This is a genomic window from Cellulosimicrobium sp. TH-20, from assembly GCF_002105775.1.
Taxonomy (GTDB): Bacteria; Actinomycetota; Actinomycetes; order Actinomycetales; family Cellulomonadaceae; genus Cellulosimicrobium; species Cellulosimicrobium funkei.
Genome location: NZ_CP020857.1, coordinates 2515550 through 2976922, shown reverse-complemented (window position 1 = coordinate 2976922; position 461373 = coordinate 2515550). Strand labels below are relative to the sequence as shown.

The window sequence follows — 461373 nt, the reverse complement described above, 5'->3', positions numbered from 1 at the left end:
CGGGTGGCGATGGTGCGGGACTTCCTGGCGGGGGTAACTCCGGAGTCGTTGCGGGTGGTGCGTCGCAACCCGTGGTCGCCGGAGTATCCGGAGACGACGTTGTCGTGCGTGCACGTGATCCTGGAGGAGGAGTGGGAGCACCACCGGTTCGCGGTGCGGGACCTGGCTGTGGTCGAGGCGTCGTTGGCGGGGTGAGCGCGGGCGTTCCTGCTGTGGCGCGTGGGGTCAGGCGGTGTCGGACACCTGGGCGGCGAGGTTGGGGGTGAGCCGGGTGAGGTCGGGGTCGGCGGGGAGCCCGTCGGGGACGAGGGTGGCGGTGACGAGGGTCTGGGCGTCTCCGTACTCCACGCGGAGGTGGCCGTCGTCGAGGTCGGTGACGAGGCCGCAGGTGGAGGCTCCGGCGTCGTCGCCCGGGGTGTCGCCTTCGACAACGATGACGAGGCAGACGACGTCCTGCCCGTCGCGGGTGCCCGACCCGGCGTAGAAGGTGGCGCCGTCGAGCTCGCCGAGGCGTCGTGCCGTGCCGGGGTCCATCTCGTCGGGCGTCATCGTGTCGGCGAGGTCGTCGTCAGGGGTGGCTGGGTCGGCGAGGCGGGTGACGAGGTCCTGGGGTGTCACGGGCCCGGAGCAGGCGGCGAGGGCCAGGAGCGCGGCGCCGACGAGGAGGACGGGTCGGGTCCGGCGGCGGGACAGGTCCATCGAGGATGGATATCACGTCGCGGGGGCTGGTCGGGGTGGGCGCCGGTACACGGACACGTGGGAGGGCGACTCTGCAGTGAACGGCTCCCCCGCCCATCCGGCGTGGCGGGTCTCGAGCTCGAGGCCGGCGAGGCGGGCCATGAGGTCGAGCTCGGGGGGCCAGACGTACCGGTGGGGTGTGCGGCCCACGGTGGCGTGGCCGTCGTCGTCGAACCGGACGTGGTGGGACACGACGCGCTGGTGCAGGACGTCGTAGGTGTCGACGCCGAGGTGGCCGGGCTCGGCGAGCCAGACGGTCGCGGTGCGCCCCGGCGGCAGGGCGCGCAGCTCGGGGACCCAGAGCTCGACGACGAACCGACCTCCTGGGACGAGATGACGTGCAGCGTTGCGGAAGCACTCGACCTGGGCGTCCGGGGTGAGCAGGTTGGAGATCGTGTTGTCCACGAGGTAGACGAGCGTGTGCTCCCCCGGCACCCTCGCGGTGGCCATGTCGCCGACGACGACGGGGAGGGTCCTCTCGTCGGCCTTCTCGCGCAGCCGGGCGACCATGTGCCGGGAGATCTCGATGCCGGTCACGGGCACGCCGCGCGCGGCGAGCGGGATCGCGACCCGGCCCGTGCCGACCGCGAGCTCGACCGCGCTCCCCGGGCCCGCGAGCGCCGCGAGCCGGTCGACGGCGGGGTCGAGGGTGTCGGGGGCGAACATGCCCTCGTCGGGGGTGTCGTACCGCGCGGCGGCGTCGGCGTCCCAGAGGCGTTCCTGGTCGGTGCCGGCGTGGTCGGTGCGGGAGTCCGTCATCGTGCGACGGTGTCAGGCGCTTGCCGGGCGGTCCAGCGATTTCGTGTCGTGGGGTCTTCGGTGTCCTCGGTGTCTCCGCTCGGGCGACACCGGGCGCTACGGTGGCGGCATGGATCGTGCGGCGTTCGTCGGCTTCGTCCGTTCTCAGGGGTGGGGGGTCGTGGCGTCCCTCGGTCATGGCGGTGGCCCGCAGGCGGCGTTCCTCGCGGTGGCGGCGACGGAGGCGGGTGAGCTGGTGTTCGACGCGCGCGCGTCGTCGCGCAAGGTGGCGAACGTGGCCCGGGACCCGCGCGTCGCCGTGACGGTCGGCGGGACGGACGGGACGACCGTGCAGTGCGAGGGCGTCGCGGACGTCCCGGCGGGTGCGGACCGGCGGCGCTGCGCCGCGGCGTACGCGGCGGCGTTCCCGCAGTTCGCGGGGTCGTTGCGGGACGACGGCATCGTGCTGCTGCGGGTGACCCTGGCGTGGGCGCGGTACGGGGACTTCCGTGACGGCCGGTCGGTGATGACGGAGGTCGACGTGACCGGGTGGGGCCCGGCCGGGGACTGACGCACTCCGTCGGGTCGGTCCCCTCAGTCGAGCAGGGCCTGCTTGGCGCGGGCGTACTCGGTGTCGGTGAGGTCTCCGGCGCGGTGGAGGGCGGCGAGGCGTTCGAGCCGGGTGACGAGGTCAGCTCCCCTGCCGGTGGGTGCCGGGTCGGTGGTGGCGCGCCCGACGACGCGCCACAGGGCGCGGGTGAACACGCCGGGTCGGCGGGTGGTCCCGGCGTGGTCGGGGCGCAGGTGCGGGACGCGGGCGGAGGGCACGGTGCGGTCGTCGAGCTCGATGGCGCCGGGGCGGGTGGCGGCGAGGGAGCGGGCGAAGCGCGCGAACCGTGCGGAGGAGCCTTCGAGCAGGACGGCGCGCGTGGCGCGGGCGGTGGGGTGCTGGTCGTCGCGCCAGGTGACGGCGACGGTGGGGCCGTCGCCGGTGACGGTGACGACGGGTCGCCCGGCGGGTTGCAGGACGGTGTCGTCGCCGCGCACGAGGCGCAGGCGGGTGCCGTCCCACACGAGGCGGCCTCCGGCGACGTGGAACATGGCGGGGTACCGGGGTGCGGCGGTGAAGCGGGCGGCGTCGGGGGCGGGCTGCGGTGCCCGGACGATGCCGACGGGTCGGCGCCGGGGCGGGGCCGCGACGTCCTGGTCGGGGCGGGGCGCGTGGTCGGCGAGGGCTTCGACGACGGGGACGGCGAGGGTCTGCGGGGCGGCGGGCCGCGCGGCCGGTTCCGGGTCGCCGGGTCGTGCGGCCTGGTCCTCGGTGGTGCTGCGGCTCATGGTGCTCCCCCGTCGTTGTCGGTCCCCCGATCCTGCCGCGACGGGCCTGCCGGGGGCAAGGCGGGTCGCGGTGCGGGCGGGGTGTCGTCGCAGGTCGGGCAGGGGTGCGCGCCCCGGCCGGAGCACCGGTGGCCGGGGCGCGCGGTCAGGGGGTCACAGGCCGCCGAGCAGGGCGGTGAAGTCGGGCGTGCCGGCGAACGGGTCGGCCGGGCCGGTGTTCTTGCGCAGCGCGACCTTCTCCGCGAGCTCGCGGCCCGCGCGGGCGATGCGGGCGGGCAGGCCGCCCCCGGAGTCGCCCTCGGCGGCCGCCCAGTCGTCGGTGGCGGCGAACACGGAGGTCGTGGCGACGTCGGCCCGCAGGTAGGTGAACAGGGGGCGCAGCGAGTACTCGAGCGCGAGCGAGTGGCGGGCGGTGCCGCCGGTCGCGCCGAGCAGGACGGGCGTGCCGGTGAGCGAGTCCTTGTCGAGGACGTCGACGAACGACTTGAGCAGCCCGGAGTACGTGGTGGTGAACAGCGGGGTGGTCACGACGATCCCGTCGGCGGCGGTGAGGCGCTCGAGCACGCCCGCGAGGTCGCCGGTCGGGAAGCCGGTGAGCATGGCGTCGACGACGGCGTGCGCGTGGTCGCGCAGCTCGACGGTCTCGATCTCGGCGCTCACGCCGAGGCCCTGCAGCTCGCGCAGCGTGGCCTCGCCGAGCCGGTCGGCGAGCAGGCGCGTGGAGGACGGCTTGGACAGCCCGGCGGACACCACGACGAGGCGGCGGTCCGGGGCGGGGGTGCTGGCGGTCATGCGGTGCTCCTGAGGTGCTGACGTGCGGTGCGGGGTGCGGCCCGTCGCGGGCCGGGTGCTGCCGTGCCCGACGGCGGCCGGTCGCGGGTGCGGGGCACTCCTCGACCGTACGCCGTCGGGCGGGTGGTCACGGCGCGGGTGTCGCCGGTGTCACAGGCCGAACGCGGCACCGGCGGTGGCGGTGCGGGTGTCGTCCTCGGCGGTGCGCCCGGTCCAGAGGTCCTCGGTGCCGCCGACGTGCGCGGCGCCCTCGGTCCCGGCCGCGCGGGCGGCCGCGACGCGCTCGGCGTGGCTCGGCGGGTTCGCCGACACGTGCGCGGGGCGGACGGCCTCCATCTCCTTGCGCAGCACGGGCACGACCTCGCCCGCGAGGAGGTCGATCTGCTCGAGCACGGTCTTGAGCGGCAGGCCCGCGTGGTCGACGAGGAACAGCTGGCGCTGGTAGTCGCCCACGTGGTCGCGCATCGCGGCGTACCGGTCGATGACCTGCTGCGGCGAGCCGACGGTGAGCGGCGTCTCGCGCGTGAAGTCCTCCATCGAGGGCCCGTGCCCGTAGACGGGCGCGTTGTCGAAGTAGGGGCGGAACTCGTCCCACGCCTTCTGGGAGTCCTTGCGCATGAACACCTGGCCGCCGAGCCCGACGATCGCGGTGTCCGCGGGGCCGTGGCCGTGGTGCTCCCAGCGCTGACGGTAGAACTGCACCATCTGCTTGGTGTGGCTCATGGGCCAGAAGATGTTGTTGTGGAAGAACCCGTCGCCGTAGTAGGCGGCCTGCTCGGCGATCTCGGGGCTGCGGATCGACCCGTGCCACACGAACGGCGGGACACCGTCCAGCGGCCTCGGCGTCGAGGTGAAGCCCTGGAGCGGGGTGCGGAACTTGCCCTCCCAGTCCACGACGTCCTCGGTCCACAGCCGGCGCAGCAGCGCGTAGTTCTCGATCGCGAGCGGGATGCCCTGCCGGATGTCCTGCCCGAACCACGGGTACACCGGGCCGGTGTTGCCGCGGCCCATCATGAGGTCCATGCGGCCGTCGGAGATGACCTGGAGCATCGCGTACTCCTCCGCGAGGCGCACCGGGTCGTTCGTCGTGATGAGCGTGGTCGAGGTCGACAGGACGATGTTCTTCGTCACGCCCGTCAGGTAGCCGAGCATGGTCGTCGGCGAGGACGGGACGAACGGCGGGTTGTGGTGCTCCCCCGTGGCGAAGACGTCCAGCCCCGCCTCGTCCGCGTGCTTCGCGATCGTCAGCATGGACCGCACGCGCTCGGTGTCGTCGGGGGTCCGGCCCGTCGTGGGGTCCGTCGTGACGTCGCCGACGGTGAAGATGCCGAACTGCATGGTGTGCTCCCGTGAGTCCTAGGTCGATGCGTTTGCATGTACATGCCGCTCAACCGGGCTCCCCCCGGGTTTGTTCCCGCACCCCGGGCCGCGAGGTGTGAGCGTGCACACGTCCGGGGCCGGGCGGGGGCCGCGGAGTTGCGCGGGGCATCGAAACCCGGGAGCCTGGGAAGGCGCGCCGAGGCGGGCCGGCACGACGCACCGCGGGGGCCACCAGGTCGTGAGGCCCCGCGACGTTCACCGGACCTTCACGGCGTGTCGGAACACCGACCGCACGTGAGGCGTTGCCTCTCGTAGATCGGGCCGCTGCCCGCACCCCCACCGGGCGCGCCCACCCACCCCCGAAGACCCCTCAGGAGGACACCATGGCCGACCGTTCGCTGCGCGGGATGAGCATCGGTGCGAAGAGCATGGAGTCGGACGAGGGCGTCGACTTCGCCCCCCGCTTCCAGGCGCACTACGACTGCCCCAACGGGCACACCATCATCCTGCCGTTCTCGACCGACGCCGAGGTCCCCCCGGTGTGGGAGTGCCGCTGCGGCGCCGAGGCGCTGCTGCGCGACGCGGAGCGCCCCGAGCCCAAGGCCGGCAAGCCCGCCCGCACCCACTGGGACATGCTGCTCGAGCGCCGCACCATCTCCGAGCTCGAGGAGCTCCTCGACGAGCGCCTCGGCCTGCTGCGCGCCGGCAAGCTGCGCCGCAGCGCCTGACGCCTCGCCGCGCCCGTCACGAGAGGCCCGGACCCCCGCGAGGGGGTCCGGGCCTCTCTGCGTCGCGGCCATCACCGCGGGGACGTCTCAGCGCGTGCCGCGCCGCCCCGCGACCGACCGCGCGAGGCTCGCGAGCTGGGCCGCGCGCCGTCGGGCACCCCAGACCGTGACCTTCCACAGCGCCTCGGTGACGATCGCGCGGCTCATCTTCGACCGCCCCGCCGTGCGCTCGACGAACGTGATCGGCACCTCCGTCGCGCGGCCCCCCGTCCGCACGACCCGCCACGCCATGTCGACCTGGAAGCAGTACCCGTGCGACTCCACGCTCGCGAGGTCGACGGCGCGCAGCGCGGAAGCGCGGTAGGCGCGGTAGCCCGCCGTCGCGTCGCCCAGGTGCAGCCCCAGCGCGAGGCGCACGTACGCGTTGCCCGCGCGCGAGAGCACCTCGCGGTGCCGCGGCCAGTTCTCCACGCGCCCGCCCGGGACCCAGCGCGACCCGATGACGAGGTCCGCGCCGTCGTGCGCGCCGTCCGCCGTGGCGGGGCCGAGGGCGGCGAGCAGGGCTGGCAGCTGCTCCGGCTGGTGGGAGCCGTCGGCGTCCATCTCCACGAGCACGTCGTACCCGGCGTCCAGGCCCCACCCGAACCCCGCGACGTACGCGGCGCCCAGGCCCTCCTTCCCGGCCCGGTGCAGCACGTGCACGCCCGGGTCGACGGCGGCCGCGGCGTCGGCGAGGTCGCCCGTCCCGTCCGGGCTCGCGTCGTCCACGACGAGCACGTCCGCGTCCGGGACCGCGGCGCGCAGGCGCGCGAGCGTGCCCGGCAGGGTCAGCGCCTCGTCGTACGTGGGCACGACGACGAGCACGCGCCCGCCCGGGACGCCGCCCTCCCCCGCGCGCGGGCTCACGGTGCCTCGTCCCCGGCCGGCGCCGGGGCGGTCCGGGTGCGGCGCTCGCGGACGACGGTGACGACGCCCGCGGCGAGGAGACCCAGGGCGAGGAGCTCGACGACGCGGCCCGGCCAGTCCCCGGCCCGCACGGCAGGCGTGAGGCTCGTGCGCAGCGGCAGGTCGGCGACCATCTGGTCGGCGGTGAACAGGCCCGTGCTCTGCAGGAGCGTGCCGTCGGGGGCGATGACGCCGCTGACGCCGACGGTCGAGACCTGCACGGTCGCGCGGCCCGTCGACACGGCGCGCAGCCGCGACATCGCGAGCTGCTGCGTCGACTCGGCGGTGTACCCGAACGAGGCGTTGTTGGTCGGCACGACGAGCAGCTCGGCGCCCGCGTCGACCGCGTCGTTCACGAGGCCGTCGTAGGCGACCTCGAAGCAGATGACGACGCCGAGCGGCACCGTGCGCCCCAGGCGGGGCGCGTCGAGGTCGACGACGCCGGTCTCGGTGCCCGCGATCATGTCGATGCTCACGCGGTCGACCTGGTCGGAGAACACGCGCAGCAGGGAGCGCAGCGGGATGTACTCGCCGAACGGCGCCGGGTGCTGCTTGGCGTAGCGGTCGACGACACCGGTGCCCGGCTCCCACAGGAGCGACACGTTGTACCGCCCGCCGGTCTCGGGGTACTCCTGCGCGCCGACGAGGATCGGCGCGCCGACCTCCTGCGCGACGTCGTCGATGGCGCGCGCCACCTCGGGCGTGGTCTGCGGGTCGAGGTCGGACCCGTTCTCGGGCCACAGCACGACGTCGAGGTCGCCCGGCTCGACGTCGTCGAGGAGCGCGAGCGTGCCCTGCAGGTGGTTGTTCAGCACCTCGGCCCGGTTCGCGAACGACCCGAGCCCGGGCTCGCCCACGTTGCCCTGCACGGCCCCGACGGCGAGCGTGCCCGCCTCGGCGCGTGTGTCGAGCGGCACGAGCAGCGGTGCGACGACGAGCGCGGCCGCGACGACCACGGGGACGACGGTGCCGGTCACGACGTCGCTGGTCGCGATGTCACGACGGCGCACCACGGCGAGCACGGCGACCGCGAGCAGCGACCCGGCGAGCGCGACGAGCAGCGACACGAGGACCTCTCCCCCGAGCCACGCCGCGCGACCCAGCGGGGAGTCCGCCTGGGAGAACGCGAGCCGGCCCCAGGGGAACCCGCCGAACGGCACCTCGGTGCGTGCCTGCTCGGCCCCGACGAACAGCACCGCGAACGCGACGGCCTGTCGCCCGGGGTGCCCCGTGAGCCACGACCAGCGGCGCGCCCAGACCCACGCGGCACCGAGCAGCCCGACGAAGCACGCCTCCATGACGGACAGCGCGAGCCACGGCACGGTCTCGGTCGCGTAGTTCGCCCACCACAGGTGCGGCAGGAAGAACGCCAGGCCCCACACCAGGCCCACGAGGAAGCCCCAGCGCGCGCCGTCGCGGCGCAGCGCCCAGAACAGGGCGGCCACGCCGACGAACGCGAGCGGCCACCACCCGCGGTCGGGGAACGCGGTGTCGGTGAGCAGGCCGCCCGCGAGGGCGAGCAGGAGCGTCAGGGGCCGCGACGGGACGGCGGGCGACGAACCCGCGGGGACCTCGCGCTCGGATCGGCCGTCGGGCCGTGCGTTCGGTCCGGCGTCCGGCCCAGCGTCGGGCTGCCGGTCGTGAGGCGTGCCGGTCTCGGGCGCACGGGCGGCCGTGCCTGCGGGGCGGGATCGCCCGGCGGGAGCGGCCGGGGGCTCGGGGGCGTGCACGGGTGCACCCTACGCCACGGACCTGCACGAAGACCTGGCGGGCCGCCGCCGTCCGCGGAGGGCTGACGGGCACCGGGAGGGAGTGTGTGCGGGCTCGCGCGCCCTTCGGCCCGTACGACGCCGCCACCGGCGGAGCACGTTTTCTACTGAGCGCGCGAGCCCGGCCAGGTACCCGGCGCGGCACGCCGAGGGGTCGTCGTCGGTGGCTGATCCCCCTGCGGCCACGGGGGCCGGAACACCCTGTCGAAACTACTCCGGCTCACCGCCCTGTCAAGCGGGAGCGATCAGACGAAGGTGTCGAACAGGGGCACTCCGGCCCGCACGGTCTGCAGGCACCGCGGTCGCGGCATGTCCGGCCCGAGCTCGGGCAGCAGCGGCTGCCCCGCGCGCGCGTCCGTGCTCCACGACGACGTCGTGCGGCCCAGCGCGCCCTGCACCACGAGGTGCTCCCCGCGCCACACCGCGAGGTGCGCGGGCGCCCCCACGCGCAGCTGCCCGGCGCCGGTGTGGTCGAGCCCGGCGATGCGCCACCCGCCGCGCGTGTGCGCACGGAACGCGGCACGGGCCGAGATCTGCTGGTCCGGGTCGACGTGCGACATCGCGGCGAGCACGCCCGCCCACGGGTCGATCCGCGTCACCGGCGCGTCCGACCCGAACGCGAGCGGCACGCCCGCACCCGCGAGGTCGGCGAAGGGGCTCAGGCCCTGCGCCCGCATCGCCCCCACGCGCGCCGCGTACATACCGTCCGGGCCGCCCCACGCGGCGTCGAACGCGGGCTGGATGCTCAGGCTCACCCCGTACAGCAGGAGCGTGGCGAGCGCGGTCGCGTCGACGAACAGCGCGTGCTCGACCCGGTGCCGCGCCGCGCGCACCGCGCCCTGCCCGTGCGCCTCGGCCGCGAGGCCGAGCCCGCGCACGAGCTCGTCCATCGCACGGTCCCCGATGACGTGGAACCCGCCCTGCGTGCCGACCGCCGCGACCGCGGACAGGTGGTCCGCGATCTGCTCCGCCGTGAGGTACAGGTTCCCGCGGTCGCCGCGGTCCGGCCCGTCCTGGTACGGCAGCCGCATCGCCGCCGTGCGGGACCCGATCGACCCGTCGACGTTGAGGTCGCCCGCGATGCCCGCGAGGCCGGGCACGTCCGCGAGGAGCGCGCGGGCGTCGTCGGCCGTGGCGCACAGCTCGCCCCGGTACCCCACGACGTGCGGCAGGCCCGACGACGCGTCCGCCGTGAGGGCGAGGATCTCCCGCAGCCCGGCGCGCGTGTCGATGTGCGGGGCGCTCATCTCGTGCACCGACACCACGCCCTGCTCGGCCGCGGCCCGCAGCGCCGTGCGGTACAGGTCCGTGCGCCGCGCCGGGGACACCGCCCGGGCGACGTCGCGCGCGACGTGGTGCGCCTCCCCCGCGACCCAGCCCGACTCGTCCCACCCGGGCCGTGTCTCGAGCGCGCAGCGGCGCGCGAGCGTCGTGGACACCACTGCGGAGTGCACGTCGACCCGCGCCGCGTACACCGCCCGGCCGCCCGCCGCGGCGTCGAGCTCCTCGCGCGTCGGGGGCCGCCCCTCGGGCCAGGACCGCTCGTCCCACCCGAACGCGAGCACGACGTCGTCCTCGTGCGCGACGGCCGCCGCCTTCGCGACGGCGTCGAGCGCGGCCGCGAGCGACGTCACGCCGGCGCTCGCGGACAGGTCGACGCCGGCCAGGGCGAGCCCGACCTCGAACAGGTGGACGTGGGCGTCGACGAACCCGGGGGCGACGAGCGCCCCGTCGAGGTCGATGACGCGGTCGGCGCGGGCGGCGAGCCCGTCGGCCGTGTCGTCGGCGCCGATCCAGGCGATGACGCCGTCGTCGACGAGGAGCGCTTCCGCGAACGGGTCGGCCGGGGAGTGGATCACGCCGCCGCGGTACAGGGTTGAGGCCACAGTCCTTCACGATACCGCCACAACCCGCCGTGCTTCACCGCCCGGTGGCGGCGTCGGCGCAGGTCCGGGGGCGTGTCGTGCACGTCACGCCGCACGGCCGCAGCGCCGACTCTCCGAGCCGTCCGCCGAGGCGGCCTCGCGCCCCGGCGGACGGGGGTGCAGCCGGGGCGGGGCGCGCTCAGACGCTGGAGTAGGCGACGACGCCGCGGCGCAGGCGGTCGATCGCCTGGCGTGCGGTGCGGCGGACCTCGGGGGTGGGGGCGGCGCCCGCGACCTGGTCGAGGACGTCGATGACCTGCTTGCACCAGCGCACGAAGTCGCCGGCCGCGATCTCGGAGCCGCGCAGCACGGCGTCGAGGCTGCGCCCGACGGCCCAGCGGTGCACGGCGGTGACGAGGCCCTCGTCGAGCGGCCCGGTCGCGTCGATGTCGTGCTCGTCCTCGAGGTCGTCGACCTCGGACCACACGCGTGTGGTGGCCTCGAGCGCGTGCGCCAGCCTGCCGTGGGGGCCGCCGGGGACGTCGGGCTCGCCGTGGTCCTCGCGGCGCCCGGCGTACACGCACGTGGACACGACGGCGGCCAGGGCGGGGGCGTCGAGGTCCTCCCACACGCCGCGGCGCAGGCACTCGGCCAGGAGCAGGTCGTTCTCGGCGTAGAGGCGGCGCAGCCACTGCCCGTCGGGCGTGACCTGCAGCCCGGTGCGCGCGGCCTCGCGGGCGGCGCGACCGGTGGGCGGGCCGCCAGGGGTCTCGGCCTCTTCCTCGTCGAGGGCGTCCTCGAGCGGTGCGGCCGGGTCCTGCGCGGGCTCGGCGGGCGCGAGGTAGCCGAGCGTGACCAGGACGTCGCAGATGCGGTCGAAGACGCGCGCGATGGAGCCGGTGCGGCCCTCGACGCGCCGCACGAGCTGGTCGTGCTCCTTCTTCAGCCGCGCCCACCGCTCGGCCCAGCGGGCGTGGTCCTCCCGGTCGGGGCAGTCGTGGCACGGGTGGGCGCGCAGCTGGGCGCGCAGGCGCGCGAGCTGGGCGTCGTCGGTCGCGCCGGACCGGGTGCGGGTGGTGCGGCCGGGGCGCGTGCCCGGCTCGTCGAGCGCGCCGAGCGCGTTGCGCAGGGTGGAGGCGAGGTCGCGCCGCTGGGCGGGCACGCGCGCGTTGAACGTCTTGGGGATGCGCACGCGCGCGACGGTGCGGATCCCGCCGGGCGCGTCGGCGACGGTGAGCTTCTTCACCTGACGGTCCTGCGTCAGCACGGTGGGGCGCGGCCCGTCGAACCCGGCACCCTCCCCCGGGTCGAGCACGACGACGTAGCCCGCGCGCCGCCCGGACGGCACCTCGACGACGTCCCCGGGCCGCAGCCGCTCGAACGCGGCGACGACCTCGGCGCGGCGCGACCGGCTCGCGGCGCGCGACAGGTCGCCCTCGCGCGCGGTGATGCGCCGCCGCAGCGCCGCGTACTCGGCGAAGTCGCCGCGGTCGCACGTCATCGCCTGCGCGTACCCGTCGAGGGCCTCGGCGTGCGCCTGCGCCTGCTTGGCCAGGCCGACGACGCCGCGGTCGGCCTGGAACTGCGCGAACGACGTCTCCAGGACCTCGCGCGCCCGGTCGCGCCCGACCTGCGCGACGAGGTTGACCGCCATGTTGTACGTGGGCCGGAAGCTCGAGCGCAGCGGGTACAGGCGCTTGGACGCCAGGCCCGCGAGGTGCACCGGGTCCAGGCCGGCGTGGTCGACGACGACGGCGTGCCCCTCGACGTCGATGCCGCGCCGCCCGGCGCGCCCGGTGAGCTGGGTGTACTCCCCCGGGGTGACGTCGACGTGCGCGGTGCCGTCCCACTTGACGAGCTTCTCCAGCGCGACGGACCGGGCGGGCATGTTGATGCCGAGCGCGAGCGTCTCGGTGGCGAACACGACCTTGATGAGGCCGCGGCTGAACAGCTCCTCGACCGTCTCCTTGAACACGGGCAGCAGGCCCGCGTGGTGGGCCGCGATGCCGCGCGCGAGGGACTCCGTCCACGTCCAGTACCCGAGGACCTCCAGGTCCTCGGTGGGGATGGTCGCGGTGCGCTCCTCCGCGACGCGCCGGATCTCGGCCTCCTCCGCGGGCGACGTCAGGCGCAGCCCTGCGGTGAGGCACTGCTGCACGGCGCCCTCGCACCCGGCGCGGGAGAAGATGAAGTAGATCGCGGGCAGCAGCCCGTCCGCGTCGAGCGCGTCCACGACGGCGAACCGGGCGGGGGTGCGTCGCCCGACGACGGACCGGTCCGGTCCCGGGCGGCGCCCGCCGCGGCCGCGGTACCCGCGGTCGCCGGACCCTCGCCGTCCGCCCGGCCCGGGGCCGCCGGTGCGGGGCGCGGTGCGGAACGCGGCGAGCAGGTCGGGGTTGATGGGCGGGTTCACGCCCGGGTCGGTGGGGTCCACCGTCCCGGCGTACAGGTCGAGCAGGTCCGCGCCGGGCGCGCGCCCGCCGCCCGCGTGCGCGACCCCGGCCGCGGGGTTCGCGGACGCGACGAGGACGTGCTGCCACAGCGGCACGGGCCGGCGCTCGCTGACGACGACGGTCGTGTCGCCGCGCACCATCTCCAGCCAGTCGCCGAACTCCTCCGCGTTGGACACGGTCGCGGACAGGGACACGAGCTGCACGTCGTCGGGCAGGTGGATGATCACCTCTTCCCACACGGGCCCGCGGAACCGGTCGGCGAGGTAGTGCACCTCGTCCATGACGACGTACGCGAGCCCGTCCAGGGTGCGCGACCCCGCGTAGAGCATGTTGCGCAGCACCTCGGTCGTCATGACGACGACGGGCGCCTCCCCGTTGATCGTCGTGTCACCGGTGAGCAGGCCCACGGAGTCGGCTCCGTGGCGGCGCACGAGGTCGGCGTACTTCTGGTTGGACAGCGCCTTGATGGGGGTGGTGTAGAACGCCTTGCGCCCGCTCGCGAGGGCGAGGTGGACAGCGAACTCGCCCACGACCGTCTTCCCGGCGCCCGTGGGCGCGGCGACGAGCACGCCGCGGCCCTCCTCGAGCGCCTCGCACGCGCGCACCTGGAAGTCGTCGAGGGGGAAGTCGAGCACCTGCCGGAAGTCCGCGAGCCGCGTGCGGGACGCCGCCTGGCGGGCCCGGGACGCGGCGTAGCGGGCGGCGGGCGATTCGTCGGCCGTCATGCCGTCAGCCTACGGTCCACCGCCCACCTCGCCGGTCGAGAGCCCCCTTGCTCAGCGGGTAGGGGTGGCGGCGTCGAGCACGCGCAGCGCCCCGGGGACGACGTCGACGCGCAGCGGCAGCGGCCCGAGGTGCTCCCCGTCGGCGAACGCGTGCGGCGGCGCGGCGCCCGCGGCGGTCGGCTCGACCGTGACCGACGTCGCGCGCACGGTCCCGACCGCGCGGTGGGCGAGGTGGCGCCCCGCGTACATGCCGGGGAAGACGCGCGCGGCGCCCCACCGCCCGAGCGGGCCCGCGACGACGACGTCCAGCAGGCCGTCGTCGGGCGCGGCGTCGGGCGCGACGCGGACCCCGCCGCCGAAGCGGGGGCTGTTCGCGACGGCGACGAGCGCGCCCGGCGACTCCCACACGAACGCCCGCCCGTCCGGGCCGCCGGCGCCGTCCGGGTGCTGCGCGGCGTCGGGCGCGGGCAGCAGGGGCGCGCCGGCGAGGACGTCCGGCACGTCGTCGCCGGCGGGCACGCCGCGCACCGTGACGCGGTACCCGTAGGGCCGGTAGCGGGTGATCTCCGTCAGGGCGGAGCGCGCGTACCGGGACCGTCCGCGCGGCCAGGTCGCGGCGTTGGCGTGCGCGTTCACCGCGGCGTCGATCCCCGCGGACAGCACGCCCGCGTACCAGCGCGCCACGGGCACGTGCTCGCCCGTGACCCGGGCGGCGTCGACCACGCGCACGCGCGCCCCGGCGCTCGCGGCGGGCCCGAGCGCGCCCAGGAGGGCGTCGACGCAGCGGTCGGGGCGGCCGGTGGGCAGGTCGAGGGCGTGCGCGAAGTCGTTGCCGGTCCCCACGGCGACGATGCCGAGCGGCACGCCGGTGCCCGCGGTGGCGTTGACGCCGAGGTGCACCATGCCGTCGCCTCCGACGACGACGAGCGCGTCCACGCCCTGTGCCGCGCCGGTGCCGCGGACGGCGGCGTCGGCGGACTCCTGCGCGAGGGGCAGGCTGGGGGCGCTGAGGTCGAGGACGTCGTGCCCGGCCGCGGTCAGCGCCTCGGCCGTACGTGCGCCCGCGGTGCGGCCACGCCCGCGCCCGGCCGTCGGGTTGACGACGAGCGCGACCGTGCTCACGCGCGGCCCCCGCGCCCGGTGGGGCGCGGTCGGGGCGGGGTGCTCACAGGGCGAGCCGGGCGGCGTCGCGCTGGTCGACGCGCCGGTCGTGCAGGACGGAGATCCCGTAGGCGAGGAAGTACAGGGCGCAGATGGGCAGCGCGACGCAGAACATGGTGAGCACGTCGGGCGTGGGCGTCATGATCGCGGCGAACAGGAACGAGATGAGCACGGCCCAGCGCCACCCGGCGAGCCACGTCGCGGCGCGCACCACGCCCATCGTGTTGAGCGCGACCATGATCACGGGCACGAGGAACGCGATGCCGAACGCGAGCATGAGGCGCATGACGAACCCGAGGTACATCTGGGCGTTGATGAGGTTCGCGCTGCCGTCGGGCACGAACTCGTTGAGGAGCGCGACCGCGCGCGGCAGCATGACCCACGCGAGCGCGACGCCGGCGAGGAACAGCGGGACGGCGGCGCCGATGAACCCGAACGCGTACCGCTTCTCCTTGGACGTCAGGCCGGGCGTGATGAACGCGAAGAGCTGGTACAGCCACCACGGGCTCGACAGCAGGACGCCGAGGAACAGGGAGACCTTGACCTTCATGTCGATGGCCGTGGCGACGCCCTCGAAGTTCAGGCCCGTCAGGACGTTACGGCGCTCGGCGGCGTCGACGAGCGGCTGCTGCAGGGCCTGCAGCACCGGCTCGTACACGATCCACCCGACGACGGCGCCCAGGACGATGCCGATCGCGGCGAGGAAGAGGCGCTTGCGGATCTCGACGAGATGCTCGCGCAGGGGCATGCGCCCCTCGGGGTCGCGGGGAGTGCGGGACACCGACTACGCCTTGGGGGTGTCGTCCTGCGTGGACGACGCCGTGCCCCCCGTCACGCTCGTCGCACCCGTGCCCGTCGCGCCGGTGGTGGTGCCGGTGCTCGTCGTCGCGGTGGTGCCCGACGGCGTCGTGGTCGTCGTCGTGTCGTCGTCCTCGCGCAGGTCCTTGACCTCCTTCTTGAAGATCTTCAGCGACTGGCCGACGGAGCGCGCCATGTCGGGGAGCCGCTTCGACCCGAAGAGCAGCAGGACCAGGAGGATGAGGACGACGATCGTCGCGGGGTGACGAAGGATGTTCACGGCGGGAACCTACTACCTACTCGTGGGCGGCCAGGGGCGACGTTGCTCTTCGCGCCATCATAGGTCACGGTCCTTGCGCCCCGAGGCGTCGCCCGAGCGCCGTGCACGGTCGGGACGGGTGCCCGTCAGGCGTTGAACCGCCGCCAGCGGGACCACACCTGCTCGTCGCGGCGGCGCCGCTGCACGCGCCGCTCCTCGCGGTCCGCGCGCAGCACGTCCACCCGGGCGCGCAGCTCGACCGGGTCGTCGAACAGCGTGGGCGCGGTCGAGGGCTGCGCCTCCTGCTGGGCGCGCGCCAGCTCGTCCGCCCGCGCACCGAGGTCCGCCGCGACCTGCGACGCGCGCGACAGCTCGCGTCCCAGGCCCTTGACGGAGCGCCACAGGCGCCGCGCGAGGAAGAACGCGCCCACCAGGGTGCCCACCACGAGCACCGTCCACACCCAGAACCACATGCCGCCCACCCTAGTCAGCGGGCCGCTCGCCCGAGCGCCCGCTCCCCTCGTGCGGTGCCTCACCCGGCGCGTCGGCGGGCAGGTGGGCGTACGCGGCCAGGGCGGCGCTCGCGGCCTCGCGCACGTCCTGCGCGACGGCGGCCGGCTCGACGGCCAGGACGTGGCGGGCGCGCTCGGTGAGGAGCTGGCGCAGCCACACCGGGTTGGTGACGCGCAGCCGCACCTCGAACGCGCCGCCCGGCAGGTTGCGCACCGACTCCACGGGGACCTGCTCGGCCACGGCGCGCGCGGGGCTGGCGAACGTGATGGTCGCGAGGGGCGCGTCCCCGGTGGGCGTGAAGTCCACGTCGGGGTCGACGTCGTGCCCCTCGACGGCCTGGTCGAGCTCGGTCGCGGCCAGGATGCGGTCGACGCGGAACGTGCGCCGCCCGCGGGCCCGGTGGCACCACGCGAGCAGGTAGGCGTGCTCGTCCTGGGTGTGCAGGGACACGGGGTCGACCTCGCGCTCGGACTCCTCGTCCGCGGCGGTGACGTACCGGATGCGCAGCCGGTGGCCCGCGACGAGCGCGCTCGTGATGGCCGCGACCACGCGCGGGTCGCCCTCGGGTGCGAGCTGCACGTCGAGCGCCGCCGCGGCCTCCCCGGTCGCGTCGGTCAGCTTGCGCAGCACCGACTCCACGACGCCCGCACGCTCCGGGTCGGCCTGCACCGCCGCCGTCTCCCGCATCGCGCGCAGCGCCGCGATGAGCGCGACCGCCTCGCGCGTGCCGAGCCGCAGCGGACGGGTCATGCCACGGGCCTCGGTGAGGCGCACGACGCCGCGCTCGATCGAGTCCGCGTCGAAGTCGATGAGGTCGTCGGGCCAGTACCCGGGCGTGCCCGACACCCACAGGGCGTCGACGTCGTCCAGGACCTGGCGCTCGCTGACGCCGAAGTGCCGCGCGAGCTCGCCCACCGGCACCGGGCCCGCCCCGTCGAGGTACGCCACGATGCCCAGCAGGCGCACCAGCCGGTCGTCCGCGCGCTCAGCCACGCTCCACCTCCGCCTGCCCGGCGCCGTCGGCCGGGCCCGTCGCCAGTCCCGCCGCGTCGCGCAGCCGCCGCACGACCGCCTCGCGCAGGTCCGGCGGGCCCAGCACCAGCACCGCGTCCCCGTACCCCACGACCTCGTCCGCCATCGCGTACCGCACGTCGTACGCCACCTCGATCACGTCGCGGCCCGCGCCGTCGCCCGCGCGCGCGTCCGGCACCGAGCCCACGACCGTACCGCGCGCCCGCAGCGCCCCCGCGCGCTCGGGCACCACCGCGAGGCGCGCCAGCCCGCCCGCGTCGCGCGTGCCCAGCGCCGCGTCCACGTCCACGTGCGCCGGCACCTCGAACGCGTCCCGCGGCCCCGACGCCCGCACACGGCCCTCCACCCGGCTCAGCCGGTAGGACCGCGGCGCGCCCCGGTCCAGGTCAAGGCCCACCAGGTACCAGCCGCCGCGCCGCGCCGCGATGCGCCACGGCTGCACGCGGCGCGGCCGCACCTCGCCCGTGCTCGCCGCCCGGTACGTGAACGACACCACGCGCCGCGCCGAGATCGCGTCCATGAGCGTCGCGTACGCGTCCCCCACCGCCCGCACCCGCGGCGCCAGACCCGCCACGACGTCCATCGCGGTCTCGCCCGCGCCGGCCGCCCGCAGCTTCGTCAACGCCCGGGAGATGTCCGTCCGCAGCGTCTTGTCCTGCCAGAACTGCGCCGCCAGCGCCAGCACCCCCAGCTCCGCCGGCGTCAGGTCCACCGCCGGCAGCGCGTACGCGTCCTGGTCGATCCGGTACCCCACCTCGTCCGCGTGCCCGCCCGCGTCCACCGTGACGATCGGGATGCCCAGGTCGCGCAACGTGTCCTTGTCCCGCTCGAACATCCGTTCGAACGCGTCGGGCGAGGGGGCGTCCCCGTACCCCGCCACGCTCGACCGGATCTGCTGCTTCGTCATCGACGCGTTCGTGTTCACCAACGCGATCACCAGGTTCAGCAGACGCGCCGCAGGGTTCGTCGACGAACCCCCCGACGACGACGCGACGGAGGACGCGGAGGCAGCAGTGGGCTCGGACATCGGCACCACGCTAGTCGGTCGATAGGGTGTGCCGCGTGATCACGTGGCGGACCGCGACCGTGGTGTCGCACGCGAAGGCCTGGACCGGAGCCCAAGAGCTCAACGTCAAGCTCCACACACCCCTGCCCGGACGCCCCGACGACCCCCACGCCACCGTGCGCGCCCTCGCCTACACCCAGCTCGTCGGCACCCCCCACCCCGGCGACCACGTCCTCCTCAACGTCTCCGCCCTCGCCCGCGGCCTCGGCACCGGCGGCTACGCCCTCGTCGTCGGCCCCGCCCAGCCCGCCACCCCCCTCCCGCCCGACCCCACACCCGGCCCCGGCCACCTCGTCAAGGCCCGCTACACCCCCCTGCAAGCCCTCGTCCTCGGCGTCGACGAGCAGGAGTCCCCCCACCACGACACCCTGCGCGACGCCGACGACCTCGCCCACACCCCCGTCGTCGTCGCCGACCTCCACTCCGCCCTGCCCGCCGTCGTCGCCGGCGCCCGCCACGCCGCGGCGCTCGCAGGCCGCCCCACCCCCCGCATCGCCTACGTCATGACCGACGGCGGCGCCCTGCCCGCCGCGTTCTCCCGCACCATCGCCACCCTGCGCGACACCGGCTGGATCGACACCTGCATCACCGTCGGCCAAGCCTTCGGCGGCGACCTCGAAGCCGTCACCGTCCACACCGGCCTCCTCGCCGCCCACCACGTCACCGGCGCCGACCTCGTCGTCGTCGCCCAAGGACCCGGCAACCTCGGCACCGGCACCCGCTGGGGCTTCTCCGGCGTCGCCGCCGGAGAAGCCCTCAACGCCGTCGCCACCCTCCGCGGCCGACCCGTCGCCTCCCTGCGCGTCTCCGGCGCCGACCCCCGCGACCGCCACCTCGGCATCTCCCACCACTCCCTCACCGCCTACGGCCGCGTCGCCCTCGCCCCCAGCGACCTCCCCCTGCCCGTCCCCGCCCCCGACATCGAGAACCTCCCCGGCTGGGGCCCCGACCTCACCGCCCGTATCACCCACCAGGCCCACACCCTCGCCGCCCCCACCGGCCGCCACCACCCCGTCCACGTCCCCGCCGGACCCGACCTCCTCCACGCCCTGCACGACACCCCCGTCCGCCTGTCCACCATGGGCCGCGGACTCGACACCGACCCCGCCGCCTTCCTCACCGCCGCCGTCGCCGGCGCCCACGCCGAGTCCCTCAGACCCGCATGACCACCACGCAGGGGGACCACGACCACCGCCGGCCCGGCCCGGCCCGCTTCACCGCCGTCACCGCCCTGGCGCTCGCGGCCGTCCTCGCCGCCGCGACCAGCGCCCCCTGGAGCTGGGACGCACCCGCCTGGCTCAGCAGCCTCGCCCGCGACCCCACCGGCCCACCGCCCGAGAACGTGCCCCAGGAAGCCGCCACCGCACCGCAACGGATCGAGATCCCCGTCGACGCGACCGGCATGTCCTTCGACACCTACCTCCTGTGGTTCCTCGGCGCCGTCCTCCTCGTGGTCCTCGTCGTCCTCGCACGCCGCCACCTCCCACGGCTCCTCGTCCGACGACGCCACCGCGACCTCCTCCTCGCCCCACCCGGCGACACCGCACACCTCCCACAGGACCAGGTCGTCCCCGAGCTCCGCGACGCCGTCCACCGCGTCCGCACCCACCTGAGCACCCCCGACGCCGACCCCCACGACGCCGTCGTCGCCGCCTGGGTCGCCCTCGAGCACGCCGCCGCCCGCGCCGGCACCCGACGCGACCCCGCCCAGACCCCCACCGAGTTCACCACCGCCGTCCTCACCAGCACACCCGCCGACCCCCACGCCGTCGCCACCCTGCGCCGCCTCTACCACCGCGCACGCTTCGGCGAGAACCCCCTCGGCACCACCGACCTCGACGCCGCCCGCCACGCCCTCACCCGCATCGCGACCGACCTCGGCGCCCCACCCGACACCGCCGCCCCCACCGACCACCGAGCACGACCGTGAACCCCCGCGCACACCGGACCCGCCTCCGCCCCACCCACCGGACCACCCTGCGCACCACTGCCACCGTCGTCGGGCTCGGCATCCTCCTCACCACCCTCGGCGCCTCCCCCGCCCACACCCTCACCCTCACCGCCCTCGGCATCGCCGCCACCCTGCTCCGACACCGCACCGGCTACGCCGGCGACACCGTCTGGCCCCACCTCCCCACCCACCGACGCGACGGCAACCGACGCGACGTCTCCGACCTCGGCTGGTCCGTCCTCGGACGCGACGGACGCGTCACCCCCTCCGCAGCACGCCGCATGCGCCACCTCACCGACCAGACCCTCCACCGCCACGGCACCGGACCCCTCCACGACCCCACGGCAGCACCCGACATCGCCCGCCTCCTCGGCCCCCGCGTCGCCCGCACCACCCACGACCTCACCACCACCGGACGCCTCCCCACCCCCGCCGAGCTGCGCGCCTGGCTCACCGCCCTCGACCGCCTCCCCACCACCCCGGACCGCCCCGACGAAGGGACACCCCGATGACCACCCACCCCGGTACCACGCCGCCCGCGACCCTCGACGTCCCCACCGTCGCCGCGCACGGCCACGCCGTCCTCGACGAGGTCGCCACCGCCGTCGTCGGAGCCCGCGAACCCCTCACCCTGGCGCTCGCGGCCGTCCTCGCCGGGGGCCACGTCCTGTTCGAGGACGTGCCGGGGCTCGGCAAGACCCTCGCCGCGCGCAGCCTCGCGCGCGCCCTCGGTCTCGACTTCACGCGCCTGCAGTGCACGCCCGACCTGCTGCCCTCGGACGTCACCGGCTCCTCCGTGTACGACCCCGCGACCCGGACCTTCGAGTTCCGGCCCGGGCCCGTGTTCACCGGGCTCCTGCTCGCCGACGAGATCAACCGCACCGCCCCCAAGACCCAGTCCGCGCTGCTCGAGTCCATGGCCGAGCGCCAGGTCACCGTCGAGGGCACCACGTACCCGCTGCCCCGGCCCTTCCACGTCGTCGCGACGTCGAACCCCGTCGAGCACGAGGGCACCTACCCGCTCCCGGAGGCCCAGCTCGACCGCTTCATGGTCCGGCTGTCCGTCGGGTACCCGGGCCGCGACGAGGAGCGCGAGGTCCTCGCCCGCCGCATCGCGCGCCGGCACGACGACCCCGTCGTGCGCCAGGTGGTCGACCGCGACACCGTCCTCGCCATGCAGGCCGCCGTCGAGCAGGTCGACGTCCACCCCGACGTCCTCGCCTACTGCGTCGACCTCGCCGCCGCGACCCGCACCCACCGCGACCTCGAGGTCGGCGCGTCGCCCCGCGGTTCCCAGAACCTCGCGCTCCTCGCGCGCGGCGTCGCCGTGCTCGACGGGCGCGACGTCGTGCTCCCCGAGGACGTCAAGCGCGTCGCCGTCCCCGTCCTCGCGCACCGCCTCACCCTCACGCCCGGCGCCTGGGCCGCCGACCTGCGCCCCGAGGCGCTCGTCGACGACCTCCTGCGCACCGTCCCCGGACCCGCCACCGTCGGCCGGGCCGCATGACCGGCCCCGGGACGCCGGACCCCGACGCGCCTCCGCCGTGGCGCACCACCGTCCACCTCGGTGCCGGCCTCCTCCTCGGCACCACGCTCCTCGCGCTCGGCGTCCTCACGCGCCGACCCGACGTGGCGCTCCTCGGCGTCGCGCCCCTCCTCGCCGCGGTCTGGGGCTGGACCCACCGGCCGCGAGGGCCCGTCACGCTCCGCGTCGCCCTCGACCCCGCCGCGGCTCCCGGGACCGTCACCGCGCGCACGCACGCCCACGTCCCTCCGGGCGTCGAGCTGCTGCGCCTGCGCGGCGTCGCCCCCGGCTGCCTCGTCACCGAACGCCTCGTCGACGTCACGCGCGGCTCGCGCGACCTCGCCTGGCACGCCCCGTCGGTCCGCACCGGCCCGACCGACACCCTGCGCGTCGACCTCGCCGCCTACGGGCCCGACGGCGTCGAGGAGCAGCCTCCGCACGTCGCCGCCGGACCGCGGCGCCTCGTCCTGCCCCGCGCCACGCCGCTCGGCCGCACGCCCCTGTCCTCCCGCCTGCGCGGGCTCTCCGGTCCCCGCACCTCCCGCCGGCCCGGAGGCGGCACCGAGCTCCGCGACGTCGACGCGTACCGCCCCGGCGACCGCCTGCGCCGCATCGACTGGCGCGCCACGGCCCGTCGCGCACCCGACCTCGACACCCTGTACGTCCGCCGCACCTACGGCACCGCCGAGGCCACCGTCGTCCTCGTCGTCGACTCCCGGGACGACGTCGCCCCCGACCTCGCCACCTGGAACGGCGTCGGCGAGCAGCGCCCCGACGAGCCCACGTCCCTCGACCTCGCACGGCACGCCGCCGCGTCCGTCGCGCACGCCGTCCTCGCCGACGGCGACCGCGTCGCCCTGGACGACCTCGGTCGCCTCGCCCGACCCGTCCGCGCCGGCGGCGGACGACGCCACCTGCGCCGCATCCTCCACGGGCTCGCCCTCGCCCGGCCCGTCGGCGACCCCACCGCGCGCCACCGGCCGCCCCAGGTCGCGGCCGGCGCCGCCGTCTACCTCTTCTCCACCCTCCTCGACGACGAGGCGCCCCGCCTCGCCCACCAGTGGCACGACACGGGCCACGTGGTCGTCGTCGTCGACGTCCTCCCGCCCGTCAGCGTCGCCGACGTCGACGAGCACGTCGCCGTCGCCTGGCGCATCACCCGCCACGAGCGCGAGGCCCGCATCCACGACCTGCGCCGCCGGGGCGTCACCGTCGTCCGCTGGTACGACGGCACCCCCGACGCCGACGGCGCCCGCGGCGCGCTCGAGCTCGCCGCACGACGCCTCGACCGGCACCCCGCGGGCGCGACCCCGGGCGGTCGGCCATGAGGATGCCCACACGCCGCGAGACCGTCACCGCCGGGCCGCCGCCCCGGCTCGTCGTCGAGACGGGCCCCACGTTCCCCGCGTGGACGGCGCGCGCCGCCCTGCTCCTCCTCGCGACCGGGTTCGGGGCCGCCGCCCTCCAGACGACCGGGCTCGCCCCGTCCTTCGTGTGGGGCGTCGCCGTCGGCCTCGGCATCGTCACCGCGTACCTCCCTGCCCCGCCCGTGCCCCACCTCCTCGTCCTCGTCGGCGGCGTCGTGCTCCTCGTGGACGGCACCGCGCCCTTCGACCCCGCCGTCCTCGCCCTCCTCCCGCTCGGGCACCTCGTGCTCCGCGCCGCATGGTGGAGCGATCACGTGCCGCCCGGAGCGCGCGCCGAGCTGCGCGCCCTCGCACCCGACCTGCGCCGCGTCGTCGTGCTCCAGGCCGCGCTGCTCGTCGTCGCGCTCGCCGTGCGGTCGGTCGCGCTGGCCGACGTCTCGTCCGCGGTCGCGGCGGCGCTCGGTGGCCTCGCCGTGCTCGGCGTCGTCCTGCTCGTGCGGCCGCGGGACTGAGCACTCGTCCTGCGAGGACCGCGCCCCGGCACCACGATGGACGCAGACGGCACCCGCGCCGTCGTCCCGCCGCCGTCCCGGCGCGCGTCACCGACCCCGAGGAGGCAACCCATGGCTGCTCGTTCCGACCTGCCGAAGTACACGGTCCCGTCGCTCACCCCTGAGGAAGGGGCCCAGGTCGCCGGGATCCTCCAGGAGCGGCTGCACGCGCTCAACGACCTGCAGCTCACGCTCAAGCACATCCACTGGAACGTCGTCGGCCCGCACTTCATCGCGGTCCACGAGATGATCGACCCCCAGGTCGACGCCGTCCGCGCGATGGTCGACGCGACCGCCGAGCGCATCGCGACCCTCGGCGTCTCCCCGCAGGGCACGCCCGGCGCGCTCGTCGCCGCCCGCACCTGGGAGGACTACTCCCTGGGTCGCGCCTCGACGATCGCGCACCTCGGCGCCCTCGACGAGGTGTACGTCGGCGTCATCACGGACCACCGCGAGGCAGCGGCCGCGACCGAGGAGCTCGACGACGTCACCAACGACCTGCTCATCGGGCACCTGCACGACCTCGAGCTCTTCCACTGGTTCGTCCGCGCGCACCTCGAGTCGACGGGCGGCGACCTCTCCACCGAGGGTGCGCGCACCGAGGCCGGCGCCGCGCGCAAGGCCGAGGAGGCGGCGGCCGGTCAGCCCTGACCCCGCTCCCTCTCCACCGCCGTCGTCCCGACGGCGACCGGGCCCCGCCACGCGAGTCGTGGCGGGGTCCTCGCTTTTCGGGGCTGGTTGGTGAGCTGTTCGCTCGGGGTGCTGGTGGTGTTAATGCGCTTGGCACACTATTTATTTTGAGAGGAGCGTAAGGTCGCGGCATGACCGATCCGCACGCCGCACCGCCGCCCGTCCGCCAGCTCCGGCTCGTCGTCGAGGCGGAGGACTACGACGCCGCCCTCGCGTTCTACCGCGACGTCCTGGGCCTCCCCCAGCAGATCGCCTACGCGGACGGCGAGGACGACCGGGTGGCGATCCTCGACGTCGGGCGCGCGACGCTCGAGATCGCCTCCCCCGGGCACGTGCGGGCGATCGACGACCTGGAGGTCGGGCGTCGCGTCGCGGGGCACCTCCGGGTCGCGCTCGAGGTGGACGACGCCGGGGGCGCGACCGACCGGGCCGTCGCCGCCGGGGCGTCGCTCGTCGCCCCGCCGACGCGCACGCCCTGGGGGTCGCTCAACTCACGCCTCGACGCCCCCGCCGGCCTCCACCTCACGCTGTTCCAGGAGCTCGGCGGCGAGGAGGGCGTCCCGCCCGGCGTCGTCGCCGAGACCGGGCCCGGCGACGATCCCGCTCCCCGCCGGGGCTGACGCCTCGACCCAGGCCCGCCGGACCTGCTCGAATCGCGTCGGGAGCGGCGCCCGCACGGCCCCGTAGCGCGCGTTCGTGCGGTGCACGAACCGCCGCCACGACAGCACGAGGCCCTGCTTCGTGATGGGCAGGCCGCTGGACACCGTGACGCCGTTGTCGTGCGTGTGGTGGACCGTGAGCAGCAGCGCGCGCGGCACCGACCCCTCGAGGTCCGCCGCGAGCACCTTCCGCACCGCCATCCAGCGACGCAGCACGACGACGACGCTCGCGCTCAGCACGTGCTCGCGCACCGTGCGGTGCTTGCCGTGCGTGAGCACGACCCTCCCCTCCCCCGCGCGCTCCGTCGCCGGGCCGAGGTCGATCGCGTCGACCGTGCAGCGCAGCAGGTCGCCGTAGCGCGCGCCCGTGGCGCGCGTGAGGCCGGCGATCACCGCGAGGCGCACGGTCTCCGGCTTCGCGGCCTCGACCATCGCCTCCGTCGCCAGCAGGCGCCACACCCACTCGGCCTCGTCGAGCGTGACGGTGGGGCGCGGGTAGCGGGACGCGGTGCCGGTGCCGGTGCTGGTGTCGGAGGTCGGTCGGCCCGTCGTGTCCGGGCTGGTGGGTGGCGTCGCGTCGTCGGGCATGGGTGGACCCTACCGCTTGGCACACTTTTTGTGTCGAGAGCGACTGGCGGGCGTGTCGCCGCCAGGCCCGCCGCGGCTCCCTGAACACCGAATTGAATACGTATGCAGAATGCTGCATACTCGTGTCCATGTCCAAGGTTCTCACCTCCCTGCCCGTGGGAGAGCGCGTCGGGATCGCGTTCTCCGGGGGCCTCGACACGTCCGTCGCCGTCGCGTGGATGCGCGACAAGGGCGCGGTGCCGTGCACCTACACCGCCGACATCGGCCAGTACGACGAGCCCGACATCGGCTCCGTGCCCGGTCGTGCGACCGCCTACGGCGCCGAGATCGCGCGCCTCGTGGACTGCCGCGCCGCGCTCGTCGAGGAGGGTCTGGCCGCGCTCGCGTGCGGCGCGTTCCACATCCGCTCCGGCGGACGCGCGTACTTCAACACCACTCCCCTGGGCCGCGCGGTCACGGGCACGCTCCTCGTCCGCGCGATGCAGGAGGACGACGTCCAGATCTGGGGCGACGGGTCGACCTTCAAGGGCAACGACATCGAGCGGTTCTACCGCTACGGGCTGCTCGCCAACCCGCACCTGCGCATCTACAAGCCGTGGCTCGACGCGGACTTCGTCGCGGAGCTCGGCGGGCGCAAGGAGATGTCGGAGTGGCTGCTGGCCCACGACCTGCCGTACCGGGACAGCACCGAGAAGGCGTACTCCACGGACGCGAACATCTGGGGCGCGACGCACGAGGCGAAGACGCTCGAGCACCTCGACACGGGCATCGAGACCGTCGACCCGATCATGGGCGTACGGTTCTGGGACCCGGCGGTCGAGATCGCGACCGAGGACGTGACGATCGGCTTCGTCCAGGGCCGTCCGGTGACGATCAACGGGGAGGAGTTCGAGTCGGCCGTCGCGCTGGTCCAGGAGGCCAACGCGATCGGCGGCCGTCACGGGCTCGGCATGTCCGACCAGATCGAGAACCGCATCATCGAGGCCAAGAGCCGCGGCATCTACGAGGCCCCCGGCATGGCGCTCCTGCACGCCGCGTACGAGCGCCTGGTCAACGCGATCCACAACGAGGACACCCTCGCGCAGTACCACACCGAGGGCCGCCGCCTCGGCCGCCTCATGTACGAGGGCCGGTGGCTCGACCCGCAGGCGCTCATGATCCGCGAGTCGCTCCAGCGCTGGGTCAGCACGGCCGTCACCGGCGAGGTCACGCTGCGCCTGCGCCGCGGCGAGGACTACTCGATCCTCGACACCACCGGGCCGGCGTTCAGCTACCACCCGGACAAGCTGTCGATGGAGCGCACCGAGGACTCCGCGTTCGGCCCGATGGACCGGATCGGCCAGCTCACCATGCGCAACCTCGACATCGCCGACTCGCGGGCCAAGCTCGAGCAGTACGCCGGCATCGGGATCGTCGGCACCACGCACGCGGCGCTCATCGGCGCCGTGCAGGCGTCCACCGAGCTCATCGGCGCGATGCCCGAGGGCGGCGCCGAGGTCATCGCGTCGCGCGGCATGGCCGAGGGCGACGACGCGCTCCTCGACCGCGCCGCGATGGAGTCCGGCACGGACTGACCGCCACGACGCCCACCGACGGCGCCCGGGTCGACGACCGACCCGGGCGCCGTCGCGGCTAGGCTCGCAGGGTGAGCGCGGGCACCGGGGAGCTGTGGGGGACGATCGCCGGACCCGTCGACCACGAGCTGGTCGTCAAGAAGTCCCGCTTCCTCGCGCACCTCTCCCCCGTCCCGTCCGTCGCCGCGGCCGACGCCGTCGTCGCGCGCGTGCGCAAGGAGCACTGGGACGCGCGCCACCACTGCGTCGCGCTCGTCGTCGGCCCGCACGCCGACCAGCAGCGCTCCACCGACGACGGCGAGCCCTCCGGCACCGCCGGCATCCCCATGCTCGAGGTGCTGCGGCACCGCCACGTGACCGACGTCGTCGCCGTCGTCACGCGATACTTCGGCGGCGTCCTGCTCGGAGCCGGCGGCCTCGTGCGCGCCTACTCGAGCGCGGTGAGCGAGGCGCTCGACCTCGCGCGACCCGTGCGCCGCGCCGTGCTCACCGCGGTGCACGTCGACGCCCCGCACGCCGACGCCGGGCGCCTCCACGGCGTCCTGCGCGACTGGTGCGACCACCACCACGGCACGCTCGAGGGCGTCGACTACGGCACGACGGCCGCGTTCACCGTCCTCGTCCCCCCGGCCGAGCTCGACCGGTTCGACGCCGACCTCGCCGCCGCGTCGTCCGGCGCCCTCGTCGCGCGCCGGGGCGACAGCCGCGTCGTCGACGTCCCCGCCTGAGCGCGCCCGCGCAGGAACCCCGCACACCGCGAGGTAGAGCCGTGGTCGGCCGAGGTAGAGCCGTAGTCCAGGGAGATAGAGCCGTAGTCGCGCGAGGTAGAGGCCCGGTCACGCGAAGAAGAGCCGTCGTCGCGCGAAACCGATCTGCCCGCAGACCGACGATTGCTCGCTCGACCCGTCGGCGCAGGCGACCACGACAAGCCGGGCCGCCACCGCCGTCGGGCCGAGAGCCGAGGCGAGCCGAGGCGAGCCGAGGGCAGCGCACCCGCCCGGCGCGTGCAGCGCCCGACCGACCACGCCTCTACCCCGGCCGACCGGGCCTCTACCTCGGCCGACCACGCCTCTACCCCGGCCGACCGGGCCTCTACCTCGGCCGACCACGCCTCTACCCCGGCCGACCTAGCCTCTATCCCGGCCGACCACGCCTCTACCTCGGCCGACCCAGGCTCTCCCCCGGCGTCAGGCGCTGACGCCGTCCGGGCCGACGACGGCGCCGTCGGGGACGCGGGCGGAGCCGCCCGGGTCGGCGAGCTCGGCCTCGCCGGTGACCGTCACGCCGGAGCCGAAGGTCCAGTCCCCGCGCACCGTGAGCGAGCGGGCCGCGCGCAGGGACGGGGTGCCGTCGTCGAACCGGGCGTCGAACGCGGCGATGGTCTTGTAGTGGGCCGGGTCGAGGTCCACGAACGGCGCGTCGGTGCGCGCGACGAACCGGTACGCGTCGTCGAGGTCGTAGACGTCCGAGCGGAGCACGAGGAGGTCGTTCGTCGTCTTCACCGGCAGGAACCGGTCGCGGCCGACCTCGATCGCGACGGCGCCGTCGAACACCTCGACCGCGGCCCCCATGGCGGACTCGATCTGCACGACCTCGGCCGACGACGGGTCGGTCGGGTCGACGGTCTTGGTGTTCTTGATGAGCGGGAGCTCGAGCACCCCGCCGGTGCGGTCGAGCTCGGCCGACAGCGCCTCGAGGTCGAACCACAGGTTGTTGGTGTTGAAGTACCGGTGCCGGCTGATGTCGGCGGCGGCGTCCTGGTCCTCGGCCGGGGTCTGCGCCGTCTCGCGCAGGACGAGGCGCCCGTCGCTGCGGCGCACGACGAGGTGGCCGCCCTTGCGGTCCGCGGGCGTGCGGCGCGCGACCTCGGCGGCGAACGGCGCCCCGCTCGCGGCGAACCAGCCGGCCATCGCGGCGTCGGGCGCGGCGCCGAGGTTGTCGGAGTTCGAGACGCTCGCGTAGCGGTACCCGGCGTCGAGCAGCGCGCGCAGCGCGCCGGACGCGTAGAGGGCGGTGTACAGGTCGCCGTGGCCGGGCGGGCACCACTCCAGCTCCGGGTCGGCGGGCCAGTCGACGGGCGTGAGGTCGCTCGCGAGGATCTTGGGCTCGCGGTTCTGCAGGAAGTCGAGCGGGAGGTCGCCGACGGCGAGGTCGTCGTGCGGGGCGAGCGCGGCGAGCGTGTCGGCCTGCGTGCGGAACGAGTTCATGAGCAGCAGCGGCAGCGGCGCCCCGGTCGCGCGCCGCGCGGCGCGCACCTGCGCGACGATGACGTCGAGGAAGGTCAGCGGCCCGCCGTCGGGGTGCTGGGGGTCGGCGTCGCGCACCGTGAGGAGCGACTTGGCGCGGTCCATGCCCATCGACGTGCCGAGCCCGCCGTTGAGCTTGATGACCGCCGTGCGGCGCAGCGCCTCGCGGGCGGCGTCCTCGGGCACCTCGAGCTCGTCGCGGTGCGTGACGTCGGTGAGCGGCTCGACGTCGGCCTCCGGGATCATGCCGGTCGCGCCGGACTCGAGGAGCCGGTAGAAGCGGGCGAAGACGTCGATGGCGGCGGGCGCGACGCCCGCGTCGCGCATGCGGTCGGTGGACTGGCTCAGGCCCTGGCTGCTCATGCCCCGATGGTAGGGGCGCGACGCGGTCGTGGCCCGGCGCGGGGACGGCCGGACCGCGGGTGAGACAGGGCTCACAGCCCTACCGTGGGCAGATGGCGGACGTCCTGCCCGACGACGTGGCGACCTGGCTCGGGTCGTGGTTCTGGGCGCCCGGCTACGACGTCGCGCGCGAGGTGCTGCAGCGCGGCACGGCGGCGATCCTCGTCGTCGCGTTCCTCGTCGTCGTGCGGCAGTGGCGCCCGCTGCTGGGCGAGCGTGGGCTGCTGCCCGCCGCGACGTTCGTGGCGCGCACGACGTGGCGCGACGCCCCGAGCGTGCTCCGGTGGCGGTGCTCGGACCGGTTCGTCATCGCGCTCGCGTGGGGCGCGGCAGGACTGGCGGCGCTCCTCGTCGTGGGGGTCCCGCAGCGCGGGCCGTGGTGGCTGACGACGCTCGCCTTCCTCGTGCTGTGGGCCGTCTACCTGTCGGTGGTGAACGTCGGGCAGCGGTTCTACGGGTTCGGCTGGGAGTCGCTGCTGTGCGAGGTGACGTTCCTCGTGGGGTGGCTGGGCTCGTCCGGCGAGGGCGCCCCTCCCCCGCTGCTCGTGCTGCTCCTCGCCCGCTGGTGCCTGTTCCGGGTCGAGCTCGGCGCGGGACTCATCAAGCTCCGCGGGGACCGCGCGTGGCGGGACCTCACGGCCCTGGAATACCACCACGAGACGCAGCCCCTCCCCGGCCCGTTCTCGTGGCACGCGCACCACCTGCCGCGGTGGTGGCACCGCGTCGAGGTGGCGGGCAACCACGTGACGCAGCTCGTCGTGCCCTTCGCGCTCTTCGCGCCGCAGCCGGTCGCGAGCGTCGCGGGCGGGGTCGTGGTGCTCACGCAGGCGTGGCTGCTCGTGACGGGCAACTTCGCGTGGCTGAACTGGCTGACGATCGTGCTCGGGCTCGGCGTCGTGAGCGACGGCGCGTGGGCCGCGGTCGGATCGTGGCTCGTACCCGCGCTCGGGCGCGGCGAAGATCCGGCGCCCGACGGCGGCGCCGCCCTGGGCGGCCCGGTCGCCCTGGTCGTGGCGGTGCTCGCGGTGTCGGTGCTCCTGCTCGTCCTCGGCGTGCGCCCGGCGCGCAACCTCGTCGCGCGTCGGCAGCTCATGAACGCGAGCTTCGAGCCGTTCCGGCTCGTCAACGCGTACGGCGCGTTCGGCTCGGTCTCGCGGCGTCGCGACGAGGTGGTCGTGGAGGGGACGACGGCCCGCTCCCCCGGTCCCGACGACTGGGTCGAGTACGCGTTCCGCGGCAAGCCGGGCAACGTGGGGCGCCGCCCGCCGCAGGTCGCGCCCTACCACCTGCGGCTGGACTGGCAGATGTGGTTCCTCGCGCTCGGGTCGCCCGGCACGCGGTGGTTCGAGGTGCTGCTGCTCCGGCTCCTGGAGGCCGACCGCCCGACCCTGCGCCTGCTCGCGGCGGACCCGTTCGCCGACGACCCCGACGGCCCCGCCCCGCGGTGGGTGCGGGCCCGCGTCTTCCGTTACCGGTACACGACGCGCGCCGAGCGGCGACGCACCGGCGACTGGTGGGTGCGCGAGGAGCGCGGGGCGCTCGTCGACCCGGTGGACCGCGAGCGGCTGCGGCTGCTCCTGGGCCCGCGGGCCTGAGCGGCCGGCGGGCGCGGCCGATCCCGTCCGGGGTGGCCGCGACGACGGCCCGGCAGTGTCCTACTCGAAGCGGGACGGGTCGCCCGCGCCGACGCGCACGACCTCGGGGGCGCCGTCGGAGAAGTCGACGACCGTCGTCGGCGCGCTGCCCCGCTCGCCGCCGTCCACGACCGCGTCGACGACGTGGTCGAGCTCCTCCTTGATCGCCCAGCCGTCGGTGAGCGCCTCGGTCGAGCCGGGGAGGATGAGCGAGCTCGACAGGATCGGCTCCCCGAGCGCGGCGACGATGGCCTGGGCGACGGTGTCCCCGGGGATGCGGACGCCCACGGTCTTCTTCTTGGGGTGCGCGAGGCGGCGCGGGACCTCGGACGTCGCGCGCAGGATGAAGGTGTACGGGCCCGGGGTGGCCGCCTTGATCGACCGGAACGCCGCGTTGTCGACCATGACGAAGTGGCCGAGCTGGGCGAAGTCGGCGCACACGAGCGTGAAGTGGTGCCGGTCGTCGAGGTGGCGGATGCGGCGGATGCGGTCGGCACCCTCGCGGTCGTCCATGCGGCAGCCGAGCGCGTAGCCGGAGTCGGTCGGGTAGGCCACGAGGCCGCCGTCCTCGAGGAGGGCGACGACCTGCGCGATCGCGCGCGGCTGCGGGTTGTCGGGGTGCACGTCGAGGTAGCGGGCCATGGGGCGAGCCTAGGCCCGGGTCCGCGGTCCGGCCGCCGGGACCGCCGTCGTCGCGCGCCCCGCCCCGAGGCGGCTAACGGGGCAGGTGCGCGGAGACGCGGCGCAGCTCCGCCGGGCTCGCGTTCCCCCCAGAGCAGACGACGCCGACGCGGCGCCCGGCGAACCGGTCGGGGTCGGCGAGGACGGCGGCGAGGGCGGCCGCGCCTGCGCCCTCGGCGACGGTCCGCGCCGCGGTGAGGTAGAGCGCGGCGGCGCGGTCGATCGTGTCGTCGTCGACGAGGACGAAGTCGTCGAGGTGCTCGCGCAGGACGGCCTGGGTGAGCGCGAAGCCGGTGCCGGTGGCGAGGCCCTCGGCGCGCGAGGTGTTGGGCCGGGCGACGAGGTCGCGCGCGCGCCACGAGTCGTGCGCGGCGGGCGACGCGGCGGACTGCACGGCGACCACCTCGAGCCCGGGGGCGAGCGCCTGGGCGACGAGGCAGGCCGCGGCCGCGCCGCTCCCCCCGCCCACGGGGACGACGAGCACGTCGAGGTCCGGCGCGTCGGCGAGGAGCTCGAGGTACGCCGTCGCGACCCCGGCGACGAGGAGGGGCTCGTTCGCCGCGCTGACGAGCCGGGACCCGTCCTCGGCCGCGAGCGCCGTGGCGTGCTCGCGGGCGTCGTCGAAGGTGGTGCCGGTGAGGACGAGGCGGGCGCCGAGGTCGCGGACGGCGTCTGCCTTGGTGGGGTTGGGGTGGGTGGGCATGACGATGGTGCAGGGGGTGGCGGTGGTGCGGGCTGCGTGGGCGACGGCCTGGGCGTGGTTGCCGGTGGAGAAGGCGGTGACGCCGTGGGTGCGCTCGTCGGGGGTGAGGCGCAGGAGGAGGTTGAGGGCGCCGCGGACCTTGAAGGCTCCGGTGGGCTGGTGGTTCTCGTGCTTGACGACGACGTGGGTGCCGGTGGCACGGTCGAGCGCGGGGTAGCTGCGGGTGGGGGTGGGCTGGAGGTGGGTGGCGAGGAGGCGGCGGGCGTCGAGGACGTCGCGCATCGTGGGCGGGGCGAGGTCTGCGGGGGGCATGGGTCCACGGTGCCGCGAGGCGTCTCATCGGTCCAATGCCTGTTCTGTGGCGACCGATCGACGGGATCTATGCTTCGCGCAGGAGGGTGTGGACGTGGACCTGACGCGGTTGCGGGTGCTGGCGGCGGTGGCGCGCGAGGGCTCGGTGACGGGGGCGGCGCGTGCGCTGCACTACGCGCAGCCGTCGGTGAGCCATCATCTGGCGCGCCTGGAGGCGGAGGTGGGGGTGCCGCTGACGGAGCGGCACGGCCGGGGCGTGCGGCTGACGGCGGCGGGTCGGCTGCTCGCGGCGCGGGCGGACGAGATCCTGGGGCGCGTGGGCGCGGCGCGCGAGGAGCTGGACGCCCTGGTGTCGTTGTCGGCGGGTCGGGTGCGTCTGGCCGCGTTCCCGTCGGCGCTGGCGACGCTGGTGCCCGACGTCGTGGGTCGCCTGGCGCGCGACCACCCGGGTCTGGGCGTGGGGCTGGTGGAGGCGGAGCCGCCGGAGGCGCTGGACGCGCTGCGGCGCGGTGCGGTGGACGTGGCGCTGGTGTTCGAGCACGACCGGTCGCCGCTGGACGTGGACGGGCTGCGCGCGGTGCCGGTGCTCGCGGAGGAGCTGTTCCTCGTGCAGGCGGGGGCCGGCCCGCACCCAGGCCCGCACCCGGGGACGCACCCCGGCACGCGCTCCGCCACGGACGGGGCCGCGGCGTCGTCCGTGGAGGGGGCGGTGGACCTCGCGCCGCTCGCGGACGCGGCGTGGATCGCGGGCTGCGAGCGGTGCCGGGCGGACCTGGTGGGCCGGTGCGAGCGGGCGGGGTTCACGCCGCGCGTCGCGTTCGAGACGGACGACTACGTCGCGGTGCAGGCGCTCGTGGCGTCGGGCGTGGGGGTGTCCCTGCTGCCTGCGCTGGCGCTGCGGGCGCACCGGGACCCGCGGGTGACGGTGCGGGCGCTGCCGGGGGCGGCGCGGCGCGTGCTCGCGGTCACGTACGGGGAGCGTCCGTCCCCGGGTGCGGCGGCCGTGGTCGAGGGTCTGGTGCGCGCGGCCGGCTGACCGTCATGCCGGCTGACCGTCAGCCGGGCACGACGACGGCGGGCGCCGCGAGGACGAGCAGCACGACGCACACGCCCGCGACGGCCATGGAGAGCGCGAACGGGGCGCGGCTGCGCGGGCGCACGACCCCGACGGCGCCGGCGGCGAGGGCGAGCACGACGGCGACGGCGCCCAGGGCCCACATCACGGGGCCGGGGGGCGTGGGCGGTGCGAGCACGACGAGCGCGGACGCCGCGGCGAGCAGCACGGGCGCGAGCACGGAGCTCGCGCGGCGCCCGAGCCGGTGCGGCAGGCCGCGCACGCCCGTGGCGGCGTCGTCCTCGAGGTCGGGCAGCGTGTTCGCGACGTGCGCGCCGACGCCGAGCAGCGCGGCGGCCGCGACGGCCCACGGGGCGGGGCGGCCCGCTCCGGGGGCGGCCAGCACGACGAACACGGCGAGCAGCCCGAAGGAGACGGCGTACGGGGCCCAGGACCACCACGTGGCCTTGAGCAGCGCGTTGTACGACCACGCGACCCCGACGGCGACGACGTGCACCACCCCGGGCAGCAGCCCGGTCGCGAGGGACAGCACGACGCACGCGCCGAGCGCCACGAGCGCCGCGGCGCGCAGGGTGGCCGCCGTGACGAGGCCCGTGACCACGGGCTTGTCGGCGCGGCCGACGGCGACGTCGCGGCGTGCGTCGAGCCAGTCGTTGGACCAGCCGACGGAGAGCTGGCCGGTGAGGACGGCGAGCGCGACGAGCGTCGTGGTGCGGGCGCCGGCGCCGATGCCCGCGGAGAGCGCGAGGGCGAACGCGGTGACCATCACGGTGGGCGGGAAGTGGCTCGCGACCACGAGGCCGCGCACGAGTCCTCGCGAGCGACCGGTCACCATGGCGGCAACCTAGCCCGCCGCCGGGTCGCGCGCCCGGCGCCCGGGCCGGTCGTCGCGGCTACCCCCTCCCCCCGCGCGGGCGGACCGGGCCGGTGGGACGATGCGGGCATGTCGCGCGTCGTCGCCGTCGGGACCTCGCTTCCCGCGCATGCGTACCGCCAGGACGAGATCTCCCGGGTCACGAGCGAGCTGCTCACCGACGACCCGGTGCGCCGTGCGCTCACGCGCCGGCTGCACGCCCACGCGGGCGTCGAGACCCGTCATCTCGCGCTGCCCCTGGAGGACTACGGCGGGCTGTCGTTCGGCTCCGCCAACGACGCCTTCCTCGCGCTCGGGACCGACCTCGCGGAGCAGGCGTGCCGCGCGGCGCTCGACGACGCGGGCCTGCGCCCGGACGAGGTCGACCACGTGGTCCTCACCACCGTCACCGGCGTGGGCGCGCCGACGCTCGACGTGCTCGTCGCGGCCCGGCTCGGCCTGCGACCGGACGTGCGCCGCACGCCGTCGTTCGGGTGGGGCTGCGCCGGGGGCGCCGCAGGCCTGGCGCGGGCGGACGACCTGCTGCGCGGGCGCCCGCGCGACGTCGCGCTCCTCGTCGCCGTCGAGCTGTGCTCCTTGACGCTGCAGCGCACCGACCCGTCGACGGCGAACATCGTGGCGTCGGGCCTGTTCGGCGACGGCGCGGGGGCGGCCGTCCTCGTCGGGGACGAGCACCGCCTCGCCCGCCGCCCGGGCCCGTACGGACGGGCAGGCGCGGGCGCGCGCGCCCGGGGCGTGCGCGTCGTCGACTCGCGCTCGCACCTGCACGCCGGCACGACGGGCGACCTGGGGTGGCGCGTCGGCGACACGGGTTTCGAGATCGTGCTGTCGGCGCGTCTGCCCGAGCTCATCGGGGCGCACCTGCTGGGCGACGTCAAGGCCCTGCTCGCCGAGCACGACCTCGAGCCGGGCGACGTCGGGGCGTGGGTCGTGCACGCGGGCGGCCCGCGCGTCCTGGACGCGGTGCGCGACACCCTGGGACTCGCCGAGGAGGAGCTCGCGCTCAGCCGGGCGTCCCTGCGCGACGTCGGGAACCTGTCGTCGGCGTCGGTGCTGCACGTGCTCGGCGCGACCCTGGCCCGCACGGACGTGCCGCCCGGCGCGCCGGCCGTCCTCATGGCGTTCGGGCCCGGGGTGAGCACCGAGCTCGTCCTGCTGCGGCTCGACGGCCGCGGCCCCCGCCGGGCGCACGGGCCCGGTCACGCGGCCGGGCACGCGGTCGCGCGAGCCGAGGAGGGCCAGGGATGAGCCTCGCCTGGTACGTGGTGCTCGTCGGTGCCACCGCCGTCGAGCGGCTCGCCGAGCTCGTCGTCTCGGCGCGCAACGCCCGCTGGTCGTTCGCCCGGGGCGGCGTCGAGTCCGGCCGCGGCCACTTCCCCGCGATGGTCGCCCTGCACACGGGGCTGCTGCTCGCGTGCGTGGCCGAGGCGTGGCTCGCCGACCGGCCGTTCCTGCCGTGGCTCGGCTGGCCCATGCTCGTCCTCGTGCTCGCGAGCCAGGGCCTGCGCTGGTGGTGCATCGCGACCCTCGGGCCGCGGTGGAACACGCGCGTCATCGTCGTGCCGGGCCTGCCGCTCGTCGCGCGCGGCCCCTACCGGTGGCTGCGCCACCCCAACTACGTCGCCGTCGTGGTCGAGGGCGTCGCGCTGCCGCTCGTGCACTCGTGCTGGATCACGGCCGTCGCGTTCACGCTGCTCAACGCCGTGCTGCTCGCCCGCTTCCGCATCCCCGCCGAGGAGAGCGCCCTCGCCCGCGCGACCGCGGGCGGCGCCGCCGCGCACCCGGCCGTGCCGTGACCCCTCCCCGGTCGACCGCACGCCGCGCGACCGACCGCGACGTCGACGTGCTGGTCGTCGGCGGCGGGCCCGTCGGGCTCGCCGCCGCCCTGCACGCCCGCCGCGCCGGGCACGACGTCCTCGTGGTCGACCGCCGCGCGGGCGTCATCGACAAGGCGTGCGGCGAGGGCCTGCTCCCCGGCGCGCTCGCCGCGGTCCTCGCCCTCGGCGTCGACCCGCCGGGCCACCCGCTCGCCGGCATCAGCTACCGCGACGCCACCCGCCACGCCGACCACCCGTTCGCCGCCGGCCCGGGCCGCGGCGTGCGGCGCACCGCGCTGCACGCCGCCCTGCGCGAGCGCGCGCTCGCCGAGGGCGTCACGATCGAGCACGCCACGCTCCGCGCGCTGCGCCAGGACACCCGCGGGGTCGACGTCGTGCTCGGCGCGGCGCGAGCACCCGCCGGGGAGAACCCGGGGCCGGACGGCGGCGCGGACGAGGTCGTGCGGGCCGCCCGCGTGCTCGGCTGCGACGGGCTGCACTCCACCGTGCGCCGCCTGACCGGGCTCGACGCCCCGCCGCACGGGCGCGCCCGGTTCGGCCTGCGCACCCACTACCGGCTCGCCCCGTGGAGCGACCTCGTCGAGGTGCACTGGGCACCGCACGCCGAGGCGTACGTCACCCCGGTCGCGCCCGACGTCGTCGGCGTCGCCGTCCTCACCCACCGCGACGGCGCCCGCGGCGCGCCCCCGGACGCGCACCACGGGCTCGACGCGTTCGGCGAGCTCGCGGACCGCGTGCGCGACGCCCCCGTGCTCGGGCGCGTCCGCGGCGCGGGGCCGCTGCGCCAGCGTGCCCGACGCCGCACCGCCGGGCACGTGCGCCTCGTGGGCGACGCGTCCGGGTACGTCGACGCGCTCACCGGCGAGGGCGTGCGCGTCGGGCTCGCCCAGGCCGAGGCCGCCGTGCGCCACCTCGACGACCCGGCCGCGTACGAGCGCGCCTGGTCCCGCGCCACGCGCGACTACCGCGTCCTCACCTCCGGCCTGCTCGCCTGGGCGGGCAGCCCCGCCCGCCGCGCGATCGTGCCCGCCGCGAGCGCCGCGCCGTGGCTGTACGGGGCGGTCGTGGAGCGCCTGGCCCGCTGACGCGCGGCTCCGTGCCGGTCGCGGTACCCGCCCGCCGCCCTCGTCCGGCGAGCGGCCCGTCGTCTCGCCACGCCCCGGTGTGGGCGCCCGCCGCTACCGTGCGGCCATGACCTCGCTCGACCTGCACGTCGTCCCCGACCGCTTCCTGCTCGGCCACGTCCCGGGCGCCACGTTCCCCGAGGACGACGAGTGGGTCGCGCTCGTGCGCGCCCCCGAAGGGCTCACGGTCGTGCGGCACGCCTCGCCGTTCGACGACGCCGAGCGGTGGGCGGGCTTCTACGGCTCGGCCCACGGGCTGGAGACGTCGGGCGTGCTCGCGTCCGTCGTCGGGCCGCTGGGCGAGGCGGGCGTGCCGGTGTTCGTCGCGTCCACGTTCCACGCGGACCTCGTGCTGATCCCGGAGGTGCGGCTCGAGCAGGCCACCCGGGTGCTGCGCGACGCCGGGCACGCGGTCGCCGCTCCTCGGTGACCCCGGGGCGCCGCCCGTCGTCGTGCCTGGCCCCTGCACCGTTAGCATGCGCGGATGCGAGCGCGAGGGTGGGTGGCGGCAGCGGCCGTGGTGCTGAGCACGGCGGTCCTGGTCGGGTGCGGGTCCGGCGGTGCCGGCCCGACGGACGGGACCGAGGAACCGGAGGCGGCGAGCAGCGCTGCGCCGTCGCCCGCCACGGACGCCCCGGCGCAGGACGGCGCCCCGGACGACGCCGCGACCTGCGTCGCCTACAGCGACGTCATGACGATCGTGGAGAACGCCGACCTCGGCCTCGCCGACGGCCGCATGGCGGAGCAGGAGCGGGACGGCTGGTACGAGCTCGCCACCCGCGTGCTCGGCCGCCTGCCGTCCGGCGGGGACAGCGCCGTGCAGACGGCGGTCGGCGACCTCCAGGCGGCCGCGCCGGCCGTCGCGGTCGGGACGTTCGCCGAGTCGACCGGGGTGGGGTCCCCGGAGTGGTCGCAGGCCCAGGCTGACCTCGGCGACGCGTGCGAGGCGCTCGGGACTCCGCTGACGATCGCCCCCTTCACCGGCGGCTGACCCGACGCCCGGCCGCCGCGCCACCGCGCGCGGGGACCGCGGCACCGCGCTCGGCGGCGCAGCCGGTCACTCCAGCGCCGCTGCCCTCTCCGCCTGGTCGAGCAGGTCGCGCGCGCGGTCGCGCGACAGGAACGCGAGGAGGGCGTCCTTCTCCCCCACGCGCACCCGCTCGGCGACCTCGAAGCCGAGGGCCCGCATCCGGGCGTGCGCCCGCTCGTTCGCCGCGTCCGGCTCGACGACGATCCGGTCCACCCGCGGGTCGGCGAGGCAGAACGCGACGACCAGCGGACCGACGGCGGCCCACAGGTCCGCCCCGCGCGGGCCGCGCCCGCCGAGCAGGAAGTGCAGCCCGACGTCGCCCGGCGCCACCGCGTACGCCTCCCCGACGGGGTCGTGCTCCGGCTCGTAGGTCTGCAGGAGCGCGACCGGAGCGTCGTCCCACCGCACGAGGAACGCGTGGTGCGTCGGCAGCGAGCCGACGTAGGCGTACAGGTCCCGCAGCTCCGTCCGGGACAGGTCCCCGAGGCCCCAGAAACGGGCCCACGGCCGGGTCACCCAGGCGTGCAGCACGTCGAGGTCCGCGTCCGGGTCGAGGACGCGCAGCGTCAGGCGGCCGCCGCCCGGCGCGTGGTGCGTGAGGAGCAGCTCCCCGGGCGCGCCGGTGGGCAGGCGGCCGGGGGCGGGCAGGTCGGTCGCGGTCATCGGGTCTCCTCGTGGCGCAGCAGGGCCCAGTCGGTCACGACGGGCACGGTCTCGGCGTCGGCCCAGGCGGCGAGCCGGTCGGTGAAGTGGGGCGAGCGCGGGTCGCCGCTCGCGCCGAACGGCACGCCCCAGCGGCTCGCGTCCCGGTCGGCGAGGTCCCACACCCAGCGCGCGACCGACCCGCGCACGCACACGTCGCTGACCCCCGGCACGCTCGCGGTGCAGCGCACGGTGTCCGTGTCGCCCCCGAGCGGCACGTCCGGCACGCGCGGGACCGGCGCGCCCGGCACGTCGAGGAGCACGTGCAGCCCGAGCACGCGGTGGGTGTCGCCCCACACCGGGACCGGGCCCGACGCGTCGTCCCGCGCCCGCACGACGTCGGCGAGCGCGGCCCACGCGAGCGCGGCGCCGTCGATCCCGAGCCACGCGGCGCCGAGGAGCGCGGGCAGCGCGTCGGCGACGCGCGCGGTGACCGACAGCCACGGCGCGAAGACCGGGTCGAGGCCGTGGGGCGCGTGCAGCGGCGCGAGCGCGGGGTGCGCCGCGACCCGGCCGACCAGCGCGCCGCGCCAGGCCGCGAAGAGCGCAGCGTCGGCGCTGTCCGCGTCCATGCGGCGGTCCCACGCGCGCAGCCGCGCCGCCGCGTGGACCGTCGCGGGGTCGGGACGCGCGGTCGTGCTGTCGTCGGCCCCGGCCTCGTCGCCCGAGGCGTAGGCGTCGCGGTCGAGCCACCCGAGCAGGTCGTCCGCGCCGCCGAGCAGCGTGTCCGCGTGGACGCGCGACTGGTCCGCCGCGGTCGCGTCGTCACCCGCGGCCGCGAGGAGCGCCCGGATCCGGCGGGCGCGGTGCGGCGGGGCGTACGTGCGGCCCAGGTCGAGGTCGGGCCGCGCGGGCCGCTCGTTCGCGTCGACCGCGACGTCGGCGACGACCACGGGCGGGGGCGGCACGACCCACGGGCGGGCGCGCCCGGCGTCGGCCCACCCCGGCAAAGGCAGCGTGCGCTCGGTCGGGTCGCGGCGGGGCACGCGCCCCGCCGTCACCGACAGCACCGTCGCGCGGTCCGCCGCCAGCACGCGGTCCACCGGGTCGACCCACGTCGCGAACGCGTCCGTGACGTCGCGCGCGGACCCGGCCCGCAGGAGCCGTCGCCACGCGGCGACCCCGAGGTCGGCGTCCACGCGTGCGGGCAGGCGCACCGCGAACGTCCGGCCCGGGTCGTCGGGCCCGCCCGTGACGACGACGCCGCGCGCCGTCTCGATCGTCTCCACGCGGTGCTCGACCGGTCCGCCCGGCGCGCGCACGCGGATCGCGGCGACGACGACGTCCGCCGGCTCCGGACCGTCCGGCCCCTCCGCGACGACACCGCCGTCCGTGGTGCGGTGCAGCCGCTCCGCGACGACGTCCACCTGGTGCGCCATCGCGTTCGTCACGCCCCACGCCGCCGCGCCCGCGTGCCCGAAGTGCGGGACCCCCGGGACGCCCGGGAATGCGAGCCCGACGACGTCGTACGCGTCGCACGCCAGGCGCACCTGCTGGTAGACGCCCGGCAGCTCCAGGAGGCGGTGCGGGTCGCCCGCGAGCAGCGGCGCCCCGCCGCGCGTGCGCGCGCCCGCGAACGCCCACGCGTTCGACCCCGAGCCGGGGCCGCCGTCGACGGCGAGCAGGTCGAGCACCGTGGTGAGGGGAACGTCGGGCCGGGAGCGCGCGACCTCGGCCCCGAGCGTGCGCGCGACGTGGTCGCGCCACAGCACGTGCGGGAAGCCGGAGAACAGGACGTGCGCGACGAGGAAGACGCCGAGCGGCGCCCACGCGGGCCACGGCTCGTGCGGCGGCAGGTCGCCCCCTCCGGGCCAGGCCGCGTCGGCGAGGGCGTGCATCTCGGGCACGTCGCGCCCGCGCTCGAGACCGTCGTTCACGCCCGCGGTGTACGCGTCGACCCAGACGCGGTCGTCGTCCGCGAGCGCCGCGTAGGCGCGGCGCGCGGTGTCGGCGAGGCGGACGCGGTGGGCGAACCGGTCCCACGCGAGGCCCGGCTCGCCCAGGCGCTCGGCGAGCCGCCCCTCGGCGCGCCACCGGTCGACCTCGATCTGCCAGCCGCGGTCGACCGCGGTGACGTACCCCTGGCCGCGCGCGAGCGCGAGCTCGTCGGCGGCCCGCACGTGCGGGACGCCCCACGCGTCGCGGTGCACGGAGAACCCGCCGGGGTTCGCCGTCACGTCAGCCCTCCCGCGCGGCAGGGTTGGCGAGCGTACCCGCGTACAGCAGGGACGCGGACTGGTCGGCGAGGTCGACCATCTGGAGCGTGTTGCGCAGCTGGAGGCGGTTGAGGCACGAGTGCGCGAACCGCGGGGCGCGCAGGTCGACGCCGCCGCGCAGGTCCGGGTGGTCGGCGCGGTGGGCGTCGAGGCACTCGGCGACGAGGCGCCAGAACCGGTCCTCGGGCAGCACGCCGTCGCCGTGGAGGATCGCGGCGAGGTGGCGCAGGACGCCGTCGAACACGTCGGTGAAGATCGCGAGCGCCTTCTCCTCGTCGTCGACGTCGGCGCGCACACGCTCGACGCCGGGCGGGAGCGGCGCGTCGCCGAGGACGGCGATCTCCTCGCCGACGTCCTTCATGACCGCGCGCACCACGACGTGGTCACGGAGCACGAGGATGAGGTTCTCGCCGTGCGGCATGAACGCGAGGTCGTGCGCGAGGAGCGCGTGGGCGAGCGGGCGCAGGTAGGCGTCGAGGTAGGCGCGCACCCAGTCGGCGGGGTCGAGCCCGGAGGCGCGCACGAGGGCGGTCGCGTGCGCGGCGCCGTCGAGGTCGCGGTGCAGGAGCGCGGCCATGGTGGCGAGGCGCTCCCCGGGCGCGGTGCGCGGCACGGGGCTCTCGCGCCACAGGGCGGCGAGCATCTTGCGGTGCGGGGACGGCGTGGCGGTGCGGTGGTAGACGTCGCCGGTGTACCCGATCGAGGCGAGCTCGCGCAGCACGGTGAACCCGCGGCCGCCGAGCTCCGGGTCGGCGGCGACGAGGTCGGCGACCCAGTCGTTGATGGCGGGGGTGTCGCGCATGTACGCGGGCGACAGCCCGCGCAGGAACCCCATGTTCTGGATCGCGAGCGCGACCTTGACGTAGTGGCGGCCGGGCCGGGTGAGGTTGAACAGGGTGCGGATCGACTGCTGCGGCTGGTACTCGTCGGCGCCCGGCCCGAGCGGGACGAGGTCGCCGCGCGCGACGTCGGCCGCGAACGTGATGGGCACGCGGTGCTCCCACTGCCACGGGTGCACGGGCAGGTAGAGGTAGTCGGCCGGGTCGAGGCCGCGCGCGGCGAGCCGCTCGGCGAACGCGGCGCGCTCGTCGGGCGTGAGCTCGGCCCCGTAGTGCGTCTCCTCGTCGAGCCCCGCACCGAGCGCGAGGTGGGTGTGCTCGCGCCGCGCGGCGAGCCACAGCAGCCGCACGCGGCCCCCGTTCTCGGGCGCGTACGCGCGGTACTCCGCGAGGCCGAACCCGATGCGCCCGTTGTTCGCGACGAACCCCGGGTGCCCCTCCGTCATCGCCGCCTCGACCTGCTGGAACGACGCGCCGAGGAGGTCGGTGGCGCTCGGCCCGCCGGTGCGCTCGTACCGCTCGAGCTTCGCCGTCGCGCTCGCGAGCGTGGACGACACCTCCTCGAGGTAGGTGGCGAGCAGGTCGTCGGGGATGCGCAGGTCGGGCTGGAGCTCGACGACGAGGTCGAGCGCGTCGACCGGCAGCTCGCGCCGCGCGCCCGTGCCGCCCGGACCCACGGGGTCGCCCGCGTCGCCCGGCCGGCCCGCCGTGGCGTGCCCGGCCGTCGTGGTGCGCCGGATCGACGCCTCGTCGAGCACCCAGTGCTCGAGCGCGTACCGCCGCGCGACGAACCGGTACTCCACCGAGCCGTCCGCGACGGGCAGCACGTACTGCCCCGGCCCGTCGGCCTCGACCGGCCAGACCTCCGCGCGCGGCGCGAGCAGCCGCTCGTGGGTGAGCTCGGCGATCGTCTTGGCGACGAGGTGGCGGTGCGCGCGCTCGGCGAGGCCGGGGCGCAGGTGCGGCGCGTGGTCGACGCCGTCGCCCAGCGGGCTCGCGTCGAGGTCGGCGCGCGTCGCGACGGCGAGGTGCGCCGTCTTGCCGGGCAGCTCCACCTCGCGCAGCACGCGGAACCCGGCCGCGGCGTTCTTCGCCGCGATCGCGGCGTTGCGCACGTCCGGCTCGACGACGACGCGGCGGGCGCCACACCCCGCGGGGTCGAGGCAGAACCGCACGACGGCGCCCATCACCGCCGAGGTGAACCCGCCGCGCGCGGGACCGGCCGGGGGCGCGACGAGCAGGTGCATCCCGACGTCTCCCGGCTCCAGCAGGGCGACGGCCGCGGGGACGTCGGCGAGCGTGACGCGCGCCGGGTCGTACGTCTCCACGAGGAACGACGGCACGCCGTCGACCCGGCCGAGCCACGCGTCCTGGTGCGGGTCGGCGCGGACCCCGGCGAGGTAGTCCCGCACGCCGTCGACGTCGAGGTGGCCCAGCTGCCAGAACGCCGAGCGGGGGTGCGCGAGCCAGCCCTGCACGAGCGCGGCGTCGCGCACCGGGTCGACCGCCTCGAACGAGACGTCCGCACGGCCGCTGCCGAGCCGGACCCGCACCGCGAAGGCGGCGCCCGGGCCCGCGCTCGTCGCCGGGGCGGGCGACGGCGCGGCCGCCGTCGTCACGGTGGGGGCGCTCATCGGGCCTCCCCTGCCGTGCGCCCGGCCGCCGCGGCGGACGCCGCGGCGTCCGCGGTGCGCGACGCGGTCGAGGGCGGGGCGGCCGCGGGACCGACGTCGTCGGGCAGGCCGAACGTCTGGAACGCGATGCGCTCCTCCACCGGGTACACCTCGCGGCCCGTGACGGTGCGCAGCACGACGGCGTTGCGCCACGCGGCGAACCCGAGGTCCGGGGCGGTGATGCCGTGCGTGTGCTCCTCGCCGTTGAGCACGTGGACGCGGCGCGCGTCGTCGACCGTGTAGTCGCGCGCGACGTCGAACCGCCCGAGCTCGTCGAACCGGAGCAGGTGGCGCACCGGGTCGAGGAACGCCGGGACGGAGGCGGCGTAGCCGGTCGCGACGACGAGCGCGCGCGTGCGACGCTCGACCTCCCGCCCGAGCTGCGCGTGCCGCAGCCGCAGCACGTACTCCCCGGCCGGGCCTGCCGCGTCGGGCTGCCCGGCGGCGCCCGTGTCGTCGCGCCCGCGGACGGCCGGCTCGTACCGCGCGGCGACGACCTCGGTGTCGGTGAGCAGCGTCGTCGGCACCGGGCGGTCCAGGCTCAGGCGGTACAGCGCGTCGTAGATCTCGTCCACGAGGTCGCCGCTGATCCCCTTGTACAGGCCCCGCTGCTCGCGGCCGAGGAGCTGGCGCAGCTCGAGCGGCAGCGCGTGGAAGTGGTCGGTGTACTCCGGCGACGTCATCTCGAGCGTGAGCTTCGTGTACTCCATGGGGAAGAAGCGCGGCGAGCGCGTCACCCAGTCGAGCCGGTAGCCGGGGCGCCGCGCGTCGCCGTGCACGCCGTCGAGCAGGTCGCGGTAGACCTCGGCGGCCGACTGGCCGCTGCCCACGACCGTGACCGAGCCCGCGGCCGCGAGCGCGTCGCGGTGCGGCAGGTACTGCGCGCTGTGCACGAGCGGCCCGGCACCCGGGTGCTCGCCGCGCGCGATTTCGTCCGCGAGCGCCCGCAGCGCGGGCGGCAGCACCGGTGACGTGCCGACGCCGAGCACGAGGTGGCGACCCCGGTGCTCCTCGGTACCGGTCACGCTCCCGTCGGGGGCGAGCGTCTCGGCGCGCACGACGAACGCGTCGGCGGCCGGGTCGTGCTCGACGGCGACGACGCGCCGCGACCAGCGCAGCGAGCCCAGGCGGGCCGCGACCCAGCGGCAGTACGCGTCGTACTCGGCGCGCAGCGGGTAGAACGACTCCCGGATGTAGAACGGGTAGAGCCGGCCCGTGGCCTTGAGGAACGCGAGGAACGAGTACGGCGAGGTCGGGTCCGCCATGGTGACGAGGTCGGCGAGGAACGGGACCTGGATCGTCGCGCCCTCGATCATCATGCCGGGGTGCCAGCGGAACTCGGGCGCGGCGTCGAGGAACACGGCGTCGACGTCGTCGAGGGGCGCGGACAGCGCGGCGAGGCCGAGGTTGAACGGCCCGATCCCCACGCCGACGACGTCGCGCACGCGCGCCGGGTCGTGGGGCGCCGGGTCGTGGGGCGCTCGGGCGGGGCCGCTCGTCGTGCGAGCAGTCGTGGTCATCGGGTCACCGCCCCGGCGGTCGCGAGGGACGCCACGAGGTCCGCGGCGTGCGTCGCGACGTCGTCGTCGTGCAGCAGCTCGTCGCGCTCGACGAGCGCCTGGGCGGTCGTGCGCACGAGGTCGAGCACGTGGCGCACGTCCGCGAGCGTCACGGTCGGGTTGAGCAGCGTGAGCTTGAGGCACGGGACGCCGTCGAGCACGGTCTTGGCGACCACCGCGCGACCGGACTCGAACAGCACGCGCCGCACGAGCGGCACGAGGCGGTCCGCGTGCGCCGCGGACAGCTCCGGCGGCTCGTAGCGGAACAGGACCGTGGACAGGTCCGTGCGGCCGAGCACGCGCAGCTCGGGGTCGTCCGCGAGGTCGGCGTGCACCTGCGCGCCGAGCTCGCACACGGCGTCGACCATCGCGCCGACCCCGCCGGGGCCGAGCGCGCGCAGCGTGGTCCAGAGCTTGAGCGCGTCGAAGCGGCGCGTCGTCTGGAGCGACACGTCGACCTGGTTCGGTTCGGCGTTCTCGCGCGGGTTGAGGTAGTCCGCGTGGTGCGCGACGCGCTCCAGGTCGGCGCGCTCGCGCACGAGCAGCGCGCTCGCGGACACGGGCTGGAAGAACGCCTTGTGGTAGTCGACGGTCACCGACCGCGAACGCTCGATGCCGTCGAGCAGGTGCCGGCGCGTCGGGGACACGAGGAGGCCGCACCCGTAGGCGGCGTCGACGTGCAGCCACACGTCGGCCGCGTCGCACACGTCTGCGACCGCGGCGAGCGGGTCGACACAGCCGCGGTCGGTCGTGCCGGCGGTCGCGACGACCGCCATGACCACGTCGCCCGCGGCGCGCACCGCGGCGACGGCGGCCGCGAGCGCCGCGGGCACGACACGCCCGTCGGCGTCGGCCTCGACCCGCACGACCGCGTCGTCGGCGAGGCCGAGCAGCAGGGCCGAGCGCGCGACGCTGAAGTGGCTGGATCCCGCGGCCAGGACGCGCAGGCGCGGCAGGACGGCCGAGCGTCCGAGCCCGTCGCGGGCCGCGCGCTCGACGGCGCGCTCGCGGGCGAGGAAGAGCGCGTGGAGGTTGGACTGGGTGCCGCCCGACGTGAGGACGCCGTCGCCGGCGGCGTAGCCGACGCGGCCCGCGGTCCAGGCGACGAGGCGGCGCTCCATGAGGGTCGCGACGGTCGACTGGTCGTAGGTGTCGACGGACGTGTTGATCGCGGCGAGCAGAGCCTCGGCGCCGACGGCGGGCAGCGCGACCGGGCAGTTGAGGTGCGCGGCGTAGGCGGGGTGGTGGAACCACACGGCGTGGGTCGCGTAGAGGTCGGCGGCCTCGCGCAGCGCCGCGTCGGTCCCGACGCCGGGGCCGTCGAGGTCGGCGGCGTCGACGAGCGCGGCCAGGTGCGTGCGGCTCGCGCCGGACCAGGGCTGGTCGACGGCGGCCACGCGCGCGGCGACGTCGTCCACCACGGCGTGCAGGGTGCTCGCGTAGGCGCCCGCGGTCGCGCCGGTGAGCAGCGCGGGGGCGGTCGGGGTACCGTGCGCGGGCGCGCCGGATCGTGCTGAGAGCATGCGAGGCTCCAGGACGGGGAGAGGACCGCCACGGACCGCGGCGGGGCAACCTGAGGTTTGCCTTGCCTAACCTAGCGCAGCGCGGTCTCGCGTCAAGAGTGACCTGCACCACGTCCGCCGTGGACGCGCGGCCACGGCGGGGAGAGGATGGCAGTCGCCCGTCCTGGTGCCCGAGGAGGCCGTGTGGAACCCACCGTCGCGACGACCCGCCCCGCCCTCGTCACCGTGGACGACGACCCCGGGGTCTCGCGCGCGGTCGCGCGCGACCTGCGCCGCCGCTACGGCGACCGGTACCGGATCGTGCGTGCCGAGTCCGGTGCGGAGACGCTCGCGGCGCTGCGCGAGCTCGCGCTGCGCGGCGAGGACGTGGCCGTCGTCCTCGCCGACCACCGCATGCCCGGCATGACGGGCGTCGAGCTGCTCGAGCAGGCGATGGACCTCTTCCCCGCGGCGCGGCGCGTCCTGCTCACCGCCTACGCGGACACCGAGGCCGCGATCGAGGCGATCAACGTCGTCGACCTCGACTACTACCTGCTCAAGCCGTGGGACCCGCCCGAGGAGAAGCTCTACCCCGTCGTGGACGCCCAGCTCGAGGCGTGGTCCGCGACCGACCGGCGCCGGCCCGCCGAGACCGTCGTCGTCGGGCACCGGTGGTCGGCGCGCTCGTCGCAGGTGCGCGAGTTCCTCGCGCGCAACCGCGTCCCCTACCGGTGGTACCCGTCCGAGTCCGCCGAGGGGTCGCGCCTGCTCACGGCCGCGCAGGCCGACGGCGAGACCCTCCCCCTCGTCGTCACGCCCGAGGGCGAGCCCCTCGTCGCGCCCGACGACGCGACGCTCGCCGAGCGCGTCGGGCTCGCCACGCGCCCCGCGGCCGACTTCTACGACCTCGTCGTCGTGGGCGGCGGGCCCGCGGGGCTCAGCGCGGCGCTGTACGGGGCGTCGGAAGGGCTGCGCACGGTGCTCGTCGAGCGCACCGCGACCGGCGGCCAGGCCGGCCAGAGCTCGCGCATCGACAACTACCTCGGCTTCCCCGACGGGATCTCGGGCGCCCAGCTCGCCGAGCGCGCGCGCCGCCAGGCCGTGCGGTTCGGCGCCGAGATCGTCACGACGCGCGACGCCGTCGAGCTCGACGTCGACGGCCCGGCGCGCTCGGTGCGGTTCCCCGACGGCACGTCGATCGACGCGCACACCGTCATCCTCGCGTCCGGCGTCTCCTACCGGCTGCTCGACGGCCCGGGCCTCGCCGACCTCGTGGGCCGCGGCGTCTTCTACGGCTCGGCGCTCACCGAGGCGTCCGCGTGCCAGGACCAGGAGGTGTACGTCGTCGGGGGCGCGAACTCCGCCGGGCAGGCGGCGCTCTACCTCGCGCGCGAGGCCAAGCAGGTCACGCTCGTCGTGCGCGGCGACTCGCTCGCCCGGTCCATGTCGTCCTACCTCGTCGAGCAGGTCGAGGCCCACCCGCGCGTGCGGGTCCTCACCCGCACGGAGGTCGTCGCGGCGTCGGGCGACGACCACCTGGAGCACCTCGAGCTGCGCGACCTCGACGCCGGCACGACGTCGCGCGTCGAGTGCGGGTGGGCGTTCGTGTTCATCGGCGCCGCGCCCCGCACCGACTGGCTCGACGGCGTCGTCGCGCGCGACCCCCGCGGGTTCGTGCTCGCGGGACCCGACCTCCTGCACGACGGCGCCCCGCCCGCCGGGTGGACGCTCGACCGCCCGCCCTACCACCTGGAGACGTCCGTGCCCGGCGTGTTCGCCGCCGGGGACGTGCGCGCGGAGTCGGCCAAGCGCGTCGCGTCCGCCGTCGGCGAGGGCGCGATGGCCGTCATGCTCGTCCACCGCTACCTCGAACAGCTCTGACCCCGACCCGCCACGCTCCCGCCGACACAGCACCGACGACACAGCCCCGACGACACAGCCCCGACCGACCCGGAGGCGACACCGTGACCAGCACCGAGGACCCCACCACGACCCCGCCCGCGGGCGGCGCGAGCACCGCGCCCGGCACCACCGCGCCCACCACCCCACCCACCACCAGGCCCGGCACCGCCGCGGCCGCCGCCGCGCGCGGCTGGCTGCCGTGCGACGTCGACGAGCTGCGCGCCACGTTCCTGTTCGAGCACCTCACGGACGACCAGCTCGCCTGGCTGTGCGCGACCGGGCACGTCGAGCGGCACGACGCAGGCTGGCTCTTCCACGAGGGCGCGCCCGCCGAGGCGTTCTACGTGCTGCTCGACGGCGGCGTCGCGCTCTACCGGCGCGTCGGCGAGGACGAGGTCGAGGTCTCGCGCACCCGTCAGGTCGGGGTCTACCTCGGCGCCTGGAACGCCTACCTCGGCGACCGGCTGCCCCAGACCTACCTCCACTCGGCGCGCGCGCTCGAGCCCTCGCGCTTCTTCGTGCTCGCGGCGCCCGACTTCGCCAAGCTCATGACCGAGTGGTTCCCCATGGCGGTGCACCTGCTCGAGGGCGTGTTCTGGGGCACGCGCGACGCGCAGCAGCTCGTCGGGCAGCGCGAGCGGCTGCTCGCGCTCGGGTCCCTGTCCGCGGGCCTCACCCACGAGCTCAACAACCCGGCCGCCGCCGCCGTGCGCGCCACCGGGACCCTGCGCGAGCGCGTCGCGGCCATGCGGCACAAGCTCGCGCTCATCGCCGACGGCCCCTACGACCGCGCCACGCTCGCCGAGCTGATCCGGCTCCAGGAGGAGGCGCTCGAGCGGTACGCGGACACGCGCACCGCGGACGCCGTCGGCGCCCTGGAGACCTCCGACCTCGAGGACCGCCTCACCGACTGGCTCGACGAACACGGCCTGCCCGAGGGGTGGCGGGTCTCCCCCGCGCTCGTCCAGGCCGGCATCGACGAGCCGTGGCTCGACCGCGTCGCCGGACGGGTCGACGCCGGCGCGCTCACCGGCGCGGTGAGCTGGCTCGCGTACACCATCGAGACCGAGCAGCTCATGGCCGAGATCGAGGACGCCACCGTGCGCATCTCCTCCCTCGTCGGGGCCGCCCGCCAGTACTCCCAGCTCGACCGGGCGCCCTTCCGGCCCGTGGACCTGCGCGAGCTGCTCGACTCCACCCTGACGATGCTCGACCACACCCTCGACGGCATCGACGTCGTGCGTCGCTACGACCCCGACCTGCCCCCCGTGCCCGTGTACGCCGCCGAGCTCAACCAGGTGTGGACCAACCTCGTCGAGAACGCCGCGCAGGCGATGGCCGGCACCGGCACCCTCACCGTGACCACCCGGCGCGTCGACGACCACGCCGAGGTCGAGGTCACCGACACCGGCCCCGGGATCCCCGACGCCGTGCGCCCGCGCATCTTCGAGCCGTTCTTCACGACGAAGCCCGTCGGGCAGGGCACCGGGCTCGGTCTCGACATCTCGTGGCGCATCGTCGTCAACAAGCACCACGGCGACCTCGCCGTGACGTCCGTGCCGGGCGACACGCGGTTCGTCGTGCGGCTCCCGCTCGAACCCGCGCCCGTCCCCACCTCGCCCACCTCGCCCGACGCGCCCGACGGCCGCCCGTGACGGCCGCCCCCGCGGCGGGGACCTCGCCCGTCGGCGAGGAGCGCCACGCCTCCTGGCTCGAGCTGTTCTTCGACCTCGTCGTCGTCGCGGGCATCGGCATGCTCGCCCACCTCCTCCAGGAGGACCACGACGGCGGCGGGCTCGCGCTGTACGTCGTGGCGTACACGGCCTTCTGGCTCGTGTGGGCGTGCTTCACGACGTACGGCAACGTCGCGGGAGAGGGCGCGCGGTCCCTGCCGATCCTCGCCGGGATGGCCGCGCTCGCCGTGATGATCGCCGCCGTCCCCGGCATCCACGACGAGCACGCCCGGGCGTTCGCCGTCGCCTACGTCGTGGGCCGCCTCGTGGCCGCACGCCCGTGGCGGCGCACGACCGTCGTCGTGGACCTGCCCGTCGTGCAGGCGCTCGCCGGCGTCGTGCCGTGGGTCGTGTCGTGGTGGGCCGACGGCCAGACCCGGTACGTGCTGTGGGGCGTCGGCCTCGCGATCGACCTGCTGCTGCTCCTCACGCTCTCCGGCGAGCGGCTCGTGCGGCGCGCGCAGGAACGCCTCGACGAGGTCCGCGAGCGCCGGGGCCGGGGTCGTGCGCTCGGCGGCCGTCGTGCACGACCGGGCGCGCCGGACCGCGGGCGGCGGCGCGACCTGGAGGTCCCGACGACGGTCGACGCCGCCGCGAGCGACGTGCCCCACCTCGGCGAGCGGCTCGGGCTGTTCGTCATCATCGTGCTCGGCGAGGGCCTCATCCAGGCGATCGACGCCGCGAGCGAGGCCGAGTGGGACCGCACCCTGCTCGTAGCGGGCGCGGGGGCGTTCACCTTGCTGGTCGGGCTGTGGGCGCTCACGGTGCGCTCCGGGTACGCGGGCGTGGCGCTCCTGCGCCCGGCCGGCGTGCCGCCCCGGGTCGCGTGGTTCCTGCACCTCGTGACGACGGGGGCCCTCGCCACGCTCGCGGGCGCGCTCGGGGGCGTGCTGGACCGCCCGGCGCGCGCCCTCGAGCCGGCCGAGCTCGCGCTGCTCGTCGGGGCGTTCGCCGTCCACGGGCTGGTGTCCGCGGGCGTCCACGCGGTGCTGCGCGACGTCCGCACCGCGCTGGTCCTCGCCGTGCCCGTCGTGGCCGCGGGAGCGGTCGCCGCGCTCGCGGGCGGGTCGGTCTCGGCCGCCGGGCTCGTGTGGGTCCTGTCGGGCGCGCTGCTCGTCCAGCTCTCCGGTGCCGGGCGCGCGCACCGGCCGACGTCGGGCGACGCGGCGGGCACGCACCTCGGCACGGGGCCGGGCGCCGAGCCGGGCGCGGCGGCGTCGGAGACGGGCGCGCGGGACGACGCCTGACGCCGCGCGGGCGCAAAACCGTGGACGTCAGGGGCTCGCGGGCATAGCCTCGGGGCGTCCGGTCGACACCCGCCCGGACGCTCGACCATGACGACCGGTGAAGGGCAGGTGGACCCGCGTGACGCACGAGTGGTCCGTCGACCCGTCCCGAAGGGCGCTCCTCAGGTAGACGACGTGCGTCGTCCACCTGCAGAGCCGTCCTGGGGCACCGTCCTGGGGCGGCTCTCGTCGTCCCGGGGCACGGCACGCGAACGCACGACAGGAGGAGCGACGATGAGCGAGGTGGTCATCTACAACCTCGGCGGCAGCCAGGTGCTCGGCCGCGTGTCGTTGCGCCACGCGATCCGCATGCTGCACCGGCAGGTCGCCGAGGTGCTGGAGGCCGTCGAGGGCGAGACGTTCGGGCCCTACCAGCGGCCCCGGTCGGTCGCGCTCGTGCGGTACGTGCACGCGCGCTGGGTGTACGAGCGGCAGGGCCGCGTGCCGTACTCGCGCGCCGCGCTCCTGCGCCGCGACCGCTACCGGTGCGCGTACTACGGCGGCACCGCGACGACGATGGACCACGTCGTCCCGCGGTGCCAGGGCGGCACGACGACGTGGCTCAACGCCGTCGCCGCGTGCGAGCCGTGCAACGCGGCCAAGGGCGGGCGCACGCCCGAGCAGGCAGGCCTGTCGCTCCTGTCCAGACCGTTCGAGCCCGCGTTCCGCGACATCTACCCGTCGGCGCCCGCCCCGCGCAGACGCTGACGGGTCACCGGCCGGCGCGCCCGGCCGGCCACGGGCGGCCCGGCCGGTGGCGGTGACACCGGCCGGGCCGGCCGCCTGGTGCGGTCCTGCGACCGCGACCGCGACCGCGCCCGCGGCGGCGTCCGGGACACCGGCCGCGGCCCTCCCTCCTGGTGGAGCCGGTCCGCGCCGCGCACCCACCTCGGGTCCCGGGCCGCGCGAGGGAGCCCACGATGGCGACGGTCCGGATCGGGACGTTCAACGTCGAGAACCTGTTCGAGCGGCCGCGCGCGATGGCGGGCCCGCTGACCGCGGGGAACGCGGTCCTGGCGGCGCACGCCCGGGTCAACGCCCTGATCGCCGAGGAGCGGTACGGCCCCGACGCCCGCGCCGAGATCCTGGAGACGCTCGGCCTGCTGCGCGCCGACGCCGCCGCGCTCGCGGTGCTGCGCCAGGTGCGCGGGCGGCTCGTGCGCCGCACCGGGTCGCAGGCCGCCGGGACGGCCCGCACCGAGGTGGTCGCGACCGGGCGGGGCGACTGGGTCGGCTGGGTCGACCTCGTCAAGGACCGGGTCGACGAGCTCGCGATGGCCCACACGGCGCGCGTCGTGGCCGACGTCGGTGCCGACGTCCTCGCCGTCGTCGAGGCGGAGAGCCGCGTCGCGCTCAAGCGGTTCACCGACGCGGGCGTCACCCGCTCCGGGCGCGCGCTCTACCCGCACGTCATGGTCATCGACGGCAACGACGACCGCGGGATCGACGTCGGGCTGCTCACGCGGCGGCCCTACGAGATCGGGACGGTGCGCTCCCACGTCGACGACCGGGACTCGCGCGGACGCCTCGTCTTCGGTCGTGACTGCCCCGAGTACGTCGTCGTGCTGCCGGGCGGCGGCACGCTCACCGTGCTCGTCAACCACTTCAAGTCCAAGGGGTACGGGACGCAGGCCGAGTCGGACGCGACCCGGCGCCGCCAGGCGACCCGCACCACGGCGATCTACGCGGGCCTGCGCGCCCGCGGCGAGGAGCACGTCGTGGTCGTCGGCGACCTCAACGACACCGGGGTCGGTGCCGCTGCGCCCGCTCCTCGAGGGGACCGACCTGCGCGACGTGAGCGTGCACCCGGAGTTCCGGGGCGACGGGCGTCCCGGGACGTACGGCAACGGGACCGCGAGCCAGAAGATCGACTACGTCCTGCTCTCCCCCGCGCTGTTCGAGCGCACCGTCGGCGGGTCGGTCTTCCGCCGGGGCGTGTGGGGCGGGAAGGACGGGACCCTGTTCCCGCACTACGACACGATGACGTCGCCCGTGCACGCGGCGTCCGACCACGCCGCCCTGTGGGCCGACGTCAACCTCGCGTGACGGGCCCGGCCGGGCGCCCGGGGCGGTGGGCGCCCGGCCGGGGCGTCAGTCCGCGCGGGCGAGGGCGATCGTCGTGGAGCCGCGCTGGCCGGCCTCGTAGAACATGTGCAGGCGGCCGTCGACCTCCACGAACGACGGCGCCGCGGCGCGCCCGTGGTCCGGTGCGGCGGACCCCGAGTCGTACAGGACCCCGAGGTGGTCCTCGCGGTCGAAGCCCGTCCCCACGCGCGCGACGTGGATGTTGCCCGAGCCCGCGTGGTAGACGACGTGGCCCCCGCCGTTGCGCGACCAGTAGTGCGCCCCGGAGACCTGCCCGCCCTCCCCGGCCGCAGGCGTGATGAGCGGCTCCGGCTTGACCTGCCAGCCGGACGTCAGCGACTGCGACCAGCCGACGTAGATCTTCCGCGTCCCGCCGTGGTTGCCCATCAGCAGCATGACGTAGACCCCCGACTGCGTCGGGTGCGGGAAGACGCGCGCGTACGACGTCTCGCTCACGCCCGGGAGCATGTACGTGCCCACGACCCGGTTGTGGTACGTGAAGCTGCGGCCGTCGGCGGAGCTCGCGACCCGGGTCGTGTGGTTCTCGCCGTGGAAGAACAGGTAGATCCGGCGGTCCGCCGGGTTCCAGAACGCGTCGGGGCTCGACACGTGGCTCACGTCGAAGCCCGCCCACGTGCGCGGGATGATCGGGTTGGCGGGGTGCTCGCGCCACGGGCCGGTGACGGAGTCCGCGTAGGCCAGGCAGATGCCGCCCGGGGCGTCGTGCGGGGCGTAGTACATGTACCAGCGGCCGAGCGGGTTCTCGACGCGCCCGGCGACGTACCGGACCGAGGGGAAGATCAGCTCGTTCGTCGGGTTGTACCGCAACGTGCTCCGGTCGAGCGGCTGCCCGAGGTAGCGGAAGGTCGGGAAACCGGGCACCGCCGCGTGCGCGGGTGCAGGGGCGGCGATACCGCCCACGGTGCCGGCGAGCGTGCCGGTCGCGGTCGCCGCACCGAGCACGACGGCACCGCGCAGGAGCGCGCGACGGGTCAGGGGACGAGGGGCGGGTGGGCGAGGGTCGTCCGGCATGCTGCCTCCACAGTGAGAGAGCGGGTGGGACGGCAGCCACTCTCACGACGGCCCGTGACCAGGGTCAACACGATAATGAGAACTGCCGAACGGCCCGACGGCGGGCGCCGTCCGGGAGCGGGCCGACCCGGAGGCCGCCCGCCGACCGATGAGTCCGCGCACCGCCCCGGGTCTCCCCCTCGACCGCGCAACAGGGACGAGGAGGATCCATGGCCAAGGTGATCGCCGGGGCGACGGTGTCGCTCGACGGGTTCGTGCAGGACGCCGCCGGGAGCAGCGCCGCGCTCTACGCGGACTTCGACACGCTCGTGGGCAGCGACTACATGCGCCGGCTCCAGGACGAGACCGGCGCCGTGCTCATGGGGCGACGCACGTTCGACGGCGCCGAGGACCCCGACAGCTACGCGGAGGACTACGAGTTCCAGGCGCCGATCTTCGTCGTGACGCACCACCCGCTGCCCGTCGCGCCGCGCCGCAACGAGCGGCTGTGGATCGAGTTCGTCACCGACGGCGTCGAGGAGGCGGTGCGCCGCGCCGTCGAGGCCGCCGGCGACCGCGACGTGACGTTCGTGGGCGGCGCGGACCTCTTCCGCCAGCTCCTCGCGGCGGACCTCGTCGACGAGCTCGCCGTCGACGTCATGCCGGTGCTGCTCGGCGGCGGCGTCCGGCTGTTCGACGGCGGCGTCCCCGCCACCCTGGAGAAGGTGAGCGTCGACGAGGTGGGCGTGCGCACCGCGCTGCGCTACCGGGTCGTGCGCGACCGCTGATCCGGCTCAGGCGCTCAGGCGCTCGTCGACGCGAGCCGCCCGGGTACCAGGACCCGTGTCCCGCGGCGCGCGGGCGAGGACCGCCAGGGGGTCCCGCGCGAGGTCGGCGACCGGCTGCCCGGTCTCCCGGCTGAGGGCGCGCAGCAGGCCGGCCCGCGTGGCGTAGCCGGCGGCGCGGGCCGCCGCGTCCAGCTGCGAGCCGCCGCGCAGCCGCGCGATCGCGACGTTGAGGTGGGCGCGCGTGCGCCAGCGCCCGAACGGGAGCCCCGTCTCCTCGACGAAGAGCCGCTGGACGTGGCGCGCGCTCGCGTGCCGTCGGTCGGCGAGCTCGTCGAGCGTCGCACCCCCGCGCCGGGCGTCCTCGGCCACGGCGCGCGCGACCGGGTGCGACGGGAGCGTCAGCACGAAGTGGTCGCCCGTGACCCCGCGGAGCACCTCCTCGAGGGCTGCGCGGAACGGCGCGACCTGCTCCGGGGTCGCCGGGCCCGCGCAGAGCACGGCGGTCAGGACGTCCGTGACGGCCGGCACGACGCCGAGCCGGTGCACCCGGACGGGGGGCTCGACGCCCGGCGAGAGCACCGGCCCGAGGGCCATCGCCCCGCCCGGCAGGCGCACGGAGTGCGGCACGCCGGGGGCGAGCCACACGCTCTCGTGCGTGCGCAGGGTCAGGGGCGCGCCGTCGGCCACGAGCTCCGCGGTGCCCGCGACGACGTGGACCAGGTGCGGCTCGTCGTGCGCGTGGGTGTCGTGGCCGAGGAAGCGGACGGCGTTCTCCGGGACGACGGCGCCCAGCGCGGTCGGGGTCATGCGGCGCTCCTCTCCTCGGCCGGACCCTCCGGTCCGGCCGTCCTGCGGGACGACCTCGGACGTATCCCGCGGCGCACCGTGCGGACGTCGCGCGCCCGGTCGTGTCGCGTCCGGGAGCGTCCGTGTCATGTCCGGACACGGCACGGCGCGCAGGTGTGGTTAGCCTAACCTCGCGAGGTGCGCCCCGGTCACGCCGTGCGGCCCCCGCGTCCCTGCTCCCGAGTGCGAGGTCCCATGCTGCCGTCCCGCCGTCCCACCCGCCGCCCCCTCACCGCGCTGGCCGCGCTCGTCGCCGCCGCGACGCTCGCACTCTCCGCGTGCTCGGGCGGCACCACCACGTCCGACGCCGGGGCCGAGGGTTCAGATACGCCCACCGGCTCGTCCGCGGCCGAGCGCGTCGTCACCACGGACCAGGGCGACGTCACCGTCCCGACGGACCCGCAGCGCGTCGTCGTGCTCAACCACGCGCTCGCCGGGTACCTCTACGCGCTCGACGTCCCGGTCCTCGCCACCGTGCCCGAGGTGACCGACGACCCCGAGCCGGCCTTCTCCCCCCTCTGGGCGCAGGAGGCCGAGGCCGACGGCACGGAGCTCCTGGAGTGGAGCGCCGACGGCTTCAACCTCGAGGCGATCCTCGCGCTCGAGCCCGACCTCATCGTCGGTGGCGGGTGGGGCTTCCCGCTCAAGCAGGCGACGGACGTCTACGACGGCCTGAGCCAGATCGCCCCGACCGTCCTCGTGAGCGGCACGTACACGACGTGGCAGGAGCAGCTCGCATTCCTCGCCGAGGACGTGTTCAACGACGCGGAGACCTCCGAGGAGCTCGCCGCCGGGTACGAGGACCGGCTCACGGAGGTGCGCGACGCGATCACCGTGCCCGCGGGCGAGACGGCGTTCCTCGCCCGCACGGCGGAGGGCACCACGTACGCCCTCCAGGAGGGCGAGGGGCTGCCCGCGATCTTCGAGCGGCTCGGGTTCGCGGTCCAGCCGATCCAGGAGCAGACCGGCGCCGAGCCGTACACGCCGGGCGGTGACATGTTCGAGGTGTCGGCCGAGCAGGTGACGTCGGTGGTCACGGCGCCGAACGTGTTCGTCATCGGCTTCAACGGCGCGGAGGTCGACCTCGACGCGCTCGCCGCCGACCCGGTGTTCGCCGCGCTGCCGTCGTTCGCCGCCGGGACCGCGCACGAGCTGCCCACGTGGACGATCCGCAGCGACTACCACGAGGCGATGGCCCTGCTCGACGTCGTCGAGGAGCAGTTCTCCTGATGGCCCAGCACCGCCTGCGCACCCACCCCCTCGTCCTGCGGCGCGTCGAGGTCGCGCGCGTCGTCGACGTCACGCCCCGCATGCGCCGCGTGACGCTCGTCGGGCCGGAGCTCGGCGCGTTCGAGCGCGACGGCCTGCCGATGCCGGCGTTCGACGCCCCGGGGTTCGACGACCACGTGAAGCTCGTCCTCGCGTCCGACGGCGACGTAGCGTCCGCGCTGCCCGTGCAGCGCGCGCACGGCATCGACTGGCCGCCCGCGCCGAACCGGCAGGGTCGGGACTACACGCCGCGCCGCTGGGACCCGGTGGCGGGCGAGCTCGACCTCGACCTCGTGCTGCACGGCGACGGGCCCGCCGCCGCGTGGGCCGGGGCGGCGCGCCCCGGCGACGCTCTGTGGTTCGTCGGCCCCAAGGCCTCCACCGTGTGGCCCGACGACGTCGACTGGGCCCTGCTCGCGGGCGACGAGACGGCGCTGCCCGCGATCGGCCGCTTCCTCGACGAGCGTCCTGTCGACGCGCCCGTGCAGGTCGTCGTGACGGTCGGCGACGCGTCGGCGCGCCAGGACCTCGCGCTGCGCGACGGCGACACCGTCCGCTGGGTCGTCGCGCCCGAGGGCGACCGCGGCGCGCTCGGCGAGGCGGTGCGCGCGATCACGTGGTGGCCCGGGCGCGTCTACGCGTGGGCTGCGAGCGAGAGCCGGGCCCTGCTGCCGGTGCGCCGCCACCTCACGCGCGAGCGCGGCGTGCCCCGCACGCACGTCGACGTCACCGGGTACTGGCACGCGCGGCCGGCGCCCTCGGGCGCGGGGCCGGGCGGCTCCGCGAGCAGCACCGTCGGCGACACCTCGGGCGGCGTCCCGGGCAGCACCGCGAGCGACGTGCCCGGCAGCACCGCGACCGGCACCGTCCCCGCGGCGCAGCCCGCGGGCGTGCCGTCCCCCGTGCCGTGGTTCGCGACGCGCGCCGCACTCCAGCTCGGGCTGCTCGACGCGCTCGGCGACGGCCCGCGCGACGTCGCGGCGCTCGCCGAGGCGGCCCGCGTCGCGCCCGCGGCGGTCCGGGTCCTCGTGGACGTCCTCACGGCGTCGGGGGTCGTGACCTCGGACGGTGACAGGGTGGCCCTGGCCGACGCCGGCGAGGACCTCCTCGACGACGAGCACGCGCGCGAGGAGTACGAGGGCCTGGAGGCCGACGCGGTCCTCGCGCTCGCCGCGCTCGCCCCGGCGCTGCGCGAGGACGCCCCGGCGTGGGCGCGCTCGCGCGGCCGGACCCTGCGCGCAGAGGTCGAGGCCGACGTCGACCTCGCCGCGGAGGTCGTCGAGGGCGCCGACGTCCTGCCCTACGTGCTCACCGGCCTCCCGACGTGGCCCGTGTGGTCGGGCGCGCGGTCGGTGGCCGTCGGAGGGCCGGGGGCGCTCGTCGTGGCCGACCTGCTCGCGGACGTGCCCGGTGACCGCACGACGACGCTCGTCGAGGACCCCGTGCCGCTCGCCGTCCTGCGGGAGCAGGCCGGCACGGGCTCGCCCCACGCCACGTCCGGCTCCTGGCCCGGCGCCGACCTCGCCGTGTGCGCGCTCGGGACCGGGCACCGCACCGACGACGAGGTGGTCGCGCTCCTCGCCGCGATGGGGGCGGCCGCGCGTCGGGCCGTGCTCGTCGAGGACCTCACGCCCGACGGCCTGAGCCCGCACGCGCACGAGCACGCGCTGCTGTCCCTCGCGACGACGGGGTCCGGACCCCGCACGCCCGACGACGTGGCCCGGCTCGCCGCGCGCGCCGGGTGGCGCGTCGTCGGGCACGACGCCCTCGGCTGGGGCGTCGCGCGGGTCGAGCTCGCCCGCTGACCCACGGCACGGCGGGGCGGACCGCGGTCCGCCCCGCCCGCTCAGGACCGGCGTGCCAAGCCCGGCGCGGCCGCCGCGACGAGCAGCGCGGTGGCCGCCGCGAAGACGACGACCATGAGGCGCAGCGGCTCGACCGTGAGCGAGAGCCCCAGGAGCAGCACGGGGACGGCGAGCCCCAGGTACGCGACGAGGAAGACCCCCGCCAGGACCTCGCCCCGGCGGCCGGGCTCCGCCAGGGCCCCCGCCGTGGCGAGCGCGCCCCGGAAGAGGATGCCCACGCCCGCGCCCGCGACGACGGCGCTCGCCACGAACCCGGGCAGGCTCGCGGTGCCGACGGAGACGGCGAGCACGGCGAGCCCGGTGAGCGTCAGCGCGACGGCGAGCGCGACCTGGCGCCGGCGGGCGAGCCGGCCCGTGGCGAGCTGCGCGACGGCGGCCGCGGCGAAGACCGTGGCCGAGACGAGCCCGGCGACGAGGCGCGACTCCTCGTGCATCACGGTCGCGAGCACGCTCGGGGTGAGGGACGTGAAGAGGCCGAAGACGGCGAAGCCCGCGAACGCGGCGGCACCCGCGGCGACGAAGGTGCCGCGCCCGCCTCGCGGCACGGCGACGCGCTGCGGGCGGTAGCGGTACGGGGCGGCGGCGGGCGGCACGGTCTCGGGCACGAGCGCGGCGGCGAGGACCGCCGCGGCGAGCAGGACGGCGAAGGCGACGTACGGCGTCGTGAGCGGCGCGGGCGCGGCCTGGGCGAGCAGCCCGCCGACGAGCGGTCCGAGCGCGAGGCCGCCGATGTTCGCCAGACCCGCGACGGCGCTCGTGTCCGTCGGGCCGCCGGGCCGGGCTGCCGCGCGGAGCTCGGCGAGGTGCGCGGTCGCCGTCGCGGTGACGGCCCCGATCCCCACGCCCGAGACGAGCCGCGCGACGACGAGGCCGCCCAGCCCGTCCAGCAGCAGGAACAGCACGGCCGCGACGAGCTCGGCCACGAGGCCGAGGACCAGGACGCGGCGGCGCCCGAACCGGTCGCTGAGGTGCCCGACGAGGTAGAGGCTCGCGGCGACCCCGACGGCGTACGCGGCGAAGACGACGGTCACGGCGACGGTCGGCAGGCCGTCGCGCGCCTGGTACAGCGGGTAGAGCGGCGTCGGGACCGTCGAGAACGCCATGGCCGTGGCGAACGCGAGCGCCACCACGAGGAACCCGGACCCGTGCGAGACGAGCGGCCGCGCGCGCCGCGCACGCGGCGGCCGGGAGGGCCGCTGCGCGTCGTCCGGTCGCGCGGGTGCGGGGCGGGTCGGAGGTGCCGAGGTCGTCGTCATGCGTCCACCGTGCGCCTGCGCGCTTGATCGTGTCCAACGACTTGTACCGATCCGTCTGATCGATGTCAGCGATGAGACGTCGTAGGGTGAGCGGCATGGAGACGCGCCAGCTCGAGTACTTCGTCGCCGTGGCCGAGGAGCTGAGCTTCACGCGCGCCGCCGCGCGCGTCTTCGCCGTCCAGTCGAGCGTCTCGGCGGGCGTGCGCGCGCTGGAGGCGGAGCTCGGCGCTCGTCTGTTCGAGCGCACGCGGCGCTCGGTCGCGCTCACGTCGCAGGGCGAGGCGCTGCTCCCCCGGGCCCGGGCGGTGCTCGACGCCGTCGACCAGGCCCGTGCCGCCGTCGCCCCCGGGCCGCACCACGTGCGCGGCACCGTGCGGCTCGGGGTGTTCACGAACCTCGGGTACCTCGGGCTGCCGCGCACCCTCGCCGCGTTCCGGGACCGCCACCCCGGCGTGGTGCTGCGCCTCACCCCGTCGCCCGCCGGGTCCACGGGGCTGGGAGAGGACGTGCGGCGCGGCGTCGTGGACGTCGCGTTCACCGGGCTCGGGCCCGAGGACCACCCCGGCCTGCGCTACACGCGGCTCACGTCGTCGACGTTCGTCGCGGTGCTGCCCGCGGGCCACGCGCTCGCCGGGGCGCGGTCGGTGGCGCCCGGCGACCTGGCCGACGAGCACGTCGTGACGACGCCGCGCGGGTTCGGCAACCGGGTGGTCGCCGAGCGCGCGTTCGCGCACGCGGGCGTCGCGCCGCGCGCGGACACGGAGGTGGCCGACGTCGGCGACCTGCCCGCGTTCGTCGCCGCCGGGTTCGGCGTCGCGGTGGTTCCCGCGGACATGTACGAGCCCGCGCCGGGCGCGGTCGCGGTGCCGCTCGACGCGCCGGAGGCGTGGTCGCTCGGGCTCGTGACGCGGCCGCACCCGGGCGCTGCCGTCGCGGCGCTCGTCGCCTCGCTCGTCGCCTCGCTCGTCACGGGCCGGGAGCAGGCTCCGGCGGGGTGACCGGACCCGCGCCCGCGAACCCCACGCCCGCGGACCCGGCCGGGCCGCGCTGCTAGCATCGGCACGTGCTCATCGAGGTCGACAGACTCTAGCCGCCGAGCCGTCGGCGGCCCGCCCCAGCGCACCCCTCGCCCCCGCTCCGACCCGTCGGAGCCCTCGTCGGCGACCCCTGCCCGGCTCGTGCCGCGGCCTCGGCGTGCCTGGACGACGCCCCACCGCTCCCGCCACCGGCGGCCCGTCCGCGCGCCCGCGCGACGACGGCCCGCCCGACCTTCCCGGCACGACCACGCCCGCGGCACCGCGGGCCGAGGAGCACACCCATGTCCACCCTGCACCGGTCCGCGGTGACGCTGACCGACCTCACGTTCGAGTGGCCCGACGGCACCGTCGCGCTCTCCCACCTCTCCGGCACGTTCGGCGCCGGCCGCACGGGCCTCGTCGGCGACAACGGCGCCGGCAAGTCGACGCTGCTGCGCCTCGTCGCCGGCCTGCTCACGCCCACGTCCGGGCGCGTGACGACCACGGGCGACGTCGCCTACCTCCCCCAGACGCTCACGCTCGGCCGCGACGCGAGCGTCGCGCGCCTGCTCGGCATCGACACCACGCTCGACGCCCTGCGCGCGATCGAGTCCGGCGACGTCGACGAGCGGCACTTCGACGCGGTCGGCGACGACTGGGACGTCGAGGCGCGCGCCGCCCAGGCGCTCGCCGAGATCGGGCTCGACGGCGTCGGCCTCGACCGACGCGTCGGCGAGCTGTCCGGCGGCGAGGCGATGCTCGTCGCGATCAGCGGCCTGCGCGTGCGGCGCAGCGCGATCACGCTGCTCGACGAGCCGACGAACAACCTCGACCGCGCCACCCGGGCCCGGCTCGCCGCGCTCGTCGACGACTGGCCCGGGACGCTCGTCGTCGTGAGCCACGACCTGGAGCTGCTCGAGCACGTCGACGAGACCGCCGAGCTGCACGCGGGCACGCTGACCACGTTCGGCGGCCCGTACAGCGCGTGGCGCGCGCAGCTGGAGGTCGACCAGGCCGCGGCGGCGCAGGCCGCGCGGAGCGCCGAGCAGACCCTGCGCGCCGAGAAGCGCCAGCGCGTCGAGGCCGAGACGAAGCTCGCGCGCCGCGAGCGGACGGCGCGGACCGCCCAGGCGAACCGCACCGGGTCGCGCATCTCCATGGGGCTGCGCGCGTCCGCGGCCCAGGTCTCGGCGGGCTCGATGCGCCAGGGCCTGGACGCCAAGGTCCAGGCCGCGCAGCAGGCGCTCGACGCGGCGGCGGCCCGGGTGCGCGACGACGAGCACGTGCACCTCGTGCTGCCGGACCCGGACGTCCCGCACGGGCGTCGGCTCGCCGAGCTGCACGGGACGAACCGCACGGTCGTCGTCCAGGGGCCCGAGCGGGTCGCGCTCGTGGGGGCCAACGGCACCGGCAAGACGACGCTCCTGGAGAACCTGCTCGGCGGGCGCGCGCCCGAGCCGGGACGCGCCGGCGGGATGCTCCTCACCGACCGGGTCGGCTACCTCCCGCAGCGGCGCGACGGGCTCGACGACGCGCGCAGCGCGCTCGACACCGTCCGCGACGGCGCCCCGGGCGTCGCACCGGGCACGGTCCGCAACCACCTCGCGCGCCTGCTCCTGCGCGGGTCGGCCGTCGACCGTCCGGTGGGCACCCTGTCGGGCGGCGAGCGGTTCCGCGTCGCGCTCGCGCGGCTCCTGCTCGCCGACCCGCCCGCCCAGCTCCTCGTGCTCGACGAGCCGACGAACGACCTCGACGTGCGCAGCGTCGAACGGCTCGTCGAGGCGCTGTCGGGCTACGCGGGCGCGCTGCTCGTGGTGAGCCACGACGACGGGTTCCTCGCCCGCCTCGGGGTCGACGTGCGGCTCGAGCTCGACCGGGACGGCGGGCTCCACGAGGTGGCGCCGGGCGCGGAGCACCCGGCCCGCTGAGCGGCGGCCCGGGGCGGCCGGGCCGTCAGGGCAGGTCGGGTGCGGCCCGCACGACGGCGGCCATCGCGGCGGTCGCCGCGGCGTCGGCGTCGGCGTGCCGCCAGCCCGGGCTCACGACCCGCGCGTGGTCGTTGAGCGCGGCGAGCACGTCGAGCACCGCGACGCCCAGGGCCCGCGCATGAGGGGTGAGGCCGCCGCGGATCTTCAGCTGGCCGAGCACGATCGCGATCTGCGCGCGGGCCTCGGCCGCGAGCGCCGCCTCGTCGACGTCGCCGCCGCGGAGCCGGTCCGCGGCGCCCTGCCGCCCGGACGCCCAGACGTCCTCGGGGACCCCGAGGTCCCACGCCGCCAGGAGGCCGTCGACGAAGGCGGGCAGCGCGTCGTCGCGCCCGTCGGCGGCGTACCACTCCTCGAGGTCGCGCAGCGCGTCGTGCCCGGCGTCGTTGCCGAACGGCGCGAGGTCCTCGCCCTCGTCGTAGAACGGCTCCGGCGCGAGGGACACGAAGGCGGGGTGGCTCGTCGCGGGCGACAGACCCTCGTCGGGGTCGTCGAGGAACAGCGTCATGGGGGCGACCCTAGACCGGCGCGGGCCGTGCCGTCGCACGCGCCCGTCGTCGGGGCCGCCGCCCGGGCCGACGCTCCCGCGCCGCGGGAATCCCCTCGATGCGCAGGCCACGCACGTGCCAGGGTGGGCGCATGACCGACGCCACCGACGTGCGCCCCGACGCCCTCGAGCGGGTCACGTGGCCCGTGCGGACCGCTCGCCTGACGCTGCGCCGCGCCCGGCCGGACGACGCGGACGCGTTGTTCGCCTACCGCGGCCTGCCCGAGGTGGACCGGTGGCTCACGCAGCGGTTCACCGCGGTCGAGGAGTGGCGCGAGCACCACGCCGAGCCGGGCCGGCTCGCGACGACGCTCGTCGTGGAGCGCGGGGGTGCCGTGGTCGGGGACCTCTACCTCGCGGTGCGCGACGGGTGGGCGCAGCGCGACGTCGTCGACCGCCCGCACGACGACGAGGCGGAGATCGGCTGGGTGCTCGACCCGGCGCACCAGGGGCAGGGCTACGCGACGGAGGCCGTGCGCGCGCTGCTGCGGGTGTGCTTCGAGGACCTCGGGCTGCGGCGCGTCGTGGCGAGCGCGTTCCTCGCGAACGAGCCGTCGTGGCGGCTCATGGAGCGCGTGGGGATGCGGCGCGAGGGCGTGGGGGTGCGCGACTCCCTCCACCGGGACCTCGGCTGGGTCGACGGCGTCGTGTACGCGCTCCTGGCCGACGAGGCGCGCGCGGGCACTTGACCCTGACGCGACGTCAGGGCGCAGGCTGCCCGCATGACCGACACGTTCCCCGCCTTCGACCTCTCCCCCGTCCCCGCCCCGGGGCCCGACGCCGTCGCTCCGGAGCCGTTCCGCGGCATCTACGGGATGCCGCAGTTCGTGACCGTCCCGACGGACGACCTCGCGGCGTCCGTCGAGCTCTGGACGCGCGGGCTCGGGTTCTTCGACCTGTTCTCCGTGCCGGGCGGCATGGTGCACCTGCGCCGCTGGGCGTTCCAGGACGTGCTCCTCGTCCCGGGCACCCCCGCGCCCGACCTGCCGGCCCTGACGGTGAGCTTCTCGTGCGTGCTGTCGCAGGTCGACGCGATCGTCGCCGCGTGCGAGGCCGTGACGCCCGGCTGCACGACGGGCCCGCGCGAGATGCCGTGGGGGTCCGTCGAGGTGGAGGTCCGCACGCCGGAGAACGCGCGCGTCGTCATGACGGCGGCGCGCCCGTTCGTCGCCGGGAGCGACTCCGCCCGGTTCCTGGAGGGCATCGGGATCGAGGCGCCCGCCCCGTGAGCAACGCGGCTCCGCGGTGGACACTGGGTCACGTGACCACCGACCCGACGCCCGGCCGCGTCGCCCACCCGCTGACGGTCGGCGACGCGGCCGCGGCCGCGGGCGTCACCGTCCGCACGCTGCACCACTGGGACGCGGTCGGGCTCGTGCGCCCCTCGGCGCGTACCCCGGCGGGCTACCGGCTCTACGCGGCGGCCGACGTCGCGCGGCTGCGGCGGGTGGTGGCGTACCGGGAGCTGGGCGTGGCGCTCGAGGACGTCCCGCCGCTCCTCGACGCGACCGGCGCCGAGGCGGTGGACGCGCTGCGCCGGCACCGGGCGCTGCTCGGGGAGCGGATCGCCCGGATGGAGCGCACCGCCCGCGCGCTGGACCGCCTCGTCGCGGCGCGCGAGCGCGGGCTCCTGCTCACGCCCACCGAGCAGGTCGCGCTGTTCGGGGAGGGCTGGGACCCCGCGTGGCCCGGGCAGGCGCGCGAGCTCTGGGGCGACACCGCGCAGTGGGCGCAGTACGCCGAGCGGTCGGCGGAGCGCACGCCCGAGGACTGGCAGCGCCTGGCCGACGACGTCGCGGCCCTGGAGGCCGACCTCGCGACGGCGTGCCGCGCGAGTGTCGACCCGGCCACGCCGCGGGCGGCCGCCCTCGCCGAGCGGCACCGCGCCTCGATGGGCGCGCACTTCGACTGCTCGCCCGCGCGGCACGTGTGCCTCGCGCGGCGGTTCGTCGACGACGCCGGGTTCCGTGCCCACTACGACGGCCTCGCCCCGGGCCTGGCCGCGTGGCTGCGCGCCGCGGTCGAGGCGAACGCGCGCTCCCGCGGCGTGGACCCCGCGACCGCCACCTGGGACTGACCCCCTGCGCCGTGCCGCAGGGGCACGGCGGACGGGCTCGCGGGACGAACACGTCGGGAGGCGCGACGACGAGCGCGACGAGCGCGGCGGGAGGCGCCACCACGTGCGCTCCCGGTGGACGGGCGTGCGAGCGCGACGCCGGGGTGTGAGGCTGTGATCCCCGCCGCCGCACCACCCTCCCAGGAGCACCGCATGCCCGCCTCCCCCGCCCCCACGGCGGGCACCTCCCTCGCCGCCCCGGCACGCGGCGCGATCCTCGCGGGCGACGCGGTCCGGGCCGGTGCCGCGCTCAGCGTCGTCGTGGCCGGCGCGACGCTCGACGGCGTCGGCGTCGCGCTGTTCCTGCTCGTGCTCGGCGGGACGATGGTGCCGCGCGCCCTCGGGGTGACCGGCATGCTCGACGTCGGCTACGGGGCCGCGCTGCTCGCCTCCGCCTGGGCCGCCCAGCTCGAGTGGTACCGCGCGGTGCCGTGGCTCGACCTGCCCGTGCACGCCGTCTGCACCGGGCTCGTCGCGGCGCTCGCGACGGTGACGCTCGTCCGGGTCGGGGCGCTGCCCGCTCCGCACGACGACGACCGGCCGTGGCGCACGGGCGTCGCCGTGGTGACCACGGGCCTCGGGGCGGTCCTCGCGATCCTGTGGGAGCTCGGCGAGTGGGCCGGGCACACGTTCCTCGACGACCGGATCGGCGTCGGCTACGGCGACACCGTCACCGACCTCGCGACGGGGCTGCTCGGCTCGGTCGTCGCCGGGGTCCTCCTCGCGCGCGGCACCGCGGCCCGGGAGCACCGGCCGTGACGCCCCGCACCGCCCCGACCGTGTCCGTCGTCGTCCCGGTCCGCGACGACGCCGCCGCGCTCGACCGCTGCCTGGCGCGCATCGCGCGGCAGACCGTCGCGCCGCTCGAGGTCGTGGTCGTCGACAACGCGTCGCGCGACGACTCCGCGCTCGTCGCGCGCCGCTGGGGCGCCGTCGTCGTGCGCGAGGAGCGCGTCGGCATCCCGGCCGCCGCCGCGACCGGGTACGACGCCGCGCGCGGCGACGTCATCGCGCGGCTCGACGCCGACTCGCTCCCCGACCCGGGGTGGGTGCAGCGCGTCGTCGACCGCATGGCCGCCGACCCGACGCTCGACGCGATGACCGGCACGGGCACGTTCGACGACCTGCCGCGCGGGGCGCGCGCCGCCGTGGCGATCGTCTACCTCGGCGCGTACTACGTGCTGTGCCACCTCGCGCTCGGCCACACCGCGCTCTGGGGCTCGTGCATGGCCCTGCGCCGCTCGGCGTGGACCGCCGTGCGCGACGCCGTCGTGCGCGACGACCCCGAGGTGCACGACGACCTCGACCTGTCGTTCCGCCTCGGCCCGGGCCGGCGCACGGTGCTCGACCGGTCGTGGCGCGTCGGGGTGTCGGCGCGCTCGCTGCGCGGGCGGCGCCAGCGCCGTCGGCGCATGGACCGCGCGTGGCGCACGCTGCGCGTCAACTGGGCGGTCGCGCCACCGTGGGAGCGGTGGCGCGACCGCTGGCGCTGACGCGCACGACCCCGCCCGGCCCGCGACGGGCCGGTGACCGGCCGACGACGGGCCGTCGACAGGCCGAGCGCTCAGTCCGCGCTGCCGCGCCAGGTGCGCCGCCGCGTCGCGCCCGGTGCCTCCTCGCGGTCGAGACGGGCCAGCAGCGCCGCGAGCGCCGCGGCGATCGGCTGCCCGGTCGCGTACTCGACGAACAGCCACTGCCCGGCCGGGTTGATCTCGAGGAACACGTAGTCGCCCTCGGGCGTGCGGCGCAGGTCGACCGCGCCGTACCAAAGACCCAGCACCTCCATGAGCCGCAGGAGCGCGGTGGCGACGTGCTCGGGGAGGTCGTGCACGGACGTCGGGCAGTGGTGGGTGTCGACGCGGAAGTCGTACGCGTACGCCGACTCCTCGGTGCGCAGCTCGGCCGCGAACAGCTGCGTGCCGACGATCGTCACGCGCACGTCCGACCCCGCGACGGCCTCCTGGAAGATGACCGGCGCGTACCGCACGCTCTCGATGAGCGCGAGGTCCGAGTCCCGCACGGGGCGGGTCTCGCGCCACGTCGCCGGCGTGCCGCTGAACGGCTTGAAGATCACGCGACCCGGTTCCCGGTGCAGGAACTCCCGGGCGCGTGCCGGGTCGTTGGTCATGCACGTGCGCGGCACGCGCAGCCCGAGGCGCGCGGCGACCTGGAGCTGCCACATCTTGCGGGAGCCGGCCTCGTCGCGGTCCGGGTCGTTGACCCAGGTGGCGGGCAGGCACGACCACAGCCCGGACACCGCCGCGGCGACCTCCCCGTGGGCGAACCCGCGGTCCTGGGCGGAGCGCAGGTCGTCGTGCAGCGCGAACGGCTGCGGTCGGCGCCACCACACGGCGCGCAGCGTGGTGGTGTCCACCGCGCTCACGCCCTCGGCGCTCGTGTCGACCCAGTCGGCGCGCCACCCGGCGGCGTCCTGGGTCGAGGTCAGCGCCACGTCGCGGGGCGCGTGCCCCGTGTCGAGGAGCGCGTGGGGCGCGCCGAGCGCGTCCAGGTGGCGGACGACCTCCGTGGTGTGGAGGTCGTCCGCGTGCGACACGATGCCGATCATCGCGGGCTCCCGGTCCGGTCCGTGGGCGAGGTCGCCCGGGTCACTGCCCGGCCTGGAGCGCGGCGAGGGTCGCCTCGACGGCCTCGAGGGTCGCGCGCGCCTCGGCGACGGCCTCGACGAGGGCGCCGACGACGTCGACCGCCTCGCCCGGACCGTCCTCGTCCACGAGCGACTCCGCGCCCTGGACGAACGGCCGCGCCCCGGCGAGCGCGCCCGCCTGCACGAGCCGCCCGATCACGGGGTTGACCACGGGGTCGAAGAGGTCGCCGGGGTCGACGATCCCCTCCTGGAGCGTGTCGCCGGGTCCGGAGCCGACGTCACCCGCGAGCCCGGTGCCGACGGGGTTGTCCGCGGCGAAGCGGGTGTCGCCCTGGAAGACCGAGTCGAGGGCGCGCGGCGTGCCGCCCTGGTCCCGGAGGAACGACGTCCCGATCTGGTCGGCGACCGTGTGCGAGTCGGCCTGCCGGATCGTCAGCACGTCGACGGCGCGGGCCGTGTCGGCGCCCAGGAGCGTGCCGACCTGGTCGGCGGCCTTGACGGTCGCGATGACGTCCTGCGCGAGGGAGGTGAAGCCGTCGTCGGCGGTCGCGGTGCGCGCCCCGTGGGGCAGGGCCTGGAGCGTCGGCGACACCGCGCGGATGCCCGCGATCGCCGTGCCGAAGTTCGACCCGGTCCCGGCCGCGTTGCAGCCACCGTTCGTGTGGACGCCGACGAGCTCGCCCGCGGGCCCGAGGATCCCGGACCCGGAGTTGCCACCGAGCGTGTCGATGTCGTCGTAGCGGACCTGGTTCGTCGTGACGACCGTCGCCGGGCCGGCCTCGACGCGCTTGGGCATCCCGGCGGGGTGGCCGATGATCGCGAGCATGTCGCCCACGGCCGGGTTGGCGGTGGCCACGGCCGTGAACCCGTAGGTGCTGCCCGGGTTGCCGCCCACGCGCACGACGGCCATGTCGAGGCCGCCGAGCCGGTACTCGACGAGCGCGACGATCGGGAAGCTGTGCTCGGTGCGCAGGACACCGGACGGGTCCACCTGGAAGAGCACGTTGATGTGCATGCTCGTCGCGATCTGCTGCGGCGTGAGGACCTGCATCGACCCGTTCTGCCGGGGCAGGACCCAGCCGTCGGCGCTCTGGTCGAACAGGTGACCGCACGTGAGGACGAGGTCGGGCGCGATCAGGGTGCCGCTCCCCCAGCGCACGCCGTCGACGTTGCCGGGGTTGGTGAAGACGCCGCCGAGCCCTGCGTTCCACTGGACCTGCACGGCCTGCTTCTGGTGGGCGTCCACGTACGCGCGCGTGACGCCGAGCGTGCCGTCGTACTGCTCGACGGGCTGGGAGTCGTCGGTCGCGCCGCAGATGGACTCGAGCATCTCCGCGTACGTGGGCTCGTCGCCCGCGATGGACTCGAGCGTCAACGGGATGCGTTCGGGCAGCGGCGGGTACAGCGCGTCGACGGTGTCGGGCGTCTGCGGCACCTCGCGCCGGCTCGGCTTCCGCGGTGCCGACTTCTTGCTTCCGGGCATGGGTTCCCCCTCGGTTCGGTCCCCCTGCACCTGGAGGGAGGCCCCTGTGCCTCGGCACGTACACCGCGCCCCTCTCGCGCCCGAGCACGGGACCGGCGACCGGATCCGGGGAGATCCGGTCGCCCGTCCCGTGCTCGCCGGTGGACGTTGCCGGCCGGTGGCCGGTGGCCCAGGGTCAGCGGGGCGCTGCGACGTCCAGGACCCAGGTCACGCCGAAGCGGTCGGTGAGCATGCCGTACGCGGGCGCCCAGTCCGACGACGCGAGCGGCGCGACGACGGTCGAGCCGTCGACGAGCGCGTCCCAGTAGCCGCGGACCTCCTCGACGTCGTCGCCGCGCACGGACACGAAGAACGGCGCCTCGCCCGGGCTCCACGGCCGGTCGGAGGGGACGTCGTAGGCCATGACGCGGAACCCGCTCGGGGCGCTGACCTGGCCCCAGACGACGAGGTCGGCGGCCGCCGGGTCGGCGGCCTGGCCGAGGTCGCCGTACGTGGTGACGACGAGTTCGCCCCCGAACACGGACCGGTAGAGCTCGAGCGCGGCACGGGCGTCGCCGCGGAAGTTGAGGTGCGGGGTGGTCTGGACGGACATGGGCTCTCCTCGGGAGGCTCGTGGCCCGCGACGGTCGCCGGGGGCCGTGCGCCGGGCCGACGACCCGTGCGCACCCCACGACTCTCGCGCTCCATCAGGACGGATGGTGTCCGCATTCTGCGCGAGCATGGAGCCATGACCGAGACGTCGCGCCGCACCCTCCTGCTCCTCGCGCTGCTCCAGGCGCGCCCGGACCGCACGGGGCCCGAGCTCGCCGCCCGCCTCGGCGTCGACGCCCGCACGGTGCGGCGCGACGTCGACCGGCTGCGCGAGCTCGGCTACCACGTCGTCGCGACGCGGGGACGCGTGGGCGGCTACCGTCTCGACGCGGGCGCCGAGCTCCCGCCGTTGCTGCTCGACGACGAGCAGGTCGTGGCCCTCACGGTCGCGCTGCGCACGATCACCGCGAGCGGCGTCGGCGACGACCTCGCGGAGGCCGCCGTCCGCGCGCTCACGACCGTGCGGCAGGTGCTCCCCGCACGGCTCCGGCACCGCGTCGACGCGGTGGACGTCACGACCGTCGCCGCGGCACCCGGGCACCCCGCCGCGCAGGTCGACCTCGACGTCCTGCTCGCCGTAAGCGCGGCGGCCCGCCGCCGGGAGGTGCTGCGCTTCGACTACGCGCCCGCGGCGCCGGGAACGCCGCCCGACGCCCCACCCGGCACCGCGCTCCCCGACGACCCGCGCACCGCCCTGCCGCCGCGCCGCGCGGAGGTGCACCACGTCGTCGTGCGGGGCGGCCGCTGGTACGCGGTCGCGTGGGACCTCGACCGCGACGACTGGCGGACCTTCCGGCTCGACCGGATGACGTCGCGCACCCCGACGGGACCGCGGTTCGCGGCACGCGAGGTGCCGGGCGGGGACGTCGCCGCGTTCGTCGCCGCGCGCTTCGTCGGCGCTCTCCCGAGCACCGACCCGGGCGCGGGTCCGCAGACCCTCCGGGACGCCGGCAGCACGGCGCCCCGCGGCTCGGGCGCGACGCGGGCCCCGGGGACCCCGGCTCCCGGGTGGCCGTGCGAGGGCTGGGTCGAGCTCGCCGCCCCGGCGCGCGCGGTCGCGCCGTTCGTCGAGGACGGCGCGGTCGAGGCGGCGGGCCCGGAGCGCTGCCGGGTCCGGCTCGGGTCGTGGTCGTGGGTGGCGCTCGCGGCGCGCGTCGCGGCCTTCGACGCCGACGTGCTCGCCGCGGGCCCGGCCGAGCTCGTCGCCGCGTGCGACGCCGTCGCCCGACGCCTCGGCGCGGTCGCCGCGTCGTGACGGTCAGTCGGGCACCGCGCCACCGGTGAGGTTGACGATCGTCCCCGTCATCGCCGCGGCGCGGTCGGACGCGAGGAAGGCGGCGGCGTCGGCCACCTCCTGGACGGTCGGGAGCCGTCCCCGCAGCGTCCCCGCGGCGAGGGAGCCGTCGTCGAGCAGCTCCTGGACGGTCTGCCCGGCCGCGGCCGCGGCGGGCGCGAACAGCTCGCGCGTGTACGAGCCGTGGGCCGGCCCGTCGACGACCGCGTGGGGCCGCAGCCCGACGACGCGCACGCCGGCCGGGGCGAGCTCCGCCGCGAGGAGCCGGGTGAGCGTCTCCTTGCCCGCGGCGCTCACGCCGTGCCCGAGGATGCCCGGTACGACGAGCCGCGCGCCCGGCTCGGACAGGGTGAGGAGCACGCCGGGCCGGTCGCGCGCGAGGTAGGGAGCCACGGCCCGGCTCGTGAGGAACAGGCCGCGCAGGAAACCCTCGACCGGGCGCCAGAACTCCTCGAACGAGAGGTGCCCGAGCAGGGTGCCCTGGTCGTGGGGGACGCTCACCGCGTCGAGCACGACGTCGATCCCGCCCGCGGCCGCGGCGACGGCCGCGGCGTGGGCCTCGACCGCCCGCTCGTCGAGCACGTCGAGCCGCGCCGTCTCAGCACGACCGCCCGCCGCGGCGATGTCGCGCGCGACGGCATCGAGGTGGTCCTGCGTGCGGCCCGCGAGGAAGACGCGCGCGCCCTCCCGCGCGAAGGTCCGGGCCACGGCCCCGCCGATCGCGCCTCCGCCGCCGTAGACCACGGCGACCCTGTCCTCCAGCAGTCTGGTCATGTCGCCCTCCCGGTGCGTCCCGTCGAACGGGTCTCGGTCCCGCCGGCGCGACCCGCGACCGGCGCTCGTGCTGCAACCTCAGGGTTGCACATCGCCGCGGTTCAGCGCAACCCCCTGGTTGCATCCGTCTGACAGGGCGTGCGGGCGGCCCCCGCCGTAGCGTGGAGCGACCCGCCCCCGGCAGATCGGACCCGCCATGACCGCACCGGCACGCCACGACGTGCTCGTCCTCGGCGGCGGCAACGCCGGGCTCTCGCTCGCCGGGCGCCTGCGCCGCGACGGTTGCCCCGACGTCGCCGTCGTCGACCCGCGGACCACGCACCAGTACCGGCCGCTGCTCTCCTACGTCGCGTCGGGCATGGCGACCCTCGACGACCTCACCCGGCCGCAGGAGGACGTCGTGCCCGACGGCGTGCGCGTCTACCCCGACCGCGTCGTCGGCGTCGACCCCGAGCGCTCGCTCGTGCACCTCGCGGGCGGGCGCACGCTCGGCTACGGGGACCTCGCGGTCTGCCCCGGGTCGGAGGTCGACTGGGACGCCGTGCCCGGCGCCGAGCAGGCGATGGGCACGCCGTTCGCCGCGACGAGCTACCTGCCCGACCTCGCGCCGAAGACGTGGGAGCTGCTGTCGTCGCTCACCTCCGGCACGGTGGTGTTCGCGATCTCGGCGCGGCACGTGCCGTGCTTCCCCGTGGGCCTCAAGCCGCTGTTCGTCGCCGCCGACCACTGGCGCCATGCCGGCGTCCTGGACGCGATCCGGGTCGAGCTCGCGGTCGAGTCGCCGCGCCTCGTCGACGACCCGCGCGCGGAGCCCGCGCTGCGTGCCGCCGCCCGGCGCTTCGGCGTGCGGGTGCGCACCGCGACGTCGCTCGTGTCCGTCGACGCGACCCACCGTACGGTCCGGCTCCGCGGGCCGCACGGGACCGACGAGCTCTCCTACGACGCGCTCTACGTCGCGCCGCCGCACCGCGCCCCGGCGTGGGTCGCCGCGAGCGGGCTCGCGACCCCCGAGAGCGACGGGTTCGTCGCGGTCGACCCCGAGACCCTCCAGCACGTCGCGCACCCGCGCGTCTGGGGGCTCGGCGACGCCGCGGCGCTCGACGCGATGCCGTCGGGCGGCGCCCTGCGCCGGCAGGTGCCCGTCGTGGCGCGCAACATCCAGGCCCGACGGCGCGGCACCCCGATGCAGCGCTACGACGGCTACTCGGTCGCGCCCGTCACGACGTCGCGCGACCGCCTCCTCCTCGCGGAGTTCGACCGGGACCGTCGGCCCGACCCGGGGTTCGGCGTCGTCGACCTCGCGCGCCCGCGCCGCAGCCTGCTGCTGTTCGACCGCTACCTGCAGCCCACGATCTACTGGCGGCGGCTGCTCCAGGGCAAGGTGTCCTGACCCGCGGCACGCCGCAGCACGAAGAAGAACGGGCGGCCCATGCCGCGCGCCTCCATGCACCCCACGAGCGTGTCGTCGTCGACGGCGCGCAGCGCGTCCTCGACCGGGAGCGCGTCGTAGGTCATCGCCGCGGTCACCACGCCCCGGTGCACGACGGCGCGCACCCGCGCCCGGGGCGCACGCGTCCGGGTGAGCGGCAGGAGCGCCCGCGCGATCCGGGCGACCGGTGGTCGGCGCAGCGTCGGCGCCGCCCGCAGCACGAGCGGGAGCGGGACGAACGCGGGGTTGACGTCCACGAGGCCGCCGCCCGCGCCGTCGAACAGGAGGGGGTGCGCGTCGCCGCCGCGCTCGAACCGCTTGCCCGCCCAGCCCAGCGCCTCGAGCGCGCCGTCGAGCACGTGCCCCGTCGGCAGCCCGGACCCCCACCAGAACCCCGGGAGCGCCTCGCCGTCGACGGGCGCGAGGCCGTCGAAGAACGCGAGCGCCCCGGCCGTCGTCGTGCCGCGCGCGAGGTCGTCGAGCATGCCGGCTCCCCGCGGGGCGTCGGGGTGGGTCATGTCTCCTCCTCCTGCGGGCGGACGGCGACGCGCACGTCTCGCTCCGATCCTGGCGCGGCGGCGCGGGACCCGCCCGCCGATTGCCGGTGCGGCGGCCCCGCCGCACGCTGGGACGATGACCGAGACCCGACCGACCACGATGCGCCGCGGCACCCTGACGTTCGACGTGCACGACGACGGTCCGGCCGACGGAGCGCCCGTCGTGCTCCTGCACGGGTTCCCCGAGGACTCGTCGACGTGGTCCCGCGTGGCGCCGCTCCTGCACGAGCGAGGGCTGCGCACGGTCGCGCTGGACCAGCGCGGCTACTCCCCCGGCGCGCGCCCGCTGGCCCGAGCGGCGTACCGGCTGCCCTTCCTCGTCGCGGACGTCCTCGCCCTCCTGGAGCGCACCGGGCCGGCGCACGTCGTCGGGCACGACTGGGGCGCCGGCGTCGCGTGGGCGCTCGGGGCGTGGGCGCCCGAGCGCGTGCGCAGCCTGACCGTGCTCTCGACGCCGCACCCGCGCGCGATGGCACGCGGGCTCGTGCGGTCGGACCAGGCGCTGCGGTTGCTCTACGTCGCCCTGTTCCAGCTCCCCGCGCTGCCTGAGGCGTTCCTGCGGCCGCGGTTGCCCGCGCTGCTGCGTCGCTCCGGCCTGCCCGCCGAGCAGGCGGAGCGGTGCGGGGCGCTCATGCGCGAGCCCGGCGCCCTGACCGCAGCCCTGGACTGGTACCGCGCGCTGCCCCTGGGCGCGCGTCCCGTCGGAGCCGTCCGGGTCCCCACGACGTACCTGTGGGGCGCGTCGGACCCGGCGCTCGGGCGGTGGGCCGCCGAGGACACCGAGCGGCACGTCGAGGCGCCGTACCGCTTCGTCGAGCTCGACACCGGGCACTGGCTGCCGGCGCACGCCGCGGTCGAGGTGGCGTCGGCGGTCGCCGACCGGGTCGCGGCCTCCACCGCGGACGTCGCGACCTGAGCCCGCCCCGCGCCCGCCGTCAGGACGACGACGCCGGCGCGCCGTCGACGGTCTCGTGCCGCTTCTGGCGCGCGAACCGCGCGGGGAGGTCGGGGCCGTCCCAGACCTGGATCGCGCGCCAGATCGACGCCGCGATGGGCACGGCGAGCACGGCGCCCGTGAGGCCCGCGAGCACGGTGCCCGCGGTGAGGGCGACGAGGATCACGAGCGGGTGCAGGCGCAGCGTGCGGCCCATGACGACGGGCTGGAGCAGGTCGCCCTCGAGCTGGTTCACCGCGATGACGATCGCGACCACGATGAGCGCCTCGACCGGCCCGACGGCGACGAGCGCGACGAGCGCGCACAGGACACCCGCGAGCGTGGCCCCCACGAGCGGGATGAACGCGAGCAGGAACACGAGCACGGACAGCGGGAGGACGAGCGGCACCCCGACGATCGCGAGGCCGATGCCGATCGCGACGGCGTCCACCGCGGCGACGATCGCCGTCCCGCGCACGTAGCCGCCGAGCGTGCGGACCGTCGTCTCGCCGATGCGCTGCCCGCGCGCGTACCGGGCGCCCTCGAACGGACGCAGCAGGAACTCCCAGATGGCCGGGCCGTCCTTGAGGAAGAAGAACAGCACGACGATCATCACGAAGAACCCGGCGACGAAGTCGACCGTCTGGGAGGCGCCCGCGAGCGCCCCGGCGCCGACCGCGTCGGACTGGAGCAGGCCGACGAGCGAGTCGCGCACCGACGCGATCTGCTCCTCGGTGATGTCGAACGGCAGGTTCTGCACGTAGGTCTGGAGCTCGTCGAAGCCGTCGACGGCCTGGTCGCGCAGCTCCGGCCACTGCTTGACGACCGCCGCCGCGACGAGCCACACCACCACGCCGAGCACGACGACGAGCGCGAGCAGCGCGACGACCGTCGCGAGGAACGACGGCACGCCCTTGCGCCGGAGCAGCCCGACGAGCGGCGAGATCGCCGCGGCGAGCACGAGCGCGATGAGGACCGGGATGACGATGAGCGTCAGCCGCGTCACCGCGAACACCGCGACGGCGACGAGCGCGACCAGGGCGAGCACCTGCACCGAGCGCGTGCCCGCGCGACCGAGGCCGTCCGACCAGAGCGCGGACGCTCCCGCCGGGCGCGCGGGCTCGACGGCGTCGGCCCGGTCCGCAGCGGTGTCGGTCTCCCCGGTAGGGGCACGCTCCGCGACGGCGACGCGCTCCGCGGCGGGAGCCTCCTCGGCGCGCTCGTCCGCCCGCTTGCCCGACCGCCGTCTGCCCAGACCCATCCCGCTCCCTCTCTCGCCGCACGTGTGACGGCCAGGGTGCCACGATCGGGCGTCACCCGCCGGGTGCCGGGACGGGGCGCCCCGTAGGCTGCGAGGCATGGCGTCCCGCATCAGCGAGCTGGTCCTCGACTGCGCCGACCCGGAGCTGCTCGCCCGGTTCTGGTGCGACGTGCTCGGCTACGTCGAGCTCGACCGCGAGGAGGACGGCTCGATCGAGATCGGCCCTCCCGACGTCGGGTTCGGCGGCCCGCAGCCGACCCTGATCCTCAGCCCGAGCACCGACCCGCGCGCGGGCAAGCTCCCGCTGCACCTCGACGTGAACCCGACCGACCGCGACCAGGACGCCGAGCTCGAACGACTCCTCGGCCTCGGCGCGCGGCCCGCGGACGTCGGCCAGACGGGCGACGAGCCGTGGCACGTCCTCGCCGACCCCGAGGGGAACGTGTTCTGCCTGCTCCGCCAGCGCCTCGACCCCTGAGCCGTCAGGAGGGCTGCGGGGGTGACGGCACGGCGAGGTCCTGCGTGCCCACGACCCCGAGCAGGCGGATCCTGTCCGCGGCCTCCGTGCCCGGCGCCGCCGTGAGCACGAGGAGCACCTGGAGCTGGTCCTCCGTGGTGAGCGCCTGGCAGTCCACCTCGATCTCCCCCACCACCGGGTGCACGAGCGTCTTGTGGTCCACGAACCGGCGCGCGACCTCCTGCCGGTCCCACAGCGCGACGAACTCCGGGCTCGTGCGCGACAGCACCCGCACGAGCTCGCCCGCGCGCGACGACGCGCCCAGCACCGCCACGGCCGAGCGCAGGCTCGCGACCAGCGCGCGGCCCTGCCGGTCCCGGTCGTCGGCCGGGTAGATCGCCCGCGCCGTCGTCGGGTGGGCGAACCACCGGTAGATCTCGCTGCGGTCCCACCCCGCGTACGCCGACGCGTCCCCGTAGAGCGCGCGCGCCAGGTCGTTCTGCGCGAGCGTCTGCGCGAGCGGGTCGAGGATCAGCGCCGGGGTGTCGTCCAGGCGGTCGAGCACCCGCTGCAGCGCGGGAGCCACGCGCCCGGGATCGGTCGCCCGGTCGGGCACCCCGTGCCCGGCGACCCGGTAGAGGTAGTCGCGCTCGTCGTCGGACAGGCGCAGGGCCCGCGTGATCGACGCGAGCATCTGCGTGCTCGGCTGCGGCCCGCGCTGCTGCTCGAGGCGCGTGTAGTAGTCCGTCGACATGAGCGCGAGCTGCGCCACCTCCTCGCGGCGCAGGCCCGGTGCCCGACGGCGCGGCCCGGCCGGGAGCCCCACGTCGCCCGGCTGCAGCGCCTCCCGGCGACGGCGGAGGAAGTCGGCGAGCGCGGCGCGGTCCATGCGCCCATCGTCCGCGGTGCGCGGCGCCCGTGCCAGGGATCGCCGGTCCCCCGCCCACCGGACTCTGCCGCGCCGCGCGCACGGCGTTCAGGATCGAGGCATGGACATCACGAGCAGCACCGTCTTCATCCCCGGCGCGACGAGCGGCATCGGGCTGGCGCTCGCCGTCGCGCTGCACGAGCAGGGCAGCACCGTCGTCGTCGGCGGGCGCCGCACCGACCTCCTGGAGCGGATCGCCGCCGAGCACCCCGGCCTCGACACCGTGCGCATCGACACCACCGACCCCGAGAGCATCGCCGCAGCCGCGAAGGAGGTCCTCGACCGCCACCCCGACCTCGACACGCTCGTCACCATGGCCGGGATCATGCGCACCGAGGACTGGCACCACCCCGAGGGCTTCCTCGACACCGCGGAGCAGATCGTCACGACCAACGTGCTCGGCCCGATCCGGCTCGTCGGCGCGTTCGTCGAGCACCTGCAGACCCGGCCGCGCGCGACGATCGTCACCGTGTCGTCCGGGCTGGCGTTCGCGCCGCTCGCGGCCACGCCGACGTACGACGCCTCGAAGGCCGCGATCCACATGCTCAGCGAGGCGCTGCGGCTCCAGCTCGCCGACACGAGCGTCGACGTCGTCGAGCTCGTCCCGCCGTCGGTGGCGACCGACCTCATGCCGGGTCAGCGCGAGAGCGCGATCGCCATGCCGCTGGACGAGTTCGTCACCGAGGTCGTCGAGCTGCTGCGCACGCAGCCCGACGCGCACGAGATCCTCGTCGAGCGCGTGAAGTTCCTGCGGTTCGGCGAGGCGCGCGGCGACTACGACGACGTCGTGCGCACCCTGAACGCGTCCGACCCCCACGGGCGCTGAGCGGGCTGGTCCGTGACGGCGCAGGACGGGCGACGCGGGAGCCTGGTCAGGAGCGCGTGCCAGCAGGCCGGGACGCGAAGAGGTCGAGCCCGAGAGCGCGCGACAGGAGGGCGCCCGCGCGGCGGCCGCGCACGGAGTTCCCCGCGTCGTCGAGCCGCGGGGAGAACGCCGCCACCGCGCCCTTCCCCGGCGACATCATGACGATGCCCCCGGAGATGCCGCTCTTGGCCGGCACCCCGACCTCGAAGAGCCACTCGCCCGACCTCTCGTACATGCCCGTCGAGGCCACCACGCTGAGCGCGTCGCGGGCCATGCCCGCCTCGACCACGCGCTCGCCGGTCGACGGGTTGACGCCGCCGTTGGCGAGCGTGGCGCCCATGACGGCGAGGTCGTGGGCGTCGACGCGCAGCGCGCACTGCCGGGTGTAGAGATCGACGACGGCCCCGGGGTCACCGTGCAGACGCCCGTGGCTCGCGAGCAGCGAGGCGAGCCCCTCGTTGTGCCGGCTCGTCCGGGACTCGGACCGGTAGACCTCCTCGTCGACGTCGAGGGCGCGCCCGGCGAACCGCGACAGACCGTGCACGAGGAAGTCCCACCGGGCGTCGTCCGTGTCGCCGGGGACCAGACCCGTCGTCGCGAGCGCGCCCGCGTTGACCATCGGGTTCATCGGGTGCCCCTCGCCGTGCTCGATGGCCAGGACCGAGTCGAACGGCACGCCCGTGTTGTCGACGCCGACCCGCTCCAGCACGGCGTCGTGCCCGATCTCCTGGCAGACGAGCGCGTACACGAACGCCTTCGATATCGACTGGATCGAGAACCGGTGGCGCACGTCGCCGCGCGCGTGCTCCGCACCCGCCGTGTCGGTGAAGACCACACCGAACAGGTCCGGCTCCGCACCCGCGAGCGCCGGGACGTCCTCGATGACCGTGCCCTCGTCGAGGTCGCGGAAGCGCTCGTACGCGTCGTCGAGAGCGGCCTCGACGACGTCGCGCCCGGGCAGGGTACCGGTGGAGACCCACGGGTCGGGGAGATGGCTCATCCGTCGTGACGCTACCCGGGGCGCGTGCCGCTCGCCCGGGAGGTCAGAACAGCGGCCACGGGACGGCGGGCATGTCGCCCTCCGGTGCGGGGAACCGTGCCGTGCGCAGCAGCCGGTCGCAGCGCTCCGCGAGGGCGGCCACCTCGTCGGGTGCGAGGAGACCGCGCAGGCGGTGGGCGAGGTCGCCGTCGAGGCCCGCGCGCACGCGCTCGACGCCCGTGAGCTCGTCGTCGGCGAGGGGCTCACCGAGCCAGCCCCAGAGCACGGTGCGCAGCTTGGGCTCGACGTGGAAGGTGACGCCGTGGTCGACGCCGAGGCGCCGCCCGTCCGCCAGCGGCAGCACGTGCCCGCCCTTGCGGTCGGCGTTGTTCACGACGGCGTCGAGCACCGCCATGCGCCGCAGCGCCGGCGAGTCCTCGTGCACGACGCTCACCGGGCGGTCGTCCTCGTCGACGCCCTCCAGCACCGTCCGCACGCCGTCGGGCGGCACCTCGTCGGTGGGCACGACGTCGACGGGCGACTGTGCCGCGTCGACGTCCTGCCAGAGCTGCACCATGCCCGGACCGAGCGGCCCGTCGCGCAGCCACGTGCGCGGCACGACTCCCCCGCCGAACACCTCCGAGACGAGGTACGCGGCGACCTCGCGGCCCGCGAGCGTGCCGTCCGGGAAGTCCCACAGCGGCTTCTCGCCCGCGACCGGCTTGTACACGACCGAGACGTCGCCCAGCCGGGCGAGGAACGTCGCGTTGGACGCGACGCGGATCCGCCCGACGACGTCGAGCGGCACCTCGGTCAGGACGTCGTCGAGCGGAGTGTCGGCAGGGTCGAGACCGAACGGCGCGATGGCCGGGTCGAGGCCGGACGGTGGGACGGCGGGCTCGACGTCGGACGGCGCGGCGGCGTCGTCGTGCGGGGTCGTCACGCCTCGCCGGGCAGCGCGCACTCGTGACCGTCGGGGTCGACCGGCCGGCCGCACAGCGGGCACAGGGGGCGGCCCGCGCTCACGACGGCGCGCGTGCGCTGCGCGAACGCGCGCGCCGTCCCCACGGGCATCTTGACGAGGAGCGACTCGGCGGGCTCCGGCTCGTCCGCCTCGGGGTCGAGGTCGTCGTCCACGAGCGGGAACGCCTCGACGATGACCTGCGCCGTGCGCGGGTCCCAGGTCAGGCGCATCGCGCCCGTGCGGAACTCCTCCTCGACCGGGAGGTCCAGCGGGTCGTCGTCGACGAGCTCGGCCGGGACGTCGGCGGGGACGCTGTACCGGTTGTCGGGCTCCTCCATGAGCTCGTCCAGCAGGCGCTGGATCGTGTCCGCCAGGACGGCGGACTGCTCCTTCTCGAGCGCGACGCTCGTCGTCCGCGTGCCTTCGCGCGCCTGCAGGTAGAACGTGCGGGAGCCGGGCGACCCGACGGTCCCCACGACGACGCGGTCCGGCCAGTCGTACTCGTGGACGAGAGTGGGCATGACCTCACTCTACGAGCGCACGGCCCGTCCGCACGGGACGGCCACGGGTCGGACGTCGGCTCGGCTACCGCGCGGCGTCGGCCTGGCCCGGCCCGGCGCCGCCGCCCACCGGCGCGTCGCCCGCGGGCGCCGCGCTGCGCAGCCAGGAGAGGTCGCCCGCGTCGGTGTTCACCGCCACGACCTCCGGGCGGTGCGGCCCGTACCGGACGACGGAGATCGATGCCGGGCCGACGACGATGCGCTGGAAGAGGTCCAGGTGCACCCCCAGCGCGTCGGCGAGCACGGACTTGATGACGTCGCCGTGCGAGACCGCCGCCCACACCGCGTCCGCGCCGTGGCGGGCGGCGACCTCCGCGTCGTGCCGCCGGACCGCCTCGACGCCCCGGGCCTGCATCGCGGCCAGCGACTCGCCGCCCGGGAAGACGGCCGCCGACGGCTGCGCCTGCACGACCGACCACAGCGGCTCCCGGGCGAGGTCCTTCAGCGCACGCCCCTGCCACTGCCCGTAGTCGCACTCGGTGATCCCGTGCTCGGTCAACGACTCCAGGTCGTCCGCCTGGTGGTCGAGCACGGCTTGCGCGGTCTGCCGGCACCGCTCCAACGGGCTGGTGACGACCCGCGCGAGCGGCACGCCCGCGACGCGCTCGGCCGCCCGGGCCGCCTGGTCACGCCCGACGGCGTCCAGCGCGACGCCGTCGGCCCGCCCGGCGAGGATGCCGCTCGCGTTCGCGGTGGTGCGGCCATGACGGACGAGCAGGACGGTCGGCATGCCCCGAGCGTAGGTGACCGACGCTCAGCCCGCGGCGGCGGCGTCCGGGGGCGGTGGTACCTCGGCCTGGGTCGAGATCACCCGCGGGGCCAGCTGGTCGGGCAGGGGCGCCAGGCCCGGCCCGCCCGCGCGGATCCAGGAGTGCAGGGCGGCGGTGAGCTCGTCGCCCGCCAGCTGCTCGAACCAGGCGGGGCCGGCGGCGCGCGCGGAGGGCACCGGCCGCACCACGACGACGTCCCCGCGCTCGCACGCGTCGAGGCAGTCGACGACCGTCAGGCGCGCGTCCCCGCTCTCGGCGATCCGGCGCAGACGCTCGAGCTGTCCGCCCGGGCGGGTGTCGGTCGCGCCCAGCGTCTCCCCCGCGCACAGCCCGCACGCCGTGATGCCGGGCACCGTGCGCGCCGGGCGGGGACGACGCCCCCGCTCGTCGGTCGGGATCGACGCCGTCACGCGCCAAAACCTCGGTCACGAACCGCCGTCGCGCCGTGCCCGCTGCGATGTGCTCGGGACATCCTGGCTGTCCTACTTCCTGTCGTGCTGGCGGAACCCGCGGCCCACCGCCGCATATACCCGGTAAGGGTATATGCCTGAGGGGAGGGCCCGCTCGCTCGACCGGCCTGACGCCGTCCTGGATCGGCTTGCCCTGGGTTCGAACCCCCGAAATTGGCTCCGATGAGCAGTGAAGGGTCGCCGCGCACGACCTGAACGCCGTGCACGTTCGGCGCGCTGCTCGACCCTCCGGCATGGGCCGCGGGGCGCGCGCACGTCGGTGCGCACGCCCCGCGGGGCGGGATCAGCTCGAGGCGAGCAGGTCTTCCATGGTGGAGATCTCGGCCTGCTGGGTCTCGACGATCTGCTGCGCCATCGCGACCGCGTCCGCGTTCTCGCCGTCGTCGACCTGGATCTGCGCCATCTCGACGGCACCCTCGTGGTGGACGATCATCTGCTCGAGGAACAGCTGCCCCGCCTCCGCGCCCTGCGCGGCGTCCAGGGCCTGCATGTCCTCCTCGCTCATCATCCCGTCCATGGACCCGTGGCCCATCGCCTCGTGGTCCATGCCGCCGGACTCCTCCATCGGGGAGCCCCACTCCTCGAGCCACGTGGTCAGCTGCTCGATCTCGGGCCCCTGGGCGTCCTTGATCTGGTTCGCCAGGTCCGTGACCTCAGGGTCGACGCCGTCCTTGGCCAGGATGACGTCGGACATCTCGATCGCCTGCTCGTGGTGCGGGATCATCATCTGGGCGAACATCACGTCCTGGTCGTTGAACGTGCCGTCCTCCGCCGTGCCGTCCTGCTCCTCGGCCCCGGTCGTGGCGGACGACGGCGCCGTCCCGCTCCCGGGCTCGTCGTCGGTCGAGCACGCCGCCAGGCTCGCGACGGTCACCAGCGCGATCGCCGGCACCAGCACACTCTTGAACTTCATGGGACAGACCTCTCGTCTCGGTATTCAGGAACCACACGCGCCCCGGTGCGGGGCGTGTCGGTCGACGCAGGGTGCGTCGACGGCGTGCGGCTCCTACGTCCGAGAGATGCCGAGAAGGTGCAGCGACGGCGCGAGGCCGACGAAGGGCTGAGCGCGCCCCGGTTCGACGAGGCGGGACCAGACGGGGGTGAGGCGTGCCAGGAGGCCGCGCCCGGGGCGCACGAGAGCGAGCAGCACGACCAGCACCATGAGGCACATGGCCGACGCCATCTCGTGCCCGCCGCAGTCGAGGCAGCCACCCTGCTCGTGGTGCCCGGGGTCGTCGTCGGCCACCGGTGCGCCCGCGGGGTGGCTCGTCTCGGCGATGACCGCCGCAGGCCCGACGTGGGCCGTCGACGACCCGCTCATCGCGTGCATCGTCACGACGCCGAGAAGCAGCGCAGCGATCAGCAGGGCACCCGAAAGCCCTCGCCGGCGCCCGGCGAGCAGCGAACGGAGTGCGGCCATGAGCTGCATGTCGCCGCCACCCTAGCAAGCGGCCACCCGGTCCGGTCACGGCACGACGAGAAGAGGGACCGGCGGGTGCCGGCCCCTCTTCGTGTGTCGGGCTGACAGGATTTGAACCTGCGACCCCTTGACCCCCAGGCGTCCAGATGGCTCCCGCGAGACCGATTTCCGCGTAACTCCGGGCGTCAGATCATGCAGAGCACGTCACGACATGCATGGTCTCCATGACTCTGGTCCCCTTCTGGTCCCCCTCGCAGAGGACTCAGGGGGCTCTCTCGAGGTGCCTCGTCCGCCGACTTCTACGTACGACCCCGTCGCGCGGCGAGCGGCTACTTGACCCAGTCAAGGGGTAAGCACTCTCCCGTGCTTCTGCGGGCCAGCCGACGCCTGCGGTGTCGGTGACCCTCGCTATCGTCGTTCTATGGGTCGAGCGCAACCCGCGCTCGATCGACCGGAGTAGACCTTCGCGAGGGAAGCACCATGGGTTCGTCTGGCAAGGGTCGAAAGAGGCCACGTAGACGAGGCCCGACCGCGCCACGAGATGCCACCGCTCCGACGCCGCCACACTCTGCGGACAGCGACGCCCGCGAAGAGCTGTGGGGGAAGCTGAGGCACGGCTCGCGCAACGTCGCAGGCGTCACTTGGCAACTTGCCGTCTCGGTGCACGTGCTTGTGATGTCTCGTGCAGGCGTCCTGCCCTTCACCACGCTCGTTCCCGAAGGCTTCGAGGACCTCGACTGTCGCACAGCTGCAGGCGACGAGACTTTGGTGCAGGTGAAGGAGGTCAGCGCTGGAGCGGGACAGCTAGAGACTTCCAGAATCCGCGACGCGATCTTGCATGCTATGAGTGCGACGACCGGCCCGATCGTTATCGTCACCGATGGCAGCGTCGGTTCGGGCCTGAAGTTCACCGGATGGGACGAACCACTTGCCGCACAGCCTGAGCGGTGCATCGCCCTAGTTGACGCTCTCGTCGCCCAGGGCCTGACCCGAACAGACGCAACCACTGCACTGGGACGTGTCCACCTCGTGTCGTTGCCGTGGAACCTACGCGAGCAGACCGAAGCGCTCCTCAGCGACAAACAGGGTGTTCATCCATCCGTTGCGTCATTCACTGTCGGCGCGCTCTACGAAGCCTTCGGGATGGCGAGTGCAGACCAACGTCATCTAGGCCTCGGTCAGGCTCGAACGCTAACGCTCGGCGACGTTGACACCGCGCTGCATGTGGTCCAGTCAGCAGTCAACGTAACCGGCTTGGACGCTGCGGTGTCCGCAGGCGTGTGCCGTCCCGCGGATTACTCGACCGCAAGGGTGGCGTCCGCCAGCCGGTTCTATCTGGGCGTGGACGGGGCGCCTATCCACATCGCACAGGGTCTGGATGTGATCAGGGCCGACGAGATGGATCAGATCACACAGGCGGCTCAAGAAGGCGAGTACACCGTCATCGTCGGCCCGTCCGGTTCGGGCAAATCGGTGCTCCTCTGGCGCGCAAGCCGCGACGTGATCCTGGGGGCTCGCGTCGTTCGTGTCGCCCGCGTGACTACTGATGATGACGCCCAACTGCTGCTCCGACATGTCGAGCTGCTTCGCGCTACTGCCACCTCACCGGTTGTCGTCGCAGCGGATAGCCTCGGCCGACCTTCTACCAGCGCGTGGCCGAATGCTGTTGCCTCCCTGCGCGAGATTCCCCATGTCTTCGTCATCGGCGCGGCACGTGAAGAAGACTTCAGCCCCCGTCTACTGAACGGCAGCACACGTGTCATCAGGCCCGAGCTCGACCGCCTCACCGCTGAGCTGATTGCCGAGCGCATCGAGCGCGCGGGCCTCACGACGAAGATGGCCGCCGCAGAAGCCCTTGCGCGCAGTAACGGCCTGCTCATGGAGTTTCTCTCCTTGCTGCGCGAAGGCAAGCACCTGGAACAGGTCCTCGCCTCACAGGCCGCCGAACTGGCGGCTCCTGGACGAGAGATTCAGCGAGAGGCTGCTCGCCTTGTTCTCGCAGCTCACGCAGTTGGCCTGTCGTTGACTGCCCGAATGCTCGGAGATGCACTCGCGACCGTTGCTGGGAGCAATCGCGCGGTCGGTGACGCCTTGTCGACACTGAAGAACGAGCATGTCATTCTCGACCACGGCGACGTCTGGACAGGCCTCCACGAGCTTCGTTCACAGACACTGACCACTCTGCTTCACGACGCCCCACCCCCCACGCTCGGTGACACCCTTAGCGTCATAGCTCGGTTGCTACCTGCCAACGAAGCTGGCTGGTTGCTACGTCGATCAGCCGAACGCTTTCCAGAGACCGTCGTCGCTGTTGCCGACGCGGTTGCGGGTCATCTCAACGCGCCGGATACCACCACCTCGGGGGTGGCCGAACTCCTCGAAGGAGCCGAGCGCGCGGACAACGTCGCCTACGCCAAGACCTGTCTCCCGATCATTCGACGCCTCGCGCCTTCTGGGGTCTCGCCGAATCTGATAGCTCCATTCGTCTATGGAATTCGCAACCAGGACACGACCCTCGATCCGATCGGCTCGCCGGCGTTCGATCGTGCGGCTACGCAGATGACCCGGATCGCGCGGGCGCCGCCGCCGCGTACTTCGCCAATACTGGAAGCCATCACCACGCATCTCGATTCGGCCCTCGTCATGCGCCTGCTCAATGCGGGAACTCTTGTCGAGGCCGTGCGTCTCTTGGAAGCTCTGGCGGGAACGGTGCCGCTCAATGCATCGGAGGCTACGACGGTATTCCGGGAGTTCGACGAGCCGACCGACGCAACGCAAGCCGACGCGTGGGCGCGTCTGATCGATGCTCTGACTCCCTTCGTCTCCGCCGAGGACCGAGAAGCTGCGTTCGGACCGGTGGGGCACCGTGCCCTGGTGGTCGCGCGATCCGAACCTTCGGCCGTGGCGCTGACGACGCAGGCGGAGGCTGATCCGTCCGTGACGGTCATGCATGGTCTTGATATTCAGGAGCAGTCGCCCGGCATGACCTGGGACGCACCGTGGGCAGGCAGCAGCGATGCCCTCAACGATTTCGTCGTCACGTTGGCGCGGCAGTTGGCGTTCGCGTGCCCTGAAGCAAGTCATGTCGAGGTCATCACCATCACGCCATCAGGACGGCGCTATAAGGCTGGCGGGTTTGAGCCGGGCTACAAGCACATAGCACGTGAGGTCTTCAAGGAGCGTGCTGGAGTCCGACATAATGTCGGCTTCCAGGGAGCCATCCGGATGTTGTCAGCGGCACCGACATGGACAGCCCTGCTCCTCGAACAGGCGCAGATTGCCCAGGCACTGGTCGATCTTGCAAGGGAGGGCGCCTTCCGCCTACGGGCCAACGACCCGTCTCACCAGGCACAAGCTTGGGCCGAGCGTGTGCAAGCTGCAAGCGAGCGAGCCGGCGAACTAGCCTCCAAACCGAAGGACGGTTTGAAGGAAAGAGCCAACTCCCACGCCAGCGAGGATGATGCTCAACGACAAAACGACCCGGTCTCGCAAGCACTCGGGGCCGCCGCGCAGGCACTGAGTAATCTCAGGACGAACGACAATCGAGTCGCGGTAGCGATGTCGCTTCGAGATGCAGCCGCCAAGGTCGAACACGCGCGATCGCTGACACCGACATACTTCGGCCTCGATCAACCGGTCCCCGACGCACTCGGCAGTGAACTCGAACGGCTGGCGCGGGCCGCGATCAGCGCCGCAAAGGACCCCGACGCCTGGCGCTCAGTTCGATTCGGCGACCACACCACAGTTGATGCCATCACGGCATCCTCGGCAATCGCAGCCCAGCAGCAACAACGCACGGTGTTGTCCGTGATCGAAGCCGCCGTTCCCGGCGCCGTTCTGCGCACGGTGTCGGATCCCGCGCCCTTCCCCAGCAACATCGATCAGACAGGATGGTTGGTGACAGCGGGGCTACAGGATTGGGATCAAGCAGTTGGTGCTTTGGCCAACATCGACGCTGAAGCGCGTCGCGCTCTCGACTGCAACGTATGGGTGCTCGCAGTCGATGGCGTCCGACCGCTTCCGCTAGCCGTGATCATGGCGCACTACGGTGAGCAACCTGTTCTCCCACTGGCGGGCGAATCTCTCGAACAGCACCTCACGGCAGCCGGACTCCCGTTGGCACCGACGGTAAATGCCGCGACCGCGAAGGTCCACGAGCTGGCCACTTGCGTAGCCCGCGCCTCATGGGCGTTAGCCCTGCATCGAAGGCGGCCGACCGAATGGCCGTCCACGGTACCGGCGCCAGAGATCGACGAGCTGGACAGAATAGGGATCACTGCCCACAGCGCAGTCGCACAACTTCCAGGTTCCGTGGGGCCGGTCCTGGGGGCCGCCCTAAACACGTTGGTCACACAAGTCGAATTGGAGCTGCAAGAGGCTACCGGCCTGACACTCGCCGGGGAGCTACTCGAGGTAGTCGATCGGGGACCCACCCCCGCAGCCATCGATGCGGGTCTCTGGCAAGCCCTGACCGACCTTTCCCTCACTCCCGCCGTTGATCTCCAGGCCAGCGAGGGGTCCGTATGAACATTCCGGATATCGACTTCGCGCGCGTGCGCTCGCTGGGCGCGGGAGGCCAGCGCGACGGATACGAGCAACTCATCTGCGAGCTGGTCGCGCAAGAGCCCCCGCACGCCGCCGCGAAGTTCGTGTCCCTTCACGGAGCCGGAGGCGATGGAGGCGTCGAGTGCTACTGGACCCTTCCCGGCGGCGCCGAGCACGGCTGGCAAGCGAAGTATTGGGCCAGCCACGCCGACGTCGATAAGTCGCAGCTCGACGCATCCGTCAAAGCAGCCCTCACCAACCACCCGGATCTCACCAAGTACACCATCGCCATCCCCGCCGACCCGACCGGCCCACGGGCGGCAAGGGAAAGTCGCTACTGGAGAAGATAAATGACCCTGGTGGTTGGCTCGAGGGTTGGCAGACGATGGCGGCCGACCGCGGCATGACCGTCACCTTCGAGTTCGAATGGGCGACGAACACTGCTGCACGCCTAACCCGCTTGGACACCTCCGGTGCCCAGCGGCGGTACTGGTTCGACGCCGACGTGCTCTCCCAACAGTGGTGGATCGACCGACTGCAGGACGCGACCGACGCTGCTAGACCTCGATACACGCCAGAGTTGAACGTGAACGTTCCCGCCGCTCGAAGCATCGCTGCGCTCTGCTCTGACGATGAGTGGTGGCAGGCCGTCCTCGGCCAAGTCGATGAGCTCACGGAAGCGACACGACGCCTGCAGCACGCCGGAAACGATGCAACGGCCGCTGACCTGGGCGCCGCGCGCAGCGCCGCTACGACCGTCATCGACGCCCTCAAGGCCTGGGAGCGCACCCGGTCCGACGCTGAGTTCCGAGGTCTCGACGAGACGCTAACCGACGCCATCGCTGTGGTCAGGGAGCAGGAGGCCGTCGAGGTCGAACGGATGAACGCCACGCACGAGAACTGGGACACCGCCGGTTGGAGGCAGTACCAGAGCGAATACATGGTCCATTTCCCGGCGGAAGCCGTCGATGCTCTCCGTGACTTGGACGGCAAACTCGAAATTGCAGCCGAGCTCCTCATCAGCCCCCTCGGGACGCTCGCCGGCTCTCAAGTTGCGCTGATGACCGGACCCGCCGGCATCGGCAAGACCTACCTCGCCCTCGATGCCGCCGCCCGCCGTCTTCAGAGAGGCCTGCCCAGCATCGTGATGCACGGTCGCTGGTTCAATGACCACGACCTACTCATCCACCTCCGCGACGTTCTCCAGATGCCGGCCGACCTGACCACCGAGGAGACGATCGCTCTCCTGGACCAAAGTGCGCGCGCCGCAGGAGCACCCACCCTCCTCGTCATCGACGCGCTCAACGACACGCGCCCCCGGTCGATGTGGCGGGACAACTTCGATCGCCTCATCTCCATCGTCACCAGGCACCCGCACATTCGGCTGCTGCTGACCGCACGCACCCACTACGTCAATCAGGTCCTTCCGCCGGGCGTGTGTATTCCTCGGTTCGAGCACACGGGGTTTGAGGGTGTCGAGTTCGAGGCGGTCAGCGAGTACGCCGCGTTCTACGGTCTCGAACCTCCGACGTCACCACCGATCCACGGCGAGTTCGATAACCCGCTCTACCTCCGGTTGGTCTGCGAAGCACTGCAATCCGATGGCCGACTCTCGCTCGACCAGGCCAATATGGGGCTGGGCGAGCTCACCAAAATGGTCCTCGACCACGCGAACGAGGCCGTCAGTAATCGCGTCGACGCATCGGTGTCCGACCAGATCGTTCACCGCGCGATGCACGCTTTGGCCGGCGCTATCGCAGACCAGGGCGGAGCCCCGCTCACCCGCCTCGCCGCGCAGGCCGCGCTGAACCCGATCTGGTCTGACAACAGTGCGGAGAAGTCGCTGCTCGATGGACTCATCGCACAGGGTCTTGTCGAAGAAGACGTTATACCGGACAGCAGCCCTTACGGCACCGACATCATCACCATCACCTTCGAGCGCATCAGCCACCACCTGATCGTCTCCGATGCGCTCGCTCATATGAATGACGCAGATGGCGTCCGCGCCCAGTTGTCCGGTCGCCTCGGGGAGCTCATCGGACTCGACGCGACCATCGACGTCGGACTCCTCGAAGCGACCTCGGTCGTCGTCGCCGAACGCTTCGGGCTCGAACTGACCGCCTTCACCGCCGTGATCACCGACACCGTCGCGCGCGACGCTGCCGTCATCGCCGGCACAGCGTGGCGATCTGTGTCCTCCATCACTCCCGACACGGGCAGCATCATCACCAACGCTTTGCATCGCCGTGACACCTTCGACGCAGGCCTCACGATGCTGTTCAGGCTCGCAGCTCGCCCCGGCCACCCGCTCAACGCCCACTTTCTCCATGAGTTCTTCAGTGAACTCACCATGTCGACCCGAGATCAGTTCCTCGCCGGGTGGCTGCACACGAGTCACGGCACCAGCGGAGCGGTCGACCGCCTGATCCGCTGGGGAGGCGAGAAACCGCTCGACCAGGTCGGCACGGAGACCACCCGACTGTGGATCACCGCACTGCTATGGACGACTAGCGCCTCTGATCGCCGCGTTCGCGAGCCAGCCACGATCGCCGCAGCCCGCCTGCTTGCGCATCACCCTCACCAGGCTGCCGCCCTGCTCGAACGATTCTGCACCGTCGACGACGAGTGGATCGTCGAGCGCGCGCTTCAAGTCTCCTACTCGGCGCTGCTGGCTAGCGGTAGCGACGCGGACTGGGGCGCTGCCGCCGAGATCGTCTCGGCCGCCTTCTTCGCACGCTCCGCAGACCTCACCCCCAACGCCGCCGTTCGCGACGCCGCCCGCTGCATTCTCGAAGCGGCACTCGATCGCGAAGCGCTCCCCGTAGAGGTGACGCCCGAACATTTCCGCCCCCCTTACACCAGCACCTGGCCACTGAACTGGCCCACGGAAGAGGACATCGCCACCTACGACAATCGCGACTACCCGAAGCTCGTGCACTCCACCACGACAGACGACTTCTTCACCTACCAGCTCACGCCCGAGTTGCGTGACCGGCCAGGTGTCGACGTCGCGGCCAGCGCGCGATGGGTGGTGGCAGAGGTCATTCGGCTCGGATACCGACCCCGGCTGCATTCAAACTTCGACGACTACGTCCTGGGAAAATACGGGCCTGGACGTGGGAAACCAAAGTGGATCGAACGGATTGGCAAGAAGTACCAATGGATCGCACTCAACCGGCTCATCGGGCATCTGTCCGACCACGCACCCAAGACCAGGAGCTCCTGGGAAGCCCCGCCGCCGGCTGTTCCCGGACCCGAATCCTCCATCGTCCGGCAGGTCGACCCCACAGTAACCGAGTTCGAACCCGCGAGCGATGCGCCCCGTCTCTGGGTTCCGGCCTACAACTGGGATGCGAAGATCGGAAGACCTGACGCCCAATGGGTGGCCGATGACTCCGACCTGCCCACTATCGACGTGACCTCCGCCGAACGAGACGGACGCCCCTTTATCGTCGTGTCGGGCTCATACAGTTGGGACCTCACCGGCGACAGCATGAAGCGCACCCACCACGTCTGGACCAACCTCTACACCCACCTGGTGAGCACCGACGATCTTCCCGTTGCCCTTGGCGAACTCGAAGGACGTGACTTGATCAACAGCCTCGGGATGTCCCGGCTACCCATGAGCTACAACGGGTACGTCGGCGAGTACCCGTTTGGGCACCACCACCGTGCAACGCTGAGTGTGGTGGAGCACGAGTGGACGGACCCTCTCAGCGTTCCGACACGCCCAGCGGTGTGGGAGCTGCTCGGCGAAAACGAGTACGCGCCAGGCAACCTCGAAACGATCTCGTTCGACGCCCCCGCTCCCGAGTTCTTCGGCCCCGCACCGGGCACTCTCCACTGGAACGGCCGCAACGGATGGACCGACACGAGCGGCCGGCTCATCGCCGTTCTACGGCATTCCGTCAACGTCGGCCAGAACGAGCTCCTGATCGATGCCGATTTCCTGCAGGTCTGGCTCACCACCGAGCGGAAATCGCTGATCTGGGTCGAGAACACAGGAAAGGACGTCTACCGAGAGATGGGTTGGGGCACCTCCCATCCGGGAGCGCTCGTTCGTTCCCAGGTCCGAGCGTGGACCCCCGGGCAGGACCTACGGACCGTGACACCCGGCTGGCAGCGCATACCCGCCCGCGATGATTGATATCGCGATCGACTCGGCTGACAAGCACGATTTGCCGGTGCGATTGCCCTGGCACGAAGTTGAGGACGGTGAATGAGCCCTCAGAGCGGCAGATCGATGGCGGCTCCAGCCGGTGCAGTCGCATCGCCCGGCGCATTTCGAGCAATGACAGAGAAGAGTGCGACCTGCACCTTGCGCCGGTCCGCGCTCCCGGCGACAAACATGTCCTGCTCCGACGCCACTTCCATCTTGACATCGAAAGCAGTCGTGGTCACGCTCGCCGCATCCTTGACGCAGGTGTCTCGCCAAGTCTTGTCGGTCGCGGTGACACCCGATTCGCGCGTCCGCCAGAGCATGACAAAGTTCGAGACATCGTGCGGTTCCGGCGCCGACAGATCTATCGCTAGCTTCTTCGCATCGCTCCTCAGTTTACTGAGGGTGTATAGCCCGAACTCGACTCGTGCTTCCTCTTTTCGTTTGCCGTTGAAAAGACAGACATCAACCGATAGAGGTCGCCCCTTCTTCCCTGTTGGAAAGGTACGCTCCCAAACTGCTTCCGAACCATGTGCCGCAAAGCTGATGGCGCCGAGGCGCATGAAACCGTCAACCACAGAGACCTCGTACGAGTCGCGCTTGCCGGTATTCTTGATTGCGTCCGTCAGAATTGATGAGCCGGTCTTCGCGCGAGCCGCGGCAGACACAGATTCCTGCACCCAGCGCTCGACGTTAGCGAGTGCGACGGCCGCCTCCATCAGCATCACCAGCTCGTTCAAGTTCCCGCGCGCGGTCTGTGTCGGACGACCTGACCCCTGACGGTACGAGACAATGCGCACCAGTCGCCTCCGTTGATCCTTGCGGTCATCCGAAGCCTCGGAGCCCGCTCTGCTGAGCCCACGCTATCTGCCCGTCGCCCTGCGCGACGCTCAGCGTGATCCGCACCGCGCGTTGAGATCCGTGACGGTAGCGAGTGGAGCGTCTCGGAGCCCGGTTCACCTCGACGGAAGCCGGCCATCCCTCGTAAGAGCGCGCAGCCGATCGAGGCGGTCCGGCCGTCCACAGGCGGTCGTCTCGAACCGCGCCGGGGGGACCAGAGGGGGACCACAAGAAACGACCCTCGGACATGACGAAGCCCCGGCGAGAAACCTACTCTCACCAGGGCTTTTACGTCGGGCTGACAGGATTTGAACCTGCGACCCCCTGACCCCCAGTCAGGTGCGCTACCAAGCTGCGCCACAGCCCGTGGCTGGATCACCGAGCCAGATCCGACCGGATCGGACCCCGTGAAGCCTCGGATACTCTACCCCATCCGTGACGCCTCCAGAGCACCGTTTGCCCCGGTCGGGGCTGTGCGGTCGGTCTCGCCGGAGGTCGCCGCGGCGTCCCGCTCCCCCGTCGGCAGGTGCGCGCGCCACGCGCTCGCCACGATCACCAGGCAGACCGCGGCGATGACCAGGCCGCCAAGGAACATCTGCGCGTACGTCCACCGCACGGACAGCGCGGCGAGCGCCACGGGTACGCAGAAACCGATGTACGTGAGCGAGTAGTAGACGGCCGTCAGGCCGGCGAGGTCGTCGGGCGTCGCGATGCGCTGGACCTCGCTGAGCCCGGCGACGAGTGCGAGCCCGTAGCCGGCCCCGAGGACCATGGCGGCGACGAGCGCCGTCGGGAGGTCGAGCCGCGCCGAGGCGTAGGCGCCGAAGCCCATGCCGACGACGACGATGGACATCGCGACGACGGACGCCCGCGCGCTGTGCCGGGTGTCGATGAGGCGGCCGAGCACCTGGATGCCGACCCCGCAGCCGAGGCCGAGCACGGTCATGAGCCCGGAGAACGCGATGGGGGCGCTGCCCGCGCTGGCGGACACGAGGCCCGGCAGGACGGCGTAGGCGCTGCCGGCGCACCCGAACACCCAGGGGGCCACGGGCACGACGACGCGCAGGAACCGCCGGTGGGCGGCCGCCGGCACGCGCAGGTCGTCGCGCAGCCGGCCCCGGGCCCCGCCGTCGGGCACGACGCGCGTCTCCGGCACGCCGAGCAGCCAGACGCCGGTCGCGACGGCGAGCGCCGCGTGCAGCAGGTAGGCGGTGTGCGTGGGCCAGGGTGCCCACTGGGCGAGCACCGCCGCGACGCCGGCCCCGACGAGGAAGCCCAGCGTGAGGGCGAGGCCCGCGCGGCGGGCGCCGGAGCCGCCGTCGGGCACGCCGGACGCGCGGGCGGCCGCGTCGCTGAGCTCCTTGACCCAGGTGGTGCCGACGGCCATGACGAGGCCCAGCGCGACGCCGCACAGGACGCGCCCTGTCGCGAGCAGCGCGGCGGACGACTCCCCCGCCGCGAGCACGAGCGACCCGGCCAGCGCGATCGGCGCGGCGGGCAGGAGCAGCGGGCGGCGCCCGTACCGGTCGGAGAGCGGCCCGCCGAGCAGGAGCGCGGGGACGATCCCGAGCACGTACGCGGCGAGCAGCGCGTCGACGGTCACCGCGGAGAAGTGCCCGACCTCGCGGTACATGACGAGCAGGGGCGTGAACTCGTTGCCTCCCCACGCGACCGCGAACATCACCGCCGCGACGGCGAACCACGCCCGCGGCCCGACGGCGGCACTCGCCCCTGGCGCGGAGGCCTCGCTCGTGGGGCCCGAGGCAGTCGCGCTCACAGGCCGGCCCTCGCGTCCTCAAGGTGGCGCTGGACGCGGCGCTTGTAGGTGCGAGTGTCGCGCACCTCGAGCGCGTCGACGAGCGCGCGGTGCCCGGCGACGAACGTCGTCGCGCGGCCCGGGTCCCACCGGACGCTGTGCGCGACCATGCGCTGCTGGCGCTCGCGCAGGCTCACGAAGAACGTGGTGAGCAGCGCGTTCCCGCCGGCCGCGACGATCTCCTGGTGGAACCGCGCGTCGAGGGTCGCGTACTCCGCGACGTCCCCGTCGGCGACGGCGGCCTCCTGGGCCGTGACGAGGTCACGCAGGAGCGCGACGAGGGTGGCGAGCTCGGCGTCGGACAGACGGACGACGGACTGGGCGGCGTGGGTCTCGACGAGCAGGCGCGCGTCGAGGACGTCGTCGGCCTCGCCGGGCGCGACCGGCACGACGAGCGCGCCGCGCTTCGGGTAGAGCCGGAGCAGGCCCTCGGCCTCCAGGCGCAGGAACGCCTCCCGGACCGGCGTGCGGCTCACGCCGAGCTGTTCGGCGATCTCGCCCTCGCTCGTCATGGACCCGCCGGGCAGGCTTCCGTCGAGGACGAGGGACTTCACGTGCCGGTACGCCTGTTCCGTGGCAGAAGCGCTGGTGGTGCGTGGCATAGATACATGATGCATCTATCGTGTGCACGCCATCGACCGCAACCGCTCTCCGGGGCCGTGCGGTTCGACACACCGAGCGGGGAACCCTCAAGTGATAGTTGACGCCGTCCGTTACTTACAGTTTCGCCGAAACTGTAAGTAAGGTGACGTCATGGAAGCAGTTCAGGCGCTCGCCGTCCCAGCGGTGGCTCACGTGAGCCACTACTGGACAGCAGAGAACGACGGCCTCTCGACGCGCGCGCAGGTGGCGGCTGGCTCGGGGCCCTACGAGTCCACCATCCCGACCGCCATCGCGGACTACTCCCCCGTCCTGACGCCGCAGCAGTCCGCCGATGCCGAGGAAGCAGCCGCCGCTCTCGCACGCTTCGACTCGTACGCCAGCGCAACGCTCGGGCCGGACAACCCCGCCCTGGGTCCGATGTCCTCGATCCTGCTGCGCACGGAGTCCGCTTCCTCGTCGCAGATCGAGAACCTGACGGTCGGCGCCAAGCAGCTCGCGCTCGCCGAGATCGACCTGACGGCGAGCACCAACGCACGCACCGTCGTCGCGAACGTCCGGGCCATGCAAGCCGCGATCGACCTCGCCGACCGGCTCGACGAGGCCTCGATCCTCACGATGCACCGCGAGCTCCTCGCCGGGCAGCCCGGTTGGGAGGACCACGCGGGGCGCTACCGAGGCACTCTGGTCTGGGTCGGCTCGTCGAGCATCAGCCCGAGAGGCGCGACCCACGTCGGGCCCCAGCCAGAGCTCGTCCCTGGAGCGATGGCGGACCTCATGGCCTTCGTCCGCCGGGAGGACCTTCCCGTCCTCGTCCAGACCGCCGTCGCGCACGCGCAGCTCGAGACGATCCACCCGTTCACGGACGGCAACGGCCGCACCGGCCGGGCCCTCGTGCACGCCATGCTGCGCTCGAAGGGCCTCACGCGGAATACCATCGCCCCGGTCTCCGCGGGCCTCCTCATCGACACCGAGGCCTACTTCGACGCGCTCACCGCGTTCCGCGCCGGTGACGCCTGGCCGATCGTCGAGCAGCTCTCCCGCGCGAGCCGGTTCGCCGCGACGGCCGGAGCGCGGCTCGTCGACGACCTCGCGGGACAGGTCGCCACAGCGCGGGAACAGCTTTCCGGGCTGCGGCCCCAGGCCTCCGCCTGGAGCGTCGTGCCGCACCTCGTGGCCCATCCGGTGATCAACGCGGCGTTCCTCCGCGACCACCTCGGCTTCAGTGACGTCACCGCCCAGCGAGCGCTGAGCCAGCTCTCCGACGCGGGGGTCCTTCGCGAGCGCAGCGGCCTCCGGCGCAACCGGGTCTGGCAGCACGAGGGGATCCTCGCCGTCCTGGACCTGTTCGCCCAGCGGATCCGGCGCAGCTGACGATGCCTGGAGGTCCCGGCGGGTGCCGACTACGTCCGCTCGTCCGTCCCGAGGCCCTCCGACGGCCCCGTGCCGTCCCGCAGCTCCGCGTCGAGCCGTCGGACCAGCTCGCCGACGCGACCGCCGCCGCCCGGCGCGGGCGGGTAGCGACGCAGCACCGCGACGACCTCGGGCGTCGCGAGCGCCCGCGCGGTGTCGAGCCACCTGCTCGCGACGCTCTCGCCGGACCCTGCCGCGCCCGCGGCGAGCGCGGCGGCGTGCGCCGCGTGGGCGGCGGAGCCGAGGACGTGCTTGACCTGGTGGGCGTCGGCGATCGGGTGCAGGTACGCGGCGCCGGCTGCCGCCATCGCGGCCCGGGCGGCCTCGGCGGCAGCGGGGTCGCCCGCCTCCTTCGCCGCGCGCAGGGCCGCCCAGGCGGTGTCGCGCAGCGCCTTGCCGCGCGCGCCGCCGTCGGCGAACGCGCGGGCCGCGTCGACCGCCTCGCGGGGGCGTGCGTCGTCGGGCCGGACCGCCTCGACGAGCTCCAGCGCCGGCTCCGCGCACCGGACCGCGTACCCCGTGACCGCCCGCAGGTCCTCGATGCTCAGCTCGACCGCAGCCGCCGTCGTCGTCACCGCTCGCTCCTCGCTCTCGCGCTCTCCGTCCGCGCCGGGACACGGAACGCCCCACCGAGCACCGTACCGAGCCGGGCACCCTCCCGTCCCGACCCACGACCCGGCCCGCGGTTCACACGACGGCTCACACGACCGGCCCGGCCCCCCGCGCGACCTGGAGCACCCGCGCGACGCCGGGCTCGTCGGGGTCGTCGGTGATGTCGCGCCCGTCGAGCCAGCACCCGACGACGTGCGCGAGCTCGCCGGGGTGGCTGAAGTTCATGGCGTGCGGAGCGCCCTCGATCGCCGCGACGGTCACGTGCGGGGGCGCGAGCGCCCCGACCTCCCGCACGCGCCACGGCGGCGGCATGAGCGGGTCGCGCGTGCCGAGAACGGCGAGCGTCGGTACGGGGACGCGCAGCACGCGTTCGAGCGAGGGGAACCGGGCGAGCTCGGCGAAGAGCTGGAGCGCGTTCACCGGCCCGAACCGCACGTAGTCGGGCACCGCGACGCGCGCCATGCGCGGGCTCTCGCGCACGGCGTCGCGCGCGAGCTGGGTGAGGGCGCGCCCGAACGGCTGGTTGTGCACGCCCCCGGCGGGCGAGGCGAGCACCACACCGGCGACCCGGTCGGGGGCGGCGTGCGCGACCTCGAGGCTGACGGGCCCGCCCATGGAGTTGCCCAGGAGGACGACCCGGTCGAGCCCGAGGGCGTCGAGCGTCGACAGGAGCGCCCACGCGAGGGCCGGGATGCCGAGCGGGTGGCCCCACTCCTCGCTGCGCCCGTACCCGGGCAGGTCCGGCACGACGGCGGTCGCGCGGTGGGCGAGACGCTCGGCCGTCGGGAGGAGATACGTGCCGGAGATGGCGAAGCCGTGCACGTGCACGATCGGCACGGCGCCCGCGACCTCGGGTCCGGAGCGCACGAAGACCTCGCGGCCCTCGACGGTGACGTGGCGCGACGTCCACCCCTCTGCGGCCATACCGCGATCCTCCCAGTCCCCCGCGCCGACCTCGGCGGCGCGGGCGGCGGAGCACCCGCGACGGGTGAGGCGCCGGGACGACCCGGGCGGCGAGCATGGACGCCGGACGGGGGTCGACGTGGAGCACAGCACGGGTCGCACCGCGGGTCGGCCGACGGCGGCCGACCGGCGCCTCGCGCTGCTCCTGGCCGCCGCGATGTTCGTGCTGGTGGTCGACACGTCGTTCATGAACGTGTCGATCTCGGCCGTCGTGCGCGACCTGGGCACGACCGTGAGCGGCGTCCAGACGGCGATCGCGCTCGAGGCGCTCGTGTCGGCGTCGTTCATCCTCGTGGGCAGCAAGGTCGGCGACCTCGTGGGCCGGCGGCGCGCGTACGTCGTCGGGCTGCTCGCGTACGGGGCGGGCGCGGTGGCGATGACGCTCGCGCAGAGCCTCGTGGCGGTCGTGATCTTCTGGTCGGTCATCGGCGGGCTCGGAGCCGCGCTGCTGCTGCCGGCGATGCAGTCGCTCGTGCACGGCAACTTCGAGGGCACCGCGCGCAAGGCGGCGTACGCGCTCGTGGGCGCGGCGGCGTCGATCGCGGCGGCGGTCGGGCCGCTGCTCGGCGGCGTCATCACGACGACGCTGTCGTGGCGCGTGGCGTTCGGGCTCGAGGCCGTGGTGATCGTCGTCGTCCTCGTGGGCGTGCGGCTCGTGCGCGACGTCCCGTACACGGGCGACCGCGCGGTGGACGTGGTCGGGACGGTCCTGTCCGTCGTCGGGATGGGCGGCGTCGTGCTGGGCGTGCTGGTGTGGCAGGAGGGCGGCGAGGCGGTCGGGGCGCTCGTCCTCGTCGGTGCGCTGGGCTTGGTGGGCCTCGCGTGGTGGCTCGTGCGCCGCGCGCGGGCGGGGCGGACGACGCTCGTCGACCCGGGGCTGTTCCGCTCGCCCGCGTTCCGGATCGGGGTGTCGCAGCAGCTCCTGCAGCAGGTCGCGCTGGGCGGGGCGATGATCGCGCTGCCGATCTTCCTGCAGATGGCGCTCGGGTACGACGCGCTGCTCGCGGGCCTCTCGCTCGCCCCGCTGTCGCTGACGATGTTCGCCGCCGCCCTCGTCGCGGGCAAGCGCCCCGGCCGACGGCGGCCGGCCTCCCGCGTGCTCGCGGGCTTCCTCCTGCTCGTCGTGGGCGTGGTGGCGCTCGTCGCGGTGGTGCCGCGGGCGTCGTCGGGCTGGTGGCTCGCGCTGCCGCTCGTCGTGGCGGGCGCCGGGCTGGGGCTCCTGATCTCCCAGCTCAACGCGTACACGCTCTCCCCCGTGCCGGAGGAGCGCGCGAGCGAGGCCGCAGGCGTGAGCTCGGCCGCCGGGTCGTTCGGCCTCTCGCTCGGACTCGCCGTCGCGGGCGCGGTCATGCTGGCGTCGCTCGCGGCGGGGTTCACGGCGCGGGCGGAGGCGAGCGACGTGCTGCCCCCGGACGACAAGGAGCAGGTCGCCCGGGTGCTCGAGGACGACGCCGAGATCATGAGCGACGCCCAGCTCGTCGAGCTCCTCGCCGACGAGCCGCCCGCGGTGCGGGCCGAGGTCGTGGCCATCAACGACGACGTGCGGGCGCGGGCGCTGCAGGTCGCGCTCCTCGTGCCGCTCGTCGCGGGGCTCCTCGGCGTCGTCGCGGCGCTGCGCATGCGCCGCCTGCCGGATCCCGAGGTGCGCGAGGGCGAGCCGCCGGTCCTCGGCTGACCCGCGTCGTCGGGATCGTGACCGGACCGAGACCCGGTTCGTTGCTCGTGCTAACCGTCGCGAAACGCCGGGGAAACAGCGACTTGTGAGCATCGCTGACGGCAGGGGGCCCCACCACACGACCGCCGGTCGCGCCGTACCTCCGCGCGCCCGGAGGAAGGACCGCTCGCCCATGACCCGTCCCGTCCCCCGCAGACGGCTCCGCGCCCGCGCCGCCCTCGTCGGCGGTCTCGCGGTCGCCGCGGCGGCCCTCGCCGCCCCCGCGCACGCCGCACCGTCCGTCGCCCAGGTCTCCCTCACGGCGCCCGCGTCGGTCGAGGTCGGCGCGGAGATCACCGTCACGGTCGCCGCGACCGGTGTCGTCGACCTCTACGCCTACGACCTCGCCGTCGCCTACGACCCCGACCTCGTCGCGCTCGTGGACGACTCCGTCGTGACCCCGGACGGCGGCTTCGCCGACGCGACCGACGACGCGGCCGGGACGGTCGCCGTCACGCACACGCGGCTCGGCACGTCGCCCGGCCTGGAGGGCGACGTCACCCTCGCGACCCTGACGTTCACCGCCGTGTCCGACGGCGCGGCGGCCTTCGCCGTCCCGACCGCCACGCTCGTGGGCGTCGACGCCGGGACGGCGACGCTCACCGACGCCGCGAGCGCCACGACGACCGTCACCGCGGCCGACGTCCCACCCACGGCGGAGCCGACGGACGGGACCACCACGCCGCCCGTCGACGACGGCGGCACCACACCCCCCGGGGACGACGGCGCGTCCGACTCGTCGTCGTCCCCGTCCGGGTCGGCCTCGGGCGGCGCGCTCGCGTCGACCGGGGCGAGCGTCGCGTGGTTCGTCGGGGCCGCGCTCCTCGCGGTCGCCGTCGGCACGGGCATCCTGCTCGCGCGGCGTCGGGCGGCCACGCGATGACCGGCCCGCTGCCCCGCCCCGACCAGCCGCTCGCGCACCTCGCGCCCGTCCCCTCGAAGGAGCCGTCCGTGACCACCACCCACCGGCGCGCCGCCACCGGCGGGCTCGCCGCCCTGACGATCGGCGGCCTCGTCCTCGGCGTCACGACGGCGCCCGCCGCGACCGGTGCCCCCGGCGCCGAGCCCGCGCCGCTCCTCGCCCCCTACTGGACCGCGCTCGACCTCACGGGCGACCAGCAGGTCACGACGGACGACCTCGCGGTCGTCGCCGCGGCCCTCGGCGCGACGTCGGCGGACGCGGTGTGGGACGACGTCGCGCCCGCCGACACGGACGGGGACGGCACGATCACCGTGACCGACCTCGCCGCCGTCTCGCAGCGCATCGTGTACGACGACGGCCCGTTCGAGCTCGTCGAGGCGTCCGTGCTCGACATGCAGGCCGCGATGAACGCGGGCACGACGACGTCGGTCGCGATCACCCAGGAGTACCTCGACCGGATCGAGGCGTACGACACGACGCTCGTCGACACGGGCGCGGGCGGGCGACCGCTGCACTCGATCATCAGCACGAGCGACGTCGCGCTGGAGGCCGCCGCGCGCGCCGACGCGGTCCGCGCAGCGGACGGCATGACGAGCCTGCTGCTCGGCGTGCCCGTCGCGGTGAAGGACAACTACGACACGAAGGACATGCCCACCACGGGCGGCTGCGGCTGCTGGGACGACAACCGGACGACGACCGACGCGACGATGGTCGAGGGCCTGCGCGCCGACGGCGCGGTGATCCTCGCGAAGGCCAGCCTGGACGAGTTCGCGTTCGGGTTCGCGTCGGAGTTCTCCTCGTTCCAGGACGCGGGCACGAGCACGCTCGTCGCGAGCCCGTACGTCACGAGCCGCACGGCCGGCGGGTCCAGCGGCGGTACGGGGGCGGCCGTCGCGGCGAACCTCGCCGGGCTCGGCCTCGGCACGGACACGGGCGGGTCGATCCGCGTCCCGTCGTCGTACAACCAGCTCGTCGGCGTGCGCCCGACGGTCGGCCTCGCGAGCCGCGACGGCATCATCCCGCTCGCGCTGAGCCAGGACACGGGCGGGCCGATGGCGCGCACCGTCCTCGACGCGGCCGTCGCGCTCGACGCCGTCGCGGGGGTCGACGCCGCCGACCCGGTGACGTCGCGCCAGGAGGGCGAGGTCCCGGCGTCGTACACGCAGTACCTGGACGAGGGGGCGCTCGACGGCGCCCGCATCGGCTACGTGCCGTCCATGCTCGGCAGCAACGCGGCGACGCTCCGCCTGTGGGCGCAGACCCGCGCGACGCTCGAGTCGCTCGGCGCGACCGTCGTCGAGGTCACGCCGCCGACCACGTGGTCGCCGGTCCTGCCGAACGGCTTCGCGAGCGTCCTCTCCGAGGGGTCGGGCTCGACGAACGAGTTCAAGCACGACCTCGACGCGTACGTCGCGACCCACCTCGCCCCGCAGGTCGAGGCCCGCACGCTCCAGGGGATCGTCGACTCGGGCCGCTACGTGCCGTCCCGCCGCAGCACGTACGTCTCGCGCGACGCGGTCACCGAGGAGACGTACCAGGCGTGGGCGGGCCCCGAGGGGTCGCACACGAAGGTCCTCGCCGAGGGCAAGGTGCTCGTCACCGCGATGCTCGACGACGCCGACCTCGACGCGCTCGTCTACCCGAGCGCCAACCCGTACGGGACGATCGGCACCAACCTGCGGCTCAGCCCGAACACCGGGCTGCCCGCGGTGACCGTCCCGGTCGGCCAGGCGGTCGCGACCGACGGCACCGTCACCGGCGGCGGCGTCAACCTCGAGCTGCTCGGCCGCGACTTCGACGAGGGCCCGCTGCTCGGCCTCGCGTACGCGCTCGAGCAGGCCACGCAGGCCCGCACCTCCCCCGCGCTCTACGGCCCGCTCGGCTGAGCGGCCCACCACCAGCGCCGACGGCGGCCGTCCCCTCCCGGGGGCGGCCGCCGTCGTCGGTCAGGAGAGGTCGCCCATCACGGCGACGACGCGTCAGCGGCGCGGTGTCCGACGGCGCTCGTCGTCGCCACCGAGCGCGGCACCGAGCGCCGCGAGCACGAGCAGGTCCACCACGAGACCCGCGACGCCGACCCACTGCAGCGCGCGGAACACGAGGAGCTGGGTGAGCAGGAGCGAGACGAGCACGCCGCGCCGGACCCACACGGCGCCGGCCCGACGGTCCTCGGGCCGCCCGCGGCGGGACACCACGACGCACGCGACGACGCACGCGACCGTCGCGGCGACGCCCGCGGCGATGCCGGCCCCGACCCAGGTGGGCACGTCGACGTCGCCGACCAGCACGCGCAACCCCGCGAGCAGCGAGCCCAGCGCCGTCCCGAGCACGAGCACGACCACGACGACTGCGGCCCAGCGGCGCTGGAGCGTCTGCGCGAACCAGGCCGACGAGCGCCGCACGAGGGCGCGCACCGGGTCGGGCACGTCGACGTCGTCGCGCGGAACGGCCTCGACGAGCGCCGCGACCTCGTCGGCCGTCGGCTCGCCGCGGCCCAGCGCGACGAGCGCGCGGGCCTCCTCGCGCGCGTCGTCGGTGAACCCGCCGGCGACGCCCGCGACGGCGCGGTCGGTGGCGACGGCCAGGTACTCGGCCGGGTGGTGGCGCCGCCACCCGTGCAGCGCCTCGACGACGAGGACGAGCACGACGACCGTCGCGTAGATGAGCGCCGCCGTCGGCTCGTAGAAGTAGTCGTTGTCCGCGGTGACGAACTTGCCGATCTCGTCGACGAACAGCCCGAACCCGATCCCGCCCACGAACGCGCCGAGCGAGCGCAGGGCCGGGCCGACGAAGGAGAGCAGCAGCACGAGGGCGAGCGCCATGCCGAGCCCGCCCCACAGCACGTGCGCGACGTGCAGGTCTCCCCCGCCGACCTGCGGGTACCCCGACGCCGCGAGGAAGAACCGCGTCACGAGCACCGTCGCGACGGCGACCACGAGGAACGTCACGACGTGCCGCACGGCCGCGGTGTCCCGGGCCGCGCCCAGGCGCAGGGCGCGGCTCCGCCGGGAGGCCCCGGCGGAGGCGCGCCCCGTGCCCGTGCTCACCGCTTGCGCTTCTCCCGCACGCGGACGCTGATCTCGATGGGCGAGCCCTCGAACCCGAACGTCTCGCGCAGGCGGCGCTCGATGAAGCGGCGGTAGCCCGCCTCGAGGAACCCGGTCGCGAACACGACGAACCGCGGCGGGCGCGTCGAGGCCTGCGTCGCGAAGAGGATGCGGGGCTGCTTGCCGCCGCGCAGCGGGTGCGGGTGGGCGGCGACGAGCTCGCCGAGGAACGCGTTGAGGCGGCCCGTCGGGATGCGCGTGTCCCAGGAGTCGAGCGCGCGCTCCATCGCCGGGGCGAGGCGGTCGGTGTGCCAGCCGGTGCGGGCCGACACGTTGACGCGCGGCGCCCACTGCACCTGCACGAGGTCCTTCTCGATCTCGCGCTCGAGGTACGGGCGACGGTCGTCGTCCATGAGGTCCCACTTGTTGTACGCGATGACGAGCGCGCGGCCCGCGTCCACGACCTGGGAGATGACGCGCGTGTCCTGCTCGGTGAGCGGCACGGATGCGTCCACGAGCACGACGGCGAGCTCCGCCTTCTCGATCGCGGCCTGCGTGCGCAGCGACGCGTAGAAGTCGGCACCCTTCGTCTGGTGCACGCGGCGCCGGATGCCGGCGGTGTCGACGAGGACGTACGGGACGTCCTTGATCGTCACGAGCTCGTCGACCGGGTCGCGCGTCGTGCCCGCGACCTCGTCGACGACGACGCGGTCGGCGCCCGCGAGCTTGTTCAGCAGCGAGGACTTGCCGACGTTCGGGCGCCCGACGAGCGCGACGCGACGCGGCCCGGTCGGCCGCACCTGGCCGTGCTCGGACTCCGTGGGCAGCGCCGCCATCGCGGCGTCGAGCAGGTCGCCCGTCCCGCGGCCGTGCAGCGCGGACACGGGGTGCGGCTCGCCGAGGCCCAGGCTCCACAGGTACGCGGCGTCCGCCTCGCCCGACTGCCCGTCGACCTTGTTGGCGCACAGCACGACGGGCTTGCCCGACTCGCGCAGAAGACGCACGACGCGCTCGTCCGTCGCGGTCGCGCCGACGGTCGCGTCGACGACGAAGAGCACCGCGTCGGCGAGGGAGATCGCGACCTCGGCCTGCTCGGCGACCTTGGACTCGATGCCCGCGACGTCGACCTCCCAGCCGCCGGTGTCGACGAGCGTGAAGCGGCGTCCGGCCCAGTCGGCCGGGTAGCTCACGCGGTCGCGCGTGACGCCCGGCTTGTCCTCGACGACGGCCTCGCGGCGGCCGAGGATGCGGTTGACGAGCGTCGACTTGCCGACGTTCGGGCGCCCGACCACGGCGAGCACGGGCAGGGGCGCCTCGGGCGCCGCGCCGTCGAGCGCGTCCTCGTCGGCGTCGAGCAGCGCGAGGTCGGCGTCCTCGAGCTCGTAGTCGTCGAGTCCGGCGCGCAGCGCGCGCTCGCGCGCCTCGTCGTCCGCGGCGTCCGCGGGCGCCAGGGGCTCCTCGGCCTGACCGACGGCGTCGGTCTGTCCGGGCGTGCCGGGCTGGGCGGGGTCGGGTGTGGTCATGGGGTCTATTCTCCCAGGCCGCGGGCCAGGCTCCGAACCGGGCCGCGGGCGCGTCGTGCGGGCACCCGTCCGGCACGCCCGGCGTCAGCCCGCGGCACCGTCCCGGCGGGCGGCGAGCCGCGCGACGACGGCCCGCACGACGTCGTCGGGCACGGGCTCCGCGAGCGGGAACCGCAGCGTGCCCTTGCCGTCCTGGTAGCGCGCGATGCGGCGCGCGAGCGCGTCGTCGACCTCGGGCACGGGGTAGAGCGAGACGTGGTGGGCCCAGCCCGCGAGGTAGACGACGTACCGGCCGTCGCGCGTGAACGTCGGGATGCCGTAGCTGATCCGCTCGCCCAGGCCGGGCACCGTGTCGTGCACCACGGCGCGCAGGTGCGCGACGACCTCGCGCGCGTCCGGGGCGAGCGTCGCGAGGTACTCGTCGACGGTCGTGGGCTTGCCGGGCGGCTCGGCCATGCGTGCTCCCTCCCCCGCGGGCGGCGCCTGCCCGGCCCTGCGACGGGGCGTCGGCGCCTGAGCGCGAACCTACCGCGCGACGGGCGTGCCCGCGAGACGCACGAGCACGACCCCGGCGACGACGAGCACGCCGCCCGCGGCCTGCACGAGGCTCGGCACCTCGCCGAGCAGGAGCCACGCGATGGCGACGGCGAACAGCACCTCGGACAGCCCGACGAACGACGCGAGGCGCTCGCCCATGCGCACGGTCGCGGCGACGCCGGACACGTAGGCGAACGCCGTCGCGACGAGCACGACGACCGCGAGCGGGACGTACCAGGGCGCCGACGAGCCGAGGAGCGTGACGTCGACGAGCGGGGCGGCGAAGGGCAGCACGCCCGCGAGCGCCGCCGCGCCGAGCGCGAGCGCCCCGACGCCGAGCCCGCTCGCGGCGAGCGCGACGGGCGGCAGGCGCGTCGGGCGCGCGGACAGCACGAAGTAGGCGCCCAGCCCTACCGCCGCGCCGAGCGCGAGGAGGACGCCGAGGAGGTCGGGGCGGGCGCCGCCCGGGTCGACGACGAGCACGAGCCCGAGGACCGCGACGGCGCAGCCGGCGAGCGTGAGCCGGGGCGGCACGTGGCGCGTGCGGGCCCAGGCGAGGCCGACGAGGAGCACGGGCGCGAGGTACTCGACGAGCAGCGCGATGCCGACGGGCATGCGCGCGACGGCCGCGAAGTAGCACAGCTGGGTCCCCGCGACGGCGACGAGGCCGAACCCGAGGACGAGCCGCCACTCCTCGCGCAGGAGGCGGTGGCTGCCGCGCAGGGCGACGGCCGCGACCGGGGCGAGGACGAGCGCCGAGCACAGGGCGCGCGCGAGGACGGCGGCGCCCGGCGTCCAGCCCGCCTCGAGGAGCGGCTTGACGAACGGGCCGCTCGCGCCGAACGCGAGGGCGGACGCGAGCCCGACGAGCAGACCGGTGCCCGGGCGGTCGCCCACCACGTGCGCCACCGGGCGGTCCGGCCTCACGGCGTCGGCCGGTCCCCGCGCGGGTCGTCCAGCGGCAGCGCCACGCCGGTCAGCGCGACGGTGTCGGCGACCAGCTCGGCGAGCGCGGTGCGGATGCGCTCGTTCGCGTCCTCGAGCGCCTGCTTGCCGCTCACCCCGGGCGCGCGCTCGACGGTGAGCGGCTCGCCGAAGCGGACGACGAGCCGACGGCGCAGCCCGGGGATCCGGTTGACGCCCTCGCCCGCGCGGCGCGTGCCGAGCACGGCGACGGGCACCACGCGGGCGTGACCGTTGAGCGCGAGCCACGCGGCCCCGGCACGCGCAGAGGTGGCGTCGCCGCGCCCGCGGGCGCCCTCGGGGAAGACGCCGACCGCGCCGCCGCGCCGCAGCACGCCGAGCCCGGCCGCGAGCGCGGGGCGCCCGCCGGTGCGGTCCACGGGGATCTGCCCGGCGGCGCGCAGCACCCAGCCGACCGGCCCGGTGAACATCTCCTCCTTGACGAGGACGTGCAGCGGGCGCGGCGCGACCCCGAGGACGAGCGGCCCGTCGACGACGCCGGTGTGGTTCGCGGCGAGCACGACCGGACCCTCGGCCGGGACGTGCTCCGCGCCGACGACCTCCGTCGCCCACACGACGCGCGCGAGGAAGCGGCCCACCCAGCGCGACCACGCCGGCCCGGCGGGCGACGGGACGCCGTCTCCCGTGCCGCGGCTCACGAGCCCTGGCGCGGGCCGACCACCCGCCCGGTGACCTGCTCGACCACGGAGAGCACCGCGTCGATCGTCTGCTCCAGGTCGAGGTCCGACGAGTCGACGGTCACGACGCCGTCGGCCGCGACCTGGAACTGCGAGACCGTCGCGTCGTCGCGGTCGCGCCGCAGCACCTGGTCCTTCGTCGCCTCGACGGCGGCCGCGTCGGCCGTCCCGTGCACGTCGAGCGAGCGGCGCGCGAGGCGGGCCTCCTCGCTCGCGGTGAGGAGCACGCGCACGTCGGCGTCGGGGGCGACGACCGTCGTGATGTCCCGGCCCTCCGCCACGACGCCGCGGCCGCCCGCGAAGCCCGCGGGCGTGCGCTCGGCCTCGATGGCCGCGCGCTGGAGGCGCCGCAGCTCCGCGCGCACCGCGAGGTTGGTCGCGACGGCGCTCACGGCCGTCGAGATCTCGGTCGAGCGGATCGCCTCGCCGACGTCCGTCCCGTCCACGTGGACGGTCGGACCGGACGGGTCGAGGCCCATGACGAGCGGCATGACGCGCACGGCGTGCGCGACGGCGTCCTGGTCGGCGAGGTCCTCGCCGCGGTGCAGGCACCACCAGGTGGCGGCGCGGTACATCGCGCCCGTGTCGAGGTAGGCGAGGCCGAGGCGGCGCGCGACGCCCTTGGACACGCTCGACTTGCCGGACCCCGACGGCCCGTCGATCACGACCGTCAGCGCGCCGTCGGCGCGACCCTCCCCCGCGCCCGGCGTCCCCGCGCTCACTGGGCGAGGTCCTTGCGCAGCGCCGTCGCCCCGTGCAGGTAGACGTGCTGGACCGCCGCGCGGTCGACGTCGAGCTCCGCGTGCGCCATGAGGCGCACCACGCGGGGCAGCGCGCCGGGCACCGCGATCTCCGTCGCGCACATGAGCGGCACGTCGCCGAGACCCATCTCGCGCGCCGCGGCGGCCGGGAAGTCGGCCACCAGGTCGGGGGTGCACGTGAAGAGGATCGAGATGAGCGCGCCGGTGTCGACGGCGTTCGCGTCGAGCACCTCCTGGACGAGCTCGCGCGTGCGCGCGAACAGGTGCTCGCGCTCGTCGGCGTCGAGCTGGGTCGCGCCCCGGATCGCCCGGACCGGCATGGATGGTGCTCCTTCGTGCGGGACGGCCCGCCTCGCGGCGGTCCGTCGGGGTGGTGGTGCGGGACGCGCGGACCTAGAGCCCGACGCCCGCCATGAGCGTGCCGAGCTCGGTGCGACCGAGCACGCGCGTCGTGCCTGGGCGCAGGTTGCCGAGCGCGATCGGGCCGATGCGCGTGCGCACGAGGCGCGTCACGGGGTAGCCGACCTCCTCGAACATGCGCCGCACGACCCGGTTGCGGCCGGAGTGCAGCACGACCTCGATCATCGTCTGGTCCGCGACCTGGTCGACGACGCGGTACGCGTCCGCCTGCACGACCCCGTCCTCGAGCTCGATCCCGTGCAGGAACTTGTTCGCGACGTTGCCCGCGACCTTGCCGCGCACCGTGACGAGGTACGTCTTGGCCACCTCGTGCGACGGGTGCGCGAGGTGGTTCGCGAGCTCGCCGTCGTTCGTGAGGAGCAGCAGGCCCTCGCTGTCCGCGTCGAGGCGGCCCACGTGGAACAGGCGCTCGGGCCGGTCGGCGACGAGCTCCGCGATGGACGGGCGGCCGTCCGGGTCGTGCATGGTCGACACGACGCCGCGCGGCTTGTTGAGGGCGAGCGTCACGCGCGAGGAGTCGAGCTGCAGGCGCATCCCGTCGACGTGCACGACGGCGCGCGCCGGGTCGACCCGCACGCCCAGCTCGGTGACCCGCACGCCGTCCACCTCGACGCGGCCCTGCGCGATGAGGTCCTCGCACGCGCGGCGCGACCCGAGCCCGGCCGACGCGAGCACCTTCTGCAGGCGCACGCCGTCCTCGACGTGGACGTCGCGCTGGGGCTCGCTGGGCTGCCCGCGCACGGGACGGCGCGGCCGGCCCGCCGCCTGGCCGGCGCGGGGCGCCGACGTGCCGCGACCCGCGGCAGGGCGACCCCGACCGACAGCCGCGCCGCGGCCCGCGCCGGTCGCCCGACCGGCACCCTGGCCACGACCGGCGCCCTGCTCCCGGCCCTCGCCCGCGCCGCCGCCCGCGGACGAGCCCTGCGCGGACGAGCCGCCGCGCCGGGGCGCGCCGCCCGCGCGTACGCCGTCGCCGCCCCGCGGGCCGCCACGACGCGCGTCGCCGTTCCCGCCGCGGCGTGCGTCGCCCGCCCCGTCGCGGGGCGTGCGCCCGCGCCCTCCGTCGCCGGAGCGGCGTCCGTCCTTCGAGCTCATGCGTGTCCTTCGTCCGTCGGTCCGTGCGTGACGTCGTGCGTCACGCCGGGTGTCGTGGCGGTCGGCGCCGGTGCGCCGTCCGCGTCGTCAGCCGCGACGCCGGGAGCGTCCGTCGGCGCCGCGACGCCCGTCGGCCGCGCGGGAGCGCGCAGGTCGGCGAGCCCGTCGAGGCCCTCGAGGTCGTCCATGTCCGGCAGGTGCGGCGCGAGCGGGGGGAGCTCGTCGAGCGACGTGAAACCCATGCGCTCGAGGAAGTACCCCGTGGTGCCGAAGAGGCCGGCGCCGGTGTGCGGGTCCTGGCCGACCTCGGCCACGAGCCCGCGCGCCACGAGCGTGCGCACCACGCCGTCCACGTTGACCCCTCGCACCGCCGACACCTGGCCGCGGCTGACCGGTTGACGGTACGCGATCACGGCCAGAGTCTCCAACGCCGCCTGCGTGAGCCGGGCCGTCTGGCCGCCCTGCACGAACCGACCCACGACCTCGGCGTGCGCGGGCGCGGAGTACACGCGCCACCCGCCGCCCGCCGCGCGCAGCTCGAACCCGCGAGGCCGACCGCCGTCGTCGCCGCGGTACTCGGCCGCGAGCTCGTGCAGCGCGTCCAGCACCTCGTCGACCGGGACCGCGAGCGCCGCCGCGAGCTCGACCGGTGGGATCGGCTCGTCCGCGACCATGAGCACGGCCTCGAGCGCGGACGGCAGACCGCCCGGGAGGTCGTGCACGGCGGGCGGGCGGGCGTCGTCCGGGGCCGGGCCGTCGTCGGGCTGCGTCACGCGGGGACCTCCTGGTCGGTGGTGGCGAGGGCGTCCGCCGGGTCGGGCTCGTCGCCCTCGTCGAACTCGCTGCCGACGTCGGCGAGCGGCGGCTCGGCCGCGTCGTCGTCGCCCGACCACCGCACGGTGAGCTCGCCGAGCGGCGTCACCTGGTCGAACGCGACGAGCGCCTGGCGGAACAGCTCGAGCAGCGCGAGGAACCGCGCGACGACCACGGCGGTCTCCCCCGCGTCCGCGACGAGGGCGCGGAACGTCGTCGTGCCGTGGCTGCGCACGCGGTCGACGACGATCCCCGCCTGCTCGCGCACGCTGACGGCGGGGGCGTGCAGGTGGTCGAGCGAGACGCCGGGCGGCGGCGCCTTGGGGGCGAGCGCGCGGGCCGCGAGCACGGCGAGCTGGTCCGGACCCATGGTCCACACGAGCTCGGGCAGCAGGGCGGCCAGGTGCGGCTCGAGCTGCACGACGCGCGGGAACCGGCGCCCGGCGCTCTCGAGCCGCTCGGCGAGCAGGCCCGACACGTCCTTGTACGCGCGGTACTGCAGCAGCCGCGCGAAGAGCAGGTCGCGGGCCTCCAGGAGCGCCAGGTCCTCGTCGTCCTCGACGCTGCCCGTCGGCAGCAGCCGGGCCGCCTTGAGGTCGAGCAGCGTCGCGGCGACGACGAGGAACTCGCTCGCGGTGCCGAGGTCCCAGCCGGGGTGGTCCTCCCCCCCGGCCCGCGCGACGGCGGCGGCGCGCTCGGCCGCGCGGATGTACGCGATGAAGTCGTCCGTCACGCGCGCGAGCGCGACCTCGGTGATGTCGAGCTTGTGCTTCGTGATGAGCGACAGCAGCAGGTCGAAGGGCCCGCTGAAGTTGTCGAGCCGGACCTCGAACCCGGCCCGCGCGGGCGGCTCCGTCGGTGGTGGCGGCTCAGGCGGCGTCGCCACGGGCGACCAGCTCCCGGGCGAGCTGCCGGTACGCGACGGCGCCCGGGTGGTTCGGCGCGTACACGGTGATGGGCTCGGCCGCGACGGACGCGTCCGGGAACTTCACGGTGCGCCCGATCACGGTGTGGAGCAGCTTGTCGCCGAACGCCTCGTGCACGCGCGCGACGACCTCGCGCGAGTGCAGCGTCCGCGAGTCGAACATCGTGGCGAGGATGCCGTCGACGTCGAGGCGCGGGTTGAGCCGGTCACGCACCTTCTCGATCGTCTCGACGAGCAGAGCGACGCCGCGCAGCGCGAAGAACTCGCACTCGAGCGGGATGAGCACGCCGTGCGCGGCGGTGAGCGCGTTCACGGTGAGCAGGCCGAGCGAGGGCTGGCAGTCGACGAGGATCACGTCGTAGTCGTCCACGACCGGGCGCAGGACGCGCGACAGGACGGACTCGCGCGCGACCTCGCCCACGAGCTGCACCTCGGCGGCCGAGAGGTCGATGTTCGCGGGCAGCAGGTCGAGGTTCTCGACGTCGGTGCTCACGAGCACGTCGTGGATGTCCGCGCCGCGCTCCATGAGCAGGTTGTAGACCGTGCGGTCGAGCTCGTGCGGGTTCACGCCGAGGCCGACGGACGCGGCGCCCTGCGGGTCGAAGTCGACGAGCAGGACCTTGCGCCCGTACTCGGCGAGCGCGGCGCCCAGGTTGATGGTCGTCGTCGTCTTGCCGACGCCGCCCTTCTGGTTGCACATGGCGATGATGCGGCCCGGGCCGTGCGCGGCGAGCGAGGCCGGGACGGGGAACTCCGGCAGGGTGCGGCCGACGACGTCGACGCGCGGTTCGGCGGCGGCCGAACGGTCCGCGGGCTGCTCGACGGGGCGGTCGGCGGGAGGCGCCGCGTTCCCCTCGGCGGAGGTCTGCGGGACGACCGGACGGACGGCGTCGCCGTGCGAGCCGTGCGCGCCGCGCGTCTCGGGCTGGGTCTCGGCCTGGCTGCTCACGTCCGCCACGGTATCGCAGGACCTCGCCCGGTCCCGTGCGTACGCGCCCGCGCGCCGCGTTCCGGGACGACGCGGCGCGGCGGTACTGGCGGCGGTGCTGCGGCGGTGCCGGGGGGCGCTATGGCCCCGTCGCGGCGCGGGATCAGCCCAGCGCGCGGGGGTGCGCGGCCGCGTAGACCTCGCGCAGCGTGTCGGGCGTCACGAGCGTGTAGATCTGGGTCGTGGTGACCGACGCGTGGCCCAGCAGCTCCTGCACGACGCGCACGTCCGCGCCGCCGGCGAGCAGGTGGGTCGCGAACGAGTGCCGCAGCGTGTGCGGCGAGATGCGTTCGGGGTGCTCGATCCCGGCGCGCTCGGCCGCGGTGCGCAGCACGGCCCACGCGCTCTGCCGGGACAGGCGCGCGCCGCGCGTGTTGAGGAACACCGCGGGCGTCCCCCGCCCGTTCGCGGCGAGCGCGGCGCGCCCGCGCACGAGGTAGGCGTCGAGGGCGCGGCGCGCGAACGACCCGACGGGCACCACGCGCTCCTTGCCGCCCTTGCCCAGGAGGCGCACGGCGCCGCTGTCGAGGTCCAGGTCGTCGACGTCGAGGCTCACCGCCTCGGTGATGCGCGCGCCGGTCGAGTACACGAGCTCCAGGAGCGCGCGGTCGCGCAGGGGGCCGGGCCCGTCCCCGACGCCGGACGCCTCGAGGATGCGTGCGACCTCGTCGGTAGAGATGGCCTTCGGCAGCCGCCTGCCCTGGGCGGGCGGACGGACGTCGGCCGACGCGTCGGCGTCGGCCAGGCCCTCGGCCGCGCAGAAGCGGTGCCAGCCGCGCACGGCCGCCACCGACCGGGCGGTCGACGACGGCGACAGGGGCGCGCCGCCGTCGGCCCCGGTGCGCAGCGCGGTGACGTAGTCGGCGACGTCGTCCGCCTCGACGTCGCGCACGGCGTGGTTCCCGCGCGACGCGAGGAACGCGACGTAGCGCGCGAGGTCGCGGCGGTAGGCCGCGACCGTGTTGGCGGACAGCCCGCGCTCGACGGCGAGGTGCGCCAGGTACTCGCGCGCGGCGCGGTCCAGCGCCTCGGGCACGTGGGCCTCGCCGGGGCTCATGGCGTCACTGCCCGCCCGGGACGACCGGGCTCACAGTGGCAGGAAGACGTCGACCGCCACCGCGACGAAGAGCAGGGTCAGGTACGTGATGGACGCGTGGAAGACCTTCATCTCCCCCACCTTGCCGCCCTTGCCGTCGGCCTTGTCGCGCGCCCGGCGCAGCATCGTCACGCACGACGACAGGAACCAGGCGCCCAGGGCCGTGGCGACGACGCCGTAGACCCAGGTCATCCCGGCGAGCGGCCACAGCGCGAGCGACGAGGCGACCATCGCGACGCCGTAGAGGATCATCTCCCGCGCGACCCGGCTGTCGTCCGCGACGACGGGGAGCATCGGGACGCCCGCGTTCGCGTAGTCGCGCTTGAACTTCATCGACAGCGGCCAGTAGTGCGGCGGGGTCCAGAAGAAGATGACGAGGAACAGCGCGAGCGCCGCCCAGCTCAGCGAGCCCGTGACCGCCGACCAGCCGATGAGCACCGGCATGCAGCCCGCGATGCCGCCCCACACGATGTTCTGCGGGGTGCGGCGCTTGAGGATCATCGTGTAGCCGACGACGTAGATCGCGATCGCCCCGAACGTCAGCCACGCGGAGACGACGTTGACCAGCAGCGCGAACCAGACCAGCGACACCACGCCGAGGACGGTCGCGAACACGAGCGCCGCGCGCGGGGTGATCTCGCCCGTGACGAGCGGGCGCCGCTTGGTGCGGTTCATGACCTCGTCGATGTCGCGGTCGAGGTAGCAGTTGTAGACGTTCGCGGAGGCCGCGGCGAGCGTGCCGCCGACGAGCGTCGCGAGGATGAGGCCCAGCCCGGGCAGCCCGCCCTGTGCCAGGAACATCGTCGGGACCGTCGTGACGAGGAGGAGCTCGATGATGCGCGGCTTGGTGAGGGCGACGTAGGCGCCGACCCGCTCGCGCAGCGCGCGGGTCGCGCCGGCGACCTCGGCCGTCGGGGCGACGGAGGTCGCGGGGGCCGTCGGAGAGGACGGCTGCTGGGTCGACGCGGCGCTCGACGGGCTTCCGGTCCCGTCGATCGGTGCCTGGCTCGTGGTGTGCACGCGCTTCGGTGTTCCGTTCTGAGGTGGGGGGCGAGCTGGGACGGACCGCCGGCCGTCCTCGCTCATCGTACGTCCCCGCCTGCGCGGGGGCCGACCGGACGGGCCGGGCGATTGTGTGACATCCGACCGAAATCCAGCACGTGGGCACCGCCCGGCCGGGAACGGCCCACGCGTATAGGCTGGTGCCCGCGACCGTCCCGCGTCGGACCGCCCGCCACGGACGTGGCCTCCGGGCCGCGCGACGGGCACCGGGCCGCCCCGCCCCCTGAGGCGTGAGGCCGGGAAATGTTCAACGGTTGCTTCGAGTTGTCGCGAGGATCCGGGGCGCGCGCTCCGGACGGGAATGAGGTTCGGTGAACGCGTTGTCCCCTGCTCACACGCCCCTGGACTGGACGGACCTGGACGACCGGGCCGTCAAGACGATCAAGGCGCTCGCCGCCGACGCCGTGGAGAAGGTGGGCAACGGCCACCCGGGCACCGCGATCTCGCTGGCCCCCGCCGCGTACCTGCTGTTCCAGAAGGTCATGCGCCACGACCCGTCCGACGACCACTGGGTCGGTCGTGACCGGTTCGTGCTCTCCGCGGGCCACTCGTCGCTGACGATCTACCTCCAGCTCCTCCTCGCCGGGTACGGCCTCGAGATGGAGGACATCGAGGCGCTGCGCACGTGGGGCTCCAAGACCCCCGGCCACCCCGAGTACAAGCACACCCGCGGCGTCGAGATCACGACCGGCCCGCTCGGCCAGGGCCTCGCGTCGTCGGTCGGCATGGCGTTCGCGGCGCGCCGCGAGCGCGGCCTGCTCGACCCGTCGACCACGCCGGGCGAGTCGCCGTTCGACCACCACGTCTACGTCATCGCCTCCGACGGCGACCTGCAGGAGGGCGTGACGAGCGAGGCCTCCTCGCTCGCGGGCCACCAGCAGCTCGGCAACCTCGTCGTGATCTGGGACGACAACAAGATCTCGATCGAGGACGACACGGACATCGCGTTCACCGAGGACGTCCTCGCGCGCTACGCGGCGTACGGCTGGCACACCCAGCGCGTCGACTGGACCAACGGCGGCACGGGCTACGCGGAGGACGTCGACGCGCTGCACGCCGCGATCGAGGCCGCCAAGGCCGAGACGGGCAAGCCGTCGATCATCGCGCTGCGCACGATCATCGGGTACCCGTCGCCCACGAAGCAGAACACCGGCGGCATCCACGGCTCCGCCATGGGCGCCGACGAGATCAAGGGCCTCAAGGTCGAGCTCGGCCTCGACCCCGAGGCGAGCTTCGCGATCGACGACGAGGTGCTCGCGTACACGCGCGCCGTCGGCGAGCGCCAGGCCGACGCCCGCGCCGCCTGGGACCGGGCGTTCGAGGCGTGGAAGACCGCCAACCCGTCCGGCGCGGAGCTGCTCGACCGCCTCTCGCGCCGCGAGCTCCCGGCCGGCTGGGAGGACGCGCTGCCCACGTTCGAGGCGGGCAAGGCCGTCGCGACGCGCTCCGCGTCCGGCAAGGTCCTCACCGCGCTCAAGGACGTGCTGCCCGAGCTCTGGGGCGGCTCCGCCGACCTCGCGGGCTCGAACAACACGACGATGGACGGCGAGCCGTCGTTCGTGCCGGCCGAGCACGCGACGAAGAAGTTCCCGGGCCACGAGTACGGCCGCACGCTGCACTTCGGCATCCGCGAGCACGCCATGGGCGCGATCCTCAACGGCATCGTCCTGCACGGCGGCACGCGCGCCTACGGCGGCACGTTCCTCCAGTTCAGCGACTACATGCGTCCCGCCGTCCGGCTCGCCGCCCTCATGGAGATCCCGACGACGTTCGTGTGGACGCACGACTCGATCGGCCTCGGCGAGGACGGCCCGACGCACCAGCCCGTCGAGCACCTCGCGGCGCTGCGCGCGATCCCGGGCCTCGACGTCGTGCGCCCGGCCGACGCGAACGAGACCGCGTGGGCCTGGCGCACCGTGCTCGAGAACACCGAGCGCCCGGCGGGCCTCATCCTCACGCGCCAGAACGTGCCGACGTTCCCGCGCGGGACCGACGGCTACGCCGACGCGTCCGGCACGGCGCGCGGCGGCTACGTGCTGCTCGACACCGAGGGCACGCCGGACGTCATCCTCATCGGCACCGGCTCCGAGGTGCAGCTCGCCGTCGAGGCGCGCGAGATCCTCGCGGCCGAGGGCGTGCAGGCGCGCGTCGTGTCGCTGCCGAGCCGCGAGTGGTTCGACGGCCAGGACGACGCCTACCGCGAGTCGGTCCTGCCGTCCGCCGTCCGCGCGCGCGTCTCGGTCGAGGCGGGCGTCGCGCAGGGCTGGCGCGAGCTCGTCGGTGACGCCGGCCGCTCCGTGAGCCTCGAGCACTACGGCGCGTCCGCGGACTACCAGGTGCTGTACCGCGAGTTCGGCATCACGTCCGAGGCCGTCGCGACGGCGGCGCGCGAGTCGATCGCCGCGGCGCGCGGCGACGACGCCCCGGGCGCCGAGCCCACCCCCTCGGAGGGCGGCACTGGCGACCTGCGCTGACCCTTCGTAGATTCCGAGGTGGGGCCGTGCACGCGGCCCCACCTCGGGACACCCCGGACGACCGTCACGAGCGGCGACCCGGGCGCACGCCCGCAGCGAGAGCACCACGAGAGGAAGTCCGATGACGCAGCCCACCACCGTCCCCGGCCCCATCGAGCAGCTCACGGGAGCGGGCGTGTCGATCTGGCTCGACGACCTCTCCCGAGAACGGCTGCGCACCGGCAACCTCGCCGAGCTCGTGGCGACGCGCGGCGTCGTCGGCGTGACCACGAACCCCACGATCTTCGCGTCGGCGCTCGCGAAGGGCGACGCCTACGACGCCCAGCTCGCCGACCTCGCGGCCGCGGGCACCGACGACGCGGCCGTGGAGGCCGCCGTCGAGCGCATCACCACGGACGACGTGCGCACCGCCGCCGACCTCCTGCGCCCCGTCTACGACGCCACCGACGGCGTCGACGGGCGCGTCTCGATCGAGGTCGACCCGCGACTCGCCCACGACGCCGACGCGACGGTCGTCACGGCGGAGCGCCTGTGGCGCACGATCGACCGCCCGAACGTCTACATCAAGATCCCGGCGACGGTCGCGGGCCTCGACGCGATCACGCGCACGCTCGCGCAGGGCATCAGCGTCAACGTGACCCTCATCTTCTCCCTCGCGCGCTACCGCGCGGTCATGGAGGCGTTCGCGATCGGGCTGGAGCAGGCGCGCGCCGACGGCGTCGACCTTGCGCCCGTGGGCTCCGTCGCCTCGTTCTTCGTCTCGCGCGTCGACACCGCGGTGGACGCCGCGCTCGAGAAGGTCGGGACGCCCGAGGCGCTCGACCTGCGCGGGCAGACCGCCGTCGCGAACGCGCGCCTCGCGTTCGAGGCCTACGAGGAGTTCCGCCAGACGGACCGCTGGCGCTCGCTCGTCGCGTCCGGCGCGCAGCCCCAGCGTCCCCTGTGGGCCTCGACGGGCGTGAAGAACCCCGAGTACCGCGACACGATGTACGTCGACGAGCTCGTCACGGACGGCGTCGTGAACACCATGCCCGAGGCGACGCTCCAGGCGTTCGCGGACCACGGCGTCGTGACGGGCGACACGGTCACCGGCACGGCGACCGCGTCGCGGCGCACGATCGAGACCGTCGAGTCGTTCGGCGTCTCCCTCGTCGAGGTCACCGACCGCCTCGAGGCCGAGGGCGTGCGCAAGTTCGAGGACAGCTGGACCGAGCTCCTCGCCACGACGCGCGACAACCTCCGCCGCCTCGCCTCCTCCTGACCTCCGGCGCGCGGCCGGCGTCCCGGCCGCGCGTCCGACCTGCGGGAACGGCGGCGCACCCCGTCGCGACGCCCCTATGATCCGCAGACGCCCAAGCCCTTCTGCAGTCCTCCGACCCCTCCCCGAACGGAACGGTGCCACCAGGTGAGACCGGCCAAGATCACGCCAGAGCACAACCCTCTGCGCGACCCCCTCGACCTGCGCCTGCCCCGGATCGCGGGCCCGTGCGGGCTCGTCATCTTCGGCGTCACGGGCGACCTCGCCCGCAAGAAGCTCATGCCCGCCGTCTACGACCTCGCCAACCGCGGCCTGCTCCCCCCGGGCTTCGCGCTCACGGGCTTCGCGCGCCGCGACTGGGAGGACCAGGACTTCGCGCAGGTCGTGCACGACGCCGTCAAGGAGCACGCGCGCACGCCGTTCCGCGAGGCGACGTGGCGCCAGCTCTCCGAGGGCATCCGGTTCGTCCAGGGCTCGTTCGACGACGACGAGGCGTTCGAGCGCCTGCGCGAGACGGTCGAGACGCTCGACGCCGAGCGCGGCACGGGCGGCAACCACGCGTTCTACCTGTCGGTCCCGCCGAGCGCGTTCCCCGTCGTGTGCCGCCAGCTCGCCGAGTCGGGGCTGTCCCGCTCGGCGGAGGACGCGTGGCGGCGCGTGGTCATCGAGAAGCCGTTCGGCCACGACCTCGCGAGCGCGCGCGAGCTCGACGCCGTCGTGTCGGAGGTCTTCCCGCCCGACTCGGTCTTCCGCATCGACCACTACCTCGGCAAGGAGACGGTCCAGAACCTCCTCGCCCTGCGCTTCGCCAACCAGATGTTCGAGCCCATCTGGAACGCGAACTACGTCGACCACGTGCAGATCACGATGGCCGAGGACATCGGCATCGGGGGCCGCGCCGGCTACTACGACGGCATCGGCGCCGCGCGCGACGTCATCCAGAACCACCTGCTCCAGCTGCTCGCGCTCGTCGCGATGGAGGAGCCGGTGTCGTTCGACGCGCCCTCGCTGCGGGCCGAGAAGATCAAGGCGCTCTCCGCCGTGCGGCTGCCGCGCGAGCTGTCCCGGCACACGGCCCGCGGGCAGTACGCCGCCGGCTGGCAGGGCGGCGAGGAGGTCATCGGCTTCCTCGAGGAGGACGGCATCCCCGACACCTCCACCACGGAGACGTACGCGGCGGTCCGCGTCGACATCGACAACCGCCGCTGGGCGGGCGTCCCCTTCTACCTGCGCACGGGCAAGCGCCTCGGGCGCCGCGTGACCGAGGTCGCCGTCGTGTTCAAGAAGGCCCCGCACCTGCCGTTCGAGAGCTCGCAGGCGTCGGACCTCGGGAACAACGCGCTCGTGATCCGCGTCCAGCCGGACGAGGGCGTGACGATGCGCTTCGGCGCCAAGGTCCCGGGCACCGCGATGGAGGTCCGCGACGTGACGATGGACTTCGGCTACGGGCACGCGTTCACGGAGTCGTCGCCGGAGGCGTACGAGCGCCTCATCCTCGACGTCCTGCTCGGCGACCCGCCGCTGTTCCCCACGCGCGAGGAGGTCGAGCTCTCCTGGAAGATCCTCGACCCGATCACCGCGCACTGGGCCGCGAAGGGCAAGCCCGAGCCGTACCGGTCGGGCACGTGGGGGCCGGAGTCCGCCGACGCGATGCTCGCGCGCGACGGCCGCGCCTGGCGGCGCCCGTGAGCGCCCCGGCGCCCGCCGAGCGGGCCGCGCGCACCCGAGAGACCCCCCGACCCCGTCGTGCGCCGGTACGCGGCACGACCCTCCGACCGGCGAGGACCCCGCGATGATCATCGACCTGCCCGACACGACGACGAACGCGGTGAACAAGCGCCTCGTGCGCCTGCGCGACGAGGGCGGCGCGATCGCGCTGGGCCGCGTCCTCACGCTCGTCGTCATCGCGCGCGAGTCCGACGTCGAGACGTCGATCGAGGCCGCGAACGACGCGAGCCGCGAGCACCCGTGCCGCGTCATCGTCGTCGCGCCGTCCGGGCGCAGCGCGACGCCGCACCTCGACGCGCAGATCCGCGTCGGCGGCGACGCGGGCGCGTCCGAGGTGGTCGTGCTCCGCACCGCCGGGCCGCTGCTCGAGCACGCGGACACGCTCGTCATGCCGCTCCTGCTGCCCGACGCGCCCATCGTCGTGTGGTGGCCGGGCCAGCCGCCCGCGTCCCCCGACGACGACCCGGTCGGCGCCATGGCGCAGCGGCGCATCACCGACTCGATCACGGCGAAGGACCCCGAGGCGACGCTCGCGCAGCTCGCGCAGACGTACGGCCCGGGCGACTCCGACCTCGCGTGGGCCCGCGTTACGCTGTGGCGCGGCCTCATCGCCGCGGCGCTCGACCAGCCGCCCTACGAGCCGGTGACGAGCGTCGTCGTCGAGGGCCAGGCGAAGCACACGTCGCTCGACCTGCTCGCCGCGTGGCTGGGCTCCCGCCTGCGCTGCCCGGCGCAGGTGGTGCGACGGCGCGGCGCCGAGGCGATCACGCGCGTGACCCTCGAGCGCAAGAGCGGGCCGATCGTCCTCGACCGCCCCGACGGCCGCACGGTGACGATCAGCCAGCCGGGCAAGCCCGACCGCCGCGTCGCGCTGCCCATCCGGACGCTCAGCGAGGCCCTCATCGAGGAGCTGCGACGCCTGGACCCCGACGAGATCTACGGCGAGGTGCTCACCAAGGGCCTGCAGAAGGTGGGCGCGTGACCGCCGCGGGGCCGGGCACCCCGGCGCGCCTCGTCGTCGTGCACCCCGACGCCGGCGTGCTCGCCGAGGCGGTGGCGTCGCGGCTCGTGACCCGCCTGCTCGACGTGCAGTCGGTCCGCCGGCCCGTGCACGTCGTGCTGACGGGCGGGACCGTCGGGATCGCGAGCCTGGCCGCGCTCGCGCGCCACCCGGCGCGCGACGCCGTCGACTGGTCGGGTGTGCACGTGTGGTGGGGCGACGAGCGCTTCCTCGCGTCGGGCGACGGCGAGCGCAACGAGACGCAGGCGCGCGCGGCGCTGCTCGACCACCTGCCGCACCTCCCGCCCGAGAACGTGCACCCGATGCCGGCCGCGGACGCGGCCGCGACCCCCGAGGAGTCGGCGACCGCGTACGCGGCCACGCTCGCGGAGCACGCGCCGGACGGCGAGCGGGTCCCGGCCTTCGACGTCCTGCTGCTCGGCATGGGCCCTGACGGCCACGTCGCGTCGCTCTTCCCCGACCACCCCGGGCTCGACGTCACGGGCACCCCGACGGCGGGCGTCCACGGCTCCCCCAAGCCGCCGCCCGAGCGCGTCACGCTGACGTTCGAGGCGATCGCGCGGGCCCGTCAGGTGTGGGTCGTCGCGGCGGGAGCCGAGAAGGCGCCCGCGGTCGCGTCGGCGCTCGCCGGCGCGCCGACGCGCGAGACCCCGGCCGCCGCGGTCGCGGGGACGGAGGCCACGCTGTGGCTCGTCGACGTCGCCGCGGCCGGCACCGGGACCCCGACCGAGATGGACGAGGGTCGCGCGTGACGACCGGCGGCGAGCACCCGGCGGACCCCGCGGCCACGTGGGACGCCGTCGACGCGTACTTCGCGCCCCTGGTGGCCGAGGACGACGTGCTCGCCGCCGCGTCGGCGCGCGCCCGGGACGCCGGTCTCCCCGAGATCCAGGTCTCCCCCGCCCAGGGTCGGCTGCTGCAGCTCCTCGCGCTCGCGTCGGGCGCGCGGCGCATCCTCGAGGTCGGCACCCTGGGCGGCTACTCGACGATCTGGCTCGCCCGGGCCCTTCCCGCCGACGGCACGCTCGTCACGTGCGAGATCGACCCGGCCCACGCCGCCGTCGCGCGCGAGTCCCTGGCCGCGGCCGGGCTCTCCGGAACGGTGGACGTCGTCGTCGGACCGGCCGCGGACACGCTGCGAGGGCTCGTCGCGGACGGCGCCGCGCCGTTCGACCTCGTGTTCGTCGACGCCGACAAGCCCTCGAACCCGGTCTACCTCGACCTCGCGCTGCGGCTCTCGCGCCCCGGGACGCTCCTCGTCGTGGACAACACCGTCCGCGGCGGGGCCGTCGCGGACGCGGCGAGCACCGACCCGAACGTGCTCGGCGTGCGGGAGATGGCGGATCGCGTCGTCGCGGACCCGCGCCTCGACGCCACGGCCGTGCAGACCGTCGGGTCCAAGGGCTACGACGGCTTCGTGCTCGCGCGCGTGCGCGGCTGAGCCGCTACCCGGACCGTCCCGGCCGGGTTCAGCGGCCGCGGCGGGCGCGCAGCGCGGCGAGCGCCTCGTCGAGGATCGCGACGCCGTCCTCGTCGCTGCGCCGCTCCTTCACGTACGCGAGGTGCGTCTTGTAGGGCTCGTTGCGCGACGGCGTCGGCGGGTGCTCCTGGTCCTGACCGGCCGGGAACCCGCACCGCGGGCAGTCCCAGGTCTCCGGCGCCTCGATGCCCGCCTCCGACGAGAAGCTGGGTCGCGTCTCGTGGCCGTTGGCGCACCAGTACGACACCCAGAAGCGCGGCGCGATCTCGCCGCGCTCCGACTCCCCGAGCGGTCCCGCCCCGACGCGCGACCCTCGGATCGCGTTACCACCTGCCACGTGCTCTCTCCCCCGTCCGTGCCGCCGTCGGCACTCGTTCCTGCCCGGACCGCGCGACCGTGCGCGGCTTGCCCCCTGCCGACTGCGGACTCTCCTGCCGTCCCGACGACGCCCCGGTGGGCGCGTGCGGTCAGACGACCTTCTGGAGGAGACCCAGGAGCACGATGACGACGGCCCAGACGAGGGCGAACGCCACGGTGATGCGGTTGAGGTTGCGCTCGGCGACGCCGGAGCTGCCCACGGAGCTCGAGATCCCGCCGCCGAACATGTCGGAGAGGCCGCCACCCTTCCCCTTGTGCATGAGCACGAGCAGGGTGAGGAAGGCGCTGGTCAGCACCAGCAGGATCTGGAGGATGATGCGCAGCACGTCCACGAGTACGTCCTTGAGGCTCAGGGCCGGCCCGACCGATGTCGGGACCGACCGCACGGTTGTCGTGCGCGGGCGTGACCCGCGGCACAGGGGACAAGAGTAGGCGACGTGGGGCCGCCGCGGCCAACCCCGTCCGCCGCCGTCCCCGGACGGCGGCCGACGGCCCCGGGACGCGGTCCCGGGGCCGTCGGTGCGGGGTGCGAGGCGGAGGTCAGGCGCCGGTCGCGTGCGACTGGTAGCGCGCGATCTTCGCGAACTCCTCGGGGTCGAGGCTCGCGCCGCCGACGAGCGCGCCGTCGACGTCCGGCTGGGCCATGATCGCGGCCACGTTCGACGACTTCACCGAGCCGCCGTACAGGACGCGCGTCGCGTTCGCGAGGTCCGCGTCGTACAGGTCGCCGAGGGCGCCGCGGATCGCACCGCAGACCTCCTGGGCGTCCTCGGGCGTCGCGACCTCGCCCGTGCCGATGGCCCACACGGGCTCGTACGCGATGACGAGCGTCGCGAGCTGGGGGGCGGGGATGCCCGCGAGGGCGCCCTCGACCTGGGCGAGCGTGTAGGGGATCTGCTCGCCAGCCTTGCGCACGTCCAGGCCCTCGCCCACGCACAGGATCGGGGCGATGCCCTGACCCACGGCGGCGACGATCTTCTCGTTCACCAGGGCGTCGGTCTCGCCGTGGTACTGGCGGCGCTCTGAGTGCCCGATGGCGACGTAGCTCACGCCGAGCTTGGCCAGCATCGACGCCGAGATCTCGCCCGTGTACGCGCCCTCGGCGTGCGCCGAGACGTCCTGCGCGCCGTACTTGAGCTCGAGCTTGTCCGCGTCCACGAGCGTCTGCACCGACCGGAGGTCGGTGAACGGCGGCAGCACGGCGACCTCGACGGCCGCGTAGTCGTGCTTCGCGTCCTTGAGGGTCCACGCGAGCTTCTGCACGGTGTGGGTCGCCTGGTGGTGGTCCAGGTTCATCTTCCAGTTGCCCGCCATGAGCGGGGTGCGGGTGTTCGCCACGGGTCCTTCTTCTCTCTGTGGGGCCCGCGCCGCCCGCGGGAGCGGGCGGCGCGGAGGGGTACGGGGGGCGGTCAGCCCTCGAGGACGGAGATCCCCGGCAGGTCCTTGCCCTCGAGGAACTCGAGGCTCGCGCCGCCACCGGTCGAGATGTGGCTGAAGCCCGCCTCGTCGAAGCCGAGGATGCGGACCGCGGCGGCCGAGTCGCCGCCGCCGACGATGGTGAACGCGCCGTTCGCCGTCGCGTCGACCAGGGCCTGGGCCACGGCGCGCGTCCCGCCCGAGAACGCCTCGAACTCGAACACGCCGGCGGGGCCGTTCCAGACGACGGTCTTCGCGTCGACGATCTTGCTCGCGAAGAGCTTGGCCGACTCGGGGCCGATGTCGAGGCCGATCTTGTCGGCCGGGATCGCGTCCGCGGCGACGACCTCGTGCGGCGAGTCCGCGGCGAACGCGTCGGCCACCACGATGTCCGTCGGCAGGACGATCTCGACGCCGTTCTTCTCCGCGTCCGCGAGGTAGCCCTTGACCGTGTCGATCTGGTCCTCCTCGAGGAGGGACTTCCCGACGCCGTAGCCCTTCGCCGCGAGGAACGTGAACACCATGCCGCCGCCGATGAGCAGGCGGTCCGCCTTGGTGAGCAGGTTCGCGATGACGCCCAGCTTGTCGGAGACCTTCGAGCCGCCGAGCACGACCGCGTAGGGGCGCTGCGGGTCCTCCGTCGCCTTGCGCAGCGAGTCGACCTCCTTGAGGACGAGCTCGCCCACCGCGGACGGGAGCACCTGCGCGACGTCGTAGACCGACGCCTGCTTGCGGTGCACGACGCCGAAGCCGTCGGAGACGAAGACGTCCGCGAGCTGCGCGAGGTCGCGGGCGAGCGCCTGGCGCTCCGCGTCGTCCTTCGACGTCTCGCGCGGGTCGAACCGGATGTTCTCCAGCAGCGCGACCTCGCCGTCGCCGAGCGCGGCGACCGTCTCGCGCGCCGAGTCGCCGACGACGTCCTGCGCCAGGTGCACCGGCACGCCGAGCAGCTCGCCCAGGCGGGCCGCGACGGGCGCGAGGGAGTACTTCGGGTCCGGCTCGCCCTTGGGGCGGCCGAGGTGCGCGGTGACGATGACCTTCGCGCCCGCGTCGGTCAGCTTCTTCAGCGTCGGGAGCGCGGCGCGGATGCGCCCGTCGTCCGTGATGGTCGTCCCGTCGAGCGGGACGTTGAAGTCGGAGCGGACGAGGACGCGCTTGCCGCGCAGGTCGCCCAGGGAGTCGATGGTCTTCATGCGGTCTCCTACGGTTCTGTCGCCGTCGTGCGGGACGCCTGCCGGCAGCCGGCCCGGCCCGCACATGAGGACGTCCGCGTGCGCGTCACCGGGCGGTGCCGGGACGCGCACGCGGACGCATGGTGCTACGCAGGGATGTGCTGCGTCAGCAGGTGGCTCAGAGCTTCTCGCCGACCAGGGCGGTCAGCGCGACGAGGCTGTTCGAGTAGCCCCACTCGTTGTCGTACCAGGAGACGACCTTGACCTGGTCGCCGATCACCTTCGTGAGCTTCGAGTCGAAGATGCTCTGGTGCGGGTTGGTGACGATGTCGCTCGACACGATCTCGTCGTCGACGTACTCGAGGATGCCCTTGAGCGGGCCCTCGGCCGCCGCCTTGAGCGCGGCGTTGACCTCGTCCACCGTGACCTCGCGCGAGGCGGTGAAGGTGAGGTCGGTCGCCGAGCCCGTGATGACCGGGACGCGCAGCGCGTAGCCGTCCAGCTTGCCCTTGAGCTCGGGCAGGACGAGCGACACGGCCTTGGCCGCACCCGTCGAGGTCGGGACGATGTTCTGCGCGGCGGCGCGGGCACGACGCAGGTCGCGGTGCGGGCCGTCCTGGAGGTTCTGGTCACCCGTGTAGGCGTGGATCGTGGTCATGAGACCACGCTCGATGCCGATCGAGTCGTTGAGCGCCTTGGCCAGCGGGGCGAGGCAGTTCGTGGTGCACGACGCGTTCGAGATGATGTGGTGCGCGGCCGGGTCGTACTGGTCCGAGTTCACGCCCATGACGAACGTGGCGTCCTCGTTCTTGGCCGGGGCCGAGATGATGACCTTCTTGGCGCCGGCGTCGATGTGCGCCTTCGCCTTGGTCGCGTCGGTGAAGAAGCCGGTCGACTCGATGACGATGTCGGCGCCGAGCTCGCCCCAGGGGAGGTTCGCCGGGTCGCGCTCCGCGAGCGCACGGATCTTCTTGCCGTCGACGACGATGTTGTCGTCGTCGAAGTCCACGCTCAGCGGGAAACGGCCGAGGACCGTGTCGTACTTGAGCAGGTGCGCGAGCGTCTTGTTGTCCGTGAGGTCGTTCACGCCGACGATCTCGATGTCGGCGCCCGACTCGACGATGGCGCGGTAGAAGTTCCGTCCGATACGACCGAAGCCGTTGATACCGACGCGGATGGTCACAATGCCCTCCTCAGGGCGCGCCGGTTGTCCCGACGCACACGGTTGATGCCGAACGATCACGTACGCCGTCGTACGCAGGTGGTGATCGCGCCCGTGCCCCGCTGCCCGGATCCCGGCACAGCACCCTCCGTGCTCGTGGACCGTCACGGCGACAGCCGGGACCACCCACGCCCACGAGGGGTGTCAGCGAAGGAGCACGTCGTTGTCACCTGACACTGACGAGCCTATACCAACACCACTCCGTCATGTGACCTGAATCCCATGCTTCGGGACCATCGTCCCGCCGGTGCGTGACGTCCAGGGGACGGGCGCCGCGGCGTCGGGCGCGCGGCGCGACGGTCGCGGGCGGAGGGCCGCGCTCCTCAGAGGTCGAGCAGCTCCGGGCTCAGCCCCGCCTCGGTGTCCGGGATGCCGAGCTCGGCGGCGCGCTTGTCCGCCGTCGAGAGCAGGCGCCGGATGCGCCCCGCGACGGCGTCCTTGGTGAGCGGCGGGTCGGCGAGCTGACCGAGCTCCTCGAGCGACGCCTGCTTGTGCGCGAGGCGCAGCTCGCCGGCCTCGCGGAGGTGCTCGGGCAGGTCGGGCCCCAGGATCTCGAACGCCCGCTCGACCCGGGCGCCCGCCGCGACGGCGGCGCGCGCCGAGCGGCGCAGGTTGGCGTCGTCGAAGTTGGCGAGCCGGTTCGCCGTGCCGCGCACCTCACGACGCGCGCGCCGCTCCTCCCAGACGAGGACCGCCTCGTGCGCGCCGAGGCGCGTGAGGAGCGCGCTGATCGCGTCGCCGTCGCGGATCACCACGCGGTCGATCCCGCGGACCTCGCGCGACTTGGCGGACACCCCCAGGCGCCGGGCCGCGCCGACGAGCGCGAGGGCGGCCTCCGGGCCGGGGCACGTGATCTCGAGGGCTGACGAGCGCCCGGGCTCCGTGAGGGACCCGTGGGCGAGGAAGGCGCCGCGCCACGCGGCCTCGGCCTCCTCCACCCCGCCGGAGACGACCTGCGGGGGCAGCCCGCGCACGGGCCGGCCGCGCTGGTCGAGGAGGCCCGTCTGGCGGGCCAGGGACTCGCCGTCGCGCACGACCCGCACGACGTACCGGCTGCTCTTGCGCAGCCCCCCGGCGGACACCACGATCAGCTCGCTCGTGTGGCCGTAGACGTCGGCGATGGTCTCGCGCAGGCGCCGCGCGGCGATGGCCGTGTCGAGCTCGGCCTCGATGACCACACGACCGGAGATGAGGTGCAGGCCGCCCGAGAAGCGGAGCATCGCGGACACCTCCGCCTTGCGGCACGAGGTCTTGTCCACCCGCAGTCGTGCCAGCTCGTCCTTCACCTGTGCCGTGAGCGCCATGCGGGACATCCTGCCACCGATGGGAGCGTGTCGCGGCGGCGTCCGGGAGCGCGCGGGCGGCCGTCGCGATGTCCGGTGCGCACCCGGGCCCGGGCCCCTCGCGCGCCGGTCCACGACGGGCGCCGGAGGCGGCGAGGGCTCAGCGGGCGGGCGAGCCGACGTCCCCGAGGACGTCGTCGAACACGTCGCGGTAGGCGGCCGCGAGCCGCAGCGCGTCGTGCCGCGGCGTGCCGTCGCCCCGACGGACCTGGCGCAGCAGGAGCCGGGCGCCCATGCGCGCCGCGGCCTCCGCGAGCTGCTCGGTGTCCTCGACGGCGGACGGGTCGGCCACGACGGCGTCGATCCGCAGCTCCGGCGCGTGCTTGTGCAGCACCTCCAGGTGCTCCGTCGCGGTGAGCCCGAACGTCTCCCCCGTCTCGCTCGACAGGTTGAGCGTGACGCACCGGCGCGCCGACGTCTCGTGCAGCGCGCGTGCGAGCTCGGGGACGAGCAGGTGCGGCATCACCGACGAGAACCACGATCCCGGACCGAGCACGACCCAGTCCGCCTCCTCCACGGCCCGCACCGCCTCCGGGCACGCGGGCGGGTCGGCGGGCACGAGCCGGAGCTGCTCGATGCGGTCGTGGGTGACCGCGACGCGGCTCTGCCCGACGACCGTCTCGAGCCGGCCCTGCGTCCAGACGTCTGCCTCGATCCGCAGCGGTACGGCCGCCATGGGGAGCACCCGGCCCCGCGCCCCGAGGAGCTTGCCCACCCAGTCGAGACCGGCCACCGGGTCGTCGAGCAGCTCCCACAGCGCGACGATGAGCAGGTTGCCCACCGCGTGGTTGTCGAGGTCGCCCTCCGACGTGAACCGGTGCTGCAGGAGCGCGCTCCACGTGCGGCCCCACTCCGAGTCGTCGCACAGGGCCGCGAGCGCCATGCGCAGGTCCCCCGGCGGCAGGACGCCGAGCTCCTCGCGCAGGCGCCCCGAGGAGCCGCCGTCGTCGGCGACGGTGACGACCGCCGTGAGACGGTCGGACATGAGCCGCAGCGCCGACAGGCTCGCGGAGAGCCCGTGGCCGCCGCCCAGGGCGACGACGGCGGGGTTGCGCAGGCTGACCACGGCGCCGGTCACTCCTTGCCGAGGTCGCGGGCCGTGACGATGACGCGCTGCCCCTGGGCGCGCAGGCGTGCGGCGATCGCCTCGCTGATCGCGACGGACCGGTGCTTGCCGCCCGTGCAGCCGACGGCGATGGTCACGTACCGCTTCTCCTCGCCCAGATACCCGGCCAGCACCGGCTCGAGCGCGTTCACGTACCGGTCGACGAACTCGAGCGCGCCGGGGCGCCCGAGCACGTAGTCGCGCACGGGCGCGTCGCGGCCGGTGAGGTGGCGCAGCTCGGTGATCCAGTAGGGGTTGGCGAGGAACCGCACGTCGACCACGTGGTCCGCGTCGAGCGGCAGCCCGTACTTGAACCCGAACGAGACGACGTTGATGCGCAGCGTCTCGGGGGTGCCGTCGGCGACGGCGGCGCGCACCTCGCGCGCGAGGTCGTGCACGGTGAGCTCGGACGTGTCGATGACGACGTCGGACCGCTCCTCCAGGCTCGCGAGCAGACGGCGCTCCTCGGCGAGGCCGTCGAGGATGCGCCCCTCCCCCTGCAGCGGGTGCGGGCGCCGGACCTGCTCGTAGCGCCGCACGAGCACCTCGTCGGACGCGTCGAGGAACAGGATGCGGTAGAACACGCCGCTCTGGCGCAGGTGGTCGAGCACCTCGACGAGGTCGGTGAAGAACTCGCGCCCGCGCACGTCGACGACGGCCGCGATGCGCTCGAGCGTCGAGCCGGACCGCGTCATGAGGTCCACGAGCGGGACGATCATGCGCGGCGGCAGGTTGTCGACGACGTACCAGTCGAGGTCCTCCAGCACGGCGGCGGCCCGGGTGCGGCCGGCACCCGACATGCCCGTGATGATGAGCACCTCGGCCTCGCTCGGCTCGGGGGCGTGGGTCGCGGCCTCGATCGCGGGGATGCCGCTGGGGACGGTGGTCGGGGAGGGCTCCGGCACGCGGGCAGGCTGGCCCTGCGGGCTGAGGTCCGGGGTCGGCTCCGAGGTCATGCCCCCAGCATGCCAGCCGTCACGCGCGGGCCGCGGCCTCGTCCTGCGCCGGAGTGTCCTGCGAGGGCCGGTCGTCCGTGGTCCCGCCGCCGAGCGCCGCGACGACGGCCTGCGCCGTCCGCTCGCCCATGCCGCGGACGCTCGCGATCTCCTCGACGCTCGCGGCGCGCAGCCGCTTGAGGGAGCCGAAGTGCTTGAGGAGCGCGGTGCGCCGCGCCGGGCCGAGGCCGGGGACGTCGTCGAGCGCCGAGGCCGTCATGCCCTTGCTGCGCTGCCTGCGGTGCTGGGCGATCGCGAAGCGGTGCGCCTCGTCGCGGACGCGCTGGAGCAGGTACAGGCCCTCGGAGGAACGCTGGAGGATGACGGGGTACTCCTCCCCCGGCAGCCAGACCTCCTCGAGCCGCTTGGCGAGGCCGCACAGCGCGACGTCGTCGATGCCGAGGTCGGCCAGGGCGCGCGCCGCGGCGGCGACCTGCGGCGGGCCGCCGTCGACGACGACGAGGTTCGGCGGGTACGCGAAGCGCGCGCGCCGGTCCACGGGCGCGTCGGGGTCGACCTCGCCGCTGCGCGGCACGTAGCCCGCCGCCTCCGCGGCACGCTCCGCCCGGCGCGCCGCGGCGTCGGACCCGTCGGCGACGTCGTCCGCCTCGAGGTCCAGCTCGACCTCGCCCGAGCGCGAGCGGTCGGACAGGTAGCGCTTGAAGCGGCGCGAGATCACCTCGTACATCGCCGCCGTGTCGTCGGCCGCGCCGTCGCCGTCCGGGCCGCGGACCGTGAAGTGCCGGTACTCGCTCTTGCGCGCGAGCCCGTCCTCGAAGACCACCATCGAGGCGACCTGGTACGTGCCCTGGTTGTGCGAGACGTCGTAGCACTCGATGCGCAGCGGCGCCGTCTCGAGCTCGAGCGCTTCCTGGATCTCGCGCAGCGCCTGGCTGCGGGTCGTGAGGTCGCCCGCGCGCCGCGTGCGGTGCAGCGCGAGCGCGTGCTCCGCGTTGGCCCGGACCGTCGCGGCGAGCTCCTTCTTGTCGCCACGCTGCGGCACCCGGACGTCGACCCGCGCGCCCCGCAGCCCGGAGAGCCACGTGGTGACCTGGTCGGTGTCCGGCGGCAGGACGGGCACGAGGACCTCGCGCGGCACGGCGTCGCGCGCGAGGTCGCGCCCGGCGCGCGTCCCGGCGTCCGCCGCCACGGCCTCCTCCGCCGCGCCGTACACCTGCTGGAGCAGGTGCTCGACGAGCTCGGCGTCCGTGACGTCCTCGACCTTCTCGACGATCCAGCCGCGCTGACCCCGGATGCGACCGCCGCGCACGTGGAACACCTGGACGGCCGCCTCGAGCTCGTCCCCCACGAGCGCGAACACGTCCGCGTCGGTGCCGTCGCCGAGCACGACCGCGTTCTTCTCCGTCGCGCGCTGGAGCGCGGCGATGTCGTCGCGCAGCCGTGCCGCGGCCTCGTACTCCATCGCGGCGGCGGCCTCGTTCATCTTGCGCTCGAGCCGGCGCACGAACCGCTGCGTGTCGCCCGCCATGAAGTCGCAGAAGTCCTCGGCGAGCGCCTTGTGGTCCTCGGGCGTGATGCGCCCGACGCACGGCGCCGAGCACTTGTCGATGTAGCCGAGCAGGCACGGCCGGCCCGTCTGGTGGGCGCGCTTGAAGACCCCCGCGGAGCACGTGCGCACGGGGAACACCCGCAGCAGGAGGTCGAGCGTCTCGCGGATCGCCCACGCGTGGCCGTAGGGCCCGAAGTACCGCGTGCCGGGCCGCTTCGCGCCGCGCATCACCTGGGCGCGCGGGAACTCCTCGCCCATCGTCACCGCGAGGTACGGGTACGACTTGTCGTCGCGGTACTTGACGTTGAACCGCGGGTCGAACTCCTTGATCCACGTGTACTCGAGCGCGAGCGCCTCGACCTCGGTGCCGACGACCGTCCACTCGACCGACGCGGCCGTCGTGACCATCGTCTGGGTGCGGTGGTGCAGGTTCGCGACGTCCTGGAAGTAGTTCGACAGGCGCGCGCGCAGGTTCTTGGCCTTGCCGACGTAGATCACACGGCCGTGCTCGTCGCGGAACCGGTAGACGCCCGGCGAGGTGGGGATCTCCCCCGGCGCAGGGCGGTACGTCGCGGGATCTGCCATGTTCTCCAGCCTAGGTCAGGCCACCGACGCCGGTGGCTCGGGTGTGGGGCGACGCGGGGACGCGGGACGACGGACGCGGTGGCGCGGGGACGGCGCCGTGTGACGCGCGTCACCGGCCGTTAGGGTGGCGGCCATGAGCGCACAGCACGGCTACGCCGCGACGACCCGCTGGACCGGCGCGGGCGACCGCGGCACCGCGTCCTACACCGCCTACAGCCGCGACCACGAGGTGCTTCTCGACGGGAGGCCGCCGCTGCCCGGCTCCGCGGACCCGGCGTTCCGCGGCGACCCGACCCGGTACAGCCCCGAGGAGCTGTTCCTCGCGAGCCTGTCGCAGTGCCACATGCTGTGGTTCCTCCACCTCGCGGCCGCGGCGGGCGTCGTCGTGCGCGAGTACGTCGACGACGCGACCGGCACCATGCGGGTCGAGTCCGGGGGCGAGGGCCAGTTCACGGACGTCACGCTGCACCCGCGCGTGGTGGTCGACGACGGACCCGGCACGGACGAGGCGGCGCTGGCGACCCTCCACCAGCGCGCGCACGACCACTGCTTCATCGCGCGCTCGGTGAACTTCCGCGTGCTCGTCGAGCCGGCGCCCGCCCGGCGCGCCGCCGCCTGACGCCGGGCACGGCGAGCGCGCGGCCCCGACGCGGCGAGCACCGAGCACGCCGCGCGGGTGCGGGCCCGCGCAGGTACGGGCCTGTTCGAGCCCGCACCCGCGCCGCACCGTCGTTACGCCGCGGACGCCTTGCGGCGCCCCGTCTTCGGCTTCTCGTCGGTCGCCCGACGCGCCGCCGCGGACCGGCCCTTCGTCGACTTGCCGGCCTTCGCCGCAGGCGCCGACGCCCCGGAGGACGCCGACGGCGCGGGCCCGACGGGCACGGGGTCGTGCCCCTCGAGGATCTCCGCGAGGAAGCGCCCGGTGTGGCTCGCCTCCACGCGCGCGACCTGCTCGGGCGTCCCCTGCGCGACGACCTTGCCGCCGCCGGAGCCGCCCTCGGGGCCCATGTCGACGACCCAGTCCGCGCTCTTGATGACGTCGAGGTTGTGCTCGATGACGAGGACGCTGTTGCCCTTGTCGACCAGCGACTGGAGCACGCCGAGCAGCTTGCGGATGTCCTCGAAGTGCAGGCCCGTCGTCGGCTCGTCGAGCACGTAGATCGTGCGGCCCGTCGAGCGCTTCTGCAGCTCGCTCGCGAGCTTGACGCGCTGCGCCTCGCCGCCCGAGAGCGTCGGGGCCGGCTGCCCGAGCCGGACGTAGCCCAGGCCGACCTCGACGAGCGTCTTGAGGTGCCGCGAGATCGCGGGCACGGCCGCGAAGAACTCGGACGCCTCCTCGATCGGCATGTCGAGCACGTCCGCGACGGTCTTGCCCTTGAAGTGCACCTCGAGCGTCTCGCGGTTGTAGCGCGCGCCGTGGCACACCTCGCACGGCACGTAGACGTCCGGGAGGAAGTTCATCTCGATCTTCAGCGTGCCGTCGCCAGAGCACGCCTCGCAGCGGCCGCCCTTGACGTTGAACGAGAACCGGCCCGGCGTGTACCCGCGCACCTTGGCCTCGGTCGTCTCCGCGAACAGCTTGCGCACGTGGTCCCACACGCCGGTGTACGTCGCGGGGTTCGACCGCGGCGTGCGCCCGATCGGGCCCTGGTCCACGTGCACGACCTTGTCGAGGTGCTCGAGGCCGGTGACGCGCGTGTGGCGGCCCGCGACCTGCCGGGCCCCGTTGAGCTCGTTGGCGAGCACGGTGTAGAGGATCGAGTTCACGAGCGTGGACTTGCCGGAGCCGGAGACGCCCGTCACCGCGGTGAACGTGCCGAGCGGGAAGCTCACGTCGATGCCCGTGAGGTTGTGCTCGCGCGCACCGACCACCTTGATCTGACGGCCCGGGTCCGTCGGGCGCCGCTGCGCCGGGAGCGGGATGCTGCGCCGCCCCGACAGGTACGCGCCCGTGACGGACTCCGGCGCCTCGAGCAGGCCCGCGTAGTCGCCCGAGTGCACGACGCGCCCCCCGTGCTCCCCCGCCCCCGGGCCGATGTCGACGACCCAGTCCGCGGTGCGGATGGTGTCCTCGTCGTGCTCGACGACGATGAGCGTGTTCCCGAGGTCGCGCAGGCGCGTGAGCGTCTCGATGAGCCGGCGGTTGTCGCGCTGGTGCAGGCCGATGCTCGGCTCGTCCAGCACGTAGAGCACGCCGACCAGGCCCGATCCGATCTGCGTCGCGAGCCGGATGCGCTGCGCCTCGCCGCCGGAGAGCGTCGCGGCCGGTCGCTCGAGCGAGAGGTAGTCGAGGCCGACGTCGAGCAGGAACCCGAGGCGCGCGTCGATCTCCTTGAGGACCTCGGTCGCGATGGCGCGCTCGCGCGCTCCCAGCTCGAGCGACCCGAGGAACGCCGCGGCCTCGCGCAGGGGCAGGCGGCACACGTCCCAGATGGACCTGCCGCCGACCTTGACCGCGAGCACCTCCGGCTTGAGCCGGGCCCCCTGGCACACGGGGCACGGGACCTCGCGCATGAAGGCCTCGTACTTCTCCTTCGACCAGTCCGACTCGGTCTCGGTGTGCCGGCGCTCGAGGAAGGTGATGACGCCCTCGAACCCGGTCGAGTACTGCCGCTCACGGCCCCAGCGGTTCTTGTACCGCACGTGCACCTGGTGGTTCTGGCCGTGGAGCACGGCCTTCTTCGCCCGCTCGGGGAGCGCGCGCCACGGCGTGTCCATGGAGAAGCCCAGGTCGTCCGCGAGCGCCGTGAGGACGCGCTCGAAGTACTCCGACGAGATCTGCGCCCACGGCGCGACCGCGCCCTCGCGCAGAGACTTCTCGTCGTCCGGCACCACGAGGTCCGGGTCCACCTCGAGACGGAACCCGATGCCCGTGCACTCCGGGCACGCGCCGTACGGCGCGTTGAAGGAGAACGTGCGCGGCTCGATCTCGTCGAGCGCGAGCTCGTGGTCGTTCGGGCACGCGCGCTTCTCCGAGAAACGGCGCTCCCGGGCCGGGTCGTCCGCGTCCGCGTCGACGAGCTCGACGACGACGAGCCCGCCCGCGAGCCCGAGGGCCGTCTCGACGGAGTCGGTGAGCCGGCGCTGGACGCCCTCGCGCGCGACGAGGCGGTCGACGACCACCTCGATGTCGTGCTTGAGCTTCTTCTCGAGCGCCGGGACGTCCGTGAGGGTGCGCACCTCGCCGTCGACGCGGGCACGGGCGAAGCCCTTGGTCTGGAGCTCCTTGAAGAGCTCGGAGTACTCGCCCTTGCGGCCGCGCACGACCGGGGCGAGGACCTGGTAGCGCGTGCCCTCGGGGAGCTCGAGGAGGCGGTCGACGATCTGCTGCGGGGTCTGCGCGGTGACGCGCTCGCCGCACACCGGGCAGTGCTGCGTCCCGGCGCGCGAGAACAGCAGGCGCAGGTAGTCGTAGACCTCGGTGATGGTGCCGACGGTCGAGCGCGGGTTGCGGTTCGTGGACTTCTGGTCGATCGAGACCGCGGGCGACAGGCCCTCGATGAAGTCGACGTCCGGCTTGTCCATCTGGCCGAGGAACTGGCGCGCGTACGCGGACAGCGACTCGACGTACCGGCGCTGCCCCTCCGCGAAGATGGTGTCGAAGGCGAGCGACGACTTGCCCGAGCCGGAGAGCCCCGTGAAGACGATGAGCTTGTCGCGCGGGAGGTCGAGGTCGACGTTGCGCAGGTTGTGCTCGCGGGCACCGGAGATGACGAGGCGATTGCTCACCGCAGCATCGTACGGCCGACCACCCACACTCGCACAGGTGTTCGACGTCACCTTCGCACGGCACCCGACGAACGCACACGAGCGCCCCACGTCCGGGCTCTCCGCCGTGACCCGGGTCACCGCGGCCCGGGGTCGCGGCGCACTGCCCGCCGCGAGCGGACGGCACACTGGGCGCATGACGTACACCGGACAGGTCGCCGTGGGCGGCCCGCACGACCTGCGACGCCTCGACGAGGTCGAGATCCGCAAGCTCGCCGTCGGGCCGCTCGCGAACGGCGTCTACCTCCTCACGTGCCGGCGCACCGGTGCCCAGCTCCTCGTCGACGCCGCCGACGCGCCCGACGACGTGCTCGACCTCGTGCGGGCGGGCTCGCCGTCGGGACGGCTGGACGGCGTCGTCACGACGCACCGGCACGCCGACCATCTCCGGGCGCTCGCGCCGGTCGTCGCCGCGACGGGCGCGTCGTCGGCTGCCGGCGAGCCCGACGCGGACGCGGTCGCCGCGGCGTCCGGCGTGGCCGTCGCCCGCCGCGTGCGGCACGGGGACGTGCTGCGGGTGGGCGCGATCGACCTCGAGGTCGTGGCGCTGCGCGGGCACACGCCGGGCTCCGTCGCGCTCGCCTACCGCGAGCCGGACGACGTCGCCGAGCCCGAGGCCGTGCCTGGCCGGGTGCACCTGTTCACCGGGGACTCGCTCTTCCCCGGCGGGGTCGGGAACACCGACCGCGACCCGGCGCGGTTCGCGAGCCTGCTGTCCGACGTCGTCGGGCGGGTCTTCGACCGGTTCGACGACGCCACGTGGGTCTACCCCGGTCACGGCGCCGACACGACGCTCGGTGCCGAGCGGCCGCACCTCGCCGAGTGGCGCGAGCGGGGCTGGTAGCGCGGGTCAGGTAGCGGCCGGCCGGTAGCGGGCGGCAAGGAGCACGGGGCGCAGCCGAGGCGCGGACCGGACCGCACGCCGTCGGGACGGCCTGGTTCACTGGCTCCATGCCGATCCACGCCGTCACCTACGTCTACGCCGACCGCAGCGCCGAGCTCGACGCCCTGCGACCCGAGCACCGCGCGTTCCTCGCCGCCCTCCACACCCGGGGCACGCTCCTCGCGTCCGGTCCGCTTCCGGCCCACGAGGGCGCGCCCGCCGGAGCGCTGCTCGTCCTCGACGGGGAGACGCCCGACGCCGTCGCCGCGGTCCTCGACGAGGACCCCTTCGCGCGCGCCGGGCTGGTCGCACAGCGCGCGGTCCGCCCGTGGTCGCCGGTGATCGGCGACTGGGCGGACCGCGTCTGAGCCGGGCCGCGCGCTAGCGCGCGGCACCCCCACGGGGGACCCCGCCGCCCTGCGGCGGGGTCCCCCCCGCGGCGGGCGCCTCGTCGGTCACGGTCTCCGTGGCGTCCTCCGTGACGTCCTCCGTGGACGACGCCGCGGTCCCGGGCTGCTCGCCGTCCGCCGGCTCGCTCCGTGCGTGCAGCGCGCGGGTGCGCAGCAGGCTCGCGACGGTCGTGACCGCGAGCGCCCCGACGATCACCACGAGCGAGAGCCAGATGGGGACCGTCGGCACCGCCTCGAGGTGCTCGCCGCCGTTGATGAACGGCAGCGTGTTCTCGTGCAGGGCCTCGAGGATGAGCTTGACGCCGATGAACCCGAGGATGACGGCCAGGCCGATCGGCAGGTAGACCAGCCGCTCGAGCAGACCGCCCAGCAGGAAGTAGAGCTGGCGCAGCCCCATGAGGGCGAAGACGTTCGTCGTGAAGACGATGAACGGGTCCTGCGTGAGCCCGAAGATGGCCGGGATCGAGTCGAACGCGAACAGCAGGTCGGTGCTGCCGATCGCGAGGAACACGACGACGAGCGGCGTGAAGACCCGCTTGCCGTCCTCGACCGTGCGCAGCCGGCCGCCGTCGTACCGGGTGCCGAGCGGCAGGACCCGGCGCAGCGCCCGGACGGCGCGGTTCTCGTGGTACTCCTCGGGCTCGTCGCCGCCCGCCACGAGCTTGATCGCCGTGTACACGAGGAACGCGCCGAACAGGTAGAACACCCAGACGAACTGCGAGATGATCGCCGCGCCCGCCAGGATGAACGCTCCCCGCAGGACGAGCGCGACGATGATCCCGACCATGAGGACGCGCTGCTGCTGCTCCCGCGGGACCGCGAAGCGCGCCATGATGATCACGAACACGAACAGGTTGTCCACCGAGAGGCTGTACTCGGTGAGCCACCCGGCGTAGAACTCCCCGGCCGGTGCCGCGCCCCCCACCGCTCCGACGACCGCCCCGAAGACGAGCGCGAGCGCGACGTAGAACCCGACCCACAGCGCGCTCTCGCGCATGGACGGGACGTGCGGCCGGCGCCCGACGACGAACAGGTCGACGAGGAGCAGGACGGCGAGCGCCGACAGCGACGCCCACTCGAACCAGACGGGAAGTTCGTGAACCATCGGTGGTCAGCCCTCCGAGATCTCGGCCTCGCGTCGACGGTCGGCGCGGTCCTTGGCGAGGCTCGCGACCGTGGTGATCGTGAGCACGACGACGATGAACCCGAGGGACAGGGCGGTCGGGATCTCCGGGATGACGGTGATGTGCTCACCGCCGTTGATGAACGGCACCTCGTTCTTGTGCAGCGCGTGGATGAGCAGCTTCACGCCGATGAAGCCGAGGATCGCGGCGAGGCCGTAGGCGAGGTAGACGAGGCGGTCCAGCAGGCCGTCGATGAGGAAGTAGAGCTGGCGCAGGCCGAGCAGCGAGAACGCGTTGGCCGCGAACACGAGGTACGTCTCCTGCGTGAGGCCGAAGATCGCGGGGATCGAGTCGACGGCGAACAGCAGGTCGGCGCTGCCGATCGCGATCATGACGATGAGCATCGGGGTGATGAAGCGCTTCCCGTCGATCTTGGTCGTCATCTTGTCCTCGACGTACGTCTCCGTCGTCGGGAACAGGCGGCGGGTCAGCTTGAGCGCGCCGTTCTCGTGGAACTCCTCGTCGTGACCGGAGCCCGCCTTCACCTGCGTCCACGCGGTGTACAGCAGGAACGCGCCGAAGACGTAGAAGATCCAGCTGAAGTTCTCGATGAGCGCGGCGCCCAGGAGGATGAAGATCGTCCGCAGGACGAGCGCGATCGTGATGCCGATCAGCAGGACCTTCTGCTGGTACAGCCGCGGGACGCGGAAGCTCGTCATGATGAGCACGAAGACGAAGAGGTTGTCGACCGACAGGCTCTTCTCGGTGATGTAGCCGGCGAAGTACTCGCCGCCGTACGTCGACCCCCAGACGGCCCAGACGATGCCGCCGAACAGCACCGCGACGGCGACGTAGCCCGCGGACCACCAGCTGGCCTCGCGCAGGCTCGGGGCGTGCGGCGTGCGCACGTGGCCGACGTAGTCGACGGCGAGCATCGCGAGGATCACGCCGATGGTGACGAGCCAGGCCCAGACGGGGACGTCCATGCAGAAACCTCCGGTACGTAGCACTGAGTACCGAAGGTCTCTTCCGCCACGCACCGCCATGCGCGCGCGTCCGAGACGCGGGCTGGTGGTTGCGGGACCGGTGACACCGGGCCGACGACTGCGCCGACCGTGATGACGACATCACCGCGGAGGAATACTCCCCTTCAACGAGGAGCCAGCATAGGCCATCGCTCCTGCTCGTGTGACAACACCACGCCACCGTGGACTGTTCCGCGGGCACGCCCGCGGCGACGCCCGGCCGGTCCCCCAGGACCGGTCAGGCCGTCGCGGCGTGCATCTGGCGCAGCTCCTTCTTGAGCCCCGAGATCTCGTCGCGCAGCCGGGCCGCGAGCTCGAACTGGAGCTCGCCCGCGGCCGCGTGCATCTGGTCGCTCAGCTCCTGGATGAGCTCCGCGAGGTCGCTCGCCGCCGCGCCCGCGAGCCGGTTCCCCGACGACGCACCCTCCTTCGGGCCGCCCGGCACCGGGGCCTTGCCCTTCGCGCCCTTGCCCGGCTGGCGGTAGCCACCGGCCAGGAGCTCGGCGGTGTCCACGTCCTCGCGCGCGAGCATGTCGGTCACGTCGGAGATGCGCTTGCGCAGCGGCGTCGGGTCGACGCCGTGCTCGGTGTTGTACGCGATCTGCTTCTCGCGGCGACGCTCGGTCTCCTCGATCGCCGCGGCCATCGCCGGCGTGATCCGGTCCGCGTACATGTGCACCTGGCCGGACACGTTGCGGGCCGCGCGCCCGATCGTCTGGATGAGCGACTTGGGCGAGCGCAGGAAGCCCTCCTTGTCGGCGTCGAGGATCGCGACGAGCGAGACCTCGGGCAGGTCGAGGCCCTCGCGCAGCAGGTTGATGCCGACGAGGACGTCGTACTCGCCGAGGCGCAGCTCGCGCAGCAGCTCGACGCGGCGCAGCGTGTCGACCTCCGAGTGGAGGTAGCGGACCCGCACGTCCTTCTCGAGCAGGTAGTCCGTGAGGTCCTCGGCCATCTTCTTGGTGAGCGTCGTGACCAGCACGCGCTCGTCGCGGTCGACCCGCTCTCGGATCTCGTGCAGGAGATCGTCGATCTGGCCGGTGGTCGGCTTGACGATCACCTCGGGGTCCACGAGACCCGTCGGGCGGATGATCTGCTCGACCACGCCGTCCGCCATCGAGAGCTCGTAGTCGCCCGGCGTGGCCGACAGGTACACGGTCTGGCCGATGCGCTCGACGAACTCCTCCCACCGCAACGGGCGGTTGTCCATCGCGCTCGGCAGGCGGAACCCGTGGTCCACCAGGCTGCGCTTGCGCGACATGTCGCCCTCGAACATCGCGCCGATCTGCGGCACGGTCACGTGCGACTCGTCGATGACGAGGAGGAAGTCCTCCGGGAAGTAGTCGAGCAGGGTGTTCGGGGGCGACCCCGCCTCGCGGCCGTCGATGTGCCGGGAGTAGTTCTCGATCCCGGAGCACGTGCCGATCTGGCGCATCATCTCGATGTCGTAGGTGGTGCGCATGCGCAGGCGCTGCGCCTCGAGCAGCTTGTTCTGCCGCTCGAGCTCGTCGAGCCGCTCCGTGAGCTCGGCCTCGATCGAGGAGATCGCGCGCTCCATGCGCTCCGGCCCGGCGACGTAGTGCGTCGCGGGGAACACGTGGATGCTCGGCTCGGAGCGGATGACCTCGCCCGTGAGGGGGTGCAGCGTCTGGATGCTCTCGATCTCGTCGCCGAAGAACTCGATGCGAACCGCGAGCTCCTCGTAGACCGGGATGATCTCGACCGTGTCGCCGCGCACGCGGAACGTGCCGCGCGTGAACGCCATGTCGTTGCGGGTGTACTGCATCGTGACGAACTGCCGCAGGAGGTCGTCGCGCTCCACCTGCATCCCGACGTCGAGGCGCACCATCCGGTCGACGTACTCCTGCGGGGTGCCGAGGCCGTAGATGCACGAGACGGACGCCACGACGACGACGTCCCGGCGCGTGAGCAGCGAGCTCGTCGCGGAGTGGCGCAGCCGCTCCACCTCGTCGTTGATGGACGAGTCCTTCTCGATGTAGGTGTCCGTCTGCGCGATGTACGCCTCGGGCTGGTAGTAGTCGTAGTACGAGACGAAGTACTCGACCGCGTTGTTCGGCAGCAGCTCGCGGAACTCCGTGGCGAGCTGCGCGGCGAGCGTCTTGTTGGGGGCCATGACGAGGGTCGGGCGCTGCAGCTCCTCGATCAGCCAGGCCGTCGTGGCGGACTTCCCCGTACCGGTGGCACCGAGCAGCACGACGTCCTTCTCGCCCGCGCGGACGCGTTGCGAGAGGTCCGCGATGGCCGTGGGCTGGTCGCCCGACGGCTGGTACTCGGAGATGACCTCGAACGGAGCGGTGGCGCGCTGGAGATCGGTCACGGGACGCATGTGTCCACGGTACGTCCAGCCACCCACATCGTTCGCGGGAGCGCCTCGCCGGGCCGCTCACCCCATACACCCGACTTCACCCGCGCGCAATTTGGAAGGCGTGGTGCCGAACCCCTAGTGTTCCCTCGACCTGCCCGCTCCCCGACGCCCGTGGAGCTCCGGCGACCGGCCGGCCACGGGCGTGGAGGCCCGCGCGCAGCTCTCGTCAGCACGGCCAACGACCCCTCGACCTGGAGCCCTCATGCGCCTGCACCCCGCGCGCCCCCGCGGAATTCCCCTGATCGCCCTCACCACCCTGGCCCTGTCGGTCGGCTTCGTCGCGCCCGCGAGCGCGACGCCCGCCGTCGGCGCCGACGACGTCTGCTCCGCGGACGCCACGACCCGTCCCGTCGGCGTCTACGAGCTCACCGCGGTGGAGGACGCGGGCGTCGGCATCTGGGCGGGCGGCGGGCTCACCGTCGCCACCGCGACCGAGCTCGAGGGCCGCGTCGTGGTCGGCGGGGACGCCGACCTCGCGGGGGCTGGCTCGCTCAACGTCGGGACCGCGGGCGGCGGCGGGTCAGCGATCACCCCCGCAGGCGGGACCGACATGCTCGTCGTCGGCGGCGACCTCACCACCGCGCGGAACACCCAGGTCGGGTTCCACGCGTCGCGCGGCGGCAACGTCGTCGTCGGAGGCACGATCACGGGCTCGGCCCCGAGCACCGAGAGCGCGAACGCGCTCGGCACGCACGGGTCCGTGCGCCAGGGCGTCGGCCGGGACGCGGCGCTCGCGCCCTACGACGAGCTCCCCGCGCTCGTCGCCGGCATCGCCGCCGACGCGACCGACGGCGCCGAGCAGGTCGACCCGCAGAACGGCGTCCTGACCGTCGAGGCGGGCGCGCGGTACGCGCTCACGGCGGAGGGTGCCGCCTCGCTCCGCGAGCTGCACGTCTCCGGCACCGGGCCGGTGCTGCTCAGCGTCAGCGGGTCCACGGTGCGCATCCCGTCCCTTCAGTACGTCGCGTACGGCGGCGTGCGCCTCTACCAGGCGACGCAGTACCTGTCGTCCCACTTCCTCTGGGCGTTCCCGGACGCGACGCAGGTCGCGCTCGGCACGAACGACCAGTTCCCCGGCACGATCGTCGTCCCGCGCGCCGACGCGACGCTCACGGTGTCCACGTCGACGAACGGGCGCGTCCTCGCGAACGGCGCGGTCGCGTACACCGGCGGGGCCGGCATCGAGCACCACAACTACCCGTTCGCGGGCCCGTGCGAGCCCGTCCCGGTCGCCGCGGAGCCGGAGCCGGAGCCGACTCCCGAGACTCCGACCCCGGGTGGCACCGAGACGACGACGCCCCCGACGACCACCGAGACCCCCGGCGCCGAGGTGCCCGGCGAGCCCGCCGCGGAGAGCACGCCCGCTCCGGAGGCGACGCCCGTCGCGAGCACGGACCCGACGCCGTCGGCGGCCCCCAGCAGCGAATCGACGCCCGGGGGCGGGCTGGCCTCGACCGGTTCCTCGGTCGTCGTGCTCGCCGTGGTGGCGGCGCTCCTGCTCGCCGGGGGCGCGACGCTGCTCGTGGTCGTCGCCCGTCGTCGCGCGGCGGGCTGACGGTCCGCGGCGCCGGGGCCGGCAGGGCGACCTGCCGGCCCCGGCGCCCGCTCAGCTCTCGGTGCCCGCGGCGACCCGCGGCTCGGGGGCGCCACGGAGCGCCTGCCGCACGACGGCCGCGACGGCGGTCACCTGGTCCTCGACGGGCACTGCGCCGGCGTCGGGCACGTGCACGAAGCCCGCACGGCGGCCCGCCACGGAGCCCCAGTGGTGCATGAGGGCGTAGAACACGTCGTTGCACACGTACGTGCCGGCCGTCCCGGACACCTCGACGGGGACACCGGCCTCCCGGACGGCGACGAGCGACGCCTTGAGCGGGAGCGTGGACCAGTGGCCGACGGGCGCCCCCGGCACGACGGGCACGTCGACCGGCTGCGCCCCGGCGTTGTCGGGGATCCGGGCGTCGCGCACGTTGACGGCCACGCGCTCGAGGCGCACGCGCCCGGCGCCGCCCGCGAGCCCCAGCGCCACGACGACCTCCGGGTCGTGCTCCCGGACGACGGCGTCGAGCGCGGGCCACGCCCCGGCGAACGTCACGGGGAGCCGGACGGCGACCACGCGGTCCCCCACGAGCTCCTCGCCGCGCTCCGCGAGGAGCTGGGCGGTCTCCCACGAGGGGTTCGTCGCGTCGCCGCCGAAGGGCTCGAAGCCGCTCACCACGACCGTCACGCCTCGCGCTCCTCGAGCTCCGCGAGCGCCTCCGCGTCGACCTCCGCGCGCACGCGCGCCCAGAGCGCGTCGACCTGCGCGCGCAGCGCGTCGGGCTCGCCCGAGCCGTCGAGGGTGACGTCCGCGGCCGCGAGGCGCGCCGTGTCGTCGGCTTGCGCGGCGATCCGCGCGCGCGCCTCGTCCTCGCTCAGCCCCCGCGAGGTCACGAGGCGGTCCACCCGGACGTCCTCGGGCGTGTGCACGACCACGACGCAATGGAACCGCGCCGGGTCGCCCGTCTCGACGAGGAGCGGGATGTCGTGCACGACGACGGCCCGCGGGTCGGCCGCACCGGCCGCGGCCTCGCGCTCGGCGGCGAGGCGGCGCACCTCGGGGTGGACGATCGCGTTGAGCCGCTCGCGCGCGGCGTCGTCCCCGAACACCACGCGCCCGAGCGCGGGCCGGTCGAGCGCGCCGTCCTCCCCGAGCACCCCGGGGCCGAAGGCCTCGACGACCTCGTCCAGGCCGACGGTGCCGGGCGCGACGGCGTCGCGCGCGAGGGCGTCGTAGTCGACGACCACCGCGCCCAGCTCGGCGAAGCGGGCGAGGGCGACGGACTTCCCCGCCGCTATTCCTCCGGTCAGGCCGATGCGAAACATGCGTCCCATCCTGCCAGCCGGCGCACCGCCCCGCGTCGGGGCGTGAGGTGGCCCCACGTCCGGCCACCGCTCAGCGGGAGGACCCCGCCCCCGGGGCGCCCTCGGCCGCTTCGCCGTCGTCGGGCCGCTCGCCCGCGACCGCGCGCAGCAGTCGGAGCAGCTCGGCGCGCTCGTGCGCGTCCAGGCGGGCCAGCAGGGTGCCCGCGCTCGACGACCTCTCCGCCCCGACCTGCTCGACGACCTCGCGCCCGCGCGGCGTCAGCTCGACGAGCGTGGCGCGACGGTCCTGCGGGTCGGGGGTGCGGCGCACGAGACCGGCCTGCTCGGCGTCGTCGACCTTCGAGGTGACCGAGCGCGGTGCGACGTCGAGCGCCGACGCCACCGCGCCGAGCCGGCACGGGCCGTCGCAGCGGGAGAGGAAGCGCAGCATCCGGAACTGGCCGGGCGTCGTGCCCGCGGGCTCGAGCCGCTCGCTCGCCTCGCGGCGCACGCTGCGCAGCGCGGCGTGCAGGAGCGCGAGGAACTCCCCCGCCTCGTCGGTGGAGGTGGCTCGGCCGCCCGGGGCTGCGCCCGGCGTGGCAGGCTGGCTCGCGTCGGTCGTCACGAGGCCGAGCGTACCGGGACCGGGCCCACTTGTGGTATCGGCTCATTGTGAGTTAGACTCACTATCGTTGTCGCGCGAGCGATCCTCGGACCGCGCCCGCCGGACGGCCACCGCCGCCGCGGACGACGCGCCCCTCCCCCACCCAGGAGGCCCCATGTCCTTCCCCTCATCCCTCCCCGGCGCCGGCGGCGGGCGCGGCATGCGCTCCTTCCGCCAGGACGCCTCCGTCACCTCCCGACGGTTGCACCGCGGCACGATCCGCCGGGTGCTCACGTTCGCCCGGCCCTACCGGCGCCAGCTCGCCGCGTTCCTCGTGCTCATCTCCGTCGACGCCGCCGCCGGTGCCGTCACCCCGCTCCTCTTCCAGCGCATCATCGACGACGGCATCACCGCGGGCGACGTCGGCCTCGTCGTCGCGCTCTCGGCGGTCGCCGCCGGCCTCGCCGTGCTCTCCGGCGCGCTCGGCGTCGCGCAGCGCTGGTTCTCCTCCCGCATCGGCGAGGGGCTCATCGTCGACCTGCGCACCGCGGTCTTCGACCACGTCCAGCGCATGCCGCTCGCCTTCTTCAGTCGGACGCGCACCGGTGCGCTCGTCCAGCGCCTCAACGGTGACGTCCTCGGCGCCCAGCAGGCGTTCACGTCGACCCTGTCGAACGTGTTCTCCAACCTGCTCACCGTCGTGTTCGTGCTCGCCGCGATGCTCTCGATGTCGTGGCAGCTCACCCTCCTCGCGCTCACCCTCCTGCCCGCGTTCGTCCTGCCCGCCCGCTGGGTCGGCAAGCGCCTCGCCGCGATCACGCGGGAGAGCTACGAGCTCAACGCCGAGGCGGCGCAGACGATGAACGAGCGCTTCAACGTGGCGGGCGCCCACCTCGTCAAGGTGTTCGGCGACCCGGACCGCGAGTCGTCACGGTTCGCCGCCCAGGCGCGCCGGGTCCGCGACATCGGGGTCCGCCAGGCCATGTACGGGACGGTCTTCCGCGTCGGTCTCACGGTCGTCGCGTCCGTCGCCGTCGCGATCGTCTACGGTCTCGGTGGCGTCATGGCCATCTCGGGCTCGCTGACCGTCGGCACGGTCGTCGCGCTCACCGCCTACCTGGGCCGTCTCTACGGCCCGCTGACGGCGATGTCGAACGTCCAGGTCGACGTCATGACGGCCCTCGTCAGCTTCGAGCGCGTGCTCGAGGTGCTCGACCTCGAGCCCACCGTCACGGACGCCCCCGACGCTCACGACCTCGCCGCGGACGTCGCGCGCGAGGGCGCGAGCCTCGAGCTCGACGGCGTGACCTTCCGCTACCCGAGCGCGGCCGAGGTCTCCCTCGCGTCGCTCGAGTCCGTGGCCGTCGAGGGCACCGACCCGACCACCGACACGCTCCACGACGTCTCGTTCTCCGTGCCCGCGGGCGCGATGGTCGCGCTCGTCGGGTCGTCCGGCGCGGGCAAGACCACCGTGTCGCAGCTCGTGACGCGCATGTACGACCCGAGCGCCGGCCACGTCCGGATCGCCGGTCGTGACCTGCGCGACGTCACGCAGGAGAGCCTGCACGACGCCGTCGGCGTGGTCACGCAGGAGGCGCACCTGTTCCACGACTCGATCGCGGAGAACCTGCGGTACGCCAAGCCCGACGCGACCGACGCCGAGCTCGAGTCCGCGCTGCGGCGCGCGCACGTGTGGGACGTCGTCGCCGCCCTGCCGTCCGGCATGGACACCGTCGTGGGCGACCGCGGCTACCGGATGTCCGGCGGCGAGCGGCAGCGCCTCGCGATCGCCCGGGTGTTCCTCAAGGCCCCTCAGCTCGTCGTCCTCGACGAGGCGACGGCGCACCTCGACTCGGACTCCGAGGCGGCGGTCCAGGCCGCGCTCGCCGAGGCGCTGCGCGGCCGGACCTCGCTCGTCATCGCGCACCGCCTCTCCACCGTCCGCGAGGCCGACCTCATCGTCGTGCTCGACGCCGGCCGGGTCGTCGAGACGGGCACGCACACCGAGCTCCTGGCTCGTGGCGGGCGCTACGCCACGCTCTACCGGACGCAGTTCGCCGACTCGCCCGCGCCGTCGGGCACCGACCCGGCCACCGTCCCGGCCGCTGCCACGGCCCCCGAGCCCGCGCCCGCGACCGCCTGACGTCCGACCGACCGCCGAGCAGGCGGTCCCGGGGCGTCGACCAGGTGGTCCTGGCTCGTCCGGGGCCGTTGACGGACCAGGACCACCTGGTCGGCGCCGTGAGCGCCAGGGCACGTGCCGGACATGGCGAAGGCCCGCCACCCCGAGGGGTGGCGGGCCTTCGTCTGCTCAGCGTGGCGTCCCGCGCGGGGCCGCCGGCCGGGTCAGTTGCCCGTGAGCTTCTCGCGGAGCGCGGCGAGCGCCTCGTCCGACGCGAGCGTGCCCGTCGCCTCGGCGGCCGGGGCCGACGAGTAGGACGTGCTGGAGGACGACGAGCTCGAGGAGCTCGTGGTCTCGCCCGACGCGGCGTCGTAGTCGGCCTTGACGGCCTCGGCGACCTGCTTGCGGTGCGCCTCCCAGCGCTCGTGCGCCTTGGCGTACTCCGCCTCCCACGCCTCGCGCTGCGCCTCGAAGCCCTCGAGCCACTCGTTGGTCTCCGGGTCGAAGCCCTCGGGGTACTTGTAGTTCCCCTGCTCGTCGTACTCGGCGGCCATGCCGTAGAGCGCGGGGTCGAAGTCGTCCGACTCCGGGTCCACGCCCTCGTTGGCCTGCTTGAGCGACAGCGAGATGCGGCGGCGCTCGAGGTCGATGTCGATGACCTTGACGAAGACCTCGTCACCGACGTTGACGACCTGCTCCGGCAGCTCGACGTGGCGCACGGCCAGCTCCGAGATGTGCACGAGGCCCTCGATGCCGTCCTCGACGCGCACGAACGCACCGAACGGGACGAGCTTGGTGACCTTGCCCGGGACGACCTGACCGATCGCGTGGGTCCGGGCGAACGTCTGCCACGGGTCCTCCTGCGTCGCCTTCAGCGACAGCGAGACGCGCTCGCGGTCGAAGTCGACGTCCAGGACCTCGACCGTGACCTCCTGGCCGACCTCGACGACCTCGGACGGGTGGTCGATGTGCTTCCAGGACAGCTCGGAGACGTGCACGAGGCCGTCGACGCCGCCGAGGTCCACGAACGCACCGAAGTTGACGATCGAGGAGACGACACCGGGGCGCACCTGGCCCTTCTGCAGGGTCTGCAGGAAGGTGGAGCGGACCTCGGACTGCGTCTGCTCGAGCCAGGCACGGCGCGAGAGGACGACGTTGTTGCGGTTCTTGTCGAGCTCGATGATCTTCGCCTCGATCTCCTTGCCGACGTACGGCTGGAGGTCGCGGACGCGACGCATCTCCACCAGGGAGGCCGGGAGGAAGCCACGGAGGCCGATGTCGAGGATGAGACCACCCTTGACGACCTCGATGACGGTGCCGGTGACGACGCCGTCCTCCTCCTTGATCTTCTCGATCGTGCCCCAGGCGCGCTCGTACTGGGCGCGCTTCTTGGACAGGATCAGACGGCCTTCCTTGTCCTCCTTCTGGAGGACGAGGGCCTCGACCGCGTCGCCGACGTTGACGACCTCACCGGGGTCCACGTCGTGCTTGATGGACAGCTCGCGGGAGGGGATGACGCCCTCGGTCTTGTAGCCGATGTCGAGGAGGACCTCGTCGCGGTCCACCTTGACGATCGTGCCTTCGACGATGTCGCCGTCGTTGAAGTACTTGATGGTCGCGTCAACGGCGGCGAGGAAGTCCTCCTCGGTGCCGATGTCGTTGACGGCAACCTGGGGTGCGGACTTCGCGGGGGTAGAGATGGTCATTGAGTTCGATGCTCCGATGCGGACAGGTGTAGTCGAGCGGGTAGGGTTTTCGGCGCGTCTCCCGCCGACGCCCCCGGACGCTCCGGCGTCATGGTCGACGTCGTGGCTCGGGATGAAGGCAGGCGCAGCGCACCGCCGTCCACCTTATCCGGGTGTCACCCCGGCGGTCAACGCGTCTTGCGCGCCCCGCCGGGGCGTCCCGACTACCGGTTCCACGTCACGCGAGCACGCGGGCGACCCGCAGCAGCTCCTCCGGGACCCGCTTCGGCCGGCCCGCGACCTCCGCGAGCGGCACGAGCTCGACCCGCTCGCCCCGCAGCGCCGTCATGACGCCCGACGTCCCCGCGCTCACGGCGTCCACGGCCGCGACGCCGAAGCGGCTGCCGAGGATCCGGTCGGTCGGCGTGGGCTCGCCCCCGCGCTGCACGTGGCCGAGCACCGTGAGCCGGGTGTCGAACCCGGTGCGCTCCGCGATCTCGGCGCTCACGCGCTCCCCGATGGAGCCGGCGACGATCTCCCCGAACCGGCCGAGCTGCTGCGTGAACTCCATCGACGACCCCTCGCGCGGCACGGCGCCCTCGGCCACGACGACGATCGAGAAGTTCGCGTGCGCGCGGTGCCGGTGGCGGAGGAACTTCACGACCTGGTCGATGTCGAACGGCTGCTCCGGCGCGAGCACGACCTCGGCGCCGCCGGCGATGCCCGCGTTGACCGCGATCCAGCCGGCGTGGCGGCCCATGACCTCGACCACCATGACGCGGTTGTGGCTCTCCGCCGTCGTGTGCACGCGGTCGAGCGCCTCCGTCGCGATGTTCACGGCGGTGTGGAACCCGATCGACAGGTCCGTGCCCTCGACGTCGTTGTCGATCGTCTTGGGGATGGCGACGATCTTCACGCCCGCCTCCGCGACGCGGCTCGCCGCGTGCAGCGTGCCGTCGCCGCCGATGCAGATCAGGGCGTCGAGGTGCTCGGCCTCGACCGTCGCGAGCACGGCGTCCATGCTGCCGTCCTCCTCGCGCGGGTGGAACCGCGCGGTGCCGAGCAGCGTGCCGCCCACGGGCAGGACGTTCCGGATGTCCTGGCGGCCGAGCGGGTGCACGTCGCCGTCGACGACGCCGCGCCAGCCGTTGCGGAAGCCGATGATGGTGTGCCCGTACTCCCCCGTCCCCTGCTTGACCACGGCCCGGATCGCCGCGTTCAGCCCGGGGCAGTCGCCCCCGCCGGTGAGAAGTCCGATGCGCACCTGTTCCTCCGTCTCGTCGTCGCGTCGCGCGGCCTCGCGCGCATGCCGGGCGTCGACGGAGGTGCCGACCTCCGCGGCACCGCGTCGCCCTCAACCCTAGCCACCCCCGCGCGACGGGTCATCGCCCGTCCCGGTCCGCGGGCACGCCGACGACCAAGGTCCCGACCGGACGGGCCGTGCGGCGGGACCGGGAGAATGGGGGCATGAGCGCGTCCTCCTCGCCCGAGCCGCCCGTCGTCGCGCCCTCGGGCGCGACCCCCGGTCCGACCGCCGACGCCGGCTACCGCGACGTGCCCGCGACCGAGGGCGGCCGCGCCGGCCGCGGCTGGTGGGACGCCAACGCGCAGGAGTACCTCCACGAGCACGGGGCCTTCCTCGGCGCGGCGGACTTCTGCTGGTGCCCGGAGGGCCTGCGCGAGCGGGACGCGCGGCTGCTCGGCGACGTCGCGGGGCGCCGGGTGCTCGAGGTCGGCGCGGGCGCGGCGCAGTGCTCGCGCTGGCTCGTCACGCAGGGGGCGGAGGTCGTCGCGACGGACGTGTCCGGCGGCATGCTCGCCGCGGGGGCGGCGCTGGACCGGGCGACGGGCGTGCGCGTCCCGGCCGTCCAGGCCGACGCGCGCCGGCTCCCGTTCGCCGACGCCACGTTCGACGTCGCGTTCACCTCGTTCGGCGCGATCCCGTTCGTGCCCGACGCGGCGGCCGTCCACCGCGAGGTCGCGCGCGTGCTGCGGCCCGGCGGCACGTGGACGTTCTCGGTGACGCACCCGACCCGGTGGGCGTTCCCCGACGACCCGAGCGAGCACGGGCTGACCGCGAACCGGTCCTACTTCGACCGCCGGCCCTACGTCGAGACCGACGCGGCCGGCCGTGTCGTCTACGCCGAATACCACCGCACCCTGGGCGACCACGTGCGCGAGGTGGTCGCCGCCGGGCTGGAGCTGCGCGACGTCGTCGAGCCCGAGTGGCCCGCCGACAACGCCGAGGTGTGGGGCGGATGGGGACCGGTGCGCGGCGCCTACCTGCCCGGGACGGCGATCTTCCGCACGCGCCTCCCGGGCTGACACGCGCGGGTCAGTGACCCGCCTCGTGCCACGTGGCGCCGACGCCGACCGAGACGTCGAGCGGCACGTCGAGGTCCGCTGCGGCACCCATCTGCGTGCGCAGCACCTCCTCGACGGCGTCGCGCTCTCCCGGGGCCACCTCGACCACGAGCTCGTCGTGCACCTGGAGGAGCAGCCGTGAGCGCAGCCCGCGCTCGTCGATCGCGCGCTGCACGTTGAGCATCGCGACCTTGATGATGTCGGCCGCGCTGCCCTGGATCGGCGCGTTGAGGGCCATGCGCTCCGCCATCTGGCGGCGCTGCCGGTTGTCGCTCGTGAGGTCCGGCAGGTACCGGCGGCGCCCGAGGATGGTGGCCGTGTAGCCCGTGGCCCGCGCCTCGTCGACGACGCCCGTGAGGTAGTCGCGCACGCCGCCGAAGCGCTCGAAGTAGTCGTCCATGAGCTTCTGGGCCTCGCCCACCTCGATGGTGAGCTGCTGCGAGAGCCCGAACGCCGACAGCCCGTACGCGAGGCCGTACGACATCGCCTTGATCTTCGAGCGCATCGCGGGCGTGACCTCGGCCGCCGGGACCTCGAACACGCGCGACCCGACGTAGGAGTGCAGGTCCTCCCCGGACCGGAACGCCTCGATGAGACCCTCGTCGCCCGAGAGGTGCGCCATGATGCGCATCTCGATCTGGCTGTAGTCGGCCGTCATGAGCGTCTCGTAGCCCTCGCCGACGACGAACGCGCGCCGGATGCGCCGGCCCGCCTCGGTGCGGATCGGGATGTTCTGGAGGTTCGGCTCGGTCGAGCTGAGCCGGCCCGTCGCCGCGATCGTCTGCTGGAACGTCGTGTGGATGCGGCCGTCGTCGGCGACGGACTTCAGCAGCCCCTCGACCGTCTGGCGCAGCCGCGACGCGTCGCGGTGGGCGAGCAGGTGCTCGAGGAACGGGTGCTGCGTCTTGACGAAGAGGTCCGCGAGCGCCGACGCGTCGGTCGTGTAGCCCGTCTTGATCTTCTTCGTCTTGGGCATCCCGAGCTGGTCGAACAGCACCTCCTGGAGCTGCTTCGGGGAGCCCAGGTTCACCTCGCGCCCGATGACGGCGTAGGCCTCCGACGCGGCGGTCGCGACGAGGTCGCCGAAGTGCTGCTCGAGCTCGCGCAGGTACGTGACGTCCGCCGCGATGCCGCGCTGCTCCATGCGCGCGAGCACCTGGGACAGCGGCAGCTCGAGGTCGGCGAGGAGCGTGGTGGCCCCCCGGTCCTCGAGCTCGCCCGCGAGGACCTCGCCGAGCTGGGCGACGGCGAGCGCGCGCACCGCGTCGCGCTCCTGCTCGCCGCTGCCGTCGAGCGAGAGGTCGAGCGCGCCCTGCGCGTCGTTGCCCGCCTCCGTGTCCGGGCGCAGCTCGCGGTGCAGGTGCCGCACGACGAGGTCGCCCAGGTCGTACCCCCGCTGGTCGGGGTGGCACAGGTACGCGGCGAGCTCGGTGTCGAACGTGACGCCCGCGAGGTCGTAGCCGCGCGCCGCGAGCTCGTGCCAGGCCGACTTCACGCCGTGCACGACCTTGGGTCGCTCCGGGTCGGCGAGCCACGCGGCGAGCGCCTCGTCGTCGGCGCCTGCGACGTCGGCGAGCTCGAGCGCGACGGCCGCCCCGGCGTCGTCGGACACCGCGAGGCCCCACGCGTCCCCGCCGCCCGGCACGACCTTGCCGGCCACCTCGACGCCCAGCGGGCGCGTGCCGTGCTCGGCCAGCCAGGCGCCCAGGCCCCCCGGCAGGACGTCGGCGAGCGCGACGTCGAACCCCGCCTCGGCCGCGACCTCGCCCTCGGGGGCGATCGCGAAGAGCCGGTCGCGCAGGGCGCGGAACTCCAGGGCGTCGAGCACGCGGTGGGCGGCCTCGCGGTCCCAGGGACGGGTCGCGAGGTCGTCGGGGCCGACGGGCAGCTCGAGGTCGCGCAGGAGCGCGTTGAGCTGCCGGTTGAGGCGGACCTGGTCGAGGTGCGCCCGCAGGTTCTCCCCCGCCTTGCCCTTGATCTCGTCCGCGTGGTCCAGCAGGCCGTCCAGGTCGCCGTACGCCGTGATCCACTTGGCGGCCGTCTTGGGACCGACGCCGGGGATGCCCGGCAGGTTGTCGGACGTCTCGCCGACGAGGGCGGCGAGGTCCGGGTAGCGCTCGGGCGGCACGCCGTACTTCTCGACGACGGCGGCGCTGTCCATGCGCGCGAGCTCGGAGACGCCCTTCTTCGGGTAGAGCACCGTGACGTCGGGGCCGACGAGCTGGAACGAGTCCCGGTCCCCCGAGCAGACGAGCACCTCCATCCCGGCCGCGGCCCCCTGCGTCGCGAGGGTCGCGAAGATGTCGTCCGCCTCGTAGCCCTCGCGCTCGAGCGTCGGGATGTGCAGCGTCTCCAGGATCTCCTTGATGAGCGGCACCTGGCCCCGGAACGGTTCGGGGGTGGACTCCCGCGTGCCCTTGTAGCTGGGCAGGATCTCGGTGCGGAAGGACTGGCGCCCGGCGTCGAACGCGACGGCGACGTGCGTGGGCTCCTCGTCCCGCAGGAGGTTGATGAGCATCGAGGTGAACCCGTAGACCGCGTTCGTGTGCTGCCCCGTGGTCGTCGAGAAGTTCTCCGCCGGGAGCGCGAAGAACGCGCGGTAGGCCATGGAGTGTCCGTCGATGAGCAGGAGGCGAGGTCGCGCGGAGGTCGTCACGGGTGCCAACCTATCGCCCATGACCCACACGCACGGTTCCGACCAGAACGCCGCCCCGACCGGGACGCCGACCCCCGCCACCCCGTCGACACCCGACGTCCCGCGTCACGCCTACGAGGCGATGGGCCTGCGCACCGAGGGGACGCTCATTGAGCGCATGGGCATCGAGCTGGGCGAGGTGGGGGCCGACCGCGTCACCGCACGCATGCCCGTGGCGGGCAACACGCAGCCCGCGGGGCTGCTGCACGGGGGCGCGTCCGTCGTCCTCGCCGAGACGCTGGGGTCCATCGCCGCGCAGCTGCACGGCGGGCCCGGGCGCGCGGCCGTCGGCATCGAGGTGAACGCGACGCACCACCGGGGCGTGCGCGACGGCTGGGTGCACGGCGAGGCGGTCGCGGTGCACCGCGGGCGCACGACGGCGAGCTACGAGATCGTCGTGTCCGACGACGAGGGTCGCCGCGTGTGCACGGCGCGCCTCACGTGCATGATCCTCGCGCAGGGCTGACCGGGGCGACGCCGGTCGCAGGGCGCGGGAGCCCGGCTCAGCCGGGCAGGGTCTCGCGCGTGTCGGCCGGCGTCACCACGCCCGCACGGCGGTTGTACTCGGCCTGGAACTCGCGCAGGTCGACCGGCCCCGACATCGTCTCGGTGCGGGCGCGCCGACGGCGCGCGATGAGGTCCTCGAGAGAGCGGGTGCCCCGGCGGGCCGGGGTGAGGTCGGCCGCGAGCCGTCGCTGCAGGACCGCCGTCGAGACGACGCGGTGCCCGGCCACCGGGCCGAAGCCCAGTCGCGCGAGGAAGCGCTGCACGCCGCGGGAACCGGGGATGGGCACGGAGTAGACGTGCGTCGCGCCGGACGACGCGGCGAGCTCGGCCGTCGCGCTGAGGAGCGCGTGGCCCACGCCGCGCCGCCGGGCGTCCTCCCCCACGTACACCGCCTCGACGTACAGGCTCGGCTCGTCCGCGAACAGGTGCGGGTCGAGCACGCGAGCCAGGACGAACCCGACGGGGCGGCCGTCGTGCAGGGCGACGAGCACGTTGCCGCCGGGCAGGGTGAGCAGCACCGACAGGTGCCGGACCAGGCGGTCCTCGTCGGGCGCGCAGATCTGCGCCCCGGACGCCGACTCGCGGCGTGCCTCCGAGCACAGCACAGCGATCCCCGGCAGGTCGTCACCGACCGCGGGCCTGACCTCCACTGCTGGGCGCACTGCGCTCCTCCTCGTTCGCACCGTGGGACCGGCGGCGGCACCGAGGGACGTGGGGCGTGAGAAGGTCCACGTCGCTCGGACAGCACCGTCGGCCGTCGACATGAGCACTACGTGGCGACCGTGTTCACCGCCCCGGAACTGCTGGACGCCAGTCCAAGACGATAGCCCGCCCGGAGCCCCGTGACAAAGGTCCTGATCAGGACCCCCGCGCGGCGCACCGGGCGCGGCGGGCGGCTCAGGCGCCGCCGACCTGCTCGATGACGGCGTCCGCGACCTCGCGCATCGTGAGGCGGCGATCCATCGACGTCTTCTGGATCCAGCGGAACGACTCCGGCTCGGACAGGCCCATCTTCGTCATGAGCAGGCCCTTCGCGCGGTCGACGCGCTTGCGCGTCTCGAAGCGCTCCGCGAGGTCGGCCACCTCGGACTCGAGGGCCGAGATCTGCGAGTAGCGCGAGATCGCAATCTCGACCGCAGGCAGCAGGTCCGCCGGGGTGAACGGCTTGACGACGTACGCCATGGCGCCGGCGTCGCGCGCCCGCTCGACGAGCTCCGCCTGCGAGAACGCCGTCAGCAGGACGACCGGGGCGGCGTGCGCCTTGCCGATCTGCTCCGCCGCGGAGATGCCGTCGAGCTCGGGCATCTTCACGTCCATGACCACGACGTCGGGCTTGAGCTCGAGCGCCAGCTTCACCGCCGTCGCGCCGTCGCCGGCCTCACCCACGACGTCGAACCCGGCGTCCCGCAGCGTCTCGACGACGTCGAGACGGATCAGGGCCTCGTCCTCCGCGACGACGGCGCGGCGCGCGGCGCGACCCGACGGGGCGGGGGCGGCGGCGGGCTCGGGCTCGATCATCGGGGGCAGGTCGAGCGGCTGCTTGTCCTCGGGCTGCGCTGTCTGGTCACTCACGGGACTCATCGTAGTGCGCCGCACCGGGTGCCGCCCCCGCGTTTCACCCTCCGAGGAGTGTGATTCTCGTGAAGGCGCGCGCGTGTGGTTCGATGGTGCCCGCGCGGCGGAGCCCGGCTGGACACCTCCGCGCGCGGCCCCGGTAGCCCAACCGGCAGAGGCGTTCGGCTCAAACCCGATCCAGTGTGGGTTCGAATCCCACCCGGGGCACCCCTCATCTCGGCAGGCGTACGGTGCTCGACGTCACGGCTCCTCGCGGTCGAGGAAGTCCCGCGTCGTCGTGACGAAGGACTCCACGCTGGAGTACGGCAGCCCGTGCGGAGCCCCCGGGACCGTGACGAGCCGCCCGTCGGGCAGCGCGTCGACGAGTCGGCGGGCCCACGTCCCCGAGACGAGCGGGTCGCGGTCCCCGACGACCACGAGGACGGGCTGCGTGATGCTCTGCACCAGGTGGCTGACCTCGGCGCGGCGCGCCTGCTTCAGGGCCCGCACCGCCGCGACCGGACCGGCACGCAGGTAGTCCACGACGGCGATCGGCAGCAGCGACCACCTCTCGCGCGGACCGTCGAGGAGCAGGCGCCACGCGCTCTGCCACCACCGGGGGTGCTCCGGGTCCCGGGAGGGGCCGACGAGGACGACCCGCCGGACCAGGTCGGGCCGCTCCGCGGCGAGATGACTGACGATCTGGCAGCCCAACGAGTGCCCGACGACGTCCGCGCGCGTCATGCCGAGCCCGTCCATCCAGCGGGCCACGACGTCCGCCATCTCGGCCATCGACGGCAGGTGCGGCGGACGGCCGCTGCGCCCGACGCCCGGCAGGTCCAGGGCGGCGGTGCGACGGTCCGTCCCGAGCCGGCGGACGCCCGGCTCCAGGTACCGCGTCGACAGCGCGAGCCCGTGCACAAGGACCACGTCTGCGGGTACGGTGCGACCCTCCGGGCGCTCTGCCCGGTCCGGCTCCGCGACGACGGAGTACACCCGCACCCCGTCGATCAGGTCGTATCGCTCCTGGAGGGCCGGAAGGACCGTGCTCCCCGAGGAGCGCCCGCGCCGGTGCGCTCGGGCCACGACGGACCTCGCTCTCCCACCGTCGACCGGTGGCTGGATGGTCAGCACCGAGCGGACGCCGAGCGCTGGGCCCAGGGTAGAGGGCGAGGACGAGCGGTGCCGCGGGACTCGGGACGGCACGGACGGACCGCGGGCCCCGCGCACGGACCGACGCCGTCTAGAGCTCGGGCCGCGCCGTGTCCAACACGACCGCCTCGCGCGCGGCCTCCCGGGCGGCGGCGCTCGCGTCGCGCGCCGCCTGCCGGGCGATCGCCTCGTCGCCGAGGAGAGCGGCGGAGTGCGCGACGGTCGCGGACGTCAGCGCGTCCTGCGCGCTGCGTTCGGCGGCCTCCGCCACCTGCTGGACCTGCTCGCACACGGTGGCGGCCGCCTCCGCGGTCTCGCGCGCGTCGCGGCGCGCGACGAGCGCGCGGAAGGTCGCCTCGCGCGCGGCGGCCGCCGCGCCGTCGGCGTCGGGGTCGCTCGCCGCCGCGTACAGGTCCTGGTCGACGTCCTCGATCTGGTCGCTGGTCACCCACGTGAGGGTAGGGCCGACCCGCCGCGCTCGCTCGAGCGAGGCGCGCGCCCGTCGGTCACCGCCACTCCCCCGACGCGGCGCCCGGCGCGCCCGCAGCCGTCGTCGACCGCGACCCCGCCGGGCCGTACCGCGCGACCGCCGACCGGAAGAACTCCCCCGCCACCGAGCGAGCGGTCAGGGCCCCGGCCCCCGCCACCGTCACGGCCGCCGTGGCGGCGGCGAGCTCGTCGTCGACGAACCGGCGGAGCACGGCCGGGACGGGGCCCGCGCCCATCTCGCGCGAGACCGCCTTGAGCGCGACGAGCCCGGACGCCTCCTGCACCACCGCGCTCGGTGCCTCGCCCTCGTCGAGCAGCGTCGCGAGGCGCATGGGCGGGACGGCGTCCGGCCGCACGCGCAGCCAGCGCAGCGTCGCGGCCGGGCGCAGGACGTAGAAGAGCTTCTTGAGCGGCACGTCGTCCGCCGTCCACCAGCGCTCCCGCTGGCCGAGCGCGACGTGCAGGTAGTGGCGCCGCACGGTGTCGCGGTCGACGACCCGCTCGGCGAGCGCGAGCAGGTCCGCGCGGAACGCGGGGTCGCCGCGGTAGACGATCGGCGAGCGCAGCCACTCCAGCAGCGTCGCGTTCCCGCGCACGAGCAGCCGCACGGCCTTGACGAGGTCCCACCCGTTGACGTCCAGCACCGCGTCGAGCGGCGTCTCGACGACGTCGCGCCGCGGCCAGGGGTCGAGGTAGTCGGCCCCCGGGCGCACGTACACGAAGCGGCAGTCCTAGTCCGAGTCCGGCGACGGGAACCCCCACGCGCGGTTGCCGCTCTCCACCGCGAGCGGGACCGCGACGCCCTCGTCGCGCACGACGGCGTCCAGCCGCGCGTCGACCCGACGCACGACCGCGGGGTCCAGGGACGCAGGCACGGCTCGCATCCCGCGAGGGTAGGGGCGCGCCGGGGGCCGTGTCGCGGGCTTTCCCGGGCGCGCAGGACGACCGACGGCGGCGCCCCCGCGCAGGGGGCGCCGCCGTCGGGCAGCACGAGCGCCCGTGGCGGGCGCGCGGCGTCAGCTCCGGTGAGAGCTCCGGACGTCAGTTCCGGGTGTCGGAGTGGTCGCCGATCTTGTGCACGAGGATCGAGTTCGTCGTGCCCGGCTGGCCCACGGGGGCGCCGGAGACGACGACCACGAGGTCGCCGACCTCGGCGAGGCCGTTGGCCTGCAGGGTCGTGTCGACCTGGCCGACCATCGCGTCGGTGTTCTCCACCTCGGGCACCTGGTACGTCTGGGTGCCCCACGTGAGCGACAGGACGTTGCGCACGTGCTCGCGCGGCGTGAACGCGAGCAGCGGGATGGACGAGCGCAGGCGCGACATGCGGCGCGCCGAGTCGCCCGACTGCGTGAACGTCGCGAGGTACTTCGCACCGAGGATCTCGCCGATCTCGGCCGCCGCGCGCGTGATGGCGCCACCGCGGGTGTGCGGCGTCGAGCCGAGCGGCGCGATGCGCTCGCGGCCCGCCTCCTCCGTCGCCTCGATGATCCGGGCCATCGTCTGGACCGTGAGGATCGGGTACTCGCCCACGCTCGTCTCGCCCGAGAGCATGACCGCGTCGGCGCCGTCGAGGACGGCGTTGGCGCAGTCGGACGCCTCGGCGCGCGTCGGGCGCGGCGAGTTCGTCATGGACTCGAGCACCTGCGTGGCGACGATGACGGGCTTCGCGTTGCGACGCGCGAGCTCGACGATGCGCTTCTGGACGAGCGGCACCTGCTCCAGCGGAAGCTCGACCGCGAGGTCGCCGCGGGCGACCATGACGCCGTCGAACGCGTCGACGATCTCGGCGAGGTTCTCGACGGCCTGCGGCTTCTCGATCTTCGCGACGACGGGGACCGTGCGGCCCTCCTCGTCCATGATCCGCTTGACGTCCTCGAAGTCCTTCGCGGACCGCACGAACGACAGCGCGATGATGTCCGCGCCGAGCGCGAGGGCCCAGCGCAGGTCGTCCTGGTCCTTCTCGGAGAGCGCCGGCACGGAGACGGCGACACCCGGGAGGTTCAGGCCCTTGTTGTTCGACACCGGGCCGGCGACCTCGACGCGCGTGACGACGCGCGGGCCCTCGACGGCGGTGACGCGGACGAGCACCTTGCCGTCGTCGATGAGGATCGGGTCGCCGACGCGGGCGTCGCCCGGCAGGCCCTTGTGCGTCGTGGAGACGAGCTCCTTGGTCCCGACGACGTCCTCGGTCGTGATCGTGAAGGTGTCACCCTCCTCGAGCCAGTGCTTCTCGTCGCCCGCGAAGCGGCCCAGACGGATCTTCGGCCCCTGGAGGTCGACGAGGACGGCCACGGAGCGGCCCGACTCGGCGGCGGCCTCGCGCACGCCGTGGTAGACGGCCGCGTGCTCCTCGGCGCTGCCGTGGCTGCGGTTGATCCGCGCCACGTCCATGCCCGCGTCGACGAGCGCGCGGAGCTGCTCCTTCGACTCGGTCGCGGGTCCGATGGTGCAGACGATCTTTGCTCTGCGCATATCTCCAGCCTCTAGTCTTCCGACCGGCCAGGAGCCGGTCGTCGCGGGGTGCCCCTCCCTAGGATGCCCCGCTCATCGTCCCGGCGCCGGACATCCGGCGTCGGGGTGCACGTCAAGCGCGCAAGGACACGGTGTTCGCGCGCACGGGCGCGGGCAGCTCGGTCCCTCCCTGAAGGTAGGCGTCGACGGATGCCGCCGCCGCCCGCCCCTCGGCGATCGCCCACACGATCAACGACTGCCCACGACCGGCGTCGCCGGCCACGAAGACCCCGGGCAGCGACGACGCGAAGTCGTCGCCGCGCGCCACGAGGCCGCGCCCCGTGAGGTCCGCGCCGGTCTGGGTCGTGAGGGCAGCCGTCTCCGGTCCGGTGAAGCCCATCGCGACGAGCACGAGGTCCGCGGGGATCTCGCGCTCGGTGCCCTCCTTGGGCACGCGACGGCCGTCGGGCAGGTACTCGGTCTCCGCGACGCGCAGCGCGCGCACGGCCCCGCTCTCGTCGCCGAGGAACGCGACGGTCGACGCGAGGAACTCGCGCTCGCCGCCCTCCTCGTGGGACGAGGACACCTCGAACACGATCGGGTCGGTCGGCCACGGCTGGGTCGCGGACCGCTCGAGCGGCGGCTGCTTGCCGATCGCGAGGGTCGTGACGCTTGCGGCGCCCTGGCGCAGCGAGGTGCCGAGGCAGTCCGAGCCCGTGTCGCCGCCACCGATGACGATGACGTGCTTGCCGGTGGCCGTGATCTGGTCGGGCACCTCGTGCCCCGCCACGACCGCGTTCGCCTGGTGCAGGAAGTCCATCGCGAAGTGGATGCCGCCGAGCTCGCGCCCGGGCACCGACAGGTCGCGCGGCACCGTCGCGCCGGTCGCGACCACGACGGCGTCGTAGCGCGCCCGCAGGTCGTCCCACGTGATGTCCACGCCGATCTCGACGCCGGGGCGGAACCGCGTGCCCTCGGCCTCCATCTGCGCGACGCGGCGGTCGATGTGGTGCTTCTCGAGCTTGAAGTCGGGGATGCCGTAGCGAAGCAGGCCCCCGACGGCGTCGTCGCGCTCGTACACCGCGACGGTGTGCCCGGCGCGCGTGAGCTGCTGCGCGGCGGCGAGCCCGGCGGGGCCGGACCCGACGACCGCGACGGTGAAGCCCGTGAGCCGCTGGGGCACCTGGGGCGTGACGTACCCGCGGTCGAACGCCTCGTCGATGATCGAGACCTCGACGTTCTTGATCGTCACGGGCGGCTGGTTGATGCCGAGCACGCAGCTCGACTCGCACGGCGCCGGGCACACGCGACCGGTGAACTCCGGGAAGTTGTTCGTCTCGTGGAGGCGGTCGATCGCGTCGGCCCACTGCTCGCGGTAGACGAGGTCGTTCCACTCGGGGATGAGGTTCCCGAGCGGGCAGCCCTGGTGGCAGAACGGGATGCCGCAGTCCATGCAGCGGCCTGCCTGCTCCTTGAGGAACGGCTGGCCCTCCTCGAGGTGCGCGTGCACGTCCTTCCAGTCCCGCAGGCGCACGGCCACCGGGCGGTTCGGCGGGAGCTCGCGCTCCCGCACCTTCAGGAATCCGCGGGGGTCAGCCACGGGCCACCTCCAAGATCTGGTCCCACACGCCGGGCGCGGCCGGGTCGAGACCGGCCGACTCGGCCTTCTCGAGCGCCGAGCGCATGCGGGCGAAGTCGGTCGGCAGGACGCGCGTGAAGCGCTGCACCGCCGTGGCGAAGTCCTCGAGCAGCTCGGCCGCGAGCGGCGATCCGGTCTCCTCGTGGTGACGGCGGACGAGCCGCTCGACGAGCGCGACCTCGGCGTCCTCGAGCGGACTCAGCCCGAGCTCGCCGGTCGCGAGCGCGCTCGTGTTCACGGCGCTCTCGCGCAGGTCGAGCACGTACGCGGTGCCGCCGGACATGCCGGCGCCGAAGTTGCGCCCGGTCGGGCCCAGCACGACGACCGTGCCGCCCGTCATGTACTCGCACCCGTGGTCGCCCACGCCCTCGACGACGAGCGTCGCGCCCGAGTTGCGGACGCCGAAGCGCTCCCCGACGCGACCGCGCAGGAAGATCTCGCCCGACGTCGCGCCGTAGCCGATGACGTTCCCGGCGACGACGTTGCTCGACCCGGTGAGGACCGCGTTGCGGTCCGGCCGCACGACGATCCGCCCGCCCGACAGACCCTTGCCGACGTAGTCGTTCGCGTCCCCGAACAGGCGCAGCGTGACGCCGCGCGGGAGGAAGGCCCCGAGCGACTGGCCGGCGGACCCCGTGAGGGTCACGTCGATCGTGTCGTCCGGCAGGCCCTCGCCGCGGAAGCGCTTGGTCACCTCGTGGCCGAGCATCGTGCCGACCGTGCGGTTGACGTTGCGGACCGGCAGCGAGATCCGCACCGGCTCACGCCGCTCCAGCGCGTCCTCGGCCAGCGCGACGAGCTGGTTGTCGAGCGCCTTCTCGAGGCCGTGGTCCTGCGTCGTCGTGTTCCGCAGCGACGCGCCCTCGACGGGGACGGGCTTCTCGAGGATGGGCGCGAGGTCGAGACCCTGCGCCTTCCAGTGGTCGATCGCCTGGCGCGTGTCGAGGTACTCGACGTGGCCGATCGCCTCCTCGATGCTCCGGAACCCGAGGCGCGCCAGGTACTCGCGCACCTCCTCCGCGATGAACTCGAAGAAGTTCACGACGAACTCCGGCTTGCCCGTGAAGCGGGCCCGCAGCTCCGGGTTCTGCGTCGCGACGCCCACCGGGCACGTGTCCAGGTGGCACACGCGCATCATGACGCAGCCCGAGACGACCATCGGCGCGGTCGCGAAGCCGAACTCCTCGGCCCCGAGCAGCGCGGCCACGACGACGTCGCGCCCGGTCTTCATCTGCCCGTCGACCTGCACGACGATGCGGTCGCGCAGGTTGTTCAGCACGAGGGTCTGCTGCGTCTCGGCGAGGCCGATCTCCCACGGCGTGCCCGCGTGCTTGAGCGACGTCAGCGGGCTCGCGCCCGTGCCGCCGTCGTGGCCCGAGATGAGGACGACGTCCGCGTGCGCCTTGGACACGCCCGTCGCGACCGTGCCGACGCCGAACTCGGAGACGAGCTTGACGTGGACGCGCGCCGCCGGGTTCGCGTTCTTCGCGTCGTGGATGAGCTGCGCGAGGTCCTCGATCGAGTAGATGTCGTGGTGCGGCGGCGGCGAAATGAGGCCGACGCCCGGCGTGGAGTGCCGGGTCTTCGCGACCCACGGGTACACCTTGTGGCCCGGCAGCTGACCGCCCTCGCCGGGCTTGGCGCCCTGGGCGAGCTTGATCTGGATGTCGTCGGCGTTCGTCAGGTACTCGCTCGTGACGCCGAAGCGGCCCGACGCGATCTGCTTGACCTTCGAGCGACGCTCCGGGTCGTACAGGCGCTCCGGGTCCTCGCCGCCCTCGCCCGTGTTCGACCGACCGCCGAGGCGGTTCATCGCGATCGCGAGGGTCTCGTGGGCCTCGGCCGAGATGGAACCGTAGGACATCGCGCCGGTGTTGAAGCGCTTGACGATCTCGCTCACGGGCTCGACCTCGTCGAGCGGCACCGCGGGGCGCTCGCCCTCGCGCAGCTCGAGGAGGCCACGCAGGGTCATGAGCCGCGAGGACTGCTCGTCCACGCGGTGCGTGTACTCGCGGAAGATGTCGAACCGACGCTCGCGCGTCGAGTGCTGGAGGCGGAACACCGTCTCCGGGTCGAACAGGTGCTCCTCGCTGTCGCGGCGCCACTGGTACTCGCCGCCCGTGGTCAGGCGGACGTGCGGGCGGTGGTTGCCGGAGCGCGGGTACGCGTCCACGTGGCGCGCCGCGACCTCGGCCGCGACGACGTCGAGCCCGATGCCGCTGAGGCGCGACGTCGTGCCCGTGAAGAACGCCTGCACGAGGTCGTGCGAGAGACCCACGGCCTCGAAGACCTGGGCGCCGCGGTAGGAGGAGATGGTCGAGATGCCCATCTTGCTCATGACCTTGAGGACACCCTTGCCGAGGCCCTTGATGAGGTTCGCGACGGCCTTGGCCGGGTCGACCGCGAGGTAGCCGCGGCGCGCGAGGTCCTCGACGGTCTCCATCGCGAGGTAGGGGTTCACCGCGGCGGCGCCGTAGCCGATGAGGAGCGCGACGTGGTGCACCTCGCGCACGTCCCCCGCCTCGACGACGAGCGACACCTGCGTGCGCGTGTGGCGCCGCAGGAGGTGGTGGTGCACCGCGCTCGACAGCAGCAGCGACGGGATCGGCGCGTGCTCGGCGTCCGAGTCGCGGTCCGACAGCACGATGAAGCTCGCGCCGGCCGCGACGTGCGCGTCGACCTCGGCGAAGATCTCCTCGAGCCGCGCGAGCAACGACTCGCCGCCGCCCGCGACGCGGTACAGGCCCTTGATCGTCACGGCGCGGAAGACGCCCGCGAGGTTCGGGTCCTTGTCGACGCGGATGATCTTCGCGAGCTGGTCGTTGTCGAGCACCGGGAACGGCAGCATGAGCTTGCGCGCGTGCTCCGGGGTGTCGACGAGCAGGTTCGGCTCGGGGCCGATCGCCCCGCCGATCGACGTGACGAGCTCCTCGCGGATCGCGTCCAGCGGCGGGTTCGTGACCTGCGCGAACATCTGCGTGAAGTAGTCGAAGAGCAGGCGCGGGCGCTTCGCGAGGACGGCGATGGGCGTGTCCGTGCCCATGGCGCCGAGGGGCTCGGCGCCCGTGTTGGCCATCGGGGTGAGGATGACCTTGAGCTCCTCCTGCGTGTACCCGAAGGCACGCTGGCGGCGCTCGACCGACGCGGGGCTGTGCGCGACGTGCTCGCGCTCGGGGAGCTGGTCGAGGTAGACCGCGTTCTCCGCGACCCACCGCGCGTACGGGCGCTGCGCCGCGAGCTGGGACTTGATCTCCTCGTCCTCGATGATCCGGCCCTGGCCGGTGTCGACGAGGAACATGCGGCCCGGCTCGAGACGGCCCTTGCGGACGATCGTCGCGGGGTCGAGGTCGAGCACGCCCGCCTCGCTCGCGAGCACGACGAGGCCGTCCTCGGTGACCCAGTAGCGCCCGGGGCGCAGACCGTTGCGGTCGAGGACCGCGCCGATGAGGGTGCCGTCGGTGAAGTTGAGGCACGCGGGGCCGTCCCACGGCTCCATGAGCGTCGAGTGGTACTCGTAGAACGCGCGCAGGTCCGGGTCCATCTCGGCGTGGTTCTCCCACGCCTCCGGGACCATCATGAGCACGGCGTGCGGCAGCGAGCGGCCCGACAGGTGCAGCAGCTCCAGCACCTCGTCGAAGCTCGCCGAGTCGCTCGAGCCGTCGGAGCACACCGGGAGCAGCGGCGCGAGGTCGCCGAGGGCGTCGCTCGCGAGCGTGCCCTCGCGCGCGGCCATCCAGTTCCGGTTGCCGCGCACCGTGTTGATCTCGCCGTTGTGCGCGATCATCCGGAACGGCTGCGCGAGCGGCCAGGACGGGAACGTGTTCGTCGAGAACCGCGAGTGCACGAGCGCGATCTCGCTCGCGTACCGCGGGTCGGACAGGTCCGGGAAGAACGGCTCGAGCTGCGCCGTCGTGAGCATGCCCTTGTAGGTGAGCGTGCGCGCCGACAGCGACGCGAAGAAGAGTCCGAGCTCGTTCTCCGCGCGCTTGCGCAGACGGTACGTCCGGCGGTCGAGGTCGACGCCGGCCAGCTCGCGCGACGGGTCGGCCACGACGACCTGACGGAACAGCGGCATCGACGCGCGCGCGCTCGGGCCCACGAGGTCGGCCGTCACGGGGACGTCGCGCCAGGCGAGGACCTCGAGCTTCTCCTCGGCGGCGATCGCCTCGACCGCGCGGGCCGTGGTCGCGGCCGCCTCGGGGTCCTGCGGGAGGAACGCCATGCCGATGGCGTAGTGCCCGGCGGGCGGGAGCTCGGCGTCGACCACGTCGCGCACGAAGGCGTCGGGGATCTGCGTGAGGATCCCCGCGCCGTCGCCGCTGTTCTCCTCGGCGCCCACCGCGCCGCGGTGGTCCAGGTTGAGCAGGGCCGTGAGCCCCGCGTCCACGATGTCGCGTCCGGGCGTGCCGCGGAGCGTCGCCACGAAGGCGACGCCGCACGCGTCGTGCTCGGCGGCGGGGTCGTACAGACCGGATGCCGTGGGAGGGGCGGACAGGGCGGGTGCCCGGTGCGCGTCCCGATACTGCGGCGTGGTCATCAACACCGTCCTCACAGGCGCCCGACCGAGACGGCCGGGCTGGTTCCAGCTGGGGGGGGTTCGGGACGTCGTCGGCCCTGGTGGACATGACGGAACCACCGGGCGGTCGCCCGGCGGATTCGCCGTTGAGTGACGGAGGCTCAGCGACCGGGGTCTGGTCGCGCGGCATCTGCCTGCTCGGACTCCTCCGAGTCGTCGGAGTCCGCGGTCTTCTCGGGGTCCGCGGCGTCGGTCGACTCCTCGACCGGCTCCGTGGGCTCCGTGGCGGGCGCCTCGCCCGGCGCGTCGAGGGACACCGTCTCCTCGCGCCCGGGGTGGCGACGCCCGACAACGATAAACGCTACCAACGCACCGACACCGACCAGGATCGAGGTCCAGACGTTCAGCCGGAGACCGAGGACGAGCTCGGCCTCGTCGATGCGCAGCATCTCGATCCACACCCGACCGAGCGTGTAGACGAAGACGTAGAGCCAGAATACCCGACCATGACCGAGCCGGAACCGACGGTCCAGGTAGATCAGGAGCAGGGCAGCGGCGATGTTCCAGACCATCTCGTAGAGGAACGTCGGGTGGAACAGCGTGCCCGGCGGGTAGCCGGCCGCGGCGGCGACCGAGTCGTCGACCCGCAGGCCCCACGGCAGCGTCGTGGGCGAGCCGAACAGCTCCTGGTTGAACCAGTTGCCGAGGCGGCCGACGGCCTGCGCGAGGAGCAGCCCCGGGGCGAGCGCGTCGGCGAACGCCGGGAAGCTCACGCGCTGGCGACGGCACCCGATGTACGCGCCGACCGCGCCGAGCGCGACCGCGCCCCAGATGCCGAGGCCGCCCTCCCACACGTACAGCGCGCGGACGGGGTCCCCGTTCGGGCCCCAGTACGGGTCGGGCGTCGAGAAGACGTGGTAGAGCCGCCCGCCGACGATCCCGAACGGGACCGCCCAGAACGCGATCTCCAGGACGTCGTCGGCCTCTCCCCCGCGCTCCACCCAGCGACGCCGCGTGAGCCACAGGGCGACGCCGATCCCGGCGAGGATCGCGAGCGCGTAGGCGCGGATCGGGAACGGCCCGAGGTACCAGGTGTGCTGGGGCGGGCTCGGGATCGCCGCGGGCAGGACGCCCGCGGCCTCCACGAGCTGCCCGACGGCGAGCGCGGCGCTCATGCGACCACCCCGCCGGGCGCCGTCGTGCCGGGCTGCTCCTGACGGGCGGACCGCACCCCGGCCGCAAGCGAGGCGGCGACCGTACGGAGCGCGGCGAGTCGCTCGTCCCACGGGGCGTCGCCCAGCAGGGGCCGGACGAACGCCGAGCCGACGATGACGCCGTCGGCGTAGCGCGCGACCTCCGCGGCCTGCTCGGCCGTGGAGACGCCGAGGCCGACGCAGACGAGCTCGGCGCCCGCCGCGCGCGTGTCGGCGACGAGCCGCGCGGCCTGGGGCCCGACGGCGGCGCGCACGCCCGTGACGCCCATCGTCGAGGCGGCGTAGACGAAGCCGCGCGACGCGCGCGCGGTGAGCCGGAGGCGCTCCGGCGTCGAGCTCGGCGCGACGAGGAACACGCGGTCGAGACCGTGCGCCTCGGCGGCGTCCAGCCACGCGCGCCCCTCGTCGGGGACGAGGTCGGCCGTGATGAGCCCGGCTCCCCCGGCCGCAGCGAGGTCGCGCGCGAACGCGTCGACGCCGTAGCGCAGCACGGGGTTCCAGTACGTCATGACGAGCACCGGCACGCGCCGGCCCGTGCGCTCCGTGACGGCCGCGACGACGCGGAAGACGTCCGCGACGCGCGCGCCGCCGTCGAGCGCCGCCTGGGCCGCGGCCTGGATCACCGGGCCGTCCATGACGGGGTCCGTGTACGGGATGCCGAGCTCGAGCACGTCCACGCCCGAGTCCACGAGCGCGAGCGCCGCCTCGACGGAGCGCTCGACGGTCGGGAAGCCGACGGGCAGGTAGCCGACGAGCCCCGCGCGGCCCTCCGCGCGCAGCTCGAGCAGGCGGCTGGCGGTGGCCGACGCCGTCCCCGGCGTCGACGCCCCGGGTGCGTCCTGGGTCTGGGCGGCGCTCACAGCTGTCCCTCCGTGCCCGTCGCCGTCTCGGCGATCGCGTCGTCGTCCACGAGGTCGAACCACCGGGCGGCGGTCGCCACGTCCTTGTCCCCGCGCCCCGAGAGGTTCACGAGGATCACGTGGTCGGTGCGGCCCGCGGCCGCGGCCTCGCGCCCGATCCGCAGCGCGCCCGCGAGGGCGTGGGCCGACTCGATCGCGGGGATGATCCCCTCGGTGCGGCACAGCAGCCGGAACGCGTCCATCGCCTCGGCGTCGGTCACGGGCAGGTACGTCGCGCGGCCGAGGTCGTGGAGCCACGAGTGGGCCGGCCCGACGCTCGGGTAGTCGAGACCCGCCGACACCGAGTGGCTCGGCAGGGTCTGGCCGTCCTCGTCCTGGAGGAGGTACGAGCGCGCGCCGTGCAGGACGCCCGGCGCGCCGCCGCTGAAGCGGGCCGCGTGGCGGCCCGTCTCGATGCCCTCGCCCCCGGCCTCGAAGCCGAAGAGCTCGACGCCCTCGTCGTCGAGGAAGGCGTTGAAGAGCCCGAGCGCGTTCGAGCCGCCGCCCACGCACGCGGCGAGCGCGTCGGGCAGACGCCCGATGCGGTCGAGGATCTGCGTGCGCGCCTCCTCGCCGATGACGCGGTGGAACTCGCGCACCATCTCGGGGAACGGGTGGGGCCCGGTCACGGTGCCGAGCAGGTAGTGCGTCGTGTCGACGTTGGCGACCCAGTCGCGCAGCGCCTCGTTGATCGCGTCCTTGAGGGTGCGCTGGCCGATCGTCACGGGGACGACCTCGGCGCCGAGGAGGCGCATGCGCGCGACGTTCAGCGCCTGGCGCCGCGTGTCTTCCTCGCCCATGTAGACGACGCACTCGAGGTCGAGCAGGGCCGCGGCCGTCGCCGTCGCGACGCCGTGCTGGCCGGCGCCCGTCTCGGCGATCACGCGCTTCTTGCCCATGCGCTTGACGAGCAGCGCCTGGCCCAGGACGTTGTTGATCTTGTGCGAGCCGGTGTGGTTGAGGTCCTCGCGCTTGAGGAACACGCGCGAGGCGCCGGCGTGCTCCGCGAAGCGGGGCACCTCGGTGAGCGGGCTCGGGCGGCCGGTGTACTCGCGCTGCAGGCGCGCGAGCTCGGTGACGAACGCCGGGTCGTCGAGCGCCTTGCGGTACTCGGTCTCGAGCTCGTCGAGGGCGGCGACGAGCGCCTCGGGCACGTAGCGCCCGCCGAACTCGCCGAAGTAGGGACCCTCCTGGGTCGCGAGGGAGCGCGTCAGGTCGGCGCGGACGGAGTGCGCGCCGCTCGGAGGGGTGGTCGATGGTGTCGAGTCGGGCACGGGGCCGGTCCTCCTGCGTGGTGGGGTGTGCTGGGCCGGGGCGCGGCGCCTGCGACGTGACGGACGGTGCCGTCGTGCCTCAGGGCCGCACGGACCACAGCGACGGGTGCGACCCGGCCGCGACGAGGTCGGCGACGGACGAGCGCGGCGCGTCGTCGGTCACGAGCGCCTCGCCGACCAGCACGGCGTGCGCGCCGGAGCGGGCGTAGTCCATGACGTCGTGCGGCCCGCGCACGCCGGACTCGGCCACGCGGACGACCTCGTCGGGGATCGCGGGCGCGAGGCGCGCGAAGGTCGTGCGGTCGACGTCGAGCGTCTTGAGGTCGCGCGAGTTCACGCCGACGACCCGCGCCCCGGCGTCGAGCGCGCGCGTCACCTCGTCGAGCGTGTGGACCTCGACGAGCGCGGTCATGCCGAGCGAGTGCACGCGCTCGACGAGCGACGTGAGCACCGTCTGCTCGAGCGCGGCGACGATGAGGAGCACGATGTCCGCGCCGTGCGCGCGCGCCTCCCACACCTGGTACGGCGTCACGACGAAGTCCTTGCGGAGCACCGGGACGTCGACCCGCGCCCGGACGGCGTCGAGGTCGGCGAGGCTCCCGTTGAACCGCCGCTGCTCGGTGAGCACCGAGATCGCGGCCGCGCCGCCCTTCTCGTACTCCCCCGCGAGCTCGGCCGGGTCGGAGATGGACGCGAGCGCACCCTTGCTGGGGCTCGACCGCTTCACCTCGGCGATGACGGCCACGGCGTCGTCCGCCTTGAGGCGGCTCACGCACTCGAGCGCACCGGGGACGCGGGCGGCTCGTTCCTTGAGCTCGTCGAGCGAGGTCGTCGCCTGGCGTGCCGCGAGGTCCTCGCGCACACCCGCGACGATGTCGTCCAGCACCGTCATCGTCCCACCACTCCCCGTGTCGTCCCGCCCCCTGCCGGGCCGGTCGGCCGGCGTGCACCCACAGGTTCGGGCCGACCCGTTGACAGGGAGGTACCTGCCATCGTAGAGCCGCCCCCGAGTGACGATGACCACGGCCCAGCCCCCGAGACGCGCGCGGCGCGGCCGGTCGCGGTCACGGCCGCCGGCTCAGGCAGCCACCGGGCCGAGCCACGGGACCAGGGCGGGCACGTTGCGCAGCACCCCGAAGAGCACGAGCACGGCGAGCGACGTCCACGCCACCCCCGCGGGCACGCGCGGCGCGGGACGGCCGCGCCAGGCACGGGCGAGCCACAGGCCCCACAGCACGACGAGCAGCGGCGCGACGACGACCCACAGCGGGTTCATGGACCAGGCCGCGGCGAGGTCGAGGTGCACGAGGTCGTGCGTGGCCCGCAGGCCGCCGCACCCGGGGCACGCCAGGCCCGTCAGGGCGAGCAGCGGGCACGTGACGTAGTGGCCCGGGCGGTTCGGGTCGACGGCGCCCACGTACGCCGTCGCGGCGGCGACGAGCGCACCGACGGCGAGGGGCGCCACGGCCTCGCGCGGCACCCGCCGTCGGCGCACCGCCTCGGACGTCACGTGACCGCCCCGTCAGTACTGGTCGGGGATCGTGCCGACCCAGGCGAGGACGGCGGGGAAGAACACCAGCAGGAGCAGCAGACCGATCGCGGACAGGCCGATCGCGACCCAGCCGAGGATGATCCCCGCCGTCGCCATGCCGTCGTTGTCCGCCTGGCCCTCCGCGACGGCACGCTTCGCCGCGTTGCCCACGATGACCGCGGGGATGCCCGTGAAGAAGCCGCAGCTGAGCACGAACGCGGCGATGCCCAGGACGAGCGACCAGATCGCGAGGTTGTTCTTCGGGTAGTACGGCGGCGGCGCGTACGCGCCGGCCGGGTACTGCTGACCGGGGTACTGCTGGCCCGGGTACGCCTGCGCCGGGTGCTGCTGCTGGCCCGGGTACGGCTGGCCGGGCTGCTGCTGGCCCGGGTACGGCTGGCCGGGCTGCTGCTGACCGGGGTAGCCCTGGTCAGGACCCTGCGGGCCGGGGTGCTGCGCGCCGCCGGGCACCGACGAGCCGTACGGCGCCTGCGACCCGTCCTGCGGGGGCGTGGCGTCGTGCGGGCCCGGTTCCGGCGGCTGCGTCACCGCGCGTCCTGCTTCTTCTGCCCGTAGCCCATGTTGCGGAGCACGAGGCCGCCGACGAGCGCCACGGCCACGACGCCCATGCCGACCCAGAACAGCCAGACGGCGGCGACCACGACACCGATCGCGGCCACGAGGGCGCCGACCATGATGCCGATCATGGTGAACCACGCGGCGACGGTGTGGCCGTGGTTCGTGGGCGGTGCCGCGGGCGGCAGGTAGGCGATCTCGGTGGTCTGCTGGTTCTCGGCCATGAGGGTCGTGCCTTTCGTCAAGATGTGGTCAGAGCCTATCGGACCGGGCCGGGGCCCGTCCCGTCGCGGGACGTCGGCGGACGTCGCGTGGGACACGTCCGCGCTGCTCAGCGGTCCGTGGGGTCCTCGCCGCGGGACAGCGCGTCCCACGCGTCGTGGTCGGAGACGTCCTCGGCGTCGGCGGGGCCCGCCGCGCCCGCGACCTCGGAGGTCCCGTCCGCGGGCGTGCCGGCTGCCGTCGCGGGCGTCGCCCCGGCCCGCTCGTGCCGCGTCGAGGCGCTCGCCCACGACCGCGCGCCGAGCGCCACCCACACCACCACGAGCACGGTGAGCACGCCGAGCACGGCCGCCACCCACGGCGCCGCGGTGAGCTCGACCGGTGCGGTCAGCTCCGTCACGCCCGTCGCCTCGGCCACCGCCGACCGGGCGGTCGGCTCCGGGTCGATCGCGACGCTCAGCGCCGACACCGTCGCGACGACGCCGCTGGCCGCCGCGACCGCCAGGACGACCCACCGGCCGACCCGTCCCACGAGGCCGAGCGCGAGCGCGGCCGCGACGAGCACGAGCGCGGCCGCGCTCACGCCGGGTGCGGCCGACGCGCCGGCCACCGCGACGTCGACCTGCGGGTCGAGCGCGGTGGCCCCCGTCGTGCGCAGCCACGTGGGCACCGCCGCCGCGAGGGTCGCGCCCCCGAGGAGCAGCAGGACCCAGATGGCCGTGCGGCGGGCCGGGCCGCCCGGGCGGCTCACGCGAGCCCCCGCAGCCGCGCCGCGACCTGCACGGCGCGGACCGCCGCGGCCGCCTTGTTGCGCGACTCCGCGTACTCGAGCGCCGGCACGGAGTCGGCGACGATCCCGCCCCCGGCCTGGACGCTCGCGCGCCCGTCGCGGATCAGCGCCGTGCGGATGGCGATCGCCATGTCCATGTTCCCGTCGAAGTCGAAGTACCCGGCCGTCCCACCGTAGATCCCGCGCGAGGCGGGCTCGAGCTCGTCGATGAGGGCGATCGCGCGCGGCTTGGGCGCGCCCGAGAGCGTCCCCGCGGGGAACGTGGCCCGGAAGGCGTCGAGCGCCGTCGCGCCGTCGCGCAGCGTGCCGACGACCGTCGAGCACAGGTGCATGATGTGGCTGAACCGCTTGGTCGTCATGAACTCCACGACCTCGACCGACGTCGGCTCGCAGACCTTGACGAGGTCGTTGCGCGAGAGGTCGACGAGCATGATGTGCTCCGCGAGCTCCTTGGGGTCCTCGCGCAGCTCCTCCCCGAGCGCGACGTCCTCCTCGGGCGTCGCGCCGCGCGGCCGCGAGCCCGCGATGGGGAACGTCGTGACCCGCCCGTCCTCGACCTTGACCAGCGTCTCCGGGCTCGACCCCACGACCGCGAAGTCGCGCCCGTCCGCGTCCGTGAGCTGGAAGTAGTACATGTACGGGCTCGGGTTGATCGTGCGCAACGCCCGGTAGACGTCCAGCGGGTCCGCCGGGCAGTCGAGGTCCAGGCGCTGCGAGAGGACGACCTGGAAGACCTCGCCCTCGCGGATCGCGTCCTTGCCCGCCACGACGGACGCCTCGAACTCGTCGCGCGTCGAGCGGAACTCGAGCTCCGGCTCGGCGGCGTCGGCGGCCACGACCGACGCGACGTGCGCACCGCCGGCGACGAGGCGCGCCTGCATCGCGTCCAGGCGCCGCACCGCGTCGGCGTACGCCTCGTCGACCCGCTCGTCCGTGTCGTCGAAGTTGATCGCGTTCGCCACGAGCCACACGCTGCCCTCCGCATGGTCGACGACCGCGAGGTCCGTCGCGAGGCACAGCGTGAGCTCCGGGACGCCCAGCTCGTCGGGCGCGTGCGCCGGCAGCGTCGGCTCCCAGTGCCGGATGACGTCCCACCCGATCGCCCCGGCGAGCCCGCCCGTGAGCGGCGGGAGGCCGTCGACCGCGGGCGTGCGCAGCACGTCGAGCGTGGCCTCCAGCACGTCGACGACGTCACCCTCGCGCGGGACGCCCGCGGGCACGTCGCCCGACCACACCGCCCGGCCGTCGCGCGCCGTGAGGGTCGCGCGGGACGCGACGCCGACGAACGAGTACCGGGCCCAGCGCCCGTCCGACTCCGCGGACTCCAGCACGAAGGTGCCCGGGCGCCCCTGCGCCAGGGTGCGGTAGAGCCCGACGGGCGTGACGTCGTCGGCCAGGAGGCGCCGCACGACCGGGACGACCCGGCGGGAGCGGGCGAGCGCGCGGAAGCCGTCGAGCACGGGCCACGTCGTGCCCCACGCGGGACCGCCCGCAGGGACGGTGGTGGTGCCGGCCGGGTCGACGGTCGTGCTCACTGGTTCTCCTCCTCGGGGTCCGGTCCGACGGCGGGCGCGGCCCCGGCGTCCGGGGCACCGGGCGCGGACGGCAGCTCGCCGACGACGGCGCCCAGGTCTCCCCCGGCCTCGAAGCACGTGCGGGTGCCCGTGTGGCACGCGGCGCCGACCTGGTGCACGCGCACGAGGAGCGCGTCGCCGTCGCAGTCGAGCGCGACCGAGCGCACCACCTGGACGTGGCCCGACGTGTCGCCCTTGCGCCAGTACTCCTGGCGCGACCGGCTCCAGAACGTCACCCGGCCGGTCGTCAGGGTGCGGTGGAGCGCCTCGTCGTCCATCCAGCCGAGCATGAGCACCTCACCGGTGTCGTGCTGCTGGACGATCGCGGCGACCAGTCCGGCGTCGTCGCGCTTGAGCCGCGCGGCGACCTCGGGGTCGAGCGCGGACGGGGTCGTGGTCTGCGGGCCGGTCGTGGAGTCGGGCACCCGAGAATCCTGCCAGACGCCGGGCCGCCGCCGGTCCCCCGTCTCGCCCGACCCGGCGTGACGTCGGTCGCCTGGCCGGGCAGGTCAGCGGGTCTGGGAGACCCAGGCGTCGTGCATGCGGGCGTAGACCCCGCCCGCGCGGGCGAGGTCGTCGTGGTGGCCCACCTCCACGACGTGCCCGGCGTCGACGACGACGACGAGGTCGGCCGCCTCGGCCGTGGAGAGGCGGTGCGCGATCGTCAGCGTCGACCGGCCCGCGGTGAGCGACGCGAGCGCCCGGGCGATCCGGACCTCGGTCGCCGGGTCGACGGCGGACGTCGCCTCGTCCAGGACGAGCAGGTCCGCCTCCGCCAGGTAGGCCCGGACGAGCGCGACGAGCTGTCGCTCGCCCGCGGAGAGGGACTCGCCCCGCTGGCCGACCGAGGAGTCGAGCCCGTCCGGCAGGTCCGCGACCCAGTCGGTGAGGCCGAGCCGCTCGACGGCCGCCTCGATCCGGGCGCGACGCACGGCGGCCGGCTCCTCCTCGGCGGCGCCCCGGAGCCCGTAGGCGACGTTGTCGGCGAGCGTCCCGTCGAACAGGAAGCCCTCCTGGGGCACGAGCACGACGCGCTCGCGCAGGGACGCCACGGACAGGTCGCGCAGGTCCGTGCCGTCCAGGAGCACGCGCCCGCCCGTCGGGTCCATGAGCCGCGTGACGAGCTTCGCGATCGTCGTCTTGCCCGAGCCGGTCGCGCCGACGACGGCGACCGAGGCACGCGCCGGCAGGTCGAGGTCGACGCCGTGCAGCACCTCGGGCCCGTCGGGGTAGGCGAACCGGACGCCCTCGAGGCGTACGTGGGCCGGGCCGCGCGGGCTGCGCACGCCGTCGGGGCCCTTGTCGACGACCTCGACCGGCGTCTCCAGGACCGCGAGGACGCGGCGCCAGCCCGCCACGGCGTTCTGCAGCTCGTTGAGGATCTCCGTCGCCATCTGGACGGGGCCGGTGAAGAGCTGGACGAGGAACAGGAAGGCGAGGAGCTGCCCCACCGAGATGTCGCCCGCCACGCCGAGCAGCGACCCGACGACCACGACGACCGCGAGCACGAGGTTCGCCACGAGCACGCCGCTCGAGAACACGACGGCGACGAGCTTCTGCGCCCGGACCATCGCGCGCCGCGTCGCGTCGACCGCGGCGTCGATGCGGCGGGCCGTCCGGGCCCCGGCGCCGTACGCGCGGATGGTCTCCGCGCCGACGACGGACTCCGAGATCGCGCCGAGCATCGCGCCGACCCGCGCGCGGACCTGGGTGTACGCGTCGTTGACCCGCGCCTGCGCGGGGCGCAGGACGAGGAACAGCGGCACGAAGCACGCCCACACCACGAGCGTGAGCTGCCACGAGTAGACCGCCATGAGCACCGTCGCGACGCCGATCTGCAGCACCGAGACGAGCAGCATGATGCCGCCCCACTGCACGAACAGGGAGATCGTGTCGACGTCGCTCGTGACGCGCGAGACGAGCGACCCGCGCCGCTCGGAGTTCTGGGTGAGCACCGACAGGTCGTGCACGTGCCGGAACGCGCGCACGCGCAGCGCGGCGAGGCCCGCCTCGGTCGACCGGAACAGGCGCACGTTGACGAGGGCCGAGCACAGCCCGGCGAGGACGAGGATCCCGGCGGCGACGCCCACGAGCACCGCGACGCGCGTCGTGTCCGGACCGCCGTCGGCGAGCACGCCCGTGTCGATGGTCTGCTGCACGGTCACGGGCACGACGACCCGGCCCAGCGCCGCGGCGACGGCGAGGCCGAGGGTCACCCAGATGCCGGCGAGGATCTGCGGCGACGCCTGCACGCCGCGACGCAGCGTCGCGAGGACGCCCAGGGAGCTCGCCGAGGCGATGCGCGCGTCGCCGGTGCGGACGTCCGCGCCGCCGTCGACGGCGGGACCCGCGCCCCGGCGGGGCGACCGTCCGGGTCGTTCGGTCGTGGTCCGGGTCATTCCTCCAGCGCCCCCGTCTCGACGTGCCGCACGACGTCGTCCTCCTCCGTCTCCTCCTGGCGCGCGAGGTCGTCGTCCCGGTGACCGTCGCGGACCTGCTCGTCCTCGCCCGCCTCGCGCACGGAGTCGTCCGTCGCGTCGGCGCGCTCGTTCTCCCGGCGCTCCGCCTCACGCGCGTACGCGGTCGCGAGCTCGCGGTACCCCGGGTCGCGGGCGAGCAGCTCGTCGTGCGTCCCGACGTCCACCACCCGCCCGGACTCCACGTGCACGACGACGTCCGCGAGCGCGACGCTCGACATGCGGTAGGCGACCATCACGACCGTCGGGCGGTCGTCGCCGCCCCGCGCGACGCCCGCGAGGATCTCCTGCTCGACCCGCGGGTCGACGGCCGAGGTCGCGTCGTCGAGGACGAGGAGGCGAGGACGCCGGACGAGCGCGCGCGCGATCGCGAGACGCTGGCGCTGGCCACCGGACAGGTTGGCCCCCCGCTCCCCGAGCGGGGCGTCGAGGCCCTCCGGGAGCCGCTCGACGACGTCGTCCACGCGCGCGAGCCGCAGGGCCGCCCAGACCTCCGCGTCGTCCGGGCCGGGATCGCCGTCGTCGACGAGCGTGACGTTCGCGCGCACGGTGTCCTCGAACACGAACGCCTGCTGCGCGACGAGAGCGACCTGCGTCGTGAGGTCCGCCTCGCGCACGTCGCGCACGTCGGTGCCGTCGAGGAGCACGCGCCCGCGCGTCGGGTCCGAGAGCCGCGCGAGGAGCGAGACGAGCGTCGTCTTGCCGGCGCCCGTCGGGCCCACGACGGCGACCGTCGTCCCCGGCGCCACGGTGAGGTCCACGCCGTCGAGCAGCGTGAGCTCGCGGCCGCCCGCCCGGACGTCGACACCGACGCCCTCGAGCCGCACGCCCAGCCCGGCATCCGTCCCGCTCAGGGCCGACGTCCCGGGACGCAGCACGCCCCCGGCGTCGACGACGCGGCTGATGCGCTCGTACCCGACGAGCGCGCGCGGGAGCTCGCCGAGGACCCAGCCGAACGCGCGGACCGGCACGGCCATGACGGTCAGGAGGTACGCGGCGGTGATGATGTCGCCGGGCGCGACGTCGCCCGCGGTGAGGCGCACGGTCCCGACGCCCAGCACGAGGAGCGTGCCGAGCGACGGCAGGAGCTCGATGACGGGGTCGAAGAACGCGCGCACGACGCCGACCCGCACGTTCGCGGCGCGCAGCTCGTCGGTGCGCTCGGCGAAGCGGCGCTCCTCGCGGTCCGCGGTGCCGAGCGACGTGACGAGGAGCGCGGCCTCGAAGCTCTCGTGCGCGACGTCGGACACCTCGGCGCGCAGCTGCTGCGCCCGCGTGATGGCGGGCGACATGTAGCGCTGGAACACGATGTTCACGGCGACGGCGACCGGGATGACCACGAGCGCCGCGCACGCGAGCCAGACGTCCACCCGGAAGAGCATCACGGCGGCGACGCCGATCATGACGACGACGCCCAGCGCGAACGGCAGCGGGTTGAAGACGCCCGTCGCGGCCTCGACGTCGGAGTTCGCGTTCGACAGGAGCTGCCCGGCCGGGTGCGAGCGGTGCCACGACATCGGCAGGCGCAGGTACTGGCGGGTCACCGCTGTGCGGTGGCGCGCCTGCAGCGCGGCGTACCCGTTGCCCGCGAAGATGCGCCGCGCGGCGACGCTCACCGCGAGCGAGAGCGCGATCCCGGCGAGCACGAGGCCCGCGACCCAGATGCGGCCGCGCGCGGCCTCGTCGCCCGCGAGCGCGGGCACCACGACCTCGTCGGTGACCTGGCCGACCGCGCCGCTCACGGCGACGGTCAGCGCGCCGAAGAGCGCGGAGGACCCGATCGCCAGCACGTACGTGCGGGGCTCGTCGCGGATGCCGCGCCCCATGAGCGCGAGCGAGCGGCGGACGCGGGAACCGGTGAGCGCGTGCGGTCGCCGGACCGACGGCTCGGCAGGGAGCCGGTCGCGGGGGCGGTCGTGCCGGGCGTCGGTGGCCGGCGGGTCGGTCGGGGCGGGCGGGGCGTCGGCGCCGGTGGGGCGCGTCCTGCTGCCGGGCACGGGACGGTCCTCGTCTTTCGTTCAGGGGGTGGCCCGATCCTCTCACGGGCTCCCGACACCGCCGCCGGGCGTCCGCGCCGGTCAGCGCACCTGCACGCCCTCGGCCCGCATCGCGTCCTTCACCTGACCGACGGTGAGGGCACCGAAGTGGAAGACGCTCGCGGCGAGCACCGCGTCCGCCCCGGCGCGCGCCGCCGCCACGAAGTGCTCCGGCGTGCCCGCCCCGCCGCTCGCGATCAGCGGCACGCGCACCTCGGAGCGCACCGCGGCGAGCATCTCGAGGTCGAACCCGGCGGTCGTGCCGTCCGCGTCCATCGAGTTGAGCAGGATCTCGCCCGCGCCCAGCCCTGCGGCCCGTGACGCCCACTCCACGGCGTCGATCCCCGTGCCGCGACGCCCGCCGTGGGTCGTGACCTCATAGCCGGACTCCGTCCGCACGTCGCCGGTCGTGCGGCGGGCGTCCACCGAGAGCACGAGCACCTGGCTGCCGAAGCGGTCCGCGATCTCCGCGATGAGCTCCGGGCGGGCGATCGCCGCCGTGTTCACGCCGACCTTGTCCGCGCCCGCGCGCAGGAGACGGTCCACGTCGTCCGCCGAGCGGACCCCGCCGCCGACCGTGAGCGGGACGAAGACCTGCTCGGCGGTCCGCCGCACGACGTCGTACGTCGTCTCCCGGTTGCCGGACGACGCCGAGACGTCGAGGAACGTCAGCTCGTCGGCGCCCTCGGTGTCGTAGCGCGCGGCGAGCTCGACGGGGTCGCCCGCGTCGCGCAGGTTCTCGAAGTTCACGCCCTTGACGACGCGTCCCGCGTCGACGTCGAGGCACGGGATCACGCGGATCGCGACGGTCATGGGGAGTCTCCTCGGTCGGCCGGCGCTCCGCCGGTCGTGTCGGTGCCGGCCGTGCCGGTCGTGTCGGTGCCGGCCGTGTCGTCGGCCGCGCCGGTGTCGCCCGCGCTCTCCTCGGTCACGGGGAACTGGGCGTCGAGGATGTCGACGACGTAGACGAGCGTCTCGCCGGCCAGCGGGTTGGCGGTGGCGCCGTAGGCCAGGTCGGGCGGCACGACGAGGAGCACCTGGCTCCCCACCGACTGCTCGAGGAGCCCCTGCTCCCACCCCTCGATGACCTCGCCGATACCGATCATCACCGACAGGGGCGCCGCGCCGTCCGTCCACGTCGAGTCGAAGACCTCGCCGTCGGACCAGCGCACGCCCGAGTACCGGACGGTGACCACCTGACCGACCTCGACCTGGCGCCCGTCGCCGCGGACGAGCGGCTGCACCACGAGGCCCGCGGGCGCCGCGGCCTCCGACGGGACGGTCACGCTCGGTGCGCCCTGCTCGTCGAGCGTCACCGTGGGCAGGCCCTCGACCGGCTCGACCGGCTCCCCGGACGCGCGTGTCGGCAGGACGTCGACGACGAGGGCGACGGGGACGCCGTCGTCCACCTCGAGGCGCAGCAGGCGCGCCCCCACGCGCTGCCCCCGCAGGAGGTCGCGCAGCTCGCGGCCGACGGACTCGTCGGTCAGCGTGCGCCAGCGCGGCGCGTCCGTGTACGTGTTCTGCAGGACGGTGCCGTCGCGCAGGTCCTCCGCGTAGAGGTTGAGCAGCAGCGGGCCGCCGTCGACGAGCTCCGCCCCGGCGCCCGGCCACACGACCTCCGACCGCGCGTCCGGCACGTCGAGCGGCGCGCGGTACTCCAGCGCGGGCGGGGCGCCGGACGAGCCGGCGACCGTGAGGTCGGTGTTGAGCGGCGTCTCCGTCGCGTCCTCCGGCTCCGTGCACGCACCGAGCACGAGCGCCGCGAGGAGCGCCACGAGCAGCACGAGCGCGGCCCGGGACGCGGGCGCACGACGAGCGCGCCGGACGCCCCGAGGGCGCCCGGCCGCGAGGGCCAGGTTCGTCACATCACGTCCTGCATCACATCGACTCGATGAGGCGCTCCACGCGCTCGTCGACGTTCCGGAACGGGTCCTTGCACAGCACGGTGCGCTGCGCCTGGTCGTTGAGCTTGAGGTGCACCCAGTCCACCGTGTAGTCGCGGCGGGCCTCCTGCGCGGCGCGCACGAAGTCGCCGCGCAGCTTGGCGCGCGTGGTCTGCGGCGGCACGGCCGTCGACTCGAACACCTCGAGGTCGGTGGTGACGCGCTCGACCATGCCGCGCGCCGCGAGCAGGTTGTACAGCCCCTCGGTGCGCGAGATGTCGTGGTAGGCGAGGTCGAGGCGCGCGATCCGCGGGTCGTCGAGCTCGAGACCGTGCTTCGCCTGGTAACGCTGGATCAGGCGGTACTTGATGACCCAGTCCAGCTCGCGGTCGACGAGCGAGAGGTCGCCCGTCTCGAGGGCGCGCAGCCCGCGCTCCCACAGGTCGAGCACCTGCTTGACGACGGGCGTCGGCGCGACGTCCTGCTCGACGAACTCGCGCACGCGCTGGAGGTACTCGCCCTGGAGGTCGATCGCGGTGACCGTCCGGCCGCTCGCGAGCTGGACGGGCTGCTTGCCCGTCATGTCGTGGCTGATCTCGCGGATCGACCGGATGGGGTTCTCGAGCGCCAGGTCCCGCATGGGGACCCCCGCCTCGACCATGCGCAGGATGAGGTCGGTCGAGCCGACCTTGAGCATGGTCGTCGTCTCCGCCATCGAGGAGTCGCCGACGATGACGTGCAGGCGCCGATAGCTCTCGGCGTCGGCGTGCGGCTCGTCGCGCGTGTTGATGATCGGGCGCGACCTGGTCGTCGCGCTCGACACCGCCTCCCAGATGTGGTCGGCGCGCTGGGACAGGCAGTACACGGCGCCGCGCGGCGTCGCGAGGACCTTGCCGGCGCCCGTGAGCACCTGGCGCGTGATGAGGAACGGCACGAGGACGTCCGAGAGGCGCGCGAAGTCGCCCTGGCGTCGCACGAGGTAGTTCTCGTGGCAGCCGTACGAGTTGCCCGCCGAGTCGGTGTTGTTCTTGAACAGGTGGATCCGGCCGGGCAGTCCCTCGTGCTCGAGCCGCTGCTGCGCGTCCGCCACGAGGCCCTCGAGGATCCGCTCGCCGCCACGGTCGTACGCGACGAGCTGACGGACGTCGTCGCACTCCGCCGTCGCGTACTCGGGGTGCGAGCCGACGTCCAGGTACAGCCGCGAGCCGTTGCGCAGGAACACGTTCGACGACCGGCCCCAGGCGACCACCTTGCGGAACAGGTACCGCGCGACCTCGTCCGCCGAGAGCCCGCGCCCGTCGTCGGACGCGCACGTCACGCCGTACTCGGTCTCCAGCCCGAAGATCCTGCGGTCCATGCGGCGCTACCCCTCGTCCGTCGGGCCGGCGCCCGTCGTGTCGTCGGGCGCGCCCTCGGCGGTCCCGTCGGTGGTGGACGCCGCGTCGTCGTCCGCGAGGAGGCCCTCGAGGACGGAGCCCGTGAGACGGCGGAACGCGCGCCGGGGCCGGGTGCGGTCCAGGACGGCCACCTCGAGCTGCGCGGCCGGGATGGTGCGGGTGTCGTCCCCCTCGCCGCCGGACGCGAGCGCGTGCACCGCCAGGCGCAGCACCTCGGCGAGCCCGAGACCGGGCCGCCACGCGTCCTGGAGCACGCGACCGAGCTGGTCGGCCTGGCCGCCCATGACGACCACGCCCTGCTCGTCGGCGACGGAGCCGTCGTAGGAGATGCGGTAGAGCTGGTCCTGCTCCGCCGTGCGACCGACCTCCGCGACGACGAGCTCGACCTCGAGCGGCTTCGACTCCGTGGTGAACACCGTGCCGAGCGTCTGGGCGTACGCGTTCGCGAGACCGCGCGCGTTGACGTCCGTGCGGTCGTAGGAGTAGCCGCGCAGGTCCGCGTACCGCACCCCGGCGACGCGCAGGTTCTCGAACTCGTTGTACTTGCCCACGGCGGCGAACGCGATGCGGTCGTAGATCTCCGAGATCTTGTGCAGCGCGCGCGACGGGTTCTCCGTCGCGAACGCGATGCCGTCCTCGTAGGCGAGGACCACGACCGACCGGCCGCGCGCGATGCCCTTGCGCGCGAAGTCCGCCCGGTCCTTCATCAGCTGCTCGGGCGAGACGTAGAAAGGCATGTTCACGCGTCGTCACCTCCGGTCGGGCCGTCCTGCGGGCGGTCGTGCGGGACGGCCTCGGCGTTCGTCACCGGGGGACGGCCACGCTCCACGCCCGCCCCGGAGCGCTCCGCCACGATCTGCTCGACGACCGCCGCGAGCTCGTCGCCCGGCACGCGCTCGTAGCCGTCGGCCGTGACGACCGCGACCACCGGCCAGATGCGGCGGACCGGGTCCGGGCCGCCGGTGGCCGAGTCGTCGTCCGCCGCGTCGTAGAGCGCCTCGACCGCGACGCGCACGGAGGCCGCCCGGTCGAGACCGGTGCGCCACAGCTTCTTCAGTGAGCCGCGCGCGAACACCGAGCCCGATCCCACCGAGTGGTACGCCCGCTCCTCGTACCGCCCGCCCGTGACGTCGTACGAGAAGATCCGGCCGGCGCCGCGGTCGAGGTCGAACCCGGCGAAGAGCGGCACGACCGCGAGGCCCTGCATGGCGAGGCCGAGGTTCTGGCGGATCATCGTCGACAGGCGGTTCGCCTTGCCGTCGAGCGAGAGCAGCGCGCCCTCGATCTTCTCGTAGTGCTCGAGCTCGAGCTGGAACAGGCGCACGAGCTCGACGGCGATACCCGCCGTCCCGGCGATACCCACGGCCGAGTACTCGTCGGCCGGGAAGACCTTCTCGATCTCCCGGTTCGCGATCATCGAGCCCATCGTCGCGCGGCGGTCCCCCGCCATCACGACGCCCGCGCCCACGCCCTCGGCGCCGAACGTCAGCGCCACGATCGTGGTGGCGTGCGGCGCGTCCGGAAGCGTGCCGGACGCCGCGTGCCCGGCCACGCGGTGCGACGGCAGCAGGTCGGGGGCGTGCCCGGACAGGAACTCCAGGAAGGACGACGACCCGGGGGTCGTGAACGCGTCGGGCAGGCGCCCGGGCTGGTCCGTGCTCATCGGGTTGCCGTCACCCTTCCTACTCGCCGCCCTTCTGCACGAAGCCCCGGACGAAGGACTCCGCGTTCGTCTCCAGGACCTCGTCGATCTCCTCGAGGAGCGCATCCACCTCGGCGTCGCGCGACTGCGCCTGCGGCGCGACCGGGGTCGCCGGGGCCTCGGGCTCGTCGTCGGGACGCCGGTCCTCGTGCGACGCGTGCGTGCGTTCGGTACCCGCCATGGCTGCCTCCTCGTCCGTCGGCCGGCCTCGCGCCGACGCTCTGTCCGTTCCAACCCCGTCCGGGCTCGCGCCCTTCCCGGCCCTGCTCGCACGCGGCGTCCCTCCCACGGAGGGCGGGCGCCGTCGTGCGCCCAGCCTAGTCGCCGCCGGTCACGACGGGCCTGCCAGACCCGCCAGCAGCGCGGCGGCGTCCGGGCTCGCGTCGAGCAGCGCCCCGATGTGGGCGCGCGTCCCGCGCAGCGGGTCCATCATCGGGACGCGCTGGAGCGACGGCGCGCCCGGCACGTCGAAGATCACCGAGTCCCAGCTCGCCGCGGAGACCTCGTCGCCGTAGCGCGCCATGACCTCGCCGCGGAAGAACGCGCGCGTGTCCTCGGGCGCGTGGTGCACCGCCGCGCCGACCTCGCGCTCGGTGACCACGCGGTCCACGGCGTCGGCGGCGAGGAGGCGGTGGTAGATGCCGCGCTCGGGCCGCACGTCGGACCACTGGAGGTCCATCGCCGCGAGGCGCGAGTGGCCCCAGTCGAGGCCGTCGCGCTCGCGCAGGCGGTCGAGGAGCCGGAGCTTCGCGACCCACTCGACGTCGCGCCCGCACGCGTCGCGGTCGGTCGCGAGGCGGTCGAGGACCGAGCGCCACCGCGCGAGCACGTCGCGCGTCGGGGCGTCGACCCCGTCCGGTCCCGCGAGGCGCTCCGCCGCGTCGGCGGCGACCTCCAGGTACTCGCGCTGGACCTCGAGCGCCGTCAGCTCGCGCCCGTCGGCGAGGGCGAGACGACGCGTCAGGTCGAGGTCGCGGCTCACGCGCTGGACGTCCGCGACCGGGTCAGCGAGGCGCAGCCCGGCCAGGCGGGCGCGCACCTCCGGGCCGAGCTCCTCCAGGTGCTCGACGACGAAGAGCACGAGCGACGTCGTGCCCGTCTTGAGGTAGGTCGCGGTCTCGAACATGTTCGCGTCGCCGATGATGAGGTGCAGCCGGCGCCAGCGCTGCCGGTCCGCGTGCGGCTCGTCGCGCGTGTTGACGATGGGGCGGCGCAGCGTCGTCTCCAGCCCGACCTCCGCCTCGACGTAGTCGGCGCGCTGGGAGATCTGGAACCCGTGCTCCTCCCCCGCCGGGCCGAGCCCCACGCGCCCCGAGCCGGCGAACACCTGCCGGGTCACGAGGAACGGCGTGAGCATCTCCACGAGGACGCCGAACGGCACCTCGCGGTCGACGAGGAAGTTCTCGTGGGTCCCGTAGCTCGCGCCCTTGCCGTCGACGTTGTTCTTGTAGAGCACGACGCCGCCGCCCGGCACCTGGGCCAGCTCGCGCGACGCGGCGAGCATGACCCGCTCCCCCGCGACGTCCCAGCACACGACGTCGTGCGGCACGGTGACCTCGGGCGAGGAGTACTCGGGGTGCGCGTGGTCGACGTAGAGCCGGGCGCCGTTGGTGAGGATGACGTTCGCCGCGCTCGGGTCGTCGTACTCCTCCGTCGTCGGCCGCGCGACCTCCTGGAGGGAGGCCCCGGCGGCGCCGCCCTCCGCCGTCCGGTCGACCGGCCCCGACGGCGCGGGGCGCGACGGGTCGTCCGTGAGGAGAGACGGGTGCGCCGACGCGCGCGGCACGTGGAACCCCCGCGCGTCCTGCAGCGGGTCCTCGTCGTCGTAGTCCCAGCGCGCCCGGCCCCGGGCGCCGTCGCTGCGCGCGGCGAGCGCCCGGTACGTGGTGACGACCTGGCTCGACATGAGCATCGGGTTCGCCATCGGCTTCCCCGGCTGCAGGACGCCGTACTCCGTCTCGATCCCCATGACCCGTCGTACGCTCACGCGCTCACCCTATGTCCGCCCTCCGACGCCGCGCCGCGCCGTCCACGGGGCGGCGCGACCGCGCCCCGCTAGAGGTACTGGCCGGTGTTGGTGACCGTGTCGATGGTGCGCGGCGAGCCGCCCTCGCCCTTCTTCTGGACGATCGTGCGGATGAAGACGATGCGCTCGCCCTTCTTCCCGCTGATGCGCGCCCAGTCGTCGGGGTTGGTGGTGTTCGGCAGGTCCTCGTTCTCCTTGAACTCGTCGACGCACGCGGCGAGCAGGTGGTCGACGCGGATGCCGCGCTGCCCCGTGGCGAGGAGGTCCTTGATCGCCGACTTCTTCGCCCGGTCCACGACGTTCTGGATCATCGCGCCCGAGTTGAAGTCCTTGAAGTACAGGATCTCCTTGTCGCCGCTGGCGTAGGTGACCTCGAGGAACTGGTTCTCCTCCTCCTCGGAGTACATGCGCTCCACGACCGAGCGGATCATCGCGTCGAGGGCCTCGCGCTGGTTGCCGCCGTGCTCGGCGAGGTCGGCCGCGTGGATCGGCAGGTCCTCCGTGAGGTACTTGGCGAAGATCTCCTTGGCGCCCTCGGCGTCGGGCCGCTCGATCTTGATCTTCACGTCGAGGCGCCCGGGCCGCAGGATCGCGGGGTCGATCATGTCCTCGCGGTTCGACGCCCCGATGACGATGACGTTGTCCAGCCGCTCGACGCCGTCGATCTCGGCGAGGAGCTGGGGCACGATCGTCGTCTCGACGTCGGACGACAGGCCCGTCCCGCGGGTGCGGAACAGCGACTCCATCTCGTCGAAGAACACGACGACGGGCGTCCCCTGCGACGCCTTCTCCCGAGCGCGGGCGAAGATCAGCCGGATGTGCCGCTCGGTCTCGCCCACGTACTTGTTGAGCAGCTCGGGGCCCTTGACGTTGAGGAAGTAGCTGCGCGCCACGCCCGAGCCGTCCTCCACCTGCTCGCCGCGCGCCCGCGCCACGGTGTGCGCGAGCGAGTTGGCGACGGCCTTGGCGATGAGCGTCTTGCCGCACCCGGGCGGGCCGTACAGCAGGACGCCCTTCGGCGGGTGCAGACCGTGCTCGCGGAACAGGTCGGGGTGCGTGAAGGGCAGCTCGACGGCGTCGCGGATCTGCTCGATCTGGGGCCCGAGACCGCCGATGTCCTCGTACTCGATGTCCGGGACCTCTTCGAGGACGAGCTCCTCGACCTCGGACTTCGGGATGACCTCGAACACGAAGCCGCTGCGCGTGTCGATGGTGAGCGAGTCGCCGACGCGGAGCGTCGTGCGCGCCACCGACCCGGCGAGCCGCACGACCCGCTCCTCGTCGGCCCGGCCGACGACGAGCACGCGGTCGGCGTCGAGGATCTCCTTGACCGTGACGATCTCGCCCGTGCGCTCGTAGCCGCCCGCGGCGACGACGGTCATCGCCTCGTTGAGCTTGACCTCCTGGCCCGGGCGCAGGCGCTGGACGTCGAGGCTGGGGCTCGCGCCGACGTGCATCTTGCGCCCGGCGGCGGACACGTCGACCGACCCGTCCGGGTGCGCGGCGAGGAACACCGCGTACGTCCCCGGGGGCTTGGCGAGGTCGTCGATCTGCCGCTTGAGGTCGAGGATCTGGTCCCGGGCCGCGCGGAGCGCCTCGGCGAGCCTCTCGTTCTTCGCGGACAGCAGCGCGAGCTCGCGCGCGCCGTCCTGCGGGGCCTGGTCGCTACGGCCGAATGTCTCGCTCATCGGGTGTCCCTCTCGCCGCCGGCTCGCCCGACCACGGGTGGACGGCGGACGACGGGCCTCGCGAGGCGCCCGTGCCGACCATCGTCCGGCGGTCGGGTGTAGACCTTAGGCACAAGTCTCGCCCGTGCACACGGACGACACCCAGGGTGAGACGGCGGCGCCCCGATCGTTACCGGACCGTCACGCGCCCGACACGTCGGGCGCCCCGTCGGCGTCTTCCGCGCCCTTCTGCACGCCGTGCTCCGCGCCCGGACCGGTCGTCTGCTCGGGGCCCTGGCCGACGTCGCGCCGCACGCGCCGGATCTTCTTCTCGGAGACCGGGCGCTCGCCCAGCTCCTCGGGCGACCACTGCTCGGCGTCGGTCGGGTACGCGCCCTTGGCCGGGCGGCGCTTGCGCTCGGGCGGCGCGACGCCGTCCGCGAGGCGCCGTGCGGTGAGCAGGAACCCGGTGTGCCCGATCATGCGGTGCTGCGGCCGCACCGCGAGACCCTCCAGGTGCCAGCCCCGCACCATCGACTCCCACGCGACGGGCTCCGCGTAGCGGCCGTCGGCCCGCAGGTCCTCCGCGAGGCGTGAGAGCTGGGTCGTCGTGGCGACGTAGCACACGAGGACGCCGCCGGGCACGAGCGCGCGCGCGACGACGTCGAGGTTCTCCCAGGGCGCGAGCATGTCGAGCACGACGCGGTCGACCGTGCCGTCCTCGGCGACGGTCGGGAGCACGTCGGCGAGGTCGCCCACGGAGAGCGTCCAGGCCGGGTGCTCGCCACCGAAGAACGTCTCGACGTTGCCGCGCGCGATCGCGGCGAAGTCCTCGCGCCGCTCGATCGAGTGGAGCTCGCCCGCGTCGCCGACGGCGCGCAGCAGCGACATCGTCAGCGCGCCCGACCCGACGCCCGCCTCGACGACGCGCGCGCCCGGGAAGATGTCCGCCATCGCGACGATCTGGCCGGCGTCCTTCGGGTAGACGACCGCCGCGCCGCGGGGCATCGAGAGCACGTAGTCCGCGAGGAGCGGGCGCATCGCGAGGTACTCGATCTCGGCGGTGTTGCGCACGACGCTGCCCTCGGGGCGGCCGATGAGGTCGTCGTGCCGCAGGTAGCCCTTGTGCGTGTGGAACGTCGCGCCCGGCGCGAGCGTGATGGTGTGCAGGCGACCGCGCGGGTCCGTGAGCTGGACCTTGTCCCCCACGCGGAGCGGGCCGCGGCGCTCGTCCGCGCCCGTCGCACCGGGGCGGTCGGACGCGCCGTGCGCGGGGGCGGCTGCGCCGTCCCCACCGGGCTGCGGGGTCGGGTGGCCGGGCGTGGTGGCGGGCTCGGAGGTCACGGGCGACCATCCTACGGGCCGCCCGCCCCACGCCCGACGCCGGTCGGTCGTGCGCGCGGACGACGCGCCGGTCACCGCCCGCGCCGGGCGTCCCGCAGCGCCGCGACGACCCGGGCGACCTCGAGCGCGCCGACGACGCGGCCGCCGTCGGTCAAGACGACGACCGCCGCGTCCCGCCCGACGCGCGAGAGCTCGGCGAGCATGTCCTGCCCCGCACTGCGGGCGTCGATCGTCGCGGCCCCGGGCAGGGGCACGGCGACGGCGCCGACCGGGGTCGTCTCGGCGGCGTCGGGGGGCACGGCCGCGGCCGCGCCGGGGTCCACGTACCCGAGGGGCCGGCCTGCGCCGTCCACCAGGACGGCCACCACGTGCGGGCCGCCCGCGAGCGCCACCGAGCGCCCGACCGCGCCGACCGTCGCCGTGGACGGCACGGCGACCGCGGGGCGCGCGAGGCTGCGGACGGTGAGCCCGGACACCGCCTCGCGGGTGCGCCCGACGGTGATGGCCTGCCCCGCGCCGCTCCACAGGAACGCCCCGATCAGCGCCGCCCAGGCGACGGTCCACAGGTCCGGCCGTCCGCCGTAGGCCAGCGGCCAGATGAGCGCCCACGCGACGACCCCGACGGCGACCGCGCGCCCGACCCATCCCGCTGCGACCGTGCCCTTCGTCCGCGACCCCGTCGCGGCCCACACGGCGGACTCGAGGATCTGGCCGCCGTCGAGCGGGAGGCCGGGCAGGAGGTTGAAGAACCCGACGAACGCGTTGGAGAACGCGCCCGCGTACAGCAGGAGGGCGGGCACGGAGAAGGTCGGCTGCGCCTGGAAGGTCACCCAGAACACGACCGCGAGCGCCAGGTTGGTCAGCGGGCCGACGACCGAGATGAGGAAGCCGTCGAGCGGGCGCGCCGACGTCCCGGAGTACGCCGTGTGGCCGCCCCAGAGCGTCACCGCGAGCTCGGTCACGTGCTGGCCCCGGGCGCGCGCGACGAGCGCGTGCGCGACCTCGTGCAGGAAGACGGACGCGAACAGCAGCAGCACGAACGCGAACGACACGAGGTAGATCTCGGGGCCGAGGTGCGGGGCGAGCCGCTGCACCGTCGGCGCGAACAGGACCGTGAGGATCGCCGCGGCGAGGAACCACGACGGTGTGAGGATCACCGGTGCGCCGACGACGCGGCCGATCACCCAGCCCTTCGTGCGCGGGCCTGCCGGTGCGGGCGTGCGGGGTGCTCGAGGTTCGGGTCCGTCCACCCTGAGAGCCTATGCGCTCGGCGGCTCCGTCCCGACGGCCCGCGCACCGCCGGGCAGGCCGTCCGGGCGCCTCAGGCGGCGTCGTCCTCCATGAGGTCGACGACGTCGCCCGCGACGAGACGCGACAGGAGCGCGACGTCGACGAGCTCGAGCGACGGCGTCCGGCTCAGGCCCGGCGCCGGGAGCACCGGGACCACGGCCTCGACGCCCAGGGTCGCGGCCCCCGCGGCGCGGGCCGAGGCGATCCCCGCGGGCGAGTCCTCGATCGCGACGCAGCGCGTGACGTCGACGCCGAGGCGCTGCGCGGCGAGGAGGTAGGGCTCCGGGTCGGGCTTGCCGCGCTCGACCTCGTCGCCGCAGACCAGCACCTGGAACGCGTCCGGCGGCGCCATCTCGGCGACGGGCTGGGCGAGCTCGCGGTAGGACATCGTGACGAGCGCGCACGGCACGCCCGCCTCGCGCAGCGCCGTGAGGAGCTCGCGCGCGCCGGGCTGCCACGGCACCTCGACGCGCACCTGCTCGATCACGCGCCCGATGAGGAACGCGACGATCTCGTCCACCGGCAGGTCGACACCGCCGCGCTCGCGCAGGATGCGCGCCGACTCGCGCAACGGGTTCCCGACGAGCGACATCGCGTCCTCGTGCGTCCACGTACCGCCGTGCGCGGCGACGAGCTCGTGCTCCGCCGCGATCCAGTAGGGCTCGGTGTCGACGAGCGTCCCGTCCATGTCCCACAGGACGGCCTCGGGCAACGCGGGGACCTCGGGACGCTCGGCAGAGCGCTGACCTGCGGACGTGCTGTCAGGACGAGAAGGCAAAGCGGTCTCCATCAACGGTCGTACGACGAACCCCTGCACCCTCGACCCTAACCGGACGCCACCGCCGCGGGCGCGCCGCCGTTCCTGGGCGTGCGGTCGCGCGCGACGGCTTCTGGCGATCCTGCTCCCGAACTCGCGCGCCGGTCGACAGAAGCGCGCGGCTTCCCTAGGCTGCTGAGCGCCCGCCACCGCCGTCGGGCCCGACGAAGGAGTCGCCATGTCCGCACCCCCCGTCCGCCGCCCGCTCGCGCTCGCCCTCGCCGGGGTGCTCGTGCTCGCCGGGACCGCGCTCCCCGCGAGCGCCGCCGTCCCCGACCCCGTGGTGACCGGCCCGGTGCCCACGACGACGGCGCCCGGCGACCCTGCCCACGGGTACCCCTTCCTCGCGACCGACTACGACCTGGCCGCGCGCGGCTACGTCGAGGAGGAGTTCTTCGTCGAGGGCGAGGCGACCCGCTACCAGGCGGACGGCGTGACGGACGCGACGGTCCTCAGCACCGGGCACGCTTTCCGCACCCGCGTCGTGGTGCGCCGGCCCGTCGACCCCGCGACGTTCAACGGCACGGTGATCGCCGAGTGGTACAACGTCTCGAACCAGTGGGACCAGGAGGTCGACTGGTTCCAGACGCACGAGCACCTGGTGCGCGAGGGCTACGCGTGGGTCGGGGTGTCGGCGCAGCGGGCGGGCGTGCACTCGCCCACCGGCCTGCGGGCCTGGAGCCCCGAGCGCTACGGCACGCTCGACCTCACCGACGGCGGCACCGTGACCGACGACACCCTCTCGTGGGACGTCTTCAGCCAGGCCGTGGCCGCGGTGCGCGACCCCGCGGGCACGGCGCCGCTCGGTCCGCTCGAGGCGGAGCGCGTCGTCGCGACCGGGCACTCGCAGTCGGCGGGGCGGCTGTGGTCGTACGTGAACTCGGTCGACCCGCTCGCGGGGGTCGTCGACGCCGTCGTGCTGCACGGCGGGGGCGGGCTGCTGCGCGACGGCCTCAAGACGCCGGTGTTCAAGATCAACAGCGAGACCGACGTCGCGATCGACCTCCTCGGGGCGGCGCAGCGCCAGCCCGACACCGACGTGCGGCGCACGTGGGAGGTCGCGGGCGCGTCGCACGGCGACTGGAAGCTCATCACCGACTACGGGCGGCTGCGGATCCGCGACGTCGGCTCCGCGCCCGGCGGCTATCCCGGGACGCCGCAGACGTGCGAGGAGCCGTCCGGCTCCCGCGTGCCCCAGCACCTGGTCCAGGCGTCGGTGTACGACCACGTGGCCGCGTGGGTCGCGGACGGGACGACCCCGCCGTCGGCGGCCCCCATCACGCTGTCCGACCAGGCGCCGCGCCAGGTGGTGCGCGACGAGCGCGGCCTGGGCCTGGGCGGCGTCCGGCTCGCGCAGCAGGACGTCCCGACGCGGATCAACTCCGGCGCCAACACCGGGCCCGGGTTCTGCTTCCTCGACGGCGGCTCGCGCCCGGTGGACGACGCCACGCTCGCGGCCTGGTACCCGGACGCCGAGGACTACCGCGACGCCGTCGTCGCGTCGACCCGTGCCGCGGTGGAGGCGGGCTTCGTGGGAGCCGACGTCGCGGCCGACCCCTCCTGGTACACCGACGTCGTCGACCTCGTCGACGAGCGCGTCGCCGCGGGCACGGTCGAGCCGGAGGCCGGGGCGCAGGTCCAGGACCGGATGCGGCGCGCGCTCGAGGCCGCGGACCGGCGTGACTGGGACGCGGCGCAGACCCTGGTCCAGGAGGCGCTCGCTCTCGGCTCCACGGCGATCGAGGACGCCGACGCGTCGGCGAGCGTCGTGCGGTCGACCACCGCCGTGCTCGGCGTCCTCGCGCTGTCCGCCGCCCTCGACGGCCCCGACACCTCCGCGACCGCCGTCCCGCGGTGCCTGGCCGGGCGGGCGTACGTCGCGGTCCGCGCGACGAACGACGGCGCGGTGCCCGCGGACGTCACGCTGAGCACGCCGTTCGGCGAGCGCACCGTGGCGGGCGTCGCGCCCGGCGCGTCCGCGTACCAGTCGTTCTCGGCGCGCTCGGACACGCTCGACGCGGGCAGCGCGCGGGTGACGGCCACGGGAGACGGGCGGTCGTCGTCGGACGACGTCGCCTACCCGGCGCTCGACTGCGGCTGAGGCGGCTACGCCGGGCGCGAACCCGCCCCGACGCCGTCGGGCCCGGCCGCATAGGCTGGGGTGATGACCGAGAACGCGACCGAGGGCACCCGCCAGACCGTGATGATCGCGGCGTTCGAGGGCTGGAACGACGCCGGGAGCGCCGCCACGGCCGCCCTCCAGCACCTGCACGAGGTGTGGGGCGCCGAGGACGTCGACGAGCTGGACCCGGAGGAGTACCACGACTTCCAGGTGAACCGCCCGGTCGTCACGACGGACGACGACGGCCGCCGCGAGATCACGTGGCCCACGACGACGATCGCGTCGGCGGTCCTGTCGCCGACGGGTCGCCGCGTGGTGCTCGTGCACGGCATCGAGCCGTCCATGCGCTGGCGCCGGTACTGCCGCGAGCTGCTCGACGTCGCGGAGGAGCACGGCGTGCGCACGGTCGTCACGCTCGGCGCGCTGCTCGCGGACGTGCCGCACACGCGGCCGATCCCCATGACGGCGACGTCGGAGAGCGTGGGCCTGCAGGCCGTGCTCGACGTCGAGCCGAGCACGTACGAAGGGCCGACGGGCATCGTCGGCGTCCTCCAGCACGCCGCGGCCGAGCGCGGGATGCAGTCGGTGTCGCTCTGGGCGGCCGTGCCGCACTACGTGGCGCACCCGCCGTCGCCCAAGGCGACGCTCGCGATCCTCGCGCGCATCGAGGAGCTGCTGTCCGAGCCGATCCCGCTGGGCGACCTGCCGGAGGACGCCGAGGCGTGGCAGCACGGCGTCGACGAGCTCGCCGCGGAGGACGCGGAGATCGCGGAGTACGTCCAGCAGCTCGAGGAGGCGAAGGACACGGCCGAGCTCCCCGAGGCGAGCGGCGAGGCCATCGCGCGCGAGTTCGAGCGCTACCTGCGCCGCCGCGACCGCGGCAACCCGGGCAAGGGCCCGACCGTCTGACGCACGGCCCGCCTCGCGGGCGGCGGTGCCAGCGCGGGGCGGCTCGTCAGAGCCGGACGCCCAGCAGGGCGTTCACCGCGCGCGCGACGACGCCCGGGGCGCCCTCCTCGTCGCGCGAGGTGTCACGACCGGGGCGCAGCGACTCCGCGGCCCAGGCGTCCACGGCGGCGAGCGCCGTCGGGGCGTCGAGGTCGTCGGCGAGCGCGGCGCGCACGGCCGCGAGCGTCGCGGTCGCGTCCGGGCCACCGTTGCCCGACACGGCGTCGCGCCACGTCTCGAGACGTCGCACGCCCGCGGGCAGGTCGTCGTCGGTCCACTCCCACTCGCCGCGGTAGTGGTGCGCGAGCAGCGCGAGGCGGATCGCCATCGGGTCGACGCCCGTGGCCCGCAGGTTCGACACGAGCACGAGGTTGCCGCGCGACTTGCTCATCTTCTCGCCCTCGTACGCGACGAGTCCGGCGTGCACGTGCGCGCGGGGCGCACCGCCGCCCGCGAGCATGCGGTCGTGCGACGACGACATCTCGTGGTGCGGGAACAGCAGGTCCGCTCCCCCGCCCTGCACGTCGAACGGCAGGCCGAGCCCGTCGCGCGAGATGACGGCGCACTCCACGTGCCAGCCGGGGCGGCCGGTGCCGAGCGCGCCGCCGTCCCACGCGGGCTCGCCCGGGCGCTCGCGGCGCCACAGCAGCGGGTCGAGCGCGTCCTTCTTGCCCTCGCGGTCGGGGTCGCCGCCGCGCTCGGCGAAGAGGTGCTCCATGACGTCGCGCGCGAGGCGTGAGACCGAGCCGAACGCGCGGTCGGCAGAGAGGTCGGCGTAGACGTCGCCCAGCCCGGGGTCCGTGCCGCCGGCGCCGGGCTCGACCGGGACGCGGTACGCGAGGCCCGCGTCGAGGAGCTGGGTCACCGCGTCCACGACGGCGGGGATCGTCTCCACCGCGCCCTCGTAGACGTCGGGCGGGACGACGCCGAGCGCCGTCATGTCCTCGGCGAACAGCGCGGTCTGCTCGACGGCGAGCGCGCGCCAGTCGACGCCGGTCGCGGCGGCACGCTCCAGCAGCGGGTCGTCGACGTCGGTGACGTTCGACGCGTAGCGCACGCGGTGCCCGGCGTCCGTCCACGCGCGCACGAGCAGGTCGAACGCGACGTAGGTGGCCGCGTGGCCGATGTGCGTCGCGTCGTAGGGCGTGATGCCGCACACGTACAGCGTGGCGTCCTCGCCCGCGGCGGCGACGACGAGCTCACGGGTCGACGAGTCGTGCACCCGGACCGGGAGGCCTCGTCCGGGGAGCTCGGGGATCTGCGGGGCGGGCCAGCTGTGCACGCGTCAACCTTAGCCGCCGGGGCGCCGCCGTCGGACCGCCGTCCGGCACGCGGGCGACGCGCGGCGCCGCTCCCGGCGGCGACCGGGCAGGTCCGTGCGGGGCGCGGGACAATGCGGACGTGACGAACCCCACCGAGCCACGGACGGGCACCCCGCCCGACGGCGCACCCGCCCCTGCGCTCCGACGACCGACCGTGCGCGCCGTCGCGGCGTGGACGGTCGAGCCCGGCGCCGACGGCGTGCACCCGGCCGATCCCGGCACCCTGGACACGCCCGGCGACCGGCACACCGCCCGCGCCACGGTGACCTGGGCGCGCCTGGAGGACCTCGACGCCGTGCTCGACGCCGCGGCCCAGGTCACGACCGGTGTGGGCCCGACCCGACAGGACCTCGCGCGGCACAACCGCCACCCCCTGGCGCACGTGCGCCGGGTCGCAGCGGACTGGCTCCTCCTGGTGACGCCGACGGCATGGTTCACCGAGTCGGACCGCCAGGTGCACACGGGCCAGTTCGCCGCGCTGCTCGGCGCGGGGCTCGTCCTCACCGCCGAGGAGGGCGACGCGGACGTGCACGCGATCATGCTCGACAAGGTCGCCGCGCCCGGCGACCCCCACGGCTCGCCCGTCCAGCGGATCGTCTCCGCCGCGGTCCTCGCCATCGTCGGCGGCGCCTCGCAGGTCGAGCTGGGCCTGGGCGACGCCGTCGCCGACACCGAGCGCGTGGTGTTCGACCAGCAGCGCGAGGACCCGGTCGAGCGCATCTACGACCTCAAGCGCGAGATCACCGAGGCGCGGCGCGCCCTCATGCCCGTCACGGCGGAGCTGCCCGAGCTGCTCGACCCGGACGTCCCCGACCACCTCGGGGTGAACCGGCGCATGCTCGAGCGCGTCGTGACGACGGTCGAACGGATCGACCGGCACCTCGACGCGCACGACGACCTGCTCTCGGACATGCTCCAGGTCCACATGACCCAGGTCTCGGTGCGGCAGAACGAGGACATGCGCAAGATCTCGGCGTGGGCGGCGATCCTCGTGTACCCGACGATCGTCGCGGGCGTGTACGGGATGAACTTCCGCAACATGCCGGAGCTGCACTGGGCGTTCGGCTACCCCTTCGCGCTCGCCCTCATGGCGGGCGGCTGCGTCGTGCTCTACCGGGTCTTCAAGCGCGTCGGCTGGCTCTGACCGCGGCCCGAGAGGGTCACGGCGTCGAGACGGCCGTCCCGCCCGGCTCCAGCACGCCCACGAGCAGGAGCAGCACGACGAGCGCCGCGAGCACGAGGCGGTAGACCACGAACGGCGTGTAGCTGAAGGTCGAGACGATCTTGAGGAACGCGATGATGACGAAGTACCCGACGACGAACGCGACGAGCGTCGCGATGAGGGTCGCCCCGGCGCCGGGGGCCCCGGGGGCCGGCTCGTCCGCGGACTTGAAGAGCTGGTAGAAGCCCGAGCCCATGACGGCCGGGATCGCGAGGAGGAACGAGTAGCGCGCCGCCGCCTCGCGCGTGAAGCCCATGAGCAGGCCGGCGGTGATCGTGCCGCCCGAGCGCGAGACGCCGGGGACGAGCGCGAGCGCCTGCGCGAAGCCGAACGCGACCGCCTGCCCGGCCGAGAGCTCGCGCAGCGTGCGGCGCTTGGCGCCGACCCGGTCGGCCCAGCCGAGCAGGAGCGCGAACACCGCGAGCATGAGCGCCGTCAGGTAGAGGTTGCGGAACGTGTTCTCGATCGCGTCCTGGAACAGCAGGCCGAGCAGCACGATGGGCACCGAGCCGAGCGCGATGTACCAGGCCATCGCGGCGTCGTGGTCGTGCCGGCCGAGCCGCGCCCGCCAGTCCGTGCCGTGGTCGCCGCGCACCGAGCGCCACCACGCGGCGCAGATGCGCGCGATGTCCCGCCGGAAGTACAGCAGCACCGCCGTCTCGGTCCCGATCTGCGTGATCGCCGTGAAGGCGGCACCCGGGTCCTGCGACCCGATCAGCTCGCCGACGATGCGCAGGTGGGCGCTCGACGAGATCGGGAGGAACTCGGTCAGGCCCTGGACGAGGCCGAGGAGGACGGCTTCCCACGCGTTCACGAGCGGTCACGATACCCGCTCGGGGGCGCGGTGGCCGCGCACCTGCAGGCCCGAGGCCGAGCGGGTGAACCTGGGCCGACCAGGTCCCCGACCGCGCGCCCCGACGGTCGCCCGCGGGCCCCCGCCGGTACCCTCGGCAACCATGGAGAACCGCCACCTCGGCAGCACCGGCCTGCGCGTGTCCGAGCTCGGGCTCGGCACCATGACGTGGGCCCGGGACACGGACGAGCTCGACGCGGCCGAGCAGCTGCGGGACTTCGTGGACGCCGGCGGCACCCTCGTGGACACGGCCGCCTCCTACGCCGACGGCGACGCCGAGTCGCTCCTCGGGTCGCTGCTCGGGGCGAAGGTCGACCGGCGCGACGTCCTGCTGTGCACCAAGGCGGGGGTGCGCCACACGCCGTCGGGCCCCGTGGTCGACGCGTCCCGCGGTGCGCTCCTCGACTCGCTCGACGACTCGCTCGCGCGCCTGGGCACCGACCACGTCGACCTGTTCCTCGTGCACGCGCCCGACCCGCGCACGCCGTTCACCGAGACGCTGTCGGCGCTGCGCCACGCGGTGACGTCCGGGCGCGCGCGCTACGTCGGGCTGTCCAACCACCCGGGGTGGGCGACGGCGCGGGCCGCGACCCTGCTCGGCGGGACCGACGACGTCGGCCTCGCCGCCGTCCAGCTCGAGTACTCGCTGCTCCAGCGCGGTGCCGAGCGCGAGGTCGTCCCCGCCGCCGAGTCGCTGGGCCTGGGCCTGCTCGCGTGGTCCCCGCTCGGGCGGGGCGTCCTCACCGGCAAGTACCGGCGCTCGCTCCCCGCCGACTCGCGGGGCGCGTCCCCGCACCTCGCCGCGTTCGTCGAGCCGTACCTCGACCACGCGTCGTCGGGGATCGTCGAGGCCGTCGTGACCGCCGCGGAGGGCCTGGGCCGCGCGCCGCTCGACGTCGCGCTGTCCTGGCTCCTGGGGCGCCCCGCCGTCGCGAGCGCGGTCGTCGGTGCGCGCACCCCCGCGCAGCTGCGCACGTCGCTCGCCGCGACCGACCTCGTGCTGCCCGACGCCGTGCGCGCGGCGCTCGACGACGTGAGCGCGCTCGACGTCGGCTACCCCGAGCGGTGGTGACCCCGCCCCTCCGTCGGCGACCTCGGGCGGCTCAGCGCGCGCCGTCGGTCTCGAGCTCGCCGGAGAGGACGTCGTCGTCGAGCGTGTCGTCGAGGTCGTCGTCCTCCTCCGCGTCGTCGTCCTCGTCGTCCTCGTCGTCGTCCTCCTCCGCGAGGTAGAACGGCGTCGCCTCCCCGTGCACCTGTCCCAGCGCCTCGTCGTACACCTCGAAGGCGTCCCCGAGGACGTAGTAGGCGTCGTCGACCGCGGGGTCGTCCTCCCCGCGACGTGCGGCGACGGCGTTGTAGTGGGCTTCGAGCGCGGCGATGAACCGGTCGAGCGCGGCACGCGGGTCAGCGGTCATACCCTGACGGTAGCGCCGAGAGGGGCACAATGGCACTCGTTGGCCGGGTCGGTCCCACCACCCGGCCCGCGACCGAGACAGGCGAGAGAGGACGGTGGCACGTGGAGGAGAGGCCGACGTCACGCCGGAGGTCCGGATGGGCCGCGCACGGCGGGCAGTACGAGTACCGCGTCCTGACGATCGACCGCTCCACGAGCCGGTCGGACGCGAGCAGGCTCCTCACCGACGAGGCGGAGTACGGGCGCTGGGAGCTCGCCCGCACCCGGCTGTACGTCGGGGGCGAGCGCCGGGTCTGGCTGCGGCGCAAGATCATCCGGGTCAGCTCGACGCTGTGAGCACGACCCGGTGAGCGCGGCGCCATGAGAGCGGCCCGGTGAGCGGCGAGCACGAGGCGGCGCCGGCCGTCTTCACGAAGTCGCGCGCCGTGGCCCCGGCGGGGTTCTTCCGCTGCGAGGCCGCCGGGCTGGCGTGGCTCGCCGTCCCGGGCGGGCCGCGCGTCGCCCGCGTGCTCGACGTCGGCGCCGACCACCTCGACCTGGAGCGCGTGCCGACGACCGCGCCGACCCGCGCGGCGGCCCGGGCGTTCGGGCGTGCGCTCGCCGTCGTGCACGACGCCGGGGCGCCGGCCTGGGGCTCGGCCCCGCCCGGGTGGTCGGACGAGGCGTTCTTCGGCCCGCTCGACGACCCGCTGCCGCTGCCCACGGGTGCGTGGCCGGACTGGCCGACCTTCTACGCCGAGGCGCGCCTCCTGCCGGTCGCGCGGCAGGGCCGCGACCGGGGCGCGCTCGACGCCGAGGACGCGCGGCTCCTCGACCGCCTCGCCGCGCGCCTGCCCGACCTCGCCCGCCCGGCGCTCGACGACGCGCCGGCGCGCGTGCACGGCGACCTCTGGTCGGGCAACGTGCTGTGGGCGCCAGGCCGGGGCGGCGGGCCGGACGACCGCACGGGCGGCTCGGCGGGCGCGGTCGAGGCGGTGCTCATCGACCCGGCCGCCCACGGCGGGCACCGCGAGGCCGACCTCGCGATGCTCGCGCTGTTCGGCGCGCCGTTCCTCGACGACATCCTCGCCGCGTACGACGCCGCGCACCCGCTCGCGCGCGGGTGGCGCCACCGCGTCGCGCTGCACCAGGTGTACCCGGTCGCGGTGCACGCGGTGCTGTTCGGCGGCGGGTACCGCGCGCAGCTGCGCTCCTCCGTCCGGGCGCTGCTCGGCGAGACCTGACCGCGCGACGCCCGTCGGTCAGCAGGTGCGCAGGAGCCGGTCCAGGACGCGCACGCCGAACCGCAGCGAGTCGACGGGCACGCGCTCGTCGACGCCGTGGAACATGCCGGAGAAGTCGAGGTCGGCGGGCAGGCGCAGCGGCGCGAAGCCGTAGCCCGTGATCCCGAGGCGGGCGAGCGACTTGTTGTCCGTGCCGCCCGACAGCGTGTACGGCAGCACCGTCGCCTCCGGGTCCTCCGCGAGCAGCGAGTCCACCATGGCGTCCACCAGGTCGCCCTCGAACGGCACCTCGAGCGCGATGTCGCGGTGGATCTCCTCGACCCGCACGTGCTCGCCCGCGAGCGCGCGGAGCGTCGCGAACCCGTCCTCCTCGTGGCCCGGCAGGAGGCGCGCGTCGATCGCCGCCTCGGCGCGGCCGGGGATGACGTTCGCCTTGTAGCCCGCGGAGAGCTGCGTCGGGTTCGACGTGTGCCGCACCGTGGCGCCGACGAACCGCGACGCCGGGCCCAGCGCGGCCACGAGGGCCTCGATCGACCGGGAGTCCTCGGGGTCGTACCGCAGACCCGTGAGGTCCGCGACGCCGCGCAGCAGCTTGTCGACCGTCGGCGTGAGCGTGTTCGGCCAGTGGTGCGTCCCGATGCGCGCCACCGCCTCGGCGAGCCGCGTCACCGCGTTGTCGTCGTTCACCTGCGACCCGTGCCCGGCGCGGCCCTCCGCGACGAGGCGCAGCCAGGCGATGCCCTTCTCCGCCGTCTGGAGCAGGTAGGCCCGCCGCCCCCCGACCTCGACCGAGAACCCACCGACCTCGCTGATCGCCTCGGTCGCACCCTCGAACAGCTCGGGCCGGTGGTCGACGGCGTAGCGCGCCCCGTAGGCGCCGCCCGCCTCCTCGTCCGCGAAGAACGCGACGACGACGTCGCGCGCGGGCTTGCGGCCCTCGCGCACCATCTGGCGCACGACCGCGAGGATCATCGCGTCCATGTCCTTCATGTCGACGGCGCCGCGCCCCCACAGCAGGCCGTCGATCTCCTCGCCCGCGAACGGGTCCACCGACCAGTCCTGCGCCTGCGCGGGGACGACGTCGAGGTGGCCGTGGAGCACGAGCGCCGGTCGCGTCGGGTCCGCTCCCTCGAGCCGCACGACCACGCTCGCCCGGCCGGGCTCCGACTCGAACAGCTCCGGCTCGAGCCCGACCTCGTGCAGCAGCCCCATGACGTACTCCGCGGCGGCCCGCTCCCCCGGGCCCGACCCGTCGCCGAAGTTCGACGTGTCGATCCGCAGCAGCTCGCGGCAGATCCGCACGACCTCGTCCTCGGCGCGCGGCACCGCGCCGGGGGTCGCGTCGGTCGCCGCGGGGGCGCTGGCCAGGGAGTCCGGGTGCGGAGCGGTCATGAGCGACACGCTACCCGTCGCCGTCGGGCGTGCGGACCGCCCCGCCCGACCGCCCGTACGCCGGACACGCCGAGCGAGGACCCCGGTGGGCTGAGGTAGAGCCCTGGTCACGCGAGATAGAGCCCTGGTCACGCGAAGTAGAGCCGTGGTCCACCGAAGCAGAACGCTGCCCGGTCGGGTAGAGCCGTGGTCGTGTCCGACGGCGGCCGGTCGCCCGTCGCGGTCGGGGCCACCATTGCGGCTGGGTCACCATCCGAGGTGGTCGGCCCCGCCGAGGGCCGTCGGGTCGCCCGGGCTGAACCCGGGCGGTGAGCGGCGCGGATCGGGCAAGCACCCGAACGCACCAGACGCACGAGACGCACGAGACGCGTCAAGATCACCTGCGCGCCGCCAGGGCGCGGCACCACGGTGCAGCCGTGAGCGCCGCTGTGCGACGCGAGAGAAGTGGACCGCGAAGCGCAAGTCGCGAGATCGACGGTCCCGCGGGCAGCCACCCGGGGCGAGCACAGACCGAGGCAAGACGACGCCGGGCGGGGTGGGTGGTGGTGCCGCGTCGTGGCGGGCTTGGCGGGAGCCGCGAGGAAAGAACGGCGGATGGTAGACGCGGCACCACCACCCACCACGACCACCCAGGGCGACCACACGCCGTCGGGCAGGGTGACCACGGCTCTACCTCGCACAACCACGGCTCTACCTCGACGGGTCAGTGGTCAGGGTCGTGCTTCCCGTCCCGTGCGAGGGTGTGGCGGGGGCCGGTGCCGTCGCCCGGGAGCGCGTCGGCGTCGTGCTCCTGATGGGTGCCGCCGTCGGGGACGTCGATACGGGACGGCGCCTGCTCGCCCGGGGCGACGACGACGAGCTGGCCCATCATGCCGCGGTCCTCGTGCGTGAGGAGGTGGCAGTGGAACATGTACGGGGTGGTCGGATCGGTCGTGCCCTCGGCGGCGTCGAACCGGACGAGCAGGCGCGTCACGTGCCCCGGCTGGACGTAGACCGTGTCCTGCCACCCGGCGAGGTCCGGCCCGGGCCGCTGTCCTGCGACGTCGAGGACGCGGAACCGGACGTCGTGCACGTGGAAGTTGTGCGGGGTGTCGTCGAGCCCGGTGACCTCCCACACCTCGGTCTCGCCGACCGTGACGACCTCGTCGATCCGCGCCATGTCCATGGAGCGCCCGTTGATCGCGGTACCGGCGAGCTGGAAGCGGCGGGTGCGCACGGCGTCGGACTCGTCGAGCGCGTCCGCGGGGTCGGCGGCGCCGAGCGTGCCCGGGATGTCGGGGCTCGGCTCGAGCGTGCCGGCCGCGCGGAGCTCGAGGAGGTCGAGGGTGTCCTCGCCGCCCGAGAAGCGCTCGAACATCGGGTTGACGCCCAGCTCGGGCGGGAAGCTGCGCAGGACCGCGCGCTGCCCCGGGGTCATGGTCACGACGACCTCCGCCCGATCGCCCGGGGAGAGGCGCACGCGCTCGACCAACTGCGGAGCGGGGAGCAGCCCACCGTCGGTCCCGATGAGCTGGACCGTGCCGCCGTCGGCGAGGCCGACGTCGTAGACGCGTGAGTCGGAGCCGTTGAGCAGGCGCAGACGGACGCGCTCGGTCGCGACGTCGAGGTAGGGCCCCGGGGTGCCGTTGACGAGCACCGTGCCACCGAGCGGGCCGACCGGCGAGAGGAAGGAGACGGCGTCGTCGAGCCGCCCGTCGGCGTGGAAGCTCTTGTCCTGGAGGATGACGGGGACGTCGTCGACGCCGTACTCGTGCGGCAGGTCGGCGGCCAGGCCGTCGGCGGCGGCAGGGTCGTCGAGGAGGAACATCCCCGCTAGCCCGCGGTACACCTGGCTCGCGGTCTGCCCGTGCAGGTGCGGGTGGTACCAGAGCGTCGCGGCGGGCTGGTCGATCGTCCACGTGGGCGACCACGTTTCGCCCGGCTCGACCATCTGGTGGGGGCCGCCGTCCATCGCGGGCGGCAGGTGCATGCCGTGCCAGTGGAGCGTCGTCGTCTCGTCGAGAGCGTTAGTCACGTCGACGCGCACGCGCTCCCCGCGCGCGGCCCGCAAGGTGGGCCCCAGGTAGTCGCCGTTCAGCCCGATCGTCGGAGTGGGGGCGGACGCGCCGAGGTCGGCGACGCCCTCGCGCGCCTCGAGCTCGAAGACGCGCACGCCGTCCTCCACGCGCGACTCCGCGAGCGGCGGGACGGCGAGCGGCCGCGTGAACTCCACGGCTCCCGCCGTGCTCGTCGCGGCGCGCGCCCACGCGACGCCCACGACCACTGCGACGGCCCCGACGAGCAGGACGACGACGAGCCCGAGCACGAGGAGGACGCGGACGAGCGGGCCACGCCGCCGTCGCGGGCGACGTCCGGGCGGTCCGCCGGGTGCCCCGGGGGTCGGGGGACGGCGGGCGGCGGGGTGGTGTGCGTGGTCGTCATCGGGTCTTCTCCAGGGTGGACGACGGCGGGCGGCGGGTGCGGTTCGACGGCGGCCCGGCGGTGCGGGCGACGCTGTCGACGCTAGGTACCGGGCGGTGCCGGGCGCGTCCGCTCGGCAGCGTACGCATGCCCGGAGCCGACCCCGAGCGCGCGCGGCCGCGGCTCGGGGTGGTGCCAGGGACGGGGCGGTCTCGGAGTCGGGGAAGCGGGGTGGCGCGGCGAGACGTCGGCTGGTGGGGCCTCAACGACGTCGGGCCGCGAGGAGACCGAGCGCCATGGCTCCCGCGAACGCGCCCCAGGCCGCGTTGGTGAGCAGCATCGGAACGATCGCGACGGGGTGCGCGACGGGGCCCTGGAGCTCGCCGGTGAGGATCGGCGACAGCAGGGCGCTGAGGATCAGCGCGAGGACACCGTAGGCGAGCCCGACGGCCACGCCGGTCGCGAGCGGGTGCGCCGGGCGGGCGACGACGATCGCGCCGACCCACAGGATCGTGAGCACGAGGGTCGCGAGCAGGGGCGCCGCGGGCCGTCCGATCGCGTCGTCGAGGCCGGTGACGCTCAGGAGCGGTCGGACGAGCGCGAGCGCGCCGAGCCCGAGGACGAGCGGCCAGCTCAGCGAGCGGACCGTCTCGCCGAGCGTGGGGCGCGGCGGGCCGGGCGGGACCGGGCGGTGGGGTGCGGGTCCGGGAGTCGGGTTCATGACGTCGACGCTAGGGAGCGGCGGTGCGGCGCCGCGTCCGCCCCGGCGCGTGACGCGATGCGTCGTCCCGCGCCCCGGGCGTACGCGTCTCGACGTAGCCGACCCCTGACCTGGACCCGCCCCACGACGGACGCGCGTCAGGGTGTGTCTTCCTAGACTCGGTGGTCGTGACGTCTCGCGATCTCCCGCACGACCGGCCCGCCGGGTCGCCTCCCGCGACCCGGCCGTCGCGCTCGTCGCCCCCGCCGTGGCTCGTCGACGTTCTGCTGGGGTTCGCGGTGTTCGACGTCGTCGCGTTCGCCATCGCCGCCGACGTCGGGGGCACGCGGGCCGACCCGTGGGTCGCGTACCCGATCGCCCTTGTGCTGGGGCTGCTCGTGCTCGGCCGGCGCCGCTTCCCCGTCGGGGTCCTCGTCGCGACCGCGCTCGTCATCTGCGCCTACTACACGCTGGACCTGCCCGCGATCGGCCTCGCCCTGCCCGTCTCGGTCGCCCTGTACTCGGCGGCCGTCGCGGGCCGGCTCGGCTGGGCCGTCGGGGTCGCGGCGGCGCTCGTCGTCACCTCGACGTACTTCCGGCTCGCCGAGGGCGACGACGTCCGGTACGTCATCGGCTACGAGCTGGCGACGACCGTGGCGCTCATGGCCGCGGCGATCGCCCTCGGGCACGGGTCGTTCACCCGCCGGCAGCGCGACGAGCAGCGGCGCCACGCGGACGCGCTGCTCGAGCAGACGCTCCACCTCGAGGCCGCCGACCGGCTCGCGCACGACCGGGAGGCCGTCGCCCGCGACCTGCACGACGTCGTCGGGCACCACCTCGCCGTCGTCTCGCTGCACGCGAACGTCGCCCGCGAGGCACTCGACGACGTGGACACCGTCGGTGCCGCACAGTCGGACGCGCTCGCGACCGCGCGGGCCGAGCTCGAGCTCGTCCGGACGGCCACGACGACCGCCTTGGCGGACCTGCGCGCCACGGTGCGCGCGCTGCGCGGGACGGCCGCGCCCGCGGGGCTCGCGGAACAGGCGCGCATCGACCGGCTCGACGACCTCGCGCTCACGGCCCGGGCGGCCGGGCTCGACGTCACCCTCGACGTCGACCTGCCCTCGGGGACCGCGGAGGGTACCGCCGCGGGCGCGGCGGCGTACCGGGTCGTCCAGGAGGGCCTGACCAACGTGCTGCGGCACGCCGGAGCGCACGCCGCCGTCGTCCGCGTGGCGTTGGAGCGTGCGCCTGGTGCACCGGGCGACGTGCTCGCGGTCGAGGTGCGCGACGACGGCCCCGGGGCACGGGGCGGGGGTGACGCCACGGACCGTGGCGGGCTCGGGCTGCGCGGGCTGCGCGAGCGCGTCGCGGTCCTGGGCGGCACGGTCGAGACCGACGCACCCGACGGCGCCGGGTTCCGGCTGCGGGCGCGCGTGCCGGTCACGCCCGGCGCCGCGGTGCGCGGGACGGCCGCCGTGCGGGGCCCGCACTCCTCAGGCGGGGGTGCCCCGTGATCCGCGTCGTGCTGGTCGACGATCAGCCCCTCGTACGGACGGGCATCCGCGCGCTGCTCGAGCGCGCGGACGACGTCGAGGTCGTCGGCGAGGCGGCCGACGGTCGCGAGGGCGTCGCGCTCGCGCGCCGCGTGCGCCCCGACGTCGTGCTCATGGACCTCCAGATGCCCGTGCTCGACGGGATCGCGGCCACGCGGCAGATTGTCGACGACGCGGCCCCCGGCTCGGGGCTACCGGACGGCGCGACGGGCGCGGACGGGGCGGCGGCCGGACCGCGCGTCGTGGTCCTCACGACGTTCGACGACGACACGAATCTCTTCGCGGCGCTACGGGCGGGGGCGTCGGGCTTCCTGCTCAAGGACGCGAGCCCGGACGAGCTGCGCGGCGCGGTGCGCACGGCCGCGGCGGGCGACGCGCTGCTCTCCCCCGCGGTGACGGCGCGCGTGGTCGCGCAGGCGGTGGACGCCGGGCGACGGGACGAGGCGCTTGTCGCCGCGGTCGCCGACCGGCTCACGGACCGCGAGCACGAGGTGCTCGCGCACGTCGGCCGCGGCCTGACGAACGACGAGATCGGCGCGGCCCTGTTCATGAGCCCGGCGACGGCCCGCACGCACGTGGGCCGTATCCTCGCCAAGCTGGGGGTGCGGGACCGGGCCGGCCTCGTCGTCGTCGCCTACGAGACCGGCCTGGTCCGCCCGGGCACCCCGCCCAGGTAGAGCCGAGGTCCGCGAGGTAGAGGCGTGGTCATGACCAGGCCTCTACCTCGCGCTACCACGGCTCTACCTCGCGACGGGAGGGGCCCACACCTCAGGCGTCGAGGCCGCGGCGCGCGAGGAGCGGCGCGATGTCGGCGTCGCGGCCGCGGAGCTCACGGAACGACTGCAGCGGGTCCTGCGAGCCGCCGCGCGCGAGCAGCACGCGGCGGAAGCGCTCGCCGTTCTCGCGCGACAGGCCGCCGTTCTCGCGGTACCACTCGACCGTGTCGGCGTCGAGGACCTCGGACCAGATGTAGGAGTAGTACCCGGCCGCGTACCCGCCCCCGAACACGTGGTTGTAGTACGTCGTGCGGTAGCGCGGCGGGACGGGCGCGAACGCGACGCCCGCCGCCTCGAGCGCGGCGGCCTCGAACGGTACGACGTCGGCCTCCGACGCGGGGACGCCGTCGGGCCCGACCTGGTGCCAGGCCTGGTCGAGCAGCGCCGCGGCGAGGTACTCGGTCGTGCCGAAGCCCTCGTTGAACTGGCGCGAGGCGAGCATCGTGTCGACCCACTCGGCGGGCATCGGCTCGCCCGTGACGTGGTGCACCGCGTAGGAGCGCAGGACCGACGGCTCCCACGCCCACATCTCGTTGACCTGCGAGGGGTACTCGACGAAGTCGCGCGGCACCTCGGTGCCGGACTGCGACGGGTAGCGCACGTCGGAGAACAGGCCGTGCAGCGCGTGCCCGAACTCGTGGAAGAGCGTGATGACCTCGTCCCACACGAGCAGCGTGGGCTGGCCGGCCGGCGGCTTGACGATGTTGAGGTTGTTGACGACGACCGGCTTCTGCCCGAGCAGGTGGTTCTGGTCGACGAGGTTGTTCATCCAGGCGCCGCCGCGCTTGGACTCGCGCGTGTACCAGTCGGCGAGGAAGAGGCCCAGGCCCTGGCCCGGCTCCCCCGGCGTCTCGGCGTCGAACACCTCGAAGACGCGCACGTCCGGGTGGTACCCGACGAGGTCGTGGCGCTCGGCGAAGGAGATGCCGAACAGGCGGTTCGCGGCCAGGAACACGCCGTCGTGCACGACGCGCTCGAGCTCGAGGTACGGGCGCAGCAGCGCGTCGTCGAGCGCGTAGCGGTCCTTGCGCACGCGCTCGGCGTAGAACGACCAGTCGGACGCGCGCAGCGTCGCGCCCGGCTCGTCGGCCCGCAGCGCCGTCTCGAGGTCGGCCGCCTCGCGGCGCGCGTTCGCGACGGCGGCGGGAGCGAGCCGCCCGAGCATCGCGTTCACGGCCTCGGTCGTCTTGGCGGTCGCGTCCTCCGCGACGTACGCGGCGTGGTGCTCGTAGCCGAGCAGGCGCGCGCGCTCGGCGCGCAGGCGCACGGTCTCCAGCACGATCTCGCGCGTGTCGTGGTCGTCGCCGGTCGCACCGCGCGACTCCGACGCCTGCTGCACGCGCTCGCGCACGTCGCGGCGCGCGAGCGAGGCGAGGACGCCCTGCTGGGTGGGGAGCTGCATCTCCAGCAGCCACGCGCCCTCGTGCCCGCGCGCGGCGGCGGCCGCCGCCGCGCCCGCGACGGCGTCCTCGGCCAGGCCCTCGAGCTCCGTACGGTCGGTGACGAGCACGCTCGCGGCGTTCGCGCCCGCGAGCAGCTTGCGGCCGAACGCGGCCTCGAGCGTGGTCAGGCGGCCGTTGAGCGCGCGCAGGCGCTCCTGCTGCTCCGTGTCGAGCTCCACGCCCGAGCGGCGGAACCGGACGAGCAGCGTGCGGAGCAGCCACGCGGCGTCGGGCTCGAGGGTCTGCTCGCCGGCGTCCACCGCGTCCTGGAGCGCGCGGGCGCGGGCGTAGAGGCGCGCGTCCATGTAGATCGCGTCGTGGTGCGCGGCGAGCTCGGGCGCGAACTCCTCCTCGATCTGCTCCAGGCCCGGCGTCGCGTCGGCCGAGAGCTGGTTGTAGAACGCGTTGAGCACGCGCGCGAGGTCGCGGCCCGACCGCTCGAGCGCCTCGAGCACGCTCGCGGCGGTGGGCGGCGCGTCGTCGCTCGCGATCGCCTCGATCGCCGCGCGCTGCGCGGCCGTCGCGGCCCGCAGCGCCGGGAGGTAGTGCTCCTCACGGATGGCGTCGTAGTCGGGCAGCTCGTACGGCAGCACCGACGGCGCCGCGAACGGGTTGGCGGGGTCGAGGTCGAGAAGGGCCGGCGCGGTGGTGGGCGCGGGCGCGTCGGCGCGCGTCGTGGGCTCGGAGGTCATGGTGCCCATCTTGACCCCGCCGGCAGCCACGACGGAAACGGACACCCCGCCGCCCGGGAGCGCGGTGGCGGTACGGCGTCAGGCCGCGCGGCCCGACGGCGACGCGTCCGCCGGCCACGGCTCCGCGGGCTCGCGCGGATCGCCGGGCAGGAGCGTGCCGAGCCACGCGTCGCGTCGCTCGCCGCGCTGCAGCGCGAAGCCGCGCACCGTGCCCTCGACCCGGAAGCCGAGGCGCCACGCGGTCCGGCGCGAGGGCCAGTTGCCGACGTACGCCTGCCAGAAGAGCCGCGCGAGACCCGCCCCCTCGGGGTCGAACGCCCAGTCGACGACGAGGCGGCCCGCGGCCGTCATGAAGCCCCGGCCCCGGGCGCCGGGTGCGGTCCAGTAGCCGATCTCGGCCGACCGCCGTCCCTCGGGCGCGTCGTCGAGGCTGAGGCCGATCATGCCGAGGAGCGGGCTCACGCCGTCGGGGCCGGGGATGCCCGATCGGCCCGCGCTCTCGCGCACGCCCCACGTGAGGACGTCCCCGCGCTCCCACCCGGGACCGACGTACTCCTGCACGAACTGCACCGCATCCGCGCGCGTGTACGGCGACGGCACGACCGTCCACGCGGCGACGTCCGGGTCCTGGCACGCGGCCGTGATCGCGTCGACGTCGTCGAGGGTCGGGGTGGACAGGTGGACGCGGCCGTCGTCGAGGGCGAAGGGGTGCACCCGCCCGAGCCTGGCACGCCGCGCCGCACGGCGTCACCCCGATTCCCGGCCCGGGGCCGCGCGGCGACGGCTGCTCTCGACCGTCCCGGACCCGGGTGCGTCACCGGCGCAGGGCGTCCTCCACGGGCGTCCACGGCAGGTCGTGCGCGGCGGCCACCGCCGCGTTGAGGAGCGTGCCGCGGTGGGTGGACGCCCCCGACCGCAGGAGCGGGACCTCCCGCAGCGCGTCGACCCCGCCGTCCGCGAGCGCCGCGAGGTACGGGAGCGTCGCGCTGGTCAGCGCGAGGGTGCTCGTCACGGGGACCGCTCCGGGCATGTTCGCGACGCAGTAGAACGTGGTGCCGTGGACGGCGAAGGTCGGGTCGTCGTGGGTCGTGGGCCGCGACCCCTCGAAGCACCCGCCCTGGTCCACGGCGTCGTCCACGAGCACGGCGCCGGGCCGCATCCGCGCGACGAGGTCGTCGGTGACGAGGCGCGGGGCACGCGCCCCCGCGACGAGCACGGCGCCGACGACGAGGTCGGCCTCCAGCACCTCGCGCTCGATCGCGTACGCGTTCGACACGACGGTGCGCACGTGCCCGGAGAACTCCTGGTCGACGGCGCGCAGCACGGGCAGCGCGAGGTCGACGACCGTGACCTCGGCGCGCATGCCCACGGCGATCTCGGCGGCGTGGCGCCCCGCGGTGCCGCCCCCGAGCACGACGACCCGGCCGGGTCGCGTCCCGGGCACGCCGCCGAGCAGGACGCCGCGGCCGCCTGCCGGGCGCTGGAGGAGCCACGCGCCGACCTGGGTCGCCATGCGTCCGGCGACCTCGCTCATGGGCGCCAGGAGCGGGAGGGTGCCGTCCGGGGCCCGGGCGGTCTCGTAGGCGACCGCGGTGGTGCCGGCGTCGAGCAGGGCGCGCGTGCACGCCGCGTCGGCCGCGAGGTGGAGGTAGGCGAAGAGCAGGAGGTCGTCGCGCAGGAAGCGGTGCTCGCTCGCGACCGGCTCCTTGACCTTGCAGACGAGCTCCGCCTCGCCCCAGACCTCCTCGGCGGTCGGCACGATGCGCGCTCCCGCGCTCTCGAACTCCGCGTCGGGCAGGTGGGAGCCGGTCCCGGCCCCGGACTGGACGAGCACGTCGTGCCCGGCCCGTACGAGGTGGTGCGCGCCGGCGGGGGTGAGCGCGACGCGGTCCTCGTGGTTCTTGACCTCGGTGGGTATCCCGATCCTCATGGTCCAGTGTGGCCGCAGGCTGCCGTCGTGCGCAGGGTGGCCGAATCTTGTGCCTGCGTGTCCTGCCTGCCACTCGTCCGGCCCCGCCGTCGTTGCCAGGGTGGGCGGGTGGACCCGACGACCTCCCGCACAGCCCGGCCCGCCCCGACGGGCGGCCCGGCCTCCCCCTCCGGACGGGATCTGCCCGCCAGCCCGCTCGACCGGTCCCCGACGGGCACGCTGGGCCTCGCGCGCGGCAGCGCGCTCTACGTCGCGAGCGTCCTCGGGACCGGCGTCCTCGCGCTGCCGGGCCTCGCGACGCGCGTCGCCGGGCCCGCGTCCGTGCTCGCCGTCGCGCTCGTCCTCGTGGCGAGCGTGCCGCTCGCGGGGACGTTCGCCGCGCTCGCCGCACGGCACCCCGACCGGGGCGGGGTCGCGAGCGCGGTGCGTGCGGCGCTCGGCCCGACGGCGGCCCGCGCCACCGGGTACTGGTTCTCCTTCGGCGTGTGCGCGGGCGTCCCCGTCGTCGCGGTGCTCGGGGCCGAGTACGTCGTCGCCGTCGTCGGGGCGGACCGCGCCGTCGTCCCGGTCGTGGCGGTCGCGCTGGTCGTCGTGCCGGCGCTCGCCGTCGCGCTCGGGGTGCGCGTGGCCGGTGCCGTCCAGCTCGGTCTGACGACGCTCCTGCTCGCGGCCGTCGTCGCGGTCGTCGCGGCGGCGGCGCCGGCGGCGAGCGCCGAGCGCTTCACGCCGTTCCTCAGCGAGGGGTGGTCCGGCGTGGGGTCCGCCGTGAGCCTGTTCGTGTGGGCGTTCGCGGGGTGGGAGGTCGGCACGCACGTCTCGGCCGACTTCCGCGACCCGCGGCGCACGATCCCCGCCGCGACGGGCGTGGCGCTCGTCGTGGTCGGCGTCGCGTACCTGGCGCTCCAGGTCACGACGGTCGGGGTGCTCGGCACGGACGCGGGGACGGGGACGGTCGCGCTCCTCGACCTTGCGCGCGTGGGCGCGCCCGGCGCGGGTCCGGTGCTCGTGGGCGTCGTCGCCGCGGTCGTCACGTCCGGGGTGCTCACCGCCTACCTCGCCGCGTTCGCGAACCTCGGGCAGGCGCTCGCCAGGGACGGCGACCTCCCGCGCCCCCTCGCCGCGCTCGCGGGCCGTGCGGGGGTCCCGCGCCGCGCGCTGGCCGTCACGCTCGCGCTCGCGGCGGGCTACCTCGCGGTGCTCGTCGCCACGGGGCTCGACCTCGAGCCCTTCGTCCGCGTCCACACGAGCAGCATGGTGGCCGTCTACGCGCTGGGCATGGTGGCGGCGCTGCGCCTGCTCCCCCGGCGCTCTCCCGGCTGGTGGCTCGCCGCGGTCGCGACGGCCCTGACGGCGGTGCTGCTGCTCCTCGCGGGGGCGTCGCTCGTCGCACCGGCGCTGCTCGCCGCGGCCGCGGTCGTGGTGACGCTCGTCCGCCGCGGCGCCGGGCACGCACGGACCGACGGCCGGTCGTCCGGGTCCGAGGCCGGCTGACCGGCCGCGCGGAAATCGCCCGGGCGGCCCGTTCCCCGCGTCCGCGCTCTCCGCTACGGTCGACGCCATGCCCACGTGGACGGACCCCGGCCCGGTGGAGTTCGACGCCGTGGTGGTCGCCGCCGGGTCACGGTCGGGAGCGTTCGTCGCGCTCCCCGTCGACGTCCTCGACCTGTTCGGGACGCGCGGCCGGGTCCCCGTCCTCGCGGCGGTCGACGGCGTCGCGTACCACGCGTCCCTCGTCGCCTACGGCGGTCCGCACCTGCTCGCCGTGCTGCGGTCCGTGCGAGCCGCGACCGGCAAGGACGTCGGGGACACCGTGCACGTCTCGGTCCGGCTCGACGCGGGGGTCTCCGCCGTCCCGCGGTGATCCCGGTCCCGGCCGCCCGGGCAGGGACGGCGCGAGGTCAGCTCGTCGCGCCCTCCGGGGGCGGCGTCACGCCCGGGCCGATGTCCCCGAGGGCGATCTCCTTCGCCGTCGGCAGCTCGTCCTCCATCGGTGGGTCCTTGTGCCGCAGGTGCGAGAACACCGACCACGCGACCGCGACGAGCGGCACCGACACGACCGCGCCGAGGATCCCGGCCAGCAGCGTGCCCGCCGTCACCGCGATCGCGACCACCACCGGGTGGAGCGACACCTGCTTGCCCATGACGAGCGGCTGCAGCACGTGGCCCTCGAACTGCCCGATGAGCGCGATGCCGATCGTCACGATCAGCGCGATGAGGAAGCCCTTGGCCGCGAGCGCGACGATCGCGGCGATGATCATCGCGAGCGGGGCGCCGATGATCGGGATGAACGCCCCGATGAACACGAGGACGGCGAGCGGGGCCGCGAGCGGGACGCCGAGGATCGCGAGGAAGATCCCCGCGAGGATGCCGTCGACGAGCGCGATGATCACCGTGCCGCGCGCGTAGCCGGAGAAGGTGTACCAGCCGGCGCCGCCCGCGATCTTCCAGCTGTCGCGCGAGCGCGACGGGAGCTGGTTGAGGAACCACGTCCACATGTCCTTGCCGCGGGCGAGGAAGAACACCGTGCAGAAGATCGCGAGCGCGATCGCCGCGAAGGCCTCGAAGACCGAGCCCGCGCTCGCCGCGGCCTGGCTCGCGATGTCGCCGCCGTGCTCCGTGAGCCACTGGCGCCCGTTGTCGATCCAGCCGTTGACGTCGTCCGCGGTGATCGTGACCGGCAGCGGGCCGTTCTCGAGGAAGTCGAAGATCTGCTCGATGCCCTGGTCGAACTGCTCCGCGAGGCTCTGCCACTGGCCCGCGACCGACGTGATGACGTACGTCAGCAGGCCCGCGAAGAAGAGCAGGGCCGTGAGGATCGCGAGCCCCGTGGCCAGGCCGCGCGGCATGATCCTGCTGTAGAAGTCGGTCACCGGCCGCAGGACGGACGTGATGACGAGCGCGAGGAAGACCGCCACGAACACGAGCTGCACCTGCGCGGTCGCGAAGAAGACGAGCGCGACGGCCGCGACGATCATGAGCAGGCGCCACGACCAGCCGGCCGTCGTGCGCAGCCAGGCGGGGACCGTCTCGTCGTACCCCACCACCGACGGGTTGCGACGCGCCCCGGCGACCTTGCGCGCCGCGCTCGACGCCCCGGCGAGGTGCTTGACCGACGCCGCCGAGCGGTCGGAGCCGGAGCCCGGCCGAGGTGTCGGTGCCGGGCCTGCTGCGGGTCGCTGCTCGTCCGTCACGCGTGCCTCCGTCGCGTCGTGGCCACCATCCGCCCAGTCTGCCCCAGGTCGTCCCCGCACGCCGGGCGCCGCGCACGGCCTCGGCCGAGGGCACGTCGAGGTCGCGGTCGAGGTCGCGGCCCTGGTCCGGGCCGTGAGGGCGATGTGAGGACCACCCCCGAACCGTGCTATGTTTTTCCCCGCACCCGAACGGCGGAAACGCCGGGAAGGTCCACTCGTCCGGGTGGCGGAATGGCAGACGCGCTAGCTTGAGGTGCTAGTGCCCTTTATCGGGCGTGGGGGTTCAAGTCCCCCTCCGGACACCATGATCGAGGCCCCTGGCCTGCGGAGACGCAGACCAGGGGCCTTCGTCGTCCCCGGGCACGCACCAGTCCCCCGGCGCGCACGTGGTGTCAGCGCCCCGGCGGGAGGACGACGTCGTCGCCCGAGGTGAGGATCGTCACGGACTCGTCCGCGGGCAGGCCGGGCACGACGACGACGCTCGTCGACGGCGCGGTGTCGAGCGTGCAGGGGCGCTCGTCGGTGCCCGCCCGGCGACCGAGGCGGAAGCTCAGCCAGCGCCCCTCGGCGTCCCACGTGTAGTCGACCGGGACGAGCGGGCACGAGCTCGACCCGAACGTCACGACGTTCACGGTCTGCGGCTCGCCGCCGCGCGCGTAGCCGACGGCCGGGGTCTCGGCGTCGGACCACGGGTGCACCTCGCCGCCCTCGGCGGGCAGCCCGAGATACGTGCGGTCCGCGACGGACGGGTCGATGGGGTCGGTGGCCGCCGCGCACGCGACGAGGGCGACCGTCGCGCCGATGCTCAGCACCGAGGTGCCGACGAGACGGGCCGTGCGGACGAGGACGGGCAGCTGCGGGTCGATGGCGGGCATGGTGCTCACGCTCGTCCTGAGGCGCCCCGTCCCGGATCGGTCGAACGCGCCGTCCCGACCCGCCCCCGGGCCTCAGCGCGCGCCGCACCCCCTCAGGACCGGCCGCTCCGAGCCTGAGGTGCCTGAGCACCGGGGGCGCCGCGCCCCGCGCGTCGGCTCATGCCGTGACGTTGGCGCTGTCGCCACCGGTGACGGCGAGGCTCGTGCCGCTGATCATGGACGCCTCCGGCGAGGCGAGGAAGACGACGGCCGGGGCGACGTCGTCCGGCGCGAGCCACGGCACCCCGAGGGGGAGCTTGCTCGCCAGCCCGGCGGCGGCCGCCTGCTCGTCGCGGGCGACGTCGCCGGTGGGCGCCTTCCCCGACGACTCCAGGGCCTGGGCGTACCGCTCCTCGTGGCGCGTCAGGGCGGTGTCGATCAGGCCGGGGATCACGGCGTTGACGGTGATCCCGTGGGGGCCGAGGTCGAGCGCCGCGGACTTCATCAGGCCGATGAGCCCCCACTTGGAGGCCGAGTACGCGCTGCCCTCGAGCGTGCCGTGCTGACCCTGGGTCGACGAGGTGAGGATGATCCGCCCGCCGCCGCGCTCGACGAGGAGCGGCGCCGCGGCGCGCAGCACGTTCGCGGTGCCGGTGAGGTTGACGTCGATCGTGTCGTGCCAGAGCTCGTCGCTCATGTCGAGGACCGAGGCGAAGCCCTGGATCCCGGCGTTGGCGAACACGACGTCGAGGCCGCCGAACCGCTCGACGACCTCCCCGAGCGCCGCGCGCACGGCAGCGAGGTCGCGCTGGTCGGCGACCAGCGGCAGCCACGACGCCCCGGCCTCCTCCACGAGCTCGCCGGTCCGCGCGAGATCGGCCGGGCTCGCGGGCTCGTACTCGAGCGCGCGGCTCGCGACGGCCGCGATGTCGAGGCCGGCGACCCGATAGCCCGCCCGCGCGAACGCGACCGCCGTCGCGCGCCCGATCCCGCGCGCCGCGCCGGTGACCACGACCACTCGTCCCTGGCTCATCCCGCTCTCCCTCCGAGGGTGCCGTCCCGCGAGGCTAGCCGCGGGACCGAGGGCTGGCAGCCGGAGCGCGGCTGACGCGCCCGGCGAGCCCGTCGGGCGCGTCAGCGCGGCGCCACGGCGTCGTGGCGGCGGGCCAGGGCGAGCGTCGTCGTGCCGACCGCGACGAGGACGCCCGCCAGCAGCAGGCCGGCCGCACCGGACCACGACCGCACGACGACGGCGCCGACGGCCGCGCCCGTGCCCATCGCGAGCACGGCCCCCGCGCGTCGGGCCGCGCCCTCTCCGGAACCGCCCGCGAGCGGGCTGCTGAGGGCGAGGTTCACGAGCGTCGTGGTGACGACGACGGTCGAGACGTCCTGGACGTGGGCGCCCCGCGCGGCGACCGCCTGGGCGCCCATCACGAGCGCGAGGGCGGCGGTGAGGGCCAGGACCGCGGGCGCGGGCAGGCGCCCGACGGCGAGCCACAGCGCGCCGCCCGCGACCACGAGCACCGCTCCCCCGGCGAGCACGCCGAGCGCGCGCCGCGGCATCCGCGCGTCGTCGGCGCGCCCCCGGAGCAGCACCCCGCACAGGGCGGCGCCGAGGACGAAGGCGACGAGCGCGACGACGTTGTTGAGCAACGGGATCCCGCCCGCACCGGCGGCGGCGAACCCGACGAAGAGCACGTTGCCCGTCATGTTGCCGGTGAACACCTGGTCGAGCGCGAGGTAGCTCACCGCGTCGACGACGCCCGTCGCCACGGTCAGGACGAGCAGCCCGGCCACGTACGGCCGGTCGCGCGGGTCGGTCATCGTCCGACCGTACGGGCCGGGACCTGCCGCGGCGCGGCGGCCGGGCGCCGCCCCGAGCCCGCGCGCGGCGTCACGCGCCGGCCGCGCGGTCCTCCACGTCGTCCGCCGGGCGGTCGGCGACCACGACGGCGTCGTCGACGAAGCGGGGTCGGCAGGCGAACCAGCCGGCCACGACCCCGGGGACGGCGGTCGCGGCGAGCACGACGAGCGGGACGGACCACGAGCCGGTCGCCTCGCGCAGCAGGCCGAGCCCGAGGGGCCCGAAGCAGGCGATCCCGTACCCGATGCCCTGGACGAAGCCGGACACGGCCGACGCCGCCTGGGCCGTCCGCGTGCGCCGGTTGATGAGCGTCATGCACAGGGGGAAGGTGCTCACCCCGATGCCGAGGGCGCACACCCACACCACCGTGCCGTCGAGCGGGGAGAGCAGGAGGCCCAGGTACCCGGCGACGAGCACCACCGAGCACGCGACCACGACGACGAACGGGTTGGTCATCCGGGTGGCGACCTGGGGCACCACCAGCGCCGCGAGCACGCCCCACGCCGAGTACAGCGCGACCATGGAACCACCGAGCGCCGCGCTGCCCCCTGCGTCGGTGAGGACGGCCGGCACCCACGTGATGATCGCGTAGTTCGACAACGACATCATGGCGAAGAGGCCGACGAGGCCCCACGCGGTGGACGACCGGCCCACCCGGAGGCGCGTGCCGGCCGCCGCGACGGGTGCGGGCGCGTGGTGGGCGGCGGGCAGCCGGAGCGCGAGCAGGAGCCAGACGACGGCGGCCACGGCGGCGGGCCCGGCCCAGAGCCCCACGGACACGCGCCAGCTGCTCGCCTCGGCGACCGGGACCGCGAGCAGCGGGGCGACGAACTGCCCCGTCTGCATGAGGAGGAGGTAGAGCGAGGTCCACAGCGCGAGCCGGTCGGAGAACCACGCCTTCACCAGCGGCACGATGACGACGTTGGCCGCCCCGATGCCCGCGAGCGCGAGCACCGTCGACAGGACGAGCACGGTCGTCGTCGGGGAGGCCGCGCGCAGCACGAGGGACAGCGCGGTGAGACCCAGCGCCACGGTGGCCGTGCGCTCGAGCCCGAACCGCCGCGTGACCGCGGGCGCGAGGAAGCCGAACACGGCGAACGACGCCGCGGGGACCGTGCCGAGCACCCCCGCGACGGCGACCCCGAACCCGAGGTCGGTGCCCACCATCTCCAGCAGCGGGGTGAACCCGGTGACCGCCGTCCGGAGGTTGAGGGCCGTCAGCGCGACGGCGAAGCCCGCCCAGAGCGTGAGGCGTCCGAGGCGCACGCGGGGTCGGGAGGGAGAGAGGGTGGTCACGCTACACTCCACACTGAGGTCGGCGGATGATGGGATCATGGGATGAATCTGGAGCAGTCTGGCACAGGCGGACCGATGCGTCGAGTAGGCCTCATCGACCAGGCCGCGGCGCGCTTCCGGGACGAGATCGTCTCGGGTCGCTGGGCGGTCGGCGAACGGATCCCCACGGAGGCCGCGCTCGTGGCGGAGTTCGGCGTCGGGCGCAACACGGTGCGCGAGGCGCTGCAGTCGCTCGTGCACGCCGGGCTGCTGCGCCGCGAGCAGGGCCGCGGCACGTTCGTCATCTCGAGCTCCGAGCTGAACGGCACCCTGGAGCGCCAGCTCGCGGGCGGCAGCCGCCGCCACTACCTCGAGCTCCGCCTCGCCCTCGACAGCACCGCCGCCTCGCTCGCCGCGGCGAGCCGCTCGGACGACGACGTCGAGCACCTGCGCGAGCTCCGCGACCGGCGGGAGGCGGCCTGGGGGGCCGACGACCGCGACGCCCGCGCGCGCGCCGACCTCGACCTGCACCGCGCGATCGTCGCCGCGACGCACAACCCGCTCTACGTCACGCTCTACTCGAGCATGCTCGACGTCTTCACCGTGCACATGCGCGACGAGGAGAACGCGGACGACGAGGCGGCGCACCGTCACCACCACGAGCTGGTCGAGGCCGTCGCACGGCAGGACGCCGCCGGGGCCGCGGCAGCGGTCGCCGCGATCTTCGACCCGTTCCTGCCGCTCGCGGACGCCGGACCCTCCCCCATCCGCTGAGGCACGGCGCCCGGCCGGGCGGCAGGACGCGCCGGGACAGCGAGAGGCCCCGTCGTGTGGAGCGACGGGGCCTCTCGATCCGCTGTCTCATTCGGATCCCGCCGGCGCTCTCACGCCGGAAGCATGGCCCCGAGCCTACCGCTCCCGTCCGGGTTCGCGTGCCGTAGCGTCGGGGCGTGACCGCGCCCACCCCCGGCGACGACCGGGCGGAGCTCCTCTGGCTGCCCGTCGGGGCGGGGGCCACGTCGTCCGCCGCACGAGCGCCGCGTGGGAGCGCGCCGCCGCGCTGCTCGCGCGGCGGCGCCCCCGCCGGCTGTTCCACGCGGCGCTGGGGCTGCGGTGCGACGGGTTGCCGTACGTCGTCGAGATGACCCCTGCGTGGGGCGGCCCGCCGTGCGACCGTGGCGTCGTCGTGACCGGCCCCGTGGGTCTGCGGCCGCTGGGCCGCTCCCGCTGGTTCCGGTACGAGGTGCGCTGCTGGGCGCACGGCGCGATCCCCGACCGGGAGCACGCCGTCGGGCCACCCGTCCTCGTCACGCGCGACGCCGCCGCGGTCGCGCGGATCCTGCGGGCGGTGCGTGGCGTCCCGCCGCTCACGTGGGGTCGGCGGCCCTCCGGCGGGAACGGGATGTGGAACTCGAACTCGCTCGTCGCGTGGTCCCTCGCCCGGGCAGGGCTCGCGACCGACCACGTCCCCCCGGGCGGCGGGCGCGCACCGGGATGGGACGCGGGCGTCCGGGTGGCCGCGAGGACCGCCACGGCCTGACCGTCGTCGTGCCCGCAGGGGCCGCGCCCCCCGTCCCGCCCGGCCGCACCGTCCCACCCGGGCACGACCTCCTCCTCCCCGAGGAGGAGGCGGGAGGGTCGCGGATCTCGGCCGACCGCCCGAGCCGGGGTTCCCGCAAGCGTCCGTAGCGTCGACGACGGCGGTGCCCGACGACCGGGCCCGCGGACGACGGGAGGACCGATGATCCAGGTGGAGGCGCTGACGAAGCGCTACGGACCCACGACGGCGGTGGACGGGCTGACGTTCACGGCGCGGCCCGGGACCGTGACGGGCTTCCTCGGCCCGAACGGTGCCGGGAAGTCCACGACGATGCGCGTCGTCGTCGGGCTGGAGCGCCCGACCTCCGGCACGGCGACCGTGGACGGCCGCCGGTACGCGGACCTGCCGGCGCCCCTGCGCGCGGTCGGGGTCATGCTCGACGCGCGCTCGGTGCACCCGGGCCGCACGGCGTTCCGCCACCTGACGGCGCTCGCCCGCACCCACGGGATCGGGCGGGCGCGCGTGGACGAGGTGATCGGGATGACCGGCCTCGAGAGCGTCGCGGGGCGGCGTGCAGGCACGTTCTCGCTCGGGATGGGCCAGCGCCTCGGCATCGCGGGCGCGCTCCTCGGCGACCCCGGGACGCTCGTCCTCGACGAGCCCGTCAACGGCCTCGACCCCGACGGCGTGCTGTGGGTGCGCGGGCTCGTGCGCGGCCTCGCGGCGGAGGGCCGCGCGGTGCTGCTGTCGTCGCACCTCATGCACGAGCTCGCGCTGTGCGCCGACCGCGTCGTCGTCATCGGCCAGGGCCGGCTGCTCGCCGACGCGCCGGTGCAGGAGCTCGCGGGCGCGGCGGGCTCGCTCGAGGAGGCGTACCTGCGGCTCACCGCCGACGCCGTCCAGTACCGCGGCCGTGCCGCGGGCGAGACCGGTCTGGCGTCGGCCGGAGGTGCCCGATGACCGCCCCCACCGCACCGACCGCGTCGTCGCGGCGTGCGCACCCGGCGGTGCCCCGGCCCGCGAGCGCCGGTGGCCCCACGCTCCCCCGCGCCGTCGCCGCGGAGTGGACGAGGCTGACGAGCCTGCGCTCGTCGTGGTGGGCGGCCGCTCTCACCGTCGTCGTCTCGGCCGTGCTGACGTACCTCTCGGCCCAGGCGTCGTCCGTGGACCCGGGGTTCGACCCGCTCGGCTCCCTCACGTCGGGCCTGCTGCTGGCGCAGGTGCCGCCGCTCGTCCTCGGCGTCCTCGTCGGGACGGGCGAGTACAGCACGGGCACGTTCCGCACGACGTTCGTCGCCGAGCCGCGGCGCTGGCCCGTGCTCGTGGGGCAGACGGCGGCGACCGCCGCGTTCGCGCTGCTCACCGCGGTGATGGCGGTCGCGGCGGCGGTGCTCGCGCTGCTGCCGTCGGCGCGCTCGCGCGACCTCGCCCTCGACCTCGGCGGCGACGGCACGCCGCAGGTGCTCGTCGGCATGACGCTCCTGCTCGCCGGCATGGCCCTGCTCGGCCTCGCGATCGGCGCGCTGGTGCGGCGACCCGTGCCCGCCGTCACCGCCGCGGTGCTCGTCGTGCTCGTCCTGCCCGTCGCGCTCGTCCTCGCGGCCGATCTGTCGGGCGACCCGCTCGCCGCGCCCGCGGGGGTCTCGTCCGCGCAGGCCGCGGTGAACACGGTGGTCACGTTCCTGCCCACCGGGGCGGCGTCGCTGCTTACGGGCGAGGGTGCCGTCGAGGGCGCGCCCGACCTGGGCGCCGTCGGCGGCGGGCTCGTCCTGGCGGCGTGGGTCGTCGTGCCGCTCGCGCTGGCCGCCGTCCGCCTGCGCACGCGGGACGTGGTCTGACGTGGCGGCGACGATCCCCCCGCCGGACCCCGCGCCGACCCGCACCGCGCGCGCGCCGGACCGTCCGCAGGTGACCCTGCTCCGGGTGCTCGCGGCGGAGCGGGACAAGCTGACGAGCCTGCGCTCGACGGCCTGGCTCGCGCTCGCGACCGTCGCCGCGGCGGCGGGGACGGCGTGGGCGCTGGGCGCGTTCGCCCGGCCCGACGCCGGGTCGTCGGGCGCACCGCTCGCCGTCGCGGGGTTCGTGCTCGCCCAGCTCGGCTTCCTCGTGCTCGGCGCGGGCGTCGGCGCCGGGGAGTTCCGGACCGGCACCGCGCGCGTGACGTTCGTCGCGGTCCCTCGCCGCCTGCCCGTGCTCGCGGCGCAGGCGCTCGTGACGGCGGCGGCCGCGCTCGCCGTCGCGGTCCTCGCGCTGGGCGCGGCGCTCGCCGCGACAGCCGGGCAGCGCGCCGACGCCGCGCTCGTGCTCGACCTCGCGGACCGGGAGACGCTGCGCGTCCTCGCAGGCTTCGTGCTCTACCTGACCGGGGTCGCCCTCGTGGGCCTGGGCCTGGGGTCGCTCGTGCGGCGACCGGACGGGGCGCTCGTGGGTGGGGTCGTGCTGCTCGTCGTGCTCGACCACGTGCTCGCGACGAACCCGGGCCGGGTCGCGGACACGGCACGCGCGCTCCTGCCCGGGGCAGGGGCGCGCCTGCTGCAGGACGACGCCCGGCTCGCCGCGCTCGACGCGACGACCCTGGGCCCGCACCTCGGCACGTGGGGCGGGGGTCTCGTCCTCGCGGCGTGGGCCGCCGCGCTGCTCGCGGCGGCGGCGTACCGGCTGCGGCGCCATGACGTCGTCTGACGCGCCGCGCGACGGCCGATGGGAGAGTAGGCCCGTGCCCTCGTCGCCCCTCGCCCTCCCCTCCGCGCCCGGGGCGCACGACGGCGGACCGCGCGCGGAGCCCGACGTCCGGCGGCGCGGCGCCGTCGGCCGCGTGCTCGCGCGGCACCCCTGGGCGACCGACCTCGCGCTCGCGGGCGCGGTCGCGCTGCTCGGGCTCGTCACCGCGGCGGTCGCGCTCATGACCGTCGAGGGCTCCACCGGGCTGGGGCTGTTCCACGCCGACGCGCCCGTGGCGCAGGTGGTCGTCACGGCCTGGCTCGTCGGCGCCGCCCTCGGGGCGGCGCTGCTCCTGCTCCGGCGGTCGCGCCCGCTGACCGTCACGGCGATCCTCACCGTCCTGGCCGTCGTGTCGCTCGCGACGGCGGGGGTGCTCGGCGTGCTCGGCGTGTGCCTCGCGTGCGCGGTGCACGCCGTCGCCGCCGAGCGCCCGCCCCGCACGGCATGGGTCGTGTGCGGTGCGGTGCTGTGCGTCGTCGTGGCCGCGCTGTGGTGGAGCCAGGACATCGGGGTCGCCGAGATGCTCCTGTGGAGCGACCCCATCGTCCTGCCGGACGGCGACCCGGTGCGCGACCTCGCGCAACCGCCCTTCTCCCCCGGCAGGCGCTCCGCGTCGGTCTTCCTCCTCGTCGCGCTCCTGCTGCTGGGGATGGCCACCGGCTCGGGGGTGCGGGCGCGCCGGCTGCACGACGAGGACCTCGTCGCGCGCTACCGCGCCCTGGCGCGCGACCGCGACCAGAGCGCGGCGCTCGCCCGGGCCGCCGAGCGGGCGCGGATCGCGCGCGAGATGCACGACGTCGTCGCGCACAGCGTGTCCGTGATGGTCGCGCTGTCCGACGGCGCGGGCGCGGCGCTCGACCGGGCGCCGGACCGCTCGCGCGAGGCCCTGCACGAGCTGTCCCGCACGGGACGGGACGCGCTGGCCGACATGCAGCGCGTCCTCGGCGCGCTCGACCCCGAGGAGGGCGGCGACGGGGCGGGCACCCCGGTCGAGCCGACCGGGACGGACCTCGCGGCCGTCGTCGCACGGTTCCGCGCGGCGGGCGTGCCCGTCGCCGCGAGCGGCCTCGACGTCGCGCTGCCTGCGGACACGTCGCTGCGGCTCGGGGCCGTGCGCATCGTGCAGGAGGCCCTGACCAACGTGCTGCGGCACGCGCCCGGGACGCCCGCGGCCGAGGTCGTGGTGCGGCGCACCGCGCGCGCGGTCGAGATCGACGTCCGCGACGAGGGCGGAACGCGTCCGGCGACCGGCGGCGGGACCGGGCGCGGGATCGTGGGCATGCGCGAGCGCGCCGCGCTGCTCGGCGGCGTCGTCGAGGCGGGGCCGCGACCGGGCGGCGGCTGGGCGGTGCACGTCGTCCTGCCCTGCGACCCGGCCGAGGGCGGAGCCCGGAGCGCCCCCGCCCAGGAGCACCCGCACCGTGACGTGCACGACGACGAGGGAGGACGACCGTGACGACCGTGCTGCTCGTCGACGACCAGGCGCTGCTGCGGATGGGCTTCCGGCTCGTCATCGAGTCCGAGCCCGACCTCGAGGTGGTGGGCGAGGCCTCCGACGGACGCGTCGCGCTCGACCAGGTCGCGGCCCTCGCCCCCGACGTCGTCGTCATGGACGTCCGGATGCCCGGCATGGACGGCATCGAGGCGACCCGGCGCGTCGTCGCCGAGCACCCCGGGACGCGCGTGCTCGTGCTCACGACGTTCGACGTGGACGAGTACGCGTTCGCGGCGCTGCGCGCCGGGGCGAGCGGGTTCCTGCTGAAGAACGCGCGCCCGCACGAGCTCGTCGAGGCGATCCGCACCGTCGCGGCAGGGAGCTCGGTCGTCGCGCCCCGCGTGCTGCGCCGCATGCTCGACCTCTTCGCGCCGCACCTGCCCGCGGGCGAGCAGCCGGCCGTCGACGACGGCCTCGACCCCCGGCTGCGCTCCCTCACGCCGCGCGAGCTCGACGTCCTGCGGTGCGTGGCCGAGGGTATGTCGAACGCCGAGATCGCCGACCGCCTCGTACTGTCCGCGACGACCGTGAAGACGCACGTCGGCAACCTGCTGGCCAAGCTGGGCGTGCGCGACCGGGTGCAGGCCGTGATCGTCGCGTACGAGAGCGGGCTCGTGGGGTCGCGCGGCTGAGGCCCGGGCGGCACGCGCGTCGAGCGCGGGCGTCGGCGGCACGTCGCGCACCGGTGCCGCGCCGCCGCGGGGCGTTCACCCCCGCCGGGTGAGGACCCCGCCCGAGCCCGCTGCGACGGTGGGACGAGCGCCCGAGAGGAGCCGAGGATGACGGCTGCACCGATCCCCCGACAGCAGGCACCGGCCCCCACGGGCCCCTGGCACACGGCACCGCCCGAGGCGGTGTGCGCGGCGCTCGACGTCGACCCGGCCGTCGGGCTGACGTCCGCGCAGGTCGCCGAGCGGCGCGCGCGCTACGGGCCGAACGCGCTCGCGCAGGAGCGCAAGGAACGGCCGTGGCAGGCGTTCCTGCGCCAGTACCGCGACCTCATGCAGCTCGTCCTCGTCGGCGCGGCCGTCGTGAGCATCATCGCGCTCGGGGACGTGACGACCGGCGTCGTCGTGCTCGCCCTCACCGTCCTCAACGCGCTCATGGGCCTGCACCAGGAGGGCAAGGCGGCCCAGAGCGTCGCCGCGCTCCAGCAGATGCTCGTCATGACGGCCACCGTGCGCCGCGACGGGCGCCAGGAGCAGGTTCCCGCCGAGGAGCTCGTGCCGGGCGACGTCGTCGGGTTCGAGGCGGGCGGCAAGATCCCCGCGGACGGGCGGCTGCTCGTCGCCGCCTCGCTCGAGATCGAGGAGGCCGGGCTCACGGGCGAGAGCACGCCCGTCGCGAAGGGCGTCGCGGCGGTCACGGCCGACGACGCCCCCCTCGGCGACCGCACCGACATGGCGTACATGAACTCCCAGGTCACGCGCGGCCGCGGCGAGATGGTCGTGACCGCCACGGGCATGACGACCGAGGTGGGCCGCATCTCCGGGATGCTCAGCGGGGTCGAGCAGGACAAGACCCCGCTCACGCGCCAGCTCGACCGCATCACGGTGATCATCACGGTCATGGCGGCGGTCGCCCTCGTCGTGGTCGTCGTGCTGGGGCTCGTGCGCGGCGAGGACTTCGACAGCCTCTTCGTGGTCGGGATCAGCCTGGCGATCGCCGCGATCCCGACAGGGCTGCCCGCCGTCGTGACGATGCTCCTGTCGCTCGGCACGCGCCGGCTCGCCGAGGAGGGCGCGATCGTCAAGCGCCTCAAGTCCGTCGAGACGCTCGGGTCGACGTCGGCGATCTGCTCCGACAAGACCGGGACGCTCACGCTCAACCAGATGACCGCGCGCCGGCTCGTGCTCGCCGGGCGCCGGTTCTCCGTCGACGGCGAGGGCTACTCCACGACCGGCCGCATCCTCGCGGCGGCCGGGTCGACCGACGTCCCGCTCGAACCGGTCGCGCTTCCCCTGGCGCTCGCGAGCGACGCCGTCGTGCGCGACGGCGAGTGCATCGGCGACCCCACGGAGGGCGCGGTCGTCGTGCTCGCGGCCAAGGCCGGGCTCGACGTCGAGGAGACGCGCGCCGAGCACCCGCGCGTCGCGGAGGTCCCGTTCGACGCCGCGTACAAGCTCATGGCGACGTTCCACGAGATCGACGGCGAGCTCGTGTGCTTCGTCAAGGGCGCCCCGGACGTGCTGCTCGCCCGCTCGGCCCGGTACCTCACGGCCGACGGCGGGTCGGCGCCCCTCGACGACCAGGGCCGCGCGCGCGTCCTCGCGGAGAACGACGCGCTCGCGGGCGAGGGCATGCGCGTGCTGGCCGTCGCGCGGCGCACCGTCGCGCGCGACGAGCTCACGGGTGACCTGCTCGACGCGGTGCGCGACCTCGAGCTCCTCGCGCTCGTCGGGATCGTGGACCCTCCGCGCCGCGAGGCGCGCGACGCCATCGCCGAGTGCCGCGACGCCGGCATCCGGGTACGGATGATCACGGGCGACCACGTCACCACGGCCGCCGCGATCGCCGGGCAGCTCGGGATCGAGGGGCGCGCGCTCACGGGCGCCGAGTTCGCCGCGATGTCCGACGCGCAGCTCGAGGCGGAGGTCGGCGAGATCGGCGTGGTCGCACGCGTGGCGCCGGAGGACAAGGTGCGGCTCGTCGACGTGCTCAAGCGCAAGGGCGACGTGGTCGCGATGACGGGCGACGGCGTCAACGACGCCCCTGCCCTGACGCGCGCGGACATCGGCGTCGCGATGGGGATCACGGGCACCGAGGTGACGAAGGACGCCGCCGAGATGATCCTCACCGACGACAACTTCGCCACGATCGTGGCGGCGGTCGAGGGCGGCCGCGGCCTCTACGACAACCTCATGAAGTACATCCGCTTCCAGATGGTCGTCCTCGTCGGGTTCATCCTCACGTTCGTCGGCGCGGGCATCTTCACCGTGGCCGGGGGCACCCCGCTCACGCCGCTGCAGATCCTGTGGGTCAACTTCGCGATCGACGTGCTGCTCGCCGTCGGCCTCGGCTTCGACGCCGCGACGCCCGGCCTCATGCGGCGTCGGCCCCGCCCGCCCACCGAGCCGGTCATCGGGCGCGCGCTCGGCGTGCGGCTCGCCGTCGGGGGCGTGCTCATCGCCGTCGGCACGCTCGTCGCCGTCGCGTGGGGCGAGGCCGACGCCGACCTCGCGGTCGCGACGACGATGGGCCTCACCGCGATGTCGCTCCTGCACGTCGTCGCCGCGCTCGAGTGGCGCGACCCGCGGGCGAGCATCCTGTCGTCCGAGACGCTCGCGAACGGCCGCTTCGTCGTGCTCCTGCTCGCGTCGCTCGGGCTCACGTTCCTCGTCACGACGCTCGACGGGCTGCAGCGGATCTTCGGCACCGTCGACCTCGACGGCGGCCAGTGGGGCGTGTGCGCGCTCGTCGCGCTCGCCTTCCTCGTCCTCGTCGAGCTCGGGAAGCTCGTGCTGCGCACGGTGGACCGGCGCCGCGCCTGAGCGCGTCTCCTCGGCAGACCCGTCAGGGCACGACGCCGAGCTCGCGGCCGCGCCGCACGGCCTCGCGCCGCGAGCCGACGCCGAGCTTGCGGTAGACCGACTTCAGGTGCGCCTTGACGGTGTTGACCGACACGAAGAGGTCGGCGGCCACCTCGGCGTTGCTCGCCATCGACGGCAGGACGGCGAGGACCGCGAGCTCGCGCTCGGTGAGCGGCTCGACGAGCGGGACCGGCTCCGGTGCCCGGCCCGGTGCGTCCAGGTGGGTGCGCAGCAGCGCGGCGAGCGCGTCGTCGCGGCGCGCGACGGCGCGCGCGAGCGGCTCGTCGAGCTCGGTGCCCCGGACGGCGAGGAACGGCCGGACGACCCGCTCGGCGGCGGCCAGGTCGAGGGCCCGCCCGAGCGGGGCGTCGACGCGGCGCGTGCCCGCCCGGGCGAGCGCGGACGCCTCGACGAGCGCCGCCTCCACCCGCACGACGACGTCCGCCTCCTCCCCCGGCGCGTCCCCGAGGCCCGCCACGGCACGCTCCGCCGCCCCGGTGCGGCCCGCCGCGAGGAGCTCGCGCGCGCCGCAGACGGCGACGACCGCGGCGCTCCCGAGGCGTTCGCGCGCGAGGCGCGCCCCGAGCGCCGGGCTTGTGCCGTCGTCGACCAGACGCGCGGCCGCCGTGGCGCGCACCCACAGGTCCGCGAGCACGGGGGGCGTCGCGGACCGCCCCAGGGCGCGGTCCGCGGCGACGAGCGCCTGCCGCGCGGCGCGCGCGTGCCCTCGGTCCGCGGCGACGAGCGCCTGCAGCAGCCGCACGGCCGCCTCGGACGCGGGCTCGCGCCCGCCGGCGTCCGCCGCGAGGGCGTGCGCGAGGTGCCGGTCGAGCCCGTCGTCCGACGCCCGGAGGTACCGCACCCACGCGCGCGCCGCGTGCGCGGGCCGCACGTGCGCGTACCCGTCCCAGCCGCGGCGCTCCGCCTCGACGAGCACGTCGCGCGCGGCACCGTCCCCCGCGTCGAGCCGACCGGCCGCGACGGCGAGGAGCGCCGCGGCGGCGCGCGCCCCGAGGACGTAGAGCTGCGGGGCGCGCCACGACCGGCCACCGGGGGCGGCGAGCGTGCCCGACGTCGTCTCCCCCGGCGGCTCGGGGCCGACGGCGCACCACGCGAGCCCTGCCGCACGGTGCGCCCGCGCGAGGCCCCGGTACGTCTCGAGGGCGGGGAACGGGTACGGCACCGCGTCCGCCGCGGCGAGCGCGGCGCCCGCGGCCGTCGCGAGGCCCCGCACGTCGCCCGTCGAGCGCGCGACGGACGCGGCGAGCAGCTCGAGGAGCACCGCCGCCGCCGGGTCGGCCACCAGGTCCGCGGCGGGGGCGAGCAGGTCGCGCGCCCGCGCGACGTGGAGCCGCACGGCGTCGAACCGCTCGTCGACGGAAGCGAGCGCGCCCGCGCACAGGTGCAGGCGGGCGTCGGGCCGCAGGGTCGCGTACGGCACGCGCCGCAGGACCTGGGCGACGGTCTCGCGGTGCGGCCCCGCGAGCTCCGCGGCCGCGCCCTCGACGAACACCTCGCCGAGCAGCGGCCAGTCCTCCGCGGCCGCCGCGTGCTCCAGGGCGCGCAGCGCCTGCCCGTCCTGCGCGAACCAGCGCGCCGCGGCCTGGTGGGCCTCGCCCAACCCCGGCGGGTCCTCGATCCGCAGCTGGTGCAGGAGCATCTCGCGCAGGAGCGGGTGGTAGCGGTACCAGGTGCGTCGGCCGCCCGACGTCATGACGAAACCGTCCGCCGCGGCGAGACCCGGGAGCAGCCGGTCCGTCGGCGCCCCCGGGTCGAGGACGGCCGCGAGGTCGGGGCACACCGCCGACGCCACGCTCGTGCGCAGGAGGAAGCGCCGGGCCTCGGGCCCCTGGCTGTCGAGGACCTCGGCGAGGAGGAACTCCGCCGCCGAGCGGGCGGCGCGCGCCCGGCTCGTCGCGTCGTGCTCCTCGACGCGCAGCCGCACCCCGACGGCCCAGCCGCCGGTCTCGCCGACGACGCGCCCGGCGTCGTCCGCGGCCAGGTCGCGTCCCTGCGCCGTCGCCAGCGCCGCGACCGCGGGGGCGTCGAACGCGAGCTCGGCGGCACCGACCTCCGTCATCTCGCCCTGCGCGCGCAGGCGCTGCAGGCGCAGGAGCGGGTCGACGCGGGTGAGGACCACGAGGTGCAGGGGCAGCCGGTAGCGCAGGAGGTCGTCCACCGTCGCCGCGACCTCGACGCACGCGGCGTGGTGGAAGTCGTCGAGCACGAGGACCACGGGCTCGGGCAGCGCCTCGATCGCCGCGAGCACGCGGCGCAGGAGGGCGGGCGTGAGGCGCGGCGGCACGACGAGGGTCTCGAGCGGGTGTCCCGCGGGCACCGCCCCGGCCGCCCGCAGCGCCGCGAGCACGTCGGCCCAGAAGGCCGCCGGCTTGTCGTCGAACGGCTCGAGCGTCAGCCACGCGACCCGCGGGCCGGTGCCGCCCCGCGCCCACCGCGCCGCGACGGTCGTCTTCCCCCAGCCCGGGCCCGCCGACACGAGGGTGAGGCGGCGCGTGGCCGCCGCCGCGACCAGGGCCTCGACGACCGGGCGGCCCACCGTGGAGGGCGGCAGCTCGGGGACGGTGGTGCGGGCGCGCGAGGTCCCGGAGGCGTCCGTGACGTGCGCGACGTCCTCCGGCTCGGCGCGGGGCTCGACCGAGGCCATGGGGGCAGGGTATTCCCGGGGCCCCCGGACCGCAGGGCGAGCGGAGCGCGCCCTCGCCACGCGCCTCAGGCCGGCCCGGGGCCGGGCGGCGAGGCGACGACGGCGGGCGGCCGGGCGAGGATCTCCACGACGACGAGCACGAGTCCCGCGACGAGAGCGACCCCGACGACGAGGCCCGGCGTCAGCGTGCCCGCGAGCAGCAGGACGAGCGCAGCCGCCGCCACGACGACGACGCGCACGAACGCCTTGTGCCGGCCGAGCCAGTCGCCGACGGGACCCGTCGAGACGCCCCGGCCCTCGCCCCAGCCGCGCACGGCGGCGCCCGCGCGCCCGAGCCCCGCGCGCAGGCTGCGGGCCGACGCGCTCGGCCCGCCCACGTACGCCGCGAGCGCGACCACGAGGCCCAGCACGCCGACGGTGCGCAGCGTGAGGCGCAGGTAGCCGACGGTCTGGTCGAACACGACCTCCGCGGCGTCGAGCCGCACCACCTGCCCCGAGAGCGCGCCGAGGTACAGGCCCCGCGCGACGGCGAGCCCGACGCCCAGCGCGACCATCGCCCCCGAGAGGGCGAGCCCGGCCACGACGAGCGCGCGCGAGCGGTGGTTCGCGACGAGGACGCCCGCGGCCAGCAGACCGAGCACGACCCAGGGCAGCCACGTCGTGAGCGTCACGACCTGGGCGTACCGGTTCTGGAGCATGACGAGCTCGGCGGACTGCGCGACGGTGAACGTCGCGTCGACCGACGGGATGCGGGCCGCGACGTCCAGGCCGCGGTCCACGAGGCGTTCCTTGAGCAGGTCGATCAGGCCGGAGAGCTGGATGGACAGGCGGCCGTCGTCGCTCACCTGCAGGACGTCCCCGCCCTCGCCGCGCATCACGGCGACGAGCTGCTCGTGCGCCACGCGGTTCGCCTGGAGCCAGGCGCCCTCGAACGCGTCGCTCTCCACGAGCCGCGTCGCCGTCTCGTGCACGAGCGACTCGACGCCGCTCGTGAGCGGCGCCTCCAGCGCGGCGAGCGCGCGGGTCGCGCGCGGCGGGACGTCGCGCTCCTCGAGCCCGCCGACGAGGTCGTCGACGAGCGCGGCCACGTCGATGCGCGACATGACGACCTCGGTGAGCCGCCCGGCGACCGCGGACTGCACGACCGGGTCGCCCGCGAGCGGTCCGACCGTCGCGACGTAGCGGTCGGTGTCCGTGAGCTCGCGCTGCGCCCACGCCGACACCGCGCCGAGCGGCGCGAGGAGCGCCCCGAGCGTGATGAGGACCGCGCACGCGGCGGCGCGCAGCCCGCGCCGGGGCCGCCGCGCCGCCTCCGGCGCGGTCGCGTCGCCGTCCGGGCCCGCGGGCGCCGCGGCGGCCGGCCGCTCCTCGAGCCGGCGCCGCAGCTCCGCGTTCTCGCGCTCGAGCGCGGCGAGGCGCGCGGCGACGTCGGACGCCTCGCGGCCCGGCGCGGTCTCGTCAGCCATCGCGCGTCCTCAGGCGAGCGCTCGTGCCTTGAGCCGGGCGAACTCGTCGGCGTCGATCGTGCCGGCGTCGTACAGCGCCTTGGCGTCCGCGATCTCGCTCGCGGGAGACCTGCCGGTGCCGGCGGTGGCCCGCACGTAGTCGTCCATGACCTGCCGGCGCGCCTGCTGCTCCTCCGCGTGCCGCTCCGCCATGCCCCGCCCGCGCGCGATGACGTAGATCAGCGCGGACAGGTAGGGGACGAAGATCAGCGCGATGATCCACAGCGCCTTCCACCAGCCGCTGAGCGTCTTGTCGCGGAACAGGTCCGCGACGATCTGGAACAGCACGACGAGGTAGGCGATGAAGAAGAACCACCACACCATGAGCCAGAACCAGTCCCAGAATCCGTCCATCGGGCACCCCTCGTGTCGGGTCACGGCGGTCCCGTGACGCTCCCACTGTGGAGCGGCCCCGGCGTCCGCGTGCTCACCCGTCGGGGGTAGTCGGTCGCCCGACGCTGCGGGCCACCCCCGCCGGGTGATCCGGCCCGGGTCCGTGCCCGCGCATCCTGGACCGACGTGGGCGAGCCGGGAGAAGGACGCATGGACCGCACGACGCTGGTCGAGGTGACGGTGCTGGGGCCGGTGGTGCTGCCCGAGCCCGACCTCGCCGAGCTCGGCGTGCGCCGGTCCGTGGAGTGCACGCGGCTGGAAGCGCGGGTCCGCGACCAGGCCGCGCTGTACGGCCTCCTCCAGCGGCTCGCGGCGCTGGGGCTCGACCTCGTCGAGCTGCGCACCGCGGCACCCGACGACCGGCCCGACGTCGAGCTCGTCGTCCGCGGCCCCGTGGGGGCGCTCGTGCAGCAGATGCTGGACGACGTCGGGCGCGCCCACCCGGCGTCGAGCACGACGTACCGCGTGCAGGACTCCGACCTCGTCGGCGTGCTCGGCGCCGTGACCCGGCTGCCCGACGACGACCGGTCCGGCGCGCACGTCGGGCCGCACGGCGGGGCGCACGACCCCGGGCACGGCGGGACGGCCTCCGGCGGCGCGTCCGCGATGGACGTGCGCATCGCGCAGCTGCGCGACCTCGCCGCGCTGCGGGACCGGGGCGTCCTCACCGACGCCGAGCTCGCGGAGCAGAAGGCGCGCGTCCTCGAGCCGTGACGACGGCGGGCCGGTCGGGCCGCGCACGGCCGACCGATGCCCCGTGCGGCGTTGTTTCGCGTTACGTCGTCCCACTCAGCGAGACGATGGGGACCACGCTGGGGCCAACTGATGCACTAGAGAATAGTGGCAAGCACATCACGGCGCGCTTGCTCGTGTGTCAGACCCCAGGAGGACTCATGGCCATCTCACGCCGCTCGTCGGTCACCATCTCGCTCGTCGCGGCGGCAGGGATCCTGGCGGGCTGTGCGGGCGGGAGCGACCCGTCCGGCGGCGGGGACGACGCCGCGCCGCAGATCTCGTTCCTCTACTCCCCCTACGCGGACTACGCGCCGTTCTTCCTCGCGGAGGACAAGGGGTACTTCGAGGAGGCGGGCGTCGACGTCGAGCTCCTCGCCAAGGGCGGGACGTCGGGCGAGACCTACCAGCTCGTCAGCACGAACAACGTCACGGCCGGTGGCGCGACGTGGGGCGCGGGGCTGTTCAACGCGACCGAGGCCGGCGCGTCGCTCTCGGTCATCGCGAGCGTCTCGCGCGTGCCGGAGAGCGGGCCGAACCCGGCCCCGTTCGTCGTCGCGGCCGACTCCGGCATCACGTCGATCGAGCAGGTCGCCGGCAGCCGCGTCGGCATCCCCGGCGACGGCGGCTTCGGCATCTACTCGGTGGCCAAGGCGCTGGAGGCCGGCGGCCTCACGCTCGACGACGTCGAGCTCGTCAACGTCGGCCCGCCGGAGACGGGCCCCGCGCTCGTGGGCGGCTCGGTCGACGCCGCCTGGTCGATCGAGCCCATCTCGTCGTCGCTCGAGAGCGAGGGCATCGCGTCCGAGATCCTCCCGATCGACTACCACGCGGGCACCGAGCTCGGCGCCCTGGTGTTCAGCACCGAGTACGTCGACGAGCACCCCGACGCGGTCGTCGCGTTCACGGCCGCGTACCTGCGCGCCGCCGCGGAGCTCGAGGCGGGCGGCTGGGACGACCCGGCGAACCAGGAGATCATCGCGCGGTACACCGAGCTGCCGGTCGAGACGCTCACGTCGCTCGCGCTCACGGAGCAGGACCCGACGGGCGAGATCGACTGGGAGGACGTGCACGCCCAGGAGCAGTTCTTCCGCGACCGCGGCACGCTCGAGTACGAGGGCGAGGCGGACGTCGAGAGCATCTTCCGCGCCGACCTTCTCGAGCAGGCGCGCGAGCGGGCCGCGGAGCTCGGCTCGTGACTGCCGTCTCCGTCGAGGGCCTCTGGAAGGGGTTCCACGACCGTCGCCGCGACGACGTGCTCGTCGCGCTCCAGGACGTGTCGCTCACCATCGAGGACAACGAGTTCGTCTGCGTGCTCGGACCCTCCGGGTGCGGCAAGAGCACCCTCCTGCGCATCCTCGCGGGCCTGGAGGAGGCCGACCGCGGCACGGTGACGATGGCGGCGCGCCCGTCCGTCGTCTTCCAGGACCACGGCGTGCTGCCGTGGCTCACGGTCGAGCAGAACGTCGAGTACCCCCTGCGCCTGCGCGGCGTGCGGCGCTCGGCCCGGCGCGAGCGCGTCGCCCCGCTGCTGGACATGGTGGGTCTCACGGAGTTCCGCGGCTTCTACCCGCACCAGCTCTCGGGCGGCATGCGGCAGCGCACGTCGGTCGCCCGGGCGCTGGCCGACGACGGCGCGACCCTCCTCATGGACGAGCCGTTCGGCGCGCTCGACGAGCAGACGCGCGTCGTGCTGCAGCAGGAGCTGCTGAAGATCTGGTCGCAGACCTCGCGGTCGGTGCTCTTCATCACGCACAGCGTCGACGAGGCGCTCGTGCTCGCGGACCGCGTCGTCGTCATGTCCGCGCGGCCCGGGCGCATCCTCGCCGACGTGCGGGTCCCCTTCGACCGCCCGCGCGACATCCTCGAGCTGCGCCGCGACCCGCGCCACGGCGAGATCACCTACGAGCTGTGGCGGCTCCTGCGGGACGCCGAGGCACAGGACGCTGCGGCGCAGGACGGGGCGGGAGCGGACGAGCGCTCCGCCGCGGGCGTCCGGGAGGCGGTCGCATGACGACCCCCACGGACGAGCGCGCCCCCGTCCGCCCGGGCGGCCACGCCGCGCCGGGCGGCGCCCCGGACGCGCCCCACGACGCCGACGACCGCACGGCCGAGATCACGCGCGAGCTGACCGAGGAGCTGCGCCGCCGGCGGACGGGTCGCCTCGTGCGGGTCGTCGGGCCCTTCACGCCGCTCCTGCTCCTCGCGGTGTGGGAGCTCGCGAGCCGGACGAACGTGCTCGACGCGCGGTTCTTCCCGCCGCCGTCGTCGATCGCCGAGACGTTCGCGCAGCTCGTCGGGAGCGGCGAGCTCTTCGAGCACGCGGGCATCACGCTCACGCGCATCGCGATCGGGTTCGTGCTCGGCGCCGTGCCCGGGCTGGTCCTCGGGATCGCGCTCGGGTCGGTCACGACGCTGCGCACGCTCCTCGGGCCGATCTTCGCGAGCCTGCTGCCCGTGCCCAAGGTCGCGATCTTCCCGCTGCTGCTCCTCGTGTTCGGCCTCGGCGAGGCGAGCAAGTACGTGATCGTCGCGATCGGCGTGTTCTTCTACGTCTTCTACAACGCGATGGGCGGCGTGCTCCAGACGCCGCAGATCTACTTCGACGTGGCGACCGCCAACGGCGCGGGCCGGCTCCAGCGCTGGCGGACGGTCGCGCTGCCCGCCGCGCTGCCGAGCATCTTCACCGGGCTCAAGCTCGCCGTGGGCGGCGCGTTCGTCATCATCGCGGCCTCGGAGTTCGTCGGGTCGCGCAACGGCCTGGGCTACCTCATCTGGAGCTCGTGGACGACGTTCGCCGTCGCGAAGATGTACGTGGGCATCGTCACCATCTCCGTGCTGGGCTACCTCTCCACGACCCTGGTCACGGTGCTCGAACGACGTCTCGTGCCCTGGTCCCGTCAGTAGGAGGCAGCATGAACCCACCCCACCACGACCCGTCCCGCGTGCCCGGGGCCGGCGCATGAGCGTCGTCCCGGCCGCGGACCGGATCTACCACGAGCTGCGGCGCCGGATCATCTTCACCGAGCTGCGCCCCGGCGAGGAGATCGACGTCACCGAGACGGCGTCCGAGTTCGGGACGTCGCGCACGCCGGTGCGCGACGCGCTGCACCGCCTCGACCACGACGGCCTCGTGGACGTGCGCCCGCGCGCGCTGTGCCGCGTCGCCCCGGTCACCCTCAAGACGCTCGTCGACGTGCTCGACGTGCGCGAGGCGACGGGACCGATGGCGACGCGCCTCGCGGCCGCCCATGCGAGCCCGGCCGAGGTCGACGAGCTCGCGGCGATCGCCGAGGGCACGTACCCGCAGGCGCAGGACGTGCAGTCGATCCTGTCGGCGTCGCACCTGTTCCACTGCCGGGTCGCGAAGTACTCGCGCAACCCCCGGCTGCACGCGATCACCGAGCTCGCGCTCGAGGACCTGGAGCGGGCGTTCCGGCTCTGCGGGCGCCAGCCGCTGGAGCCCGGGCCGCCGCTCGACGACCACCGGCTCCTCATCGAGGCGCTCCGCGCGGGCGACGGCGAGCGCGCGGCCCGCCTCGAGCTCGAGCACATCCGTCGCGGTCGCAGCGTCGTCATGGGCCTCGCGATCGACTCCGGGGCGTTCTTCGGCGACGACTGAGCGTCCCCGCGCGACGACCCGCGCGTCCCGCCCCACCCGCACGACCCGACCCACCGCCACCACCCGAGAGGACCGCCGTGCCCGCCACCCCCACCGTGCGCGTCGACGCCGCGGCCGCCCGTGCCCGCGCCCGCGCGGCGCTCGCCGCCCACGACCCCGCCGACGCCGACCTCGCGGCCCGCGCCGTCGTCGCGGGGGACGCGTCGGGGTGGCCGGAGTTCGGCCTCGCGCTCCTCGTCCGCGAGCTGCGGGACGCGCGCGAGCGGACGACGACGGGGCGCGCCGGGACCGGGGCGCCGTCCGCCGTCGTGACCGGGGCGACCGCGACGCTGGACGCGCACGACCTCCCCGGGCCGGTCGCGCTCGCCGCGGCGGTCCGCCGGGCGGCGGGGCTCGCCCGCGGCCTCGGCGTCGGCGTGGTCGCCGTGCGCCACGCGGGCGGGACGGGGCGCGTCGGCGCGTACGTCCGCGCGCTCGCCGAGGACGGGCTGGTCGGGGTCGCGCTCGCCCAGTCCCCCGCGACCGTCGCCCCGTACGGCGGGACCGCGCCCGTGGTCGGCACGAACCCGCTCGCCGTGGCGGTGCCGCGGGCCGGGCAGGGTCGTGCGCTCGTCGTGGACGCCGCGACGAGCGCCGTCACGCTCGCCGACGCGCGGCGCCGCGCCCGGGAGGGCACGCCCCTGCCCGACGGCGCGGCGCTCGGCCCCGACGGCGAGACCACCCGGGACGCGGGCGCCGTCGGCGCGCTGCTCCCCGCGGGGCTGCTCGGGTCCCTCCTCGGTCTCACGGTGGAGGCGCTCGCCGGGCTGCTGACCGGGGCGCGCGGCGACGCCGTGGGCCGCGGTCTCTGGGTGCTCGCGCTGGACCCCCGCGCGTTCGGCGCCGAGGACCTCGCCGACCGGGCCGACCGCCTCGGCGACGACTGGACGCGCGCCGGAGGGCGCGTCCCGGGCGACCGGCCGGACGCGGAGACGTTCGACGTCGACCGCGACGTCTGGGACGCGCTGGACCCGGCGACGGGAGGCACGCCGTGACGCTCCGGCTCACCGTCAGCCCCGCCGACGACCTGCTCGACGTCCCCCGCCGCATCGAGGTGACCGGCGCCGCCCCGGGCGCGCTCGTCACGGTCCGCGCGACGACGGACCGCTCCGGGACCGCGTGGTCCGCCCGCGCGACCTACCGCGCGGACCGGTCAGGCACCGTCCTGCTCGACCGCGACCCGCCGATGTCCGGCGACTACGGGCGCGTCGACGGGATGGCGCTCCTCACGTCGCAGCGGCCCGACCCGACGCCCGGCCGGCCGGCCGCGACCGACGTCTCGCGCCCGCTGCGCACGCGCCTCGAGGCGTGGGACGAGTCCGACGCCACGCAGCGCGCGACGGCCGACCTCGTGCAGCGCTGGACCGGGCCCGGGGTGCGACGGCGCGAGGTCCGCGAGGACGGGCTCGTCGGCACGCTCTTCGTGCCGCAAGGCGACGGTCCGCACCCGACGATCATCGTGCTCAACGGCTCCGGCGGGGGGATCAACGAGCAGCGCGGCGCGCTCTACGCGTCGCGCGGCGTGCAGGCGCTCGCGCTCGGCTACTTCGGCGTGCCCGGGCTGCCCGACCACATCACCCGCACGCCGCTGGAGTACTTCGAGACCGCGCTGCGCCACGTGCACCGCGAGCTCGCGCCGCGCGCCGGCGTCGTCGTGGTGAGCGGCCAGTCGCGGGGCGGCGAGCTCGCGCTCCTGCTGGGCGCCACCTACCCCGGCCTGGTGGGCGCCGTCGTCGCCTACGTGCCCGGGGCCCACGTGCACGGCTCCCAGGGCGCCGCGGACCCCGCGCAGGGGTGGGACTCCCCCACGTGGACGCTCGACGGCGAGCCGCTCCCGCACCTGTGGCAGGACAACCCCGGCGTGACGTGGCAGCCGTGGACCGGCGGGCCGCCCCCGGACCGGTACCGCGACGTCTACGTCGACGGCCTGCGCGACCGCCGGTTCGCCGCCGCGTCGCGCATCCCCGTCGAGCGCATCGCGGGCCCCGTCGCGTGCGTCTCCGGCATGGCCGACGGCCTGTGGCCGTCGAGCATGTACGCCCGCCAGGTCGTCGAGACGCTGCGCGCCGCGGGCCACGCCCACGAGACGCTGCTGCTCGACTACCCCGATGCGGGCCACTCGATCGCCCTGCCGCACCTCCCCGTCGCGCAGGGCCCGACGCGCCACCCCGTCTCCGGCATCGAGCTGTCGGCCGGCGGGACCCCCGCGGGCAACGCGTTCGCCGACGCCGACTCGTTCGCGCAGGTGTGCGCGTTCGTGGAGCGCGCGACGCGCGTGCCCTGACCTGCGCCCCGACCCTGTCCCGACCTGTGACCCGACCTGTGACCCGACCCGTGACCCGAAACACCGACGAGAGGACCGACATGTCCGCAGTGAGCGCCGAGTACCGCCAGGAGTGGGAGCGGTGGCACCGCGCCCGGATCGACGAGCTGACGAGCCCGTACGGGTGGATGTCCATGGTCAGCCAGGACTGGCTGACGGGCGACGAGCCGCTGCAGGTCGAGGGCGTGCCCGGCACCTGGTCGGTCCAGGACGACGAGGTCGTGTACACGCCCGACGGCAGCGGGGAGACGGTCACGCTCGACGGCGCCCCCGTGACCTCACCGACGCCCGTGTCGACCGGCCACAAGTACTCCCTCGTGCCCGCGTTCTACGGCGACCTGCGCGTCGAGACCATCCGCCGCACCGACGCGACCGGCCGCCAGATCTTCGGCGTGCGCGTCCGCGACCCGCGCGAGGCGGCCCGCAAGCGCCTCGACGACATCGAGACGTTCCCGCTCGACGAGCGGTGGGTCCTCCCGGCGCGGTTCACGCGGACGGCCGAGCAGGCGTCGGACTACCCGACGGTCGAGCGCGGCGTGTTCGAGGAGCAGCGCGTGATCGGCACCGTGACGTTCACCCTGGACGGGACGGAGCACACGCTCCTCGTCGCCGGGCGCCCGGACGACGACACGGGCATCGAGCGCGGCAACGCGCACTTCACCGACACCACGAGCGGCAAGGAGACCTACGGCAACGGCCGGCTCGTGCGCGTCCCCGACACCGAGCGGGACGGCGACACCGTGGTCGACCTCAACCGCGCCTTCTCCTTCCCGTGCGCGTTCACGAACTTCGTCACGTGCCCGCTCGCCCCGGCGCAGAACCGGCTGCCGGTCGCGGTGACCGCGGGCGAGAAGAAGCCACCGCTCCAGATCGACCGCATCCAGACCTTCGCGCAGGCCTCCTGACCCGTCCGCGCGACGCCCCCGACGGCGGGCGACCGGCGCGTCCGGTCGCCCGCCGTCGTCGTCCCGGCGGCCTCCCCGGCGTCAGCCGGCCGTCAGCACCGCCACGCCGCGCCGCAGGGCGAGCACGACCGCGCCCGCGACGAAGTAGTCCTGGTCGTCCTCGCGGCGCGCCGCCCGGACGCCGTCGTGCAGCTCCTGCGTCCGCGCCGAGAGCTCGCGCAGCGCGTCCGCGTCGGCGGGCTCCGTGCCGACGGACCGCAGCGCACCGGCGTAGGCGTCCAGGGCGCGGGCCGCGAGCGGCCGCAGGCGGGCGCCGAGCGCGGGGTCGTCGCGGTCCTCGCGCTCCCACTCGACGAGCAGCCGGACGAGCGACTCGACGACGTCGGCCGACCCCTCGAGCTCCTGCGCGCGCCGCACCTGCGACGCGGCCCAGTCGCGGTGGCGACGCAGCCGGATGTTGGCGCGCGCGGCCTCCCGGGTCCGCGCGACGGCGTCGCGCGCGCGGGTGAGCGTCGGCTCCACCTCGCGCCGCCGCTCCTCCCACTCCTCCGCCGACGGCGGGCGCTCGCCCGCGAGACCGTCGCCGAGCGCCTCGACCTGGTCGACGAGCGTGTCGCGCAGCCCGTCGAGGGCTTCCTCGGTCGGGGTGAGGGGCAGCGGGGGCACGAGCAGGTTGATGACGACGCCGATTCCCGCACCCACGACCACGAGACCGGCGTACGCGCCGACGAACTCGACCTTCGCGTCGTTGCCGATGATGAGCACGAACAGGGCCGACGTGACCGCCCACGTGCCCATCTCGCCGAACCGCCGCCACCCCGCGCACAGGAGCGCGAGGCCCACGACGACCGCCACGGACAGCGCGCTCGGGGCGAGGACGACGTCGACGCCGCGGGCGATCGCCGCGCCGACGAGGATCGCGAGGATCGCCTGGGTCGACTCGCGGACGGAGCGCGCGAGCGTGCTCGTCGTCGCGACGACCGCGCCGAGCGGGGCGTAGTAGGGGTACTCGGAGAACGGGGCCGGGGCAAGGACCCCGACGTACCACGCGACGGCCGCGGCGAGCGCCCCCTTGACGGCCAACGACCACCGGGGGTGGCGCACCCACTGCCGCTGCGCGGCCGTGACCGCGCGGCGCGCCCGTGTCCCTGCCTCCACCACCCGGGGTGCCCGGGCCGCGGGCGGGGTCGGTCCCGTCCTGCTCTCGTCTCGTGCCACGGGACGAGGGTGCCCCGCCCGGCGGGAGCCCGCACGCGCGCCCCGCCGTCCACGCGCCGGGCGCCGGGCCCGAGCAGCGGTTCGAGGTGTGAGCGGGCAGAGCCGGTGCTTCACTGGCGGCGTCGGTGCAGAGAAACGCCGACGCCGTCGAGAACACGGTGGCGTCGCGCACCCCTGCCGTCCGCCCCGTGGCTCCCACGAGGAGGCAGATGATGGTCCGCCGACGCGGCGCGGCAGCCGCAGGAACGAGCATGGTGGTCGCGGCCCTGGCCCTGACGGGCTGTGCGCAGGGCACCGGTGACGACGGCTCGGACGTCGACTTCACGGCCGACGGGTCGCCGTCGGGCGAGCTCTCGGTCATGGGTTTCGGGACCGGCGACGAGATCGGCGAGGTCCGCTACGACCGCGCCGTCGAGGGCCTCGACGGCGTCGACGTGCGCCTCTCGGAGGGCGAGCTCGACATCCAGGCCTTCCTCTCGGCGGTCGCGTCGGGCAACCCGCCAGACGTGGTGTACGCGAACCGCGACCAGATCGGCACGTTCGCGTCGCGCGACGCGATCCTCCCGCTCGACGAGTGCGTCGCGGCCGAGGAGATCGACATGGACGCGTTCGTGGACACCGCCGTCGACCAGGTGACGTTCGACGGCAGCGTGTACGGGATCCCCGAGTTCAACCAGGTCCAGGTGACGATGGCGAACGCCGACCTGCTCTCCGCGGCCGGGCTCACCGTCGAGGACGTCAACGGCTCGGACCGCGAGGCCGTCACGGCGGCGAACGAGGCGCTCCTGCGCACCGACGGCGGGACGCTGAGCGTCATCGGGTTCGACTCGAAGCTGCCCGAGTTCCTCCCGCTGTGGTCGAAGGCGGTCGGCGCCGACCTGCTCTCCGAGGACGGCCGCACCGCGCAGCTCGACGCCCCCGAGGTCGTCGAGTCGCTCGAGTGGGCGGTGGGGATCTACGACGCCCAGGGCGGCTTCCCGGCGGTCAAGACGTTCCGCGACTCCGCCGACTTCTTCGGCGCCGGGAACCAGTTCGCGACCGACGCGCTCGGCGCGATGCCGATGGAGCAGTGGTACATCAACGTGCTCAACGAGTCGTCGCCGGACGCCCCCATGGCGTTCGACGCCGTGCGCACGCCCGACGGCGACGCGATCGCGTTCGCGTCCGGCTCCGCCTGGGCCGTCCCGCGCGGGAGCGAGAACCCCGCGGCGGCGTGCCGGTTCGCGCGCCTCATGACGGAGACGGACGCCTGGGTCGAGGCGGCGCAGGCGCGCGCCGACGCGCGTGCGCAGGACGGCCTGGTCTTCACGGGCGTCCTCACCGGCAACGAGGAGGCGGACCAGCAGATTCGCGACGACCTCGTGCCCGACGACGCGCCCCAGCCGTGGCAGGACGCGATCGACGCGATGTACGAGGCGAACGACGCGACCTTCGCGCTCCCGGCGAACCCCGCGGACAACGAGTTCGAGACCGCGTGGCAGGACGCGGTGAACCGCGTCCTCAACGGCCAGCAGGAGCCGGCCGAGGCGCTCGCGCAGGCCCAGGACGAGGCGCAGAAGGCGCTCGACGACGCCTGGGCGCAGTGGGACGAGGAGGACTGAGGTGGCGGCAGCCGACGTCGCGCCGACCCTGCCGACCCCTCCCCCGGCGTCGGACGGCCACCGCACGGCGCCGGGCGGTCGCCGCCCGCGCCTGAGCGCGTCCGCGCGGCGGGAGCGCAACGCGGCGCTGCGCTTCATCAGCCCGTGGATCGTCGGGTTCCTCGTGTTCACGGCGTGGCCGATCCTCTACAGCGCCTACCTGTCGCTCACGGACTACGACGTCATCAACGACCCGACGTTCGTCGGTCTCGACAACTACCGGGAGATGGCGCAGGACCCGAAGGTCGCGCTGTCGCTGTGGAACACGCTCGTCTACACGGTGGTCCAGGTGCCCCTCTACACGGTCGTGGCGCTCGCGCTCGCTCTGCTCCTCAACCAGGCGGGCCGGTCGGCCGGCTTCTTCCGCACCGCGTTCTTCATCCCCAAGATGACGCCGCCGGTCGCCGTCGGCGTGCTGCTCCTGCTGCTGTTCAACGGCCAGTACGGCGTCGTCAACCAGGTGCTGTCCTGGTTCGGCGTCCAGGGGCCGTCGTGGACGACCGACCAGGCCTGGATCAAGCCAGGGCTCGTGCTCATCAGCCTCTGGACCGTCGGGTCGGCCGTGATCATCCTGCTCGCGGCCCTGCGCAACGTGCCGAACGACCTGTACGACGCCGCGCGCGTCGACGGGGCGGGGTTCTGGCGCCGGACGCGCGCCGTCACGGTGCCGATGATCAGCGGCGCGCTGTTCTTCGTCGTCGTCATCAACACGATCGCCGGGTTCCAGATGTTCACCGAGGCGTACTCGGCCTACTTCGGCGCCGGCAACTCCACCTACCGCAACGACGCCGCGCTGTTCTACGTGATCTACCTCTTCCAGGAGGGGTTCCAGGAGCTCCACATGGGGTACGCGTCGGCGCTCGCCTGGCTGCTGTTCGTCGTCATCATGCTCGTCACGCTCGTCCAGCTCGTCGTGTCCCGACGGCTCGTCTACTACGAGGGGGAGCAGCGATGACCACCGCACCCTCGTTCCCCCGCCCCGCCGTGAGCGGCCCGGGCGCCGCGCCGGACCCGGCCACGGGCGCGCCCGAGGCGCAAGGGCCGCCGCCCCCCGCCCGGACGCGCGGCGCCGGGCGCGGGCCGCGCCGCCGGTGGCTGCGCGCCGTCGTGCTCGCCGCGCTCGTGCTCGCCACGGTCGCGTTCGTGTACCCGCTGCTGTGGCTGCTCTCCGCGTCGTTCAAGCCGCGCGCCGAGGTGTTCGACAACCGGCTCGTGCCGCGCACGTTCACGCTCGACAACTACGTGACCGTCTGGCAGGAGGCGCCGCTCGCGCTGTGGCTCGGGAACACCGTCGTCGTCACCGTGCTCGCGGCGGGCCTCGTCACGGTGTCGAGCGCGCTGGTCGCGTGGGGCTTCGCGTTCTTCCGCTTCCGCGGCCGGGGCGCCCTGTTCGCGCTCGTGCTCGCGACCATGATGCTGCCGGGCGCCGTGACGATGATCCCCACGTTCCTCATCTGGAACCAGCTCGGGCTCGTGGGGACGAACGTGCCGCTGTGGGCGGGGAACCTGTTCGCGAGCGCGTTCTACGTGTTCCTGCTGCGGCAGTTCTTCCTCGGCCTGCCGCGCGAGCCGTTCGAGGCCGCGCGCCTCGACGGCGCGAACAACTGGCAGATGTTCTGGCGCATCGCGGTGCCGCTGTGCCGGCCCGCCCTCGTCCTGACGCTCCTCTTCGAGGCCCAGGCAGCCTGGACGGACCTCATGCGCCCGCTCATCTACCTGCAGGACTCGTCGACGTTCACCATCCCGCGCGGCCTCAAGGCGCTCATCGACCAGTTCGGCCCCGGCGGCGAGTCGCAGTGGGAGGTCGTCGTCACGGCCTCCGTCATCACGACCCTCCCGATGATCCTCCTCTTCTTCCTCGGCCAGCGGCACTTCGTCGAGGGGGTGGCGACGACGGGGAGCAAGGGCTGAGCCCGCCGTCCCCACCACGCACGCGCACCACGCACCACGCACACGCACCACCCACGGAAGGACGGCAGCACCATGCGAGCACTGACCTGGCAGGGACGCGAGAAAGTGAGCGTCGAGGACGTGCCCGACCCCCGGATCGAGCAGCCCACGGACGCGATCGTGCGCGTCACGTCGACCGCGATCTGCGGCTCCGACCTGCACCTGTACGGGGTGCTCGGGATGTTCCTCGACTCCGGCGACGTCCTGGGCCACGAGGCCATGGGCGTCGTCGAGGAGGTCGGGCCCGAGGCGGGGAACCTCCGGGTCGGCGACCGCGTCGTCGTCCCGTTCAACATCGCGTGCGGGCACTGCTGGATGTGCGAGCGCGGGCTGCAGACCCAGTGCGAGACGACGCAGGTCCGGTCGCAGGACAAGGGCGCCGCGCTCTTCGGGTACACCAAGCTCTACGGCCAGGTGCCCGGCGGGCAGGCCCAGTACCTGCGCGTGCCGCAGGCCCAGTACGGGCCGGTCGTCGTGCCCGACGACGGCTCCCCGGACGAGCGCTACCTCTACCTCTCCGACGTCGTGCCCACCGCGTGGCAGGCCGTCGAGTACGCCGACGTGCCGCCCGGCGGCACGGTCGTGGTGCTGGGGCTCGGCCCGATCGGGCAGATGTCCGCCCGGATCGCGCTGCACCGCGGCGCGTCCCGCGTCGTCGGGATCGAGCGCGTGCCGGAGCGGCGCGCGATGGCCGAGCGTCACGGCGTCGAGACCCTCGACCCGTCGGCGGTCGACGACCTCGTCGGCGCGGTGCGCGACCTCACGTCGGGCCGCGGTGCGGACTCCGTCATCGACGCCGTCGGGATGGAGGCGCACGGCTCCCCCGTCGCCGAGGCCACCCAGAAGGTCGTCGGCGTCCTGCCCGACGCGCTCGCCGCGCCCCTCACCGAGCGCGCCGCGACCGACCGCCTCGCGGCCCTCTACACCGCGATCGACCTCGTCCGCCGCGGCGGCACGATCTCGATCTCCGGCGTCTACGGCGGGGCGAAGGACCCGCTGCCCATGATGCAGCTCTTCGACAAGCAGGTGACCCTGCGCATGGGCCAGGCGAACGTGCGCCGCTGGACCGACGACGTCCTCCCCCTCGCCGCCGACGTCTCCGACCCGCTCGGCGTGCTGGACCTGCGCACGCACCGGCTGCCGCTCGAGTCGGCGCCCGACGCGTACCGCACGTTCCAGCGCAAGGAGGACGGCTGCATCAAGGTCGTGCTCGACCCGTGGGCCTGACCACCGTCGACGCCGTCGTGGTCGGGGCGGGGCCCAACGGCCTCGTCGCCGCGAACGCGCTCGCCGACGCCGGGTGGGACGTGCTCGTCCTCGAGGCGCAGGAGACGTACGGCGGCGCGGTCCGCTCCGCCGAGGTCGCGGCGCCGGGGTACGAGACGGACCTCTTCAGCGCGTTCTACCCGCTCGCCGCGGGGTCGCCCGTGATCCGGGGACTGCACCTCGAGGAGCACGGCCTCACGTGGTCCCGCGCCCCGGACGTCCTCGCGCACGCCCTCGACGACGGCGGTGCCGCCGTCCTGCGCGCCCGCGCCGAGGACACGGCCGCCGGGCTCGACGAGGTCGCACCCGGCGACGGCGACGCGTGGCTCGAGCTCGTGGCGGGCTGGGACCGCGTGCGCGACCCGCTCCTCGACGCGCTGTTCAGCCCGCTCCCGGCGGCCGGGCCGGTGCTGCGCGTGCTGCGCCGGCTCGGCGCGGCGGGCACGCTCGACCTGGCCCGGCTCGCCGTCCTGCCCGTGCGCCGCCTGGCCGACGAGACGTTCCGCGGCGAGGGGGGCGGCCTGCTGCTCACCGGCAACGCCATGCACGCCGACGTCCCGCCCGACGCCGCGGGCAGCGGCGTGTTCGGCTGGCTGCTCGCCATGCTCGGCCAGGACGTGGGCTTCCCCGTACCGACCGGGGGTGCCGGCCGGCTCCCCGACGCGCTCGTCTCCCGGCTGCGCGCCCGCGGGGGCGACGTCGTCACCGGCGCGCGGGTCGAGCGCGTGCACGTGGTGCGCGGTCGCGCGGTCGGCGTGAGCACGGCCGACGGGCGGCACGTGCGCGCCCGCCACGCCGTGCTCGCCGACGTCAGCGCGCCCGCGCTCTACCTCGACCTCGTCGGCGCCGACCGGCTCCCGGCGCGGCTCGTGCGCGACCTCGGCCGGTTCCAGTGGGACCACCCGACCGTGAAGGTGAGCTGGGCGCTCGACCGGCCCGTGCCGTGGACCGCGCCCGGGGCGCGCGGTGCGGGCACGGTGCACCTCGGCGTCGACCGGGCGGGGTTCGTCGACGTCGCGGCCTCGCTCTCGCGCGGCCACGTCCCCGAGCGGCCGTTCCTCGTCCTCGGGCAGATGACGACGTCGGACCCCACGCGGTCGCCCGCGGGCACGGAGTCGGCGTGGGCCTACACGCACGTGCCGCACGGCGTCCCGTGGACGCGCGAGCGCGTCACGGACGAGGTGCGCCGCGTGGAGGACGCGGTCGAGCGGGTCGCGCCCGGCTTCGCCGACACGGTCGTGGATCGCTTCGTGCAGACCCCGGCTGACCTGGAGGCGGCCGACGCAAACCTCGCGGGCGGGGCGATCAACGGCGGCACGTCGGCCGTCCACCAGGAGCTCTTCCTGCGCCCGACGCCCGGCCTCGGCCGCCCCGAGACGCCCGTCGCGTCGCTCTACCTCGCGAGCGCGTCCGCCCATCCCGGCGGCGGGGTCCACGGGGCGTGCGGGTGGAACGCGGCGCGGGCCGCTCTCGCCGCCGCCGGACCGCGCGGGTCGCTGCGCCGCGCGCTCGTGCGCACCGCGTGGGCACGGCTGCTGCGCGACCCCTGACGCGGGGGCGCCGCGGGCACGGTGCTGCCGCGCTACGGGGTCCGGCGCTCCGCGAGGTACGCGAGCCGGCGCAGGGCCTCGACGTTCCGGGGGCCGATCACCGCGCTGCGCACCGGCCGGGGCACGAGCGTGCCCGGACCCTTCTCGGCGTCCTCCGTGATCCGCACGGTGCAGCCCTGCTCCGTCGGGCGCACCTCGATCCGCACGCGCGCCTCGCCCGCGGGCCAGCCGCGCGCCTGGAGGTCGATCCCCCGGTCCGGGTCCCAGGCGCGCACGACCGTCTCGTCGTCGAGCAGCGCGGGCCACAGCCCGACCGAGTGCAGGATCCGCGACCCGGGCGCGGGCCACGTGTCGTCGACGGCACGGATGCGTGCCGTCCCGACGACCCACGTCGAGTACGACCAGCCGTCCGCGAGGACGCCGAGCACCGCGTCGGAGGGGCATCGCACGGCCCGAGTGACGGTCACCATGAGGCGACGCTAGTCGCGCGCCCCGCACTGGCAACCGCTCGCGCACCCCGGCGCGAGTGCGCGCGAGCGGGAGGCACCCGCCGTAGCGTGAGGACCTGCCCGCGTGGGCGCGGGCGCCGACCTCCAGGAGGGCACGATGGGCATCGCCAGCTTCCCGCAGGAGCTCGCGGACCGGGCCGCGACGATCCTCGGCCACGGCCTCGAGGTCAGCGTGACGATGCGCCAGGCCGGCGTGAGCGTGCGCGCGGGCAGCAGCACCGACGCCGCGGCGCGCTGCGACCAGGCCGAGGCGCTCGACGACGCCGGCCCCTGCATCGACGCGATGGACGACGGCGGCTCCCGGCTCGTGCCGTCCGTCGAGGAGTCGGTCGGCTGGGAGCGCTGGGCACGACAGTGCGCCGAGGAGGGCTTCGTCTCCTCGGTCGCCGTCCCCGCGATCGTCACCGCGGACGTTGCCGTCGCGCTCAACCTGTACTCGCGCGCACCCGACCCGTGGACGCCGGAGCTCCTGACCGCCGCCGACGCGTACGCCCAGCTCGTGGCGTCCGCGGTCGGGCTGCGGCTCGAGCTGGCGGTGCTCGAGGACTCGACCGCGGGCTTCTACCGGGACATGTCCGACGCCGTCGCCACGGAGCGCGCCGTCGGCGCGATCATGCAGACGAACCAGTGCTCCGCCGACGTGGCCCGCCGCATCATCGACTCGGCGTCCCGGCACCGGAACGTGAGCCCGCGCGAGGTCGCCGAGTCCCTCCTTCGCGCGCTCGTCGTCGAGGACGCCCCGGACCCCGCCGACGACGACCCGGGCCGCTCGTGAACGGCCCGGCCGACGCGGCGCGCGCGCACGACCGCCGGACCGTCCTGTCGGGCGTCCTGTTCGGTGCCGGGATCGCGGCGTCGATCATCGACCTGTTCGTGTTCCACCTGGGCCTGCAGTGGCACCACTTCTACGACCTGTCGACGACACAGGTCGCGCTCGCCGCGGACGGCGTCTTCCACGCGGTGGGCTGGTTCGTCACCGTCTGGGGGCTGTTCCTGCTCGCCGACGTGCGCCGCCGCACGGAGGTGTCGTGGTCGCGCTGGGTCGGGGCCGTGGTCGTCGGCGTCGGGGGCTTCCAGCTCCTGGACGGCGTCCTCAACCACAAGATCCTCGGGATCCACCAGATCCGGTACGGCGTCGACCTCCTGGTGTACGACGTCGTGTGGATCGGGACGGCGGTCGTCGCGCTCGTCGTCGGGCTGGTCGTCCTGCGCCGCGCGCGGCCCGCTCGTGCCGGCGCCGCCGGGACCGCGTGATGCCCCCGCACCATCACGCCGCGACCGGCGGGCCCGCCCTGCTGACGGTCGTCGCGGTCGTCGCGCTCGCCCTGGGCGCCGCCGCCTACGCCGCCGGGCTGCGGGCGGCCCGGTCGCGCAGCCCCTGGCCCGTGCGGCGCACGCTGTCCTGGTACGCGGGGCTCGCGTGCGCGGGCGTCGCGACCGTCGGGCCGCTCGCGGAGGCGTCGCGGTCGGGCTTCACGGCCCACATGGCCGGGCACGTCCTGCTGGGCATGCTGGCGCCGCTGCTCCTCGTGCTCGCCGCGCCCGTCTCGCTGCTCCTGCGCGCGCTGCCGCCCGCCCGGGCGCGTCGCGTCAGCGCGGTGCTGCGCTCCCCCGTGCCGCGCGTCGTCGGCCACCCCGTGGTCGCGGGCCTCCTCGACGCGGGCGGGCTCTGGCTCCTGTACACGACAGGGCTGTTCCACCTCGCCCACTCCTCCGCCGTCGTGGGCGTGGTCGTGCACGCGCACGTCCTGCTCGCGGGCTGGTTGTTCACCGCGTCGCTCGTCGGACCGGACCCGCACCCGTCCCGCGCGTCCTTCCGGGTGCGCGCGGGCGTGCTCGTCGCCTTCGTCGCCGCGCACTCCGTGCTCACGAAGTGGCTCTACGCCCACCCGCCGGCGGGCGTCTCCCCCGCCGACGCGCGCACGGGCGCGCAGCTCATGTACTACGCGGGCGACGTCGTGGACGTCACGCTCATGGTGCTCCTCGTGGCCGGGTGGTACGCGGCGACGCGGCCCCGGGAGATCCCGGCCGCGCGCGTGCGCACGCGACCCGGGCTCGCGTGACGGCGCCGCTCCTCACGTGCCGTCGTCGCCCGCGTCGAACGCCTCCCGGTAGAGCCGGCCCGCCTCCTCGACGACCCGCGGGTCGAGCGACGCGGCCGGCACGACGTCCACGAGGAGCGGCTCGCTGTCCGGGCCGCGCCCGGCGACCTCGCCCGTGAGGAGCCACGGGAAGCGCTCCGGCGTCATGAGGTGCGCGTACTGGCAGAGCTGGCGTGCCACCCAGTGCTCCACCGGGCGGTCCCACCACGGCTCGGGCGTCAGCGGGTTGACGCTGAGACCGGGCAGCAGGCACCCGCTCTCGTGGTCGCGGCTCACGCTCTCGGCATCCTGCTCCGGACCGCCGCTGAACCGCACGTAGAGGGGGCGCACCACCTCCACGAGCCCGGCGACCTCCGCGAGGCTCCGCAGGCGGGGCAACGTGTCGAGCATGCTGGGCGCGTCGGGCATCGGGACCTCCTGGACTGGCGTCGCTGCGTGCCGGCGGGGCCCCTTCTCGACTCTCCGTGGCGGACGGGACCTGCCGGTCACGCCCGCCGTCCCCAGGCTACGAGCGGGTCCGCGGCCAGGCATCCCCAGCCCTGCGAGCGCCGGGAGGTCGTGCGACGGTGGCAGGACGCGCCGCCCGTCCGGGGCGCGAGACAGCACGAGAGCCCGACCGAGGAGGCCGACATTGAGCGAGAACGACGAGCGCGGCTACGACCCCGCCGAGGACCCGGACGCCGACCCGCGGTCGCTCAACCCCCGCGAGGGGCGGCAGGCGAGCGGCTCGGGGTCGGAGGACACGGACCCGGACGCCGAGCCGGGGAACGTCAACCCGCGCACCGGCGGGGAGGCGTCCGGCGACGCCTGACGCACGGCAGCACGAGGGCCCGGGTGCGGCGCACCCGGGCCCTCGTGCCGTCCGGGCGGTGCCTAGGCGGCCGCGCTCGTGGCGAGCTCGCCCTCCCGACGGGCGGTCTCGCCGCGCAGCCCGAACCGCAGACCGAGGTGGTCCATCGTCGGCGGGAGCGGGTCCTGGGCGAGGTAGCGGCCGCGCGCGACGGCCAGGTCGAGGCGCACGACGCGCGCGAGCGTGTGCGACGCCAGGAGCAGCACGACGTTGCGGCCGGGGCACGACACGGGACCGCCGCTGAACGGGACGAGGCCCCAGTCGGCGTCGGCCCGGCCGTCGAGCCACGCCTCGGGCGTGAACGCGTCGGCGAACGGCAGGCGGTCCGCGTCCCGGTGGAAGAACGCGCTGAGCACGACGAACCCGGTGCCCGCCGGGAAGGTGCGCGCGCCCCAGCGCACGGGGGCGGTCGCGTCGCGCAGGATCGCGAGCGTCGTCGGCCACAGCCGGACGGACTCGAGCACGCACCCGCGGGCGTACGGGAGGACGGCCGGACCGTCCCCGGCGGTCGCCGGCTCCGCGAGCAGCCGGTCGCGCACGGCGGGCCGCGCCGCGGCGACCGCGAGCGCGCGGAACGTCGCGGCGCCCGCCGCGTCGAACGCGAAGAGCCAGTGCGGGATCTGCCGGCGCACGGCGTCCGCCCCGCCCGCGTCGCGGCCGCGCGCCGCGAGGGTCCCCGGCTCGGCGACGGCCACGTGCTCGGCGATCCGCCGTTCGAGGGCGGCGCGGAGCCAGGGCCGGCGCGGCCGGAACCACGACCAGTTCCCGTCGCGCCGCATCGCGTCGAGGATCGCGACGAGGCGCTCGTCGTCGCGCGCCGCCCGGCCGAGGACGACCGTCCGCACGGTGCGCCACCACGACGCGGCGAACGTGTCCCAGTCGAGCCGGCCCGACGCGTCGACGGTCGCGACGAGCGCGCGGGTCTCGCGCTCGACCGCGGCGACGAACGCGTCCCCGTCGCGGTGCACGGGCTCGGACATGTCGAGCACCGCCTCGTTGTACGGGCGGCGCACCAGCCGCTCCGGGAGCGGCGAGATCAGCACGCCGTCCGGCTGGAAGTGGGCGAGCGCGCCCCGCTTCTCCCAGGACGCCGGCGTGAAGGGCTCGGGCGAGCCCGCCAGGATGCGCTCGACGTGCTCGGGCCGCGTGGCGAGCACGAGCCGCCGGCCCCCGAGGCGCACGACGAGCGGCGCGCCGTCGTACCGGGCGCGCAGCCGCTCGAGGACCCGGCGCGACGTGCGGTCGACCTGGCGTCGCTCCGCCCAGGCGGTCGCGCGGGGACGCCGCACGATGGCGCCCTGGGCGACGAGCGGACCGAGCACGTCCCGCAGGACGCGCCCGGTCTCGCTCGCCGTCAGGTCGACCGGGGTGTCCGTCACGCGGCCGTCCTCGTGGTCGGCGTCGCGGGACCGGTCTCCCGGCGCGCCGGCCACAGCGCGATGGCGAGGCCCGCGGCCGCGCTCACCGCGTGCAGCACGTTGTCCGCGCCGTTGATGTTGAGGACGTTCGCCTCCGGGTCGTTCACGACGACCAGCCCGTAGACGAACGCGGCCCCGTAGCCGATCGCGAGGATCCAGCCGTACGTCCTGGCGCTCGACGACCGGCTCCACAGCAGCACGCCGAGGAGGCCGATGACGAGGTGGACGACGTTGTGCAGCGGGTTGATCGCGAAGACCAGCAGGGTCTGCGAGTGGTCGTGCACGGTCCACCCGTCGAACCCCGTGACGGCGAACCCGACGACGCCCACCAGCAGGTAGACGATCCCGATGACGAGCGCCAGGTACTGGTGCACGCCCCGCGCCGGGCGGTCGGCCCGCGCGGCGTCCCGTGGTGCGGATGCGGCGGTCATGTCGGTCTCCCCCTCTCAGTCCTTGTGCAGGGCGTCCTTGACGGCACCCTTCGCCTTCTCGAGCGTCGAGGGCTTCCCGGTCGTGCCGTGGAAGCGCTCGTCCGGCGTCGTGGGCGGCGGCATCGGGACGCCCGCGGGCGGCTCGGCGACGTACGTGAACTCGCCCTTGCCGTCGGGGGTCGGGCCGCTCGCCCAGCGCCCCTCGGACGCGTGCTCGCCGTCGGAGAAGTTGATGTACTGGTAGGACACGTCGCGGTCCTCCTTCGACAGCGGGAACGTGCTGGGCACCGGCAGCTCCTCGACGCCCTCGTCGCGCAGCTCCTGCGCCGCCGCGAGCCACTGGTTCTGGTGCATCGTGTCGCGCGCGAGCAGGAACGCCAGCAGGTCCTTCACCCCCGCGTCGTCGGTCATGTGGTAGAGCCGCGCCACCTGCACGCGGCCCTGCATCTCGGCGTTGGCGTTGGCCGTGAAGTCGGCGAGCAGGTTCCCGCTCGCGGTCACGTACCCGGCCGACCAGGGGTTGCCGTTCGAGTCGACGGGCCGTGCACCGGCCCCCGCGACGATCGCGTGCTGCGGGTCCGTGCCGCCGATGATCGCCGCCACGGTCGGGTCGTTCTGGACCGCTCCCTCGACGGCGCCGACGGGCGCCTTCTCGAGGAGCTGCGCGATCATCGTCGCGAGCATCTCGACGTGCCCGAACTCCTCGGCACCGATGCCGTAGAGCAGGTCGCGGTACTTGCCGGGGATGTGGGCGTTCCAGGACTGGAAGCCGTACTGCATGGCCACGGTGATCTCGCCGTACTGCCCGCCCAGCACCTCCTGGAGCTTGCGGGCGTAGACGGCGTCCGGGCGGTCCGGCGTGGCCTGGTGCTGGAGCTCTTGACGGTGGAAGAACATGTTCTCTCCCTCGGGAGGTCGCCTCCCCGCACGAGCGTGCGCGGAGGACCACGGCACGCGCCCCGTTCTCGACGCGTCGAGCGTCCTCCCACCCTGTGGCCGTCCGCCGCCGGTCGCATCTGGGGGCCGCCGAGACGCGACACGCCGGATTTCACCCCCGGCGGGGAACGCCGCCGCGGGAGCCGAGCCCCTAGCGTGGTGCCCGTCGCGGGGCAGCCGGTGAAGAAGACCGCCGCACGCCTGCCCCGCGGCGAACCGCCCTCGTCCGGGCCCGCCGGGACGAGGGCGACGTGCGTCCGGGCCCACGCGCGCGAGCGCGCGCGAACGTGCCTACGGTCGACGCAGCTTCGAGAACGGGAGCTCGACGAGACCTGAGGAGCCACCATGCCCGACGCCCCCGGCACCGCCGTCCACGACGACTCCCCCGTCCTCCTGCGCCTCGCCCGGCGGCTCGAGGACTCGCCCGCGCTCGACGGGCTCTCCGGCACCGTGCGCGGCGTCGCGCTCGCCCTCGTCCCCTCGCACGGACGGCTGCGCGAGGAGCTGCACGGCCGCTCGCTCGGCCACGCCCTGCACGCGACCCTCACCGACGTGCCCGTCGGTCTCTGGACCAGCGCCGCCGTGCTCGACCTCGTCGGGGGCGAGCGCAGCGCGCCCGCGGCGCAGCGCCTCGTCGGGCTCGGTGTCCTCGCGGTCGCGCCGACCGCGCTCACGGGCCTCGCCGACTACCTCGACGTCGACCGCCGCGCGCGACGCGTCGGCGCGGTGCACGCCGCGCTCAACTCCGGCGTCTCGCTGCTCTACGGCGCGTCGTGGCTGCTGCGCCGCGGCGGCCGGCGCCGGTCGGGCGTCGCGGTGTCGCTCGTCGCCTACGGGCTCGCCGGGGCGAGCGCGTTCCTCGGCGGCCACCTGGCCCAGGCGCTGCGCGAGCCGCCCGCCGAGGTCGCGCTCGGCGACGACGACGTCCCGGACCTCCCGTGACGCCGCGTCCCCCGGCGGTCGTGCGGGACCGCGCGAACGCGCTCGTGACGGGTGCGACGAGCGGCATCGGCCGCGCGCTCGCGCACGAGCTCGCCCGGCGGGGCCACGACGTCCTGGTCGTGGCGGACCGCGACGTCGACGTCACCGTGGGCGAGCTGGCCGCGCACGGCGGGACGCACGAGGGCCTCACGGTCGACCTCACGACGCCGCGCGGCGTCGAGGCCACCGCCCGGCGGGCGCGCGAGCTCGGCGTCTCGACCGTCGTCCTCAACGCGGGCGTCGGGGTGCACGGCGCGTACGCCCGCACCCCGCTCGAGGCGCAGCTGCGGCTCGTGGACCTCAACGTGCGCTCGGTCGCGCACCTGACGCACCTGCTGCTGCCTGACCTCCTCGCCGAGGGGCACGGGCGGCTGCTCGTCACGGCGTCCGTCGCCGGCGAGATGCCGGCGCCGCACTTCGCGACCTACGCGGCGTCGAAGGCGTTCCTGCGGTCGTTCGCGTGGTCGTTGCGCGGCGAGCTCGCCGGCACGGGCGTGACGGTCACCGCGCTCCTGCCCGGGCCCACCCGGACGCCGTTCTTCCGGGAGGCCGGCATGGAGCGCACGCACGTGGGGCGCCTGCCGAAGCCGAGCGCCGCCGCCGTGGCACGGCAGGCCGTGGACGCGCTCGTCCACGGCCGGCCCGAGGTCGTCCACGGTCTCCAGGGCAAGGCCATGCTGGCGGTCGCCCGCGTCCTGCCCCAGCCGGCGCGCGCCGCGTTCCACGGCTGGTTCTACGCGCCCGTCCCGCCGTCGCTGGCGGTCCCGCGCGCCCCGTCGTCGGGCTCGCCGCTGCGGTAGCCGTTCACCTTGTGCGTCCCGTCGCACCACGGGGGGATGGCCGTGCCGCCGCAGCGGCACAGGGCGACCGTCGCGCGGTGCCGCTCGATCTCACGACCCTGCTGGTCGACGAGCCGCGCGGGACCGCGCACGAGGAGCGGCCCGTCCGGGCACGCCGTGACGGTGACCTCCTCCGCCCGCGACCCCGCCCGGGACTCCTCGCGCGACGCACCCCCGGCGCCCGTCATGCGGCCACCGCCCGCGTCGTCGCGCCGCGCAGCGCGGCCGTCGGGTGCGCGGCCCCGCGGCGCCGCACCACGCCGACGACGCACGCGGCGAGGAGCGGGGCGAGCGCGAGCTCCGCGACGAGCCGCACGGGCTGGGCGAACGAGTCGTACGCCTGGCGCACGCGCTGCTCGACGAACTTCCGCGTCGACGGCGGGCGCCGGGCCACGAGGAGGTCGGGACGGTGCGCGACCGTCCCGCCGCGGGCGCGCACGGTGCGCTCCAGCTCGAGGTTCTCGGACAGCACGCGGGCGTCGTACCCGGCGGGGCCGAGCGCGTCGCGCCGCAGCACCACCGTGCCGGCCCAGTCGTGACCGAGCGCGCGGTTCACGAGCGAGCGCGCGGTGTCCCAGCGCGCGTGCCACGGCAGCGGGTCGAACACGTTCTGCGGCACGACGGCGTCGGCGTCGTCGAGCGCCGCGAGCGCCCGGTCGAGCGTCGCGGCGTCCCAGCGCACGTCGTCGTCCGCCACCACGACGCGCGGTGCGGTCGTCGCGGCCAGGGCGGCGAGGACGCCGACCACCTTCCCGTTGCAGCCCGGGGGCGGCGGGCCGACGGCGACGGTGCGCGCCGCGCCGCCCCACGCGGCGGCGTGGCGCTCGCGGACGGGACCGGGCGACCCGTCCGCCACGACGACCTCGACGTGGCGCGCGAGGTCGTGCAGGTACGCGGACAGCTCGGCCGTCGCCGGCTCGTCGGGCTGCTCGCGGCGCAGCGGCAGCACGTAGGTCACGTCAGCCACGCGGCGCGTCGCCCTCCTGCGCCGCGGCGGGGCCGGTGCCCGGCTGCGGCTCGACGGCGGGTGCGAGCGGCTCGCGCAGCGCCGACGCGCCCTGCTGCCAGCGCTCGAGCGCGTGGGCGGCCACGTCGCCCTCCACGGCCAGGCACGCGGCCGCGCCGAGCAGGACGTCGTCGCGCAGCGCGGGCTCCTGCTCGACGAGGCGCCCCGCGAGGTCGCGCGCCGCGATCTGCTCGTGCACCGCGTCCGCCTCGACGTGCTCGTCGAAGTACCAGGTGGTGTCCGCGTCGTGCCCGAGGCGGCGGAAGCCGTTGCCGTACAGGCGGCTCGGCACCGACGACGTCATCTCGAACGCGGCGAGGTGGCCGACGATCGCGCCCCGCAGGCGCCGGTGCAGGCCGAAGAGCGACATCGTGTTCAGGGCCGCGAGCACGACCGCGGGCACGGCGTCGACGTAGCGGCCGTACGTGTCGTCGAGCCCGACGCCGCGCATCGCCTGCGCGAACAGCTCGGCGTGCATGCGGCCGGGCCGACCGCCGCCGTACTCGTCCGCCTGGATCTCCACGAGCGCCGCCTTCGGCACGCCCGCGAGCCGCGGGACCGCCCACGTGTGCGGGTCGGCCTCCTTGAGCTGGTAGAGGGACTTCAGCGCGAGGAGCTCGCGCGCCTGCCCGGCGTCGGCGCGCTTGGCGACGTACCGCGACAGGCTCGGGCCGTCGTCGGCCGCCGCGAGCTCGAACAGCCGTCGCGCGACGCCCGCCGCGTCGGTCGCGTCGCACGCCGGCTGACCCGCGCGCTCGCGCACCGCGGCCTCGAACGGGGCCTCCAGACGTGCCCGCACAGCGAGCAGCGCCGGGTCCCACTCCCAGTCGTCGTCGACGCCCTCGACCCCGCGGTAGTGGAGCTCGTAGAGCAGGGTGAGCGTGAGCTGGACGTCCTCGTCGCGCAGGATCGTCCCGGCCGCGGCGTCGAGCGCCGGCCCGACCGCGTCCTCGACCGGGCGCAGGCGGTCGGCCGCACCGGGGGGCTCGACGAGCGCGGCGAGGAGCGCGGCGCTCAGCGGGCCCCGCGGACGGGGCCGCGGCAGGCGGCCCGACCCCGGTGCCGGCGAGGCTCCGGGCGCGGGCCCGTCCGCCGGACCGGTCGTGGTCGCCGACCCGGCGGTGGGGACGTGGGCGGGGAGGGCGGTGGAGGTCATCACGGGTTCCTGACGCTCGCGCGGACGGCGCCCCTGCTCGACGCCACCGCCATGCTCCCCACGGACCGCCCGACTCGCGAGCCGAACCGGCTCCCGAGCGGGCGGCCGACGGTGCATCAGCCCTGCTGGGAGCCCTGCGGGGACGTCGCGGACGTGCCGTCCTGGGTCAGGTCGGCGAGGAAGCGGTGGCACTGCTGGGCCCGCTCGGAGTCCTCCGCCATCACCTTCTCGAAGAACGCGGCGATCTCCTCCTTGCCCGCGTTCCGGGCGTCGCGCACGTACTGGCCGTAGTCGTGCCCGGCCTTGAGCGAGTGGTACTGCACCGAGATGAGGTCGAACGTGACGTCGTCGAACCCGGTCTCTCCTGTGGCCATGGTCGAAACCTCCTGCGCCCGGGGGCGCGGTCGTGCTGCCGGGCCCGGCCCGGCGGGGGCGGCCGGCTGCTGGACCTCCTCCCACGGTCGCAAGGCCCCGCTCGCTCGCAACCTGCGGGCGACCCCTCGTTCCAGTTGTGTGCGCGCGGCCCGCGCCTAGCGTGGGAGGTGGTCCAGGAGGTGGCCGTACCGGCGGAGCGAGAGCCCGGCACGGCTACCGCTCCGTCTTCAGTCACGCCGCACGAGCGGCGACGACGACGGGAGTCCGACCATGAGCGAGACGAACGTGCCGTACGGCTCGGGACCCGGTTCGCCGGGTGTCGGGACGGCGCAGGGCACCGGGGACGGCGGCGGCGCCGCGTCCGGGGTGAAGCAGCGCGCGAGCGAGGCCGCGTCCCACGCGGGCGACGCCGGCCGCGAGGTCGCGCAGGACGCGAAGGAGAAGGCGCGCGACGTCGCGCACGAGGCCACGGACCGCGCCCGCGGCCTGGTCGACCAGACGAGGACGGAGCTCAGCGACCAGGCGCGCACGCAGCAGGAGCGCCTCGCGGGCGGGCTGCGGTCCCTCGGTGACGAGCTCCGCCAGATGGCGGACGGCACCGAGGACCCGGGCTACGCGACCGACCTCGTGCGACGCGCCGGGGACGCCACCGGGCAGGTGGCGCAGTGGTTCGAGGACCGCGAGCCCGCGTCGGTGCTGCACGAGGTCGAGGACTTCGCGCGGCGCCGTCCGGGGACGTTCCTCCTCCTCGCCGCCGGCGCCGGCCTGCTGGTCGGGCGTCTCGTGCGCGGGATGAAGGACGCGCCGGACACCGGCTCCGACCGCGCGCAGAGCGGCGGCACCGGGTCGACGTCGTCCGCGACGCGCGGTGCGCACGCCGCACCGCTCGGCACGACCACGGGCACGGGCACGACCACCGGCTCGACGACCGGGAGCACCGGGACGGTCGGCGGGACCGGCACGCCCGGGACCACCGGCGTGCCGGGCACGACCGGCGGCACGGGCACGACGGGCGCGCCGGACATCGGCACGGCGGGCGCGTACCCGGGCCTCGCGAACGACCGCCTGGCGCACGACCCCGACGTCGCGACGTCGGCCGAGGGCGCTCCCCCGGCGCCGTCGTACCCGCCCACGACGCCCGGCTCGGGCGCCCGGCCGGGAGGTGGCCCCGATGTCGTACACCCCTGACCCGTTCGCCGCGGCGGGCACCGGCCGACACACGACGGGCAGCGGCCCCGACCCGGGTCTCGCGGCCACGCCGCAGCCCGTGCCGACGTCGGCGGACCAGCAGGCCGAGCAGCAGAGCCTCGGCGAGCTCGTCGCCGAGGTGAGCCGCGACCTGTCGACCCTCATGCGCCAGGAGGTCGAGCTCGCCAAGGCGGAGGCCAAGCAGTCCGCGCAGCGCGCCGGGAAGGGCGCCGGGATGCTCGCCGGCGCCGGGGTGGCGGGCCACATGGTCCTGCTGTTCCTCTCCGTGGCGCTGTGGTGGGCGCTCGGCGCCGTCATGGGCCGGGGCTGGTCGGCCGTCGTCGTCGCGGTGCTCTGGGCGATCGTCGCCGCGGTGCTCGCGGCGCGCGGACGCAAGGAGCTGCGCACGGTCGAGGGCATGCCCGAGACCACGGACACCCTCAAGAAGATCCCGAACGCCGTCCGAGGACACGAGGAGAAGAACTCATGAGCACCAGCGATCCGGAGGAGATCCGGGCGGACATCGAGCGCACGCGGACCGAGCTGAGCCGCGACGTCGACGCCCTCGGGGAGAAGGTCAAGCCCGGCAACGTGGCGCGCCGCCAGGTGGACCGCGTGCGGTCGGGCGTGACGAGCGTCAAGGACCGCGTCATGGGCAGCGCGCACGACACGGTCGGCTCGGCCCGGGACACGTCGCACGGCGTCGCCGAGCGCGGGCGCGAGGCGGCCTCGTCGGTCGCCGACTCGGCGCGCAGCACGGCGTCCTCGGTCGCCGACACCGTGGGCTCCGCCCCGCGGGCGGTGCGCGAGCAGACGCAGGGCAACCCGCTCGCCGTCGGCCTCGTGGCCTTCGGCGTGGGCCTCGTCGTCGCCTCCCTCCTCCCGTCGAGCCGCGCCGAGCAGCGCGCCGCCGTCGGGGTCAAGGAGAAGGCGGCCCCGCTCGTCGAGGACGTGAAGTCCACGGCGCAGGAGGTCGTGCAGGACCTCAAGGAGCCCGCGAAGGAGGGCGCCGAGGCCGTCCGCGACGCCGCGAAGGACGCCGCGCAGTCCGTGGGGCAGCACGGCAAGGAGGCCGCGGCGGACGTCCGCGACCAGGTGAAGGAGGGCTGACAGGCCCGCACGACGGCGGCCCGGGTGACGCGTGCGTCACCCGGGCCGCCGTGCGTCCGGAGCGGGTCGGTGCCCGGACGCGCGAGCGCCGGGTGAGGCGGCGTCGGACGTCCGCCTCACCCGGCGCTCCTGCGCGTCAGGCCGGTGTCAGCCGCACGACAGCGCGTCGTGCTCGGCCGTGACCGTGGCCGTCCTCCCCTCGGCGTCGGTGGCGGTGACCGTGGCGGAGCCGGCCTCGACCTCGCCGGAGCGGACCGCGAACGACTGGTAGGCGTTCGCGCCCGGGGCGACGTTCTCGACCGTCTTCGTGCCGTACGGCGTCTCGAGCGTCACCGTGAGCGGCACGTCGTCCTCGTTGAGGGCACGGACCGCGACGTAGGTCTTGCCCGCGAGGCAGCGCGCCTGCGCGGTCGCCGTGACGTCGGGCCCGGCCTCGCCGGCGGGGACGCCGGTGAGGTACTCGAAGCCGTGGGCCGCGAAGTCCTCGCCGTCGGGTGCCTGGTCCCACTCGAGGACGTAGTACGCGACGCCGGCCTCCTGCGCCGCCGTGAGGATCTCCTGGAGCGGCACCTCGCCCTCGCCCAGGTTGGTGAACGACGGGCGGCCGCCCGCGTTCAGACCCGTGGCGTCCTTGACGTGGAGCAGCTCGATCCGGTCGCCGTACTGCTCGATGAGCGCCGGGACGTCGACGCCCGCGTGGGCGGCCCACGCGACGTCGAGCTGGAACGTCACGTACTCGGGGTTCGTCTCGCGGACCAGGATCTCCCAGGCCGAGAGCGTCTCCCCCTCGTGCTCGTACGTCGTGCGGAACTCGCCGTCGTGGTTGTGGCCGAAGAACTTCGTGAAGCCGGCGTCGACCGCCCGCTCCCCGAGCCGGTTCATGGCCTCGGCCGTCGCGAGCGTGTTCTCGTAGGTGCCGATCCCCGGTGCGGGCCAGCCGCCCGAGCCGACGTACTCCTGGCCGAGCGTCCCCACGTAGTCCAGGGTCGCGTCGAACGTGGCCTCGTCGACGTTGTAGTGCGACGACTTCACGCTCAGGCCGTAGGAGTCGGCCAGCGCACGGAACTCCTCGGCGGTGTAGCCGGAGAAGTTGCCGCCGAAGGGCTCGATGTTCTTGAAGCCGATCTCCGACAGGCGCTCGAGAACGGCCGGGAGGCCCGCCTCGTTGACCCACGGGATGAGCGAGAACATCTGGATGGACACCTGCTCGGCCGGCACGACGACCGGCTCGGTGCTGCCCTCGCCCACGGCGAACGTCACCGCGTCGACGTCCACGCCGCCGGTGGTCGTCACGACGACCGAGCCGGTGCCCTCGGGCACGCTGCTCAGCGTCTGCGTGACGTCCTGCCAGCCCTCGCCCGTGAAGGCGAAGTCGGCCAGCGGCTCGGAGGACTCGGCCCCCGCACCCTGCCAGCTCAGCGTGACGGTGCCCTCGCCGCTGCCGCGGACGGTGACCTCGTCGACGGCCTCGCCCGTCGGGGCGTGGACGAGCGCGAGCGGCCGGTAGGTGAACGAGTCGCCCTCGTCGAACGAGGTGACGTAGCGGCCGGCGTTCGCCGCCGGGTCCTCGACGACCTCGACGCCCTCGGCCGCGTCGTACCACTCGGCCTGCTGCGCCTGCGGCTTGAGGATGTGCGTGGCCTCGCCGGTGATGGCGGGGACGTCACCCTGGGCCTTGTCCGTGTAGGTCACGACGAGCGTGCCGAAGATCTTCTCGCCCTCGCCGTGCTCGACGGCGTCGGGGCTCGTCTGGATCGTGAAGCCGCAGCCGTCGTCGGTCACCGCGGCGCGCCCGCTCACCTCGGGGTGGGCGTGCTCGTTGTGGCCGAGACCGAACGTGTACTGGATGTTGGTGCACACCGGCTCGTCGCCGTCCTCGGCGTCCTGCACCGAGACGGTGTACGGGACGGCGTCGCCCCAGTCGAAGACCGCGCCGTCCGGCTGGCTCAGCGTGATCTCCGGGGCGGTGTTGCCGACGGTGACCTGCTGGATCGCGAGGCCGAAGTTGCCCTCCGGGTCCGTGACGCGCAGCTGCACGGCGAACCGGCCGCGCTCGGTGAACGTGTGCGTCACCGTCTCGCCCTGGGCGTCGTACTCGCCGTCGGCGTCGAAGTCCCAGTCGAAGGTCAGGCCCTCGTTCGGGGTCTCGGCGTCCGTCGTCGCCGAGGCGTCGAACGTCACCTCGAGCGGCGCGTCGCTGCCCGACACCGGGGTGGCCGAGATCGCCGCGCGCGGGGTCTTGTTCTCCGACCCGTAGGTGATGCGGTACAGCCCGGCGTCCGGGTTCTGGCGGAAGAAGCCGTCACCGTACTCCAGGACGTACATGGACCCGTCCGGACCGAACTCCATGTCCATGACGTTGTCCCAGATCGGCTGGTTCACCGTCTCCAGGTGCGCGTTGGGCAGGAAGTCCTCGACCGCGGTGACCTCACCGGCCGACGAGAGCTCGTCGAGCGTGAACGCGACGACGTAGTCCTGGGAGAACTCTGCCATGAACGGCTTGCCGTCCCAGTACGCGGGGAACTTGCCCGGCGCGTCGGGGTAGTCGGCGGAGCGGAAGATCGGGCCGCCCATGGGCGCCTGGCCGCCGCCGCCCAGCTCGACCAGCGGGTCGAGCAGCTCCGGCTGGTCGCCGGGGCGGTCGCCGTAGTAGACCTGCGGCGCCGTGGCCGGCGGCACGACGTCCAGACCGGTGTTCCACGTGGAGTTGTTCTTCGCGCCGGCCTCGCAGTCGAACCACTCGCCGGGCGTGCCCGTCGCGAAGTCCCACTCGTTGTAGTTCGCGTTGGGGCCGTGGCAGTAGGGCCAGCCGCCGTTCATCGGCTCGGTCGTGAGCTGCCACTCGACGTAGCCCATGGGGCCGCGGTCGGGGTTGGCGTTCGCCGCGTCGGGGCCGTAGTCGCCCCAGACGAGCGCGCCGGACTCGAGGTCGTAGTCGATCCGGAAGGGGTTGCGCACCCCCATCACGTAGATCTCCTCGCGCACCAGGTCCTCGGAGCCCTCGTACTGCGGGTCGTCGAAGAGGTTGCCCTCGGGGATCGTGTACGTGGTGCCGGGCCCGACCTCGGTGCCGGGGGCGATGTCCTCGATCGGGTTGATCCGCAGGATCGCGCCGCGCAGGTCGTTCGTGTTGCCCGCGCTGCGGCGGTCGTCGAACCCGGGGTTCATGCCGGGCGCGTTGTTGTTCGGGGCGTACCCGTCGGCGCCGGGGGCGCCGGCCGGGGTGTTGTCGCCCGTGGACAGGAAGAGGTTGCCCTCCGCGTCCCACGCCATGTCGGCGCCGACGTGGCAGCACTGGCCGCGCTGCGCGTCGACCTTGAGGATCGCGCGCTCGCTGTCCAGGTCGAGCGTGCTGCTCTCCGCGTCCCACGTGAACCGCGAGAGCTGGTTGTAGCCCAGCCACCGGTCCCAGTAGCTCTCGTCCTCGCCCGCGGGGAGCGAGTTCGGCGCGCTGCCCTGCGGCGTCGTCTCGGGGTACTCGACCCCGGTGGGCGAGGTGCCCTCCATGACGCGGGGCGCGTACACGAGGTAGACGAACCCGTTCTCCTCGAAGTCCGGGTCCAGGGAGATGCCCTGCAGCCCGTCCTCGGAGTTGGCGTAGACGTCGAGCTTCGCGATCTGCGTCGTCCGCCCGGTCGCGGTGTCGGTGAGACGGACGACGCCGTCGCGCGCGGTGTGCAGGACCCGCGAGTCGGGCAGCACGGCGAGGTCGATCGGCTCACCGGTGTCCTTGCTCAGCAGGACCTTCTCGTAGTTGTTCCAGTCGAGTGCCGCGTCGTCCTGCGCGGCCTCGGCGGCGGTCTCGCTCTCGTCTCCGCCGTGGCCGGGGTGCGCGCTCGCCCCGCTCATCGCGAGCGGGACGAGCAACGCGGCGGACAGCGCCGCCGCGGCACCTCGGGCGAGCCTGCGTCGGCTCGTGGATGGTCTGTGCACAACGTCCTCCTTGACGTGGATCGAGGAGCCCGTGGTCCCCGACCAGCAGCGCGGCACCTGTGCTCGGTGCCGCTGCTCGACGATCGCCGCTGATCGGTCGACCCGGATGGGTGGACGGCCCCGGGGACCGGGGCCTGCGCGGCGCCGTCCTGGCCCCGCGCTGCGTTCGACCCTAAGCGCGACTTTCGCTGATGCCAAGTCAGAAGTTGAAATACTGAGACGAAAAGTTGGGCCGGACCCCTCACGAAAACCGACCACAAGGTCGCTGTTCCCGGCGGGTCGCCGGGCGGGCCCTCACGGTGGGCATCCGCCCGTCAGTCGACCCGGAGGTCGACCGTCGCGCCCCGCGCCACGGGCCGGATCTCGACCCCGGGAAGCTCCGGCGACCGCGCGAGGAAGTCGCGCAGCGGGCTGCGGAACACCCCGTAGTCGTCGTAGTGGATCGGGACGACGAGCGGCACGCCGACGCGCCGCACGAGGTCCGCCCCCTGCACGTCGTCCATGGTCACGGTCCGGCCGAGGATGCGCGTCCCGCCCAGGTGCGCGACCACCGAGTCCAGGTGCGGGAACGCGTCCCCGACGACGTCCACGTGGTCGCCCGTGAGCGTGTCGCCCGTGACGTAGACCTGGGTCTGGCGGTCGCCGTCCACGCGGTGCGTGTAGACGGTGCCCATGACCTCCGGCAGCAACGAGCGCATGACGCCGCGCGCGTGGATCGCCGGGACCGACTCCACGTCGAGCGTCTCCTTCCCCGAGCGGAACGTCTCGATCGTGCCGGTCGGCATGCCGACCGTCGCGAAGTGGTACCGCGCCAGGCGCCGCGCCGCGGACGGCGTGGTGAGGAGCGGCACCTGCCGCGTCAGGCCGCGCCGCGCGACCCGGTCGAAGTGGTCCCCGTGCAGGTGGGACAGGACGATCGCGTCGAGCGGCGGGAGGCCCGTCGGCCCGAGCGCGGGCTGCGTGCGGCGCCGCGACGCGAGGCCCTTGCCGAGGTAGGCCCACTGGCCGCGGTGCAGGAAGTTCGGGTCGGTGAGCACGGTGAAGCGCCCGAACCGCAGGAGCGCCGTCGCCGTCCCGCCGAACGTGAGCGTCGCGCTCGCGCGGCGGCTCACGGCTCCCCCAGCGCTTCGAGGTGGACGGCCTTGCGCACGGTCATCTCGTCGAGCAGGTCCGGCCCGTACCCGGCCCCGCCGCCGCTGCCGCGCCGCGGGTCGGCGGACCCGCCCGGCGCGCCCCCGAACACCGCGTTCACCTTGACCGTGCCGACGTCGAGCACGCCCGCCGCGCGCAGCGCGTGGGCGAGCGACGGCGTGAGCACGGTCGCCGCGAGCCCGTACGCCGACGCCGACGCGCGACGCAGGCCCTCGTCGAAGTCGGCGACGCGCACGACCGGCGCCACGGGGCCGAACGTCTCCGTCGTGAGCAGGTCCACGTCGTCCGGGCACCGGTCGAGCACCGTGGGCGCGTAGTACGACCCGGCCCGGTCGAGCCGCCGACCGCCGGTCACGACCTCCGCACCGGCCGCGAGCGCCCCCTCCACGTGCTCCTCGACGACGGCGAGCTGCGCGTCGTCGACGAGCGGTCCCATGGTCGTCGCGTCGTCGGCCGGGTCGCCCACCACGACCGCGTCGGCGAGGCGCGCGAGCTCGGCGACGACCGCGTCCGCGACCTCCTCGACGACGTACGCCCGCTCGACGGCGGTGCACAGCTGGCCGCCGTTGGTGAACGCGCCGGTCGCGATCTGCTGCGCGGCGAGCACCGGGTCGACGCCCGCGTCCACGACGAGCGGGTCCTTGCCGCCGTTCTCGAGCAGCACCTTCGCCCCGCGCGCGCCGGCGGCGGCGGCGATGCGCCGGCCCGCGGCCGTGGAGCCGACGTGCGCGACCAGGGCGACGTCGTCGTGCGCGACGACGGCCGCGCCCGTCCCGCCGTCGCCGCTGACGACGCGCAGGACGTCCGGCGGGAGCGCGCCCGCCACGATCTCGGCGAGGCGCACGCCGGGGGCGTCGCTGCGCTCGGACGGCTTGTGCACCACGGTGTTGCCCGTGACGAGCGCCGCGGCGAGCAGCCCGGCGGCCGCCGGGTAGGGGTCGTTCCACGGCGTGATCACCGCGACGACGCCGCGTGGCTCGCGGCGCACGACGTCCAGCGCGGCGGGGTCGCCCGCGAGCACCCTGCCCGCTCGGCCGAGGCCTGCCACGGCCGCCTCGTCGAGCAGGTCGGCGGCGACCTCGGCCGACGCGCGCGCCTCGGCCCGCAGCCGTCCGGTCGTCGTGCACAGGAGGTCGCCGAGCTCGTCGACGGCGGCGCGCACCGCGCGGGCGGCGGCGCGCAGGGCACCGGCCCGGTCCCCCGGCGGGGTCGCGCGCCACGCGGGCCAGGCGGCTGCGGCGGCGCGCACGGCGGCGTCGACCTCGTCGGCGCCCGCGCAGCGGACCGGGGCGGCGGACCGACCCGTGGCCGGGTCGGTCCGGTCGAGCCGGCGCTCGCCCGCGGCCGGCGTGGTCGGGTCGGGGTGGGGGGTGGGTGCGGTGGTCGTGGTCATGCAGGCCTCCCGGGAATCACACGAAGAGAACTACCCATAGGTGCGACGTCGGCGTGCGAGAACCGCTTCTCCGGGTCAGGGTGAAGTCGGGTTGCAGCAGAGCCGACCCGCACGCGTCAGGTGGAGTGCCCCCGGTTTCTCGAGGCGCACCACGAGCCTGACCCGAACGAGGAAGGCTCGCAGCCCATGCGCGTCCTCGGAGTCAACGCCCTGTTCCACGACCCGTCCGCCGCCCTCGTCGTCGACGGCCGGGTGGTCGCCGCCGCGGAGGAGGAGCGCTTCTCGCGGCGCAAGCACGGCAAGCGACCGCTGCCGTTCGCGGCGTGGGAGCTCCCCGAGAAGGCGATGGCCTGGTGCCTCGAGGAGGGCGGGCTGCGCCCCCAGGACCTGGACGCCGTCGCGTACTCGTTCGACCCGGCGCTGGCCAAGCCCGCCGAGGAGATGGGCCTGCCGGACCCGTGGGACTGGCTGCGCGTGCAGTACGCCGAGCGCGCGCCGCAGTTCCTCGCCACCGCCCTGCCGGGCCTGTCCCCCTCGACGGTGCGGTTCGTGCCGCACGAGGTGGCGCACGCGGCGTCCGCCGCGCTGGCGTCGCCGTTCCCGGTCGCGAGCGTCCTGTCGCTCGACGGCCGCGGGGAGCGCTCGTCGCACCTCGCGGGCCGCTACGACCACGGCCGCCTCGAGGTGCTCGCGAGCCAGGAGCTGCCGCACTCGCTGGGGCTGGTCTACGAGTCGCTCACCGAGCACCTGGGCTTCCTGCGGTCGAGCGACGAGTACAAGGTCATGGCGCTCGCGTCGTACGGCGAGCCGCGCTTCCTCGACGACCTGCGCGAGGTGCTCTACGCGACGGGCGACGGCGGCTTCGTCGCCGAGGTGCCCGACTGGGAGCGCTGGGCGCCGCGCCGCACGGACGACGGCACGTGGGGCACCGCGCACGGCGGCCGGGCCGAGCACGCCGACCTCGCGGCGTCGGTGCAGGCGCGGCTCGAGGAGGTGCTCGTCGACCTCGCCACGTGGCTCCACGGGCAGACGGGCGACCGCGTGCTGACCATGGCGGGCGGCACGGCGCTGAACTGCGTCGCGAACTCGCGGGTCTGGCGCGAGTCGCCGTTCGAGGAGGTGTGGGTCCAGCCCGCGGCGGGCGACTCGGGCACGGCGCTGGGCGCCGCCCTCCAGCTCGCCGCGGAGGCGGGCGACACCGTCGAGCCGATGGGCTCGGCGGCGCTCGGCCGGGCGTGGGGCGACGAGGCGCTCGCCCGGTGGCTGCGCACCGCGCAGGTGCCGTTCACGACGCCCGACGACCTGCCCGGCGAGGTCGGGCGCATCCTCGCGGACAACGGCGTCGTGGCGTGGTTCGACGGCCGCGCCGAGCTCGGACCGCGCGCGCTGGGCCACCGCTCCCTGCTCGCGCACCCGGGACCGGTGGAGAACCTTGAGCGGCTCAACGACGTGAAGGGCCGCGAGCAGTTCCGGCCCGTGGCGCCGATGGTCCTGCTCGAGGACGCCGCGGAGATCTTCTCCGGCGGCCCCGTCCCGAGCCCGTACATGCTGTTCGTGCACGAGGTGGCGCCCGCGTGGCGCGACCGGATCGCCGCCGTCGTGCACGTGGACGGCACCGCGCGCATCCAGACCGTCGACGACTCGACCCCGCGCCTGCAGGCGACGATCCGGGCGTTCAAGGAGCTGACCGGGCTGCCGGTCGTCGTCAACACGAGCCTCAACACCGCGGGGCGCCCGATGGTCGACGACCCGCGCGACGCGCTCGAGCTCTTCGGGTCGGCCCCGGTGGACGCGCTCGTGCTCGGCCCGCACCTCGTGCGCCGGCCCGACGTGTTCGCCGCTCCGTCCGGGGCGACGGCGTGAGCGCGCCCGCGGGACGCCCCGCTCCCCCGGTGCCGTACGCCGTCGTCGTGCCCTCCATCGGCCGCCCGTCGCTCGACCGGCTCCTGGAGACCCTCGTCGCCCAGGCCGACGGCCCGGACTCCCCGGGGCCGGCCGAGGTCGTCGTCGCGGACGACCGCCGGCTGCCGCGACCCGGCACGACCCACCCGGTGCCCGACCCGCTCGACCTCGGGGACGCCGGCCGTGCGCTCGGCGCGCGCGTCGTGCGCACCGGGGGCCGAGGGCCGGCCGCCGCGCGCAACGCCGGGTGGCGCTCGACGACCGCGCCGTGGGTCGTGCTCCTCGACGACGACGTCGAGCTCCCCGCCGGGTGGGCGCGCCACCTCGCGCACGACCTCGCGGCGGCGACGCCCCGCACCGGCGGCGTGCAGGGCCGCCTGCACGTGCCGCTGCCCGCGCACCGCCGTCCGACCGACTGGGAGCGCGGGACCGCCGGGCTCGAGCGCGCGGCCTGGGCGACCGCCGACATGGCGTACCGGCGCGAAGCGCTCGAGCAGGTCGGCGGGTTCGACGAGCGCTTCCCCCGCGCCTACCGCGAGGACGCCGACCTCGCGCTGCGCGTGCGCGAGGCGGGCTGGGAGCTCGTGCGCGGCACGCGCACGACGACGCACCCCGTGCGCCCCGCGGACGACGCGGTGAGCCTGCGCGTGCAGGCCGGGACCCGCGACGACGCGACGTTCCGCGCCCTGCACGGGCCGGGGTGGCGCGAGCGGGCCGAGACGGGCCGCGGCCGTCTGGCGTGGCACGTCGCGACCGTCGCGGCTGCCGCGGTCGGCGTCGGCGGGCTCGTCGCGCGGCGCCCGCGCGTCGCGGCGCTCGGCGCGATCGGGTGGGCAGCCCTCACCGCGCAGTTCCTCGGGCGCCGCCTCGCGCCGGGGCCGCGGCCGGGCGACGACGCGTTCGGGCCCGAGCTGCGGCGCATGGCGTGGACGAGCGCCGCCATCCCGTTCGCCGCCGTGCGGCACCGCGTCGCGGGCACGCTCGCCGCCCGGCGCGGGCTCGAGCCGTGGCCGCCGCCGCTCGCGGCCGTGCTCCTCGACCGCGACGGCACGCTCGTGCACGACGTCCCGTACAACGGCGACCCCGCGGCGGTGCGTCCCGTCGAGGGCGCCCGCGCCGTGCTCGACGACCTGCGCGCCCGCGGGGTCCGGCTCGGCGTGGTGTCCAACCAGTCCGGCGTCGGGCGCGGGCTCCTCACCCGTGCACAGGTCGACGCCGTGAACGCACGCGTCGAGGAGCTGCTCGGCCCGTTCGACACGTGGCAGGTGTGCCCGCACGCGCCGGACGACGCGTGCGCGTGCCGCAAGCCCGGTCCCGGCCTCGTGCTCGCCGCGGCGGCCGACCTCGGCGTCGAGCCGTGGCGGTGCGCCGTCGTGGGCGACATCGGCGCCGACGTGGGCGCCGCGCTCGCCGCGGGCGCGACCCCGGTCCTCGTCCCGACGCCCGTGACGCGCGCCGAGGAGGTCGCCGCTGCCCCGTGCGTCGTGCCGGACCTCGCCGCGGCCGTCCGCGCGCTCGACGACCGCCTGCCCGGCCCGCCCCGGGAGCACGACACCGCGTCCTCCCCCGGCGCGTCGGTTCCCGGCACGTCCGCTCCCGGCACGTCCGCGCCGGCGCCGGACGAGGAGCGTGCGGCATGAGCGCCGACGTGCTCGCCGTGCGCCTCGACAGCGACGGCGACGTCCTGCTCACGGGTCCCGCGGTCCGGGCGATGGCGCACGCGGCCGCGCGCGACGGCGGCCAGGTGGACGTCCTGGCGGCCCCGGCCGGGCGTGCGGCGGCAGAGCTGCTCCCGGACGTGCGCGACGTGCTCGTCTTCGACGCCCCGTGGTCCGGCTACCGGCCCCCGCCCGTCGACCGCGCGAGCGTGCTCGACCTCGTCGCGACCCTCGCCGAGAGGCGCTACGCCGCCGCGGTCGTCTTCACCTCGTTCCACCAGAGCCCGCTGCCCGCGGCGATGGTGCTCAAGGTCGCGGGCGTCGGGCGCGTCGCCGCGGTGAGCGAGGACTACCCGGGCTCGCTCCTGGACGTGCGGCACACCCGCGCGGACGGCCTGCACGAGGTCGAGGCCGCGCTCGACCTCGCCCGCGCCGCAGGGTTCGGCGCGCCGCCCGACGGCGACCGGCTGCGCGTGCGCGGGCCGCTGCCCGACGTGTCGTCGCTCGTGCCCGCGGGGCCCTACGTCGTCGTGCACCCCGGCGCGTCCGTCCCCGCCCGGGCCCCGGCGCCCGACCACGCGCGCGACCTCGTCGCGGCGCTGGTGCGCGCGGGCCACGAGGTGGTCGTCACGGGCGGCCCCGGCGAGACGGACCTCGCGGCGCACGCCGCCGCCGGGCGCGCGCGGGACCTGTCGGGGCGCACGGACCTCGCGGGCCTGGCCGCGGTGCTCGCGGGCGCCCGGTGCGTCGTCGTCGGCAACACGGGGCCCGCGCACCTGGCCGCCGCGGTGGGCACGCCCGTCGTGTCGCTCTTCGCCCCCGTGGTCCCCGCGGAGCGCTGGGCGCCGTGGGGCGTGCCGACCGTCCTGCTCGGCGACCAGGAGGCCGCGTGCCGCGGCACGCGCGCCCGGGTGTGCCCGGTGCCCGGCCACCCGTGCCTCGGCGTCGACCCGGACGACGTCGTCGCGGCCGTCGACCGGCTCGTCGTCCCGCACGTCGTGGGGACGCCCGCGCCCCGCGCGACACCGCTCCGGACCGTGGGGGTGACCCGATGAGGATCCTCGTGTGGCACGTGCACGGGTCGTGGGCGACGTCGTTCGTCGCCGGCGGCCACGAGTACCTGGTCCCGGTCGTCCCCGACCGCGGGCCCGACGGCCGCGGCCGCGCGCGCACCTGGGACTGGCCGCCCGGGGCGCGCGAGGTCGCGCCGGACGAGCTCGCCGACCTCGCGGCGGACCGCGCGATCGACGTCGTGGTGCTCCAGCGCCCCGAGGAGGTCGAGCTGCTGCGGCGCTGGACCGGGCTCGTGCCCGGCCGCGACGTGCCCGCCGTCTACGTCGAGCACAACGCCCCGACCGGCCACGCGGCCGCGACCCGGCACCCGCTCGCCGACCTCGACGTCGTCGAGGAGGGCCTCGTGCCGATCGTGCACGTCACGGCGTTCAACGCGCTCATGTGGGACACCGGCGACGCGCGCACGCTCGTCGCCGACCACGGCATCCCCGACCCCGGCCCGCTGTACACCGGGGAGCGGGCGAGCGTCGGCGCCGTCGTCAACGAGCCCGTGCGGCGCTGGCGCGTCGCCGGGACCGACGTGCTCGTCGCGCTGGGGCGGCACGTGCCGCTCGACGTCTACGGCATGGGCGTCGGCAAGCTCGCCGAGCACCTCGCGGCGCCCGGCGCCGCGTCGCACGACCTGCCGCACGACCTCCCGCACGGCCTGCACGACGACGTCCCCCAGGCCGCGATGCACGCGCGGCTCGCGACGTCGCGCGCCTACCTGCACCCCTACCGCTGGACGAGCCTCGGGCTCTCCCTGCTCGAGGCGATGGCGCTCGGGATGCCCGTCCTCGCGCTGCCGACCACCGAGGCGCCGGTCGCGGTGCCCGCGTCCGCGGGGCTCCTCAGCGCCCGTCCCGACGAGCTCGCCGCGACCGCGCGGCGCTGGCTCGCCGACCCCGACGACGCCCGCGAGCACGGCCGGGCGGCCCGCGCCCACGTGCTCGAGCACTACTCCCACGTCGCGTTCCTGCGGCGCTGGGACACGGTCCTGACGGAGGTGACCTCATGAAGATCGCGATGATCTCGGAGCACGCCAGCCCCCTCGCCGCCCTGGGCGGCGTCGACGCCGGCGGGCAGAACGTGCACGTCGCGTCGCTCGCCACGCGGCTCGGCGCGCAGGGCCACCGCGTGGAGGTGTTCACGCGCCGCGACGACGCGTCCCTCCCGGAGCGCGTCCCGCTCGCGCGCGGCGTCGAGGTCGTGCACGTGGACGCCGGTCCGCCCGTGCCCGTGCCCAAGGACGACCTCCTGCCCCACATGGACGCGTTCGGCGCCGACCTCCTGCGGCGGTGGATCGAGCCCGGGCCCCGGCCCGACGTCGTCCACGCCCACTTCTGGATGTCCGGGATCGCGGGCCTGCTGTCCGCGCCCCCGCTCGGGGTCCCGCTCGTGCAGACCTTCCACGCGCTCGGCTCCGTCAAGCGCCGCCACCAGGGCGCGCACGACACGAGCCCCGCCGAGCGCGTGCCCCGCGAGCGCCTGCTGTGCCGCGCGGTCGACCGGATCGTCGCGACGTGCGCCGACGAGGTCGCCGAGCTCGTCGCGCTCGGCGCCGACCCCGACCGCATCGACGTCGTGCCGTGCGGCGTGGACCTCGGCCGCTTCCTGCCCGACCCGGACCGCACCGAGCACCTGCACCGCGAGCCCGGCCGCCTGCGCCTGCTCTCGGTGGGCCGGCTCGTCGAGCGCAAGGGCGTCGACACCGTCATCGAGGCGCTCGCCGCGCTGCCGGGCGCGGAGCTCGTCGTCGCGGGCGGCCCCGCGCCGGGCACGCTCGACGACGACCCGGAGGTCCTGCGGCTGCGCGCCGTCGCGGTGGCCTCCGGCGTCGCGGACCGCGTGCGGTTCGTGGGCAGCGTGACGCAGGACGACGTGCGCGACCTCATGCACGCCGCCGACGCCGTCGTGTGCGACCCCTGGTACGAGCCCTTCGGGATCGTCCCGCTCGAGGCCGCCGCGTGCGGGCGCCCCGTCGTGGGCGCCGCCGTGGGCGGGCTGCTCGACTCGGTCGTCGACGGGCGCACGGGCCTGCTCGTCCCGCCGCGCGACCCCGGGGCGCTCGCCGCCGCGCTGCGCCGGCTCGCCGACGACCCGGCGTTCGCGGAACGCCTCGGCTCGGCCGCGCGGCTGCGCGCCGAGCACCTGTACGGCTGGGTCACGGTCGCCGAGCGCACCGCCGAGTCGTACGAGCGCGTCACCACGGCCCGCCGGGCCGAGCGCGGCCGAGCCCGGCCGGTGGCGGCCGGGCGCACCGCGCTGCGGGCGGTGAGCGCACCGTGACCGCGCCCCGGACGCCCTCCGGCGACACGCCCGGTGCCGGGTCCGGCGACGGCCCGCACGACGCCGCGCGCCGCTGGCTGCGCACGCACGCCGACGACCTGCACGACGGCCTCGACCTGCTCACCGCCGAGGCGGGCCGGATCGACGCGTGGGGCGCGCGGCTCGCCGACACCGTGCTCGCGGGCGGGCGGCTGCTCGTCGCGGGCAACGGGGGCAGCGCCGCCGAAGCGCAGCACCTCACCGCCGAGCTCGTGGGCCGCTTCGACGGCGAGCGCACCCCGCTGTCCGCGATCAGCCTGCACGCGGAGACGTCGAGCCTCACGGCGATCGTCAACGACTACGGCATCGCCGAGATGTACGCGCGCCAGGTCGCGGCGCACGGTCGCCCCGGCGACGTGCTCGTGCTCCTGTCGACCTCCGGCGAGAGCGAGAACGTCGTCGCCGCGGCCCGCCGGGCGCGCGAGCTCGGCCTCACGACGTGGGCGCTCACGGGCCCGCGGGACTGCGCGCTCGCCGCCGCGTGCGACGACGTGCTCGCCCTGCGCGGCGCGTCGACCTCGTCCGTCCAGGAGCTGCACCTCGTCGTCGTGCACGCGCTGTGCGCCGCGCTCGACGCGCACGTGCGCCACCGCGAGGCGCGCGCCGCGGCAGACCTCCCGGGCGCCGGGTCGGCCGACGACCGACCGGCCCCGGCACCCGTACCGGCCTCCGCGGCGACCGGACCGCAGGTCGTCGTCGTCGGGGACGTGCTCCTCGACCGCGACGTCGACGGCCAGGTGACCCGCTTCTCCCCCGACGGTCCCGTGCCCGTCGTCGACACGCTCGGCGTCCGGCGCAGCCCGGGCGGCGCGGGGCTCACCGCGCTCCTCGCGGCCGACGGCGCGAGCGTGCGCCTCGTCGCGCCGTTCGGCGACGACGACGCGGGCACCGAGCTGCGGGCCCTGCTGCGCCCGCACCTCGACGTCGTCGCGCTGCCGCAGGTCGGCACGACGCGGCGCAAGACCCGCGTGCGCTCCGGCGGCCAGACCGTCGTGCGCGTCGACGACGGCGGCCCCGCCCGGCCCGGCGACCTGCCGGAGCGCGCGGCGCGGGCGGCGCTCGCGGGCGCCGACGTCGTGCTCGTGTCCGACTACGGCGCGGGGACGACCCACGCCGGGCCGGTCCGCGACGCGCTCGCGCACGCGGCCCGCACCGGGACGCTCGTGTGGGACCCGCACCCGCGCGGCGGCGCCCCGGTCCCCGGGACGGCGCTCGTCACGCCCAACCTCGCGGAGGCGCTCGACGCCGCGGAGGCGCTCGGCGTGGACGCGACGCCCGACGACCCCGGGGGCCTCGCGCGGTCGCTCGCGGCCGCGTGGGACGTGGGGGCGGTGTGCGTCACGGCGGGCGACCGCGGGGCGTTCGTCGCGCGCGCGGACGGCGAGCCGGCGTACGTGCCCGCGACCGTGGCGCACGGCGACCCGTGCGGCGCGGGCGACCGCTTCGCCTCGACGGTCGCGGTCGCGCTCGCCCGGGGCGAGGGCCTCGTCCCGGCGGTCGTCGCCGCCGTCGCCTCGGCCTCGGCCTGGGTCGCGGCGGGCGGCGCGGAGGGCTACCGGCGCCGGGCCGACTCCCCCGCCGACCGCACGCCGGGCGCGGCACGGGAGCACGCGCCGGACCGCGCGTCCGGCGCGCCGACCCCCTCCGGCGCGACGCAGGACGTCCCGCCGTCGGACCCCGACGGGCCCGAGGCCGTGGCCGCCCGGCTGCGTGCCGCGGGCGGCACCGTCGTCGCCACGGGCGGCTGCTTCGACATCCTGCACGCCGGGCACGTCGCGACGCTCGAGGCGGCCGCGCGCCTGGGCGACCACCTCGTCGTGCTGCTCAACGGCGACGCGTCCGTGCGACGGCTCAAGGGGCCGCAGCGCCCCGTCGTCGGGCAGGCCGACCGGGCCCGGGTCCTCGCCGCGCTCGACTGCGTGGCCGCCGTCGTCGTGTTCGACGAGGACGACCCGCGGGCCGCGCTCGACCGCCTGCGCCCCGACGTCTGGGCGAAGGGCGGCGACTACACGGAGGAGACGCTCCCCGAGGCGGAGACGGTCCGGCGCCACGGCGGCCGGGTCGTCGTCCTGCCCTACGTCGACGGCCGCTCCACGACCTCGATCCTCGAACGCTCCGGGCGGTTCGCGCCCGGGGTCCCCACCCTGACGGAGGAGACCACCGCATGACCACCACCACGTCCGCCCAGCGGACCGACGTCCCCATGCCCCGCGAGCTCGGCACCGTCTACGTCACCGGGGGCGCGAGCGGCCTGGGGGCCGCGCTCGTCGAGGCGGTGACGGCGGCGGGCGGCAAGCCGGTCGTCCTGGACCGGGTCGCGCCCGCCGACGGCGTGCCGCACGCGGTCGTCGACCTGTCCGACTCCGCCGCCGCGGCCGCCGCGGTCGAGCGGCTCGCGCTCGAGGTCGGGCCGCCCGACGCCGTCGTCACGGCCGCCGGCACCGACGCGTGCGGGCGCCTCGACGAGATCGACGTCGAGACGTGGGAGCGCGTCGTGCGTGTCAACCTCTTCGGCACGGTCGCCGTCGTGCGCGCCGCGCTGCCGTTCCTCGAGGAGCGCCGCGGCACGGTCGTCACGGTGGCGTCGACGCTCGGCCTCAAGGGCGTCTCGGACGCGACCGCCTACTGCGCGTCGAAGTTCGCGGTGCGCGGGTTCTCCCAGGCGCTCGCCGCGGAGCTCGCGGGCCGCGTCGGCGTCACGTGCCTCGTGCCCGGCGGGATGCGCACCGCATTCTTCGACGGCCGCACCGAGCAGTACAAGCCGGGGCCGGACGCCGACCTCAACGACCCGCGCGCGACCGCGGCCGCCGTCGTGACGGCGCTGCGCCAGCCGGTGGGCTGCGAGATCCGCGAGATGCTCGTCATGGCGTCCGGCGAGACGTCGTGGCCGTGACGGCGGGCGCGACGGAGCTGGCGCCCGACCTGCCGGGGCTCGCGGGGCAGGACGAGGGGACCGTCCTCGTGCTGCGCGCGCTCGGGCTCGGGGACGCGCTGACGGCCGTGCCCGCGCTGCGGGGCGTGCGGCGCGCGTGGCCCGGCCGGCGCGTGCTCCTCGCCGCACCCGCCGAGGTCGGCGGCTGGCTGCGCGACCTCGGCCTGGTCGACGGCGTCGTGCCGACCCGCGGCCTCGAGCCGCTCGTCTGGGCGCAGGAGGCGCGGACGCTCACCGGTGCGGACCCCGGGCACGTGGCGGTGAATCTGCACGGCAGCGGCCCCGAGAGCCACCGGGTGCTGCTCGACACCGGCCCGGAGCGGGTCGTCGCGTTCGCGTCGGGCGACGCGGGGGTCGACGGGCCGGACTGGGACCCGGACGAGCACGAGGTCGACCGCTGGTGCCGGCTCGTCACCGCGGCGGGCGGCGCGTGCTCGCGCGAGGACCTGCGGCTCGACCCGCCGGGGTCGCGCGGGCGCCACGTCGTCGTGCACCCCGGCGCGGCGTCCGGCGCGCGCCGCTGGCCCGCGGACCGCTTCGCCGCGGTCGCGCGCGACCTCGCGGCCGCCGGTCACGACGTCGTCGTCACGGGCGGCCCCGACGAGCGCGACCTGTGCGCGCGGGTCGTGGCCGACGCGGACGCCGCCCTCGGCGGCCCCGCGGGGGCGCCGGACGGGACCGGCAGCGTGACCGACACGGCCGGGACGCTCGACCTGCCCGCGCTCGCCGACGTCGTCGCGACGGCCCGGCTCGTCGTCTGCGGGGACACGGGCGTGGCCCACCTGGCGACCGCGTACGGCACCCCGTCGGTGGTGCTGTTCGGCCCGACGCCGCCCGCCACGTGGGGCCCCGCCGTGGACCCGGAGCGGCACGCGGTGCTCTGGCACGGCGACACGGAGCAGAGGCCGGCGCACGCGCCCGACGACGCGGCGCGCGGCTACCGGGGTGACCCGCACGCCGCCGACCTCGACCCGGCGCTCGGCCGCATCACCGTCGCCGAGGTCGTCGCGGCCGCGCGGTCGCTCCTCGCGGGGCCGCAGGACCCCGCCGAGATGCGTGCGGGCGACGAGGCCCTGAGCGTCGAGGCATGACCTCCCCCGATCTCGACCCCCGCACCGACGGAAGGACCGCACCATGACCGGACCCGCCTCCCCCGACCCCGACCCGCTGGACGCCTCGCACCGCTCGTCCGCGGCCGACTTCTCGGCGAGCGGCGACGTGCAGCCCGGCGAGACCCCGCCCGCGGAGGACCAGGTGAGCGCGCCGCAGGGCCACGAGGAGCACGGCCCGCACCGGGCCGTGCCGTGGGTCTGGATCGGGGTCGTCGGCGTGGTCGCCGTCGTGACGGCCCTGTTCTTCGTGGGCTACGCCGTGGGGCTGCTCGACTGAGGTCGGGCCGCGCGCGGCGCGGCGACGCCGAGCGAGCGCACGTCCCACCCGGCGACACGCCACCGCGCGCCGTCGACGGCGTTGCGCGCGTCCACGAGGCGCGGCGACCGCACCACGTCGGCCAGAGCACCGGGGTCGAGGTCGCGGTACTCGTCCCACTCGGTCGCGAGGACCACGACGTCGGCACCGGTCGCCGCCTCGCGCGCGTCCGCGGCGTACCCGAGCTCGGGGGCGGCCGCCTGCGCGAGCGCGAGCGCCTGCGGGTCGGTGACGACGACGTCGGCCCCCTCGGCGGCGAGCGCCCGGGCCAGCGCGAGGGCGGGCGAGCTGCGCACGTCGTCGCTGTCCGGCTTGAACGCGGCGCCGAGCACCGCCACGCGTCGCCCAGCGAGCGAGCCGCCGCACGCGGTGCGCGCCAGCACGACGGCGCGCTCCCGGCAGCGGTCGTTGATGGCGTCGACCTCGTCGAGGAACGACACCGCCGGGCCGACGCCGAGCTCGCGCGCCCGGGCCGCGAACGCGCGGATGTCCTTGGGCAGGCAACCGCCGCCGAACCCCAGGCCCACGCCCAGGTACTCGCCGCCGATCCGGCGGTCGAGCGCCATGGTGCCGACGAGCGCGACCGCGTCGCCGCCCGCGGCCTCGCACACCTCCGCGACCGCGTTGGCGAACGAGATCTTCGTCGCGAGGAACGCGTTGGCGGCCACCTTCGCGAGCTCCGCCGTCGCGAGGTCGGTCACGAGGCGGGGCACGCCGTCGTCGAGCAGCCGCGCGTAGACGGCGTCGAGGCGCTCGACGAGCGCGTCGCCGTCGTCGGGCACGCCGTAGACGAGCCGGTCCGGGTGCAGCGTGTCCGCGACCGCGTGCCCCTCGCGCAGGAACTCGGGGTTCCAGGCGAGCCGGACGCCGTCGGGCAGGTCCGTCGCGAGCCGGGCCGCCGTGCCGACGGGGACGGTCGACTTGCCGACCACCACCGACCCCGGGCGCAGGTGGGGGCGCAGCGCCGCGAGCGCGGCCTCGAGCTGCTGCAGGTCCGCGACGCCGCTGCCCGCCGACTGCGGCGTCCCGACGCACAGGAAGTGCACGTCGGCGACGCCCGCGTGCGCGACGTCGGTCGAGAACGTGAGCGACCCCGCCCCGCCCGGCTCGGCGAGGAGCGCGGCGAGACCCGGCTCGAAGAACGGGGCGCGGCCCTCGGCGAGCGCCGCGACGCGCGCCGGGTCGACGTCGATGCCGACGACCTCGTGCCCCAGGCGCGCGAGGGCCGCCGCGTGGACCGCCCCGAGGTAGCCGCAGCCGTGCACGGAGACCCTCATGCCGGCTCACCCGCCCCGCCGGCGGCGCTGCCGCGCGCCGCACCGACCGCGACGGGCGTCTCGCCGCCGTCGGCGCGGAACCACTCGACCGTCCGGGCGAGGCCCTCGGCCCACGGCGTGCGGGCGCGCCAGCCGAGCGTGCGCTCGGCGAGGCTCGTGTCCGGCCGACGGCGGCGCGGGTCGTCCTCGGGCAGGTCGACGTGCACGATCCCGCCGTCGCTCCCCGTCGCCGCGAGCACGTCCCGCGCGACGCGCTCCACCGTGAGCTCCGTCGGGTCGCCGAGGTTCACCGGGCCCGGGTGGTCGGTGCGCGCGAACGCGAGGATGCCCTCGACGAGGTCGTCCACGAAGCACACCGACCGGGTCTGCGACCCGTCGCCCGCGACGGTCAGCGGCTCGCCCGCGAGCGCCTGGCGCACGAACGTCGGGACCATGCGGCCGTCGTGCCCGCGCATCCGCGGCCCGTACGTGTTGAAGATCCGCACGATCCCCGTGTCCACGCCGCGGCTGCGGCGGTACGCGGCGGTGGTCGCCTCCGCGAACCGCTTGGACTCGTCGTAGACGCTGCGCGGCCCGACGGGGTTCACGTGGCCCCAGTAGTCCTCGCGCTGCGGGTGCACCTCCGGGTCGCCGTACACCTCGGACGTCGAGGCGAGCACGAACCGCGCCCCCGCCCGCTCGGCCAGCTCGAGGCCGTGGCGCGTCCCCGCCGAGCCCACGAGCAGGGTCTCGAGCGGGAGCCGGAGGTAGTCCACGGGCGAGGCGGGCGACGCGAGGTGCAGCACGAGGTCGACCCGCTCGGGGTCGGGCACGTCGATCCCGGCGCTGACGTCTCCCTCGACGAACCGGAACCGCGGCTCGTCGCGCAGCGCGTCGAGGTTGCGGACCCGCCCGGTCGACAGGTCGTCGACGCACACGACCTCGACGCCCTGACCCACCAGCGCCTCGCACACGTGGCTGCCCACGAACCCGGCACCGCCCAGCACGACGGCGCGGCGCGCGGTGCGGGCCGCGCTCGAGGTCTCCGGGGTGTCGCTCATGCTCGTCTCCTCGCGACGGAGCGCGACGCAGGCACGCGGGGACGTTCCGTCCCGCCGGTCGCGCTCGTGCGGACGGGCTCGTGGCTGGACCCGGGGCTCCCACGCTCACACGCCTCCTGTCGGCTCGCACGGCGGCTCGCACGCCGTGCCCGTGCGGGTTCGTCCGGGCGCACGGGACGGGCGCACGTGGCGGGCGCACGGTCCGGCACCGGACGCGAGCGACCCGAGGTCGTGGCACGGTGACGCGGTGAGCGCACCGACCGCACCCCAGCAGCAGGCCACCGACCCGGACACGAAGCTGTCCCGCTCGGTCGGGGGACGGCTCCTGTACCTCTTCATCCTCGGCGACGTGCTCGGCGCGGGCGTCTACGCGCTCGTCGGCGAGATGGCCGGCGAGGTGGGCGGCGCCGTCTGGCTGCCGCTCCTCGTCGCCCTCGGCCTCGCCCTGCTGACCGCCGGGTCGTACGCCGAGCTCGTGACCAAGTACCCGCAGGCCGGCGGCGCGGCCGTGTTCGCGGACCGCGCGTTCCGCAGCCCGCTCGTGTCGTTCCTCGTCGGGTTCTCCATGCTCGCCGCGGGCGTGACGAGCGCCGCGGGCCTCTCCCTGGCCTTCGCCGGCGACTACTTCGCGACGTTCGTCGACGCCCCCGACCGCCTCGTGGCCGTGCTGTTCCTCGCCGTCGTGGCGGCGCTCAACGCGCGCGGCATCAAGGAGTCGCTGCGCGCGAACGTCGCGATGACCGCGATCGAGCTGTCCGGGCTCGTGCTCGTCGTCGTGCTCGCCGCCGTCGTGCTGGGGCGCGGCGAAGGGTCGCCGGGCCGCGTCACGCAGTTCGCGGAGGGCACGACGCCGGCGCTCGCCGTCCTCGCGGCCGCCATCCTCGCGTACTACTCGTTCGTCGGGTTCGAGACGTCGGCGAACCTCGCCGAGGAGGTGCGCGACGTGCGCCGCACCTACCCGCGCGCGCTGTTCGGCGCGCTCGTCACGGCGGGCGTCGTGTACGTCGCGGTGGGCGTCGCCGCGGTCGCGGTCGTCGACCCGGAGACGCTCGCGGGCTCGACCGGGCCGCTGCTCGAGGTCGTCGACGCGGAGGGGTCGGTGCCCGCCTGGGTGTTCTCCCTCGTCGCGCTGATCGCCGTCGCGAACGGGGCGCTGCTCACGATGATCATGGCGAGCCGGCTCGCGTACGGCATGGCCGAGCAGGGCCTGCTCCCGGCCACGCTCGGGCGCGTGCTCCCCCGCCGCCGCACGCCGTGGGTCGCGATCGTCGTGACGACCGTGGTCGCGATGGGGCTCGTGTTCACGGGCGACGTCGCGGGCCTCGCCGAGACCGTCGTGCTGCTCCTGCTGCTCGTGTTCGCCTCGACGAACGTCGCGGTCCTCGTGCTGCGGCGCGACCCCGTCGACGCCCCGCACTTCCGTGTCGCGACGGTCGTGCCGGTGCTCGGCGTGGCGTCGTGCGTCCTGCTCCTGACGCAGCAGGACGCCGTGACGTGGCTGCGCGCGGGGGTCCTGCTCGCCGTCGGCGCGGTGCTGTACGGCGTCATGCGCTGGACCCGCCGGGCCGCGGACGCACGCGCGGCGTGACGGCGCTCGGCTCGGCTCGGAGGAGGACCGTGGACCCGATCGGCCGAGAGCGTCGCCTGGTCCGTGCCGCCCGGCTCCTGGCCGCCGGCGTCGTGCTGCCGCTCCTCGCCTGGTGGCTCACCACCTGGGAGGGGAACTACCATCTCGGCTCGGTCTGGCACTACGTCAACCAGGCGGAGAGCCGGGCCGAGCCGTGGAGCGCGGCGGCGATCGAGTCCAACCGGGAGCACCTGGTGGCCGCCGCCCTCCTGGCCGTCGCGGGCCTCGTGTGCCTCGTCGCCGGCCTGACGGTGGCCGTCCGGGCACGGCGCGTCCCGGCGGAGGACCGCGAGCAGGACCGCTAGGAGAACGGGACGAACGGGGGTTGCTCCGGTCCTGACAGCGTCGACTGGAGCACGAGCGCCACGGTGAGCACCGCGACCGGGATCGCCGCACCGAGGAGTGCGCACCGAGCCGCGACCGAGGCCGTCAGCCCGGCGCGAGCCCCGGCGCGGACCGCCAGGCCGACGGCGGAGAGCGCGACGACCAGCAACAGGACGGCACCGACCAGCGCGCGGACGGCGACCGGCCGGTCGGGCACCCCGTCGAGCAGCCCGCTCGACCCGGCGTCCAGCCACCACAGCTCCCACAGGTACTCGCTGGCCGCCCGGCCCAGCAGCACGGTGGGCACGGCGGCGGCGAGCGCGGCACCTCCCACGACGAGCGCGGCACCCCGCCGACCTCGACCCGGCCCGTGCTCCGACCCTGCGCGTGACGTCATGGCGGAAAGGTACCAACAGCGCAGAACGGACGAGCCGCGCTGTTCCCGCGACAGCAGACCTCCGTCCCCCTGGGTGGCCCGACGTGCCGCCGTCAGAGAGGCGTCGCCCCGCCGACCGCCTCCGACGCGACGAGCTCGGCCTTGAACCCGGCAGAGTTCTCGAGCCATCCGGCGTAGTGGTCGGGACCACCGGCGTGCGGGTAGCGGTCGTGGTAGAGCGGGCGCCACCCGTGGCCGGGCGCGGCGACCATGAGCGCGTCGACCGTCGCGGGAGCACCGGCCCGGAACGCGAGGTGGTTGACCCCCGGGGCGCGGCGGTCGTGCGTCGCCCCGGTAAGGTTCGGGGACGTCGTGAACGTGAGGTAGGCCCCGCCACCGGCCCACGACTCACCGTCCGGCCACTCGCTGCGGCGCGAGAACCCGAGCGCGCCCAGCAGCCAGCCCCACTCGGCTCGGGCCGTCGCGAGGTCCGCGACCCAGATCTCGACGTGGTGCAGCCCGGTCACGGCACGCACCGCCCGCTCCCGGCGAGCACCCCTCAGCCGTCCGCGGGCCGGGCGACCGAGCCGCGCACGACGAGGTGCAGCGGCAGTACGGTACGCGCGGGCGGGACCGCGGGCGGGGTGCCGGCCATCGAGCGCTCGATCGCGTCCATCGCGGCGAGCGCGAGCGCCGCGACGGGCTGCTCCAGCGTCGTGAGCTTGGGGCGCAGCCACTGGCCGACGCGGATGCCGTCGCACCCGACGACCGAGAGGTCCTCGGGGATGGAGATGCCGTGCAGCTCGGCGGCGCCCAGCATCCCGACGGCGACGATGTCGCTGCCGACGAACACGGCCGTCGGCGCGTTCCCGGGCCGCGTGAGGTAGGGGAACGTCGAGGCGCCGAACTGCTCGGTGTACGGCCCGTGGCGCACGAGGTCCGGGTCGACGTCGAGGCCGGCGTCGTGCATCGCGTCGACGTAGCCGCGCAGGCGGTCCTGGGTCGTGGACAGCTCCGCGGGCCCGGCGACGTGGGCGATGCGCCGGTGCCCCTGCTGCACGAGGTAGCTCGTGGCCTGGTAGGCGCCGCCGTAGTTGTCGACGGTGATCGTCTCGACGGGCAGGTCGAGGTCGACCTCCTCGTCGATGACGACGACGGGCAGCCCGTCCGCGACGGCGCGCGCGAGCCGGTCGTCGGTCCGGGACATCCCCACGTAGACGATGCCGCCGAGCGAGCCGTCGCTCGCGAGGAGCTGGCCCAGGCCGGACTCGGCGTCGCCGTGCCGCGTCGACAGCGCGACGACGAGCGGGACGCGGCGGTCGCCCGCGAGGCGCGCGACCTCCTCGGCGAGGGCGGTGAAGAACGGGTTGACGAAGTCGGGCACGACGAGCGCGACCACCCCGGTGCGGCGCTCGTCGTCGCGCGCCGCGGGACCGGGCGCGGGGACGACGTACCCCACCTCGCGGACCGCGGCGTCGATCCGCGCCGCCGTCTCCGGCTGGACGTTGAGCTGCCCGCGCAGGTAGCGCGACGCCGTCGAGGCCGACACGCCGGCACGTTGCGCAACACGCGTGAGCGTCATGGCTCCCCTTCCTCGGGGCGGTCCCCCAGATCCCCTGCACTCTACCGGGAGCGTCGGGCCGCGCACGGTGTTGACAGCCGCGCCGCTCGCCCCCTACGGTCTTGCGCAAAGCTACACAACGTTGCGCAACGTCGTCGAGGACGTCGCCGCGCGACCTGATCGCAAGGAGGCCGGGATGAGCCGGGTTCTGCTCGCCGGGGAGTCGTGGATCAACGCGACCACCGACTACAAGGGGTACGACGCGTTCCCCCACGCCCAGCTCGAGATCGGGTGCGCGCGCCTGCTCGAGGCGCTGGCCGCCGAGGGCCACGAGGTCACGCACCTGCCCTCGCACCTCGTCGCCGAGGACTTCCCCTCCACGCTCGACGAGCTCGACGCCTACGACGTCGTGATCCTCTCGGACATCGGCGCCAACTCGCTCCTGCTCCCGCCGGTCGTGTTCTCCCAGGGGCGCCCGTTCCCGAACCGGCTCAAGCTCCTCGCCGAGTGGGTCCGCCGCGGCGGCGGCCTCATGATGGCCGGCGGCTACCTCAGCTTCCAGGGCTTCCAGGCCAAGGCCAACTACCACGGCACCGCGGTCGAGGCCGTCCTGCCCGTCGACATCCTCCCGTACGACGACCGCGAGGAGACCCCCGAGGGCATCGGCGGCACCCTGACCGACGTCGAGCACCCCGTCACCGCCGGCCTCGACCGCGAGTGGCCGATCCTCCTCGGCTACCAGCGCCTCACCGCCAAGGCCGACGCGACCGTCCTCGCCACCATCGAGGGCCGCCCGCTCGTCGCCGTCCGCAGCGAGGGCGAGGGGCGCACGCTCGCGTTCGCCTCCGACATCTCCCCGCACTGGGCCCCGCGCGAGTTCATGGACTGGGCCGGCTACGGCCCGCTGTTCGGCCAGGCCGTCACCTGGCTCGCGGGCTGATGACGCCCGAGGTGGTGGTCGTCGGCAGCCTGAACATGGACCTCAGGCTGACCGTCGACCGCCTGCCCCGCTCGGGCGAGACCGTCTCCGCGACGGGCCTCGTCCGCTCCCCCGGCGGCAAGGGCGCCAACCAGGCGGTCGCCGCCGCCCGGCTCGGCCGCCGCGTCGCCATGGTCGGCGCCGTCGGCGACGACGACGACGGCCGCGCGATCCGCCGCCGCCTCGCCGTCGAGGGCCTCGTCCTCGACGGCCTCGCGACGGCGGACCGCCCCACCGGCGTCGCCGTCGTGCTGTGGGAGCAGCCCGAGTCGACGATCGTCATCGAGCCCGGCGCGAACGCCGTCGTCGACGAGGCGTTCGTCACCGAGCGCGCCGACCTCGTCCGCGACGCGGCCGCCGTCCTGTGCCAGTGCGAGACGCCGCTCGGCGCCCTGCGCGCCGTCGCCGCCACCGCGGCGGGCACCACGGTGCTCAACCCGGCGCCCGCCGTCCCGCTGCCCGCCCCCGTGCGCGCCGCGTTCCGCGTGCTCGTGCCCAACCGGTTCGAGCTCGCGACCCTCGTCGGCGCGAGCGACGAGCCCGTCGGCACCGACGCCGTGCTCGCCATGGTCCGCGCGCTCGACCACCCCGGGGACGTCGTCGTCACCCTCGGGGCCGACGGCGCGCTCGTCGTCCCCGCGGGAGGAGCACCCGTCACCGTCCCGGCGGAGCGCGTCGACGCCGTCGACACGACCGCCGCCGGCGACTCGTTCTGCGCGGCGCTCGCGGACGGCCTCCTCCACGGCGGCGACCTCGTCGAGTCCGCCCGCTGGGCGGCGCACGTCGCCGCCTCCACCACCACCCGCCACGGCGCCGTCGACTCCCTGCCGCGCGCCACCGACCTGGCCCCCGAGGGCACCAGGATTCCGCTCCACAGCTAAGTCCGACGTACCGTCGGAGGAAGGCACGGTCACGCAATGAAGCACACCACGCCGGCGACCACCGGTTCCCCGTCCGGCACTCAGGGAGGTGCTGTGAGCCCGTCAGCCCGCCGCAGCAGGGTCAAGGACACCGCGACCGCCCTGCTCGTCGTCGCGACCGTCCTCGCGGGGGCCCTCGGCCCCATGCAGGCGGCCGTCAACGGCCAGCTGGGCAAGACGATCGGCGACGGGCACGCCGCCGCCCTCATCTCGTTCGGGACCGGCCTGGTCCTCATGTTCGTCGTCGTGTTCGCGCGCCCCGCGACCCGACGCGAGGCGCTCGCGATCCCCGGCCTGATCCGCTCGCGCACCATCCCGTGGTGGAACTACCTCGCGGGCCTGTGCGGGGCCGTCATCGTCCTGTCCGAGGGCGTGACCGTCGGCGTCCTCGGCGTCGCGACGTTCCAGATCTCGCTCATCTCCGGCCTCGTCATCTCGGGCGTCATCTGCGACCGCCTCGGCGTCACGGCGTCCGTCAAGCAGCCGCTCACCACCACGCGCCTGCTCGGCGCGGCGCTCGCCATCGCGGCGACCGTCGTCGTCATCTCGCCGAGCTTCTCCGTGCCGCACACGATCGTCCTCGCGATCATGCCGTTCGTGGGCGGTCTGCTCGCGGGCTGGCAGCCTGCCGGCAACGCGGCCGTCGCCGACGTCACCGGGTCGATGCTCGTCTCGATCGGCTGGAACTTCCTCGTGGGCTTTACCGCCCTGCTGATCGCCTACCTCGTGCGCGCGGCCGTGGGCGGCGTCGACTTCCAGCTCCCGAGCGAGTGGTGGATGTACCTGGGCGGCCCGCTCGGCCTGCTGTCCATCGCGCTCATGGCGCTGCTCGTGCGCGGCCTCGGGCTGCTCCTGCTCGGCCTCGCCTCGGTCGCGGGCCAGCTCGTCGGCTCGCTCGTCCTCGACGCCGCGATCCCGGCGCTCGGCCACACCGTGCACGTCGCGACCGTCGTCGGCACGGTCATCGCGCTCGTCGCCGCCGGGATCGGCATGATCCCGTCCGGCAAGGCCGCGCGCGCCGATGGCCCGGACGCCCCCGGTGGCCCGGACGGACCCGACGCGGGCGTCGCGGCGGCCGTCGCGGGCGGCGAGGCCGGCGAGACGAGCGCGCGATGAGCGTCACGCCCGCCGGCCACGTCCAGACGGTCACCGGCCGCGCCGCGGCCGCGGACCTCGGCCTCACGCTCCCCCACGAGCACCTCTTCAACGACCTGTCCGGGGTGCTCGACCCGCCGAGCTACCGCTTCTCCGAGGCGGTCGTCGAGGTCCCGGTCTCCGCGTCGGTCGCGTGGGCGCTGCGCCAGGACCCGTACTGCTGCGCGGACAACATCGCCGACAAGCCGGTCGCCGCGGTCGCGGCGGAGCTCGAGAGCTTCGCCGCGCTGGGCGGGCGCACGATCGTCGACGCGACGTCGAGCGCCGCGATCGGGCGCAACCCCGAGCGTCTCGCGGAGGTCGCGCGCCGCACGGGCCTGCACGTGGTCGCGGGCTGCGGCGCGTACCTCGAGAAGTTCGAGGGCGACCGCATCGCCGCCGCGGCCGTGGACGCCCAGGCGTCCGCGATCGTCGCGGAGCTCGCCGACGGGATCGGCGGGACCGGCGTGCGGCCCGGCATCATCGGCGAGATCGGCGTCTCGCCGTCGTTCACGCCGGGCGAGGCCGCGTCGCTGCGCGCCGCGGCCCTCGCGCAGCGCGAGCACCCGCACGTCGCGCTCCAGGTGCACCTGCCCGGCTGGCAGCGCCGCGCGCACGAGGTGCTCGACCTCGTGCTCGACGAGGTGGGCGTGCGCCCGGAGAAGGTCGTGCTGTGCCACATGGACCCGTCCGCCGACGACCCGGGCTACCAGCGGTCCGTGGCCGAGCGCGGCGTCTGGCTCGAGTTCGACATGGTCGGCATGGACATCACCTTCCCGAAGGAGGGCGTGTCCCCCGACCCGCACACGACCGCGACCGCGGTACAGCGCCTCGTCGAGGCCGGTCACGCGGGCCAGGTGCTGCTCAGCCACGACGTGTTCCTCAAGCAGATGTGGGTGCAGCACGGCGGCAACGGGTTCGCCTACGTCCCGACGGTGTTCACCGAGATGCTCGCCGCGCGCGGGGTGCCGCGCGACGTGCTCGCGCGCCTCACGCACGACAACCCGGTGGCGATGCTCACCGCGTGACGCGACGCCGTCCGCCACCCGCACGGCCGGGGCCCGCCAGGGTCCCGGCCGTCGGCGCGCCCGGGACCTCCGGCCCTGGTCACGGCGTCGCGCTCTGAGAGGATCGGCGCATGAGACGACGTGCCCTCCCGACCCTCGTGGCCGCCGTGGCCGCCACCGCCCTCGTGCTCGCCGGCTGCTCCGGCGGGTCCCCGGAACCCTCCGCGCTGGACGCCCTGCTCGACCGCCACGACCTCGCCGGGCTCAGCGGCCAGGAGGTCGTCGACCGCCTGGAAGGGCTCGAGACCGCCGACCGGCCGACCGACCTCGTGGCCTCCGTCCGCGCGGCGGAGCTCGTGCTCGCCGACGAGTCGTACGAGACCACGGTCCCGCTGCCCGAGGACACGTTCTACCTCTCCGTCGCGCCCTTCGTGGACGAGACGCACGAGTGCTTCTACCACTCGCTCACCACGTGCCAGGGCGAGCTCGCGGGCGAGCCGGTCTCGGTGACGGTGGTCGACGCGGCCACCGGCGACGTGCTCGTCGAGGAGGACACGACGCTCGGCGCCAACGGGTTCGTGGGCTACTGGCTCCCGCGCGACGTCGACGCGGAGCTGCGCGTCGAGCACGACGGCCGGGTCGGCACCACGACCGTCTCGACGCGCGACGACGACCCCACCTGCCTCACGACCCTCCAGCTCGCCTGACGCGCAGCGGGCGCGCCCGGCGGCGTCCCGCTCCGCGCACGACGACGCCCGCCGCACCGGGGTGCGACGGGCGTCGTGCCTGCTGGGCCGGGGAGGCGTCAGGCGGTGCCGCTGAAGTCGACCACGAGCTCCTCGGTGACCGTCTCGCCGTCACGCTCGGCGGTGGCGGTGACCGTCACCTGCCCCGCGGGCACCTCGACGAGGCGCGTCGCGAAGGCCTGGTAGGCGTTCTTGGTCGGCGCGACGGCCGCGAACTCCTTGGTCCCGTACGGCGTGGTGACCGTGAGGTCCACGGCCGTGTCGTCCTGGTTGACCACCCGGACCGCGAGGTACTGCTTGCCGCCCATGGTGCGCAGCTCGGCCTCGGCCGAGAGGTCGAGCGCGGGGCCGTCGTCGACGAGCGCCGACTGCCAGTCGACGAGGTCGTCGATCTTCGTGCCGAGCAGCGCGCGGTCGCCCGCCGCCGCCGACAGGTGGTCGACGAGCGACCGCGCGCCGCCGAGCACCTGGATGGCCGTCGCGGGGTCGTCCGCGTCGGCCGCGCTGCGCGCGCTGCCGAGCAGCGACGAGATCGCGCCGGCGATGACGCCGTCGCCCACCGCGGAGGTGTTCAGGCCCGCCACGAGCTCGTCGACCTCGCCGAAGGTGACGCAGTTGCCGCCGCCCTCGACGACGCCCGCGGTCCACTCGACGCCCTTGAGGACGTGCTCGAGGAACAGCGGGTCGGTCCACGAGGCGTCGGTGTGCCCGGCGCCCTCGTACCAGGAGCGACCGCCCTCGAAGTTCTGGCACCACGCGATCGGGTGGTCCTCGCCCATCGCGTTGTTGCCCGGGTTGTACGTCGACTCGTCGAGCGTGATGAGGACGTGGACGTCCTCGCGCGGGTTGGTCGTGTAGTTGTACCACTCGTCGAACCGCTCCCAAACGGCGGGCAGGTGCGCCGTCGAGGGGTGGCCCGGGCTCTCGACGCGCATCGTCGCCGTCTGCTGCTGCGGGTGGCTGACGAACCGCGCGCCGCCGCCCGTGAGCTGGCTGTACCAGGGCACGGTGTGCATCGTGTCCGTCGCCGCGTGCAGGCCCACGAACCCGCCGCCGCCCCGGATGTAGCCCTGGAACGCGGCGAGCTCGGCGTCGTCCAGGAGGCGCGGCGTGGCCGGGTTGAGGGAGTTGGTGTTGTCGACCGGCGACGCGAAGACGATGGTCGCGTACTGCGCGAGGTCCTCGGCGCTCGTGAAGGGCGAGGAGTCCATCGTCAGGTCCGGCTGACCGGGCGAGCCGTTGCCCCACCACCCCGCCGAGCTGTTCGGCGGGTCCCACACGTCGACCGTGAAGCCGTTGTCGGCGCCGAGCTCGATGAGCGCGCGCGTGGTGTCGTCGATGTGCGAGTGGCGGAAGCCGAGCGTCTCACCGACGACGAGGATCTTGTAGTCCTCCTCGTCGGCGGCCGCCGGGCCCGCGGTCATGAGCGTGGCACCGCCCACGAGCGGCAGCGCGGCGGCCGCAGCCACCGCCCGCCGGAACGTCATGCCGCTGAACAAATCCATGCGTGCTTCTCCCTCGTCGTCGAGAGCGCGAGCCGGAGGGTCGCCGACGGCGACCCCACGGGGCGACGCGCGCACTCCTGCGTGCGTGGACGTCGGCTGCTGCCGATGCAGCGAGTTTTGACGGCAGGCGCACAAAAGTCAAGGTTTCAACGACTCGCGACTGCGGTTTCTCACCCCGGCTCGCGGCGCGCGTCGGGCCGGGACCGGGCCGGCCGCGGGGCACAGCGAGCGCACAGGGTCACCACAGGCACGCCTCCGCGTCCCGCGCGACCCTGGGAGCATGACCGCAGCCCCCGCCCCCGTCGGCCGCCCGGACCAGCCGCGCCTCACGCGCCCGGACGGCTCCCCCGTCCGCGTCCTCGTGGTCGACGACGAGCCGAACCTCGCCGAGCTGCTCACCTCGGCGCTGCGGTACGAGGGCTGGGACGTCTCCACCGCGCTCGACGGGCACACCGCGATCCGCACCGCGCGGGAGACCGGGCCGGACGTCGTCGTGCTCGACGTCATGCTCCCCGACATGGACGGGCTCACCGTCCTGCGCCGCCTGCGCGAGCGCGACGCCGACGTGCCCGTGCTGTTCCTCACCGCGCGCGACGCCGTCGAGGACCGCGTCGCCGGGCTCACCGCGGGCGGCGACGACTACGTGACCAAGCCGTTCAGCCTGGAAGAGGTCGTCGCCCGGCTGCGCGGGCTGCTGCGCCGCGGCGGTGCGACCGCCCAGCGCGAGGACTCGGTGCTCGTCGTCGGCGACCTCGAGCTCGACGAGGACGCGCACGAGGTGCGGCGCGGGGGCGAGGAGATCCGGCTCACCGCGACCGAGTTCGAGCTCCTGCGGTACCTCATGCGCAACCCGCGCCGCGTGCTGTCCAAGGCGCAGATCCTCGACCGCGTCTGGAACTACGACTTCGGCGGCCAGGCCAACATCGTCGAGCTCTACGTCTCCTACCTGCGCCGCAAGATCGACAAGGGCCGCGCACCCATGATCCACACGCTGCGCGGGGTCGGGTACGTGCTCAAGCCCGCCGCCGACGCGGAGAGCGCCCGTGCCTGACCTCGGCGGGACCCGCCCGACGGCCACCGGCAGGGACCGGCGGCCCACCGCGCTGCGCCGGCGCCTCGTGCTCGTGCTCGCGGCCGTCGTGCTGCTCGTCACCGTCGGGCTCGCCGTCGCGTCCGCCGTCGTGCTGCGCACCCAGCTCGTCGCCCAGGTCGACCACGAGCTGCGCCAGGCGAGCGACCGGCTCGCCCGCGGCAACGGCCCCGCGCAGCCCCCGGACGGCACCGGCGACGCGTCCGGGCCGGAGCCCGGCGGGCCCGACGACCCGTCGCGCTTCCCCGCGGGCACCGGCCCCGGCAGCGCCGTGCTGCGGTACGACGGCGGCGAGCTCGTCCTCGCGGAGTACGTCACCCCGGACCTCCAGCGCGTGGCGCTCGACGACGCCCAGGTCGCGACGCTCAAGAACGTCCCCGCCGACGGCGCCGCGCACGACGTCGACCTCCCCGACCTCGGGTCGTTCCGCGCGGTGCACCGCACCACCGCGGACGGGCAGCCCGTCGTCGTCGCGTCGAGCACCGCCCAGGTCGATGCGACCGTCGAGAGGTACGTGCTCGTCGAGGCCGCGCTCGGCGCGGCCGGGCTCCTCGCGGCCGTGCTCCTCGGCACCTGGCTCGTGCGGCGCTCGCTGCGCCCGCTCGACGACGTCGCCGCCGCCGCGGGCCGCGTCTCCGAGCTCGAGCTCGCGCAGGGCGAGATCGACGCCATCCCCCGCGTCCCGGACGACCTCACCGACGAGCGGACCGAGGTCGGCCAGGTGGGCGCCGCGCTCAACCGGATGCTCGAGAACGTCGAGACCTCGCTCCAGGCGCGCCACGACTCCGAGACCCAGGTGCGGCGGTTCGTCGCCGACGCGAGCCACGAGCTGCGCACGCCGCTCGCCTCCATCCGCGGGTACGCGGAGCTCGTGCGCCGCTCCCCCGACGACGTGCCGCCCGCGACCGCGCGCTCGCTCGACCGCATCGAGGCCGAGGCCGTGCGCATGACCGGCCTCGTCGAGGACCTGCTGCTCCTCGCCCGGCTCGACGCCGGCCGGCCGCTCGACCGCGCGCCCGTCGACCTCGCCGTGCTCGCCGTGGACGCCGTCACGGACGCGCACGCCGCGGGACCCGACCACGACTGGGCCCTCGACCTGCCCGGCGCGGACGACCTCGACGTCGACCCGGCGTCCGGCGCCCCGGACCCGGACGACCTGCCGGACGACGCCGTCGACCTGGAGGTGACCGGCGACGAGGCCAGCCTGCGCCAGGTCCTGGCCAACCTCCTCGCCAACGCCCGCACGCACACCCCGCCCGGCACGCACGTGGACGTCCGGCTCACCGCGGACGCCGACGCCGTCGTGCTCGCCGTCGCCGACGACGGGCCCGGCATCCCCGCGCCCCTGCGGCCGACGCTCCTGCGCCGCTTCACGCGCGGGGACGACGCCCGCAACCGCACCGGCGGCTCCACGGGCCTCGGGCTCGCGATCGTCGACGCGATCGTCACCGCCCACGGCGGCACGATCACGGTGACCTCCACGACGGAAGTCGAGCCCGGCCCCACCGGCACCACCATCGCGGTCCGCCTCCCTCGAACCCACCCCTGACCGTCCCTCCGGGGCCGAGCAGGTGGTCCTGGCTCGTCCGAACCTCCGGACGCACCAGGACCACCTGCTCGCCGCGCCGGGACCGCCTGGTCAGCCCTTGACGCAGAGGAGCGTCGTGAGGCGGGCGACGACCTCGACGAGGTCGGACTGGGCACGGATGACCTCGTCGAGGTCCTTGTAGGCGGCCGGGATCTCGTCGAGCACCCCGGCGTCCTTGCGGCACTCCACGCCGGCCGTCTGGGCGGCGAGGTCGTCGAGCGTGAAGGTCTTCTTCGCCTTCGTGCGCGACATGCGACGGCCCGCGCCGTGCGACGCCGACCAGTACGACTCCGGGTTCCCGAGCCCGCGCACGATGTACGAGCCGGTGCCCATGGACCCCGGGATGAGCCCGAGGTCGCCCTTCCCGGCCCGGATCGCGCCCTTGCGGGTCACGACGAGCTCCTGGCCGTCGACGCGCTCGACCGCGACGTAGTTGTGGTGGACGTTCACGGCCTCGTCGAACGCGATCTCGCGGCCGGGGAACGACGCACGCACGGCGTCGACCACGAGCGTCATCATGACCGCTCGCGAGCGCGCCGCGTACTCCTGCGCCCACCACAGATCGGCGAGGTACGCGTCCATCTCCGGCGTGCCGCCGAGGAACACGGCGAGCTCGCGGTCGACGAGCCCCTGGTTGTGCTCCAGGCGCTTCGCGACCGCGACGTGCTGCTCCGCGAGCGTCTTGCCGATGTTGCGCGACCCCGAGTGCAGCTGGAGCCAGACCTGCCCGTCGGTGTCCGTGCACAGCTCGACGAAGTGGTTTCCCCCGCCCAGCGTCCCGAGCTGACGGCGCGCGCGGCCCTCGATGTCCGAGACGCGCCCGTGCAGCCCGGAGAACCGCGACCAGAACGCGTCCGCACCGCGCGCGACCTCGGCCGGGCCGCGACCGGAGATCGAGCGCAGCCGGTGCGGGTCGACCGGCTCGTCGTGCGCGTGGAAGCCGACGGGGATCGCGGCCTCGATGCGCGCGCGGACCGGTCCGAGGTCGTCGGGCAGGTCCTCCGCCGTGAGAGACGTGCGGACGCCGATCATCCCGCACCCGATGTCGACGCCGACGGCGTTGGGCGACACGGCGTCGCGCATCGCGATGACCGAGCCGACGGTCGCGCCCTTGCCCAGGTGGACGTCGGGCATGACACGCACGCCCTCGACCCACGGCAGCGCGGCGATGTTGCGCAGCTGCTGCAGCGCGGCCGGCTCGACGGCGTGCTCGTGCGCCCACATGAGGGTGGGTGCCTTCGCGCCCGACAACGGGACGGGGAACGCGTGGGCCTCGGTGCTCACGATGCTGACCTCCTCGGGTCGTCCTGACGATCATGACGCCGCCCCGGCGGGGCGGCGAGGTGCGCGCGGGAGGACTCGAACCCCCGCCGCCCGGCTCCGGAAGCCGGCGCTCTGTCCGCTGAGCTACGCGCGCTGGTGCTCCTTAACGTCGAGCAGACGGGACGCGAGGCGTCCAGGTGCCCTCGGAGGGAGTCGAACCCCCGTCTCCGCTTCCGTAGAGCGGCGTCGTGTCCGTTGGACCACGAAGGCAGTGCTTTTCACCGCAGGCGCACGACAAATGCGCGCCGACGGCGGAGAGAAGAGAAAGACAGCACGAGAAATGCACCCCGACCGGGTGCATTCCCGCACAAGAAAAAAGGCCGCCCCGGCGATGTCCGGGACGGCCTGTCGTGACGACGCTGTGGTCAGACGACAGGACCGCCGGGGTAGCCGACGAGGAACGAGGACACGCTGAGATACGCCACGGGCAGCACGACGCGCGGCTGCTCGCAGGGCAGGACGGGACGTCGCCGGTCCTGCTGGACGGGTTCGCGCACGGCACTGCTCCTCTCGGTCATGTCGGGTGGTCCACGCACCGGAATGTCGTCGACCGAGGTAGACCGTACGCGCCTTTCCTGAACCACACAACCCCATTTCCCGAATTCGTCGGAGAATCTTCGACCGCGGCCCGCGCACCACCCGGATATCCCGCCTGCCGGCCTTTCCTCACCGCAGACGAGCTCGCCCGCCCCCCGCCCCCCGTGCCACCCCCGGCTCCCCGCGCGCCCTCCGCGCAGGACACGGCCTCCGCCTCCCCGTCAGGGCTCGGCCGGTCGGGCTCCGGCGACCGGCCCCGGATGACGCTCGGCCGCTTGGCACACTTTTCTCGTCGTCGGCGCGCAGGTCGTCGGCCTTCCGGGCGGTCGACCGGGACTGTCGGCGGCACCGGGTAGGGTTCCGGACGTTCCGGACAGACCTCCCGACGCCGACGAACCGTGCGCGGGCCCGACGACAGGAGATGCGCCGCCATGATGGGTGCCAACCACGCCGCGACCGGTGCGGCGGCGTGGATCGCCGTGACGTCGACGGCCCCGTTCGCCCTCGGCTGGCACCCCGTGTCGTCGGTCGGGGTCATGACGGGTGCGGTCGTGTGCGCCGGGGCCGCGCTCCTCCCCGACGCCGACCACCACAACGGCACGTTCGCGCACTCGCTGCCGCCCGTGAGCGAGTGGGTGTCCGACGCCGTGGAGACGGTCGCGGGCGGGCACCGCCAGGGCACGCACTCGTTCCTCGGCATCGCGGTGTTCACCGCGCTCGCCTGGCTCGCGGGGCTCGTCACGGTCGAGACGGCCAGCTTCGGCACGGTCTACGTCGGCGGCGGGCTGCTCGCGGTGCTGCTCGTCGCGCTCGCGCTCAAGGCGCTCAAGCTCACGCGGCGCGGCAAGCTCGTGCCGTGGGTGACGTCGCTCACCGTCGCCGTGCTCGTCGCCCTGTTCTCCCCGGAGGAGTGGAACTGGCTCCCCGTCGCGGTCGGGCTCGGCGTCACGATCCACATCCTCGGCGACGTGCTCACGACCAACGGCGCCCCGCTGCTGTGGCCGGTGAAGATCCGCTCGCCGCGCTGGGTACGGCGCTCGCTCGTCGTCGATGACGTGTGGCGCCCGAGCGGGAGCTTCGCCCTCCCCCTGCTCGGCTCCACGGGGTCGGTGCGCGAGTGGATCCTCGCGACGGCCGTCGGGATGTACGCGACGGTCGGGTTCGTGTGGTCGGCGCTCGACCAGATGGGCTTCGACACCCTGGGCACGTACGAGCGCGTGGTGGCGGCGATCCAGGTCCTCGCGTCCGGGGCGGCCTGAGCCCGTCCTCAGCCGACGGCGCGGGCGCGGGGGACGCGCGCTGTCGACCACCGCAGCGCCTCGGTGAGGAGGATCGCGAGCGAGCCGCACGCCAGGCCGACGCCGAGCGCGGCGGGGTCGGAGACGTCGAGCGACAGGAGCTCCCTCGCGGCAGGGACGCTGAAGAGCGCCACGTAGAACACCGCGCAGAAGCCGACCAGGACCACCTTCCACGCCGTGTACGGACGCGCCACGACGGCGAGCACCCACAGGGCGCCCACGAGCAGCGTGACGAGCGCGGCGGTGGACGCGCGGACCTCCGCCGGGGCGAGCGTGTCCGTCGGGCCGCCCAGCGACGCCCCGCCCGCGCCCGGGTCCACCACGAGGTAGCACAGGAAGGTCAGGACGCCGATCGACACGCCCGCGGGCACCGCGAGCCGGAGCACCCTCGGCACGAAGCCCGGGCGCGCCCGCTCGTCGTTGGGCGCCAGGGACATGACGAACGCGGGTACCCCGATGGTGAACCACGCCGCGACGGTCACGTGGATCGGCAGGAACGGGTAGGACACGGGCGCTCCCCCGAGGAGCCAGGCACCGACCCCGGCGAGGCCGACGAGGACGGCCAGCACCACCGCGTACACGGTCTTGGTGAGGAAGAGGTGCGCGACCCGTTCGATGTTCCCGATCACCCGGCGCCCTTCCCCGACGACGGACGGCAGCGTCGCGAAGCGGTCGTCCAGCAGGACGATCTGCGCCACGGACCGCGCGGCCGGGCTCCCCGACCCCATGGCCACGCCGATGTCCGCGTCCTTGAGCGCGAGGACGTCGTTCACGCCGTCGCCCGTCATGGCGACGGTGTGCCCGCGCGCCCGCAGCGCCCCGACGACGGCCCGCTTCTGGTCCGGTCGCACTCGGCCGAACGTCGTGGCGCCCTCGACGACCGTCGCGAGCTCCTCGCGGTCGGCGGGCAGGGTCCGGGCGTCGACCGACGTCTCGGGGCCGCCCAGGCCGAGGGACCGCGCGACCGCGGCGACGGACACCGGGTTGTCACCGGAGACGACCTTCACCGTGACGCCCTGGGCGTCGAAGTAGTCCAGCGTCTGCCGGGCGTCCGCGCGCACCCGCTGCTCGAGCGCGACGAGCGCCCGCGGGACGAGGTGCCCCGGGGCGCCTCCGTCCGGGGCGACGGCGTCGACCGGGGCGTCGGTCGACGCGACGAGCAGCACCCGCAGGCCGTCGGCGCCGAGCGCCGTCGCCCGGCGGGCCACGTCGGACCGGGGGTCCAGCAGCACGTCCGCGGCGCCGAGCACCCAGCTCCCCTGCGGGCCGTCGGCGTCCGCGAACGACATGCCGGACCACTTCGTGGCCGACGAGAACGGGACGACGGCGGTCGCCCGCCAGCCCGGTGCGTCCGGGAACGCCTCCGCGACCGCGGCGACGGACGCGTTGGGCCGCGGGTCGAGGGCGGCGAGCGCCGCCAGGGCGCGCTCCACCTCGTCCCGGGGGCCGTCGAGCACGTCCACCCGGGCGAGGCGCATCCCGTTCTCCGTGAGCGTGCCCGTCTTGTCCGCGCACACCACGTCGACGCGCGCCAGCCCCTCGATGGCCGGCAGCTCCTGCACGAGGCACCGCCGCCGACCGAGCCGGACCACCCCGATCGCGAAGGCGACGGAGGTCAGGAGCACCAGGCCCTCGGGGACCATGGGCACGAGGGCCGCGACCATGCCGAGCACGGACTGCCGGAACCCCTGCCGCGAGATGACGAGCTGGTTCACCACCGTGAGGACGCCCGCGGGCACCAGCAGCCACGTGATGACCCGCAGGATCGAGTCGATACCGGACCGCAGCTCCGAGCGCACGAGCGTGAACGCGCTCGCCTCGTGCGCGAGCCGCGCGGCGTACGCGGCCGGGCCGACGTCCGTCGCCCGGTATGCGCCCGAGCCGGCCACCACGAAGCTCCCGGACAGGAGGCGGTCCCCGGGCCTCTTCACGACGGGGTCGGCCTCGCCCGTGAGGAGGGACTCGTCGACCTCGAGCGAGGCGGACTCGACCACCGGGCCGTCGACCACGACCTGGTCCCCGGCGCCGAGCTCGACGACGTCGTCGACGACGACGTCCGCCTGGTCGACCTCCGTCACCGCCCCGTCGCGGCGCACGCGCACGGGCGCCCGCCCCACGATCGCCAGCGCGTCCAGGGTGCGCTTCGCGCGCAGCTCCTGGACGATCCCGATGCCGGCGTTGGCGAGGATCGCGAGACCGAAGAGGCTGTTGATGAGCGAGCCCGTGCTCAGCGCCAGGACGAGGAGCACCCCGAGCAGGGCGTTGATCCGCGTCGCGGTGTTGGCCCGGACGATGTCCCAGGTCGTCCGCCCCGAACGGGGCGGCAACCGGTTGACCCTGCCGTCGGCGACGCGTTCTTCGACGTCCCGTGACGTCAGTCCCGCAGCCCTCGTCGACGGCGCCGTCATGGGCGCGATCGTATCCGCCGTAAATCCGTTGCGCCGGGCCGCGCGGCGATGAGACGGTCGCAGCACGTCGCCCGCGTCGTCGGGCACCGGAGGAGAGGAGGACCGCCATGAGCTGGACGACCCCCGCTCGCGTGTCCACCACCCCCGGGAGCACCCACCGCCGCTGACCGGTCCACGACCGCTCGCGACGACCGTCCCCGACCGCCGCCCGGCGGCCGCGGCGACGCGCGCTCCCCTCCCCCGAGGAGCCCCCGTGCCCGAGCACGACCTGCCGTACCCCGACCTCTCCCTCCCGCCCGCCCTGGCGCGCGACCCCCGCACTCCCCCGCCGCGCCGTCTGCGGCGCCTCGCCGACCTGGCCGACGCCGAGGCCGAGGCCGGCGTCCTCGACGCGGCGCTCGGCGACGACCAGCGCTGGTCCACGTGGTCCGCCGTCGAGAAGGGACAGCGCGGGCCGGAGCCGCGCCCGGACTGGGTGGTGACGGCCGACGCGGCCCTCGACACCGAGCTCGGCCTGCTCAAGACCGGCAAGGAGGCGGACGTCTTCCTCCTGGAGCGGGCCGTCCCCGGCGACCCCGCGCGCCGCAGCCTGCTCGCCGCGAAGCGCTACCGCGACCTCGACCACCGCTCGTTCCGGCGCGACACCGTCTACACCGAGGACCGCCGCGTGCGCCGGACGCGCGACCGTCGCGCCCTCGACCGCAAGTCGCGCTACGGCCGCCAGGTCGCGGCCGGGCAGTGGGCCGCGGCGGAGTTCGCCGCGCTGTGCGAGCTGTGGTCGGCCGGTGCGCCCGTCCCGTACCCCGTCCAGATCGACGGCGACGAGATCCTCATGGAGTTCGTCGGCACGTCCGACGGCGTCTCGCACGAGGCCGCGCCCCGGCTCGCGCGCACGCGGCCCGACCGCGACCTCCTCGCGTCGTGGTGGGACCAGGTCCGCGACGCCATGGCCGTGCTCGCCCGGCTCGGCTACGCGCACGGCGACCTGTCGCCGTACAACGTCCTGGCGGACGGCGAGCGGATCGTCGTCATCGACCTGCCGCAGGTCGTGGACCTCGTGGCGAACCCGTTCGGCACCGAGCTCCTGCTCCGCGACTGCCGCACGATGGCCGCGTGGTTCGCCGGGCGCGGGCTCGAGACGGACGCCGACGAGCTCTTCGCGGTGCTGCTCGCCCAGGCGTGGTGAGGACCGGGCCGCTCGGCCGTCCGTGCGACGATCGACCGCGTGCTGCGCCTCGCCCTCGTCGGTCTCGACTCGTCCCACGCCGACCACTACGTGCGGCTCGTGGCCGCCGAGCGGCGCTGGCCCGGCGTGCGGCTCGTGGCGCTCGTCGACGGGGAGCCCGGTCGCCGCGCGGAGCTCGCCGCGGCCGGCGGGCTGCGCCTGGACGCGGGCGACGCCACCGTGCCCGACGTCGTCGGGCGCGTCGACGCCGCCATCGTCGCCCACCGCGCGGGGCGGCGGCACGGCGCCGCGACCCGTGCGCTCCTCGCGGCGGGCGTCCCGGTGCTCGTGGACAAGCCGTTCGCCGCGTCGGTGGCCGACGCGCGGGCGACGCTCGACGTGGCGCGCGCGCACGGCACGGCCGTGACGACGGCGTCCGCGCTGCGGTTCGCGCCCGAGGTCGCGGCGGCGCGCGCCGCCCTCGCGACCGCCGACGGAGGTTCCGTCGCGCCGCGCGTCGCCGCGGCACCGTCGTCGCCAACCAAGCCAGCGGCGTCGCCGCCCGGGCCCGCCGTCGAGGTGTCCGGCCCGGCGGACCCGCACGACGAGCGCGACGGGCTGTTCTTCCTCGGCATCCACGTCGTCGAGGCGGCGCGCGCCGTCGTCGGTGCGCCGCCCGGGGCGGCGTGGTCGCCGCCCGCCGTGACGCGCTCGGCGGACGGCATCGTCGCCACGACGCGGCTGGGCGGTGTCGACGTCCGGCTGCTCCTCCTGGACCCGGGCGCCCACCCCACCGCGGGGTTCGCGGTCGCGGTGCGCACGCCCCGCGGCGTCGAGCGCACCGAGGTGGTGCTCGACGCCGACTACCTCGTCCCGGTGGTCGAGCACGGGCTCGCGGTCCTCGCGCCCGGGACCACCACGACGGCGCCTACCGCGGCGCGCACGACGGCGGACCCCGCCGACGACGCGGGCCGGGTCGCCGCCGAGCACGCGACGATCCTCGCCGACCTCGCGCTCCTCGAGCAGGTCGGCGCGGCCCTGCGGCCCTGACCCCGGGCCCCGAAGCTCCCGCCGCCCGCGCCGGGGCGCGGCGGACGGGGTAGAACGGGACCATGGAGCCCTCCACCGAGTCCTTCAACGCCGACGACGTCCGCACGTTCCTCACGACCTACGGCGTCGCGCTCTCGACGGGCGACCTCGACACGATCGGCGAGAGCTACGCCTTCCCGGCGCTCGTCGTCGGCACGACCGGTTCGGTGCTCCTCGGCGACCCCGAGGACGTGCGCGCGTCGACGGCCGAGCTCGCCCGGGGGTTCCGCGAGCGCGGGCTCGTCGGCGTGGTCGCGCACCTCGTCGGGGTCGAGGAGGTCGGCGACGCGCTCGTCTGGGCGCACGCGCGCTGGAGCTACCGCGACGAGTACGCGAACGAGCAGGAGGCGCAGGAGGTGCGGTACCTGCTGCGCCGCGCACGGGACACGTTCGAGGTGTGCGTCGCGGTGCCGGTCGGCCCGTAGGCCGCGCCGACCGCGCCCGCCGACCAGCCCGCGAGCGCCCCGGGTCAGGACAGCCGGTTGTCCCGGTCCTCCCACGGCGACGCGGCGGGCGACCGCCCGGGCGGGGTGACGTCGTCGGGCTGGAGCGCCCGCACGACGAACGACCCCGCGGCGAGCACGACGCCCCCGGTGAACGCGACCTGCAGCACGGTGAGCAGCACGCCCACGAACCAGGTGCCGACGAACGCGTAGGTGACGTTCATGAGCCCGATGTTCTGGACGAGCGCGCTCCCGACGGTCAGGCCGACCCCGGTCCAGAGCATCGTGCGGGCGGTGAGGCGGGGCGGCATCGCGGGCTTCCTCTCGTCGGCGAGACGGTCCGGGCCCGGGGGCGTCGTCGCCCGCGCGGTACCCGGTCCGTTCCTACCATGCCGCCCGCGGCGCCGCGGTCCCGCCTCGCGCGTCAGCGGAAGTCGCGCGAGGTCGTGCCGACCTGGAGCGAGAGCGGCGCGAGGTGCTCCGCGACGAGGTTCGTGGCGCCGTCGGCCCGCTCGAGCCGCCCGCGCACGACGAGCGCCGCGGACCCGCGCGCGACCTTCCGGAACCGCTGCCACAGCCCGGGCGAGCACACGACGTTGAGGATGCCCGTCTCGTCCTCGAGCGACAGGAACGTCACGCCTCCGGCTGTCCCGGGCCGTTGCCGGTGCGTGACGACGCCGCCCACGGCGACGCGCGACGGCGGGTGCGGGCGCGTGCCCGGCACCTCGCCCGCCGCGCGCTCCGCCTCGTCGACCTCCTCGATCTCGCGCGACACCGCCACGGCGCCGACGACGGTGAGCACCCCGGCCGCGGTGAGGCCGTCGCGGACGTACTGCGTCGGGTAGGAGTCGGTCGACACGCCCGTGGCCCAGACGTCGGCGACGGCGGTCTCGACGTCGGTCATGCCGGGCAGCGCCGGCGCGTCGACGCCGACGCTCACACCCGGCAGCGTCCCCGGACCCTCCTGCGCGAGCGCGCCGGCCGCCCACAGCGCCTCGCGTCGCGTCACGCCGAGGCCGTCGGTCGCGCCGGCGGTCGCGAGCCCTTCGAGCTGGGCGGTCGTGAGGTCGACGCGCCGCACGAGGTCGCGCAGGTCGCTGAACGCCCGCCCCTCCCCCGGTGCCCCGCGCGCCGCGACGACGCGCTCAGCCGCGTCCTTCCCGAGCCCGCGCACGCTCGCGAGCCCGAGCCGCACCGCGAGCCCGAGGTCGGGCTCCGGCCCGTAGCGGGTATCGACCCCCGCCTCCCCGCCGAGCATGCGGCTGTCGCCCGTCCAGGCGCCAGGGCGGTCCGTACCCGCATGCTCGGCGGGCGCAGCCGCATGGTCGGCGGGCAGCCGCTCGACCGTCGCCTCGACGTCGGACGCGTTGACGTCGGGGCGCAGCACGGTGACGCCGTGGCGGCGCGCGTCCGCCACGAGAGACTGCGGCGAGTAGAACCCCATGGGCTGCGCCGCGAGCAGCCCCGCGTAGAACGCGGCGGGGTGGTGCACCTTGAGCCACGAGCTCGCGTAGACGAGGAACGCGAACGAGTACGCGTGCGACTCGGGGAACCCGAAGTCGGCGAACGCCTTGAGCTTGTCGTAGATCTCCTCGCGCACGGCCGGGTCGGTGACGCCCTTCTCCCGCATCCCGTCCATGAGCCGCCCCCGCAGCTCCTCCATGCGCTCGACCGACCGCTTGGACCCCATCGCGCGCCGGAGCTGGTCGGACTCCTTCGGGGAGAAGCCCGCGACGTCGATCGCCATCTGCATGAGCTGCTCCTGGAACAGCGGCACGCCCTTCGTCTTGCCGAGCGACTTCTCCAGCAGCGGGTGCAGGAACGTCACCTCCTCCCGGCCCCGCGCCCGGTTGATGTACGGGTGCACGGAGCCGCCCTGGATGGGACCCGGGCGGATGAGCGCGACCTCGATGACGATGTCGTAGAACGTCCGGGGTCGCAGGCGCGGGAGCGTCGCCATCTGCGCGCGCGACTCGACCTGGAACACGCCGACGGTGTCGGCCGCGCACAGCAGGTCGTACACCGCCGGATCGTCCTCGGGCAGCGTGTGCAGCGCGAGGCGCGGGCCGCCCTCGTGCCGTTCCACGAGGTCGAACCCGATGCGCAGCGCCGTGAGCATCCCGAGGCCGAGGAGGTCGAACTTCACGAGCCCCGCGTCCGCGCAGTCCTCCTTGTCCCACTGCAGGACGGTGCGGCCCTCCATGCGCGCCCACTCGACGGGGCACACCTCGATGACGGGGCGGTCGCACATGACCATCCCGCCCGAGTGGATGCCCAGGTGCCGCGGGAGGCGCAGCATCCGGTCGGCGAGGTCGAGCACCGCGTCCGGGATCTCGCCCTCCTGCGCGGCCGACGGCGGCCGGTGCGCGGGCACGACGTCGTGCGTGTCGTCCGCGCGCAGGACGTCGCCCTCGTCCACGGCGAGCGGGTCGACGACGCGCGCGCCCCGGCCGGTGAGGTCGGGCGACCAGTCCCGGCTCCCCCACAGGCGCGACGTCGCGGCGTCCTTCCGGGCGGTGCGCGTCGTGACCCGCGGCGCGGCCGGGCCGGTGGGCCCCGGGGTCTTCGCCGCGATCGCCCGCTCCTTCGCCGCCCGGTCGGCCGCGGGCGACGACGGGTCGGGACCGCGCAGCGACCCCCACCGCTCGATCGACTTGCTCCACGCGTCGGCCTGCCCGACGTCGTACCCCAGCGCCCGGGCCGCGTCGCGCACCGCCGACTTCGGCCGGTAGGAGATGACGTTCGCGACCTGCGCGGCGTGCGTGCGCCCGAACGTCTCGTAGACGTGCTGGATGACCTCCTCGCGCCGTGCCGACTCGATGTCGATGTCGATGTCCGGCGGGCCGTCGCGCTCAGGAGCGAGGAAGCGCTCGAACAGCAGGCCGTGCTTCACCGCGTCGACGGCCGTGATGCCGAGCGCGTAGCAGACCGCGGAGTTCGCGGCCGAGCCGCGCCCCTGGGCGAGGATCCCGTTCCTGCGGCAGAACTCGACGAGGTCGTAGACCACGAGGAAGTACCCCGGGAAGTGCAGGTCCTCGATGACGCGCAGCTCGTGGTCGATCTGCGCCCACGCGCCCGTGATCTTCTCCTGGCCGCGCGGCCCGTACCGGTCCTCGCCGCCGCGCCGCACGAGCTCGCGCAGCCAGGTCGCCTCGGTGTGCCCGTCCGGCACCGGGTAGGGCGGCAGGTCGGGTGCGACGAGGTGCAGGTCGAACGCGCACTCGTCCCCCAGCGCCGCCGCGGTCGCGACGGCCTGCGGGTGCCGAGGGTGGCGCGCGAGCATCTCCGCCGCGGAGCGCAGGTGGGTCGTCGGGGCACCGGGCAGCCAGCCGTCGAGGTCGTCGAGCGACGAGCGCGCGCGCACGGCCGCGAGCGCCCCCGCGAGGTCGGCGTCGCGCGGGTGGGCGTAGTGCGCGGCGGTCGTCGCGACGAGCGGCAGCCGGGCGTCGGCGGCGAGGTCGGCGAGCGCCGCGTGCAGGTCGGCGTCGCGCGGGTCGTCGGTCGTGGTGATCTCGACGGCCACGTTGTCGGCGCCGAAGAGGGCGACGAGACGGTCGAGCTCGCGGCGGGCCGCGGCGCGCCCGGACGTGACGAGCGCGCGCCGCACCGCGCCCTTGCGGCACCCGGTGAGCACGAGCCACTGCCCGGCGGCCTCCGCCGCGAGCTGCTCGAGGCGGTAGTCGGCGGCGCCCTTGGTGCCCGTCGCGAGGTGCGCGGTCGCGATCGCGCGCGACAGGTTGCGGTAGCCCTGCGTGCCGCGCGCGAGCACGAGCAGGTGGGTCGAGCGCGGGTCAGGGACGCCGGTGGGCGGGTCGAGCACGGGCGCGCCGGTCGCGGTCGGCGCGGGCAGGTGCAGCTCGGACCCGAAGACGGTGGGGAGACCGACCTTGCGCGCGGCCTCGGCGAAGCGCACGACGCCGTACAGGCCGTCGTGGTCGGTGACGGCGAGCGCCGACAGCCCGAGCCGCGCGCCCTCGGCGGCGAGCTCCTCGGGGTGGGACGCGCCGTCGAGGAAGCTGAACGCCGAGTGCGCGTGGAGCTCGGCGTAGCGCGGGCCGGTGGTCCGGTCAGTCATACAGCCCCTCCACGGTCCACCGCCCGCGCGCGCTCGCGAGGAGCAGGCCGCGGCCGTCGTCGAGCAGGACCTGCACGTGCACGCGGCGCCGGGGCGCGGGCGTCCACCAGCGCTCGGCGAGCGGCCACGGCCCGGCCCAGTCCACGACGGCGCGCGCGGACCCGGGCCCGGGCAGCGCCGTCTCGTCCCGGGGCGCCGCCGCACGGCGCGGGCCCTCCTCCGGCGCGGGGGCCGGCCACCGCACGGTCGCGGGCTCGCCGCTCATCGCGAGGCGCGCGTCGACGACGACGGGCCGCCCGGCGTCGTCGAGCACGACGACGTCCTGCGGCTCGACGGGCACGAGCGCGGGGGCGGGGCTCGGCAGCGCGCCGGGCCACGGCAGGGCCGGGTCGCGCGGGCGCACGACGTCCTCCCCGAACGGCACGAGGTGCACGCGGTCGGTCGCGTCGCGGCCGCCCTGGACCTGGACGCGCAGGACGGCGTCGCCCCCGAGGATGCCCTGCACGCGCCCGAGCGCGCGGTGGGCCCGCGCGTCCTCGCCGCTCGACGCGCCCCACAGGCGCGGCTGCTCCGCCCCCGCGGGCACGACCTCCTCGGCCGTGAGGGACAGGCGGGCCAGCGGCGCGACGCCCGGGACGACGTCGGCCCCGCCGGGCGAGCCGCCCCGCTCTCCTCCGCGACCGGCCCGGGCCGCGCGCCCGGCGCGGACGGACGTGGTGGTGAGCCAGCCCTCGAGCTGCCACCGGACCTTGTCCGTGAGGCGCGCCGGGCTCATCGCGCCCGGCCCGTCGAGCCGCCAGGTGCGCTCGAGGTCGTCGCCCTCGACGGTCCGCGCCGTGATGCGCAGGCGCCCGGCGACGAGCGAGCGCGCGACGAGCTGGTCGTGCAGGTCCTCGGAGAGCCGGCGCGCGGCGAAGGTCGCGACGTCGACGCGCTCGGCGGGCGGGTCGAGCTCGGCGCTCACCGCGACGTCGGGCTCGACGCGGCGCCGCGCGGGCGGGCGCAGGTCCTCGCCGCGCGCGAGCCGGTGCGCCCACGCGCCGAGGTCGCCGAAGCGCCCCTCGACGGTCGCGGGCGGCAGGGCCGCGAGCGCCCCGAGGGTGCGCACGCCGAGCCGGCCCAGGAGGTCCACGAGCTCGTCGACCGCGACGGCGGCGTCCGGACGGGCGGTGACGTGCACGAGGTCGCGCGCGGGCCGCGGCGCGAGGAACGCGGCGGAGCGGCCGGGCGGGACGACGGCGGCGTCCCGCGCGGCGAGCACGGCGGCGAGGATGCCGTCGGCGACGCCCACCTGGCTCTCGTGGCCGGTGCGCTCGGCGACGCGCGCGACGAGCGCCTCCGCGAGCGCGGCGTCGGACCCGTGGTACCGGCTCGCACCGGCGGCGGGCAGGAGCAGCAGGCCGGGCCGGGTGATCTCCAGCCCCGCGACGACGGTCTCGGCCGCGAGCGCGACGGGCTCGAACTCGCGGGCGTCGCGCGCGTCGTCGACGTCGAGCAGCTCGAGCTCGGGGCAGCACTCGCGGGCCCGACGGCGGCGCATGCCCCGGCGCACGCCGTGGGCGCGCGCGGTCGCGGAGACGGCGACGACGCGGCGGCCGTCGTGCGTCGCGGCGGGGACGTGCGCGGGGACGTCGCGCACCGCCATCGCCGCGAGCACCGGCCAGTCCGGCACCCACAGGGCCGCCGTGCGGGTCGGGCTCGTGGTCATCCGACGAGCCGGAGCCGGGAAGGCCGGTCGGGGTCGTCGGCCCGGGCGGTCTCGTGGGCGGTCTCGGCGGTCCCGGCCGCGACGGCGCCGGTCCCGGCCGCGGGCCGGGGGCCGCGGGCGTCCTCGGCGAGGAACGCGGGCCAGTCCTCGTGGCCGAGCGGGAGCTCGACCTCGAGCCGCGCGGGGCGCGCGGCTCCCCCGCGGCCCGCGCGCTCGACGACGAGGGTGCGACGGCGCAGCCAGCCCGCGCCGCGGTCCGCCCCGGACCAGCCGCCGCCCGTCACGGTGAGCGCGACGTGCGCGCCCGGCCACGTCCCCGCGGCGACGAGCAGCGCCCCGCGCTCGCGCGCCCGCGCGGCCAGGCGCCGTCGGTCGGGGTCGGTGAGGGCGGCGTCGGGCCCGACGACCACGACGTCCAGGCCGTCGACGAGCGCCGAGATCGCGAGCGCCGCGTCCGGGCCGGGGCGCGGGACGAGCACGACGCGGTCGAGGTCGGCGCCGGCGTCGGCGGCCGCGAGCAGCCCGACGGCGGGGAACCCGACGGCGGCGGTCCACGCCCCGGCCCGCGACGGCCGCGCGACGAGCGCGAGCAGGAGGCTCGTCGAGCCGCGCACCGCCAGCACGGTGCCGCGCTGCAGCGCGCCGATCGGGAGGAGCGGCGCGAGCGCGTCGTGCACCGGCCACACCCGCTCGTCCGTGCCCGCGTCCCGGCTCGCGCCCGAGGTCCGGACGTGGCGGGTGCGGGCGCGCGCCGGAGGGTCGGACGGCGCGGGGACGGGCCGCACGACCGGCGAGGCGGCGGCGTCCGCGAGCGGGGCGACCTCGGCGAGGAGTGCGGTGCCGGCGCGCGGGACGGTGTCGGCACGCGGGGCGGTCTCGGTGCGTGGGACGACGGTCGGTGCCGCCGGGGCGGTGAGCGGTTCCGGGGCCGCGGGGGCGACGACGGGACGGTGTCGGCGGACGCCCGTACGCTCCTCCGCACGGCGCAGGACGGCACGGGCGCGCTCGGCCTTGTCGACGGCCGCAGCCGTCGGGCCTGGTGCCCCCGCCCGTTCGGCGGGGTCGGCGAGAAGGGTCATCTCGCCTCCCGGGATGCTGCTCGGACGGGACGCGCACCGCGCGTCGACTGCTGCGGGCGGTGTGCTGCACCCGCTGGGCGTTCGAACACACGTTCGAACACTTCCAGTGAACGACCGCCGCTCCGAGGTGTCAACTCCGCAGGTCGGAGGCGCCTGCTTCGTCCGAGATGCCCACCCCAACCTTCGACCCCCACTGGAGACTTGCCCGAAACCCTCGACCTCTACCTGACCCTCCTCCCCCGCCGACCATGCGGCTGTCGCCCGTCCGGCGGGCGGCACGGGCTGCGCCCGCATGCTCGGCGGGCTCGAGGGGCTCCGGGGGTGTGTTCGGCATCCGGCCTCTCCCGCGCGGCGGCCCGCCGGGGTGGCAGGCTGACGCCATGGACGCCCGCACGACCCTGCCCACGCTCGGCTCGCTCACCTGGGAGCCGGCGCTCGACCACCTCGACCTCGTCGCCCCCGTGACCGCCGACGCGCTGCGCCGGTGGGCCGACGTCGACCCGGACGTCGCGACGCTCGTCGCCGTGACGGAGATCGACCCCGACCTCGCGGACACCGCGACGCTCAACGCCGCGTTCGACCTGCCCGTCGAGGCGTCGGCGAACTGCGTCGTCGTGGGCGGCGCACGGGCGGGCGACGAGCGCGTCGCCGCCGCCGTCGTGCGGGCCCACACGCGCGCCGACGTCAACACACGCGTCCGCAAGCTGCTCGACGTGCGCAAGGCGTCGTTCCTGCCGACCGACCGCGCGACGGCCGAGTCCGGGATGGAGTACGGCGGCATCACGCCTGTCGGGCTGCCCGAGGGGTGGCGCGTGCTCGTCGACTCCCGCGTCGTGACGGACGGCGCGCTCGCGCTGATCGGCAGCGGCGTGCGGCGCTCGAAGCTGCTGCTCCCCGGCGACCTGCTGGGCCGCCTGCCCGGTGTCGAGGTCGTCGAGGACCTGGCCGTCCCGGTCGCCTGACCCGTCCCACCCTGCCGCGCACGACCTGAGGCACCCCGGGCACCCCGCCGGCCCTCAGGTCGTGCGCGGTGGTCAGCCTTCGAGGACGACGAGCCGCTGCGTCGCGCGCGTCATCGCGACGTAGCGGTCGACCGCGCCCTCGACGCCGTCGCCGAACGCCTGCGGTTCGACGAGCACCACGAGGTCGAACTCGAGGCCCTTCGCCGTCTCGGGCGTGAGCCACCGCACCCGCGCGGACCCCTCGCCCTCGCCACCGGCGCCACCGACCCTGCCGCCCGACTCCTCGCCGGACGGCCCGAACGACCCGGACGGCCCGGACGGCTCGGTGGCACCGATGACGCACGCCGTGCCGTCCGCGTGCTCGGCGAGCCACGCGCCGAGGACCGCGTCGAGGTCCGCGACCGCCCCGTGGGCCACGGGCACGCCCGTGCTGCGCACCGACGTCGGGACGTTCGCGCCCGGGATCGCGGCCCGGACGACGGGCTCCGCCTCGGCCATGATCTCCCGCGGCGTGCGGTAGTTGACGCTCAGCGACGCCTCCTCGACGCGGGCGAAGCCCACGCGCGCGAGCCGCTCGCGCCAGCCCTCGGGGAAGCCGTGGCGGGCCTGGGCGCGGTCCCCGACGACCGTGACGCTGCGCGACGGGCAGCGGCTGAGGACCATCTGCCACTCGGCGTCGGTGAGCTCCTGCGCCTCGTCGACGACGACGTGCGCGAAAGGCCCCGCGAGGCGGTCCGGCGTCGCGACGACGAGCGCGCCGTCGTCCACCAGCGCGTCGCGCAGGTCCTCGCCGCGGAGCATCTGCATGACCCCGAGCTCGCTGTCGTCGGTCGCCACGAGGTGGTCGACGACGTCGTCCATGCGCGCGCGCTCCGCCGCCACGGCGGCCTCGTTGCGGCGGCGTCGGCGTGACGCCTCCGGGTCGCCGAGCCGACGGCGCGCGGCGTCGAGCAGGGGCAGGTCCGCCGTCGTCCACGCGTGCGCGTCCGGGCGCTGGAGCGCACGCACCTGCTCGGGCGTGAGCGACGGCGCGCACAGCCGCAGGTAGGCGGGCACGGACCACAGGTCGGCCACGAGGTCCGTCGGCTCCACGAGGGGCCACGCGCGGTCGAACGCGGCACCGAGCCCGCGGTGGGCGCGCAGGGCGCGGCGCACGTCGTCGGCCTCGACGTCGACGCCGTCCTCCGCGGCTCCCCCGCACGCCTTGTCCACGAGGATCTCGACGAGCGCGGCCCAGACGTCGTCGCGCGCCTCGTTGTGCGGGGTGCCCGGGTCGACGGACTCGAACGCCTCCGCCCAGTCGGCGGTGGAGAGCCAGACGTCGGCCCACGGCGTCTCGACCTCCCTGCCCTCGGCGGGCGGGCGTTCGGAGAACCGCACGGCGGGCTCGATCGCGGCGACGAGCGCGGCGGACGCCTTGAGCCGGGCCACCTCGGGGTCGGCCTCCGCGCGCGCCGTCGCGCCCTCGGGGACGAGGTCGCGCAGCGTGCAGGTCTGCACGCCCTCCTCGCCGAGGCCGGGCAGCACGTCGGCCACGTACGCGAGGTAGGGACGGCTGGGCCCGACGACGAGCACGCCGCCGTGCCCACCACCGTGCCCGCCAGCGTGCCCACCACCGTGTCGGCCCCCGTGCCCGCCGCCCACGTGCGGGTCGGCGTACAGCAGGTAGGCCGCGCGGTGCAGCGCCACGACCGTCTTGCCCGTGCCGGGGCCGCCGTCGACGACGAGCGCGCCGCGCGAGCCCGCGCGCACGATCGCGTCCTGGTCGGCCTGGATCGTGCCGAGCACGTCGCTCATGCGCGGCGACCTGCTCGCGCCCAGGCTCGCGACGAACGCCGACTGGTCGTCGAGCGCCACGCTCGACCCCGCGCCGTCGGGCACGAGCTCCTCGTCCCAGTAGTCGGTGACGCGCCCGCGCGCCCACCGGTACCGGCGCCGCGCCGCGAGGCCGAGCGGCCGGGCGGGCGTGGCCGCGAAGTACGGCTCGGCGGCGGGCGAGCGCCAGTCGACGAGCAGGCGTTCCCCCGCGGGGTCGGTGAGGCCCACGCGCCCGACGTACACCGGGGCGGAGCCGTCGGCGAACGTCATGCGGCCCAGGCACAGGTCGACGCCGTAGCGCTGGAGCAGCCGCAACTGGCTGCTGAGGCGGTGGATCTCCTGGTCGCGCTCGAGCGCCTCGGTGCCGCTCCCACCCGGCGCGCGCCGGGCCGCGTCGAGACGCTGCGCGAGGTCGGCCACGGAGTGCTCGAGGCTCGCGGCGACCGCCGCGAAGTGGCGCTCGTCGGGGTCGACGAGCGCCGGGTCGGCCTTCGCGGCCAGCCGCGCGGGCAGGTCGAAGAACGGCGCGGGCTGCGGGTCCTGGTCCGCGGTGGAGTGGGTCGACGGGCGGCGGGACGGGTCGGTGGTGGCGGTCACGGGGGCGTCGGGCAACGTCATCAGCTCCGGTCCGGGTCCTGCGGAGGGACGCACGGGCCACGACGACCCGCGCACGAGCGGAGATTCTGCGCCCCCGAGGGGGCCTTGCCGCAAGACCCCCCGTGCGCTATACGTTGGAGAGGGAGGCCGGTCGGGCCTCTCTTTTCGTGCCACCCTGTGCGCATGACGCACGCCCCGCCGCTGCCCGCGGACGACACCACCGCCGCACTCCATGAGCTGGCCCTGCGCTGGCGCGATGAGCTCCGCGGCCGCGCCGAGGTCTCGCTGCCCCACGAGGACGGCGGCGCGGAGGGGTTCTCGGTCACGCCCCGAGCCGACGGAGCGGCCGAGGTCTGGGTCATGCACGACGCCGAGGGCATCGTCGTGGGCATCGATCGATGCCCGGGGTGGGAGCTCCCCCGCACCGCGTCGAGCGTGGCGACGATCGACGCGGTGGTCGAGGCCGCCGTCGCTGGCACGATCGAGGTGGGCTCAGGTCGTGGGATCCGGCGCTATCGGGTCACCACGAGCGGCGGCGACGTCCTGGAGGACGCGTTCGAGGGGTTCCTGGCCCTCGCCCTGTCCATGCCCTGGCGTCCGCGGCTGCGGTGGGAGACGACGACACCGTACTGAGCCGACGCCGCCCGACGACCGGGCGTCAGCTCTCGGCGCGGCCCTCGCGCCAGTAGCCCATGAACGCGACGGCGCGGCGGTCGACGCCGAGGTCGGCGACGAGGTGGCGACGCAGCGTCTTGATGGCGCTCGCCTCGCCCGCGAGCCACGCGTAGAGGACGGTCTCCTCGTCGAGGAGCCCCGGGACCTCCCAGAGGATCGACGCGTCGACGTCGACGTCCTCGAGGTCCTCCGCGGTGCGGCACTGGACGGGAGGGTCCGTCCCGAGGACGCCCGCACCGAGCATGCGGGCGGCGGCCTCCTTGACGGCCGGCACGAGGCGCGCGCCGTGGGCGTCGTGCGGCCCGCCGGGGACGTCGTCGCGCGCGAGGAACGTCACGCGCACCCCGGGCGGGGTCACGAGGTCGCGCGCGTCGCCCACGTGCGGGACCTCGACGTAGACCTCGCCCCACGCGTCGGCGGGCAGGTCCTCGCAGATCGCCGCGATGGCGGGCAGCGCGGTCTCGTCGCCCGCGAGCAGGAGCGCGTGCGGGCGGGTGGGCGGGCGGAACTCGATGCCGCCCGCGGGGCCGTCGAACGTGGCGTCCGGGCCGAGCAGGACGAGCGGCGTGCCGACCTCGGCGGCGAGCGCCCAGCGCGACGCGGGGCCGGTGTCGCCGTGCAGCACGACGTCGACGTCGACCTCGCGCGCCTCGGGGCGCACCGCGACGGTCGTGTAGGTGCGCAGCGGGTTGCGGCGCTCCTCGGGCTGGTCGCGCCACGCGGCGTACCAGGACTCGGCGTCCCGCACGAGGTGCTCGTAGCCGCCGTCGAGCGCGGGGAGCACGAACTTGATCCGGACGTCGAGCCCCGGGTCGCCGAAGAGGTCGAGCTCCGGGCCGGTGAAGGTGAAGCGGCGGAAGCTCGGCGAGAGCTGCTCGACCCGCGCCACCTCGACGTCGAAGAAGCGCCAGGGGGCGGTCGCACGGGCGACGGGACGACGAGCGCGGGTGCGGGGTGCGACGACGGTCTGGCTCACACAGGTGAGGCTAACCTACGCGCCCACGGCGGGGTCAACCCGTCCGGGACGCGGACCTGCGCCCGGCGGGGTGAGACACGTCACGCTCCGCGGCCGCGGCTGCGCCAGAGCAGGTGAACGAAGTACGGCGCGCCCAGCAGCGCGGTGCCGAGACCCGCGGGGATCTGCCCCGGCGCGATGACGACGCGGCCCAGCGTGTCCGCGACGGACACGAGGAGGGCCCCGAGCAGCATCGCGACGGGCACGACCCGGGAGTGCCGCGACCCGACGAGCGCGCGGGCGGCGTGCGGCGCGACGAGGCCGACGAACGCGAGCGCCCCGATGGCGCACACGGCCGCGGCGGTGAGCAGCGCGGCGACGCCGAGCAGGAGCAGCCGCGTGCGGTCGAGCGCGACGCCGAGGACGCGCGGCGTGTCGTCGTCGAGCGCCACGACGTCGAGGTCGCGCCGGAACACCGCGGTGAGCGGGGTGAGCACGAGCAGCGCGAGCGCGACGGGGATCAGCTGCTCGAGCGTGCGCCCGTACGTGGAGCCCGACAGCCACGTGAGCGCGAGGTTCACGTCCCACGGCGCGACGACGACGACGAGCAGCGTGATGATCGCCATCACCCCGGCCTGGGCGCCGATGCCGATGAGCACGAGCCGGTCGGAGCTCAGCCCGCCGCGGTAGGAGAGCCCGTAGACGAGCCCGAACACGGCGAAGGCCCCGATCGCTGCGGCGGCGGACATCGGCCAGATCCCGACGCCGGGGACGAGCAGGATCATCGTCACGGCACCGAGGCCGGCGCCCGACGTCACGCCGAGCAGGCTCGGCTCCGCGAGCGGGTTGCGGCACACGGCCTGCACGATCGTGCCGGCGAGCGCGAGCGCGGCGCCCGCGAGGAGGGCCGCGAGCACGCGCGGGACGCGCTGGTCGAGCACGAACGTCACGTGCCGGCCGGCGACGCCGGCCCACCAGTTGGCGACGTCGCCCAGCAGCACGACCCGGTCGCCGAGCAGGAGGCCCGCGACGGCGGCCGCGGCGACGGCGAACGACAGGACGACCACGACCACGACGACCGCGCGCCGCGAGCGCGGCCGGCTCAGCGCACCGTGCCCGCCGCGGGACGACGCGGGCCCCGAGTCGCGCAGGCGGCGCGCGAGCCACACGAGCAGGATCGCGCCGAGGACGGTCGTGACGATGCCGGTCGGCACCGCGATCGAGAGCGTCCCGGGCAGCAGGAGGCGGAGCAGGACGTCGGCGCCGAGCACGACGACCACGCCGACGAGGGCCGCGAAGGGCAGGAGGAGGACGTGCCGCCCGAGCCCGGGCACGCGACGTGCGACGAGGCGGGCCACGACGGGCGCCGCGAGACCGACGAACCCGACCGGCCCGGCGACGGTCACGGCGATCGAGGCGAGCAGGACGGCGACGAGCACCGAGGCGACGCGCGTGCGGCGCACGTCGACGCCGAGGACGGTCGCGGCGTCGTCCCCGAGGCCGAGGAGGTCGAGCCGGCGCGCGAGGACGAGCGCGGCGAGGACGCCGACCACGACGACGGGCGTGGCCATCGTGACCGTGCGCGTGCCCGACTGGACGATCGAGCCGCTCCCCCACGCGAACAGGCCCATCGTCTCCTGCTCGAACAGCACGAGGAGGACCGTCGTCAGCGAGTGGAGCGCGAGCATGATGGCGGAGCCGGCGAGCACGAGCCGGGTCGGCCCGTCGGCGCCGCCGCGCGCCAGGACGAGCACGAGCCCGGCCGCGGCGAGCCCGCCGAGGAACGCGAGGCCGCCCTGGAGGTAGAACGGGACGGAGAGGCCGAACGCGGCGACCACGACGACCGTGAGGTAGGCGCCCGCGTTGACCGCGAGCGTGTCGGGCGACGCGAGCGGGTTGCGGGCGACCGACTGGAGCACCGCGCCGGCGACGCCGAGCGCGACCCCCAGCAGCAGGCCGGCGAGGAGCCGCGGCACGCGCGACGCGACGAGGACGGCGACCGTCTGGTCGACCCCGTCTCCCCCGGTCGCGAGGCGCAGCAGGTCGAGCGGGCCGACGTCGGCCGTGCCCTGCGTGAGGTGCACGGCGGCGAGCGCGAGCGCGACGACGACCGCCGCGAGGAACGCGCCCGCGACCCCGAGGCGCGACGTCCGCGCGCGGGGGGCGGTCGCCGTCGGGCCCGGGGCGGCGCCGACGCCCGGGGGGACGCCGCCCTCCGGGCCGTCCGCGCCGGGGACGACGGCCGGAGCCGGGTCCTCCAGGAGGAGGGTGTCCGGCTCCGGCGCGGTGCGCTGCTCTCGCCTGCTCACAGTGGGTCTCGTCAGCCTTCTCGTCGTCCTGGCGGGGTGCGCGCCCGGGGGTGCCGCGTCAGGCCGTCAGGGCCTCGACGACCGCGTCGGCGTAGGCCGCGGCGGACAGCGGGCCGCCGAACATCCAGATGCCGTCGGGCAGACGGTGCACGTCGCCGGCCGTGACGAACGGGAGCTGCTCCCACACGGCGTTGCCGGCGAGGCCCTCCTCGAACGGGTTCGCCTCGGAGTCGCTCGCGACGTAGAGGAACTGCACGTCGCCGAGCTGGGTGAGGCCCTCGACGTCGGTCTGCGCGAGGCCGTAGTCGGGGTCGCCGCCCTCGGTCCAGGCGTTGACGAGGCCGATCTCCTCGCCGATGGCGCCGAAGAACGAGCCCGGCGTGTACATGCGGATCGAGACGGCGCCGTTCGTCACCCAGCCGTCGGCCATCGTGAACTCGGCCCCGGCGAGGCCCGCCTCGTCGAGCGCGGTGGTGGCCTCGGCGATCTTCGCGTCGTACTCCTCGAGCGCGGCGGCCGCCTCGTCCTCGCGGCCCGTCACGGTGCCGAGCGTCTCGACCGTGGAGCGCATGTAGCCGATGGGGTCCTCACCGTCGGAGCCGCGCAGCGCGAGCACCGGCGCGACCTCCTCGATCTGCGCGATGACGTTCTCCGGCAGGTCCGTGGTCGTCACGACGAGGTCCGGCTCGAGAGCGGAGATCGCGTCGAGGCTGGGCTCGCCGCGCGTGCCGACGTCGGGCGTGCTCGCGTCGATCGGCGCGACGGTGTCCCACGTGTTGTAGCCCTCGACGTCCGCCTGGCCGACGGGCTCGACGCCCAGCGCCACGAGGTTCTCCGTGAGGCCCCACTCGAGCGAGACGATGTCGGTGGCCGGGGCGTCGAGGGTGACCTCGCCGCGCTCGTCGGTGACGGTGACCGGGCCGGACGCGGCGTCGGTCGTCGCGCCGTCGGACGTGCCGTCGGTCGCGGGCTCCTCGGTCGTGCCGCACGCGGTGAGCGCGAGCGCGGTCGCGAGCGCGACGGCGCCCACGGCGAGGGAACGGGTGGTCGAGCGCATGGGTGTCCTTCGGGTTCGGTGCGGAGACGGTGCGGAGGAGTACGAAGAGGTGCGGAGAGTCGCGGCCCGGCGACGGACGCCGCGGTCAGACGAGGACGGCCGCGTCCAGCCGGGCGGCGTGCCGGCCGAGCGGCTCGCAGCACGTGCGCCCCGTGAGGGGGTGCGTGTAGACGTCGACGTGGATGCCGTAGACCTCGGTGAGGAGCTCGGTCGTGAGCACGTCCTCGGCCCGGCCCGTGGCGCGCACGACGCCGCCGTGGAGCAGGACGACGTGGTCGGCCACCGCGGCGGCCTGGTTGAGGTCGTGCAGCACGACGCCCACGGCCACGCCGTGCTCGCTCGCCAGGTCGCGGACCAGGTCGAGCAGCTCGACCTGGTAGCGCAGGTCGAGGTACGTCGTCGGCTCGTCGAGCAGGAGCACCTTCGTGTCCTGCGCGAGGCACGTCGCGAGCCACACGCGCTGCAGCTCGCCGCCGGAGAGCTCGTCGACGCCGCGGTCGGCCATCGCGGTGATGCCCGTGACGTCCATGGCGTGCGCGATCGCGCGCGGGCCGTCGGGGTCGTTCGAGCGGAACCGGCCGCGGTAGGGGTGGCGCCCGTAGGCGACGACGTCGCGCACGCTCACGCCCGACGGCGTGGGCCGGCTCTGCGACAGGAGCGTCACGCGCCGCGCGAAGTCCTTGGCGTGGAGCGCGAGCGCGTCGGGCTCGTCGTCCAGGGCGACGGTCCCGGCGTCGGGCCGGTGCAGGCGCGCGAGCGAGCGCAGGAGGGTCGACTTGCCCGAGCCGTTGGGCCCGATGAGGGCCGTGACGGCCCCCGGGGCGAGCTCGAGCGCGGCGCCGTGGACCACGGTGCGGTCGTCGTAGGACAGCCGCAGGTCGTGACCCGCGAGCGCCGGGGCGCCGGGCAGGCCCGGCGCGACCGAGGCAGCTGAGGTTCCACTCACAAAGGTGAGGCTAATCTATGTCGCCCGCCCGGAACCAGCCCCTCACGTCCGTGTGACGGGGCTCACGAACGGCGTGGTGGTCAGCCCTCGGCGGCCCGGCCGGCCCGCCGTCGCGGCTCTCCCGCGCCCGCGGTGGGCGGCGCGTGGTCCTCGTCCGCCGCGTGCGCGCGGGTCGGGGACGCGTGCCGCTCCCCGCCGAGCGCGACGGGCACGACGAGCGCCCGGTGGTCCGACAGCCCCGTGTCGACCGCGACGGCGGGCGCCGTCGCCCGGACCGGGCCGTGGGCGAGCACGTGGTCGAGCTGGCGCGCGGGCTCGCCGACGGGGAACGTCGGCGCGGAGGCGAGGGGGCGCCATCTGCTCGTGCGCGCGGCCTGGGGCGCCTCGATGTTGAGGTCGCCGAGCAGGACGACGGGCTCGCCGTCGGGCACGTCGGCGGCGAGCTCCCGGGTGAGCCGCACGAGCTGCGTGAGGTTGCGCCCGGGCACGAAGGTCAGGTGCGTGCACACGACCGTCACCGGCCCGCCCGGCGCCTCGACGCGCGCGACGAGGGCCGCGCGCGGCTCGTCGCGCACGAGCGTCGGCAGCCGGCGCCCGGGGAAGCGCACGGGCACGCGCGTGCGGGGCGCGGGCAGCAGGACGGTGCGCCACGCCGTGACGGGGTACCGGCTCACGACGGCGATCCCGTAGGCGGCGCGCCCCGGCTGGTGCTCCCCCGTCGGCGCGGTCCACACGCCCGGCTCGCCGACGAGCGTCGCGACGAACCGGTGGTCGACGGCGCCCGCCGCCTCGGCCGCGACCGCGGTGAGGTCGGCGCGGTGCGAGCGGGGCTGGTCCCGGTCCACCTCCTGGAGCGCGAGGACGTCCGCGTCGAGGGCCCGGACGGCACCGGCGAAGCGGTCGACGTCGACGCGGTCGTCGACGAGCGACCGCCCGTGCAGGATGTTGAACGTCGCGAGGCGCACCCTCCCGATTGTGGGGACCACGGCCCGACGCCGCACGCGCTCGGCCGGGCGGCCGCTCCCCCGTGGCGACGTGCCAGCACCCCCGGGGTGGTGTAGACCCTGGGCATGGTGGACGACAGGGACGCACTGCACGACGGCCTCCGGATGACCGCCGCGGCGCTGGCCGAGGCCGAGATCCCGCACGCGCTCGTCGGCGGCTACGCGGCGTGGGCGCGCGGGGCGCCGGAGCCGAGCCACGACGCCGACTTCGCGATCCGCGAGGTCGACGTGGACCGGGCGCGCGAGGTGCTGCGCGAGGCGGGGCTCGAGATCACGGAGCCGACGGAGAACTGGCTCTTCAAGGCGTACCACGGGGGCGAGCTCATCGACGTCCTGTACCGGATGGTCGGCGAGCCGATCGACGACGACCTGCTCGCGCGCACCGACGAGCTCGAGGTCCTCGCGGTCCGCATGCCCGTGCTGTCCGCGACCGAGATCATGGCGTCGAAGCTGCGCGTCCTCGGCGAGCACTACTGCGACTTCTCGCGGCTCCTGCCGGTCGCGCGGGCGATGCGCGAGCAGATCGACTGGTCCGACGTCCGGGAGCGCGTGGACGACAACCCCTACGCCCGCGCGTTCCTGTTCCTCCTCGACGAGCTCGCCGTCGTGGACGCGCAGGACATGGGCGACGACTCCCTCGGCTCGCGCACCGACGCGGCCGAGCCGGCGTCCGGAGACCCGTCGAGCGCGCTGGAGTGAGGCCGACCCCCGTTCGCCGCGCGAGCGGGACGGACCCCGGGAAGGGTGTGGTCGTACCGCCCGCCAACCACAGGAGGTATCACCGATGAGCACGGTCACCCAGTCGATCGACGTCGACGTCCCCGTCCGCACGGCCTACGACCAGTGGACCCAGTTCGAGGAGTTCCCCCGCTTCATGGAGGGCGTCGAGGAGATCCGCCAGCTCGACGCGACGCACACGCACTGGAAGACGAAGATCGGCGGCGTCGAGCGCGAGTTCGACGCGGAGATCACCGAGCAGCACCCCGACGAGCGGGTGGCGTGGAACAGCACGTCGGGCCCCGACCACGCGGGCGTCGTGACCTTCCACCGGCTGAACGACACGCAGACCCGCGTCACGGTCCAGCTCGACTGGACGCCGGAGGGGGTCGTGGAGAAGGTGGGCGACGTCCTCCAGCTCGACGAGCGCCGCGTCAAGGGCGACCTCGCCCGGTTCAAGGAGTTCATCGAGTCCCGCGGGGCCGAGACGGGCGCGTGGCGAGGAGACGTCAGCTGACGACCCGGAGCACGTCGTCGGCCACGGCCGGCGACGACACCCCGCACGTCACGGAGCGGGTCCGGTTCGCCCGGGCCCGCTCCGGCGCGTCGTCCGCGCCGTCGACGCCCTCGGCGGCAGCGTCGGCAGGCACCGCGGAGGTGCGCTGCGCGGTCGGCGACCTCACCGCCGTCGTGCACGTGTCCGGGGCGGAGGCGCCCGACGTCGTGGTCGTGCTCGTGCACGGCGTCGGGTCGTCGGCGCGCGCGTTCGACCCGGTGCGGCGCGCGCTCCTGCGGCCGGGCGCGCTCCCCCGGGTCGCGGTGCACGCGATCGACCTGCCCGGCTTCGGCGCGGCGCCCCGCGCGCCGCGCGACGTGTCGATCGAGGAGCACGCGGCCGTCGTCGCGGAGCACGTGCGCCGCCACGTGCTCGACCTGCCCGACGGCGCCCCGCGCCCCGTCGTCGTGCTCGTCGGCCACTCGATGGGCGCGCAGGTCGTCGCCCAGGCCATGGCCGACCACCCCCGCGAGGCGCCCGCCGGGGTGCTCGTCGGGCCGACGGCGGACCGCCACGCCCGCAGCGCGCCGCGCCAGGCGCTGCGGCTCGCGCGCGACGCGGTGGGCGAGCGGCCGCGCGCGCTCGCGACGCTCGCCGTCGACTACGTGCTGCGCTGCTCGCTGCCGCACTACGCGCGCCAGGTCCGGCACATGCTGGCGCACCGGCTCGAGGACGTCGTGCCGCACGTGCCGGGGCGTCTCGTCGTGGTGCGGGGCGCGCTCGACCCGATCGCGCCGCGCCGGTGGTGCCGCGAGCTCGCGCTCGCCGCGCCGCGCGGCATGTTCCGCGAGGTCCGGGGACGCCACCATGCGATGGACGCCGACCCGGAGGGGATCGTCGCCGCCGTGCGTGATGCCGGTGGACTGCCGCGCGGACTGCCGCGAGACCTGCCCCAAGGCCTGCCCCGGGACCTGCCGTGAGGGCGCCCCGCTGGCCCCGCTCCCTGCGGCTGCGCGACCGCGCGGTGGACTACGCGTACGTCGCCGCGCGCCAGGTCCAGGGCGCCCTGCGCGCGCGCCGACCCGTCCCGACCGGCCCCGGCGGCGCGAGCCCCGTCGTGCTCCTTCCCGGCGTCTACGAGACGTGGCAGCTCCTCGGGCCGATCGCGACGGCCCTCGCCCGGGCCGGGCACCCCGTGCACGCCGTGCCCGGCCTCGGCTACAACCGGCGCCCGTTCGCCGAGGCGGCCGACCGCACGGCGGCGTTCCTCGAGCGGTCCGACCTGCACGACGTCGTCCTCGTCGCCCACAGCAAGGGCGGCCTCGTCGGCAAGCGCGTCATGCTGTCGGCCGCCGGGCCGCGCGTCGCCGGCATGGTCGCCGTGGCGACGCCGTTCCGCGGCTCGCGCTACGCGCAGTACCTGCTCGGGCGCACCCTGCGCGCGTTCTCGCCACGCGACGCCGCGCTGGTCGCGCTCGCCGCCGAGCGCGGGGTCGACGCGCGCATCACGGCCGTCTACCCGCGCTTCGACCCCCACATCCCCGAGACCGGCCGTCTCGAGGGCGGCCGGAACGTCGAGCTGCCGCTCGCCGGGCACTTCCTCCCGCTCGGCGACCCGACGCTCGTCGAGGTCGTGGTGCGGGAGGTCGACCGGTTCGCCCGGTCGGCCCCCACGGACTGAGCGCGGCCCTCAGGCCGAGCGGGCGGGCTCGCCCACCGCGACGCGCACGAGCTCCTGCGTGCACCGGGTCATCGCCACGTACAGCCCGTTCCACCCGCGCGGCTCGGCGGCGACGCCGTCGGGGTCCACGACGACGACCGCGTCCCACTCGAGGCCCTTCGCCTCGGACGCCCCGAGGACGGGCACGCCCTGGACCGTCGCACGCAGCGCCGCGAGGCGCGCGTGCGGCGCCACGACGCCCACGGTCCCGCCGTCGTACCGGGCCGCCAGGCGTGCGACCTCGGCGGCGACCGCATCACCCAGGCGTCCCGGCGCACCGTCCGGCACGACGACGTCCCGCGGCTCGACGCCCGCGTCCCGCACCGCGCGCGGCGGGTCGTTCCGGCTGCCCGCCGCGCGCAGCACCGGGCCGACGAGCGCCATGACCTCGCGCGGCGTGCGGTAGCAGATGGTGAGGTCCGCGCGCCGCCAACGCTCACCGAGGACCGGCCCGACGGCGTCCGCCCAGTCCGTGTGGCGGTGCGGCGCCTCGGTCTGGTCGACGTCCCCGACGGCCGTCACGGACCGCGTCGGGCAGCGGCGCAGCACCATGTGCCACTGCATGGGCGAGAGCTCCTGCGCCTCGTCGACCACGACGTGCCCGTAGACCCAGTCGCGACGTGCGGCCGCCCGCTGCGCGAGGAACTCGCCCTGCTCGCCGGGCGCGTCGGGAGCCCCCAGCGCGTCGGCGAGCGCGTCGAGCAGCGGCACGTCGCTCGGTGCGAGCGCGGGCGGCTCGCTCGTGACGCGGCGCGCCTCTGCCGCCGTCAGGTCGGGCGCGTGGCGCGCGAGGAGCGCGGCGTCGCCCAGCAGGTCCGCGAGCGCGGTGCGGACGCCCGTGACGGGCCACCAGGCGTCGACGGCGGCCGCGAACCCGGCGTCGCGCGCGAGGTCCTCCCGGAGCCGGTCGAGGTCCTCCTCGGTGAGCTCGCCGTCGACGTCGCCGCCGCGCGCGCCGGTCGTGGGGGCGCGGTCGTCGCGCGCGGCGAGCCCGGCGTCGAGCTTCCCGAGCACGTCCTCGAACCCCTCCTCGACCCGTTCGAGCAGCTCGGCGTGGCGTGCCGCGGCCTCGTCCACGAGAGCGTCGAGCAGCAGGTCCACGGCCCGGCCCCGCGCGGCCAGCACGCTGCGACCTCCCGCGCGAGAGGCACGGAGGACCTGGGCGACGCGGGCCGCGTCGAGCGTGAGCGGCTCGCCGTCGAGGCGGACCGTCAGTTCTCGCGCATCCGGGACGAGGGAGTCCGCGTACCGGGCGACGACGCCCTGCCACAGCGCGCGCCCCTTGATCTCCGCGACGTCGCGCGCCTCGTCACGCTCCGGCGCGACGCCGGGCACGAGCGTGTCGCACGTCGCCGAGACGACCGCCGTCTCCCCGAGCGCGGGCAGCACCTGCGCCACGTACTCGAGGAAGCGCGACGACGGCCCGAGCAGGAGGACGCCCCGCTCCGCGAGGTGCGGGTGGGTGAACAGCAGGTACGCGACGCGGTGCAGCGCGACGACGGTCTTGCCCGTCCCCGGGCCGCCCTGCACGACGAGCACCTGGTCCGCCGGGGCGCGCACGATCGCGTCCTGCTCCGTCTGGAGGGTCGCGACGGCGGTGCCCATGCGCCCGGTACGGCGCTCCGACAGCGCCGCGAGCAGCGCGCCTTCGCCGACGAGCCCGTCCTCCTGCTCCGCCCCGGTCACCGAGCCGTCGAGCGGCTCGTCGTCCACGCCGGTGACCCGGTCCCCCGCGGTCCGCACGTGCCGACGCCGCGCGAGACCCTGCGGTTCGCGCGCTGTCGCGGTGTAGAAGGCGCGTGCACCGTCAGCACGCCAGTCGAGCACGAGCGGGTCCGCGTCGTCCTCGGGCGCAGTGATCCCGACGCGCCCGACGTGGCGCGTGACCCCGTCGACGGTGTCGACGCGGCCGAAGACGAGCCCGCTCTCCGCGCGCTCGAGCTCCGTGCGACGGCGGCGCAGCCCGGCGCGCCGCGCGCGCTCGACGACGGCCTCGGCCCCGGGCGGGCCCGCGGCCGGGACCCGGTCGGCGACGTCGTCGGCAGGGGCGGCGAGCTGCGCGTCGAGCTCCGCGAGGAGCTCCGCGCGGCGGGTGAGCGCGGCGTCGAGGTGCTGCTGCTCCTCGGCGACGGCATGCGCCGCGGCGTCGCGCAGGCGGTCGGGACGGGTGGTGGCACGCAGGGACGGGGAGGGCTGGACCGGCACGGGACCTCTTCTCGTACGACGTACGGACACGGGCCCAACGCGTCGGGGAGCACCGTTGTTCCCGTCGCTCCCGCCGCGACCGACGAGTCAGGGGACGCGCGTCGCCCAGAACGCGACAGCCGACGCCGCGGCGACGTTGAGCGAGTCCACTCCCCCCGCCATGGGGATCGTGACGACCCGGTCCGCCGCCTCGATCGCACCGTGCGACAGGCCGTCGCCCTCCGTGCCGAGCACGAGCGCGAGCCGCTCGGGCGGGTCGGCCACGATGTCGTCGAGGCTCACCGCGTCGTCGGCGAGGGCGAGCGCGGCGACGACGAAGCCCTCGTCACGCAGCAGGTCGAGGCCGCCCGGCCACGTCTCGAACCGCGTCCACGGCACCTGGAACACCGTGCCCATGCTCACGCGCACCGAGCGGCGGTAGAGCGGGTCGGAGCAGCGCGGCGAGACGAGGACGGCGTCGACCCCGAGCGCGGCGGCCGACCGGAAGATCGCACCGACGTTGGTGTGGTCCACGATGTCCTCGAGCACCGCGACCCGGCGCGCGCCCGTCCCGCCGCGTGCCGCGGAGAGCAGGTCGTGCACGGGCGCGAGCGGCGGCCGGTGCATCGCCGCGAGCGCCCCGCGGTGCAGGTGGAACCCGGTGATCGCCTCGAGCACGTCGGGCGCACCGACGTAGACCGGGACCTGCTCGCCCGTGCCGCCCGGGGCGTCGTCGACCGGCAGCGCGGCGATGTCGTCGGCGAGGTCGTCGAGCCAGCGCTCGGCCATGAGGAACGACCGCGGGCGGTGCCCCGCGGCGAGCGCGCGCCGGATCACCGTCGAGCTCTCGGCGATGTACAGCCCCTTCTCCGGCTCGTGCTTGGACCGCAGCGCGACGTCGGTCAGGCGGTTGTAGTCCGCGAGGCGGTCGTCGGCGGGGTCGGTGACGTGCACGACCCTCAGGCCGGCTCGGGTGCTGGTCTCGCTCACGTCGTCGATTCTCCCAGGCATGCCACGCGCCTTGATCCCCGGCTCCGTCCTGTCTAGTCTGTCCAGACAGGACGAGGAGCGGGGGCCCCATGAGCTGGCAGGTGCAGGACGCGAAGCAACGCCTGAGCGAGGTCTTGCGAGAGGCCGAGAACGGTCCCCAGGTCATCACCCGGCACGGCAAGGAGATCGCCGTCGTCGTCGGGATCGACCTCTACCACGAGCTCGCCGGGGTCCGGGTGGAGCTCGCCGACTATCTCCTCGAGGCACCCACGGCGGACGACCTCGACCTCACCCGTGACCGGACTCCGTTGCGCGAGCTCGATCTCGGGGCCGACGCGTGAGGTACCTGCTCGACACGAACGTCGTCTCCGAGCTCGTGCGAACCCGCCCGGACGAGCAGGTCGTCGCGTGGCTCCGCGGGCTGCGGACGCACCAGATCTACCTCTCGGTGCTGACCGTCGGCGAGATCCGCACCGGGGTCCAGCGCCTCATGTCTCGCGACGCCGCGCGGGCGACCGCGCTCGAGACGTGGGTCCACGGTCTCGAGGAGACGTACGGGGACCGCATCCTCCCCGTCACGCTCGAGATCGCGCAGCGGTGGCCGGCCGTGCACGCGGCGCGCCCGCTGCCCGTCGTCGACTCTCTGCTCGCGGCGACCGCCCTCGCCCACGGGCTCACGGTGGCGACCCGGAACACCCGGGACTTCGTTACCTGCGGCGTCCCCGTCGTCAACCCGTTCTCCTCACCCTGACCGCTCACCGCTGACCGCTCGCCGCTGGCGTGTCGCGGGTCACGGTCCTTCGCCCCTCGCGCGATCCGGGCATCGGGGGTCGAATAGGGGCATGGGATCCGCGCCGGACGCTGCACCGACCCCCGCCACGGCGGCCTCCTCGACCTCGGCGAGCACGACCGAGCGGTCGCTCGACGCGCCGTGGTCGCGCCCGCCCGACGCCGTCCTCGCCGAGCTCGGCACGGACGCAGGCGGCCTCTCCAGCGCCGACGCCGCGACACGGCTCGCGGAGGTGGGGCCCAACCGGCTGCCGCCGCCGCAGCGCGACCCGCTGTGGAAGCGGATCCTCGTCCACTTCGACGACATCCTCATCTACATCCTGCTCGTCTCGGCCGTGCTCAAGGCGATCCTCGGCGACTGGGTCGACTTCACGGTGATCCTCGCGGTCGCGGTGATCAACGCGGCGATCGGGTTCATCCAGGAGGGGCGCGCGGAGAGCGCGCTCGAGGGCATCCGGAACATGCTGTCCGTCAACGCCGAGGTGCGGCGCGACGGTGCGTGGGCCCGCGTGGACGCCGACGACGTCGTGCCCGGCGACGTCGTGCGCGTGCGCTCGGGCGACCGCGTGCCCGCGGACGTCCGGCTGATCCAGGCGACGAACCTGCGCGTCGAGGAGTCGGCGCTCACGGGCGAGTCGGTCGCGGCGGCAAAGTCGGTGGCCCCGGTCGGGGCGGACGCGGGCGTGGGCGACCGGTCGAGCATGCTCTTCTCGAGCACGCTCGTGGCCGCGGGCCAGGGCGTGGGCGTCGTCACCGCGACCGGGACGGCGACCGAGATCGGCCGGATCCAGACGATGATCTCCGAGGTCCGCAGCCTCGCGACGCCGTTGACGCGCCAGCTCGACCGGTTCGGCAAGCTGCTCGCGGTGCTCATCCTCGCGATGGCCGTCGTCATGGTGATCATCGGCCGCGTCTTCCACGACTTCACCGTCCCGGAGCTCATCTCGGCGTCCATCGGCTTCGCGGTCGCCGCGGTGCCGGAGGGCCTGCCCGCGCTCGTGACGATCACGCTCGCGCTCGGGGTGCAGCAGATGGCCCGGCGCCGCGCGATCACGCGCAAGCTCCCCGCGGTCGAGACGCTCGGCTCGGTGACCACGATCTGCTCGGACAAGACCGGCACGCTCACCAAGAACGAGATGACGGCGCGCACGGTCCGCACGAGCGGGCGCACGTTCGCGGTCGCGGGCGCGGGGTACGCGCCCGTGGGAGACGTGACCGTGCCCGACGACGCACCCCGCCCCGGGGCGACCGGCGCACCCGGCGAGGTGGACGGCGCGGGCGAGGGACCGGCGTCGGGCACCCGGCACGCGGACCTCGCCGACGACCGCGACCTCGCGGCCCTCGCGACGGTCATGATGCTGTGCAACGACGCGCGGATCGTGCCCGACGGCGAGGACACCGACGGCTGGCGGCTCGTCGGCGAGCCGACGGAGGGGGCGCTGCGCACGCTCGGCATGAAGGCCGGCGTCGACCCGACGGGGTGGCGGCGCGTCGCCGTCGTGCCGTTCGAGTCCGAGAACAAGTTCATGGCCACGCTCGACGCCGACCCCGACGGCGGCCTGCACGTGCACGTCAAGGGCGCGCCCGACCGCGTCCTGGACCGCTGCGCGACCCAGCTCGACCTGGACGGCGGCAGCGAGCCGCTCGACCGGGCGTTCTGGGACGCGCAGATCGACGCGCTCGGCGGGCAGGGTCTGCGCGTGCTGGCAGCCGCGCGACGCCCGGCCGCCGAGGGCACGGCGGACCTCGACGTCGCCGACGTCGCGGACGGCCTGGAGCTGTGCGGGCTCGTCGGCATCGTGGACCCGCCGCGCCCCGAGGCGATCGAGGCCATCGCCGAGTGCCGCGACGCGGGCATCCGCGTGAAGATGATCACCGGCGACCACGCGGGCACCGCGCTCGCGATCGGCCGCGAGATGGGCATCGTCGACGCCCACGACGGCTCGTCCGCGCCGGCCGTGCTCACCGGCCCCGAGCTCGAGGAGATGAGCACGGAGAAGCTGCGCCAGGTGGTGCGCGACGTCGACGTGTACGCGCGCACGAGCCCTGAGCACAAGATCCGCATCGTGTCCGCGCTCCAGTCGCACGGCGAGGTCGTCGCGATGACGGGCGACGGCGTCAACGACGCCCCCGCGCTCACCCAGGCGGACGTCGGCGTCGCGATGGGCATCAAGGGCACCGAGGCGACCAAGGAGGCCGCGGAGGTCGTGCTCGCCGACGACAACTTCGCGACCATCGAGCGGGCCGTGAAGGAGGGGCGGCGGATCTACGACAACATCCGCAAGTCCGTCCTGTTCCTGCTCCCGACCAACGGCGCGCAGTCGCTCGTCATCCTCGTCGCGGTCCTGTTCGGCCTCACCCTGCCGCTCCAGCCGGTCCAGGTGCTGTGGATCAACATGATCACCGCGGTCACGCTGTCGCTCGCGCTCGCGTACGAGAAGGCGGAGCCCGACGTCATGCGCCGCGCCCCGCGCGACCCGAAGGCGTCGATCCTCGACGGCGCGTACGTGCGCCGCATCCTGCTCGTGTCGCTCCTCATCGGCGGCGCGACCATCCTGCTGTTCTACGTCGAGCGGGCGCAGGGCGTCCCGCTCGCCGAGGCCCAGACGACGGCTGTCACGATGCTCGCGCTCGGCCAGCTCGCCTACCTGTTCAACTGCCGGTTCCTCGACCGGTCGAGCCTCACGCTTGACGTGCTGCGCGGCAACCGGGTCGTCTGGGTCTCGGCGGCGACGCTGCTCGCGCTGCAGGCCGTCTTCGTCTACGCACCGTTCATGCACTCGTGGTTCGACTCGGCGCCCATCGCGCTCGCGGAGTGGGGCAAGACGCTCGGGCTCGCGCTCGTCGTCTTCCTGCTCGTCGAGGTCATCAAGTGGGTCGGCCGGCGCTGGACGGCGCGCGACCACGTGCCCGCCCTCGTCGAGCGGGACGCCGGTCAGCGCTGAGAGGCGCGAACACCACGCGCCGCTGCACCTCGTAGCTCGTCGCGACGAGCACGGCGTCGGTGCCGACCTTGGCCGCGAGGAGCGGCAGGCCGATCCCGGTCAGCAGCGCGAGCAGCCCGTAGCTCGCCGCGAGCAGCACGGCCGCGAGCGCCACGTACCGGGCCGCCGCGACGCGCAGCGGGAGATCGCGCCCGCCCGGGAACACCAGGCGGCGGTTCACGGCGAAGTTCACGCCCGCGCTGAGCAGGCGCGCGCCCACCACGGCCGCGAGGAGCGACCCGGTGCCCGCGTGCAGCGCGAGCAGCGCGACGACGTCGACCGCGGCCGAACCGAGCGACGACGCCGCGAACCGCAGCAGCGGCGCCCACACGCGCAGCGAGTCGGCGACGGGCCGGAAGTGCGAGGACGCGTTGTCGTCGAGGTACACCGTCGCGACGTCCACCTCGACGATCCGGCGGCCCGCGCGGGTCGCCTCGAGGAGCGCGCGCAGCTCGTACTCGTACCGGTCCCCGCGCACGGCGAGGAGATCGCCGAGCAGGCCCGGCCCGTAGGCGCGCAGCCCGGTCTGGGTGTCCCGGACACGCGTGCCGGTCGTCGCGGCGAACGCCCAGCGGGTCGCGGCGTTGCCGATGCGGCTGCGCACCGGCACGTCGCCCGCGAAGCGCCGCGCGCCGAGCACGACGGCCTCGGGCTCGGCCTGCGAGCGCGCAGCGACCCGCAGCACGTCGACCACGGTGTGCTGCCCGTCCGCGTCGGCGCACACCACGCCGTGGCCGGGCAGCCGGTCGCGCACCCACCGGATCCCGGTCCGCAGCGCGTAGCCCTTCCCACGGTTCACCGGGACGGTGAGCACCACGGCGCCCAGCGCCCGCACCGCGCGGAACACTCCCCCGCACCGCCGGTCGCTGCCGTCGTCGACCACCACGACCGGCGACTCGGGGACGGCCGCCCGCAGCGCGTCGACGAGCGCGACGAGCCGCGCGTCGGGCTGGTACGCAGGCACCACGACGGCGGTCCGCGCGACGCTCGTCGCCGGGTCCGCGGGCTGCTCGCGCGTGGTCGCGGCGGCCATCAGGCACCGTCCGCGACGTAGAGGACGTCGGACGTGCCACGCTCACGACCCTGCGACGGGCTGTTGACGACCTCGCCGTCGAACCAGAGTGTCGAGGACCCGCCGCCGTCGATGTTGTAGGCGGTCTTCGCGCCGAGGTCCTGCAGGATCCCGGCGAGCTCGGTCGTCGTCGCGCCGCGCGAGTAGCCCTCCTGACGGCCGTCCACGACGACGAGGACGAGGTGGTTCTCGTCGACGACCCCGATCGCCGTACGCGGCTGCTCGCCCTGGATCGAGTGGTTCCCGACGTTCGTGTCGACCTCGACGTCGTCGATCCCGGCCACGACCTCGCCGTCCTCGACGAGCGCGGGCCCGAACGACAGCGTGTTCCACACCCCGGCGTCGACGAGGCTCTGCGCGTCGGTCGTCGTCTCGTCGTAGACCTCGACGTGGCCGTCGCGGTAGATCGCGAGGCCCTCGCGCGCGCCCTCGTCCCGGTACACGACGCCGTTGCGGATGACGATGCCGGTGTCACGGAACCCGTAGTAGTCGCCGTTGACCGCGAGGACGGCGCCGTTGTCGGCAGCGATGTCCGACGTCGTCTCCGTGATGTTCGTGCCGAACGCGTCCTGCGCGAACGCGGAGCGCAGGTCCGTCATGTCGGAGAGCACGACGTCGGCCACGTAGTACGTCAGGGTGTCGTCCCCCGACCCGGTGGTCACCCGGGAGACCGTGATGATCGTGCTGTCGGACGTGTACGTGTCGCCGTCGACCGTCCCGGTGCCCGCGGAGGTGCCCGCCGAGGTCCCGGTCGAGGCGCCCGCGCCATCGTCCGCGGTCGCCCCCTGGCCCGACGCCCCGCTCACGTCGAGACCCTGCGAGGCCTCGTACGCCGACACGTCGGCGATCTCGACGTGCTCGACGACGAACCGGTCCAGCGCCCACGCCGTGGCGCCACCCAGCGGGAGCAGCACGGCAAGGGCCGTGACGATCGCGGCACGCCACCGTCGTCGGCGTCGGGACACGGGCGGCGGGGACGAGGCGGGAGGGGCGGGGTGCGGGGCAGGGGTGCTCATGGGCCGTGTCTACGGAGCGGGCGTGTGCTGTCCGGATGCCACCGCTGTCCGTCCGCTGTGAGCGGCCGCGCGGCTCCCGGGGCGTCCCGTGACCGACCTCTCAGCCCGTCGGCTTGCGTCGACAGATACCCCGGGGGGTATCGTCGGAGCATGATCCCCTCGCCCCCCGGCTCGACGACCCACCCGTCCGACCCCGACGGCGCCCGCCGCATCGTCGTCGTCGGCGGCGTCGCGGGCGGCATGAGCGCCGCCGCGCGCGCCCGCCGCCTCGACGAGCGCGCGTCGATCATCGTGCTCGAGCAGTCCGACCACGTCTCGTTCGCGGGCTGCGGCCTGCCGTACCAGGTGGCGGGCGAGATCGCGGAGCGCGACGCCCTCCTGCTGCACACGCCCGCCTCGCTCCGCGCGAGCCTCGACCTCGACGTGCGCACGCGTCACCGCGTCACCGCGGTCGACCGCGCGGCGCGCACGGTCACCGTCGCCGCCGAGGACGGCACGTACGAGCTCGGCTACGACGCGCTCCTCCTCGCGCCCGGCGCGACCACCGTCCTCCCGCCCGTCGCGGGCCTCGACCACCCGGCCGTGCACACGCTGCGGACCATGGCGGACCTCGACGCCCTGTCGGCCCGGCTCGCGCAGCTCGAGGCGGAGGTCGCCGCGGGTCGCACGGCCCCGCTGCGGGCCGTCGTCGTCGGCGCGGGCTTCATCGGGCTCGAGGCCGTGGAGGCGCTCGTCGGCCGCGGCCTCACGGTCGACGTCGTCGAGCGCGCCGACCAGGTGCTGCCGCCGCTGGAGCCCGACCTCGCGCCGCTGCTCGCGGACGAGCTCCGCGACCACGGCGTCGGGCTCCACCTCGGGACCTCCGCGAGCGCCGTCGTGCCGCAGCCCGAGGGCGCGGACCACGCCGTCGCGCTCGAGCTCACGGACGGCAACGCCCTCGACGCCGACGTGGTGCTCGTGAGCGTCGGGGTGCGGCCCGCGAGCGACCTCGCGGCGGCGGCCGGGCTCGCGCTCGGGGAGCGCGGAGGGATCCGCGTCGACGCCGACCAGCGCACGTCCGACCCGCACGTGTGGGCCGTCGGCGACGCCGTCGAGGTCGTGCACGCGGTCACCGGAGCGACGGGCCCCGTCCCGCTCGCCGGCCCGGCCAACCGCCAGGGCCGGCGCGCCGCGGACTCGATGCTGGGCCACCGGACGACACCGCAGGCGCCCGTGCTCGGGACGGCGATCGTGCGCGTGTTCGGGCTCACCGCCGCCGTGACCGGGCCGAGCCACGCGACCCTGGCGGCGGCCGACGTCGTGCACGAGCAGGTGCGCGTCCATGCGGCCCACCACGCCGGCTGGTTCCCCGGCGCCGAGCCGGTCCACGTGACGGCGAGCTTCGCGCCCGACGGCCGCCTGCTCGGCGCGCAGGCCGTGGGCCGCGCGGGGGTGGACAAGCGCATCGACGTGCTCGCGACCGCGCTGCGCGCCGGGCTCACGGCCGACGACCTCGCCGAGCTCGAGCTCGCGTACGCCCCGCCCTACGGCGCTGCCAAGGACGTCGTCAACATGCTGGGGTTCGTCGCCCAGAACGTGCTCGACGGCACGATGCCGCAGTGGCACGCGGCCGACCTCGACGAGGTCGTCGCGACCTCGCTCGTGCTCGACGTCCGGTCGCGCGCCGAGCACGCCGGGGGCCACCTCGACGGGGCCCTCAACGTGCCGCACACCGAGCTGCGCGAGCGGCTCGACGAGGTGCGCGCCGCCGCGGCGGGGCGCCACGTCGCCGTGCACTGCGCGAGCGGCGTGCGCTCCTACCTCGCGACCCGTGTCCTGCTCGCCGCCGGGCTCGACGCGCGCAACCTCTCCGGCGGCTGGCTCACCCTGACCACCACGCCGCGCGCCGCGCGCACCCTCGAAGGAGTCCCCGCATGATCGACCGCCTCCGCCGCCTGTTCTCCCGCTCCTCCGACGACGGCGGCGTGCGCCCGACCGTCGACGCCACCACCGCGGTGCAGCTCGTCCGCGACGGCGCGACGCTCCTCGACGTGCGCGAGCGCGACGAGTGGCGCGCCGGGCACGCGCCCCAGGCCGTGCACGTACCGCTCGCCGACGTCCCGTCGGTCGCGCCGCGGCGCCTGCAGGACGGCGCGACCGTCGTCGTCGTGTGCGCGTCGGGGATGCGCTCGCGCACCGCGGCGCGCCAGCTCCGCTCGCTCGGCTACGCCGCGACGAGCCTGTCCGGCGGGCTCGGCGCGTGGCAGGCCGCGGGCGGAGCCGTGCGACGCTGATCCTGCGCCACCACGCACGGCCGCCCCCGGCCCCGCCGAACCCCGACCCTCGCACCCCCGATCGACCCCCACACCCGAGGAGACCCACCATGTGCAGTCCCGCCCTGTGCCGCACCTGCGGCAAGACCACCTGGACCGGCTGCGGCATGCACGCCGACGAGGTCATGGCCGAGGTGCCGCCCGAGCAGCGCTGCACCTGCGCCTGACCAGGCACGCCGCGACGAGAACCGACAAGAACACCGACGAACGCAGGAGGACGACCGTGGAGCTCGACCCCACCGACATGAGCAAGGTCGCCAACCGGCTCAAGCGCGCCCAGGGCCAGCTCGCGGCCGTCGTGCGCATGCTCGACGAAGGGCGGGACTGCGAGGACGTCGTCACGCAGCTCTCCGCCGTCTCGCGCGCCCTGGACCGGGCCGGGTTCGCGATCATCGCGTCCGGCATGCGCCAGTGCCTCACCGAGCCGACCGAGGACGGCGAGGACCCGACGCTCGACGTGGCCAAGCTCGAGAAGCTCTTCCTCTCGCTCGCCTGAGCGCGACGGCCGGGACGCACGCGGCCCGCACCTCGCCTCACCCCTCGGGTGGGCGCGGTGCGGGCCGCGGCGTGTCAGCGTCCCGCGGGACCGCCCGCGGGAGCGACCACGCCCTCCGGGTCCTCCGCCTCGGCGTCGAGCGGCGCCGCGAACTGGCTCTCGTACAGCCGGGCGTACGCGCCGCCGGCCGCGAGCAGCTCGTCGTGGGACCCCTGCTCGACGATCGAGCCGTGCTCCATGACGAGGATCGTGTCCGCGTCGCGGATCGTCGACAGGCGGTGCGCGATGACGAACGACGTGCGGCCCTCGCGCAGCGCGTTCATCGCCTGCTGCACGAGCACCTCCGTGCGCGTGTCCACGGAGCTCGTCGCCTCGTCGAGCACGAGGATCGCCGGGTCGGCGAGGAACGCGCGCGCGATGGTGAGGAGCTGCTTCTCCCCCGCGCTCACGCTCGAGCCCTCGTCGTCGATCACCGTGGCGTACCCGTCGGGCAGCGTGCGCACGAACGGGTCGACGTGCGTCGCACGCGTCGCGGCGAGGAACGCCTCGTCGTCCACGGTGCGGCCGTCGCGGACGCCGTAGCGCAGGTTCTCCTCGATCGTGCCCTGGAAGAGCCACGTGTCCTGCAGGACCATCCCGATGTCGGAGCGCAGGTCGTCGCGCGTCATGTCCCGCGTGTCCACGCCGTCGAGCGTGATCCGGCCCCCGTCCACGTCGTAGAACCGCATGAGCAGGTTGACGAGCGTCGTCTTGCCCGCGCCCGTCGGCCCGACGATCGCGATCGTCTGCCCCGGCTCCACCACGAGGTCGAGGTGCTCGATGAGCGGGACGTCCGGGTCGTAGGAGAACGAGACGTCCTCGAACGCGACGCGGCCACGCACCGGGTCGACCGTCTTCGCGGGCGACGGGTCCGGCGTCTGCTCCTGTGCGTCGAGCAGGTCGTACACGCGCTCCGCCGACGCGACGCCCGACTGGAGCAGGTTCATCATCGACGCGATCTGGGTGATGGGCTGCGTGAACTGCCGCGAGTACTGGATGAACGCCTGCACGTCGCCGAGGGTCATCGTGCCCGACGCGACCCGCAGGCCGCCCACGACCGCGACGATCACGTAGTTGAGGTTCGCCAGGAAGCCCATCGCGGGCTGGATGGTGCCCGAGATGAACTGCGCGCGGAAGCTCGCGTCGTAGAGCGCCGCGTTCTCGCGCTCGAAGTCGTCGATCGCGGCCTGCTGGTGGCCGTACACCTTGACGAGCGTGTGGCCGGTGTACATCTCCTCGATGTGCGCGTTGAGGCGGCCCGTCGCGGCCCACTGCCGGATGAACTGCGGCTGGGAGCGCTTCGCGATCTGCGCCGTGACCAGCACGGACAGCGGCACGGTGACGAGCGCGACGACCGCGAGCAGCGGCGAGATCCAGAACATCACACCGAGCACGCCGACCACCGTGAGCACCGACGTCACGAGCTGCGACAGCGTCTGCGTGAGCGTCTGGGAGATGTTGTCGATGTCGTTCGTCACGCGCGAGAGGATCTCGCCGCGCGCGTTGCGGTCGAAGTACGACAGCGGCAGGCGCGCCAGCTTGGCCTGCACCTCGCCCCGCAGCCGGTAGACCGTGCGCTGCACGACGATCGCCGTGATGCGCCCCTGGAGCCAGCCGAAGAGGAACGAGCCGACGTACACGGCGAGCACCCACGCGAGCACGGTCGCGAGCGCGGTGAAGTCGATGCCCTCCCCCGGCACGAGCCCCGGCACGCCGGAGACCAGGTCGGCGACCTGGTCCTGGCCCTGCGCCCGCAGCGCCTCGACGGCCTGCTGCTGGGTGACGCCGGCCGGGAGCTGCGAGCCGACGACGCCGGCGAAGATGATGTTCGTCGCGTTGCCGAGGAGCTTCGGCCCGGCGACCGCGAGCGCCACGGACACCACGCCGAGGATCACGACGGCGACGATCGGCACGCGCTCGGGGCGCAGCGATCCCACGAACCGGCGCAGGGAGCCCTTGAAGTCGAGCGCCTTCTCCCCGGGGACGCCCATGCCGCCCATGGGGCCGTGCCCGCCGCCACCGCGGGGTCGGCCCGCGAGCCGGGTCGCGGCGACGTCGCGCCCGCCGCCCGCCGCGGGTGCGCCGTTCTCGGGAGCGCCGTCGCCCGACGTCGCGGGCGTGCGCGAGGCGTCCTGCTCGCCGCTCATGCTGCCTCCTCGATCGAGAGCTGGGAGTAGACGATCTCCTGGTACGTCTCGTTGGACTCGAGGAGCTCGGCGTGCGTGCCGCGACCGACGATGCGGCCGTGGTCGAGCACGAGGATCTGGTCGGCGCCCCGGATCGTCGCGACGCGCTGCGCCACGACGATCACGGTCGAGCGCCGGGTGCGGGGCGCGAGCGCCGCGCGCAGGCGGGCGTCCGTCGCGTAGTCGAGCGCGGAGAACGAGTCGTCGAACAGGTAGACCGCCGGGTCGCGCACGATCGCGCGGGCGATGGCGAGCCGCTGACGCTGCCCGCCCGAGAAGTTCGTGCCGCCCTGCGCGACCGGTGCGTCGAGGCCGCCGTCGAGCGCCTCGACGAAGTCGCGCGCCTGCGCCACCTCGAGGGCCTCCCACATCTGCTCCTCGGTGGCGTCCGGTCGGCCGTAGCGGAGGTTGTCGGCGACCGTCCCGGAGAAGAGGTAGGCCTTCTGCGGCACGAGGCCGAGGAGGGAGCCGAGGTCTGCGCCGGTGAGGTCGCGCACGTCGGTCCCGTCGATCCGCACGGCGCCGCCCGTCACGTCGAACAGCCGCGGGACGAGGTTGAGCAGCGTGGTCTTGCCGGAGCCGGTCGAGCCGATGATCGCCGTCGTCCGCCCGGGCTCGGCGACGAACGACACGTCGTGGAGCACGGGCTCCTCGGCCCCCGGGTAGCGGAACTCGACGCCGTCGAGCTCGACACGGCCCGTCCGCGTGGTGAGGGCGACGGGCCGCTCGGGCTCGACGACCGTCGCGCGGGTCTGCATGACGTCGGTGATGCGCTCCGCGGAGACGGCCGCGCGCGGCACCATCATGAACATCATCGTCGACATCATCACGGCCATGAGGATGTACATGAGGTACGACAGGAACGCGGTGAGCGCGCCGACCTCCATGTCGCCGGCGTCGATCTGGCGCCCGCCGAACCACAGCACCGCGATGCTCGACGCGTTCATGACGAGCATGACGGTCGGGAACATGAGCGCCATGAGCTTGCCCGCCTTGAGCGAGACGTCGAACAGGGCGTCGTTCGCGACGTCGAACCGCTCGGCCTCGCGACGCTCGCGCACGAACGCGCGGATCACGCGGATGCCGGTGATCTGCTCGCGCAGCACGGCGTTGATGCCGTCGATCTTCTTCTGCATCTGCCGGAAGTAGGGCACCATCCGCCAGATGATGAGCCCGACGCTCACCCCGAGGACGGGCACGATGACGAGCAGCAGGCCGGAGAGCTCGACGTTCTCCTGCAGCGCCATGACGACGCCGCCGACCAGCATGATCGGCGCCATGACCATGATGGTCAGCGAGAGCAGCACGAGCATCTGCACCTGCTGCACGTCGTTCGTCGTGCGGGTGATGAGGGACGGCGCCCCGAACTGGCCCATCTCCTGGGCCGAGAAGCGCTGCACGTTGGTGAACAGCCCGGCGCGCACGTCGCGGCCGAACGACATGGCGACCCGCGCGCCGAAGTAGACGGCCGCGACCGCGCACACGACCTGGCCCAGGCTCACGAGGAGCATGAGGCCGCCGGTCCGCATGATGTAGGCGGTGTCGCCCTGCGTGACGCCCTGGTCGATGATGTCGGCGTTGAGGCTCGGCAGGTAGAGCGACGCGAGCGTCGCGAGGAGCTGGAGCACGAGGAGGACGACGATCGGCGTCCGGTAGGGACGCAGTCGTGTCCGCAAGAGGCTGACGAGCATGGGCTTCCTGTCCGGGTGGGGGCTGCGGGACGAGGGCGCGAGCCGCGGGTCGCGGGTGCGCGGGGCGGGCGGCACCGGGCGAGGGTGCGCGCGCGTCGTGGACGGGCCGCCGGTCAGGGCGACGGGTCGGTCGTGACGTCCGCCCCGATGCCGCCGAGGATGAGGTCGGCGAGCTGCACGGCGTCGAGCCTGTCACCGCCCGAGAGGTGCGGCAAGGCGTTTCCGAAGACGAGCGAGAACAGCGCCCGCGCGGCCAGCGCCGGGTCCACGCGCAGCTGCGTCCGGTGCGCCGCGAGCTTGCTCTCGATCGCCGCGACGATCTCGCGCGCCGACCGCTCCCGGGCGTCGAACCCGGCCCGACGAGCGTCCCGGCCGTCCCCGGCCCGCATCCGGCGCACGGCCTCGGCGCGGTCCGCCGTCGCGCGGTGCGGGTCGAGCACCTGGTGCGCCGCGGCGAAGATGCGCATCCCGACGCGCTGCGCCTCGAGCAGGAACTCGACGATGCTCACGACGAGCGGACGCAGCCCGTCGCCGTCCGGGAGCGTGCCGATCGCGGCGACGGCGGGCGCCGGGTCGAGCGAGCGCACGACCGCGGCGTGGAGGATCTCGTCCTTGTCCGCGAACGCGCGGAACAGCGTGCCCTCCGCGACGCCCGCGGCGTCGGCGATCTGGCGCGTCGTCACGGCGGCGCCGTGCTGGACGAGCAGCGGGATCGTCGCGGCGGCGATCGCGTCGCGGCGCTCCTCGCGCGAGAGCGGTCGCGCACGCGTGCGCTCCGGAGCGGGCGCCTCGGACGGCGCGCCCGAGGGCGCGTCGAGAGGAGCGTCGGGCGGGGCGTCGGAGGGCACGGAGACGGGGACCACGCCTCGACGGTAACTGAGTGAGCACTCACTCTCAAGGCCGTCCGCTCCCGGCGAACCTCCCGCGGGCGGCACGACGACGCCCCCGCACCCGGGTGGGTGCAGGGGCGTCGTCGTGCGTGGCCGGGGCCACCGCGGCCGCTCGGGCTGCGCGGTGGCGCCCCGTCAGTGCCGCGGCGAGAAGGACGGCGGCGGGCCGCCGGCGGGCGGCTCGTCGCGCGGGGGCTCGTCCGTGGTCGGCGCGTCCTCGACGATCGGCTGCGGAGGCGGCGCGTACTGCGACGGCCCGCCCAGCGGACGCGGCGTGGCGGTCCCGGGCTCCGGCGCGGCCGCGTGGTGCTCGCCGGGGCCGCCCGGGTGCTGGCCCCGCTCGGTCTGCGGGTCGAACGGCAGGCCCGACCGCGTGCCCGAGCTCGTCGCGTCCGCGGTCGCGGCCTCCGCCTGACGCCGCGCCTCGGCCAGGGCCTCGGCGGGGTCGGTCAGCGACGGGACGCCGAACTTCACGCGGTCACGGTCGCGCTCGCGACGCGCCTCGGCGCTCGCCTCTGCCGCCTCCGCGTCCTCGGCAGGGCCCCCGCTCGGCACTCCCCCGCCGTCGATCCCCGGCACGCCGCCGAACCCCTTGGCGATCGAGCCGAGCGCCGCCGTGAACTCCGTCGGCACGACCCACAGCTTGCTCGCCGTGCCGTTCGCGATCTGCGGGAGCATCTGGAGGTACTGGTAGGCGAGCAGCTTCGGGTCCGCGTCGCCCTCGTGGATGGCGTCGAAGACCTGGAGGATCGCGCGCGCCTCGCCCTCGGCCCGGAGGATCTGGGACTGCGCGTCACCCTCGGCCCGGAGGATCGCCGCCTGCTTCTCACCCTCGGCCGTGAGGATCTGCGACTGCTTGACGCCCTCCGCGGTGAGGATCGCGGCGCGGCGGTCACGCTCGGCGCGCATCTGCTGCTCCATGGAGCCCTGCACGCTGGGCGGCGGGTCGATCGACTTGAGCTCGACGCGGTTCACGCGGATGCCCCAGCGGCCGGTCGCCTCGTCGAGCACGCCGCGGAGCTGGCCGTTGATCTGGTCGCGGCTCGTGAGCGTCTGCTCGAGGTCCATCGAGCCGATGACGTTGCGCAGGGTCGTGACGGTGAGCTGCTCGATCGCGGTGATGTAGTTCGCGATCTCGTAGACCGCGGACTTCGGCTCGGTGACCTGGAAGTAGATCACCGTGTCGATGCTCACCACGAGGTTGTCGGACGTGATGACCGGCTGCGGCGGGAACGACACGACCTGCTCGCGCAGGTCCACCGAGGCGCGGACGCGGTCGATGAACGGCACCAGGAGGTGCAGGCCCGGCTCGAGCGTGCGCGAGTACCGGCCCAGGCGCTCGACGATGATCGCGACCGCCTGCGGCACGATGCGCACCGCCTTGACGAGCGCGACGATCACGAAGATCAGGATCAGCGCGAGGACGACGTACGCGAGGATCGTTCCGGGACTGGGATCGTTCATCGACTGCCTCCTGGTCGTCGGTCGCGCGACCGGTCGCCCGGCGGCGCGGTGCGGGTGTGCCGGCTGGTCACGACCCGGTGGGGTGCTGGGCGGGCAGCGGCGCGACGACGGCCGTCGCGCCGTCGATCCGGACGACGCGCACCTCCGTGCCCACGGGGATCTGCGGCGCGTCGGGCTCGGTCCGCGCGGTCCAGACCTCGCCGACGAGCTTCACGCGGCCGCCGAACTCGCTCACGCGGTCGACGGCGAGCGCCGTGCGGCCGACGTGCGCCGCGACGTTCGTCTCCGTGAGCGGGACGCGCGAGCGCAGGTGCCGCAGGAGCCACGGGCGCAGCGTGAGGAGCAGGATGACGCTCACGACCGCGAACGCGACGATCTGGAGCCAGAGCGGCCCGCCGGCGGCGTTGACGCCGGCCGCGGCGAGCGATCCCCCGGCGAGCATGATGAGCACGAGGTCGAGCGAGATGATCTCCACGAGACCGAGGAGCAGTGCCGCTCCGACCCACCACAGCCAGTCCATCTCGACCCCCGTTCCCACGTGCGCGCTTTACGCGTACTTTACCGTTCTTCCGCCCGCCGTGCACGCCCCCGGCGCACGTCGCGTGGAGGTCACGCCCGCGCGGCGCGCGCCATCCACCGGCCGCCGCCGTGCGCGACGAGCAGCGGCACGCCGAACGCGTCGCTGAGGTTCTCCGCGGTGAGCACCTCGCGGATCGGGCCGGCGGTGTGCACGACGCCGTCCTTGAGCAGCAGGACGTGCGTGAAGCCCGGCGGGATCTCCTCGACGTGGTGCGTGACGAGCACGAGGACCGGCGACGCCGGGTCCCCCGCGAGCTCCGCGAGCGCGCCCACGAGCTCCTCGCGGCCCCCGAGGTCGAGGCCCGCGGCGGGCTCGTCGAGCAGCAGGAGCTCCGGGTCCGTCATGAGGGCGCGCGCGATCTGCGTGCGCTTGCGCTCCCCCTCGGACAGCGTGCCGAAGGTGCGGTCCGCGAGGTGGTCGACGCCGAACGCGGCGAGCAGGTCGTCCGCGCGCTGCGCGTCGAACTCCTCGTACTCCTCGCGCCACCGGCCCGTGACGCCGTAGGCGGCGGTGAGCACGACGTCGCGCACGGTCTCGTCGCCGGGGATGCGGTCGGCCAGGGCCGCGGACGCGAGCCCGACGCGCGGGCGCAGCTCGAACACGTCGACGCGGCCGAGCCGCTCGCCGAGGACGTCGGCCGTGCCGGCCGTGGGGTGCATGCGTGCGGACGCGATCTGCAGGAGCGTCGTCTTGCCGGCGCCGTTGCGGCCCAGCACGACCCACCGCTCGCCCTCGTTCACCTGCCAGTCCACCGCGTCGAGGATGGTCTTGGGGTGGCGTCGGACGGTGACGCCCTTCAGGTCGAGAACCGCGCTCATGGTCACCGACCCTATAGGTTGGCCGTCGTGGTCTCACACTCGTCCGGGGGTCCGCACGACGCCCCGCAGCCCGCCCCGGGCCCCGGCTCCGCGTCGAGCACGGGCGCCCTCCCTCGCAGCGCCCTGCTCGCGCTCTGGCTGCGCGCCGCGCGCCTCGGCGACGACGACGGGACCGCCCGCCTCGTGCGCGCCGTGGAGCGCGACGACGAGCCGCACGTGGTGTCCGGGGCGCTCGGCGACGTCCGGCTCGCGGACCTCGCGGGCGCGTGGGCCGGCGACGCGCGCGAGGTCGTCGCGCTCGCACCCGTCCCCGGCGACGTGTCGGGCGTCCCGCCCGAGGCCGCCGCACGCGCGACGGACGCGGGCGAGTGCGTCGTGGTCACGACGTCGTCCGGGTCGTGGGCGATCGTGCCCGAGGTCACGGAGTTCGGCAGCGACCTGGAGCCGGGCCACCTCGTCACGTGGCACGTCACGCAGGTCGGGCCGTGGAGCGCCCGCGTGCTCGGCGCCGTCGGGTCGCTCCCCGAGGCCGAGCGCGACCTGCGCACGGCGCTGCTGCTGGCCACGCGCGCCCTCGACGAGCTCGACGTCGCCCGCTGGCGCGACGACGCCGCGGGCGCCATCGCCGACCTGCGCGCGGGCGGCGCCCCGACCTGGCAGCTCCCGCCCGGCGTCCCGCCGCGCGCCGTCCAGGTCCTCGTGCAGGCCGTGCGCCTGCGCGCGATCGTCGACCTCGCGACCGCCGACGACGGCGGGGCCGTCAACCTCTGGCAGGCCGACCAGCGCTCGACCGCGCTGCGCGAGGTCGACCGCGCGTCCCGCCACGCCGTGGGCGCCGCCACGTTCTGGACCGCCACCGCCTGACCCGGGCCACGGACCGCCGCCGCCTGGCCCGGTCCGCGCGGCGTCGGCCGTCAGGCGCGCGACGTCACGTACGCGTCGAGGTGGGCGAGCGAGGAGGCCATCCCGGCGGCGTGGTCCGCCGGGGAGATGCCTGGCGGCACGCCCGTCGCGCGGACCGTGACGCGCGCGCCGTCCCCGACCGGCTCGACGATCCACGTCATCGTCATGGTCCCGGCGAACGCCGAATCGTCCGCGGCGAAGACGACCTCCTGCACGACGCTCCGACCCGGGACGAGGTCCACGACGGCGACGTCGACGACGTCGGTCCCCTGGCCCGTCTTCCCGGGGTCGGCCTGCGGGTCGTCATAGGCGAGGACCATGCGGTAGCCGCCGCCGGGGCGCAGGTCGAAGCGCTCGAAGCTCCCCGTCATGCCGTCGGGCGGGAGCCAGGCCGCGAGCGCGTCCTGGTCGACGAGCGCGCGGTACACGGCGCGGGGCGCGGCGGCGACGAGGCGCGACGCCTCGTCGACCCGGTCGCTCCCCGCGGTGCTCACGACTGCCCCAGCACCGTCCGGTAGACCTCGAGCGTGCGCTCGCCGATCGCGTCCCACGCGAAGTGGTCCTCGACGCGCTGCCGCGCCGCGCGGCCCATGGCGGCGGCCCGCTCGGGTTCGCTCACGACCTGCGTGAGGGCGGCGGCGAGGTCGGCGACGAAGCGGTCGGGGTCGAGCGGCGTGCCCGTGCCGTCGTCCGCCTGGTCGATCGGCACGAGGAGGCCGGTGACGCCGTCGTCCACGACCTCGGGGATGCCGCCCGTGGCGGTCCCGACGACGGGCAGCCCGACGGCCATCGCCTCGAGGTTGACGATGCCGAGCGGCTCGTACACGGACGGGCAGACGAAGACGGTCGACGCGGCGAGCACCGCGACGAGCTCGGCGCGCGGCAGCATCTGCTCGATCCAGACGACCCCGCTGCGCTCGGCCTGCAGCTCGGCGACGGCGCCGCTCACCTCCGCGGCGATCTCCGGGGTGTCCGGAGCGCCCGCGCACAGGACGAGCTGGACGTCGTCGGGCAGCGAGCGCGCGGCCCGCAGCAGGTACGGCAGCCCCTTCTGGCGCGTGATCCGCCCGACGAACACCACGGCAGGCCGCCCCGGGTCGATCCCCAGGTCGCGCACGACGCGGTCGGCGACGTCCTGCTGCACGCCGGGCTCGGGGCGGCGCCAGCCGTCGAGGTCGATCCCGTTGTGCACGACGTGCACCTTCGCCGGGTCGACCTGCGGGTAGACGCGCAGGATGTCGTCGCGCATCCCGCCGGAGACCGCGACGATCCCCGCCGCACCCTCGTACGCGGTGCGCTCCGCCCACGACGACAGCGCGTACCCGCCGCCGAGCTGCTCCGCCTTCCACGGCCGCAGCGGCTCGAGCGAGTGCGCGGACAGCACGTGCGGGACGCCGTGCAGCAGCCCCGCGAGGTGGCCCCCGAGGTTCGCGTACCAGGTGTGCGAGTGCACGAGGTCGGCGCCCGCAACGTCGTCCGCCATCTGCAGGTCGACGCCGAACGTGCCGAGCGCGGCGTTCGCCCCGGACAGGACGCCGGGCACGGAGTACCCGGTCACGCCGTCGTCGCCGCGCGGGCCGTCGAAGCAGCGCACGCGCACGTCGACGTGGCGCCGCAGCACCGCGGACAGCTCGGCGACGTGCACGCCGGCCCCGCCGTAGACGTGCGGCGGGTACTCACGGGTCAGGAGGTCGACTCTCACGCGCCACACCGTAACCGAGTCGCCCGCCGCCGACCCCCGGTGGGCGGGGCCGACGCGACCCGCGCCCAGGATGCGGGTCCTGCTGCGTGGTCCCGCCCCGAGGGGCTACCGTCTGGGCATGGCCGCCGCACCCCGAGTCCTCGCCATCGTCCTCGCCGGGGGCGAGGGCAAGCGCCTCATGCCGCTCACCGCCTCACGGGCCAAGCCCGCGGTGCCGTTCGGGGGCATCTACCGCCTCGTGGACTTCGCGCTGTCCAACCTCGTGAACTCGCACTACCTGCACATCATCGTGCTCACGCAGTACAAGTCGCACAGCCTCGACCGGCACATCACGAAGACGTGGCGCATGTCGTCGCTGCTCGGCAACTACGTCGCGCCGGTGCCCGCGCAGCAGCGCGTCGGCAAGCACTGGTACCTCGGCAGCGCGGACGCGATCTACCAGTGCCTCAACATCATCGACGACGAGCGTCCGGACATCGTCGTGGTCGTGGGCGCGGACCACGTGTACCGCATGGACTTCTCCCAGATGGTCGACGCGCACGTCGAGTCCGGCGCGCAGCTCACCGTCGCGGGCATCCGCCAGCCGATCTCGATGGCGGACCAGTTCGGCGTCATCGAGACCGACCCGAAGGACCCGACGAAGATCGCCGCGTTCCGCGAGAAGCCGTCGGACCCGGTGGGCCTCGCTGACTCCCCGGACGAGGTGCTCGCCTCGATGGGCAACTACGTCATCGACACCGACGCGCTGGTCGAGGCCGTCACGTCCGACGCCGCGAACGCGGACTCCCGCCACGACATGGGCGGCGACATCGTGCCCGCCTTCGTCGAGAAGGGCACCGCGGCGGTCTACGACTTCATCCGCAACGACGTGCCGGGCTCGACGGACCGCGACCGCGACTACTGGCGCGACGTGGGGACGATCGACTCGTACTACGACGCGAACAAGGACCTCATCGCCGTCACGCCGGTCTTCAACCTCTACAACGAGGAGTGGCCGCTGCACACCGGCTACACCGGTCTGCCGCCCGCGAAGTTCGTGCACGCCGGGCGCGGCCGCCTGGGCCACGCCGCGGACTCGATCGTCTCCCCCGGCGTGATCATCTCGGGCGCGACGGCGGTCGGCTCCGTCCTGTCGCCCGGCACCTACCTGCACTCGTGGTCGTCCGTCTCGGACTCCGTGCTCATGGACGGCGTGCAGGTGCACCGCCACGCGCAGGTGCACCGCGCGATCATCGACAAGAACGTCGTCGTCGGGGAGCAGGCCCGCATCGGCCTCGACCCGGAGCAGGACCGCGCGCGCGGCTTCACGGTCACCGAGTCCGGGATCACGGTCGTCCCCAAGGGGACGGTCGTCGAGTGACGCCTTCCCCGACCGGCGTCGTGCACGTGCCCGACGCCGCGCCGAGCCCTGCCCCGCCCGCGACCGCCAGCCCGAGGAGCCCTCGCGTGACCCCCGACCCGCCGAGCGCCCCCGTGCGGCTCCTCGTCATGGACGTCGACTCGACGCTCATCGAGCAGGAGGTCATCGAGCTCCTCGCCGACCACGCCGGCACGCGCACCGAGGTCGCCGCGGTGACCGAGCGCGCGATGCGCGGCGAGATCGACTTCGGCGCCTCGCTGCGCGAGCGCGTGGCGACCCTCGCGGGCGTGCCCGTCGAGGCGTTCGACGACGTCCGCGAGCGCGCGACCTTCACCCCCGGCGTCCGTGAGCTCGTCGCCGAGGCGCGGCGCCGCGGCTGGGAGGTCGCGCTCGTCTCGGGCGGCTTCGAGGAAGTCGTGGCCGGGCTCGCGGCCGAGCTCGGCATCACGCGCTTCCGCGCGAACCGGCTCGAGGTCTCCGGCGGGCGGCTCACGGGCCGCACGACCGGGCCAGTGGTCGACCGTGCGGCGAAGGAGGCCGCGCTGCGCGAGTTCGCGGCCGAGCTCGGCCTGCCCATGAGCGCGACCATCGCCGTGGGCGACGGCGCGAACGACCTCGACATGATCGGCGCCGCGGGCGTCGGCATCGCGTTCGGGGCCAAGCCCGTCGTGCGCGAGCAGGCGCCCTACGGCGTCGACGGACCGCGTCTCGACGCGGTGCTCGCGGTCGTCGACCAGGTCGACGCCGCGCGCTGACGCCGGACGCACGAGAGCCCTGGCACCGTGGGGTGCCAGGGCTCTGTCGTGCGGGTGCGCCGGGACCGGGTCAGGACGGGCGGCCCACGTAGGTCAGCAGGGCGGCCTGCGGCTCCCACGCGTCCCACGACGCCCCGGACTCCAGCACCGAGTACGTCGCGGTCGGCACGCCGACGCGCACCTGGGCGAGCGCGCCGCCGTCGGACGCCGGGTCCGCCAGGTACGACGCGGTGGCCGCCATCGTGGGCTCGTGCCCGACGACGAGCAGCGTGCGGACCCGCGGGTCCGTGGTGCGCAGGAGGTCCAGGACGTCGGCGACGTCGGCCGCGTAGAGGCCGTCGCTCACGAGCACGTCGGGCGCGACGTCGCCCAGGTGCGCCGACAGGAGCTCCCACGTCTGACGCGTGCGCAGCGCGGAGGAGCACAGCACGCGCTCGGGGACGAGCCCCGTCTCGCGCAGCGCCGCGCCGACGCGCACCGCCTGCCGGCGGCCGTTCAGCGCGAGGGGGCGCAGCACGTCGTCGACGCTCCCGCCGCCGGGCTCGGCCTTCGCGTGGCGCAGCAGGACGAGGCGGCGCGTGCCGCCGTCGGGGGTCTGCGCGCCGTTGCGCTCCTCCGCGGTCACTGCCCCATGGCGTGCACGCCGCCGTCGACGTGCACGATCTCGCCGGTCGTCGCCGGGAACCAGTCGGACAGGAGCGCGACGACCGCGCGCGCGGCGGGCTCCGCCGTCGTCTGGTCCCAGCCGAGGGGCGCCCGGTTCGGCCAGGCGTCCTCCATCTGCGCGAAGCCCGGGATGGACTTCGCCGCCGTGGTGCGGATCGGGCCCGCGGAGACGAGGTTGGCCCGGATGCCGTCGGGGCCGAGGTCGCGCGCGAGGTAGCGGTTCGCGGACTCGAGGCCCGCCTTCGCGACGCCCATCCAGTCGTAGACCGGCCAGGCGAACTGCGCGTCGAACGTGAGGCCGACGACGGCGCCGCCGTCGGTCATGAGCGGCTTCGCCGCGACCGCGAGCGACTTGTAGGAGAACGTCGAGACCTGGAGCGCGGTCGCCACGTCCTCCCAGGTGCCGGAGAGGAAGTTGCCGCCCATGACGCTCTGCGGCGCGAAGCCGATGGAGTGCACGACGCCGTCGAGGCGGTCCGTGTGCTCGCGCACCGCGTCCGCGAGGCCGGCGAGGTCGTCGTCGTTCGTGACGTCGAGCTGCACGACGGGCGCCTCGACCGGCAGGCGCTTCGCGAAGGCCTGCGTGAGCTTCATCTGGCGGCCGAACGAGGAGAGCACGACCTCGGCACCCTCCTCCTGCGCGAGCCGCGCCGCGTGGAACGCGATCGAGGAGTCGGTGAGCACTCCCGTGACGAGGAGCTTCTTGCCATCGAGCAGACCCATCGGTTTCCTTCCGTCGTGCGCCCGCTGTGGGCGCGCTGAGGCGAGCGTACTGAAAGAGAGGTGGGGCGGGCGCGTCGGTGACGGCGCCGCGGGACGGGCGCGCGAGGCGCCGCGGGGTGCGGTCAGTGGCCCATGCCGAGGCCGCCGTCGACGGGGATCACGGCCCCCGAGACGTACGCCGCGTCGTCGGACGCGAGGAACTGCACGACCCCGGCGACCTCGTCCGCCTGGGCGAACCGGCCCGCAGGGATGGCGGACTTGTACGCGGCCTGGCGCTCCTCGGGGAGCTCGGCGGTCATCGCGGTGTCGATGAACCCGGGCGCCACGACGTTCGCCGTGATGTTGCGCGACCCGAGCTCGCGCGTGATCGAGCGCGCCATGCCCACGAGCGCGGCCTTCGAGGCGGCGTAGTTGACCTGGCCCGCGCCGCCGTAGAGGCCGATCACGGACGACACGAGCACGATGCGCCCGCGGCGCAGCCGGATCATGCCCTTCGTCACCCGGCGCACGCAGCGGAACGTGCCGGTGAGGTTGACGTCGATCACGGACTCGAAGTCCTCGTCCGTCATCCGCAGCAGGAGCTGGTCGTGCGTGACGCCCGCGTTCGCGACGAGCACCTCGACCGGGCCGAGCTCCTTCTCGATCTCGGAGAACGCGGCGTCGACGGCGGCGGTGTCGGTGATGTCCGCCACGGCGCCGAAGACGCCCGCGGGCAGGTCACCGCCGCGGTAGACGGTCGCGACGCGGTCGCCGTTCGCGACGAAGCGCTCGGCGATGGCACGGCCGATGCCCCGGTTCGCGCCGGTGACGACGACGGTGCGCGGGGCGGGGGCGGTGGCTTCGGACACGTGCGGCTCCTCGGGACGGTCGGGTGGGTCGGCGGCGGCCGGGGACGGGTCCCGCACGGCCGGTGCCGGGTGGGCCCTGCCGGGCCCGGCGCGACGGCGCCGCACCGACCGTACCGTGCGCGGGCCCCGCGGTGCGCGGTGCGGCCAGGTCACACCGCTCCCCCACACTTTGTGGGGTCCCGACAAACGTAGACTGGACGGGTGACCACACGACGCGCCGCCCGGAGGTCGGCCGAGGCGGTCCCGAGCATCACCGCCGCACCGGAACCGCTCGCCGCGGACCAGGCGCGCCGGGAGCGCAAGTACCTGATCCAGATGGGCATCCGGCTCGTGTGCATCTTCGGCGCCATCCTGGCGCAGGGCAGCTGGGTGACGTGGGTCCTCGCCGTCGGCGCGGTCGTGCTGCCGTACAGCGCGGTGCTCGTCGCCAACGCGGGCCGCGACCAGGCGCACTACGACACCTCCCCCATGGAGCACCGCGTGCTGCCCACGGCGGGTGCGCCCGGGAGCCACGGCATCGGGGGCGCCGAGCCCCGCGAGCCGCACGACGACGAGGAGGACCGCCGGTGACCGACGTCCTGGGCCTCGCCGACCCTGTCGGCGAGGACGAGCTGGTGTGCAGCGCCAAGGGCTGCCAGGAGGCCGCCGCGTGGGGCCTGCTGTGGAACAACCCCAAGATCCACACGCCCGAGCGGCGCAAGGTGTGGCTCGCGTGCGACGCGCACCGGGAGCACCTGGAGACGTTCCTCGGCGCCCGCTCGTTCTGGCGCTCGACGGTGCCGGTCGACGAGCTCGAGCGCCGGGCGGCCCCGTGACGCAGGCCGCACCACCGCAGGTCCCCGCGGGCCCGACGCCGCAGCGCGCCACCGCGGACGCCCACCAGCCGCGCACCCCGCGCCAGTGGGCGACGCTCGCGGTCGGGGTCCTCGTCCTCGTCGCGCTGTGCCTCGTCGCGGGCCGCTGGCAGTGGAACCGCTACGTCTCGCGCGACGCCGAGATCGAGCGCATCGAGGCGAACTACACGTCTGACCCGGTCCCGGTGGAGGACGTGCTGCCCGCCCCGGGTGCCGAGCTCGACGAGGCCGACCTCTGGCGGCCGGTGACCCTCGAGGGGCGCTACGAGACGGACGCCACGGTCCTGCTGCGCAACCGCCCGGTGGGCGGCAGCCCCGGCTTCCACGTGCTCGTCCCGTTCGTGACGAACCCCACGCCGTCCGCCCCGGACGGGCTCGTCGTCGTGGTGGACCGCGGGTTCGTGCCGCTGGGGACCGACGCCGTCACGCCCGGGGACGTGCCTCCGCCCCCCGCGGGCGACGTCGAGGCGACCGTGACGCTGCGCGGCGACGAGCCGCCGTCGGGCCGGGACGCGCCCGCGGGCCAGGTGCAGGCCATCGCGACGGACCAGGTCCTCGCCGCCGGCCCGGACGGCGGCGGCTGGGCCGAGGGCCGCACGGTCGGGGCCTACGGGCAGCTGCGCACCGAGGTGCCGACCGCGGCGCAGACCCTGGAGGCGCTCCCGAAGCCGGACACCGACCCCGGCTCGCACCTGTCGTACGCGTTCCAGTGGGCGGTGTTCGCCCTCGGCGCGGTCGCCGGCTTCTGGCTCCTCGTGCGCCGCGACCGGCGCGACGCGCGCGGGGAGGAGACCACGCTCACCGCCGGCGACCTCCTCGCGGCCCAGGACCCGGACGCCGCGCGGGCCCGGCGGGAGCCGCGCTCACGCCGTCCGAGCGCCGAGGACGAGGAGGACGCGCTCATCGACGCGCAGCTCGACGCCCGGCAGGGGCCCGCCCCGCGGTAGCCCCGGTCCCGGCGACGAGCGGCCCGGTCAGGCCAGCGAGACGAGGTCCGCGTACTCGTCGCTCCACAGGTCCTCGTCGCCGTCGGGCAGCAGGAGGACGCGCTCGGGCTCGAGCGCCTCGACCGCGCCGTCGTCGTGCGTGACCATGACGACCGCGCCCTCGTACGTCTTGAGCGCCCCCAGGATCTCGGCGCGCGACGCGGGGTCGAGGTTGTTCGTCGGCTCGTCGAGGAGCAGCACGTTCGCCGCCGAGACGACGAGCGTCGCGAGCGCGAGGCGCGTCTTCTCCCCGCCGGACAGCACGTTCGTCGGCTTGTCCGCGTCGTCGCCGGAGAACAGGAACGACCCGAGCACCGAGCGCACCTGCGTGTCCGTGAGGTCGGGCGCCGCGTGGCGCAGGTTCTCGACGACGGTCGCGTCCATGTCGAGCGTGTCGTGCTCCTGGGCGTAGTAGCCGATCTTCAGGCCGTGGCCCGGGTGCACCTCGCCCGTGTCCGGCTGCTCGACGCCGCCGAGGATGCGCAGGAGCGTCGTCTTGCCGGCGCCGTTGAGGCCGAGCACGACGACGCGGCTGCCGCGGTCGATCGCGAGGTCGACGCCCGCGAAGACCTCCTGCGAGCCGTAGGCCTTGGACAGCCCGCTCGCGGTGAGCGGCGTGCGGCCGCACGGTGCGGGCTTCGGGAAGCGCAGCTTCGCGACCTTGTCGCTCTGGCGCTCGCCCTCGATGCCGGCGAGCATCTTCTCGGCGCGGCGCATCATCTGCTGCGCGGCGACGGCCTTGGTGGCCTTGGCGCGCATCTTCTCGCCCTGGGCGAGGAGCGCGCCCGCCTTCTTCTCGGCGTTCTGCCGCTCGCGACGACGACGGCGCTCGTCGGACTCGCGCTGCGCGAGGTAGGCGTCCCAGCCGAGGTTGTACTGGTCGAGCTCGCCGCGGTTGGCGTCCAGGTGGAACACCTTGTTCACCGTCGCGCGCAGCAGCTCGACGTCGTGCGAGATCACGACGAAGCCGCCGCTGTACGACTTGAGGTAGTCGCGCAGCCAGACGATCGAGTCGGCGTCGAGGTGGTTCGTCGGCTCGTCGAGGAGCAGCGTGTCGACGCCGGAGAAGAGGATGCGCGCGAGCTCGATGCGGCGGCGCTGGCCACCGGACAGCGTGCTCAGCGGCTGCCCGAGCACGCGGTCGTCGAGACCGAGGTTGCTCGTGATGCGGTGCGCCTCGCTCTCGGCCGCGTACCCGCCGGCCGCGAGGAACCGCGCCTCGAGCTTGGGGTAGCGCTCCATCGCGGCCTCGTGGGTCTCCGCGTCCGCGCTCGCCATCGCGCCCTCGGTCTCGCGCATCTGGCGCACGATCTTGTCGAGGTTGCGTGCCGAGAGGACCCGGTCGAGCGCGATGACGTCGAGGTCGCCGGTGCGCGGGTCCTGGGGCAGGTAGCCGATGTCGTTGCCGCGCGTGATCTTGCCCGCCGTAGGCTGGGTCTCGCCCGCGAGGGTCTTGGTCAGGGTCGTCTTGCCGGCGCCGTTGCGGCCGACGAGGCCGATCCGGTCGCCCGCGGCGATCTGGAACGTCGCCTCGTGCAGCAGGACGCGGGCGCCGACGCGCAGCTCGACGCCGTGGGCGGTGATCACGTGCAGGTCCTCTCCGAAGGGTGACCCCGGTGGATCCAGCCTGGTGGGGCGATCCGATCGACGGGGCCCGACGATTCTACGGGCCGCGCGCCCGCTCCCGCGCGGTCTTTCTCTCGACGCCCCCCGGACCGCCCCACGGCGGTCCCACACGCAGGGAACAGAACGGGACAATCAGCCCATCGTGCTAGCCTCCGGACGTCCCGGACCGCCGAGGAGATGGCGGGGGGACCCGAGCAAGGAGAGCACGTTGAGCAACGCCGAAGCAGCACTGAGCAAGGTCCTCGAGCTGGACGGGGCGATCGCGATCGCGGTCGTCGACTACAGCAGCGGCCTGGCCCTGGTCCAGAAGCAGGCCGCCCCGTTCGACCTCGAGCTCGCCGCCGCGGCGAACACCGAGGTCATCCGCGCGAAGCTCCGGGCGATCGAGCAGCTCGGGCTCGAGGACGGCATCGAGGACATCCTCATCACGCTCGGCCGCCAGTACCACCTCATCCGCCTGTCGCAGCGCGAGAGCCTGCGGGGCACCTTCTCCTACCTCGTGCTCGAGCGCGGACGGGCGAACCTCGCGCTCGCGCGCCGCGGCCTGGCCCAGCTCGACGAGTCGCTGTCGCTCTGACGCCCGTGGTCGCGGACGCCCTCGACCAGCGCGGGCGGGTCGCCCCCCGCAGCGTGGTGGACGTGCTGCGGGGCATCGACGACGCCCTCGACCACGAGGCGCACGTGCTCGCCCTCGGTCCCGGTGGCCGGGTCCTCGGCAGTGCCGGCCCCTCTCCCGGCCCGGTCGTCGAGGTGGCGCGGGCCGTCGCCGCGGCCCTCACCCAGGGCCCGGCCGTCCCGGGCAGCTCGGCGCGCTGCATCCTCAACACCGCCGAGGCGTGCGTCTTCGTCTACCTGCTGGGGCAGGACCTGTCGGTCATCCTCGTGGGCCCGACGGACTGGAACATCGCCCTCACGGGCCGCCGCGTCGAGCGATTCCTCGTCGACTTCGTCGACACCTACCTGGCCGAGACCGTTGCCGAGGCACCCGGCGACGACCCCGGCACGCTGCCGCGTCGCGAGCCGCCGGCGCCCGTCGTCGGGCCCGTCGAGCGGCACGAGCACCGCGGCGACCACGACCTGCTCGCGCGGGTACTGCGCGCGCTGGTCCGCTTCTGAGGCCTGCGACCGCGCCCGGGGGTAGCGTTCCCCTGTGACATTCCAGGAGGGCGGATCGTTCGAGGGCGGACGCGTCCGCAAGGGTGGCGGCCGCGGGCGCGGCCCGATGATCGCGGGCGGCGGGATCGGCGCGGTGCTCGTCGCGCTGCTCATCGCGTTCGTCGGCAACCAGACGGGCGTCGACCTCAGCGCGCTGACCGGCGGCGACGGGTCGGACTCCGGCGCGTACGGCGACGGCCAGCAGGAGTACATCGACACGTGCACCGCCGAGCAGGCGAACACGACGCGCGAGTGCCGGCTCAACGGCACCGTCCAGTCGCTCGACGCCTACTGGACCGAGGCCCTCCCCCAGCAGGCCGGCGTCGAGTACGCGCTGCCGGAGGTCGTGAGCTTCACCGGGCAGGTCTCGACGGGGTGCGGCGCGGCGACGAGCGCCGTCGGGCCGTTCTACTGCCCGCCCGACCAGACGGTGTACATCGACCTCGGCTTCTACGACGACCTGACGAACCGCTTCGGTGCGAACGACGGCGGCCTCGCGGAGATGTACGTCGTCGCGCACGAGTTCGGGCACCACATCGAGCAGCTGACCGGCGCCATGGACTCGGCGGACCGGCAGGGCACGGGCCCTGAGTCCGACTCCGTGCGCATCGAGCTCATGGCCGACTGCCTCGCCGGCATGTGGGCGGGCCACGCGGCGACCACCGTCGACCCGGACACCGGCGTGACGTTCCTCGCACCGATCACCAAGCAGCAGCTGGACGACGCGCTGTCCGCGGCGTCCGCCGTCGGCGACGACCGCATCCAGGAGGCCGCGACCGGCCAGGTGAACCCCGAGGGCTGGACCCACGGGTCGAGCGAGCAGCGCCAGCGCTGGTTCACGACCGGCTACGAGGGCGGCACGCTCCAGGACTGCGACGCGCTCTCCGCCTCGACGCTGTGACCGCTCTGGCCGAGCTCGCTCAGAGCTCGATCGAGTACATGCGCGAGCCGGTGACCTTCTCGTAGCCGAGGCTCGCGTAGAGGCCGTGCGCGCCGGACGGGTTCTCCGTGTCGACGTCGAGCGCGGCGTACTGCATGCCGTCCGCCGCGAACGCGCGCATCGCGGCCGCGAGCGCCGCGACGGCGACGCGGCGGCCCCGGTACGCGCGCCGGACGCCGAGGAGCTCGGTATACCCGAAGGTGTACCCCCGCACGGGGAAGTCCTCGTCGTACCGGCCCGCCATCTCGTAGCCGACGACGAGCGGCTCGCCGGCGCGCAGCGCGGCGGCGGTCTCGGGGTCGGTGGCCGGGTCGGCGAGGAGCGCGTCGACGTCGGGCGCGTCGTCGACCACGAGGAACGACCACTGGGGCGCGAACTCGCTGCGCCCGTGCGTCCACGCCTCGGCGGTGCGGGGCTCGCTCCCCCAGTGGTCGCGGAAGGCGTCGTTGTGCGCGAGGCGCGTCGCCTCGTCGAGCTCGGCGGACCACGGGACGACGCGCAGGGAACCGTCGAGCGGGACGTCGGGCACCGGGGCCGCGAGGTCGCGGCGCAGGTCGGAGTAGAAGCGGCGGGCGACGAACCCGAACCGCGCGTAGAGCCGCGCCTTCTCGGGCGGGTCGGTGTCCTCCCCGAAGACGGCGAGCCGCGCGGGCAGCTCCTTGCCGCTCGCGGCGAGCACCTGCCGGGCGCGTGCCACCTGCCAGGCGAGCACCTCGCGTCCGATCCCGCGCCCCCGGTGGGTCGGGTGGACGCCGCCGCCGAGGAACGCCCGCACGGTGCGCGCGTCCCCGGGGTTGGTGTCGACCATCCCGTAGGCGCGCAGCGTCCCGTCGGTGTCGACGCCGACGATCGAGTCGGCCGCGACGTCGCGCCACGGCGCGGTGAAGATCTCCTCGATCTCCGCGAGCGTCTCGCGGTACGGCTCGTCGTCCACCTCCGCGATGTCGTTGCGCAGGGTGAGCAGGGCCGGCGCGTCGGCGGGCGTGGCGGGGCGCCACGTGAGCCCGCCCGCGGTCACCGGCGGCAGGGTCGAGGGCGCGGCAGCGCGCTCGGCGATCGGGGCGAGCGTCGAGGGCGCCGCCTCGGCGCGGTCGGCCGTCGAGGGAGAGGACATGGCGACCACGGTAGGGGGGCCCGCGCCATCGGGCACGTGCTTTTCCCAGGACGTCCGCGCGACGCGTCGGCCCGCTGAGACGGCTCCCCGTGCCCTGCCGCACGCGATCTACGCTGCGAGCATGCCGACCGTCGTTCCTCAGGATCTAGCCGACGCCCGCTCCCGGGCCCTCGCGGAGGCGCTGCGCACGCGCGTCGTCGTCGCGGACGGCGCGATGGGCACGATGATCCAGGAGCAGGACCCGACGCTCGAGGACTACCAGGGGCTCGAGGGCTGCAACGAGATCCTCAACGTCTCGCGACCCGACATCATCGCCGCGGTGCACGACGCGTACCTCGAGGTCGGGGTGGACGCGATCGAGACGAACACGTTCGGCGCCAACTGGTCCAACCTGTCGGACTACGACATCGACGACCGGATCCGCGAGCTCGCCGCAGCCGGGGCACGGATCGCGCGCGAGCGCGCGGACGCCCACGCGACCGCCGACCACCCGCGCTGGGTGCTCGGCTCGATGGGGCCCGGGACCAAGCTGCCGAGCCTCGGGCACACGACGTACGCGCACCTGCGCGACACGTTCGCCGAGCAGGCCGCGGGCCTCCTGGAGGGCGGGGCCGACGCGATCCTCGTCGAGACGAGCCAGGACCTGCTCCAGGCGAAGGCCGCGGTGACGGGGTCGCGGAACGCGATGCGCGACGTCGGGCGCGAGGTGCCCGTGATCGTCCAGGTGACGGTCGAGACCACGGGCACGATGCTCATGGGCTCCGAGATCGGGGCCGCGCTGACCACGCTCCAGGCGCTCGGCGTCGACGCGGTCGGTCTCAACTGCGCGACCGGCCCGGCCGAGATGAGCGAGCACCTGCGGCACCTGTCGCGGCACGCGGAGATCCCCGTGACGTGCATGCCCAACGCGGGCCTGCCGGTGCTCGGCCCGAACGGGGCGACGTACCCGCTGACGCCGGACGAGCTCGCGGCGGCGCACACCCAGTTCGTCACCGAGTTCGGTCTGGGCCTCGTGGGCGGCTGCTGCGGCACGACGCCCGAGCACCTGCGCCGCGTCGTCGAGGCGGTGCGCGCGCGTCCGGTCGTCGTGCGCCAGCCGGAGCGCGAGAACGGCGTCGCGAGCCTGTACTCGCACACCGACCTGCACCAGGACGCGTCGTTCCTCGCGATCGGCGAGCGCACGAACGCGAACGGGTCGAAGGCGTTCCGCGAGGCGATGCTCGCGGAGAACTGGGACGAGTGCGTCGAGATCGCGCGCGCCCAGACGCGCGACGGCGCGCACCTGCTCGACGTGTGCATCGACTACGTGGGGCGCGACGGCGTCGCGGACGTGCAGCAGGTCGTCTCGCGTCTCGCGAGCGCGTCGACGCTCCCGCTCGTCATCGACTCGACGGAGCCCGAGGTCATCGCGGCGGGCCTCGAGCTCGTGGGCGGGCGCGCCGTCGTGAACTCGGTGAACTTCGAGGACGGCGACGGGCCGACGTCGCGATTCGCACGGATCATGCCGCACGTGGTCGAGCACGGGGCGGCCGTCGTCGCGCTGACGATCGACGAGGAGGGCCAGGCGCGCACCGCGTCGGGCAAGGTGGAGATCGCCACGCGGCTCGTCGAGACGCTCACGCGTGACTGGGGCATGCGGGTCGACGACATCATCGTCGACGCCCTGACGTTCCCCATCGCCACGGGCCAGGAGGAGACGCGTCGCGACGCGATCGAGACGATCGAGGCGATCCGCGAGATCACGCGCCGCTACCCCGGCATCCACACGACGCTCGGGGTGTCGAACGTGTCGTTCGGCCTCAACCCCGCCGCGCGCACCGTGCTCAACTCGGTCTTCCTCCACGAGGCGGTCGAGGCGGGGCTGGACTCCGCGATCGTCCACGCCGCGAAGATCCTGCCGCTCGCGCAGATCCCCGCCGAGCAGCGCGAGGCCGCACTCGACCTCGTGTGGGACCGGCGGCGGTACGACGACGAGGGGAACCTCGTGCACGACCCGCTCGCCCGGCTGCTCGAGCTGTTCGACGGCGTGGACTCGGCGGCGCTCAAGGACCAGCGCGCGGCGGAGCTCGCGGCGCTGCCCGTCGGCGAGCGGCTGGAGCGGCGGATCGTCGACGGCGCGCGCAAGGGTCTCGAGGAGGACCTCGACGCGGCGATGGCGTCCGGGATCAAGGCGCTCGAGATCGTCAACGACCACCTGCTCGAGGGCATGAAGGTCGTGGGCGACCTGTTCGGACGCGGCGAGATGCAGCTCCCGTTCGTGCTGCAGTCCGCCGAGGTCATGAAGACCGCGGTCGCCTACCTCGAGCCGCACATGGAGAAGATCGAGGGCTCGAGCGGCTCCAAGGGCACGATCGTGCTCGCGACCGTGCGCGGCGACGTGCACGACATCGGCAAGAACCTCGTCGACATCATCCTCACCAACAACGGCTACACGGTCGTCAACATCGGCATCAAGCAGCCGATCTCCGCGATGATCGAGGCCGCCGAGGAGCACGACGCCGACGTCATCGGCATGTCCGGGCTGCTCGTGAAGTCCACCGTCGTGATGAAGGAGAACCTCGCGGAGCTCACGTCGCGCGGGCTCGCCGGCCGCTGGCCGGTCCTGCTCGGTGGCGCGGCGCTCACCCGCACGTACGTCGAGGACGACCTCGCGGGCCAGTTCCCGGGCGTCGTCCGGTACGCGCGCGACGCGTTCGAAGGCCTGCGCCTCATGGAGCCGCTCGTGCGCGTCGCGCGCGGCGAGTCGCCCGACGACGTCGGGCTGCCCGCGCTGAAGAAGCGCCGCCACGCCGTGGTCACCGTGACCGAGACGCCCGTCGAGGACCTGCCCGCGCGGTCCGACGTCGCGGCCGACAACCCGGTGCCGGCTCCCCCGTTCTGGGGCACGCGTCTCGTCAAGGGCGTCCAACTCGCGGAGTACGCGGCGTTCCTCGACCAGCGCGCGACGTTCATGGGCCAGTGGGGGCTCAAGCCCGGCCGGGGTGACGACGGAGCGTCGTACGAGGAGCTCGTCGAGACCGAGGGGCGCCCGCGCCTCAACGCCTGGTACGAGCGGATCCGCACCGAGGGCGTCGTCGACCCGTCGGTCGTGTACGGGTACTTCCCGGTGTGGTCGGAGGGCGACGACGTCGTCGTCGCGCACCACGGCGCCGGGCTCGCGGGCATCGGCGCGCCCGACGGCGGGTCGGGCGGCGAGCCCGGGACAGAGCGGCTGCGCTTCACGTTCCCGCGCCAGCGCCGCGACCGGCACCTGTGCCTCGCCGACTTCGTCAAGCCGCGGTCGTGGGTCGAGGAGACGGGCCGGTACGACGTGCTGCCCGTCCAGCTCGTCACCATGGGAGCGAGCGTGGACCAGCACACCGCGAAGCTCTTCGCGGGGAACCACTACCGCGAGTACATGGAGCTCCATGGCCTGTCGGTGCAGCTCACCGAGGCGCTCGCCGAGATGTGGCACTCGCGCGTGCGCGCCGAGCTCGGGTTCGCCGACGAGGACCCGACCGAGGTCGAGGGCATGTTCAAGCTCGAGTACCGCGGCGCCCGCTTCTCGCTCGGGTACCCCGCCTGCCCGGACATGGAGGACCGGACGAAGGTCGTCGAGCTCCTGCGGCCCGAGCGTGTGGGCGTCGAGCTCTCCGCGGAGCTCCAGCTCCACCCGGAGCAGTCGACGGATTGTTTTGTGTTCCATCACCCCGAGGCCAAGTACTTCAGCGTCTGACGATCGCCAGCCGCGGGGCGTCCTTCCGGGGCGACCGGGGAGCAGCGTCAGGACCACGTCCACGTGCCCGTGACCTGCTCGATGAGCTCGTCGCCGTTGTCGTAGGGGGTGACGATCGCGATCACGAAGAACTGGACCTCGTCCGTGCCCGACGCGAACCGCTCAGGTGCGAAGGCGGTGATGAAGGCCTTCGTCCGCGTCTCCTCGAAGGTCCCCTCGACCCGGGTGATGTTCGCCGGAACGCCGTCGAGGGTGGTCGCCTCGTGCAGGTTGAGCATGCTGCCGTTCTCGGCGAAGTACGAGTCCGCGAGGAGGTCGACCGCTCCCCCGAGATCGGTCCCGACCCCCCACGCCTCGGACGTCGCGACCCGCACCGGTTCGACCGACACCTGCCCGTAGACCGCCCCGACGCCCGTGGGCACCACCGCCCCGTCGACGACCTCGCCCCAGAGCTCGAGGGCACCGTGGCAGTGTTCCTCCTGGTCCGAGGAGACGTTGTTCACGAACGCCTTCGGACCCTCGTAGGACCAGCAGTGCGTCCGCACCGGCTGGCCCGAGACGATCTTGTACCCGGCCCCGGAGGGGGTCGCCGGCTCGCCCTCGCTCTGGGGCGTCACCGCCGCCGCAGGGGTCGCGCCGTCGTCGGTCTCGACGAAGGGCAGCGCGCAGCCGGGAACGACCGTGAGGACGACGGCGACCCCGAGTCCCGAGAGCACGCGACCGACGGTGGCTCTCCGACGCGTGGCGAGGCGAGTACGGGAACGGTGCCCCGTGCGAGGGACCGCGGTCGTTCGCTCGTGCTGGCACGTGCGCTCATGCTGGTCGAGCATGATGATCCTCCTGGTCGTGGGCTCCTGGACCGGACGGTAGACGCCGCGACGGCGAGGGCACCCGTTATCCACAGGCCAGGATCCGCAGGATCTTGGGACGCCACGCTGTGACTCGGCTGATCGACCGCTCCGCGGACGAGAGAGCACCCGGGGCCGACGCCGCCGGCGGACGGGTACAGCGGATACCGCCCGGCCGCGCGCTTCCCCCTTCGCGCAACGGGTCGTGCCTCGGTCATTGACAGGGCCGTCTCATCTATCGACAATCGATAGATGAGACCTCCCCTCGTCGCGTGCACACGAGCGCTCCTCGTCCTCGTGGTCCTCGGCACCGCGCTGTCGATGTTCCTCGCCCCCCTCCTCGCGGCCGAGGTCGGGGCGCAGTACCCGGAGGTCCGCAGCCTCGTGGTCCCGTACTCCGTGCTGGCCGTGCTGGCGCTGCTCGCGGTCGAGGTCGCCCTCGTGGCGGTGTGGCGCCTGCTCGGCCTCGCCGCCCGCGACGAGGTGTTCGACCCGCGCGCGCTGCGCTCGGTCACCGTGGTGATCGGGTGCGTGGTCACGGTCGCGATCCTCGCCGCGACGGTGTTCGGTCACCTGACGTTCGGGGCGCAGCTCGGCGGGCCGCTCGTGCTCCTCGGCCTCCTCGGCTCGCTCGTGGGCGGGGGCGCGCTGGCCCTGCTCGTCGTGGTGCTGCGCGCGCTGCTCCGCGCCGCGACCGCCGACCGCCGCGAGCTGGCCGCGGTGATCTAGGTGCCGATCGTCATCGACCTCGACGTCCTCCTGCCGCGGAGGCAGATGTCCGTCGGCGACTTCGCCGCCGCGGTCGGCATCACGCCGGCGAACGTCGCCGTCCTGAAGAACGGGCGCGCGAAGGCCGTGCGCTTCTCGACGCTGGACGCCGTCTGCCGCGTCCTCGGGTGCCAGCCCGGAGACGTCCTGCGGTGGGTCCCGGACGAGCCCGACGACGCAGGACCGCCCGCCACCTGACCCGCCCGGCCGCCGCGTCGATGAGTTCGGCGACCGGACGACGTCTTACCCGTGACCGAGACCACGACGCCGCGGGAGCCGAGCCATGGGAAGCATCGAGATCGAGCTGTTCACGACCCTCGACCTCGTCGGGCAGGCGCCCGGCGGGCCGGAGGAGGACTCGGAGGGCGGGTTCGCGTTCGGCGGGTGGCAGGCGCCGCTGCTCGACGACGTCGCGGGCGAGCAGATCGCTGCGGCGTACGAGGGCACGGACGCGCTGCTGCTCGGGCGCCGCACGTACGACATCTTCGCGTCGTACTGGCCGTTCCAGGAGGGCGGGCAGGACGACGACTTCGCGGCCCTGTTCAACCGCATCCCCAAGTACGTCGCGTCGCGCGGCACGCCGGACCTGTCGTGGGCCGGGTCGACGCTGCTCTACCCGGACCTGCCCGCCGCGGTGCGCGAGGTGCGCGACCGGCACGAGCACGTCAAGGTCGTGGGCAGCCTCGACCTGGTGCAGACGCTGCTGCGCGAGAGGCTGTTCGACCGCCTCGACCTGTGGGTGCACCCCATCGTGCTCGGCGCGGGCAAGACCGTGTTCGACGGCGGCGCAGTCCCCACCAACCTCACGCTCCTCGAACCGCCGTCGCCCAGCCCGACCGGCACGGTCCTGCTGCGCTACGGCCTCGCGGACGGCACACCCGGGACGGGCGACATGAGCGAGCCGGGACGCGGCGTCGGGCAGGACGGCTGACGCCCTGCTCGGCGCCGGACCAGCACCCCGGACGACCCGCCGTCCCCAGCACCTCAGGAGGCACCCGTGGCGATCCAGCGCCTCGACAACGTGGCCGTCGTCGTCGACGACCCCGACGCGGCCGTCGCGTTCTTCGCCGAGCTCGGGATGGAGCTCGAGAACCGGATGACGATCGAGGGACGGTGGGCGGAGCGCGTCGTCGGGCTCGACGACCTGCGCTCGGAGATCGCGATGATGCGCGTCCCCGGCGGCCCCGGGCGGCTGGAGCTCACGCGGTACCACGCGCCGGCGCCGCTCGACCTGGGGCTCGGCACCGCCCCGCCGAACGTCGTCGGCCTGCACCGGGTGATGTTCGCCGTGGACGACCTCGACGACACGGTCGAGCGCCTCGCCCGCCACGGCGGGGCGGTGCTGCGGGAGATCGTGCGCTTCGAGGACGCGTACCGCCTCTGCTACCTGCGGGGACCCGGCGGCATCATCGTCGGGCTCGCGGAAGAGCTCGGGTGAGCCACAGGCGCCGCTAAAAGGCGGTGGCCGCCTCGCCGCGCAGGATCGACGACATCTTCTTGCCGCGCGCGACCTCGTCGACGAGCTTGTCGAGGTAGCGGACCTTCTGCATCAGCGGGTCCTCGATGTCCTCGACGCGGACGCCGCAGATCACCCCGGTGATGAGCGAGGCGTTCGGGTTCCACGCGGGCGCCCGGTCGAAGAACTCCTCGAGCGTGATCTCGTCGGCGATCGCCTGCGCGAGGCCGGCGTCGTCGTAGCCGGTGAGCCAGCCGACGACCTGGTCGAGCTCGTCCGTCGTGCGCCCCTTGCGCTCCACCTTGGTCACGTAGAGCGGGTAGATGCTCGCGAAGCTCGTCCCGAAGATCCGGTGTCCCGCCATGGATGGCCTCCTCCTGCCTCGGCTGCGCCCGTCACCGGCTCGGCCCGTGCGGCCCTCCGGCACGAACCACGCTACCGGGCGGCAGGGACGGCGTGGGCGCCGACCATCCCGTGCGACGCCTCGAGCCGGTCCACGAGCAGCGTCCCGGCCGCGACCAGCGGCACGAGCACGAGGTTGCCGAGCAGCATGGTGCGCAGGAACGGCAGACCCGCGACGTAGCTCGCGACGAGCCCGTCCGCTCCGGCCGGGTACCAGACGCCGCGGCCCTGCAGCCAGACGCCGAAGTTCGTCCACGCGAAGAACCACAGCGAGCCCGCGACGCCGAACGCCGCGCCCGCGCCGACGCGGCGCCAGCCGGTCGTGTCCCGCGCGAGCAGCGAGCCCAGCCCGACGACGAGCCACGCGCTCCACGTGAACAGCGCGATCGCCGTGTTGCCGAGCACGACGTCGGACACGACCGTCACCGCGAGCGGCACGACGAACGCCCACCGCGAGCGCAGCAGGATGGTCGCCGCGAACGTCGCCGCGGTGACGAGCTCGAGGTTCGGGGGTGCACCGAGGTCGGCGCGCACGAGCCGCCAGACGACGGCGAGCGCCGCGAGCGTGACGACGAGCGCCGGGCGCCACCAGCGCAGCGCCGTGCTCTCCGAGCGCGTCACGAGGTGAACGTCTCGAGCTTCCACGTGATCTCGTCCCCGTCCTTCGTCTCGAGGGAGCCTGCTCCCACGGTAGCCATCTCGTCGTTCACGTACAGGGCCCAGAACTCGCTGTCCGGGTCGGCGGCGACGCCGTCGATCGCCGTGACGAACGCGTTCTCGCCCTCACCGGTCACCTGGGCGGACGGGTCCGCCTCGAGGAGCAGGTCGAGGGCCGTCGCGCCCTCGCGCCCTTCGTACGAGAGCTCGGGCGCGTCCTCGTCGTCGCCGGACTCGTCGTCGGGCGCCTCGTCCGTCGTGTCGTCGGCCGGGGCGCTCGACTCCTCGCCCGCGGTCGCCGTGGAGGTCGACGTGGTGTCGGCGGCGGGCTCGTCGGCGGACGAGCACCCGGCCAGCAGGCCCGCGGTGAGCAGGACGGCGGTCAGGGCGGTGAGCGGGCGCGCGGACGTGGCGCGAAGCGTTCGGAGGGTCACATCGTCAGCGTACGGAGCGCCGCCCGGCTCGCGCCGGGTCGCCCGCCTGTCGGACGACGGCCCCTCACCCGATCTCCTCGCCCGCGACGGCCTTGGCCGCCAGCCGCTCCTCCTCGCTGACCTCCCACACCTCGTACGCGGAGTGGCCCGCGAGGAGGATGATCCCGCACCCCAGGACGATGTCCGGCCAGCCGGACCCGGTCCACGCGGTCACCAGCCCCATCGCGATGACGGCGACGTTGACGAGCACGTCGTTGCGCGCCGACAGGAACGCCGCACGGCTCAGCGACCCGCCGTGGTGGCGGACGCGGACGAGGAGCCACGCGCACACCCCGTTGACCACGACCGCGCCGAGCGAGGCGAGGACGATCGGCAGCACCTCGGGTGCGGGCGGGTCGCCGAACCGGCGCACGACCTCCCACGCCGCGAACAGCGCGGGGACAAGGATGAGCAGCGCCAGCGCCTTGCCCAGGACCGCGCGCCGCGCGAGCGGGAAGCCCAGCGCGACGGCGATGAGCAGGTTGATCGCGGTGTCCTCGAGGAAGTCCACGCTGTCGGCGAGCAGCGACACCGAACCCGCCGCGAGCGCGACGGTGAGCTCGACGACGAAGTACGCGAGGTTGAGCCCCGCGACCAGCAGGACGGTGCGCCGCAGCAGCCCGACCAGGTCGGGGTCGCCCGCCCGTCGCGCGTCCCGCCCGGCGGACATCGTCAGACGTCGATGCGGGCGTGGTCCAGCTCGGCCGCGCCGGCGACGATGAACTCCTTGCGCGGCGCGACGTCGCTGCCCATGAGCAGCTCGAACACGCGCTCCGCCGCCTCGGCGTGCTCGGCCGTGACGCGACGCAGGGTGCGGTGGCGCGGGTCCATCGTCGTCTCGGCGAGCTGGTCGGCGTCCATCTCCCCCAGGCCCTTGTACCGCTGGATGTCGTCCTTGTAGCGGCGGCCGGCCTTGTCGAGCTTCTTGAGCGTCGCGGCGAGCTCGGCCTCGGAGTACGTGTAGATGTACTCGTTCTTGCGGCGCCCGGCGCCGATGACCTCGATGCGGTGCAGCGGCGGCACGGCAGCGAAGACGCGGCCCGCCTCGACGAGCGGCTTCATGTACCGGTAGAAGAGCGTGAGCAGCAGGGTGCGGATGTGGGCGCCGTCGACGTCGGCGTCCGTCATGAGCACGATCTTGCCGTAGCGCGCGGCCTCGAGGTCGAACGACCGCCCCGACCCGGCGCCGAGCACCTGGATGATCGCGGTGCACTCGGCGTTGCGCAGCATGTCGCTCACGGACGCCTTCTGCACGTTGAGGATCTTGCCGCGGATGGGCAGCAGCGCCTGGAAGTCGGAGCTGCGCGCGAGGCGCGCGGTGCCGAGCGCGCTGTCGCCCTCGACGATGAACAGCTCGCTGCGCTCGACGTCGTCGCTGCGGCAGTCGACGAGCTTGGCCGGCAGGGACGACGTCTCGAGCGCGTTCTTGCGCCGCGAGATCTCCTTCTGCTTGCGCGCGGTGATGCGCGCGCGCATCTCGGCGACGACCTTGTCGAGCAGCAGCGCGGCCTGCGTCTTCTCGTCGCGCTTGGTGGAGGTGAGGAGGGCGTTCAGCTCCTTCTCGACGACGCGCGCCACGATGCCGCGCACCGGCGCCGTGCCGAGGACCTCCTTCGTCTGGCCCTCGAACTGCGGCTCGGCGAGGCGCACGGTGACGACGGCCGTCAGGCCGGCGAGCACGTCGTCCTTCTCGATGCGCTCGGACGCGTCCTTCGTCGACACCTTGAGGCGGCGCGCGTTCGTCTCGACCGCCTTGCGCAGCACCTTGAGCAGACCCTGCTCGAAGCCGCCGAGGTGGGAACCGCCCTTGGGCGTGGCGATGATGTTGACGAAGCTGCGGACCTCGGTCTCGTAGCCGGTGCCCCAGCGCAGCGCGACGTCGACCTCGCAGTCGCGCTGCACCGCCTGCGGGGTCATGTGACCCCGGTCGTCGAGCACCGGGACGGTCTCCGTGAACGAGCCCGAGCCCGTGAGGCGCCACGTCGCGGTGACGGGGGTGTCCGGCGCGAGGAAGTCGACGAAGTCGACCGACCCGCCCGTGTGCACGAACGTCTCCTCGTGCGGCCCGGACTCCCCCGGCGTCCCCGGCACGCCGCGCTCGTCGCGCACCGTGATCTCGAGACCGGGGACGAGGAACGTCGTCTGGCGCACGCGCGTGACGAGCTCGTCGTAGGAGAAGACGGCCGTCTTGAGGAAGATCTGGCGGTCCGCCCAGTAGCGGACGCGCGTGCCGGTGACGCCGCGCTTCGTCTTCCCGACGACCGCGAGCTCGGACCCGGACACGAACGGCTCGAACGGGGCGTCCGGCGTCGGGCCCGTCTTCGGGTCGCTGAACACGCCGGGCTCGCCGCGGTGGAAGGTCATGCGGTGCGTCTTGCCGCCGCGGTCGACCTCGACGTCGAGACGCGAGGACAGCGCGTTGACGACGGACGCGCCGACACCGTGCAGGCCGCCCGACGCCGTGTACGACCCGCCGCCGAACTTGCCGCCCGCGTGGAGCTTGGTGAAGACGACCTCGACGCCGGACAGGCCCGTCTTCGGCTCGATGTCGACGGGGATGCCGCGACCGTCGTCCTCGACCGTCACGGAGCTGTCGGCGTGCAGCACGACCCGGATCTTCGAGCAGTTGCCCGCGAGCGCCTCGTCGACCGAGTTGTCGATGATCTCCCAGAGGCAGTGCATGAGACCGCGCGAGTCGGTCGTGCCGATGTACATGCCCGGGCGCTTGCGCACGGCCTCGAGGCCCTCGAGCACGGACAGGTGCCGAGCGGTGTAGCTGGACTCAGCGGAGGTGGTCGTCACGGCGGCAAGCCTAGACGAGGGCGCCCACAGCGCGGTGCTGCCCCGCCGCGCTGCCGCGGACGCCGCGCGATCCGGCGGGATGCGGCGGGATCCGGCGGGATGCCGATGGGAGGCCACGGCGCGGGTGAGCGCGCTTCGCGGGTAGCGAACCCGGCGCTCCCCCGGGACGAAACCTCAGGAGGGGATGGTTTGATGTTCATGTGACTGCTACGACGACCACCACCGAACCGCTGACCGCGGCCGACCGCTGCGACCGCTGCGGGGCCCAGGCGTACGTCCGTGTGGTCCTGCCGAGCGGCGAGCTGCTGTTCTGCGGCCACCACGCGCGGGCGCACGCGGATGCCTACACCGACCTCGCGACGTCCATCCAGGACGAGACCGACAAGCTGCTCGCGGAGCACGGCGCGCGCTGACGCGCCGGTCCGCCGAGCACGTCCCGCGCCAGGAGCGCACGACCGCGGGGACCGGCTCCACCGCCCGGTCCCCCGCGACGACCACCTCAGAGACAGACCTCAGACACGACGAAGGCCCCGAGGAGATCTCCTCGGGGCCTTCGTCGTGCGACGGCGGCGGGCGGTCGGTGGTGCCACCGGCCGCCCACCGCGACGCGTCAGTCGAGGTAGTCGCGCAGCACCTGCGAGCGGCTCGGGTGGCGCAGCTTCGACATGGTCTTCGACTCGATCTGACGGATGCGCTCACGCGTCACGCCGTAGACCTTGCCGATCTCGTCGAGCGTCTTGGGCTGGCCGTCCGAGAGGCCGAACCGCATGGAGACGACGCCCGCCTCGCGCTCGCTCAGCGTGTCGAGCACCTGGTGCAGCTGCTCCTGCAGGAGCGTGAAGCTCACCGCGTCCGCCGGGACGATGGCCTCGGAGTCCTCGATGAGGTCGCCGAACTCGGAGTCGCCGTCCTCGCCGAGCGGCGTGTGCAGCGAGATGGGCTCGCGGCCGTACTTCTGGACCTCGACGACCTTCTCCGGGGTCATGTCGAGCTCCTTGGCGAGCTCCTCGGGCGTGGGCTCCCGGCCCAGGTCCTGCAGCATCTGACGCTGCACGCGCGCGAGCTTGTTGATGACCTCGACCATGTGCACCGGGATACGGATGGTGCGCGCCTGGTCTGCCATCGCTCGCGTGATCGCCTGCCGGATCCACCACGTCGCGTACGTCGAGAACTTGTAGCCCTTGGTGTAGTCGAACTTCTCGACCGCACGGATCAGACCGAGGTTGCCCTCCTGGATCAGGTCCAGGAACAGCATGCCGCGACCCGTGTACCGCTTGGCCAGCGACACCACCAGACGCAGGTTCGCCTCCAGCAGGTGGTTCTTCGCCCGCTTGCCGTCGTGCGCGATCCACTGCAGCTCACGCTTGAGCTTGCGGTCCAGGTCGTCGCCCTCGGCCGCGAGCTTCTCCTCCGCGAACAGACCGGCCTCGATCCGCTTCGCGAGCTCGACCTCCTGCTCCGCGTTCAGCAGCGCGACCTTGCCGATCTGCTTGAGGTAGTCCTTGACCGGGTCGGCCGTCGCGCCCGCGGTCACGACCTGCTGGACCGGGGCGTCGTCCTCGTCCGCGTCGGAGACGACGAAGCCGGTCTCCTCGGGCTCGTCGCTCGGCGCGGCGGCGGCAGCCTTCTTGGCGCCCGGCTCCGCAGCCTCCTCGTCCTCGGTCACGTCGATCTCGAGGTCCTCGATCTCGACCTCGGCGTCGTCCTCGTCGTCGTCCTTCTTCTTGGCGCGCGCGGGCGTCGCCTTGGACTTGGCGGGGGCCTTGGCCGCGGTCTTGCGGGCGGCGGGCTTCGCGGGGCCGGTCGACGGGGTCTCCGCACCCTCGGCGTCGGCCGCCGGGGCGGCCTTCGTCGTGGTCGTGCGCTTGGTCGCCGACGCGGACTTCGTCGCGGCGGGCTTGGTGCGCGCCGTCGTCGTGCTGCGCGGGGAAGCCGCCGCGGCCACCTTCGTCGTGGTCGGGATGTCGACCTCGACGCCGGCGCCCGCGAGCGCGCGGAAGACCGCCTTCAGCCGCTTGGCGTCGTTGACGGCAGCCTGCTCGCACGCGGTGCGGAAGCTCTCGGCGTCGACGCGACCGTTCGCGCTGCCGCGCCGCAGGAGCTCCTGCAGGGCGGGGTGCTCGAACTCTCGCGGGAGTGCGGAAATCGGGGTTGAGGGCGCCACAAACCGACCTTTCGGCAATCATGGGGGGCGGTAGGGCCGCCGGAGCGGGGACGTGAACCGTGAAGTGCGGGCTGCTCTGGACTCTCACGGTGAGTCGTCGGGCTCTGGCGGACTACCTATATTGTACCGGCGATCCGTGCGCCGGACGCCGCGACACGGGGTGATGTCGGACCTGACCGCCTCCCGACGGCCCGGCGCACCACGTCGTCACGACGTTCGTCACCCGGTTCGTGACGTGTACAACGGGTCGGGACCCTGGAAGATTCCCCCGCCCACCCTGGCCCTCACCCGGCGCCCACCGCGCGCCGGACCGCAGGGATCCACGTCCGCGCGCCGACGCGCGGCGGCTCAGACGCCGGCGGGCCGCTCGGGCTTGACGGCAAGCACGGGGCAGGGCGCGTCGAGCAGGATGCGCTGGGCGTTCGAGCCGAGGATGAGCTTGCCCACGGGGCTGCGCCGACGCAGCCCGATGACGATGAGGTCCGCCGACGACCGCTCCGCGGCGCCCACGAGGTCGTCCGCGAGGTCCGACGAGCCCTGCTCGCGGCGCAGCGTCGTGCCCGTCCCCTCGAGGCGTGCCTCCACGCGTCGCAGGTCGTCCTCGTGCGCGGCGACGAGCTCGGGAGTCGCCATGGAGGCCTCGGTCACGACGACGACGAGGTCGGTGCCGCGCCGGACGGCCTCGGTGGCCGCGCTGTCGAGAGCCTCGCGACCCTCGGGCGTGCTCAGGTGCGCGACGACGACGCTCATGTGTCCTCCGGAGACGGCTCGTGGGTGCGGCCGGCCGCGGGGGCGACCGCAGGTCGTGTTGCGTCGAACCTACCCGACGTCGTGCGTGTCGGCGCACGCGTCCGCGCGGACCCAGCCCGGCGGGACCCCGGCGTCGAGCGCGCTCGCGAGCAGCAGCGCGAGCCGGTACGTCGGGTCCTCCGCGAGCGCCTCGGCCAGCCGCCGACGGGCCCGGCCGCCGTCGCCGTGCCACCAGGCCACGAGCGCCAGGAGCGTCAGCGCGGGCGCGGTGCTCCCGCGCGGCGCGTGGGCGACCACGCCCTCCAGCACGGCCCTCGCCGGTCCGGTGACCGCCGGGTCGGGCGCGAGGCCCGCGCCTGGGTCCACGACGGCCGCGATGGCGCGGCCCGTCCCGGCGTCCACGTCGCCGCCCCGCACCGTGCGGTCCGGCAGGTCGTCGGTCCCCGGCACGAGGGAGAGGAGCACGGCGTCGCGCACGGGGACCGACTCGAGGCCCGCGGCCAGGCGCCCGAGGACCGTCGCGGCGGGCACCGCGGCACCGGCGCCGTCGTCGACCGGCCCGCCGTCCCGCGCCCGGTCGCGGGCGACGACCTGCGCGACCGCGGTCCGCCACAGCGCGAGGGCGGAGACCCGCGCCGCGACCCGGGACGCGACGTCGTCGCCGGCCGCCACGGACCGGGCGCGGTCGCGCACCCGCCGTGCCGCGCGCGCCGCACGGCGCCGCGCGTCCGCGCCCGCGGGCGGGATCCGCAGCGCCTCCTCGCGCGAGTCCGCGAGCGCCGCCCCGGACAGCACCATGTGCGCGCCGACCTCGCTCGACTCGAGCTCGCGCAGCGACCTTCCCTCCGGCGGGCAGCAGTCGTCCTCGGTGCAGTCGAGCGCGTACCAGCCCGTCGACGACACGACCCACGCCTCGACGGGCCCGTGGTGCGGCTCGGCGGCCTCGCGGCAGTGCTCGACGGCGGCCCGCACCCGCGCGGCCGCGACGCCCGCCGCGCGCAGCGGCGCGTCGGAGTAGACGACGAGCACGACGCGGCGTGCGCCGTCGGCCGCGAGGTGCCCCACGACGGACCGCGCGAGCTGCGGCCCGTGCTCGACGTCCGCCGCGTCGGCGACGTCGACGCGCACGACGAGACCGATGCGGCCGCGCGGTGGCCGCAGCCCCACGAGGACGACGCTGTCCTGCGGTCGGTAGCCGAGCCGGAAGGGGACGTAGGCGAGGAGCTCGCGCGGGCCCTGGGCCCGGATGAGGGTCGTCATGCGCCCATCCCAGTCGGTCGGGGCGGCGTGCGGGGCGCCCGCCGCCCGGCTGTGGACGACGCGGGGCGGGCACCCGGGGCTGTGGTCGGCCCCCGACCTCGGTGGTGGCTCGCGCACGCGCGGGTGACTACGGTGTGCGCGTGCCACCACGAACCCGCGCCGCCGCGCACCCGGCGCTCTCCCCCGCCGGCCGGGCCGCCGTCGTCCTCGTCGCGGCCGTGCTGGGCTCGACGCTCGCGGGGTGCCAGGCGGACCTGGGCGACGTGCAGGGCGCCGCGGCACCCCGGGAGGAGCAACCGGCGCCGGACGCCGACTCCGGCGCGCCGGGCACGCCGCTGCCCGACTACGACGCCGCCTCGGCGGTCGGGGACCTGGTGGAGGGGTTCCCCGCCGCGCTCGTCCCGGTGGCGCCGGGCGCCGAGGTGCTCGCGAGCTCGGCGCGGCCGTCGCAGGACGGCGCGCTCGTGGACGTCACGCTGAACCTGCGCTCCACGGACACGGTCGAGGCGCTCACCGCCTACTACACCGACACGCTGGGCGTGGCCGGTTTCGCGGTGTCGCCGTCGACCGTGCCGAGCGCGCTCACCTCGCTCACCACGTTCGTCCGCACGACGGCGCCCGAGGCCCCGACCGAGTCGGTCGCCGTCGGCGTCTTCGACGACGAGACGGAACGCCTCGTGACGATCAGCGGCCAGGTCGCCGCCGGCTGAGGTGCCGCGCCGCCCGACCGCCACCAGACCGGGCGGGCAGGGTGGCGCTCGCTCCGCATAGGCTGCCCCCGTGCCCAACCCGTCGCTGCCGACCTCGCCCTCCGTCCCTCCCCAGGCGTCCGAGGACCTCACCGACCCGAGCCCCGCCGCGCTCGTCGACCGCGAGGGGGTGCGCACCGGCGTCGACGACGCCCTGCACGCCTCGACCGCGGCGCTGCGCGCCGAGCTCGCCGGGACCCACCCGGACACGGACCTGCTCGCCGACGCGACGCAGGAGCTGCTCGCGGGCGGCAAGCGCCTGCGCGCCGCGTTCTGCTACTGGTCGTGGCGCGCGCACGGCGGTGACGCCGCGGGCCCGCACCGGACCACGGTGCTGCGCGCCGGCGCGGCGCTCGAGCTGTTCCAGGCGGCGGCGCTCTTCCACGACGACGTCATGGACTCCTCCGACACCCGGCGCGGCCGCCCGACGGCGCACCGCGCCTTCGCGGCGCGCCACCGCGACCTCGGCTGGTCCGGCGACGGCGCGCGGTACGGCGAGAACGCCGCGATCCTGCTCGGCGACCTCGCGCTCATCGCGAGCCACCGGGAGCTCGGCGACGCGCTCGACGACCTCGCACCCGCGGTCGCCACGCGGTCGCGACGCGTGTTCGGCCGTATGCAGACGGAGGTCACGGCCGGCCAGTACCTCGACGTGCACGCGCAGGTCCTGCCGTGGGGCGAGGACCCGGCGGCCGACGAGGAGCGGGCCCGGGCCGTGATCCGCTCGAAGTCCGCGCGCTACAGCGTGGAGCACCCCATCGCGCTCGGCGCGGCGCTCGCCGGTGCCGACGACGACGCGGTCGCCGCGACGAGCGCGTTCGGCCTGCCCGTGGGCGAGGCGTTCCAGCTCCGCGACGACGTGCTCGGCGTCTTCGGCGACGCGCAGGTCACCGGCAAGCCGGCCGGCGACGACCTGCGCGAGGGCAAGCGCACGGTGCTCGTCGTGCGCGCGCTGGCCGCGGCGACGCCCGCGCAGCGCGAGCTGCTGCTCACGCACCTGGGCGACCCGGACCTCGACCCGACCACGGTGGAGGACCTGCGCGCCGTCCTCGTCGAGACGGGCGCGCGCGACGCCGTCGAGTCGCTCATCGCGGAGCTCACCGAGCGCGCCGCGGCCGCCCTCGACGGGGCCGGGCTCGCGGAGCCGGGCGCGACGATGCTCGCGCTGCTCGCGCGCGCCGCCGTCGAGCGCACGGCCTGACCGCACTGCCGCCCGTCGGCCCGGCACAGGCCCGGCACAGGCCCGGACGATCGGGGCGGCGGGCGGAACGCGTCAGAGCTCGGACTGCGCCACGCGGCGCACGCGCGCCTTGTGCCCGCTGAGGAGCGTGTCGAACGGGGCCTCGCCGAGCTCGTCGTGCGGGGTGAAGAGCCACTCGAGGATCTCGGCGTCGTCGAAGCCGGCGTCGGTGAGGACGACGATCGTGCCTTGCAGGCTCGACAGGACACCCACGCGGCCGCTCTCGTCCGGGCGGCCGGCGTTCGCCGGGTCGACCAGGTGCAGCGGAACGAGGAAGCGCGCCGGGACCTGGAACGTCGTGCGCTCGCCGCGCTTCACGCCCACGACGCGCCGCTCCTGCACGAGACGGCGCACCTTGCCGACGTCGGTGCCGAGCGCCTCGGCGACGTCGGGGAGGGTCAGCCACTCGCCGACGAGGTCGTCGAGCGTGGGGCGGGGGCTGGTGTCGCGATCGGTCACCGGGCAAGCCTACGGCGTGCCTCCACACGACACCCACGCCGTGCGCGCCGCGCTCACCGGATCGTGACACCCGGCCACCTAGACTCTCCCCGTGGCCACCGTGACGACCGATCCCCTCGTCGGCCGCCTGGTCGACGGGCGGTACGAGGTCGTCTCGCGCATCGCGCGAGGCGGCATGGCGACGGTGTACCTCGCGGTCGACCGTCGGCTCGAGCGCGAGGTCGCGCTCAAGGTCATGCACCCCCACCTCGCCGAGGGCGCGTCCGGCGCCGACTTCGTCTCCCGCTTCCGCCGTGAGGCGCGCGCCGCGGCCCGCCTCACCCACCCGGGCCTCGTCGCCGTGTACGACCAAGGCCTCGACGGCGACACCAGCTACCTGACGATGGAGTACGTGGCGGGGTCGAACCTGCGCCGCACCATGCTCACCGAGCGCACCCTGACGCTGGGTCGCACGCTCGACGTGCTCGACCACGTGCTCGACGCGCTCGCCGCCGCCCACCGCGCAGGGCTCGTGCACCGCGACATCAAGCCCGAGAACGTCCTGCTCGACACCGAGGGCCGGCTCAAGGTCACCGACTTCGGTCTCGCCCGCGCCGTGAACGAGGTGACCGCGACGACGACGGGCACGATCCTCGGGACCGTCGCCTACCTCTCCCCCGAGCTCATCGCGACCGGCACGTGCGACGCCCGCACCGACGTCTACGCGGCGGGCATCCTCGCGTACGAGATGCTGCTCGGCACCGTCCCGCACACCGGCACGACGCCGATCCAGGTCGCGTTCCAGCACGTGAACAACGACGTGCCGCCGCCGTCGGACGTCGCCCCGTGGATCCCGCCCGAGGTCGACGACCTGCTGTGCGCGCTCGCCGCGCGCGACCCCGCCGACCGCCCGGCCGACGCCGGCGCCGCGCTCGCGCTCGTGCGCTCGACCCGCGCGGCGCTCGACCCGGCCGACCTCGAGCGGCGCGTCGACCCGCCCGCCGGGGGGTCCGCCGTCGTGCCGCCCCCGCCGGGTCCGGGCCCGCGGACCGAGCCCGACGACCCGTCCGCCGCCGCGACCGCGTCCCTCGCGGCGCTCAGCCTGCGCGACCGCGAGGCCGCGGGCCTCACCGAGCCGCTCGCCGTCGGGCACGTCGTCGCGCCGACCACGCGGCCCGGCCCGCCGCCCCCTGCTGCCCAGGCCCCGGCGCGGCGACGCGGTCACGGCCGCGTGGTCGTCTGGTCGCTCGTCGTGCTCCTCGTCCTCGCGGGCGTCGGCGGCGGCGCCGCGTGGTGGTTCTCGTCCGGGCCGGGCGCCTACACCCAGGTCCCGGACGGCCTCGTCGAGGCGGCGCGCCCGGAGGCCGTCGCGCTCCTCGACGACGCGGGCCTCTCCCACACGGTCGAGGAGCGCTACGACGACGCCGTGCCCGAGGGCGCCGTGGTGGCGACCGACCCGGCGTCCGGCGAGGACGTGCGCAAGGACGGCAGCGTGCGGCTCGTCGTGTCGAAGGGCGTGCGGATGCTCACGGTGCCGACCGGCCTCGTGGGCGCGACGCAGGAGGAGGCGACCGCCGCCATCGAGGGCGCCGACCTGACGCTGGGCGACCCCGTCGCCACGCCGCACGACGAGGTGCCGTCGGGCCAGGTCATGGCCGTGAAGGACCCCGACGGCAACGTCATCGAGGAGGGCGCCACGATCCGGCACGACGTGCCGGTGGTGCTCACCGTCTCGTCCGGGCCGGCGCCCGTCGTCGTGCCGCAGGTCACGGGCTCCGCGAAGGACGCCGCGGTCGCCGCGCTCGAGGAGCAGGGCCTCGTCCCCGCCGTCACCGAGGAGTACTCCGAGACCGTCGGCGCAGGGCTCGTGATCCGCCAGGACCCCGAGCAGGGCTCCGACGCCCACCGGAAGGACACCGTGAACGTCGTAGTGTCGCTCGGACCCCCGCTCGTCGAGGTCCCGAACGTGAGCACCCGCAACGTCGCCGACGCCGAGAAGGCCCTGAAGGACGCAGGCTTCCAGGTGGAGATCCGCTACCCGCAGGGCATCCACCCGCTCAACATCGTCTACGCCCAGGACCCTCCGGGCGGCGACGGGCGCACCGCGCCCAAGGGCTCGACGATCGTCCTCAACGTCTTCTGACCTCCCGCGCCGCGCAGACGGCCGTGGCCCGCCCCGACCACGGGACGGGCCACAGCCCTGTGCTCGACGGGAGACGCCGTCTCCCCCGCGCCCTCAGCCGCGCAGCATCTCCGCGACCTGGAAGGCCATCTCCAGCGACTGCTGGTGGTTGAGGCGCGGGTCGACGAGCGTCTCGTAGCGCAGGGCGAGCCCCGCGTCGTCGATCTCCTCGCTCCCGCCCAGCACCTCGGTCACGTCGTCGCCCGTGAGCTCGACGTGCAGCCCGCCCGGCACGGTCCCCGCGGCGCGGTGCACCTCGAAGAAGCCGCGCACCTCGTCGAGGACGTCGTCGAACCGGCGCGTCTTGTAGCCGCTCGCGGACGTGATGGTGTTGCCGTGCATGGGGTCCGTGACCCACGTGACGGGCACGCCCGCGCGCGCGACGGCCTCGACGAGCGGCGGGAGCGCGTCGCGCACGTTGCCCGCGCCCATGCGCGTGACGAAGGTCAGGCGGCCCTCGACGTCGTCGGGGTTGAGACGGCGGGCGAGCTCGAGCGCGACGTCGGGCGTCGTCGTCGGGCCGAGCTTGACCCCGATCGGGTTCGCGACGCGCGAGAGGAAGTCGACGTGCGCGCCGTCGAGCTGGCGCGTGCGCTCCCCGATCCACAGGAAGTGGGCGGAGGTGTCGTACGCGTCCCCCGTGCGCGCGTCGCGGCGCGTGAGCGCGCGCTCGTAGTCGAGCACGAGCGCCTCGTGGCTGACGAAGAACTCGACGGTGCGCAGCGCGTCGAAGTCGGCGCCGCACGCGTCCATGAAGCGGATCGCGCGGTCGATCTCGGACGCCGTCCGCTCGTACCGCGCGTAGGCCGGGTTGCGCATGAAGCCGCGGTTCCACTCGTGGACCTGGCGCAGGTCCGCGAAGCCGCCGGTCGTGAACGCGCGCACGACGTTCCACGTCGCCGCGGAGATCTGGTACGCCTGGACGAGGCGCTCCGGGTCGGGCATCCGCGCCTCGGGCGTGAAGGCGTGGCCGTTGATCATGTCGCCCCGGTACGCGGGCAGGGTCACGCCGTCGCGCGTCTCCGAGTCGGAGCTGCGCGGCTTGGCGTACTGCCCGGCCATGCGGCCCATCTTCACGACGGGCATGCTCGCGCCGTGCGTGAGGATGACCGCCATCTGCAGGATGGTGCGGATCTTGTTGCGGATCCGGTCGGCGTTCGCCTCGGCGAACGTCTCGGCGCAGTCGCCCCCCTGCAGGAGGAACGCCTCGCCCCGCCCGGCCGCGGCCAGGCGGGAGCGCAGCGTGTCGGCAGCCGCCGGCACCACGAGCGGCGCGGAGGCCGCCAGCCGGTCACGGACGGCGTCGAGCGCCGCCTCGTCCGGCCACGTCGGCTGCTGGAGCGCGACGAGCGTGCGGAAGTGGTCGAGCCCGGAGTCGGTCCCCGGCTCGCTCGTGGTGGTCATACGGCGTCCCCTGACGAGGTTCCTGGTGCGGTGGTGCCGGTCAGTGGGCCGCGGGCGCCGCGGGCACGAGCGGCTGGCCGATGCCCTCGAGGAGCTCGCCGAACCACTGCTGCGACACGTCGAACGCCTTGCCGCCGGCGATGCGCGGGAACTCGATGGCGCGCAGGCGGTCGCCGTTCTCCTCGTCATGGCCGATGACGCCCGACTCGCCGCGCAGCGCGCACTCGACCGCGAGGTCGGTCATCGACTTGATGAGGCGCAGGTCCTCGGCGTTCGCGGCGGCCGCGCGCGAGAAGTAGCCGGACTTCTGGACCATGACCTTCTCGGCGCCCAGCTTGTCGGCGAACTGCTTGGCGAACCACTGACCCGGGTTGACCGTGTCGAGCTTGACGTGGCCGAACGGGTCGCGCTGGACCTCCTCGCCCGCCGCCTCGAGCTGCGCCACGATCTCGTGCATGCCGGCGCCCTCGGACAGGAAGATGTTCACGTTGCCCTGCTCGTCCATGATCGCCTTGAGGCGCTCGGCCTCGGCGTCGATGTCGAGCGCGAGCTCCGGCAGGAAGACCGCGTGGACGTCCCAGCGCTCGCGCGTCAGGCCGAGGGCCGGGGCCCACTCCTGGGCGTCGAGCCACTTGCGGTACTCGGCGGCGGACGCCGCGGTGAGCCAGCCGCAGTGCCGGCCCATGACCTCGTGCACGATGAGCATGCGCGGGCCCGAGCGGTGCTCGCCGATGACGTTGGCGGCGAAGCCCGCGGCCTCCTCGGCGGCGGTCCACGCACCGAGCGACTGACGGATCGGGATCACGTCGTTGTCGATCGTCTTCGGCAGGCCCACGACCGTGAGCTCGTAGCCGTTCTCGTGGAGGTACGCGGCGAGGTCGGCCGCGGTCGTGTTCGTGTCGTCGCCGCCGATCGTGTGCAGCACGTCGACGCCGTCCGCCTTGAGCTGCTCCGCGGCGACCTGCAGCGGGTCCTGGCCCTCCTGGACGAGGCCGCGCTTGACGCAGTCGGCCGCGTTGGTGAGCTTGACGCGCGAGTTGCCGATCGGCGAGCCGCCGAAGCGGTGCAGGATCCCCGCCTGCTTGCGCCCCTCGGAGTCCACGACGATCTTCGTGCCGGTCAGCAGGCCGTGGTAGCCGTACTGGTAGGCGATGATCTCGATCTCCGGGTCGAGCTCCGTGTACCGCTCGATGAGACCCCCGACCGCGGAGGACAGGCACGGGGCGAAACCGCCCGCGGTGAGGAGGGCGACGCGACGAACCGACATGTGAACTCAGAACCTCTCGTAGGACGGATCCTGGCCGGACGGACGCGGTCCGGCGGGGTGGCGGCGACGGGGCTCGGGCCCTGCACGGGCCCGGCGCGACCGGCCGTCGCTCAGTCTACTGACGCCGCGCCGGGCTCCGGCGGCGGTTCCGGGACCTGGACGTCCGGGGCGGGACGCCCGCCGGGGGCTCCGCCCGCCACCTCGGACTCGGTGTGGCCCGCCGCGAGGCGCGCCTTGGCCGTGGCCGCGTAGATGTCGACGTACTCCTGCCCGGACAGCCGCATGATCGCGTACTGGATCTCGTCGGCGACGGCGCGCAGGATGAAGCGGTCGTTCTCCATGCCGCGGTAGCGCGAGAAGTCGAGCGGCTCGCCGATGACGACCCCGATGCGCATCGGCGTGGGGATGACCTTGCCGATCGGCTGCGCGATGTTCGTCCCGACCATCGCGACCGGGACCACCGGGGCGCCCGACTCGAGCGCGAGGCGCGCGACGCCCGTCTTGCCGCGGTACAGCCGTCCGTCCGGGCTGCGCGTGCCCTCGGGGTAGATGCCGAACAGGTCGCCCTCGCGCAGGACGCGCAGGCCCGTCTCGAGCGCGGCCTCGCTGGCCTTGCCGCCCGCGCGGTCCACGGGGATCGTCCCGACGCCGCGCATGAAGCCCGCGGTCAGGCGGCCTTTGACGCCCGTCCCCGTGAAGTAGTCGGACTTGCCGAGGAACTGGACCTTGCGGTCGAGGACGAGCGGCAGGATGAACGAGTCGATCACCGCGAGGTGGTTGCTCGCGAGGATGGCACCGCCCTCGTCCGGCACGTGCTCGACGCCCCGCGTCCAGGGACGGTACAGGAGCCGCAGGATCGGGCCGACCATCACCTGCTTCATGAACCAGTAGAACAACGTTCCTCCTCGCGGGGTCCCGGCGCGGGACGTGCATCCGACTCTAGAGTGATTCCCATGGCCGCACCGAACGCCCAGCCGGACTCCCCGCAGCCCGACGACGTCCCCGACCCCACGCCCGACGACGCGGCGCCGGGTGCGGACCACCCTGCCGCCGACGACGGGGAGGCGACGGCGCCGCGCGACGAGGCGCCCGAGCCCGCCCTCGACGTGGACGCCCGGTGGGCCGGCATCGTGGCCGAGCTCGCGGACCTGTCCGAGCTCGACCGGTCCGACCCGGGCGCCCGGCCGGGCGATGCCGACCCCCGGGCCGCGCAGGACCCGGCGGCCGGAGCGCCCGAGGGCTCCCCGCGCAGCGGCCGCGACGTGCTCGGGTCCGTGCCCGTGGCGCCCTGGGTGCGCCCGACGGGGCCGCGCGACTGGCCCACGACGCCCGAGGTCGAGGACCTCGAGGAGGCCGAGAGCCACTTCGTGCCCCCGGACCCGCCGCTCGTCCTCGGTCGCGACCCGCTCCTGACGATGGCGTGGGCGCTCGTCGTCGGCGTGCCGATCCTGCTGCTCGTCGTGCTGGTCGTGGCGCGCCCGTACCCCGTGCTCGTCGCGCAGGTGGGCGGCGGCGCCTTCCTCGTGGGGCTCGCGATCCTGCTCTGGCGCATGCCGCACCGGCGGGACGACGACGACCGGGGGCCGGGCGCCGTCGTCTGACGCCCGCGCCTCCCCCGCACCGCGCCCGCGCCGCCCGTCAGCGGCGCGCGAGGTCCGCGGCGCCGACGATGCCCGCCTCGTTGCCGTGCTCGGCGAGCTCGATCCGCGCCTCCGGGCGGTGCCCGCGCGCGGAGAGCTGGTCGGCGAACGCGCGCCGCACCGGCTGGAGCAGGAGGTCGCCCGCCGCACCGACGCCGCCGCCGATGACGATGAGCTCCGGGTCGAGCAGCGCCGTGACCGACGCCGCGCCCTCGCCGATCCAGCGGCCGAGGTTCGCGAGCAGCTCGACCGCGAGGTCGTCGCCCTCCTGCGCGGCCTGGGTGATCTGGGGGCCGTTGAGCTTGTCCGGGTCGCCGCCGCAGATCTCGAGCAGGCGCGTCGCACGGTCCGGCTGGGCGATGAGGGCGTTCTGCCCGTCGCGCACGAGGGCGCGCCCGGACGCGTACTGCTCCCAGCAGCCCTCGTGGCCGCAGCCGCAGTAGTGCCCGCCGGGGACGACGCGCATGTGGCCGACCTCCGCCGCGACGCCCCACTTGCCGCGCACGAGCTCGCGGTCGACGACGATCGCGCCCCCGAGCCCCGTGCCGACCGTGAGCATGAGCATGTCGGTCGCGTCGCGCGCGACGCCGAACTGGAACTCCGCCCAGCCCGCCGCGTTCGCGTCGTTCTCCACGACGATCGGGACGTCGACGTCGCCGATGAGCTCGCGCACGTTGCGCGCCAGCGGGTACTCGCGCCACGCGATGTTCGGCGCGAAGAGCACCGAGGTGCGGTCCGGGCTGACGAAGCCGGCCGCCGCGAGGCCCATCGCGCCGACCTCGTGGTCGGCGGTGAGCTCGGCATAGACGTCGGCGATGGCGCGGTCGATGCTCGCGACGTCGTCGGGCTCGGTGTCGCGGCGCGTCTGGACGAGGATCTCGCCCTTCTCGTCGACGACCCCGGCCGCGATCTTCGTCCCGCCGATGTCCACCCCGATGGCGTGCATGTCCCGTCCTCTACTCGCTCGGTTCCGCTGACTGCAAGGTCTCGCTGCGGGTGCTCGCCCGCTCACGGACCACGCACGACGACGGGGCCTCGACCCCGCGCCACGGGTCGGGCCACCGGAACTCCGCGCCCGCGCGAAACGTTGCGCAAGCAGCGCACAGCACCTGAAGCCTACCGACAACGGCAGGTCTCGGGCACACGTCGCCACTGGGTAGGGTTCTCCCACCGTCGACTACTGCCACTGGAGCCAGAATGGACGAGATCAGCGCCCCACGGATCGTCGAAGTCGATCCCTCGAAGAACCTCAACGACCTCCTCGCGAGCCGCGTCGCGGCCGACCCGGCCGCGCCGATGGTCGAGCGCCGCACGGGTGCCGACGGTGCGTGGCAGGCGCTCAGCGCGCGCGAGTTCGACGCCGAGGTCGTCGCCGTCGCGAAGGGGCTCGTCGCCCGCGGCATCCAGCCGGGCGACCACGTGGGCATCATGTCGCGCACGCGCTACGAGTGGACGCTGCTCGACTGGGCGACGTGGGCGGCGGGTGCCGTGCCCGTGCCGCTCTACGAGACGTCGAGCCCGGAGCAGGTGCAGTGGATCCTCTCGGACGCGGACGTGCGCCTGCTCGTCGTGGAGACCGAGGCGCACGCGGCGACGGTCGAGGAGGTGCGCGATCAGGCCCCGGCCCTGCAGGACGTGCTGGCGATCGACGCGGGCGCGATCGCCACGCTCACGGCCGACGGCGCCGGCGTGGACGACGCCGAGATCGTGCGCCGACGCGGCCTGGCCGACCTCGCGGACGTCGCGACGATCATCTACACGTCCGGCACGACCGGCCGCCCCAAGGGCGCGGAGCTCACGCACCAGAACTTCTACTCCCTCACGGTCAACGCCGTGGCCGCCGTGCCCGAGGTCTTCGGGGAGCCGGGCGGCCGCACGCTGCTGTTCATGCCGCTCGCCCACGTGTTCGCGCGGTTCATCGGCGTGCTCGTCGTGGCCGGCGGCACGGTGCTGGGCCACACGCCGGACACCAAGACGCTGCTCGAGGACCTCGGCACGTTCAAGCCGACGTACATCCTCTCGGTGCCGCGCGTCTTCGAGAAGGTCTACAACTCCTCGGAGCAGAAGGCGGCCGCGGGCGGCAAGCTGAAGATCTTCCACTGGGCCGCCGCGACCGCGATCGCGTACTCGCGCGCGCTCGACGAGCCGTCGGGGCCGGGCATCGGGCTGCGCCTGCAGCACAAGGTCGCGGACGCGCTCGTCTTCAAGAAGCTCCGGCACGCGCTCGGCGGTCGCGCGAAGTACGCCGTCTCCGGCGGCGCGCCGCTCGGCGAGCGCCTCGGCCACTTCTACCGCGGCATCGGCGTGCGGATCCTCGAGGGCTACGGCCTCACCGAGTCGACGGCGCCGACGAGCGTCAACCGCCCGGGGAACACGAAGATCGGGACCGTCGGCGAGCAGCTCCCCGGCTGCGGCGCCCGGATCGCCGAGGACGGCGAGATCCTCCTGCGCGGGGACCACATCTTCCGCGGCTACCACAACAACGAGCAGGCGACCGCGGACGCGTTCGTCGACGGCTGGTTCCGCACCGGCGACCTCGGCTCGCTCGACGAGGACGGCTTCCTGCGCATCACCGGGCGCAAGAAGGAGATCATCGTCACCGCGGGCGGCAAGAACGTCGCGCCCGCCGTCCTCGAGGACCGGATCCGCGCGCACGCGCTCGTCTCGCAGTGCGTCGTCGTGGGTGACCAGAAGCCGTTCATCGGCGCCCTGGTGACTCTCGACCCGGAGGGCCTGCCCGGCTGGGCGAGCATGCACGGCAAGGAGCCGCTGACCGTCGAGCAGGCGGCCAAGGACCCGGACGTCCTCGCCGCCCTCGACGCCGCGGTCACGCGCGCGAACCAGGCGGTGTCCCGCGCCGAGTCGATCCGCAAGTTCACGGTCCTCACGACGGACTTCACGGTCGAGAACGGCTACCTCACGCCGTCGCTCAAGGTGAAGCGCAGCGAGGTGCTCAAGGACTTCGCGGTCGACGTCGAGGCGATCTACGTGGACGGGCCCGCACCCGTCCGCTGACACGGCCCGGGGCCCTCGTCCCCGCGCACCACGGCCCTCCCCGGCAGCACGCCGGGGAGGGCCGCGTCGTCAGCGGCGGGCGAGCCGCGCCAGGAGCGCGTGGGCCGGGACGCACGCCGCGCCCATCGCCTGCACGTCGTCGGCGACGGCGCGGTCGCTCGTCACGACGACGACCGGGCGCCCGGGCGGCTCGGCGGCGACCAGGCGCCGGATGAGGTCGTCCGCGATCTCCCCCGACGAGAACAGCACGCGCACGCCGCGCGGGGCGTGCACCGGCCGGGGGCCGCCGTCGGCGCCGTCGAAGCACACGGTGACCTCCGTGCCGGCGGCGGCCACGCGGAGCAGGCCGGCGAGGAGCCGGTCGCGCTGGTCCGCGAGCGACAGCTCGCCGTAGCCCGTCTTCGTCACGTTGTAGCCGTCGACGACCAGGTGCGTCCGCGGGACCGACAGCAGGTCGTCCACGAGCGCCGGGTCGTCCGCCGCGCGGCCGCGCGAGCCCGGCCGGGGACGCACCACGTCCGGCAGCCCGGCCGCGACGTCGTCGGCGGGGGTCGTGGTCGACGGGCCGAGCGCGAGCTCGCGCCGGAGCCCCGCCGCCGCGTCGACCACCGTGTCCAGCAGGAGCCGCGCCCGGGCCGTCGCGCGGTCGGCCGACGACGTCCGCGCCCGGCGTGCCTCGTCCCGCTCCGCGCGCGCCCGGGCCAGCTCGACGGCGGCCGCGCGACGTTCCTCGCGTGCGTCCCGCAGCGCGACCTCGGCGGCGTCCCGCACCCCCTGCGCCGCCCGCTCGGCGGCCCGCGCCTCGGCACGCGCCCGGTCCGCGTCGGCGCGCAGCCGCCGCTCGGTCCGGCGCACCGCGGCGAGCTCGGCCGTCGCGGCCTCCGCGCGCGCGTCGGCGTCGCGGGCACGCGCCCGGAGCTCCTCGACCTGGCGGGCGAGCCGGTCGCGCTCGCCGCGGAGGCGGGCCGCGTCGTCCCGGGCCGACCGGTCCGCCCGGAGGGTGTCGTCGAGCGAGCGAGCGCGCTCCACCTCCGTCTGCCAGCCGTCGGGCCGCAGGAGGAAGGCACCCGCCGCCCGCTCGCGCGCCTGCGCCGGGGACAGGCCGTCCGGGGGCGCGGCGTCGGGCTCCGGCCCGCTGTCGTGCTCGCGGGACCAGGCCGCGGCGACCGCGTGCCGGAACCCCGCGTCGTCGACGAGGGCCCGCCACAGGGGTGCCGCGCCGGCCGTCGCCCGCCGCCGGGGCGCGAACGCCCGCACCCGCTGGAGCGCGACCGGGACGAGGGCCGCGTCGAGCGCCCCGAGCGCGTCCGCCGCGGCGGCCACGAGGAGGCTGCGGACCGACGGCGGCACGTCCGGTTCCCCGGGCAGGGCGTCCTCCGGTCCGTCGGCCACCATGCGCCGCGCCTCCTCCGCACCTCGTCCGCGGGTCACCACGGGCGCTTCGTCCCTGATCGTCCTGATTCTCTCGGTCCCACCCTATGCCGCCGGGGACGCGCGCCCCGGCTCCCGGCCTTCGTGTCGGCGGGCGACCGACGGACCTCGCGGCGGCGGTGTCGGTGGCCCTCGCTAGCCTCGCCGCCATGTCGTCCGGACCCGCCCTCGCCGCACCCCGCGCCGGGTCCGCACCGCAGGGCGTCCCCGTCCAGCCCACGCTCGAGGACCTCGGCACGCCGCTGCACGAGGTGACGTTCGTCGTCGTCGACCTCGAGACGACCGGCGGCTCCCCCGCCGGCGCCGGGATCACGGAGATCGGCGCGGTGAAGGTGCGCGGCGGCGAGGTGCTCGGCGAGTTCCAGACGCTCGTCGACCCCGGGGTGCCCGTCCCCGCCTTCGTCGCCCGGCTCACCGGCATCACGTCGTCCATGGTCGCCACCGCGCCCCGCATCGAGGCCGTGCTGCCCAGCTTCCTCGAGTTCGCGCGCGGCGCCGTGCTCGTCGCGCACAACGCCCCGTTCGACATCTCGTTCCTCAAGGCCGCGTGCCGCGCCGCGGGCTACGACTGGCCCGGGAACCAGGTGCTCGACACCGTGCCCCTCGCGCGGCGGGTCGTCACGCGCGACGAGGCGCCGAACCACAAGCTCGCGACGCTCGCGGCCCTCTTCCGCGCCACGGTCACGCCGGACCACCGCGCGCTCGCCGACGCACGCGCCACCGTCGACGTGCTGCACGCGCTCCTCGGCCGCCTCGGCCCGCTCGGCGTGACGCACCTGGAGGACCTCGCCGGGGCGACGGACCCCGTGCCGCAGGACGTGCGCCGCAAGCGCCACCTCGCCGACGGCCTGCCGGACGCGCCCGGCGTCTACCTCTTCCGCGGCCCCGGCGACGAGGTGCTGTACGTCGGCACGTCGACGTCGATCCGGCGCCGCGTGCGGTCGTACTTCACGCGCTCGGAGAAGCGCGGGCGCATCACCGAGATGGTGCGCATCGCGCACGCCGTCACGCCCGTCGTGTGCGCGACGCCGCTCGAGGCGCAGGTCCGCGAGCTGCGCCTCATCGCCGAGCACGCGCCGCGGTACAACCGCCGGTCGCGGCACCCGGAGCGCATGACGTGGGTCCGGCTCACCGACGAGGCGTACCCGCGCCTCTCGCTGGTCCGCGACGTCCGCGCACCGGCGGCGCACATCGGCCCGTTCGCCTCGCGGCACCAGGCCCAGGCCGCCGTGGACGCCCTGCACGACGCCTTCGCGCTCCGCCAGTGCACCCGGCGCCTCCCCGTCGTCGCCTCGCCCGGCGCGACGGCGTGCGTGCTCGCCGAGATGGGCCGCTGCTCCGCCCCGTGCACGGCGACCGAGCGCGACGCGGGCTACGGCGACGTCGCGGCGGGCGCGCGCGAGGCCTTCGAGGGCGACCCGTCGCGCGTGGTCGCCGAGCTCGGGCGCCGCATCGTGGCGCTCTCGCGCGACGAGCGCTTCGAGCAGGCCGGCGAGCTCACCCAGCGCCTGCGCGCCTTCCTCACGGGTGCGGCGCGTGCGCAGCGGCTCGCCCCGCTCGCCGCGTGCGCCGAGCTCGTCGCCGCCCGCCCGACGGATGCCGGCGGGTGGGAGGTCGTCGTCGTGCGGCACGCGCGGCTCGCCGCGACCGGCGTCAGCGCCCCGGGCACCGACCCGTGGCCGCTCGTGCACGCGCTCGTCGCGACGGGCGAAACGGTGGCACCACCCGTGCCGCCGGCCCCCGCGAGCCATCCGCACGAGGCCGAGATCCTGCTGTCGTGGCTCCAGGAACCAGGCGTGCGGATCGTCGACGTCACGGGTCCCTGGGCGTGCCCGGTCCGCTCGGCCGGGTCGCACGTGGACCTCGCGGCCACGGCCCGCCACGTCGCGCGCCACGCGGACGCCGACGGCGCCGACCTGGCCCACGCGTCGGCCGGGCCGACCGTAGAGTGGTCGCCTGACGACGACCCGTCCCCGGAGGAACCATGCTCACCGCCATCGTCCTGATCGACACCGACCCCGCACGCATCCCCGAGGTGGCGTCGGAGGTCGCGGACCTGCGCGGCGTCAGCGAGGTCTACTCGGTGACGGGCAAGGCGGACCTCGTCGCGATGGTGCGGGTCCAGGAGCACGACCAGCTCGCCGACGTCATCGCGGACCGCATCAGCAAGGTCCAGGGCGTCGTGCGCACCGAGACGTTCATCGCGTTCCGCGCCTACTCGAACGTCGACCTCGAGCAGGCGTTCGCCCTCGGCCTCGACGACTGACCGGCGGTCAGTCGCGCGCCGGCTGACCGGCGGTCAGTCGCGCGCCGCGGCCTCCGCCCAGCGGGCGAGCGCCGAGCGCGCGGCGCCGGAGTCGACGCTGCGCGCCGCGACGTCGTAGGCCGCGCGCAGCCGCTCGACGAGCGAACCCTCCGCGGTACCGGGCAGCGTGCCGTCGGCGACGAGGCCAGCGGCCGCGTTGAGCAGCACGGTCTCGCGCACCGCGCCCGGCTCGCCCGCGAGGAACCGCCGCGCGACGTCGGCGTTGTGCGCCGCGTTCCCGCCCCGCAGGTCCTCGACGGTGACGGGCGTCAGCGCGAGGTCGGCGACGGGGTCGAGGCGGTGCTCCGTCACGGCGCCGTCGCGCACCTCCCACACCGTGGCGCCGCCGGTCGCCGCGAGCTCGTCGAGGCCGTCGTCGCCGCGGAACACGAGCGCCGACGTGCCGCGCCCGGCGAGCACGCCGGCGATGAGCGGCGCCATCCGGGCGTCGGCCACCCCGATCGCGGCCGCGCGCGGCTGCGCGGGGTTCGTCAGGGGGCCGAGCACGTTGAACGCCGTCGGGATGCCGAGCTCCTTGCGCGCGACGCCCGCGTGCCGCATCGACGGGTGGAACACCATGGCGAAGCAGAAGGTGATCCCCGCCTCCTGCACGATGCGCGCCACGCGGTCGGGACCGTGGTCGAGCCGGATCCCGAGCTCCTCGAGCACGTCTGCGGCCCCGGACGACGACGTCGCGGCGCGGTTGCCGTGCTTGACGACGCGCACGCCCGCGCCCGCGATGACGAGCGACGCCATCGTCGAGATGTTCACGGTGTGGGCGCGGTCGCCGCCCGTGCCGACGATGTCCACGGCGGGCCCGTCCACGGAGAAGCGGCTCGCGTGCGCGAGCATCGCGTCGGCGAGACCGGTGAGCTCGGCGACCGTCTCGCCCTTCGCGCGCAGCGCGACGAGGAAGCTCGCGAGCCTCACGGGCGAGACCTCGCCCGACATGACCTGGTCCATGGCCCACGCGGTGCGCTCGGCGTCGAGGTCGTTCCCCGCGACGAGCTCGGTGAGCAGACCGGGCCAGGTGAGCCCCGCACCCGTCGAGTCGCTCGTGGTCGAGGCGGCAGGGTGCGGGGTGGCGGTCACGGGTGGCCCTTCGGCTGGTCGGTCTCCTGGTCGGCTACCGCGTGCCGGAGGCGCGCAGCAGGTCGGCGACGGCGCGCTGGAGGGCGACCGCGTCGAACGGCCGGGGCACCGCGTCGTCGGCGAGCGACCACGATGCTAGCCAACCGTCCTGCGGCCTGCCGGTGAGGACCAGGACCGGCGGGCAGGCGTAGATCTCGTTCTTGAGCTGGCGGCACAGACCCATGCCCCCGGCCTTGTCGGCCTCGCCGTCCAGGACCAGCAGGTCCCACCCGCCGGCGTCCGCCGAGGCCACGACCGCCGCCGGGGTGGCCACCTCGTGCCACTCGATCTCCGGCTGCCCCGCGCCCAGCCGCCGCCCGACGGCGAGCAGCACCTGCTCGCGCACGGTCACGTCGTCGCTGTAGAGCAGGATGCGCGGCGCGCGCGGGGTCACGTCCGTGTCCCCGTGCGTCGTCGTCACGGTCGTCGTCATCGTCGTCACCGTCGCCTTCGTCGTTCCCTCGGGTGGGCCCGGGAGCGCGCGGCGCCGCGGGTGGCGGACGCACGTCCCGACTGGCATCTTGGCACGTCGGAGCGCTCCGCAGCACCCCTGCGGCGGGTCGTGCGCCGACCGGCGGCGGACCGGGGACCAAGGGCCCTGGCCCGCGCCCCGGACGCCCGGGTTTCATGGCACTCGGACGGTTTCCGTCACCAAGTGCAGGTCTCCGTGGGAAGTTCTGGAGACATTGTGAGATTCACCGCCTCCGGGCTGCCGTCTGCGTGCCGCGAAGCTGAGGTTCGTCGGCCATAATGGCTCCTGTGTCGACCGCAACGGCTGCCCCCCACGCCCATCAGCACGTGAGCGTCAACCGACCGAACCCCGTCTCGGTCGGGACGATCGTGTGGCTGGCCAGCGAGCTCATGTTCTTCGCCGGCCTCTTCGCCATGTACTTCACGGTCCGCGCCGTGATGCCCGCCGACGAGTGGGCCCTCGAGGCGGACAAGCTCAACCTGACCTTCGCGGCGATCAACACGACCGTCCTGGTGCTGTCGTCGGTGACGTGCCAGATGGGCGTGTGGGCCGCCGAGCGCTTCCAGCCCGTCCGCACCGGCTCGATCTTCCAGGTGAACCGCTGGGGGATGAACGAGTGGATGACGCTGACGTTCCTCATGGGCGCGTTCTTCATCGGTGGTCAGATCTTCGAGTACGCCGAGCTCGTCGAGCACGGCGTGTCGATCTCCTCCACGCCCTACGGCTCCGTCTTCTACATCACGACCGGGTTCCACGGCCTTCACGTCGTCGGCGGCCTGATCGCCTTCCTGTTCCTTCTCGGCCGCTCGTTCTCGGCCAAGAACTTCGGGCACCACGAGGCCACGACGGCCATCGTGACGTCCTACTACTGGCACTTCGTCGACGTCGTGTGGATCGCGCTCTTCTTCGTGATCTACATCTTGCGCTGACGTCGCGCCCGGGGTCCGCCCCGGACCGCCCACCCGCCCCCTGCTCCCCCACCTGCGAGACGAGGATCATTTCGTGAAGGCACTCGCCGCCCGCAGACACCACCGCTTCGCGCCGGTCGTGCTGCTGCTGCTGGCGCTGCTGGTCACCGGTGGCGTCTACGCCGCCTTTGCCCCGACTTCGGCCAACGCCGAGACCGCCAGCACCGAGGACATCGAGACCGGCCAGAAGCTGTTCCAGGCCAACTGCGCCACGTGCCACGGGCCGAACGCCGAGGGCACGGCCACCGCGCCCTCGCTCGTCGGTGTCGGCGCCGCGTCGGTCGACTTCCAGGTGTCCACCGGCCGCATGCCCATGCAGATGGACGGTCCGCAGGCCATCCAGAAGCCGCGCCAGTTCGACGAGGAGCAGACGGCGCAGCTCGCCGCCTACGTCGCGTCGCTCGGCGCCGGCCCCGCGATCCCCACGGACGAGCAGGTCGACGCAGCACTGGGCGACCCGGCCAACGGTGCCGCGGTCTTCCGCACCAACTGCGCGATGTGCCACAACGCGATCGGTGCAGGCGGTGCCCTCTCCGAGGGCAAGTTCGCTCCCCCGCTGTGGGACACCTCGGAGCGCAACATCTACCAGGCGATGCTCACCGGCCCGCAGTCGATGCCGGTCTTCAACGACGCCACCGTGACGCCCGAGGAGAAGCGGGACGTCATCGCGTTCCTCGCCGAGCAGCGCGACGGTTCCGCCGGCGGCCTGTCGCTCGGGTCGCTCGGTCCGGTCAGCGAGGGCCTGTGGGCCTGGATCGTCGGAATGGGCCTCCTCATCGGGGCCGCAGTGTGGATCGGAGCGAAGTCCTCGTGAGCGACTACCAGAGCCCCCGCTCGTCCGAGTCCTCGCACCGCGAGGTCGGGCACCGCGAGGAGCACGGCACCCTCGACACGTTCCCGGACCCCGGTCTGCCGGAGCACAAGAGCCGCATGGCCGACCGCGACCCGAAGGCGTCGAAGCGCGCCGAGCGTCAGGTCGCCGCCCTCTTCGGGATCTCCGTCATCGGCACCATCGCGGCCCTCGTCGTCTACTTCGTGATCCCGCCGGACGGGACCACCGCGGGCGTCCGCCTCTCGACGGTGGCGCTCGGCGTCGCCATCGCGTTCGCCCTGCTCGGCATCGGCTTCGGCGCGGTGCACTGGGCCAAGGTCCTCATGTCCGACCACGAGAAGGTGGACGAGCGCCACCCCATCGCGAGCGACCCCGAGACGCGCACCGCCGCGCTCGCCGAGCTCGACGCGGGCGTCAAGGACTCGGGCATCGCCCGCCGCGGCGTCCTCAAGGGCGCGGTCATCTCCGCCCTCGCGCTCTTCCCGCTCACCATCGCGGTCCCGCTCGTCGGGAGCGTCGGCGGCGACTGGAACGTCTCCAAGTTCAAGCACACCCTCTGGCAGCGCGGCACGCGCCTCGCGATCGACCCCTCGGGCCGGCCCATCAAGGCCGCCGACGTCACCATCGGCTCGGTGGTCCACGTCATCCCCGAGGCCTCGCAGGAGGCGATGCAGTCCCACGAGTGGATCACGGAGAAGGCCAAGGCCGTCGTCCTCCTGGTCCGTCTCGACCCGCGCGACATCGTGTCCGAGCAGGCCCCCGCCGGGGAGAGCTGGTCGTACGACGGCATCGTCGCGTTCTCCAAGATCTGCACGCACGTCGGCTGCCCCGTCGCTCTCTACGAGCAGCAGACGCACCACCTGCTGTGCCCGTGCCACCAGTCGACGTTCGACGTGGCCGACAGCGCCAAGGTGGTCTTCGGCCCCGCGAAGCGGCCCCTGCCGCAGCTGCCGATCACCGTTGATGACGAGGGCTACCTGGTTGCGCAGAGCGACTTCCACGAGCCCATCGGCCCGAGCTTCTGGGAGCGTCTGAAGTGACCACCAGCACCGGAACCGCCGCACCTCGGGCGGCCGCACCGAAGTCAGCCGCGCCGACGACCCCCGCCGGGAAGGCCGCGGACTACCTCGACCAGCGCACCGGCATCGGTGTCGCCGTCAAGGAGTTCGCCCGCAAGGTCTTCCCCGACCACTGGTCGTTCCTCCTGGGCGAGATCGCGCTCTACTCGTTCGTCGTCCTGATCCTCACCGGCATCTTCCTGACGATGTTCTTCGTCCCGAGCATGTCCCTGGTGACCTACCACGGCGAGCCCGCCTCCATGGACGGCGTGCTCATGTCCGACGCGTTCGCGTCGACGCTGCACATGTCGTTCGAGGTCCGCGGCGGTCTGCTCATGCGGCAGATCCACCACTGGGCCGCGCTGATCTTCATGGCGTCGATCGTCACGCACATGATGCGCGTGTTCTTCACGGGCGCGTTCCGTAAGCCCCGCGAGGTCAACTGGCTCGTCGGCATGCTGCTCATGATCATGGGCCTCGCCGCCGGCTTCTCCGGCTACTCGCTGCCCGACGACGTCCTGTCGGGCAACGGCCTGCGCATCACCGACGGCGTCGTCAAGGCGATCCCGCTCATCGGCTCGTACATGTCGTACTTCATCTTCGGCGGCGAGTTCCCGGGCGAGCACATCATCCCGAGACTGTTCACGGTCCACATCCTCCTGGTGCCGGGCCTGATCCTCGCGCTCGTCGCGCTCCACCTGTTCTTCGTCGTGCTCCACAAGCACACGCAGTACCCGGGTGGCGGCCGCACGGACACCAACGTGGTCGGCTTCCCGCTGTTCCCCGTGTACGTCGCGAAGGCCGGCGGCTTCTTCTTCGTCGTGTTCGGCATCCTCGCCCTCATGGGCGGCACGATGGCGATCAACAACGTCTGGAACTACGGCCCCTACGACCCGTCACCGGTCTCCGCGGGAGCACAACCCGACTGGTACATGCTGTTCCTCGAGGGGTCCTTGCGACTCATGCCGGGGCAGACGGAGTTCGTGATCGGCGGGTACACGCTGTCGCTGAACGTCCTCATCCCCGCGGTCGTCGTGCCGGGCCTGCTGTTCACGTTCCTCTTCGTCTACCCGTTCCTCGAGTCCGCGGTGACGAAGGACAAGCGCGAGCACCACGTCCTCGACCGCCCGCGCAACGTGCCGGTTCGTACCGGCCTGGGCGTCGCGTTCCTCACGGCGTTCATCATCCTGGCGCTCGCCGGGTCGAACGACCTCATCGCGACGCACTTCCACATGTCGATCAACACGATCACCTGGGCCTTCCGGATCCTGATCTTCGTGGGCCCCTGGTTCGCGTTCTGGGTGACCAAGCGCATCTGCCTCGGGCTGCAGCGCAAGGACCGCGAGCTCGTGCTGCACGGCCACGAGACCGGGCGGATCGTCCGGTTCGCGCACGGCGAGTACATCGAGGTCCACCGCCCGCTCGACGAGCAGGAGCGCTGGCTGCGGGTCAACTACTCCGCCCACGCCCCGCTCGAGATCGAGCCGGCGACGGACTCCCGCGGCGTGCGTCGCAAGGGCTACAAGAAGGACAAGCGTCTCCAGCGCCTGTCGCGTTTCTTCTACGAGGACCGCATCGAGCCCGTGACGCCGGCCGAGCTCGCCGCCGCGCACTCGCACGGTGAGCACGACGCCCTCGAGAGCACGAGCCACGAGCAGATCGAGGCCGGGACCGCCCCCGTCGGCGGCGGTCGGGACCTCGTGGAGCCGGAGAAGGGCGCCGACGAGCGCTGACCTCCGGGTTCCTGCACAGTAGGACGATGACCCGCGACCAGCCCCCTCTTCCAGGTGGGCAGGTCGCGGGTCATCGTCGTCTCTGCCCCGGGGGCGCGACAGCGCCCGCGTGAGGCGGCAGGGACACCGTCAGTTCACTGCCCAGGGACCGTCGGACGACCTCCGGCGGTCCGTACCAGGAGGTACATCCGGATGCCCGCTTACACCCTGCCCGAGCTGTCCTACGACTACGGTGCGCTCGAGCCGCACATCTCCGGGCGGATCATGGAGCTGCACCACTCCAAGCACCACCAGGCCTACGTCACCGGCGCGAACACCGCCCTGGAGAAGCTCGCCGAGGCCCGCGAGTCCGGCGACTTCGCCGCGATCAACCTCCACGAGAAGAACCTCGCGTTCAACCTCGGCGGCCACGTCAACCACTCCGCCTTCTGGACCAACCTCTCCCCCGAGGGCGGCGGCGAGCCCACCGGCGAGATCGGCGCCGCGATCGACGAGCACTTCGGCTCCTTCGACGCCTTCAAGAAGCAGTTCGCCGCCGTCGCCGCCGGCGTCCAGGGCTCCGGCTGGGCCATCCTCGCCTGGGACTCCATCGGCCAGAAGCTCATCACCGTCCAGCTCTACGACCAGCAGGGCAACCTCACCCTCGGCCTGACCCCCATCGTCCTGCTCGACGTCTGGGAGCACGCCTACTACCTCGACTACCAGAACGTGCGCGCCGACTACGTCACCGCCTGGTGGAACCTCGTCAACTGGTCCGACGCCGAGGCCCGCCTCCAGCGCGCCAAGACCCAGACCGCCGGGCTCATCGTCCCCTGACGACCCCGCCGCACGACACCCGGTCGGCGAGCACGACCCCTGCTCCCCCACCACAACGAGGTTGGTCCCGCTATCCACCGGATAGCGGGACCAACCTCGTTCTCGGCGGCCGCCCAGGGCCACGACCCGGTCAGTCCGCGGTCGCCGACAGGTGGCGCGTCATGTCGCTGGGCGCAGAGCGTCACCGACGCCGTCCCAGGCCGTCACGATGCTCCGGCGCGCTCCAGCGGCTGCCCGACCCCGCCCACCACGCACCACGCACCACGCACCGTCCCGCGCTGAATGTCTGGACGAACATGCCCCAGCCACGCGGAGAGCGACCCGGTCCGTGCCCGGAGCGCCGTCGTGACGGCTTCCCACCTGCGCCCGGCGGGAGGCCACCCTGGCGCGAGGCCACCCCGGCACGGGCGCTCCCGCACCGGCGTAGTCGCTCCCGCCCTGCGTGGGCGCTCCCGCCCCGGCGTGGACGCTCCCGCCCCGGCGTGGACGCTCCCGCCCCGACGTGCACGCTGCCAGCCTGACTTGGGTGCTTCTGCGCCGCCCTGCGCGGCTCCAGCCCAGGCGTGGGTGCTCCTGCGCCGCCCTGCGCCGCTCCAGCCCCGGCGTGGGCACCAGCCCGGCGTAGAACGCCACCACGCTGCCGGAGCGCGCCACAAGGAACGGCTCCGGCACTCACACACACGTGCCTTCGACCCCATGGGCGCGCCCCACGACCCTCCGCAGACAGCAGGACGGCCCGACCCCCGCGAGGGGATCGGGCCGTCCGGAAGAGGTGCGTCAGTGCGCGTGCTGGCCGCGGGAGAACTCGAAGACCCAGCCGACGAGGGCGACCGCGCTCATCGCGATCCCCACGTAGACCAGCCACCAGCCGACCGCGAGGCCCAGGAAGACGATCGCAGCCGACGCCGCGATCGCGAGCGGCCACCAGCTCCACGGGGCGTACACGCCCTGGTCGCCGGCACCCTGCTCGATGAGGCCGTCCGGGTCGTCCTCGGGCCGCGCGTCGATCCGCTTGGCGGTGAGCGCCAGGTAGGCGCCGATCATGCCCGACAGACCTGCGGTCAGGAGGAGCGCGGCGCTGCCGACGGGCTCCCAGCCGCTCCAGAGCCCGTACACCACGCCGATGAGCGCGAAGAAGGGGGTCAGGAAGATGAACAGCTTGTACTCGACCTTCACTTGCCGGCCTCCTCGTCCGTGTCACCCGTGCGCGGCTCGTCGATGATGATCGTCGACGTCGAGTCGCTGCCTGCCTGCTTGTCGCCGAGGCGGTCGAGCGCGACGCTCTTCTCACCGCGGCGGTCGGCCTCCCCGTAGACCTTCTCCAGGACGTTGGGGTTCGGCTCCGCGTGGTCCATCGCCGCGACCTCGGGGTGGTGCAGGTCGAACGCGGGCGACTCGGAGCGGATGCGCGGCAGCGACGTGAAGTTGTGCCGCGGCGGCGGGCAGGACGTGGCCCACTCGAGCGAGCGGCCGTAGCCCCACGGGTCGTCGACCTGGACCTTGGGCGCGTTGCGCCAGGTCGTGTAGACGTTCCAGAGGAACGGCAGCGTCGACGCGGCGAGGATGAACGCCCCGACCGTCGAGACCTGGTTCTCCCACGTGAAGCCGTCGGACGGCGCGTAGTCCGCGTAGCGGCGCGGCATGCCTTCGACGCCCAGCCAGTGCTGGATGAGGAACGTCATGTGGAAGCCGATGAAGAGCAGCCAGAAGTGGACCTTGCCGAGGCGCTCGTTGAGCATGCGCCCGGTGAACTTGGGCCACCAGAAGTAGAAGCCGGCGAACATCGCGAACACCACGGTGCCGAACACGACGTAGTGGAAGTGCGCCACCACGAAGTACGAGTCGGACAGGTGGAAGTCGAGCGCCGGGCTGGACAGGATGACGCCCGTGAGACCGCCGAAGAGGAAGGTCACGAGGAACCCGATCGACCACAGCATCGGTGTCTCGAACGTCAGCTTCCCTCGCCAGAGGGTCCCGATCCAGTTGAAGAACTTCACGCCGGTCGGCACGGCGATGAGCATCGTCATGAAGGCGAAGAACGGCAGGAGGACCGCGCCGGTCACGTACATGTGGTGGGCCCACACGGTGACGGACAGCGCCGCGATCGCGATCGTCGCGTAGACGAGGCCCTTGTAGCCGAAGATCGGCTTGCGGGCGAAGACCGGGAAGATCTCGGACACGATGCCGAAGAACGGCAGCGCGATGATGTAGACCTCCGGGTGCCCGAAGAACCAGAACAGGTGCTGCCACAGGATGGCGCCCCCGTTCTCGGGGTTGAAGATCTGGGCGCCGAGGCGCCGGTCGGCACCGAGTGCGAAGAGCGCGGCGGCCAGGGGCGGGAACGCCATGAGCACGAGGAGGCTCGTGATGAGCGTGTTCCACGTGAAGATCGGCATGCGGAACATCGTCATGCCGGGCGCGCGCATCGTGATGATCGTCGTGATGAAGTTGACCGCACCGAGGATCGTGCCGAAGCCGGCGAGCGCGAGCCCGAACACCCAGAGGTCTCCCCCGAGCCCTGGACTGAACGTCGTGTTCGACAACGGCGCGTACGCGAACCAACCGAACGAGGCGGCGCCCTGCGGCGTGAAGAAGCCGGCCGAGGCGATGAGACCGCCGAAGAGGTAGAGCCAGTACGCGAACATGTTCAGTCGCGGGAACGCGACGTCCGGCGCACCGATCTGCAGCGGCATGATCACGTTCGCGAACCCGGCGAAGAGCGGGGTCGCGAACAGCAGCAGCATGATCGTGCCGTGCATCGTGAAGAGCTGGTTGTACTGCTCCTTGCTCTGCACGATCTGGATGCCGGGCTCGAAGAGCTCCGCACGGATCACGAGGGCCATGAGGCCGCCGATGCAGAAGAAGATGAACGACGTGATCAGGTACATGTACCCGATCGTCTTGTGGTCGGTGGACGTGACCCACTTGATCACGGTCCGCCCGAGGGTCTGACGCCGCGGCGCGAGACCGGGGATGACTTCGGCCTGCGCGACCATCAGTTCTCACCCTCCGTGGTAGCGGTGACAGGGTTCGGGTCCTGGAGACGGCTGAAGCCCTCCACCGGGATCTGACCCTCCTGGCCCTTCTCGCGGAGCGCCTCCATCTGCGCGTCGTACTCCGCGCGGTCGACGACCTCGACGTTGAACAGCATGCCGGAGTGGTGCTCGCCGCAGAGCTCGGCGCACTTGCCGGCGTAGACGCCCTCGCGCTCCGGGGTGACCACGAACTCGTTCGTCCGGTGCGGGATCATGTCGAGCTTGTAGAGGAACGCGGGGATCCAGAAGGAGTGGATGACGTCGCGCGACTGCAGCTCGAACCGCACCGACTCACCGACGGGCAGGTAGAGCGTCGGCAGCGCCGCCGCCGTGCCCGGGGCTCCGTCGATCGTCGCGTCGTCGGTCATGGTGTCGCCGACGTCCGCCAGGTGCTGGCCCGTCTCGTAGACGTCGTCGTCCACGTAGTTGAAGTCCCAGCTCCACTGCTTGCCGATGACCTGGACCGTGAGGTCGGACTCGACGTCCTTGTCCACGATCGCGCTCATGTCGCGGTCCGTGTAGAAGAAGAGGACGAGGACCATGAGGATCGGCACGGCCGTGTACATGATCTCGAGCGGCAGGTGGTAGCGCGTCTGCACGGGGAGCTGGTGGTCGTCCTTGCGCTTGCGGTACGCGGCGACGCACCACAGCATCAGGCCCCACGTGATCACGCCGACGATGAGGGCCGCGATCCAGGAGCCGGTCCACAGCGACGTGATCCGGGCGGTCTGGTTGGTCACCTCCCCGTCCTCGTAACCGGGCAGGAACCCGCGCTGGACGGTGTCGGTGGCGCAGCCGGACGCCACCGCGGCGACGGCGACGGCGAGGGCCGTCGCCCGCAGGATGGTGCGCCGTGTGCGGCTAGGGGGTTGCGAGTGCAAGGGGGGCCTTTCACGTCACGTCCTGCCCGTGCCCGTCTTTACGAGCCCAGCACAGGACCTTCGTCCTCGACACACGAAGCCTAGCGCGGGATTCCGCCCTTCGTGGCCCGGAACGCGCTGCGGACGGGCGAGATGCGGCACACGTCGTGGCCGGTCAGGGGTGGGTTCGCCACACCCGTCCCGAGTCTGTCAGATCCTTGCCACACCGTCGGCCCACCGAGCAGCACGGTAGCGTGCCGGTAGGACCTTCGGACTCCCGGAGGCACCTCGTCGCGGGGCGCGCGAGCGCAACGATCCGACGCCGTGCGCCGGACCCCGACCGGCGCCCCGCGCCCGCTCGGGCCGTCTCAGCCCGGCCGTCCTTCGCTCCACGACGGCCCCGCCCGCGCCCTGGAGGCCATGTGACACACACCACCCCCGATCGCCGAGTCCTGCTCGACAACGGGGGGCACGCCCCCTGGCACCCGCTCGCGCGCGAGGCCTTCGACCGCGCGCTCGACGACGGCTGGGCCGACCCCCGACGTCTGCACGCGGAGGGCAGGCGTGCCGAGGCCCTGCTCGACGGCGCCCGCGAGGCCGTCGCCGCCGCGCTCGGCGCGCGCACGGAGGAGGTCGTCTTCACCGCCAACCACACCGCGTCCCTCCACACGGCCGTCGCCGCGCTCGCCGGCGCGCGTCACCGCGCGGGGCGACGGGTCGTCGTCGGCGCCGTCGAGCGTGCCGCCGTCCTGCACGCCGCCGAGCACGGTGGCCTGGAGCGGGAAGTCGTCGGGGTGGACGGGTCCGGCCGCGTCGACGCCGCGGAGATGACCGACGCCGTCGGTCGCCCGGGCGTGGCGCTCGCCGCGCTCCAGGCCGCCAACGGCGAGGTGGGGACGCGTCAGCCGGTCGCGGCCGTGCACGAGGCGGCGCGGCGGGCGGGGGTCCCGCTGCTCGTGGACGCGGGGGCCGCGCTCGGGCACGACGTCGTCCCCGAGACCTGGGACGCGCTCGCCGCCGACCCGGCGGACTGGGGCGGCGGGCCCGGCATCGGTGTCCTCGCGGTGCGTTCCCGCGTCCGACGGCGCAGCCCGTTCCCGGAGGACGCGGACCCGTGGGCACCCGGCGGGGTGTCCGTCCCGGCGGCGTTCGCCGCGGCCGTGTCGCTGCAGGCGGTGCTGGCCGACCGGGACGCGCAGGACGCGCGGCGTCGGGCGCTCGTCGACCGCGTGCGGGCACGGGTCGCGCAGATCCCCGACGTCGAGGTGGTCGGCGACCCGGTCGACCGGCTCCCCCACGTCGCGACCTTCTCGTTCCTCTACGTGGACGGCGAGGCGCTGCTCACGGACCTGGACCGCGAGGGCGTCGCCGTCGGGTCCGGGTCGGCGTGCACGTCGAGCTCGCTCGAGCCCTCGCACGTCCTCGCGGCGATGGGCGTGCTCACGCACGGCAACGTGCGTGTCGCCCTGGACCGCTCGACGACGGAGGACGACGTCGAGCGGCTGCTCGCCGCCCTGCCGGACGCCGTCGCCCGCGTGCGCGCGGCGCTGGGGGTGCAGGGCCTGTGACCGGCGCTCCCCCGCCCGGGGCGTCGTCCGGCACGTCCGGCGACGCGGGCGCGGCCGGCGACGTGGTCGACGCGCGCGGGCTGCGCTGCCCGCTCCCCGTGATCCGGCTCGCCGCGGCGGCGCGCAACCTCGCACCGGGCGCCCGGCTCACCGTGTGGTCGACCGACCCGGCCGCGCGCCTCGACGTCCCCGCGTGGGCGCGGATGCGCGGGCACACGGTCGTGGGCGAGGAGCAGCTCCCCGGTCAGGGAGAGGCCGAGGCCTGGGCGATCACCGTCGAGATCGGCGGCTGACCCCGCCCGAGCTGGGCGGCCCGACCCGCGGACGACGCGAGCCCGGCCACCCGCGGACGGGTGACCGGGCTCGTGCGGTCCGGTGGCGTGCGCGCGGCACGCCGGACGGCTCAGCTGAAGGAGCCGCCGCAGGCGCAGGCGCTGCCCGCGTTGGGGTTGTCGATCGTGAAGCCCTGCTTCTCGATCGTGTCGGCGAAGTCGATCGTCGCACCCTCGAGGTACGGGACGCTCATCTTGTCGACCACGACCTCGACGCCGTCGTAGTCGCGCAGCGCGTCGCCGTCGAGCACGCGCTCGTCGAAGTAGAGCTGGTAGATCAGGCCGGAGCAGCCGCCGGGCTGCACCGCGACCCGCAGGCGCAGGTCGTCGCGACCCTCCTGCTCGAGGAGCGTGCGGACCTTGTCCGCGGCCTCGTCGGTCAGGTTGACGCCGTGCGTGGCAATGTCGGTGGTCTCGCTCATCTCGTCTCCGCGCTGTCGGGGGCAGTGCTGCCCCGGTGGTGGCCGGCTTCTCGGATCTCTCGAGAGAGATCCCGTCAGGTCCTCAACACCACACGTGCCGGTGGTGTTCCCGAGTCTACGACCCCGCGCGGGACTAGGGTCGAACGGGCCTCGCCGCACGGGGCGCGAGGGTGACGACGGAGGACCCATGGACCAGGCGGTGCACTTCGTGACGGTCGCGACGCGAGACCTCGGCGCGGCCCGACGCTTCTACGGCGCGCTCGGCTGGGAGCCTCGGCTCGACGTGCCGGGCGAGATCGTGTTCTACCGGTCCGCGGCCGGCCAGCTCCTCGGCTTCTTCGACGCGGCGAGCTTCGCGCGCGACGCCGGTTCGGTCGGGGCGCCGGCCGCGACCACGGGTGTGACCCTGTCGCACAACGTCGGGTCGCGCGACGCCGTCGTCGAGCTGGTGGACGCGATGGTCGCCGCGGGCGGGACCGTCCGCAAGGAGCCGCAGGAGGGTGAGTTCGGGGGCGTCTTCCACGCCCACGTCGCCGACCCGAACGACCTCGTGTGGGAGATCGCGCACAACCCCGCGTGGTCCGTGCGCGCGGACGGCGACGTGGAGCTCGGCTGACTCAGCCGCGCGACCACGTGCGCGCGACGCGCTCCACGAGGTCGCGCGGGTCGCCGTCGCCCCACGCGTACGCGCCGCTGAGCCCGGCGGCCGCCTGCTCGCGGCGGCCCGCGACGACCGCGCGCGCGACGACCACCACCGGGAGCGCGTGCCGCGCCGCCCGGCCGGCCACCTCGCGGACGGTCCCCTCGCCGAGCTCGTGCGCCCCGAGCTCGTCCGCGAGCACGACGACGACGTCCGCGGCCGCGAGCCGCGCGTCGAGCCCGACGTCGTCCGCCACGACCCGCAGCGCGGGGACGAGCCTGCCGCCCAGCGCCGCGACGGCGAAGCCCAGCCCTCCCCCGCTGCCCGCCCCCGGCAGCCCGGCGAGGCGGCGGCCTGCCGTCGCGCCCGCGAGCAGGTCGCGCCCGACGATCCCGTGCTCCCCCGGCCCGGCCGCGTCCGCGCGGTCGACGGCGGCGGCGACGTCGTGCGCGACCGCGCCGAGCGCGCGCTCGAGGTGCTGGGCCACCAGCGGGTCGACACCGCGCGCGTCGAGGGTCGCGCTCGCGCCGTGCAGACCGAGGAGCGGGACGTCGGACGCGACGGCCGCCACGAGGTGCGAGCCGCCCAGCGCGGCGCGCGCGGCGCGCACGACGTCGACCAGCCCGGCGGGCGTGACGTCCGGCGCGCCCCCGGACGCCGGCGGCTCGCCCGCGAGCGCGAGGAGCGCCCCGAGGCCCCCGTCGTGGCTCGTGCTGCCCCCGGTCGCGAGCACGACCCGGCCGGGATCCGTCCCCGCCCGAGCGGCGTCGACCGCGAGCGCGAGCAGGTGCCCGACGGCGGTCGACGAGCGGGCGGGCACCGTCGTCGGCGTCCCGTCGGCATCGACGACGACGGCCTCCCCGGTGGCCGGGACCTGGGACACGTCGACGACGACGGTCCGGGCCTGCGCGCCCTCGCGCGAGGAGGACGCGCGCCGTCGGACGGCGACCGGGACCTCCGCGCCGCCCGGGCCCGGCACGACGCCCGCGAGGACCTCGGGCGCGACGGGAGCGAGGGCGTCGAGGAGCGCGGGCCCCGACGCGGCGAGGGGCACGGTGTCCACGGCGCCGTGCGCGGACCACCACGAGGCGACGTCGGCGAGGCTCGGTCCGGCGGCAGTCGGCACGACGTCGCGGCCCGGCCACGCGCCGTCGGGCGGGGGCGGGACGGCGGACCCGGTGAGCAGCACGCGCATGCCCGGATTGTGCCAGCCCGGGCGCGGTCCGGCGGGTCGCGCCCGGCGCGCCGATCCGCGGTGGGAGGACCCTCTCCGTCTCCGCGTCGCTGTGCGACGATGGTCCCGTGAGCACCGGGAGCACCTTGTTGTCGTCCGTGGGCGGTCCGAGCACCGCACGCCCGGGCGGTTTCGTCGAGCCCAGCCCGTCGGCCCTGCTCCTGCTGGGGCAGGGCCGCGACCTCGCGTCCGAGCGGGGCGTCGAGTGCGTGGGCGACCTGCCCGCGCCGAGCGACCCCGACCTGGTCGAGCGCGCCCGCGCGGCGCGCGCCGCGCTGGGCGAGCGGGCGTTCGTCCTGGGCCACCACTACCAGCGCGACGAGGTCATCGACTTCGCCGACGTCACGGGCGACTCCTTCAAGCTCGCGCGCGAGGCGGCCGCCCGCCCCGAGGCGGAGTTCATCCTGTTCTGCGGCGTGCACTTCATGGCCGAGAGCGCGGACATCCTCACCTCCGACGCGCAGCAGGTCGTGCTGCCGGACCTCGCGGCGGGCTGCTCGATGGCGGACATGGCCGCCATCGACCAGGTCGAGGACGCGTGGGACGTGCTGCAGGAGGTCGGCATCGCCGACTCGACGATCCCCGTGACCTACATGAACTCCTCAGCCGCGATCAAGGCCTTCACGGGGCGCCACGGCGGCACGGTGTGCACGTCGTCGAACGCGGAGGTCGCGCTGCGCTGGGCGTTCGACCAGGTGGGCGGCGTGGACGGCACGGGCAAGGTCCTGTTCCTCCCCGACCAGCACCTGGGGCGCAACACCGCGGTGCTGAAGCTGGCGATGTCGCTCGACGACTGCGTCGTGTTCGACCCGCGCAAGCCGAACGGCGGCCTCACCGACGCCGAGCTGCGCGACGCGCGCATGATCCTGTGGCGCGGGCACTGCTCGGTCCACGGGCGGTTCTCGGCGAAGAACGTCGACGACGTCCGCGCGGCCGTCCCGGACGTCAACGTGCTCGTGCACCCCGAGTGCAAGCACGAGGTCGTCACGGCGGCGGACTTCGTCGGGTCGACGGAGTACATCATCAAGATGCTCGACGCCGCCGAGCCGGGCTCGGCATGGGCGATCGGGACCGAGCTCAACCTCGTGCGCCGCGTCGCGCGGGCGCACCCGGACAAGCAGGTGCACTACCTCGACTCGACGGTGTGCTTCTGCTCGACGATGAACCGGATCGACCTGCCGCACCTCGTGTGGGCGATGGAGTCGCTCGTCGCCGGTCGCGTGGTGAACCGGATCGTCGTGGACGCCGACGACGCGCACTGGGCGCGCGTCGCGCTCGACCAGATGCTCGCCCTGCCCGGCCTCTAGGCGCGCGGGCAGGAGCGGTCGAGGCCCTCGGGACGCGGGGGCGCGCGGAGGTGGCCATGGGAACGGGTAACGGGACGAACGTCGGGATCTTCGTCTTCGACGAGGCCGAGGAGCTCGACGTCGCCGGGCCGTTCGAGGTGCTGTCGGCATGGGCCGAGCACTCCGCGCTCAAGCCCCAGGTGTCGACGTTCTCGTGGGACGGCGGCGGCGTGCGGCTGGCGAAGGGCCTCCGGCTGCTCCCCGACCGCTCGGCGGACGACGTCGGCCCCCTCCACCTGCTCGTGTACCCCGGCGGTCGCGGGACGCGCCCGCTGCTCGCCGACCGCGTGCACCTCGAGTGGCTGCGCGCGATGCGGTCGCGCACCCCGGTGATCGCGAGCGTCTGCACGGGTTCGCTCGTCCTCGCTGCGGCGGGGCTCCTCGCGGGCCGGCCCGCGACGACGCACTGGGCGCACTACGACGAGCTCGCGCGGATCGACCCGAGCGTCGTGGTCGACACGGAGGCGCGCTACGTCGACGACGGCGACGTCGTCACGTCCGCCGGCGTGTCCGCGGGGATCGACATGGCGCTGCACCTCGTCGCGCGCCTGGAGAGCGCCGACGTCGCACGCGCCGTGCGGCGCGGGATCCAGTACGACCCCGACCCGCCGGTTTGAGCGGTCAGCCGGTCTGGGGTCAGCCGACCCGAGCGGTCAGCGGCGCGCGTAGCGGCCGGTGCGGTGCGCCCGGATGTCGAAGAGGACGGTGCAGAACGGCGGGACGGTCGCGGCGAGCGCGAGGAAGGTCGTCCAGAGCGACCAGCGGACGCGCACGGCGACGAGCACGGCGAGCGCGACGTACGCGAGCACGAGCGCCCCGTGGACGGGCCCGAAGATCTCCACGCCGCGCTCGGTCGTCCCCGCGACCCACTTGAGGTACATGCCGACGAGCAGGCCGGCCCAGGAGAACGCCTCGGCGATCGCGACCGCGCGGAACGCGCGGACCTGCCACGGGTGCGGGGCGGGCGACCCGGTGTCGGCGGTGGCGGTGGGGCGAGGGGCGGGGCTCGTCGTCGTCACGGCGCGCATCCTCGCACACCGACCTGGAGGGGCGTCCCCCGCCGTCGGTGCCGGATACCCGATACCGCTGGTGCGGGGTAGTAGCCTGCCCCGGTGACCCGCCAGATCCAGCTCCTCGTCGCCAGCACGATGCCGCGCAAGGCCGTGCCGGGCCGCGGCGTCCTCGAGCCGTCCGTCACCCGCATGCGCGTGCGCCCGGGCGACCTCGACTTCTACCTGCACGTGAACAACGGCGTGTACCTGCAGATGATGGACGTCGCGCGCAGCAACTTCATCGCCGACCTCGGCGGGTTCCCCCTGCTCAAGGACAAGGGCTGGTACCCCGTCGTCGCGGCGTCGACCATGAAGTACCGCCGCTCCCTGCAGCTCGGGGACCGCTTCGAGATCACGACGCGCGTGCTCGGGTGGGACGAGCGCGTCGTGTACCTCGAGCAGGTGTTCACGCGCCGCGGTGACCTCTGCGCGCGCGGGCTCGTCGCCGGGCGCTTCCTCGCGCGCGGGTCCGGCGACCGGATCGCCGCGCCCGACGTCGTCGGGCTCCTGGGCGGCGACGTCACCTCCCCCGAGCTCCCGGACGACGTCGCGCGGTGGGCCCGGGCGGTCGACGTCGCGCACCGTGCCTGACGCCTGACGCCGCACGGCGGCGCTCCCCGGCCGACCGGGGAGCGTCGCCGCGTGCGGTCCGGCGGGCGCGGGTCAGGCGACCGCGCCGCCGAGCCGGGCGAGCAGGAGCGCCTCGGCGAGCACGACCTTCTCCAGCTCGCCGAGGTGGACCGACTCGTTCGCGCCGTGCGCGCGCGAGTCCGGGTCCTCGACGCCCGTGACGAGGATCGCCGCGTCCGGGAAGACCTCGAGCAGGTCGGCGATGAACGGGATCGACCCGCCGATGCCGATGTCGACGGGGTCCGTGCCCCACGACGTCGCAAACGCCCACCGTGCGGCCCGCATCGCGTCGGAGTCGCCGGGGGCGAGGAACGGCTTGCCCTGCTCGCCGTCGCGCACGGTCACGCGCGCGCCGAACGGCGCGTGCGACTCGAGGTGCGTGCGCAGCGCCGCCATCGCGGCCGCCGGGTCCTGGCCGGGCGCGAGCCGCACCGAGAGCTTCGCGGTCGCGCGGGGCGTGAGGGTGTTCGACGCGTGCGCGACGCTCGGCGCGTCGAGCCCGATCACGGCGATCGCCGGCTTGGTCCACAGCCGCCCGGCGATGCTGCCCTCGCCCGCGAGGACCGTGCCGTCGAGGAGCGAGGAGTCGGCGCGGAAGTCGGCCTCGGCGTAGTCCACGGTCGGCTCGTCCGCGGTGGCGAGCCCGGGCACGGCGACGTTGCCCGCGTCGTCGTGCAGCGTCGTGATCAGCCGCGCGAGCAGCGTCACGGCGTCGAGCACGGGGCCGCCGAACATGCCCGAGTGCACCGCGTGGTCGAGCACCGCGACCTCGACCTCGCAGTCCACGAGCCCGCGCAGCGACGTCGTGAGCGCAGGCACGCCGATCTTCCAGTTCGAGGAGTCGGCGACGACGATGACGTCGGCCGCGAGCAGGTCGCGGTGCTGCGTGAGGAACGACAGGAACGTCGGCGAGCCGATCTCCTCCTCGCCCTCGACGAACACCGTCACCCCGACGGGGAGGTCGCCGATCTCCAGGAGGGCGCGCAGCGCGCCGAGGTGGGCCACGACGCCCGCCTTGTCGTCGGCCGCGCCGCGGCCGTAGAGACGGCCGTCGCGCTCGGTCGGCTCGAACGGGTCGGTCTCCCACGTGCCGGCGTCGCCCGGGGGCTGGACGTCGTGGTGCGCGTACAGCAGCACGGTCGGGGCGCCGTCGGGCGCCGGGCGGCGCGCGACGACGGCGGGCGCGCCCTCGGTGCCGTCCTCGGCCCGGGCGCGCAGCACCTGGACCTCGGGCAGTCCGGCGTCGCGCAGGAGCGCGGCCACGGCGTCGGCGCTGGCGGCGACGTGCGCCTGGTCGAACGCGGCGTTCGAGACGCTCGGCACGCGCACGAGCGACTCCAGGTCGGCGCGCAGCGCCGGGAAGAGCCGGGCGACGGTCTCGCGGAGCGTGGTCGCCAGGGCGGTGCCGGGCGCGGGGGCGGTGGGTTCGGGTGAGTTCGTCACGACCAGCACGGTACGACACCGTGCGGCCCCGGACCCGCGTCCAGGCACCCCGTCGGCTCGACTACCCTGGAGGGGTGTTCTCCCGCAACAAGGCCGCCGCGACCCCCGCCGCCCCCGACCCCGTCGAGGAGGCGGCCGAGATCGAGCGCGCCGGCAAGGGCCGCCCGACCCCCAAGCGCAAGGTCTCCGAGGCCGCGAACAAGCGTCCCCTCGTGCCGAACGACCGCCGCGCCGCCGCGAAGTCCGCGCGGGAGAAGCAGCGCGAGATGCGCGACCGTCAGTACCAGGCCATGCAGACCGGCGACGAGCGCTACCTGCCGCCGCGCGACAAGGGCCCGGTCAAGCGCTACGTGCGCGAGTACGTCGACGCCCGCTGGAACCTCGGCGAGTTCTTCCTGCCCGTCGCCCTCGTCTTCATCGTGTTCTCGTTCCTCACGGCGCGGAACCAGGAGCTCGCGTTCCTCACGGTCATGACGCTGTACGTCATCGTCCTGCTCACCGTCGTCGACGGCTTCATCATGTGGCGGCGCCTGCGCAAGCGCCTCCTCGCGAAGTTCGGCGACATCCCCAAGGGCACGGTCATGTACGCGGTCATGCGGGCGTTCCAGCTCCGCCGCGCGCGCCTGCCCAAGCCCACGCACAAGAAGCACGGCGTCTACCCCGAGTGACGACGGCGCCCGGCCCCGCGAGCGGCCGGGCCCGCGGCTAGGTTGGGTCCATGCCCACCTACCGCTACCTCGGCAACTCGGGTCTCAAGATCTCCGAGATCACCTACGGCAACTGGCTGACCCACGGCTCCCAGGTCGAGAACGACGTCGCGACCGCGTGCGTGCACGCAGCCCTCGACGCCGGCATCTCGACGTTCGACACCGCGGACGTCTACGCCAACACGAAGGCCGAGCAGGTGCTCGGCGACGCCCTCAAGGGCCAGCGGCGCGAGTCGCTCGAGATCTTCACGAAGGTCTACTGGCCGACCGGCCCCGGCGGCCCCAACGACACCGGCCTGTCGCGCAAGCACGTCATGGAGTCGATCAACGGCTCCCTGAAGCGGCTCGGCACCGACTACGTCGACCTCTACCAGGCGCACCGGTACGACACCGAGACGCCGCTCGAGGAGACGATGCAGGCGTTCGCCGACATCGTGCGCCAGGGCAAGGCCCTGTACATCGGCGTCTCCGAGTGGACGGCGGACCAGATCCGCGCGGGCCACGCGCTCGCGCAGGACCTCGGGTTCCAGCTCATCTCCTCCCAGCCGCAGTACTCCATGCTCTGGCGCGTCATCGAGGACGAGGTCGTGCCGACGTCGCGCGAGCTCGGGCTCTCGCAGATCGTCTGGTCGCCCATGGCGCAGGGCGTGCTGTCCGGCAAGTACCGCCCTGGCGAGCCGCTGCCGGCGGGGTCGCGTGCGACCGACGACAAGGGCGGCGCGCGCATGATCCAGCGCTTCCTCACCGACGACGTGCTCACGCGCGTGCAGAACCTCCGGCCCGTCGCGGACGAGCTGGGCCTGAGCATGGCGCAGCTCGCGATCGCGTGGGTGCTGCAGAACGACAATGTCGCCGCGGCGCTCGTCGGGGCGTCGCGCCCCGAACAGGTCGCGGAGAACGTCAAGGCGTCGGGCGTGACGATCCCGGCCGAGCTCATGACCCGCATCGACGAGATCCTCGGGGGCGCCGTCGAGCGCGACCCGGGCAAGACGGCGGAGAACGCCCCGCAGGGCCGCGTCGCCTGACGCACGCCACCGCACGCGACGACGGCCCCGGCAGCACGCCGGGGCCGTCGTCGTCTCCTCACCGGCCGGACGCGGGCATGCCTCCCTCGTCCGGCCGGGGGCCTGCGGTCGCGGGGACGGGCTCCCGTGACGCGGTCTCGATGTCCGACGCGGGCTCGCCGTCCGACGCCCCCTCGACGTCCGCCGCCGCCTCGGAGGCCGCGGCGGCGACGAGCCCGCGCGGCGCGAACCACCGCGCCGTGAGCTGGACGATCGGCCCGACGGCGAGCGCGTAGGCGACCGTCGCCCAGCCGAGCGTGCCGCCGAGCGCCCAGCCCAGCGTCACGACGACGACCTCGAGGAGGGTCCGCACGAGCCGCACCGACCAGCCCGTGCGCGCCACCAGGCCGGTCATGAGCCCGTCGCGCGGTCCCGGGCCGAGCCGCACGCCCAGGTAGGCCGCCGTCGCGAGGCCGTTGAGCACGATGCCCCCGACGGCCAGGGCCACGCTCGCGGCGACGCCCGGGTCGGGGACGAGGCGCGTGACGAGAGCGATGGCCGGGTCGATCGTCAGCGTGATGACGACGACGTTCGCGACCGTGCCGATCCCGGGCCGCTGCCGGAGCGGGATCCAGGCGAGCAGGGCCAGCACGCTGAGCGACCCGACGACGACGCCGAACGGCAGCCCCGTGCGGCGGACGACGCCCTGGTGCAGCACGTCCCACGGCATCCCGCCCTGGCCCGCGTGGATCAGCATCGCCATGGACAGCGCGTAGCCGAGCAGGCCGAGGAGGAGCTGGGCGGTGCGACGGGTGGGGCTCATGGGTGTCATCCTGACCGCCGAGTGGCATCGACATCCATAGCCAATCGCGAGAGAGTGGCCCCATGAGCCTCGCCCCGGCCGGGACGGTCGACGTCCACCGCCACCTGTCCCCCGCTGCCGCCGCCCGGCTGCTCGGCCGGTGGCACGCGGGCGGCCCCGCGTACACCGCCCTCGCCGACGCGCTGCGGGCCGCCGTCCTCGCGGGAACCCTCGCGCCCCACACGCGCCTGCCGTCCGAGCGCGACCTCGCCGTCGCGCTCGGCGTCTCGCGCACCACGACCGCCGCCGCGTACGGGCGGCTGCGCGAGCTCGGGTTCGCACGCTCGCGCACCGGCTCGGGGACCGTCGTCGTGCTTCCCCGCCCGAGCGCGCGCCGGCCCGCGGACCGCGCGGCCGGCGGCGACGCCCCGCCCGGGCCCGCGCCGCGCACCGCGCCGATCGACCTCGCCGACCTGTCGCAGGCGACCTCCGCCGCCCCGAGCGGCCTGCACGCCGCCTACTCGCGCGCGCTGGAGCGGCTGCCCGAGTACCTGTCCGGCGGCGGCTACGAGCCGTACGGCCTCGGCGTGCTCCGCGAGGCCCTCGCCGACCACCACACGCGCCGCGGCACGCCCACCACGCCCGACGAGGTGCTCGTCACCACGGGTGCCCAGCACGCCATCACCACGCTCGCCGACACCCTCCTCGGGGCGGGTGACCGCGCCGTCGTGCAGTCGCCCACGTACTACCACGCGATGGAGTCGCTGCGACGGGCGGGCGCGCGGCTGGTGCCCGTCCCCGTGGGCCGGGGCGACAGCGGGGCGCGGGGCGGCCACGACCACGACGCGCCGGGGTTCGACGTCGACCTGTTCGACTCGACGCTGCGCCAGGTCGCGCCGCGCCTCGTCTACCTCGTGCCCGACTTCCACAACCCGACCGCCTACACCCTCACGCCCGAGGAGCGGGCGGGCGTGCGCGACGCCGCGGCGCGCCACCGCGTGACCGTGGTCGGCGACGAGACGCTCACCGACCTCGACCTCGACGGCGACCCGGACGCCACCGGTCCGGTCGTGGAGCCGCTCGCGGGCGACGGCACCTCGCCGTACGTCGTCACGGTCGGCTCGGCGTCCAAGTCGTTCTGGGGCGGGCTGCGGGTCGGCTGGGTCCGCGCCCACCCGGACCTCGTCGCGCGTCTCGCGCGCACGCGCCAGTCGGCGGACATCGCCACCGCGGTGCTGGAGCAGCTCACCGTCGTCGAGCTGCTCGACGACGCCCCCGCGGTGCTCGCCGAGCGCCGTCGGAGGCTCCGCGCGCAGCGCGACCTCCTGTGCGGGCTGCTCGCCCGGGCGCTGCCGCAGTGGCGCGTGGACGTGCCCGAGGGCGGTCTCTCGCTGTGGGTCGACCTGGGCGCCCCGGTCGCGCAGGCCCTCGCCGCCGCCGCGGCGGCCGAGGGCGTGCTCGTCAACGCCGGCCCGACCTTCACGCCCGACGGCAGCGCGGCCGACCGGCTACGCCTGACGTTCTCCCGACCGCCCGAGCAGCTCGAGCACGCCGTGGCACGGCTCGCCGCCGCGTGGGCCCGGGTCGCGGGCTGACGGTACCCCCGGGACGACGGCGCGCGACAGGCTCGCGCGCCCGCGTCGCCCGCGTCGCCAGGGGCGGACCCGCCGGCCGTGCGTCCGGGTCAGGAGGCGGGCGACCCGGTCAGGGGACGCGCAGCTCCACCGTCGCCGTCGCCTGGCTGCCGTCGTGCAGGAGCCGGGCGGCGGCAGCGCCCTCCGCGGCGAGGCTCCGCCAGGTCTCGCCGAGCCACTGCTCGGCGTCGTACTGCGTCGTGAAGACGGGGCTCACCGGCGAGGCGAGCGCGCGCCCCTCGGCGTCGTCGAGCTCCCAGACCCACTGCGGCCGGATCATCGTGCCTCCTTCGCGTCGGCGCCCCGCACGTGCGCGCCGGGCTCGGGGTGCCGCGCGAGCGAGCGGTTGATCCGCGCCGCCCACAGCGGTCCCTGGTAGAGGAACCCGGTGTACCCCTGCACGAGGTCCGCGCCCGCGTGCAGGTAGTCGCGCGCGTCGTGCGCGGTGGTGATCCCCCCGACGCCGATGATCGCGCGCTGCGGCCCGAGCCGCTCGCGCAGGCGCGCGACGACGGCCAGGCCCCGCGCGCGGACGGGCGGGCCCGAGAGGCCGCCTGGCCCGCGGTCGTGCCCGATCGTCGTGTTCACGGCGACGACGCCGTCGAGGTCGAGCTCGTCCACGAGGTCGGCGACGGCGTCGACGTCCTCGTCCGCGAGGTCCGGGGCGATCTTGACGAGCAGCGGCACCCGGCCGACGCCCGCGTCCGCCGTGGCCGCGTCGGCCGCCTCGCGCACGGCCACGAGGATCGGCCGCAGCGACTCGACCTCCTGGAGGTCGCGCAGGCCCGGGGTGTTCGGCGACGACACGTTCACCACGAGGTAGTCCGCGTACGGCGCGAGCAGGCCCGCGCTCGTCGCGTAGTCCGCGGCCGCCTCCTCGGCGGGCGTGACCTTCGTCTTGCCGATGTTCGCCCCGACGAGCACGGCACGCCCGCCCCGCGTCGAGCGCAGGGCCGCGAGCCGGCGCGCGGCCGCCGCGGCGCCCTCGTTGTTGAACCCCATGCGGTTGCGCACGCCCTGGACGTCGAGCTCGCGCCACAGGCGCGGCCGCTCGTTGCCGGGCTGGGCGTGCGCCGTCACGGTGCCGATCTCGACGAACGCGAAGCCGAGCATCGTCAGCCCGCGCACCGCCCGGGCGTCCTTGTCGAAGCCGCCCGCGAGCCCGAACGGCGCCGGGAAGACCTTGCCGAGCACCTCGACGCTCCCCCGGCCCCCCGCCGCGCGGCCCAGGTAGGGCGCGAGCGCCCCCTGGACGACGTCGCGCAGCACGGGCACGCGCCCGGCGAACCCGATGAGGTCGAACGCCACGTGGTGCGCCCGCTCGGGGTCCATCCGGCGGAACACGGTGTCGAAGAGGAGGCCGTAGAGGAGCGGTCGGCGGCGGGTCATGCGGCGTCCTCCGGGGCGTCGGTGGCGGGGGTGGTGGGGGGCGGGGTGGTCGCGCCGGGCGCGGCGGGCCGGGTGCGCCAGAGCCACCAGAGCCCGACGAACGGCAGCACGAGCGGGACGTAGCCGTAGCCCTGGCCGAAGCCCGACCAGACGGTCGCGCGCGGGAAGGCCTCGGGGTCGGCGAGCGAGAACGCGCCGACGGTCAGGACGCCGACGAGCTCGACGCCCACGGCGAGCCACGCGACGCGGCGCGCGACGCGGCCGCCCCGCGCGAGGGCGATCGTCGCGACGACGTAGACCGCCGCCGCGAGCGCCGACAGCGCGTAGGCGAGCGGCGCCTCGTGCCAGTCGCGCAGGAGCTGGACCCCCGCACGGGCGGTCGCGGCGAGCGCGAAGATCCCGTAGACGGCGACGAGCACCCGGCCGAAGCCGCCGTTGGTGCGGCGCTGCCCCGACCGTGGGTCCGGGCGACCGCCCGCTGCGGGCGTCGCCGCCGGGTCCGCCCCGTCGGGGGCGGCAGGTGCGCTCATGGCGTGGGCCTCCAGGTCAGGCGTTCCAGATCTGCCACAGCCGCCACTCGAGGAACGCGACCGTGAGCGCGGCGACCGCGAGCACGACGGAGCTCCAGCGCGAGCGCTCCGCGAACGCCCACAGCGCGGCGACGGGCAGGATGACGAGTGCGGTCACGAGGTAGCCCCACAGCAGGACCGGGTCGGTGGGCGCCGTCCCGGTCGCGCCGAGCACGCCGAGCACGACCGCCTGCACGAGGATCAGCCCCTCGATCACCGCGGCGCCCCACAGCTGGCGCAGGATCACCGCGCGGTCGCGCGCGACGAACACGACCGCCCAGGCGGCGAGCGCGACGCACGCCGCGACCACGAGGAGCAGGAGGGGGAGGACCACGCCGCCGAGCGTACCGGGGGCGGTGGGCGCCGCGGGAATCGTCCACAGGCCCGGCGGACCCCGCGGGCGGCCGGGGATAGCATCGCGGGGTGGCTGAACTGACCGTCTCCAGCAAGAATCCCGCCGGTGCCAAGGTCGACGCGCTCGTCGTCGGCACCCACACGACGTCCGACGGCGTCGCGATCGTCGGGGGCGACCTGCCCCGTCCGGTGGTCGCCGCCCTCGAGGACCTCGCACCCGCGCTCGGCATCACGGGCGCCGCCGACGAGGTCCGCAAGGTCCCCGCCGGTCCCGACCTCAAGGCGGGCGTGCTCGTGCTCGTGGGCCTCGGCGCCCGTCGGGCCGACGGCACGTTCGGCGCCGAGGCGCTGCGCCGTGCGGCAGGGGCCGCGCTGCGCGCGCTCGCCGGCACCGCGTCGGTCGCCGTCGCGCTGCCCGTCGAGGACGACGCGCAGCTCGCCGCCGTCGCCGAGGGCGCGCTCCTGGGCACGTACACGTTCGCGCGCTACCGCACGGGCGAGGCCGCGACGTCGGCCGGGAGCCGTCCGCCCGCGACCGTCGAGATCCTCGCGGCGAACGCGCGCAGCGCCGCCGCGAAGGCCGCGGTCGAGCGCGCGACCGTCGTCGCCGCCGCCGTCAACGCGACGCGCGACCTCGTCAACGCGGCACCGAACGACCTGTACCCGGCCGCGTTCGCCGACGTCGCGAAGCAGGCCGTCAAGGAGTCCGGCGCCAAGGGCCTCAAGGTCACCGTGCTCGACGACAAGGCGCTCGCCGCGGGCGGGTACGGCGGCCTGGTCGGCGTGGGCCAGGGCTCGGCGCGCGGGCCGCGCCTCGTCAAGGTCGCCTACACGCCGTCGCGCCCTGCGGCGAAGGTCGCGCTCGTCGGCAAGGGCATCACGTTCGACTCGGGCGGCATCTCCATCAAGCCCGCGAAGGGCATGGAGGCGATGAAGTCCGACATGGCCGGCGCTGCCGCGGTGCTCCAGACCGTCGTCGCCGCCGCGCGCCTGGGCCTGCCCGTGGCGGTCACGGGCTGGCTGTGCCTGGCGGAGAACATGCCGTCCGGCACCGCGCAGCGCCCGTCCGACGTCATCACGATCCGGGGCGGCAAGACGGTCGAGGTGCTCAACACCGACGCCGAGGGCCGCCTCGTCATGGCCGACGGCCTCGTCGCGGCGGTCGAGGAGAAGCCCGACGTCGTGCTCGACGTCGCGACGCTCACCGGCGCCCAGATGGTCGCGCTCGGCAACCGCGTCTCGGCGGTCATGGGCGCCGACGACGTGCGCGCGGAGGTCGTCGCGGCGGCCGACGCCGCGGGCGAGCAGTTCTGGCCGATGCCGCTGCCCGAGGAGCTGGGCGCGTCGCTGAAGTCGAAGGTCGCGGACCTCGCCAACATCGGCGACCGGTTCGGCGGGATGCTCGTCGCCGGGCTGTTCCTCCAGGAGTTCGTCGGCGAGACCCCGTGGGCCCACCTCGACATCGCCGGCCCCGCGTTCAACGAGGGCTCCGCGCACGGGTACACGCCGGTCGGCGGCACGGGCGTCGCCGTCCGCACCCTGCTGGGCCTGGTCGAGGGCCGCGCCCGCCGCTGACCCAGCCCCGCCGAGCAGGTGGTCCTGGTCCGTCCGGTCGCTCCGACGGACCAGGACCGCCTGCTCGCCCGGCGGACAGCCCCTCAGGAGCTCCTGCGCTGGCGCGAGTTCCAGTCCCGCATGCGCTGCGGGTACCCGGTGAAGCGGACGTTGTAGACGGGCACGCCCAGCGAGCCGGCGACGTCGAACGCCGTCTTCTCGTCCGGGACGCGCCGTCGCGTCCACTCCCCCGTCGTCGCGATGAGCAGGAGCGTCGCGCCCGTGTCCGGCGTGGGCGGCTCGACGTACGCCTCGACGCCCACGCGCGTGCGCACGAACTCCTGCAGGTGCGCGAGCGTCGCGCGGCGGGCGTCCGACGGCGCGGCCGCGGCGCCGCCCGGCGACGAGGTCGTCGCGGGACGGCGGGAGAACAGGCTGGACAGCTTGGGCAGCCGGGGCACAGCGGCAGGGTACAGCGTGACCCTGGTCATACGGTGGGCACGCTGTCTCCATCGTCACAGCCGTACGGCCCAGGTTTCGATTGGGGAGCCCGTCCCCGAGGTGCCAAGATGGCTCCCGGAGAACGTTCACGCACCGTGGGTCAGCGGTTCCCGTCCGGCCCGCCGTCGTGCCGTGGACGCCCGCTCTCGCTCTCCCCTCGCTGAAGGAGTCGCACGTGGCCGAACCCGGCACACCATTCGACGTCGTCGTCCTGGGCGGAGGCAGCGCCGGCTACGCCACCGCGCTGCGTGCCGCCCAGCTCGGTCTCGACGTCGCGCTCGTCGAGTCGGGCCGGCTCGGCGGCACCTGCCTGCACAACGGGTGCATCCCCACCAAGGCGCTGCTCCACGCGGCCGAGCTCGCCGACGGCGCCCGCGAGGGCGCGAAGTTCGGCGTGCGCAGCACGCTCGAGGGCATCGACATGGCAGGGGTCAACGCGTACAAGGACGGCGTCGTCGCCGGCCTGTACAAGGGCCTCCAGGGACTCGTCTCCTCGCGCGGCATCACGTACGTCGAGGGCCACGGGCGCCTCGTGTCGCAGGACACGGTCGAGGTCGACGGCACCCGCTACACCGGCCGCCACGTCGTGCTCGCCACCGGCTCGTACGCCCGGTCGCTGCCCGGTCTCGAGATCGGGGGCCGGGTCGTCACGTCCGACCAGGCGCTGCGGCTCGACCGCGTGCCGAAGTCGGTCGTCGTGCTCGGCGGCGGCGTCATCGGCGTCGAGTTCGCGAGCGTGTGGAAGTCGTTCGGCGCCGACGTCCAGATCGTCGAGGCGCTGCCCCACCTCGTGCCGAACGAGGACGTGGCGCTGTCGAAGGCGCTCGAGCGCGCGTTCCGCAAGCGGGGCATCGCGTTCTCGCTCGGCGACCGGTTCGCCGGCGTCAAGGAGACCGACTCCGGGGTCACCGTGGCCCTCGAGTCCGGCAAGACGTTCGAGGCCGAGCTGCTGCTCGTCGCCGTCGGGCGCGGCCCGCGCACCGCGGACCTCGGGTTCGAGGAGCAGGGCCTCACGCTCGACCGCGGCTTCGTGATCGTCGACGAGCGCCTGCACACGGGCGTCGGCAACATCTGGGCCGCGGGCGACATCGTCCCCGGCCTCCAGCTCGCCCACCGCGGCTTCGCGCAGGGCATCTTCCTCGCGGAGCAGATCGCGGGCCTCGACCCGACGCCGATCGTCGAGTCGTCCATCCCCCGGGTCACGTACTGCGAGCCAGAGGTCGCGTCCGTCGGCGTCACCGAGGCCGACGCCGCCGAGACGTGGGGGGCCGACCAGGTCGAGTCCCTCGAGTACAACCTCGCCGGCAACGGCAAGAGCAAGATCCTCGGGACGAGCGGCTTCGTCAAGCTCGTGCGCCGCAAGGACGGTCCCGTCGTCGGCGTGCACATGATCGGCGCCCGCGTCGGCGAGCTCGTCGGCGAGGGCCAGCTGATCGTGGGCTGGGAGGCGTACCCCGAGGACGTCGCCGCCCTGGTCCATGCCCACCCCACCCAGAACGAGGCACTCGGAGAGGCGCACCTGGCCCTGGCCGGCAAGCCTCTGCACGCCCACAACTGACCCCAACGATCGAAGGAGACCAGGCAGGTCATGTCTGAGAACGTGCAGATGCCGGCCCTCGGCGAGTCCGTCACCGAAGGCACCGTCACCCGTTGGCTCAAGTCGGTCGGCGACACCGTCGCCGTCGACGAGCCGCTGCTCGAGGTCTCGACCGACAAGGTCGACACCGAGATCCCGTCGCCCGTCGCGGGCACGCTCGAGCAGATCCTCGTCCAGGAGGACGAGACCGTCGAGGTCGGCGCGAACCTCGCCGTGATCGGCGACGGCTCGGGCGGTGGCGGCTCCGCGCCGGCCCCCGCCGAGGCCGAGACCGAGGCTCCGGCCCCGCAGGCCGCGCCGGAGCCGGAGCAGCCGGCCGCCCAGGAGGCGCCCGCCGCCCCCGCGCCCGCCGAGCAGCCCGCGCCGTCCGGCGACTCCGCCGGTGGCGGTGAGGAGATCAAGCTCCCGGCGCTCGGCGAGTCCGTCACCGAGGGCACCGTCACGCGGTGGCTCAAGTCGGTCGGCGACACCGTCGAGGTCGACGAGCCGCTGCTCGAGGTCTCGACCGACAAGGTCGACACCGAGGTCCCGTCGCCCGTCGCGGGCACCGTCCAGCAGATCCTCGTCCAGGAGGACGAGACGGTCGAGGTCGGCGCCGTGCTCGCGATCGTCGGCTCCGGTGCCGCCCCGGCCGCGGCCCCCGCCGCTCCGGCCGAGCAGCCCGCGCAGGAGGCGCCGAAGCAGGAGGCTCCGAAGCAGGAGGCTCCGAAGCAGGAGGCTCCGAAGCAGGAGGAGGCGCCGACCGAGGCGCGCACCCCGGCGAGCGAGGCGGACGTCCCCGCGCAGGCCGCGCAGGAGGAGACGCCCGCCCCCGCGACGAGCGCCCCCGCTCCGGCAGCCGAGAAGCCGGCCGCGCCGTCGGCTCCTGGCGCGACCCCGGCCCCGGCCGCCAAGGCCGGCGGCACGTACCTCACGCCGCTCGTGCGCAAGCTCGCCGCGGACAAGGGCGTCGACCTCTCGTCCCTCACGGGCACGGGCGTCGGCGGCCGCATCCGCAAGGAGGACGTGCTCGAGGCAGCCCGCAAGGCCGAGGAGGCCAAGGCGGCGCCCGCCGCTGCCGCACCGGCGGCTCCCGCGGCCGGTGGCGCCCCGAAGAAGGCGTCGGTCCCGGCGGTCTCCCCGCTGCGCGGCACGACCGAGAAGACGAGCCGCCTGCGCAAGCTGGTCGCGAGCCGCATGGTCGAGGCGCTGAGCACGCAGGCCCAGCTCACGACGGCGGTCGAGGTCGACGTCACGCGCGTCGCCGCCCTGCGCAACCGCGCCAAGGCGGACTTCAAGGCACGCGAGGGCGCGAACCTCACGTTCCTGCCGTTCTTCACGCTCGCCGCGGTCGAGGCGCTCAAGGCCTACCCGAAGCTCAACGCGACCTTCGCCGAGGACGAGATCACCTACCACGGCCAGGAGAACGTGGGCATCGCGGTCGACACCGAGCGCGGCCTCGTCGTCCCCGTCATCAAGGACGCGGGCGACCTCAACCTCGCCGGCATCGCGCGCAAGATCGCCGACCTCGGCGCCCGCACGCGTGCCAACAAGGTCGGTCCGGACGAGCTCGCGGGCGCGACGTTCACGATCACGAACACCGGCTCGGGCGGCGCCGTCTTCGACACGCCGATCGTCCCGGTCGGTCAGGTCGCGATCCTCGGCACGGGCACGATCACGAAGCGCCCCGTCGTCGTGACGGACGTCGACGGGAACGACACGATCGGCATCCGCTCGACGTGCTTCATCTTCCTGTCCTACGACCACCGCTTGGTCGACGGTGCGGACGCCGCGCGCTTCCTCACCACCATCAAGAACCGCATCGAGGAGGGCGCGTTCGAGGCCGAGGTCGGCCTCTGACGGACCCGCTCCGCGGTACCCGCCGCGGACGGCGCCGGCCTGCTCCGGCGCGACGCTGACGAGGGCCCCGACCGCACGCCGGTCGGGGCCCTCGCTCGTCCCTCCGTCCCGGCCGCGGATCCGTCGCGCGGACCGTGCCGAGTCCGCCGCAGACCCGTAGCGTGTCCCCCATGGACATCGTCGTGGCGGGCTCGCACGGGCTCATCGGCACCGAGCTGCTCGAACGTCTGCGCGCGGACGGTCATCACGTGCGCCGCCTCGTGCGCCGCGCACCGCAGACCTCGGACGAGCACGAGTGGGACCCCGACTCCGGCCGGCTGGACCCGGGCGTGCTCGCGGGGGCGGACGCCGTCGTCAACCTCGCCGGAGCGGGCATCGGCGACCACCGCTGGACGACGGCGTACAAGCGGACGCTCGTCACGTCCCGCACGCGCACCACCGGGCTGCTCGCCCGGACGATCGCCGGCCTCGACTCGCCGCCGCCGGTCTGGCTCCAGGGCTCCGCCATCGGGTACTACGGCGACCGGGGCTCCCAGGTGCTCACGGAGACGTCCGCGTCGGGAGACGGCTTCCTCGCGCGGCTGGTCCGCGAGTGGGAGGCCGCGACCGCTCCCGCCGAGCAGGCAGGGGTCCGCGTCGTGCACGCCCGCACCGGCATCGTCCTCTCCCCCGACGGCGGCGCGCTCGGCCGGCTGCTGCCCCTCCTGCGGCTCGGCGTGGGCGGGCGCCTCGGCCCCGGGACGCAGTACTGGAGCTGGATCACGCTGCGCGACGAGGTCGCCGCGCTGCAGCACCTCCTCACCGCGCCCGTGCACGGCCCCGTCAACCTGTCCGCCCCGCACCCGGCGACCAACGCCGAGATCACCCGGGCGCTCGCGCGGGCGCTGCACCGTCCTGCCGTGCTCGCGGTGCCGTCGTTCGCCCTGCACGTCGCGCTCGGCGAGCTCGCGTCCGACATCCTCGGCTCCCAGCGCGCCCTGCCCACCGTGCTCGAGGCGAGCGGGTTCACGTGGTCCGACCCCATCCTGGAGGACGCCGCGCGCGAGGTCGTCGAGAGCCGCTGACCGGCGGTCCTCACAGCCGGGCCTCCCCGCGGACGGCACCCGGCGCGCTTGACGACGGCTCGCCCTGCGGCACGGGCGAGGTCATCGCGCCTCGGCGACGCGCCACCCCGCGTCGGTCCACCGCAGCACCAGGACGGCCGTGGTCCGCGGCGTGGCGGGCACCGCCACCTCGCCCGCGGCCGTGCGCTGGTGGTGGGCCGACACCGTGTAGTCCACGGCCACCGTCGCGACCTCGTCCCCGTGCCCCTCGTCGGCATCCGGCCGCCGGGGCTCGACGTGCCGGGCGTCGAAGACCTCGGCCCGTGCCCCGACCACGTCGACGCCGTCGAGCGCGGCGAGCAGCTCGGCGTCGCGGGCCTCCGCGGCCGAATCGGCGACCACCACCGCGGACAGCTCCCCCGCACCGTCCGCGAGCAGCTCCAGCCGCCGCGCCGTGAGGGTGCGCGCCGCACCGAGCGGGTCGGCCCGGTCGAGCGTGGGGTCGGTCGCCGGATCCGCGGCCGACGCCGTGCGGGTGGTCGCGGGACCGTCGTCGCGCACGGGCGAGGACCACGGCGTGCCGACCGCGAGCGCGACGACCACCGCCACGACGAGCACCGCGCCGCCGAGGAGGGCCGTCGTCGTGCGGCCGGACCACGGGAGTCGCCGCCGGTCCGGCCGGCGGGCGTGCGCACCGGCCCTCGCCCCGCGCCCGAGGCCGGACAGCGGCGCCCCGCGCCGCGGGCGCTCCGGGATCGCGCGCACCCCACGACGGCCGGGCGCCGCGGCCACGTCGTCGCGGGCCGCTCGCCGCCCCGGCACCGCCGGGCGGGGAGCTCGCCGACCCGCCAGGGCGCCGGCGACGAGCCGCGCGGGGTCCGGCATGACGATCGGCTGCGGCTCGACCGCGTCGTAGCAGCGCGCGGCGAACGTCCCGACGGCGGGACGGGCGGCCGGGTCGTCGCGGAGCGCGACGGCGAGCTCCGCGTGCAGCGCGGCGAGGGCCCGCGCCTCGTCGGGGTCGGGCGGCGCCGCGTGCGCGGGGTGGCTCGACGCGGGCGGAGGGACGAGACCGAGGACCGTGCGGGCGAGGTCGCGGACGTCGTCGGCGCTCGACGCCGTCGTGGGCGCCAGCGGCGGGCGCAGCACCGTCCGGCCGTCCGGGGCGACGACGACCGACGCGGCGTCCAGGACGCCGTGGCTGCGACCCTCGCGGTGGAGCGCCGTCAGCGCCTGGGCGACCGGGACGAGGACCGTCACCGCCTCCCCCGCGCGGAGCGGCTCGCGCGCGGCGGCGAGCTCGTCGAGGCGCAGCCCGCCGACGTGGTCGACGAGGACGGCGAGCGACGAACCGTCCGCCGCCACGACGCCGCGCACCGCCGCGAGGTGCTCGTGCTCCCCGCCGAGCCCGCGCAGGTGCTCGACGAGCGCGGCCCGCGCCCCCGGGTCCGCGGGCGCCGCGAGCAGCGCGACCTCGCACACCGTCCCGGCGGCGTCGCGGGCGACCACCCCGCCGACCGCGCCCGGCTCCCGCCGCAGCGACCACCCCGCCGCGGCGAGCGCCGGCCCGAGGTCGGCGACGGACGGCCCGGGCGGGCGCGGGCGGCGGGACGACGACGGCATGCCCCCATCCCACCGCACGACACGCCCGCGCGAGCCGTCGTCCACAGGACGAGTCTGCCCCGGGCCAGTTCCGGGGACGCGCGCCGTCACACGTCGAGCAGGCGACCCTCCCGCGCGCTGCGGCGCGCGGCGTCGAGCACCTCGGCCGTGCGGACGGCGTCGCGCGGGTCGACCGGCACGGGGCCGTCGTCGAGCAGCCATGCGGCGACCGCGCGGTAGAAGTCCGCGTGCCCGCCGGGGGCCTGCGGCACGGGCTCGCGCTCGCGACCGCGCGTGACCCAGCCGAGGGTGCCCGCGGGCGCGGCGTCGTCGAACACCTCGAAGGGCGACGCGTCGTTCTCGAACGTCGTGACGACGTACGCCCCGCCCGTGCCGAGCACGCGCGTGCGCGGGCCGGGCGCACCGACGACGGACCCCGCCCACAGGCGGCTCACGACGGCGTTCCCGTCGGCGTCCGGGGCGTGGTGGAGCACGAGGAACACGTCGTCCTCGGTGGGGGTCGTGTGCGAGCGGAGCTCGGCCCACACCCCGGTGACGGGGCCGAAGAGCTGGGTGGCGGAGTCGACGAGGTGCGGGCCGAGGTCGAGGAGCAGGCCGCCTCCGACGAGGTCGTTCTCCTTCCAGCGCTGCTGCGGCACGGGACGCCAGCGCTCCCAGCGGCGCTCGAACGTGTGGACCCGGCCGAGGTCGCCGCGGCCGAGCACGGACCGCAGCGTCAGCTGCTCCGGGTCCCACCGGCGGTTCTGGAAGACGGTGAGCGGGGTCCCCGCCTCCTCCGCGGCGTCGACGACGGCGCGCGACGCCGTGGCGCCCAGGGCGAGCGGCTTGTCCACCACGACGGGGACGCCCGCGCGCACGAGCGCCGTCGCGTGGTCCGCGTGGAGCGCGGACGGGCTGGCCACGACGACGACGTCGTAGGCCGCGCGGTCGGCGAGGAGGGCCTCGACGTCGTCGTGCAGGTGCACGCCGGGCCAGTCCTCAGTGGCGGCGGCGCGTCGCACCGGCGAGCGCACGACGACGGCCGCGACGGTGTGCCCGGCCTCGCGCACGAGACGTGCGTGGATGCCGCGGCCGGCCCCTCCGTACCCGACGATCCCGACCCTGAGCGTGCGTGCGGCGGTGTCCATGCCGACCAATCTAGCGGCGTCGTGGCCGGACGCCCGGGGGTGCACGGGGCACGTCGGCGCGGGCCGGAGCACTCCGGGCGACCTGGCAGAATGTGCGCGTTGGTCCGATATGGAGCGCTGCGTACCGTCTCGCGGGGGTCGGGCCGAGATTCGGTTTCGGGAAGGTCGACCCTTGAGCACCACGAGCCGCCAGGTCCCTCGTCGGAGCGTCCTGCGCTACGTCCTCATCGCCCTGGCGATCGCGATCGTCGTCGCGAACGTCATCAACCAGCGGTCCGTCGCGGCGGACACCGACCCGGAGCCGGTCGCCGGGAGCGCGCTCGAGGCCCTCGCGGGCCTCGAGGTCAAGGGCCCCGGGCCGGACACCGGCTACGAGCGCGCGCTGTTCGGCCCGGCGTGGGCCGACGTCGACGGCAACGGGTGCGACACCCGCAACGACATCCTCGCGCGCGACCTCACGGACCTGACCTTCTCGACGCGCGGCGACGTCTGCGAGGTCCGCACCGGGACCTTCGACGACCCGTACACGGGCGAGACGATCGACTTCCGCCGCGGCAACGCGACGAGCGCGGCGGTCCAGATCGACCACGTCGTGCCGCTGCTCGACGCGTGGCGCAAGGGCGCTCGCGCCTGGGACGACGAGACGCGTCGGCAGTTCGCGAACGACCCCCTCAACCTGCTCGCGTCCGACGGCCCGGCGAACCAGTCGAAGGGCGCGCGCGACGCGTCGGCGTGGCTGCCCCCGAACCACGCGTTCCGGTGCCCGTACGTCGCCCGGCAGATCGCCGTGAAGGCGGCCTACGAGCTCTCGGTCACGCCGTCGGAGTCGGAGGCGATGGCGCGCGTGCTGTCGGACTGCCCCGCCGAGCCGCTCCCGGCGGGCTGAGCAGGCTCCCCCGGACCGCGGTCCAGACGCCCGAGGGCGCTCGGCCACCAGGCGCGACGCCCGACGTCGTGCACGAGGGCGGGCACGAGGAGCGACCGCACCACGAGGGTGTCGACGAGGACGCCGAACGCGACGATGAACGCGAGCTGGGCGAGGAAGAGCAGCGGGATGATCCCGAGCGCGGCGAACGTGGCCGCGAGCACGACGCCCGCCGACGTGATGACCGACCCCGTGACCGCGAGGCCGCGCAGCACGCCGCGCCGCGTCCCGACGCGCAGGCTCTCCTCGCGCACCCGGGTCATGAGGAAGATCGAGTAGTCCACGCCGAGCGCGACGAGGAAGCAGAACGCGTAGAGCGGGACGGCCGGGTCCGCGCCGGGGAAGTCGAGCACGTGGTTGAAGACGAGCGCGGCGACGCCGAGCGCGGCCCCGAACGACAGCACGTTCGCGAGCATGAGCAGGACGGGCGCGAGCACGGACCGCAGCAGCAGGATGAGGATCAGCAGGATCACGACCAGCACGACCGGCACGATGACCCGCAGGTCGCGCTGACCGGCGAGCTGGGTGTCCAGTCGCTCGGCCGCGGCCCCGCCGACGACGGCCTCGGGCGAGACCTCGTGCACGGCGTCGCGCAGCGCCGAGACCGTCTGCACGGCCTCCTGGCTGTCGGACGGCGCCTCGGTGGTGACGTCGACGCGCACCTGCCCGTCGACGACGAGCGGGTCGCCCTGGGCGGGCGCACCGGGGGCGACGGCGGGCTGGTCCGTGACGGGCGTCGCCGCGGCGACGCCGTCCGTGCCCTCGGCCGCCGTGACGACGGCGTCGAGGTCCGCCTCGGGGGCGATGACGGTCGCCGGCTGCGCGGACACGCCCTCGAAGTGCGCGGTGAGCGCCTCCTCGCCCGCGACCGAGTCGACGTCCGCGAGGAACACCTCCGAGTCGCCGGTCCCCTCGGCGTCGAGGGTCGGCACGAACGCCGCGCACGCCGCCAGCACGAGCGCCGTGACGATCCACACGCGCCGGTCGTGGCGTCCAACGAAGCTCGCGACGCGCGACCACACGCCGTGCCCGTCGATGCTGACGCGGTCCTCGCTCTCGGGCGACGCCTCGGCCGCCGCGGCCTCGTGGGCCGCGTGGTCGGCGTCGTAGCGCGGCATGCGCGGCCAGAACAGCGCGCGGGACCGCTGCCCTGCGACGAGCAGGAGGGCGGGCAGGAGCGTGAGCGCGGCGACGAACGCGGCGGCGATGCCGATCGCGGCGACCGGGCCGAGGCTGCGGTTGGACGACAGGTCGGACAGGAGCAGGCAGAGCAGGCCCGCGACGACGGTGCCGGCGCTCGCGGCGATCGGCTCGACCGAGGCCCGCACGGCACGGCGCAGCGCCGTCGTCGTCGACCGGACGAGACGCAGCTCCTCCCGGTAGCGCGCCACGACGAGCAACGAGTAGTCGACCGCGGCCCCGACGACGAGGATCGAGAGGATGCCCTGCGACTGGCCGTTGAGCGTCAGCACGTCCGCCGCCGCGAGCTCGTAGACGACGAGACCGGCGAGGGTCAGCGCGAGCACGGCCGTGAGGATGACGATGAACGGCAGGATGGGCGACCGGTAGACGACCGCGAGGATGACGAGCACCGCGCCGAGCGCGACGAGCAGCAGGACGGTGTCGATCCCGCCGAACGCGGTGACGAGGTCGGCGACGAAGCCGGCGGGGCCGGTGACCCACACGTCGAGCGACGTGCCGGCGAGGCCCCCGTCGGCCGCGTCCGCGGCGGCGAGGTCGCGCAGCGCGCCGACGGCGAGCTCGCTCACGCTGCTCTCGTCCGCCCCGATGCGGTCGGACGCGACGGACGCGTCGAGCGAGACGACGACGAGCGCCGCCTCCCCGTCCTCGGACGGCACCACGACCGGGTCGGCGATCGAGACGTCGCCCACGGTTGCGGGCTCGTCGCCCGAGGTCCCCTCGAGCGGTGCCCCGGGCACGGCCTGCGCGTAGGCGTCGAGCGCCGCGAGGTCGTCGGGCGTGAGCGCGCTCCCGTCACCGGTCGTCGCGACGACGAGCGCGGGCAGCGTCTCGGAGTCGGTGAACTCCTGCGCGACCTCGGCAGCGCGCGTCGACTCGGCGCTCGCCGGCAGGAACGCCGCGGCATCGTTGGTCTGCACGCTGCTCAGGCGACCCTGCGCCTGGCCGCCCAGTGCGCCGATGGCCATCCAGAGACCGATGACTGCGACAATGATCAGTCCGCGGAGGAACCCGCCCGTCCGATTGCTCAGCATGCTGAGGAATGGTGCCATGGTGGAAGGAGGAATGCACGTTGGAGCTTGCACCGAGGGATCGCACCGGGCCGCACGTCGACCCGGACGTCGGCGACCCCACCCCCAGAGACCCGCAGGAATGGGCCACCGGCCGCCTCCTCTTCGCCGTCGCGCGCCGGATCGAGCGGGAGTGGAACGCGCACCTCGGGCAGTGGGACCTCAACCACGCCGGCTTCCCCGTCCTCATGCACCTGCTCGCCGGGCCACGGTCCCAGCGCGTCCTCGCGGACGAGTCGGGCGTCACGGAGCAGACCATGAGCCGGATCGTCGCGCGGCTGGAGCGGGCCGGCTACGTGACGCGCACCGGCGACCCCACCGACCGCCGCCGTCGGGCCGTGGCCATCACGGACGCAGGGCGCGCGGCCGGGTTCGCCGCGGCGCGCCGCCGCCCCGCCGAGGACCTCGCGGCGCGCGGACTCGACGACGACCAGGTCGCCGCGCTGCGCGGTGCGCTCCTCACGCTCCTCGAGACCCTCCCGCGCTCACCCGGCGACGAGCGTTAGCCTGGCCCGATGGACCTGCTCGCGCTGCCGGGGATCACGGACTACCACGAGGCCTGGGACCTGCAGCGCGCGGTGCACGACGACGTCGTCGCGGGCACGCGGCCGGACACCCTGATCCTCGTCGAGCACCCGGACGTCTACACGGCCGGGCGTCGCACGAACCGCTCGGACCGGCCCGACGACGGCACGCCCGTCGTGGACGTCGACCGCGGCGGCAAGATCACCTGGCACGGCCCGGGCCAGCAGGTCGTCTACCCGATCGTCCGGCTCGCCGAGCCCGTGGACGTCGTCGCATACGTCCGGGCGCTCGAGGACGCCGTGATGGCGGTCTGCACCCGCCTCGGGCTCGCGACGATGCGCGTCGAGGGCCGCAGCGGGGTCTGGGTCGCGGCCGACGCGACCCGTCGCGAGCGCAAGGTCTGCGCGATCGGCGTGCGCGTCGCGCGCGGCGTGACGATGCACGGGCTGGCGCTCAACTGCGTCCCGGACCTGTCGCGGTTCGAGCGGATCGTCCCGTGCGGCATCGAGGACGCCGACGTGACGTCCCTCACGGCCGAGCTCGGGCGCGAGGTGACGCTCGCCGAGGTCGCGCCGCTCCTCGTCGACGCGCTCGGGACGGCGCTCGTCCCGCTGCTCGCCGCAGACGCCGCGGACACCCCTCCGGCCGCGCTCGCGGGATAGGCTGGAGGCTCCAGGGAATCCTCGCGCGCCGGAGTACGGGTGGGTCGGCGCGCGGTAGGACGTACCCCGAGGACCTGGACCGCATGACCACCACCCCCGCGCGCGCGACGTCGCGCCCCCGTACCCCCGCACCTCCCCCGCCCGGCGGCGCTCCCGTCCGCACGAGCTACGCCCGGCTCCCCCAGCTCGCGGGCCGCGCGTTCCTCCCCGTCGCGTTCCTCGCGCGCCTGCCGTTCTCCATGCTGACCATCGGGACGTTGCTGCTCGTGTCGTCGACGACGTCGTCGGTCGCGCTCGGCGGCCTCGCCTCCGCCGCGACGGCGCTCGGGACGGCACTCGGCGGCCCGACCCAGGGCGCGCTCGCCGACCGCGTCGGCCAACGCCGGGTCCTGCTCGTGTGCGTGCCGGTCGCGACCGTCGCCGTGCTGGCGCTCGTCCTCTCGGCGTCCGCGCCCGGCGCCACGGCCGCGGTGCTGCTCGCCGCGGCGGCGACGGGCGCGAGCGCTCCCCAGGTCGGTCCGCTGGCCCGCGTGCGCTGGCTGCGTCTCGCGGCCGACGAGCCCCGCACCGTCGAGGCGGCGATGAGCTACGAGAGCACGGCCGACGAGGTGAGCTTCGTCCTGGGGCCCGCCCTCGTGGGCGTCCTCGCATCAGCAGGCTCGCCCCAGGTCGCGGTGCTCGCCGCGGCCGGCGGCATCGCCGTGTTCGGCGCCGCGTTCGCGCTCCACCCCACGGCGCGCGCGACCACGCCGCACGGCCACGGCCCGCACGCCGCGACGTCCGGCGCGGCGGACGGCGGGACGGCCGCGCTGGTGCGTCGCGAGGCGGTCGTGCTCGTCGGGATGCTCGCGATGGGCCTGCTGTTCGGCGGGACCCAGGCCGCGCTCACCGCGCTCACGCGCGACGCGGGCGTGCCCGGCAGCGCGGGGCTCGTGTACGCCGTCATGGGCGTGGGCTCCGCGATCACCGCGCTCTCCGTGGTCGCCCTGCCCCGGCGCTGGGGGCTGCGCAGCCGCTGGAACACGTTCGCGGCAGGGCTCCTGGTGGGCACCGCCGGTCTCGTGCTCGCGGCCGCGGGCGGCTCGTTGACCGCGGTCGTCGTCGCCGTGGCGGCGACCGGCCTGTTCGTCGGGCCGGTCATGGTCACGGTCTTCACGGTCGCCGGCGAGCGCGCGCCGGCCGGGCGCACGGCGTCGGCCATGACCCTCGTGGCCAGCGCGAACGTCGTCGGTGTCGCGATCGGCGCGTCCGGGGGCGGCGCGCTCGCCGACACCGTGTCGACGACGAGCGCGTTCGCGCTCCCCGTCGTCGCGGCGGTCCTGCTCGTCGTGACCGGGGTGTCGCTGACGTCACGTCCACAGGGTGAGCGACGCACGGGAGACGACGAGCGCGAGCGCGTAGTCTGACCGGAGTCCGGCGTCGTACCAGGGCGCGCACCCGAACGGTGCGCCGCCCGCCCGCTTGGTGGGCGCGACGTCGGCGCTCACTCGCCACGACGACCGGGAGACACCCGTGACGATCGCACCTGAAGGACGGCGCATGCTGCGGGTCGAGGCCCGCAACGCCGCGACGCCGATCGAGAAGAAGCCCGAGTGGATCAAGACCCGCGCGACCATGGGCCCGGAGTACTCCGAGCTCAAGGGGCTCGTGAAGCGTGAGGGTCTGCACACGGTCTGCGAGGAGGCGGGCTGTCCCAACATCTTCGAGTGCTGGGAGGACCGCGAGGCGACCTTCCTCATCGGCGGCGACCAGTGCACGCGCCGGTGCGACTTCTGCCAGATCGACACGGGCAAGCCGGCCGACTTCGACGCGGACGAGCCGCGTCGCGTCGCGGAGTCCGTCCAGGCGATGGGCCTGCGCTACTCGACCATCACGGGCGTCGCGCGCGACGACCTGCCCGACGGCGGCGCCTGGCTCTACGCGGAGACCGTCCGCCAGATCCACGCGCTCAACCCGGGCACCGGCGTCGAGCTGCTCATCCCGGACTTCAACGCGATCCCCGAGCTGCTCGACGAGGTGAACGAGTCTCGGCCCGAGGTCCTCGCGCACAACCTCGAGACGGTGCCACGCATCTTCAAGCAGATCCGGCCCGGCTTCCGGTACGAGCGCTCGCTGTCCGTGCTCACGCGGGCGCGCGAGGCAGGGCTCGTCACCAAGTCGAACATCATCCTCGGCATGGGCGAGACGATCGACGAGGCGAAGGAGGCGCTGCAGGACCTGCACGACGCCGGCTGCGACCTCGTGACGATCACGCAGTACCTGCGCCCCTCGCTGCGGCACCACCCCGTGGACCGCTGGGTGAAGCCGGAGGAGTTCGTCGAGCTGTCGGACGCCGCCGAGGCCATCGGGTTCCTCGGCGTCATGTCCGGCCCGCTCGTGCGGTCGTCGTACCGCGCCGGGCGGCTCTGGGGCCAGGCCATGACGCGCCGCGGCATGGAGATCCCCGCCGCGCTCGCGCACCTCGCCGAGCCGACGACGTCCCGCCAGGAGGCCGCGAGCCTGCTGGCCCGCTCGCCCCACTAGACTGACCGGCATGGCCCGCAAGAACTCGGACAGCACCGGCGCGCCCGCCGCCGGCGAGCAGGTCGCGAAGCAGAAGAAGCCCAAGAAGCAGCGCTGGTACCACCAGGTGTGGGCCGCCTACCAGATGACCCGCAAGCAGGACCCGGCGGTCACGTGGGTCATGCTCGGCGTGTTCGTCGGCATCCTCGCCGTCGCGCTGGGCATCGGGCTGTGGTGGGGCCAGTGGGTGTACACGCTCATCGTCGGCATCCCGTTCGCGGCGCTGGGCGCGATGTTCGTCCTCACGCGCCGCGCCGAGCGCGCCGCCTACCAGCAGATCGAGGGCCAGCCCGGCGCCGCGCGCGCCGCGCTCGGCACGATCCGCCGCGGGTGGACGTTCGACGAGGAGCCCGTCGCGATCGACCCCCGCACGCAGGACCTCGTGTTCCGCGGCGTCGGGCGCGCGGGCGTCGTGCTCGTGAGCGAGGGCCCGCCGCACCGCGCGAAGCGCCTGCTCGACGCCGAGCGCAAGCGCGTCGCGCGCGTGCTGCCGAACGTGCCGGTCACCACGATCCAGGTCGGCGACGGCGAGGACCAGGTGGCGCTGCCCAAGCTCCCCCGCGCGGTCCAGAAGCTCAAGCCGACCCTCACGAAGCCCGAGACGGCGGAGGTCTCCAAGCGCCTGCGCGCGCTCGGCGTCTCGCGCCTGCCGATCCCCAAGGGGATCGACCCGACGCGGGCCCGCCCGGACCGCAAGGGCCTCAAGGGGCGCTGACGCACCCCCTGCACCACGACAGACGCCCGGTCGGCGAGGATCTTCCCTCTGCCAGCCGGGCGTCGTCGTGCGTGGGGGTGGGTATCCGGCCGCCCCGGCCGCCCGGGGTCAGGAGCGGACGAGGACCGTGCCCGCGGCGCGGTCGTGCAGGCCGCGACCGTCGGCGTCCCACACGACCGCCGGGATGACGAGGCAGAGCAGGACCGTGCGCAGCACGCCGCGGCCGAGGCCGACCATGCGGGCCGGCTCGGCGAGACGCCGGACGCGGATCCCCATGACGCGGTGGCCGACGGTGAACCCGAGCGTGCTCACGAGCAGCACGTTCTCGATCGCGAAGACCAGCGGTTGCGACCAGACGGGCAGCGCCGAGATGCCCTCGAAGAACCCTGGGGCGGCGGGCCGGAAGAAGAGGAACGCGACCAGGGTCGCGAGGACCCAGTCGATGATCAGCGCGACGACGCGCCGCCCGAGCGTCGCGAGGGAGCCGGGGCCGTCCGGCGGGAGTCCCAGCCGCGCACCGCGACCGCTGTTCTGGCCGCCCGGGGCGCCCTCGAGCCACGAACCCATGTCCTCGCGTGAAACCACGGGACCAGCGTACGTGCCACGCGGTGGACGGGACCGCCCGCCGGCCGCCGGACGGCGGTATCGTGCCGAACGGCACACCGACCCCACGTCGGCTGCCGCGCGCCCTCGTGTCGCACGATCGTCACACGGGGACGCGGGACGTAACACGACCGAAACAAGGGGTACACCGTAGGGAAACCGCCCCGGCCTAGGTTCGTGGGCGCCACGTCAGCGGCTCGTCCGCCGCGCAGCCCGACGGCACCACCCGATCAAGGAGCAACGGATGTTCAACAACGCGGAGGAGGCAATCGCCTTCACGCGGAACGAAGGCGTCGAGTTCGTCGACGTCCGGTTCTGCGACCTGCCCGGCATCATGCAGCACTTCAACATCCCCGTCTCGCAGTTCGACGAGTCGGCGTTCGAGGACGGCCTGATGTTCGACGGGTCGTCGATCCGCGGCTTCCAGGCGATCCACGAGTCGGACATGAAGCTCGTGCCGGACGTCAAGACCGCGTTCGTGGACCCGTACCGCAAGCGCAAGACGCTCGTCGTGAACTTCTCCATCGTCGACCCGTTCACGGGCGAGCCGTACTCGCGCGACCCCCGCAACATCGCGGCCAAGGCCGAGGCGTACCTGCGCTCCACCGGCATCGCCGACACGGCGTTCTTCGCGCCCGAGGCCGAGTTCTACCTCTTCGACGAGGCGCGCTTCGCGACGAACCAGCACTCGAGCTTCTACTACCTCGACTCCGTCGAGGCCGCGTGGAACACGGGCCGCGAGGAGGAGGGCGGCAACCTCGCGTACAAGACGCGCTACAAGGGCGGCTACTTCCCCGTCTCCCCGTCCGACCGCTTCGCGGACCTGCGCGACGAGATGTGCGCGACGCTGGAGAAGGTCGGCCTCGAGGTCGAGCGCGCGCACCACGAGGTGGGCACCGCCGGCCAGCAGGAGATCAACTACCGCTTCAACACGCTGCTGCACGCGGCCGACGACCTGATGAAGTTCAAGTACGTCATCCGCAACGAGGCGTTCGAGGCCGGCAAGTCGGTCACGTTCATGCCGAAGCCGATCTTCGGCGACAACGGCTCGGGCATGCACTCCCACCAGTCCCTGTGGAAGGACGGCAAGCCGCTGTTCTTCGACGAGAAGGGCTACGGCGGTCTCTCCGACCTCGCGCGCTGGTACATCGGCGGCCTGCTCAAGCACGCGCCGTCGCTGCTCGCGTTCACCAACCCGTCGGTGAACTCCTACCACCGCCTGGTCCCGGGCTACGAGGCCCCGGTCAACCTGGTCTACTCGGCCCGCAACCGCTCCGCGTGCATCCGCATCCCGGTGACCGGCTCGTCCGCCGCCGCGAAGCGCGTCGAGTTCCGCGTGCCGGACCCGTCGGCCAACCCGTACCTCGCGTTCGCCGCGCAGCTCCTCGCCGGCATCGACGGCATCAAGAACCGCATCGAGCCGCCGGAGCCGATCGACAAGGACCTGTACGAGCTGCCGCCCGAGGAGCACGCGCAGATCCAGCAGGTCCCCGGCTCGCTCGCCGAGGCGCTGGACAACCTCGAGGCCGACCACGAGTTCCTCACGCAGGGCGACGTGTTCACGCCGGACCTCATCCAGACGTGGATCGACTACAAGCGCACCCACGAGATCGACCCGATCCGCCTGCGCCCGCACCCGCACGAGTTCGAGCTCTACTACGACATCTGATCGGAGGGCCTCACGGCCCTGCCCAGGATGACAGCGAACGGCGTCCGTCCTGCACCTCTCCGGTGCAGGCCGGGCGCCGTTCCGCGTGGTGCGACCAGCATGCCCTTGTCGCCGGAGCACCCCTCGCGCTAGGTTTGCGAGCGGCGGTAACGATGCTGCCCGCAACAGCAGGGAGATTCATGAGCACTCGCTTCCGGCGCGCCCTCACCACCGTCGTCTCCGTCCTCACCTCGGCGGTCCTGGCCGTGTCCGTCACCGCCCCGGCGGGCGCGGGGACGGGCCCCTCCCCCACGAGCACCGACCAGGCCGCGAGCGTCGCCGCGTGCGCCGCGACGTGGTCACCGACGACCGCGTACTCGGGCGGGAAGACGGCGTCGCACCACGGGCGGAACTGGACGGCCCGGTGGTGGACCCAGCGCGAGACGCCGGGGTCGACGAGCGTCTGGGTGGACGCGGGCCGGTGCACGGGGGGCGGGGACGACTTCGTGGTGAGCCGCGCGGAGTTCGACGCGATCTTCCCGAAGCGGCACCCGTTCTACACGTACGACGGGTTCGTCGACGCGCTGGGCGCGTACCCGGCGTTCGCCAGCACGGGGACGCCGGAGACCCGGACGCGCGAGGCCGCGGCGTTCCTCACGCACGCGGACTTCGAGTCGGTCGGGCTGCGGTACGTGAAGGAGATCAACGAGGCGAACTACTGGATCAAGTGCGACTACTCCCAGCCGTTCGGCTGCCCGGCGGGCCAGACGGCCTACTACGGGCGCGGGCCGATCATGTTCAGCTGGAACTTCAACTACAAGGCTGCCGGCGACGCCCTGGGCATCGACCTGCTCAACGACCCGTGGCTCGTCGAGGAGGACCCGTCCGTCGCCTGGCAGACCGCGCTCTGGTACTGGAACACCCAGAACGGGCCCGGCGTGATGACGTCGCACCAGGCGATGGTGTCCGGCGCCGGCTTCGGCCAGACGATCAACTCGCTCAACGGGGCGCTCGAGTGCGGCGGGGGCAACCCGGCGTCGGTGCAGTCGCGCGTGGACCGCTACGTGCGGATCACCGAGGTGCTGGGCGTGGCCCCGGGCTCGGGCCTGACCTGCTGAGCAGCCCGGACCGCGGCGTGGGCGGCCGGTCGGCCGCGGCACGTCCGGCGGCGTGAGCGGCGGGTGCGGTGCACGCAGGGGGCGCACCGCACCCGCCGGTCAGCCGCCGAGCCCGCCGGTCAGCCGCCGACCCCGGCGGCCACCGGCGCCTCCTCGGTCCCGGACACCGAACCGGCGTCGGGCACAGCCTCCGGGTCAGCCTCAGACCGCACGACGTGGGACGACGGCAGCCCCGCGCCGGGGCGGAACCCGGCGTAGTGCTCGGCCGCGGCGCGGGCGCACTCGTCCTGGTAGACGTGCCCGCCACCGAGGTACACGGCGATCTCCTCGCGCTTGCCCGGCACGTTGCCGCCGACGAACCAGGCGCCCGCCTTCCTGCCCTCCTCGTACATGACGGTCGCGCGGGCCGCGCGGTCCGTCTCGGCGCGCCACCACTCCTCCGCCTCGGGCGTGGCCTCGAGCCGGTCGACGCCGTGCTCTCGCGCGTACGCGAGCGCGCGCTGGAGCCACTGCGCGCCGCGCTGGACGGGCACCGTGAGGTTGGACAGCGGCGTCTGCGGCCCGAGGGACATGAAGAAATTCGGGAAGCCGTGGACGGAGATGCCGAGGTAGGTGCGCAGACCGTCGCGCTCCCAGCGCTCGCGCAGGGTGACGCCGTCCCGCCCGACGACGTCGAACGCCGTGAGCGCCCCGGTCATGGCGTCGAAGCCGGTGGCGAGCACGAGCACGTCGAGCTCGTGCTCGACCTCCCCCACGACGACTCCGCGCGGTGTCACGCGCGTGATCGGCGTGGTCAGCACGTCGACGAGCTCGACGTTCTCGCGGTTGTATGCCGCGTAGTAGCCGTGGCCCGTCGGGGGTCGCTTGCCCATGAAGCGGTACGTCGTCGGGGTGAGCAGGCGGGCCGTCCGTGGGTCCTCGACGACCTCGCGGATCTTGCCGCGCAGGAACTCGGACGCGAGCTCGCTCGCCTCGGGGCTGGACACGAGGTCCGTGAAGCACTCGTTGGCGAACCGGAAGCCGCCCGCCTCCCAGCGGGACTCGAAGACGCGGCGGCGCTCCTCGGCGTCGACCTCGAGCGCGGACCGCGTGGGGATCTCCATGGGGACACCGAAGGGGTGGCGCGTGGCGCGCTCGAAGACGTCGTCGTAGCGGGCGCGCAGGGCGGCGAGCTCGTCGGCCGTCACGGCGGGGCTCGTCGTCTCCAGCACGTAGTTGGGGGTGCGCTGGAAGACGGTGACGTGCTCCGCCACGGCCGCGAGCTCCGGCAGCATCTGGATCCCCGAGGCACCGACCCCGAGCAGGCCCACGCGCTTGCCCGCCAGGTCGACGCCCTCGTGCGGCCAGCGGGCCGAGTGGTGGACCGGCCCCGCGAACGTGTCGAGCCCCGGCAGGTCCGGGTACAGGGGCCGGGAGAGCAGGCCGGTCGCGGAGACGACGTACGTCGCCTGCAGCCGGGAGCCGTCCGCGAGGGTGAGGGTCCAGAGGTTCGTCGCGTCGGAGTGCTCGGCCCGCTCGACGGCGACGCCGAGCCGGATGTCGCGGCGCAGGTCGAGCCGGTCGGCGACGAACTCGAGGTAGGCGCGGATCTCCTCACCGCGCGGGTAGCGCTCGGACCAGTCCCACTCGTCGCGCACCTCGCGCGAGAACGAGTACGCGTACGCGAGGTACTCGGAGTCGGTCCGCACGCCCGGGTAGCGGTTGGCCCACCAGGTGCCGCCGATCCCGTCCGCGGCGTCGACGACAAGCACGGACAGGCCGATCTCGCGCAGGTGGTGCAGCATCGCCAGGCCCGAGTAGCCCGCCCCGATGACGACCGCGTCGTAGAGCGTGCCGTTCGTGGTCTCCGCCATGGACGACTCCCCCGTGTCAGGTACGTCGGCGCAGGCCCGGTGCCCGTGCGACGCGGTATACCGTGCCACGACCTGCGACGTCGTGCCACGGCGACCGCAGGACGGTCACGGGGTCACGGCTCAGAACGGCCAGACGAGCGGCACGTAGAGGACCGCGGCCGCGAGGAAGACGAGGGCGAGCGGCAGGCCGAGGCGCCAGTAGTCGCCGAACCGGTACCCGCCGGGCTGCAGGACCATGAGGTTGACGGGGGTGGCGATCGGGGTGAGGAACGCGGCCGCGCCCACGACCGTGAGCGCCATCATGAACGGCAGCACGCTCACGTCGAGCGTCTGCGCGAACGACACCGCGACGGGGGCCATGACGAGCACCGTCGCGACGTTCGAGATGAACTGCCCGAGCACGAGCGTGAGCACGCACACCACGAGCAGCGCGAGGCGCGGCGACCCGTCGCCCGTGAGCCGGAGCACGAGCCCGGCGATCGCCTCCGCCGCCCCGGACGAGACGAACGCCGCGGACAGCGGGATGAGCGCCGCGATGAGCACGACGGTGTCCCACGAGATCGCGCGGAACGCCTGCGGCACGGTGACCACCCCGCCGACCACCAGGGCGCCCGCGGCGAGCAGACCGGCGATGACGGGCGGCACGACGCCCGTCGCGAGCAGCACGACGGTCACGACGAGCACGGCGAGGCAGCGGCGCCACCCGCGGCTCAGCGGGACGCCGCGCTGCAGGCTGCGCGCCGAGTCGACCGCGAGCACGTCGGGCGACTGCGTGTACCGGTGCAGCGCGTCCCACGGGCCGCGCACGAGCACGGCGTCGCCCGGCTGGAGGGTCAGCGTCCCGGAGGCCCGCTCGGCATCGGAGGCCGACGCGTGCGCCTCGCCCCGCCGGAGGGCGACCACGACGAGCCCTTCGTCGCGCGTCGTCATGCCCGGGCTGACGGTGCGCCCGACGAGGGTCGATCGGGGCGCGATGACCACCTCCACGACCCCGGTGCCGCCGGTGAACAGGCGGCCCGTGTCGAGGTCGGGCGTGTAGCTCTCGCGCCACGAGCGCACGCGCTCGCGCGGGTCGGTCGCGGTGTCGGCGAGGTGCTCGGGGACGCGCTCGGGCAGCAGCCGGTCGCCGAGGGTCACGACGAGCACCGCGGTGGCGAGGACGAGCGGGGCGCCGACGAGCGCGAACTCGAAGTAGCCGAACTCGCGACCGCCGGCCTCCGCCGCCGCCTCGGAGACGATGATGTTCACCGGCGTGCCCGTGAGGGTGAGCAGCGACCCCGCGCCGGCGGCGAACGCGAGCGGGATGAGCATGCGCGACGGCACGATCCCGGCGCGCGCCGCCGCGACCACCGCGACGGGGAGCAGCGCCGCGACGGCGCCGTTGATGCTGATGACCGCGGCGAGCAGCGCGGCGACGCCCACCATGAGCGTGAGCAGGCCCGCGCGCCCGAGCGACGCGCGCCGCTCGAGCCACTGCCCGATCCACGCCGTGACACCGGTCGAGTCCAGCGCCTCGCTGAGCACGAAGAGCGACGCGATGAAGAGCACGATCGGGTCGCTGAAGCCGCCCAGCGCCTCGTCGAGCGGGAGCACGCCCGTCGCCCACAGCGCGACGGGCACGAAGAGCGCGACGACGACGAGCGGCAGGCGGTTCGTCATGAAGCCCACGACGGCGAGGGCCAGGATCGCGAACGTGGCGACCAGCGGATCGATCATGGGGCCCCCTCTCGGACGTCAGGATGCCACAGCGGCCCGGACGACGAGCCGTGCGGAATAGTGACGCCGCGGGTGCGTTGTCGAGACCATGACGACTCTCGGGATCATCGGCGCAGGCAACATCGGCTCCCAGGTGGCGCGGGCCGCCGTCGGGCAGGGGTACGACGTGGTCATCGCGAACTCGCGCGACCCGCGCACGCTCGACGACCTCGTGGCGGAGCTCGGGCCGCGGGCGCGCGCGGCGACGGCGGACGAGGCGGCACGGGCCGCGGACGTCGCCGTCGTGGCGGTGCCGTTCCACGCGTACCGCGACGTCCCGGTCGAGCCGCTCGCGGGGAAGATCGTGCTCGACACGAACAACTACTACTGGGAGCGCGACGGCCACGTCGAGGCGCTCGACCGCGGCGAGACGACGTCGTCGGGCCTGCTCCAGGAGCACCTGCCGGCGTCGAAGGTGGCGAAGGCGTTCAACCACATCCAGGCGCCGCACATCACGACCGACGGCACGCCCGCCGGGACGCCGGGCCGCCGCGCGCTGGCGACGTCGAGCGACTTCCCCGAGGCCGCCGCGTGGGTCGAGCGGTTCTACGACGAGCTCGGCTTCGACACCGTCGACACGAGCCCGCTCGCGGAGTCGTGGCGCGTCGAGCGCGACCGCCCGGCGTACGTGGCGCGCCAGGACGCCGACGAGCTGCGGGCCAACCTCGCACGCGCCCCGCGCACGATCTGACGTCTCCCGCGCGGCCCCCGTTCAGTCCTCGCCGTAGAAGACGCGCTCCATGACGGTGCGGGCCCGGCGGGCCGTGCGGAGGTAGTGCTCCTCCAGCTCGGCTCCCGTGTCCACGCCCGGCAGGTCGAGCACGCGCGCGAGGCCGTTGAGCGCGAAGCGGTCGTGCGGCAGCACGTCCACCGTCGTGCCCGTCGTGCGCCCGGACCACAGCACGAGCGCGCTGCGCAGGCGCGACGCGAGGTGCCACGCCTCGCCGAGGGTCGCGGCGTCGTCGGGGTCGACGAGCCCGACGTCGACCGCGGCGTCGAGCGCGTCCACCGTGGACGTGGTCCGCAGCGCGGGGACCTCGTGGGCGTGCAGGAGCTGGAGGAGCTGGACGGTCCACTCGACGTCGGACACTCCCCCGCGCCCGAGCTTGAGGTGCCGCGACGCCTCGACCCCGCGCGGGAGCCGCTCCGCCTCGACCCGGGCCTTGATGCGCCGGACCTCGCGCACGTGCGCGAGGTCGAGGCCCCCGGCCGGGTAGCGCCGGGCGTCCACGACGCGCGTGAACGCCTCGCCGAGCCCGGCGACGTCGCCCGCGACGGGCCGCGCGCGCAGGAGCGCCTGCGCCTCCCACACGCTGGACCAGCGCTCGTAGTACTCGGTGTACGACGCGAGCGAGCGCACGAGCGGGCCGTTGCGCCCCTCGGGCCGCAGGTCGGCGTCCACGGGCAGCGCAGGCTCCGGCCCGACGGCGGACAGCAGCTGCCGCAGCCGCGTCGCCGCGGCGAGCGCGTACGCCTGGGCGGCGTCGCCGGCCGCACCGCGCGCCGGGTCGTGGACGAACATGACGTCGGCGTCCGAGCCGTAGCCCATCTCGCGGCCGCCCAGGCGCCCCATCGCGACGACGAGCAGGCGCGCCGGCGCGGACGACGGGTCCGGCGCGTCGTACCCGAGCTCGTCGCGCGCCACGAACTCCGCGACCCGGAGCGCGCCCGCGAGCACCACGTCCGCCGCGTCGGAGATGCTGCGCGCGGCGTCGACCGGGTCGACGACCCCGAGCAGCTCGGCGGCGCCCGTGCGGGCCAGCTCGCGCCGCCGCACGGCGCGCAGGCTCACCGTGGCCGGCTCGACCTCGTCGGCGCGCGTGAGGATCGCGTCGGTCTCCGATGCGAGGCGCTCGATGCCGCGCGGGACGAGGTCCGCGTCGCCCGCGAGCCAGCGCACGGACTCGGGCGACCGGCCCAGCGCGTCGGCCATGTAGCGCGAGTTGGACAGGAGGTGCGCGAGCCGCTGGGCCGCGGACCCGGAGTCGCGCAGGAGCTGGAGGTACCAGTGCGTCGTGCCGAGCGTCTCGGAGAGCGTGCGGAACGCGAGCAGCCCGGCGTCCGGGTCGGCGCCCTCGGCGAACCAGCCGAGCATCACGGGCAGGAGCTGGCGCTGGATGGCGGCGCGGCGGCTCACGCCCTCGATGAGCGCGGTGACGTGCCGCATGGCACCCGCCGGGTCGCGGTAGCCGATGGCGGCGAAGCGCGCCTTCGCGGCCTCCGGCGCCAGGCTCACCTCGTCCGGCGAGAGCTGCGCGACGACCGGCAGGAGCGGCCGATAGAAGATCTCCTCGTGCAGGCCGCGCACCTCGCGCCGCGTCGCGCGCCACCGCTCGGTGAGGCCCGCCGCGCCCTCGGTCCGCATGCCGAGCGACCGGGCGAGACGGCGCAGCTCGTCGTCGGCCGTCGGGAGCAGGTGCGTGCGCCGGAGCCGGAAGAGCTGGATGCGGTGCTCGAGCGAGCGCAGGAACCGGTAGCAGACGCCGAGCCGCGCCGCGTGCTCGCGCCCCACGTACCCGGCGGCGGCGAGCTCGGCGAGCGCGGTGAGGGTGCTGCGGCTGCGGATCGAGTCGTCGGACCGCCCGTGCACGAGCTGGAGCAGCTGCACGGTGAACTCGACGTCGCGCAGGCCGCCCTTGCCGAGCTTGAGCTGGCGGTCGGCCTCCGCCGCGGGCACGTGCGCCTCGACGCGGCGGCGCATCGCCTGCGAGTCCTCGACGAAGTTCTCGCGACCCGCGGCCGACCACACGAACGGGGCGATCGCCTCCTCGTACGCGCGCCCGAGCTCGCGGTCGCCCGCGACGGTGCGCGCCTTGAGCAGCGCCTGGAACTCCCACGTCTTGGCCCAGCGCTCGTAGTACGCGACGTGGCTCGCGAGCGTGCGCACGAGCGGCCCCTGCTTGCCCTCGGGGCGCAGCGCGGCGTCGACCTGCCACAGGGCGGGCTCGCCGGACGTGCCGGAGCACACGCGCGCGAGGCTCGTCGCGAGGCGCGCCCCCACGGTCGTGGCGTGCTCCTCGTCGTAGCCGTCGGCGGGCTCGACGACGTAGATCACGTCGACGTCGGAGACGTAGTTGAGCTCGCGCGCCCCGCACTTGCCCATGCCGATGACCGCGAGTCGCACCCCCGCACCGTGGTCGTCGAGCTCCGCGCGCGCGACGGCGAGCGCGCCCTCGAGCGCGGCGGCGGCGAGGTCGGCCAGAGCCGCACCGACCGCGGGCATGCGCGTCAGGGGGTCGGTGACGGTGAGGTCGGTCGCGGCGATGCGCAGGATCCGCTCGCGGTAGGCGCGGCGCAGCGCGTCGACCCGCTCAGGCCCCGGCTCGGCCGCGACCGGGACGGCGGCGTCCGGGTCGGCGCCCACGGCGCGCAGCAGCTCGGCCCGCACGTCGCCCGCGGCCACCCCGGTGCCCGGCGCCGGGTCCGCGACGACCTCGAGCAGCGCGGGGCGCCGCACGACGTCGTCGCCGAGCGCGACCGACGCCCCGAGCACCGCGAGGAGGCGGTCGCGGGCCGGGCCGGGCCGCAGGGTGCCGCGCGCGAGGTCCGCGAGCGCACCGCGCGCCTCGACGTCGGGGCGCAGCGCGCCCGCGAGCCGCACGACCTGCAGGAGCGCGAGGTCCGGGTCGGCGGCCTGGCCGAACGCGGCGAGCAGCTCGTCGTCGACGACGCCCGCCGGGTCGGCGGCGCCGGCCTCGGGACCGTCGACGGACCGGGCACCCGGGTCGAGCAGCAGCGCCAGGTCCGGGTCCGCGAGCAGGCCGGCCGAGCGCGTGATGTCGGCGAAGCCGAACCGCGCGAGCCGACCCGTGAGCGTGGGCCGGCGGGACCCGCCGGACCGACCGGACGTCGTCGTGGACCCGCTCACAGGACCTGGAGGAACCGCTTCAGCTCGAACGGCGTGACCTGCGCGCGGTACGCGTCCCACTCCTGGCGCTTGTTGCGCAGCACGAAGTCGAACACGTGCTCGCCCAGGGTCTCGGCGACGAGCTCGGAGCCCTCCATGATGCGGATCGCCTCGTCGAGCGACTGCGGGAGCGGCTTGATGCCGAGCGCACGACGCTCCGCGTCGGTGAGCTCCCAGACGTCGTCCTCGGTCTCCTCGGGGAGCTCGTAGCCCTCCTCGATGCCCTTGAGCCCGGCGGCCAGCATGACGGCGAACGCCAGGTACGGGTTGGTGGCCGAGTCGAGCGCGCGGTACTCCACGCGGCTCGAGTTGCCCTTGCCCGGCTTGTACATGGGCACGCGCACGAGCGCGGAGCGGTTGTTGTGGCCCCAGCACACGTAGCTGGGGGCCTCGGCCCCGCCCCACAGGCGCTTGTACGAGTTCACGTACTGGTTCGTGATCGCGGTGATCTCCGCCGCGTGGACGAGCAGGCCCGCGATGAACTGGCGCGCCGTCTTGGACAGCTCGAACTGGGCGCCCGGCTCGTGGAACGCGTTGCGGTCGCCCTCGAAGAGCGACAGGTGCGTGTGCATGCCCGAGCCGGGGTGGTCGGCCATCGGCTTGGGCATGAACGACGCGAACACGCCCTGCTCGAGCGCGACCTCCTTGACGACCGTGCGGAACGTCATGAGGTTGTCGGCCGTCGTCAGCGCGTCGGCGTAGCGCAGGTCGATCTCGTTCTGCCCCGGCCCCGCCTCGTGGTGGGAGAACTCGACCGAGATGCCCATGGACTCGAGCATCGTGATCGCGGCGCGCCGGAAGTCGTGCGTGCTCCCGCGCGCGAGGTGGTCGAAGTACCCGCCCTGGTCGACGGGGACGAGCGGCGACCCGGCGTCGGCCGGCTGGTTGAACAGGTAGAACTCGACCTCGGGGTGCGTGTAGAACGTGAACCCCTTGTCGCTCGCCCGGGCGAGCGCACGCTTGAGGACGTTGCGGCTGTCCGCGAGGGACGGCTCGCCGTCTGGCGTGAGGATGTCGCAGAACATGCGGGCGGTACCGTGCCGCTCGCCGCGCCACGGCAGCACCTGGAACGTGGTCGGGTCCGGCTTGGCGATCATGTCGGCCTCGTACACGCGCGTGAGGCCCTCGATCGAGCTGCCGTCGAACCCGATCCCCTCGGCGAACGCCGACTCGAGCTCCGCCGGCGCGATCGCCACCGACTTGAGCATGCCGAGCACGTCGGTGAACCAGAGCCGGATGAAGCGGATGTCGCGCTCCTCGACCGTGCGGAGCACGAACTCCTGCTGCCTGTCCATGCGGTACATCCTGCCTGATCCGTGTGACGAACGGGTGACACGGTCGTGTCCTGGACGTCGTGCCGCGCGGCGGCCCCCCGGACGAGCCGTCCGCCCTGCTCGTCTAGGGTGGACGCATGGCTGATCTGCGCGTCGCGCTGGCACAGGTCGACACGTGCGTGGGGGACCTCGACGGCAACGCCGCCCTGGTCCTCGAGCGCACCCGGGAGGCCGCGGCCGCGGGCGCGCAGCTCGTCGCCTTCCCGGAGATGACCCTCACCGGCTACCCGATCGAGGACCTCGCGCTGCGGGCGTCGTTCCGGCGCGCGGCGTGGGACGCCGCCGCGGACATCGCGGCGCGGCTCGACGCCGAGGGGCTGGGCGCGGTCACCGTCGTGCTCGGCACCGTGGGCACCTCGGGCGCGCCCCGCGGTGCGGGCGCTGCGGAGCGCGAGGCCTCGGGCTCCCCCGCCGACCTCCCGACCAACCGCGCCGTCGTGCTGCGCGACGGCGCCGTGCAGGCCGCGTACGACAAGCACCACCTGCCCAACTACGGCGTGTTCGACGAGTTCCGCATCTTCGCGCCCGGCGAGACGACGACGGTCGTCGAGGTCGAGGGGCGCCGCGTCGGCATCGCGATCTGCGAGGACATCTGGCAGGACGGCGGCCCCGTCGCGGAGATGGCGACGCTCGACGAGGCGGGGAACGGGCTCGACCTGCTGCTCGTGCTCAACGGCTCGCCGTACGAGGAGGGCAAGGGGCACGTCCGCACGGACCTCGCCGCGCGCCGCGCGCGCGAGGTGAGCTCCCCGGTCGCGTACGTGAACCTCGTGGGCGGCCAGGACGACCTCGTGTTCGACGGCGGCTCGTTCGTCACCGACGCCGCGGGCACGGTGGTCGCCTCGTCGCCGCAGTTCGTGGAGGACCTGCTCGTCTGGGAGCTCCCCGCCGACGGCGCCCCGCGCGGGCCGCGCGCCCCCGAGCTGCACCCGGACGAGGAGGTGTACCGGGCGTGCGTGACGGGCCTCGCGGGCTACGTGCGCAAGAACGGCTTCCGCTCGGTCGTCCTCGGCGTCTCGGGCGGCATCGACTCGGCGCTCACCGCCGCCGTCGCCGCGGACGCGATCGGGGGCGAGAACGTCGTCGGCGTCTCGATGCCGTCGCGGTACTCGTCGGACCACAGCAAGGACGACGCGGCCGACCTCGCGAAGCGGCTCGGCGCGGACTACCGCGTCCAGCCCATCGCGCCCATGGTCGAGGCGTTCCAGGGCGAGCTCGAGCTCGAGGGCGTCGCGGAGGAGAACCTCCAGGCGCGCGTGCGCGGCGTGATCCTCATGGCGATCTCCAACCGCGAGGGCCACCTCGTCATCGCGCCGGGCAACAAGTCCGAGCTCGCGACCGGGTACGCCACGATCTACGACGCGGGCAGCATCGGCGGGTTCGCCCCGCTCAAGGACGTCGACAAGTCGCGCGTGTGGCAGCTCGCGCGCTGGCGCAACAACGCCGCGCTCGACCGCGGCGAGATCCCGCCCATCCCGGAGTCGTCGATCACCAAGCCGCCGTCGGCGGAGCTGCGCCCCGGCCAGACCGACCAGGACTCGCTGCCGCCCTACGACCTGCTCGACGAGGTCCTCGACGCCTACATCGAGCACGCCGAGGGACGCGCCGAGCTCCTCGCCCGCGGGTTCGACCCCGAGGTCGTCGACAAGGTCGTCACGCTCGTCGACCGCGCCGAGTGGAAGCGCCGCCAGTACCCGCCGGGCCCGAAGGTCACGGCGCTCGCGTTCGGCCGCGACCGCCGTCTGCCGATCACGAACCGCTGGCGCGAGCCGCTCGCCTGACGACGCCGGCACCCCGCGCGCCGTCCGCCCCCTCCCGCACCCAGGAAAGGCCGTCATGTCTGCTCACACCGCCCCCGAGCCCGCCGCGACCGGCGGCACGGGACCGCGCCGCGTCCGCGTGCACCACCTCGCCGAGGCCAAGACGCGCGGCGAGAAGATCACCATGCTCACCGCCTACGACGCGGTGACCGCGCGCATCTTCGACGACGCGGGGATCGACATGCTGCTCGTCGGCGACTCGATCGGCAACACGATGCACGGGCACGCGTCGACCCTGCCCGTCACGGTCGACGACCTCATCCCCCCGGCCCGCGCCGTCGCGCGCGCCGCGCGCCGCGCGTTCACCGTCGTGGACCTGCCGTTCGGCTCGTACGAGGCGGGCCCGGAGCAGGCGCTCGCCACCGGCGTCCGGTTCCTCAAGGAGACGGGCGTGAGCGCGGTCAAGCTCGAGGGCGGGCGCCGCGTCGCGGCGCAGATCCAGGCGCTCACGGACGCGGGCATCCCCGTCGTCGGGCACCTCGGCTTCACGCCGCAGTCCGAGAACCTGCTCGGCGGCCCGCGCGTCCAGGGGCGGGGCGACGACGCCGCGGAGCGCCTCAGCGAGGACGCGCTCGCCGTGGCCGAGGCGGGCGCCGTCGCGGTCGTGCTCGAGATGGTGCCGGTCGAGGTGGCCGCGCGCGTCACCGAGATCCTGCGCATCCCCACGATCGGCATCGGCGCGGGCGCCGCGTGCGACGGCCAGGTGCTCGTCTGGACGGACATGGCCGGGATGACGGACTGGTCGCCCCGGTTCGCCAAGCGCTACGCCGAGATCGGCGCCGCGCTCGGCCAGGCGGCGGCCGACTACGCCGCCGACGTGCGCGGCGGGACCTTCCCCGACGACGCGCACAGCTTCGCCCGCTGAGCACCCGGTGCGGGCGCCGGGTCACCCCGCGCCCGCACCGCCGTCGGCGACCCACGCGGCGACGCCGCTCGCGACGGCGTCCGCGTAGCGCTGGCGCCCCTCCTCCGACTCCATGACCGCGGCCTCGTCGGGGTTGCGCATCTCCCCCAGCTCGAGCATCACGGCCGGGCGCTCGGCGTGGTTGAGCGTCGCCAGGTCGGCGCGCCGCTGGACGGGGCCGTCGCCGGCCGCGACCGACGACGACGGCGCGAACCCGGCCGCCGTCAGCGCGGCCACGAGCTCGTGCGCGAGCGCGACGCTCGGCTCCCCCTGGGCCTCGTCCACGGGCGGGTCGGACACGATCGCGAAGAACCCGTGCGCGCGGCGGTCCTCCGTGCCGTTGGCGTGGAGCGAGACGAGCACGTCCGCGTCGTTCTCCTGCGGGAACCGGCCGCGCGCGTCGACGCACGGGCCCACGCCCGCGTCGTCCGGGCGCGTGAGCACGACGACGGCGCCCAGCTCGGTCAGGCGTGCCGCGAGCCGCCCCGCCACGTCCCACGTGAACGCGTGCTCCGGGTAGCCGGAGTCCGTGGACGTCCCCACCGTGTTGCAGGCCTTCGTGTCGCCCCGGCCGTCGGGGACGGGCGCGTTCACGACGAGCGGGTTCGCCCCGTTCCCGCCGTTGTGCCCCGGGTCGACGGCGACCGTCACGCCCGCGAGCGGGGGCGCCGGCCCGGTCTCCGTGGCGGTCAGGTCGGGCGACGCCGTCGACGGCGCGGGCTCGGGCGCGGCGGGCACGGCCCCGCCCGAGGGGGTGACCGTCGTCGGGCCGGCCCCCGACACGGCGCGGACCTGCAGCGCGACGAGGAACGTCAGCGCGCCCACCGCCAGGCCCGCGAGGAGGAGGCCGAGACGACCCGACCACACCCGGCGCGGGCCGGGCGGCGGGGCGTGGGTCACTCCTCGCGCTCGCGGCGGTCTTCCTCGTCCCAGGCGTCGGTGCGCTCGCGCGCCGTCTCCAGGGCCTTCTCGGCGGCCTCGCGCGTCGGGTACGGGCCCATGCGGTGCGACCACGACGCGCTCGGGCCGCGGTGCACCTCGCCGGTGCGCGTGTCGTAGTAGTACCCGTCCGCGGCCGCGGGCTCGCCGTCGTCGCTGAAGCGTGATCCGGTGCTCATGCCTCGATCCTCCCCCATCCCGGCCCGGCCGGCCGCCCACGGCGCCCGCGCGTTCGTAGACTGGCGGCCATGAGCACCGCCCCCGTCCCGCCCGACGCCGCCGCTCTTCCACGCCCCGGGCGCCGTGGCCCCCTGACGCCGGGTGTCGTGGGACCCCAGCGGCAGGTCCCGACGACGATCGAGCGCCCCGAGTACGTGGGCCGGCCGGGACCGCGGCCCTTCGAGGGGAGCGAGGTCAACAACCCCGCGACCGTCGAGCGCATCCGGACGGCCTCGCGTGTCGCGGCGCAGGCGCTCGTCGAGGTCGGGCGCCACGTCGCCCCCGGCGTCACGACGGACGAGCTCGACCGCGTGGGCCACGAGTTCCTCCTCGACCACGGCGCCTACCCGTCGACGCTCGGCTACCGCGGGTTCCCCAAGTCGCTGTGCACCTCGCTCAACGAGGTCGTGTGTCACGGCATCCCGGACTCCACCGAGCTCGTCGAGGGCGACATCGTCAACGTCGACATCACCGCCTACGTGGGCGGCGTGCACGGCGACACGAACGCCACCTTCACCGTCGGGGAGGTGGACCCGGAGTCGGCGCTGCTCGTCGAGCGCACGCGCGAGGCGCTCGCCCGCGGCATCAAGGCCGTCGCGCCCGGCCGCCAGATCAACGTCGTCGGTCGCGTCATCGAGCGCTACGCCGCCCGCTTCGGGTACGGGGTCGTGCGCGAGTACACGGGCCACGGCGTGGGGCGTGCGTTCCACTCGGGGCTCGTCGTGCCGCACTACGACGCGGCGCCCGACCACGCGACCGTGATCGAGCCCGGGATGGTCTTCACCATCGAGCCCATGCTCACGCTCGGCACGTCCGAGTGGCGGATGTGGGACGACGGGTGGACGGTAGTCACCGCGGACGCCTCGCGGACCGCGCAGTTCGAGCACACGCTGCTGGTGACCGACGACGGAGCGGAGATCCTCACACTGCCATGAACGCCCACCAGGACTCGCACGCCGCACCCCCCGCGGACCGCCCGCGCCCCCGCACCGCCTTCGGCATCGACGTCGGCGGCAGCGGCATCAAGGGCGCCCCGGTCGACCTCGCCACCGGCGAGTTCGCGCAGGAGCGGCACCGCATCCCCACCCCCCAGCCGTCGACGCCGCAGGCCGTCGCGGAGGTCATTGCCGAGCTCGTAGGCGCCTACGACCTCCCGCAGGACGTGCCGATCGGGGTCGCGTTCCCCGCCCCGCTCCAGCACGGCGTCGTGCGGTTCATCGCGAACCTCGACAAGTCGTGGACGGGCGTCGACCTCCCGGCGCTCGTCGCGCGCGAGACGGGACGGCACGTCGTCGCCGTCAACGACGCCGACGCCGCGGGCGTGGGCGAGGTGCGCTACGGCGCCGCGCGCGACGCGGACGGCGTCGTGCTCGTCGCGACGCTCGGCACCGGCATCGGCAGCGCGATCCTCGTCGAGGGCCACCTGCTCCCCAACACGGAGCTCGGCCACCTGGAGATCGACGGGTACGACGCCGAGACGCGGGCCTCCGACGCCGCGCGCGACCGCGAGGACCTCGACTGGGCGCAGTGGGCCGAGCGGCTCCAGCGCTACTTCGGGGTCGTCGAGGACCTGTTCTCGCCCGACCTCATCGTCGTGGGCGGCGGCGTGAGCAAGAAGCACGAGCACTTCCTGCCGCTGCTGCACCTGCGGGCGCCGATCGTGCCCGCCCAGCTGCGCAACGCGGCCGGGATCGTGGGCGCCGCGTCGCTCGCGGCCGACGCCGTCTGACGATCGTGCCACGGTCCGAGCCCGGTCCTGAGGGGCCGGGCTCGCCGGGGCCGTCAGGCCGGGCTGACCTCGTGGTGCTCGGTACCGAAGATCTCGATGACGCCGAGCATCTCGAGGACGTCCGTGACGACCGTCGGCGGGTTGCGCAGCGTCACGGACAGCCCCTCCTCGGAGCCGATCGTGTAGAACTGCACGAGGAACGCGATGCCCGTCGAGTCCATGAACGTCACCTTGGACGTGTCGATGACCACGGGTACGTCGCGTTCGAGAGCGTTGGCGAGCGCGGCGCTCGCCTCGCTGCGCAGGGCGACGTCGATCTCGCCCCACATGTCCACGACGCTCGCGTCGCGTTCCTCGAGCAGCCGGATGCCGCCCGTCCCTGCCCCGGTGTCGCTGCGTTCGAGCTCCTGTACCAACACTGCCCCGCCCTTCGTCCCGCCTTGCCTCGCCCACCCCGACGAGTGCCGCGCCTCCTGCCCGACGCCCCGACCTGTCGGCCCCCTGCTCTCGTACGTCGTCGGGCGACAGCAGGACTTCGGCGTGGTCGGTCGTCGCCAGAGTACCCCACGGATAGCGTCGGCTGGTAGGCCTCTGGCGAAGACTTTACCCAGACCCCCGCGGGCGGCCGTTCACCGGGGCGATGGTTGAGGATTCATTCAACAACTGGACGGCTGTCCAGACGACGACGGCCGCCACGGACCCGGTCGCGGGTCGACGTGACGGCCGTCGTGGCGGGCGCCGGACCTCAGCCGGTGTTCTGCAGGCCGGCCGCGACCCCGTTGACGGTGAGCAGCAGCAGGTGCTGGAGCTCGTCCTTGACAGGGCCCTCCGCGCCGGAGCGCAGGCCGCGCAGCGCGCGGACCTGGAGCAGCGAGAGCGCGTCGACGTACGGGCTGCGGAGTTGGACCGCGCGGCCCAGCACGCGCCGGCCGGCGAGCGGCCACGCGTTCTCCGTCACCGCGAGGACCTGCTCGCGCGTGAGGCGCAGCTCGTCGAGGATCGCCTGGGCGAGGTCGTCGCGGTCCCCGAGCGCCAGGTACCGCTCGGCGATGCGCTCGTCCGTCTTGGCGAGCGACATCTCGACGTTGTCCAGCAGCGTCGCGAAGAGCGGCCACTCGCGGTGCGCCTCGCGCAGCAGCTCGAGGTCGCCGAACTCGCGCAGCGCCGTGCCGAGCCCGTACCAGCCCGCGAGGTTGATGCGCGCCTGCGACCAGGAGAACACCCACGGGATCGCGCGCAGGTCGTCGAGCGACGAGACCGACAGGCCGCGACGTGCCGGGCGGGAGCCGATCGGCAGGAGGCCGACCTCCTCGAGCGGGGTCACCTGCGAGAACCACTGCGGGAACCCGTCCGCGCGCACCAGCTCGTGGAACCGGCGGCGCGACGACTCGTCGAGCGCGGCCGCGAGGTCGCGGTAGCGCTCGGTCGCCTCGGCGTTGCGCTTCTCCGTCGACGGCGCCGACGCGAGCAGCGTCGCCGCGGCGACCTGCTCGATGTGGCGCGACGCGATCGTCGGGTCGCCGTAACGCGCGAGGATGACCTCGCCCTGCTCGGTGAGCTTGAAGCGGCCGTCGACCGAGCCCGGGGGCTGGGCGAGCACGGCACGGTTCGCCGGGCCGCCGCCGCGGCCGAGGGCGCCGCCGCGGCCGTGGAACAGCGTGAGCGTGATGTCGTGGCGCTCGGCCCACTGCGCGATGCGGCTCTGCGCGTCGTGCAGGGCGAGGGTCGCGGACACCGGGCCGACGTCCTTCGACGAGTCCGAGTAGCCGAGCATGACCTCGACGCGGCGCCCGTTCTCGGCGAGCCGGCGCTGCACCTGCGGCAGCGTGAGCATGGACTCGAGGATGTCGACGCTCGCCCGGAGGTCGGCGAAGGTCTCGAACAGCGGGATCGCGTCGACCACGGGCGCCTCGTCGGAGCCCTCGAACGCGAGCTCCGCGAGCTCGTACACCGCGGCCAGGTGCTCCGGCTTCTGCGTGAACGACACGATGTAGCGGCGTGCGGCACGGATCCCGTAGCGCTGCTGGACCGCGCCGAGCGCGCGGAAGGTGTCGAGCACCTCGCGCGTACGGTCGGAGAGGTCGCCGTGCAGGCCCTTCTCCGCGATCTCGGCGAGCGCCCCCTCGTGGACCTGGGAGTGCTGGCGCACCTCGAGCTCCGCGAGGTGGAACCCGAACGTCTCGACCTGCCACACGAGCTGCTGCAGGTCCCCGTACGCCGCGCGGGGCGCGCCCGCCGCAACGAGCGACTCCTGGACGACGCGCAGGTCGGACTCGAGCTGCTCGGCGTTCGGGTAGGCGAGGTCGGCGTTGCGGGCCCGCGTCGCGGCGATGCGGTCCGCGACGACGAGCAGGACCGCGCGGTGCGGCTCGCGCGGCGACGCCTCCGACGCGGCGACGGTGACCGCCTCCGAGAGCCGGCGCTGGCGCTCCCACAGGGCGCGCAGGCCGTCCGACGGCGGCGTGCCGTCCTGGTCGAGCGTGAGCTTGCGCCCGACGGCGCGCGCCTGCTGCTCGAGCGCCGCGAGCGCGTGGTCGGCCGCGATTGCCGCGGCCTGGCGCGTCACGTCGGCCGTGACGTTCGGGTTGCCGTCGCGGTCGCCGCCGATCCACGTGCCCAGGCTGACGAACGGCCGCACGAGCGGCTCCTCGCGCCCCGCCTCGTCGCCCAGCAGCCAGTCGTCCAGGCGGCGGTAGACGGTGGGGAACGTGTCGAACATCGTCGCGTCGAACACGCCGAGCGCCGTCTTCACCTCGTCGAGGACCGACGGCTTGTGCTCGCGGATGGGGGCGGTGCGCCACATCGTGTCGATCTCGGCGAGGAGGCGACGCTCGTTCTCCGCGAGCGACGTGCCGCCGAGGCGCTGCGCGTCCCGCTCGTCGAGGAGCGTCGCGATGCGCCGCACCGCGCCGGAGACCGCACGACGGCGCGCCTCCGTGGGGTGCGCGGTGAGCACGGGGCGGAACTCGAGGCGACGAAGCCGGCGCAGCGCCTCCTCGCGCCCGACCTCGCCGACGAGCTGCTCGAACGCCTCGGGCAGCGAGTCGTCGGGCGTCGTGGCGCGGGTCGCGAACTCCGCCTCGCGCTCGCGCAGGACGCGCACGCGGTGGTACTCCTCCGCGAGGTTCGCGAGGTGGAAGTAGCACGTGAAGGCCCGGGCGACCTGCTCGGCGCGCGCCATGGACAGGCCCTCGACGAGCGCCTCGGCCTCGGCGAGCACCGCGCCCGACCGGTCGTCGTACGCACGGATCGAGAGCTCGCGGAGCCGCTCGACGTCGTCGAGCAGGTCCTGGCCGCCCGTCTCGCGCAGCACGGTGCCCAGCAGGCCGCCGAGGAGGCGGACGTCGTCGCGCAGCGGGCCCGGGACGTCGTGGCGCGCGAGGCCGCGCCCGGCGTGCCCGGTGTCGTCGGGGAGGTCGGAGACGTCGGCGGAGACCCGGTCGGGGCCGTCGGCAGCACCCGGGGACGGGGACAGTTCCGAAGGGGAGAGGTCGTTCACGGTGACGAGAGTATTCCTTGACCGTCAGGGGACGTCGAGACGTCCGAGGGGTGATCGCTGGTCGAGCACGGGTCGGCCCGGGGTCGCGAGGCCGCGGCCCGGGCACGCCGCAGGAGGTCAGCGGCGCGCGCCGACCCGTACCGCGTCGAACGGCGCGTTCGACGCCACGCGGTCCTCGATGGAGGCGGTGACGACGTCCTTGGCGACGCGCGCGGCGTCGAGCACCGAGGCGCCCTTCGCAAGCTCCGCGGTGATCGCGGCGGCGAACGTGCAGCCGGCCCCGCTCACGCGCTCCTCGCCGATCTTCGGGGTGCGCAGCACGTGCACCTCGTCGCCGTCGACCAGGACGTCGACCGCGTCGGGGCCGGGCAGCTCGACGCCCCCCTTCGCGACGACGGCGCGCGGGCCGAGCGCCTGGACCTTGCGCGCCGCCTCGACGAGCTCCTCGACGGTCTCGATCGACTCGACGCCCGCGAGCGTGCGCGTCTCGAAGAGGTTGGGCGTGACGACGGTCGCGAGCGGGAGGACCTGCGCGCGCAGCGCCGTGTCGGTGTCGAGGGCGGCACCGGGCTCCTGGCCCTTGCAGATGAGGACCGGGTCGAGCACGACGTGCTCCCACGTGCGCGAGCGCAGCGACTCGGCGACGACGTCGATCGTCGCGGGCGTGCCGAGCATGCCGATCTTCACGACCGAGGGCTCGTGCGTGACCGTCGCCGCCTCGAACTGGTCGGCGATCACCTGCGGGTCCACGGGGACGAAGCGGTGGCCCCAGTCGTTCTTCGGGTCGAACGAGACGATGCACGTGAGCGTGCCGACGCCGTAGGCGCCGAGCTCCTGGAACGTCTTCAGGTCGGCCTGGATGCCGGCGCCGCCGGTGGCCTCGGAACCGGCGATGACGTAGGCGAGCGGAGGCGTGTGCGAGTCGTGGTGCGACATGGTGCTCCTCGGCACGAGTAGGACGGGGCCCGTCCTCCCGGTGGTGCCGGGAGAGGCGGGCGGACGCGCCGGCGGACCGGCGTCTCCGCGGCGGGTGCGGCACGACAGCCTAACGCCGTACCGCGGCGCTCACGCCGTCCCGCCGCCTCGCGGCCGCCGCGGCCCGAGCCCGCCCGGGCCGCGCGCGGCCCTCCCGTGCCCGCGCACGAGCAGCGTCCCGAGGCCGAGCATGAGGGCGGCGAGCGCAGCCAGGCCGGCGGTCGTGGCGAGGGCGTACGAGGGCCCCGCGGACGGCCCCGGGGCGGCCGGGTGCGAGCCCGGCACCGCACCGGCGGGCGCCTCCCCCGGGCCCGACGGCGGGAGGCCGGGACCGGGGCCGGGGCCGGGGCCGGGAGGAGGCGTCGCTCCGAGCAGCAGACGGACCGTCGCGGCCGCGACGTCGTTCTCCGGGACGGTGTCCGGGGCGTCGTGCGCGACCCGCGCCGTGACGACGAGGTCCGTGCCCGGCGCCCCGGTGGCGGTGCCCGTGAGGCGGTACGTCACCGCGGCGCCGGGCGGCAGGTCGCCGACGACGCACGTGAGGACCGTCGCCGCCACGACGGCGAGCGCGGCGGTGGCCGCCGGCGTGCAGCGCACCTCGGCGGTCGTGCCCGCCGGGCCGCCGTTGCGCACGACGGCGTCGAGCTGCACGCGCTCGCCCGGTCTCGCCTGGCCCGACGGCGGGGAGAGCATCACGGACACGTCCGTCGACGGCGGCGCGGTCGCGGTCCCGCACGCCCGGTCGTCGTTGTCGTCCGCGACCGGCAACCAGGGCACCATCTACCCTGCGTTTTCATGACCACCCGAACCGTCGAGCAGTTCGCCCTCCAGTCGGCCTCCGACGGCAACGACGTGCGCGTCACCACCGACGGAGCGCAGATCCACCGCTGGGACGACAGGCAGTACGCCCCGCCGATCGTCCTGGACGTCGACGACGAGGACCTGAACCGCTTCCTCGACGCGGTCGCCGACGACGTCGAGGTGCTCTGGCCCGGACGAGAGCCTCGTTGGGCGGGCTTCGCTCTCCTGATGACTCACATCGACGAACTGCTCCGCATGCGCGAGACACCACCCGCCCGGCTGGGGTTCGACGAAGCAGGGCAGCTCAGAGCGCACTAGCCGTCCAGAGGCGGCTGACGACCCTCGACACGACGCGGTCGGGGACGCGTGTAGGTGCCCGGCTCGCGCCGTCTCTGATGCGAGGCGGCCGTAACTCTGTCGCAGAGCCCGGCGTGGACGGAGTGGAGGCGTCCGCGCTGGGCTCACCCCAGTCCGGGGACGGTCAGCGCCAGGGGGGGCAGGGCACAACCCGACGCCGTTGAAGTCGTCATCGCCGTCGTCGATGTCAGCGTCGATCGTCACGGCACCAGAGGAGGCGCCGCTGTCTCAGGTCGGGCGGTGCGATGCGGACGAGCCGGTCTGTACGCCGGGTTCTGTTCCCGCGCGAGGTCACCCTCGCGCGGGCGACGGTCATCCATCTAGGCCCTGCGTCGCCGCAGGGCTCGAGCGGTCTACCCGACTGTGCTTCTCCGTGGAGAATCGGGCGGGCAGCCCTCAGACACAGTCTGTCTGACCTTGCTCCAGGTGGGGTTTACCGAGCCGGACCGGTCACCCGGTCCGCTGGTGGTCTCTTACACCACCGTTTCACCCTTACCGCACCGGTCGGGGCCGGAGCCCTTCCCGACGCGGCGGTCTGTTCTCTGTGGCACTGTCCCGCGGGTCACCCCGGGTGGGCGTTACCCACCACCTTGCCCTTCGGAGCCCGGACGTTCCTCGGCGGGAGGCACGAGGCCTCCCGACGCGACCGTCCGACCGACTCGTCCGCGCCAGCAAGGCTACCGCTCCCGGGCGGCTCGGCGGACCAGCGACCGGTCCGCCGGCGGGTCGTGCCCCGTAGTATGGCCCGCCCCCCTCGAAGCCTGCTCCCGGAGGTCTGTCGTGCCCGCCACCGCCGAACCGTCCGCCCCCGACGCCCCGAGCGCGGCACCCGCCACCGACACGTCGGCCGAGCTCGCCCGGGAGCAGGAGTTCCTCGCCGACGCCCGCAGGCAGCTCGCCCGCATGCGCGAGCGGGCGGGGTCGCTCGACGCGCTCGCGGGAGACCGGGTCAGCGCCGAGTACCTCGAGGCGGCGCTCGCCCGTCGGCTCGCCCAGCTCGCCGACGACCCCGAGGTCCCGCTCTTCTTCGGACGCATCGACCTCGACGGCACCGGCCACGAGCCCGCCGAGGTCTTCCACATCGGCCGCCGCCACGTCTCGGACCCCGAGGGCGACCCGCTCGTCGTCGACTGGCGCGCCCCGGTGAGCACGCCCTTCTACCGCGCCACGCGCACCGAGCCGATGGGGGTCGCCGTCCGCCGCCGCTACGGCTTCCAGCGCGGCGCCCTCACGGGCTTCGAGGACGAGACGCTCACCGCCCCGGGTCCCGGCGCGGAGTCCTCCGCGATCCTCGAGGCCGAGATCGAGCGGCCCCGCACCGGGCCGATGCGCGACATCGTCGCCACAATCCAGCCCGAGCAGGACGTCATCGTGCGCAGCGGGATCGACCGGACCGTCGTCGTGCAGGGTGCGCCCGGCACCGGCAAGACCGCCGTCGGGCTGCACCGCGCCGCGTACCTGCTGTACTCCCACCGGGAGCGGGTGAGCCGCGCAGGGATGACCGTCGTCGGGCCCAACGCGAGCTTCCTGCGGTACATCCGCGACGTGCTGCCCGCCCTCGGCGAGGTCGACGCGACCCAGACCACCGTCGAGCAGATCGTCACGGCGCACGGCCGCCTGCGCGGCACGGAGCCCGCGGACGTCGCGCGGCTCAAGGGCGACGTGCGTATGGCCGAGGTGCTCCGCCGCGCGGTGTGGTCGCACCTCGTCGAGCCGTCCGAGGCGCTCGTGCTGCCCCGCGGTGCGCGCCGCTGGCGCGTCGCCGCGCACGAGGCCCGCGAGTGCGTGGCGCAGGTGGTCGGCCGGGAGCCGCGCTTCGACGCCGGTCGCGACCACCTGCGGCACGCGCTCGCGCACCGGATCCTCGTGCAGATCGAGGAGTCGGGCGAGGCGCTCGACGAGCGGGCGTGGGACGCGCTCGCGCGCACCCGCCCGGTCCGGGACTACACCGCCGCGGTGTGGCCGAAGGTCACGCCGACGGCGCTGCTGCACCGGCTCCTCGTCGACCCCGCGTTCCTCGCCGCGAGCGCCGACGGCGTCCTCACCCCGGCCGAGCAGGAGCTGCTGCGCCCGGCCCGACCGTCCCGGACACCGGGCACGGCCCGCTGGACGCTGGCCGACCTCGTCCTGCTCGACGAGGTCGCGGACCTGCTGGCCCGCGGCGCGTCGGTCGCGCACGTCGTGGTGGACGAGGCGCAGGACCTGTCGCCGATGATGCTGCGCGCTCTCGGGCGCCGGGCGCGTACCGGCTCGCTGACGGTGCTGGGCGACCTGGCCCAGGCGACGACGCCGTGGGGGGTCTCCTCGTGGACCGACGCGCTGACGCACCTCGGCAAGCCCGACGGCCACGTGGAGCAGCTCACCGCCGGCTTCCGCGTCCCCGGCGACGTCATCGAGTACGCGGCCCGCCTGCTCCCCTCGATCGCGCCGGACCTCGACCCGCCGGTCGCCGTCCGCCGGGCGCGGGGCGAGCTCGTCCTCACCACCGGGCCGCTCGTGGACCTGGTCCGCACGGCGCTCGCCCGGGAGGGGTCGGTCGGGCTGATCGTGCCCGACGCCGGCACGGACGCCGCGCGCGCGGCGCTCGCCGCGGCGGGCCTCGCCTTCGCGGTCGTCGGCGAGGCGTCGGACGACGACGGCGCGGTCGAGTTCGACGCGCGCCTCGACCTCGTGCCCGCGTCGCTCGCGAAGGGGCTGGAGTTCGACCACGTCGTGCTGGACGACCCGGAGGGCGTCGTCCGGGGCGAGCCCGACCGGGTCACGGGGCTGCGACGGCTGTACGTCTGCCTGACCCGCGCGGTGACGTCGCTCGCCGTCCGCCACCGGGACGACCTGCCCGCGGAGCTCCGCCGCCCGTGACGGGCGCCCCGGCGGTGGGGCGGACGCGCCGGGACCGTCGTGTCGGAACTCCTCGGTAGGGTGCCCGGGTGGCCACAGCGACTGCGACCGACCCCGCGCTCGACGTGCTCCGGCGAGTCTTCGGGTACGACGCGTTCCGGGGTGAGCAGGCGGCCGTCATCGACACCGTCGTCAACGGCGGCGACGCCCTGGTGCTCATGCCGACCGGCGGGGGCAAGTCGCTGTGCTACCAGATCCCCGCCCTGGTCCGTCCAGGGACCGGCGTCGTGGTCTCCCCGCTCATCGCCCTCATGCAGGACCAGGTGGACGCCCTCGCGGCGCTCGGCGTCCGCGCCGCGTTCCTCAACTCCACGCTGTCCTCGGAGGACCGCCGCGCCGTGGAGCGCGCGCTCGTGGCGGGTGAGCTCGACCTGCTCTACGTGGCGCCGGAGGGGCTCCGCAGCCGCGCCACCCTCGACCTGCTCGACAGGACGCCGATCGCGCTGTTCGCGATCGACGAGGCGCACTGCGTCTCCCAGTGGGGCCACGACTTCCGGCCGGACTACCTCGAGCTGTCGGTGCTGCACCAGCGCTGGCCGTCCGTCCCGCGCATCGCGCTGACCGCGACGGCGACGGCTGCGACGCGCGCCGAGATCGCCCTGCGCCTCGACCTGGAGGGCGCGCGGCACTTCGTCTCCAGCTTCGACCGCCCCAACATCACCTACCGGATCGTGCCCAAGGACCGGCCCGAGAAGCAGCTGCTCGACCTGCTGCGGACCGAGCACGCCGGGGAGGCCGGGATCGTCTACTGCCTCTCGCGCGCGTCGGTCGAGAGGACCGCCGCGACGCTCGTCGAGAACGGGATCCAGGCGCTGCCCTACCACGCGGGGCTCCCCGCGTCGGTGCGCGCCGCGAACCAGTCCCGGTTCCTGCGCGAGGACGGCGTGGTCATGGTCGCGACGATCGCCTTCGGCATGGGCATCGACAAGCCCGACGTCCGGTTCGTCGCGCACCTCGACCTGCCCAAGTCCGTCGAGGGGTACTACCAGGAGACAGGACGCGCGGGGCGCGACGGCCTGCCGTCCACCGCCTGGCTGGCCTACGGCCTCGCCGACGTCGTGCAGCAGCGCAAGCTCATCGAGACGTCCGACGGCGACGCCGCGCACCGGCGCAACCTGGGCCGGCACCTGGACGCGATGCTCGCCCTCTGCGAGACCGTGGAGTGCCGCCGCGCCCAGCTCCTCGCCTACTTCGGCCAGGAGCACCCGGGGGCCTGCGGGTCGTGCGACACGTGCCTCGCCCCGCCCGAGGCCTGGGACGGGACGGTCGCCGCGCAGAAGGTGCTCTCGACGGTGTTCCGCCTGGACCGCGAGCGCGGGCAGCGCTTCGGCGTCGGGCAGGTCGTCGACATCCTCCTCGGCCGGGACACGGAGAAGGTCCGGCGGTTCCGGCACCAGGAGCTGTCGGTGTTCGGGGTCGGGGACGACCTGTCCGAGAACGAGTGGCGGGCCGTGGTGCGCCAGCTCCTCGCCCAGGGACTGCTCACCGTCGAGGGCGCGCACGGGACGCTCGTGCTCACCGCGGCGAGCGGGGAGGTCCTGGCCCGGCGCCGCGAGGTCCGGATGCGGCACGAGCCGGCGCGTCCGGTGCGCGCGGCGAAGGGACGGAAGGCGTCGGCCGCCGCCGAGCTGGCCGAGGCCGACGTCCCGCTCTTCGAGGCGCTGCGCGCCTGGCGGGCGGGCGAGGCGAAGACCCAGGGCGTGCCCGCGTACATCGTGTTCGGGGATGCGACGCTCCGCGGGATCGCGACCGCCCGGCCCGGCTCGCTCGAGCGGCTCGCGCTGGTGAGCGGCGTCGGCGAGAACAAGCTCGCCCGGTACGGCGACGCGGTGCTGGCCGTCGTCGCCGAGGCAGGCTGAGCGGCCCCGCACGGGGCTCGGACCGCCCCCCGCCGCCCGAGGCAGGGGACGCGCGAGTCAGACGTCGACGCGGTACGACAGCGCGAGCTCGTCGCCGCTGACCCCGCGGATGCCCCAGTTCTCGCGCGGGCTCTCGAGGATCACGAGCTCCACGTCGTCCACCGTCAGGCCGAGGGCTGGCACGACGTCGTCGTACAGCGCCGCGACCAGCGCGCGCTTGGCCTCGCGCGTGCGGCCCGTGAAGCAGACGACCTCGACGACCAGGTACGCGTCCGAGCGCGGGGCGACCAGGTCGTCGTCGTCCAGGAGCAGGAAGCGGTGGAACCGCTTGTCCGGCGGGAGCTGCCACGCGCGCACGAGCGCGTCGTGCAGCGCGTCGGACACCTCCGTCCGCCGCGCGCCCCACACGCTGCGCCGTCCGTAGATCTTCACCTGGGCCATCGGGCGAGCGTAGCCGTGACGCACCCCACGCCGTCGGCCCCGGTCACCCGCGGCGGCGACGTCGCGCGCGCTCGTAGAGTGACCCGGTGCTCGTGCTGCTCCCCCCGTCCGAGGGCAAGACCCCCGCGCCCGACGGCGCCCCGCCCGTCGACCTCGACACCCTGACCTCCCCCGCGCTCACCGCGCACCGCGTGACGGTCCTCGACGCGCTCGCCGCCGCGAGCGCCCGGCCGGACGCCCACGAGGTCCTGGGCACGACGCCGGGGCTCGCCGAGGAGGTGCGACGCAACACCGTGCTGCGCTCGGCCCCGGCCGGTCCGGCAGCCGACGTGTACACGGGCGTGCTGTACGGCGCCGCGGACCTCGCGGGGGCGCTCGCCGCGGGCGGGGAGCCCGCGCGTCGGGCCCGCGAGGACGTGCGCGTCGTGTCGGGGTTGTGGGGCGCGCTCTCCCCTGCCGACCGGGTCCCGGCGTACCGGCTCTCCATGGCGGTGGACCTGCCGGGCGTCGGGAAGCTCGCCACGGCGTGGCGGCCCCACCTCGCCCCCGTGCTCGACGAGCGGGCCGCGGGCGACGTCGTCGTGGACTGCCGGTCCGCGACGTACGTGGGCGCGTGGAAGCCGCGGACATCGGGCCCGCGGGCGGCCGAGTGGGTCGCGGTGCGGGTCGTGCGCGAGCACGCCGGGAAGCGGACCGTCGTCTCGCACAACGCCAAGCACACGCGCGGCGTGCTCGCCGGGCACCTCGTGCGCCGGGAGGCGGCGTCGCCGTCGTCCGCGGCCGGGCTGCTGGACGCCGCGCGCGAGCTCGTCGGCACGGTGATCGGGACCGAGGTCGGCTCGGGCCTCACCTACCGGCTGATCGAGGCGACCCTGCACGACGCCACGACGCGCAGCGGGCCGCGCACGCTCGAGCTCGTCATCTCCTGAGCGGTCCGCCCGAGCGGTCCGGGCGAGCGGTCCGGCGCGGTGGTCGGCCCGGGCCGGCGCCGCGTGCCACTGCGCCGGGACGGGCAGGGGTCCACAGTGGACCCATGGCCGTCAGCCAGGACCTCGCCGACCGCGTCCGCGCGGTGCTGGCGCCCCGCGCCCCGTTCGAGGAGCGGACGATGTTCGGCGGCCTCGCGTTCCTCGTCGACGGGCGCATGGCGGTCGCGATCTCCGGGGACGCCCTCATGGTGCGGGTCGGCACGGGCGGACGCACCGCCGCCCTGGAGCGCGGCGCCCGGCCGATGACGATGGGCACCCGCACGATGGCGGGGTGGGTCGTCGTCGACGGTCCGCGCCTGGCGGACACGCGCGAGCTCGACGCCTGGGTGGAGACCGGTCTCCAGGCCGCCCGCACCGCGCGTCCGAGGCCGCCGAGGTAGAGCCGCGGTCACGACCATGC

413 protein-coding genes, 5 tRNA genes, 1 other RNA gene and 3 pseudogenes (1 of these 422 running past the window's edge) are annotated in these 461373 nt (G+C 74.9%); 196 read left to right on the top strand and 226 right to left on the bottom strand.

The window, feature by feature from the left end:
- Window positions 1-195 carry the 3' end of a DinB family protein gene (locus B8281_RS13160; protein ID WP_085387960.1) on the top strand. 564 nt of this gene lie to the left of the window's left edge, so the window shows 195 of its 759 coding nt (coding positions 565-759); the start codon falls outside the window, past its left edge; its stop codon occupies window positions 193-195.
- 30 nt (window positions 196-225) lie between these two features.
- Here B8281_RS13160 and B8281_RS13155 read toward each other — a convergent pair whose 3' ends face one another.
- Both B8281_RS13155 and B8281_RS13150 read right to left on the bottom strand, forming a co-directional pair.
- Complete coding sequence (locus B8281_RS13155; RefSeq protein WP_085387959.1) at window positions 226-699, bottom strand: hypothetical protein; 474 nt, start codon at window positions 697-699, stop codon at window positions 226-228.
- 12 nt (window positions 700-711) lie between these two features.
- Entirely contained in the window at window positions 712-1497 is a 786-nt protein-coding gene (locus B8281_RS13150) for a class I SAM-dependent methyltransferase (protein WP_085387958.1), read from the bottom strand.
- 109 nt (window positions 1498-1606) lie between these two features.
- Between B8281_RS13150 and B8281_RS13145 the strand changes: the two genes are divergently transcribed.
- On the top strand, window positions 1607-2047 hold the full coding sequence (locus tag B8281_RS13145) for a pyridoxamine 5'-phosphate oxidase family protein (RefSeq protein WP_198163069.1): 441 nt from the start codon (window positions 1607-1609) through the stop codon (window positions 2045-2047).
- Window positions 2048-2070: 23 nt separating this feature from the next.
- Here the strand turns inward: B8281_RS13145 and B8281_RS13140 are convergent, their stop codons facing one another.
- From B8281_RS13140 to B8281_RS13130, 3 genes are all read right to left on the bottom strand, one after another.
- Window positions 2071-2814, bottom strand: a complete 744-nt coding sequence (locus tag B8281_RS13140) for an SHOCT domain-containing protein (RefSeq protein ID WP_085387957.1) — start codon at window positions 2812-2814, stop codon at window positions 2071-2073.
- 153 nt (window positions 2815-2967) lie between these two features.
- Window positions 2968-3606: an FMN reductase gene (locus B8281_RS13135; RefSeq protein ID WP_034656126.1), complete on the bottom strand. Its 639-nt coding sequence runs from the start codon at window positions 3604-3606 to the stop codon at window positions 2968-2970.
- A 150-nt stretch (window positions 3607-3756) separates the two neighbouring features.
- Window positions 3757-4944 (bottom strand): LLM class flavin-dependent oxidoreductase, encoded by a 1188-nt coding sequence (locus B8281_RS13130; protein WP_085387956.1) that lies wholly within the window; start codon window positions 4942-4944, stop codon window positions 3757-3759.
- A 365-nt stretch (window positions 4945-5309) separates the two neighbouring features.
- Between B8281_RS13130 and B8281_RS13125 the strand changes: the two genes are divergently transcribed.
- Complete coding sequence (locus B8281_RS13125; RefSeq protein WP_021483180.1) at window positions 5310-5654, top strand: RNA polymerase-binding protein RbpA; 345 nt, start codon at window positions 5310-5312, stop codon at window positions 5652-5654.
- A gap of 87 nt (window positions 5655-5741) precedes the next feature.
- Here the strand turns inward: B8281_RS13125 and B8281_RS13120 are convergent, their stop codons facing one another.
- The 10 genes from B8281_RS13120 to B8281_RS13075 form a co-directional block, all read right to left on the bottom strand.
- On the bottom strand, window positions 5742-6560 hold the full coding sequence (locus B8281_RS13120; protein WP_085387955.1) for a polyprenol monophosphomannose synthase: 819 nt from the start codon (window positions 6558-6560) through the stop codon (window positions 5742-5744).
- A complete protein-coding gene (gene lnt, locus B8281_RS13115; protein ID WP_369824891.1) occupies window positions 6557-8329 on the bottom strand; it encodes an apolipoprotein N-acyltransferase in 1773 nt (590 codons plus the stop codon). The genes B8281_RS13120 and lnt overlap by 4 nt, the downstream gene beginning before the upstream one ends.
- Before the next feature lie 284 nt (window positions 8330-8613).
- Window positions 8614-10254, bottom strand: coding sequence for an amidohydrolase (locus B8281_RS13110; protein ID WP_085387954.1), 1641 nt, complete (start codon window positions 10252-10254; stop codon window positions 8614-8616).
- 178 nt (window positions 10255-10432) lie between these two features.
- Complete coding sequence (locus B8281_RS13105; protein WP_085387953.1) at window positions 10433-13411, bottom strand: RNA helicase; 2979 nt, start codon at window positions 13409-13411, stop codon at window positions 10433-10435.
- Between the two features lie 51 nt (window positions 13412-13462).
- Window positions 13463-14533 (bottom strand): diacylglycerol kinase family protein, encoded by a 1071-nt coding sequence (locus tag B8281_RS13100; RefSeq protein WP_085387952.1) that lies wholly within the window; start codon window positions 14531-14533, stop codon window positions 13463-13465.
- 43 nt (window positions 14534-14576) lie between these two features.
- Window positions 14577-15320, bottom strand: coding sequence for a twin-arginine translocase subunit TatC (gene tatC, locus B8281_RS13095; RefSeq protein WP_043660075.1), 744 nt, complete (start codon window positions 15318-15320; stop codon window positions 14577-14579).
- Between the two features lie 36 nt (window positions 15321-15356).
- On the bottom strand, window positions 15357-15650 hold the full coding sequence (tatA, locus tag B8281_RS13090; protein WP_043660072.1) for a Sec-independent protein translocase subunit TatA: 294 nt from the start codon (window positions 15648-15650) through the stop codon (window positions 15357-15359).
- 125 nt (window positions 15651-15775) lie between these two features.
- A complete protein-coding gene (locus tag B8281_RS13085; RefSeq protein ID WP_034651635.1) occupies window positions 15776-16102 on the bottom strand; it encodes a hypothetical protein in 327 nt (108 codons plus the stop codon).
- 10 nt (window positions 16103-16112) lie between these two features.
- Window positions 16113-17135 carry a YafY family protein gene (locus tag B8281_RS13080; RefSeq protein ID WP_085387951.1) on the bottom strand — a complete coding sequence of 341 codons (1023 nt, stop codon included), beginning with the start codon at window positions 17133-17135 and terminating at the stop codon, window positions 16113-16115.
- Window positions 17128-18081 (bottom strand): YafY family protein, encoded by a 954-nt coding sequence (locus B8281_RS13075; protein ID WP_232322567.1) that lies wholly within the window; start codon window positions 18079-18081, stop codon window positions 17128-17130. Before B8281_RS13075 ends, B8281_RS13080 begins: the two co-directional genes overlap by 8 nt.
- Window positions 18082-18236: 155 nt before the next feature.
- Between B8281_RS13075 and B8281_RS13070 the strand changes: the two genes are divergently transcribed.
- The 8 genes from B8281_RS13070 (at window position 18237) to B8281_RS19890 (ending at window position 24944) form a co-directional block, all read left to right on the top strand.
- Complete coding sequence (locus B8281_RS13070; protein WP_085387950.1) at window positions 18237-19406, top strand: DUF3866 family protein; 1170 nt, start codon at window positions 18237-18239, stop codon at window positions 19404-19406.
- Complete coding sequence (locus tag B8281_RS13065) at window positions 19403-20170, top strand: DUF4129 domain-containing protein (protein ID WP_085387949.1); 768 nt, start codon at window positions 19403-19405, stop codon at window positions 20168-20170. The genes B8281_RS13070 and B8281_RS13065 overlap by 4 nt, the downstream gene beginning before the upstream one ends.
- Window positions 20167-20703, top strand: a complete 537-nt coding sequence (locus tag B8281_RS13060; protein ID WP_085387948.1) for a hypothetical protein — start codon at window positions 20167-20169, stop codon at window positions 20701-20703. The genes B8281_RS13065 and B8281_RS13060 overlap by 4 nt, the downstream gene beginning before the upstream one ends.
- Entirely contained in the window at window positions 20700-21698 is a 999-nt protein-coding gene (locus B8281_RS13055; protein ID WP_085387947.1) for a MoxR family ATPase, read from the top strand. The genes B8281_RS13060 and B8281_RS13055 overlap by 4 nt, the downstream gene beginning before the upstream one ends.
- Entirely contained in the window at window positions 21695-23044 is a 1350-nt protein-coding gene (locus B8281_RS13050; RefSeq protein WP_085387946.1) for a DUF58 domain-containing protein, read from the top strand. Before B8281_RS13055 ends, B8281_RS13050 begins: the two co-directional genes overlap by 4 nt.
- A complete protein-coding gene (locus tag B8281_RS13045; RefSeq protein WP_144723204.1) occupies window positions 23041-23595 on the top strand; it encodes a hypothetical protein in 555 nt (184 codons plus the stop codon). Before B8281_RS13050 ends, B8281_RS13045 begins: the two co-directional genes overlap by 4 nt.
- Before the next feature lie 111 nt (window positions 23596-23706).
- A complete protein-coding gene (locus B8281_RS13040) occupies window positions 23707-24285 on the top strand; it encodes a Dps family protein (RefSeq protein ID WP_043654965.1) in 579 nt (192 codons plus the stop codon).
- Window positions 24286-24455: 170 nt separating this feature from the next.
- On the top strand, window positions 24456-24944 hold the full coding sequence (locus tag B8281_RS19890) for a VOC family protein (RefSeq protein ID WP_081600015.1): 489 nt from the start codon (window positions 24456-24458) through the stop codon (window positions 24942-24944).
- Between the two features lie 75 nt (window positions 24945-25019).
- On the opposite strand, the pseudogene B8281_RS19885 reads toward B8281_RS19890, so the two are convergent.
- Window positions 25020-25415, bottom strand: a pseudogene (locus B8281_RS19885) (hypothetical protein); the annotation flags it as partial.
- A 284-nt stretch (window positions 25416-25699) separates the two neighbouring features.
- On the opposite strand from B8281_RS19885, the gene argG reads away from it, so the two are divergent.
- Window positions 25700-27145, top strand: coding sequence for an argininosuccinate synthase (gene argG, locus B8281_RS13025; RefSeq protein ID WP_085387943.1), 1446 nt, complete (start codon window positions 25700-25702; stop codon window positions 27143-27145).
- A 71-nt stretch (window positions 27146-27216) separates the two neighbouring features.
- The gene (locus B8281_RS13020) at window positions 27217-27873 is read left to right on the top strand and encodes a YigZ family protein (RefSeq protein WP_085387942.1); all 657 of its coding nucleotides are present in this window, start codon (window positions 27217-27219) and stop codon (window positions 27871-27873) included.
- A gap of 459 nt (window positions 27874-28332) precedes the next feature.
- Here the strand turns inward: B8281_RS13020 and B8281_RS13010 are convergent, their stop codons facing one another.
- Entirely contained in the window at window positions 28333-29754 is a 1422-nt protein-coding gene (locus B8281_RS13010) for a UTP--glucose-1-phosphate uridylyltransferase (RefSeq protein ID WP_085387940.1), read from the bottom strand.
- Window positions 29755-29846: 92 nt separating this feature from the next.
- On the opposite strand from B8281_RS13010, the gene B8281_RS13005 reads away from it, so the two are divergent.
- Window positions 29847-31388 (top strand): lipase maturation factor family protein, encoded by a 1542-nt coding sequence (locus B8281_RS13005; RefSeq protein WP_085387939.1) that lies wholly within the window; start codon window positions 29847-29849, stop codon window positions 31386-31388.
- A gap of 60 nt (window positions 31389-31448) precedes the next feature.
- On the opposite strand, the gene B8281_RS13000 is transcribed toward B8281_RS13005, so the two are convergent.
- A complete protein-coding gene (locus B8281_RS13000; protein ID WP_085387938.1) occupies window positions 31449-32069 on the bottom strand; it encodes an L-threonylcarbamoyladenylate synthase in 621 nt (206 codons plus the stop codon).
- Between the two features lie 73 nt (window positions 32070-32142).
- Window positions 32143-33123, bottom strand: a complete 981-nt coding sequence (locus B8281_RS12995; protein WP_085387937.1) for a threonine/serine dehydratase — start codon at window positions 33121-33123, stop codon at window positions 32143-32145.
- A 94-nt stretch (window positions 33124-33217) separates the two neighbouring features.
- Between B8281_RS12995 and B8281_RS12990 the strand changes: the two genes are divergently transcribed.
- The gene (locus B8281_RS12990; protein WP_232322566.1) at window positions 33218-34159 is read left to right on the top strand and encodes a LysR family transcriptional regulator; all 942 of its coding nucleotides are present in this window, start codon (window positions 33218-33220) and stop codon (window positions 34157-34159) included.
- Between the two features lie 19 nt (window positions 34160-34178).
- Here B8281_RS12990 and B8281_RS12985 read toward each other — a convergent pair whose 3' ends face one another.
- Window positions 34179-35033 (bottom strand): UbiA family prenyltransferase, encoded by an 855-nt coding sequence (locus tag B8281_RS12985; RefSeq protein WP_085387936.1) that lies wholly within the window; start codon window positions 35031-35033, stop codon window positions 34179-34181.
- A 108-nt stretch (window positions 35034-35141) separates the two neighbouring features.
- On the opposite strand from B8281_RS12985, the gene B8281_RS12980 reads away from it, so the two are divergent.
- The 5 genes from B8281_RS12980 (at window position 35142) to B8281_RS12960 (ending at window position 39025) form a co-directional block, all read left to right on the top strand.
- Window positions 35142-36320: a type III polyketide synthase gene (locus B8281_RS12980; protein ID WP_085387935.1), complete on the top strand. Its 1179-nt coding sequence runs from the start codon at window positions 35142-35144 to the stop codon at window positions 36318-36320.
- Window positions 36317-36868, top strand: coding sequence for an isoprenylcysteine carboxyl methyltransferase family protein (locus B8281_RS12975; protein ID WP_043654944.1), 552 nt, complete (start codon window positions 36317-36319; stop codon window positions 36866-36868). The genes B8281_RS12980 and B8281_RS12975 overlap by 4 nt, the downstream gene beginning before the upstream one ends.
- Window positions 36865-37995: an NAD(P)/FAD-dependent oxidoreductase gene (locus B8281_RS12970; protein WP_085387934.1), complete on the top strand. Its 1131-nt coding sequence runs from the start codon at window positions 36865-36867 to the stop codon at window positions 37993-37995. The genes B8281_RS12975 and B8281_RS12970 overlap by 4 nt, the downstream gene beginning before the upstream one ends.
- A 106-nt stretch (window positions 37996-38101) precedes the next feature.
- Window positions 38102-38464: an ACT domain-containing protein gene (locus B8281_RS12965; protein WP_085388762.1), complete on the top strand. Its 363-nt coding sequence runs from the start codon at window positions 38102-38104 to the stop codon at window positions 38462-38464.
- A gap of 54 nt (window positions 38465-38518) precedes the next feature.
- On the top strand, window positions 38519-39025 hold the full coding sequence (locus B8281_RS12960) for a hypothetical protein (protein WP_157446633.1): 507 nt from the start codon (window positions 38519-38521) through the stop codon (window positions 39023-39025).
- Window positions 39026-39091: 66 nt separating this feature from the next.
- Here the strand turns inward: B8281_RS12960 and B8281_RS12955 are convergent, their stop codons facing one another.
- From B8281_RS12955 to B8281_RS12935, 5 genes are read right to left on the bottom strand one after another with little or no spacing between them, the layout of a single operon-like run.
- The gene (locus B8281_RS12955; RefSeq protein ID WP_085387932.1) at window positions 39092-39727 is read right to left on the bottom strand and encodes a GNAT family N-acetyltransferase; all 636 of its coding nucleotides are present in this window, start codon (window positions 39725-39727) and stop codon (window positions 39092-39094) included.
- Complete coding sequence (locus B8281_RS12950) at window positions 39724-41943, bottom strand: penicillin acylase family protein (RefSeq protein ID WP_085387931.1); 2220 nt, start codon at window positions 41941-41943, stop codon at window positions 39724-39726. The genes B8281_RS12955 and B8281_RS12950 overlap by 4 nt, the downstream gene beginning before the upstream one ends.
- A gap of 1 nt (window position 41944) precedes the next feature.
- On the bottom strand, window positions 41945-44455 hold the full coding sequence (locus tag B8281_RS12945) for a GNAT family N-acetyltransferase (RefSeq protein WP_085387930.1): 2511 nt from the start codon (window positions 44453-44455) through the stop codon (window positions 41945-41947).
- Window positions 44452-46014, bottom strand: coding sequence for a lysine N(6)-hydroxylase/L-ornithine N(5)-oxygenase family protein (locus B8281_RS12940; RefSeq protein WP_085387929.1), 1563 nt, complete (start codon window positions 46012-46014; stop codon window positions 44452-44454). The genes B8281_RS12945 and B8281_RS12940 overlap by 4 nt, the downstream gene beginning before the upstream one ends.
- Complete coding sequence (locus B8281_RS12935) at window positions 46011-47576, bottom strand: pyridoxal-dependent decarboxylase (protein WP_085387928.1); 1566 nt, start codon at window positions 47574-47576, stop codon at window positions 46011-46013. Before B8281_RS12935 ends, B8281_RS12940 begins: the two co-directional genes overlap by 4 nt.
- A gap of 183 nt (window positions 47577-47759) precedes the next feature.
- On the opposite strand from B8281_RS12935, the gene B8281_RS12930 reads away from it, so the two are divergent.
- The 6 genes and pseudogenes from B8281_RS12930 (at window position 47760) to B8281_RS19550 (ending at window position 54522) form a co-directional block, all read left to right on the top strand.
- A complete protein-coding gene (locus tag B8281_RS12930) occupies window positions 47760-49436 on the top strand; it encodes an FAD-dependent oxidoreductase (protein WP_043656867.1) in 1677 nt (558 codons plus the stop codon).
- An 83-nt stretch (window positions 49437-49519) separates the two neighbouring features.
- Window positions 49520-51112 carry an ATP-binding protein gene (locus B8281_RS12925; RefSeq protein ID WP_232322565.1) on the top strand — a complete coding sequence of 531 codons (1593 nt, stop codon included), beginning with the start codon at window positions 49520-49522 and terminating at the stop codon, window positions 51110-51112.
- Entirely contained in the window at window positions 51109-52437 is a 1329-nt protein-coding gene (locus tag B8281_RS12920; protein WP_085387927.1) for a low temperature requirement protein A, read from the top strand. The genes B8281_RS12925 and B8281_RS12920 overlap by 4 nt, the downstream gene beginning before the upstream one ends.
- Before the next feature lie 273 nt (window positions 52438-52710).
- Window positions 52711-53184, top strand: a complete 474-nt coding sequence (locus B8281_RS12915; protein WP_085387926.1) for an HNH endonuclease — start codon at window positions 52711-52713, stop codon at window positions 53182-53184.
- Between the two features lie 212 nt (window positions 53185-53396).
- A pseudogene (locus B8281_RS20120) lies at window positions 53397-54161 on the top strand (hypothetical protein); the annotation flags it as partial.
- Between the two features lie 67 nt (window positions 54162-54228).
- Window positions 54229-54522, top strand: coding sequence for a hypothetical protein (locus tag B8281_RS19550; protein ID WP_198163067.1), 294 nt, complete (start codon window positions 54229-54231; stop codon window positions 54520-54522).
- Window positions 54523-54567: 45 nt separating this feature from the next.
- On the opposite strand, the gene B8281_RS12905 is transcribed toward B8281_RS19550, so the two are convergent.
- A complete protein-coding gene (locus B8281_RS12905; RefSeq protein WP_085387925.1) occupies window positions 54568-55593 on the bottom strand; it encodes a hypothetical protein in 1026 nt (341 codons plus the stop codon).
- A 209-nt stretch (window positions 55594-55802) separates the two neighbouring features.
- Between B8281_RS12905 and B8281_RS12900 the strand changes: the two genes are divergently transcribed.
- Entirely contained in the window at window positions 55803-56360 is a 558-nt protein-coding gene (locus B8281_RS12900) for a dihydrofolate reductase family protein (RefSeq protein ID WP_043659185.1), read from the top strand.
- A 6-nt stretch (window positions 56361-56366) separates the two neighbouring features.
- On the opposite strand, the gene B8281_RS12895 is transcribed toward B8281_RS12900, so the two are convergent.
- On the bottom strand, window positions 56367-57167 hold the full coding sequence (locus tag B8281_RS12895) for a helix-turn-helix domain-containing protein (RefSeq protein WP_051028551.1): 801 nt from the start codon (window positions 57165-57167) through the stop codon (window positions 56367-56369).
- A gap of 234 nt (window positions 57168-57401) precedes the next feature.
- Here B8281_RS12895 and B8281_RS12890 point away from each other — a divergent pair, with 234 nt between their 5' ends.
- Entirely contained in the window at window positions 57402-58436 is a 1035-nt protein-coding gene (locus tag B8281_RS12890; RefSeq protein WP_085387924.1) for an ABC transporter substrate-binding protein, read from the top strand.
- Window positions 58436-60280 carry a siderophore-interacting protein gene (locus B8281_RS12885; protein WP_085387923.1) on the top strand — a complete coding sequence of 615 codons (1845 nt, stop codon included), beginning with the start codon at window positions 58436-58438 and terminating at the stop codon, window positions 60278-60280. Before B8281_RS12890 ends, B8281_RS12885 begins: the two co-directional genes overlap by 1 nt.
- 41 nt (window positions 60281-60321) lie before the next feature.
- Here the strand turns inward: B8281_RS12885 and B8281_RS12880 are convergent, their stop codons facing one another.
- Entirely contained in the window at window positions 60322-61596 is a 1275-nt protein-coding gene (locus tag B8281_RS12880) for an MFS transporter (RefSeq protein WP_085387922.1), read from the bottom strand.
- 95 nt (window positions 61597-61691) lie between these two features.
- On the opposite strand from B8281_RS12880, the gene B8281_RS12875 reads away from it, so the two are divergent.
- Together B8281_RS12875 and B8281_RS12870 are read left to right on the top strand one after the other, a co-directional pair.
- The gene (locus tag B8281_RS12875; protein WP_085387921.1) at window positions 61692-62594 is read left to right on the top strand and encodes a LysR family transcriptional regulator; all 903 of its coding nucleotides are present in this window, start codon (window positions 61692-61694) and stop codon (window positions 62592-62594) included.
- Between the two features lie 320 nt (window positions 62595-62914).
- On the top strand, window positions 62915-64540 hold the full coding sequence (locus B8281_RS12870) for an ABC-F family ATP-binding cassette domain-containing protein (RefSeq protein WP_085387920.1): 1626 nt from the start codon (window positions 62915-62917) through the stop codon (window positions 64538-64540).
- Between the two features lie 25 nt (window positions 64541-64565).
- Here the strand turns inward: B8281_RS12870 and B8281_RS12865 are convergent, their stop codons facing one another.
- Entirely contained in the window at window positions 64566-65105 is a 540-nt protein-coding gene (locus B8281_RS12865; RefSeq protein ID WP_051028402.1) for a hypothetical protein, read from the bottom strand.
- A 131-nt stretch (window positions 65106-65236) separates the two neighbouring features.
- Here B8281_RS12865 and B8281_RS12860 point away from each other — a divergent pair, with 131 nt between their 5' ends.
- From B8281_RS12860 to B8281_RS12840, 5 genes are all read left to right on the top strand, one after another.
- On the top strand, window positions 65237-65833 hold the full coding sequence (locus tag B8281_RS12860) for a GNAT family N-acetyltransferase (protein ID WP_051876582.1): 597 nt from the start codon (window positions 65237-65239) through the stop codon (window positions 65831-65833).
- A gap of 33 nt (window positions 65834-65866) precedes the next feature.
- Window positions 65867-66373 carry a VOC family protein gene (locus tag B8281_RS12855; protein ID WP_085387919.1) on the top strand — a complete coding sequence of 169 codons (507 nt, stop codon included), beginning with the start codon at window positions 65867-65869 and terminating at the stop codon, window positions 66371-66373.
- Window positions 66374-66405: 32 nt separating this feature from the next.
- Window positions 66406-67221, top strand: a complete 816-nt coding sequence (locus B8281_RS12850) for a MerR family transcriptional regulator (protein ID WP_085387918.1) — start codon at window positions 66406-66408, stop codon at window positions 67219-67221.
- Window positions 67222-67413: 192 nt separating this feature from the next.
- Window positions 67414-68019, top strand: coding sequence for a hypothetical protein (locus tag B8281_RS12845; protein WP_232322564.1), 606 nt, complete (start codon window positions 67414-67416; stop codon window positions 68017-68019).
- Complete coding sequence (locus B8281_RS12840; protein WP_085387917.1) at window positions 68016-68753, top strand: glycosyltransferase family 2 protein; 738 nt, start codon at window positions 68016-68018, stop codon at window positions 68751-68753. The genes B8281_RS12845 and B8281_RS12840 overlap by 4 nt, the downstream gene beginning before the upstream one ends.
- 71 nt (window positions 68754-68824) lie before the next feature.
- Here B8281_RS12840 and B8281_RS12835 read toward each other — a convergent pair whose 3' ends face one another.
- The 3 genes from B8281_RS12835 to B8281_RS12825 form a co-directional block, all read right to left on the bottom strand.
- Window positions 68825-69826 carry an MvdC/MvdD family ATP grasp protein gene (locus tag B8281_RS12835; RefSeq protein ID WP_061268456.1) on the bottom strand — a complete coding sequence of 334 codons (1002 nt, stop codon included), beginning with the start codon at window positions 69824-69826 and terminating at the stop codon, window positions 68825-68827.
- Between the two features lie 40 nt (window positions 69827-69866).
- Window positions 69867-71348 carry a serine protease gene (locus tag B8281_RS12830; RefSeq protein WP_085387916.1) on the bottom strand — a complete coding sequence of 494 codons (1482 nt, stop codon included), beginning with the start codon at window positions 71346-71348 and terminating at the stop codon, window positions 69867-69869.
- Between the two features lie 175 nt (window positions 71349-71523).
- A complete protein-coding gene (locus B8281_RS12825; protein ID WP_034652300.1) occupies window positions 71524-71940 on the bottom strand; it encodes a VOC family protein in 417 nt (138 codons plus the stop codon).
- Window positions 71941-72075: 135 nt separating this feature from the next.
- Between B8281_RS12825 and B8281_RS12820 the strand changes: the two genes are divergently transcribed.
- The gene (locus tag B8281_RS12820; protein ID WP_085387915.1) at window positions 72076-73194 is read left to right on the top strand and encodes a YafY family protein; all 1119 of its coding nucleotides are present in this window, start codon (window positions 72076-72078) and stop codon (window positions 73192-73194) included.
- A gap of 3 nt (window positions 73195-73197) precedes the next feature.
- Here B8281_RS12820 and B8281_RS12815 read toward each other — a convergent pair whose 3' ends face one another.
- Window positions 73198-74007, bottom strand: a complete 810-nt coding sequence (locus B8281_RS12815; protein WP_085387914.1) for an SDR family NAD(P)-dependent oxidoreductase — start codon at window positions 74005-74007, stop codon at window positions 73198-73200.
- Between the two features lie 196 nt (window positions 74008-74203).
- Between B8281_RS12815 and B8281_RS12810 the strand changes: the two genes are divergently transcribed.
- The gene (locus tag B8281_RS12810) at window positions 74204-75397 is read left to right on the top strand and encodes an NAD(P)/FAD-dependent oxidoreductase (protein WP_085387913.1); all 1194 of its coding nucleotides are present in this window, start codon (window positions 74204-74206) and stop codon (window positions 75395-75397) included.
- Here the strand turns inward: B8281_RS12810 and B8281_RS12805 are convergent.
- Complete coding sequence (locus tag B8281_RS12805) at window positions 75361-75954, bottom strand: DUF4334 domain-containing protein (RefSeq protein WP_085387912.1); 594 nt, start codon at window positions 75952-75954, stop codon at window positions 75361-75363. The genes B8281_RS12810 and B8281_RS12805 overlap by 37 nt on opposite strands.
- 115 nt (window positions 75955-76069) lie before the next feature.
- Here B8281_RS12805 and B8281_RS12800 point away from each other — a divergent pair, with 115 nt between their 5' ends.
- Window positions 76070-76909 (top strand): alpha/beta fold hydrolase, encoded by an 840-nt coding sequence (locus B8281_RS12800; protein ID WP_085387911.1) that lies wholly within the window; start codon window positions 76070-76072, stop codon window positions 76907-76909.
- 19 nt (window positions 76910-76928) lie between these two features.
- On the opposite strand, the gene B8281_RS12795 is transcribed toward B8281_RS12800, so the two are convergent.
- On the bottom strand, window positions 76929-78188 hold the full coding sequence (locus B8281_RS12795) for an AI-2E family transporter (RefSeq protein ID WP_085387910.1): 1260 nt from the start codon (window positions 78186-78188) through the stop codon (window positions 76929-76931).
- A gap of 97 nt (window positions 78189-78285) precedes the next feature.
- On the opposite strand from B8281_RS12795, the gene B8281_RS12790 reads away from it, so the two are divergent.
- Window positions 78286-78666: a VOC family protein gene (locus tag B8281_RS12790; protein WP_085387909.1), complete on the top strand. Its 381-nt coding sequence runs from the start codon at window positions 78286-78288 to the stop codon at window positions 78664-78666.
- Between the two features lie 4 nt (window positions 78667-78670).
- Here B8281_RS12790 and B8281_RS12785 read toward each other — a convergent pair whose 3' ends face one another.
- Window positions 78671-79534, bottom strand: a complete 864-nt coding sequence (locus B8281_RS12785; RefSeq protein ID WP_085387908.1) for a helix-turn-helix transcriptional regulator — start codon at window positions 79532-79534, stop codon at window positions 78671-78673.
- A 100-nt stretch (window positions 79535-79634) separates the two neighbouring features.
- On the opposite strand from B8281_RS12785, the gene B8281_RS12780 reads away from it, so the two are divergent.
- Window positions 79635-80399, top strand: a complete 765-nt coding sequence (locus tag B8281_RS12780) for an SDR family oxidoreductase (RefSeq protein WP_043657808.1) — start codon at window positions 79635-79637, stop codon at window positions 80397-80399.
- 46 nt (window positions 80400-80445) lie between these two features.
- Here the strand turns inward: B8281_RS12780 and glsA are convergent, their stop codons facing one another.
- The 7 genes from glsA to B8281_RS12745 all read right to left on the bottom strand — a co-directional run bounded on the left by glsA (window position 80446) and on the right by B8281_RS12745 (window position 85601).
- Window positions 80446-81438 (bottom strand): glutaminase A, encoded by a 993-nt coding sequence (gene glsA, locus B8281_RS12775; RefSeq protein WP_085387907.1) that lies wholly within the window; start codon window positions 81436-81438, stop codon window positions 80446-80448.
- Window positions 81439-81481: 43 nt separating this feature from the next.
- On the bottom strand, window positions 81482-82282 hold the full coding sequence (locus tag B8281_RS12770; protein ID WP_369824972.1) for an SCO1664 family protein: 801 nt from the start codon (window positions 82280-82282) through the stop codon (window positions 81482-81484).
- Window positions 82283-82356: 74 nt separating this feature from the next.
- Window positions 82357-82902, bottom strand: coding sequence for a DUF3090 domain-containing protein (locus tag B8281_RS12765; protein WP_085387906.1), 546 nt, complete (start codon window positions 82900-82902; stop codon window positions 82357-82359).
- A 64-nt stretch (window positions 82903-82966) separates the two neighbouring features.
- Window positions 82967-83671: a histidine phosphatase family protein gene (locus tag B8281_RS12760; protein ID WP_085387905.1), complete on the bottom strand. Its 705-nt coding sequence runs from the start codon at window positions 83669-83671 to the stop codon at window positions 82967-82969.
- A gap of 24 nt (window positions 83672-83695) precedes the next feature.
- A complete protein-coding gene (locus B8281_RS19305; RefSeq protein ID WP_157446632.1) occupies window positions 83696-84121 on the bottom strand; it encodes a hypothetical protein in 426 nt (141 codons plus the stop codon).
- A gap of 343 nt (window positions 84122-84464) precedes the next feature.
- Window positions 84465-85094, bottom strand: a complete 630-nt coding sequence (locus B8281_RS12750) for a DUF305 domain-containing protein (protein ID WP_085387903.1) — start codon at window positions 85092-85094, stop codon at window positions 84465-84467.
- A gap of 93 nt (window positions 85095-85187) precedes the next feature.
- Entirely contained in the window at window positions 85188-85601 is a 414-nt protein-coding gene (locus B8281_RS12745) for a DUF6153 family protein (protein WP_157446631.1), read from the bottom strand.
- A gap of 843 nt (window positions 85602-86444) precedes the next feature.
- On the opposite strand from B8281_RS12745, the gene B8281_RS12740 reads away from it, so the two are divergent.
- The 3 genes from B8281_RS12740 to B8281_RS12730 are packed head-to-tail and all read left to right on the top strand — an operon-like array spanning window position 86445 to window position 94293.
- The gene (locus B8281_RS12740) at window positions 86445-90128 is read left to right on the top strand and encodes a hypothetical protein (RefSeq protein WP_157446630.1); all 3684 of its coding nucleotides are present in this window, start codon (window positions 86445-86447) and stop codon (window positions 90126-90128) included.
- The gene (locus tag B8281_RS12735; RefSeq protein ID WP_085387900.1) at window positions 90125-90496 is read left to right on the top strand and encodes a hypothetical protein; all 372 of its coding nucleotides are present in this window, start codon (window positions 90125-90127) and stop codon (window positions 90494-90496) included. The genes B8281_RS12740 and B8281_RS12735 overlap by 4 nt, the downstream gene beginning before the upstream one ends.
- A gap of 35 nt (window positions 90497-90531) precedes the next feature.
- Complete coding sequence (locus B8281_RS12730; protein ID WP_085387899.1) at window positions 90532-94293, top strand: ATP-binding protein; 3762 nt, start codon at window positions 90532-90534, stop codon at window positions 94291-94293.
- 80 nt (window positions 94294-94373) lie between these two features.
- Here B8281_RS12730 and B8281_RS19300 read toward each other — a convergent pair whose 3' ends face one another.
- The 4 genes from B8281_RS19300 to B8281_RS12710 all read right to left on the bottom strand — a co-directional run bounded on the left by B8281_RS19300 (window position 94374) and on the right by B8281_RS12710 (window position 97515).
- On the bottom strand, window positions 94374-95045 hold the full coding sequence (locus B8281_RS19300) for a hypothetical protein (RefSeq protein ID WP_157446629.1): 672 nt from the start codon (window positions 95043-95045) through the stop codon (window positions 94374-94376).
- A 393-nt stretch (window positions 95046-95438) separates the two neighbouring features.
- A tRNA-Pro gene (locus B8281_RS12720) sits at window positions 95439-95512 on the bottom strand.
- Window positions 95513-95569: 57 nt separating this feature from the next.
- Window positions 95570-96922 carry an MFS transporter gene (locus B8281_RS12715; RefSeq protein WP_232322563.1) on the bottom strand — a complete coding sequence of 451 codons (1353 nt, stop codon included), beginning with the start codon at window positions 96920-96922 and terminating at the stop codon, window positions 95570-95572.
- Window positions 96919-97515, bottom strand: a complete 597-nt coding sequence (locus tag B8281_RS12710; protein WP_198163066.1) for a GntR family transcriptional regulator — start codon at window positions 97513-97515, stop codon at window positions 96919-96921. Before B8281_RS12710 ends, B8281_RS12715 begins: the two co-directional genes overlap by 4 nt.
- A 199-nt stretch (window positions 97516-97714) precedes the next feature.
- Here B8281_RS12710 and B8281_RS12705 point away from each other — a divergent pair, with 199 nt between their 5' ends.
- Window positions 97715-98935: a Fic family protein gene (locus B8281_RS12705; protein WP_085387897.1), complete on the top strand. Its 1221-nt coding sequence runs from the start codon at window positions 97715-97717 to the stop codon at window positions 98933-98935.
- A 29-nt stretch (window positions 98936-98964) separates the two neighbouring features.
- Here the strand turns inward: B8281_RS12705 and B8281_RS12700 are convergent, their stop codons facing one another.
- Both B8281_RS12700 and B8281_RS12695 read right to left on the bottom strand, forming a co-directional pair.
- Window positions 98965-99549: a putative immunity protein gene (locus B8281_RS12700; protein ID WP_085387896.1), complete on the bottom strand. Its 585-nt coding sequence runs from the start codon at window positions 99547-99549 to the stop codon at window positions 98965-98967.
- A gap of 124 nt (window positions 99550-99673) precedes the next feature.
- Window positions 99674-100510 carry an alpha/beta fold hydrolase gene (locus B8281_RS12695; RefSeq protein WP_051028337.1) on the bottom strand — a complete coding sequence of 279 codons (837 nt, stop codon included), beginning with the start codon at window positions 100508-100510 and terminating at the stop codon, window positions 99674-99676.
- A 196-nt stretch (window positions 100511-100706) separates the two neighbouring features.
- Here B8281_RS12695 and B8281_RS12690 point away from each other — a divergent pair, with 196 nt between their 5' ends.
- From B8281_RS12690 to B8281_RS12680, 3 genes are all read left to right on the top strand, one after another.
- A complete protein-coding gene (locus tag B8281_RS12690) occupies window positions 100707-102224 on the top strand; it encodes an MFS transporter (RefSeq protein ID WP_085388757.1) in 1518 nt (505 codons plus the stop codon).
- Window positions 102225-102396: 172 nt separating this feature from the next.
- Window positions 102397-103146 carry a cohesin domain-containing protein gene (locus B8281_RS12685; RefSeq protein WP_085387895.1) on the top strand — a complete coding sequence of 250 codons (750 nt, stop codon included), beginning with the start codon at window positions 102397-102399 and terminating at the stop codon, window positions 103144-103146.
- 68 nt (window positions 103147-103214) lie between these two features.
- Window positions 103215-105071: an amidase family protein gene (locus B8281_RS12680; RefSeq protein ID WP_232322562.1), complete on the top strand. Its 1857-nt coding sequence runs from the start codon at window positions 103215-103217 to the stop codon at window positions 105069-105071.
- A gap of 93 nt (window positions 105072-105164) precedes the next feature.
- Here the strand turns inward: B8281_RS12680 and B8281_RS12675 are convergent, their stop codons facing one another.
- The 13 genes from B8281_RS12675 to B8281_RS12615 form a co-directional block, all read right to left on the bottom strand.
- Window positions 105165-106232 (bottom strand): hypothetical protein, encoded by a 1068-nt coding sequence (locus tag B8281_RS12675; protein WP_085387893.1) that lies wholly within the window; start codon window positions 106230-106232, stop codon window positions 105165-105167.
- Window positions 106229-107755: a ribosome biogenesis GTPase Der gene (gene der / locus B8281_RS12670; protein ID WP_081600160.1), complete on the bottom strand. Its 1527-nt coding sequence runs from the start codon at window positions 107753-107755 to the stop codon at window positions 106229-106231. The genes B8281_RS12675 and der overlap by 4 nt, the downstream gene beginning before the upstream one ends.
- A gap of 84 nt (window positions 107756-107839) precedes the next feature.
- A complete protein-coding gene (locus tag B8281_RS12665; protein WP_043656988.1) occupies window positions 107840-108211 on the bottom strand; it encodes an iron chaperone in 372 nt (123 codons plus the stop codon).
- Between the two features lie 69 nt (window positions 108212-108280).
- Window positions 108281-109201, bottom strand: coding sequence for an EamA family transporter (locus tag B8281_RS12660; RefSeq protein WP_085387892.1), 921 nt, complete (start codon window positions 109199-109201; stop codon window positions 108281-108283).
- A 14-nt stretch (window positions 109202-109215) separates the two neighbouring features.
- Window positions 109216-109914 carry a 1-acyl-sn-glycerol-3-phosphate acyltransferase gene (locus tag B8281_RS12655; RefSeq protein ID WP_085387891.1) on the bottom strand — a complete coding sequence of 233 codons (699 nt, stop codon included), beginning with the start codon at window positions 109912-109914 and terminating at the stop codon, window positions 109216-109218.
- On the bottom strand, window positions 109911-110675 hold the full coding sequence (gene cmk / locus B8281_RS12650; RefSeq protein WP_232322561.1) for a (d)CMP kinase: 765 nt from the start codon (window positions 110673-110675) through the stop codon (window positions 109911-109913). The genes B8281_RS12655 and cmk overlap by 4 nt, the downstream gene beginning before the upstream one ends.
- The gene (gene aroH, locus B8281_RS12645) at window positions 110672-111034 is read right to left on the bottom strand and encodes a chorismate mutase (protein ID WP_043660429.1); all 363 of its coding nucleotides are present in this window, start codon (window positions 111032-111034) and stop codon (window positions 110672-110674) included. The genes cmk and aroH overlap by 4 nt, the downstream gene beginning before the upstream one ends.
- A 73-nt stretch (window positions 111035-111107) precedes the next feature.
- Window positions 111108-112229: a pseudouridine synthase gene (locus B8281_RS12640; protein ID WP_085387890.1), complete on the bottom strand. Its 1122-nt coding sequence runs from the start codon at window positions 112227-112229 to the stop codon at window positions 111108-111110.
- Complete coding sequence (locus tag B8281_RS12635) at window positions 112226-113002, bottom strand: SMC-Scp complex subunit ScpB (RefSeq protein WP_081599945.1); 777 nt, start codon at window positions 113000-113002, stop codon at window positions 112226-112228. The genes B8281_RS12640 and B8281_RS12635 overlap by 4 nt, the downstream gene beginning before the upstream one ends.
- Window positions 112999-113928 carry a ScpA family protein gene (locus tag B8281_RS12630; RefSeq protein WP_085387889.1) on the bottom strand — a complete coding sequence of 310 codons (930 nt, stop codon included), beginning with the start codon at window positions 113926-113928 and terminating at the stop codon, window positions 112999-113001. Before B8281_RS12630 ends, B8281_RS12635 begins: the two co-directional genes overlap by 4 nt.
- Entirely contained in the window at window positions 113912-114727 is an 816-nt protein-coding gene (locus B8281_RS12625) for a ParA family protein (protein WP_051028084.1), read from the bottom strand. Before B8281_RS12625 ends, B8281_RS12630 begins: the two co-directional genes overlap by 17 nt.
- A 331-nt stretch (window positions 114728-115058) precedes the next feature.
- On the bottom strand, window positions 115059-116012 hold the full coding sequence (gene xerD / locus B8281_RS12620) for a site-specific tyrosine recombinase XerD (protein WP_085387888.1): 954 nt from the start codon (window positions 116010-116012) through the stop codon (window positions 115059-115061).
- A 30-nt stretch (window positions 116013-116042) separates the two neighbouring features.
- Window positions 116043-116933: a heme o synthase gene (locus B8281_RS12615; protein WP_021482300.1), complete on the bottom strand. Its 891-nt coding sequence runs from the start codon at window positions 116931-116933 to the stop codon at window positions 116043-116045.
- 491 nt (window positions 116934-117424) lie between these two features.
- Here B8281_RS12615 and tkt point away from each other — a divergent pair, with 491 nt between their 5' ends.
- The 6 genes from tkt (at window position 117425) to B8281_RS12585 (ending at window position 125035) form a co-directional block, all read left to right on the top strand.
- Window positions 117425-119587: a transketolase gene (gene tkt / locus B8281_RS12610; RefSeq protein WP_085387887.1), complete on the top strand. Its 2163-nt coding sequence runs from the start codon at window positions 117425-117427 to the stop codon at window positions 119585-119587.
- Between the two features lie 121 nt (window positions 119588-119708).
- Window positions 119709-120848 (top strand): transaldolase, encoded by a 1140-nt coding sequence (gene tal / locus B8281_RS12605; RefSeq protein WP_085387886.1) that lies wholly within the window; start codon window positions 119709-119711, stop codon window positions 120846-120848.
- Window positions 120849-120992: 144 nt separating this feature from the next.
- Window positions 120993-122534 (top strand): glucose-6-phosphate dehydrogenase, encoded by a 1542-nt coding sequence (zwf, locus tag B8281_RS12600; protein WP_085387885.1) that lies wholly within the window; start codon window positions 120993-120995, stop codon window positions 122532-122534.
- 103 nt (window positions 122535-122637) lie between these two features.
- The gene (gene opcA / locus B8281_RS12595; RefSeq protein ID WP_034655766.1) at window positions 122638-123555 is read left to right on the top strand and encodes a glucose-6-phosphate dehydrogenase assembly protein OpcA; all 918 of its coding nucleotides are present in this window, start codon (window positions 122638-122640) and stop codon (window positions 123553-123555) included.
- Window positions 123552-124346 carry a 6-phosphogluconolactonase gene (gene pgl / locus B8281_RS12590; protein WP_085387884.1) on the top strand — a complete coding sequence of 265 codons (795 nt, stop codon included), beginning with the start codon at window positions 123552-123554 and terminating at the stop codon, window positions 124344-124346. Before opcA ends, pgl begins: the two co-directional genes overlap by 4 nt.
- Window positions 124343-125035 (top strand): O-methyltransferase, encoded by a 693-nt coding sequence (locus B8281_RS12585; RefSeq protein ID WP_085387883.1) that lies wholly within the window; start codon window positions 124343-124345, stop codon window positions 125033-125035. Before pgl ends, B8281_RS12585 begins: the two co-directional genes overlap by 4 nt.
- Before the next feature lie 28 nt (window positions 125036-125063).
- On the opposite strand, the gene B8281_RS12580 is transcribed toward B8281_RS12585, so the two are convergent.
- The 9 genes from B8281_RS12580 to uvrC form a co-directional block, all read right to left on the bottom strand.
- The gene (locus tag B8281_RS12580; RefSeq protein ID WP_021481809.1) at window positions 125064-125411 is read right to left on the bottom strand and encodes an RNA polymerase-binding protein RbpA; all 348 of its coding nucleotides are present in this window, start codon (window positions 125409-125411) and stop codon (window positions 125064-125066) included.
- A gap of 130 nt (window positions 125412-125541) precedes the next feature.
- Window positions 125542-125784 (bottom strand): preprotein translocase subunit SecG, encoded by a 243-nt coding sequence (gene secG / locus B8281_RS12575; RefSeq protein WP_021481808.1) that lies wholly within the window; start codon window positions 125782-125784, stop codon window positions 125542-125544.
- 208 nt (window positions 125785-125992) lie between these two features.
- Window positions 125993-126790 (bottom strand): triose-phosphate isomerase, encoded by a 798-nt coding sequence (gene tpiA / locus B8281_RS12570; protein ID WP_085387882.1) that lies wholly within the window; start codon window positions 126788-126790, stop codon window positions 125993-125995.
- Window positions 126791-126861: 71 nt separating this feature from the next.
- A complete protein-coding gene (pgk, locus tag B8281_RS12565; RefSeq protein ID WP_021481806.1) occupies window positions 126862-128061 on the bottom strand; it encodes a phosphoglycerate kinase in 1200 nt (399 codons plus the stop codon).
- A 157-nt stretch (window positions 128062-128218) separates the two neighbouring features.
- Entirely contained in the window at window positions 128219-129223 is a 1005-nt protein-coding gene (gap, locus tag B8281_RS12560) for a type I glyceraldehyde-3-phosphate dehydrogenase (RefSeq protein WP_043654032.1), read from the bottom strand.
- Window positions 129224-129585: 362 nt separating this feature from the next.
- A complete protein-coding gene (gene whiA / locus B8281_RS12555; RefSeq protein WP_034655142.1) occupies window positions 129586-130566 on the bottom strand; it encodes a DNA-binding protein WhiA in 981 nt (326 codons plus the stop codon).
- Between the two features lie 139 nt (window positions 130567-130705).
- Window positions 130706-131671 carry a uridine diphosphate-N-acetylglucosamine-binding protein YvcK gene (gene yvcK / locus B8281_RS12550; RefSeq protein ID WP_198163065.1) on the bottom strand — a complete coding sequence of 322 codons (966 nt, stop codon included), beginning with the start codon at window positions 131669-131671 and terminating at the stop codon, window positions 130706-130708.
- A gap of 8 nt (window positions 131672-131679) precedes the next feature.
- Window positions 131680-132666, bottom strand: coding sequence for an RNase adapter RapZ (rapZ, locus tag B8281_RS12545; RefSeq protein WP_051028082.1), 987 nt, complete (start codon window positions 132664-132666; stop codon window positions 131680-131682).
- 19 nt (window positions 132667-132685) lie between these two features.
- Window positions 132686-134800 (bottom strand): excinuclease ABC subunit UvrC, encoded by a 2115-nt coding sequence (gene uvrC, locus B8281_RS12540; RefSeq protein ID WP_061267762.1) that lies wholly within the window; start codon window positions 134798-134800, stop codon window positions 132686-132688.
- A 133-nt stretch (window positions 134801-134933) separates the two neighbouring features.
- On the opposite strand from uvrC, the gene B8281_RS12535 reads away from it, so the two are divergent.
- Window positions 134934-135419, top strand: a complete 486-nt coding sequence (locus tag B8281_RS12535; RefSeq protein ID WP_085388754.1) for an OsmC family protein — start codon at window positions 134934-134936, stop codon at window positions 135417-135419.
- A 113-nt stretch (window positions 135420-135532) separates the two neighbouring features.
- On the opposite strand, the gene uvrA is transcribed toward B8281_RS12535, so the two are convergent.
- On the bottom strand, window positions 135533-138529 hold the full coding sequence (gene uvrA / locus B8281_RS12530) for an excinuclease ABC subunit UvrA (RefSeq protein WP_051027439.1): 2997 nt from the start codon (window positions 138527-138529) through the stop codon (window positions 135533-135535).
- 175 nt (window positions 138530-138704) lie between these two features.
- Between uvrA and B8281_RS12525 the strand changes: the two genes are divergently transcribed.
- Window positions 138705-139412 carry an MBL fold metallo-hydrolase gene (locus B8281_RS12525; RefSeq protein ID WP_085388753.1) on the top strand — a complete coding sequence of 236 codons (708 nt, stop codon included), beginning with the start codon at window positions 138705-138707 and terminating at the stop codon, window positions 139410-139412.
- Window positions 139413-139519: 107 nt separating this feature from the next.
- Window positions 139520-139819, top strand: a complete 300-nt coding sequence (locus B8281_RS12520; protein ID WP_034655132.1) for a YciI family protein — start codon at window positions 139520-139522, stop codon at window positions 139817-139819.
- Window positions 139820-139832: 13 nt separating this feature from the next.
- Here the strand turns inward: B8281_RS12520 and B8281_RS12515 are convergent, their stop codons facing one another.
- The 3 genes from B8281_RS12515 to uvrB form a co-directional block, all read right to left on the bottom strand.
- Entirely contained in the window at window positions 139833-140966 is a 1134-nt protein-coding gene (locus B8281_RS12515) for a TerC family protein (protein ID WP_085387881.1), read from the bottom strand.
- Between the two features lie 6 nt (window positions 140967-140972).
- Window positions 140973-141971 carry a TerC family protein gene (locus B8281_RS12510; protein WP_034655130.1) on the bottom strand — a complete coding sequence of 333 codons (999 nt, stop codon included), beginning with the start codon at window positions 141969-141971 and terminating at the stop codon, window positions 140973-140975.
- A gap of 277 nt (window positions 141972-142248) precedes the next feature.
- The gene (gene uvrB, locus B8281_RS12505) at window positions 142249-144357 is read right to left on the bottom strand and encodes an excinuclease ABC subunit UvrB (protein WP_031315536.1); all 2109 of its coding nucleotides are present in this window, start codon (window positions 144355-144357) and stop codon (window positions 142249-142251) included.
- A 241-nt stretch (window positions 144358-144598) separates the two neighbouring features.
- Between uvrB and B8281_RS12500 the strand changes: the two genes are divergently transcribed.
- Window positions 144599-145951, top strand: a complete 1353-nt coding sequence (locus B8281_RS12500) for a choice-of-anchor A family protein (RefSeq protein ID WP_043651163.1) — start codon at window positions 144599-144601, stop codon at window positions 145949-145951.
- Between the two features lie 51 nt (window positions 145952-146002).
- Here B8281_RS12500 and B8281_RS12495 read toward each other — a convergent pair whose 3' ends face one another.
- The 3 genes from B8281_RS12495 to B8281_RS12485 all read right to left on the bottom strand — a co-directional run bounded on the left by B8281_RS12495 (window position 146003) and on the right by B8281_RS12485 (window position 147862).
- Window positions 146003-146620: a pyroglutamyl-peptidase I gene (locus B8281_RS12495; protein ID WP_043651167.1), complete on the bottom strand. Its 618-nt coding sequence runs from the start codon at window positions 146618-146620 to the stop codon at window positions 146003-146005.
- On the bottom strand, window positions 146617-147258 hold the full coding sequence (gene coaE, locus B8281_RS12490; RefSeq protein WP_043651170.1) for a dephospho-CoA kinase: 642 nt from the start codon (window positions 147256-147258) through the stop codon (window positions 146617-146619). Before coaE ends, B8281_RS12495 begins: the two co-directional genes overlap by 4 nt.
- Before the next feature lie 70 nt (window positions 147259-147328).
- Window positions 147329-147862, bottom strand: coding sequence for a MarR family winged helix-turn-helix transcriptional regulator (locus B8281_RS12485; protein WP_085387880.1), 534 nt, complete (start codon window positions 147860-147862; stop codon window positions 147329-147331).
- Between the two features lie 154 nt (window positions 147863-148016).
- On the opposite strand from B8281_RS12485, the gene B8281_RS12480 reads away from it, so the two are divergent.
- Window positions 148017-149984, top strand: a complete 1968-nt coding sequence (locus B8281_RS12480; protein ID WP_114552746.1) for an ABC transporter ATP-binding protein — start codon at window positions 148017-148019, stop codon at window positions 149982-149984.
- Between the two features lie 203 nt (window positions 149985-150187).
- Here B8281_RS12480 and rpsA read toward each other — a convergent pair whose 3' ends face one another.
- Together rpsA and B8281_RS12470 are read right to left on the bottom strand one after the other, a co-directional pair.
- On the bottom strand, window positions 150188-151669 hold the full coding sequence (gene rpsA, locus B8281_RS12475; RefSeq protein WP_021483115.1) for a 30S ribosomal protein S1: 1482 nt from the start codon (window positions 151667-151669) through the stop codon (window positions 150188-150190).
- 217 nt (window positions 151670-151886) lie between these two features.
- Window positions 151887-152912, bottom strand: a complete 1026-nt coding sequence (locus B8281_RS12470) for a 6-phosphofructokinase (RefSeq protein ID WP_034651013.1) — start codon at window positions 152910-152912, stop codon at window positions 151887-151889.
- A 203-nt stretch (window positions 152913-153115) separates the two neighbouring features.
- On the opposite strand from B8281_RS12470, the gene B8281_RS12465 reads away from it, so the two are divergent.
- Window positions 153116-153973 (top strand): class I SAM-dependent methyltransferase, encoded by an 858-nt coding sequence (locus B8281_RS12465; protein ID WP_034651011.1) that lies wholly within the window; start codon window positions 153116-153118, stop codon window positions 153971-153973.
- Between the two features lie 10 nt (window positions 153974-153983).
- Here B8281_RS12465 and polA read toward each other — a convergent pair whose 3' ends face one another.
- Window positions 153984-156689, bottom strand: a complete 2706-nt coding sequence (gene polA / locus B8281_RS12460) for a DNA polymerase I (RefSeq protein ID WP_085387879.1) — start codon at window positions 156687-156689, stop codon at window positions 153984-153986.
- A gap of 100 nt (window positions 156690-156789) precedes the next feature.
- On the opposite strand from polA, the gene B8281_RS12455 reads away from it, so the two are divergent.
- Complete coding sequence (locus tag B8281_RS12455) at window positions 156790-157173, top strand: hotdog fold thioesterase (protein WP_043651213.1); 384 nt, start codon at window positions 156790-156792, stop codon at window positions 157171-157173.
- 37 nt (window positions 157174-157210) lie between these two features.
- Here the strand turns inward: B8281_RS12455 and B8281_RS12450 are convergent, their stop codons facing one another.
- Both B8281_RS12450 and B8281_RS12445 read right to left on the bottom strand, forming a co-directional pair.
- A complete protein-coding gene (locus tag B8281_RS12450; protein ID WP_157837895.1) occupies window positions 157211-157876 on the bottom strand; it encodes a GNAT family N-acetyltransferase in 666 nt (221 codons plus the stop codon).
- Between the two features lie 235 nt (window positions 157877-158111).
- Window positions 158112-158732, bottom strand: a complete 621-nt coding sequence (locus B8281_RS12445) for an ANTAR domain-containing response regulator (RefSeq protein ID WP_051027466.1) — start codon at window positions 158730-158732, stop codon at window positions 158112-158114.
- Window positions 158733-158922: 190 nt separating this feature from the next.
- Between B8281_RS12445 and B8281_RS12440 the strand changes: the two genes are divergently transcribed.
- A tRNA-Leu gene (locus B8281_RS12440) sits at window positions 158923-158996 on the top strand.
- A 33-nt stretch (window positions 158997-159029) separates the two neighbouring features.
- Here B8281_RS12440 and B8281_RS12435 read toward each other — a convergent pair.
- The 29 genes and pseudogenes from B8281_RS12435 to B8281_RS12295 form a co-directional block, all read right to left on the bottom strand.
- Window positions 159030-159698: an alpha/beta fold hydrolase gene (locus B8281_RS12435; protein ID WP_170963559.1), complete on the bottom strand. Its 669-nt coding sequence runs from the start codon at window positions 159696-159698 to the stop codon at window positions 159030-159032.
- 313 nt (window positions 159699-160011) lie between these two features.
- The gene (locus tag B8281_RS12430; protein ID WP_034651007.1) at window positions 160012-160368 is read right to left on the bottom strand and encodes a hypothetical protein; all 357 of its coding nucleotides are present in this window, start codon (window positions 160366-160368) and stop codon (window positions 160012-160014) included.
- A gap of 58 nt (window positions 160369-160426) precedes the next feature.
- Window positions 160427-161293, bottom strand: a pseudogene (locus B8281_RS12425) (DNA polymerase beta superfamily protein).
- A gap of 157 nt (window positions 161294-161450) precedes the next feature.
- The gene (pyk, locus tag B8281_RS12420) at window positions 161451-162881 is read right to left on the bottom strand and encodes a pyruvate kinase (RefSeq protein WP_021480418.1); all 1431 of its coding nucleotides are present in this window, start codon (window positions 162879-162881) and stop codon (window positions 161451-161453) included.
- A 112-nt stretch (window positions 162882-162993) separates the two neighbouring features.
- The gene (locus tag B8281_RS12415; RefSeq protein WP_085387878.1) at window positions 162994-164460 is read right to left on the bottom strand and encodes a glutamate synthase subunit beta; all 1467 of its coding nucleotides are present in this window, start codon (window positions 164458-164460) and stop codon (window positions 162994-162996) included.
- Window positions 164453-169036: a glutamate synthase large subunit gene (gltB, locus tag B8281_RS12410; RefSeq protein ID WP_061267745.1), complete on the bottom strand. Its 4584-nt coding sequence runs from the start codon at window positions 169034-169036 to the stop codon at window positions 164453-164455. The genes B8281_RS12415 and gltB overlap by 8 nt, the downstream gene beginning before the upstream one ends.
- Window positions 169037-169176: 140 nt before the next feature.
- Entirely contained in the window at window positions 169177-170190 is a 1014-nt protein-coding gene (lgt, locus tag B8281_RS12405; protein ID WP_085387877.1) for a prolipoprotein diacylglyceryl transferase, read from the bottom strand.
- A complete protein-coding gene (gene trpA / locus B8281_RS12400) occupies window positions 170187-171089 on the bottom strand; it encodes a tryptophan synthase subunit alpha (protein ID WP_085387876.1) in 903 nt (300 codons plus the stop codon). Before trpA ends, lgt begins: the two co-directional genes overlap by 4 nt.
- Complete coding sequence (trpB, locus tag B8281_RS12395; protein ID WP_043651228.1) at window positions 171086-172342, bottom strand: tryptophan synthase subunit beta; 1257 nt, start codon at window positions 172340-172342, stop codon at window positions 171086-171088. The genes trpA and trpB overlap by 4 nt, the downstream gene beginning before the upstream one ends.
- A 139-nt stretch (window positions 172343-172481) precedes the next feature.
- Window positions 172482-173294 carry an indole-3-glycerol phosphate synthase TrpC gene (gene trpC / locus B8281_RS12390; RefSeq protein ID WP_043651188.1) on the bottom strand — a complete coding sequence of 271 codons (813 nt, stop codon included), beginning with the start codon at window positions 173292-173294 and terminating at the stop codon, window positions 172482-172484.
- Between the two features lie 186 nt (window positions 173295-173480).
- Window positions 173481-173912, bottom strand: coding sequence for a DUF2752 domain-containing protein (locus tag B8281_RS12385; protein ID WP_085387875.1), 432 nt, complete (start codon window positions 173910-173912; stop codon window positions 173481-173483).
- 12 nt (window positions 173913-173924) lie between these two features.
- The gene (locus B8281_RS12380; RefSeq protein WP_114553731.1) at window positions 173925-174482 is read right to left on the bottom strand and encodes a DUF4190 domain-containing protein; all 558 of its coding nucleotides are present in this window, start codon (window positions 174480-174482) and stop codon (window positions 173925-173927) included.
- On the bottom strand, window positions 174479-174754 hold the full coding sequence (locus B8281_RS12375; RefSeq protein ID WP_228075274.1) for an HGxxPAAW family protein: 276 nt from the start codon (window positions 174752-174754) through the stop codon (window positions 174479-174481). Before B8281_RS12375 ends, B8281_RS12380 begins: the two co-directional genes overlap by 4 nt.
- Window positions 174755-174840: 86 nt before the next feature.
- A complete protein-coding gene (locus B8281_RS12370) occupies window positions 174841-175482 on the bottom strand; it encodes a Trp biosynthesis-associated membrane protein (RefSeq protein ID WP_085387873.1) in 642 nt (213 codons plus the stop codon).
- Entirely contained in the window at window positions 175479-177056 is a 1578-nt protein-coding gene (locus B8281_RS12365) for an anthranilate synthase component I (RefSeq protein WP_085387872.1), read from the bottom strand. Before B8281_RS12365 ends, B8281_RS12370 begins: the two co-directional genes overlap by 4 nt.
- Window positions 177053-177520 (bottom strand): phosphoribosyl-AMP cyclohydrolase, encoded by a 468-nt coding sequence (gene hisI, locus B8281_RS12360; RefSeq protein ID WP_076404777.1) that lies wholly within the window; start codon window positions 177518-177520, stop codon window positions 177053-177055. Before hisI ends, B8281_RS12365 begins: the two co-directional genes overlap by 4 nt.
- An 84-nt stretch (window positions 177521-177604) precedes the next feature.
- Window positions 177605-179494, bottom strand: a complete 1890-nt coding sequence (locus B8281_RS12355; protein WP_085387871.1) for an ABC transporter ATP-binding protein — start codon at window positions 179492-179494, stop codon at window positions 177605-177607.
- Window positions 179491-181398 carry an ABC transporter ATP-binding protein gene (locus B8281_RS12350; protein ID WP_085388751.1) on the bottom strand — a complete coding sequence of 636 codons (1908 nt, stop codon included), beginning with the start codon at window positions 181396-181398 and terminating at the stop codon, window positions 179491-179493. Before B8281_RS12350 ends, B8281_RS12355 begins: the two co-directional genes overlap by 4 nt.
- A gap of 252 nt (window positions 181399-181650) precedes the next feature.
- Window positions 181651-182421, bottom strand: coding sequence for an imidazole glycerol phosphate synthase subunit HisF (gene hisF / locus B8281_RS12345; protein WP_043651192.1), 771 nt, complete (start codon window positions 182419-182421; stop codon window positions 181651-181653).
- The gene (locus tag B8281_RS12340; protein ID WP_232322560.1) at window positions 182418-183476 is read right to left on the bottom strand and encodes an FKBP-type peptidyl-prolyl cis-trans isomerase; all 1059 of its coding nucleotides are present in this window, start codon (window positions 183474-183476) and stop codon (window positions 182418-182420) included. The genes hisF and B8281_RS12340 overlap by 4 nt, the downstream gene beginning before the upstream one ends.
- A gap of 13 nt (window positions 183477-183489) precedes the next feature.
- Complete coding sequence (gene pafA, locus B8281_RS12335) at window positions 183490-184851, bottom strand: Pup--protein ligase (RefSeq protein WP_021479769.1); 1362 nt, start codon at window positions 184849-184851, stop codon at window positions 183490-183492.
- A 6-nt stretch (window positions 184852-184857) separates the two neighbouring features.
- Complete coding sequence (prcA, locus tag B8281_RS12330; protein WP_085387870.1) at window positions 184858-185634, bottom strand: proteasome subunit alpha; 777 nt, start codon at window positions 185632-185634, stop codon at window positions 184858-184860.
- Window positions 185631-186554 (bottom strand): proteasome subunit beta, encoded by a 924-nt coding sequence (prcB, locus tag B8281_RS12325; protein WP_085387869.1) that lies wholly within the window; start codon window positions 186552-186554, stop codon window positions 185631-185633. Before prcB ends, prcA begins: the two co-directional genes overlap by 4 nt.
- A gap of 19 nt (window positions 186555-186573) precedes the next feature.
- Entirely contained in the window at window positions 186574-186774 is a 201-nt protein-coding gene (locus B8281_RS12320; RefSeq protein ID WP_021479766.1) for a ubiquitin-like protein Pup, read from the bottom strand.
- A gap of 150 nt (window positions 186775-186924) precedes the next feature.
- Window positions 186925-188562 (bottom strand): depupylase/deamidase Dop, encoded by a 1638-nt coding sequence (gene dop / locus B8281_RS12315; RefSeq protein WP_085387868.1) that lies wholly within the window; start codon window positions 188560-188562, stop codon window positions 186925-186927.
- Window positions 188563-188648: 86 nt separating this feature from the next.
- Window positions 188649-190307: a proteasome ATPase gene (arc, locus tag B8281_RS12310; protein ID WP_085387867.1), complete on the bottom strand. Its 1659-nt coding sequence runs from the start codon at window positions 190305-190307 to the stop codon at window positions 188649-188651.
- 180 nt (window positions 190308-190487) lie between these two features.
- Window positions 190488-191630, bottom strand: coding sequence for a tRNA (adenine-N1)-methyltransferase (locus B8281_RS12305; protein WP_081599748.1), 1143 nt, complete (start codon window positions 191628-191630; stop codon window positions 190488-190490).
- A gap of 71 nt (window positions 191631-191701) precedes the next feature.
- Window positions 191702-192880 (bottom strand): site-2 protease family protein, encoded by a 1179-nt coding sequence (locus tag B8281_RS12300; RefSeq protein WP_157446628.1) that lies wholly within the window; start codon window positions 192878-192880, stop codon window positions 191702-191704.
- Window positions 192881-192951: 71 nt separating this feature from the next.
- On the bottom strand, window positions 192952-193632 hold the full coding sequence (locus B8281_RS12295; protein WP_043652642.1) for an HAD family phosphatase: 681 nt from the start codon (window positions 193630-193632) through the stop codon (window positions 192952-192954).
- 283 nt (window positions 193633-193915) lie between these two features.
- Between B8281_RS12295 and B8281_RS12290 the strand changes: the two genes are divergently transcribed.
- Both B8281_RS12290 and B8281_RS12285 read left to right on the top strand, forming a co-directional pair.
- A complete protein-coding gene (locus tag B8281_RS12290) occupies window positions 193916-195838 on the top strand; it encodes an alpha/beta hydrolase domain-containing protein (RefSeq protein ID WP_085387865.1) in 1923 nt (640 codons plus the stop codon).
- Window positions 195839-195901: 63 nt separating this feature from the next.
- Complete coding sequence (locus B8281_RS12285) at window positions 195902-196768, top strand: PAC2 family protein (protein ID WP_021482086.1); 867 nt, start codon at window positions 195902-195904, stop codon at window positions 196766-196768.
- A 46-nt stretch (window positions 196769-196814) separates the two neighbouring features.
- Here the strand turns inward: B8281_RS12285 and mshC are convergent, their stop codons facing one another.
- Entirely contained in the window at window positions 196815-198089 is a 1275-nt protein-coding gene (gene mshC / locus B8281_RS12280; protein WP_085387864.1) for a cysteine--1-D-myo-inosityl 2-amino-2-deoxy-alpha-D-glucopyranoside ligase, read from the bottom strand.
- A gap of 119 nt (window positions 198090-198208) precedes the next feature.
- On the opposite strand from mshC, the gene B8281_RS12275 reads away from it, so the two are divergent.
- The gene (locus B8281_RS12275) at window positions 198209-199273 is read left to right on the top strand and encodes a CorA family divalent cation transporter (protein ID WP_085387863.1); all 1065 of its coding nucleotides are present in this window, start codon (window positions 198209-198211) and stop codon (window positions 199271-199273) included.
- A gap of 16 nt (window positions 199274-199289) precedes the next feature.
- Here B8281_RS12275 and B8281_RS12270 read toward each other — a convergent pair whose 3' ends face one another.
- Window positions 199290-200165, bottom strand: coding sequence for an undecaprenyl-diphosphate phosphatase (locus B8281_RS12270; protein WP_034651390.1), 876 nt, complete (start codon window positions 200163-200165; stop codon window positions 199290-199292).
- Between the two features lie 142 nt (window positions 200166-200307).
- Between B8281_RS12270 and B8281_RS12265 the strand changes: the two genes are divergently transcribed.
- Window positions 200308-201276 (top strand): aldo/keto reductase, encoded by a 969-nt coding sequence (locus B8281_RS12265; protein WP_034651393.1) that lies wholly within the window; start codon window positions 200308-200310, stop codon window positions 201274-201276.
- A gap of 31 nt (window positions 201277-201307) precedes the next feature.
- On the opposite strand, the gene B8281_RS12260 is transcribed toward B8281_RS12265, so the two are convergent.
- Window positions 201308-201619 carry a hypothetical protein gene (locus B8281_RS12260; RefSeq protein WP_034651396.1) on the bottom strand — a complete coding sequence of 104 codons (312 nt, stop codon included), beginning with the start codon at window positions 201617-201619 and terminating at the stop codon, window positions 201308-201310.
- A 101-nt stretch (window positions 201620-201720) separates the two neighbouring features.
- On the opposite strand from B8281_RS12260, the gene B8281_RS12255 reads away from it, so the two are divergent.
- The gene (locus tag B8281_RS12255) at window positions 201721-201954 is read left to right on the top strand and encodes a DUF5703 family protein (RefSeq protein ID WP_009861400.1); all 234 of its coding nucleotides are present in this window, start codon (window positions 201721-201723) and stop codon (window positions 201952-201954) included.
- Between the two features lie 38 nt (window positions 201955-201992).
- Window positions 201993-202841 carry a fructosamine kinase family protein gene (locus B8281_RS12250; protein ID WP_085387862.1) on the top strand — a complete coding sequence of 283 codons (849 nt, stop codon included), beginning with the start codon at window positions 201993-201995 and terminating at the stop codon, window positions 202839-202841.
- 18 nt (window positions 202842-202859) lie between these two features.
- Here the strand turns inward: B8281_RS12250 and B8281_RS12245 are convergent, their stop codons facing one another.
- From B8281_RS12245 to B8281_RS12235, 3 genes are all read right to left on the bottom strand, one after another.
- The gene (locus B8281_RS12245) at window positions 202860-204233 is read right to left on the bottom strand and encodes a M20/M25/M40 family metallo-hydrolase (RefSeq protein ID WP_085388749.1); all 1374 of its coding nucleotides are present in this window, start codon (window positions 204231-204233) and stop codon (window positions 202860-202862) included.
- A gap of 703 nt (window positions 204234-204936) precedes the next feature.
- Window positions 204937-206538 (bottom strand): multicopper oxidase family protein, encoded by a 1602-nt coding sequence (locus tag B8281_RS12240; protein WP_085387861.1) that lies wholly within the window; start codon window positions 206536-206538, stop codon window positions 204937-204939.
- A gap of 357 nt (window positions 206539-206895) precedes the next feature.
- Entirely contained in the window at window positions 206896-207354 is a 459-nt protein-coding gene (locus B8281_RS12235) for a hypothetical protein (protein ID WP_198163064.1), read from the bottom strand.
- A gap of 167 nt (window positions 207355-207521) precedes the next feature.
- On the opposite strand from B8281_RS12235, the gene B8281_RS12230 reads away from it, so the two are divergent.
- Window positions 207522-208850 (top strand): sensor histidine kinase, encoded by a 1329-nt coding sequence (locus B8281_RS12230; protein ID WP_085388747.1) that lies wholly within the window; start codon window positions 207522-207524, stop codon window positions 208848-208850.
- Window positions 208847-209566, top strand: a complete 720-nt coding sequence (locus B8281_RS12225) for a response regulator transcription factor (RefSeq protein ID WP_085387860.1) — start codon at window positions 208847-208849, stop codon at window positions 209564-209566. Before B8281_RS12230 ends, B8281_RS12225 begins: the two co-directional genes overlap by 4 nt.
- A 91-nt stretch (window positions 209567-209657) precedes the next feature.
- Here the strand turns inward: B8281_RS12225 and B8281_RS12220 are convergent, their stop codons facing one another.
- The 3 genes from B8281_RS12220 to ald form a co-directional block, all read right to left on the bottom strand.
- Complete coding sequence (locus B8281_RS12220) at window positions 209658-211799, bottom strand: M3 family metallopeptidase (protein WP_144723272.1); 2142 nt, start codon at window positions 211797-211799, stop codon at window positions 209658-209660.
- A gap of 78 nt (window positions 211800-211877) precedes the next feature.
- Complete coding sequence (locus B8281_RS12215) at window positions 211878-212513, bottom strand: GNAT family N-acetyltransferase (protein ID WP_085387858.1); 636 nt, start codon at window positions 212511-212513, stop codon at window positions 211878-211880.
- A gap of 100 nt (window positions 212514-212613) precedes the next feature.
- The gene (gene ald, locus B8281_RS12210) at window positions 212614-213729 is read right to left on the bottom strand and encodes an alanine dehydrogenase (RefSeq protein WP_085387857.1); all 1116 of its coding nucleotides are present in this window, start codon (window positions 213727-213729) and stop codon (window positions 212614-212616) included.
- A 108-nt stretch (window positions 213730-213837) separates the two neighbouring features.
- On the opposite strand from ald, the gene B8281_RS12205 reads away from it, so the two are divergent.
- Window positions 213838-215220 carry an APC family permease gene (locus B8281_RS12205; RefSeq protein WP_085387856.1) on the top strand — a complete coding sequence of 461 codons (1383 nt, stop codon included), beginning with the start codon at window positions 213838-213840 and terminating at the stop codon, window positions 215218-215220.
- 67 nt (window positions 215221-215287) lie between these two features.
- The gene (locus B8281_RS12200) at window positions 215288-215590 is read left to right on the top strand and encodes a DUF1905 domain-containing protein (protein WP_085387855.1); all 303 of its coding nucleotides are present in this window, start codon (window positions 215288-215290) and stop codon (window positions 215588-215590) included.
- 37 nt (window positions 215591-215627) lie between these two features.
- Here B8281_RS12200 and B8281_RS12195 read toward each other — a convergent pair whose 3' ends face one another.
- Window positions 215628-216770, bottom strand: a complete 1143-nt coding sequence (locus B8281_RS12195) for an AI-2E family transporter (RefSeq protein ID WP_157446721.1) — start codon at window positions 216768-216770, stop codon at window positions 215628-215630.
- A gap of 367 nt (window positions 216771-217137) precedes the next feature.
- Here B8281_RS12195 and B8281_RS12190 point away from each other — a divergent pair.
- A tRNA-Leu gene (locus B8281_RS12190) sits at window positions 217138-217225 on the top strand.
- A gap of 87 nt (window positions 217226-217312) precedes the next feature.
- Here B8281_RS12190 and B8281_RS12185 read toward each other — a convergent pair.
- The 4 genes from B8281_RS12185 to B8281_RS12170 all read right to left on the bottom strand — a co-directional run bounded on the left by B8281_RS12185 (window position 217313) and on the right by B8281_RS12170 (window position 220934).
- Window positions 217313-217804: a hypothetical protein gene (locus tag B8281_RS12185; RefSeq protein ID WP_157446627.1), complete on the bottom strand. Its 492-nt coding sequence runs from the start codon at window positions 217802-217804 to the stop codon at window positions 217313-217315.
- A 148-nt stretch (window positions 217805-217952) separates the two neighbouring features.
- A complete protein-coding gene (locus B8281_RS12180) occupies window positions 217953-218807 on the bottom strand; it encodes an SDR family NAD(P)-dependent oxidoreductase (RefSeq protein WP_085387852.1) in 855 nt (284 codons plus the stop codon).
- A 101-nt stretch (window positions 218808-218908) separates the two neighbouring features.
- The gene (locus B8281_RS12175; protein ID WP_085387851.1) at window positions 218909-219598 is read right to left on the bottom strand and encodes a YoaK family protein; all 690 of its coding nucleotides are present in this window, start codon (window positions 219596-219598) and stop codon (window positions 218909-218911) included.
- 70 nt (window positions 219599-219668) lie between these two features.
- On the bottom strand, window positions 219669-220934 hold the full coding sequence (locus tag B8281_RS12170) for a CynX/NimT family MFS transporter (RefSeq protein WP_198163063.1): 1266 nt from the start codon (window positions 220932-220934) through the stop codon (window positions 219669-219671).
- 75 nt (window positions 220935-221009) lie between these two features.
- Here B8281_RS12170 and B8281_RS12165 point away from each other — a divergent pair, with 75 nt between their 5' ends.
- The 8 genes from B8281_RS12165 (at window position 221010) to B8281_RS12125 (ending at window position 230160) form a co-directional block, all read left to right on the top strand.
- On the top strand, window positions 221010-221687 hold the full coding sequence (locus B8281_RS12165) for a FadR/GntR family transcriptional regulator (protein ID WP_157446626.1): 678 nt from the start codon (window positions 221010-221012) through the stop codon (window positions 221685-221687).
- 367 nt (window positions 221688-222054) lie between these two features.
- Complete coding sequence (locus B8281_RS12160) at window positions 222055-222453, top strand: hypothetical protein (protein WP_085387848.1); 399 nt, start codon at window positions 222055-222057, stop codon at window positions 222451-222453.
- A 201-nt stretch (window positions 222454-222654) separates the two neighbouring features.
- A complete protein-coding gene (locus B8281_RS12150) occupies window positions 222655-223413 on the top strand; it encodes an ABC transporter ATP-binding protein (RefSeq protein WP_061267715.1) in 759 nt (252 codons plus the stop codon).
- Window positions 223410-224291 (top strand): ABC transporter permease subunit, encoded by an 882-nt coding sequence (locus B8281_RS12145; protein ID WP_157446625.1) that lies wholly within the window; start codon window positions 223410-223412, stop codon window positions 224289-224291. The genes B8281_RS12150 and B8281_RS12145 overlap by 4 nt, the downstream gene beginning before the upstream one ends.
- A gap of 70 nt (window positions 224292-224361) precedes the next feature.
- Window positions 224362-225135: a hypothetical protein gene (locus B8281_RS12140; protein ID WP_232322559.1), complete on the top strand. Its 774-nt coding sequence runs from the start codon at window positions 224362-224364 to the stop codon at window positions 225133-225135.
- Between the two features lie 34 nt (window positions 225136-225169).
- The gene (locus B8281_RS12135; RefSeq protein WP_232322558.1) at window positions 225170-226630 is read left to right on the top strand and encodes a sensor histidine kinase; all 1461 of its coding nucleotides are present in this window, start codon (window positions 225170-225172) and stop codon (window positions 226628-226630) included.
- Entirely contained in the window at window positions 226627-227301 is a 675-nt protein-coding gene (locus B8281_RS12130) for a response regulator transcription factor (RefSeq protein WP_061267712.1), read from the top strand. Before B8281_RS12135 ends, B8281_RS12130 begins: the two co-directional genes overlap by 4 nt.
- 147 nt (window positions 227302-227448) lie before the next feature.
- The gene (locus tag B8281_RS12125) at window positions 227449-230160 is read left to right on the top strand and encodes an HAD-IC family P-type ATPase (protein ID WP_085387845.1); all 2712 of its coding nucleotides are present in this window, start codon (window positions 227449-227451) and stop codon (window positions 230158-230160) included.
- 22 nt (window positions 230161-230182) lie between these two features.
- Here the strand turns inward: B8281_RS12125 and B8281_RS12120 are convergent, their stop codons facing one another.
- The 3 genes from B8281_RS12120 to B8281_RS12110 all read right to left on the bottom strand — a co-directional run bounded on the left by B8281_RS12120 (window position 230183) and on the right by B8281_RS12110 (window position 234723).
- Complete coding sequence (locus B8281_RS12120; RefSeq protein ID WP_085387844.1) at window positions 230183-232864, bottom strand: LuxR C-terminal-related transcriptional regulator; 2682 nt, start codon at window positions 232862-232864, stop codon at window positions 230183-230185.
- Between the two features lie 65 nt (window positions 232865-232929).
- Entirely contained in the window at window positions 232930-234330 is a 1401-nt protein-coding gene (locus tag B8281_RS12115; protein ID WP_085387843.1) for a hypothetical protein, read from the bottom strand.
- Between the two features lie 9 nt (window positions 234331-234339).
- Window positions 234340-234723 carry an SHOCT domain-containing protein gene (locus tag B8281_RS12110; RefSeq protein ID WP_076404753.1) on the bottom strand — a complete coding sequence of 128 codons (384 nt, stop codon included), beginning with the start codon at window positions 234721-234723 and terminating at the stop codon, window positions 234340-234342.
- A gap of 189 nt (window positions 234724-234912) precedes the next feature.
- Here B8281_RS12110 and B8281_RS19880 point away from each other — a divergent pair, with 189 nt between their 5' ends.
- From B8281_RS19880 to B8281_RS12070, 8 genes are all read left to right on the top strand, one after another.
- The gene (locus tag B8281_RS19880) at window positions 234913-235476 is read left to right on the top strand and encodes an SHOCT domain-containing protein (protein ID WP_085387842.1); all 564 of its coding nucleotides are present in this window, start codon (window positions 234913-234915) and stop codon (window positions 235474-235476) included.
- A 179-nt stretch (window positions 235477-235655) separates the two neighbouring features.
- Window positions 235656-236693 (top strand): ABC transporter substrate-binding protein, encoded by a 1038-nt coding sequence (locus tag B8281_RS12100; RefSeq protein WP_021482976.1) that lies wholly within the window; start codon window positions 235656-235658, stop codon window positions 236691-236693.
- Entirely contained in the window at window positions 236690-237508 is an 819-nt protein-coding gene (locus tag B8281_RS12095) for an ABC transporter ATP-binding protein (protein WP_051028594.1), read from the top strand. The genes B8281_RS12100 and B8281_RS12095 overlap by 4 nt, the downstream gene beginning before the upstream one ends.
- On the top strand, window positions 237505-238401 hold the full coding sequence (locus tag B8281_RS12090; RefSeq protein ID WP_081600323.1) for an ABC transporter permease: 897 nt from the start codon (window positions 237505-237507) through the stop codon (window positions 238399-238401). Before B8281_RS12095 ends, B8281_RS12090 begins: the two co-directional genes overlap by 4 nt.
- Window positions 238402-238456: 55 nt before the next feature.
- Complete coding sequence (locus tag B8281_RS12085; RefSeq protein WP_021483335.1) at window positions 238457-239116, top strand: GntR family transcriptional regulator; 660 nt, start codon at window positions 238457-238459, stop codon at window positions 239114-239116.
- Between the two features lie 77 nt (window positions 239117-239193).
- The gene (locus B8281_RS12080) at window positions 239194-240150 is read left to right on the top strand and encodes an Ldh family oxidoreductase (RefSeq protein ID WP_198163062.1); all 957 of its coding nucleotides are present in this window, start codon (window positions 239194-239196) and stop codon (window positions 240148-240150) included.
- The gene (locus tag B8281_RS12075) at window positions 240147-241439 is read left to right on the top strand and encodes an acyl-CoA thioester hydrolase/BAAT C-terminal domain-containing protein (protein ID WP_085387841.1); all 1293 of its coding nucleotides are present in this window, start codon (window positions 240147-240149) and stop codon (window positions 241437-241439) included. Before B8281_RS12080 ends, B8281_RS12075 begins: the two co-directional genes overlap by 4 nt.
- 80 nt (window positions 241440-241519) lie before the next feature.
- Window positions 241520-242383 (top strand): DUF1684 domain-containing protein, encoded by an 864-nt coding sequence (locus tag B8281_RS12070; protein ID WP_021480896.1) that lies wholly within the window; start codon window positions 241520-241522, stop codon window positions 242381-242383.
- Between the two features lie 81 nt (window positions 242384-242464).
- Here B8281_RS12070 and B8281_RS12065 read toward each other — a convergent pair whose 3' ends face one another.
- Window positions 242465-243601, bottom strand: coding sequence for a hypothetical protein (locus B8281_RS12065; RefSeq protein ID WP_157446624.1), 1137 nt, complete (start codon window positions 243599-243601; stop codon window positions 242465-242467).
- A gap of 212 nt (window positions 243602-243813) precedes the next feature.
- Between B8281_RS12065 and B8281_RS12060 the strand changes: the two genes are divergently transcribed.
- The 5 genes from B8281_RS12060 to B8281_RS12040 all read left to right on the top strand — a co-directional run bounded on the left by B8281_RS12060 (window position 243814) and on the right by B8281_RS12040 (window position 250007).
- Window positions 243814-245202 carry an extracellular solute-binding protein gene (locus tag B8281_RS12060; protein ID WP_043659040.1) on the top strand — a complete coding sequence of 463 codons (1389 nt, stop codon included), beginning with the start codon at window positions 243814-243816 and terminating at the stop codon, window positions 245200-245202.
- Window position 245203: 1 nt separating this feature from the next.
- Window positions 245204-246196 carry a carbohydrate ABC transporter permease gene (locus B8281_RS12055; protein WP_232322557.1) on the top strand — a complete coding sequence of 331 codons (993 nt, stop codon included), beginning with the start codon at window positions 245204-245206 and terminating at the stop codon, window positions 246194-246196.
- A complete protein-coding gene (locus B8281_RS12050; RefSeq protein WP_085387839.1) occupies window positions 246193-247152 on the top strand; it encodes a carbohydrate ABC transporter permease in 960 nt (319 codons plus the stop codon). Before B8281_RS12055 ends, B8281_RS12050 begins: the two co-directional genes overlap by 4 nt.
- A 72-nt stretch (window positions 247153-247224) precedes the next feature.
- Window positions 247225-248418, top strand: coding sequence for a zinc-dependent alcohol dehydrogenase (locus tag B8281_RS12045; protein ID WP_021482794.1), 1194 nt, complete (start codon window positions 247225-247227; stop codon window positions 248416-248418).
- Window positions 248409-250007, top strand: a complete 1599-nt coding sequence (locus B8281_RS12040) for an NAD(P)/FAD-dependent oxidoreductase (protein WP_232322556.1) — start codon at window positions 248409-248411, stop codon at window positions 250005-250007. The genes B8281_RS12045 and B8281_RS12040 overlap by 10 nt, the downstream gene beginning before the upstream one ends.
- Window positions 250008-250039: 32 nt before the next feature.
- Here B8281_RS12040 and B8281_RS12035 read toward each other — a convergent pair whose 3' ends face one another.
- On the bottom strand, window positions 250040-250477 hold the full coding sequence (locus B8281_RS12035) for an SRPBCC family protein (RefSeq protein WP_043659384.1): 438 nt from the start codon (window positions 250475-250477) through the stop codon (window positions 250040-250042).
- A 103-nt stretch (window positions 250478-250580) separates the two neighbouring features.
- Between B8281_RS12035 and B8281_RS12030 the strand changes: the two genes are divergently transcribed.
- The 3 genes from B8281_RS12030 to B8281_RS12020 are packed head-to-tail and all read left to right on the top strand — an operon-like array spanning window position 250581 to window position 252579.
- A complete protein-coding gene (locus B8281_RS12030) occupies window positions 250581-251291 on the top strand; it encodes a GAF and ANTAR domain-containing protein (protein ID WP_085387838.1) in 711 nt (236 codons plus the stop codon).
- Window positions 251288-251770 carry a DUF2243 domain-containing protein gene (locus B8281_RS12025; RefSeq protein WP_085387837.1) on the top strand — a complete coding sequence of 161 codons (483 nt, stop codon included), beginning with the start codon at window positions 251288-251290 and terminating at the stop codon, window positions 251768-251770. The genes B8281_RS12030 and B8281_RS12025 overlap by 4 nt, the downstream gene beginning before the upstream one ends.
- Window positions 251770-252579, top strand: coding sequence for a cytochrome c oxidase assembly protein (locus tag B8281_RS12020; protein WP_085387836.1), 810 nt, complete (start codon window positions 251770-251772; stop codon window positions 252577-252579). Before B8281_RS12025 ends, B8281_RS12020 begins: the two co-directional genes overlap by 1 nt.
- 12 nt (window positions 252580-252591) lie before the next feature.
- On the opposite strand, the gene B8281_RS12015 is transcribed toward B8281_RS12020, so the two are convergent.
- On the bottom strand, window positions 252592-253026 hold the full coding sequence (locus B8281_RS12015; RefSeq protein ID WP_085387835.1) for a DUF6098 family protein: 435 nt from the start codon (window positions 253024-253026) through the stop codon (window positions 252592-252594).
- A gap of 223 nt (window positions 253027-253249) precedes the next feature.
- Here B8281_RS12015 and B8281_RS12010 point away from each other — a divergent pair, with 223 nt between their 5' ends.
- The gene (locus B8281_RS12010) at window positions 253250-253429 is read left to right on the top strand and encodes a hypothetical protein (protein ID WP_021482207.1); all 180 of its coding nucleotides are present in this window, start codon (window positions 253250-253252) and stop codon (window positions 253427-253429) included.
- A gap of 62 nt (window positions 253430-253491) precedes the next feature.
- Here the strand turns inward: B8281_RS12010 and B8281_RS12005 are convergent, their stop codons facing one another.
- Genes B8281_RS12005 through B8281_RS11995 form a run of 3 tightly spaced genes read right to left on the bottom strand, consistent with a single transcriptional unit; the run spans window position 253492 to window position 256214 of the window.
- Window positions 253492-254847: a cytochrome P450 gene (locus B8281_RS12005; RefSeq protein ID WP_157446623.1), complete on the bottom strand. Its 1356-nt coding sequence runs from the start codon at window positions 254845-254847 to the stop codon at window positions 253492-253494.
- Entirely contained in the window at window positions 254844-255317 is a 474-nt protein-coding gene (locus tag B8281_RS12000; protein WP_021483047.1) for a DUF4383 domain-containing protein, read from the bottom strand. Before B8281_RS12000 ends, B8281_RS12005 begins: the two co-directional genes overlap by 4 nt.
- Window positions 255318-255332: 15 nt before the next feature.
- Window positions 255333-256214, bottom strand: a complete 882-nt coding sequence (locus B8281_RS11995) for a manganese catalase family protein (protein ID WP_076405000.1) — start codon at window positions 256212-256214, stop codon at window positions 255333-255335.
- 384 nt (window positions 256215-256598) lie between these two features.
- On the opposite strand from B8281_RS11995, the gene B8281_RS11990 reads away from it, so the two are divergent.
- Window positions 256599-257195 (top strand): DUF2231 domain-containing protein, encoded by a 597-nt coding sequence (locus B8281_RS11990; RefSeq protein WP_051876724.1) that lies wholly within the window; start codon window positions 256599-256601, stop codon window positions 257193-257195.
- Window positions 257192-258034, top strand: a complete 843-nt coding sequence (locus B8281_RS11985) for an SDR family oxidoreductase (RefSeq protein ID WP_137280603.1) — start codon at window positions 257192-257194, stop codon at window positions 258032-258034. Before B8281_RS11990 ends, B8281_RS11985 begins: the two co-directional genes overlap by 4 nt.
- Here B8281_RS11985 and B8281_RS11980 read toward each other — a convergent pair.
- From B8281_RS11980 to B8281_RS11965, 4 genes are all read right to left on the bottom strand, one after another.
- A complete protein-coding gene (locus B8281_RS11980) occupies window positions 257968-258261 on the bottom strand; it encodes a CDGSH iron-sulfur domain-containing protein (protein WP_051028329.1) in 294 nt (97 codons plus the stop codon). The genes B8281_RS11985 and B8281_RS11980 overlap by 67 nt on opposite strands.
- Window positions 258258-259040 carry a glycosyltransferase gene (locus B8281_RS11975; RefSeq protein ID WP_085387833.1) on the bottom strand — a complete coding sequence of 261 codons (783 nt, stop codon included), beginning with the start codon at window positions 259038-259040 and terminating at the stop codon, window positions 258258-258260. Before B8281_RS11975 ends, B8281_RS11980 begins: the two co-directional genes overlap by 4 nt.
- A complete protein-coding gene (locus B8281_RS11970; RefSeq protein ID WP_085387832.1) occupies window positions 259033-260235 on the bottom strand; it encodes an iron-containing redox enzyme family protein in 1203 nt (400 codons plus the stop codon). The genes B8281_RS11975 and B8281_RS11970 overlap by 8 nt, the downstream gene beginning before the upstream one ends.
- Before the next feature lie 116 nt (window positions 260236-260351).
- Window positions 260352-260609 (bottom strand): hypothetical protein, encoded by a 258-nt coding sequence (locus tag B8281_RS11965; protein WP_034654615.1) that lies wholly within the window; start codon window positions 260607-260609, stop codon window positions 260352-260354.
- A 271-nt stretch (window positions 260610-260880) separates the two neighbouring features.
- Here B8281_RS11965 and B8281_RS11960 point away from each other — a divergent pair, with 271 nt between their 5' ends.
- From B8281_RS11960 to B8281_RS11950, 3 genes are read left to right on the top strand one after another with little or no spacing between them, the layout of a single operon-like run.
- Window positions 260881-261798, top strand: coding sequence for a hypothetical protein (locus tag B8281_RS11960; RefSeq protein WP_051028327.1), 918 nt, complete (start codon window positions 260881-260883; stop codon window positions 261796-261798).
- On the top strand, window positions 261782-262288 hold the full coding sequence (locus tag B8281_RS11955; RefSeq protein WP_081600158.1) for a phage holin family protein: 507 nt from the start codon (window positions 261782-261784) through the stop codon (window positions 262286-262288). The genes B8281_RS11960 and B8281_RS11955 overlap by 17 nt, the downstream gene beginning before the upstream one ends.
- A complete protein-coding gene (locus tag B8281_RS11950) occupies window positions 262285-262908 on the top strand; it encodes a DUF3618 domain-containing protein (RefSeq protein WP_034654612.1) in 624 nt (207 codons plus the stop codon). The genes B8281_RS11955 and B8281_RS11950 overlap by 4 nt, the downstream gene beginning before the upstream one ends.
- Window positions 262909-263055: 147 nt before the next feature.
- On the opposite strand, the gene B8281_RS11945 is transcribed toward B8281_RS11950, so the two are convergent.
- The 3 genes from B8281_RS11945 to B8281_RS11935 all read right to left on the bottom strand — a co-directional run bounded on the left by B8281_RS11945 (window position 263056) and on the right by B8281_RS11935 (window position 269386).
- Entirely contained in the window at window positions 263056-266841 is a 3786-nt protein-coding gene (locus B8281_RS11945) for a PQQ-dependent sugar dehydrogenase (RefSeq protein ID WP_157446622.1), read from the bottom strand.
- A gap of 314 nt (window positions 266842-267155) precedes the next feature.
- Window positions 267156-267953 (bottom strand): MBL fold metallo-hydrolase, encoded by a 798-nt coding sequence (locus B8281_RS11940; protein WP_085387830.1) that lies wholly within the window; start codon window positions 267951-267953, stop codon window positions 267156-267158.
- Window positions 267950-269386, bottom strand: coding sequence for an aldehyde dehydrogenase (locus tag B8281_RS11935; protein WP_085387829.1), 1437 nt, complete (start codon window positions 269384-269386; stop codon window positions 267950-267952). The genes B8281_RS11940 and B8281_RS11935 overlap by 4 nt, the downstream gene beginning before the upstream one ends.
- Before the next feature lie 186 nt (window positions 269387-269572).
- Here B8281_RS11935 and B8281_RS11930 point away from each other — a divergent pair, with 186 nt between their 5' ends.
- Genes B8281_RS11930 through B8281_RS11890 form a run of 9 tightly spaced genes read left to right on the top strand, consistent with a single transcriptional unit; the run spans window position 269573 to window position 280648 of the window.
- Window positions 269573-271249, top strand: coding sequence for a carbamoyltransferase C-terminal domain-containing protein (locus tag B8281_RS11930; RefSeq protein WP_085387828.1), 1677 nt, complete (start codon window positions 269573-269575; stop codon window positions 271247-271249).
- A complete protein-coding gene (locus B8281_RS20115) occupies window positions 271246-272928 on the top strand; it encodes an HAD-IIIA family hydrolase (protein ID WP_369824889.1) in 1683 nt (560 codons plus the stop codon). The genes B8281_RS11930 and B8281_RS20115 overlap by 4 nt, the downstream gene beginning before the upstream one ends.
- Window positions 272925-274001 (top strand): glycosyltransferase family 9 protein, encoded by a 1077-nt coding sequence (locus B8281_RS11920; protein WP_085387826.1) that lies wholly within the window; start codon window positions 272925-272927, stop codon window positions 273999-274001. Before B8281_RS20115 ends, B8281_RS11920 begins: the two co-directional genes overlap by 4 nt.
- Window positions 273998-275017, top strand: coding sequence for a glycosyltransferase (locus B8281_RS11915; RefSeq protein WP_085387825.1), 1020 nt, complete (start codon window positions 273998-274000; stop codon window positions 275015-275017). Before B8281_RS11920 ends, B8281_RS11915 begins: the two co-directional genes overlap by 4 nt.
- On the top strand, window positions 275014-276288 hold the full coding sequence (locus B8281_RS11910) for a glycosyltransferase (protein ID WP_085387824.1): 1275 nt from the start codon (window positions 275014-275016) through the stop codon (window positions 276286-276288). Before B8281_RS11915 ends, B8281_RS11910 begins: the two co-directional genes overlap by 4 nt.
- Complete coding sequence (locus B8281_RS11905) at window positions 276285-278495, top strand: PfkB family carbohydrate kinase (protein ID WP_085387823.1); 2211 nt, start codon at window positions 276285-276287, stop codon at window positions 278493-278495. Before B8281_RS11910 ends, B8281_RS11905 begins: the two co-directional genes overlap by 4 nt.
- Window positions 278492-279220 (top strand): SDR family oxidoreductase, encoded by a 729-nt coding sequence (locus tag B8281_RS11900; RefSeq protein ID WP_085387822.1) that lies wholly within the window; start codon window positions 278492-278494, stop codon window positions 279218-279220. The genes B8281_RS11905 and B8281_RS11900 overlap by 4 nt, the downstream gene beginning before the upstream one ends.
- Window positions 279211-280350, top strand: coding sequence for a glycosyltransferase family 9 protein (locus B8281_RS11895; protein ID WP_085387821.1), 1140 nt, complete (start codon window positions 279211-279213; stop codon window positions 280348-280350). Before B8281_RS11900 ends, B8281_RS11895 begins: the two co-directional genes overlap by 10 nt.
- 43 nt (window positions 280351-280393) lie before the next feature.
- On the top strand, window positions 280394-280648 hold the full coding sequence (locus B8281_RS11890) for a DUF6480 family protein (RefSeq protein ID WP_043654002.1): 255 nt from the start codon (window positions 280394-280396) through the stop codon (window positions 280646-280648).
- Here B8281_RS11890 and B8281_RS11885 read toward each other — a convergent pair.
- Both B8281_RS11885 and B8281_RS11880 read right to left on the bottom strand, forming a co-directional pair.
- Entirely contained in the window at window positions 280624-281964 is a 1341-nt protein-coding gene (locus tag B8281_RS11885) for a UDP-glucose/GDP-mannose dehydrogenase family protein (RefSeq protein WP_085387820.1), read from the bottom strand. The two genes, B8281_RS11890 and B8281_RS11885, sit on opposite strands and share 25 nt — an antisense overlap.
- Window positions 281961-283004 carry an NAD-dependent epimerase/dehydratase family protein gene (locus B8281_RS11880; protein ID WP_085387819.1) on the bottom strand — a complete coding sequence of 348 codons (1044 nt, stop codon included), beginning with the start codon at window positions 283002-283004 and terminating at the stop codon, window positions 281961-281963. The genes B8281_RS11885 and B8281_RS11880 overlap by 4 nt, the downstream gene beginning before the upstream one ends.
- Before the next feature lie 247 nt (window positions 283005-283251).
- Here B8281_RS11880 and B8281_RS11875 point away from each other — a divergent pair, with 247 nt between their 5' ends.
- Together B8281_RS11875 and B8281_RS11870 are read left to right on the top strand one after the other, a co-directional pair.
- Entirely contained in the window at window positions 283252-284592 is a 1341-nt protein-coding gene (locus tag B8281_RS11875) for an APC family permease (RefSeq protein ID WP_085387818.1), read from the top strand.
- A 29-nt stretch (window positions 284593-284621) separates the two neighbouring features.
- Entirely contained in the window at window positions 284622-284936 is a 315-nt protein-coding gene (locus tag B8281_RS11870; protein WP_076404730.1) for a hypothetical protein, read from the top strand.
- On the opposite strand, the gene B8281_RS11865 is transcribed toward B8281_RS11870, so the two are convergent.
- From B8281_RS11865 to B8281_RS11855, 3 genes are all read right to left on the bottom strand, one after another.
- Window positions 284933-285352 carry a hypothetical protein gene (locus B8281_RS11865; RefSeq protein WP_157446621.1) on the bottom strand — a complete coding sequence of 140 codons (420 nt, stop codon included), beginning with the start codon at window positions 285350-285352 and terminating at the stop codon, window positions 284933-284935. The two genes, B8281_RS11870 and B8281_RS11865, sit on opposite strands and share 4 nt — an antisense overlap.
- A gap of 92 nt (window positions 285353-285444) precedes the next feature.
- Window positions 285445-285858, bottom strand: a complete 414-nt coding sequence (locus B8281_RS11860; RefSeq protein WP_085388741.1) for a VOC family protein — start codon at window positions 285856-285858, stop codon at window positions 285445-285447.
- A gap of 32 nt (window positions 285859-285890) precedes the next feature.
- Window positions 285891-286880, bottom strand: a complete 990-nt coding sequence (locus tag B8281_RS11855; protein ID WP_198163226.1) for a LacI family DNA-binding transcriptional regulator — start codon at window positions 286878-286880, stop codon at window positions 285891-285893.
- A 208-nt stretch (window positions 286881-287088) separates the two neighbouring features.
- Here B8281_RS11855 and B8281_RS11850 point away from each other — a divergent pair, with 208 nt between their 5' ends.
- The 5 genes from B8281_RS11850 (at window position 287089) to B8281_RS11830 (ending at window position 291639) form a co-directional block, all read left to right on the top strand.
- A complete protein-coding gene (locus tag B8281_RS11850; RefSeq protein WP_021483621.1) occupies window positions 287089-287832 on the top strand; it encodes a glutamine amidotransferase in 744 nt (247 codons plus the stop codon).
- Window positions 287833-287867: 35 nt separating this feature from the next.
- Entirely contained in the window at window positions 287868-288752 is an 885-nt protein-coding gene (locus tag B8281_RS11845) for a ribokinase (RefSeq protein ID WP_198163061.1), read from the top strand.
- A gap of 93 nt (window positions 288753-288845) precedes the next feature.
- On the top strand, window positions 288846-289907 hold the full coding sequence (locus B8281_RS11840; RefSeq protein WP_232322555.1) for a DMT family transporter: 1062 nt from the start codon (window positions 288846-288848) through the stop codon (window positions 289905-289907).
- Window positions 289904-290953, top strand: coding sequence for a phosphotriesterase (locus tag B8281_RS11835; RefSeq protein ID WP_085387813.1), 1050 nt, complete (start codon window positions 289904-289906; stop codon window positions 290951-290953). Before B8281_RS11840 ends, B8281_RS11835 begins: the two co-directional genes overlap by 4 nt.
- Window positions 290954-291063: 110 nt before the next feature.
- Complete coding sequence (locus B8281_RS11830) at window positions 291064-291639, top strand: CueP family metal-binding protein (RefSeq protein ID WP_085387812.1); 576 nt, start codon at window positions 291064-291066, stop codon at window positions 291637-291639.
- A gap of 98 nt (window positions 291640-291737) precedes the next feature.
- Here the strand turns inward: B8281_RS11830 and B8281_RS11825 are convergent, their stop codons facing one another.
- Window positions 291738-293183: a ThuA domain-containing protein gene (locus tag B8281_RS11825; protein ID WP_085387811.1), complete on the bottom strand. Its 1446-nt coding sequence runs from the start codon at window positions 293181-293183 to the stop codon at window positions 291738-291740.
- 280 nt (window positions 293184-293463) lie between these two features.
- Here B8281_RS11825 and B8281_RS11820 point away from each other — a divergent pair, with 280 nt between their 5' ends.
- Together B8281_RS11820 and B8281_RS11815 are read left to right on the top strand one after the other, a co-directional pair.
- Window positions 293464-294234 (top strand): response regulator transcription factor, encoded by a 771-nt coding sequence (locus B8281_RS11820; protein ID WP_085387810.1) that lies wholly within the window; start codon window positions 293464-293466, stop codon window positions 294232-294234.
- Window positions 294227-295822 carry a cell wall metabolism sensor histidine kinase WalK gene (locus B8281_RS11815; RefSeq protein ID WP_085387809.1) on the top strand — a complete coding sequence of 532 codons (1596 nt, stop codon included), beginning with the start codon at window positions 294227-294229 and terminating at the stop codon, window positions 295820-295822. Before B8281_RS11820 ends, B8281_RS11815 begins: the two co-directional genes overlap by 8 nt.
- 90 nt (window positions 295823-295912) lie before the next feature.
- Here the strand turns inward: B8281_RS11815 and B8281_RS11810 are convergent, their stop codons facing one another.
- The 4 genes from B8281_RS11810 to B8281_RS19985 all read right to left on the bottom strand — a co-directional run bounded on the left by B8281_RS11810 (window position 295913) and on the right by B8281_RS19985 (window position 297681).
- Window positions 295913-297085 carry an RtcB family protein gene (locus tag B8281_RS11810; RefSeq protein WP_085388740.1) on the bottom strand — a complete coding sequence of 391 codons (1173 nt, stop codon included), beginning with the start codon at window positions 297083-297085 and terminating at the stop codon, window positions 295913-295915.
- A 120-nt stretch (window positions 297086-297205) separates the two neighbouring features.
- Window positions 297206-297278 (bottom strand) — tRNA-Arg (locus B8281_RS11805).
- 44 nt (window positions 297279-297322) lie between these two features.
- Window positions 297323-297394 (bottom strand) — tRNA-Arg (locus tag B8281_RS11800).
- Window positions 297395-297549: 155 nt separating this feature from the next.
- Window positions 297550-297681: a hypothetical protein gene (locus B8281_RS19985; protein ID WP_255376401.1), complete on the bottom strand. Its 132-nt coding sequence runs from the start codon at window positions 297679-297681 to the stop codon at window positions 297550-297552.
- 471 nt (window positions 297682-298152) lie between these two features.
- Between B8281_RS19985 and B8281_RS11795 the strand changes: the two genes are divergently transcribed.
- Window positions 298153-298980, top strand: coding sequence for a metal-dependent hydrolase (locus B8281_RS11795; RefSeq protein ID WP_085387808.1), 828 nt, complete (start codon window positions 298153-298155; stop codon window positions 298978-298980).
- Between the two features lie 8 nt (window positions 298981-298988).
- On the opposite strand, the gene B8281_RS11790 is transcribed toward B8281_RS11795, so the two are convergent.
- Window positions 298989-301427 carry an HAD-IC family P-type ATPase gene (locus B8281_RS11790; protein ID WP_085387807.1) on the bottom strand — a complete coding sequence of 813 codons (2439 nt, stop codon included), beginning with the start codon at window positions 301425-301427 and terminating at the stop codon, window positions 298989-298991.
- Window positions 301428-301782: 355 nt separating this feature from the next.
- On the opposite strand from B8281_RS11790, the gene B8281_RS11785 reads away from it, so the two are divergent.
- The 3 genes from B8281_RS11785 to B8281_RS11775 all read left to right on the top strand — a co-directional run bounded on the left by B8281_RS11785 (window position 301783) and on the right by B8281_RS11775 (window position 304106).
- On the top strand, window positions 301783-302613 hold the full coding sequence (locus B8281_RS11785; protein WP_061267434.1) for a serine protein kinase RIO: 831 nt from the start codon (window positions 301783-301785) through the stop codon (window positions 302611-302613).
- 39 nt (window positions 302614-302652) lie between these two features.
- Window positions 302653-303642 carry a Gfo/Idh/MocA family oxidoreductase gene (locus B8281_RS11780; protein WP_137280619.1) on the top strand — a complete coding sequence of 330 codons (990 nt, stop codon included), beginning with the start codon at window positions 302653-302655 and terminating at the stop codon, window positions 303640-303642.
- A 62-nt stretch (window positions 303643-303704) separates the two neighbouring features.
- A complete protein-coding gene (locus tag B8281_RS11775; protein ID WP_085387805.1) occupies window positions 303705-304106 on the top strand; it encodes a hypothetical protein in 402 nt (133 codons plus the stop codon).
- Window positions 304107-304150: 44 nt separating this feature from the next.
- On the opposite strand, the gene B8281_RS11770 is transcribed toward B8281_RS11775, so the two are convergent.
- From B8281_RS11770 to B8281_RS11755, 4 genes are all read right to left on the bottom strand, one after another.
- The gene (locus tag B8281_RS11770) at window positions 304151-304435 is read right to left on the bottom strand and encodes a hypothetical protein (protein ID WP_085387804.1); all 285 of its coding nucleotides are present in this window, start codon (window positions 304433-304435) and stop codon (window positions 304151-304153) included.
- 113 nt (window positions 304436-304548) lie between these two features.
- Complete coding sequence (locus tag B8281_RS11765) at window positions 304549-308199, bottom strand: error-prone DNA polymerase (protein ID WP_085387803.1); 3651 nt, start codon at window positions 308197-308199, stop codon at window positions 304549-304551.
- The gene (locus B8281_RS11760; RefSeq protein WP_085387802.1) at window positions 308192-309907 is read right to left on the bottom strand and encodes a DNA polymerase Y family protein; all 1716 of its coding nucleotides are present in this window, start codon (window positions 309905-309907) and stop codon (window positions 308192-308194) included. Before B8281_RS11760 ends, B8281_RS11765 begins: the two co-directional genes overlap by 8 nt.
- Window positions 309904-310986 carry a hypothetical protein gene (locus B8281_RS11755; RefSeq protein ID WP_198163060.1) on the bottom strand — a complete coding sequence of 361 codons (1083 nt, stop codon included), beginning with the start codon at window positions 310984-310986 and terminating at the stop codon, window positions 309904-309906. Before B8281_RS11755 ends, B8281_RS11760 begins: the two co-directional genes overlap by 4 nt.
- Window positions 310987-311366: 380 nt before the next feature.
- On the opposite strand from B8281_RS11755, the gene B8281_RS11750 reads away from it, so the two are divergent.
- Complete coding sequence (locus tag B8281_RS11750) at window positions 311367-311948, top strand: YbaK/EbsC family protein (protein ID WP_085387801.1); 582 nt, start codon at window positions 311367-311369, stop codon at window positions 311946-311948.
- Window positions 311949-312020: 72 nt separating this feature from the next.
- Here the strand turns inward: B8281_RS11750 and helR are convergent, their stop codons facing one another.
- A complete protein-coding gene (gene helR / locus B8281_RS11745; protein ID WP_085388739.1) occupies window positions 312021-314279 on the bottom strand; it encodes an RNA polymerase recycling motor ATPase HelR in 2259 nt (752 codons plus the stop codon).
- A gap of 267 nt (window positions 314280-314546) precedes the next feature.
- Between helR and B8281_RS11740 the strand changes: the two genes are divergently transcribed.
- A complete protein-coding gene (locus B8281_RS11740) occupies window positions 314547-314996 on the top strand; it encodes a hypothetical protein (RefSeq protein ID WP_157446620.1) in 450 nt (149 codons plus the stop codon).
- Window positions 314997-315021: 25 nt separating this feature from the next.
- Here B8281_RS11740 and B8281_RS11735 read toward each other — a convergent pair whose 3' ends face one another.
- From B8281_RS11735 to B8281_RS11715, 5 genes are all read right to left on the bottom strand, one after another.
- Window positions 315022-316014, bottom strand: coding sequence for a siderophore-interacting protein (locus B8281_RS11735; RefSeq protein ID WP_085387799.1), 993 nt, complete (start codon window positions 316012-316014; stop codon window positions 315022-315024).
- A gap of 80 nt (window positions 316015-316094) precedes the next feature.
- Complete coding sequence (locus B8281_RS11730; protein ID WP_085388738.1) at window positions 316095-318254, bottom strand: iron ABC transporter permease; 2160 nt, start codon at window positions 318252-318254, stop codon at window positions 316095-316097.
- A 106-nt stretch (window positions 318255-318360) separates the two neighbouring features.
- Window positions 318361-319359, bottom strand: a complete 999-nt coding sequence (locus B8281_RS11725; RefSeq protein WP_051876420.1) for an iron-siderophore ABC transporter substrate-binding protein — start codon at window positions 319357-319359, stop codon at window positions 318361-318363.
- A gap of 85 nt (window positions 319360-319444) precedes the next feature.
- Complete coding sequence (locus B8281_RS11720; protein WP_051876422.1) at window positions 319445-320305, bottom strand: ABC transporter ATP-binding protein; 861 nt, start codon at window positions 320303-320305, stop codon at window positions 319445-319447.
- An 80-nt stretch (window positions 320306-320385) separates the two neighbouring features.
- Entirely contained in the window at window positions 320386-321270 is an 885-nt protein-coding gene (locus B8281_RS11715) for an endonuclease/exonuclease/phosphatase family protein (protein WP_085387798.1), read from the bottom strand.
- A 105-nt stretch (window positions 321271-321375) separates the two neighbouring features.
- On the opposite strand from B8281_RS11715, the gene B8281_RS11710 reads away from it, so the two are divergent.
- The 4 genes from B8281_RS11710 (at window position 321376) to B8281_RS11695 (ending at window position 324203) form a co-directional block, all read left to right on the top strand.
- The gene (locus B8281_RS11710; protein WP_076404711.1) at window positions 321376-322008 is read left to right on the top strand and encodes a nucleotidyltransferase family protein; all 633 of its coding nucleotides are present in this window, start codon (window positions 321376-321378) and stop codon (window positions 322006-322008) included.
- Window positions 322009-322093: 85 nt separating this feature from the next.
- On the top strand, window positions 322094-322543 hold the full coding sequence (locus B8281_RS11705; RefSeq protein ID WP_021483430.1) for an SRPBCC family protein: 450 nt from the start codon (window positions 322094-322096) through the stop codon (window positions 322541-322543).
- Complete coding sequence (locus B8281_RS11700; RefSeq protein ID WP_085387797.1) at window positions 322522-323502, top strand: alpha/beta fold hydrolase; 981 nt, start codon at window positions 322522-322524, stop codon at window positions 323500-323502. Before B8281_RS11705 ends, B8281_RS11700 begins: the two co-directional genes overlap by 22 nt.
- Window positions 323499-324203, top strand: a complete 705-nt coding sequence (locus B8281_RS11695) for a triacylglycerol lipase (protein ID WP_085387796.1) — start codon at window positions 323499-323501, stop codon at window positions 324201-324203. The genes B8281_RS11700 and B8281_RS11695 overlap by 4 nt, the downstream gene beginning before the upstream one ends.
- Window positions 324204-324212: 9 nt before the next feature.
- Here the strand turns inward: B8281_RS11695 and B8281_RS11690 are convergent, their stop codons facing one another.
- Together B8281_RS11690 and B8281_RS11685 are read right to left on the bottom strand one after the other, a co-directional pair.
- Entirely contained in the window at window positions 324213-326447 is a 2235-nt protein-coding gene (locus B8281_RS11690; protein ID WP_232322553.1) for an AAA family ATPase, read from the bottom strand.
- 87 nt (window positions 326448-326534) lie between these two features.
- Window positions 326535-327416 carry an RNA methyltransferase gene (locus tag B8281_RS11685; protein WP_232322552.1) on the bottom strand — a complete coding sequence of 294 codons (882 nt, stop codon included), beginning with the start codon at window positions 327414-327416 and terminating at the stop codon, window positions 326535-326537.
- A gap of 89 nt (window positions 327417-327505) precedes the next feature.
- Between B8281_RS11685 and B8281_RS11680 the strand changes: the two genes are divergently transcribed.
- The 3 genes from B8281_RS11680 (at window position 327506) to B8281_RS11670 (ending at window position 331150) form a co-directional block, all read left to right on the top strand.
- Window positions 327506-327757: a type II toxin-antitoxin system Phd/YefM family antitoxin gene (locus B8281_RS11680; RefSeq protein WP_085387794.1), complete on the top strand. Its 252-nt coding sequence runs from the start codon at window positions 327506-327508 to the stop codon at window positions 327755-327757.
- Window positions 327754-328167, top strand: a complete 414-nt coding sequence (locus tag B8281_RS11675) for a type II toxin-antitoxin system VapC family toxin (protein ID WP_085387793.1) — start codon at window positions 327754-327756, stop codon at window positions 328165-328167. Before B8281_RS11680 ends, B8281_RS11675 begins: the two co-directional genes overlap by 4 nt.
- Before the next feature lie 91 nt (window positions 328168-328258).
- Window positions 328259-331150, top strand: coding sequence for a cation-transporting P-type ATPase (locus B8281_RS11670; protein ID WP_085387792.1), 2892 nt, complete (start codon window positions 328259-328261; stop codon window positions 331148-331150).
- On the opposite strand, the gene B8281_RS11665 is transcribed toward B8281_RS11670, so the two are convergent.
- Window positions 331074-332222, bottom strand: coding sequence for a glycosyltransferase (locus tag B8281_RS11665; RefSeq protein ID WP_085387791.1), 1149 nt, complete (start codon window positions 332220-332222; stop codon window positions 331074-331076). The genes B8281_RS11670 and B8281_RS11665 overlap by 77 nt on opposite strands.
- Window positions 332222-333277, bottom strand: coding sequence for a phosphodiester glycosidase family protein (locus tag B8281_RS11660; protein ID WP_085387790.1), 1056 nt, complete (start codon window positions 333275-333277; stop codon window positions 332222-332224). Before B8281_RS11660 ends, B8281_RS11665 begins: the two co-directional genes overlap by 1 nt.
- Window positions 333278-333427: 150 nt before the next feature.
- On the opposite strand from B8281_RS11660, the gene B8281_RS11655 reads away from it, so the two are divergent.
- From B8281_RS11655 to B8281_RS11645, 3 genes are all read left to right on the top strand, one after another.
- Window positions 333428-335194 (top strand): FAD-dependent oxidoreductase, encoded by a 1767-nt coding sequence (locus tag B8281_RS11655; RefSeq protein WP_085387789.1) that lies wholly within the window; start codon window positions 333428-333430, stop codon window positions 335192-335194.
- A complete protein-coding gene (locus B8281_RS11650; protein ID WP_085387788.1) occupies window positions 335191-335550 on the top strand; it encodes a rhodanese-like domain-containing protein in 360 nt (119 codons plus the stop codon). Before B8281_RS11655 ends, B8281_RS11650 begins: the two co-directional genes overlap by 4 nt.
- 262 nt (window positions 335551-335812) lie before the next feature.
- Window positions 335813-336085: a metal-sensitive transcriptional regulator gene (locus B8281_RS11645; RefSeq protein WP_021482683.1), complete on the top strand. Its 273-nt coding sequence runs from the start codon at window positions 335813-335815 to the stop codon at window positions 336083-336085.
- A gap of 74 nt (window positions 336086-336159) precedes the next feature.
- Here the strand turns inward: B8281_RS11645 and B8281_RS11640 are convergent, their stop codons facing one another.
- From B8281_RS11640 to B8281_RS11615, 6 genes are all read right to left on the bottom strand, one after another.
- Entirely contained in the window at window positions 336160-338271 is a 2112-nt protein-coding gene (locus B8281_RS11640; protein WP_085387787.1) for an ABC transporter ATP-binding protein, read from the bottom strand.
- Window positions 338268-340001 carry an ABC transporter ATP-binding protein gene (locus B8281_RS11635; protein ID WP_021483161.1) on the bottom strand — a complete coding sequence of 578 codons (1734 nt, stop codon included), beginning with the start codon at window positions 339999-340001 and terminating at the stop codon, window positions 338268-338270. Before B8281_RS11635 ends, B8281_RS11640 begins: the two co-directional genes overlap by 4 nt.
- A 113-nt stretch (window positions 340002-340114) precedes the next feature.
- Entirely contained in the window at window positions 340115-340864 is a 750-nt protein-coding gene (locus B8281_RS11630; protein ID WP_198163059.1) for a TetR/AcrR family transcriptional regulator, read from the bottom strand.
- Window positions 340865-341026: 162 nt separating this feature from the next.
- Window positions 341027-342355 carry an SPFH domain-containing protein gene (locus tag B8281_RS11625; protein WP_085387785.1) on the bottom strand — a complete coding sequence of 443 codons (1329 nt, stop codon included), beginning with the start codon at window positions 342353-342355 and terminating at the stop codon, window positions 341027-341029.
- A gap of 67 nt (window positions 342356-342422) precedes the next feature.
- Window positions 342423-342893: an NfeD family protein gene (locus B8281_RS11620; protein WP_306303300.1), complete on the bottom strand. Its 471-nt coding sequence runs from the start codon at window positions 342891-342893 to the stop codon at window positions 342423-342425.
- Between the two features lie 71 nt (window positions 342894-342964).
- Entirely contained in the window at window positions 342965-343753 is a 789-nt protein-coding gene (locus tag B8281_RS11615) for an ABC transporter ATP-binding protein (protein WP_021483599.1), read from the bottom strand.
- 27 nt (window positions 343754-343780) lie between these two features.
- Here B8281_RS11615 and B8281_RS11610 point away from each other — a divergent pair, with 27 nt between their 5' ends.
- Window positions 343781-344617, top strand: coding sequence for a hypothetical protein (locus tag B8281_RS11610; protein ID WP_157446619.1), 837 nt, complete (start codon window positions 343781-343783; stop codon window positions 344615-344617).
- 50 nt (window positions 344618-344667) lie between these two features.
- On the opposite strand, the gene B8281_RS11605 is transcribed toward B8281_RS11610, so the two are convergent.
- Both B8281_RS11605 and glgA read right to left on the bottom strand, forming a co-directional pair.
- Window positions 344668-345150: an SRPBCC domain-containing protein gene (locus B8281_RS11605; protein WP_085387784.1), complete on the bottom strand. Its 483-nt coding sequence runs from the start codon at window positions 345148-345150 to the stop codon at window positions 344668-344670.
- Window positions 345147-346358: a glycogen synthase gene (gene glgA, locus B8281_RS11600; RefSeq protein WP_085388735.1), complete on the bottom strand. Its 1212-nt coding sequence runs from the start codon at window positions 346356-346358 to the stop codon at window positions 345147-345149. Before glgA ends, B8281_RS11605 begins: the two co-directional genes overlap by 4 nt.
- A 118-nt stretch (window positions 346359-346476) precedes the next feature.
- Between glgA and glgC the strand changes: the two genes are divergently transcribed.
- Together glgC and serB are read left to right on the top strand one after the other, a co-directional pair.
- Window positions 346477-347718 carry a glucose-1-phosphate adenylyltransferase gene (glgC, locus tag B8281_RS11595; RefSeq protein ID WP_034655614.1) on the top strand — a complete coding sequence of 414 codons (1242 nt, stop codon included), beginning with the start codon at window positions 346477-346479 and terminating at the stop codon, window positions 347716-347718.
- A 128-nt stretch (window positions 347719-347846) separates the two neighbouring features.
- On the top strand, window positions 347847-348473 hold the full coding sequence (serB, locus tag B8281_RS11590; protein WP_085388734.1) for a phosphoserine phosphatase SerB: 627 nt from the start codon (window positions 347847-347849) through the stop codon (window positions 348471-348473).
- Window positions 348474-348543: 70 nt separating this feature from the next.
- Here serB and B8281_RS11585 read toward each other — a convergent pair whose 3' ends face one another.
- From B8281_RS11585 to fabG, 3 genes are all read right to left on the bottom strand, one after another.
- Entirely contained in the window at window positions 348544-349098 is a 555-nt protein-coding gene (locus B8281_RS11585) for a histidine phosphatase family protein (protein ID WP_076404699.1), read from the bottom strand.
- A complete protein-coding gene (gene fabI, locus B8281_RS11580) occupies window positions 349095-349862 on the bottom strand; it encodes an enoyl-ACP reductase FabI (protein WP_021483251.1) in 768 nt (255 codons plus the stop codon). Before fabI ends, B8281_RS11585 begins: the two co-directional genes overlap by 4 nt.
- Window positions 349863-349984: 122 nt before the next feature.
- Window positions 349985-350710 (bottom strand): 3-oxoacyl-ACP reductase FabG, encoded by a 726-nt coding sequence (gene fabG / locus B8281_RS11575; RefSeq protein ID WP_043653054.1) that lies wholly within the window; start codon window positions 350708-350710, stop codon window positions 349985-349987.
- Between the two features lie 201 nt (window positions 350711-350911).
- Here fabG and B8281_RS11570 point away from each other — a divergent pair, with 201 nt between their 5' ends.
- The 3 genes from B8281_RS11570 to B8281_RS11560 are packed head-to-tail and all read left to right on the top strand — an operon-like array spanning window position 350912 to window position 352511.
- On the top strand, window positions 350912-351280 hold the full coding sequence (locus tag B8281_RS11570) for a DUF3099 domain-containing protein (protein WP_085387783.1): 369 nt from the start codon (window positions 350912-350914) through the stop codon (window positions 351278-351280).
- Window positions 351277-351525: a hypothetical protein gene (locus tag B8281_RS11565; RefSeq protein WP_009863594.1), complete on the top strand. Its 249-nt coding sequence runs from the start codon at window positions 351277-351279 to the stop codon at window positions 351523-351525. The genes B8281_RS11570 and B8281_RS11565 overlap by 4 nt, the downstream gene beginning before the upstream one ends.
- The gene (locus tag B8281_RS11560; protein WP_085387782.1) at window positions 351522-352511 is read left to right on the top strand and encodes an SURF1 family protein; all 990 of its coding nucleotides are present in this window, start codon (window positions 351522-351524) and stop codon (window positions 352509-352511) included. The genes B8281_RS11565 and B8281_RS11560 overlap by 4 nt, the downstream gene beginning before the upstream one ends.
- A 27-nt stretch (window positions 352512-352538) precedes the next feature.
- On the opposite strand, the gene B8281_RS11555 is transcribed toward B8281_RS11560, so the two are convergent.
- Window positions 352539-354137, bottom strand: a complete 1599-nt coding sequence (locus B8281_RS11555) for an ABC-F family ATP-binding cassette domain-containing protein (protein ID WP_085387781.1) — start codon at window positions 354135-354137, stop codon at window positions 352539-352541.
- A gap of 247 nt (window positions 354138-354384) precedes the next feature.
- Here B8281_RS11555 and B8281_RS11550 point away from each other — a divergent pair, with 247 nt between their 5' ends.
- Genes B8281_RS11550 through B8281_RS11540 form a run of 3 tightly spaced genes read left to right on the top strand, consistent with a single transcriptional unit; the run spans window position 354385 to window position 356232 of the window.
- On the top strand, window positions 354385-354753 hold the full coding sequence (locus B8281_RS11550) for a hypothetical protein (RefSeq protein ID WP_021481118.1): 369 nt from the start codon (window positions 354385-354387) through the stop codon (window positions 354751-354753).
- Window positions 354754-354758: 5 nt separating this feature from the next.
- Complete coding sequence (locus tag B8281_RS11545) at window positions 354759-355292, top strand: hypothetical protein (RefSeq protein WP_051027827.1); 534 nt, start codon at window positions 354759-354761, stop codon at window positions 355290-355292.
- Between the two features lie 34 nt (window positions 355293-355326).
- Window positions 355327-356232: a neutral zinc metallopeptidase gene (locus tag B8281_RS11540; RefSeq protein WP_085387780.1), complete on the top strand. Its 906-nt coding sequence runs from the start codon at window positions 355327-355329 to the stop codon at window positions 356230-356232.
- A gap of 19 nt (window positions 356233-356251) precedes the next feature.
- On the opposite strand, the gene B8281_RS11535 is transcribed toward B8281_RS11540, so the two are convergent.
- Window positions 356252-357385, bottom strand: coding sequence for a GNAT family N-acetyltransferase (locus tag B8281_RS11535; RefSeq protein WP_085388733.1), 1134 nt, complete (start codon window positions 357383-357385; stop codon window positions 356252-356254).
- A gap of 121 nt (window positions 357386-357506) precedes the next feature.
- Here B8281_RS11535 and metH point away from each other — a divergent pair, with 121 nt between their 5' ends.
- Window positions 357507-361100, top strand: a complete 3594-nt coding sequence (metH, locus tag B8281_RS11530; protein ID WP_085387779.1) for a methionine synthase — start codon at window positions 357507-357509, stop codon at window positions 361098-361100.
- A gap of 47 nt (window positions 361101-361147) precedes the next feature.
- Here metH and B8281_RS11525 read toward each other — a convergent pair whose 3' ends face one another.
- The gene (locus B8281_RS11525; protein ID WP_085387778.1) at window positions 361148-361816 is read right to left on the bottom strand and encodes a hypothetical protein; all 669 of its coding nucleotides are present in this window, start codon (window positions 361814-361816) and stop codon (window positions 361148-361150) included.
- Window positions 361817-362200: 384 nt separating this feature from the next.
- On the opposite strand from B8281_RS11525, the gene B8281_RS11520 reads away from it, so the two are divergent.
- The 4 genes from B8281_RS11520 to B8281_RS11505 all read left to right on the top strand — a co-directional run bounded on the left by B8281_RS11520 (window position 362201) and on the right by B8281_RS11505 (window position 364154).
- On the top strand, window positions 362201-362677 hold the full coding sequence (locus B8281_RS11520; protein WP_081599868.1) for a DUF2975 domain-containing protein: 477 nt from the start codon (window positions 362201-362203) through the stop codon (window positions 362675-362677).
- The gene (locus B8281_RS11515) at window positions 362678-362914 is read left to right on the top strand and encodes a helix-turn-helix transcriptional regulator (RefSeq protein ID WP_085387777.1); all 237 of its coding nucleotides are present in this window, start codon (window positions 362678-362680) and stop codon (window positions 362912-362914) included.
- 85 nt (window positions 362915-362999) lie between these two features.
- Window positions 363000-363647 (top strand): dihydrofolate reductase family protein, encoded by a 648-nt coding sequence (locus B8281_RS11510; protein WP_085387776.1) that lies wholly within the window; start codon window positions 363000-363002, stop codon window positions 363645-363647.
- Between the two features lie 66 nt (window positions 363648-363713).
- Window positions 363714-364154, top strand: coding sequence for a VOC family protein (locus B8281_RS11505; protein ID WP_085387775.1), 441 nt, complete (start codon window positions 363714-363716; stop codon window positions 364152-364154).
- A gap of 13 nt (window positions 364155-364167) precedes the next feature.
- Here B8281_RS11505 and B8281_RS11500 read toward each other — a convergent pair whose 3' ends face one another.
- The 5 genes from B8281_RS11500 to B8281_RS11480 form a co-directional block, all read right to left on the bottom strand.
- A complete protein-coding gene (locus B8281_RS11500) occupies window positions 364168-364536 on the bottom strand; it encodes a DUF2200 domain-containing protein (RefSeq protein WP_085387774.1) in 369 nt (122 codons plus the stop codon).
- A 71-nt stretch (window positions 364537-364607) separates the two neighbouring features.
- Entirely contained in the window at window positions 364608-365195 is a 588-nt protein-coding gene (locus B8281_RS11495) for a DUF6580 family putative transport protein (RefSeq protein ID WP_085387773.1), read from the bottom strand.
- Window positions 365192-365665 (bottom strand): DUF4430 domain-containing protein, encoded by a 474-nt coding sequence (locus B8281_RS11490; RefSeq protein ID WP_034655592.1) that lies wholly within the window; start codon window positions 365663-365665, stop codon window positions 365192-365194. The genes B8281_RS11495 and B8281_RS11490 overlap by 4 nt, the downstream gene beginning before the upstream one ends.
- A 64-nt stretch (window positions 365666-365729) precedes the next feature.
- Window positions 365730-366374 (bottom strand): cation transporter, encoded by a 645-nt coding sequence (locus B8281_RS11485; protein ID WP_085387772.1) that lies wholly within the window; start codon window positions 366372-366374, stop codon window positions 365730-365732.
- Between the two features lie 2 nt (window positions 366375-366376).
- A complete protein-coding gene (locus B8281_RS11480) occupies window positions 366377-368506 on the bottom strand; it encodes a type IIA DNA topoisomerase subunit B (RefSeq protein ID WP_034655589.1) in 2130 nt (709 codons plus the stop codon).
- A 200-nt stretch (window positions 368507-368706) separates the two neighbouring features.
- Here B8281_RS11480 and B8281_RS11475 point away from each other — a divergent pair, with 200 nt between their 5' ends.
- Window positions 368707-368919 (top strand): hypothetical protein, encoded by a 213-nt coding sequence (locus B8281_RS11475; protein ID WP_021479923.1) that lies wholly within the window; start codon window positions 368707-368709, stop codon window positions 368917-368919.
- Window positions 368920-369116: 197 nt separating this feature from the next.
- Here B8281_RS11475 and B8281_RS11470 read toward each other — a convergent pair whose 3' ends face one another.
- From B8281_RS11470 to B8281_RS11460, 3 genes are all read right to left on the bottom strand, one after another.
- Window positions 369117-370670 carry an RNA polymerase sigma factor gene (locus B8281_RS11470; RefSeq protein WP_085387771.1) on the bottom strand — a complete coding sequence of 518 codons (1554 nt, stop codon included), beginning with the start codon at window positions 370668-370670 and terminating at the stop codon, window positions 369117-369119.
- Window positions 370671-371018: 348 nt separating this feature from the next.
- Window positions 371019-371420 carry a universal stress protein gene (locus tag B8281_RS11465; protein WP_085387770.1) on the bottom strand — a complete coding sequence of 134 codons (402 nt, stop codon included), beginning with the start codon at window positions 371418-371420 and terminating at the stop codon, window positions 371019-371021.
- Window positions 371421-371489: 69 nt separating this feature from the next.
- Entirely contained in the window at window positions 371490-372680 is a 1191-nt protein-coding gene (locus B8281_RS11460) for a DUF4192 domain-containing protein (protein ID WP_085387769.1), read from the bottom strand.
- On the opposite strand from B8281_RS11460, the gene B8281_RS19980 reads away from it, so the two are divergent.
- The 3 genes from B8281_RS19980 (at window position 372679) to B8281_RS11450 (ending at window position 374630) form a co-directional block, all read left to right on the top strand.
- Complete coding sequence (locus B8281_RS19980) at window positions 372679-372807, top strand: hypothetical protein (protein ID WP_255376398.1); 129 nt, start codon at window positions 372679-372681, stop codon at window positions 372805-372807. The genes B8281_RS11460 and B8281_RS19980 overlap by 2 nt on opposite strands.
- A gap of 13 nt (window positions 372808-372820) precedes the next feature.
- Window positions 372821-373390: a hypothetical protein gene (locus B8281_RS11455; RefSeq protein ID WP_144723364.1), complete on the top strand. Its 570-nt coding sequence runs from the start codon at window positions 372821-372823 to the stop codon at window positions 373388-373390.
- A gap of 70 nt (window positions 373391-373460) precedes the next feature.
- Window positions 373461-374630 (top strand): polyprenyl synthetase family protein, encoded by a 1170-nt coding sequence (locus tag B8281_RS11450; RefSeq protein ID WP_232322551.1) that lies wholly within the window; start codon window positions 373461-373463, stop codon window positions 374628-374630.
- Between the two features lie 72 nt (window positions 374631-374702).
- On the opposite strand, the gene B8281_RS11445 is transcribed toward B8281_RS11450, so the two are convergent.
- On the bottom strand, window positions 374703-375128 hold the full coding sequence (locus tag B8281_RS11445; protein ID WP_034655478.1) for an Rv2175c family DNA-binding protein: 426 nt from the start codon (window positions 375126-375128) through the stop codon (window positions 374703-374705).
- Between the two features lie 91 nt (window positions 375129-375219).
- Between B8281_RS11445 and pknB the strand changes: the two genes are divergently transcribed.
- A complete protein-coding gene (gene pknB, locus B8281_RS11440; RefSeq protein WP_085387767.1) occupies window positions 375220-377250 on the top strand; it encodes a Stk1 family PASTA domain-containing Ser/Thr kinase in 2031 nt (676 codons plus the stop codon).
- A 93-nt stretch (window positions 377251-377343) separates the two neighbouring features.
- Here the strand turns inward: pknB and B8281_RS11435 are convergent, their stop codons facing one another.
- The 3 genes from B8281_RS11435 to B8281_RS11425 form a co-directional block, all read right to left on the bottom strand.
- Complete coding sequence (locus tag B8281_RS11435) at window positions 377344-378693, bottom strand: class II 3-deoxy-7-phosphoheptulonate synthase (protein ID WP_085387766.1); 1350 nt, start codon at window positions 378691-378693, stop codon at window positions 377344-377346.
- Between the two features lie 40 nt (window positions 378694-378733).
- On the bottom strand, window positions 378734-379960 hold the full coding sequence (locus tag B8281_RS11430; RefSeq protein ID WP_043658209.1) for a pyrophosphate--fructose-6-phosphate 1-phosphotransferase: 1227 nt from the start codon (window positions 379958-379960) through the stop codon (window positions 378734-378736).
- Between the two features lie 110 nt (window positions 379961-380070).
- Window positions 380071-380856 (bottom strand): 1-acyl-sn-glycerol-3-phosphate acyltransferase, encoded by a 786-nt coding sequence (locus tag B8281_RS11425; protein WP_228075234.1) that lies wholly within the window; start codon window positions 380854-380856, stop codon window positions 380071-380073.
- Window positions 380857-380913: 57 nt separating this feature from the next.
- On the opposite strand from B8281_RS11425, the gene B8281_RS11420 reads away from it, so the two are divergent.
- Window positions 380914-381561, top strand: a complete 648-nt coding sequence (locus tag B8281_RS11420) for a hypothetical protein (protein WP_085387765.1) — start codon at window positions 380914-380916, stop codon at window positions 381559-381561.
- 37 nt (window positions 381562-381598) lie between these two features.
- Here the strand turns inward: B8281_RS11420 and B8281_RS11415 are convergent, their stop codons facing one another.
- A complete protein-coding gene (locus B8281_RS11415) occupies window positions 381599-382546 on the bottom strand; it encodes an ROK family glucokinase (RefSeq protein ID WP_043658218.1) in 948 nt (315 codons plus the stop codon).
- A gap of 251 nt (window positions 382547-382797) precedes the next feature.
- Here B8281_RS11415 and B8281_RS11410 point away from each other — a divergent pair, with 251 nt between their 5' ends.
- On the top strand, window positions 382798-384615 hold the full coding sequence (locus tag B8281_RS11410) for a long-chain fatty acid--CoA ligase (RefSeq protein WP_085387764.1): 1818 nt from the start codon (window positions 382798-382800) through the stop codon (window positions 384613-384615).
- 69 nt (window positions 384616-384684) lie between these two features.
- Here the strand turns inward: B8281_RS11410 and B8281_RS11405 are convergent, their stop codons facing one another.
- Entirely contained in the window at window positions 384685-386010 is a 1326-nt protein-coding gene (locus B8281_RS11405; RefSeq protein ID WP_085387763.1) for an NYN domain-containing protein, read from the bottom strand.
- A gap of 185 nt (window positions 386011-386195) precedes the next feature.
- Between B8281_RS11405 and B8281_RS11400 the strand changes: the two genes are divergently transcribed.
- Window positions 386196-388052 (top strand): DEDD exonuclease domain-containing protein, encoded by a 1857-nt coding sequence (locus B8281_RS11400; protein WP_085388731.1) that lies wholly within the window; start codon window positions 386196-386198, stop codon window positions 388050-388052.
- Window positions 388031-388312 carry an Lrp/AsnC family transcriptional regulator gene (locus B8281_RS11395; RefSeq protein WP_034654744.1) on the top strand — a complete coding sequence of 94 codons (282 nt, stop codon included), beginning with the start codon at window positions 388031-388033 and terminating at the stop codon, window positions 388310-388312. Before B8281_RS11400 ends, B8281_RS11395 begins: the two co-directional genes overlap by 22 nt.
- Before the next feature lie 33 nt (window positions 388313-388345).
- On the opposite strand, the gene trpD is transcribed toward B8281_RS11395, so the two are convergent.
- Entirely contained in the window at window positions 388346-389443 is a 1098-nt protein-coding gene (trpD, locus tag B8281_RS11390) for an anthranilate phosphoribosyltransferase (protein WP_085387762.1), read from the bottom strand.
- 34 nt (window positions 389444-389477) lie between these two features.
- The gene (locus B8281_RS11385) at window positions 389478-389915 is read right to left on the bottom strand and encodes a response regulator transcription factor (RefSeq protein ID WP_021481151.1); all 438 of its coding nucleotides are present in this window, start codon (window positions 389913-389915) and stop codon (window positions 389478-389480) included.
- Window positions 389916-390232: 317 nt separating this feature from the next.
- Here B8281_RS11385 and B8281_RS11380 point away from each other — a divergent pair, with 317 nt between their 5' ends.
- The 5 genes from B8281_RS11380 (at window position 390233) to B8281_RS11360 (ending at window position 395361) form a co-directional block, all read left to right on the top strand.
- Window positions 390233-390883, top strand: coding sequence for a heme-copper oxidase subunit III (locus tag B8281_RS11380; protein ID WP_021481150.1), 651 nt, complete (start codon window positions 390233-390235; stop codon window positions 390881-390883).
- A 73-nt stretch (window positions 390884-390956) separates the two neighbouring features.
- Window positions 390957-391736 (top strand): c-type cytochrome, encoded by a 780-nt coding sequence (locus B8281_RS11375; protein WP_021481149.1) that lies wholly within the window; start codon window positions 390957-390959, stop codon window positions 391734-391736.
- Window positions 391733-392794 (top strand): ubiquinol-cytochrome c reductase iron-sulfur subunit, encoded by a 1062-nt coding sequence (locus B8281_RS11370; protein ID WP_232322550.1) that lies wholly within the window; start codon window positions 391733-391735, stop codon window positions 392792-392794. The genes B8281_RS11375 and B8281_RS11370 overlap by 4 nt, the downstream gene beginning before the upstream one ends.
- Entirely contained in the window at window positions 392791-394545 is a 1755-nt protein-coding gene (locus tag B8281_RS11365; RefSeq protein WP_021481147.1) for a cytochrome bc complex cytochrome b subunit, read from the top strand. The genes B8281_RS11370 and B8281_RS11365 overlap by 4 nt, the downstream gene beginning before the upstream one ends.
- Before the next feature lie 192 nt (window positions 394546-394737).
- Complete coding sequence (locus B8281_RS11360) at window positions 394738-395361, top strand: superoxide dismutase (RefSeq protein WP_085387761.1); 624 nt, start codon at window positions 394738-394740, stop codon at window positions 395359-395361.
- A gap of 777 nt (window positions 395362-396138) precedes the next feature.
- Here the strand turns inward: B8281_RS11360 and B8281_RS11355 are convergent.
- The 3 genes from B8281_RS11355 to coxB are packed head-to-tail and all read right to left on the bottom strand — an operon-like array spanning window position 396139 to window position 399277.
- Complete coding sequence (locus B8281_RS11355) at window positions 396139-396537, bottom strand: cytochrome c oxidase subunit 4 (RefSeq protein ID WP_043658950.1); 399 nt, start codon at window positions 396535-396537, stop codon at window positions 396139-396141.
- Window positions 396534-398357 (bottom strand): cytochrome c oxidase subunit I, encoded by a 1824-nt coding sequence (gene ctaD / locus B8281_RS11350; RefSeq protein WP_021482036.1) that lies wholly within the window; start codon window positions 398355-398357, stop codon window positions 396534-396536. The genes B8281_RS11355 and ctaD overlap by 4 nt, the downstream gene beginning before the upstream one ends.
- Window positions 398357-399277 (bottom strand): cytochrome c oxidase subunit II, encoded by a 921-nt coding sequence (coxB, locus tag B8281_RS11345; protein WP_021482035.1) that lies wholly within the window; start codon window positions 399275-399277, stop codon window positions 398357-398359. The genes ctaD and coxB overlap by 1 nt, the downstream gene beginning before the upstream one ends.
- Before the next feature lie 401 nt (window positions 399278-399678).
- Here coxB and B8281_RS11340 point away from each other — a divergent pair, with 401 nt between their 5' ends.
- Both B8281_RS11340 and B8281_RS11335 read left to right on the top strand, forming a co-directional pair.
- The gene (locus B8281_RS11340; RefSeq protein ID WP_085387760.1) at window positions 399679-400824 is read left to right on the top strand and encodes a cysteine desulfurase family protein; all 1146 of its coding nucleotides are present in this window, start codon (window positions 399679-399681) and stop codon (window positions 400822-400824) included.
- A complete protein-coding gene (locus B8281_RS11335; RefSeq protein ID WP_085387759.1) occupies window positions 400821-401117 on the top strand; it encodes a sulfurtransferase TusA family protein in 297 nt (98 codons plus the stop codon). Before B8281_RS11340 ends, B8281_RS11335 begins: the two co-directional genes overlap by 4 nt.
- A 110-nt stretch (window positions 401118-401227) precedes the next feature.
- Here the strand turns inward: B8281_RS11335 and erpA are convergent, their stop codons facing one another.
- On the bottom strand, window positions 401228-401578 hold the full coding sequence (erpA, locus tag B8281_RS11330; RefSeq protein WP_043658948.1) for an iron-sulfur cluster insertion protein ErpA: 351 nt from the start codon (window positions 401576-401578) through the stop codon (window positions 401228-401230).
- A 187-nt stretch (window positions 401579-401765) separates the two neighbouring features.
- On the opposite strand from erpA, the gene B8281_RS11325 reads away from it, so the two are divergent.
- Window positions 401766-402194, top strand: coding sequence for a VOC family protein (locus B8281_RS11325; protein ID WP_085387758.1), 429 nt, complete (start codon window positions 401766-401768; stop codon window positions 402192-402194).
- 1 nt (window position 402195) lies between these two features.
- Here the strand turns inward: B8281_RS11325 and B8281_RS11320 are convergent, their stop codons facing one another.
- Window positions 402196-403413 (bottom strand): glycerate kinase, encoded by a 1218-nt coding sequence (locus B8281_RS11320; RefSeq protein ID WP_085387757.1) that lies wholly within the window; start codon window positions 403411-403413, stop codon window positions 402196-402198.
- A 137-nt stretch (window positions 403414-403550) separates the two neighbouring features.
- Between B8281_RS11320 and nadA the strand changes: the two genes are divergently transcribed.
- Both nadA and B8281_RS11310 read left to right on the top strand, forming a co-directional pair.
- Window positions 403551-404759, top strand: a complete 1209-nt coding sequence (nadA, locus tag B8281_RS11315; protein WP_043658512.1) for a quinolinate synthase NadA — start codon at window positions 403551-403553, stop codon at window positions 404757-404759.
- Between the two features lie 56 nt (window positions 404760-404815).
- A complete protein-coding gene (locus B8281_RS11310) occupies window positions 404816-405415 on the top strand; it encodes a DJ-1/PfpI family protein (RefSeq protein WP_043658510.1) in 600 nt (199 codons plus the stop codon).
- Window positions 405416-405451: 36 nt separating this feature from the next.
- On the opposite strand, the gene B8281_RS11305 is transcribed toward B8281_RS11310, so the two are convergent.
- Window positions 405452-405817, bottom strand: coding sequence for a DUF3817 domain-containing protein (locus tag B8281_RS11305; protein WP_232322549.1), 366 nt, complete (start codon window positions 405815-405817; stop codon window positions 405452-405454).
- Window positions 405818-405910: 93 nt separating this feature from the next.
- On the opposite strand from B8281_RS11305, the gene B8281_RS11300 reads away from it, so the two are divergent.
- A complete protein-coding gene (locus tag B8281_RS11300) occupies window positions 405911-406441 on the top strand; it encodes a thioesterase family protein (protein WP_034652193.1) in 531 nt (176 codons plus the stop codon).
- Window positions 406442-406513: 72 nt separating this feature from the next.
- Here B8281_RS11300 and B8281_RS11295 read toward each other — a convergent pair whose 3' ends face one another.
- Complete coding sequence (locus B8281_RS11295; protein ID WP_085388729.1) at window positions 406514-407923, bottom strand: dipeptidase; 1410 nt, start codon at window positions 407921-407923, stop codon at window positions 406514-406516.
- A 74-nt stretch (window positions 407924-407997) separates the two neighbouring features.
- On the opposite strand from B8281_RS11295, the gene B8281_RS11290 reads away from it, so the two are divergent.
- Together B8281_RS11290 and B8281_RS11285 are read left to right on the top strand one after the other, a co-directional pair.
- Entirely contained in the window at window positions 407998-408591 is a 594-nt protein-coding gene (locus tag B8281_RS11290) for a DUF3043 domain-containing protein (protein WP_043658508.1), read from the top strand.
- A gap of 50 nt (window positions 408592-408641) precedes the next feature.
- Window positions 408642-409655 carry an aldo/keto reductase family protein gene (locus B8281_RS11285; RefSeq protein ID WP_085387756.1) on the top strand — a complete coding sequence of 338 codons (1014 nt, stop codon included), beginning with the start codon at window positions 408642-408644 and terminating at the stop codon, window positions 409653-409655.
- A gap of 58 nt (window positions 409656-409713) precedes the next feature.
- Here B8281_RS11285 and B8281_RS11280 read toward each other — a convergent pair whose 3' ends face one another.
- Complete coding sequence (locus tag B8281_RS11280) at window positions 409714-410457, bottom strand: YitT family protein (protein ID WP_085387755.1); 744 nt, start codon at window positions 410455-410457, stop codon at window positions 409714-409716.
- A gap of 62 nt (window positions 410458-410519) precedes the next feature.
- Between B8281_RS11280 and B8281_RS11275 the strand changes: the two genes are divergently transcribed.
- A complete protein-coding gene (locus B8281_RS11275; protein WP_085387754.1) occupies window positions 410520-412031 on the top strand; it encodes a PLP-dependent aminotransferase family protein in 1512 nt (503 codons plus the stop codon).
- Between the two features lie 109 nt (window positions 412032-412140).
- Here the strand turns inward: B8281_RS11275 and B8281_RS11270 are convergent, their stop codons facing one another.
- From B8281_RS11270 to B8281_RS11255, 4 genes are read right to left on the bottom strand one after another with little or no spacing between them, the layout of a single operon-like run.
- On the bottom strand, window positions 412141-412350 hold the full coding sequence (locus B8281_RS11270) for a hypothetical protein (RefSeq protein WP_076405433.1): 210 nt from the start codon (window positions 412348-412350) through the stop codon (window positions 412141-412143).
- Window positions 412347-413459, bottom strand: a complete 1113-nt coding sequence (locus tag B8281_RS11265; protein WP_051028503.1) for a quinone-dependent dihydroorotate dehydrogenase — start codon at window positions 413457-413459, stop codon at window positions 412347-412349. The genes B8281_RS11270 and B8281_RS11265 overlap by 4 nt, the downstream gene beginning before the upstream one ends.
- Complete coding sequence (locus tag B8281_RS11260; RefSeq protein ID WP_051028504.1) at window positions 413456-413989, bottom strand: hypothetical protein; 534 nt, start codon at window positions 413987-413989, stop codon at window positions 413456-413458. Before B8281_RS11260 ends, B8281_RS11265 begins: the two co-directional genes overlap by 4 nt.
- A gap of 16 nt (window positions 413990-414005) precedes the next feature.
- Complete coding sequence (locus B8281_RS11255; protein WP_034652936.1) at window positions 414006-414362, bottom strand: hypothetical protein; 357 nt, start codon at window positions 414360-414362, stop codon at window positions 414006-414008.
- 89 nt (window positions 414363-414451) lie between these two features.
- On the opposite strand from B8281_RS11255, the gene B8281_RS11250 reads away from it, so the two are divergent.
- Window positions 414452-415957 carry a leucyl aminopeptidase gene (locus B8281_RS11250; RefSeq protein WP_034652934.1) on the top strand — a complete coding sequence of 502 codons (1506 nt, stop codon included), beginning with the start codon at window positions 414452-414454 and terminating at the stop codon, window positions 415955-415957.
- Between the two features lie 83 nt (window positions 415958-416040).
- Here the strand turns inward: B8281_RS11250 and B8281_RS11245 are convergent, their stop codons facing one another.
- A complete protein-coding gene (locus B8281_RS11245) occupies window positions 416041-416397 on the bottom strand; it encodes a hypothetical protein (RefSeq protein ID WP_043658675.1) in 357 nt (118 codons plus the stop codon).
- A 215-nt stretch (window positions 416398-416612) separates the two neighbouring features.
- Between B8281_RS11245 and lpdA the strand changes: the two genes are divergently transcribed.
- From lpdA to B8281_RS11230, 3 genes are all read left to right on the top strand, one after another.
- Entirely contained in the window at window positions 416613-417995 is a 1383-nt protein-coding gene (gene lpdA, locus B8281_RS11240; protein WP_034652939.1) for a dihydrolipoyl dehydrogenase, read from the top strand.
- A 30-nt stretch (window positions 417996-418025) separates the two neighbouring features.
- Entirely contained in the window at window positions 418026-419873 is a 1848-nt protein-coding gene (gene sucB / locus B8281_RS11235) for a 2-oxoglutarate dehydrogenase, E2 component, dihydrolipoamide succinyltransferase (protein WP_085387753.1), read from the top strand.
- A 170-nt stretch (window positions 419874-420043) separates the two neighbouring features.
- Entirely contained in the window at window positions 420044-420937 is an 894-nt protein-coding gene (locus B8281_RS11230; RefSeq protein ID WP_085387752.1) for a TIGR01777 family oxidoreductase, read from the top strand.
- An 81-nt stretch (window positions 420938-421018) separates the two neighbouring features.
- Here B8281_RS11230 and B8281_RS11225 read toward each other — a convergent pair whose 3' ends face one another.
- The gene (locus B8281_RS11225; RefSeq protein WP_157446618.1) at window positions 421019-422539 is read right to left on the bottom strand and encodes a hypothetical protein; all 1521 of its coding nucleotides are present in this window, start codon (window positions 422537-422539) and stop codon (window positions 421019-421021) included.
- 86 nt (window positions 422540-422625) lie between these two features.
- The gene (locus tag B8281_RS11220; RefSeq protein ID WP_085387750.1) at window positions 422626-423666 is read right to left on the bottom strand and encodes a Gfo/Idh/MocA family protein; all 1041 of its coding nucleotides are present in this window, start codon (window positions 423664-423666) and stop codon (window positions 422626-422628) included.
- Window positions 423667-423838: 172 nt separating this feature from the next.
- On the opposite strand from B8281_RS11220, the gene B8281_RS11215 reads away from it, so the two are divergent.
- Entirely contained in the window at window positions 423839-424552 is a 714-nt protein-coding gene (locus B8281_RS11215) for an HNH endonuclease family protein (protein WP_232322548.1), read from the top strand.
- On the opposite strand, the gene B8281_RS11210 is transcribed toward B8281_RS11215, so the two are convergent.
- Window positions 424465-426759: an MMPL family transporter gene (locus B8281_RS11210; RefSeq protein ID WP_369824888.1), complete on the bottom strand. Its 2295-nt coding sequence runs from the start codon at window positions 426757-426759 to the stop codon at window positions 424465-424467. The two genes, B8281_RS11215 and B8281_RS11210, sit on opposite strands and share 88 nt — an antisense overlap.
- 104 nt (window positions 426760-426863) lie before the next feature.
- Between B8281_RS11210 and B8281_RS11205 the strand changes: the two genes are divergently transcribed.
- The 5 genes from B8281_RS11205 to B8281_RS11185 all read left to right on the top strand — a co-directional run bounded on the left by B8281_RS11205 (window position 426864) and on the right by B8281_RS11185 (window position 431325).
- A complete protein-coding gene (locus B8281_RS11205; RefSeq protein ID WP_232322546.1) occupies window positions 426864-427367 on the top strand; it encodes a MarR family winged helix-turn-helix transcriptional regulator in 504 nt (167 codons plus the stop codon).
- A gap of 9 nt (window positions 427368-427376) precedes the next feature.
- A complete protein-coding gene (gene lipB / locus B8281_RS11200; RefSeq protein WP_085387747.1) occupies window positions 427377-428048 on the top strand; it encodes a lipoyl(octanoyl) transferase LipB in 672 nt (223 codons plus the stop codon).
- An 83-nt stretch (window positions 428049-428131) separates the two neighbouring features.
- Window positions 428132-429454, top strand: a complete 1323-nt coding sequence (locus B8281_RS11195; protein ID WP_085387746.1) for an MFS transporter — start codon at window positions 428132-428134, stop codon at window positions 429452-429454.
- A 106-nt stretch (window positions 429455-429560) separates the two neighbouring features.
- Window positions 429561-430571 (top strand): lipoyl synthase, encoded by a 1011-nt coding sequence (gene lipA / locus B8281_RS11190; RefSeq protein ID WP_085388727.1) that lies wholly within the window; start codon window positions 429561-429563, stop codon window positions 430569-430571.
- Window positions 430572-430581: 10 nt separating this feature from the next.
- Window positions 430582-431325 (top strand): DUF4191 domain-containing protein, encoded by a 744-nt coding sequence (locus B8281_RS11185; protein ID WP_021480396.1) that lies wholly within the window; start codon window positions 430582-430584, stop codon window positions 431323-431325.
- Window positions 431326-431433: 108 nt separating this feature from the next.
- Here the strand turns inward: B8281_RS11185 and B8281_RS11180 are convergent, their stop codons facing one another.
- Entirely contained in the window at window positions 431434-431892 is a 459-nt protein-coding gene (locus tag B8281_RS11180; protein WP_228087571.1) for an RDD family protein, read from the bottom strand.
- A gap of 280 nt (window positions 431893-432172) precedes the next feature.
- On the opposite strand from B8281_RS11180, the gene glnA (B8281_RS11175) reads away from it, so the two are divergent.
- Together glnA (B8281_RS11175) and B8281_RS11170 are read left to right on the top strand one after the other, a co-directional pair.
- On the top strand, window positions 432173-433597 hold the full coding sequence (gene glnA / locus B8281_RS11175; protein ID WP_076405451.1) for a type I glutamate--ammonia ligase: 1425 nt from the start codon (window positions 432173-432175) through the stop codon (window positions 433595-433597).
- A gap of 179 nt (window positions 433598-433776) precedes the next feature.
- On the top strand, window positions 433777-434694 hold the full coding sequence (locus tag B8281_RS11170; RefSeq protein ID WP_085387744.1) for a glycoside hydrolase family 19 protein: 918 nt from the start codon (window positions 433777-433779) through the stop codon (window positions 434692-434694).
- A 119-nt stretch (window positions 434695-434813) separates the two neighbouring features.
- On the opposite strand, the gene B8281_RS11165 is transcribed toward B8281_RS11170, so the two are convergent.
- Together B8281_RS11165 and B8281_RS11160 are read right to left on the bottom strand one after the other, a co-directional pair.
- Window positions 434814-436547, bottom strand: coding sequence for an NAD(P)/FAD-dependent oxidoreductase (locus B8281_RS11165; protein ID WP_085387743.1), 1734 nt, complete (start codon window positions 436545-436547; stop codon window positions 434814-434816).
- Between the two features lie 120 nt (window positions 436548-436667).
- On the bottom strand, window positions 436668-438263 hold the full coding sequence (locus tag B8281_RS11160; protein WP_232322545.1) for an SLC13 family permease: 1596 nt from the start codon (window positions 438261-438263) through the stop codon (window positions 436668-436670).
- 88 nt (window positions 438264-438351) lie between these two features.
- Here B8281_RS11160 and B8281_RS11155 point away from each other — a divergent pair, with 88 nt between their 5' ends.
- The gene (locus tag B8281_RS11155) at window positions 438352-438993 is read left to right on the top strand and encodes an NADPH-dependent F420 reductase (RefSeq protein ID WP_085387742.1); all 642 of its coding nucleotides are present in this window, start codon (window positions 438352-438354) and stop codon (window positions 438991-438993) included.
- A gap of 21 nt (window positions 438994-439014) precedes the next feature.
- On the opposite strand, the gene B8281_RS11150 is transcribed toward B8281_RS11155, so the two are convergent.
- Both B8281_RS11150 and glnA (B8281_RS11145) read right to left on the bottom strand, forming a co-directional pair.
- Window positions 439015-442170: a bifunctional [glutamine synthetase] adenylyltransferase/[glutamine synthetase]-adenylyl-L-tyrosine phosphorylase gene (locus B8281_RS11150; protein ID WP_085387741.1), complete on the bottom strand. Its 3156-nt coding sequence runs from the start codon at window positions 442168-442170 to the stop codon at window positions 439015-439017.
- A complete protein-coding gene (gene glnA, locus B8281_RS11145; RefSeq protein ID WP_021483141.1) occupies window positions 442167-443504 on the bottom strand; it encodes a type I glutamate--ammonia ligase in 1338 nt (445 codons plus the stop codon). Before glnA (B8281_RS11145) ends, B8281_RS11150 begins: the two co-directional genes overlap by 4 nt.
- A gap of 116 nt (window positions 443505-443620) precedes the next feature.
- Here glnA (B8281_RS11145) and B8281_RS11140 point away from each other — a divergent pair, with 116 nt between their 5' ends.
- Window positions 443621-445324, top strand: coding sequence for an NAD+ synthase (locus tag B8281_RS11140; protein ID WP_085387740.1), 1704 nt, complete (start codon window positions 443621-443623; stop codon window positions 445322-445324).
- Window positions 445325-445379: 55 nt separating this feature from the next.
- On the top strand, window positions 445380-446228 hold the full coding sequence (gene panB, locus B8281_RS11135; protein WP_034653916.1) for a 3-methyl-2-oxobutanoate hydroxymethyltransferase: 849 nt from the start codon (window positions 445380-445382) through the stop codon (window positions 446226-446228).
- A 21-nt stretch (window positions 446229-446249) separates the two neighbouring features.
- On the opposite strand, the gene B8281_RS11130 is transcribed toward panB, so the two are convergent.
- Both B8281_RS11130 and B8281_RS11125 read right to left on the bottom strand, forming a co-directional pair.
- The gene (locus B8281_RS11130; protein WP_198163058.1) at window positions 446250-447167 is read right to left on the bottom strand and encodes an N-acetylmuramoyl-L-alanine amidase; all 918 of its coding nucleotides are present in this window, start codon (window positions 447165-447167) and stop codon (window positions 446250-446252) included.
- On the bottom strand, window positions 447164-447385 hold the full coding sequence (locus B8281_RS11125; protein ID WP_043653514.1) for a hypothetical protein: 222 nt from the start codon (window positions 447383-447385) through the stop codon (window positions 447164-447166). Before B8281_RS11125 ends, B8281_RS11130 begins: the two co-directional genes overlap by 4 nt.
- 69 nt (window positions 447386-447454) lie before the next feature.
- Between B8281_RS11125 and map the strand changes: the two genes are divergently transcribed.
- Both map and ppgK read left to right on the top strand, forming a co-directional pair.
- On the top strand, window positions 447455-448360 hold the full coding sequence (gene map, locus B8281_RS11120) for a type I methionyl aminopeptidase (protein ID WP_085387738.1): 906 nt from the start codon (window positions 447455-447457) through the stop codon (window positions 448358-448360).
- Window positions 448357-449154 (top strand): polyphosphate--glucose phosphotransferase, encoded by a 798-nt coding sequence (ppgK, locus tag B8281_RS11115; protein ID WP_021482429.1) that lies wholly within the window; start codon window positions 448357-448359, stop codon window positions 449152-449154. The genes map and ppgK overlap by 4 nt, the downstream gene beginning before the upstream one ends.
- Before the next feature lie 53 nt (window positions 449155-449207).
- On the opposite strand, the gene B8281_RS11110 is transcribed toward ppgK, so the two are convergent.
- The 4 genes from B8281_RS11110 to B8281_RS20040 all read right to left on the bottom strand — a co-directional run bounded on the left by B8281_RS11110 (window position 449208) and on the right by B8281_RS20040 (window position 454405).
- A complete protein-coding gene (locus tag B8281_RS11110) occupies window positions 449208-449573 on the bottom strand; it encodes an STAS domain-containing protein (RefSeq protein ID WP_021482430.1) in 366 nt (121 codons plus the stop codon).
- A gap of 326 nt (window positions 449574-449899) precedes the next feature.
- Window positions 449900-452509, bottom strand: a complete 2610-nt coding sequence (locus B8281_RS11105) for a phosphoenolpyruvate carboxylase (RefSeq protein ID WP_034653917.1) — start codon at window positions 452507-452509, stop codon at window positions 449900-449902.
- Window positions 452510-452770: 261 nt separating this feature from the next.
- Window positions 452771-453589, bottom strand: coding sequence for a bifunctional hydroxymethylpyrimidine kinase/phosphomethylpyrimidine kinase (gene thiD, locus B8281_RS11100; protein WP_021483778.1), 819 nt, complete (start codon window positions 453587-453589; stop codon window positions 452771-452773).
- Between the two features lie 129 nt (window positions 453590-453718).
- Entirely contained in the window at window positions 453719-454405 is a 687-nt protein-coding gene (locus B8281_RS20040; protein WP_198163057.1) for a DUF11 domain-containing protein, read from the bottom strand.
- Window positions 454406-454423: 18 nt separating this feature from the next.
- Between B8281_RS20040 and B8281_RS11090 the strand changes: the two genes are divergently transcribed.
- On the top strand, window positions 454424-454747 hold the full coding sequence (locus tag B8281_RS11090) for a hypothetical protein (RefSeq protein WP_021482872.1): 324 nt from the start codon (window positions 454424-454426) through the stop codon (window positions 454745-454747).
- Window positions 454748-455034: 287 nt separating this feature from the next.
- On the opposite strand, the gene rnpB is transcribed toward B8281_RS11090, so the two are convergent.
- An RNA gene (gene rnpB / locus B8281_RS11085) (RNase P RNA component class A) lies at window positions 455035-455448 on the bottom strand.
- Between the two features lie 118 nt (window positions 455449-455566).
- Between rnpB and B8281_RS11080 the strand changes: the two genes are divergently transcribed.
- Window positions 455567-457645, top strand: coding sequence for an AAA family ATPase (locus B8281_RS11080; RefSeq protein ID WP_085387736.1), 2079 nt, complete (start codon window positions 455567-455569; stop codon window positions 457643-457645).
- 68 nt (window positions 457646-457713) lie between these two features.
- Window positions 457714-459543, top strand: coding sequence for a DNA helicase RecQ (recQ, locus tag B8281_RS11075; RefSeq protein WP_034653124.1), 1830 nt, complete (start codon window positions 457714-457716; stop codon window positions 459541-459543).
- Between the two features lie 57 nt (window positions 459544-459600).
- Here recQ and B8281_RS11070 read toward each other — a convergent pair whose 3' ends face one another.
- Window positions 459601-459984: a tautomerase family protein gene (locus B8281_RS11070; protein WP_085387735.1), complete on the bottom strand. Its 384-nt coding sequence runs from the start codon at window positions 459982-459984 to the stop codon at window positions 459601-459603.
- An 86-nt stretch (window positions 459985-460070) separates the two neighbouring features.
- On the opposite strand from B8281_RS11070, the gene B8281_RS11065 reads away from it, so the two are divergent.
- Window positions 460071-460913, top strand: coding sequence for a YaaA family protein (locus B8281_RS11065; RefSeq protein ID WP_043653506.1), 843 nt, complete (start codon window positions 460071-460073; stop codon window positions 460911-460913).
- A 104-nt stretch (window positions 460914-461017) separates the two neighbouring features.
- A complete protein-coding gene (locus tag B8281_RS11060) occupies window positions 461018-461353 on the top strand; it encodes a TfoX/Sxy family protein (protein ID WP_085387734.1) in 336 nt (111 codons plus the stop codon).
- The last annotated feature ends 20 nt before the right edge of the window (window positions 461354-461373 follow it).

Coding starts and splice junctions, on each gene's coding strand:
- B8281_RS13155 (WP_085387959.1), bottom strand. CDS start 699: ATGGACCTGTCCCGCCGCCGGACCCGACCCGTCCTCCTCGTCGGCGCC.
- B8281_RS13150 (WP_085387958.1), bottom strand. CDS start 1,497: ATGACGGACTCCCGCACCGACCACGCCGGCACCGACCAGGAACGCCTC.
- B8281_RS13145 (WP_198163069.1), top strand. CDS start 1,607: ATGGATCGTGCGGCGTTCGTCGGCTTCGTCCGTTCTCAGGGGTGGGGG.
- B8281_RS13140 (WP_085387957.1), bottom strand. CDS start 2,814: ATGAGCCGCAGCACCACCGAGGACCAGGCCGCACGACCCGGCGACCCG.
- B8281_RS13135 (WP_034656126.1), bottom strand. CDS start 3,606: ATGACCGCCAGCACCCCCGCCCCGGACCGCCGCCTCGTCGTGGTGTCC.
- B8281_RS13130 (WP_085387956.1), bottom strand. CDS start 4,944: ATGCAGTTCGGCATCTTCACCGTCGGCGACGTCACGACGGACCCCACG.
- B8281_RS13125 (WP_021483180.1), top strand. CDS start 5,310: ATGGCCGACCGTTCGCTGCGCGGGATGAGCATCGGTGCGAAGAGCATG.
- B8281_RS13105 (WP_085387953.1), bottom strand. CDS start 13,411: ATGACGGCCGACGAATCGCCCGCCGCCCGCTACGCCGCGTCCCGGGCC.
- tatC (WP_043660075.1), bottom strand. CDS start 15,320: ATGCCCCTGCGCGAGCATCTCGTCGAGATCCGCAAGCGCCTCTTCCTC.
- B8281_RS13085 (WP_034651635.1), bottom strand. CDS start 16,102: ATGTGGTTCTGGGTGTGGACGGTGCTCGTGGTGGGCACCCTGGTGGGC.
- B8281_RS13075 (WP_232322567.1), bottom strand. CDS start 18,081: ATGACGAAGCAGCAGATCCGGTCGAGCGTGGCGGGGTACGGGGACGCC.
- B8281_RS13065 (WP_085387949.1), top strand. CDS start 19,403: ATGACCACCACGCAGGGGGACCACGACCACCGCCGGCCCGGCCCGGCC.
- B8281_RS13055 (WP_085387947.1), top strand. CDS start 20,700: ATGACCACCCACCCCGGTACCACGCCGCCCGCGACCCTCGACGTCCCC.
- B8281_RS13050 (WP_085387946.1), top strand. CDS start 21,695: ATGACCGGCCCCGGGACGCCGGACCCCGACGCGCCTCCGCCGTGGCGC.
- B8281_RS13045 (WP_144723204.1), top strand. CDS start 23,041: ATGAGGATGCCCACACGCCGCGAGACCGTCACCGCCGGGCCGCCGCCC.
- B8281_RS13040 (WP_043654965.1), top strand. CDS start 23,707: ATGGCTGCTCGTTCCGACCTGCCGAAGTACACGGTCCCGTCGCTCACC.
- B8281_RS19890 (WP_081600015.1), top strand. CDS start 24,456: ATGACCGATCCGCACGCCGCACCGCCGCCCGTCCGCCAGCTCCGGCTC.
- argG (WP_085387943.1), top strand. CDS start 25,700: ATGTCCAAGGTTCTCACCTCCCTGCCCGTGGGAGAGCGCGTCGGGATC.
- B8281_RS13010 (WP_085387940.1), bottom strand. CDS start 29,754: ATGAGCAGCCAGGGCCTGAGCCAGTCCACCGACCGCATGCGCGACGCG.
- B8281_RS13005 (WP_085387939.1), top strand. CDS start 29,847: ATGGCGGACGTCCTGCCCGACGACGTGGCGACCTGGCTCGGGTCGTGG.
- B8281_RS13000 (WP_085387938.1), bottom strand. CDS start 32,069: ATGGCCCGCTACCTCGACGTGCACCCCGACAACCCGCAGCCGCGCGCG.
- B8281_RS12995 (WP_085387937.1), bottom strand. CDS start 33,123: ATGCCCCCCGCAGACCTCGCCCCGCCCACGATGCGCGACGTCCTCGAC.
- B8281_RS12985 (WP_085387936.1), bottom strand. CDS start 35,033: ATGGTGACCGGTCGCTCGCGAGGACTCGTGCGCGGCCTCGTGGTCGCG.
- B8281_RS12980 (WP_085387935.1), top strand. CDS start 35,142: ATGTCGCGCGTCGTCGCCGTCGGGACCTCGCTTCCCGCGCATGCGTAC.
- B8281_RS12975 (WP_043654944.1), top strand. CDS start 36,317: ATGAGCCTCGCCTGGTACGTGGTGCTCGTCGGTGCCACCGCCGTCGAG.
- B8281_RS12965 (WP_085388762.1), top strand. CDS start 38,102: ATGACCTCGCTCGACCTGCACGTCGTCCCCGACCGCTTCCTGCTCGGC.
- B8281_RS12960 (WP_157446633.1), top strand. CDS start 38,519: ATGCGAGCGCGAGGGTGGGTGGCGGCAGCGGCCGTGGTGCTGAGCACG.
- B8281_RS12955 (WP_085387932.1), bottom strand. CDS start 39,727: ATGACCGCGACCGACCTGCCCGCCCCCGGCCGCCTGCCCACCGGCGCG.
- B8281_RS12945 (WP_085387930.1), bottom strand. CDS start 44,455: ATGAGCGCCCCCACCGTGACGACGGCGGCCGCGCCGTCGCCCGCCCCG.
- B8281_RS12940 (WP_085387929.1), bottom strand. CDS start 46,014: ATGACCACGACTGCTCGCACGACGAGCGGCCCCGCCCGAGCGCCCCAC.
- B8281_RS12935 (WP_085387928.1), bottom strand. CDS start 47,576: ATGCTCTCAGCACGATCCGGCGCGCCCGCGCACGGTACCCCGACCGCC.
- B8281_RS12915 (WP_085387926.1), top strand. CDS start 52,711: ATGAGCGAGGTGGTCATCTACAACCTCGGCGGCAGCCAGGTGCTCGGC.
- B8281_RS12905 (WP_085387925.1), bottom strand. CDS start 55,593: ATGCCGGACGACCCTCGCCCACCCGCCCCTCGTCCCCTGACCCGTCGC.
- B8281_RS12900 (WP_043659185.1), top strand. CDS start 55,803: ATGGCCAAGGTGATCGCCGGGGCGACGGTGTCGCTCGACGGGTTCGTG.
- B8281_RS12895 (WP_051028551.1), bottom strand. CDS start 57,167: ATGACCCCGACCGCGCTGGGCGCCGTCGTCCCGGAGAACGCCGTCCGC.
- B8281_RS12890 (WP_085387924.1), top strand. CDS start 57,402: ATGCTGCCGTCCCGCCGTCCCACCCGCCGCCCCCTCACCGCGCTGGCC.
- B8281_RS12885 (WP_085387923.1), top strand. CDS start 58,436: ATGGCCCAGCACCGCCTGCGCACCCACCCCCTCGTCCTGCGGCGCGTC.
- B8281_RS12880 (WP_085387922.1), bottom strand. CDS start 61,596: ATGACGACGACCTCGGCACCTCCGACCCGCCCCGCACCCGCGCGACCG.
- B8281_RS12875 (WP_085387921.1), top strand. CDS start 61,692: ATGGAGACGCGCCAGCTCGAGTACTTCGTCGCCGTGGCCGAGGAGCTG.
- B8281_RS12870 (WP_085387920.1), top strand. CDS start 62,915: ATGTCCACCCTGCACCGGTCCGCGGTGACGCTGACCGACCTCACGTTC.
- B8281_RS12865 (WP_051028402.1), bottom strand. CDS start 65,105: ATGACGCTGTTCCTCGACGACCCCGACGAGGGTCTGTCGCCCGCGACG.
- B8281_RS12860 (WP_051876582.1), top strand. CDS start 65,237: ATGACCGACGCCACCGACGTGCGCCCCGACGCCCTCGAGCGGGTCACG.
- B8281_RS12855 (WP_085387919.1), top strand. CDS start 65,867: ATGACCGACACGTTCCCCGCCTTCGACCTCTCCCCCGTCCCCGCCCCG.
- B8281_RS12845 (WP_232322564.1), top strand. CDS start 67,414: ATGCCCGCCTCCCCCGCCCCCACGGCGGGCACCTCCCTCGCCGCCCCG.
- B8281_RS12835 (WP_061268456.1), bottom strand. CDS start 69,826: ATGATCGGCATCGTGTCGCACGCGGACGACCTCCACACCACGGAGGTC.
- B8281_RS12830 (WP_085387916.1), bottom strand. CDS start 71,348: ATGCCCGGAAGCAAGAAGTCGGCACCGCGGAAGCCGAGCCGGCGCGAG.
- B8281_RS12825 (WP_034652300.1), bottom strand. CDS start 71,940: ATGTCCGTCCAGACCACCCCGCACCTCAACTTCCGCGGCGACGCCCGT.
- B8281_RS12820 (WP_085387915.1), top strand. CDS start 72,076: ATGACCGAGACGTCGCGCCGCACCCTCCTGCTCCTCGCGCTGCTCCAG.
- B8281_RS12815 (WP_085387914.1), bottom strand. CDS start 74,007: ATGACCAGACTGCTGGAGGACAGGGTCGCCGTGGTCTACGGCGGCGGA.
- B8281_RS12810 (WP_085387913.1), top strand. CDS start 74,204: ATGACCGCACCGGCACGCCACGACGTGCTCGTCCTCGGCGGCGGCAAC.
- B8281_RS12805 (WP_085387912.1), bottom strand. CDS start 75,954: ATGACCCACCCCGACGCCCCGCGGGGAGCCGGCATGCTCGACGACCTC.
- B8281_RS12800 (WP_085387911.1), top strand. CDS start 76,070: ATGACCGAGACCCGACCGACCACGATGCGCCGCGGCACCCTGACGTTC.
- B8281_RS12795 (WP_085387910.1), bottom strand. CDS start 78,188: ATGGGTCTGGGCAGACGGCGGTCGGGCAAGCGGGCGGACGAGCGCGCC.
- B8281_RS12790 (WP_085387909.1), top strand. CDS start 78,286: ATGGCGTCCCGCATCAGCGAGCTGGTCCTCGACTGCGCCGACCCGGAG.
- B8281_RS12785 (WP_085387908.1), bottom strand. CDS start 79,534: ATGGACCGCGCCGCGCTCGCCGACTTCCTCCGCCGTCGCCGGGAGGCG.
- B8281_RS12780 (WP_043657808.1), top strand. CDS start 79,635: ATGGACATCACGAGCAGCACCGTCTTCATCCCCGGCGCGACGAGCGGC.
- glsA (WP_085387907.1), bottom strand. CDS start 81,438: ATGAGCCATCTCCCCGACCCGTGGGTCTCCACCGGTACCCTGCCCGGG.
- B8281_RS12765 (WP_085387906.1), bottom strand. CDS start 82,902: ATGCCCACTCTCGTCCACGAGTACGACTGGCCGGACCGCGTCGTCGTG.
- B8281_RS12760 (WP_085387905.1), bottom strand. CDS start 83,671: ATGCCGACCGTCCTGCTCGTCCGTCATGGCCGCACCACCGCGAACGCG.
- B8281_RS12750 (WP_085387903.1), bottom strand. CDS start 85,094: ATGAAGTTCAAGAGTGTGCTGGTGCCGGCGATCGCGCTGGTGACCGTC.
- B8281_RS12745 (WP_157446631.1), bottom strand. CDS start 85,601: ATGGCCGCACTCCGTTCGCTGCTCGCCGGGCGCCGGCGAGGGCTTTCG.
- B8281_RS12740 (WP_157446630.1), top strand. CDS start 86,445: ATGAGTGCGACGACCGGCCCGATCGTTATCGTCACCGATGGCAGCGTC.
- B8281_RS12735 (WP_085387900.1), top strand. CDS start 90,125: ATGAACATTCCGGATATCGACTTCGCGCGCGTGCGCTCGCTGGGCGCG.
- B8281_RS12730 (WP_085387899.1), top strand. CDS start 90,532: ATGGCGGCCGACCGCGGCATGACCGTCACCTTCGAGTTCGAATGGGCG.
- B8281_RS12705 (WP_085387897.1), top strand. CDS start 97,715: ATGGAAGCAGTTCAGGCGCTCGCCGTCCCAGCGGTGGCTCACGTGAGC.
- B8281_RS12695 (WP_051028337.1), bottom strand. CDS start 100,510: ATGGCCGCAGAGGGGTGGACGTCGCGCCACGTCACCGTCGAGGGCCGC.
- B8281_RS12690 (WP_085388757.1), top strand. CDS start 100,707: ATGTTCGTGCTGGTGGTCGACACGTCGTTCATGAACGTGTCGATCTCG.
- B8281_RS12685 (WP_085387895.1), top strand. CDS start 102,397: ATGACCCGTCCCGTCCCCCGCAGACGGCTCCGCGCCCGCGCCGCCCTC.
- der (WP_081600160.1), bottom strand. CDS start 107,755: ATGACCACACCCGACCCCGCCCAGCCCGGCACGCCCGGACAGACCGAC.
- B8281_RS12665 (WP_043656988.1), bottom strand. CDS start 108,211: ATGGCCGAGCCGCCCGGCAAGCCCACGACCGTCGACGAGTACCTCGCG.
- aroH (WP_043660429.1), bottom strand. CDS start 111,034: ATGCCGGTCCGGGCGATCCGGGGCGCGACCCAGCTCGACGCCGACGAG.
- B8281_RS12640 (WP_085387890.1), bottom strand. CDS start 112,229: ATGAGCTCGAAGGACGGACGCCGCTCCGGCGACGGAGGGCGCGGGCGC.
- xerD (WP_085387888.1), bottom strand. CDS start 116,012: ATGAGCCCCGGCGAGGCCCACGTGCCCGAGGCGCTGGACCGCGCCGCG.
- tal (WP_085387886.1), top strand. CDS start 119,709: ATGACGCAGCCCACCACCGTCCCCGGCCCCATCGAGCAGCTCACGGGA.
- opcA (WP_034655766.1), top strand. CDS start 122,638: ATGATCATCGACCTGCCCGACACGACGACGAACGCGGTGAACAAGCGC.
- pgk (WP_021481806.1), bottom strand. CDS start 128,061: ATGAAGACCATCGACTCCCTGGGCGACCTGCGCGGCAAGCGCGTCCTC.
- whiA (WP_034655142.1), bottom strand. CDS start 130,566: ATGGCGCTCACGGCACAGGTGAAGGACGAGCTGGCACGACTGCGGGTG.
- rapZ (WP_051028082.1), bottom strand. CDS start 132,666: ATGACCTCGGAGCCGACCCCGGACCTCAGCCCGCAGGGCCAGCCTGCC.
- uvrC (WP_061267762.1), bottom strand. CDS start 134,800: ATGGCAGATCCCGCGACGTACCGCCCTGCGCCGGGGGAGATCCCCACC.
- B8281_RS12535 (WP_085388754.1), top strand. CDS start 134,934: ATGAGCGCACAGCACGGCTACGCCGCGACGACCCGCTGGACCGGCGCG.
- B8281_RS12525 (WP_085388753.1), top strand. CDS start 138,705: ATGACGTACACCGGACAGGTCGCCGTGGGCGGCCCGCACGACCTGCGA.
- B8281_RS12520 (WP_034655132.1), top strand. CDS start 139,520: ATGCCGATCCACGCCGTCACCTACGTCTACGCCGACCGCAGCGCCGAG.
- B8281_RS12515 (WP_085387881.1), bottom strand. CDS start 140,966: ATGGTTCACGAACTTCCCGTCTGGTTCGAGTGGGCGTCGCTGTCGGCG.
- B8281_RS12510 (WP_034655130.1), bottom strand. CDS start 141,971: ATGGACGTCCCCGTCTGGGCCTGGCTCGTCACCATCGGCGTGATCCTC.
- uvrB (WP_031315536.1), bottom strand. CDS start 144,357: ATGCGTCCCGTGACCGATCTCCAGCGCGCCACCGCTCCGTTCGAGGTC.
- B8281_RS12500 (WP_043651163.1), top strand. CDS start 144,599: ATGCGCCTGCACCCCGCGCGCCCCCGCGGAATTCCCCTGATCGCCCTC.
- coaE (WP_043651170.1), bottom strand. CDS start 147,258: ATGTTTCGCATCGGCCTGACCGGAGGAATAGCGGCGGGGAAGTCCGTC.
- B8281_RS12480 (WP_114552746.1), top strand. CDS start 148,017: ATGTCCTTCCCCTCATCCCTCCCCGGCGCCGGCGGCGGGCGCGGCATG.
- rpsA (WP_021483115.1), bottom strand. CDS start 151,669: ATGACCATCTCTACCCCCGCGAAGTCCGCACCCCAGGTTGCCGTCAAC.
- B8281_RS12465 (WP_034651011.1), top strand. CDS start 153,116: ATGAGCGCGTCCTCCTCGCCCGAGCCGCCCGTCGTCGCGCCCTCGGGC.
- polA (WP_085387879.1), bottom strand. CDS start 156,689: ATGGGCGATAGGTTGGCACCCGTGACGACCTCCGCGCGACCTCGCCTC.
- B8281_RS12455 (WP_043651213.1), top strand. CDS start 156,790: ATGGGCCTGCGCACCGAGGGGACGCTCATTGAGCGCATGGGCATCGAG.
- B8281_RS12445 (WP_051027466.1), bottom strand. CDS start 158,732: ATGATCGAGCCCGAGCCCGCCGCCGCCCCCGCCCCGTCGGGTCGCGCC.
- pyk (WP_021480418.1), bottom strand. CDS start 162,881: ATGCGCAGAGCAAAGATCGTCTGCACCATCGGACCCGCGACCGAGTCG.
- gltB (WP_061267745.1), bottom strand. CDS start 169,036: ATGACCACGCCGCAGTATCGGGACGCGCACCGGGCACCCGCCCTGTCC.
- lgt (WP_085387877.1), bottom strand. CDS start 170,190: ATGAGCGCCGCGCTCGCCGTCGGGCAGCTCGTGGAGGCCGCGGGCGTC.
- trpC (WP_043651188.1), bottom strand. CDS start 173,294: ATGACGGTGCTGGACGACATCGTCGCGGGTGTGCGCGAGGACCTCGCG.
- B8281_RS12355 (WP_085387871.1), bottom strand. CDS start 179,494: ATGACCCGGACCACGACCGAACGACCCGGACGGTCGCCCCGCCGGGGC.
- B8281_RS12350 (WP_085388751.1), bottom strand. CDS start 181,398: ATGGGGCGCGGCATCCGCGACGAGCCCCGCACGTACGTGCTGGCGATC.
- hisF (WP_043651192.1), bottom strand. CDS start 182,421: ATGACCGTCGCGATCCGCGTGATCCCGTGCCTCGACGTCGACGCGGGA.
- pafA (WP_021479769.1), bottom strand. CDS start 184,851: ATGGACCGCAGGATCTTCGGGCTGGAGACCGAGTACGGCGTGACGTGC.
- prcB (WP_085387869.1), bottom strand. CDS start 186,554: ATGAGCACGGACCAGCCCGGGCGCCTGCCCGACGCGTTCACGACCCCC.
- B8281_RS12320 (WP_021479766.1), bottom strand. CDS start 186,774: ATGGCGGGTACCGAACGCACGCACGCGTCGCACGAGGACCGGCGTCCC.
- dop (WP_085387868.1), bottom strand. CDS start 188,562: ATGGGGATCGAGACGGAGTACGGCGTCCTGCAGCCGGGGAAGCCGATG.
- arc (WP_085387867.1), bottom strand. CDS start 190,307: ATGAGCGAGACATTCGGCCGTAGCGACCAGGCCCCGCAGGACGGCGCG.
- B8281_RS12290 (WP_085387865.1), top strand. CDS start 193,916: ATGTCCGCACCCCCCGTCCGCCGCCCGCTCGCGCTCGCCCTCGCCGGG.
- B8281_RS12285 (WP_021482086.1), top strand. CDS start 195,902: ATGACCGAGAACGCGACCGAGGGCACCCGCCAGACCGTGATGATCGCG.
- B8281_RS12265 (WP_034651393.1), top strand. CDS start 200,308: ATGGAGAACCGCCACCTCGGCAGCACCGGCCTGCGCGTGTCCGAGCTC.
- B8281_RS12260 (WP_034651396.1), bottom strand. CDS start 201,619: ATGACCGCTGACCCGCGTGCCGCGCTCGACCGGTTCATCGCCGCGCTC.
- B8281_RS12245 (WP_085388749.1), bottom strand. CDS start 204,233: ATGACCGCTCCGCACCCGGACTCCCTGGCCAGCGCCCCCGCGGCGACC.
- B8281_RS12235 (WP_198163064.1), bottom strand. CDS start 207,354: ATGAACCCGACTCCCGGACCCGCACCCCACCGCCCGGTCCCGCCCGGC.
- B8281_RS12220 (WP_144723272.1), bottom strand. CDS start 211,799: ATGACCTCCGAGCCCACGACGCGCGCCGACGCGCCCGCGCCCACCACC.
- ald (WP_085387857.1), bottom strand. CDS start 213,729: ATGAGGATCGGGATACCCACCGAGGTCAAGAACCACGAGGACCGCGTC.
- B8281_RS12200 (WP_085387855.1), top strand. CDS start 215,288: ATGCCCACGTGGACGGACCCCGGCCCGGTGGAGTTCGACGCCGTGGTG.
- B8281_RS12180 (WP_085387852.1), bottom strand. CDS start 218,807: ATGAGCCAGGGACGAGTGGTCGTGGTCACCGGCGCGGCGCGCGGGATC.
- B8281_RS12175 (WP_085387851.1), bottom strand. CDS start 219,598: ATGACCGACCCGCGCGACCGGCCGTACGTGGCCGGGCTGCTCGTCCTG.
- B8281_RS12165 (WP_157446626.1), top strand. CDS start 221,010: ATGCGTCGAGTAGGCCTCATCGACCAGGCCGCGGCGCGCTTCCGGGAC.
- B8281_RS12160 (WP_085387848.1), top strand. CDS start 222,055: ATGACCCCTGCGTGGGGCGGCCCGCCGTGCGACCGTGGCGTCGTCGTG.
- B8281_RS12150 (WP_061267715.1), top strand. CDS start 222,655: ATGATCCAGGTGGAGGCGCTGACGAAGCGCTACGGACCCACGACGGCG.
- B8281_RS12145 (WP_157446625.1), top strand. CDS start 223,410: ATGACCGCCCCCACCGCACCGACCGCGTCGTCGCGGCGTGCGCACCCG.
- B8281_RS12125 (WP_085387845.1), top strand. CDS start 227,449: ATGACGGCTGCACCGATCCCCCGACAGCAGGCACCGGCCCCCACGGGC.
- B8281_RS12120 (WP_085387844.1), bottom strand. CDS start 232,864: ATGGCCTCGGTCGAGCCCCGCGCCGAGCCGGAGGACGTCGCGCACGTC.
- B8281_RS12115 (WP_085387843.1), bottom strand. CDS start 234,330: ATGGCTGACGAGACCGCGCCGGGCCGCGAGGCGTCCGACGTCGCCGCG.
- B8281_RS12110 (WP_076404753.1), bottom strand. CDS start 234,723: ATGGACGGATTCTGGGACTGGTTCTGGCTCATGGTGTGGTGGTTCTTC.
- B8281_RS19880 (WP_085387842.1), top strand. CDS start 234,913: ATGGACCGCACGACGCTGGTCGAGGTGACGGTGCTGGGGCCGGTGGTG.
- B8281_RS12100 (WP_021482976.1), top strand. CDS start 235,656: ATGGCCATCTCACGCCGCTCGTCGGTCACCATCTCGCTCGTCGCGGCG.
- B8281_RS12090 (WP_081600323.1), top strand. CDS start 237,505: ATGACGACCCCCACGGACGAGCGCGCCCCCGTCCGCCCGGGCGGCCAC.
- B8281_RS12085 (WP_021483335.1), top strand. CDS start 238,457: ATGAGCGTCGTCCCGGCCGCGGACCGGATCTACCACGAGCTGCGGCGC.
- B8281_RS12070 (WP_021480896.1), top strand. CDS start 241,520: ATGTCCGCAGTGAGCGCCGAGTACCGCCAGGAGTGGGAGCGGTGGCAC.
- B8281_RS12060 (WP_043659040.1), top strand. CDS start 243,814: ATGGTCCGCCGACGCGGCGCGGCAGCCGCAGGAACGAGCATGGTGGTC.
- B8281_RS12050 (WP_085387839.1), top strand. CDS start 246,193: ATGACCACCGCACCCTCGTTCCCCCGCCCCGCCGTGAGCGGCCCGGGC.
- B8281_RS12045 (WP_021482794.1), top strand. CDS start 247,225: ATGCGAGCACTGACCTGGCAGGGACGCGAGAAAGTGAGCGTCGAGGAC.
- B8281_RS12035 (WP_043659384.1), bottom strand. CDS start 250,477: ATGGTGACCGTCACTCGGGCCGTGCGATGCCCCTCCGACGCGGTGCTC.
- B8281_RS12020 (WP_085387836.1), top strand. CDS start 251,770: ATGCCCCCGCACCATCACGCCGCGACCGGCGGGCCCGCCCTGCTGACG.
- B8281_RS12015 (WP_085387835.1), bottom strand. CDS start 253,026: ATGCCCGACGCGCCCAGCATGCTCGACACGTTGCCCCGCCTGCGGAGC.
- B8281_RS12000 (WP_021483047.1), bottom strand. CDS start 255,317: ATGACCGCCGCATCCGCACCACGGGACGCCGCGCGGGCCGACCGCCCG.
- B8281_RS11995 (WP_076405000.1), bottom strand. CDS start 256,214: ATGTTCTTCCACCGTCAAGAGCTCCAGCACCAGGCCACGCCGGACCGC.
- B8281_RS11990 (WP_051876724.1), top strand. CDS start 256,599: ATGCCCGACGCCCCCGGCACCGCCGTCCACGACGACTCCCCCGTCCTC.
- B8281_RS11980 (WP_051028329.1), bottom strand. CDS start 258,261: ATGACGGGCGCCGGGGGTGCGTCGCGCGAGGAGTCCCGGGCGGGGTCG.
- B8281_RS11970 (WP_085387832.1), bottom strand. CDS start 260,235: ATGACCTCCACCGCCCTCCCCGCCCACGTCCCCACCGCCGGGTCGGCG.
- B8281_RS11965 (WP_034654615.1), bottom strand. CDS start 260,609: ATGGCCACAGGAGAGACCGGGTTCGACGACGTCACGTTCGACCTCATC.
- B8281_RS11960 (WP_051028327.1), top strand. CDS start 260,881: ATGAGCGAGACGAACGTGCCGTACGGCTCGGGACCCGGTTCGCCGGGT.
- B8281_RS11955 (WP_081600158.1), top strand. CDS start 261,782: ATGTCGTACACCCCTGACCCGTTCGCCGCGGCGGGCACCGGCCGACAC.
- B8281_RS11950 (WP_034654612.1), top strand. CDS start 262,285: ATGAGCACCAGCGATCCGGAGGAGATCCGGGCGGACATCGAGCGCACG.
- B8281_RS11935 (WP_085387829.1), bottom strand. CDS start 269,386: ATGACCACGACCACCGCACCCACCCCCCACCCCGACCCGACCACGCCG.
- B8281_RS11930 (WP_085387828.1), top strand. CDS start 269,573: ATGCGCGTCCTCGGAGTCAACGCCCTGTTCCACGACCCGTCCGCCGCC.
- B8281_RS11920 (WP_085387826.1), top strand. CDS start 272,925: ATGAGCGCCGACGTGCTCGCCGTGCGCCTCGACAGCGACGGCGACGTC.
- B8281_RS11915 (WP_085387825.1), top strand. CDS start 273,998: ATGAGGATCCTCGTGTGGCACGTGCACGGGTCGTGGGCGACGTCGTTC.
- B8281_RS11910 (WP_085387824.1), top strand. CDS start 275,014: ATGAAGATCGCGATGATCTCGGAGCACGCCAGCCCCCTCGCCGCCCTG.
- B8281_RS11900 (WP_085387822.1), top strand. CDS start 278,492: ATGACCACCACCACGTCCGCCCAGCGGACCGACGTCCCCATGCCCCGC.
- B8281_RS11890 (WP_043654002.1), top strand. CDS start 280,394: ATGACCGGACCCGCCTCCCCCGACCCCGACCCGCTGGACGCCTCGCAC.
- B8281_RS11885 (WP_085387820.1), bottom strand. CDS start 281,964: ATGAGGGTCTCCGTGCACGGCTGCGGCTACCTCGGGGCGGTCCACGCG.
- B8281_RS11880 (WP_085387819.1), bottom strand. CDS start 283,004: ATGAGCGACACCCCGGAGACCTCGAGCGCGGCCCGCACCGCGCGCCGC.
- B8281_RS11865 (WP_157446621.1), bottom strand. CDS start 285,352: ATGACGTCACGCGCAGGGTCGGAGCACGGGCCGGGTCGAGGTCGGCGG.
- B8281_RS11850 (WP_021483621.1), top strand. CDS start 287,089: ATGAGCCGGGTTCTGCTCGCCGGGGAGTCGTGGATCAACGCGACCACC.
- B8281_RS11845 (WP_198163061.1), top strand. CDS start 287,868: ATGGACCTCAGGCTGACCGTCGACCGCCTGCCCCGCTCGGGCGAGACC.
- B8281_RS11835 (WP_085387813.1), top strand. CDS start 289,904: ATGAGCGTCACGCCCGCCGGCCACGTCCAGACGGTCACCGGCCGCGCC.
- B8281_RS11830 (WP_085387812.1), top strand. CDS start 291,064: ATGAGACGACGTGCCCTCCCGACCCTCGTGGCCGCCGTGGCCGCCACC.
- B8281_RS11825 (WP_085387811.1), bottom strand. CDS start 293,183: ATGGATTTGTTCAGCGGCATGACGTTCCGGCGGGCGGTGGCTGCGGCC.
- B8281_RS11820 (WP_085387810.1), top strand. CDS start 293,464: ATGACCGCAGCCCCCGCCCCCGTCGGCCGCCCGGACCAGCCGCGCCTC.
- B8281_RS11810 (WP_085388740.1), bottom strand. CDS start 297,085: ATGTGGGCGCACGAGCACGCCGTCGAGCCGGCCGCGCTGCAGCAGCTG.
- B8281_RS11795 (WP_085387808.1), top strand. CDS start 298,153: ATGATGGGTGCCAACCACGCCGCGACCGGTGCGGCGGCGTGGATCGCC.
- B8281_RS11790 (WP_085387807.1), bottom strand. CDS start 301,427: ATGACGGCGCCGTCGACGAGGGCTGCGGGACTGACGTCACGGGACGTC.
- B8281_RS11775 (WP_085387805.1), top strand. CDS start 303,705: ATGGAGCCCTCCACCGAGTCCTTCAACGCCGACGACGTCCGCACGTTC.
- B8281_RS11770 (WP_085387804.1), bottom strand. CDS start 304,435: ATGCCGCCCCGCCTCACCGCCCGCACGATGCTCTGGACCGGGGTCGGC.
- B8281_RS11765 (WP_085387803.1), bottom strand. CDS start 308,199: ATGACTGACCGGACCACCGGCCCGCGCTACGCCGAGCTCCACGCGCAC.
- B8281_RS11760 (WP_085387802.1), bottom strand. CDS start 309,907: ATGACCACGAGCCCGACCCGCACGGCGGCCCTGTGGGTGCCGGACTGG.
- B8281_RS11755 (WP_198163060.1), bottom strand. CDS start 310,986: ATGACCCTTCTCGCCGACCCCGCCGAACGGGCGGGGGCACCAGGCCCG.
- B8281_RS11750 (WP_085387801.1), top strand. CDS start 311,367: ATGGACGCCCGCACGACCCTGCCCACGCTCGGCTCGCTCACCTGGGAG.
- B8281_RS11740 (WP_157446620.1), top strand. CDS start 314,547: ATGACGCACGCCCCGCCGCTGCCCGCGGACGACACCACCGCCGCACTC.
- B8281_RS11725 (WP_051876420.1), bottom strand. CDS start 319,359: ATGCGCTCGACCACCCGTTCCCTCGCCGTGGGCGCCGTCGCGCTCGCG.
- B8281_RS11710 (WP_076404711.1), top strand. CDS start 321,376: ATGGTGGACGACAGGGACGCACTGCACGACGGCCTCCGGATGACCGCC.
- B8281_RS11705 (WP_021483430.1), top strand. CDS start 322,094: ATGAGCACGGTCACCCAGTCGATCGACGTCGACGTCCCCGTCCGCACG.
- B8281_RS11680 (WP_085387794.1), top strand. CDS start 327,506: ATGAGCTGGCAGGTGCAGGACGCGAAGCAACGCCTGAGCGAGGTCTTG.
- B8281_RS11670 (WP_085387792.1), top strand. CDS start 328,259: ATGGGATCCGCGCCGGACGCTGCACCGACCCCCGCCACGGCGGCCTCC.
- B8281_RS11665 (WP_085387791.1), bottom strand. CDS start 332,222: ATGGCCGCCGCGACCACGCGCGAGCAGCCCGCGGACCCGGCGACGAGC.
- B8281_RS11660 (WP_085387790.1), bottom strand. CDS start 333,277: ATGAGCACCCCTGCCCCGCACCCCGCCCCTCCCGCCTCGTCCCCGCCG.
- B8281_RS11655 (WP_085387789.1), top strand. CDS start 333,428: ATGATCCCCTCGCCCCCCGGCTCGACGACCCACCCGTCCGACCCCGAC.
- B8281_RS11650 (WP_085387788.1), top strand. CDS start 335,191: ATGATCGACCGCCTCCGCCGCCTGTTCTCCCGCTCCTCCGACGACGGC.
- B8281_RS11640 (WP_085387787.1), bottom strand. CDS start 338,271: ATGAGCGGCGAGCAGGACGCCTCGCGCACGCCCGCGACGTCGGGCGAC.
- B8281_RS11635 (WP_021483161.1), bottom strand. CDS start 340,001: ATGCTCGTCAGCCTCTTGCGGACACGACTGCGTCCCTACCGGACGCCG.
- B8281_RS11625 (WP_085387785.1), bottom strand. CDS start 342,355: ATGAACGATCCCAGTCCCGGAACGATCCTCGCGTACGTCGTCCTCGCG.
- B8281_RS11615 (WP_021483599.1), bottom strand. CDS start 343,753: ATGAGCGCGGTTCTCGACCTGAAGGGCGTCACCGTCCGACGCCACCCC.
- glgC (WP_034655614.1), top strand. CDS start 346,477: ATGGCCGCCGCACCCCGAGTCCTCGCCATCGTCCTCGCCGGGGGCGAG.
- serB (WP_085388734.1), top strand. CDS start 347,847: ATGGACGTCGACTCGACGCTCATCGAGCAGGAGGTCATCGAGCTCCTC.
- fabI (WP_021483251.1), bottom strand. CDS start 349,862: ATGGGTCTGCTCGATGGCAAGAAGCTCCTCGTCACGGGAGTGCTCACC.
- B8281_RS11535 (WP_085388733.1), bottom strand. CDS start 357,385: ATGTCCTCTCCCTCGACGGCCGACCGCGCCGAGGCGGCGCCCTCGACG.
- metH (WP_085387779.1), top strand. CDS start 357,507: ATGCCGACCGTCGTTCCTCAGGATCTAGCCGACGCCCGCTCCCGGGCC.
- B8281_RS11520 (WP_081599868.1), top strand. CDS start 362,201: ATGAGACCTCCCCTCGTCGCGTGCACACGAGCGCTCCTCGTCCTCGTG.
- B8281_RS11510 (WP_085387776.1), top strand. CDS start 363,000: ATGGGAAGCATCGAGATCGAGCTGTTCACGACCCTCGACCTCGTCGGG.
- B8281_RS11500 (WP_085387774.1), bottom strand. CDS start 364,536: ATGGCGGGACACCGGATCTTCGGGACGAGCTTCGCGAGCATCTACCCG.
- B8281_RS11485 (WP_085387772.1), bottom strand. CDS start 366,374: ATGTCCGCCGGGCGGGACGCGCGACGGGCGGGCGACCCCGACCTGGTC.
- B8281_RS11465 (WP_085387770.1), bottom strand. CDS start 371,420: ATGAGCGTCGTCGTCGCGCACCTGAGCACGCCCGAGGGTCGCGAGGCT.
- B8281_RS19980 (WP_255376398.1), top strand. CDS start 372,679: ATGCGCCCATCCCAGTCGGTCGGGGCGGCGTGCGGGGCGCCCGCCGCC.
- B8281_RS11460 (WP_085387769.1), bottom strand. CDS start 372,680: ATGACGACCCTCATCCGGGCCCAGGGCCCGCGCGAGCTCCTCGCCTAC.
- B8281_RS11435 (WP_085387766.1), bottom strand. CDS start 378,693: ATGACCACCACGAGCGAGCCGGGGACCGACTCCGGGCTCGACCACTTC.
- B8281_RS11430 (WP_043658209.1), bottom strand. CDS start 379,960: ATGTCGGTTCGTCGCGTCGCCCTCCTCACCGCGGGCGGTTTCGCCCCG.
- B8281_RS11420 (WP_085387765.1), top strand. CDS start 380,914: ATGGCCGCACCGAACGCCCAGCCGGACTCCCCGCAGCCCGACGACGTC.
- B8281_RS11415 (WP_043658218.1), bottom strand. CDS start 382,546: ATGCACGCCATCGGGGTGGACATCGGCGGGACGAAGATCGCGGCCGGG.
- B8281_RS11410 (WP_085387764.1), top strand. CDS start 382,798: ATGGACGAGATCAGCGCCCCACGGATCGTCGAAGTCGATCCCTCGAAG.
- B8281_RS11405 (WP_085387763.1), bottom strand. CDS start 386,010: ATGGTGGCCGACGGACCGGAGGACGCCCTGCCCGGGGAACCGGACGTG.
- B8281_RS11400 (WP_085388731.1), top strand. CDS start 386,196: ATGTCGTCCGGACCCGCCCTCGCCGCACCCCGCGCCGGGTCCGCACCG.
- B8281_RS11395 (WP_034654744.1), top strand. CDS start 388,031: ATGCTCACCGCCATCGTCCTGATCGACACCGACCCCGCACGCATCCCC.
- B8281_RS11385 (WP_021481151.1), bottom strand. CDS start 389,915: ATGACGACGACCGTGACGACGACGCACGGGGACACGGACGTGACCCCG.
- B8281_RS11380 (WP_021481150.1), top strand. CDS start 390,233: ATGGCTCCTGTGTCGACCGCAACGGCTGCCCCCCACGCCCATCAGCAC.
- B8281_RS11360 (WP_085387761.1), top strand. CDS start 394,738: ATGCCCGCTTACACCCTGCCCGAGCTGTCCTACGACTACGGTGCGCTC.
- ctaD (WP_021482036.1), bottom strand. CDS start 398,357: ATGGTCGCGCAGGCCGAAGTCATCCCCGGTCTCGCGCCGCGGCGTCAG.
- erpA (WP_043658948.1), bottom strand. CDS start 401,578: ATGAGCGAGACCACCGACATTGCCACGCACGGCGTCAACCTGACCGAC.
- B8281_RS11325 (WP_085387758.1), top strand. CDS start 401,766: ATGGACCAGGCGGTGCACTTCGTGACGGTCGCGACGCGAGACCTCGGC.
- B8281_RS11320 (WP_085387757.1), bottom strand. CDS start 403,413: ATGCGCGTGCTGCTCACCGGGTCCGCCGTCCCGCCCCCGCCCGACGGC.
- B8281_RS11310 (WP_043658510.1), top strand. CDS start 404,816: ATGGGAACGGGTAACGGGACGAACGTCGGGATCTTCGTCTTCGACGAG.
- B8281_RS11285 (WP_085387756.1), top strand. CDS start 408,642: ATGCCCACCTACCGCTACCTCGGCAACTCGGGTCTCAAGATCTCCGAG.
- B8281_RS11280 (WP_085387755.1), bottom strand. CDS start 410,457: ATGAGCCCCACCCGTCGCACCGCCCAGCTCCTCCTCGGCCTGCTCGGC.
- B8281_RS11275 (WP_085387754.1), top strand. CDS start 410,520: ATGAGCCTCGCCCCGGCCGGGACGGTCGACGTCCACCGCCACCTGTCC.
- B8281_RS11270 (WP_076405433.1), bottom strand. CDS start 412,350: ATGATCCGGCCGCAGTGGGTCTGGGAGCTCGACGACGCCGAGGGGCGC.
- B8281_RS11265 (WP_051028503.1), bottom strand. CDS start 413,459: ATGACCCGCCGCCGACCGCTCCTCTACGGCCTCCTCTTCGACACCGTG.
- B8281_RS11260 (WP_051028504.1), bottom strand. CDS start 413,989: ATGAGCGCACCTGCCGCCCCCGACGGGGCGGACCCGGCGGCGACGCCC.
- sucB (WP_085387753.1), top strand. CDS start 418,026: ATGTCTGAGAACGTGCAGATGCCGGCCCTCGGCGAGTCCGTCACCGAA.
- B8281_RS11230 (WP_085387752.1), top strand. CDS start 420,044: ATGGACATCGTCGTGGCGGGCTCGCACGGGCTCATCGGCACCGAGCTG.
- B8281_RS11225 (WP_157446618.1), bottom strand. CDS start 422,539: ATGCCGTCGTCGTCCCGCCGCCCGCGCCCGCCCGGGCCGTCCGTCGCC.
- B8281_RS11220 (WP_085387750.1), bottom strand. CDS start 423,666: ATGGACACCGCCGCACGCACGCTCAGGGTCGGGATCGTCGGGTACGGA.
- B8281_RS11210 (WP_369824888.1), bottom strand. CDS start 426,759: ATGGCCATCGGCGCACTGGGCGGCCAGGCGCAGGGTCGCCTGAGCAGC.
- lipB (WP_085387747.1), top strand. CDS start 427,377: ATGGACCTGCTCGCGCTGCCGGGGATCACGGACTACCACGAGGCCTGG.
- B8281_RS11195 (WP_085387746.1), top strand. CDS start 428,132: ATGACCACCACCCCCGCGCGCGCGACGTCGCGCCCCCGTACCCCCGCA.
- B8281_RS11185 (WP_021480396.1), top strand. CDS start 430,582: ATGGCCCGCAAGAACTCGGACAGCACCGGCGCGCCCGCCGCCGGCGAG.
- B8281_RS11180 (WP_228087571.1), bottom strand. CDS start 431,892: ATGGGTTCGTGGCTCGAGGGCGCCCCGGGCGGCCAGAACAGCGGTCGC.
- glnA (WP_076405451.1), top strand. CDS start 432,173: ATGTTCAACAACGCGGAGGAGGCAATCGCCTTCACGCGGAACGAAGGC.
- B8281_RS11170 (WP_085387744.1), top strand. CDS start 433,777: ATGAGCACTCGCTTCCGGCGCGCCCTCACCACCGTCGTCTCCGTCCTC.
- B8281_RS11165 (WP_085387743.1), bottom strand. CDS start 436,547: ATGGCGGAGACCACGAACGGCACGCTCTACGACGCGGTCGTCATCGGG.
- B8281_RS11160 (WP_232322545.1), bottom strand. CDS start 438,263: ATGATCGATCCGCTGGTCGCCACGTTCGCGATCCTGGCCCTCGCCGTC.
- B8281_RS11155 (WP_085387742.1), top strand. CDS start 438,352: ATGACGACTCTCGGGATCATCGGCGCAGGCAACATCGGCTCCCAGGTG.
- glnA (WP_021483141.1), bottom strand. CDS start 443,504: ATGGACAGGCAGCAGGAGTTCGTGCTCCGCACGGTCGAGGAGCGCGAC.
- B8281_RS11140 (WP_085387740.1), top strand. CDS start 443,621: ATGGCTGATCTGCGCGTCGCGCTGGCACAGGTCGACACGTGCGTGGGG.
- panB (WP_034653916.1), top strand. CDS start 445,380: ATGTCTGCTCACACCGCCCCCGAGCCCGCCGCGACCGGCGGCACGGGA.
- B8281_RS11125 (WP_043653514.1), bottom strand. CDS start 447,385: ATGAGCACCGGATCACGCTTCAGCGACGACGGCGAGCCCGCGGCCGCG.
- map (WP_085387738.1), top strand. CDS start 447,455: ATGAGCACCGCCCCCGTCCCGCCCGACGCCGCCGCTCTTCCACGCCCC.
- ppgK (WP_021482429.1), top strand. CDS start 448,357: ATGAACGCCCACCAGGACTCGCACGCCGCACCCCCCGCGGACCGCCCG.
- thiD (WP_021483778.1), bottom strand. CDS start 453,589: ATGTCGCACCACGACTCGCACACGCCTCCGCTCGCCTACGTCATCGCC.
- B8281_RS11090 (WP_021482872.1), top strand. CDS start 454,424: ATGACCACCCGAACCGTCGAGCAGTTCGCCCTCCAGTCGGCCTCCGAC.
- B8281_RS11070 (WP_085387735.1), bottom strand. CDS start 459,984: ATGGCCCAGGTGAAGATCTACGGACGGCGCAGCGTGTGGGGCGCGCGG.
- B8281_RS11060 (WP_085387734.1), top strand. CDS start 461,018: ATGGCCGTCAGCCAGGACCTCGCCGACCGCGTCCGCGCGGTGCTGGCG.